Origin of the sequence: Kitasatospora brasiliensis (genome assembly GCF_032654805.1) — a bacterium.
GTDB lineage: Bacteria > Actinomycetota > Actinomycetes > Streptomycetales > Streptomycetaceae > Kitasatospora > Kitasatospora brasiliensis.
The window spans coordinates 172403-627687 of sequence record NZ_JAUOOW010000001.1; the positions used below are offsets into that span (position 1 = coordinate 172403).

Genomic DNA, 455285 nt, shown 5'->3' on the forward strand with positions numbered 1-455285 from the left:
TGCCGATCGCGAGGGTCGTCAGGTAGGTCGCCTGGGGCTTGTTCTCCCGCCAGCTGTAGCGGGTCCAGCCCGCCTGGGAGGAGGTGCCGGTCAGCACCCCGTTGCTGATCACCTGGGTGCCGTTCGGCACCTGCACCGAGACGTCGAAGGTCGCCTTGTCGCTCGGGTGGTCGTTGCTCGGGAACCACCATCCGGCCGACACCGGCTCACCGGCTGCGACCGCACCGTCGGGGGTGCGGCGCCAGGCGGTGTAGCCGTCGTACCTCTCGACGGTGGACGGCACATCCTTGTAGCGGACCACCACGGTGGCCTGGCTGCCCTTGGCCAGCGGCCGCGCGGGGGTGATCTCCAGCTCCTGGTCACCGCTGGTGGCGAAGGTCGCGGGCCGCCCGTTGACCAGGACCTCCGAGACGTTCAGCACGAAGTCGAGGTTGAACCGGGAGAGGTCCTGGGTCGCCGTGGCGAGAATGGTGGTGGTGCCCTCCAGCTCGTCGGTGGCGGGCTGGTACTTGAGCCGGATGTCGTAGTGCGAGACGCTGTACCCGCCGTTGCCGAAGGTCGGATAGTACGGGTCCCCGACGCCGTCCGCGCCCGGTCGGAAGTCGGTTGCCGAGGCGGGGACGGCCAGGAGCAGGCTCAGCGCACTGGCAGCGGAAACGATCAGTCTCTTGCGCACATGGTCCTCCGAAGATCGTCGAAACGACGGGGTCGAACCGATCCCTGTCCCAACAGCCCCTCAGCCATTCCCCGATCGCAAGATTTTCGTGAGAAGACCATGCCGACATGACGGCTCCGCGGCGATGCCGCGGAGCCGTCACGGTCGACCGGAGCGACGTCCCGTCAGTGATGCGTGTCGTGTACCGAGTTGCTCTCCTGGATCTTCTTCCAGGACTTCGGCTCCACCGGAAGCTGCGCCTGCGCCTGGCCCGCCACCAGCGGGGCAGCGACCGCCGCCCCCGGCGCCACCGGCCCGACGGCCGGCTTGGCGGCGGTGAACAGCCAGGTGTTCAGCAGGTCGCCGAGCTTCTGCCCGGAGACCTTCTCCGCGTACGCCTGGAATTCCCGGATGGTGGCGTTGCCGTAACGGTGCTCGGTGGGCCAGCCCTTGAGGATCCGGAAGAACTTCTCGTCCCCGACCGCGTTGCGCAGCGCCTGGATGGCCACCGCACCCCGGTCGTAGACGGCGCCGGCGAACTGGTCGTCCGGGCCCGGGTCGCCCGGCTTGACTGTCCAGAACGGGTCCTCGGCCGGGTGCGAGGCGTAGACGTAGTCGGCCAACTCCTGGGCGGTGCCCTCGTTCTCGTGCTCGGACCAGAGGAACTGGGCGTAGCGGGCGAAGCCCTCGTTCAGCCAGATGTCGCTCCAGCGGGAGAGCGAGACGCTGTCGCCGTACCACTGGTGGGCCAACTCGTGGACGACCACCGAGGTGTTGGAGCCCTTGGCGAACTGCCGGGGGCTGTAGAAGATCCGGGTCTGGGTCTCCAGCGCGTAGCCGGTCGTCACGTTGGGGACGTAGCCGCCGACCGAGCTGAACGGGTACGCGCCGAAGTAGCCGCTCAGCCAGTCCACCAGCTCGCCGGTGCGCTCCACGCTCGCCCTGGCCGCGTCCGCGTTCTCACCGAGGTCCTTGCTGTACGCGTTGTAGACCGGGATCCCGCTCGCCGTGGTGTCCGTCGTGACGTCGAACTTGCCGACCGCCAGCGTGGCCAGGTAGGTCGCCTGGGGCTTGTTCTCCCGCCAGCTGTAGCGGGTCCAGCCCGCCTGGGAGGAGGTGCCGGTCAGCACCCCGTTGCTGATCACCTGGGTGCCGTTCGGCACCTGCACCGAGACGTCGTACGTCGCCTTGTCGCTCGGGTGGTCGTTGCTCGGGAACCACCACCACGCCGACTCGGGTTCGTTGGCCGCCACAGCACCGTCCGGGGTGCGGTGCCAGCTGGTGAAGCCGTACTTCTTCACCGTGGACGGCACGCCCTTGTAGCGGACCACCACGGTGGCCTGGCTGCCCTTGGCCAGCGGCCGGGCGGGGGTGATCTCCAGCTCCTGCTCACCGCTGGTGGCGAAGGCCGCCGGCCGGCCGTTCACCCGGACCTCGGAGACGTTCAGCGCGAAGTCGAGGTTGAACCGGGACAGGTCCTGGGTGGCGGTGGCCAGAATGGTGGTGGTGCCCTCCAGCTCATCGGTGGCGGGCTGGTACTTGAGCCGGATGTCGTAGTGCGAGACGTCGTACCCGCCGTTGCCGTAGGTCGGGTAGTAGGAGTCACCCACCCCGGCCGCGCCGGGTTGGAAGCCTGAAGCCGAGGCGGGGACGGCCAGGAACAGGCTCAGGGCACTGGCGGCGGAGACGATCAGCCTCTTGCGCACGTGGTCCTCCAGGGATCACACGGGACGATGGGTCGGATCGAATCCTTGTCCCGGTGGCCCCCGCTCCACTCCCTGATCGTGAGATGTTCATGAAAAGAAACGCGCCGAAATCACACCGTCGCAGTCACGCCCCGAGCGCCACCGGCGCCCTCACCAGCGAGCCGTACTCCGTCCACGAGCCGTCGTAGTTCTTCACGTGCGGGTACCCGAGCAGTTCGGTGAGCGCGAACCAGGTGTGCGCGGACCGCTCGCCGATCCGGCAGTACGCGATCACCTCGCGCTCCGACTCCACGCCCTTCCCCCCGTACAGCGCCCGCAGCTCCTCGGCCGACCGGAACGACCCGTCGTCATTGGCCGCCTGCGACCAGGGGACGTTGACCGCGCCGGGGATGTGGCCGGGCACCTGCGCCTGCTCCTGCGGCAAATGCGGCGGTGCGATCAGCTCGCCCCGGAACTCGGCCGGCGAGCGGACGTCCACCAGCACCGCGTCCGCCCCGGGCTTGGCGAACACCTCGGCCTTGGCCAGCACCTCGTCCCGCAGCGCCCGCAGCTCCGGCCGCTCGGGCCCGCTCAGCCGGTAGTCGGTGTGCTGGTAGTCCATCACCTCGCGGGTGAGCTCCCGCTGCTCCAGCTCCCACTTCTTGCGCCCGCCGTCCAGCAGCCGCACCGGCCCGAAGCCGCGCAGCCGCAACAGCCAGTAGGCGTAGGCGGCGAACCAGTTGTTGTTGCCGCCGTACAGCACCACGGTGGTGTCGTCCTCGACCCCGGCCGCCCGCAGCAGGTGCTGGACGCCGTCCCGGTCGATGTAGTCCCGGCCGACCTGGCTGTGCAGATCGGTGGTCCAGTTCCAGCCGACGGCGCCGGGGATGTGGTCCCGGTCGTAGGCCTGTGTGTCCTCGTCCACCTCGACGACCCGGATCGTCCCGTCGTCCAGGTGGTGGGCCAGCCACTCGGTGTGGACCAGCGCCTCGGGGTGTGCGTAGCCGTTGCCGGTCATCCCAGGCCCTCCTTCGCTCCTGCCCAGGGCTCGGCGCCCGACCACGGGCACAGCGGGCCGCACGACTACGGCAGGGCGTACGGGCACGGCGAGGCGCCGGCGACCGGGCCGGACAGTTCGAACCTACGCCGACCGTCCGGCCCGGGCCACCCCGCGCCGCCCGCCCCTCGATCCCCGCCCTCGGAGGCCGGCCTCAGGAGAAGACGACCGAGCGCAGCTTCAGCCGGTCGCCGAGCTTCTTGCCGGGGTTCATCGCGTAGAAGACGTCGCCGTTGCAGTCGAAGTCCAGGAAGACCGTGGCCGTGGAGCGGGTGAGGTTCTCCGGCGCGAAGGCCGGCTCCTGCGTCGTCGCCTCCGGAATGTCGATGCACTTGCCGCTCGGAGGATTGAACAAACCGCTGGTGGAGCCGAAACCGTACTTGTAGCCGAAGTCGCCCTGTGCGGCGTTGGCCGAGTACGGAACGGCGAGGACGAGGGCGATGGCGCTGGCGGCGGCCAGCACGGCGTTGCGGAGACGCATGGGTGAGGGCCTTTCAGGTGGTACTCGGCGGTACCCGGTTTCATTGGTGCGAGATCACCCTAGAGCCCTCAAAAATGAAGAAACGCTTCTCCTAATCCACCCTTTCGGGTGGTTTAAACCTCAAAGCCGCTACCCTCTGCCACCGGATGATCCACTCAGTTCGGCGGCGCCGTGAAGGAGTACCCCTCGTCGATCAGCACCGGAAGGTAGGCCTTCAGCGCCGCCACTGTCTGCGACCGGTCCCCGCCGCCGTCGTGGTTGAGCACGATCGCCCCGGGCCGGACGTTCTTGAGGATGGTGTCGATGATCGACGAAGTCCCCGGCCGGGCCCAGTCCCGCGGGTCCACCGACCAGGCCATGTTCCGCATCCCGAGGTCGGCGGCGACCTTGAGCGAGTCCGCGGACCAGTCCCCGCCCGGGGCGCGGAACCAGGTGGGCTGCCGGCCCGTGGTCCGTTGCAGCAGGTCGGAGGTGCGCTCCAGCTCGTCCCGCACCTTGGTCTCGGACAGGTGCCGCAGGTCCGGGTGGGTCCAGGTGTGGTTGGCGATGTGGTGGCCGCGGTCCGCGATCTCCCGCACCAGGGCGGGGTGCTCGACCGCGTTCTCGCCGATCAGGAAGAACGTCGCCCTGATCCCGTGCTGCTCCAACAGCGCCAGCACGGTCGGCGTGTGCCGAGGGTCCGGGCCGTCGTCGATGGTGAGCGCCACCACCCGCTGCGCCGGGTCCAGGTCGTACACCGGCTTGGCCTCCGCCTCGGTGAGCACCCGGCGCACCGGCACCGTGCTCGGCACGGTGGCCGACGGGGAGCCGGACGGCACGGCGGCGGACGACGAGGCAGCAGACGGCGCCGCGGCGGACGACGAGGCAGCGGACGGCGCCGCGGACGGTGGCGGCGGCGAGGCCACCTCGAACGGCACGTCCGCCGGAGCCGCCGGGGCGGACGGGGCGGACGGAGCGACGGCGTCGGTCGCGCCCGCCCCGGCGCCGTCCGACCCGCCACCCTCCCCGCCACCCCAGGGGTTCCGACAGCCGGCGGCCGCCCCCAGAAGGGACATACCAGCCGCAACCAGCAGCAATCTTCGCGAAGTAATCTGACGATCTGACAGCATTCTGGATGCTTCCCCCGCCCGTCACCGCCCTTCCCCGGGGGCAACTCCGACGGACCCGATCACCACTCCGACGGCCCAAGGGCGCCGCCCGCACACTCCGCTTCCCGCGTTCTTCCATGGATCTTCCCCGACCGGACGTTCCACCTCCGCTGAGGACCGCTACGCTGTGCCTTCCCCCAGTGTGATGATCTGCCATCAGAGGACGTGGCCATGACGACAAGTCAGGACTCCCCCAGCCAGGGCCCGCAGGACGACGCCGCCGAGCTGAGCCAGTGGGAACGTTTCGGTGTCGACACCACCGCCCCGCACTCCGCCCGCGTGTACGACTACTGGCTGGGCGGAAAGACCAACTTCCCGCCGGACCGCGCCATGGGGCAGGCCATCGAACAGGCCGTGCCGAGCGTCAAGGAGATGGCCAAGGCCAACCGCGCCTTCCAGGGCCGGGCCGTCCGCTACCTGGCCCAGGAGCACGGCATCCGCCAGTTCCTCGACCTCGGCACCGGCATCCCGACCTCGCCGAACACCCATGAGATCGCCGAGGCTGTCAGCCCCGGGACCCGGGTGGTCTACGTCGACAACGACCCGATCGTGCTCGCCCACGCCCGCGCGCTGATGGTCTCCAGCCCGGCCAGCCGCACCACCTACATCCACGCCGACCTGCGCAAGCCCGAAGAGCTGTTCGCCGACCCGGCGCTCACCGCCACCCTCGACCTCACCCAGCCGGTCGGGCTGCTGATGATCGCCGTGCTGATGCTGATCGCCGACGCGGACGACCCCTGGGGCCGGGTCGCCGCACTGCGCGACGCCCTGCCGGCCGGCAGCTGCATCGCCCTGACCACCCCCACCCCGGACTTCGACCCGGAGGCCGTCGGCCAGGTCGCCGCGGCCGCCCGGGCCGGCGGGATGACCCTGGTGCCGCGTGGCTACGCCGACGTGGTCCGCTTCTTCGACGGCTGGGAGCTGATCGAACCGGGCGTCACCCCGGTGCTGGCCTGGCGCCCGGACGGCGAGCCGCCGGCCGACCCGAAGGCCGCGTACTACTGGGGCGGCGTCGCGATCAAGCGCTGACGCGCCACCGGGCGGGGCGGTACCGCCTGAGCCGTCCCGCCCGGGAGGTCACTTCAGCAGCCGTGACAGCCGCCGATCCGCCAGTGGTTTGCCCCCGGTCTGGCAGGTCGGGCAGTACTGGAGGGAGGAGTCCGCGAAGGACACCTCCCGGATGGTGTCCCCGCACACCGGGCAGGGCTCGCCGGTCCGGCCGTGCACCCGCAGCCCGAGCTTCTTCTCCGCCTTCAGCTCCCCCGCCGCCAGCCCGTGCGAGCGCTCCACCGCCTCGCGCAGCGTGCCACCGAGGGCCTCGTACAGTCGGGCCACCTCCTCCTCGGTCAGGCTCGCGGCAAGCTTGTACGGCGACATCCGGGCCGCGTGCAGCACCTCGTCCGAGTAGGCGTTGCCGACCCCGGCCAGCGCGCTCTGGTCCCGCAGCACTCCCTTGAGCCGGCGCCGGTCGTCGCGCAGCAGGGCGGCGAAGTCCGCCAGGGTGAAGGCCGGGTCCAGCGGGTCCGGGCCGAGGCGGGCCACCCCCGGCACCTCCGCCGGGTCCCGCACCACGTAGACCGCGAGCCCCTTCTTCGATCCGGCCTCGGTGAGGTCGAAGCCGTCCGCCGCCCCGCCCTCCAGCCGCAGTCGCAGCGCCAGCGGGTTCCGCGGGCTCGGCCGCGGCGGCTCGGCGGGCAGGCCGTCCTTCCAGCGCAGCCAGCCGGCCCGGGCCAGGTGGACCACCAGGTGCAGCCCCTCGGCCTCGATGTCCAGGAACTTGCCGCGCCTGGTCACCCGACCGACCGTCCGCCCCTCCAGCGCCGTCACCGGCGGGTCGTAGGTCTTCAGCGCGCTGATCGCCACCGGCTGCACACGGGCGATCACGCGCCCGGTCAGCCGCTCGGACAGGAAGGCGCTCAGCGCCTCCACCTCGGGCAGCTCCGGCATGCGCCCAGTCTCCCGCAGCCGTCCCCCGACCGCTCGCGCTCACTTCCGGCCCCCTTGTGCCCCCCCCCCACCGCCACCCGTCCCCCTTTGCCCGCCCCCACCCCGAGGCGCAGGCTGGAACCGAGGGAGGTGCCGCGCCACCATGAGCACCCTTGAGGAACAGATCGACATCGCCGCCCCCGTCCTCGCCGCCTGGGAGCAGCTGCACCGGGTGCACGAGTACCCGCAGTTCGTCGACGGCGTCCGCAGCGCCCATCCGCACGGCCGGAACCTCGCCCACCTCGGGGTGGCCGTCGGCGGCGCCGAGCGCTCCGTCGACACCGAGATCACCGACCGCGGCCGGGGCCGGGTGATGGCCTTCCGGACGCTGGACTCCCTCCGGCTGCGCGGCGCCTTCGCGCTGCGGCCGCTCGACGCCGGGCACACCCGGGTGCAGATCCGGGTGGAGTACGACCCGGAGGCGGTGCACCGGGAGTTCGGCGGGCCGCGCGGCTTCGCCCAGGCCGGGGCGATCGAGCGGGCGGTGCGCGAGGACCTGGACCACTTCCGGCAGCTGGTCGAGGCCCGGGTGAACACCCCCGACCATGACGCACCGGACCTCGCCCCCCACCCGTAAGCACCGTATAAGCCCAGCTCAGCGCGGGTGGTGAGGCTGTTCACAGCGCGCCGCCGGGCAGACCGTTCCACTTTCAACCTGTGGCAGACTCGGGTGCCATGGACAACGGCCCGGTCACCAGGACGCTCCGCGCGGCGGTCTTCGCCGCGCTGGTCGTGCTGCTCGCCGGGCTCGGCCAGGTGCTGGTCACCGGCCGTGCGCTGCCGGTCGGCCCGATGCTGCTGGCCTCGGCCGCCGTCTTCGCGGTGGCCTTCGCGCTGGCCGGCCGCGAGCGCGGCTACCCGGCGATCGCGGCGGTGTTCCTGCCGCTGGAGCTGGCCGCCGGCGCGCTGTTCGACCTCGCGCAGAGCTCCTGTCCCTCGCTGCCGCCCGGCGCCGGGCACGGCCTCCAGCCGCTGCTGTGCGGCGGCGGTTCGCTCGGCGGCTTCCTGCTCGGCCACGGCGTCTCCCCGCAGGTCGGCGTCCTGCTGCTCGTGCTGCTGCACACGGTGATCGCCCTGGCCGGCGCCTACTGGCTGCGCCGCGCGGACGCCGCGCTGTGCTGCCTGACCGGCGCCGTCCGGATGCTGGGCGGGTTCCTGCACCGCCACCTGCCGGCCGCCGCCCGCTGGCTGCGTCTGCTGGTCGCACCGCTGCCGGCCCGGCCGGTGGCGCGGGTGCCGTTCCCCCGGGCCAGCCGGACGCTGGTGCCCGCCGAGGACGTCGTCGTCCGCCCTGCCGTCCGGCGCGGTCCGCCGGTGTTCGCCCTGGCCGTCTGAGCCCCCGAGCCGCGGCACCGAGCCGTGGAGCTCCCGCCCGTTCAGCCGGCTGTCTCTCCGCCGCGCACGCCCCCGACCGGCCGCGCGTGCCTCCCCGTACACCCGAGAGCACAGGACGACGACACCCATGAGCAACACCCGCAAGACCGACCGGAAGACCTCCGCCACCGACCGGATGCGCACCGCCCGCGCCCAGGCCGAGCGCGCCGACAAGATCCGCCGCCGGGTGGTGGTCGGCGGCGCCTCCGCCGCCGTGCTCGCCCTGGTGGCGGGCGTGGCCTTCGCCGTCGGCGGCTCCTCCGGCTCCGGTGCGAGCGCCGCGAACGGCCCGCTGGTCGTCCCGGCCAACGCGAGCGGTCCGGGCGGCACCGTGATCACCTACGGCAAGGCCGACGCCCCGCACACCCTGGAGGTCTACGAGGACTTCCGCTGCCCGTTCTGCGAGCAGCTGGAGACCACCACCGGCAAGGCCGTGCAGCAGCTCGCCGACGAGGGCAGCTACAAGATCGAGTACCACCTGGCGACGTTCCTGGACAACAACCTCGGCGGCAAGGGCTCGCGCACCGCGCTGGCCGCCGCCGGCGCCGCGCTGAACGAGGGCGTGGACAAGTTCAAGCAGTTCCACGACGTGCTGTACGCCAACCAGCCGGACGAGCGCAGCGACTCCTTCGGCGACGTCAACCACATCCTGGACCTGGCCGGCCAGGTGCCCGGCCTGAAGACGGACGCCTTCGTGAAGGCCGTCCAGGACGGCACCTACGCGCCGTGGGCGGCCAAGGTCAACGAGGAGTTCAACAAGAGCGACGTCACCGGCACCCCGACCGTCAAGCTGGACGGCAAGAAGCTGGACGTCCTCACCAACGGCAAGGCCGTCTCCCCCGAGCAGTTCACCGCGATGGTCAAGCAGGTGACCGGATGACCGCCGGCGCCCCCGCCGTACGGCCCTCCTTCGGCGCGAGTCGCCCGTTCGCCTGGCTGCTGCTGATCGGCGGCGCGGTCGGTCTGTTCGCCTCGACGGTCCTCACCCTGGACAAGATCCGGCTGCTGAAGGACCCGTCGTACGTCCCCAACTGCAACATCAATCCGATCATCAGCTGCGGTTCGATCATGCGCAGCGAGCAGGCCGAGGCCTTCGGCTTCCCCAACTCGCTGATCGGGCTGGTCGCCTTCGGGGTGGTCATCGCGGTCGGCGCCGGGCTGCTCTCGGGCGCGGCGTACCGGCGCTGGTTCTGGCTCGGCCTCCAGGCCGGGACGGTGTTCGGCGTCGGCTTCGTGACCTGGCTGATGTACCAGGCGCTGTACCGGATCGGCGCGCTCTGCCCGTACTGCATGGTGGTGTGGGCCGCGGTGATCCCGCTGTTCTGGTACACCACGCTGCACAACCTGCGCAGCGGCGTCATCCCGGTGGGCCCGCGCCTGCGGGTGGTCGTCCGGGAGGCGGCCCGCTACCACTGGGTCGTCCCGGCGCTCTGGTACGCGGTGATCGCGCTGCTGGTCCTCAACCGGTTCTGGTACTACTGGAGCACCCTGATCTGATCCCCGTCCGCCGCCCTGCCGTTCCCCTGGGGAGGGCGGCGGACCATCCTCCCCGGTGGGATGCCATGCGACGCAGGATCGTTCTCTTCGTCTCCCTCTCGGTCGACGGCTACTTCGAGGGCCCGGACCACGACCTCGGTTGGAACCTCGTCGACGACGAGGTGCACACCCACTTCAACCGGGAACTCGCCCGAATGGGTGGTTTCGTATCCGGCCGGGTGACGCACGAGCTGATGGCCTCCTTCTGGCCCACCGCCGACCAGGATCCGGACGCCGACGCCCCGATGGCCGAGTTCGCGGGCATCTGGCGGGAGATGCCGAAGACCGTCTTCTCCCGGACCCTCGACCACGCCGACTGGAACACCACCATCGCCCGCGAGGTCACCCCCGAGTCGATCGCCGCCCTCACCGCCGGCCCGGGCGGCGACCTGTGCCTCAGCGGCGCGAACCTGGCCGAGTCCTTCCTGGCCCACGACCTGATCGACGAGTTCCGCCTCTACGTCCACCCCGTCGTCCTCGGCCGCGGCACCCGCTTCTTCCGCCCGACCGACCACCCCGTCCCGCTCGCCCTGAAGGACACCCACCGCTTCACCAACGGCGTCACCCTGCTCCACTACGAGCGCGGCGGCCCGTCACCCCTGGACGGGTGACGGGCCGCTCGCAAGCCGCTCCGAGGCTGCTCGGAGGCCGATCGGAAGCCTGCTCAGAAGACGTACGCCTCGACCTCGGCGAGGAGCTCGGCGCGGCGCCGCTCGTCGATGAAGGAGGCGCGGAAGGAGTTGGCGGCCAGCAGGCGCAGGGTGTCCTCGTCGAGGGCGAGGGCCTCGCGGACGGCGCGGAAGTTGTCCTCCACGTAGCCGCCGAAGTAGGCCGGGTCGTCGGAGTTGACGGTGACCAGCAGGCCGGCCTCCAGCATCTCGCCCAGCGGGTGGTCGGCGATCGTGTCGATGCAGCGTAGCCGGACGTTGGAGAGCGGGCAGAGGGTCAGCGGGATCTGCTCGCGCACCAGGCGGGCGACCAGTTCGCCGTCCTCCAGGCAGCGCAGCCCGTGGTCGATCCGCTCGACGCCGAGGACGTCCAGCGCCTCGGTGATGTACGAGGCCGGGCCCTCCTCGCCCGCGTGGGCGACCCGGCGCAGCCCGGCCTCGGCGGCCCGGCGGTACACCTCGCGGAACTTCACCGGCGGGTGGCCGACCTCGGCGGAGTCCAGGCCGATGCCCGCGATCCGGTCGAAGTACGGGCGGGCGGCCTCGAAGGTCTCCAGCGCGGACTCGGCGGACTCGTCCCGCAGGAAGCACATGATCAGCTGGGTGCTGATGCCGTACCGCTCCTCGCTGCGCTCCAGCGCCCGGGTCAGCCCGTCGACCACCATGCCCAGCGGCACCCCGCGGGCGGTGTGCGCCTGCGGGTCGAAGAAGATCTCCGCGTGCCGCACACCCTGCTCGGCGGCCCGGGCCAGGTAGGCGTCGGCGAGGTCGGCGAAGTCGTCCTCGGTGCGCAGCACGGCCATCAGCGCGTAGTAGAGGTCCAGGAAGGACTGGAGGTCGCTGAAGGAGTAGGCCTCGCGCAGCGCCTCGGTGTCGGCGTACGGCAGCTGGATGCCGTTGCGGGCGGCGAGCGCGAAGGCGAGTTCGGGCTCCAGGGTGCCTTCGATGTGCAGGTGGAGTTCGGCCTTGGGAAGCGGCATGTGCGATCTGTCCGAGCGTGAGCGGGCTGGACCCTCAGGTCTTGGAAGATTCATCCTATGAGCTGCCGGGCACCGGGGAGCGTTCTGGTCATCTCCCGCCGAAGGGTCGGCGCGGGGACGAACGGGTGCACCCTCGGCGGTCGGCAGGCACCCTGTAGGAGGGGACTTCCGCCGAGGAGGCACCGAGATGCGGCACGCCGACGACCCGCACATCCGGCCCGCGGGCATCTCCGCGCACGCCCTGGGCAACGACACGCTCCTGCACGAGCTGGAGCAGCTGCACCGCACGCGCCACGAGACCTTCCTGTACGGCTCGGAGGAGGCGCTGAAGCGCCACACCCTGCGCACCGGGGAGCTGGAGGCCGAGTACCTGCACCGCTTCCCCCACCGGCAGACCACCGCCGGACGGACCAGGGCCGGTGCCCGGGCCCGGGAGGCGGCGGCCCGGGTGGAGTCGTTGCCGGAGTAGCCGGAGCAGCGGAGTAGCGGAGTAGAGGAGTAGCGGAGCGACCGGGACCGGGCGCACACCGACGGCGCACCGGCCGAACACCGGCCGCACGCCCGCCCGACGGGACACGCCGGGCGCGCCGTGGCGTGCCCGGAGCCGGGCCGTCGGGGAGGGTGTGAGGGCAGACGCAGCGGACCCTGACCGCACCGGACCCGAACCCCTCCTGGGAGCCCCGCATGCCCATCGCCAGCGTCAACCCCGCGACCGGCGAGACCGTCAAGACCTTCGAACCCCTGGACGCGGCCGGCATCGAGCGACGGCTGGCCCGCGCCGAGGCCGCCTTCCACAGCTACCGCGGCACCTCCTTCGCCACCCGCGCCGCCCTGCTGCACCACGCCGCCGATCTGCTGGACCGGGACCAGGAGGCGGTCGCCCGGATCATGACCGAGGAGATGGGCAAGCCGCTCGCCGCCGCCCGCGCCGAGGCCGCCAAGTGCGCCAAGGCGATGCGCTGGTACGCGGACAACGCCGAGGCGCTGCTCGCCGACGAGCACCCGGCGCCGGCCGACGTCTCCGACTCCGGCGCCGCCCGCGCCTACGTCCGGTACCGCCCGATCGGTCCGGTTCTTGCCGTCATGCCCTGGAATTTTCCGTTCTGGCAGGTGATCCGGTTCGCCGCTCCCGCCCTGATGGCGGGCAACGTCGGCCTGCTCAAGCACGCCTCCAACGTGCCGCGCACCGCGCTGGCGCTCGAAGAGCTGTTCCAGCGGGCCGGCTTCCCGGAGGGCTGCTTCCAGACCCTGCTGATCGGCTCGGGCGCGGTCGAGGGCGTGGTCCGGGACAGCAGGGTCGCCGCCGTCACCCTCACCGGCAGTGAGCCGGCCGGGCGCGCGGTCGCGGCCGCCGCCGCGGACGTGGTGAAGAAGGCCGTCCTGGAGCTGGGCGGCAGCGACCCGTTCGTCGTCCTGCCGAGCGCCGACCTGGACGCCGCGGTGCGCACCGCCGTCCGGGCCCGGGTGCAGAACAACGGCCAGTCCTGCATCGCCGCCAAGCGCTTCATCGTGCACACCGACGTCTACGACCGCTTCACCGCCGCCTTCACCGAGGCGATGCGCGCGCTGAGGATCGGCGACCCCATGGACGAGGGCACCGATGTCGGCCCGCTGGCCAGCCGCCAGGGCCGGGACGACCTGGAGGAGCTGGTCGAGGACGCCCGCACCCGCGGCGCCCGGGTGGAGTGCGGCGGCAGCCGCCCGGAGGGCTGGGACACCGGCTGGTTCTTCGAGCCGACCGTGCTGACCGGCATCACCCCGGCGATGCGGATCCACCAGGAGGAGACCTTCGGCCCGGTCGCCACCGTCTACCGGGTGGCCGACCTGGACGAGGCGGTGGCGGTCGCCAACGACACCCCGTTCGGGCTCAGCGCCAACGTCTGGACCACCGACGAGGCCGAGCAGGAGCGCTTCGTCCGGGACATCCAGGCCGGCGGGGTGTTCTTCAACGGGATGACGGCCTCCCACCCGGCGCTGCCGTTCGGCGGCGTCAAGCGCTCCGGGTTCGGGCGGGAGCTGTCCGGGCACGGGATCCGGGAGTTCTGCAACGTCACCACGGTGTGGATCGGCTGAGCCCTCCCGGATCCGTGCCCAGACCCCTACCGGATCCGTGCTCAGACCCCTACCGGGTCCGTGCTCACCCCGGCCGGGTCAGGACGCCACCCGGTGCCTGCCCGGTCCGGGGGTCATCCAGCGGGCGACCACCCCGCCCATGGCGATCACCGTCAGGCCCCAGAAGATCGCCATCGGCACCAGCACCGGCAGCAGGCTGACCTGGACGGCGATCATGGCGAGGCCGATCGAGAGCGCGATCATGAACGTCACCACGGTGGGGCTGAGGCTGAGCAGCCAGTGCCAGACCCGGTGCCCGAAGCCACGGCTCCGCCGGGCTTCGGGGCCGGCGTGGGCTTGGGCCTCGGCCTGGGCGTCGACTTCCTTGTAGGTCAGCAGGTCCATCGGGATCGCCTCCAATGCCGGACGGCTGGATGGGAGGAACGCCTGGCCCCGGGGAGGGTCAGGAGGCCTTGCGGGGGGTCGTGGACTTCCGGGTGGTGGTCTTCTTCGCCCCCGAGCCCTTCCCCGAGCTCTCCCCCGAGCTCTCCCCCGAGCTCTTCGAAGCCGCCTTCGGGGCGGCTCTCCCGGCGGTCTTCTCGGCGGGCTTCCCGGTGGCCTTCCCCCCGGTCTTCCCCGCTGCCGGGGCGCGCCTGCGCGGCGCGGGTTCCCCCTCCTCGGCCTCCGCCCCGGCGCCCCGCCCGCCCTTGGCCTGCCTGAGGCTGCTGCGCAGCGCCTCCATCAGGTCGATCACGTTGTCCGGCGCCTCGCCCGGCTCCTCCTCGTGCGGGACCTCGACGCCCTCCAGTCGCGCCGTGATCACCTGCTGGAGCGCCTGCTGGTAGTCGTCGTGCAGCTGGGAGAGGTCGAAGTCCTCGGAGAGGGTGTCCATCAGCGACCGCGCCATCTTGAGCTCCTGCGGCCGGACGGTGACGTCCTCCTCGGGCCCGATGCCGGCCGACGGGCGGACCTCGTCGGGCCAGATGCAGGTCTGGAGCACCAGGGTGTTGTCGTGCACCCGCAGCACCGCGGGCGACTCCCGGGTGCGCAGCGCGATCTTGGTGACGGCGATCTGCCCGGACTCGGTGAGCGCGTCGCGCAGCAGCGCGTACGGCTTGGCGGCGGCCTTGTCGGCGACGCCCACGTAGTAGGCCTTGGAGAACATCAGCGGGTCGATCTCGCCCTCGTCCACGAAGGCCAGTACGTCGATGATCTTCTTGCTGGGCAGCGGCAGGTCGGCCAGGTCCTCGTCGGAGAGCGTGACGGTCCGCCCGTCGGGAGACTCGTACCCCTTGGCGATCTCCGCGTACGGGACCTCCTTCTCCTCCCGCTCGCAGTACCGCTTCATCCGCACCCGGCCGCCGTCCTTCGCGTGCACCTGGTGCAGCGGGACGTCGTGCTCCTGGGTCGCGGAGTACAGGTGGACGGGGATGCTGACCAGCCCGAAGCTGATCGTCCCCTTCCAGGTGGTCTGCATGGGGCCGCTCCTCCGACATGCCCCCGACGTCATGCCCCCGGGAGTCCCACTGTGCCCGGATTCGCGCGGATCGGCCACACCGCACCGACGGCGGTTCGGTCACACCGCGCCGACAATGGGCCGAGGAGGTCGATGCGGATGACCGTCCGGAGCGGGGAGGACCCGGCCCAGGCGCCGCCGCCGGAGCGGTACGGCTACCTGGTGACGTACGCGGTGCGGGGCGAGCCGGGCGTCCGGCGCGCGGAGGTGACGGTGGTGCCCGGATACTCGCAGGAAGAGGACATCCCCCGGATCCTGGCCGCACGGCTGACCGGGGACGCGGCGGACGCGGCCGCACTCACCGTCCTCGACCTGTGGCCCATCTGACCGCCAGCCGCGGCCGATTTGAGCCCCTACAGAGCTTGAAACCCATTGGATCACTGACGATGTGTCAGATCTGAGGTTTTCATGCCACCTTTCCATCCACTCTGACCAGGCCTTTTATGTCCGGTAAGCGAACAGTTACCAAATGATTGTTCCGATCATCGGCACATAGAAGTTAGGTTGCGACGCAACGCGTGGGTTTGTCCCCCACCCTCCGGTGCATCGAGCCGAGGGATACACCGCGCGCTGGAAAGGCACAGGGCACCCTAGATGAGTGCGGACACCACCAAGCCGATGACGGCTACCAAGGTCCCCCACCAGCCGAATCCGGTCGGACACGGCGGCGACGGCCACCTGAAGGCCGGACTCAAGAACCGCCACCTGTCGATGATCGCCATCGGCGGTGTGATCGGCGCCGGCCTCTTCGTCGGCTCCGGCGCGGGCATCGCGACCACCGGCCCGGGCATCCTGCTCTCCTACACCATGGCCGGCGTGCTGGTCGTCCTGGTGATGCGGATGCTCGGCGAGATGGCCGCGGCCGACCCGCAGAGCGGCTCGTTCTCGGCGTACGCGGACCGGGCGCTCGGCCGCTGGGCCGGGTTCACCATCGGCTGGCTGTACTGGTTCTTCTGGGTCGTGGTGCTCGCGGTCGAGGCGACGGCCGGCGCGAAGATCCTCAACGGGTGGATACCCGGCGTGCCGCAGTGGGGCTGGGCCCTGATCGTGATGGCCGTGCTGACCGCCACCAACCTGTTCTCGGTGGCCTCCTACGGCGAGTTCGAGTTCTGGTTCGCCGGGATCAAGGTCGTCGCGATCGCCGCCTTCCTGGTGATCGCCACCCTCGCCGTCTTCGGCGTGCTGCCGGGCACCCACGCCGTCGGCGCCACCAACCTCACCGGCCACGGCGGCTTCCTGCCACACGGGGTGGGCGCGGTGTTCACCGGCATGCTCACCGTGGTCTTCGCCTTCATGGGCAGCGAGATCGTCACCCTGGCCGCCGGCGAGTCGGAGAACCCGGAGAAGGCGGTCAGCAAGGCCACCAACAGCGTCATCTGGCGCATCGGGATCTTCTACCTGGGTTCGATCCTGCTGATCGTCACCCTGCTGCCGTGGGACTCCGCGGACGTCCAGGCGAACCCGTACGTGGCCGCGCTGAACCACATCGGCATCCCCCACGCCGGCCAGGCGATGGACGTGATCGTGCTGACGGCCGTGCTGTCCTGCCTCAACTCCGGGATGTACACCGCCTCCCGGATGGCCTTCTCGCTCGGCCAGCGCGGCGACGCCCCAAAGTCCTTCGCCACCGTGACCTCGCGCGGCGTGCCCCGGGTGGCCATCCTGGCCTCCGTGGTGTTCGGCTTCATCGCGGTGTTCCTCAACTACACCTCGCCGGACACGATCTTCGCCTTCCTGCTGAACTCCTCCGGCGCCGTCGCGCTCTTCGTCTGGCTGGTGATCTGCTTCTCCCAGCTGAAGATGCGCAAGATCATCGAGCGTGAGCAGCCCGAGCGGCTGACCGTCCGGATGTGGCTGTATCCGTACCTGACCTGGACGGCCATCGGCATGATCGGCTTCGTGGTGGCGTACATGTTCACCGACGCCGGCGGGCGCAAGCAGATGTACCTGTCGCTGGTCGCCGCAGCCATCGTGCTGGCGGCCTCGGCCGTGGTGGGCCGACGGCGGCGGGCCGCGGCGGCGGTGGCGGGCTCCTGACCCGCCAACCCCGCGCGGAACGCCGGGCCCGGGAGTCGATGCGGAGACTCCCGGGCCCGGCGCCGTCTTCCGGCCCCGGCCCGGTCACAGGCCCGTGGCCGCCCACTCACGCTGCGTCGACATCGAGCCGGTAGACGTGTGAGCCCGCCCACAGGGGGTTCGCCATCCACGATCCCCGATAGTGGACGAGCGGCCCTCACACCCCTCCCCGGCACCGCCGAGGCCGTCCGGCTCGGCCGTCCACGGCCGCGCCGCGCCTGAAGAACGCAGGCCATCGCGGCCGTCGCCCTTGTGTCCCGCTGCCGCGCGCCCGTCTCGACCCCCATTGGACAATTCGGGCAAACATCACCAATCCACCGCCGGGACCCTCCGCGAACACCCCACGGCCACTACCCGACGTAGTAGCGAACGCCTTTGCCAGCCGCCGCCGGCCCTGCCAAGAATGGCCCGTCGCCAGGCAGCGCCGGCCGGCCATCTCCGCCGCGCAGCCCGTCCGCCCCGTCGCTTCCGCCGGGGCACCACGGCCGTCCAGGGCGGCCGCACGATCCCGCTCACCCGGGGTCCACGCGATGCCCCGCCCCCGGTACCACCGGCCCGGCCCCCGACGGAGAAGGATCGTCCGCTTCATGCAGCTCAGCACCAAGCTCGGCAAGCTCAGCCATGCCCGCCGCAACTCCCTGATCACCGGTGTCGCCACCCTCGTGGTCGCCGGCGCCGCCACCGCCGCCCTCGCCATCCCGCAGGTCGGGAACCCCGCCGAGGCCGCCCCCGTGGCCGCCGTCTCGGTGGACGGCGAGCTGGTCGCCGACCAGGGCCAGGCCGACACCGCCGCCGCCGAGCAGGCCGCCCAGGAGGCGCGGGCCAAGGCCGAGGCGGACGCCGCCCAGGCGCAGGCAGACGCCCAGGCCCAGGCCGAGGCGCAGGCCCAGGCGGACGCCAAGGCCAAGGCCGACGCCGAGGCCGCCGCCTCCCGCTCGCAGGAGCGCCAGAACCTCGACGCCGCCCCGGCCGCGTACTCCGGCACCCCGCAGCAGATCGCCGCGCAGATCGTCCCGGCCGGCCAGCTCCAGTGCTTCAGCAACATCGTGTACCGCGAGAGCAGCTGGAACCCGCTCGCGGTCAACGCCTCCTCCGGCGCCTACGGCCTGGTCCAGGCCCTGCCCGGCACCAAGATGGCCTCCGCCGGCGCCGACTGGCGCACCAACCCGGCCACCCAGATCAAGTGGGGCCTGAACTACATGAACACCCGCTACGGCAGCCCCTGCGCCGCCTGGGCGTTCTGGCAGACCCACCACTGGTACTGATCGTCTCCCCGGGGCCCGCGACGCACCCCGCGTCGCGGGCCCCGGAACGCCATCCGCCCGAAGGCCGAACACCCCCTGGCCCGTGAACAGACGCGAGACGCGCCCCGCCCACGGTTCGGGTCAGAGGGTGCTGGTGATCATGGTGCCGGTGTGGTTTCCGGGGATGGAGGTGAGGTCGAGGGTTTCGGGGGCGGCCCAGGTGCCGTCGGCGTGCCGGGCGGTGAGCAGGACCTTGTTGTCGCTGGTGGCGATGGCGAACTGGGCGTCGGTGTCGACCGGGGCGGCGCTGATGCTGGTGCCGGTGATGTTCCCGATCACGCCGCCGAGGGAGGCGATGGGCTGCCAGCTGCCGTTGGCGTAGCGCAGGGTGTGGTACTGGCCGTCGCTGGCGATGAGGGCGAGGTTGAGGTCGCTGTTCTGGCGGGAGATGGCGACGGCGGTCACGGGCGCGGTGGCGCCGGCGGCGTCGGCGACCGATCCCCACCTGCTCCAGTTTCCGCCGGCGTTGCGCAGGGTGTGGTAGACCTTCCCGCCCGACACGGCCGCGATGTGGAGTTCCCCGCCGGCGGCTCCGGCGGCGGAGATCGAGGTGATGCCGGTGAGCGGCCCGGTGACGTCGGTGACCACCTTGAACGAGGTCCACTGGCCCCCGGCGTTGCGGACGCTGTGGAACAGGATGCCGTCCGCGACGACGACGACGTGCAGGTCGCCGCCGACCGGGGAGATGGTGACCTGGGTGATGTTGCCGAGGTCGGAGACGGTGGTGTTGAGGTCGACGAACTTCTGGCCCCAGCCGCCGTCGAGGTTGCGGATGGCGTAGTGCAGGTGTCCGTCGCCGCCGAGCGCTATGACATGGGTGTCGGCGTTGATGCCGGCCGTGGAGACGGCGCGGACGCCGCCGATGTTGCCGGCCGTGGCCTGGACGTCCTCGTACGGGGTCCACGAGCCGTCGTACAGACGGGTCGCATGGTAGAGGCTGTTGTTGCTGCGGATCAGGGCCTGGGTCTTCCAGCCCATGGCCTTGGCACGGGTCTGCTGTACCCAGCCGGCGATGTCGTCGACGCGGGTGTTGTAGGCGCCGGTGCGGGTTTCGGTGGCGGGGGTGCCGAGGCAGCCGCCCTGCCAGGAGCGGGAGGCGACGGCGACGAGCTCGGCCTTGCCGTTGACCTCGCGGATCACGGGGGCTCCGGTGTCGCCCTTGCAGATCGCGGCGCCGCCGGTACCGGTGGTGCCGATGCCCGCGGGGTTCACCGTGTCGACCGAGAACGCCCCGGTGTGGAGCTTGAACGGCACCCACTCGTCCTTGGTCCGCCCGTACCCCGGTACCCGCAGCGTCTGCCCGACGGCGGGTGCGGCAGCGGCGACCTTCACCGGGGCGATGCCGTCGACCGGCGTGGCGAGGCGAGCCATCACGAGGTCCCGGTCGGCGTGCGGCACCAGCTCGGCGATCTCGGAAGTCCTGCCGCCACCCGTGGCCAGGTCGGTGCGGCCGACAGTGGCGATGGTCTTCCACTTCGGCGCGCCGGCCGCCAGGGCCCGCGGCTGCGCGGTGTCGTCGGCGAAGCAGGAGGCGGCGGTGAGCACCCAGTTCCGGTCGACCAGTGCACCGGTGCAGGCCCGCAGGTTGTCACCGATCGCCAGGTGCGTGGTGAAGGCGTAGGAACCGTCGGCGGCCACGCCACCGGAGACGGCACCGGCCGGGGCGAAGGTGGCCACAGTGGCGGCAGCCGTGGCTGCCGCCAGCACGCCGGCCCGCCGGGAACGGGACGGGGACTTGTGGGACATGAGCGGGTTCTCCTTGCGACGCTCGGGAGGGGCACCCCACGGGTACGGGGGTGTGGACGGGTTCATCGAGGATGGTGCTCGGGTCGGCTCCGCGCCCACCGGAACACGGCCCGCCCTGCGGGCGGCAGGGCGGGCCCACCGGGTCTGCTGCGAGTCAGGACGCGGCGTGGGGCGGGTCAGCCGGTGGTGGCGGCGGTGATGGCCTTGACGCCGGCGGCACCGCCGGGGACCTCACCCCACGGAGTCCATCGACCGGCGTTGTAGTCGGCGTCGCGGTTGTAGACCTTGTCGTCCTCGTTGATGACGACGACGTGGACAACGTTGCCCTCGGCGCTGCTGGTGATGGCCTTCAGCTTGTTCTCACTGATCTTGGTCCACGCAGGGTCCCACCGGCCGGCGTCGAAGTTGCCGTTGGTGCTGTAGAGGGAGCCGTCGGAACCGATGATCTGAAGGTCGACGATGTTGCCACGGGCGGCCGCCGTGATGCCCTTGACGTCGGCGGCACCGCCGGGGATGTCGCCCCATCGGGTCCAGCTACCGTCGAGCTTGTTGTCGCGGGTGTAGACGTGACCGTCCTCGTTGATGACGAAGACGTGGACGACACCATCGGCGGTGGCGGCGCTGGTGACGGCCTTCAGGTTGTTGGTCTCGACCCGTTCCCAGGAGCCGACCCACCGACCGGCGGCGTAGTCCGCCCGAGTGCTGTGGAGGGAGCCATCGGAACCGATGATCTGCAGGCTGACGGTGTTGCCACGGGCGGCCGCCGTGATGCCCTTGGCCCCGGCGGCGCCGCCGGGGACCTCACCCCACGGGGTCCAATTGCCACCGACCTTGCCGTCCCGCGTGTAGACGCGGCCGTCGGAGCCGATGACGAAGACGTGCACGGTGTCACCGATGGCAACCGAGTCCACGGCGGTGATCGCACCGCTCGGGACGGGCGACCAACTGCCGAGCCAGCTCCCGGCCTTGTAGTCGGCGACGGTCTCCCACAGCCTGCTGTCCGAACCGATCGCCTGCACGTGCAGGCCAGGCTTGACTTCCACCGTCCGGGAGCGCAGGACGTGCACCCAGTCGCCGAGGTCGTCGACGCGGGAGCTGTAGGCGCCGGTGCGGGTCTCGGAAGCGGGCACGCCCAGGCAGCCGCCCTGCCACGAGCGGGAGGCGACGGCCACCAGCTCGGCCCTGCCGTTGACCTCACGGATCGCCGGAGCGCCGGTGTCGCCCTTGCAGACCGACGAACCGCCGGTACCGGTGGTACCGATGCCCGCCGGGCTCACGGTGCCGATCGAGAAGACACCGGTGTGCGGCTTGTTCGGGATCCACTCGTCCTTGGTCCGCCCGAATCCGGGAACGCGCAGGCTCTGCCCGGCGGCCGGGGCGGCGGTGGCCAGGGGCAACGGGGCGATGCCGTCGACGGCCGTGGCGAGGCGGGCCATCACCAGGTCACGGTCGGCGTGCGGAGCCAGCTCGGCCACCTCCACGGACTTGGAGCCGACCGTCACGGTGGTCCTCCACTTCGGGGCACCCCCCGCGAGGGCCTGCGGCTGCGCCGGATCGTCGGCGAAGCAGGACGCCGCGGTGAGCACCCAGTACCGGTCCACCAGGGAACCGGTACAGGCCCGCAGGTTGTCACCGATCACCAGGCGCGCGGTGAAGGCGTAGGTGTCGTCGGCCGCCGCGTCACCGGAGACGGCACCGGCCGGGGCGAAGGTGGTCAGTGTGCCGACGGCAGCGGCAGCGGCCGCGGCCAGGGCGCCTGCCCGACGGCAGCGGAACGAGGAGTTACGAAGCATGGGTGTTGTTCCAACCATGAGGACGAATAGAGGGACGGCTGTCAGCCGGTGACGGTCAACTCGACGACGGCCGTCGGGCTCGCACCGATGCCTTCACCGACTCCCTTGAAGCCGTCCTTGGCGACGTCGAGGGTTTGCGTGGCTCCATCGGCGGTGAGGCCGACCCGGACGGCGCGGCCGTCGGCGGTCTGGACCGCGAACACGTCGGCCAGTTGGAGGGAGAGAGACCCCGTCGCAGCTGCGACGGTGAAGCAGATCTTGTTGTCCGGGTTGCCTGGGGCCCGGGTCCAGATCTGGATCTGCGAGGGCTCCGCGCAGTCACCGAGGCGGATGCGTCCGTCGCCGCGCAGCAGCTTGACGCGGGAGACCGTGTCGGCACCGGGGTACGAGAAGTCCTCGACGGCCGACGGCGCGGTGGAGTTGTCGGCCACGGGCGGAGCGGTATCCGCTGAGGCGAGTTGAGAGGCTCCTCCGACCGCTGCGGCGGTCACCGCAACGACGGCCAGCCACCGGCCCGCCACCGTACGGCCGAGCTTCCTCGCCTTGCGGAGGGGATTACGGGTCACCTGGGACTCCATCAGAAAAGTGAGCGGGAAGCCGGAGGAGGTCAGCCGGTGACACGCAGTTCGAGCAGCGTGGTCGGCACACGGTTGGAGCTGCTTCCCATGCCGATGCTGGCGGTGTCGTTCTTGGGGACGTCGACGGTGCGGGAGACCCCGTCGGCCGTCACCTTCGCGTTGACCGGGCGCCCCTGCGTGGCGATCAGGAACGTGTTGGGAACCTCGACGGCGAGGTAGCCGGTGCTCGACGTGGCCCGGAAGCAGATCTCGTTGCCCTTGTCGTTCGGCACGTCCAGGCTCAGAACCCGGATCTGCCATGCGGTGGCGCAGTCGGTCAGCATGATGTGGCCGTCTCCGCGCAGCAGCTTGACGTTGCCGTACGGGGACTCGCCGGGGTGGGCGAAGTCCTCGACCGCCGGCGGCGCTGCGGAGTTGTCGGCCGGGGTGACGTCCGCGACCGCGAGAGCCGTCGCCGCGAGGGTGACGCTCGTCGCGACGGCTCCGGCCGCGAACCACCTGGCTGCACGAGAGTGCATGGAATTCCTCTCAATGGTCGATCGGGCGCCTTGCCAACCGGCTCTCCCGATCGATATCCGTGATCTTGCGGTGCCTGACAGATCCTTCGTGAATGTTCGTCCAGGAAGGAAGCTGATGGTCAGGCCAAGATGGCAATGTGCAGGCAAATGATAGGCCATCAACAGCACCAATCTGACGCACCGATGCCGAACAGCGGAGCCCTGACCTGCAGCGCATGCAAGTTTGACCACTCAAGGAACTATATGTGCAGAGTGTCCGATTTGATCGGTTTTCAGCCGGTCCCCCGACTCTCGGATCTGACCTGAAGTCAAATACCCGAGGCCGTGATTATCGATATCACTCAGCTCCGGTATACGCTCCGCGGCGACGGATAGTCAGTCAAAGATTGCAGCGGAGGACCCCCATGCGAAGCCTTAACGTTCGTTCACGCAGAGGGGGGAGGAATGGGATTTTGACACTACGTGCACTGTGTCTTCGGCTCGTGCCCTTGACACTTGTGAGCGGCCTGCTCGGCAGCGGCCTGCCGGCCCTCGCTGCCGAGCCCTCGCCTTCGCCCGGGTCCCAGGAGAGCGACCGGGCTCGCACCGTGGCTGCCTGGCTGTCCGGCGGCCCGACCGTCCAGACGCTCGCCGAGGCGGCGCTGGTCGGGTCGGACCAGGACGTACGCCGCTTCCTCGACACCGAGCTGGCGGGCGCCATCCACACCGACCAGCTGCTCAACGTCGCCCAGATCCTGGACATCGGCGGCCCCAAGGTCCGCGAGCTGGCCAACAAGGCGATCGCCGGCAGTCCGGCAGAGCTGAACACGTTCCTGGACAGTGGCTGGAAGCCCGCCCTGGAAACCGACCAGCGAGTCTGGACCGCCCGGACCATCGACGGCGCGGGCCCCGGGGTCAGAGCCGCGGGTCAAGCGGCCCTCAACGGCACGATCGACGACGTCAAAGCCTTCCTGAACGAAGGTCAGTACGTAGCTCGCGAGGCGGACGACCGCGTCAAGCTGGTCCAGATCCTCAGCGCCGGTGGGTCGAACACCCAAGCCGCGGCCCGCGCTGCGCTCAACGGCTCCATCGAGGACGTCCGGGAGTTCCTGACGTCAGGGCAGTACGTGGCCCAGAACCGCGACCAGGAGCGGGCGAGCATCGCTCAGCTCGCCCTGCAGGCCCAGAGCGCCAGCGACCAGGCGGTGAACGAGACCAAGGCGGCGGTCGAGGCCTCCAACAAGGCCGTCGACATGGCCCAGCGGGCGAAGGACGACGCCGCCAAGGCTGCGAAGGAGACCCAGGAGGCGGGGAACGACGCCGTCAAGGCCGGCATCGCCGCCGACCGGGCCGCGGACGCGGCCACCCGGGCCGCCAGCGCCTCGCAGACGGCCATCGTCGCTGCCCGTGCGGCCAACGGCTCCGCTCGCACCGCCGCCCACGCAGCCTCGCAGGCCGCTGCCGCCGCATCTGCGGCTTCGCAGGCAGCCGCCCGCGCACGCAGCGCCGCCGCCGCCGCGGCAGGCGATGCGAGCAAGGCCGCCGCTGCCCGTGAGGCCGCCGAGGCCGCCGACGCCGCGGCCAAGATCGCCAAGGACTCCGACACCGCACTACAGCACGCCCAGAACGCGGCGAGCGAGAGCAAGAACGCGGCCGCGGCCGCCTTCAGCGCCGGTGGGAACGCCGACGCCGCCGCCGGCTCGGCAGCGCAGGCCGGCGCCGCCGCCAACCGCGCGGGAGCCCAGTCCACCAAGGCCCAGCAGGCCGCCCAGGCCACCCAGCGCCACGCCGCCGAGGCGACCCGCGCCGCCGCGGCCTCGCAGACCCTGGCAGGCGAGGCCGCTCAGGCCGCCGCCGACGTCAGGACGCTCCTGGAGTCCGCCCGGTCCCACGCCGCGGCCGCCGCCCAGGCCGCCCGGAGCGCCGCCGACCACGCCGGTCAGAGCGCCAATGCCGCACAGGACTCCACTGTCCACGCGGACGCGGCCGCAGGCTTCGCGAAGGAGGCCAAGGAGGCTGTCGACAAGGCCAACACGTTCCAGGGCCTGGCCCGCCGCACCGAGGCCGAGGACCTCAGGAGCCGCACCGCCGCCGCGACCGAGGTGGCCGCGGCCGAAAAGGTCGCCGAGTCCGAGAAGCGGGACGAGGTCGAACGGGCCCAGCAGGAGGTGCAGAAGGCCAAGACCGAGGCCGTCCGTCTCGCCCAGGCCTCCGCGCAGCCCGGCGCCACCCCCGAACAGGTCGCCACGGACGGCCGGAAGCTCGCTCTGCTCTCACGCAAGATCTCCGGCCCCTGGGGAGCCGCTGCTGCCGAAACGGCGTTGTCCGGCCCCGACACCGCCGTTCTGGCCTACGTCAAGTCCGGCCGTGCCAAGGCAGCCGAGCAGGACGACCGGGAACAGGCCGCGCATCTGTACGAGACCTCGGAGAACCCCGCGGTTCGCGCCGCCGCCTTCACCGCCCTCGAAACCGACGCCGCCGGCGTCACCGCGTTCGTGACCACCGGCCAGTACCAGGCCGCCGCACCCGAGAACCGCCTTCAGATCGCCAGGGTCATCGACAAGGCGGGCCCGGCCGTCAAGGCCGCCGGTCAGGCCGCCCTGGCGACCAACACGCCCGAGGCCCTGCGGGACTTCCTCGACAAGGGGCTGACCGACGCCCAGGCCGCCGACGACCGCCTCACGGTGGCCCAGCTCCGGGACTCACCCGGCGACGAACGCAGAGCGGCGGCCCTCATCGCCCTCAACGGTACGACGGCCGCACTGCGCGCCTTCGTGGCCGAAGGCCAGTACACCGCCCAGCGCAAGGATCAGCTGGCAGCCGTTCACGTCGCCGACGTGACCGCTCTGATCGCCCAGGCCTCCGCCGCCTCCGCCCGCGCCCAGCAGGTCGCTGCCGAGGCCCAGCACGCCGCCGCTGTTGCCCGCGACGCCTCGGACCAAGCCAACGGCTACGCCGCCGACGCCCGGCAGGCAGCCAGTGCGGCCGCTGACTTCGTCGCCACGGCAAAGGCCGCCGCCGACCGGTCGCAGGCCGAGGCCGCGAAGGCAGCCGCGGTCGCCAAGGCAGCCAAGGCGGCCGAGGCTTCGGCCCGCCGGAGTGTGGCTCAGGCCCTCTACTCGGCCAAGCAAGCGGAGTGGTCCGCGAACCGCGCACAGCTGAGCGCCAACGACGCGTACGGCTCCGCCGCCGCAGCGAGGGCATCAGCGGTCGCCGCCGGCAAGGACGCGACTGCCGCTCAGGCGGCTGCCGAGGAGGCGTTCGGCGCTTACCAGACCAAGTACGAGGCCGAGCAGCAGGCCGCCTGGGAAGCCGAGCAACAGGCCCAGCTGGAGGCCGATCAGCAGGCGATGGACGAAGCGGCCGCCAAGGCCAAGCAGGACGCCGTCGCGGCGATCGAAGACGAGATCAAGAAGCAGAAGCAGAAGAACGACGACGCGAACTCCCTCTACCGCATCATCTCGGAAGGCATCCACTTCACCCTCGATACCATCGGCGGTGTCGGCGGTATCTTCGCACCGGGTCTCGCCGACATTGCGGACCTGATCAACTGCGCCTACTACGCGGTCGAGGGGAAGGCCGGCAAGGCTGCGGAATCCTGCCTCGGCGCCATTCCCATCGTCGGCGACGCCGCGGCGGTCGCCAAGTTCGTCCAGTGGACGAAGAAGTTCGGTGGCTGGGGCAAAAAGGCAGCCGAGTTCATCGAGAAGCTCTTCGAGCGCGTCCCGAAGTCGTGCCCGATTCCGGTTCGGAACAGCTTCCCCGCAGGTACGCGGGTGCTCATGGGAGACCGCACCAGTCGCCCCATCGAAGCGGTCAGAGCCGGAGATCTGGTCCTGGCCGCCGACCCGCGAGCCACATCGACGGCGTCGCGGCGGGTCGAGGCCACCATTTACACGCCGGACGACCAGGACTACACCGACATCACCCTGTCGGACGGTGGCTCACTCACCAGCACGGACCACCACCCGTTCTGGTCCGACAGCCGCGGGGCCTGGACCGACGCCGGCGATCTGAAGCGTGGCGACACGGTCCGCGACCCTGCCGGGCAGTCGTGGCGGATCGAGTCCGTCCGGCACCACAGCACCCTTCAGCCCGCCTACAACCTGACGGTCGAAGGCCTCCACACGTACTACGTGCTGGCCGGGGCCACGCCCGTACTCGTTCACAACTACAACGTCACCGGTGTCGGCTGCGGCGATGTGCCCGGACTGGGAGGCTCGATCCCCACCCGCCAGCCGGCCACTGTCGGAAACGCCGGTGGGAGCACGAACTACCGTCAGACGTTCTACAACGCCAACCCCGGAAGCCAGGGGAATGTCTGGGTCCACCACGCGATCGAGCAGCAGGTCCTGACCCGATACCCGAACCTGTTCTCACCGGACGAGATCCACTCGCTGGAAAATCTGCGCGGCATTCCCAAGGGCGTGGTGAACAGCCGGGTCCACCTGAGCGCCATTCGAAACATGTGGAATGAGTTCTACGCATTGCACCCGTCGCCGTCGAAGAAGGATGTGCTAGATTACGCGACCAGGGTCGACGACGAACTGGGGCAGTGGTTCGCTCCCCGAATACGGTGAATGGAGCCCTTGTGGGTACGCACTACCTGGTGAATCCCGAGGTCGCCGGAGGACTTGGACCGGAGACCGTCATGGACTCCACCACCCACCCTCCGAAGGTCTCGCGACTCCACTACGAGGTCATCGACTGGCTGGGCGACTCCATCGTCCAGACCTTCCCCTGTTACCTCGTCCTGCGCGGCGTCGCGCGCCGGTTCGAATCGGAAGGATTCACGGGATTCCGCACGAGCGAGGCGACCGTCTCGGCGTCCGAGGACTTCCACGAGCTGAATCCCGAAGGCGAGATCCCCGACCTCGTGTGGCTGCTCGTCGACGGGGAGCCCGGGGTGGCCGACCTCGGACTGACCGACAGGGCGCAGCTCGTCGTCAGCGAGCGGGTCCTCGACGTCCTGAAGTCCGAGGCCCTCAGCGTCGGCACGTTCTCCCCCTGGACGACGTGATCACGCCGGTAAAGGCACAACAGAACTGAACATCTCCCGAGGCCCCGCCGACCACGGCGGGGCCTCGCCGTCGTTCCGGTCGCCGCCCCGCTCGGCACCCGCGGCCCCAGAGAGTCCGCGTCGCGGGCCCCGAGGCGCATCGCCGCAGGTCGGAGCCGTGGACACGGCCGGAAGGCGGCGTGAAGATATGGCGCACGCCCGGACGGTTTGCCATGGTTCGCCCCGAATCACCCACCGTCGCGGCTTTGCCACCGTTCGCACGCCCTCTTACGCTCCGGCGTCATGCCCTCACCCCTGATCAGCGTCGTGCTCCCCGCCTACGACCAGCACGGACAGCTCGCCGACTGCCTGGACTCGCTGCTCGCGCAGTCCCTGGCCGACATCGAGGTGATCGTGGTCGCCGACCGCTCCCCCGAGACGGCGGCCGGGCTCGCCGAGGCCTACGCGGCGCGGCACCCGCTGGTGTCGGTGCTGCACCTGAACGCGGCGGTCGGGGTCGGGGCCAGCCGCAACGCGGGGGCGGCGCGGGCGAGCGGCGAGTACCTGCTGTTCCTCGACGCCGACCACCTGCTGCCCCGGGACGCGCTGCGGACGCTGGCCGACCGGCTGAAGCAGACCGGCCCGGTGGACGTGCTGCTGTTCGGCCACTCCCGTCGGCACCAGGACCGCGACTGGCCCGGCGGGGCGGCGGCGCTGCTCGCCGAGGCCGGCCCCGAGCCGTTCGCGCCCTTCGACCGCCCGGCGCTGTTCGGCGCCCCGCCGCTGGTCTGGGACCGGCTGATCCGCCGCGGCCACTGGGCCGAGCTGGGCCTGGCCTTCCCGCCCGGCCGCTACGAGGAGGTCCCGGTGGCGCACGCTTCGCTGCTCGGCGCCCGGAAGGCCGCCGTGCTGGCGCGCGAGTGCGTCCAGCTGCGCCGCCGGGAGACCGTCCACCCGGCGGGCGGCCCGGGCAGCGGCGTCTTCGACCTGTTCGACCAGTACGAGCGCAGCTTCGCCCTGCTGACGGACCAGCCGCACCTGTACGCGGTGCGCGACGCGCTGTTCGTCCGGATGGTCCGGCACTACCTGTTCGTCTTCGACCTGGCCGGCTGCGTACCCCGCGCCGAGCGGCCGCAGTTCTTCCACCGGGCCGCCGAGCACCACCGCCGCTTCCAGCCGCCCGGCCACCGCCGGCCGGGCGGCCGCGAGGGGATCAAGTTCTCGCTGCTGGCCGGCGGCGCCTACCCGGCCTTCGAGGTGGCCAAGCTCTCCCACATCGCGCGCGGCACGCTCACCGGGCGGAAGTGAACCGGGTCAGGCGTGCGCGGTGCCGCCCCTCGCAGTACGCGGTGCCGCCTCAGGCGTGCGCGGTGCCACCCTCGGCGGCCATCGCGGCGGCGATCCGGCGGGCCCGTTCGGCCGTGACATCGGCGGGCAGTGGCGGCAGCACGTCCATCCACAGCGGCAGGGTCGAGCCGCGCAGCTGCATCACGCCCTCGGGCCGGGCGATCAGCCACAGGTGCAGGTGGGCGGCGCCGTCGCCCCAGCGGTTCACATGGACCCGGCCGATGCCGCCGAGCGACAGCACCGCCCGCTCGACCCGCTGGAGCATCGGGCCCAGCGCCGCGGAGAGTTCGACCGGCAGGTCCAGCAGGTCGTGGTGGGCGCGGGGCTGGAGCAGCAGGGCGGCGGGCAGGCCGGTCGGCTCGTCGGTGGCGCTCAGCCGCCAGTGCTCGTCGGTCCACAGGAAGTCGGAGTCCGGGCGGACGCACTGGGAGCAGCTCGCCGGGCCGTCCTCGCCGTGGCGGGGCGGCTCGGGCAGCTCGGGCGCCCGGAGTTCACGGACGGTCAGTTCGCCCTCGTACGGGAAGATCTCCCAGGACGGCGCGCCGTCCGCCGGGAAGGGCAGCGGCTCGCCGATCGGGAGGCGGGCGAGGTAGGCGTCGGGGCCGGCCGGGTCCACGGCCGCGGGTTCGTCGATCATGATCGCCGAGGGTGCCACATGACACCCCGTCGGCGGTACCCCCGTCGCGCCCGGTACCCGGGAGGCCGGGCGCCTGCCATCATCGGCGGAGCCGTCGCCACCTGCCCGGGAGGTCCCTGGTGAGCCGTCCGTCCGCCGTCCCCGGGGCCGCGTTGGCCCGCGAGCTGGCCGCCGTGCTGCGCGGCGAGGTCCGCTTCGGCACCGCCGAGCGCACCGTGTACAGCCAGGACGCCTCCAACTACCGGCAGTTGCCGCTCGGCGTGGTCAAGCCCGCCGACCTGGACGACGTGCGCACCGCGCTGGCGCTGTGCCGCGAGTACCGGGTGCCGGTGGTGGCGCGCGGAGCCGGGACCAGCATCGGCGGGCAGGCGATCGGCCCGGGCGCGGTGGTGCTGGACTTCCGTCGCCACCTCGGCGCGGTGCTGGAGCTCGATCCCGAGGCCCGCACCGCGCGCGTCCAGCCCGGCACCGTACTGGACGACCTCCAGCGCGCCGCCAGGCCGTACGGGCTGCGCTTCGGGCCGGACCCGTCCACCCACAGCCGCTGCACCCTCGGCGGCATGATCGGCAACGACTCCTGCGGCTCGCACTCGCTCGCCTGGGGGCGCACCGCCGACAACGTCGAACGGCTGGAGCTGCTGCTCGCGGACGGCACCGAGCTGACCGTCGGCGGGCGGCTCACCGCCCGGGAGCGCGCCGCGCTCGCCGAGGAACCCGGGCGGGCCGGCCAACTCCACGCCCGGCTCCAGGAGTTCACCGACCGCAACCTCGCCCTCATCCGGCAGGGCATGCCCCGGCTGCCCCGCCGCACCTCCGGCTACCCGCTGGACGCGCTGCTGCCCGAGCACGGCCACGACCTGGCCCGGTCGCTCACCGGCACCGAGGGCACCTGCGCGCTGCTGCTCGGCGCCACCGTCCGCCTGGTCGAGGACCCGCCCGCCCGCGCCCTGGTGGTGGCCGGCTACCCCGACGAGGGCGCCGCCGCCGACGCCGTCCCGGAGCTGCTGCCGTACGGGCCGCTGACCGCCGAGGGCATGGCGGCCGACCTGATCGCCGCGCTGCTCGCCGCCGGGCGCCGGCCGCCCGCGCTGGACCGGCTGCCGGCCGGGGAGTGCTGGCTGTTCCTGGAGACCGGCGGCGCCACCCCTCGGGAGGCCTACCAGGCCGCCCGACGGCTCGCCGACGCGGTACGCCGCGAGCGCTCGGCCGCCGTCGCGCTGGTCACCGACCCGGTCGAGCAGCGCCAGCTGTGGGCCGTCCGGGAGGCGGGCGCCGGAATCGTCACCCGGCTGCCCGGAGGCGGCGAGGCCTGGCCCGGCTGGGAGGACTCCGCCGTCCCACCCGAGCGGCTCGGCGACTACCTGCGCGACCTGCGCGCCCTGCTGCGCCGGCACAGCCTGCACGGCGTCCCGTACGGGCACTTCGGCGACGGCTGTGTGCACCTGCGGATCGACTTCCCGCTGGGCGAGCCCCAAGGAGTGCTGGTCTTCCGGGAGTTCCTGGAGCAGGCCGCCGATCTGGCGGTCTCGTACGGCGGTTCACTCTCCGGCGAGCACGGCGACGGCCAGGCCCGCTCGGAGCTGCTGCCGCGCATGTACCCGCCCGAAGTCATCGATCTGTTCGGCGAGTTCAAGCGGATCTGGGACCCGGAGAACCTGCTCAACCCGGGCGCCCTGGTCGATCCCCGCCCGCTCGACGCCGACCTGCGCTTCGTCACCGCCCCGCGCGCCACCCTGCCGCTGGCCCTTCCGTACGAGCAGGACGGCGGCAGCCTGGTCAAGGCGGTGCACCGCTGCGTGGGCGTCGCCAAGTGCGTGGCCCCGGGCGGCGGGGTGATGTGCCCGAGCTACCTGGCCACCGGCGAGGAACGGCACTCCACCCGAGGGCGGGCCCGACTGCTCGCCGAGATGCTGCGCGGGGAGGCGATCCCGGACGGCTGGCGCTCGGAGGAGGTCCGGGAGGCGCTGGACCTCTGCCTGAGCTGCAAGGGCTGCGCGAGCGACTGCCCGGTGCAGGTCGACATGGCAACGTACAAGTCCGAGTTCCTGCACCAGCACTACCGGCACCGGCCGCGCCCGCTCGCGCACTACTCGATGGGCTGGCTGCCGCTCTGGCTGCGGGCCGTCGCGCTCGCGCCGGGCGCCGCCAACACGCTCGCCCGCTCCCGGGCCGGCTCCCTGCTCAAGCGGCTCGGCGGCATCGACCCGCGCCGGGTGCTGCCGGTGTTCCCGCCGGAGACCTTCACCGCCTGGTACCGGCGCCACCGCGCCACCCACCCGGCCCCGGCGGGCGCCCGGCCGGTGCTGCTGTGGCCGGACACCTTCTCCGACCACCTCCAGCCGAACGTCCTGCGCTCGGCCGTCGTGGTGCTGGAGCACCTGGGCTTCGACGTCCGGCTGCCCTCGGGCCCGGTCTGCTGCGGCCTCACCTGGTACTCCACCGGTCAACTCGGCACCGCCCGACGGGTGTTGCGGCGCAGCCTGGGCGCACTGGCGGCCGCGGACGGGGTCCAGGCCGACACCCCCGTGATCGGCCTGGACCCGAGCTGCACCGCCACCCTGCGCGAGGACCTGCCCCGACTGCTCGGCCCGGAGGGCCGGCCGCTCGCCGATCGCACCCGCACCTTCGCCGAGTTCCTCGACGAGTACGCCCCGGACGCCCCGCTCCCCCGGATCCGGCTGGACGCCGTCACCCAGACCCACTGCCACCAGCACGCGGTGCTCGGCAGCGCCGCCGACCGCCGGGTGGAGGCCCGGCTCGGCCTCAACAACCGTGTACTGGACGCCGGCTGCTGCGGCCTGGCGGGCAACTTCGGCTTCGAGCGGGGCCACTTCGAGGTGTCCGAGGCCATCGCGGAGCGGGTGCTGCTGCCCGAGGTCCGGGCCGCCGGGCCGGAGACGGTGCTCCTGGCGGACGGCTTCAGCTGCCGCACCCAGATCGCCCAACTCGCCGACGGGCGCCAGGCCTTGCACCTGGCGGAGCTGATCGCCCGGGAGCTGCGGGCCCCCGGAGGCCAGGGTTAGGCGTGCGCCGCGAGGAAGGCCCCGGCGTGCGCCGCGGCCTCCTCCCGGCTCCGGTGGCCGGCGCCGGCAGCGCCGAGTTCACCGTCCGCACCGGTGGCCGTCCAGCGCCAGCCATCCGCACCCTCCACCAACTCGACTGCGCCACCCAAGAGTTCGAGTGATCCCGGCCGCGCCGCCGGACGACTCACGGCCTCCGGCCACTTCTTCCGGGCGTCCTGCCGGGTGATGCCCCAGGCGGCGCCGAGCTGCTCATAGCCGGCGCCGTAGGAGCCGGCGGTGGCGGCCGCGCCCGCGGTGAGCCGCTTGACCTCGGCGTCCACCAACTTCCAGGCGGACAGCATCGAGAGCGCGACCTCGACCGGCTCGGCGTTCCACATCCGTTCCGCGGGCAGGCCGGTCGCGCGGGCGCGCACGGCGGCGGCGAGGGGGTCGAGAGCGTCGACCAGGGCCTTGGCCAGCTCGGCCCGCTCCTCATGGGTGATCTCCACGATCGCCATGGCGACAACCACAGTTACCAGACACAGGCTTGACAACCAAAGTTACCGGCGGATCCGATCCAGCGGACCAGACCCCTGCCGCTCCGGCGCGAACGGCGCCCCCGAGGTGAGCCCCCGGTAGCCGACCACCAGCGCCTCCCCCAGGAAGCCGACACCGATGGACAGTTGAACCGGACGGGCGTCCGCCGCCAGGCCGAAGTGCGCGGCGAGCGCGGCGAAGCCGGCCATCACGGCGAGCGAGACCCCGGCGACCAGGAAGGTCCGGCCGGTGTAGCGCTGCCACAGCACCCCCTCCCGCTCGTAGACCCGGATGGTGGCGCCGCGCACCGCCCCCAATGCCACGCCGAGCGCCGCCCCCGCCGCGATCCAGCCGTAGTCGCCCGCACCGAGGCCGTGCCGCTGCGCGACCGCCCAGACACCGAGGCCGGTGAGCACCACCGGCGCGCCGAACAGGTCCCGGGCGTTGAGCGGTTCGCCGCGCAGCCGCCGGATCACCACCACCACGACCACGGCGGCGATCAGCCCCGCATGCACCCAGCCGTTCATCCCCACACCCCTTTTGTAGCTCGACTGTGCTAAATCAGCAATTTAGCTCGGCCGTGCTATAACGGCAACATGCCGAAGATCGTCGACCCCGTGGAACGCCGCCAGGCCGTCGCCGACGCCGTCCTGCGCGTCGCCGCCCGGGAGGGGCTGGAGCACACCTCACTGCGCAACGTCGCCGAGGAGGCCGCCCTGGCCGTCGGCTCGGTGCGGCACTACTTCGCCGGCAGCTCGGAGCTGATGATCTTCGCGATGAGCGAGCTGGCCCACCGGATCGAGGCCCGCATCCGCGTCCACGCCGCCGCCCTGCTCGACCCGGCCGCCGTCGACACCGACCGGCGCGAGCGGACCGTCCGGCTGCTCGCCGAGACCCTCCCGCTGGACGCCGAGCGCCGGGAGGAGTCCGCGCTCTGGCTCTCCTTCGTCACCGCCGCCCGCACCCGGCCCGACCTGCGGCCCCGCGCCGCCGAGATGCAGGCCGGGCTGGACGACCTGGTCCGCCGCGTCCTGGCCGAGTGCGAACGCGCCGACGCCCTGCTCCCCGGCCTCGATCTCGGCCTGGAGACCCGCCGGCTCTCCGCCCTGCTGGACGGCCTCACCCTCCAGGCCGTCCACCACCCCGAGCTGGTCGGCCCCGACGAGCTGCGCGCGGTGCTCCGCCGCCACCTGGACACCCTGGCCGCTCCGACCTCCTGACACCGCGCCAATGCCCCCGGCACAATGGCGCGATGACCCTCACCACCGCCGAGGCCGACAAGCTGCTGGCCGACCACTTCGCCCCCTGGGTGCGGGACCTCGGATTGTCGACCGTCGAGACCGGTGAACGCCACGCCGTGCTGCGGCTGCCCTGGTCCGACCGGCTCGCCCGCGAGGGCGGCGGCATGTCCGGCCAGGCGCTGATGGCCGCCACCGACACGGCCTGCGTGATCGCCCTCTCGGCGGCCCGCGGCGGCTTCGGCCCGATGACCACCGTCCAACAGTCCACCACCTTCCAGCGCGCCGTCCTCGGCCAGGACGTCCTGGTGCACGCCCGGATCACCAAACTCGGCCGCCGGATCGCCTTCCTCGACATCACCCTCACCGCCGAGAGCGGCGCCGAGGACGCCGAGGACCCCACCGCCCACGCCACCGCCGTCTACGCCCTGGGCTGACCGCCGGCCCACACCCGGCACCGGTACGGACCGCCCCGGGTGTCACAGCACCGCGCCCGCCGGTGTCCTGATGCCACCACGTCATCGGACACGGCAGGAGCACACCCATGAGCAAGGTCTGGTTCGTCACCGGTTCGTCCCGCGGCCTCGGCCGCGCCTTCGTCGAGGCGGCGCTGTCCCGCGGCGACCGGGTGGCCGCGACCGCCCGGGACACCGGGCGGCTCGCCGGACTGGCCGCCGCCCACGGCGACACGATGCTCCCGCTCCCGCTGGACGTGGCCGACCGGGACGCCGTCCACCACGCCGTCCACCGCGCCCACCGGCACTTCGGGCGGCTCGACGTGCTCGTCAACAACGCCGGCTACGGCCTGTCCGGCGCCGTCGAGGAACTCACCGAGGAGCAGCTGCGCGACCAGCTGGACACCAACCTGTTCGGCCCGCTGCGGGTCGTCCAGGCGGCGCTGCCCCTGCTGCGCGCCCAGGGCTCCGGGCACATCGTCCAGATCTCCTCGGTCGCCGGGGTCGCCGCGTTCCCGCTCGGCGGCGGGTACTGCGCCTCCAAGTGGGCCCTGGAGGGCCTGAGCGAGGCGCTCGCCCAGGAGGTCGCCGGGTTCGGCGTCAAGGTCACCGTGGTCGAGCCCGGCAGCTACGCCACCGATGCGATCGCCTCCGCCGTGCAGGCCAAGGAGGACCCGCACTACGACGGGCTGCGCGCCGCCTTCGCCGCCCACGCCGAGACGCTCGACGTCGGCGACCCGGCCGCGGCCGGCCGGGCCCTGCTGCGACTGGTCGACGCCGAGCGGCCGCCGTTGCGGGTGTTCTTCGGCACCCAGGGCCGGCCGATGCTCCGGCAGGTCTACGCCGACCGGCTCGGCACCTGGGCCGACTGGGCGGAGCTCTCCGCCGAGGCGCACGGCCCCGCCGCCTGACCGGCACGGCCCCCGCCCCTGGAGCGGGGCGGGGGCCTGTTGCCCGCGGCTATCAGCCCTGGGCAGCGCCCGCGGGCGCCTCCTCCGCGCAGACCGCCGCGACGAACTCGGCGACCCTCGCCTGCGGCAGGCCGCGGGCGATGTCCGCCTCGGTGATCATGCCGACCAGCTTGTGCTCCGGGTGGTTGATCACCGGCAGCCGGCGCACCTGGTACTGCTCCATCACCCGCAGCACCTGGTCGCAGTCCTCGTCCGCCTCCACCGTCATCGGCCGCCCCTGCGCCAGTTCGCCCGCCGTCACCGACGCCGGGTCCCGGCCCTCGGCGACGCAGCGCAGCACGATGTCGCGGTCGGTCAAGATCCCCAGCAGCTTGTCGCCCGGCCCGCAGATGGGCAGGGCGCCCACATGGCGTTCCCGCATGATCCGGGCGGCGGCCGCGAGCGTCTCGTCCTCGCGGATGCACTCCGCGCCCGGGTGCATGATGTCGCTGGCTCTGGTCATGGTCCGCCTCCTGACCTGGCTTCCCTTTCCCCTCGTCCATCGTGGTCCGGGCGCGGGGCCGACGCCAGCGGGGCCGCCGGCAGCGGGGCCGGGGCGCTCAGTCCGCTCCGCCCCGGTCCGTACGGCCTGCCGCCTCGACCGGCCCGTCCGGCGATTCCGGGCCGCCCAGCGGCGACTTCTCCAACACCTCTTCCAGCGGTGGGAGTTCGTGCCTGGACGGGTCCGGTTCGAGTTCCTCCTCCGGGACCTCGCCGCTCTCCACCGCCTCCTCGGCGACCTTCGCCCCGGCCGCGGCCGCCGCGGCCGTCAGCAGGCTCCGCTGCTGGACCTCCGTCGCGCTGTCCAGGAAGCGCAGCAGCTCCACCGGGAAGGGCAGCACCAGCGTCGAGTTCTTCTCCGCCGCCACCTCGACCACCGTCTGCAGCAGACGCAGCTGCAACGCCGCCGGGGTCGCGCTCATCACCGCCGCCGCCTCCGACAGCCGCTCCGAGGCCTGGTACTCGCCGTCCGCCGTGATGATCCGGGCCCGCCGCTCCCGCTCGGCCTCCGCCTGCCGGGCGATCGAGCGCTTCATCGACTCCGGCAGCGCCACGTCCTTGATCTCCACCCGGTCGATCTCGATGCCCCAGCCCAGCGCCGGGCTGTCGATCATCAGCTCCAGCCCCTGGTTGATCGGTTCGCGGTTGGCCAGCAGGTCGTCCAGCTCGCTCTTGCCGATGATCGAGCGCAGCGAGGTCTGCGCGACCTGGGAGATCGCGAAGTTGTAGTCCTGCACATTGACCGTGGCCTTCACCGGGTCCAACACCCGGAAGTAGACCACCGCGTCCACCCGCACCGTCACATTGTCCCGGGTGATGCCCTCCTGCGCGGGGATCGGCATCGTCACGATCTGCACGTTCACCCTGCGCAGCCGGTCCGCGACCGGCATCAGCACCACCAGCCCGGGATCGCGCACCTCGTCGCGCACCTTCCCGAAGCGGAACACCACGCCCTTCTGGAACTGCTGGACGACCCTGATGCTCAGGCCCGCGACAATCGCCCCGAGCCCGACCAGCCCTCCGAGCGCCCCCAGCACCGCATCGACGATCATCGCGGCCTCCTCGCGGCCTGCGCGCACACCGGCGCGTCCGGCCGCCGCCGACCCGGACCGGCCGGGGACCGCCGGAGCAACTTCTTCCACGCTACGCCTGCCCGAACGGCGCGGGAACGAACGTCCCCCGGCCTGCGGGAACCCTAGGATTCTGACCATGCGCGACTCCGCCGCCGACGACCCCGGCGACCCCCGCCACCCCGCCGAGGCCTCCGCCCGGGCCGGCGGACTCGCGGCCCTGGACCGCGTCGTCACCGGCTGCCGGGCCTGCCCCCGCCTGGTCGCGTGGCGCGAGGAGACCGCCCGCACCAAGCGCCGCGCCTACCAGGACTGGGACTACTGGGCCCGCCCCATCCCCGGCTTCGGCCCACCCGACGCCCCCCTCGTCCTGGTCGGCCTCGCCCCCGCCGCCCACGGCGCCAACCGCACCGGCCGGATCTTCACCGGCGACCCCTCCGGCGACCTCCTCTACGCCGCCCTGTACGAACTCGGGCTCGCCAACCGCCCCGAGTCCGTCCGCCACGGCGACGGCCTGGAACTCCACGGCGTCCGGATCACCGACCCGGTCCGCTGCGCCCCGCCCGACAACAAGCCCAGCACCGCCGAACGCGACACCTGCCGCCCCTGGATCACCCGCGAACTGGAGCTGATGCGGCCCACCGTACGCACCGTCGTCGCCCTCGGCGGCTTCGCCTGGCAGGCGATGCTCCCGGTCCTCGCCGACGCCGGCTGGCAGGTCCCCCGCCCCCGCCCGACCTTCGGCCACGGCGCCCACGTCACCCTCCCCGCCACCGACGACGGCCCACCCCTCCAGCTGTACGGCTGCTACCACGTGAGCCCGCGCAACACGAACACCGGCCGCCTCACCACCACGATGCTCCGGGACCTCCTGCGCGAGGCCGCCCGCTCCGCGGGCCTCCACCCGAAGTAGCGCGGCTCCCGGTGGGCCCCCTTCGCGGCGCGCGGGCTCCCGACGACCCGCCACTACCACCCGAACCCCGGGCCGCCGATGCCCGTAGCCCTCAGTGGCGGCGCGAGCGTCAGGTGCAGGGCGTCCCGTTACCCGAAGTGCGCCAGCTTCCGCTTGGCCGCCCGGCGCCAGATGGCCGGCAGGCGGTGGCGGGCGGTTTCCTGGGTGGCCAGCTGGCGGGCGTAGAGGGCGCCGTAGCCGAAGGGTTCGCCGCCGGTCGGAGCATGGGTGGCGAGCGTGGCGGCGGCGACGACGGCGTCCTGGTGCTCACCCAGCACTTCCTGGACGGCCTTCATCCGCGCCGCGTAGCGGTCGGCGCGGGCGCCGGCCACCGGGGCGGCGGTCTCGCCGGCGTAGCGGGCGCGTTTGGCCGCCTTGCGGGCCTCGTGGAGGGCGAGGCTCCGGTCCTCGGGGGTGGCGGCGAGGGCGGTGCGGACGCGTTCGGCCGTGCGGCGTTGTTCCCGGGCGGCGATCCGGGAGAGTTCCGGGAGGGCCTTGCGGGCGGCGCGCCGGCGGAGCGGCGGGTCGGCGAGGAGGGTGGCGAGGGCTTCGCCGAGGGCCCGGCGGCGGGGGTCGTCGAGGGCGGCGACCACCTCGGGCCAGACCTCGCGGTACTCGGCCTCGCCCCACCGCTCCAGCGCTGCGGCGACCCGTTGCGGCTCGCACTCGTCGGGCAGCTCGCGGGCCTCGGCGGCCAGCCGCTGGGCCAGCACCTCGCGGTCCCGCGCCCCGCCGAGGGCAGCCGCGAGCCAGCGCAGGTCGGTGACCAGTTCGTCGGTGGCACCGGGGGTGAACAGCCGCCGGAAGGTCCGCAGGGCGCTGCGCAGCCGCCGGCAGGCGACCCGCATTCGGTGCACGGCGTCGGGTTCGTCCGCCCGGACGGCGTCGTCCAGTCCGGCCAGCACCACGGCCTGCGCCTCGATCCGGGCCAGCAGTACCTGCCCCACCGTGGTCTCGGGTGTCGCCATGTGCGCTCGCCCCCTCGTCGGGTCAGCGGGAACCTCTTCCAGGCTAGTCGGGCGGAGCGCCCCGCAGGCCAGTGAGGCCGCGTCAGCCGGAACAGGGACCTACGGGCCCTCGTGCCGGGTGTGAGGGCCATGGCATACTCCGGAGCGTGACGATCTCCTCCCATGCGACCAGGGCCCTGCGGGCCGCGGTGTTCACCGCGCTCGCCGTGCCGATGGCCGCGTTGGGTCAGGTGGTCATCACGGGCCACCCGCTGCCACTGTCGCTGGTGGCCTCGGCCTGTGCCGTCGTCTTCCTGGTCGCGGCCGTGCTGGCCGGCGGGGAGCGGCGGATGCTGCACATCTCCGGCGTGATGGTGCCGGTCGAGCTGCTGCTCAACACCACGTTCAACCTGGGCCAGACCAGCTGTTCGCCGATGCTGACCGGTCAGGTGCCCGCCCGCGGTGTGAACCTGCTGGTCTGTGGCGGCGGTTCGGTGGACGGCTCACTGCTGGGCGGCCCGCTGGGCCACATCGGGCAGTTGGCGCCCGCCGCGACCCAGCTGCTGCTCCTGCTGACGCACGTGGTGATCGCGCTGGCCGCCTCGGCCTGGCTGCGGATGGGCGATGCCGCCCTGTCCGGCCTGGGCCGGGCGCTGTGCGCGCTGCGCACGTCGCTGGCCGGCCCGCTGCGCGCCCTGGTCGTCCTGCTGCTCCCGGCCCCGGTGCGTCCGGTGCTGCGGGTGCCGCTGCCGGTGTCGGACCGCGTGCGGCCGCGCCGCGAGGACGTGGCGCTGAGCCCGGCGCCCCGGCGTGGCCCGCCCGCTTTCGCGCCTGCCTGCTGATCGACTCTCCCTCCTGATCATCCGCGTGCCCGGCCGGACGGCCCGGTACGCCCGCAGGCAGTGCGCCCGACTCCCGCGTTCACCCGATCCCGCCGCACCAAGGTGCGGTTGCCCGCGCGCACCCGCGCGCCGCGTACAGGAGTTGACTTCCCCATGTCGCAGGACAAGAACAAGAAGCGCGTCAGTGCCCGTGAGCGGATCCAGGAGGCGCAGCGGCGCGAGCAGCAGGCCGCCAAGCGCCGTCAGCGGATCGTCGTGGCGGTCTCCGCCGTCGCCGTGCTGGCCCTCGCGGGCGGTGTCGCCGTCGCGGTCAACTCGGCTTCGGCCAAGGACGACAAGAACTCCGCCTCGGCTTCGGCGCAGCTGGTCGTGCCCGCCAATGTCTCCGGCGACAACGGCACCGTGATCACCTACGGCAAGGCCGACGCCCCGCACACCATGGAGATCTACGAGGACTTCCGCTGCCCGGTGTGCAAGCACTTCGAGGCGGCGAACGGCGAGACCGTGAAGAAGCTCACCGAGGACGGCCGGATCAAGGTGAACTTCCACCTGGCGTCCTTCCTGGACAAGAACCTCGGCGGCAAGGGCTCGCGCACGGCGCTGGCCGCCGCCGGCGCCGCGCTGAACGAGGGCGTGGACAAGTTCAAGGCGTTCCACGACGTGCTGTACGCCAACCAGCCGGACGAGCGCGAGGACGGCTTCGGCGACGTCAACCACATCCTGGAGCTGGCCGGCCAGGTGCCCGGTCTGAAGACGGACGCCTTCGTGAAGGCCGTCACCGACAAGACCTACGCCCCGTGGGCGGCCAAGGTCGCCGACGCGTTCAACGACAGCGGTGTGACCGGTACTCCGACGGTCAAGGTGGACGGCAAGACCGTCAACCTGTTCGTCGGCAACTCGGTGGCCACCCCCGAGCAGTTCACCGCGCAGGTCAAGCAGGCGGCCGGCCTCCAGTAAGGCCGCGCCGCCGGACCCCGCACGTACGGCACCACCCGGCCCGGCCGAACTCCCGGCCGGGCCGGCTCCTCCCAGCCAGCTACCGGAGTGTGCTGCCATGACCGCCGCTACCACCGTGCACCCGTACAGATCCGCCCCCGACGGTGCCGAGGACACCGGCCGGGCGCCGGTCGGCGCGAGCCGGGCCCTCGCGTTCCTGCTGTTCCTCGGCGGGCTGGTCGGGCTGGCCGCCTCGGCCGTCCTGACCTTCGACAAGCTCCGGATCCTGGAGAACCCCTCCTACATCCCCAGCTGCAACATCAACCCGGTGATCAGCTGCGGCTCGGTGATGCGCACCGAGCAGGCGGAGGTCTTCGGCTTCCCGAACCCGTTGCTCGGTCTGGCCGCCTTCGGCGCGCTGGCGGCGATCGGTGCGGGGCTGCTCGCCGGTGCCGCGTACCGGCGCTGGTTCTGGCTGGGCCTGAACGCGGGCACCGCGGTGGGCGTGGTGTTCGTGCACTGGCTGATCGACCAGGCGCTGTACGACATCGGCGCGCTGTGCCCGTACTGCATGGTGGTGTGGGCGACGGTGGTGGTGCTGTTCTGGTACACCACGCTGCACAACCTGCGCACGGGCGTGATCCCGGTGGGCCCGCGGCTGCGGGTGGTCGTCCGGGAGGCGGCCCGCTACCACTGGGCGCTGCCGGTGCTGTGGGCAGCAGTGATCGCGCTGCTGGTGCTGAACCGGTTCTGGTACTACTGGAGCACCCTCCTCTGATCAACCGTCACCCCACGTACCCGGCCGAGTGCAGCAGCGTGGCGGCGCCCGTCCGCCGGGCCTCCAGGGCCCCGGTGAGCCGGCGCGCCGCACCGGGGTGCAGCAGGGCGACCGCCTGCGCGGGGGTGAAGTAGCCGTAGTCGGCGATCTCCTCGACCTGCACCCGGACCGCCGACCCGGCCGCGACCGTCCCGCCGTCGAACATGAACTGCACGGCGGGATGGGCGTGTTCGCCCTGGTCGGGAATGGCGTCGCGCCACTCCACGACGAGCAGCCGCAACGGCCCGGCCAACAGCCCCGTCTCCTCGTACAGTTCGCGGGCCGCGCACTCGGCGGGCCCCTCCCCCTGGTCCATCCCGCCGCCGGGGAACTGCCACTGGTCGCGGTAACCAGCCTTCAGCAGCAGGACCTTGCCCGCCTCGTCGGTGAGCAGCACGCTGCATCCGACGTAGGCGCGCACCAGCCCGGCGAGCCACTCCTCCTCCGTGAGTGTCCAGGTGTCCGTCATCGCGCCTCCTCGCCGACCGCCGCCCTCGGGGACAATCTGCCGCGATCCCCGCTCGGCAAACGGCCGTTCGCGTCGATCCACCCGAACGAGTGCTATCCGAAAACGGCTTGCCGGAAGGCGTTGCGCAGGTCGGTGAGCTGCTGGATGCCCCGGTCGTAGTGCACCTTGTTGGTGAGCAGCAGTGCCCAGCGGCCGAGCCGCCGGGAGACCCAGAAGCCGGTGCCGGTGAAGCCGTAGTGGACGAAGGTGCCCTCGGCCGGATCGGTGCCGGGGGCGTACAGCCAGGACAGGCCGCGGGCGGGGGTGAGGCCGCCGGTCTGTTCGCGCAGCGACTCCTCGATCCACCCACCGCCCCAGGGCAGTTCGGGCGGCGGGGCGAGCAGTGCGGCGAGGAAGCGGGCGAGGTCGCGGGCGGTGGAGAAGGCCCCCGCGTTGCCGCAGACGCCGCCGAGCAGCCGGGCGGAGGGGTCGTGGACGACGCCGCACAGATGGGTGCCGGCCCGCTCCTCGTACTCGGTGGGCGCGGTGCGGGCGGCGAGTGCGGCGCCGAGCGGGCCGTACCGGGTGTCGGCCATGCCGAGCGGCCGCCAGACCCAGCGCTCGGCGAGTTCGTCCAGCGGCCCGCCGCCGAGGTCCTCGACCAGGTGGGTGAGCAGCACGGCGGCCCGGTCGGTGTACTCCACGGCCGTGCCCGGCGGGCGGTGCAGCGGGGCGGCGACGACCCCGGACCGGATCGCCTCGGGATCCCTCCCGTAGAGCCGCTCGAAGCGGGTGTACGGGAGCATCCCGGCAGTGTGGGCGAGGAGTTGACGAGCCGTCACCGCACCGGCGGGGTGCCCGGCGGCGGGCTTCCACCAGCGGCCGAGCGGTTCGTCCGGCGGCAGCCGACCGGACCGCCACAGCACCCCGGCGCAGGGCCACAGCGCGACGACCTTGGTGAGGCTGGCGAGGTCGTACAGCGTGTCCGGCCCGGGCCGCAGCCGTGCGTACGGTCCCTGCCCGAGCACGCCGTGGCTGCCGCCGCCCAGGGTGCCGCCCGCGTCACCGACGGCCCAGACGGCGCCCGCGCCGACGGTGCGGGCACCCTCGCCGACCAGCCGGTCCAGCTCCCCGCCGGACGCGGCCAGGACGGGGAGCCGGTCGGCTCCGGGTGCTCGATGGCTCATCCGTATCCCTCCCGAGGCACGAGGCCCGAGGGCCGACGGAGAGCCTTCCCCGCGCGGGGGCGGGTCAGACCGCCGGAGCCAGCTCCTTGCCGAGGCAGATGCTCTGCGGATGGTCCTTGTAGATGCCGAACTTGCGGATCGCGGCGTAGCCCTCGGACTGGTAGAGCCCGACGGCCTCGGGCTGCTCGGTGCCGGTCTCCAGGATGACCCGGGTGCGCCCGGCGTCGACGGCGGCCAGCTCCAGGCGCCGCAGCATCGCGCGGGCCAGGCCGCGGCCGCGGGCCTCGGGGACCACGAACATCCGCTTCAGCTCGACGTCACCGTCACGCAGGTCGTCCGGGCCGGCCTGCTTGACCCGCCAGCCGCCGCAGGCGACCGGACGGCCGTCCAGGTAGGCGATCATGAACAGTCCGGCCGGCGCCTCGAAGTCCTCGGGGTGCATGACGGTCTCGTCCGGGTCGCCGTAGCGGCGCACGTACTCCTGCTGCACCTCCGCCGACAGGGCCTGGGCGTCGGGGTGGGCGTAGCCGGTGACGCGGAACTCGACGGTGCCGGTGTCCTGGGTGGCGCTGGTGCTCATGGTGGAAGAGCCTACGGGCCCCGCTCAGCGGGCCTCGAACCGGGCGACCAGGTCGTTCTTGCCGAACATCCGGGCGGTGTCCACGGCGCTCGGGGTGCCGGCCCGCGGGTCGGCGCCGCCGGCCAGCAGGACACCGAGGACGTCCTCGGCGCCCTTGAAGACGGCGCCGGCCAGCGGGGTCTGGCCGCGGTCGTTGGCGAGGTTCGGGTCGGCGCCGTGCCGGAGCAGTTCCGCGACGGTGGCGGCGTGGCCGTGGTAGGCGGCGAGCATCACGAGGGTGTCGCCGCGGTCGTTGGTGAGGTCGGCCGGGGCGCCGGCGGCCAGGTAGCCGGACAGGGCGTCGGTCTCCCCGGCCCGGGCGGCGTCGAAGAGCTTCCCGGCGAGCGCGATCACCTCGGCGTCGAGGACGGCGGGGGCGTCGGCGGGCTGCCGGCTGGCGGCGTCGGTCATGGCGGGAGGCCTTTCCGGTCGGGTCGTCGGGCGGTCACGGGCTGCGCAGGGGCACGGTAGCGCGCGTCGCGCAGCCATTCGAGCGAACTTCCCGGACCCCCCGGAAACTTCCCGCCCTCCCCGAGGGAATGCCTCGGCTCACCGATTCCCCGCGGCCCCGGCCCGCACCCCCGGCCGGTTCGCACCATTCAACGGCGAAATCACCCATTTGCACCGTTCCATCATCTATTACTTTTTGTCACGATTAGTGCACTTTCCGTGACACCCCCGCTTGTCCCCCTTCCTGAGGAGCGGAACGTGATCCTCTCGATTTCCGGCATCGTCCTGTTCGGCACCATCGCCTTTCTCTTCTTCCGCCGGGACGGACTGAAGGTCTCCCACGCCATCGTCTGCGCCCTGTTCGGCTTCTACATCGCCGGCTCCTCCATCGCGCCGAGCATCACCGCGGGCGGCGCGAGCCTCGCCAGCCTGCTCAGCGGCATCAGGTTCTGACCGCCGCCACTCCCCGTACCGGCCCGGGCGCGGATCCCACCGCCCCCGGGCCCCGTCGTTCCCCACCTGCGCACCCCACCCGTCCCACCCGCCCGGGGAGTCAAGGAATGCCGCTCCACCGCCACCTCAGCAAGGGCCGCGCGATCGCCCGGACCGCCGGGGACCACGCCTCCGACATGTTCGCACCGCTCACGGTCATCGGCCGCGGCCTGCGCCACCACGCCGACTGGGCCAAGTCCCGCTGGCGGGAGACCCCCAGGGAGCGCCGCGGCCCGACGCTGTTCCTGACCGCCGCCATGGCGATCGGCGTCTACCTGATGCCGCACGGCCTGCTGTTCGCGCTGGTCGCCCTGATGGCCAGCGCCGCCTGGGCCGGCCGGTCCCCCAAGGCGCCCGCCGCGCCGGCCTCCCCGGACGTCGCCGACGTCAAGCTCGGCGCGCTCTACGCGGCCCTCACCCCGTACCTGTGCGGCCCCGAGGACGCCAACCCCCTGTACCACTTCGAGGGCAGCTACAAGAGCGCCTTCAGCGCGTGGGAGTTCGACGCCGAGGGCCGGCTCGCCCGGCTGGACCTGAGCTACCCGGCGTACTTCACCGACACCGAGCCGGCCGCCCGGGCCCGGATCGAGCAGGTGATCCAGGGCAAGGCGGGCCGGGCCCGGGAGTACCGCTTCGACTGGGACGAGGAGTCCAACCGGCTGCGGATCACCGCGCTCGCGCCGCTGCCCACCGACATCGCCGCCCAGCGCTTCGTGGCCGCCCCCGGCGAGATCGTGCTGGGCTTCACCGACGAGGACGGCAGCGCCCGCACCATCCCGGTGGTCCGGGGCGGCGCCGCCGTCCAGCAGCCGCCGGTGGTCTGGCGCACCGGCCCGCGCTCCTCCGAGCCCCACCTGCTGGCGCTCGGCGTCACCGGCTACGGCACCTCCAGCCTGCTGCGCTCGGTCGCCCTCCAGGCCCTCCCGTACGCCGACCTGGTGGTGGTCGACGGCGCCGGCACCGGGGAGCACGCCTGCCTGGTGAACCGGCCCGGCGTGCACACCGTGGAGACCAGCCTGCACGGCGCGCTGGCCGCCCTGGGGTGGGCCGCCGACGAGACCGAGCGGCGGCTCACCGCGCTCAACGCCGCCCGACACGCCGGCAGCGCCCCGCCCGAGGACGTCACCCGGCCGCTGTGGCTGCTGCTGGACCACCCGACCGAGCTGAGCGAACTGGCCCAGGCCGAGGGCCGGCCCGACCCGCAGGACCTGCTGGAGCTCCCGCTGCGGCACGGCCGGGCCGCCCGGGTCACCGTGGTGATCGCCGACGACCTGGAGGCCCGGGACCGGATCACCCCCACCGTCCGCGCCACCACCCGGGCCCGCGTGGTGCTCGGCCCGGCCGGCCCCGACGAGGGCCACGCCGCGCTCGGCGCGCCGCTGGACATCGCCCCCGCCGCACACGCCCCGGCCGGCCGCGGCTACGCCCCGGCCGGCCGCGGCTACGCCCGGATCGGCAACGGCGTCCCGGTCCGGCTCCAGGTGCCGGCCACCGTCGACCCGCTGGACGACGAGGCTCCGGCCCCGCTGCGGGACGCGGTGATCGCGCTGCTGCCGCACCGGGACAGCCGCACCGAGGCCGCCGCCGTGCCGCCCCGCCCGGAGCACCCGCCGGTGGTCCCGCCCACCGATCCGGCCGCGCCTGCCCGCCCGGTCGACCTGGCCAAGGGCGAGCCGATGATCCGTTCACGCCCGATCTCCTGACCCCCGCGGGGTGGGGTCGGGCGCCGCCGCGGAATGTCTTCCCGGTACGCTCGTCACAGAAAGTCCGCACCATCACCAGATGTGAAATACGTGACACCTGGGGTGATATCACCGGCCAGATGTGACAAATCGGGCGCGGGTGGGTACAAACAGGGGCGGCACGACAGACGACGCATGTCCCGGGACGGGAATCTTCGTCGGAAGCCGAGCGTTGACCGAACGACGAAGAACAGCGACCACTAGTCCTGTGGGCCATAAGCCCGGGAGGCACGATTCATGAGCGAGCGAGCTCTCCGCGGCACGCGACTCGGGGCAACTAGCTACGAGACCGACCGTGGTATCGATCTGGCTCCCCGCCAGACCGTCGAGTACGCATGTCAGAACGGACACCGATTCGAGGTTCCTTTCTCGGTCGAGGCGGAGATCCCCGCGACCTGGGAATGTCGCTTCTGTGGCCAGGAGGCGGCACTTCTCGATGGTGACGAGCCGGAGGAGAAGAAGACCAAGCCGACGCGCACCCATTGGGACATGCTGATGGAGCGCCGGACGCGCGAGGAGCTGGAGGAGGTGCTGGCCGAGCGGCTGGCCGTGCTCCGCTCCGGTGGGATGAACCTCGCGGTGCACCCGCGGGACACCCGTAAGAGCGCCTGACACCTCGCTTCCGCCGCGGCGGAAGGACGCGAAAAGGGACCCTGGTCACCAGGGTCCCTTTCGCGTTGTCCGCGCTTCGGTGTCCGCGCTCCTCCGCACGGGAAGGAGCCCTCGGATCGGGGGCGGCGCGTGCCGCCCCCGAGGGCTCCTTCCGGGTCAGCCGGCCAGCGGCGGGCGGTAGCCGGTGTCCGGGTCCTGCGGGCCGCGCGGGCCCGCCTCCGGGTCGACGACTTCGCCCTGGATCACCTTGCCGTCCGGGCGGTGGATGCGCATCTGCTCCTGGAGCCGCATCGCGTCCGCCAGCGGGTCGGTGCCGGCGGTGGAGGAGGCGCCGCGCAGCACCTTGTCCGCCGCCCGCCGCCCGGCCAGCCGCCACAGCGCCCGGGTGGGCGGGAAGAGCAGGGTCAGGGCGACCACGTCCGACAGGAAGCCGGGCACGATCAGCAGCAGACCGGCCAGCACCGTCATGCTGGTGCCGGTCTGCGGCTGCTGGGACTGCGGGTTCTTGCTCTGCTCGATCGCCGCCGACAGCGCCTTCAGCCCGGCCCGCTTGATCAGCGAGCCGCCGACCAGGACGCCCGTGATCAGCAGCAGCACGACGGTGAGGCCGCCCAGCCATGAGCCGACCTGGACCAGCAGCCAGATCTCCAGCACCAGCCAGGCGGTGAACAGCAGCGGCAGCACCCGCCGGAGCCTGCTACGCGGGGCCGGACGGGTGGGGGTAGCTTGCTGGGTCACGGTACGAATCCACTCCAAGCGGTGCTCTGCGCGCCGCACGGGAGGTCCGGGCCGGCTACGGCACCACCTGGTCCAACGATTCCCGCTCGGCCGGTGTTCCGTTCGAAGACTTCTTCCGGCGGCCGATCGCGACGGCTGCGCCGCAGGCCAGCAGGCCTCCGAGGGCCAGCGTCCACTCCGGGGCGGCGCCGACCCGGTCGGCCACCGTGGTGCCGTCGCGCAGCGGGACGGTGGCGGACAGCTCGGCCGCGGTCAGCTCCTCGGTGCGCTGCTGGACGCTGCCGTCCGGGGCGATCACCGCGCTGATGCCGCTGGTGGCGGCGATCAGCACCGCCCGGCCGTGCTCGACGGCCCGCAGCCGGCTCATCGCGAGCTGCTGCTCGGGCTGGCCGGTCTTGGCGTAGGTGGCGTTGTTGGTCTGGACGACCAGGACCCGGGCGCCGCTGTCCACCGTGTCGCGGACGATCTCGTCGTACGCCACCTCGAAGCAGATCACGTCGCCGATCCGGGCCGGGCCGAGCTGCATCACGCCGTTGTGGTCGCCGGGGTAGAAGTCCCGGGCGACCCGCTGGAGGCGGGTGATCACCTTCATCAGCTGGGCGCGGAAGGGCACGTACTCGCCGAACGGGACGGGGTGCTGCTTGGTGTAGGAGGCACCGGGGCCGGTGACCGGGTCCCAGACGATGCCCTCGTTCTGGACGTGCTGCGCGTCCGGGCCGTCCACCAGGGTGCCGACCAGGGTGGGCACGCCGACCGCCTTCACGGCCTCGTCGATCCGCTCGTGGGCCAACGGGTCGCTGAACGGGTCGAGGTCGGAGGAGTTCTCCGGCCAGATCACGATGTCCGGGCGCTCGACCTTGCCCGCCTTGATGTCGGCGGCGAGGCGCTCGGTCGCCGCGGCGTGGTTGTTGAGGACCATCATCGGGCGGCCGAGGAAGTCCATGCCCGGGTTGGGCACGTTGCCCTGGATGATGGCGACCTTGACGGTGTCGGACGCGGCGGTGGGCACCGGGACGAGATACCCGGCCAGCAGCGCGGCCACCGCGCCGAGCGCCGCCAGCGCCGCCGCCTTCGGGGCCTTCCCCGGTCCGCGCAGGCGCAGCGCGGCCCAGGCCAGCAGCGCACCGGAGAGGGCGACCGCGAAGGTCACCAGCGGCGCGCCGCCGAGCGCGGCCAGCGGGGTGTAGGGGGTGGCGGTGTTGGCGAAGGCGAGCCGACCCCAGGGGAAACCGCCGAACGGCAGCCGGTCCCGGGCCCACTCCTGGGTGATCCACAGGCACGCCGCCCAGAGCGGCCAGCCGGGCAGCCGGGAGGTGACGGCCAGGGCGCCGCCGAGCAGGGCGAGGAACAGCGCCTCGATGACGGACAGGCCCACCGTGGCGTCCCAGCCGACCACCCGCAGCCAGCTGAGCAGCATCAGGAAGAACGGCAGGCCGAAGGCGAAGCCCGTCCACAGGCCCTGCCGGAAGGTGCGGCCCCGGGTGAGCAGCGAGAGCGCGGCGACACCCAGCAGCGACAGCGGCCACAGGTCGTACGGCGGGAAGGCGAGGGCCAGCAGCAGGCCGGACAGGGCGGCGAGGCCGGTGCGGGGCAGCCCGGCGCGGACCTTGGCGAGCGCGCGGGCTCCCCGGCCCGGTCGGGGCACCTCCGGCTCCTGGGGCTCGGGCGCGGTCCCGGACCGCTCCTGGGTGACGGGAGTGGCCACCGGCGCACCATCTTCCTGGGGCTTGCTGTTCGGACGCTGTGCCAAGAAGGTACCCCGGAAGGTCAACGGCCCGTGAGGCCAGGGTGACGGGCCGGGTCAGCGCGGGGCGTAGCGGAAGTCGCGCAGCGGCCAGTGGTCGGTGAGCCAGTCGGAGACGGCGCGGTGGAGCGGGGCGTCCAGGTGGGCGCGGTCCGCCCGGACCCAGGAGCTGACGGCGACCACGGACGGGTCGTCACGGTCCCGGCAGATGTAGACGCAGCCGATCACCTCGTCGCCGTCCGGCTCCAGCACGGTGTAGGTGAAGGCGGTGCGGGCCTCCAAGTCGGCGGCGTGCCGGCGCAGGTCGGCGAGGTTGCGCTCCAGGGGCATGCCCTCGGCGGGCGGCCAGCGGCGGTCGGCCCAGCCGGGGGTGGCGCGGATGTGGGCGACGCTGCCGGTCCAGGCGGCGTGGTCGGAGGCGTTGTGCCGCTCGCCCAGGGGCTCCAGGCGGAACTCCGGGGCGAGCAGCTCGCGCGGGACGGTGAAATCGGCGGGCACCAGGTCGGTCATGGTGGTCGACCTAGAGTCTGGCGGCCCGCCGTTCCACTGGGTTACCGCTGGTACACCGTGCGGCCGCGGACCACGGTGCGCAGGCAGGTCGGCAGCGGGTGGCCGGGGGTGAGGTCGGGCAGGCCGGGGGTGCCGGAGCGCGGGTCGGTGGACCAGCCGGCCACCCGGGAGTCGGGGGCCTGGACGACCAGGTCGCCGGCCGCCCAGATGGCGAAGCTGGCGACCGCGCCGGGCACCAGCACGCCGTCCTGGTCGCGGCCGATGGCGCGCCAGCCGCCGCGGGTGTGGGCGGTGAAGGCGGCGCGCACCGAGATCCGGTGCTCCGGGGTCCGGTGGAAGGCGGCCGCGCGGACGGTGCCCCAGGGGTCGAGCGGGGTGACCGGGGCGTCCGAGCCGAAGGCCAGCGGGATGCCGGCCCGCAGCAGGGCGGCGTAGGGGTTGAGGGCGGCCGCCCGCTCGGCGCCGAGGCGCTGGACGTACATGCCCTCCGGGCCGCCCCAGGCGGCGTCGAAGGCGGGCTGGACGGAGGCGGTCAGGCCGAGTTCGGTGAAGGCGGCGATGGACGCGTCGTCCAGGGCCTCGGCGTGCTCGACGCGGTGGCGCAGCGCCTTCACCCGGTCGGCGCCGACCCGCGCGCCGGCCGCCCGGACGCCCCCGATGACCGCGGCGACGGCCGCGTCGCCGATGGCGTGGAAGCCGGCTTGGAGTCCTGCCTCGGTGCAGGCGGCGACGTGGTCGGCGACCTGCTCGGCGCTCAGGTAGGCGGTGCCGGTGTGCTCGGCGTCGGCGTACGGGGTGTGCAGGCAGGCGGTGTGCGAGCCGAGCGCGCCGTCCACGAAGAGGTCGCCTCCGGCGCCGACCGCGCCGAGCTTGCGGGCGGTCTCGACTCCGCCCAACTCGCCCCAGTAGCCGAAGACTTCGGGGCCCTCGCCGTCGGCGGCCAGGTCCAGCAGGGCGGTCAGGTCGGCCTCGGAGGAGATCTCCGGGCCGGCGCACTCGTGCAGGGCGCCGATGCCGAGTTCGGCGGCGCGGGCCAGGGTGGCGCGCTGGGCGCTGCGGCGCTGCTCGGGGGTGAGGCGGGCCAGCGCGGTCTGCCGGACGGCGTGGTGGGCGGCCTTGGTGAGCGGGCCCTCGGGGTCGAAGCCGGGCGCCTCGGCCAGGCCCTCGGTGAGGGTGCGCAGCGCGGTGGTGGCGAGCGCGGAGTGCACGTCGGTGCGGGAGAGGTAGAGCGCGGCGCCGCGGGCGGCGGCGTCGAGTTCGGCGAGCGTGGGCGGGCGGCCTTCGGGCCAGCCGGTCTCGTCCCAGCCGTGGCCGATCAGCACCCCGCCGGACTCGCCCTGGGCGTCGACGAAGGCGGTGACGGCGGCCAGGGTGGCGGCCAGCGAGGCGCTGCCGGTGAGGTCGAGGCCGGTGAGCGCCAGGCCGGTGGCGGTGGCGTGCACGTGGGCGTCGACGAAGGCGGGGGTGACCAGGGCGCCGTCCAGCTCGACGATCTCGTCGGCGATCGCGGCGTACGCCTCGGCGGCGCCGTCGCTGCCGACCCAGGCGACGTGCCCGCCTTCCACGAGCATCGCGGTGGCGAAGGGGTCGGCGGGGCTGTAGACGGCGCCGCCGCGCAGCAGGACGGTCCGTGGGCCCCTCCTGCCCGAGGGCGGGCACGGAGGGAGGGTGCGTTCGGTCATGCCGCCAAGTCTGCACCCCACCGGTTCGGGGTCAGAGCTTCGGGGGTCGCGCCTCGTACGGGGTGGACAGGACGACGGTGGTGCGGGTCGAGACGCCGGCCGCGCTGCGGATGCGGGCGAGCAGGTCCTCCAGGTCGCCGGGGGCGCCGACGCGGACCTTCAGTATGTAGTTCTCGTCGCCGGCGACGCTGTGGCAGGCCTCGATCTCGGGCAGGCCGGCCAGGCGCTCGGGGGTGTCGTCGGGGGCGCTCGGGTCGAAGGGTTTGACCGAGATGAACGCGGTCAGCGCCAGGTCGACGGCGTCGGGGTCGATGATCGCGGTGTAGCCGCGGATCACCCCGCGCTGTTCGAGGCGACGCACTCGCTGGTGCACCGCCGAGGTGGACAGGCCGGTGGCCTTGCCCAGGTCCGTGTAGCTCATCCGGCCGTCTTGGAGGAGCAGCTGGACGATGCGTTGGTCGAGATCCTCCACAGTGCGCAAACCTACCGGGTCGGGAGCACGGGGGGCGCACGAGGTGGCACGGGGAAGGATCGCAGGTGCCAGGCGGGCACATGCCGGGTGAATGTGGCACTGGATGTGGCCAAGGACACACCCGGTGCATCACGGTGCACGTCAGCGCAGGGTTATGAGTCCGAATCGCAGGGAAGTGCTGGTTGTGGCCCTGGATGACCACGCCGGGCCCGATCCTAGGGGGATCCTCATGCCTGCTACTGACCAGCGCGTGCTGGGCGCCGACGAGACCGACGATATGACCGACCGCGAGGACCTCGCGGTCGACCACATGCCGGGCACCGACCCCGGCGAGGCGGACAGCTGGGACATCTTCCGGGTGCACTGCCCCGAGTGCCGGCGCCCGATCGCGCTGCTGGGGGACGAGGAGCGGCTGCCGCAGCACGCGCTGCTGCCGACGGCCTGGAACCCGTTCGCCCCCGCCATCTGCCCGGGTTCGGGCGCGACGACGGACGAGCTGGCCGAGGTCGAGACCCCGGAGGACGCCGAACCGGCCCGTTTCGAGGCGCTGTTCAAGCTCCCGAACGGGCTGGACTGGCGTACCCAGCCGTTCTCGCACGCGGTGGCGCACCGCGCGGTGCGGCTCGCCGCGGTCGCCCAGGAGACGCCCGCCGCGCCCGCCGCGCCGACCGTCGCGGCGCTCCGGTCCGCCATCCCCGAGCAGCGCCGCCGCTCCGCGATGAACGCCCGCAACGCCCGGACCGCCCGCGCCGCGAAGGCCAGCTGAGCCGTCGCCGGGAACGCCTCCGGCCGTCACTCCGCACCCTGGAGTGACGGCCGGAGGCCGTAGGGGGAAGGCGTCAGGCCTTCGTGAGGTGGCGGCCGATCACCAGGCGCTGGATCTGGTTGGTGCCCTCGACGATCTGGAGCACCTTGGCCTCGCGCATGTAGCGCTCGGCCGGGAAGTCCTGGGTGTAGCCGTAGCCGCCGAGCACCTGGACGGCGTCGGTGGCCACCCGCATCGCCGTGTCGGTGCAGAACAGCTTGGCCATCGCCGCCTCCTTGGAGAACGGTCGGCCGGCGTCCTTCAGCCGGGCCGCGGCGAGGTAGAGCGAGCGCCCGGCCTCGATCTGGGTGGCCATGTCGGCGAGCATGAACGACAGGCCCTGGAACTCGGCGATCGGACGGCCGAACTGGCGCCGGGTGCGGGCGTAGTCGACCGCGAGGTCGAGCGCGGCCTGGGCGACGCCTATGGCGCAGGCGGCGATGCCGAGGCGGCCGGAGTCCAGCGCGGCGAGCGCGATCTGGAAGCCCTGGCCCTCCTCGCCGATCAGCCGCTCGCGGGGCACCCGGGCGCCGTCGAAGTGCAGCTGCGCGGTCGGCGAGGAGCGCATGCCCATCTTGTGCTCCGGCGGGGCCGCGGACAGGCCCTGCTGGGTGCCGGGGACGAGCAGGCAGCTGATGCCCTTGGGCCCGTCGACGCCGGTGCGCACCAGGGCGCTGTAGAAGTCGGCCTGGCCGCCGTGGGTGATCCAGGCCTTGGTGCCGTTCACCACGTACGCGTCGCCGTCGAGGTCGGCGCGGGTGCGCAGCGCGGCCGCGTCGGAGCCGGACTGCGGCTCGGAGAGGCAGTAGGCGCCGAGCTGCTCGCCGGAGAGCATGCCGGGCAGCCACTGGTCGCGCTGCTCATCGGTGCCGAAGGTGCCCAGCGCGTGGCAGGACAGGGTGTGCACGCTGACGCCGAGGCCGATGGCCAGCCAGCCGGCCGCGAGCTCCTCCAGCACCTGGAGGTACACCTCGTAGGGCTGTTCGCCGCCGCCGTGCCGTTCGTCGTAGGGCAGCGAGAGCAGACCGGCCTCGCCGAGGGTGCGGAAGACCTCCCGTGGGAAGCGGCCGGCGGCCTCGTCCTCCGCCGCGCGCGGCTGGAGTTCGCGCTGGACCAGGTCCCGGGTGAGGCTCAGCAGCTCGCGGGCCTCCTCGGTGGGCAGCTGGCGCTCCACGGCTTTCACAGGGGAGGTGGTCATGGCGGCGGGAGCCTCCTCGATCGGGCGCCGGACGCAGGTGTCGACCGGTCCGGCGCGGGTGTGGCAGATCGGCCCGACCGGCACCGGGTCGCGGTGAACGGCCGTTCACATTCGTGGCGAAGGCGAGTATGCCCGAAACCCGCGCTGCCGTCACGACCTGCACAGATGTTCTGTCCGCAGTGGCGGGCTACGGCACCGTAGGGTTGACGTTGTGGCTGCATCCGAACTTCTTCCGCCCTCGCCCGGGCCCGCCCCTCCCAGATTCCGGCCCGCTCCGAACCAGCGGCTGACCGCGCTCGCGGCGGAGCTGCGCGCGCTGCCGCCCTCCTGCGGACCGGTGCGGCTGGTCGCGGTGGACGGGCACGCGGGCTCCGGCAAGACCACCTTCGCCGGACGGCTGGCGGCGGCGCTCGGCGGGGCCCCGGTGGTGCACCTCGACGACCTGGCCACCCACCGCGAGCTGTTCGGATGGGCCGACCGGCTGCGTGAGCAGGTGCTGGAGCCGCTGGCGGCCGGGCGGGACGCCGAGTACCGGGTGTACGACTGGACGCTGCGGCGCTTCGCGGGCACGGCCGCGGTGCCCGTCGCCCCGGTGGTGCTGGTGGAGGGGGTCGGCGCGGGCCGGCGCGCGGTGCGGCCGTGGCTGGCCCGGGTGGTCTGGATGGAGCTGGACGCCGCTTCGGCCCGGCGGCGCGGCGAGGAACGGGACGGGCCGGAACTGGCCGAGTTCTGGGCGGGTTGGGCTCGGGCCGAATCGGCGCATTTCGCCGCCGATCCGAGCCGCCCGTACGCCGTGACACGGGTCGACGGGGTGACCGGCCGGATCCTGTCGGGCACCGTGGGTGAACCTTCCGTCCGTTCCTTGACCTGCGACATCGCCGGGACCCAGGTTCTCCCCGCCTCCCGGAGTCAGGGATTCCGGCTGTCTTGAACCCGGCGCCCTCGGCTTGTTCCCCCGTGGGCCGGGGGCGCCGTTCGGCTCCCTTCCGAAACTCGCTCCCCCACCGCCCGTTTCGTCACCCGTGTCACCACCCGGACGCCCAACAGCCGCCCACCCGGTGGCATTTGACCCTGTACGGCACCCTTACGGATCAGCCCCGCGCCGGTACGATTCCTGGCAGGCGCAGTTGCGCCACAGGGGGTCGACGACCACCGGCCAGGCAAGGCGCAGGCGACTCGCCGGCCGAGCCCCGGGCCGCACCGCGGGGGGCGTGAGTGACGACGGTGGACAGTTCCGACAGCACGGCGGGCGGGCCGGACCGGCTGGCCGACCTTGCCTGGCTGCGCGCCATGGACGCCTACACGGCCGGCGCCTATGCCCGGGCCGAGGAGGAGTTCCGGGCCGCCGTCCGGTTGGACCCGGGCATGGCCGACGCCTGGCTCGGCCTGCACGCGCTGCGCAGCGACACCTCGGCGGCACTGCTGGCCATGCACCGCCACCAGCAACGCTTCGGCGAGCAGCGGCGGTTGCACCGACGGCCACTCAGTTCCTGGTACTGGCTGGGCTGGTGGGTGCAGCCCGTCCTGGAGGATGCCCGAGACCTCGCGCTGGCGCACGCCTCGCACTGGTTGGACGGACGCCATCTGGCCGAGCTGGACCGGGCGTTGGAGCACTGCCCGACACCTGCCGAGGACCCGTCCGCCCGCTTCCTGCACGCCTGCCGCTCCTACCTGTTGAAGGACTGGGAGCAGCTGATCCGGGACACCGACCGGCTGTTGGACGACCCGCTGCTCGGCATCGAGGCCGGGCTGTTCGCCGGCATGGCGCGGGTCCGGCTGGACATGTGCGCGCAGGCGCAGGCCCCGCTGGCCGCCTCGCTGGCCCGCTGCCGCTCCGAGCAGCCGCAGCGCAAGGAGCTGCGGTACTGGCTGGCGCGGGCGTACGAGGGCGCCGGGCGCAGTGCGGCGGCGCTGCCGCTCTACCGGGCGGTGCACCGGGCGGACCCGGCGTTCATGGACACCGCGACGCGGCTGGCGGCCATCGCGGCCGAGGACTCCCTCGCGGACGGGCTCACGGACGGATTCGCGGACGGGCTGTTCACCGGCGGGCTGCCGGTGGGTGGGCGCTCGGGTGCGGCCGACGGTTCCGCGGCCGACGGTTCCGCGGCCGACGGCAGTGCGGGCGACGGCAGTGCGGGCGACGGCGCTCCGGCGGGCGGGCCGGGCATCGAGGTCGGCTACCCGGAGGACGGCGGGTTCGCCGGACTGTCGGGATTCGGCGAGGAGTTCGCGGACGCGGACGGCCCGAGCGGCGCGACCGTCTCCGGCGACGGGGTGGTGGGCGGCGGGCTGTCCGGCGTGGCCTCCGGTGGCGCGCCGACCGGCGGCGCCCTGCTGGACGGCGCGCCGCAGGCCGCCGGGGAGCGCTCCGGCTGGAGCGCCCAGCCCGGACCCGCCGCACCGCAGCTGCCCGACCGCGGCCAGGCGCAGCCCCGCACCGCCGCCGCGCCCGAGCCCCGGACCGGCGGCGACGAACGGGAGTTGGACGCGGCCCTGGCCGAACTCTCCCTGATGGTCGGTCTGGAGCCGGTCAAGCGCCAAGTTCGGGCGCTGTCCGCCCAGTTGAGGATGTCACGGCTGCGGGCCGAGCAGGGCCTGCCGGTCCAGCCGCCGAAGCGCCACTTCGTCTTCTCCGGCCCCTCGGGCACCGGCAAGACCACCGTCGCCCGCATCCTCGGCCGGGTCTTCCACGCCCTCGGCCTGCTCTCCGGCGACCACCTGGTGGAGGCCCAACGGTCGGACCTGGTCGGCGAGTTCCTCGGTCAGACCGCGGTGAAGGCGAACGAGCTGATCGACTCCGCGCTGGACGGCGTGCTGTTCATCGACGAGGCGTACAGCCTCTCCAACTCCGGCTACACCAAGGGCGACGCGTACGGCGACGAGGCGCTGCAGGTGCTGCTCAAGCGCGCCGAGGACAACCGGGACCGGCTGGTGGTGATCCTCGCCGGCTACCCCGAGGGCATGAACCGGCTGCTCGCCACCAACCCCGGCCTCAACTCCCGTTTCACCACCCGGGTCGACTTCCCCAGCTACCGCCCCGGCGAGCTGACCGCGATCGGCGCGGCGCTGGCCGGCCGGGACGGCGACGGCTGGGACGAGGATGCGACCGAGGAGCTGGCCAGCATCTGCGCCCACGTGGTCCGCGAGGGCTGGATCGACGAACTGGGCAACGGCCGGTTCATCCGCACCCTGTACGAGAAGTCCTGCGCCTACCGGGACCTGCGGCTGGAGCAGCTGCGCGAGCCGCCGGGCCGCGAGGACCTGGCGACGCTGCGGCTGCCGGACCTGGTGCAGGCGTACGGGGAGCTGATCGACGGCCGGGGGTGACCGACACGCCCCGACGGTTCAGCCGTTGAGGACGGCGTCCTCCCGCTCCCGGTCCAGCCCGACCCTGACCCGGTCCGAGCGCTGCGGCGCGCGGCCGCCGATCGACCGCAGCCAGGCCCAGGTGTCCTCGACGGTCTCGGCGACCGGGCGGCAGCGCAGCCCGGCGCCGAGCGCGCGCTCGACCGAGCCGCCGTGCATGAAGTCGCAGAGCTCCCCGGGCGCCAGCCAGATCGGCAGCTCGGTCCACGGCTCGATGCCCGCCGCGAGGATCCGCTCCGGCGCCGTCCAGCGCAGCTCGGCGTCCGAGCCGGTGACTCGTACGCAGGCCTCCAGCAGTTCACCCATGGTGGCGTGGCCGGACGGGCCGACCAGGTTGTACGGCCCGCCGAGCCGGGCCGCCACGGCGTCCAGGGTCCAGGCCGCGAGGTCGCGCACGTCGATGTACTGGAGGCCCAGCTCGCGCGGCCCCGGGGCGAGCACCGGGCCGCCCTCGGCGATCCGGTCGAGCCACCAGGGCAGCCGGCCGATGTCCTCGTACGGGCCGAGGATCAGCCCGGCCCGGGCCAGCAGCGCCTGCCCGCCGTACTCCGCCTCCAGGGCCAGTTCCGCGCCGCGCTTGGTCTCGGCGTACGGCACCTCGCCGGTGAGGTCCGGGGAGGAGTCGACGACCGGCGCGCTCTCGTCGGCCCCGCCCGCCACCGGGTGGTCGTACACCGACCGGCTGGAGATGTAGGCGTAGTGGCCGACCCGGCCGTTGAGGAGGCGGGCGCTGTCGCGCACCGCCGCGGGGGCCCAGGACCAGGTGTCCACCACCGCGTCCCACTCCCCCGCGCCCAGCGCCGCGAGCCCGTCCTCGGCGGTGCGGTCGCCGACCAGCTGCCGCACACCCTCGGGCGCGGGTCGCGTGCCGCGGTTGAGGGCCGTCACCTCCCAGCCCCTGGCCAGCGCCTCCTCGGCGACGGCCCGTCCGACGAACTTGGTCCCACCCAGCAGGAGAAGTCTCATGCCCACCACCCTGAGGCCAGGGTGGTGGGCATGGAAGTACCGCATGCTCTCAGCGGAATCGCCGGGAGCGAACGCGCCGTCAGGCGGTGGCGCGGTGGTCCGGGTCGTGCATCTCGCCGACCAGCTCCTCCAGCACGTCTTCCAGCATGACCACGCCGAGCGTGCGCCCGTCCTGGTCCAGCACGGCGGCCAGGTGGCAGGCGGCCCGGCGCATCGCGCCGAGGGCGTCGTCCAGCGGGAGGCTGCCGCGCAGCACCGTGATCGGGCGCCACAGGCGGGCCGGGACGGGCGTCGAGGGGTCCTCCACGTCGAGGATGTCCTTGAGGTGGAGGTAGCCCAGGTAGCCGTGGCCGGCCGGGTCGCCGTCGGTGACCGGGAAGCGCGAGAAGCCGGTGCGCAGCGCCAGCTGCTCGACCTCGGCGGCGGTCGCCTTGGTGTCCACGGTGACCAGCTGCTCGGGCTTGAGCAGCACCTCGGTGACCGGGCGGCGGCCCAGCTCCAGGGCGTCCTCCAGGCGCTCCTGGCGGCCTTCGTCGAGGAGGCCGGCATCCCGGGAGTCGACCAGCAGGTACATCAGCTGCTCGGTGGTGAAGACCGACTCGACCTCGTCCTTGGCGTCCACCCGGAACAGCTTCAGGATGCCGTTGGCGAAGGCGTTCAGCACCCGGATCACCGGGGCGAGCCAGCGGGCCAGCCGGTCCAGCGGCGGGCCGAGCCAGAGCGCGGCCTTCTCCGGGCCGGCCATGGCCATGTTCTTCGGCACCATCTCGCCCATCACCATGTGCAGGAAGACCACCACGGCGAGCGAGATCCCGTAGGAGAGCGGGTGCATCAGGCCGGACGGGACGCCGATCGCGTGGAACGGGCCCTCCAGCAGCGAGGCGATGGTCGGCTCGGCGAGGGCACCGAGTCCCAGCGAGCAGACGGTGATGCCGAGCTGGGCGGCGGCCAGCATCGCGGAGACGTTGGACAGCGCGTGCAGCACGGTGCGGGCGCGCTTGTGCCCGGCCTCGGCGAGCGGCTCGATCTGGCTGCGGCGCACCGAGACCACGGCGAACTCGGCGCCGACGAAGAAGGCGTTGCCGAGCAGGAGCAGCAGCGCGACGGCCAGTTGCAGGGCGGTCATCGGCTCTCCTCCCCGTGCTCGTCGAACTGCGCGGGCGCGGTGGTGCGCGCCACCCGCACCTCGGTGGTGCGGTGCCGGTCGACGCCGGTCACGGTGAAGCGCCAGCCGGGCAGCTCGGCCTGCTCACCCACCTCGGGGAGCTTGCCGAGCAGGTCGGCGACCAGACCGGCGAGGGTCTCGTACGGGCCGTCCGGGGCGCTCAGGCCGATCCGCTCCAGCTGGTCGATCCGGGCGCGGCCGTCGGCCGCCCAGACCGGCAGGCCGTCGACGGGCGGCAGCGGGAGCAGTTCGGGGTGGTCGTCGGGGTCGTGCTCGTCCTGCACCTCGCCGACGATCTCCTCGACGATGTCCTCGACGGTGACGACGCCGGCGGTGCCGCCGTACTCGTCGACCACGATGGCCATCGGCTGGAGGCGGCGCAGCTGGTCGAGCAGCCGCTCGGCGGGGAGCGTCTCGGGCACCAGCAGCGGCGGCGAGGCCAGCTCGGCGACCCGCACCGTGCCGCGCCGGGCGGCCGGGACGGCCAGGGCGTCCTTGAGCGTGACGATGCCGGTGACCTCGTCCACGCTGTCGGTGTAGACCGGGAAGCGGGACAGGCCGGTGGCCCGGGTCAGGTTGATGACGTCGGAGGCGGTGGCGTCGTGCTGGAGCGCGGCCACGTCCACCCGGGGGGTCATCACGGACTCGGCGGTCAGCTCGCCCAGGCCGAGGGTGCGGACGAACAGCGCCGCCGACTCCTCGTCTATCGCGCCGGCCTTGGCCGAGTGGCGGGCCAGCGAGACCAGCTCGTCCGGGGTGCGGGCGTGCCCCAGTTCCTCCTGCGGCTCGATGCCGAAGGCCCGGACGGTCCGGTCGGCGGCGCCGTTCAGGAGGCTGATCAGCGGGCGACAGGCGAAGGAGAACGCCATGTGCGGGGTGGCGACCGCGCGGGCCACCTGGAGCGGGCGGGAGATCGCCCAGTTCTTCGGAACCAGCTCGCCGATCACCATCTGGACCACGGTGGCCAGCACCATGCCGACGACCACGGCGACGCCGCGGGCGGCCGCGTCGGGCACGCCGATGCCGGACATCACGGGTGCGAGCAGGGTGGACAGGGCCGGCTCGGCGAGCATGCCGACCACCAGCGAGGTGACGGTGATGCCGAGCTGGGCGCCGGACAGTTCGAAGGAGAGGTGCCGCAGGGCCCTGGCGACACGGTGGGACTTGGCGTCGCCCGCCTCGGCGGCGCGCTCCACCGCCCCGCGCTCGACGGTCACGAAGGCGAACTCGGCGGCCACGAACAGGCCGTTGGCGAGGATCAGGAGAACGGCTGCGAGCAACAGCAGCCAGGCGGTGATCACAGTGCCGCCTGCCTTCCGGAGATCGGAAGTGAGGCGGCGCAGGTACTACTACCGGACGGATCGTCCATCGAGGGGGAGTGTCACTCCTCAGGTCGGTTTTCGGGCTCTCGATTTCGGGCAGGGCGAACTTTGCCCTGCTTTTACCAGCGTAGACCATACCCGGACGGGCGTAAGGTGCCCGTCCGGCCCGCCGGGGGCGGAGAACCCCAGGTGGGGGGCGTCCCGGCTTCGGGTCCCGGTGTCCTGGGCGGTCCCGGTGTCAGACCTGGGCGTGGTGCTCGACCAGGTCGCGCAGCGCGCGGGCGTCCGCGATCGCCTGGTCCCGGCCGACACCGGGCTGGATGCCGACCGCGGCGAGCGAAGTGCCGTCGGCGAGGTCGAGGGTGGCCCACGGGTCGCCCTGGCGGAGGTTGACCCGCACGATCTCGGCCCACGCGAGCCGGCGGCGGCGGACGAAGTTGACCACCGTCACACCCTCCGCGTCGGCGCTCACCCGCGGGCGGGCCAGCATCAGGCCGACGCCGGCGAACAGGAGGCCGCTGGCCGTCATCATGATCCGGTCGTTGAGCTGCCAGTTCTCCGGAAGCAGCACGGCCATCACGGAGAACAGCACCACCAGCAGCACGCAGACCGGCAGCAGCACGGCGCGGGTGCGGCGCGGCGCCCAGGTGACGGGGAACTCGACGGACGGCGTGGACACGTGGGTCTCCGGGGGTGGTTCTGGTGTGCGGCGGCTCTGGTCGCGGCAACGCGACGGGGCGGGGACGCGGTCGGCGTCCCCGCCCCATTGAACCGTTCTTTACTCGCGGACGGGCGAGCAGGTCACCCGAGCGGCGGGGTCAGAGGCGGCAGGCGTGGATGTTGGTGACCAGGATGGCGCGGGCACCGATGGCCCACAGGTCGTCCATGATCTGCTGGGCCTCCTTGCGCAGCACCATCGACCGCACCGCGACCCAGCCCTCGGTGTGCAGCGGCGAGACGGTCGGCGACTCCAGGCCCGGGGTGAGCGCGACGGCGGCGCTGACCTTCTCGGCGCGGATGTCGTAGTCCATCAGCACGTAGCGGCGGGCCACCAGCACGCCCTGGAGGCGGCGCAGGAACTGCTCGACCCGCGTGTCCTCGCCGGCGCCCTTGGGCCGGATCACCACGCTGTCGGAGACCAGGATCGGCTCGCCGAACACCTCCAGGCCGGCGTTGCGCAGGCTGGTGCCGGTCTCCACCACGTCGGCGATCACGTCGGCGACGCCCAGCTGCACCGCGGTCTCGACCGCGCCGTCCAGCTTGGTGACCGTCGCCTTCACGCCGTGGTCGGCCAGGTGCTGCTCGACCAGGCCGGTGTACGAGGTGGCGATCCGCAGGCCCTCCAGGCCCTTGACGTCCTCCACGTCGACGCCCTCGGGGCGGGCGAAGCGGAAGGTCGACCCGGCGAAGCCGAGGGCGAGCACCTCCTCGGCGTTGGAGTGCGAGTCCAGCAGCAGGTCGCGGCCGGTGATGCCGACGTCGAGGCGGCCGGAGCCGACGTAGACGGCGATGTCCCGCGGGCGGAGGAAGAAGAACTCCACCTCGTTGTTCGGGTCGACGAGGACGAGCTCCTTGGGGTCCTTCCGCTGGCGGTAGCCGGCCTCATGGAGCATCTCCGCCGCGGGACCCGAGAGAGAACCCTTGTTGGGGACGGCGATGCGCAGCATGGGAAGTGCTTCCTTACCTGTTGGGAGGGGGTGTGCTCGTGCTCGTGGGGTACGTGCGGCGGGGTGTCTAGAGGTACTTGTAGACGTCGTCGAGGGTCAGTCCGCGGGCGATCATCATCACCTGAACGTGGTAGAGGAGCTGCGAGATCTCCTCGGCCGTCTGCTCGTCCGACTGGAACTCGGCGGCCATCCAGACCTCGGCGGCCTCCTCGACGACCTTCTTGCCGATCGAATGGACGCCCTGCTGGACGAGCTGGGCGGTGCGGGAGGACGCGGGGTCGCCGGTGGCGGCCTTCTGCTGGAGCTCGGCGAAGAGCTCCTCGAATGTCTTCGAAGCCATGATGGGAGCCACCATACGGCGTGTGGGCTGACGGGCGGTAAACGGTCCCGGAGGGTGGACAGTCCGTGGACGTCCGTGGACTGTCCTGCGGCTTTCCACGCTCCGGGACCGCGGGGAGGGCTCGGGCCGCCTCAGAGCGCGGCGCGCAGCACCGCGGCGGTGGCGACGGCGGCGGTGACGGCCTCGTGGCCCTTGTCCTCGGCGGAGCCCGGCAGGCCCGCGCGGTCGATCGCCTGCTCCTCGGTGTCGCAGGTCAGCACACCGAAGCCGACCGGGACGCCGGTGTCCACGCTGACCTGGGTGAGGCCGCTGGTGGCCGCCTGGCAGACGTAGTCGAAGTGCGGGGTGCCGCCTCGGATGACCACGCCGAGGGCGATCACGGCGTCGTAGCCGCGCTCGGCGAGGCGCTTGGCGGCGACCGGCAGCTCGAAGGTGCCGGGCACCCGTACGACGGTCGGCTCGGCGATGCCCAGCTCCTTGAGGGCCCGGTGGGCGCCGTCCAGCAGGCCGTTCATCACCTTGTCGTGCCACTGGGCGGCGACGACGGCGACCTTGAGGTCGGCGGCGCCGTCGATGGTCAGCTGGGGGGCTCCGTGGCCGCTCATGTCTGTCTTCCGTTCTCTGGTGCGGGACGTCTCGGACGCAGGACGTTTCAGGGGTTCAGGAGTCGAGGCCGGGCAGGTCGTGGCCCATCCGGTCGCGCTTGGTGCGCAGGTAGCGCAGGTTGTGCTCGCTGGGCGCGATCTCGACCGCCTCGCGCCCCTTGACCTTGAGCCCGTGCTCGGTGAGCGCGGTCAGCTTCTCCGGGTTGTTGGTGATCAGGCTGAGCGAGCGGACGCCGAGGTCCACCAGCATCTGGGCGGCGATGCTGTAGTCGCGGGCATCGGCGGGCAGACCGAGGTCCAGGTTGGCGTCGACGGTGTCCCGCCCCTGCTCCTGGAGCTCGTACGCGCGCAGCTTGTGGGCCAGGCCGATGCCCCGCCCCTCGTGGCCGCGCAGGTACAGCACCACGCCGCGCCCGGCCTCGGCGACCCGCCGCAGCGAGGCCTCCAGCTGGGGGCCGCAGTCGCAGCGCAGCGAGCCGAAGACGTCGCCGGTCAGGCACTCGGAGTGGACCCGCACCAGGACGTCCTCCCCCTCCGGCAGCCGGCCCTGCGCGTCCAGGCCGCCGGCCACCAGCGCCAGGTGCTCGACGCCGTCGAGGGTGCCCTTGTAGCCGACGGCGGTGAACTCGCCGTGCGCGGTGGGCAGCGCGGTGACGGCGGCCCGGTCGACGTGCAGCTCGGTGCGGCGGCGGTAGGCGATCAGGTCCTCGATGGAGATGATCGCGAGGCCGTGCCGGCGGGCGAAGGCGACCAGTTCGGGCAGCCGGGCCATGGTGCCGTCGTCGTTGACCACCTCGGCGATCGCGCCGGCCGGCGACAGCCCGGCGAGCCGGGCCAGGTCGACGGCGGCCTCGGTGTGGCCGGGGCGGACCAGCACGCCGCCCTCGACGGCGCGCAGCGGGAAGACGTGCCCGGGGCGGGTGAGGTCGCCGGGCTCGGTGCCGGGCGAGGAGAGCAGCCGTACGGTGCGGGCGCGGTCGGCGGCGGAGATGCCGGTGTCGACCCCGTCCCTGGCGTCCACCGAGACGGTGTACGCGGTGCCCTTGCGGTCCTCGTTGACCTGGGTCATCGGCGGGAGCTTGAGGCGGTCCAGCTCCTCGCCGGTCATCGGGACGCAGATCACGCCGGAGCTGTAGCGGATGGTGAAGGCCATCAGCTCGGGGGTGGCGGCGGAGGCGGCGAAGACGAGGTCGCCCTCGTTCTCGCGGTCCTCGTCATCGACCACGACCACGGCGCGGCCGAGGGCGATGTCAGCGATCGCCCGCTCGACCGGATCGAGGACGAGTTCGAGGTCCTCGGTCTCGCCGGCGCGGGTCTGGTTCTCGGTCATGCCGTGGCTCCTTTCGGGACAGTGACGGAGTTGACGCGCGGTTCACGGGTGCTCAGCCACCAGGAACGCAGGCCGAGCAGCACCAGGACGAAGTAGACGGAGTAGGTGAGGCCGGAGAAGGTGTAGCCGCTGTTGAAGGCGAACGGCACGCCGACCGCGTCGACCGCGATCCAGGCGAACCAGAACTCCACCCAGCCGCGGGCCTGGGCGACCATCGCGGCCAGCGTGCCGACGAAGATGTAGGCGTCCGACCAGGGGCTCCAGGACAGGCTGGGGAAGGACGTGAAGAGCAGGGCGAGCGCGACCGTGCCGACCGCCGTGCCCGCCGCCAGCGCGATCCGCTCGCGCCAGCTCGCGAACCGGACGGCGATCGTGCCGCTGTCGCGGCGGCCCCGCCGCCACTGCGCCCAGCCCCAGGAGGCGGTGACGATCACGATCAGCTGCTTGCCGATCAGGCCGGGGACGTGGCCGCCGAGGTAGGCGGCGATCAGCACCGCGCCGGACAGCAGCTGGACCGGCCAGCTCCAGACGGAACGGCGCCAGCCGAGCGCGAGCCCGCCGAGGCCGAAGATGTTGCCGATCATGTCGGCCCACTTGACGTGTTCGCCGAGGACGGTGAACGCCTCGCCGCTGAGCCAGCTCATCGGGACTCCCCCTGGGTTCCTTCGGTCGGCAGGTCGGACAGGTTCGGGACGGCGGGGAGGGTGCGGGACTCCAGGAGCCGCTCGACGTACTTCGCGAGCACGTCCACCTCCAGGTTCACGCTCTCGCCGACGGTCTTGATGCCCAGCGTGGTCAGCGCGAGGGTGGTCGGGATGAGGCTGACGGTGAAGCTGTCCCGGGCGGCCTCCACCACGGTGAGGCTGACGCCGTCGACCGTGATCGAGCCCTTCTCCACCAGGTAGCGGGAGATGGTGTCGGGCAGCGAGAACCGCAGTACCTCCCAGCGCAGTTCGCCGGCCGCGTCACGCTCGCCGGGCTCGCGGCTCAACAGCCGCCCCGTGGCGTCGACATGGCCCTGGACGAGGTGGCCGCCCAGCCGGGCGCCGAGCGCCATGGCGCGTTCCAGGTTGACCCGGGAGCCGGGCTTCAACTCGCCGAGGCTGGAGCGGTTCAGCGTCTCGGCCATCACGTCGGCGCTGAACTCACCGGTGCCGGCGGCCAGTTCCTCCGGGCCGTCGACGACGGTCAGGCAGACGCCGTTGACCGCGATGGAGTCGCCGTGACGGGCACCGGTACAGACCACCGGGCCACGCAGACGGATGCGCGAGGAGTCGCCGATCTCCTCGATCGACACGACCTCGCCGAGCTCTTCGATGATGCCGGTGAACACCCGGGTTCTCCTCGCGCTTGGGCGCGGACTCCGGGGCGGCATGGGAGATGACACGGACGGGCACCGGCACACGGGCGGCGGACGCGACCCGTCACCGGGATGCCCGAAGCCACCGGGAGATCGCTCGCCCGGCACGGGAGACACCGCTCCCGTCGATACACCTGACCGAGGCCGAGGGAAGGCTGCGCCGACCGCTGGACCACGGGTACTGCTCTTCGTCCGCCCGCGCACGCCTCCCATCCGGACTTTAACCGTCGGTCCAGGAATTTCACCTGGTCAACCGGCCGCTGGCTGCGGACGGGTCGCGGACTGTAACCGCCGGTTCGGATTTTCACCGACCCCGGAGTGCGCTGAACGTCACTGCTTGATGCCGACATTGTGCCACGGACGGCTCAAGCCGGGGAGGGCCTGTCGCTGTGGCCTGATTCACGGGCCGGCCGGGAATGCGCGCCTCGGCACTCTCGGGGACCCTGTCGGGCCGGAGGCCTCAGAGGGCGGCCTGGGCGGTGATCGACGTGAAGTGGGTGACCTCCGGAGGGTGGGCGAGGTAGCGCAGCTCGCCCTCCGACCAGACCGGCCGGATCCGCCACATCGGCCCCGCGTACCCGCGCAGGGCCTCCTCGTCGCGCCAGCGGCTCACCACGAGCACCCGGTGCCCCTCCTCGGACATCGAGCGCAGCAGTTCACCGCCGAAGCAGCCGTCCGTACGCCCCAGCTGCGGGATCACCTGGCCGACCAGGTGCGCGCAGAACTCCTCGATGCGACCGGCCAGGACCTGCCCGGCCCAGATTCTGACGATCACGACCACCACCTCCGGCTGCGGCTGGCGTCCCTGGCCCCATTATGAGCGGAAAACCGCTGGTGGGGAGGGGTGGGGACCGAGATCTTCCAGGGGGCCTCCGGGGGGTGCGGCGCGGGGTGCGGCGCGGGGTGCGGCCGGGGTGCGGCGAGCGGCCTCGACTACATTCCCGGTATGACGATCACACCGGAATCTGCCGTTCCGTCAATCATCGGGCCGAACCCGCCGGGCGGGCTGTTCGACGCCCTCCGCGCGGGCGCGCTCAGCGACCCCGAGCAGCTGCGCGAGGTGTACGAGCAGCCCGGCGAGCACGCGCGCCGCAAGCAGGTCGACCACCTGCACGAGGTCGCCCAGCGCCTGATCGCCTGCTCCCCGCTGGTGTTCGTGGCCAGCACGGACGCGGCCGGGCGCTGCGACGTCTCCCCGCGCGGCGGACCGGCCGGGCTGGTCTCGGTGCTCGACGAGTACACCCTGGCCATACCGGACGCCACCGGCAACAAGCGGCTGGACACCCTGCACAACGTCGTGGAGACCGGCCGGATCGGCCTGCTCTTCGTCGTCCCGGGCCGGGACGCCACGCTGCGGGTCAACGGGCGGGCCTGCGTCTCGACCGACCCGGAGCTGCTGCGGCAGCTGACCGCCGTCGGCAAGCCGCCGCGCAGCGCGATCGTGGTCGCGGTGGAGGAGGTGTACGGGCACTGCCCGAAGGCCTTCCTGCGCTCCTCGGCGTGGAAGCCGGAGAACTGGCTCGCCAAGGACGCCCAGCCGAGTTCGGCGGAGGTCACCCTCTCGCACCTGCGGGACGAGTCGCTGACCGTGGAGATGATCGAGCAGACCGAGCGGGAGGCCCTGCTGTACCGGTACGAGTGAACCGGTCGGGGCGGGATGCCGGGGGCGGGCCCCCGGGGCGGGCTTCGTGGGGGTGCGGCGACGGCGGCCGGTGGTTTGAATGGACGGATGGACTGCGTCTTCTGTGCGGTGGTGGCGGGCGAGGAGCCGGCGCACCGGGTGCTGGACGACGAGGTGGCGGTCGCCTTCCTGGACCGTCGGCCGCTGTTCCCCGGACACGTCCTGGTCGTGCCGCGCGCCCACCACCCGACGCTGGCCGACCTGCCGGCGACCGAGGTCGGGCCGTTCTTCCTGCGGGTGCAGCGGGTGGCGGCGGCCGTCGAGCACGGCCTGGGCGCGGCGGGCAGCTTCGTGGCGGCGAACAACCGGATCAGCCAGTCGGTGCCGCACCTGCACGTCCACGTGGTGCCGCGCAATCCGAAGGACGGGCTGCGCGGGTTCTTCTGGCCGCGCCGGCGGTACCCGGACGAGGCGGGGGCGGCGGAGGTCGCGGCCCGGCTGCGGGCGGCCCTGGAGGGCTGAGCCTGTCGTTCGTACGGCGTGGGGAGCAGCGGGACGTACCTCACCGGGAGCATCGGCGGGGATCGAAATCCTTTTCCGGGCTGACGATCCGGCCGGTGGGGGCGCCTAGGCTCACGAGCATGAACGAACTCTCCCGCCTCGTGCAGCAGACGGCCGACCGACTCGCGGGCCGACACGTCGGGGCGGTGGTCGCCGGGCTGGCCGGCGGTGGCGTGGAGATACGCGGCGCGGGGCGGGTCGGCCCGGGTGGCGGGGCGCCCGGACCGCGCACGCTGTTCGAAATAGGCTCCGTCACCAAGGTGTTCACCTCGCTCGCCCTCGCGGGGCTGGCCCTCGGCGGCCGGGCCGGCCTGGACGAGCCGCTCGCCGAGGTGCTCACCGGGCCTGAAGGCGGGCCGGCCGTCGTCCCGGCCAGGGGCGCGCAGCCGATCACCCTCCGGCACCTCGCCACCCACACCTCGGGGCTCCCCCGACTGCCCCGGGGCATGCTGGCGACGTCCCTGCTGGCGCCCAACAAGCCTGATCCGTACGCCGATTGCACCGCCGAGCGGGTGCTCGACGGGCTCGCCCGGACGCGGCTGCGGGCCGTGCCGGGCCGCAGCTTCCGCTACTCCAACCTCGGCGCGGGGCTGCTCGGCCTGGCCCTCGCCCAGCGGTCCGGCAGCGGGTACGAGGAGTTGGTGGCCCGCGAGGTCTGCACGCCGCTGGGCCTGGTGGACACCTGTGTGCGGTCGGACGCGGAGCAGTCCGCACGGCTGGCGCACGGGCACACCCAGGGCGGTCGGCCAGTGCCGTACTGGGACTTGGCGGCCATCCCCGGCATGGGCGGGCTCCGGTCGACGGCCGCCGACCTCGCGGTGTTCCTGCGGGCCCAACTGGCCGCCGGGCAGGGGCCGGAGGGGCCGCTGTCGCCCGCGATCGCCCTCACCCGGGAGACCCGCCACCGGGTCAACCCGTTCGCCTGGACGCATCTGGGCTGGCTCGGCCACCGGCTGCACACCCAGCAGGGCGGGCACCTCCAGATCTGGCACAACGGGGGCACCGGCGGGTTCAGGTCCTTCCTGGCCTTCGACCCGGAGAAGCAGGTGGGCGTGGTGGTGCTGGCCAACACCCGCCGCCCGCCCGATCCGGTCGGCACGGCGCTGCTGCGCAGACTCCAGAGCGAGTTCGCGCCGGCGGGGTGAGGGCCGGGCGGCGGCCCACCACGGGAGGCGGAGCCCGGCGTCGCCGCTGTCCACCCCGGTGGCGAAGGGTTCCGGTCGGGGCGAGATGATGGCGGAGGCGTTTCGGTCCACTATGTGCCGATTGGCACTGTCGGCGGAGGCACCGAGCCATCGATGCCGGGAATCCGGCAAGGGAAGCCGGCAGTAACGGTTCCAGCGGGGAACTCCGCCGAACGAAAGGGGGGCCGACATGGCGGTGACGTGGTCGCCGACCCGGGTGCGATCGGTCGGTGCCGTCGGCGCGACCGGTTCGGTCGGCCCGGCCGGTCGGCTCGGCCCGGTGGTGCGGGTGTACCGGCGGTTGCGGCCGCTGTCCCGACGGGCCCGGGTGTGGCTGCACTCCTGCGGGGTGGCCTTCGCCCTGATGGTCTGCCTGGTACTCGGCGAGTGGTGGCCCGCGGCCGTACTGGCCGCCGCCGCGGTGGTCGCGGTGAGCGGGTACGAGCGGCTGCGGCCGGTGCCCGGACTGCGGTCCGTACGGGTCCACGAGGGCGGGGTGGTGCTGGTCTCGGCAGGCGGGCGCGAGAAGCCGCTGCCCTGGAGCGCGATGGAGGCCACCGAATACTCCCCCGGCGGGCCGCGCGGGGCGTGCGAGCACGGGCGAATATGGCCAGCGGGCGCGGACGAGCCCGTGGAGCTGGCGCACCTGCGCGGACTGGACGGGCTGTTCCGGGAGCTGGAGGAGCGCCTCTCCCCCCGGCTGCGGGCCGCTCTGCACGAGACGCTGCGCACCGAAGGGAGCGTCCGCTTCGCCCGGGGGCGACTGACGGTGACGGCCGGCGGGCTGGTGCACCGGCCGCCGCACCCGCTGGCCGCGACGGAGTCCTACCGCTGGACGGAGGTGCACTCGGCCCGGGCGTCCGGCCTCGGCGAGTTGGAGATCCGGACGCACTCGGCCGGCCTTCCGCTCACCTTCCCGGTGCCCAACGCCCGTGCGGCCGCGGGCTTCCTGGAAGGCCTGCGAACGGCCGCCGGGTACCACCCTTAGGGGTACAGCGGGCCATCCCCGGAAGGGATCGATACCTCCCTGAGCGGACGTCAACTTCCTTGCCGGAGAATTACGGTCGCCGACATGATCCGACTTCGCACGACCATTGCCGCGACAGCCTTGCTGCTCGCCCTGCCGCTGTCCGTCGCCGCTGCCGTTCCCGCTCTGGCCGTTCCCGCTCCGGCCGCACCCGCCCTGACCGCGCCGCCCGTCAACTCCGCCTCCGCTGCGGCCGATCCGGCCACCCGGACCGCCGCCCGGATCGAACTCCCCCGCCCCACCGGGCCGTACGCGGTCGGACAGGAGGTGCTGCACCTGGTGGACCAGGACCGTCCGGACCCGTGGGTGCCCTCCGCCGGTCCGCGCCAGCTCATGGTCTCGATGTACTACCCCGCGCACGCCGGGACGGGCACCCCGGCGCCGTACATGACGCCGGACGCCGCCCGGGCATTGCTGGACGGGAAGCTGCCGGGCAACACCATCCCGACCGAGGCGGTGTCCGGCACCCGGACGTGGGCGGAGTCCGGGGCGCGCCCGCAGGGTGGCCACTACCCGCTGGTGGTCCTGTCGCCCGGCTTCACCATGCCGCGCGCCACGCTCAGCGGCCTCGCCGAGGACCTGACCAGCCACGGCTACGTCGTCGCGGTGATCGACCACACCTACGAGAACACCGGGACCACCCTCCCCGACGGTCGGACGCTCCCCTGTGAGGCCTGCGGAAAGGTCGACGGTGACGAGGCCGCGGCCCGACTGGAGGAGGGCCGGGCGAAGGACGTCTCCTTCGTCATCGACCGGCTGACCGACCGCCCGCACCCGGCCTGGCGCTACGCCCGGCTGATCGACCGCGACCGGATCGGCATGGCCGGGCACTCGGTCGGCGGCGCCTCCACCGTCCCGGCCCTGCTCACCGACGACCGGATCCGGGCCGGGGTGAACATGGACGGCAGCATGTTCTACCTGGTGCCCCAGACCGGCCTCAAGGGCAAGCCGTTCATGATGATCGGCCACCCGCTGGACGACGGCGGCGAGGACAAGAGCTGGGTCACGAGCTGGGCCCGGCTGGACGGCTGGAAGCGCCTGCTGACCGTCGACGGGACCGACCACGGCAGTTTCACCGACTTTCCGCTCTTCTTCGACGGTCTCGGCCTCCCCAAGGGCCCGCACACCACCATCGACAGCGAGCGCGCCGTCGACCTCACCCGGCAGTACGTCGGGGCGTTCTTCGACCTCCAGCTGAAGGGCGTCCCGCAGCCGCTGCTGGACGGGCCGAGCGCCGCCAACCCGGAGGTGCGGTTCACCCCCTGAGAGGAGCCCGCCGGCCCCCGTCCGAGCGCCGTCGGGCGGGGGCCGGCCCGGGGCACGGGGAGCGGGTGAGCGGGGCCGGTGCGAAGATGGCAGGGCTGGTGGGAACGATCTCCCGACGGTTTCTGGGACGGTTCTCTGACCATGGTTGACGACTATGTGCAGCGCCCGGGGCAGTCGCGGCAGGACGCCCTGCTGATGGTGCCGATCGCCACGGCGCTGATCGATGCCGACGGGCGGATCCTGCACTGGAGCAGTGACGCGGAGGCGCTGCTCGGATACCGCGCGCAGGAGGCGGTGGGAGCGCGGGCGGCGCAGCTGCTGGCCTCGGAGGAGAACCTGCCGGAGGTGCTCCGGCTGTTCCGGCAGATCCTGGGGGGCCAGTCGTGGTCCGGGGTGTTCCCGGTGCGCCACCAGGACGGGCACCTGGTGAGCCTGGAGTTCCGCACCCACCCGATCCGCGGCCCCGGCGGCTCCCGGATGGTGCTGGCGGTGGCCTCCGAGATGACCACCCTGCACCGGCTCCAGACGGACCTGGCGCTCCTCGACGGGTTCTTCACCCAGTCCCCGGTGGGCATGGCGGTGTTCGACACCGAACTGCGCTTCGTCCGCTTGAACGAGGCGCTGGCCCAGCTGAACGGCCTGGGCCTGGAGGAGCCGCTGGGCCGCCGGATCCCCGAGGTGCTGCCCGGGATCAACGGTCCCGAGTCCGAGGAGATGGTCCGCCGGGTCCTGGCGACCGGCGTGCCGGTGGTGGACGACCTGGCGCACGGCCGAACCCCTGCCAATCCGCACCACGACCGCGCCTGGTCGGCCTCCTACTTCCGCTTGAAGGACCGCGGCGGCCGGGTGCTCGGGGTGTGCGCCACGGTCATCGACATCACCGAGCGCTTCCATGCCGACGCCCGGGCGGCCCGCGCCCAGGAGCGGCTGGCCCTGCTGGTGGACGCGACCGCCTCGATCGGCACCACGCTGGACCTGCGGCAGACCGCCCGGGAGCTGGCCGACGCGATGGTGCCCAGGGTCTCCGACATCAGCGCGGTGTTCGGGCTGGAGGAGCTGGTGGCCGACCGCAACGTCGAGCCGCCCGCGCCGGACGCCCCGCTGCTGGTGCGCCGCCTGGCGATCACCTCCTCCGACGCGCTCTACCCGGCCGAGGTGCCGCCGGTGGACGCCGTCTACGAGCTGCCGCCGGACTCCCCGTACGCCCGGGCGCTGACCACCGGACGGACGGTGGTGGTGCCGTCCTGGGAGCTGGAGATGCTCAGCGACGGCATCAACGAGAGCCGCCGCCAGGCCTACCTCGGCGACCGGCCGCGCTCGGTGCGGATCACCCCGCTGGTGGCGCGCGGCACCACGCTCGGCATGGTGGTCTACTCGCGGCGCGGCTCGCGCGAGTCCTTCGCGGAGGCCGACATCACGCTGGGCGACGAACTCGCCTCGCGCGCGGCCGTCGCGATCGACAACGCCCGGCTGTACCTGCGCCAGCACCAGACCGTGCTGGCCCGGCAGCAGGCGCTGCGCGAGGCGAGGGCCGCGCAGGAGCGGCTGGCGCTGGTGAACGTGGCCTCCACCCGGATCGGCACCACCCTCGATCTCACCCAGACGGCCCAGGAGTTGGCGGAGGTGGCGACGCCCAGGCTGGCCGACGCGGTGGTGGTGGAGGTGCTGGAGGACCTGGTCCGCGGCGAGCGCGAGGCGACCGCCCCGGCGGACGGTTCGGCCCTGCTGCGCCGGATGGCCTTCCACGCGGAGAACGGCTCGACCCTGGCGCCGATCGCCCGCACCGGCAACCTGCACCGCTTCGTGCCCGGCTCGCCGTACGCGTGGTGCCTGGCGCACCGCGAGCCGGTGGTCATCCCGCGGATGGACGAGGAGGGCATGGCCTGGTTCGCCGACGACCCGGTGCGCACCGCCGCCGTACGGGAGCAGAACGTGCTGTCGTTCATGGTCGTCCCGCTGATCGCGCGCGGCAGCCCGGTCGGCGTGGCGGGCTTCTACCGCACCCTGGACGATCGCCCGTACGAGGACGACGACGTGGCGCTGGCCGGGGAGTTGGCGGTGCGGGCGGCCGTCTCGATCGACAACGCGCTGCTGTTCACCCGCGAGCGCGACGCGGCCGCCGCCCGGCAGCGGGCGCTGGACGAGGCCTGGGCCGCCCAGCAGCGGCTGTCGCTGCTGAACGAGGCCAGCAACCGGATCGGCACCACCCTCGATCTGCACCGCACCGCACGGGAGTTGGTGGAGATGGTGGTCCCGCGCTTCGCCGACTTCGTCACCGTGGACCTGCGCGACGCGGTGCTCAGCGGCGAGGAGCCCGGCCCCGTCCCGGCCGAGGGCGGGGTGCTGATGCGCACGGTGGCGGTCAGCGACCCGGGCCCGGACGCGGGCCCCGGCATGCAGGGGGCCGCCGACCTGGTCGGCGAGGCCTCCCAGTCCGCCCAGTTGTACGCGCAGAGCCTGCGCACCCGGCGCTCGATCCTGGTCGCCGAGGTGACCGAGGAGGAGCTGCGCCGGATCGTCGCCTCGCCCGACCGGGTGAAGCCGTGCCTGGACTCCGGGGTGCACTCGTACCTGATGGTGCCACTGGTGGCGCGCGGACAGGTGCTGGGCGGCGCGGAGTTCGTCCGCACCGGCAACCCCGCGCCGTTCGGCCCGGCGGACCGCTCGCTGGCCGAGGAGCTGGCCGCCCGCACCGCCCTGGCGATCGACAACGGCCGGCTCTACCGCCGCGAGCGGGACACCGCGCTCACCCTCCAGCGCAGCCTGCTGCCCCAGGAGGTGCACCGCACCCTCGGGCTGGACCTGGCCTACCGCTACCTGCCCAGCAGCGTGGTCAGCGAGGTCGGCGGCGACTGGTTCGACGTGGTGCCGCTGTCCTCCGGGCGGGTCGCGCTGATCGTCGGCGACGTGATGGGCCACGGCATCCGGGCCGCCGCCACCATGGGCCAACTCCGCACAGCGGCACGGACGTTGATCACCCTGGACCTCGATCCGGCACGGGTGCTGTACCGGTTGGACGAGGCCACCGGGACGGTCGGCGAGGGGCAGTTCGCCACCTGCGTCTGCGTGGTGTACGACCCGGTGGACCGCCGCTGCGTCGCGGCCAGCGCCGGGCACCTGCCGCCCGTGGTCGCCGACACCGAGGGGAACGCCCACCTGATCGAACTGCCCTCCGGCACCCCGCTGGGCGTGGGCGGAGTCCCGTTCGAGACGGCCGAGTTCACCCTCCCCGAGGAGGGGATCCTGACCCTCTACACCGACGGGCTGGTCGAGCGCCGCGGCCAGGACCTGGACGAGGGACTGGAGTTGCTGTGCCGGATGGTCGCCGACCGGCGCGGCTCGCTGGAGCAGACCTGCGACGCCGTCCTGACCCGGCTCACCGAGACCACCGGCGAGGACGACATCGCCGTCATCATGGCGCAGGTCCGCCCGCAGGGCGCGGACCGGATCGCCACCCTGCCGCTCACCGGCGACCACGCGATGGTCGCCCACTCGCGCCGCTTCACCCGCGAGACCCTGGCCGCCTGGGGCCTGGGCGCACTCGCCGACTGGGCCGAGCTGCTCACCAGCGAGCTGATCACCAACGCCCTGGTGCACGCCGGATCGCCCACCCAGCTCAGGCTGTTCTGCAACCGGGTGCTCACCGTCGAGGTCGCCGACCAGGAGACCGAGATCCCCCGGATCCGCCGCGCCCGCAGCGAGGACGAGGGCGGCCGCGGCATCCACCTGGTCAACGAACTCGCGCACCGCTGGGGCAGCCGCCGGACCCAGGACGGCAAGGTGGTCTGGTTCGAGCTGGAACTGCCCCCGGGCTACCGCTAGGAACGCCCTGGCCTGCGCCGACAACGGGCGGTTGTCGACGGGGTGCCGCGGTTGTTCGCCCGCGCCCCGGCCGCGGGGATGTGCTGGTGCCACGGCGGGACGGCCCCGACCGGACGGACCACAGGAGCCCACCACCATGCAGCACGCCGACGCCCGTACCGTCGTCACCGACTACGTCACCCTCATCGCGGCGGGCGAACGCGAAGCCGCCATCGCCCTGTTCGCCGAGGACGCCACCTGGAGCTACCCGGGCAGCCTCGCGCTCTCCCGCACCTGGCGCGGCAAGCGGGAGATCTTCGGCGACTTCCTCGGCCGGATCGGCGTCCTGTTCGCCGCCGACGGCCTGCCGCAGATCACCCTCACCCAGGTCCTCGCCGACGGCCCGCAGGCGGTGGCCGAGTGGACCACGGTCGGCACGGCGGCCGACGGCTCCGCCTACCGGAACCACTGCCTCGGGGTGTTCACCGTGACGGACGGTCTGATCACCGCCGTCCGCGAGTACCTGGACACCGACCACGTGGCCCGCACCCTGCTCGCCTGAACCCGGCGGGCCCGCGGTGCGGGCGGGTGGCGGAGCGGGCGGCTCTCCGGCAGGATCGCCCGCATGATCTCGGTGGTGCAGAACGTGGCGATCGACTGTTCGGATGCCTATGGGCTGGCGCGGTTCTGGAGCGAGGTGACCGGCTGTCCGCTGGATCCGCAGGACCGGCCGGGCGACCGGGAGACCCAGGTGATGCTCCCGCAGGGCCCGGTGCTGTACTTCAACCAGGTGCCGGAGCCGAAGACGGCCAAGAACCGCGTCCACCTGTGCCTGCGCCCGTCGACCTCGCGCGAGCAGGAGGTCGAGCGGCTGCTGGCCCTCGGAGCCACCATGGTCGCCGACCGCCGGGAGCCCGACGGCACGGGCTGGACCGTCCTCTCGGACCCCGAGGGCAACGAATTCTGCGTGCTGCGCGGCGAGTCCGACCGCGCGGCGCGGGGACTCTAGTCGGCGGCCCAGCCCTGCGGGTCGGTCCAGGCGGCCAGCGTGCGGCGGGTCTCGAAGCGGCGTTCGCGGCCGGTCAGCGGGTCGGTGAACTCGATGGTGGAGGCGAGCAGTTGCAGCGGGCGGCGGAAGTCGTCCGGGGCCGGTTCGGGCAGCACCTCCGGGTAGACCGGGTCGCCGAGGATCGGCAGCCCCAGACCGCACATGTGCAGCCGCAGCTGGTGGGTGCGTCCGCTCAGCGGCCGCAGCCGGTAGCGGGCCAGGCCGTCGCGGCGCTCCAGCAGGTCGATCCGGCTCTCGCTGTTCGGCGGCGCGTCGATCTCCCGCGCGGCGATCACCCCGCGCTCCTTGACGATGTGGCTGCGCACGGTGCGCGGCAGGCTCACTTCCGGGCCGTACGGGGCGACCGCCCGGTACTCCTTGCGCACCAGGCGGTCGCGGAACAGCGTCTGGTAGGCGCCGCGGTCCTCGGGGCGGACGACGAACATGGCCAGGCCGGCGGTGAGCCGGTCCAGCCGGTGCGCGGGGCTGAGCGCGGGCAGGCCGAGGGTGTGCCGCAGCCGGGAGAGCGCCGTCTCGGTGACGTGCCGGCCGCGCGGGGTGGTGGCCAGGAAGTGCGGCTTGTCGACCACCACCAGGTGCTCGTCACGGTGCAGCACGACCAGCTCGAAGGGGACGCGCACCTCCTCGGGCAGGTCCCGGTAGAACCACAGGTGGGCGCCGGGGCGGAACGGTTCCGCCGGGGCGATCGGGCCGTGCTCGCCGACGATCTCGCCGTCCCGCAGGGCCGCGTCGATCCGCTCGCCCAGGGCGGCGGGCAGCCGGTCCACCAGGTGGTCCCGCACCGTCGGCCAGGGGCCTTCGAGCGGCAGCCGGAGGTGCACCGGGTCCACGCCGTGGCGCTGCGGGAGGGGGGAAGTCGGGCGGCGGCTCTTGCGTCTCATCTCCCGGCCCAGCGTAGTGCGCGCCGGCCCGCGGCCCGCCGCCGAGGTGCTGACCCGGGGCTCGGCAGGGAGAGTGGACGGAAGGCCCTCGCTCCGCCGGGGGCCCGCGACCGTCCGCCGGGCACCCTGCGGACGGTCTTCCGATGTCTTCCGATGGACCGCTTCCGGCCCATCGGCCGTGAACGGACCCCTGGAGGACGCGTGACCGCCGACGGCCCGGACGGGGTGCCGCCGCTGCACCTGCCGAGGCGGACCCGGCTGCTGCTCTACGGCGCGCTCCTGCTGCTGGTCGCCGCCGTGGTGGCCGCGCTGGCCATCGGACCCGGGACCACCCTGGCACCACTGCTCGCGGTGGCCCCGGTGCTGGCCGGGGCCACCACCCGCAAGGCCCGGTTGCCGCTGCTGGTCGGCGCGGTGGCGCTGCTCTCCGTCGGGCTGCTGGAGTCGGCCAACGCGCAGCTGCCGCTCTCGGTGCGGATCAGCGTGCCGGTCACCGTGCTGGCCTCCACCCTGGCCAGCGCCGCCAGCGTCGTCCTGGTGGCGGCCCGCGAGCGGGAGCTGTTCCAGGTCCGAACGGTGGCCGAGGCGGCGCAGCGGGCCCTGCTGCGCCCGCCGCCGGAGCGGATCGGTCCGCTGCGGCTGGCGGTGCGCTACGTCGCGGCGGCGGCCGAGGCCAGGATCGGCGGGGACCTGTACGCCGTGGTGGAGACCCGTTTCGGGGTACGCATCCTGCTCGGGGACGTCCAGGGGCACGGGCTCCCGGCGGTGGAGACGGCGGCGGACGTCCTCGGGGTGTTCCGGGAGGCCGCGCGGACCGAACCCGATCCCGGACGGCTCGCCGAGCGGCTGGACGCGGCGCTCGCCGCCCGGCAGACGGACGAAGGGCGGTTCGCCACCGCGCTGCTGCTCGACGTGGCGCCCGACCGGGGGCCGGTACGGCTGGTGAACTGCGGCCACCCTCCGCCGCTGCTGCGCCGGGCGGGCCGGGTCAGCGAGCTGGAGCCCCCGTTTCCGGCGCCGCCGCTGGGGCTGCGCGGGCTCACCGGCGACGTGTACCAGGACCGGAAGTTCGACCCGGAGCCGGGCGACCTGCTGCTCCTGCACACCGATGGCGTGTCGGAGGCCCGGGACGCCGGGGGCGGGTTCTACCCGATCGCCGACCGGCTGCCCGGCCTGCACGGCGGCACCCCGGCGGACCTGTTGGACGCCGTGCTGACGGACGTCGGCGGCTGGGTCGGGGACGCCGGGCTGGCCGACGACGCGGCGGTGCTGGCGATCCGCTGGGAGCCGTGACCGGCCCGTGCCGGGCGCGGCCGGCCCTCGACGTGTCCGGCACCCACACCTACGTTCTGGAGTACGAGCTGGGCTGACGCCGTCCGAGCGGGCCGGGGAGGCCCGGGCGGTCCGGGCGTCAGGGGGCGGGCTGGCCCGCCTCCAGCCGCTGGATCGCGGTCCGTGCCGCGGTCACGCAGCTCCAGAACAGCGGCAGGGTGTTGGCCGCCCACTCGGTGCGGGTGTGGTTGCCCTGGGCGAACATCGCCCTGCGCAGCTCGGTGGTCAGCTCCAGCTGGGCGCCCATCCCGAGCAGGTTGCGGTTGCAGATGTTCTGCGGGGCGGTGCCCGCGAACGCCTCCTCGTCGGGGACCGGCACGGCCCGGATGCCCACCGCCGCGAACTCCTCCATCAGGTACCGGCGGAAGGTGGCGTTCCGGCCGCCGACCAGCACGGCCCGGGCGCCCGCTTCCAGCCCGGCCCGGCCGGTGGCGGTGCAGCCGTGCAGCGCCAGCACGTTGAGGCTGCCGGCGCACATCGCTCGGGCCACGCCGTCATCGCAGTGGGTCGAGGTGACGTGCAGCTCCCGGTTCCCGGTGGAACGCAGGCCCTCGAACATCCAGAAGTCGTGCACCGGCCCGGTTTCCGGGGTCGGGGTGAGGTCGGCCGGGTGGTAACCGGCGACGGCCAGGCAGAGTTGGGAGGTGCCGGCCTCGATGCCGCCGCCGTGCGGGGCGATGACGGTGGTCCGGACGAACGGGGTAGGGCCCTGCGGGCTCTGGCCGTCGATCAGGTGCCGGCGGTAGCGGCGGTCGTAGTCCACGCCCTCGACCAGGGCGGGGTCGGCGTACAGGGCCGTGTTGGAGGGGTACAGGTCGGCGACGCTCGCGGAGGTGCCTCCGGGGACGAGCCCGGCGGTCGGGGTGCGACGGTTGATCACGGTCGGGGACCACGGCAGGAGGTGAGGGGTCGACGGAATCGGAACAAGGCCTCGGCCACGTCAACGCCGTGCCGCGGCGCGTCAGCCTGATCGTGTGACACCGGCCCGACGGACGCGTGCTTCGCCCACCGGGCACACGCCCATGGTGTCACGATGACCCGATCAGTGCACGATCGGCAACGGAGGGCGGAACATGCCCGGCACGGCGGTGGATCGTACGACGGCGGCACTCGGGCAGGCCTCGGCGCTCGGGACGGCCGCGGCACTCGGGCAGGCCTCGGCGCTCGCGCGGGCGGCCACGGTCGGGCAAGTGGTCGGCCGGCTGCGGGAGATCGGGGCGGGGCTGCCCCCGGCGGACGGGGTGGCGGTCTTCAACCGGCTGTACCTCACCGTGACGGAGGCGGTCCGCGACCGGCTGGGCGGCGGCTGCTTCGCCGACCCGTCGGCGGTGGCCGAGCTGGACGTGGTGTTCGCCGGGCGGTATCTGCGGGCCGTGGCCGCCGACGCGGCCGGGCAGCGGCCGCCCGCCTGCTGGCGGCCGCTGTTCGCGCTGCGTGCCCACCCCGGGGTGCACCCGGTCCAGTTCGCGCTGGCCGGGATGGCCGCCCACATCCAGCACGACCTGCCGCTCGCCGTCGTGGACACCTGCCGTCGACGGCGCTGCGCGCCCGCCGACATCGAAGCGGACTACCACCGGATCAACGGGGTGCTCGCCGAGGTGGAGGCGGCCGCCCGGGAGCAGCTGCTGCCCGGGGCCGACCTGCCGGAGCCGGCCGAGCCGCTCACCCACCTGCTCGGCGCCTGGTCGGTCGAGGCCGCCCGCGAGGGCGCCTGGGACGCCGTCGAGGCGCTGTGGGAGCTGCGGCACCTGCCGAGCGCCGCCCGGACCTTCGCCACCGCGCTGGACGGCTCGGTCGGGCTGCTCGGCCGCGCCCTGCTGCTCCCGCTCGGGCCGTGCGGCGAGCGGGACTGCGGGCCGGGCGGCGGCCAGGACTGCGAGCGGGACTGCGGGCGTGCCGCCGGCCGGGAGGCCCCCGCGACGGACGCGGGGACCGCCCGGCCGGCGGCCGGCGATCAGGCCCAGCTGGAGTGCAGCGGCTTGCCCTCCGCGTAGCCGGCCGCGCTCTGGACGCCCACGATCGCCTTCTCGTGGAACTCCTCCAGGGTGCTGGCGCCCGCGTAGGTGCAGGAGCTGCGCACCCCGGCGATGATCGAGTCGATCAGGTCCTCGACGCCCGGGCGGGCCGGGTCCAGGAACATCCGGGAGTGCGAGATGCCCTCCTCGAACAGCGCCTTGCGGGCCCGGTCGTACGAGGAGTCCTGGGCGGTGCGGTTGCTCACCGCCCGGGCCGAGGCCATGCCGAAGCTCTCCTTGTACTGGCGGCCGTCGGCGGCGGTCTGGAGGTCGCCCGGGGACTCGTAGGTCCCGGCGAACCAGGAGCCGATCATCACGTTGGAGGCACCGGCGGCCAGCGCCATCGCGACATCGCGCGGGTGGCGCACGCCGCCGTCCGCCCAGACGTGCTTGCCGAGCCGGCGCGCCTCGGCGGCGCACTCCAGCACGGCGGAGAACTGCGGGCGGCCGACGCCGGTCATCATCCGGGTGGTGCACATGGCGCCCGGTCCGACGCCGACCTTGAGGATGTCGGCACCCGCCTCGACCAGGTCGCGGACGCCGGCGGCGGCGACCACGTTGCCGGCCACGATCGGGATCTTCGGGTCCAGGCCGCGCACCGCGCGCAGCGCGCTGATCATGGACTCCTGGTGGCCGTGCGCGGTGTCCACCACCAGCACGTCGGCGCCGGCCTCGATCAGCGCCGCGGCCTTGCCCGCGACGTCGCCGTTGATGCCGACGGTGGCGGCGATCCGCAGCCCGCCGTTCGCGTCCACGGCCGGGGTGTAGAGGGTGGCGCGCAGGGCGCCCTTGCGGGTGAGGATGCCGACCAGCCGGCCCTCGCCGTCCACCACCGGGGCGAGCTTGCGGTGCGCCTCGGTGAGCTTGTCGAAGGCGGCCCGCGGGTCGATGTGCTCGTCCAGCAGCAGCAGTTCGCGGGACATGATGTCGGCGAGGCCGGTGAAGCGGTCCACGCCCTGGCAGTCGGACTCGGTGACCACGCCGACCGGCTTGCCGTCCTCGACCACCACGAGGGCGCCGTGCGCGCGCTTGGGCATCAGCGAGAGCGCCTCGGCCACGGTGGCTCCCGGGGCGAGGACGATCGGGGTGTCGAACACCAGGTGGCGCCGCTTGACCCAGGAGACCACCTCGGCGACGACCTCGGTCGGGGTGTCCTGCGGGATGGCGACCAGGCCGCCGCGGCGGGCGACGGTCTCGGCCATCCGGCGCCCGGCGATCGCGGTCATGTTGGCCACGACCAGCGGGATGGTGGTGCCGGTGCCGTCCTGCGAGGAGAGGTCGACGCCCTGCCGGGAGCCCACGGCGGAACGGCTGGGGACCATGAAGACGTCGTCGTACGTCAGGTCGTACGAGGGCTTGAGGTCGTTCAGGAAACGCATGAAAGGGCTCTCTGGCTGGGAGGAGGTACACCTCGGGCGCGGTTGCGGCAATGCCGCCGGAGCGCACTCGGGCGCCCGGCACCCAGCGTTCGATTTTCCGTGAGAGCAGGGGCAAATGCCAGTTCGAGGAACATTGCTGGGGCTGTCCACAAACCGTGATCAATACTCCGCGCGTAGACCTGGAGGATCATCCAAAGCCCCCCTCCGACGTCGGCTTTTCGCCCTGGTCCGGACCGCTCCCGTAGCATTCACGCGGTAACGGGCACGGCTTCACGCGGTAACGGGCGTGGCGAACGGGAAAGCGACAGCAAGCGTGGGCATCGGGCAGACGGACATCCAGCATGGCCAGGACGAGGGCACCGAGGAGGAGATCGACTACGGTCCCGGTCTCGACCCCGAGCGGCTGAAGCTCTGCCTGGAGGTGCTCGCCGAGCTGGACGAGCTGCACGTGGACCACCCGGACGCGATCACCGTCCGCCAGGCCGTCGGCGGCATATTCCGGACCCTCAAGCAGCGCCGCCGCCAGGAGACCCGGGCCCGCAAGACCGCCAACGACCGCGAGGTCACCGCCCGCACCGCCACCGGTGCGCCCAGCCGGATCGACGACGAGACGGCCGGCGCCTTCGGCCTGACCACCGTCACCACCACCGAGATCGCCGGCATCCTGGAGCGGCCCCGCTCCTGCTACACCTGCAAGCAGCGGTACGTCGAGGTCGACGCCTTCTACCACAACCTCTGCCAGGACTGCGCGGTCAAGAACCGCTCGCACCGGGACGCCCGCGCCGACCTCACCGGCAAGCGCGCGCTGCTCACCGGCGGCCGGGCCAAGATCGGGATGTACATCGCGCTGATGCTGCTGCGCGACGGCGCCCACACCACCATCACCACCCGCTTCCCCAACGACGCGATCCGCCGCTTCAAGGCGATGCCGGACAGCGACCAGTGGATCCACCGCCTCAAGATCGTCGGCATCGACCTGCGCGACCCGGCCCAGGTGATGGCGCTGGCCGACGAGGTCGCCGCCGACGGCCCGCTGGACATCCTGATCAACAACGCCGCGCAGACCGTGCGCCGCCCGCCGGAGTCCTACCGCGAGCTGGTCAACGCCGAGACCGCGCCGCTGCCGGCCGGCGAGCTGCCCCAGGCCACCACGATCGGCCGCTTCAACAGCGGCAGCGTCCACCTGCCCGCGCTCCCCCACCAGGCGAGCGGCGACGCGCAGCCGATCGCCCCCGAGGACGTCACCTCGCTCGCCCTGGTCACCGGCTCCGCCACGCCCGAGCGGATCGCGGCCGGCACCGCGATCGACGCCGGCGGCCTGGTGCCCGACCTCGCCGACACCAACAGCTGGGTGCAGACCGTCTCCGAGGTCGGCCCGATGGAGCTGCTGGAGGTCCAGCTCTGCAACTCCACCGCACCGTTCATCCTGATCAGCCGGCTGCGCCCGGCGATGGCCGCCTCCACGTCCCGGCGCAAGTACGTCGTCAACGTCTCCGCGATGGAGGGCGTCTTCTCCCGCGGCTACAAGGGCGCCGGCCACCCGCACACCAACATGGCCAAGGCCGCGCTCAACATGCTCACCCGCACCAGCGCGCAGGAGATGTTCCAGACCGACGGCATCCTGATGACCGCCGTCGACACCGGCTGGATCACCGACGAGCGGCCGCACCCGGACAAGATGCGCCTCGCCGACGAGGGCTTCCACGCCCCGCTCGACCTGGTCGACGGCGCGGCCCGGGTGTACGACCCGATCGTGCGCGGCGAGGCGGGCGAGGACCTGTACGGCTGCTTCCTCAAGGACTACGAGCGCTCCAACTGGTAACCGACTGAAGGAGACGGCGAGTTGAGCACCACACCAGTCGCACCGCCCGCACCGCTGCTCGGCGCGGGGGTCATCGTGCCCACCGGGGACGGCCGGGTGCTGCTCGGCCGCCGGATCACCGCCGGCGAGTCGCCCACCTGGAGCCTGCCCGGCGGCAAGGTCGACCTCGGAGAGTCCTTCGAGCAGACCGCGGCCCGCGAACTCGCCGAGGAGACCGGGATCGTGCTGCCGGCCGGGCGGATGCGGGTGCTCGCCGTCCACCTGGACCACGAGCTCGGCCGGCCCCGGCTGACCGCCGCCGTACTGGCGCCGCCGAGCCTGGCCGAGGCGGTGGTCACCGAGCCGCACGCCTGCGCCGGCTGGGAGCGCTTCCCGGTCGACGCGCTCCCGGAGCCGATGTTCCACCCGTCCGGGCTGGTGCTCGGCAGCTGGCTACCCGGGCTGGACGTGCGCCGCGCGGACAGCACGCACGGCTACCCCGTCGCCCGCTGAACGCGGACGACGGGGTGGCCTGAACGGGCCTCAGCCGTTGCGGGCGGCCTCCGGCCCGGTGATCCGCTTCAGCAGCGGCAGCGTGGAGGCGATGATCCCGAGCGAGGCGACCAGCCCGAAGGCCGTCAGCCCGTAGTACAGCGCGCCCGGGGACACCAGGTCGTAGTCCATCTGCGCCTTGAGGAACATCGCCGCCGCCGCGAAGCCGGTGCCGATCGCGAGCGCCGAGACCACCAGCAGCGGCAGCGCGCTCTCCAGCCCGACCACCCGCTGGAGCAGCCGCAGCGGCGCCCCGGTCAGCCGCAGCATCGCGAACGGGCGGCGGCGGTCGGAGAGCCCGGCCACCGCGCTCACCGCGAGGCTGCACCCGGCGATCGGCAGGGTGGTCAGCAGCACCACGTCCGCCAGCCGGCGCCAGCCCTGGAGCTTCTTCTGGCCCTCGGACGCCCAGTCCCCGACCTGCCGTGTCTGGTACCTCGGGAACTCCTTCATGAACAGGGTCCGCAGCTGCTCCTTGGCCGACTCGGAGCCGTCGGTGGTCGCGTAGAGCAGCCGCACCGGGAGCTTGGCGACCTCCTCTGCCGGGATCGGCGCGGTCGGCCACTCCGTCGCCGAGTCCTCCTGGAGATCCGTGAACCGGAACAGGTCGACCGCCGCGACGGCGGCCCCGGGTGCGCAGTGACCGACCACCGGGATCTGCGCGAGCTCCGAGCAGCGCACCAGGGTGGGGACGAACCGTCGTTCGCCCTTCGTGACCCCCCCGATCCCGGCCGGATTGTCGTGCACCAGCGCCAGCCCCCGGAACCCGGGGACGGCCCTGGCCCGCGCCACCACGCCGTCGGGCACCGCGGGCAGCACGTCCGCTCCCTCCAGATCGCCGAACGGGGTGTCGGCCACGGCCTTGCGCACCTCGGGTGAGCCGAACAGGACGCCCTGGGCGTCGTTGATGGTGCCGATGATGCCGAGCGTCGCGGTGGTCACGAACAGGGCCAGCACCAGACCGGCCACCGAGCGGAAGCCCGCCCTCGGGTCGTCCGCCAGCCGGCGCATCGCGATCAGCGAGGCCGGCCTACTGGTCCGCCGGGCCACCGCCCGGGCGGCCGCCATGGTGAGCCACGGGCCGGCGATCACCAGGCCGAGCATCACCAGCACGAACCCGCTCAGGTAGGCCAGGGACTGCGCGTTGGTGGTCGTCGGGCGGCTGCCGACGAAGTAGCCGAGTTCCGCGAGCCCGGCCACCAGCGGGACCACCCGCCAGGTACCCGGCGGCTTCGGGGTGACCCGCCGGGAGACCCCGAGCGGCGAGACGGTGACCCGGCGCAGCGCGAACCGGGCGGCGAGCGCGGCCGCGACCGGCACGGCCACCACCATCCCGCCCGCCTGCCACGCGTTCAGGCCCAGGTCCTCGGCGAAGAAGCGATCGCCGGTGAACGGCACGTCGGCCGTCAGGGGCTTCAGCGCGACGTACAGGCCGAAGCCGAAGACCGTACCGATCAGCGCGGCCACCGTGGACTCCACCGCCGAGACCACCGCCACCTGGCCCGGCGTCGCACCCACCAGGCGCATCGCGGCGTAGCGCTGCTCCCGGGTGGCGGCGGACAGCCGGGTCGCGATGCCGATGAAGATCAGCACCGGGAAGATCAGGGCCCCGGCCACCACGGTGAGCACCAGGACCAGCGAGTCGCCGTGCACGCCCGAGCCGTAGCAGTCGTACGGGCAGTCGGCGGGCATCGCGGTGGCGATGCTCGTGACGGCAGCGGCCCTCGGCATGGCCTCGACCTGGTCCGCCGTACGGCCGATGACCACCGCCAGGGTGTCCGGGGAGGGCAGCGCGTCGTCCCCGATGACGCCGACCATGCGGCCCGGGAAGCGGTCGCCGAGCTCGACGGCCGGGGTCTCGCTCAGCAGTTTCCGCAGGGCGGGCGAGGCGTAGTACTCGCCGGGAGCGGGCAGCCGGGTGAGGCCGGGCAGCATGGGTGAGGTCGGCCCGGTGGGGGCGACCTGGGCCTGGAGGACGCTCTTCCCCCGGTAGTACTCCATCCGGGCGCTCCACCAGAGCGGGTCCACCGGGGCGGCCGAGGTCGCGCCCTTGGCGCCCGTGTTCATCCAGAGCTGCCGCTGGTTGGCGCGGTCGATCGCGTTCAGGCTGGAGAAGGTCGACAGCAGCAGCCCGACCCCGATCGCCACCGCCGCCGCGATCATCAGCAGCCGGGCCACCGCCTCCCGGCCGCCGCTGACGGCCAGCCGGAGCGAGAAGGGGATCACGAGGCCACCGTTCCCGCGGAGAGGGTCCGGGCCCGGCCGTCCCGGACGACCGCCTCGCGGTCGGCGTACGCGGCGACCCGGGCCTCGTGGGTGACCAGGATGACGGTGGTGCCCTGCTCGCGGGCCGAGCCCACCATCAGCTCCATCACCTGCTCGCCGGTCAGCGAGTCCAGCGCGCCGGTCGGCTCGTCGGCGAACAGCACCCGCGGCCGGGCCACCAGGCCACGGGCCAGGGCGACCCGCTGGGCCTGACCTCCCGACAGCTCGCCGCAACGGCGCCTCTCCAGGCCGTCCAGGCCGAGCCGGGCGAACCACGGCCGGGCCTCGGCCAGCGCGGCGGCCCGGCGGACCCCGTTCAACAGCAGCGGCAGGGCCACGTTCTCCTCGGCCGTCAGCTCCGGCACCAGCTGGCCGAACTGGAACACGAAGCCGAACCTGTCCCGGCGCAGGGCGCTGCGCTGGGCCTCCGACATGGTGTCCAGGCGCTGCCCTTCGAACAGCACCTCCCCCGCGTCGGGCACCAGGATGCCGGCCAGGCAGTGGAGTAACGTCGACTTGCCCGAGCCGCTGGGGCCCATGATGGCAAGCACCTCGCCGGCCTGGACGGACAGACTGGCCCCGCGCAGGGCGGGGGTCTCGCCGAAGGCCAGGGCGACATCGCGGGCCTCGATGATCGATGTCATGCCGTCACCTCGGCGGCGAGCGCGTCCAGCCGGGCGGCGGTGAGGTCGATCCAGCGCAGGTCGGCCTCCAGGTGGAACAGGCCGTGGTCGGCGAGCAGGGAGTCCACCAGGGCGCCGGTGCGGCGCAGTTCGGTGAGTTCGCGCATCCGGCGCAGGTGGGCGGCGCGCTGGGTGTCCAGGTACTGCTCGGCGTCGCGGCCCAGCATCAGGGCCAGCACCACCTTGGTGAACAGCACGGACTGGAGGTTGGGCTCGGGCGCGACCGGCTCCTGGAGCCAGGTCTCGAACTCGGTCGCCCCGGTCTCGGTGATCACGTACCGCTTGCGCTCGGGCCCGTCGCCGGGCTCCTCGCCCGCGACCACCTTGCCGTCGCGGGCGAGGCGGCCGAGGGTCGCGTAGACCTGGCCGTACGGGAGGGGTTTGCCGCGGCCGAAGAGGGCGTCGTAGTCGCGCTTGAGGTCGTAGCCGTGGCTCGGCTCCCGCTCCAGCAAGCCCAGGAGGGTCAAAGGAACACTCATGGGAAGCAACATACACCCGACGTATACTCCGAGTGTATAGCTGGGAAGAATACGGCCCCGACCTGGGACGTCGTCAGTTTCCGGTCACGGCACGGAGAACAGGAGAACCGGTTCGGGACAGGCAGGGGGTGACCCCACGACCACCCCCTGCCCCGAACCTCGGCCCGAAACCCCCACGGTCACACCGGGCCACGGCCACGCCCTGGCACGGGGGCGCCGCCGGTACCAAGACTGCCCGGGTCAGGCCGTGCCTGCCGAGGGCCGAACGTCCCGGATGCGGGGCCGAGCGGCTCTGGCGGTGCTACGAGCGCGCACGACTCTTGTGCGCGAGGGGCCGACGGGTGGAGATTGGGGGCGGAACCCCCGTGTGTCCCCGCGCCCCTGAGGAGCCCTCACCGTGTCCAGCACCCCCCGTCCGGCCAGGCCCGCGTCGCTCCCGCGCCGCACCGGCCGTCAGCTGCGGCGGGCCTTCGGGGCCCGGCACGAACCGCTCGCCCGGCCCGTCGACCGCTCCCGGGCCCGGGCCTGGCTGGCCGCCGCGCTCGGCGCGGTGCTCGCCGTCGCGGTGACCGCGGGCGGCGCCCTGCTCCTCTACCGCTCCACCGCACCCCGGGCCGACGCCGACCGCGGACGGCTGTCCCGGGTCGACGCCGTGGTCCGCGGCGTCCCGGACCACACGGCCGTCAGCGGCAGCCGCTTCTCCGGCGGGTACACCACCCGGGTCGACGTCGACGCCGCCTGGACCGCCCCCGACGGCAGCGAACACCTCGGCAGCGTCCAGGCCGCGCGAACCGCCGTCGCCGGCAGCCACGTCCCCGTCTGGATCGACCCGGCCGGCGAGGTCGCCGCTCCCCCGGCCGACCGGATGGCCCTCGCCGTCTCCGCCGCCTGCACCGGCGCCGGCGCCCTCCTCACCCTGCTGGCCCTCCTCGCCCTCGGCCTCCGGCTACGCCTCCACACCCTCGAACGCCGCGCCGAGAACGCCTGGACCTCCGACTGGGCCCGCCTCGAACCCCGCTGGAGCGGCCGCGCCGGGCACCGCCGGGAGGACTGAGCCGACAGTCGGCCCGTGACGCCCGGAACGCAGGCCCGGCCCGCAGATGACCACGCAGTCGCTCTCGCCCCCCGCTCCTCGGCCGCCCGACGGGCCGAACACGCCCGCAGAACCGGGGCGGCCTCGGCCGCAAGGCCCATCGCCCCCGGGCATGGCGCCTCAGCCCCTCACGACCCGCCGGACGGGCCGCACCCAGGCCGGGCCGGGTGGGCTCGACGGCGCGGGAACCCACTCTCGACGGACCGGATCCGGAGGCCCTCGCCGGGGCGCAGGGCCCGGGTGAGCAGGGATGGGACGGGGCTCGCAGGTCGCCGGAGGGCTGTGGGTCCAGCCTGGGTGAGCAAGTGGTCCGATGGGGGGCGGCCGCCGACGAGCCGGGCCGAGGTTGGCGAGGAACCTACCGCCCCACGGGCCGGGGCCGGAGGCCCGGGCGGGGCGGCGGGGCCCGGGCGGGCAAGGCATGGGGGGCGGCGGCTCACGGATCGCCAGGCGGGGGGGTAGGTCCAGGCCGGGGTGGCAGGACGCGGCCGCCGAAGGGCCGTCAGACGGGCCGGGTCCAGGCGGGGGCCGGGGTGGGTTTGGCGGCGTGGTGGGTGTAGGCGGCGACGGCGAGGAGGAGGGTGAGGGTCAGGGCGAGGGCCACCGGGACGTTGGCGTGGAGGACGAGCAGGGCGCCGAGGAGGGCTCCGACGAACATCCAGACGGCGGAGGCGAGGCGGCGCGGGCCGGTGCGGTCGGCGGCGAGGGCGGTGATGGTCATGGTGAGCACGGTGGTGGTGAGGTCGGGGACCTTCAGCGCGCGGACCACCGCGTTCTGGCCGCCCATGGCGAAGCCGAGCAGCCCGATCAGGGTGTAGCGGGCCGGGTCCGAGGTGTGGCCGGCCAGGGCCGCCAGCGCGGTGGCCGCCGCGACCAGCGCCGACTGGACGGCGACGGCGGCGGTCAGCAGGCGCCCGCGGTGGCCGGGCAGTCGGCGGGCGAGGTGACCGCCGGTCAGGGCGCCGAGCAGGAAGGCGGCGAGGGCGGCCAGCGAGGCGGTGGCGGAGAGGTTGGCCGCGCCGGCCAGGGCGAAGCCGAGGAACACCACGTTGCCGGTCATGTTGGCGACGAAGACGTGGCCGAGTTCGAGGTAGCTGACCGCGTCCACCACTCCGGTGACCACGGTCAGCACCAGCAGCATCGGCACCAGCGGCCCGTGCTCGGGATCGGGGGTCGGCATCGGGCCTCCAGGCGGTTCGGGTGACGGCGACAGTGGCGGTGCCGTGAGAGTGACGGCCCTTCCGTTCTACTCCTTCAGGCCAGCGCCGGGTTGTCCGGGTCCTCCGGGTCGTCCTCCAGGTGCCAGTGGAGGTCGCGCACGCCGGGCTCCAACGACAGCCGGGTGACGACCTGTTCGAGCGCCGGGGCGACCCGCCCGGTGATCGCGACGGTGGCCCGCAGGCTGGCGGCCTCGCCGCCGTCGGTGCGGCGGGCGCGCAGCCCGGTCGGGGCGAGGCCGGAGGCGGTGAGGGCCTGGAGCAGCAGGGCCCGGATGTGGGTCTCGGCCTTGCGGTCGCACTCCAGGTGGATGGTGGCGCGGCAGGTGGAGTCCGGGTCGCTGCCGGACTGCGGGGCCCGGTCGAGCAGTCGCCCGGCCGGGCGCAGGACCAGGTGGACGACCAGGACGGCGAGCGTGCCGAGCGCCGCGAACTCCAGTTCGCCGGAGGCGGCCAGCACCCCGACGGCGGCCGAACACCACAGCGTGGCCGCGGTGTTGAGGCCGCGCACGCCGGCGCCGTCGCGCAGGATGACGCCGCCGCCGAGGAAGCCGATGCCGGAGACGACGTACGAGGCGACCCTCGTGGGGCTGGCGGTGTCGCCGACGGCCTCGCTGTAGAGGACGAACAGGGTGGCGCCGGCGGCGACCAGGGCGTTGGTGCGCAGGCCGGCCATCCGGGCCCGCCACTGGCGTTCGACGCCGATCAGCGCGCCGCAGGCGACGCCGGCGGCGAGCCGGATCAGGAAGTCGGCGGTGGTCAGGTTGTGCACGACGGCACCTCCTTCACGGGAGGAGGGGTACGGGCGGTGCGGACGACCTTGATGGTGCGGACGCCCTTGATGATGACCAGCGCCCCCGCGACCGGCGGGGAGGCGCGCAGAGCGCGGGAATCCGGGCCCGACCGAATCCGATCCCCTCGATCGGGAACCACCCGACTTCGCATCACGTCCTCCGACATATACAGTTCACCGACATATGCAGTTGAGCAGCTCACAAAGGGGGAAGTGTGTCCCACACCGATCCGCCCCGGCCCGCACCCGTCCTGCGCCTGGCGGGCGTCACCCGCGTGCACGGGCGGGGCGCCGCCGAGGTGCACGCCCTGCGCGGCATCGACCTGGCCGTCCACCCGGGCGAGTTCGTCGCCGTCATGGGCCCGTCCGGCTCCGGGAAGTCCACCCTGCTGAGCCTGGCCGGCGGGCTGGACCAGCCCAGCGACGGCGAGGTCCTGGTGGAGGGGGTCACGCTCGGCGGCCTGCGCCGCGGCAAGCTCGCCGACCTGCGGCGGCGTTCGATCGGGTACGTCTTCCAGGACTACAACCTGATCCCGGCGCTCACCGCCGCCGAGAACATCGCCCTGCCGCGCGAGCTCGACGGTGTCCCGGGACGCCGGGCCCGCCGGGAGGCGCTGGCCGCGCTGGAGGAACTGGGCATCGGCGAACTCGCCGACCGCTTCCCCGACAACATGTCCGGCGGCCAGCAGCAGCGCGTCGCGATCGGCCGCGCCCTGATCGGCGAGCGCCGCCTGGTCCTCGCCGACGAGCCGACCGGCGCCCTCGACTCGGCCACCGGCGAGGCGGTGCTCGCCGTCCTGCGCGCCCGCTGCGACGCCGGGGCGGCCGCGATGATGGTCACCCACGAGGCGGCGCACGCCAGTTGGGCGGACCGGGTGGTCCACCTGCGGGACGGCGCGATCTCCTCGGAGACCCCCGGCCGCCGCTCCGCCGCCCGCCTCGCCGCGGTGCACGCTGTCGGCGAGGTGGCGCAGTGAGGCTCGGAGCCTGGCGGGTCGCCCTGCGCATCGCCCGCCGTGACGCGCTGCGCGCCAAGGGCCGCAGCGCGCTGATCGTCGCCATGATCGCGCTGCCCGTCCTCGGCGTCACCGGCGCCGACGTGGTCCACCGCAGTGGGCAGCTGACCCCGGCCGAGCGGGTGGAACGGGTGGTGGGCGGTGCGGACGCCCTGGTCACCGCGCTCTCCCCCGGCCAGTCGGTCGAGCAGGCCCCGATCGCCGAGGACGGCGCCTTCGTCGTCCCGCCCCGGCCCGATCGGCAGCCCACGGAGGAGCAGCAGAAGGGCGCGAGCACCGACCCGGTCGCCCTGATCGGTTCGCTGCTGCCGCCCGGCAGCGCCCTCACCCCGGCCCGGCCCGGTCCGGAGGCCGGCGCGACCTCGCCCGAGGGCCTGGTCCGCGCCCTCACCACCGAGGCCGACCTCGGCGACCCGATCTGGCGCGGCCGACTGGACCTGGTCGAGGGCCGCGCCCCGAGCGCCCCGCGTGAAGTCGCCGTCACCCGAGCCTTCTCGGACCGCTCCGGTCTCGGGCTCGGCGCCACCACCACCCTCCAGGGCCTGGAGCGCACCACCTACACCATCACCGGCGTGGTGGAGCACCCGAGCGAGCTGGGCCGGGTCGAACTCGTCGCCCGGCCGGGCGAGTTGATCGACCCGCTGAGCGAGGCGCTGGCCGCCGCCGGGCCCAGCGCGGAGAAGCCCCCGACCACCCGGTCCGGCTGGCTCGTCCGGCTGCCCTCCGGGGCCGCCGTCGACTGGGCCGCGGCCCGACGGTTCAACGCCCACGGCTACACGCTGACCGCACGCTCGGTGGCCGTCGCCCCGCCGCCGGAGCAGGCCGTCCCCTACTACCGTGACTCGTTCCGCTACAGCGACCCGGCGCCCGCCAAGAACACCGAGATCGTCGCCGCCACCGTGACCGGCATGGCACTGCTGGAGGTCGCCCTGCTCGCCGGGCCCGCCTTCGCGGTCGGTGCCAGCCGCTCGCGCCGCCAGCTCGCCCTGCTGGGCGCGGCCGGCGGCAGCCGCGCCCACGTCGGCGCGGTGGTGCTCGGCGGCGGGGTGGTGCTCGGCGCGACCGGGGCGCTGGTCGGCGTGGTGCTCGGCACCGCGGTGGTCACCGTGCTGCGGCCGCTGATCGAGCGGATCGGCGGCGTGCGCTTCGGGCACCTCGCCGTGCCCCCGCTGGAGCTGCTCGCGATCGCCGGGATCGGCGTGTTCACCGCGCTGCTCGCGGCCGCCCTGCCCGCCCTCCAGGCCGCCCGTCGCAGCGTCACCGCCGGGCTCACCGGTCGGGACTCCGTCCGCGGGCCCAGCCGCTGGGTCACCGTCGCCGGTGCGGCACTGGTCGCCCTCGGCGCCGGGCTCGCGGTGTACGGCGCGAGCGCCGTCCCGCGCGAAGAGGCGGGCGTGGGCGGCTACGGCACCCGGGTGCTCACCGTGCTCGGCGGTTCGGTGGTCGCCGAACTCGGCCTGCTGCTCTGCACCCCGATGCTGATCGCCCTGATCGGCCGGGCCGCCGGCCGACTGCCGCTCGGCCCCCGGCTCGCGCTGCGCGACTCCGCCCGGCACCGCTCGCGCACCGCCCCCGCGGTGGCCGCGGTGATGGCCGCGGTGGCCGGCGCCGTCGCCATCGGCGTCTACACCACCAGCACCGACGCCGAGAACCGGCGCGACTACGAGCCGGAGGCCCCGTACGGCGCCGTCCAGCTGGTCAGCCACCTGGACGGGCCGCGGCTCGCGAACGAACGCGCCGAGTTGGAGCGGCAGTTGGCCGGGCTCGGCGCGCGCGGCGACCTCGGCGAGGTGGAGTACCGCTTCTGCGACAACTGCTCCAGTACCGTCCAGTTCAAGGCCCCGCCGATGCGGCGCGGCCTCGGCGCCCCGCCGCACCTGGCCGCCGGGGACGCGAACGTGCTGCACAACCTGTTCAACGTGCACGACCCGGCCGCCGAGCAGGCGCTGGCCGCCGGCAAGGTGCTGGTCTTCGACCGGTCCGCGGTGGGCGCCGACGGCAAGGCCGTGATGCTGCTGCGCGGCGGCGGCGCTCCGGTGCAGCCGGGCGAGGTGCCCAAGCCCGAGCTGCGCGAAGTCCCGGTCGACGTGGTGCTGGTGGACAACCCGGCCGCCGCCAGGCTGGCCCAGGGACTGGTGCTGCCCTCCACCGTCCCCGGCATCGAACCCGGGCTCGCCGCCCGGCCGACCGGCTCGGTCTGGCTGCCCGCCACCCCGCCCGACGGCAAGGCCCAGCAGCGCGCGGAGGCCGCCGCCGTCCAGCTCGACCGCTTCGCCACACTGCGGGTCGAGCGCGGGTACCAGCCGAAGAACGACGCGCTCACCCTGGCGCTGACCGGCTTCGCCGCGCTGGTGGTGCTCGGCGCGGCCGGGATCGCCACCGGGCTGGCGGCCGCCGACTCCCGGCAGGACCAGGCCACCCTGGCCGCGGTCGGTGCGCCGCCGCGGATCCGGCGGAGCATGGCGGGCCTTCAGTGCACGCTGATCGCGCTGCTGGGCGCGCTGCTCGGGGCGGCCAACGGGTTCGTGCCGGCGGTGGGGCTGCTGAAGTCCCGGGCCGGCGGGTTCGGGGCCAAGCCGGCGCTGATCGCCGCGCCCTGGGTGGAGCTGCTGCTGATCGTGCTGGCGCTGCCGGTGGTCGCGGGGCTGCTCGCGGCGCTGTTCACCCGCTCCCGTGTCCCCCTGGGGCGGCGGCTGTCCTGAGTCCCGGCGCCCGGCGCCGGACACGTCTTCGACACCGACTGAGCACCACCCGGCCACCGGCCGGGCCCGAGCGCCGGGCGCGCGTCCCCTTCGACCGGGGGCGGGCGCCCGGCGCTCGCCGTACCATGGGGCCGCGATTCCGGCGGGCCGACGGCTCGGGGCTACGGCCTACGGGCCGAGCCACCGGTGCTTCGGTGATCAGTGGCCGGCTCGGTTCGGCTCGGTTCGGCTCGGTTCGGTTCGGCGAGGGAGAAGAGGGCGGTGCTACGGGGGTTCGGCGATCTGGAGGCCGAGATCATGGACCGGCTCTGGTCCTGGCACCGGCCCGCCACGGTGCGCCAGGTGGTGGACGACCTCCAGCGCGGGCGGGCCGTCGCGTACACCACCGTCACCACGGTCGCGGACATCCTGCACACCAAGGGCTGGCTGCGCCGCGACAAGGTGGGCCGCGCCTGGGTGTACGAGCCGACCTGCACCCGCGAGGAGTACACCGCCCGGCTGATGCACCAGGCGCTGGAGACCACCCCGGACCGGGCGGGCGCGCTGCTCCACTTCGTCGACCGGATCAGCGGAGCGGAGGCCACGGCCCTGCTCTCCGCCCTCGAACGGGTGAGGTCCCGGGCAGCGGGGTGACGCCCGGCGGGCCCGCCGGCGCCTGGGTGCCGACGGGCCCGGGAGCGGAGGTCCGTGAGATTTGCCGGTACCTTGACCCGCGCGGTTGAACCCCCGCGCGGGCCATGCCGACCTACCGGTGCCGCAGGTACGCCCCCGCCGTCTCGCGCAGCCGGGAGTGCAGACCGTCGTAGGCGCGGGCCCGGCCGAGCAGGTTCTTCGGCAGCTTGGCGACCATCGTGTAGTTGGTGTCGCAGACGTTCGCCGCCGGGGCCAGCCCGGCCTGGCTGACCAGCTGGTAGGCGTCGAGCTGGTCCAGGCCGAGCAGTTCGCCCGTCCAGCCGACCAGGTCGTGCTGGCTGATCCGGAACGCGTCCTCCAGCGGACGGGCGGAGCCGGTGCTGATCAGGAAGTCGTCGTTCTCCAGCCGGGGCCAGGCCGGGCCGCCGCCCTTGACCAGGTCGACGATCACGGTGGTGCGCATCGCCGCCTCCACCGCCGTACCGCACACCTCGCCCTCGCCCTGGCGGGCGTGGCCGTCGCCGATCGCCAGCAGGCCGCCCTCGACGTTGACCCCGAAGTAGGCGGTGGTGCCGGCCCGCATCTCGGGGGTGTCCAGGTTGCCGCCGTGCGCGCCGGGGGTGATCGAGGCCAGCACCTCGCCGGCCGCCGGGGCGACGCCGACCGTGCCGTGCATCGGGTCGAGCGGCAGATCCACCGTGAACTCGCTGTTGCGGGCGCGGAATCGGCAGCTGCCCGCCTTGACGTCCAGCTCGTAGACCCAGACCCGCTCCTCCAGCGCCGGGTGCAGCATCGCGGTGTTGTGGGTCGCGGTCAGCGCGCCGAAGTGCGGGAAGGTACTGGAGATGCCGTGGTCCCGGGCCGGGGTGATCTCCACGAAGTGCACGGCGAGGACGTCCCCGGGCTCGGCGCCCGCCACCGCGATCGGGCCGGTGACCGGGTTGAGGTACGGGAAGACGCACACCTGGCTGGGCAGGTCGCCGGTGCCGCGCACCTTGCCGCCGAAGCAGTCCTCGGTGGTCAGCTCGATGACGGTGCCGGGCTGGACGGTGACCAGCGGGGCGCGGCCGCCGAAGGTGTACGCGTAGTCCTCGGGGGTCGGGGACAGCTTGACGATCTCGGGCAGGCTCACTGGTTCTCCTTGAGGGTGGTGGCGGCGTTCGGAGCGGTGTCGGTGGCCGACTCGGCCTCGGCAACGGCCAGTCGGGGCTTGCGGCCGGTGGCCACCAGCCCGATGAGCACGATCCCACCGACGAGCAGCCAGACGAAGCCGAGCCGCTGGGCCGCGATGTTCGCGTTGACCACCACGTACGCGAGGATCGCGAAGCCGAGGGCCGGGGCGATCAGGTGCCGCCAGTAGTCCTTGCTTCGCTTGCGGACCAGGTAGTGGACGACCACGGCGACGTGCAGCACCAGGAAGGTGCTCAGCGCACCGAAGTTGACCAGGGTGCCCAGCAGGGTGATGCCGTCCTCGCGCGAGGCCATGTAGAGGCCGAGCACCAGCGAGATCCCGGCGGTCAGCAGCGTCGCGTTGACCGGCACCCGGCGGGTGGGGTGGATCCGGGCCAGGAAGGCGGGCAGCTGGCGGTCGCGGGCCATCGCGTACAGCAGCCGGGAGGTGGCCGCCTGGGCGACCAGCGAGTTGGCGAAGCCCCAGGCCACGGCGGTGGAGGCGGCGGTCAGGGTGGCGAGCCAGCCGCCGGCGGCCGTCCGGGCCGCGTCGTAGAAGGCGGTGCCGTTGGCGTCGCCGTCCCGGATCAGCGCGTCCGGGTCGGCGACCAGCAGCGAGGCGACCCAGGTCTGCACGATGAACAGGGTGCCCGCGAGCAGCAGCGCGGCGACCATCGACCGGCCGATCGCCTTGGCGGAGTCCCGGTTCTCCTCCGAGAGGGTGGAGATGCCGTCGAAGCCCAGGAAGCTGAGCACCGCGATCGAGACCGCGCCGAAGGCCAGGCTCCAGGAGAAGGTGTGCGAGTTGTACAGCGGGGTGAAGTCGAAGCCCCGGCCCTTGCCGTCGGCCAGGGCGATGACGCCGACCACCACGAAGACGGCCAGCACGACCAGTTCGCCGATCAGCATCGCCTTGTTGACCTTGTTGGTGGTCTCGATGCCGAGGTAGTTGACCACGGTGTTGAGCAGCACGAAGCCGATCAGCCAGAGCCAGACCGGGATCGACGGCACCAGCGAGTTCATCGCGACGCCGGCGATCAGGTACAGCAGGCCGGGCACCAGCACGTAGTCGAGCAGGATCATCCAGCCGGACAGGAAGCCGACCGGGGCGGCGATGCCGCGGCCCGCGTAGGTGTAGACCGAGCCGGCCATCGGGAAGGCCCGGGACATCTGGGCGTACGACAGGGCGGTGAACATCATCGCCACCATGCCGAGGATGTAGGCCAGGGCGACCATGCCGCCGGAGCCCTGGAAGACGCCGCCGAAGATGCCGAACGGTGCGATCGGCACCATGAACACCAGCCCGTAGACGAGCAGGTCGGTGAAGCTGAGCGAGCGGCGCAGTTCCTGCTGGTAGCCGTAGCTCTCGATGCCCTGGGGTGCGGGTGTGTCAGCCATGGTGCTCTCTCTCCGTGACGACCCTGCGAGGTGGTTGGGGAGACTGTAGAGGCAACTATTTCCAGATGGAAGGGTTTTGTTTCGACGTTTCACCTGATGAGAAAGGGGAGGACGGTGCGCCAGTGACGAGCCTCCGGATTCGTGACGGCGGCTCGCTTCGTGACGGCGAGTCGCTTCACTGCCGCGAGTCGCTTCGCTACGGCAGGACGGCGAAGCCGAGGCCCTCGGCTCGGGCGAGGTGGATCGGCGCCCGTCCCGCGCCCGCGCGGCGCAGCAGCCGGTCGGCTGCCGCCAGCAGGCCGTCCGGGGCCAGGGCCTGGCGGGCCGCCAGGTCGGCGAGCAGGTGGAGGCCCTCGTACAGGCCCACCGCATAGGCGTCCAGGACCGGCGCCCACGGCCCGCACAGCGCCCGGTGCCGTTCGGCGAGGCTCTGCCGGCGCTCCTCGGCCAGCGTCGCGAAGGAGGGCATCGCCGCGTACAGCGTGCCGGTGTCGTCGCCGCCGAGGGCGAGCAGGCCGTTCTCCTCCAGGGCGCCGGAGAGCCGCACCAGCCGGCGGTCCAGTCCGCTGCGCCGCAGCGCCCGGTTGAAGTGCACCAGGTCGCGCCCGATCAGGCTGAGCAGCAGGGCGTCCGCGCGGGCGGCGCGCAGCTCGTCCAGCAGCGGTTCGAGCCTCCCCTGGACCGCGCCGAACGGGAGCCGCCGATCCAGCACCACCCGGGCGCCGGCCCGTCCGGCGAGCCGCTCGGCGGCCCGGTGGACGGAGCGCGGCCAGATGTAGTCGTTGCCGATCAGCGCCCATCGGGCGATTCTATGACGCTCCGTCAATTCGCGCACCGCCGAGCTGAATTGACGGGCCGGGTCGATGCCGGTGCAGAGCACGCCGGGCAGTCGGGAGCCGCCCTCGTGCGGCGGGGTGAAGACGTACGCGGTGCGGCCCGAGGCGACCGTCTCGACCGCCCGGTGCACATCGCTGGTGTGGCACCCGGCGAGCGCGTCCAGCGCCCCGGCGTCCAGCAGCCGCCGCACCTCGCCGGCCACCCGCTCCGGGGTGCCGCCGCCGTCCACCAGCACCAGGTCCAGCGGACGGCCGAGGACCCCGCCGCCCGTGTTGACCTCGTGCGCGGCCAGCAGGGCGCCGTCCAGCGCGGACGGTCCGGTGAGCCCGAGCGGGCCGGACTGCGGCACGACGAGGCCCACCCGAAACGCCGCCTCCTCCCGTACCGAGTGCAGCGCGTCGAGCGGATCGATCACTCTGACCTCGACGCTCACAGTGCGAGTATCGTCGTACCGCCGATATCGGCAAAGGCCGGGAAGGGGAGGGTCCGATGACCGCAGCTGGTGCCGCGCCGGAGGTCGAGGGCCGCAGCCCCGACACCGCCGGAGGCTCGCCCACGCCCGAGCCGCTGCTGGTCGAACTGGTGACGCTCGCCCACCGCAGGCTCTCCGGCGGCCTCGCGGCCGCGCTGGCCGAGGAGGACTGCACCGTCGACCAGTGGCGGCTGCTGCGCGCCCTCGCGGACGGCCGCGGGCACGCGATGGGCGAGCTGTCCCAGGCCCTGCTGCTCCCGCCGGCCAGCCTGAGCCGGCTGGTGGACTCGCTGGCCGACTCCGGCTGGGCCTACCGGCGCCAGGGCGACCAGGACCGCCGCCGGATCACCGCCCACCTCTCCCGTCAGGGCCGCGTCCGGCTGACTCGGCTGGACGCGCTCGCCGCCGCCCACGACGCCGCCGTCCGCCAGGCCTGCGGGCTCACCGACCCGGACCACCTGCTCCGGCGCCTCGCGGCCCTCTGACCGGCCCGGTCGGGGGCTCCTGGAACGGCGAAGGCCCGCCCCCGCCGCAGCGGGAGCGGGCCACCGTCGGGGACGACCGGGGATCAGGCCGGACGGACGGCACCCTTGTAGGGCATCGCCGAGATCGGCAGCACCTCGATGTTCTTGCCCGTGCGCGGGGCGTGGATCATCTTGCCGTCGCCGATGTACAGACCGACGTGGTGGATGTCGTCGTAGAAGAAGACCAGGTCGCCGGGCTGGAGGTTGGCACGGTCGACGTGCGGGCCGTCGTTCCACTGGTCCTGGGACATCCGGGAGAGCTTGACGCCCGCCGCGCGGTAGGCGGCACCGGTCAGGCCGGAGCAGTCGAAGCTGTTGGGGCCGGTCGCGCCCCAGCCGTACGGCTTGCCGAGCTGGGCCTGGGCGAAGGCGATGATGGTGGCGGCCCGGCCGCTGGCGGCCGGCACCGGGGCGTTCATGTCCGGGCGGTCGGTGCCGCGCGAGGCGCGGTCCTTGGCGGCCGAGGCGGCGGTGGCGGCGGCCTGCTGGGCCTCGGCCTTGGCCTTCTCCGCGTTCTGCTGGGCGTTGATCTTGGCCCGGTCCTCGGCGCTGAGCTTGTTGAGCATCGCCTGGGCCTCGGACAGCTTGCCCTGGATGTCCTTCTTCTGCTCCGCCAGCTGGGTGCCGACCGAGTCGAGCGCGGCCAGGGTCGCCGTCGCCTCGGCGCGGTCCTGGTCGAGCTTGCGCTGCTCGTCCTGGGCCTGCTTGAGCAGGTTCGCCTGGGAGTCGGAGACCTGGTTCTGCACCGCGGCGCGCTCCAGGTAGGCGGACGGGTCGGAGTCCAGCATCAGCTGGACCGACGGGTCGATGCCGTTGGTGCGGTACTGGTCGGCGGCGACCGCGCCGAGCCGGGTCCGCAGCTCGTTCATCGCCTCCTGCCCGCGGGCGACCTTCTCCTGGATCAGGTTGGCCTCGCCCTGGAGCTTCTGCTGCTTCTCCTGGAAGCCGTTGTACTTCTCGATGGCCTGCTCGGCCTGCTCGTTGAGCTGGTCGACCTGTTCCTTGACGGAGGCGAGGCTCGGGGCGGGCTCCGCGTGGGCGGTGCCCGACGCGAGGACCGCGCCACCGGCCGCCATGGCCGTGGTGAGGACCGCCATGCGGGCCCTGCTCGGGGGGCTGGGCTTGCGGCGCTTTCCCATGGAGCTCGGCTCTCCTTCGGGGGAATTCGGTGGACGGCTCGGGCGGGGCCGGGGGACGGCTCGGGCGAGTGCCGGGGGACGACGAAGGCGGGCAGGACGGCAACGGGGGGTACTGCCCCGCCCACCTTCTTCGAAGTAACTTAATAGATGAGGGCCGGGGTTCCGCAATCCCCCTGATCATGAAGCATCAGGAACATGACGGAACATCGATCGCCAACCATCCCATCGGCGTTGACCACGGACATGCCCGGACACCTTCGGACACGCGTGGACACCGTCGGACGATCCCGTCCCCACCGTCCCCCTGGTCGTGGCACCCCTATCCACCCCTGGTGTCAGCCGCCCCGCGCGGCCCTGGCACTCCCCACCTGGGAGAGTGCTCCGACCAGCCCGATCGAGGGAAAGGTCACACGGAATTACCCTCCTGCAGCCCCGCGCACGGACGCTAACCTGCGCACATGAAGGTCCCGCCCGAAGGGCTCCCCCTCGCAGCCGAGTTCCCGGCCGCGCACCGTGAGCAGTGGCAGCAGCTCGTCCAGGGCGTGCTGCGCAAGTCCGGTGCCCAGCCCGAGGACGGCCCCGCCGCCGAGCAGGCGCTCACCACCCGGCTCCAGGACGGGCTCAGCGCCCGCCCGCTCTACACCGCCGAGGACACCGCCGCGGACCCGGGCTACCCCGGCTTCCCGCCGTTCGTGCGCGGCGGCCGGCCGCAGGGCTCGGCCGTCGCCGGGTGGGACGTACGCCAGCGGCACGCGGACCCGGACCGCCGGCGCGCCAACGAGGCCGTGCTGGCCGACCTGGAGCACGGCGTCGGCTCGCTCTGGCTGGAGCTGGGCGGCGCGGGCCTGCCGGTGGACGCCCTGCCCGAGGCGCTGACCGGGGTGTACCTGGACCTGGCCGCCGTGGCACTCGACGCCGGCGCCGAATTCACCGCCGCCGCCGAGCAGTTGTTCGCCCTGTACGAGCAGCGCGAGGTCTCCCCCGGCGACGCCGCCGGCAACCTCGGCGCCGACCCGCTCGGCCTGCGGGCCCGGACCGGCTCCGCCGACGCCACCGACACCCTGCTCGCCGAGGCCACCGCGCTGGCCGTCCGCTGCGCCGCCGAATACCCGAACGTCAGGGCGCTCACCGTCGACGCGCTGCCCTACCACGAGGCCGGCGCCTCCCCCGCCCAGGAGTTGGGCTGCTCGCTGGCCACCGGCGTCGCCTACCTGCGCGCGCTGACCGCCGCCGGGCTCTCCGTGGACGCCGCGCTCGGCCAGCTGGAGTTCCGCTACGCGGCGGACGCCGACCAGTTCCTCACCATCGCCAAGTTCCGTGCCGCGCGCCGACTTTGGGCCAGGATCGCCGAGGTCTCGGGGGCCGGGGCGGAGACCTCCGCGCAGCGCCAGCACGCCGTCACCTCCCGGGTGATGATGACCGCCCGCGACCCGTGGGTGAACATGCTGCGCACCACCGTCGCCTGCCTGGCCGCCGGGGTCGGCGGCGCCGACGCCGTCACGGTGCTGCCCTTCGACAGCGCGCTCGGCCTCCCCGACGCCTTCGCCCGCCGGATCGCCCGCAACACCCAGGCGATCCTGCTGGAGGAGTCCCACCTGGCCCGGGTGATCGACCCGGCCGGCGGCTCCTGGTACGTCGAGCAGCTCAGCGAGGAGCTGGCGCAGGCCGCCTGGGCCTGGTTCCAGGAGATCGAGCGGGCCGGCGGGATGCGGGCCGCGCTGGACTCCGGCCTGGCCGAGGAGCGGATCGCCGCCACCTGGGCCGAGCGCTCCGTCCGGCTCGCCAAGCGGCGCGAACCGATCACCGGCGTCAGCGAGTTCCCGCACCTGGACGAGCAGCCGCTGGTCCGCGAGCCGGCCCCGGCCGGGCTCGGCGGCGGGCTGCCGCAGGTGCGCCGCGCCGAGGCGTACGAGGCGCTGCGCGACCGCTCGGACGCCTGGCTCACCGCCACCGGCGCCCGTCCGGTCCTCTTCCTCGCCTCGATCGGCACCGCCTCCGCGCACACCGCGCGCACCACCTTCGCCGCCAACCTGTTCCAGGCCGGCGGCATCGCGACCGTCCCGCACGAGTCCGCCGACCCGGCGGCCTTCACCGAGGCGTTCCGATCCTCCGGCGCGACCGTCGCCTGCCTCTGCTCCAGCGACGCCCTGTACGCCGAGCACGCCGCCACGGTAGCCGAGGCGCTCAAGGCGGCCGGCGCCCAGCGGGTGCTGCTGGCCGGCCGGCTCGGCGAACTCCCCGCCGGAGTAGACGAGTTCATCTTCGCGGGGGGCGACGCGGTCGCCGTCCTGACCTCCCTGCTGGACCAGATCGGAGCCGCTCGATGATCCCCGACTTCACCGGAATCGGGCTGGACGGCGCCGCCGCTGGCGTCAACGACGCCCAGTGGCAGGCCGCTTGGCGCCAGTCCACCGGCAAGGACGTCGACGAGCTGCTCTGGGACACCCCCGAGGGCATCGCCGTCAAGCCGCTGTACACCGGCGCCGACCTCGCCGGGCTCGACTTCCTGGAGACGTACCCCGGCGTCGCCCCATACCTGCGCGGGCCGTACCCCACCATGTACGTCAACCAGCCCTGGACGGTGCGCCAGTACGCCGGCTTCTCCACCGCCGAGGAGTCCAACGCCTTCTACCGCCGCAACCTCGCGGCCGGCCAGAAGGGCCTGTCGGTCGCCTTCGACCTGCCGACCCACCGCGGCTACGACAGCGACCACCCGCGCGTCACCGGCGACGTCGGCATGGCGGGCGTGGCGATCGACTCGATCTACGACATGCGCCAGCTGTTCGACGGCATCCCGCTGGACAAGATGTCGGTGTCGATGACCATGAACGGCGCCGTGCTCCCGATCCTCGCGCTGTACATCGTCGCGGCCGAGGAGCAGGGCGTACCGCCCGAGAAGCTCGCGGGGACCATCCAGAACGACATCCTCAAGGAGTTCATGGTCCGCAACACCTACATCTACCCGCCGCAGCCGTCGATGCGGATCATCTCGGACATCTTCGCGTACACCTCGCAGAAGATGCCCCGGTACAACTCGATCTCCATCTCCGGCTACCACATCCAGGAGGCCGGCGCGACGGCCGACCTGGAGCTGGCCTACACCCTGGCCGACGGGGTGGAGTACCTGCGCGCGGGCCTGGACGTGGGGCTGGACGTGGACGCCTTCGCGCCGCGGCTGTCGTTCTTCTGGGCGATCGGCATGAACTTCTTCATGGAGGTCGCCAAGCTGCGCGCGGCCCGGCTGCTGTGGGCCAAGCTGGTCAAGCAGTTCGACCCGAAGAACCCCAAGTCCCTTTCGCTGCGCACCCATTCGCAGACCTCCGGCTGGTCGCTGACCGCCCAGGACGTGTTCAACAACGTCACCCGCACCTGTGTGGAGGCGATGGCCGCGACCCAGGGCCACACCCAGTCACTGCACACCAACGCCCTGGACGAGGCGCTCGCGCTGCCCACCGACTTCTCCGCCCGCATCGCCCGCAACACCCAGCTGCTGCTCCAGCAGGAGTCGGGCACCTGCCGGGTGATCGACCCGTGGGGCGGCTCCGCGTACGTCGAGAAGCTCACCAACGACCTCGCCGCGCGGGCCTGGGAGCACATCCAGGAGGTCGAGGCGGCCGGCGGCATGGCCAAGGCCATCGACGCGGGCATCCCCAAGCTGCGCGTCGAGGAGGCCGCCGCCCGCACCCAGGCGCGGATCGACTCCGGCCGCCAGCCGGTGATCGGCGTCAACAAGTACCGGGTGGAGAGCGACGAGCAGATCGAGGTGCTCAAGGTCGACAACTCCTCGGTACGCGCCCGGCAGATCGAGAAGCTGCGCCGGCTGCGCGAGGAGCGCGACGAGACCGCCTGCCAGGACGCCCTGCACGCGCTCACCCGGGCCGCCGAGGCCGGCCCGCAGCGCGGCGGCTCTCTGGACGGCAACCTGCTGCACCTGGCCGTCAACGCGGCCCGGGCCAAGGCCACCGTCGGCGAGATCTCCGACGCCCTGGAGAAGGTGTACGGCCGCCACTCCGGCCAGATCCGTACCATCTCCGGTGTGTACCGAGACGAAGCGGGCCAGTCGGCCCCCCTCCAGCGCACCCGCGACCTGGTCGAGCGGTTCGAGCGGGCCGAAGGGCGCCGACCCCGCATCCTGGTCGCCAAGATGGGCCAGGACGGCCACGACCGCGGCCAGAAGGTGATCGCCACCGCCTTCGCCGACCTCGGCTTCACGGTGGACGTCGGCCCGCTCTTCCAGACCCCGGCCGAGGTCGCCCGCCAGGCCGTCGAGGCGGACGTCCACATCGTCGGCGTCTCCTCACTGGCCGCCGGCCACCTCACGCTGGTGCCCGCGCTGCGCGCCGAACTCGCCGCGGCGGGACGGGAGGACATCACCATCGTGGTCGGCGGGGTGATCCCCCCGCAGGACTTCGACGCCCTGTACGAGGCCGGCGCGGCGGCGGTCTTCCCGCCCGGCACGGTCATCCCGGACGCGGCGTACGACCTGTTGAAGTCCCTGGCGGCCGACCTCGGCCATTCGCTGTGATTGTCTGATCGCATGCCTCCACGGACGATCGACCTCGACAGTTATGTGACGGGCGTACTGGACGGCTCGCGCGCCTGGATCGCGCGCGCCGTCACCCTCGTCGAGTCCTCCCGCCCCGACCACCGCGCGCTCGCGCAGCAGCTGCTCCAGCGGCTGCTGCCGCACGCGGGCGGCGCCGTCCGGGTCGGCATCACGGGCGTGCCCGGCGTCGGCAAGTCCACCTTCATCGACGCCTTCGGGACGATGCTCACCGGCCAGGGCCACCGGGTCGCGGTCCTCGCCGTCGACCCGACGTCCAGCCGCACGGGCGGCTCCATCCTCGGCGACAAGACCCGGATGGAACGGCTCGCGGTCGACCCCGCCGCCTTCGTCCGGCCCTCGCCCACCTCGGGGACGCTGGGCGGGGTGGCCAAGGCCACCCGGGAGTCGATGGTGGTGATGGAGGCCGCCGGGTACGACGTGGTGCTCATCGAGACGGTGGGCGTCGGCCAGTCGGAGACGGCGGTAGCCGGCATGGTCGACACCTTCCTGCTCCTCAGCCTCGCCCGGACCGGCGACCAGTTGCAGGGCATCAAGAAGGGCGTGCTGGAGCTGGCGGACGTCATCGCCGTCAACAAGGCCGACGGGCCTCACGAGACCGACGCTCGCGCCGCCGCTCGCGAACTCGCGGGTGCGCTAAGGCTGTTGCAGGCCCCCGACGCGGCGTGGACCCCGCCGGTGCTGACCTGCAGCGGGCGCGACGGCAGCGGGCTGGACGCGCTGTGGGAGCGGTTGCAGCAGCACCGCAAGGTGCTCGACGCCACGGGCGCGCTGGCGGCGAAGCGCCGGGAGCAGCAGGTCGAATGGACGTGGGCGATGGTCCACGACCAGCTCTACGCCCGGCTGCACGAACACCCCGAAGTGCGGCGGCTCTCCGCCGATTTGGAGACTCAGGTGCGCGCCGGCACCCTCCCGGCCGGGCTCGCCGCCCAGCAGATCCTGGACGCCTTCTTCGGCTGAGCCCTCGCAACCACATCGAGCGCCGTGCCCCACCCATACGTGGGGCACGGCGCTTCGCTCGTCTCGGGGTACTCGAACCACACCACCTTGCCTTCCGTGGTCGGGTACCACCCCCAGGCACTCGCCAGCGCCTCTACCAGCAGGAGTCCTCGCCCGCTCGTGGCCCCTTCGTCGCGCTCCCGGTCCTCCAATTCCCCACCCCGATCCGCGACTTCCACCCTCACTCGTGCGCCACACCAATGGATGGTGACGACACACCGTTCCCTCGTGTGCACCAGCGCATTCGCGATGATCTCGCTCGCACACAACTCAAGCTCCCCAAGTGCGACTTCGGAGAGCGGCACCCTCCACTCCCGCAAGATCGCCACCACCAACCGCCGCGCCGCCGGAACCGCGCTGGGCCCCGGCCGCCCACCCCACTCCATCGGCACCGGGAACCGCGCATTGCTCAACGGACTGACCACGGTGGACATCCGACATCCGACCTGCCCAGACATCAGGCCACCCTCTCGGTCTCGCAAAGGGAGGCAGCCCATTCCAGGGCGCTCGTGATGTGCTCCGGCTGGATGCCTGTTCGCGGATCCGGCTGAATCAGCAGCGTCGGGTTACCGAAGGCGCTACGGTCGGCGGCCCACTGGTGATCCAGCGGGGTGAAGTCATCGTCGATCCAGACGGCCGGAGCGGTGGCCAGCCAGTCCGCGACGTGGTTCCGCTTCCAGAGGTAGCCGTCGGGGTGACTGGTCGTGATCGGCAGCTTGGGCAGCTCGATGTGGTCGAAGTCCGGCACACCCAATAGCGGGGCGACGATGCGGCGGGCGTCGGTGCGCCAACTCGTGCACCACACGGGACGGACGAGGCCGGAGTTGACGGCCTCGGTGATCAGCGCGCCGTGAGCCGGGTCGAGCCAGACCCAGAACGGCTCGGCAACGTCGTCGATGTGGACCTGGTGGCGCATGTGGGTGGTCGGCGTGCTGCCATCGGCAGCGGGGAACGGGATGAGGACGCCGTCGACGTCCAGCAACAGGAACGGGGTGGCAAGCACTGTGGCCTCCGGCTGTCAGGGCTTCCGTGCGGTGATCAGGAGAGTGGTCGGCCGTCGCGCATCGGCCGGTGCACAGAGGTGGTGCACCCCGGTGACGAGCAGACCGGAACGGTTGAGGGCACGCACCCAGGCGGCCGGGGCGGCGTCCCAGCGCTTCACCACGGCTGAGGTACCGTCGGGCAGGATCAACTGCTCGCGGGTGCGGGGGTTCACCGGAACCGCACCGGTCCGCTGCGGGTGCGGGACAGAAAACGCGAGCACGCCATGGCGGTTGAGGCTTCGGGAGCAGGCGTAGAGGAGCTTGAATGGCTCGGCCAGGCCGATCGCGCCGAAGACCGACACGACGGCGTCCAGCCGACGCCGATCATGGCTGAGGTGCGCGCTCGCGGTGGAACAGGCGAACTCTGCTCCGGTGTACCCGTAGTGGGCGGTTGCCCGGTGGATCTGGCCACGGGAGCTGTCGATCCCCACGGCCACGGCACCAAGGCTGGCCAGATAGGCGGTGTTGTGGCCAGGGCCGCAGCCGAGTTCCACGATTCGCCGCCCGGCCAGGTCATCTCCGAGGATCTCCGCGCCTGGACCGATCCCGGACCGTTGGGTCCACTCCATCCTGCCGGGCGGAGGAAGGCGCCGGGGTGGTTCTCCGGCCAGGCGCTGGGCGGCATGAGCGTCCCAGACGTCCACCGTCACGCCTCCAGCAGGCGAACGGCCGTGGCCAGGTGCCGACGCACGACCTTGACGTAGAGCGGGTCGTCCTGCGGATTGTTGATCCACTTGATGGACTGCTCCATGAACCACTCGACGGCCCACACGCGGTGCCAGCCGAGCGCCCACTGCTCGGCCGCCAGGCCACCACGTTCGACGAGCGCGTCCTTCGGGCCGCCGGTGGCGACATAGGCCTCGATCAACATCCGCAGCCGAGCGGGATCCGGGTCACCGGTGGTGCCGTGCCAGGAGGCAAGGTCGAGCAGGCCGGGGCCGGTGAACGCGCGGGCGAAGTCGAGCAGGCACCAACCGTCCTCACCGATGTGCAAGCTGGTGGGGTGGAACTCGGAGTGCACCCAGCCGAACGGGGCCAGGTGCGCACCACTCGCCCGCTTGGGGGCAACAACCGCGAGTGCTTCGAGCATGGCGGTGATGTCTGCGGTGTCCTCGCGCCAACGACCGTTCTCGTGCAGGCGACGGAGGTGGCCAAGCCCCCGCGCGGGAAGGCCGGCGAGCACGTCCTCGCCGAGGACCGGCAGGAACTCGGCGATGGGGGCCTCGTGGAGGGCGACGGCGGCCACGATGCCGTCGGTGTCGCCCGGCTCTCGGAGCGGCTGGCCCAGGTCCTCGATGATCATGCCGAACATGCCCCTGCGGGCGATGGAGCCGAGGACCTGCGGCACCGGAATGCCGAATCGGTTCGCCGCGCGAAGGATCCGGTCCTCGCGGTCGAACGGCTCGACGGCGTACTTGTAGACCGCGGTACGTCCGTTGCCGAAGCGCAGGCGCTCGACTCCGGACATGCCCCACACTCGCATCGGTTCGCGGGCGGGTACGGAGTGTCCGGTGTTGAAGCAGATGTCGGCAAGGATGGTGGTGACGAGCGTGCTGTCCAAGGGAAGTGGTTCCGTTCTGGCTGGTGGACGGGGCCGGTGAGGTCCGGGGCGGCAGCGCGCTTGCCGCCCCGGACCGATGTCGACGCGGGGGTCAGTCGACGGTCACTCGGTAGGAGTCGACCTGCTCGATCCACTCCTTCTTCATCCCGGCCAGTTCCTCGCGGAAACGGGCCATGGACGCGCCGTAGGGGGCGACGACGCCACCGGACTGGTCGGGCACGGACTGGCAGCCGTGGACCAGCCGACCGCCGAGGGCGGTGTGCGCCTTGATCCCCTCGATCCGACGGTGCTCGTTGAACCAGCCACCGTGGTAGACCTCGTCCAGCATCTGGCCGTCCTCCTCGGAGAGGTCGAAGACCACGCCGGTGGCGGAGGGGAAGAACCAGCACGGGCCGACGTTGGAGATGTGGCCGTCCAGCTCGACCTTGTTCAGCGCCATGAAGGTGGCGGCCTCGCGGAGCATCCGCAGGTGCTCGGCGGTGACGCGCGGCAGGCCGAGAGCGGCCAGGTGCTCGTCGCGGAACACGTACGAGTAGACCTGGTACGCGATGGCCAGGACCTCGCCCGGGTCACGGGTCGAGCGGCCGTGGGTCTTGATGAACTCCAGCGCCATCTGCTCGACGCTGGCCTCCTCGGTCTCGTCCACGCCCAACAGCCCGTCCACGACGGTCTGCCAGTCGATGACGAGCCAGGAGCGGGCCTCGAACCGGAAGAAATACTTCGCCGGGTCGAGGCTGATCTGCTTGCCGTCCACGGTGATGCCGGGGAGACGGTTCCAGCGCGGGTCGAACGCCTCGGGCAGCTCGACGGTGATCGTCGCGGTGTCGACGGTGGTCACCTGATTCTCCGTTCCAGGTCGCGGCACCGGGTCAGTGCCGATCGGGTTGACCTCCCCTCAGGCGTCGAAGAACCAATCGCCTGGGCGGCCACTGACCACGGTGGCCCCTCTGGGTAACTACTTCCATGCCGGGCCGTGGTCTCTCGCATACGTGAGATACATAGATCGGCAGACACTGACCGTGTCGATTCATATACCCTTGGTAGGCCAAAGTTGGTGCGAGCAGATCGGGCGGCGAACGTGTCGATCAGGAACGACCCCACGCCCCCGTGTCGGCGATGCGGCGCACTGCTGGCCACAGATCACCGAGGCGTGGTCTGCTCCCCATGCCAGGCGGCGGGTCGCAGCCACATCGGTTCTCAGCCGCCAAGCCTTCCAGCCGAGTTCTGGACTACACAGACATTCCTTGAGGCCTTCCGGGGCCGCCACATCGGTCGGGTGCTACGCGCCTATCGGCTCCACCAGCATCACCGGGCGGAATATGGGCCGCGTGGAGTCCCTCAGAGCATCGTCGGCCAGTGGCTGGGCCTTACACAGGCTCAGATCAGCCGGATCGAGACCGGATCACCTGTGACCGACTTGGTCTCCCTGATCCACTTCGCTCGGGTGTTGCACGTGCCTGCCGAGCAGCTGTGGTTCAGCCTCCCCGAGAAGGCGCCGGCACCACGAACCTCATCGTCCCTCATGGCCGAACCCGGCACACCGGTAAGCGAAGTAGTTGCCAGCCAGCAGTCATGGCGCTCCACTCGTCAATACCTCAACGCCAACCGCGCGCAGCTCTCGCAAGCGGCAAGCGCGCTGTATCCCAATGAGATTCACGTACCAGGCACTGCCCTATTGATGCCACCAGCTTGGACACCTCCGGCTCCCGTGCCCCTTCACCGCGTTCTCCTCAAGTGGGCCGACGCCGCACCGAAGTTGCCGCTGGTCGACGGTAGAGAGGTCGAGGCTCGCGAGACCTTGCCGCTGTACAGCCCCAGCCGCTCGTTCGAGCGTTATACCCAGGCTGTTCGGTACATCGACTCGCCGGCCCTGTTCGAAAATCGCCCGAGCTACCGGCTGACTGACATCAAATGGAATCAGGACGGTGGCGGCGAGCTCTCCTTCAATCTGGCCACCTACTTCGACAAGCTCGACGTCTGCGAAGCTGTCGGGCATGAGTTCGCTTCCGCCACCCAAGGGAACGCCGCCAGCTGGGCCCGTCTACCCCTGCGGCGCTTGCTGAACGATCCGTTCGACCTGGAGCTGCGGGCCGTCACGCCAGCCATCACCACCCTGTTGTTGCGAGTTCGAGCTTCTGGTGAGGCCAGGTTTCTGCTGCACTGGCGCGATCCACGCAAGGTGGCCACTGCTGGGGGCCTTTACGACACCATTCCGGCTGGAGAGTTCCAGCCCAGCACGATCTCGGGGGATCCAACCGGCAATGACTTCAGCCTCTGGCACAACATCGTCAGAGAGCTCAACGAGGAACTGCTGGGCGCACCAGAGTACGACGGATCCGACAGTCGGCCTCTCAACTACGATCGCTGGCCGCTCTACCGGTCGCTTGAGCGCGCTCGCCGAGCCCAGCAGCTCCGGGTTTACTGCTTTGGTGTCGGCTGTGACGCGCTCACCCTGGCAGCGACCATCCCCAGCGTGCTGGTGATCAACGACGACGTGTTCGAGGAACTCTTCGGCGAAGTAGTCAGGACCAACGCCGAGGGTGTTACGGTCACCGAGTGGAACGGCCAGGACACCTCAGCTGGCATCCCCTTCATCGAACGGAATGTCTCACAGTTCATCAGGAATGAGCCCATGGCGCCGCCGGGCGCGGCATGCTTGGCGCTGGCCTGGAAGCACCGCGACATGCTACTCAACTCATAGCCAGGCACGAATCGTCGCACACGGTATGCAAAACAAGGAGCATCGTGCCTAGCACGTCCGCGGCAGATGACCGGTCGAGTTCCATCAACGGCACCGAACAGTGGCGGCGGGCTCGGGAGTACCTGAACGATCACCGCTTCGATTTGACCGGCCAGATCTTGACCAAGGCCGCTCCCGAACACCTTGTTCCAGAGACGCCCCTACTGGCGCGACCTTACTGGATTCCGGAACAGCCCGTGCCTCTTGAGCGCATCCGGCTGCGGTGGCAGCCGGATGCGCCGGATGCCCTCCTGGACGGGAGCGAGTCGGAGCTCGACCACATTCGGCCACGCCGGGAGGATGGCACCCCGTATCTCTATTACGCGGATGCTGTCAGGGAATTGGCCAGGCCCCGGCTGTTCGAGAATCGAAGCTGCTACCGGCTACTGAACGTCGACGGCCTGACGCTGACCTTCGGGCGGGGGCAGTACTTCGACGTCATCAACATCTGCGAAGCCGCCGCGCACGAGTACGCTTCATTCGTCCTGGGTGAAGCCACCGATACCCCCTTCCGAGCGGCCGTCGGCGATCCGACCGACCTCGCGCGGCGTCCCGTCATGGCGGCCACCAGCACCCTCGTCATCCGCCACGAACGCCGCACCGGCGACGCCGAGTTCGTCCTTCACTGGCGCGACCCCGCGAAGGTCGCCAGCGGGGGCGGCCTCTACCAGGTGATGCCCGTCGGGATGTTCCAGGCCTCGCACGACGCACCCTGGAACGAGGCCAATGACTTCGACCTCTGGCGCTCCATCCTCCGTGAACTGAGCGAGGAACTCCTCGGCGCCACCGAGGACTACGGGAGCGACAAGGCCCCCATCGACTACGCCTCCTGGCCCTTCGCCCAAAAGCTCAGCACCGCACGGGAGTCCGGCAGCCTCCGCATGTACTGGCTGGGCCTCGGGATGGACCCGCTGACCTACGTCACCGACATGCTCACCGTGGCCGTCTTCGACTCGGAGCTGTTCGACGAGACGTTCCAGCGGATCGTCTCCAGCAACGACGAGGGCCGCCGCGTGGGACTGGAGGATGCCACCGGGAGCTCAACCGGAATCCCCTTCACCGCCGTTCAAGTGGATCGCCTCACCACCACGGAGCCGATGCAGCCCGCCGGGGCGGCGCTCCTGCGGCTGGCCTGGCGGCACCGGGACGTACTCCTGTAGCGCCGACCCCACTGCTGTAAGTTCCAGAACGAAACTTACAGAACATCGGGGGGCGAACGTGGGGACAGGAGCGTTCTGGCGGTACTGGGCCGCCTCGACCGTCAGCCGGCTCGGCGACCAGGTGACGGCGGTGGCGCTGCCGCTGATCGCGGTGGTGGTGCTGCACGCGTCGGCGGTGGAGGTCGGGCTGATCACCGGGGCCGGGTACGTCGCGTGGTTGGTGCTGGGGTTGCCCGCCGGGGTCCTGGTGCAACGCTTGCCACTGCGCGGCACCCAGGTGGCGATGGACGTGGTGCGTGGGCTCGCGGTGGCGTCGGTGCCGGTGGCGGCCGTGTTCGGGGTGCTGGGGATGCCCCAACTGGTCGTGGTGGCGCTGCTGGTGGGCGCCGCGAGTGTGCTGTTCGACGTGGGGAACCAGACCTTCCTGCCCTCGATCGTCGCCAAGGAGCAGCTGACCGCCCGCAACAGTCTGATCGCGAGCAGCGTGGCCGCGACCGAGCTGGCCGGGCCGTCGCTGGGCGGTGTGCTGGTGCAACTGGTGGGCGGGGCGGCGTCGATGGTGCTGGACGCGGCCAGCTACCTCGCCTCGGCCGCGCTGCTGGGCGGCCTGCCGCGCGGAGCAGAGCGGCAGGCCGCGAAGGCCGCGACGGCCGGACAACAGATCCGCGAGGGTTGGCAGTTCGTCGTCCGGCACCCGGTGATCCGGGCGTACACCGCCGGGGCCACCGCCGTGAACGTCGGTTACGGCGGGCTGATGACGCTGACTCCGGTCTTCCTGGTCCGCACGCTCGGCGCGCCGCCCGTGGCGGTCGGCGCGCTGATGGCCACCGGCGGGCTCGGCAGCGTCATCGGGGCCTCGCTCACGCCCCGGCTGGTCGCCCGGTTCGGCAGTGCCCGGACGCTGTGCGGGGCGGCGGTGTGCGCGAGTGCCTTCCTCCTGCTGCTCCCGTTGGCCGGGCCCGGTTGGGGGGCGGCGGTCTTCGCCCTCGGCAGCGCGGGGTACTACGGCGGCGTCGTGGTCACCGCCGTCGTCACCCGTACCCACCGGCAGGCCCGGACTCCGCCGGAGTTGCTGTCCCGGGTGGTCGCCACCTTCCGGTTCGTCTCCTGGAGCACCATCCCGGTGGGCGCGGTCGCCGCCGGGGCCGCCGCCTCGGCCTTCGGCCCCCGCACCGCTCTCGCGCTGCTCGCCGTGGCCGGGGTGGCGAGCCCGGTCATCCTGCTGGCCGGTCCGGTCCGTCGCCTGCGCGAGCTGGCCTGAGCACGGGCAGCGCGAGAGCCCGTGGCAAGTCGCGCGCTACCGCAACGTGCGGAAGGCGGTGCGGAGTTCCCGCGCCAGGAGCTGCGGCTGCTCCCAGGCGGCGAAGTGGCCGCCGCGGTCGACCTCGTTCCAGTGGACGATGTTGCCGTACGTCCGCTCGCCCCAGCTGCGCGGCGCGGGGTAGATCTCACCGGGGAACACGGTGACCGCCACCGGCACGTCCGGGATCGGGACGGCGTTGAACGGGCCGCCGCCGGCCTGGTGGCCCTCCCAGTACAGCCGCGAGGACGAGGCCCCGGTGTCGGTCAGCCAGTACAGCGAGATGGCGTCGAGCATCTCGTCGTACGTGAGGACCTTCTCCGGCTCGCCGCCCGAGTCGGTCCACTCCGCGAACTTGTCGTAGTAGTAGGCGGCCATGCCGACCGGCGAGTCGTGCAGGGCGTAGGCGATCGTCTGCGGGGTCTCGTTCATCATCGCCGCGTAGCCGAAGCCGTCGCGGTAGAAGTGCAGCAGGCGGTCGTACGCCGTCACCTCTCGCGCCGAGAGGCTCGCCGGGGCGGGGTCGAAGTTGCGCAGGTGGGCCAGGATGTCCGGCGGGACGGTGCCCGGCATGTTGATGTGGATGCCCAGGAGTCCGGCGGGCCGCTCGGTGGCGAGGATCTCGGAGACGATCGCGCCCCAGTCGCCGCCCTGGGAGACGTAGCGGCGGTAGCCCAGGCGCTGCATGAGGGTGTGGAACGCGTGCGCCGTCCGGGCCGGGTTCCAGCCGGCCTTCGTCGGCTTGCCGGAGAAGCCGTAGCCGGGCAGCGTCGGCAGGACGAGGTGGAAGGCGTCCTCGGCCCGCCCACCGTGCGCCGTGGGGTTGACCAGCGGGTCGATGACCTTGAGCAGTTCGATGACGGAGCCGGGCCAGCCGTGCGTCATGAGCATCGGCAGGGCGTCGGCGTGCGGCGAGCGGATGTGGGCGAACTGGATGTCCAGGCCGTCGATCTCGGTGATGAACTGCGGCAGGGCGTTGAGCCGGCGTTCGGCCTTGCGCCAGTCGTACCCGCTGCCCCAGTACTCGACCAGCGGGCGGAGTTTGGCCAGCTGCGCGCCCTGGGAGCGGTCGGACACGGTTTCCGGGTCGGGCCAGCGGGTCATCCGGATGCGCTGCCGAAGCTGCTGGAGGTCCTGTTCGGCGACCTTGATGCGGAACGGCCGCACCCCGGCCGTCTCGGGCACCGGGGCGTACCCGCTCTGCCCACCGGAGGCGTGCGCCGTGCCGGGCGTCGCGAGCTGGGTGGCGGCGACCAGGCCGCCCGCCGCGCCGGCGGCCAGGCCCAGGAAGCGGCGGCGGTCAGGGCCGGGCGCGGTGGAGTTGTCGTTCGTTCCCATGACGGGTCCCCTCTCTCGGGTCACTCATCGGCTCGCGCGGCGCGGCCGGCCGAAGCCGGACGTGTACGGCGGAGCCACTGGCCCGAGCCTGCCGCAGCGCCGCCGACGGAACATCCGTCATCTGACGGCCGTCATCGAGGTCGAGTGGCGGGGTTCGGTCGCACTGCCGGGCAGTCAAATGACTGATGCCACGGGTACGACCGCGAAGGGATCGGCGCCGGGATCAGCGGCGCCCGACGGCCTGGCGGGTGCGGCGGACGGCGCGGTGGAGGCGCTGGAGGGCGACGAAGCGGTGCATCCGGCCGGCCGCCGTCAGGCGGTACTTGAGGCGCAGCTGGGGGCTGAGGCCGGCCTGGGCCTCGGGGCCGATGGCGCGCAGGAGGCGGCTGACGTGCTGCTGGTAGGCGGCGCGGTAGGCGTGGTCGCCGTCGGGGACGGTCCAGAAGAACATCGGGATCTCCTCGACCAGGCAGTTGCGGTCGTAGGCGCGCAGGTGCTCGGCGAAGGCGGGTTCGGGGCGGGCGAGCAGCCATTCGCGGACGAGTTCCATCGAGCGGACCCGGTCGACCAGGCCGCGTGGGTCGGTCTTCTTCTGGGTGATGGAGAGGTCGCCGTCCTCGCGGACGCGCCAGTGGTAGATCGGGTCGGCGAGGACGTCGACGCGTTCGGCGAGGAAGTGGTGGGGCACGCTGACCGGGGCGTCCTCGTAGAGGATGCCCTCGGGGTAGCACAGGCCGGCCGTGTCGAAGAAGGAGCGCCGGTAGACCTTGTTCCAGGCGGTGCGGTCGGTGATCAGGGCGGGCAGTTCGCTGACGTGGGTGCGCAGCCGGGTCTCGCGGAACGGGCGGCGGTGGGCGTGCGAGGGGGTGAGGCCGGTGGTGCGCAGGCGCAGGGCGTTGCCGGCGGCGAAGTCGGAGCCGGTCTCGCCGAGCGTGCTGATCATCAGCTGGTAGGCGTGCGGCGGCACGATGTCGTCGCTGTCGACGAAGGCCAGGTACTCGGTGCCGGGGGTGAGGTGGCGCCAGCCGGTGTTGCGGGCGGCGCCCAGGCCCTGGTTCTCCTGCCGGACCAGCCGGAAGCGCCGGTCCCGTTCGGCGTGGTCCTGCGCGATGGCGGGGCCGTCGTCGGTCGAGCCGTCGTCGACCATGACGCACTCGAAGTCCTCGAAGGTCTGGGCCGCGATCGAGTCCAGGCACTCCGGCAGGTAGCGCTCGACGTTGTGGATCGGGACGACCAGGGAGAGACGCGGGGCCATCGGGCGCCCTTTCGCTCGGCGGCAGCGGCGGCGGCAGCAGCAGCGGACGGGCCGGGGCCGTCAGCGGCCGGCACCGGCGGTGGTCCGAGCGAGCGTAGGGAGCCGACGCGACCGGCAGGCGAACGGCGGGTGTCGCCCGGCCTGCGGCGGGGTGCAGCACCCGTCCCGTTCGTCAACTCCCGTCACGGGAGCACTCATTGGCGGAAGGACCCGGACCACCCGACCGGCCCGGGTCCTTCCGTCACCCGATCAGGAGATCACCTGACCGGGAAATCGCCCGATCCGGAGATCAGGCGCCCTGGACGGCCGCGAAGCGGGCCGACACGTCCTGCCAGTTGACGACGTCCCACAGGCGGGTGACGTAGTCCGGGCGGACGTTGCGGTACTGGAGGTAGTACGCGTGCTCCCAGGCGTCGAAGGCCAGCAGCGGGGTGGTGTTCTGGCCGACGTTGCCGTGGTGGTCGTAGACCTGCTCGACGATCAGACGCTTGCCGAGCGGCTCCCAGGACAGGATGCCCCAGCCGGAGCCCTGCACGCCGGTGGTGGCGTTGGTGAGCTGCTTCTTGAAGGCCTCGAAGCTGCCGAAGTGCTCGGTGATGGCGTCGGCCAGCTCGCCCTCGGGGCGGTCGCCGCCCTCGGGCGAGAGGTTCTGCCAGAACAGCGAGTGCAGCACGTGGCCCGACAGGTGGAAGGCGAAGGTCTTCTGAAGGCCGACCAGGCCGCCGAACTGCTCCTTGTCGCGGGCCTCGGCCAGCTGGTCCAGGGTGTCGTTGGCGCCCTTGACGTACGCGGCGTGGTGCTTGGAGTGGTGCAGCTCCAGGATCTCGGCCGACATCGCCCGCTCCAGCGCGGAGTAGTCGTACGGCAGGTCGGGAAGCGAGTAGGTGCCCATCAGGACACGGCCCCTTTCGGCGGGTTGAACCGTGGTGAACGGTCGTGGACGGTGCTGATCGTGACAGCGGTGATCGTGCCGGGACAACACTATTGCGTATCAGTTGCAACAGCGCAGCATGGGCTCCTGCTTATTCCTCACGCCCCGTCGGGCACAATGGTCCCCGTTCCGCGTAATGACCGACAAGGGTGAGTGACCATGACAGAGTCGCCGGTGGTACTGGGCATCGAGTCCTCCTGCGACGAGACCGGCGCGGGCCTGGTGCGCGACGGGGTGCTGCTCGGGCAGGCGGTGGCCTCCTCGATGGACGAGCACGCCCGCTACGGCGGGGTGGTCCCGGAGATCGCCGCCCGGGCGCATGTGCACGCGATGGCGCCGGTGGTCCAGGAGGCGCTGGACCGGGCCGGGCTCACCCTGGCGGACGTCGGCGCGGTCGCGGTGACCACCGGTCCGGGGCTGGCCGGGGCGCTCCAGGTGGGCGTGGCCGCCGCCAAGGGGTACGCCTTCTCGCTCGGCGCGCCGCTGTACGGCGTGCATCACCTGGCCGGGCACGTCGCCGCGGCCACCCTGGACGGCGGGCCGCTGCCCGACCCGTGCGTGGTGCTGATCGTCTCCGGCGGTCACACCTCGCTGCTGCTGGTCCGTGACCTGGCCCGCGACCCGATCGTCCACCTCGGCGACACCCTGGACGACGCGGCCGGCGAGTGCTTCGACAAGGTCGCCCGGATCCTGGGACTCCCCTACCCGGGCGGGCCCGCCATCGACCGCGCGGCCCGCACCGGCGATCCGACGGCCGTCCGGCTGCCGCGCCCGCTGACCGGGCCGAGGGACGACCCGTACGCGTTCTCCTTCTCCGGCCTGAAGACCGCCGCCGCCCGCTGGGTCGAGGCCCAGCGCGGGGCGCGGAGCGAGACCCGGGTGCCGGACGCGGCGGCCGCGTTGCAGGAGGCGATCGCGGACGTACTGACCCGCAAGGCGGTCCGGGCCTGCGTCGACCACGGGATCGGCACCCTGGTGGTGGTCGGCGGGGTCGCGGCCAACTCCCGGGTGCGGGCGCTGGCCGAGCAGCGCTGCGCGGCGGCCGGGATCGCGCTGCGGGTGCCGCCGCTGCGGCTGTGCACCGACAACGGCGCGATGGTGGCCGCGATCGGGGACCTGCTGGCCCGCTCGGGCGCGGCGCCGGCCCCGGCGGACCTGTCGGTGGACCCGTCGGCGCCGCTGGAGTTCGCGGCACTCACCCCGCGGCCGTAGACCGCAGCGGACCTGACAACGTTTCGGTCTCGCCGGGAGGCAATCCGCTCCCGGGCCTTCCCTCCGCTTTCCCAGCTGTGCCATTTTACATGTCACACGTCATGGCCCATCCCCACCTCGCACGGGCCGCCCCCACCCTCGACCGGCCCCGGAGGCCCCACCGATGCACCCCTCCAGGCACACCCGGATCTCCCGGATCCCCCGCATGACGAAGGACGGCGCACGCGGACTCCCCGCGCTCGGCGCCGCCCTCCTCCTCGCCCTCGGCCTGCTCACCCCACAGGCACAGGCCCACGCCGCCGAGAACCCGACGGTCAAGGCCCCACAGGCCGCGAAGAGCGCGCCGCGCTCGATCCCCGCCCCCAAGTCCCCCGACACCCCCGAGGACGCCCGGCCGCTCGCCGCGGAGCAGCGGGCCAGGGCCGCCGCCCCGACGGCGGGCAGCTCCGTCGGCGCCGTCCCCGCGGCCCGGCAGCCGGCCGCCGCCTGCGACGTCTCCGCCTTCGCCGGCACGTCCGGCGCCGCGCTGGTCCAGCAGGTCAAGGCGGCCGGGCTCGACTGCGTCAACTCGCTGTTCCAGCTCACCGGCAACGACGCCAAGGGCGCCTTCGACGAGGCCCAGATGACCACCGTCGCCAACGCCCTGCGCGACACCTCCGCCGCTTACCCCGGCGACAACTCCACCTCCGCCGGGCAGCTGGTGCTCTTCCTGCGGGCCGGCTACTACGTGCAGTGGAACCACGCGGACGCCGTGGGCCCGTACGGCGACGGCCTCAGGACCGCCGTCCGCGGCGCGCTGGACGCCTTCTTCGCCGCCCCGCGCACCCGGGACGTCACCGACGCCAACGGGGCCACCCTCGCCGAGGCCGTCACCCTGATCGACAGCGCCCGGGAGAACGCCCGCTACACCGGCGTGGTCAAGCGGCTGCTGAACGACTACACGGGCAGCTGGCCCGCCGCGATGACCTCCGCCGTCGCCAACACCGAGACGGTCATCGAGCGCGGCTTCGACCTGCCGGAGTTCGTCTCCGCCCTCCAGGCCGACCCGACCTTCGCCACCACCGTGTCGTCCTTCGTCACCCGCAACAGCGCTCTGATGAACGGCGGCGACCTGGTCACCAGGATCGGCATCCAGCTCGGGAACCTGGTCGCGAGCGACGCGCTGCGCGCCCAGGGCCGGCCGCTCGTCAAGGACCTGATCAACCGCTACCCGCTGGTCGGCAGCACCGGCCCGCTCACCATGAACCTGCTCTGGTTCACGGAGAAGAAGGACGCCGGCAACTGCTCCTTCTACGGCACCTGCGACGTGCCCGCCAAGCTCGTCCCGCTGGTGCTCACCGTCGACCACACCTGCAACGCCGACCTGCGCATCCGCGCGCAGGAGATGACCGCGCAGCAGCTCGCCGACACCTGCACCAGCCTGATCGAGCAGGACGCGTTCTTCCACCCGATCGTCAAGGACAACGGGCCGGTCAAGGACGACCACAACACCAGCCTGGAGGTCGTCGTCTTCGACGACTACTACAACTACAGCCTGTACGCCTGGGAGATGTACGGCATCGCGGTCGACAACGGCGGCATGTACGAGGAGGGCGACCCGGCCAAGGCCGGCAACCAGGCCCGCTTCATCGCCCACGAGGCCTCGTGGCTGCGCCCGCAGTTCCAGATCTGGAACCTCAACCACGAGTACACCCACTACCTCGACGGCCGCTACGACATGTACGGCGACTTCGAGGCCGGCATGACCACCCCGACCGTCTGGTGGGTCGAGGGCCTCGCCGAGTACGTCTCCTACGGCCACCGCGGCGCCCACTACGACGCCGCCGTCACCCAGGCCGGCAAGGGCACCTACGCGCTGAGCACCCTGTTCGACACCACCTACGACAACGCGGACTCCACCCGCGTCTACAACTGGGGCTACCTGGCCGTCCGTTACATGCTCCAGTCGCACCCGCAGGACGTCTCCGCGCTGCTCGCCCAGTACCGCGTCGGCGACTGGAACGGCGCCCGCACCCTGCTGAAGACCACCATCGGCACCCGCTACGACGCCGACTTCGCCGGCTGGCTCAAGGCCTGCGCCGCCGACAACTGCGGCTCGCTGCCCACCGACCAGGCCCCGCTGTGCACCGCCGCCGACACCCGGCAGTACGACCGGAACTGCCGCCGGGACGGCGTCGCGGCCACCACCGGCAACTACGCCTACAGCTTCCTGTACCTGCCGGCCGGTGTGCACCAGTTGACCATCACCACCGGCGGCGGCACCGGCAACGCCGATCTCTACTACAACGGCGGCGCCTGGGCCACCACCGGCTCGTACCTGGCCAAGTCGACCAACGGCGGCAACGGCGAGACCCTGACCGTCGCCGACCCGCCGTCCGGCTGGGTGTACTTCAGCCTGTACGGGCAGCAGGGCTTCGACGGCGTCACCGTCACCACGACCTACAACTGACCGACCCGCGCCATTCACGCGCAGGAGGGCCCCGCGGCACCGCGGGGCCCTCTCCCGTTTCCCCGGGCAACTCCCGCTTCTCCCAAGCAATTCCGGATTCGGTTATAACGATTGGAAACCGAATAGCCCGTCAACACTTCGCAAAGGATTGAATATTCCCCTCCAGAGGGGGTTCTCGGAGGCCTCTGATTCGGTTAGGGTCCTGAGCCAGATGAACCGTCCGGCGCCTGCTCAGGGAATGCCGGACACCACCTCAGGCTCAGGTCCGACGATTTCGCCGTACCGAAATGCCGCCATCACGGAATGGAGAGCACTCATGAAGATGATCAAGTCGATCGTGAAGAAGTTCAAGAAGAACGAGGACCTCGCGAACCACGCGTGGGTGCTGCACGTCATCTGACGTAGCCGCTCTCCGGCGGGGGTCGTGGGTCGGCCACGCCCCCGCCGGCGCCGCACCGAAGGCATTTCACCGCCATTTCGAAATGGAGGACCGATTCCCATGGCAGAAATGGCACCGGCGATACCGCGCAGCCATTCCGTCGTCTTCGCCCCGAGGATTCAGGAACTGCTGTCCAGGGACGAGAAGGTATTCCGGATCGACCCGACGAAGGTCGGCGTCGCGGACTCCCGGCTGATGGCCGAAATCGTCGCGGCCCGCCCCGTGCTCGCCACCGAGCGCTCGGTCTACAAGCCCGCCGCCGGAGCCGAGATCCCCCACGACAGCGCGACCCGCACCATCCGGGCCCTCGGACAGGACGCCATGGCGGGCATCCGCAAGCCCCCGCCCCCGGGCCGCGGCATGTCCGGCTCCTGGCCCTACGCGGGCACCTCGTACCTGCGCCGCTGGCTGTTCGGCGCCGACCCGCTGCCGGTCTCGCTGCTGTCCAAGCGCGGCATCACCCGCTCCGACGCCCTCTCCCGGCTCGTCGACCACGCCGTCACCGTCTTTCCCGGCGGCGCCGAACAGGACGGACGCACCGCGCTCGCCGGACTGATCCGCGACGCCGCCGACCCGCTGGAGCGCAAGCAGGCCGTCGCGATGTACCGGCGGGCGACGGCCACCCTCTGCGACGGCGTGGCCGCCCTCGCCGGCAACGCCCTGTGGCTGATGGGCCCGGAGCGGGAACGGCCGGAGAGCCTCACCCCCGTCCTCTGGGAGACGCTGCGGCTGCTCCCGCCGGCCTGGATGCTCTACCGCAACGGCGGTACGGCGTACACCGCGCTGCACCCCGAGATCCGGCCCGAGGACGATGTCGTGCTCCTCCCGCTGCTGATGCACCGCCACCCGGACTACTGGCCGGACCCGCTGGAGTTCCGGCCCGAGCGGTGGGACGGCGTCGCGGACCCGGAGAAGACGCCCGCGTTCATGCCCTTCGGCTACGAGGGCGCGCGCTGCTGGGCCAAGCACCTGGTCGTACCGCTCGCGGAGCGGCTGCTGACCGCCGCCCTCGACAGCCGGATCGTCATCCGCAGCCCGCGACAGGACGCGGAAGTGCCGCTGCGCTCGCTGCTCTCGGCACGTTTCGAGGCTCGGGCCGGGGCATGAGCGACACCACGGCATCGCCCACGCTCGCCGCCTGGGTCGGCGACGTCGAGGGCTTCACCCGTCGGCAGTGGCAGCGCGAGCCCGCGCTCTTCGCTCCTGACGCTCTCGCCCCGGCGTTCGACCTCGACGAGCTGGACGCCGCCTTCGAGGGGGGCCTGCTGCGCACCCCGTACCTGGAGATGGTCCGCTCCGACAAGGTCACCATCCCGCCCGAGGCCTTCACCACCGCCCGCGCGATCAACGGCGTCACCCACCACGGCTTCGCCGACCGCGCCAAGGTCCTCGCCCTGCTGCGCCAAGGGGCGACCCTGCTGCTGCGCCGCGTCGATCAGTGGCACCGCCCGACCGGCGAACTGGTGGCGCGGCTGTCCGAGGAGCTGGACCGGCGGGTGGAGGCCTTCTTCTTCGTCACCCCGGCCGGCGGCCAGGGCCTCGCGGTGCACCGCGACGACGCCGACGTGTTCGTCCTCCAGGCCGACGGACGGAAGACCTGGTACGTCCACGACGCGCCGACGGCGGCGGACTGGCGGCTCGGCGAACTCCCGGACGACGAGCACTCCCCGCTGCGGCTGCACGGCGTCCTCGAACCCGGCGGCGTGCTCTACATCCCGCGCGGCTTCGCCCACCGCGCGGTCGGCGCCGGCGGGCTCTCCGCCCACCTCTCACTGACCGTCCGCGACCTCTCCGTCCAGGACCTGCGCACCGCCCTGGAACGGGAGTTGGCCGAAGGCCTGGCGCTCCCGGCACGCCCGCTCGGCGAGGCCGCGATCGCCGACGCCTGCGCCGCCCTGCTCGACCACGTCCGGGCACGGCTCGACGCGATCGGGCCGGAGGAGCTGCTGCGCGCCGCCCGCGCCGCCGAGGCGTCCGGTCCAGCGACGACGAAGCCTGAGACCCTCGCCGCGGCCGCCCGGACCTGGGAGCCCGGTGCGCCCGTCGCCGGACGCACCGGGCCGGCCTTCGTCAGCCGCACCTGGCGCAGGCTGCGCGACGCGGCCCGCGCCTGAAACCGCGCCTGACCGCCGTACGGATCAGTCGGCCTCCCCCGCACCCGTCCGCTGGGCGGGCACCGCGCGGTCCCGCTGGAGGTCCAGCAGTTCACGGAACAGGCCGTCCGGGCGGGCGGCCAGCTCGGACCAGGTGCCGGACTGGACGATCCGGCCCTGGTCCATCACCAGCACCCGGTCCGCGACCGCCGCGTTGGCGATGTTGTGGGTGACCAGCAGGGTGATCCGGCCCGGGGCGAGGTCGCGCAGGGCGTGCAGGATGCGGTGCTCGGCGCGCGGGTCCAGGTCGGAGGTCGGCTCGTCCAGGATCAGCAGGCCGGGGCTGCGCACCGTACGGTAGAGCGCCCGGGCCACCGCCGCGCGCTGCCAGCCACCGCCGGACAACTCGGCTCCGCCCCACCAGCCTTGGGCCAGCAGGGTGCGCCAGCCGGAGCGCAGCCGGGCGACGATCTCGTCGAAGCCGGTGCGCGCGGCCGCGGCTTCGACGTCGGCCATCAGCCGCTCGGTGGGGTGGCCCAGGTGGACGTTCTCGGCGGCGCCCAGCGGCCAGCGGGCGAACTCCTGCGGCACCCGGGCCACCCGGGACCACATGCCGTCCGCGTCCAGCTCCTCGACCGGCACGCCGTCCCAGGTGATCCGGCCCGACTGTGGCAGGTAGAGGCCGGAGAGCAGCTTCAGCAGGGTCGACTTGCCGCTGCCGTTCTGCCCGATGACGGCGACCACCTCCCCGGCCCGCAGGGTCATGCTGATCCCGCGCAGGGCCGGCTCCTGCTGTTCGCCCGGGTAGCGGTGGATCAGGTCGGTCACTTCGACCGACTGCGGTGCGCCGGGCATCAGTCGGCCGCGCCGGATGCGGTGGCCGCCGGCCTCGTCCAGGAAGGTGAAGTAGTCGTCCAGGTAGAGGCCCATCCGGTACAGCCGGGCGCCGTTGCCGACCAGGCCGTGCAGGCCGGAGGCGGCGGTGCGCAGCGCGAAGGTGGCGGTGCCGGCCGCGGCCAGGTCGATCCGGCCGGCGCCCACCAGGTAGAGCAGGACGCCCCAGATCAGCGCGCTGCCCGCGCCGGTGCCGAGCGCGGCCAGCAGCGACACCTGGGCGGCCTGCCGGGTGGCCCGGTCGGCGGCCGCGACGATCTTCTCCTCGGCGCGGCGGTACTTGGCCATCAGGAAGGGCGTGACCTGGTCCGAACGGACCTGGTCGGCACGGTTCTTGTCGATCAGGTACCACCGGTAGACGCGCAGCGCCCCGCGGTCCTCGTCGGTGGCCACCGCCGCCAGGTAGTGGATCCGGGCGGTGCGCACCGCGCCCACCCCGGTGGGCACCGAGCCGAGCAGCAGCAGCGGCACCAGCCAGGGGTGCAGGGTGGCCAGGACACCCGCGGCGGCGGCCAGCGAGACGGTGGAGGCGATCACGTCCTGGGCGTTGGAGAGCAGGTCGGGCGTGGTGGAGGCGCCCCGGTCGGCGGCCTCCCACTGTTCGTTGTAGGCGGGTTCGTCGTACGCCTTCAGCTCGGCGGCGCAGCCGGCCGCGATCAGCGCCAGCTCCGCCTCCCGGGTGATCCGGGGCGAGACCCGCCCGGACAGACCGACCACGGCGATGCCCAGCACGGCGCGCAGCGCGGCCGAGACGGTGAGCAGCAGCAGCGAGGGGGCGGCGGTGCGCAGGTGCTCGGTGACCGGTCCGGGCACCAGCAGCGCGCCCAGGGTGCCGGTGGTGGCGTACAGGGCGAGCGCGCCGAACACGCCGGCCAGCGCCTGGCAGACCAGCAGCAGCACGCTGGAGGTCCGGTCCGCCGCCCAGGCCAGCATCATGGCGCGGCGCACCAGGTGCGGCAGGCGGCGCAGCATGGCGCTCGCCGACATCGAGGCGCCGGCCTGGGCGCGGCGGTCGCCGGGGAAGCGCAGCCGCAGCTCCTCGTCGTGCGCGCTCTCGTTCTCGTCCGTCCTGACCTGGGGTTCCTCGGGTTTCACGACCTGCTGGGACACAGTGTTCCTCCCTGGTACGGCGGCGGGTGGCCGCGGCGGATCCGCACCCGGGCAGCCCTCACCGCCGGGTGTGGGCGCGGTGGGTCGGCAGCGGTGCCGGTGGGCACTCTGCGGGGGTGGTCTGCCGGTGCGGACCCCGATCCTGGCAGCGGTCCGCGGGGCCGTCCGGCGTGTCCGGGCCGGTCTCACTCGATCCGGGTAAATCCGTGTCGGTGACGGCGAGTTGGTGGCTATCGATCACCGGGGAGGTCCGCTGTGTTCGATTCCGGGAGCGGTCGGGGCGGACCGCCCGGCATGCGATCGGACGATCCGATGGTCAGGATGGAGACCCGACCGTCCTCGTCCCGATCGGAGCGCGATGAGCGAGCAGCACAACGTCGTCCTGCTGACCTTCCCCGACGCCGCCGCCTGGCAGCCGGCCTTCGACGAGGCGAAGCACCTGCCGGGCCTGCGGATGGCGGCCGCGATGGAGCGCGGCGCCGACGGGCTGCTGGAGATCGAGGACACCTTCACCCGGGGCGCGGGCCTGGCCACCGTCGGCTCCAGCGTGCTGGGCGGCCTGATCGGGCTGCTCGGCGGGCCGGTCGGCGTCCTGCTGGGCTTCGCGGCGGGAGCGGCGATCGGCAACGCGGCCGAGGAGCACCAGGCGAGCGAGGGCGGCGCCGGGCTGATCCTGCTCTCGCCCCGGGTGCCGGACGGCGGGGCGCTGCTCGCCCTGGAGGTCCGGGAGGCCGCGCCCGGCCCGGCCGACGAACTGGCCGCCCGGCACGGGGCCTCGGTCGAGCGGATCGACGGCCACGCCTTCGCGGAGCAGGTCCGGGCGGCCGAGAAGCGGGCGGAGCAGGACGCGGAGCAGGACGGCGGCGGGACCGGGTGAGCACCCCCGGTCCCGCCTGACCGCCTCCGCCCGACCAGGACGTCCGCCGTCACTCCGCCCGCAGCGCGTCCACCGTGCGCGCCCGCGCCGCCCGTACGGCCGGGAGCAGGGCGCCGAGCAGGGCGATCAGCACCCCGCCGAGGGCGAGCAGAAGCAGCGCCGGGGTGCCGAACACGTCCAGCGCGGCGGCCGGGAAGTTCAGCCCGGCGCTGCGGCCCATCGCGGGCACCGTCACGCCGTGCAGCGCCAGGCCCACCGGCAGGCCGATCGCGCCGCCGACGGCCCCGACCAGGACCACCGAGGCGAGGACGACGCCGACGGTCTGCGCCGGGGTCATGCCGAGCGCCTTGGCGACGCCCATGTCCCGGGTGCGCTCGCGGATCTCCAGGACGACGGTGTTGAACACCCCGAGCCCGGCGACCACGAGCAGCAGCAGGGTGAGCGTGGCGGTGAGCGAGTTCAGCGCCGCGATCGAGTCGCTGGAGCCGTGCGGTCCGCCCGTGTCGACGGCCATGTGCGCCGGGGCGAGTGCGGCGCCCACGGCGGTGGCGTAGCCGGCGCGGTCGGTGCCGGGCTTCAGCTCGACGGTCCAGAAGTCCGGCCTCGGGGCCGCTCCGGCCGGGTAGTTCACGGCGTCGGTGAACAGCTCGTTGGTCTGCACGTGCGGGTCGAAGACCTCGCCGACGATCCGGACGGTGACGGCCCGGCCGTGGGTCGTGAAGGTCACCTGGTCGCCGAGCCCGACGGAGGCCTCGGTCAGGAAGGTGGCCGGGGCGACGGCCTCGCCCGGACCCCGGTACCAGCGCCCGGCGGCCATCCGGTAGCCGGCCCAGGAGGAGTCGCCGTCGAAGGCGGTCACCAGGGTGCTGCCCGCCACCCCGGGGACGGTGGCCTCCTCGGTGCCGGTGCCGAAGTAGGCGGCCGTACCCGGCTGGGCGTCCAGCGCGGCCCGCACCACGGCCCGGTCGGCGGGGACGGGCCGGTCCACCGGCATCGCCCCGGGCGGGCCGTCCGGGCGCGCCGGGTGCACCAGGACGTCCCCGGCGTCGCGCGACTTCGCCTGCTGCACCCAGCTCATCGTCCCGCCCATCCCCACCGCGAAGACGGCCGCCGCCGTGCCGAACAGCACCGCCGCGAGCATCCCGGCGGACCGGGCCGGGCGGGCGAAGGGCTGGGCGAGGCCGAGGCTCAGCGGGCGGGGCAGCGGCAGCCGGGCGGCCAGGGCTGCGGCCCGGGCGGCGAGAGCGTCCCGCCGGGTGCCGCCGCCGGTACGGCCGACGGCCAGCGCGTCCACCGTGCGCAGCCGTCCGGCCCGAGCGGCGGCCGCCCAGGCGACCAGCGCGACGGCGGCCAGCGTTCCGCCGGCCACCGCGACGTCCACCCAGGGGGCGAGGCCGGAGGTGTCGGTGCCGTACAGCGAGCCGGTGGTGGCGAGCACCGGGACGGTCAGCGCGTTGCCCGCGACCACCCCGAGCAGGGTGCCGACGGTGGCCGGGATCAGCGCCTGGGCGACGTACGCCCGCACCACCTGGGCGGGGGTGCAGCCGAGCGCCTTGAGCACGCCGATCCGCCGGGTGGCGGTGCCGACCGCGCCGGCCACCACATTGCCCGCGACCAGCACCGACATCGCCATGCCGAGCAGGCCGAAGGCGACCACGAAGGGCAGGAACAGGGCGGTGTTGCGGTCCGAGCCCTGCTGGGCGGTGAGCCAGGACTGGGCGCCGGTGAGCGCCCCGGCGGGGGCGGCGGCCGCGACGGCGGCCCGGTCGGCCTCCATCGCGGCGGTGCTGCCGGCGTCGGTGAACCGGTAGAGCATCGTGTAGCCGGAGGCGCCGCCGAGGGCCGTGGCGGTGTCCGGGGTGACCCAGGCGTCCGAGGTCCGGCTGACGGAGCGGGCGAAGCCGACGACCTTGAGGGTCGGCGCTCCCGGCAGGCCGGGCAGGCGCAGGCTGCCGCCCGGCGACGAGGGCCGGTCGCCGTACCGGTCGTCGATCACCACCTCGCCCGGATGCTGCGGCCAACTCCCCTGGGTCAGCGTGATGTTGTCGATGCCCGGGGCGGCCGAGGCGCGTCCGGTGACGGTCATCGGCGCCATCCTCGCCCCGGGCGGCAGGTCGTAGCCGGGGCCGGGCTCCGGGTCGACGCCGACGGTGCGGTACGGCCCGGCGGCGTCCGCCACCCCGGCGGCGTGGGCGGTCGCGGCGAGCTGCTCGGCGCTCGCCCTGGCGCCGTCGAAGCGGGCGGTGAGGTGAGCGCCGCGCTGACCGGCGAAGGCCTGGTCGAAGGGGTCCTGGGAGGCGACCAGCAGCGAGCCGCCGAGAACGGAGCACGTGGTGGCGACCAGCGCGGCCAACCCGACCGCGACGGACTGCGTCCGGCGCCTGCGCACACCGGCCCGCACGACCCTGCCCAGGGCGCTCATGCGCCCACCTCGCTGCGCTCGGCAGGCGCTTCGCGCAACGCGCACCCCTTGATGATGAGTTCACTCCGCTCACTCATGCGCCCACCCCGCTGCGCTCGGCAGGCGCTTCGCGCAACGCGCACCCCTTGATGATGAGTTCGCTCCGCTCACTCATGCCTGCGCTCCAAGAGCCGAAACCGTCGCCGAGTCCGCCTCGACCCGGCCGTCCCGCATCCGGACCGTACGGGTGGCGCAGTCCTCGGCCAGCGCCAGATCGTGGGTGACCAGCAGGATGGTCTGCCCGTCCGCGTGCAGGTCCCGGAACAGTTCCTTGACGTCCTCGCCCGAGGCCGAGTCCAGCGCGCCGGTCGGCTCGTCCGCCAGCAGCAGCGCCGGCCGGTTCATCAATGCTCTTGCCACCGCGACGCGTTGGCGTTCGCCGCCGGAGAGCCGACCCGGGTGGGCACGGGTGTGCCGGTCGATGCCGAGTGCCGCCAGCAGCTCGGCCGCCCGCCGCCGGGCCTCGGCGCGCGGGACTCCGGCCAGTTCGCCGGCCAGCACCACGTTGTCGGCCACGGTGAGGTCGTCCAGCAGGTTGAAGAACTGGAACACCATCCCGATCGTGCCGCGCCGGTAGCGGGCCGAGGCCGCCTCGCCCAGCCGGTCCACCCGCACCCCGGCCACGGTCACCGTCCCGGCGCTCGGCCGGTCCAGCCCGGCGACCAGGTTCAACAGGGTGGACTTCCCGCTGCCGGAGGGGCCGAGCACGGCCACCGACTCCCCCGCCCGCACGCTCAGCGTGACCTCGTCCAGCGCCGCCCGGGCGCCCTGGTAGTGGCGGCTCACACCGCTCAGTTCGATCACCGGATCGCTGTTCATGTCCCCGCTCCTCGTCGATTCCCGTCTGGCGACGAGGACGAAGGTAAGAGCGGGCCGTCCGCCCCCGCGTCCGCCGTCCGCGGCAAGTTCCGTACCGCGTCGGGTGTAGGGCCGCCGGCGTCATCCTTCCGATGTAGTCGCCCGATGTAGCGCCCGCCCGCCGCCCGTGGGGCTGTTCCGCGGGGCTCCCGGCCAGCACAATGTCCCGGTGATCAACCATCCGACGGTACGCCGGCTGTGCGCGGCCATCCGCCTGGCCGGCGGCCCGGGCGCGGCGCCGCCGCCCCGGCCGACCCGGCGCGGCCAGGCCTTCGACCTGGCCCTCGCCCTCTTCCTCGCGCTCACCGCCGGACGCTACGCGGCCATCGCGCAGGACCCTGGCCAGCCGGACCCGCACGGGCTCCTGCTCCTGCTGGTGCCGCTCGTCCCGCTGCCGCTGGTGCTGCGCCGCCGCTACCCGCTGGCGGTGCTGTGGGCGGTGCTGCCGGCCGCGCTGCTGGTGCGGCACGAGTCCGAGGACATCGCCTACTCGGCGGGCGTGGCGGTGATCGTCGCCGCGTACAGCGCCGCCGCGTACGGGCGCCGGCCCGAAGCCCTCGCGGTGAGCCTGCCGGCCGCGACCGTCGCGCTGGTGCTGGTCTTCACCGAGGCCAAGCTGCCGCACTTCCCCAACGGGGTGATGGCCGTCCTGGTGCTGCTGCCGGTGTTCGCGGTCGCCTACGAACTGCGGATGTGGCGCCGCCGGGTGGACGAGGGACGGGAGCGGCTCTCCGCCCTGGAACGCGAGCAGCTGGCCGCGCTGCGCAACGCGGTGGAGCTCGAACGGGCGCGCATCGCCCGGGAGTTGCACGATGTCGTCACCCACAACGTGAGCATGATGACGATCCAGGCCGGGGCCGCCCGCAAGATCCTCGACACCGCCCCGGACAAGGCCCGCGAGGCGATGGCCGCGGTGGAGTCCGGCGGCCGCGCGGCGATGACCGAACTGCGGCAGGTGATGGGCCTGTTGACGATCGACGCAGCGACCGGGGATGCCCCCTCCACCGATGTCGACCTCAGCCCGCAGCCCGGCCTCGCCCGTCTGGACGCCCTGGTCGCGGGCGTCCGACAGGCCGGGCTGCCGGTCGAGTTGACCGTCCGCGGCGAGCGCAGGCCCGTCCCGCCCGGGGTCGAGCTGGCCGCCTACCGGGTCGTCCAGGAGGCGCTCACCAACACCGTCAAGCACGCGGGCGGCGCCGCCGCCGAGGTGACCGTCGAGTACGCCCCCGACCGGCTGCGGGTGGAGGTCACCGACACCGGCGGCCGCCCCACCGGCGCCGCCGCCACCGGCAACGGACGCGGCCTGATCGGCCTGCGCGAACGCCTCGCCGTCTACGGCGGCACCCTGCACACCGGCCCCCGGCCGCGCGGCGGCTACCGCGTCACGGCCCTTGTCCCCTTGGAGAGTTGATGAACGAGCAGCCGCTGCGCGTGGTGGTCGCCGACGACCAGGCGCTGGTGCGCACCGGATTCCGGCTGATCCTGGAGTCGGAGGGGATCGAGGTGGTGGCCGAGGCCGAGGACGGCGAGCAGGCCGTCGCCGCCGTCCGGCGCAGCAGGCCGGACGTGGTGCTGATGGACATCCGGATGCCCGGCCTGGACGGACTGGAGGCGGCCCGCCGGATCCTGGCGGACGGCGCGCAGGAGCCGCCGCGGATCATCATGCTGACCACCTTCGACCTGGATCACTACGTCTACGCGGCGATGGCCGCCGGGGCCAGCGGCTTCCTGCTGAAGGACGTCACCCCGGAGCACCTGGCGGCCGCCGTGCGGCTGGTGCGCACCGGGGACGCGCTGCTCGCCCCCGCGATCACCCGCCGCCTGGTCGAGCGCTTCGCCCGCCCGCAGGATCCGGCGGCCGCCGTCGCCGCACCGCACCGCGAGCTGGGCACGCTCACCCCGCGCGAGCTGGAGGTGACGGCGCTGCTGGCCCGCGGCCTCAGCAACGCCGAGCTCGCCGCCCGGCTGGGGCTGTCCGAGGCGACGGTGAAGACCCACGTGGCCCGGATCCTCGGCAAGCTGGGCCTGCGGGACCGGGCCCAGGTGGTGGTCGCGGCGTACGAGACGGGGCTGGTCAGCGTGGGCTCGACGCAGCCCCGATGACAGCGCGGGAGCCCGGGGACGAAGCACCCCGGGCTCCCGCGCTCAGCCGGTACGGATCACGCGAGGTCGAAGCGGTCCGCGTTCATGACCTTGACCCAGGCGGCGACGAAGTCCTCGACGAACTTCTCCTTGGCGTCGTCGGCCGCGTACACCTCGGCGACGGCCCGCAGTTCGGCGTTCGAGCCGAACACCAGGTCGGCGCGGGTACCCGTCCACTTCACCCGGCCCGAGCCGTCCCGGGCCTCGAAGGTGTGGGCGTCCTCCGAGGTGGCCTTCCACGTGGTGTCCAGGTCCAGCAGGTTGACGAAGAAGTCGTTCGTCAGCACGCCGGGGGTCTCGGTGAGCACCCCGTGCGCGGCCCCGCCGTGGTTGGCGCCCAGCACCCGCAAGCCCCCGACCAGCACGGTCATTTCGGGCGCGCTGACGCCCAGCAGGTTGGCCTTGTCGAGCAGCAGGAACTCGGCCGGCAGCCGGTTGCCCTTGCCGACCCAGTTGCGGAAGCCGTCCGCCTTGGGCTCCAGCGCGGCGAAGGACTCGGTGTCGGTCAGCTCCTGGGTGGCGTCCACCCGGCCGGGCGCGAAGGGCACCTCGACGGCGAGGCCGGCCGCCTTGGCGGCCTGCTCGATGCCGACGCCGCCGGCCAGCACCACCAGGTCGGCGATCGAGACCTGCTTGTCGCCCGCCTGGGCGTTGAACTCCCGCTGCACGCCCTCCAGGGCCCGCAGCACGGTGGCCAGCTTGTCGGGCTCGTTGACCTCCCAGCCGATCTGCGGCTGGAGCCGGATGCGTCCGCCGTTGGCGCCGCCGCGCTTGTCGCTGGAGCGGAAGGAGGACGCGGCCGCCCAGGCGGTGGAGACCAGCTCGGAGACGGACAGGCCGGTGGCGGCGATCCGGCGCTTGAGGTCGGCGACGTCGGCCGCGCCGATCTGCCGGTGGCCGGCCTGCGGCAGCGGGTCCTGCCAGAGCAGGTGCTCGCTCGGCACCTCCGGGCCGAGGTAGCGGACCACCGGGCCCATGTCGCGGTGGGTCAGCTTGAACCAGGCGCGCGCGAAGGCGTCGGCGAACTCCGCCGGGTTCTCCAGGAAGCGCCGGGAGATCGGCGCGTAGACCGGGTCGAAGCGCAGCGACAGGTCGGTGGTGAGCATGACCGGCGCGTGCCGCTTGCCCGGGTCGTGGGCGTCCGGGACGGTGCCCTCGCCGGCGCCGTCCTTGGGCTTCCACTGGTACGCGCCGGCCGGGCTCTTGGTGAGCTCCCACTCGTAGCCGAACAGCGTCTCGAAGAAGCTGTTGTCCCAGGTGACCGGGGTGGCCGTCCAGGTGCCCTCCAGGCCGCTGGTGATCGCGTCGCCGCCGACCCCGGAGCCGAAGGTGCTCTTCCAGCCGAGGCCCTGCTGCTCCATCGGCGCTTCCTCGGGGGCGGCGCCGACGTGGTCGGCCGGGCCGGCGCCGTGGGTCTTGCCGAAGGTGTGGCCGCCGGCGATCAGCGCGACGGTCTCCTCGTCGTTCATCGCCATCCGGTAGAAGGTCTCGCGGATGTCGCGGGCGGCGGCGAGCGGGTCCGGGTTGCCGTTGGGGCCCTCGGGGTTGACGTAGATCAGGCCCATTTGGACGGCGGCCAGCGGGTTCTCCAGCTCGCGGTCGCCGGTGTAGCGCTCGTCGCCGAGCCAGGTGTCCTCCGGGCCCCAGTAGACGTCCTCGTCCGGCTCCCACTCGTCGACCCGGCCGCCGCCGAAGCCGAAGGTCTCGAAGCCCATGCCCTCCAGCGCCACGTTGCCGGACAGGACGATCAGGTCGGCCCAGGACAGGGCGCGCCCGTACTTCTTCTTCACCGGCCAGAGCAGTCGGCGGGCCTTGTCCAGGCTGGCGTTGTCGGGCCAGCTGTTCAGCGGGGCGAAGCGCTGCTGGCCACCGCCGGCGCCGCCGCGGCCGTCGCTGATCCGGTAGGTGCCGGCGCTGTGCCAGGCCATCCGGATGATGAACGGGCCGTAGTAGCCGAAGTCGGCCGGCCACCAGTCGTGCGAGGTGGAGAGGGCCTCCTGGATGTCCCGCTTGACGGCCGGGAGGTCGAGGGCCTTGAAGGCGGCGGCGTAGTCGAAGTCCGCGCCGAGCGGATTGGCCACGGCGGGGTTCTTGGCGAGGATCTTCAGGTTCAGCCGTTCGGGCCACCACTGGCGGTTCCCGCCGCCCTGGGTGGGGTGCGGCGCCCGCCCGTGGATCACCGGGCAGCCCTCCGCGTTCGCCGCGCCGGTTGCATCGTGGATGTCAGACATGGGAATCCTTCCCTCACAAGGCGGATCACGGTGTCTACTCAGCTACCTGGGGCACCTGCTGTTTCTCTCCAGGCTAGCGCCGGAGCCGATCCTACGATGGACGGAATCCAAGTCAAGAATGACGCCAACCCCATATCCGATCGGGAACCGGAAGCCACCGAATGTGCATTGGTAAACTTCGGCCCTCCCCTTGACCTGAATAGGTGAACCGATATGAGTGACCTGCTGGAGCGGCTGCGCGGGCGCGGCTGGCGCCTCACCTCCCAGCGGCGTGTCGTGGCCGAGGTCCTGGACGGTGAGCACGTGCATCTGACCGCCGACGAGGTGCACGCCCGGGCGGCGGAGCGCCTGCCGGAGATCTCCCGGGCGACCGTCTACAACACGCTGGGCGAGCTGGTCACCCTGGGCGAGGTCATCGAGGTATCCACCGACGGGCGTGCCAAGCGTTACGACCCGAATGCGCACCGTCCCCACCAGCACCTGATCTGCACCGGCTGCGGCGCCATTCGCGACGTCCAGCCGCTGGGCAATCCGCTGACCGACCTGCCGGCCGAGCAGCGCTTCGGGTTCTCGGTGTCGCAGGCGGAGGTCACCTACCGGGGCCTGTGCCCGGACTGCGCCCACTGCACGGGCTGATCCGCCCGGCGCGGGTGGCGTGCAGCATCGACACAAAGGTGGGCGCTGACGGTCAAGCCCGCCGCACCGTTCGGCCCTAGCGTTCCAGTCACAGGGAGTGAGGGGCTCTCCTGGGACCGCCCGGCGACGCGACCGCCCCCGTACCGTCGCGTCGTCGGGCTTCCCCTCGGCCCTCTCCTCGACAGCGTGCGACGAGCGGGGTGCGATGAGGCGAGCAGGTGATGCGTCGATGACCGGGAGCGACGGCGGAGGAAACGACACCGCGAGCGGCTCGGCCTGGTCACCGCTGCGGCGGCGGGTCTTCCGTGACCTGTGGCTGGCCCAGTTCACCTCCAACGTCGGCAGCTGGATGCAGACCGTCGGCGCGCAGTGGCTGCTCCTCGGACACGGCGCCGCCCAGGTCTCCATGGTCCAGCTCGCGGCCGGTCTGCCGGTGCTCTTCCTCGCCCTGCCGGCCGGCGTCCTCGCGGACCTCGTGGACCGGCGCCGGCTGCTGCTGGCGATGCAGGCCGCCATGGCCCTGGTGGCCGCCGCGCTGACCGTACTGGCCTTCACCGGGCAGCTCGGGCCCTGGACCCTGCTGGGCCTCACCTTCCTCCTGGGCTGCGGCAACGCGCTCAACGGCCCGGCCTGGCAGGCGGTCCAGCCCTCGCTCGTCCCCCGCGAGGAGTTGCGCCAGGCCGCCGCGCTGGGCGCGGTGAACATGAACCTGGCGCGCGCCGTCGGCCCGGCCCTCGGCGGGGTCCTGGTCGCCGCCCTCGGGGTCGGCTGGACCTTCGCCGTCAACGCCGCCTCCTTCCTGGCGATCCTGGCCGTGCTGGCGACCTGGCGGCCCGGCGCCGCCGCGCGAGCACCACGACCGGGGCAGGAGCGCGAGCATCTGATCGCCGCCCTGCGGGCGGGCGGCCGGTACGTCCGCAGCGCCCCCCGGATCCGCCGGATCCTGCTGCGCAGCGCCCTGTTCGTGCCCGGCGCCTCCGCCCTGTGGGCGCTGCTGCCGGTGTCCGCCCATGAGTCCCTCGGCCTCGGCGCCGCCGGCTACGGCCTCCTGCTGGGCGCCGTCGGACTGGGCGCGGTCGTGGGCGCCGCGGTGCTGCCGGCGATGTCGGGGCGGCTCGGCGGCAACGGCGCGCTGGCGCTCGCCGGGGCCGTGTTCGCGGGCGCGCTGGTGACCCTGGCCGTCAGCCGGAGCGTGCCGGTCGCCTTCCTGGCCCTGGCGCTGACCGGAGCGGCGTGGATCGCCGCGCTGTCCACCCTGAACGCGAGCCTGCAAGTCGCCCTGCCCGCCTGGGTACGGGCCCGTGGCTCGGCGTTCTACCTGCTCGTCTTCCAGGGCGGCAACGCCCTGGGCTCGCTGGTCTGGGGGCAGCTCGCGCAGCACGTCGGCGTGTCCCTGACGATGGCCCTGGCGGCGCTGGCCCTCCTCGGCGGGGTGCTGTCGCTGCGCCGCCTGCCGCTGCTCGGCGGCAAGGCCGATCCCTCGCTCTCCGAGGCGTGGCCCGAACCCCGGCTGGCCGTCGAACCGGCGCCGCAGGACGGGCCGGTCCTGGTCACCGTGACCTACCGGGTGCGGGAGGAGCGGGCCCTGGCGTTCGTCGCGGCGATGCGGAAGGTGGAGTCCTCCCGGCGCCGCACGGGCGCCGTCTCCTGGGGCCTGTACCGGGACGCCGCCCAGCCGGAGCAGTTCGTCGAGACGTTCACCGTGACGTCCTGGTCGGAGCACTGCGCCCAGCACCACGGGCGCTACACCGGCGCCGACCACGCCTTCGAGACCGAAGCCCGCGAGCTGCTCGCCCAGAAGCCCGTCGTCGCCCATGCCATGACGGTGCGTCAGCTCGACGATTGACGCACGGAACCGCACCTGAAGGCCGGCCTGTCCACTCGGACCGGCCGGCCTTGTTGCCGCCTCCGGGATGCCGAACGCTCCCGACATCACCTCGGTGATGTCGGGAGCGGGTGCGACCGCCGCGGGCGGGTGCCCGGTGCGGTCAGTGGAAGCCGAGCGCGGAGGGCGTCAGCGTCGGGCCGTCGGCCGGCCGCGGGTTCGCCAGGGCCGCGAGGGTCAGCGCCGCGAGCTCTCCCCCGGCGCGCTCGATCCGCCCCGGCAGGCTGCCGGTGTGCGAGTCGCCGGTGCCGCCCCAGTCCTCGGAGGCCGCGAAGACGGCGGTCGGGGCGACCAGGGCGTGCTGGTAGGCGAACAGCGGGCGCAGCGCGTGCTCCAGGGCCAGGGAGTGGCGCGCGGTGCCGCCCGTGGCGCCGATCAGCACCGGCTTGTCGGCCAGGACACCGGGGTCGAGCAGGTCGAAGAAGGACTTGAACAGGCCGCTGTACGAGGCGGAGAAGATCGGGGACACGGCGATCAGCGCGTCCGCCGTGCCCACCTCATCCAGCGCGGTGCCCAGCGCCGGCGACGGGAAGCCGGAGAGCAGGTGGTGCGAGATCGGGGTCGCCAGCGGGCGCAACTCGTGCATCAGCACCCGGACTTCACGGCCGGAGCGGGCCAGCGCGACGGAGGCGGCCTCGGTGAGGCGGTCCGCGAGCAGGCGGGTGGACGAGGGCTGGCTGAGCCCGCCCGAGACCACGGCGAGCGTGATCGGCGAGGTCGGTTCCATCGGGGACTCCGTCCTGGTCAGTCGGCGGCGGGGGCGGCGCCCCGGAGCGAGGCGTGGGTGGGGGCGTCCGGCACGGTCGTGGGCCGGTTCTTGGCGAACTCCTTGCGCAGCACCGGCACGACCTCCTCGCCGAGGATGTCGAGCTGCTCCAGCACCGTCTTGAGCGGCAGGCCGGCGTGGTCCATGAGGAACAGCTGGCGCTGGTAGTCGCCGACGGCCTCGCGGAAGCCGAGGGTGCGCTCGATGACCTCCTGGGGGCTGCCGACGGTCAGCGGGGTCTGCTCGGTGAACTCCTCCAGCGAGGGCCCGTGGCCGTACACCGGCGCGTTGTCGAAGTACGGGCGGAACTCGCGCACCGCGTCCTGGGAGTTCTTGCGCATGAACACCTGCCCGCCGAGGCCGACGATCGCCTGCTCGGGCGTGCCGTGCCCGTGGTGGGCGAAGCGGGTGCGGTAGAGCTCGATCATCCGCCGGGTGTGCTCCTGCGGCCAGAAGATGTTGTTGTGGAAGAAGCCGTCGCCGTAGTAGGCGGCCTGCTCGGCGATCTCGGGGCTGCGGATCGAGCCGTGCCAGACGAACGGCGGGACGCCGTCCAGCGGGCGCGGGGTGGCCGTGAAGCCCTGGAGCGGGGTGCGGAAGCGGCCCTCCCAGTCGACCACGTCCTCGCGCCACAGCCTGCGCAGCAGCGCGTAGTTCTCGACGGCGAGCGGGATGCCCTGGCGGATGTCCTGGCCGAACCACGGGTAGACCGGGCCGGTGTTGCCGCGTCCGAGCATCAGGTCGACGCGGCCGTCGGCGACGTGCTGGAGCATCGCGTAGTCTTCGGCGATCTTCACCGGGTCGTTGGTGGTGATCAGCGTGGTCGCGGTGGACAGGATGATCCGCTCGGTCTTCGCCGCGACCCAGCCGAGCATGGTCGTCGGCGAGGACGGGACGAACGGCGGGTTGTGGTGCTCGCCCATGGCGAAGACGTCCAGGCCGACCTCCTCGGCCTTGAGCGCGATGGCCAGGATCGCCTTGATCCGCTCGCTCTCGCTCGGCTCCCGTCCGGTGGTCGGATCGACCGTCAGGTCACCGACGCTGAATATCCCGAACTGCATGGGGTGTCGCCTTTCCTCGGGGTGGTGGCGGCCGGGATGGGCCGCCCAGCGAAACCTAGGCAGTCGGCGACGCGGGACGGACTTCGCAGCGCATCACCGGTTGCCCGGCAGCGCACTCGGTGCCCGTCGGCCGTGCGCCGCCGTAACTGAAACGGGCTCGGGCCCCGGACGGATCTTCCCGTCCAGGGGCCCGAGCCCGCATGCACGCGGCGGCGACTCAGTCACCTCAGAGCGCCTCAAGGCGTCTCAGAGCGCCTCAGGGCGTCTCAAGGCGTCTCAAGGCGTCTCAGGGTGCCTCAGAGGCCGAAGCGCGCCCGGTGGGAGGCCGGAACCAGGTCGGAGTACTCGGGGTGCTTGGTCATCCAACCGCGGATGAAGGGGCAGTAGGGCAGCACCGCGAGCCCCTGCTCGCGCGCCGCGTCCAGGGCTGCGCGCGCCAGTCGGCTGCCCAGGCCGCGGCCCTCGAAGCGGGGGTCGATCTCGGTGTGGATGAAGGCGATCTCGTTGCCGGACCGGTGGTACTCGGCGAAGCCTGCGAGCTCCCCACCGTCGCTGATCTCGAAGCGGGACTTCTCGGCGTTGTCGCTGACGGTCTGGTCCATCGTTCCTCCTGAGGGTCGCGGCTGGTCGCCGCGGGTTCCGAACTTACTATAGTTTAATCATCAACAATTGTCGCGCCTCGGAGACACCCCGGGACCCGCCCCGGAGATCTCCGGGTTCGCAGCGGGCACAGGCGCGACAACATCCGTACACATCAGAACAAGTCCAGCTCCACCCTCGCTCATAGCCTCGATCGAAACCGGGCGGACGCCCCGGGGACACCACGTATCGACACCAAGGAACGAGATGACGGTGGCAGCAGCAACGGAAGACCAGCACGTGCGCGAGCCGGGCGGGACGATGACCGACACCGAACCCGAGCCGTACTTGCACGCCATGACCCGGGTCAACCTGCGGCCCATCGCCACGCCGATGCCCCTGGGCTTCTTCACGGTGGCCATCTCCTCCACCGTGGCCAGCAGCCTCCAACTCGGCCTGATCGACCACGCGCACCGGCAGGCCGTGGCGCTCACGCTCTTCTCCGCCTTCGTGCTCCAACTGCTGGTCAGCATCCTCGCGTTCGGCGCCCGTGACGTCATCGCGGCGACGCTGATGGGCGGATTCGCCGGCGCCTGGCTGGCCAACGGCCTGGTCACGGCGACGAATTCACCCGGCGGGGCGCAGGTGCTGGGCGTGATGAACCTGGTGTTCACCGTCTTCGCCGCCCTGATGGCCTCGGTGGCGAGGCCGAAGAAGGTGCTGTGGATCCTCCTGATGATCGCGGTGCCGCGTTACTTCGTCGCCGGCCTCTACGGAGTCACGGACATCACCTGGCTGGGCTACGCCGCCGGCGCCCTCGGCATGCTCCTCGCGGCGGTCGCGATGTACGTCGCCTACGCCCTGATGCTGGAGGAGCTCCGCGGCAAGGAGGCCCTGTGGATCGGGCGCAGCGGCCCCGTCCTGGACGCCATGCACTCGGGGCTGGCCGGCCAGCTGCACCGGTTGGAGCAGCAGGCGGGCGTGCGCCGGACCCTGTAACCCCGGCGCGGGGCCGGGCCCACTCGAAGAACGGGCCCGGCCTCACGGTCAGTTGGCGACGGACCGGACGGCCTTGCGGATCACCTCGGCGACGCAGCCGGGGTGGGAGAGCATCACCAGGTGCGAGGAGTCGATCTCGACGGTGGCGGCCCCGGCGCGCTGGTAGCCGAACCGCTGGACGTCGGGGTTGAGGGTCTTGTCGGCGCCGGCGACGATTCCCCAGGACGGCTTGGTCTTCCACGCGGCGGTGGGCGCCGGCTCGCCGAACGCCGCGGCGGCCAGCGGCCGCTGGGTGACGGCGAGGACCCGGGCCAGGGCGGGGTCGACATCGGCCGCGAAGATCGCCGGAAGCCGGTCGACCTCCACCGAGACGTCGGTGCCCTCACCGCTGCCGTCCTCCAGCGGGAACGGGCTGTACACCAGGGCGGAGGCCAGGTCCGAGTCGGGGAAGCCGCCCTGGAGCTCGCCCAGGCTCTCGCCCTCCTCCAGCGCGTAACCCGCCAGGTACACCAGGCCCTTGACGTTCTCCTCGGCACCCGCCACGGTGATCACCGCGCCGCCGTACGAGTGGCCGACCAGCACGACCGGCCCCGGAATCCGCCGGACCACCGACGCTATGTAGGCCGAGTCCCCGATCAGGCTGCGGTTCGGCACGGCCGGCGCCACCACGCTCAGGCCCTCGGCGAGCAGCTCGGGGATCACCCGGGCGAAGCTGGAGGCATCGGCGAAAGCGCCGTGCACCAGCACGACGGTGGGCGTGTCATTGGTCGTCATGACTGAAGTCCTTCTATTGCTGGGTGTGTTGGGGCCGCCCGCGCCACGCCTGCGGCCCGGCGCCGCTCGCCAGCCTAGGAAGGCGCGGGCCCGCGGCCTGTTCCGACGACGCACCGACTGCGGTCGGTCCGCGTACGGCCCCGCCCTCCGGGGGCGGGGACGCCTCAGCCCCAGCCTCAGCCCCAGCGGATGCTCAGGTTCTTCAGCCCGTTCTGGAAGTTGGACACCAGCCGGGTCGGCCGCGCCCCCGGCACCAGCTCCAGGCCGGGCAGCTCGGCGACGACCCGCCGCAGCAGGGCCGAGAACTGGATCCTGGCGAGTTGCGCCCCCACGCAGAAGTGCGGGCCGAAGCCGAAGCTGACGTGGTCGTTCGGCCGGCGGGTGAGGTCCAGCCGGTCCGGGTCCGGGAAGACCGACGGGTCGCGGTTGGCGGAGGCGTGGTAGACCACCACCTTGTCGCCGCCCCTGATCCGCCGGCCCGCCAGCACCACGTCCCGGGTGGCCGTACGCCGGAACTCCAGGACGGGCGGCCAGAATCGGAGCAGTTCCTCCACCGCCGAGGCGGTCAGCTCCGGCCGCCGGCACAGCAGGCGGTACTGGTCGGGGTGGGTGAGCAACGAGTACAGGCCGCCGGGCAGGCCGTTGCGCAGCGTCTCGTTCCCGGCGACGGCGAAGAGGAAGAACATCGTCTCGAACTCGGCCGTGCTCAGGCCGGCTTCCAGCATCCGGGCCACGATGCTGCCGGGCGGCGGCTGCTCGGCGAGGGCGTGGGCGTAGCCGAACATGTCGGCGAGGGCGGCGCGTGAGCGCGGGTTGACCGGGCGGCCGTCGGGGGTGGTGACGGCGGTGGGGCGGCGGGCGAGCGCGGCCCGGCCCGGCGCGGTGAGGAGGGCCGGGTCGGCGGTGGCGGAGTCGGCGTAGTCCGGGTCCTGGTAGCCGATCACCCGGTTCGACCAGTCGACCAGCAGCTGCTGGTCCTGCTCCGGCACGCCCAGGATCCGGGCCAGCGTCCACACGGGCAGGTCGGCGGCCAGCGGCACGAAGTCGACCTGGCCCAACGGCCGCACAGCGGTGACGAGTTCGTCCGCCCGCTGCTCGATGGACGCGGCCAGTTCGCGCAGCGCCCGCGGGGTGAAGGCGGCCGCGACGGCCCGACGCAGCCGGGAGTGGTCGGGCGGGTCCTGGTTGAGCATCATCGTCCGGGCGAACTCCAGGTCCGCCGGGGAGTCGGGGTCACGGATCTGGGTCGCGCCCAGGTGCGAGGAGAAGTCCTCCGGGCTGCGCAGCACATGCTTCACGTCCGCGTGCCGCAGCACCGCCCAGTAGCCGGGGCCGGCCGGCCAGTCCCCCACCGCCGGCTCCTCCACCCAGCAGACCGGCGCCTCGGCCCTCAGCTCGCGGAACAGCTCGTACGGCACCCCCTCGGCGTACGTCTCGGGGAGGAAGATCCGGTTCGCGCGCGCCTGATCGAAGCCCATACCGACCGACCGTACGCCGGGCCCCGGCGGCCTGCCAGAACGCGGCCCGCGGCGAGCTGCCGCGCCCCGCGGGTCGAGGCTGCGCCGATCGGCCGTCGGCATCCCGTAGGGTCGGCCGAATGGCGAAGTACTTCGATGTGCATCCAGAATCCCCCCAGCCCCGCACCATCGGCACCGTGGCCGACAGCCTCCGGTCCGGCGCCCTCATCGCGTACCCGACCGACTCCTGTTTCGCCCTGGGCTGCCGGCTGGACAACCGCGACGGCCTCGACCGGATCCGCTCGATCCGGCGGCTCGACGAGCGCCACCACTTCACCCTGATGTGCGTGGACTTCGCGCAGCTGGGGCAGTTCGTCCAGCTCGACAACAACGTCTTCCGCGCCGTCAAGGCCGCGACCCCGGGCGGCTACACCTTCATCCTGCCGGCGACCAAGGAGGTCCCGCGCCGCCTGATGCACCCGAAGAAGAAGACGGTGGGCGTCAGGATCCCCGACCACGCCGTCACCCGGGCCCTGCTCGCCGAGCTCGGCGAGCCCCTGGTCTCCAGCACCCTGATCCTCCCCGGCGAGGAGGAGCCGATGACCCAGGGGTGGGAGATCAAGGAGCGGCTGGACCACGTGCTGGACGCCGTGGTGGATTCGGGTGACTGCGGCACGGAACCGACGACGGTCGTCGACTTCTCGGGCGGCGCACCGGAGATCGTCCGGCGGGGGGCCGGCGATCCCGCCCGCTTCGAGTGACGCACGCCCGACTGTCGGTGGGGGCTCCTACTCTCGGTAGGAGCCCCTGCTGTCGGTAGGGGCTCCTACCGGTGGCGGCTCCGTCTGCCGGTAGGGGTTCTTCGGGGCCCGGCTCTTCTTGTACGAGCTGTACGCTGACCATGCGTTCGAACAGTGCCGAAACTGTTCGACTTCGAACACATTGTGCGTGGGGGGAATCGGTGCGTCATCGCCGAATCGTGGTTCTGGCTGCCGTCGTGGCGGCCGGTGTGGGCATCGCGCCCGGGATGGCCCAGGCGGCAGGTCCCTCGGGTGCTTCGACTCCTTCGGGTTCCGCGTCCGCTGCGGCTTCCGCCGACAAGGGCGCGGCGGCCGTGAGCGCGGCGGACGCGGCGCGGAAGCTTCCGGGCCGGACCTTCAGCAGCCCCGGCGAGCGGACGGTGGTCTCGCCGAAGGCCGACGGGCGGACCGGGCCGGCGGCGCCGGCGCAGGGCGCGCGGGCCGCGCAGGGTGAGTGGAACCCGATCATCGATCTGTACGCCGTGACCCCCGACGCTCGCGGGCTCGAACTGCGGACCATCATCCATCCGCCCTACGGCAGCTCCCCCACCATGGACGTCACCATCACCTGGGGCGACGGCAAGACGGACACCTTCTCCGCCACCCCCGACGGCACCGGCAGCGACCTGCGCACCACCAAGCACCGGTACGCCTCGGTCGGCACCTACGACGTCAAGGTCACCGTCAAGGACACCGTCCAGGGCCTTGAGGCCTCCAACCAGGTCCAGGTCGTCACCGCCGGCGCCGAGTTCACCCCGCACGCGCCCACCCGGCTGCTGGACACCCGCTCGGGCATCGGCGCCCCCGCCACCAAGGTCCCCGCCCGTGGCACGGTGGCCCTGAAGGTCGCGGGCACGGCCCAGGTGCCGACCGGCGTCTCCGCCGTGGCGCTCAACGTCACCGTCACCAACACCACTGCGGACGGGCACATCTCGACGGCGGCCTGGAAGAACCTGGCCGAGGAGTCGGATTCGTCCAGCCTCAACTACGTCGCCGGCCAGACCGTCCCGAACATGGTGCTCTCGGGGGTCGGCCAGGACGGCTACGTCTACCTGTTCAACGCGGGTTGGCAGCCGGTGGACCTGCTCGCCGACGTCACCGGCTACTTCACGCCCACCGTCGCCAGCGGCTACAAGGCGGTGACGCAGACGCGCGCCGTCGACACCCGCGAGGGCCTCGGCGCGGCCAAGGGCCAGGTCCCCGGCCTGAGCACCTTCGACGTCCAGATGACCGGCCGCAACGGCGTGCCGACGGCCGGGGTCACCGCCGTCGCGCTCAACCTGACGGCCACCGGCCCCCAGGACGCCGGCCACCTGATCGCCTACCCCAGCGGGCAGGCCGCGCCGACCACCTCCAACCTGAACTTCACCGCCGGGCAGACCGTCGCCAACGCGGTGATCGTCCCGGTCGGCGCGGACGGCAAGATCACCATCCGCAACGGCAGCTGGAAGCCGACCGACGTGGTGCTCGACGTCGTCGGCTACTTCACCCCCGACAGCCGCGCCGCCCTGGTCTCGGGCTACGCGCCGCTCCGGCTCCTCGACAGCCGCAAGGACGGCAGCTGGGGCGGCCGCAAGGCCGGCCCGCTGGCCGCCCGCAGCTTCTTCGCGATGCGGCACGAGGCCGACACCCACGAACCCCGGGTCGACGCCTGGGTGCTGAACACCACCGTCACCAACACCAGCGGTCCGGGCTTCCTCTCGGTCACCCCCGACCCCAACTTCTGGTCCGACTACCAGAACGGCACCCCGACCGTGCCGCAGCGACCCGTCTCCTCGACGCTCAACTGGGAGGCCGGCCAGACCGTCGCGGGCGTCGCGCAGACCCCGGGCGGCAAGGGCGGCATCGTCGACATCTGGAACCAGGGCTGGCAGGACATCGACTTCCTGGTCGACCTGCTCGGCTACTACCAGTCGATCTGACCTGCTGGTAGGCCTTGGGATGGGGCGGTGTTCCGTGACGGAGCACCGCCCCATCGACCATGGAGGCCACCGGAGGGCGAGGAGCGGGCGCGGGCAACAGGCGTGGCAGGCCAGGATCGGCATCGACGGCGGCACCGTCCACGCGATACGCGTCACCGAGGTTGATTCCCGGCCTGGGCCTCGGAGTGGAGCCGCTCAGCTTCTCACGGCCGACCCGGGAGGCTCCTGACCAGTAGCCATTCCCTGACGCTCGGGGAGCTGTCCAGGAGCTGGCTGACCTTCATGCCCTCGTCCCGCGAGGTGACTCTCGAAAGAGGGGCGAAGTCACCAGGCAGGACGTCCAACAGGCTCATCACGCACTCCCCCGCATGAAGCGCGATGAGCAGTTCGCAGCGCAACTGGCGTGGAACGCCGGGGCGGTGGGGCAGGCTGTTCCAAACGGCCGGCCACAGGTAGTGCACCCCATCGGGCGCAGCATTCGCCCGCACCCATGCCGGGTCCAACCGCTGGTTGAGCCGGAGCCCACATGCCCGTTCCTCAAGCCTGACCAGCGAGGCCGTATCGAGGGCCTTCAACTCCCGAGGCACCGGCTCTTCCGAGTTCATCACCCCCATGCTGCCTGACCACACCCGGAACCGCCCCCTCGGAGATCATTTCGTGAGGAGCCCCAAGCCCTGGCCTCGGCGCTGCATCGGCCCCTCCCTCGTTCGGTTCTGCTCAGTGGGCGGTACAGCTGTTGTTGCCGGAGTGCAGGCCCGTCAACGCGCTTCAGCGAATCACCCGATCGAATGGCCTTGCTGGCGAGCGGGCGGCACGCTCCGCACACGCCGCTATCGTCAACGGCGAACCCTCAGGCCCGCCTCGGCGCGCTGCGCTGTGGCACCATCCAAGGAGTGGCCATCATGCGTCGTACCGTCGCCGTGTTCGCCGGAGTCATCGCCCTCTCGGCCGTCTTCACCGGCCAGGCCGCCGCCACCCCGACCGAGATCATCGCCCCCAACGCCAGGGCCGCCGCCGCGGTGGACTTCCACGGTGACCTGCTGCGACAGAAGAACGTGGTCGAGAGCTTCGAGACCGTGCACCCGGGCGTCTACTGCGTCATCGTCAATCCCAGTGCCGGCATCAACCTCCCCAGCGCCCTGATCCTCGCCAACGGTGGGGTCGGCACCACCAGCGTCGAAGTGTTGGGGGCCCCCACCACGTCGTGCGACAGCCGCCGGGACGCCATCACCGTCGTCCCCGTCAACAACGGCCACCCCGTGCGCGCGTCGTTCACCATCGCCGTGCTGTAGGACGCGGTTGGCGGGCCCCGGTCTCCCAGCCGAGCGTGCCACGTGGGCGGCCGGGGCGTCACCGCCGCGACGGGTACCGTTCAACCGGTGAGCACCCCACGGTGCACGGCGGCGCCTTCCAGCCGGGTGAGATGACCGTCAACCCCAGTGCTCCCGCTTCCTTCGACAGGCCCGGGAAAACCACCCTCCCGAACGGGAATCGCGGACGCCGCCGGGCGGTTGGGCCAAGGCGACGGACTGATCACGCACTCGCGAAGAGGGACTTCCCATGAAGATCGGCATCATCGGCGCGGGCAACATCGGCGGCAACCTCACCCGGCGGCTGACGGCACTGGGGCACGAGGTGGCGGTGGCCAACTCCCGTGGCCCGGAGACGCTCAAGGCGCTGGTCGAGGAGACCGGGGCGAAGGCGGTGACGGCCACCGAGGCCGCGCGCGGGGCACAGGTCGTGGTGGTGACGGTGCCGCTGAAGAGCGTGCCGGACCTGCCCGCCGGGCTGCTGGACGGCGCAGCCGAGGGCGTTGCGGTGATCGACACCGGCAACTACTACCCGAAGGAGCGTGACGGCCGGATCGACGCGATCGAGGACGGCGGGGTCACCGAGAGCCGGTGGACGGAGCAGCACCTGGGGCACAAGGTGGTGAAGGTGTTCAACGGCACCTACGCCCAGGACCTGTTGGAGCGGCCGCGCCCGGCGGGCGACCCGGAGCGGATCGCGGTGCCGGTGGCCTCGGACGACGAGGCGGCCAAGCGGGTGGTCCGGGCGCTGGTCGACGAGTTGGGCTTCGACACCGTGGACGCGGGCGGGATCGACGAGTCGTGGCGCCAGCAGCCGGCCACCCCGGTGTACGGGCTGCGCGCCGGTGTCGAGGCGGTCACCCGGGCGCTCGCGGAGGCCTCTCCGGAGCGCCCGGACGCCCACAAGGCGTAACGGACGGCTACCTGAGCCGACGCGCCCCCTCCGCCGGGACGGCGGTGAGGGTGCGCGGTTCGGTGTACCCGGCGGCGCGGAACGCGGCGGTGACCTCGGCGGCGACGCGTTCGGCCGCGTTCGCGTCCACCAGGGCGATGACCGAGCCGCCGAAGCCGCCGCCGGTCATCCGCGCGCCGTGGGCGCCGGCGGCCAGGGCGGCTTCGACGGCGAGGTCGGTCTCCGGGCAGGAGACCTGGTAGTCGTCGCGCAGTGAGGCGTGGCCGGCGGTGAGGATCGGGCCGAGCGCGGCGAGGTCGCCGGCGTCCAGGTGGGCGACGGCGGTCTCGACGCGTGCGTTCTCGGTGACCACGTGGCGCACCAACGGCACAAGTTCCGAAGGGAGTTGGGCGATCGCTTCGGCCAGTCCGGACGACTGGAGCGAGCGCAGCGCGGGCAGCCCGAGCAGCGCGGCGGCCCGCTCGCAGCCGGCCCGCAGCGCGGCGTAGGCGCCGTCCCCGAGGTCGTGTTTCACCCGGGTGTCCAGCACCAGCAGCGCGAGGCCCGCCCCCGCGAGGTCGACCGGTACCTGACGCACCGTCAGATCCCGGCTGTCCAGGAACAGCGCGGCTCCCGGGCGACAGCACATCGAGGCCATCTGGTCCATGATCCCGCAGGGCACGCCGACGAAGGCGTTCTCGGCCCGCTGCGCCAGCACCGCCAGCTCCGGCGCCGAAAGCCCGAGCCCGTACAGCTCGTTGTAGGCGGCGGCGACGGCGCACTCCAGCGCGGCGGAGGAGGAGAGCCCGGCTCCGCTGGGCACGTCGCTGTCCAGCCGGACGTCCGCTCCGCCGACCGGATGTCCGGCCTCGCGCAGCGCCCACACCACGCCCGCCGGGTAGCCCGCCCAGCCGGCCCCCTCGGGCACCGAGCCCGGGGTGAGGTCGTCGACCCGGAGCACCACGGGTTCGCCGCCCCGGGACCAGAGCCGGAGCCGCCCGTCCGCCCGGCGGGCCGCCTGGGCGCGGACGGCCCGCGGCAGGGCGATCGGGAGGACGAACCCGAGGTTGTAGTCGGTGTGTTCGCCGATCAGGTTCACCCGGCCGGGGGCGGCCCACTCCCCCTCGGCCGGACGGCCGTACAGCTGCTCGAACGTCCTCATGCGGCGACCTCCCGCAGCCGGCGGGCCGCGTCCTCGGGGGTGACATCGTTGACGAAGGCGTCCATGCCGGACTCCACCCCGGCGAGGTACTTGAGCTTGTCGGCGGTGCGGCGGATGGTGAACAGCTCCAGGTGCAGGGCGAGTTCGTCGCGCTGCCCGGCCGGGGCCTGGTGCCAGGCGGAGATGTACGGGGTGCGGCCGCCGCCGAAGAGCCGGTCGAAGCGGCGCAGCAACTCCAGGTAGAGGACGGGGAATTCGCTGCGCTGCCGCTCGTCCAGGGCGGTCAGGTCGGGCACCCGGCGGTGCGGGTACAGGTGCACCTCGTACGGCCAGCGGGCGGCGAAGGGGACGAAGGCCGTCCAGTGGTCCCCGGCGAGGACGACGCGTCCGCCCTCGGCGGAGAGTTCGGGGGAGCGTTCGGCGGAGAGGCCGGCGGAGCGTTCGGCGGCGAGCAGGTCGTCGAAGAGGTTGCGGCCGGTGGCGGCCCGGTGCTCGGCGGCGCGGGCGGCCATCCGGGCAGTGCGCGGGGTGGTGAACGGCAGGGCGTAGATCTGGCCGTGCGGGTGGGCGAGGGTGACGCCGATCTCGGCTCCCCGGTTCTCGAAGCAGTAGACCTGCCGGACGCCGGGCAGTGCGGAGAGTTCGGCGGTGCGGTCGGTCCAGGCGTCCAGGACGAGTCGGGCGCGTTCGGGGGTGAGGTCGGCGAAGGACGCCTCGTGGTCGGCGGTGAAGCAGACCACCTCGCAGCGCCCGGCGCCGGGGCCGCTGGTCCACAGGCCCTCGGCCGCGGGGGCCGAAGTGCCGGGCGGACCGGCCAGCGAGGGGAAGCGGTTCTCGAAGACGGCGACCTGGTAGTCCTCGGCCGGGATCTCGCTGAGCCGCCCGCCACGGGACGGGCAGAGCGGGCACTCCTCGGCCGGCGGCTGGTAGATGCGCGACTGGCGGTGGGCCGCGATGGTGACCCAGTCGCCGGTGGCCGGGTCCAGCCGGACCTCGGAGCCGGGGGCCCGCGGGTCGAGCGGCCGTTCGTCCACGGTGCGCCGGGGAGCGGTGGCGCCGCTGTCGTAGTAGATCAACTGCCGACCGTCCGCGAGGGTGGTCACGGTCCTGACGGTGGTGGGCTGGGTCAGGGACGTCCCGGGCATGGCCTTCTTCCTTCGAGTGAAGCCATTGGAGTCTTAAGCCATTGGAGTCATCGGAGTCATCGGAATCAACATAAAGCTACACTCTCGAACACTATCCACCAGAACCGCTCACCGAGCCGATCACCAGAACGAGGAGGCCCCCGATGGCTGACAGCGCCCAGCCCCTCGCCGGTCAGCGCCGCGTGCTGATCCTCGAACAGGTCCGCGTCCGCGGCGGGGTCCGTGTCGCCGAGCTGGTCCGCGACCTCGGGGTCTCCGACATGACGGTCCGCCGCGACCTGGACGCGCTGGCCCGCCGCGGCCTGGTGCACAAGGTGCACGGCGGCGCGGTGCGGGTCGACGCGCCGGCCACCGGCGAGCCCGGGTTCGAGGCCAAGACGCGCTGGGAGCTGCCCGCCAAGGAGGCGATCGCCCGGGCCGCCGCCGCCCTCGTGCCGCCCGGCTCGGCGGTCGCGCTGGCCGGTGGGACGACCACCTTCGCGGTCGCCCGGCAGCTGCGCGCGGTCGACGGCCTCACCGTGGTGACCAACTCGCTGCGGATCGCCGAGCTGCTGGAACAGCCCGCCGAGGACAGCACCCCCGCCACCGCCACGGTGATCCGCACCGGCGGCGTCCGGACCCCCTCGGACGCGCTGGTCGGGCCGGTCGCCGACCAGGCGATCCGCTCGCTGCACGTCAACCTGCTGGTCCTGGGCTGCCACGGGCTCTCCCCCGAGGCCGGGCTGACCACCCCGAACCTGGCCGAGGCGGAGACCAACCGCGCCTTCCTCCGCTCCGCCCGCCGGGTGGTCGTCGTGGCCGACCACACCAAGTGGGACGCGGTCGGCCTGGCCTCCTTCGCCGCGCTCGACCAGCTGGACGTCCTGGTCACCGACGACGGACTGCCCGCCGAGCAGCGGGCGGCGGCGGCCGAACTGGTCGGCGAGCTGATCGTGGCGCCGGCCGGCCACACCGGCTGACCGGCTCCGGCTACCGAGAGCCCGCCGCAGGACCTTCCGCCGAGCCCTCCACCGAGCCGGCCGACGGGCCCTCCGCCGGGCCTTCCGCCGGGTCGAACACCGTCCCCGGCGTGACCGGAATCCCGCGGGACATCGCCTCGAAGTCCAGGATCGGGTGGGTCAGGATCTCCTCGACCTCGTCGGTCAGCAGATTGCCCAGGATGAACTCCTCCTCCGGGCCCGACCCGAACGTGACCACCTGCCCGCTCGACTGGATCATCCAGTTCAGCAGCTCCCGTTCGCTGCTCTCCGCGAGGTGGATCTCCCGGTCCGGGAAGTCGCGCCGGATCGCCGCCAGGACCGCGCGGACGTCCTCCACCGCCACCCCGAGCCTGCGTACCGTGGCCGGCGACGCCCGTCGCCCCCACCACTGGAAGACCACCCACTGGGCGACCGACGGGTGGGACATGATCTCGGCCGCCAGTTCCGGCAGTTGGTGCAGGTTCTCGGCACTCGCCACGGTGTGGACGCGCACCCGGTCGAAGCCCTCCGCGTCGCACAGGGCGAGGGACTCCAGGAGTGCGTCGAGCAGCCTGTCGTCCGGGCTGCGGCGGAAGGCGCGCTGCACGTCCGCGGTGACGGCGTCCAACGGCAGCCGCAGCGAGGACAGTCCGCGCAGCCGGGCCAGCTTCTCGGCGGTGAGCGTGTAACCGGTGGTGTCCAGGCCGACCTTGAGGCCGGCGTCGATGGCGTGGTCCACCACGTCGAAGATCGGCGGCCAGAGCAGCGGGTCCCCACCGGCCAGCACCAGATCGGTGGTGCCGTGCGCGGCCAGCTTCCCGATGATCCGATCCGCCTGGGCCAGGTCGATCTGCTCCGCGGCGAACGGGTTGTAGCAGCCCTGGCAGGACATCGGACAGCGGTTGTTGATGGACCAGTTGACCCGCCGGACCCGCCGGCCGGTGCGCGGCAGCTCGGCCCGGCCGCGGATCCCGGCCACCAGGTGGGCCAGCCGGACGGCCTGCGGAAGGGTGGCGCCGGCCAGCAGCTCCCCGGCCCGTTCGACGGCGGCCGCGGTGGCGTTGTTCTGGAGCAGCAGGAACGCCAGCCGCCAGCGCATCGTCTCGTCCGACGGCTGTTGCCTCAGGGCCTGTTCGACCCGCACGGTCAGGGCATCGAGGTAGCCGGGGGTGAAGTTGCCAGGCTCCAGGCGCCGTTGGAAGTCGTCGGCGATCGACCCGCGCTCCAGGGACCGGTCGTAGCCGGCCCGCAGCGGGTGCGGGGGAAGGATCTCCACATGCTGCCGGGTGGACATGAAGTGCTCTCCGGTCGTGGTCAGTTCGGGACGGACGGCAGCAGGACGACCATCGAGTCGGCGGACGACAGGCCCATGCTCTCGACGAAGACGGCGTCGCGGACGATCTGCGCGATGGCCGGATGCGTGGGCGCGTCCAGGTAGCGGGCGGTGGACTCAAGGGGGGTGATGCCGCGCTCGGCGACCAGCGCGCCGAGCGCTCGTGGGAGGTTGTCCAGGTCGTCGCGGATCAGCGCCAGGTCGAAGCGGTCGGCCAGCCGCAGCGCGGCCTTGCGGGCCTTGGCCAGATTGGTCGCCGGGTCCACGATCGTCGCCTTCGCCAGGTAGTACGGGACGGGCTGCGTCATCCAGGCCAGCGCCGTCTGCGAATCGTCGTCGCCGGGCAGGTCGAAGCCCTCCGGTCCGAGCCCGAGGCCGTCGCAGAACCACTCGGGCCGCATGCTGATCCGGTAGTGGGCGTGCCCGGCCCGCCGGAACGCCGGAAGCCTGGCGATCACGGACGTCGTCTCCAGCCGGAAGCCGTCGGCGATGTCCCGCATGATCGGGCCCACTTCGGCACGGATCGCCGGCACATCGGCGTCATCGGCCACGACATGGACCAGATCGAGGTTGGAGAGGATCTCGGCACCGGACTCGGTGCGGAAGTCACCACGCGCGAGCGACCCGGTCGCCGCCACCGACATGCCGGTCACGTCCGCGAATCTGCGGGCCAACTCCTCGAACAGTAAGGGCAGATCATCGGTTCTCACGTGGCTCCTCAGGTGTCGTCAGGCGAACCTTCACGCCCTGTTCCAACGTCGGTCGCATCCCGATGAGCGGGGATTCAGGCGCGCAGCCTAACAGCGCCCCGCCACAAATGGACGCGCTCGCACCACATTTCTCACACATCCCAGCCGACGAACCGACAGAAGCGATCTCATTCGGCCACCTCGGAGCCACGGCCCCGCACACCGCCGAGAACCCTGGCGAATCGATCTTCGGAATGATTGGATCGCCCGGAAGGACGATCTTGGTGGTGGATCGGGCAGCCGACACAGGGTTGCGGAGCCCCCGCCCGAACGAACGGAGGCCCTGATGGCGGCTGCCGGCGACTTCTCTCCGTCTCGATTCCTCAAGGACATCGAGGCCACCACCGACCTGCTGGGCATCGACCACTCCCCGCCCATGACCCGCCGGGTGCTCGACACCTACGAGGAGAGCTTCCACCGGGGAGCGGTCCTGTGGCGCACCAACGACAAGCCCGGCGGTGCGCTGAACTACCGCTTCTACGACCGCGTCCCCGTCGACACCGTGCGCATCGGGGTGCGGGCCGGCCTCCTCCGTCCCGACAGTCCGAGCGTCGGCCTGATCTCCGCCTGGAGCTCCCGGTACGAGGGCTCGACGGAGCTGTGCGACTTCGACGCGGTCCACGGCCTGGTCAAGACCTGGGTGTACCTGGGCGGGATCCGGCCGCTGGACGAGATCCTCGATGTCCCCGGGGTTCCGGACGCCATCCGCCGGCATCGCGGCCGCCTCCACGAGCTGGGCCTGACATCGGTGCGGCACGTGGCCGTGGACTACCAGCACGACACGGCCAACCTGTACTTCCGCACCCGGGAAGGCCTCGGTCCGAAGGTGGCGGAGCGGCTGCTCGCCCTGTCCCGGGCCGGGGTGCCGGACGAGACGACCCTCCAGGACATGGTCGCCTTCACGGCCCCGGACGGGCACACCTTCTCGGTGACGCTGCGGATCTCCACCGGAGCGATCGAGCGCGTCGGCATCTACGCCCTCCGGCTGCCCGCCGGGCGGTTCCCGCGCGTCAACGACCGGCTGGCCGCCTTCTTCCGCGGCACCCCCTCCCACGACGAGGAGGAGATGAACGCCATCGCCTGGTCGTTCGGCGCGGGCGGCGGCAGCTACGTGAAGGCGGAGCGCAGCTACTGCGGCCGGCTGGTCGCGCTGATGCGCGAGTGGAACAGCCCGATGACCGACCCGGGCCGGCGGCCGTGAGCGTCCTCCATCCCGCCGACGCCGCCGAGTTGGACGGACTGCTGCGCCGGGCCGCCGACACCGACGTGCCCCGGGTGCTGCGCGTCCTGGCAGGTGGGCCGGACATCGACGGGGAGGCCGTCGGCACCATCGCCGCGCACTGCCGCGTCGACCACGTCGCCACCCTCGTCTTCCCGGCCGCCGTGGACGACGTCCGTACGTACCTGCTCGGACGCGGGTGGAGCCCGGCGCCCTCGGTGCCCAGCGTCGTCGTGCGCCGTCGTCTCGCGGACCGCTACGGTCTCGGCCAGGAGCTGCTCGACGTGACCATCGTCCACGCCTTCAGCCCCGACTCGGCCGGGGCGGAGGTCTTCTGCCTGCCGCCGACGTCCGCCACCGAGCCGGTGGTCGACGGTGAGCGCCGGCACCACTGGGAGCGTCACACGGCCCTCATGGTCGACGCCCCGAGCGAGCGCCTGCTCGACGACCTGCGGTCACTGCTCACCGCCGCTGCGGCCATGCGCCCGGACGGCGGGGGCTACAACCCCCACGAGGACCCGGAGGCCGGCGGCCGGACCGTGCTCTACTTCCGCTCCCCCGCCGGCAGCCGCCTGGAGCTGACCTGTGCCGGGGACTTCACGCCCGTCGTGGCCCGACACCTGGAAGGTGAACGATGAGCTCCCCGGTCTACCAGGACTGTGTCCTCGCCCACGGCACGCGAGGCGAACGCGAACGGCTGCGCCTGCTGGAGGAGCTCAGCGATCCGAGCACCATCGCCGTCCTCGAACGGCTCGGTGTCGCCTCGCACTGGCAGTGCGTCGAGGCCGGGGCCGGCCACGGTTCCATCGCCCGCTGGCTGGCCGCCCGCTGCCCCGACGGCTCGGTCACGGCCACCGACCTCGACACCGCGTTCCTGGAGGAGTCGCCCACGCCGGTCAACATGACGGTCGCCCGGCACGACGTGACCCGCGACGACTTCCCGGCAGGCTCCCGGAACCTGGTGCACGCACGGGCCCTGCTCGGCCACCTCCCCGATCCGGAGCTCGCCCTCGACCGGATGGCCGACTGGCTCGCGCCCGGAGGATGGATCGTGGTCGAGGACCCCACCTACCTCCCGGCCGCCGCGTCCCCGTATCCGCAGTTCGCCGCGCTGCTCGAAGCCTGCCAGACCCTGCTGGCCCGGACCCACGGGACCGACCACTCCTGGGCCCGCCGTATCCCCGCCGCCATGGCCCGTGCCGGCCTCACCGACATCGGCATGACCATCCGGGTCGCCGTGTGCGGAACGGACGAGAAGGAGAACGCGTTCTGGCGCCGGTGCTTCGCCCAGGCCACCCCCGGGCTCATCGCCACCGGGCTCATGACGGCCGAGCAGATCGCGGCGGCGGTCACGCACCTGGACGACCCGGCCTTCACCGACACCGCCTGGATGATGGTCACCTGCTGGGGGCGCCGACCGTCCTGAGCCCGACGCCTGGACACACCTGCGCGAGAAGTCGGCCGGGCCGACTTCTCGCGCTGTCCTCGCCCTCTCAGGCGTACGGGAACACCGGCTTCAGCACCTCGGCCAGGCGCGCCTTGACCGCGTCGCCGTGGGCGAGCGGAACGGGCCGGCCGCCGCGCTCCGTCGGCACTCCGAGGTCCGCCAGGACGTACAGGGCCAGCAGGGTGCGGCTCGTGTTGGAGGCCCAGACGGGCATCGGCCCGCGCTCCATCCCGACGAGGGCCTCCCCGATCGTGGACAGCCAGCCGGTCGACCGCTCCGGCGTCAGGTCGGGGCGGGTGAGGACGAGGGCGAGGGCCCTGGCGAGCCGGTTGTCCTCCCGCTCCGCGAACAGGTACTCGGTCGGCGCGAGCAACCGCTCGGCGGCCAGCGCGAGCAGCGGTGCGGGGTCGACCTCGGGCCGCTGACCGCAGGCCGCCAGCAGGTCGGCGCCGTGCGCCACCGCGTGCAGCCAGCCGAGCTCGTCGTCACGGCCCCGCAGGTCGCTCTCCGAGCGGTACCAGACGGCGAACGCGTCGAGCCACTCCGGCCGGAGGTGGCCCTGGCCCACGATCATCCCCAGAACGAGCGGGGCGAACGTCCGGGCCTCGATCCGCGGATCGGTGAAACGTTCCGCCATCAGATCGCCGAGCGCCAGACACCGGTCGGCGTCGATCACCCCGCGCCGGATCCAGCAGTCCAGCACCGCGTACGGGTAGCCGTCCCTGACCTCCGGGTCAGGGTCCCCCAGCGCGTCCGCCAGCTCCGCCACCAGGTCGTCCAGCTCGCGCCCCGCCGGGAACGCGCAGTCACTCTCGTAGATCTCACACCAGTTCGTCACCCGCCGGACCCTACCGGCGGCGGCGACCCCTTTCACCTGCATTTTTCGACCACGGCCGTGCGCGGGAAGTCGGCCGGGCCGACTTCCCGCGCACGCGCGTCCCTCAGCGGCCGACTTCCCGCAGCCGGAAGTCCTCCACCGTCTCCCGGCGGATCAGCAGCCGCGCCCGGCCGTCCTTCACCGCCACCACCGCCGGGCGGCCGACCAGGTTGTAGCCCGACGCCATGGACAGCTGGTAGGCGCCGGCCGCCGGCATCGCCAGCAGGTCCCCCGGGCGCAGGTCGGCGGGCAGGGCGGCGTCCCTGACCAGGACGTCGCCGGCCTCGCAGTGACGGCCGACCACGTCCGCCCGCGCCTGCCCCGCCTCCGAGCGGCGGCCGACCAGGCGGACCGTGTACGGCGAGCCGTACAGCGCCGGGCGCGGGTTGTCGCTCATGCCGCCGTCCACCGCGACGAAGCTGCGGCCGTCCGCCGTGTGCTTGACGGACAGCACCCGGTAGACCGCCACCGCAGCCGGTCCGGCGATCGCGCGGCCGGGTTCGACGATCAGCCGGGGCACCGACAGCCCGGCCTCGGCACAGCGCGCCGCCAGTCGGTCGGTCACCCGTACGGCGAACTCGGCGAGGTCCAGTTCGGTGTCCCCGGGCAGGTAGCGGATGCCGTGGCCGCCGCCGAGGTCCAGCTCCGGGAACTCCACGCCATGCCGGTCCCGCACCGCCGCGAGCAGCCGCACCAGGGCGTCCACCGCCTCCAGGTACGGTTCGAACTCGGTGATCTGCGATCCCAAGTGGCAGTGCAGGCCGGTCAGTTCGAGCCCCGGCTGGTCGAGCACCCGGGCGATGGCGTCCGCCGCGTCACCACCCTCGATCGGGAAGCCGAACTTCTGCCCGCCGACGCCCGTGCGCACCGCCGTGTGGTGCCCGGCCGCGATCCCCGGGACCACCCGGACCAGCACCTTCTGCGGTGTGTCGGCGGCCACCAGCGCGGCCAGCCGGGCGATCTCCGCCGGGCCGTCGATGACGATCCGCCCCACCCGCAGCCGCCGCGCCAGCCGCAGCTCCTCCGGGGACTTGGCGTTGCCGTGCAGCAGGATCCGCTGCGCCGGGAAGCCCGCCGAGACCGCCAGCCACAGCTCGCCCGACGAGCACACGTCCAGACCCAGGCCCTCGCTCTCCACCCAGTCGGCCATCGCGCTGCACAGGAACGCCTTGGCCGCGTACAGCACCTCGGCGTGCGGCAGCGCCCGCCGGTAGGACCGGGCGCGGGCCCGGACCTCGGCCTCGTCCAGCACGTACAGCGGGGTGCCGAACCGCTCGGCGGCCTCGGCCAGCCCCACCCCGCCGACCAGCAGATCGGCGGCTCCCCGGCCGGGCCGCGCCGAGGCCGGCCAGGGACCGCCGAGGGCGTCGACGGGGGCGGAGGCGTCGACGGGGGCGGAGGTGGTGCCGGGAGCGGCGGGGACGGGCGGGGCGATGAGCTGGGTCATGGCGGCTCCTCCTGGGGGCGGACGGGCGGGTCGGAGGCGGATCAGTCCTCGTAGTGCACGGCGAACCGGCAGTGCGCCGGGCGGGTGCGCGCCCGGTCGGCGGCCGGGGACGGTTCCGGCGGCTCGGGGTGGTCCTGGCGCCAGGCGACGGGGGTGAGGCGGACGGTCCGCTCCAGCGGTTCGTCGACGTCGATCACGGCGGTGGCGGTGGTCATGGCAGGTCCCTTCGGCAGGCTTTCGTTCGACAGGCTTCGACAGGCTTCGACGGGCGGGCGGCCCGTACGACCGCCCCCTTCCAGTGGAGGCCCTCCGCACACCGACCGCACCCCTCCTTGACGCAGGGCGTACGTCCCGGCCCCGATCCTTGACGCCTTCCTGACAGCGGCCCGCCCGGCGGCGCCCGGGAGTCGTCAGGAACGGCCCGGCGTACGGGCGTTGGGCGCGGAGCCGGAGCGCCCGACCGGCCTGTCAGGGGGCCGTCAAGATGTGGGGGACCTGCGTCATGACGGTGTCAGCGGCGGTGCGGAGGACCCGGTTCCGGGGTTCACTGGACTCATCCGAAGCAAGGAGTTCCGAACCGGAAGAACCCGAACCGGCAGCACCCGACGGAGAGTTCTGCCGGAGAAGTGGAGGCGAACGGCCATGACCGGGACCACCCGAGTGATCGTCGGCCTGAGCGGATCACTGAGCAGTCTGGCCGCCCTCTACCACGCCGTCGGCGAGGCGGCCCGGCACCAGGCGGTGCTGGTGCCCGTCGCCGTCTGGGCCGTGAACGAGCGGGACGGCCTGCGCCCGCGCTCCGAGCTGGAGCACGCCGCCCGCCGGCGCCTCGACGTCGCCTTCGAGCAGGCCTACGGCGGCTACCCGTCCGACCTGGTCATCCACCCGCTGGTGGTCAACGGCGAGCCCGGCCCCGCGCTGGTCGGCGCCGTCACCGGCCCGCAGGACCTGCTCGTCCTCGGCGCCGCCACCCGCCGCCGACTGGACCGGCTGCGGTACGGCTCGGTCGCCCGCCACTGCCGCCACCGGGCCGGCTGTCCGGTAGTCGAGGTCTCACCCTCGGCCCTGCTCACCCGCCTCGAACTCCCGGCCCGAACCGGCGCGCCACTGCCCCTGTTGGCCCGCTGAAGGCCTGCTGAAGGCCCGCTTGAACAGCGCCCACCCGCTCGGACCCGGCCGTCACACCGGATCACGCAGGTGGGCGCTGAGCCATGTGAGGGCGGGCGGGAGCAGCCGGTCCCAGGTGGTGAAGTTGTGGCCGCCGGTGTCGACCGTCTCCTGGGCGACCACCAGCGGCGGGCGGGCGGCGGCGGCGAAGGCACTGGAGGCGGCGTAGGTGCCGCCGTCTTCCTTGCTGTCCGCGAGGAGCACGGCGAGCGGCGGCATCGGCAGGTGGGCCAGCCGCCAGTTCAGGTCGGCCTCGGCACGGCGCTGGGGGCTGCCCGCGAAGAGGTCGCCCGTGGTGGCGTCCTCCGCCGCCTTGAAGTACCCGGAGAGCGAGACCGCGGCCGGGAAGACCTCCGGGTGCTCCATGCCCATCTTGACCGCGCAGTAGCCGCCGGTCGAGTCGCCGACGATGCCCAGGCTTCCGGTGCCGTCCAGCACCCGGTAGGAGGCCCGCAGGTCGGCGGGCACGTCGGTGGTGAAGTAGCGCTGCGCCTGCGGGCCGTTCGGGATGTCCTCGCACTCGCTGTCCCGGGGCATGGTCGGCGAGGGCCGCATCAGCACCAGGATGGTCGGTCGCATCGCCCCGTGGCGCAGCAGGTCGAGTTCGACGGCCGGGTAGCGGAGCTTGGTGACCAGGTTGGTGGCGTCGCCGGGGAAGCCGGTCAGCACCAGCGCGGCCGGGAAGTGCCGTGTCTCGCCGCCCGGTTGGAAGTACTGCGGGGGCAGGTAGACGTAGCCGTCGGTGCTGAGCCCGGTGGTCGCGCCGGGCAGTCGCACCCGCTCCAGCACCCCGATCCGGGCCGGATCGCGGCTGGCCGTCCCCACGCCGGTGATCTCCGCCGGGCCGAGCACCTGGACGCCGGCCCGGCTCGCCCCGGCGCCCGCGGCCTGTTTGATCACCCCGGTGCCGTGCTCGTGCCCCAGCAGGTCGGACCAGCTGGAGTAGAAGACGAAGTAGTCGTTGACGGCGAGCCCCAGGGTGAACAGGAGGGCCAGCTGGGTGACGGCGATGGTGCCGAGCCGCAGGAACATCGCGGGCCAGCTGCGGACGGCCAGCCGGGGCCAGACCCACAGCGTGCCGAGCACCGTGAACACCGCGAGCAGTGCCATCAGTGCCAGCAGCTTGTGGCTGGTGAGTCCCATCGGTCCCGGCCTCCCCTACCACTGTGGACCACAGCAGGGGAACCGGCGCCCCGCACGCGGGGTGACCGGGGCGGCACCCGGGACGGCGCCGGGGCGGGACCCCTCGGGGCCGCCGTTTCCGGGGGCGTCCGGCAACTTCGACAAGCCTGTCGAAGTTGGCATGCTCGGGCTATGCTGACCGGGAGCCATGGCACCATGAAACCCGTCGACGAACGCACCACACAGGCGCGATCGACCGGAAGGAGGCCATATCCGAGCCTCCAACATTCGGCCAACGCGCCGTCCGCCCAGCACACTTGACGCACCGTCAACTCAGATTCGCGATTACGCCACCTGAGCCGTGCCGCGTGCCCCGGGCCGCCCACCGGCGTTGTACGGAAGGTGAATCGCCGCGCCCGCCCGAAACCCCCGGCCGCCCTGCCGAGGAAGAGGTTCCGCATGACGACGCCCCGGACCCACCCGCGCCCCGCCGAGGCCGCGGTCCTGCTCACCGTGCTCGGCCTGCTCGTCCTGGAGGAGATCGCCCTGGGCATGGCCGAGGAGGAGGACCGCCCGGTCATCGGCGGCATCCTGATCGGCGCCTCCGGCACCGGCCTGCTGGTGGTCGGCGCCGTGCTGCTCAGCCGCTGGCTCGACCTCCGCCGCCCGCTCCCGCTGCCCCCGCCCGGCCCCAACGGCCGCGAGTACAGCGCCCGCGCCCTCGAAGGCTTCCCGATGGAAGCCGTCCGCCCCCTGCTGCTCGCCGAGAACGCGCCCCAGCTCGGCCACCTGTACTCCGCCTGGATGCTCGCCCGAGCCGGCCGCCCGGCCCCCTGGATCGCCCGCCGCCTGGCCATCCCCCCGGACGCCGCCCAGCTCCTGGTCGACGCCGCCCACGCGACGAGACTCGACCGGGCCTGATCAGCGCCGCCGCCCGTCCACCGCGCTCGCCTGCGCCAGCAGGTACGGCAGCAGCCCGCGCTCCGCCAGCGCCGACCGCCAGGCCTCCCGCGCCAGCACCAGCTCATCCGGCCCGCCCGCCACTTCCCCGGCCTCCGCCCTCTTCGACCGGGCCGTCCCCAGCAGCCCCGCCCCGCCCACCAGCAGACTCACCGCCGCCGCCCCGGCAGAGACCCATCCGGCGTCCACCAGCGCCCGGGAGAGCACCTCCAGGTCCTCGGCCAGCCCCAGCAGCGCGCCCAGCACCAGGAAGATCAGCGCCGCCCCGACCGCGATGACCGGCACCACCAGCCCCAGCACCCCCCACCACCCCGACGCCCGGTCCCGCGAAGGAGCGTCCACCGGCAGCCGCGCCACGGCGTCCGCATCCGCCCGCAGCACCACGTACCGCTCGTACTCCGGCGCCGCCGCGGCCAGCACGAACTCCGCGCTCTCCCGCGCGGTGCGCCGCAGCCGCTCGACCCCGTGGACCTCGTCCCCGCTGGCCCGCAACGCGGCCCGCACCTGCGGAGCGGAGAGCGCCCGCCCGAGTTCGGTCTCGAAGTCCGCCCGATCCTGCTGCGGCAGCCGAAGCGGCCTGTCCATGCTCGTCCCCGATCGTCGCCCCGTGTAGTTCTACAGAACTGTAGAACAAGGAGGCGCGTTGCAGCAGCCCTGTTCACGGGTGAATTCGGTGGTCAGGCGGGGTCGGCCATGGGGACGCGGGCGAGCGCGTCGCGGATCGCCTCGGCGATGTCGGGGACGTCGATGCCCCACTCGCGGTACCAGTCGACCATCTGCGGGATCGATCGGCCGGTGCGCCGGGAGATCTTCAGGAGCGGCGCCAGCCACATCGGCCTGTGGGCCGTGGAGGGCAACTCGTCCACCAAGTCGAAGGCCTGTCGATGCGTCAGTTCAGCCGGAAGGGCATCAGTGGACACGGCGATGCCCCGGGACTTCAGATGGCGGGCCAGTTCCTCCGGAGTCCGGTGGAGCTCGTGCGCCGCCGTGATCAGCCTGGCGAAGGGAATTGCCTCCCCCATCGCGAAGGCGCCCCAGTGAAGGGCGCCGTTGAACCGGAACAGCTCCCGATCGAGGCGCGTGGCCGGGCCCGGAAGGAACATCGGCGAGCCATAGGAGCGATACCGGCCGACCACCTCTTCCAGGGTTCGCTCTCCTGATCTCAAGAGACTGAAGACGTGTCGGAATTCGACGTCCGCGGGCTCTCCCCAGCCGCGCGTTCCATTGAACAGGCTCAGATCCTCCGTCGTGGCATCCCGTGGCATCCGAGGAATCGGAAACCCGAGCCGTGCAAGAGCCCTGAGCGCCTCGGCGACATCGGTTCCCGTCGCGTCTGCCGCGCGCAGCACGTGCGCGGCGGGAACCGTGTCCGCCCGGCTCAGCCAGGGCCACGTCCCGTTGAGATGGCGGCTGAGTATCACCGCCACGTCATCCGAGGGCAGATCGGGAAGTCCTTCAAGGTCGGCTTCAAGTCCGTACGCCGCCATGCGCTCGGCGACCTCGGCGACGGGAAGACCCGTCGAGACGCTGATCCTCGCCACGTACCCAGGGGCGAGAACCTCACCGGGCTCCGGCCACCCCCAGATCCTTCGCCCCTCCTCTGCCCCTTTCAGGAACAGCGGATCGGACTCGACGGCAAGCGCCAGGTCGAGCACAGCCCGGGGAACACTCGCACCATCCCTCGACCAGTCCGCGGCCGCCTCGGCGACAGTCCGTCCGTCCGCTGCCGCCACCAACGCGCTGACCGTCACCGTCTGACCGCCGCCCCCGCGGACGGCAGACCTCCGGCGGCGCGGCGGATACCCGCTCCGGTGATTGTGGATCCTCATGGAGGGCTGATCGGAGGGCGCCGCCACACGGGGACGGCCCGCCGTCTCAAGCGCCGGCCAGATCTCCGCGAGTGCCGTCAACTCCTCCTTCCGGTCATGCGCCAGGAGCCTCCAGAGAACCACTGAATCGTCCGGCACACCGCGCAGAGGGAATCTGTCCCTGCCGAGCACCGGAACTCCCACCGCATCGAGCAATTCGACATCCATGGGGCAACACCCTGTCCGCGGAGTGTCGAATCCGCAGCCTCGATACTCGAAGTATCGACCTTGCCGAACGCACTCGGCAGCCACGATGTCCGCGAGGTCGGCATTCGCGGCCATCACCTCCGCGAGCCATTCCATACTGAGCAGTTCTGAGTCCGCCTCGACCAGATCGACAGCCGCCGATGTCAGGAGCCGGCGAATCGGGTGGGATACGTCGTCGATGGCAAGGCGACGGTCGACTGACAACTTGCTCGGCGACCACTCCCCCGAGAGGTTCACGACGACGCCGGCCAGTCCGCTCCCAGGGCCCACCAGCTCCCCCGGAGCCGAGGGCTCGACGAACAGGCCGTCCACCAGCAGGGCTCCGCCGTCCTCGCACCAGGTCACCTGCGCGCCCTCGGGAGCGTTCTTCCAGGGGGCGACCGTGCCCGATGCGTGGTACCCGAACTCCTCCCTCGACGACTTCTTCCTGGTCCGCAGCACCTTGGGCTCCCACTCGACATGTCGCTCGTCGTGGTCGGCCGTGGTGCGGAACTCCGCGATCCCCAGGACACGTTCGAGGACATCGAGCGCCGACCAGGACTCCCCGAGGTCGATGTCCTCCCGCAGGTACAGCCGCACCGTGGTGCCGGGCTTCCCCGCCGACTCGGGCAGCGGGAGGATCCGGAACAGGTGGCCGGGCCCGTAGATGGAGACGTCCAGGTTCGGGCCCAACCGGCCGTCCGCGTCCATGCGGCAGGTCGTCACCCGGATCTCGTCGGCGAGCATGAAGTAGCTCAGGACGCCGATGCCGAAGCGGCTGTTGGGATACAGCTCGACGGGCGGCTCGGCCTTCCGCCACTTCGCGCGTTCGAGTTTGAAGTCCAGCTGCTCCGCGAAGCGGGCGCCCGCGTTGGAGAAGACGCCTCTCAGCTCCTCCTCCCCCATGCCGACGCCGTTGTCCTCGCACTCCAGGTAGGCGCGGCCGTTCTCGTCCACGCCCTGGCGGAACCGGATGAGGCCGTCATAGGAGAGCGGACCACTCAGCCAGGAGTTCCGCGACCGGTCCAGGTACTGCACCCGGGCTCGGGCGTACCGGCAAGCGTCCAAGGCGTTCTGATAGAGCTCGCGGACGGCCAAGTCCCGGTCACGGTAGAGCTCGACGCCCATCAGCAGGCTGCGCACCCGGCGTTCGTCCAGGCGGAAGCGCGCCCAGCCGGTGAAGGCGCCGGCGGCGGGGGCGGCTTCGTCCGAGGTGAGGCGGGTGGGGAGCGGGTGCGAGGTGAGGACGCGACGGACGGCGTGGAGGAGTTCGTCGGTCCGGGCCGTGTACTCGCGCAGGCCTTCGACCACCGCTTCGTGGTGGCACTCGGCGCGCAGGACCGGCAGGTCGTAGGAGCCGCCCCACGCGGCCTCGTCCAGCGTGCGTCGCAGGCCGGCGAGGTCGACCTCGTGCGGGATGCCGAGGTGTTCGGCCACGATCTCGGGCAGGGCCGTCATTTCGATGGCGGTCCCGTAGGCCAGCGCCAGCAGCAGGGCCAGCCGCTGTTCCTGGAGGTGCTGTCCGCCCGGCGCCCGGAGGTGGTTGTCCACCCGCAGATGTGCCAGGTGGTCGCGACTGCCGACGTCGGGGCCCCGGCGCAGGCCGTGCAGCAGGGTGCACACCCGCTCGTTCGCGAAGGTCTCTTGGAGGGTGGCGAGCATCGGCAGCCGGTCGAGGATCTCCTGCACTCCCTCGGGGTCGGCGAGGTCCTCGTGCTGGTCGAGCCAGCGGTGGAAGAGCCACCAGCCGAGCGGAGCGGCCGAGGCGCGGCGGGTCAGCAGGTCGTATGACTCGATGAACTGCTCGTAGGAGGCACGGGCGCTGTCCGCCTCCGCCGACGGTCGGAAGTCGGTCGGGCGGACGGAAGCCCGGGACTCCGCCAGGCGCAGCGAGCGGACCCGGTAGAGGAACGGCAGCACGGCCAGCAGCGCGGCCTCGGCCGGGTAGAGGTCCAGGCGGTCGTCGCCGAGCAGCCAGTCGACGCGTGCGGCGAAGCGCACGGCGATCCCCGGGTCCTGCCAGGGGTCGTCCTTCAGGTCGGCCGAGTCCCGCATCCGGGCCAGCTCACCGACGGCCTCCAGCGCGACGCGCCGGTACGGCTCGACCTCCCGCCCCTCCTGGATGTGCTTCCAGACGTGCGAGTCCGCGGCCGCACGCACCCACTCGTCGGCCTCGGCAGCAGGCGCCTGGTCAACGCCCACGCCCACGTAGACGTTCTCGATGTACTCGGCCTGCACGTTCGTCCCGTGCACCGTGCCATTCATCGTGTTCGACGAGTTCTCCACCACCGCTTGCGCCCTCCCCATGTGCAGGGCACGAGCGTAGGGCAAGCGCCCCTCACCCCACCGTCAGAATGCCGCGCATGAAGTGGTGGAAACCGCACACGTACGCGTACGCCCCGGGCTGGCCGGGCGCGGTCAGGGAAACGGCGGCCCCCGGGGCGACGGGCCCGGTGTCGAAGCTGCCGTCCTGGGCGGTGAGGGTGTGCGCGGTGGTGCCGGTGTTGGTCACGGTCACCACCGCACCCGGGCTCACGGTGAAGCCGGCCGGGTCGAAGGCGAAGTCACGGATCGCCGCCGTCCCCGCGAAGGGGCTGGGCGAGTCGGCGACCGGAGACGGCGGCACGACCGCGACGGCGGAGCCGCTGGTCTCCTCCGGCCCCGGCACCATGAACGCGCTGACGCAGCCGGTCAGGGCGGGACCGGCTGCGAGCAGCAGCGTCAGGGCGATGGCCCGGACGCGGGAGCGCCTCACTCAGCGGCGACCAGGGTGACCCGCTTGGCGTCGGCGGCGGCGGGCGGGGTGGCGCCGATGTCGGAGATGGTGCTGGTGACGATGGCGTCGATGTCCGGGAGCCAGTTGTACGTCTTGGACTGGACGATGACCTCCCGGGTCTGCGGTGTCCCGTCGCAGACGATGTCCGTCTCCGCCGTCCGGCTGGAGCCGAAGGCGGTGGCGGTGGCGTCCTCCGGGTTCTTCTGTTCCACCGAGACGGTGAGCGAACGGGCTTCTTCCGTGTTCGTGCACACGTAGCCGACCTCCACCCGGACCCGGCCGGCGGCGTTGGGGTCGATCCTGGCCGCTTCGCCGAGGGTGACGCTGGTGGCGGCCGGCTCGTCGTCGGCCCAGGCGGGCGCGGCGGCGCCGGTGAGGCCGGTCAGGCCGGTGAGGGCCGAGGTGAGTACCGCCAGAGTGATCCACCGCTGCACTGCGAACCTCCTGGTCCGAGGACGTGTTGCGGCCGACGCTAATCTCCCCGCCGAGTGCCCGCGCGCCGGGCCGTCCGAACGTGCTCCGCTACCGCGCCAGGCCCCGCCGGGCGAAGCCCCGCCGCCGCCACACCGCCCAGGTCAGCGCCGAGCAGCCCGCGTACGTCAGCAGGAACCCCGCGTACGCCGTGTCCCCGTTGCCGCCGGCCAGGAAGGACTGCCGGAACGCCAGGTTCACCAGCACCCCGCCGAACGCCCCGACCGCCCCGACCGCCCCCGCGAACCCGATCAGTGCGGCGGACCGCCGCCAGGTGCACGCCCTCACCTTCACCAGCGCGTCCGCGATCGCCGCGCTGCTCGCCATGGCCAAGGCCGAGGGCGCCTACGAGCCGTTGCTCGGCGCCCCGCGGGCGGACGTCCTGCCGGTCTGCGTCGGCGCGCTGTGCGCCCGACCGCTCACCGCACTCGGCCTGCCCGCCATCCACCCCGAGCGCGGCCGGATCGGCTCGCTGGTCCGACTGATCGAGGACACCCTGCCATGCCACTCGCATCGCGAAGTCCCGTTACCGTTAGGTCTGTTGACCCTTCATGGGAACGCCGCCCCGGTCGACGGCGAGAGCCACCAGCACAGCCCGCGCGGCGCCGCCGCCGACCTTCAGGCGGCCGGCCACCCCCGGGTGGCCCTCGCCAACTACCTGCTCTCCCCCGGCTTCTTCGCCCGCCGCGCCCGCGCTGTCCCAGCCGCCTGGACGAGCGCCCCGCTCGGCGCCCACCCGGCCCGGCCGTGGCCCAGTTGGCGCTGCGGCGCTACGACGAGGCCCGGGTGGCGACGTCGCTGCGCTCAGCGGCCTGAGAGCATCCCGTCGATGAAGCCCAGCAGGCGGTCGTTGACCGCCTCGGGCTGCTCCAGGTTGAGCCCGTGCCCGGCGCGCTCCAGGATCTCCGCCCGCACTCCGGGGATGCAGGCCGTGACCCGCTCGACCACCTGGCGCGGCCGCAGCAGCGCGCTGCGCCTGCCCACCAGGACGGACACCGGCAGCCGGATCGACGCCAACTCCTCGTCCGTGAACGGCCTGGCGGGCGGACGGCTGCTCGGCTTGTAGCCGCGCATCGCGAGCATCAGCGGCGCGATCATCTCGCGCGGCGCGCTCAGCGCCGGGTTCGCCAGCAGCCGCCCGACCGCCGGACGCAGCGGGCGCGGAGCGAGAAGACCGAACAGGCCGCCGACCATGTGGAGGTAGAACCGGGCGGACACCTTCTCGATCCCGCCCGGGTCGAGCGACGTGACCGAGGCCAGCCGCTCGGGCGCGTGAATGGCCTGGTTGAGCGCCAGCCAGCCGCCGTACGAGACCCCGACCAGGTGCACCCGCTCCAGGGCGAGGCCGGTCAACACCTCCCCCAACCACGCCGCGTTCTCCGCCGACCCGGCGGCCACGGCGCGCTGCACACTGCGACCGGGGTCGTCCAGGGTGTCGATCGCGTACACGGGGTGGTGCTCGCCGAGCGCCGCTACCTGCGGGTACCAGTTGGACGGGTGCCCGGCGTGGCCGTGCAGCAGCACGACCGGCTCACCGGTCCGGGCGCCGTAACGGTGGACGTGGACGGTGCCGTAGGCGGTCTCGACGTCCAACTCCTCGCGCGGGCCCGGCCACAGCTCCATCGCCCGGTCGTACGCCGCAAGGAACTTCGTCCGGGCCGACTCGCTGACGAAGTGTCCGACGCTGGTCCTGGTCATGATCCCTCCCCCTCGTTGATGGTATGGTTGTACCACAAAAGGATGCGAGGGGACCCGATGCCGAAACTGGTGGACCACGAGGAGCGGCGGGCCCACATCATCGACGCCCTGCTGCGATCGGCGACGAACAGCGGATTGCATGCCGTCACCATGCGGTCGGTGGCCGTCGAGGCGGGCGTGTCGGTGCGGCTGGTCCAGTACTACTTCGACACCAAGGAGCAGCTGCTCCTCGCCGCCATGGAGCGCCTCGCCACCCGCATGGGCGAGCGCGTGCAGCGTCGGGTGCGCGCTCGCGGCGGTGCGACGGACCCGCGCGGCATCATCGAGGCGGTGCTGCTGGAGGCCGTGCCCACGGACGAGGAGAGCCGGGCCTTCCACCTGATCTACACCGAGTACGCGGTGCTCTCCGTGACCGATCCGGGGCTGGGAGGGCAGCAGTTCCTGGCCGCACCGAGTGAGATGGAGGCGTTCCTGGCCGCCCAACTCACCGCCGCCCAGCGGGATGGGGCCGCCGCCCCTGGTCTGGATCCCCACCAGGAGGCTGTTGTCTTGCTCGCCGTCTCCGCCGGCCTCGGCCTCAGCGTGCTCCTCAACCAGCGGACGGCGGACGAGGCCGTCGCCGTGCTGCACTACCACCTGGGCCGCATCTTCCCCACCCCGAGCCGCGGCGCCTACGCGTGAGGGCCCGGCGGTAACGGTTGGCGCCAGCCCGCCAAGGGCGGCTGCGCGATGACCACCGCGGGCATGCGACACAGACACATAGGATGCTCCGCAGGCCCTTTGACACCTCAACAGCTCCACACGCTTTAGACGTGCAAAGAAATCGCAAAGCCGCCACATCGCCCCAGGTCGCGAAGGGTCCTCCCCGCACTCGCGGGGGTCAGCCGAACGGGCCGCCGCCACCGACCCCCGGCGCTGGGTCCTCCCCGCACTCGCGGGGGTCAGCCGTCGTTGGCGGGTGACCTGTCCGACGCCCGGCAGTCCTCCCCGCACTCGCGGGGGTCAGCCGTAGGAGAGGCGGGCGAGACCGGTGTCCGGGCAGTCCTCCCCGCACTCGCGGGGGTCAGCCGATCATCTGGGAGTGGTTGGGAGATGATCTTGAGTCCTCCCCGCACTCGCGGGGGTCGGCCGTCAGCAACTCGGCGTGGCTTGAACTCGGCGCTTTCCCGGTAATCGCGCTGCTCTGGGCCGCCCTCCAAGCCCGGCTGCGCCACGTCCCGCCGACCGCCGCCGAGCTGGCCAAACTTGTTGAAGCGATTTACAGCGATCAACCAGCGGAAGCTCCACCTCGGTTGAACCCAATCAAGCCTGGAGGGGCCCGCCAGCACGGCGGGCCCCTCCACCATGAAGACTCCAGCTACGCCGCCAGGTGGTCGAACTCTCCGGCCTTCACTCCGCCCAGGAGGTCACGCAGCTTGGCAGGCGACGTCGTGATGATGACATCAGGCTCATCGCTCTCACGCATCTTGACGGTGCCGTCGGGCGCCGCCGTGACGTAGACGCAGTTGGCGGTGTCGCCACTGAACGAGGACTTCTGCCAGCTCTCAACAATCATGGTCTTCCCGTCTCACATGCTTCGGGCGATACGGCGGATGACGTCACGGGACGCCTCGGGCTTGAGCGCAGTCGCCTCCAGCCGATCCAGCACGGCTCGATACTTGATCAGCTGCGGCTCAGCGTCAATGAACTCGAATCGATCCCCATCGACCTGGACAGTATCCAACCGGGCAACCTCAGCGTGGATGTATACGATTCCGGCGCCGGAGCTGGGGAAACTGCCGGTCCCGAACGGAATCACCCGCAGGTCGATGTGAGGATGCTCGCTCATGGTCAGCAGATGATCCAGCTGATCAAGGGCAACCTCCGGACCGCCGAAGCCCATACGCAAGGCGGTCTCATGGACTATCGCCAACAGCGGCATCGACTGCTCGCCGTAAAGCACTGATTGTCGCTTGATGCGATGAGAAACAAGGTGCTCCACCTCAGGTGGAGACAGGGGCGGGACTACGTCCCGGAAGAGTGCGCGAGCATGCTCAGGGGTCTGGAGAAGTCCAGGGATGTGAACCACCGAGGCAATCCGCATCGATCGCGCATGATGCTCGACTTCTGCCAGGTCGAGCGCTCCGGCCGGGAGGATCTCGCGGTACTCCTCCCACCAGCCCCGAGTGCGACCGCCGGTCATCCGGGTCAGCGCCTCGACCAGGGCGTCGTCCGCGCACTCGTAGAGACGCGCCAGGGCCCGCACCCGGTCCGCGCTCACCGGGTATCCGCCGGACTCGATGTTGCTGATGCGGGACTGCGTGGCGCCGTGCAACTCTCCGGCGCGCGTCACCGACAGTCCCGCTTGCTCGCGCAACCGGCGCAGTTCTGCGCCGAGTCGCCGTTGCCGGATGCTCGGCGGGATCTTGCTGGGCGGCATCCGCGTTCCTTCCCTCACCGGCCGTGGCCGGCGCCGTTCACTCGTTGGGGTGGAGGTGCCATCAATCCCTCAATGGCGGTGGACTACATTCCACCGACTGGCTATTTTTGATCCTGCGTCAGGGAGGATCGCTGCCCGTGGTGGGGGATGGCAGCGGGCCCACCCAACTCCCCTTCACGTAGGAGAATTCCATGACTGCCGCGCCCCCGCAAAACTCCAATCCCGCCAAGCCCCTGCCGACCGTCGACACGGCCTTTGACCAGGAACTCTGCGGGCTCGTCCTCGACATCGCACCCCGCCTCTTCGCCGTCGTCCAGGTGTGCGACCTCGGTCTCCCTGACGCCGACGGCTGGGTCGCGGCCTGGGGAATCGTCGACAGCAGCGGCTCCACCCATGTCACCAGCCTCACCGGCCGAACGCAGATGACCCTCACCTCCCCCGACCGCGCCGTCCACCACTTCTCCCGCCGGCCGGGCATCACCGCCCGCCTGGTCTGGCTCGCGCAGCCGACCTCCGCCGTGACGGACCACCCCGAAGCCGCCTGACCCCACCTACCCGACCGGCTGGCGCGGCTCCCCATGAAACACCTGCCGCGCATGCCACTCCCGGTGCCGCTCCGCCACCGGCGCGACCCCCGCCTGCGGCCCGATGACCGTACGCCCGGACAGCGCGAGTACATGTCGCCGACTCGCCTCACTGCGGCCGACGAAGCGCCGGGACACCAGAATGCGATGCCCCTCCCCCAGCCCCAACACCCCTTTGTCGAACAACTTGTGGTGCAGCGAGCACAGGCACAGCCCGTTGTCGACCTCATCCGGCCCGTCATGCGACCACCACCGCACATGAGCCGCCTCCAGCCCGACCACGCTCCCCCCGAGCGCCCCGTCGTACCCGCAGAACGCACACTGGAACTCGTAAGCGGTGAGTATCAGTTCACGCATCCGCCGGTCCCGCTGCCGCCGGATCCGGGCTTCAACTCCGCCCTCGGCCTGCTCCAGATCCAGGCCCACCGCCTCACAGAGATCGGCATGCAGCGACACCGGGAAGTGCGCGTCCAACAACGCCCTCCCCATCCGCCCCAGGAGCGCCGGCTCCTCGCCAAGTGCCGTCCGCAGCGCGGGCGCCAGCCGTCCGGTGGCCCCGCTCGACCGGAGCGCCCCGACCGCACTGCCGGGGCTCCCCAGCCCCTGATCGGTCCGGACCTCCCACACTCCGTCGCTGACCAGGTGGTGGAACGGATACCCGGGGGTCGTCGGATTCGCCGGCCCGTACTCGGCCAGCAGTCGCTTCAACTCCCCCTCCACCGCGCTGTATCGCAGTCCGCCCTCCGTGTCCTGCTGGTACCTGCCCAGCGCGTACAGCAGCAACAACGGCTTGTGCGGCGCCCGCACGCCGTCCTTCGTCCAGCGCTTCAGCCGCACCACCTGATCGAGCCAGTCCATGCTCGGCAGCCTAAGTGATTCTTTCCAGGGGATTCCGTGGCCATAGGCTGTCGGAACGCACAGGAAGCACTGGCGAGGCACACGATCCGAGGAGCCGTCGATGTATGCATCCGAAGAAGACTGGCGCGAGGTCGACGCCTACTTCGTGGACACGCTCGTCCCCGAGGACGAGGCGCTGATCGAGGCCCGCGAATCCGGCCGGCGGACCACGATGCCGCAGGCGGAGGTGGCGCCGAACCAGGGGAAGCTCCTCGCGATGCTGTGCCACATAGCCGGTGCGACACGGGTGTTGGAGTTCGGCACCCTGGCCGGCTACAGCACCGTGTGGCTCGCGCGCGCCGTCGGCGAGAAGGGGCGCGTCACCTCGCTGGAACTGGAGGAGCACAACGCCGCGATCGCCCGCATGAACCTTGAGCGCGCGGGCGTGGCCGACCGTGTGGACGTCCTCGTCGGTCCTGCGGCGGACTCGGCCCACCGACTCATCGAGGACGGCGCGGAGCCGTACGACTTCGTGTTCATCGACGCGGACAAGCCCAGCAACCCCGAGTACCTGAGGGCGGCGCTCGCGCTGACCCACCCCGGGAGCGTGATCGTCATCGACAACGTCGTGCGCAACGGCGCCGTCACCGATCCGGACAGCCCCGATGACCGGGTCCAGGGCGTGCGCACCGTTCTCGCGGACATCGCCCAGGACGCCCGCCTGGAGGCGACCGCGCTCCAGACGGTGGGCTCCAAGGGCTGGGACGGCTTCACGATCATCCGCCGCGCCCACTGACGCCGGGCGGCAACCCCAAGGCCGTCAGGCCGGGTTAGCGGTGATGTCCACGGTGATCGTGAGATAGCGACCCGTCATGCCCTTGGCCTTGGTGATCCCGAAGGCGTACCGGTCGACCATGGCGATGCCCCGGGCCGTGAACCCTCGCCCGTCGAAGGCGATGGACTCAACGGTGACGGCGCACGGCCCGGTGGTTCCCCGCACGGTCAGCTCCCCATCCAACAGCGCTCCCGCGACCGAGCGTTCAAGGCGTGCGCTGCGGAAGCCGATCTCGGGATGCCCGTCCGCGTCCAGGTAGTCGGCGGACCGGACATGGTCGTCACGCTGTCGATTGCCGGACTCGAACCCGGCGGCCAGGATGACGACGTCCACCGACGACTCCTCCACGGCATCGGCGACGGTGATCAGGCCGCGCCCGACGGTGAGGGTGCCCCGGACTGGGAGCAGCCCGAACAGGGCCCGGGTCTCGAAGCGAACCGACGAGCCCATCGGGTCCATCTCGTACGTTCCCGGAGTCACCATGATGTCGTAATCACCTTACGTTGAAGAGCAGTTCGCCCGATCAGCCTCTCGCGCCCAGACGCAGTGCACCAGTCCTCACAGGACCCGCTACGTATCCACAGCGTTAAAAGTGGAGCCGCCGGGATGTGAGGGGGCCCGCCGTGCCGAGCCGCACGGCGGGCCCCACGTCGGCTACTGCCGCAAAGCGGCGGCGAGTCGGGCGTCCTCGCCCTGGTCGTCGTCTTCCGCCCAGCCGTCGCTGCGGTCCCGGTACAGGGTGAAGCGGTCGTACAGCACCGGCGTCGGGAGCGGGTTCGCGGCGGTGGCCGGGACCGAGTGGTAGTAGCTGACGGTGATGGTGGTGCGGCCGCCGGGCAGCAGGCCCGGGTCGACGTCGAACACCGCGACGCCGTACGGGTAGTGGGTGTCCGGGTCGGTGACCGCCGACCAGTGGGCCTTCTCCTTGGCGTCCGGGTCGGCCTTGTAGGTGAGGCGCTGGGTGCGGACGAAGCCCTCGCGGACGCCGTCGGCGCCGGCGGGGAGGTAGACGTCGTCGTGGCCGGCGGTGCCGCCGCCGCCGAGGATGAGGTGGACGGTGCCCTGCGAGGTGTCGATCTGCCGCAGGTCGTCGGCGACGACGGCCGGGGTGAGCAGGCCGCCGGGGGCGGTGCCGCGCACGGGGTGGGTGCGCTCGTAGTCGTGGTCGTGGCCGGCCAGCACGAGGTCGACGCAGTGGCGGTCGAGCAGCGGCAGCAGCTTCTCCCGGATGCCCATGTCGCCGCCGTGGCTGGCGGCCGAGGTGGACATCGCGAACTGGTGCAGGTAGACCACGATCCAGTCCACCGACCTGCCGCTCCGGGCCCGCGACAACAGCCGGTCCAGCCAGCGGAGTTGGGCGCCCTCGCTGTAGCCGCTGATGTAGATGGAATGCCCGGTGGCCGGGTCGATGCTGGCGTCGTCCTCGACCGCGATCTCGTTGCCGTCCAGGCTGACGAAGAGCACCGAACCGACCTGGAAGCCGTACCAGTTGCCGCAGTGGTCGCGGGTGCCGTTGTCCGGCAGCTCGAAGCGGGTGAGGTACGAGGCGTAGCCGAGGTCGCCGCCGCCGGCCTCGACCTCGTGGTTGCCGGGCGTGGGCATCCAGGGGCGACGGGCGGCCGAGGTGGCCATGTTGTTCATGAACGCGTTCCAGGCCTGCGGCTGGCGCTGCGGGTTGTTGTTGGCGTACGCGAGGTCGCCGTTGAGCAGGTGGAACAGCGGGTCGAACTGCTCGACCTGGCGGACGGCCGCCGCGCCGTGGATGGAGGACTTGCTGAACACGTTGTCGCCGGTGCCGAGGTCGCCGAAGCTGGTGAAGCGGAACGCGGCCCGCCCGCACGCCGGCGCCGTGCGGAAGGTGCCGCGCACCGGCGTGGCGCCGTCGTGCAGCACCTCGTAGACGTAGGTGGTGTCGGGCCGCAGGCCGTCCAGGCGGGCGTGGTGGGTGAAGGTCTCGACCTTGTTGAGGCCGTCGACGTAGCTGCGGCTGCGCGCGTCGACGGTGCGGCCCGCGCCGCCGCGCGGGGTGCCGATCCGGACCCGGGGGCGGCTCACCGAGGCCGCCGTCGCCCAGGAGACCGTCATCTCGCGGGAGGGTTCGTCGCCCCACTGGAGGTGGATCTGCTCCGGGCCGGGGGTGCCGGCGACCGCCGGCTGCGTCCACAGTGCGGTGGACGCGGCGAGCGTGCCCGCCGCCGCTCCTGCGCGCATGACCGTTCTACGGGAAGGACCTGCCACCACTGCCGCCTCCTGGGATCGGGGAATCGCCCAGGAGGCTCCCAGCCGAACCGCACGGCCGGATCACACCCGGCCGTGCGGACGGCGAACGGCAGCTGAACGGCGGATGGCCGGGGACCCTCGGTATACGACCTTCGGCGCCACGGCCGTCAGTGCGCGGCCGTCAGTGCGCGGCCTTCTCCCGGATCAGCCGCGCGGCGAACAGCCCGGAGGCCGCGGTGAGCACGGCCGCCGCCACGATGGTGGCGCTCAGGCCGAGCGCGTCGGCCAGCACCCCGGCGAGCAGGGCGCCCGCCGCGTAGCCGATGTCCCGCCAGAACCTGTAGGTACCGAGGGAGTTGGCCCGCCGGCTCGGGTGGGCGTGGTCGGAGACGGAGGCGATCAGCGCCGGGTAGACCATCGCGGTGCCGAGGCCGAGCAGCACCGCCGAGACGATGCCGGCCAGCAGCGGGCGGTCGAGCAGCACCAGGGCGAGGCCGAGGCCGGCGGCCTGCACCAGCATGCCGGTGACGATCAGCGGCTTGCGGCCGACCCGGTCGGCCAGGTGGCCGGTGGGGATCTGGCCGAAGCCCCACAGCAGCGGGTAGAGGCCCTTGATCAGGCCGATCGCGGCGAGGCCGAGCCCGTGGTCGGTGAACAGCAGTGGGAAGACGCCCCAGGTGAGGCCGTCGTTGAGGTTGTTGACGAGGCCCGCCTGGCTGGCGCCGCGCAGCGAGCGGTCCCGCCAGGAGGTGTCCGCGAAGGTCCGCCACAGGCTCGGCGACTCCCCCGCGGCGGGCTCGGGGTGCTGGGCGAGCTCCAGCGCGACGTGCGCCGCGGTGTCGCGGACGGCCAGGGAGAGCGCGAGGCCGGCGACGACGAACACCACGCCGATCAGCTCGGGCGTCGGCCGCAGCCCGTACGAGGTGGCGAGGTAGCCGGTGATCAGCGCGGTCGCGCCGAGCGAGGCGTAGCCGGCCGCCTCGTTGAGGCCGGTGGCGAGCCCACGGCGGGCCGGGCCGACCAGATCGATCTTCATATTGACGGTCATCGACCAGGTGAGGCCCTGGTTGATGCCGAGCAGCACGTTGGCGGCGACGATCCAGCCCCAGGACGGCGCCCAGGCCAGGACGAACGGGACCGGGATGCCCAGCAGCCAGCCCGCGACGAGCAGCTGCTTGCGGCGGAAGCGGGCGGTCAGCGCACCGGCCGCGAGGTTGGTCAGGGCCTTGGTGACGCCGAACGCGATGATGAACGAGAAGACGGCGAGGTCGCTGGCGAGGTGGAAGACCTCGGAGCCGATCAGCGGCACGGTGGTGCGCTCCAGGCCGACCAGCCCGCCGACGGTGGCGGTGACCACGACCAGCAGGGTGAACTGCAACCAGTTCTCGCGCAGGCCCAGCCTCACTGGCCGGGCCTCCTCCCGCGTGGGCGCCTCCGGGGTCGCTGTGCTCATCGGTCCTCCTGTGCTGACGGGGTGCGGCCTGCGCGCGGCTGCAGCGGCCGACGCCATCGACAATATTCCATGGATTTATGGATAATGGCCCTAGCGTACGATATTCCATGGAACCTTGGAGGAGGCGGTGACCACGATGGCCAAGACCGAAGCGAAGGCGCAGCTCTACGACGCGTTCGCGGCCAGCGGCAAGGCCCTGGCCAGCGGAAAGCGGCTGGAGCTGCTCGACCTGCTCGCCCAGGGCGAGCGCACCGTGGACGCGCTCGCCAAGGCGGCCGGACTGAACCTGACCACCGCCTCCGCCCACCTCCAGGCGCTCAAGCAGGCCGGCTTCGTCGCCACCCGCCGCGAGGGCGTGCGCATCCACTACCGCCTCTCCGGCCCGGACGTCGGCGAGCTGCTCGCCCTGCTGCGCAAGGTCGCCGAGCGCCACCAGGCCGCGGTGCCGGCCGCGCTGGACGCCTACCTCGGCGAGGACGGCGCGCGCGAGGTCGGCGCCGAGGAGCTGCGCGCCCGCGCCGAGGCCGGCGACCTGGTCGTGCTGGACGTTCGCCCCACGGAGGAGTTCCTGGCCGGGCACATCCCCGGCTCGCTCTCCATCCCGGTCGACGAGCTGGCCGACCGGCTGGACGAGCTGCCCGCGGACACCGAGGTCGTCGTCTACTGCCGCGGCGAGTACTGCGTGCTGGCGTACGACGCGGTCCGGCTGCTCACCGCCCGCGGGCGCCGGGCGGTGCGGCTCAACGACGGGATGCTGGAGTGGCGCCTGGCCGATCTGCCGGTGGCCTCGGGAGCCTCCGGGGCCTGAGTTCCCGGGCCCGGAGGGCTCGATCGTCCGCCCTCGTTCGCACCCTTCTTCGAACAACCTCGGGGGCCCGGCGGACGGCGAAGCTCACGACGAGGGTGACGGCCGATCGGCCGCGGGCCGCCGGGGTGGCACCGGGCCGCCGTGCGAGTGACCTGCCGGACGTGTCGGCGGCGAATCGCCCGACCCGGCGTGCATGGGTGGTTGTGCGCCGTCCACGGACGGTGCCAGCCCTGTCCCCGAGCTTGAGAGCCGCCCATGCCTCCCACCGGCCCCCATCTGCGCCGCATCGTCCCGACCGCGCTCTGCGCCCTGACCGTGGCCTTGGCCGCCGCCCCAGCGGCCCACGCCGCACCACCAGGCCGCGACGGCGGGTCCGACCCCGGAAAGGCGGACGGCGGCTCGTACGACTGGGACCGCGTGGCAGCCTGCGAGAGCAGCGGAAACTGGCGCATCAACACCGGCAACGGCTACTACGGCGGGCTCCAGTTCGACCAGCCCACCTGGCGCGAGAACGGCGGCCTCGGCTACGCCCCGCGCGCCGACCTGGCCAGCCGCGAGGAGCAGATCGCCGTCGCCGAGCAACTCGCCGACCGCCGCGGGCTGTCCCCCTGGCCCGTCTGCGGCGCCCACGCCGCCCGGGGCCACGACCGCGCGGCCGCCCCGCCGCCGAAGACGGCGGCCCCGGCCAAGTCCACCGCCCCGTCCACTGCCCCCTCCGCCTCCACCGCCGTCGACAACGACGACGACACCTGGACCGTCCGGCCGAACGACAACCTCGCCGACCTCGCCGAGCGCCTGCACATCGCCGGCGGCTGGCCCGAGCTCTACGAGCTCAACCGCGCGATCATCGGCAAGGACCCGAACTTCATCCTGCCCGGCCAGGTCCTCGACCTCCCGTCCTGACCCCCACCTGAAACACGGACGGCCCGTCCGCTCTCGATGAGACTCGACGAGAGCGGACGGGCCGTCGGTGCGGCCGGGCGGACGTCAGCCGACGTGCACCCGGGGCCGGCGCGAGCGGTCCGGCTCGGCCTCGCGCAGCACCTCGCGGGTGACCGGCGCGACCTCGCCCTGTCCGAACAGGAAGAACCGCAGGAACTGGGCGAAGGGGCTGCCCTCGGTCCACTCGAAGTAGAGGTGCGGCTGCTGCCCGGTACGGTCCCGGATGTTCAGCGCCAGCGCGGCGAGCGCGTTCGGGATGCTGGAGCTCTCCAGGGTGAGCACCCGGTAGCGGCCGTGCAGCACCTCGCCGCGCACGGTCAGCTCGGCCTCGAAGTCGGAGGCGTCGCGGACGGTCACCTCGACGAAGACCAGGTCGTCCTCGCCGGGGATGTCGTTGTCGGCGCGGATCTGGCGGATCTTGTCGCGGTACTCGGCGACGTCGCGGTGGCTCGGCTCGTTGGCGATCAGCCGCAGGGGGCGGTGGGCGTAGTCCCTGATGAAACGTTCCGCCACGTCATCCATCGCCACATTGGTGACGCGCAGCTCGAAGGCGCGGCGCAGCCGGGAGAGCAGCGAGACCAGGATGATGCCGGCGATGAAGCAGGCGCCGATCTTCAGGCCGTCCGGGCGCTCCAGCACGTTCAGCACGGTGGTGTAGAGGAAGATCGCCGCGATCACCGCGAAGGCGACGGTCCAGCCCCGCTCGCGCTTCTTGTGCGCGGCGATGGTCACCGCGATGGCGGCCGAGCTGATCAGCACCAGCACGCCGGTCGCGTACGCGCCGCCCTGGGCGTCCACGTTGGCGTCGAAGATCCAGGTGACCAGGAAGCCGATCATGGTCAGCACGATCACCATCGGCCGCACGGCCCGCGCCCAGTGCGGCGCCATGCCGTAGCGCGGCAGGTAGCGGGGCAGCAGGTTGAGCATGCCCGCCATCGCGGAGGCCCCGGCGAACCAGAGGATCGCGATGGTGGAGAGGTCGTACACGCTGCCGAAGGCGCCACCCAGGTACTCGTGCGCGATGTACGCCAGGGCGCGGCCGTTGGCCTCGCCGCCGGCCTTGAACTGGTCGGCCGGGATGAGCAGCGTGGTGATGAAGCTGGTGGCGATCAGGAAGCAGCTCATGATCACGGCGGCGGTGGTGAGCAGCTTGCGGGTGCCGCGGATCCGGCCGGCCGGGTCGGCCTCGGTGTCGGTCGGGTCGCCCTTGATGTGGGGCATCACCGCGACGCCGGTCTCGAAGCCGGACAGGCCGAGCGCCAGCTTGGGGAAGGTCACCAGAGCCACGCCGACCATCAGGATCGGGTTGCCGTGCTGGGCGGTCAGCGCGTCCGTCCAGTCGGTGACCACGTGCGGCGCCGAGATGATCTGCCAGAGGCCGACGACCACCACGACCACGTTCAGCGTCAGGTAGACGCCCACCAGGGCGACGGCCAGGCCGATCGCCTCACTGAAGCCCTTGAGGAAGACCGCGCCGAGCATGGCCACCAGGACCAGGGTGATCAGCACCTGCTTGCCGCCGAGGAAGCCGGTCAGGTGCGGGTTCTCCACCAGGTGCGCGCTCGCGTCGGCGGCGGACAGCGTGATGGTGATCAGGAAGTCCGTGGCGGCGAAGCCGAGCAGGGCGAGGACGAACAGCTTGCCCTTCCAGAACGACAGCAGCCGCTCCAGCATGGCGATCGAGCCCTCACCGCGCGGACTCTCCTGGGCCACCCGCCGGTAGACCGGCAGCGCGCCCAGCAGGGTGACCACCACCAGCACGATGGTGGCGATCGGCGACAGCACGCCCGCGGCGAGGGCGGCGATGCCCGGCTGGTAGCCGAGCGTCGAGAAGTAGTCCAGGCCGGTCAGGCACATCACCCGCCACCAGCGCTGGCCGGTGGGTCCGCCGTGCGCGGCCGGCTCCCCCGCCACCTCGCCCTCGGCCTCCGCGCCCTCGGACGGCGTCTGAGCGACGTTCTCCGAGGCGTCCCCCGCCGTGGACCGCTTCGCGGGCTTCGCCGCGGTCACGTCCTCCAGCAGCCAGCTGCGGAGGCGTATTCGTGCCGACGGCGCGTCCGCCTCCGCCGTCTCCGTCGAACCCGACGAAACCACCTTGCACCTCTTGTTTAAAGACCCCGTAAAAACGCCGTCGGGCGACGGCAGTGCGACAGGCTATGCGACGGGCGTTAAGAATCCGCTACCGGGCCGCGTTAAGAAAACGTCATTGCCGCGCAGGTCGGGGCGGGTGGCACGGCGCGGGGCCTCGGGTGCCGCCGGGCTCCGGGTGCGGCGGGACCCCGGGCCGGCGGTGCGGCCCGGGGTCCTTTCGCCGCCGAGATCCGGGGCTCCCTCCTCGGGGGGGGGGAGCCGGAGTTTGATCCACGGCTCCCCCGAACCGGACTTCGGAGCCGGGATCAGGCCTGGTAGCCGAGGACGGTCATCATGCCGGTCTCCGAGTGGTAGACGTTGTGGCAGTGCACCATCCACAGACCCGGGTTGTCGGCGTCGAAGTCGACGGCCAGGGTCGTGCCCGGCAGCACGATCGCGGTGTCCTTGCGCGGGCCGTCGCCGGGCAGCGCGAAGCTGTGTCCGTGCAGGTGGACGGGGTGCCACATGGCGGTGCTGTTGCGGAACTCCAGCCGCACCCGCTCGCCCGCCGCCACCGGGTGGCGCTGCGCCGGGTCGTACGTGCGGCCGTTGAACGCCCAATCCCCTTTCGCCATCCCGCCGGTGAGCTCCAGCTTCACCGTGCGGTCCGGCGCCTTGGCGGGCAGCCGCACGCCCGGGGCGGCCTTGAGCTGCCCGGCGGTGACCAGCTTGCCGTCCAACTCGGCCGGGCGGACGGCCGCGGCGGGCGCGGCGCCGCCGCCGGTGCGCAGCACGGCCAGCGCGGTGGCGTTCTTGCCCTCGGCCAGCGCGGTCAGCGGGAAGACGCCGTCCTTGGCGGTGACCAGCACGTCGTAGCGCTCGCCCATGCCCAGCAACAGCGCCTGGGTGGTGGCCGGTTCGACCGGGAAGCCGTCGGTGTGGGTGACGGTCAGCTCGTGGCCGCCGAGGGCGACCCGGTAGGCGGTGTCGCCGCCCGCGTTGATCAGCCGGATGCGGATCCGGTCGCCGGGCTTGGCGGTGAAGGTCTCGGGGGCGGCCGGGAGTTTGCCGTTGACCAGGTGGAACGGGTACGCGACGTCGCCGGCGTCACCACCCAGCAGCGGGCTCTGAGCGCCCATCAGCATCCGACTGGGGCCGACGGCGCTCGAACTTCCTTCCATCCCGGGCATCCCGGACATGTCGTGGCCGGAGTGTCCCGAGTGTCCCGAGTGGTCCATACCACCCATCCCGCCCATGCCCTGGGCGAGTTCGGCCAGGACGGCGTCCGGGGTGCTGCCGTCGATCCCGTCCAGCCAGTCGTCCAGGACGACGACCCACTCCTTGTCGTAGGCCAGCGGCTCCTTGGGGTCCTCGACGATCAGCGGGGCGTACAGGCTGCGGTCCTGCTGGACGCCGGAGTGCGGGTGGAACCAGTACGTGCCCGGGTGGCCGAGCGCGAAGCGGTAGTCGAAGGAGGCGCCGGGCTTGATGTCGGCCTGGGTCAGGCCCGGCACGCCGTCCATGTCGTTGCGCAGCGCCAGGCCGTGCCAGTGCAGCGAGGTGGGCTGCGGCAGGTGGTTGGCGAGGGTGACGGCGAGCGTGTCGCCGACGGTGGCGCGCACCTCCTGGCCGGGCAGGCGGTCGCCGTAGGCCCAGCTGCGGACGGTGCGGCCGCCGAGATCGAGGGTGGTCTCGGTGGCGGTGAGCGCGACCTTGCGCTCCGGGCCGGGGTTGCGCTTGGCCTCGGCGGCGGCGACCTCGGGGCCGTTCGGGGCGAGGTAGCCGGCCGGGTCGGCCGCGGCGCTCGCGGCGCCGTGGTTCATGGACGCGTGGTCCATGCCCTTCATGGAGCCTGAGGAGCAGGCGGTGAGCAGGCCGGTGCCGGCGGCGGCGAGTGCGGCGCCGAGGACGGTACGGCGGGTGGGTGTGCGCATGGCGGAGTGCACCTCGTGCGGTGTGTAGGTGTGCAGGACGGCGCGTCTGCAGTTCCGTGCGCGGGCGCTTCGGGGCGCACGCGGGCGCGGGACGGCGGGCGCGCGCCTACTGGCGCAGCACCGAGAGCCGGGTGAGGAGTATCCGCCCGCCCCCGGGCGGGGGCAGCGCGCGAACGGCCCGCAGCAGCCGGGCCCGCACGTCGGCGGCGGCGTCACCGCTGCGGCGCAGCAGCGGGCCGGTGAGGAGGAGCAGCAGGGTCCAGCCCGCCAGGACGGCGAGGCAGACCTCCATCGGGTCCATGCCGCCGGGGGCGGCGGGGTCGACGGCCGGGCCGTGGTGGTCGGCACCCATCGCATGCATCACGGCGACATGCGCCCCGGAGTGCCCGCTGTGTCCGCTGTGTCCGCCGCTCGGATGGCCGAGCGTGTGCATGGTCACGATGCCGAACAGCAACGCGGCGAGCAGCAGCAGGCGCAACGACCGCGCCATCCCCCGCCTCCCGTCCGCCTCGCGATCATGTACCCCCGCAGGGTATCCCGACCTTACGCCGCGGACCGCACCGGACGGCCGCACCGAACACCAGCACCGAACACCCGCGTCGGACGGCGGCAAGGTCTGGGTAATGATCCCGATGGCCCGGCCACGACCGGGCCACCACCGACCCCCGTGGAGGGAAGACCGATGCACTACCGCAGCCTCGGAGTTGACGGCCCGCCGGCCAGCGCGCTCTGTCTCGGCGCGATGACCTTCGGCACCACCGTCGACGAGGAGACCGCGACGGCGATCCTCGACCGCTTCACCGAAGCCGGCGGGACGTTCATCGACACCTCGAACAACTACGCCTTCTGGGCCCCCGGCGCCAACGGCCACGAGAGCGAGGAACTGCTCGGCCGCTGGCTCGCCCGTCGCGGCAACCGCGACGACCTGGTGCTCGCCACCAAGGCCGGCGCCCGCCCGGTGCCCGGACTCCCCTTCCCCGAGCACATCGAGGGACTCTCCGCGCCCGCCCTGCGCCGGGCGGCGGAGGGCAGCCTGCGCCGCCTCGGCACCGACCGTCTCGACCTCTACTACGCCCACATCACCGACCCGGCCACCCCGACCGACGAGACCATGGGCGCCTTCGCCGACCTCGTCACCGCCGGAAAGGTCGCCACCCTCGGCTGCAGCAACCACAGCGCCGCCGACCTCTCCTCGGCCAACGACCTTGCTGCCGACCGCGGTTGGCCCGGCTACCGGTGCATCCAGCAGCGCCACAGCTACCTGCGCCCCCGCCCCGACGCCGACTTCGGCATCCAACGCCACGCCGACGAGGCCCTGTTCTCCTATCTCGCCCCGCGCCCGTCGCTGACCCTGCTCGCCTACTCCCCGCTCCTCGGCGGCTCCTACACCCGCCCCGACCGACCGCTCCCCGAGCAGTACCAGTGGCCGGCCGCCGAGGCCCGACTGACCGCCCTCGCCGAGGTCGCCGAGGAAACCGGCGCCACCGTCAACCAGGTCGTCCTGGCCTGGCTGCTCGGCCACCCCGTCCCGACCGTCCCGATCATCGGCGCCAGCTCCGTCGCCCAACTCGACGAGAGCCTCGGCGCCCTGGACCTCACCCTCGACCAGCACCAACGCCACCGCCTGGACACCGCGGCCTGAGCGGTCCAGGACCGGCCCCGGCGGCCCCGGCGGCCCCGGAGAAACGTCACCCACGGGCCTCGAACGGTCGGGTCTCAACGTGAGGCAGGCCGCCATCCGGCAATAAGGGGCGAAGAGCCCGAAGAGGAGGAGCTCCGGCGGCGCGTCCGGGGTGGATTCGGAGCCGCCCACCACCGCGGCCTGCCGGGCGATCGCCGCCACCACCTCGTCCGCATCCGGTCCGGGAACGAGCGGGGCGAGGTGGTGGGCGACCCGGACGGCGGCTTCGCGCACCGGCTGCGCGTCCGCACCCCACGACCCCGCCGCGGGGGGTGAGCACGGGTGGAACTCGGGAACCCCCTGAGGTCAGTGCACGGCGACCGCTGCGCCCGATCGCTCGGTGGCGATCCTGACCGCGAAACCGGCCAGCGCGGTGCCCATCACGTAGCGGTGCAGGCGCTGCCAGAGCGGGTGCCGGCCGAAGAACCCGGCGACGGAGCCGGCCGTCACGATGAAGAACGCGTTTCCCGCGACCCCCACCGCGATCTGCGTCAGTCCCAACAGCAGCCCCTGGAGTGCGACATGGCCGCGCGACGGATCGACGAACTGCGGCAGCAGCGAGATGTACAGAATGGCGACCTTGGGGTTGAGCAGGCAGGTGAGGAGGCCCATCAGGAAGAGCTTGCGGGGCCTGTCCTGCTCCAACTCCTGGGCGGCGAAGGCGGATCGACCGCCGGGGCGGACAGCCTTCCAGGCCAGCCAGAGCAGGTAGCCCGCCCCGGCGAGCTTGACCGCCAGGTAGATCTCCGGCACCAGCGCGAAGACGGTGGCGATGCCGGCGGACACCGCGAAGAGGTACACCAGGAAGCCGAGGGCCACTCCGGCCAGCGAGGTCAGCCCCGCCCGGCGGCCCTGGGCGATCGAGCGGGAGACCAGGTAGATCATGTTCGGTCCCGGTGTGAGCACCATGCCGAGCTCCACCACCGCGATCCCCGCTATCGCTCCCAGCCCGATCACAGCACTACCTCCGTACGCACGTTCGCCTGCGCGCAACCTAGCAGCTCACGATCACCGCGGCTCAACCGTGACCGCCGGGACCGTCGTCGCCTCCCTGGCGCGCGGCGCCCTGGTCACACGCCGGATGCGCACGGCTCCCGGGCATGACAGTCGGTCGCCCGGGTTTGCGGATCGTGGAGGAGAAGCCGGCCGCGCCCGGCTTCCGGTTCTTCGTGCTGACGCTGCACCAGCCTGCCGACCACCGCCACCCCGAGCGGGGCGGCTTCGAGCAGCAGCTCACCCTTCTGCACCGCGGCACCGACCGCCCGACCGTGCTCTACACCAGCGGCTACGCCGTCTCCACCGACCAGTACCGCACGGAGCCCACCGAACTGCTGGACGGCAACCAGGTGACCACCGAACAGCGGTTCTTCGGCACCTCCCGCCCCGATCCCGCCGACTGGAACAACCTCGACATCCGGCAGGCCGCCGCCGACCACCACCACGTGATCGAGGCTCTGCGCGCGGTCTACCGCGCGCCGTGGATCTCCACCGGCGGCAGCAAGGGCGGCATGACCACCGTCTACCACCACCGGTTCTACCCGCGGGACGTGGCCGGATCAGTCGCCTACTCCGCGCCGAACAACGTCGACGACCGAGACGACACCGCCTACCTCGACTTCCTGCGCACGGCCGGCACCCCCGAGTGCCGCGCCGCCCTACAGGCCGCCCAGCGCGCCCTGCTGGAGCGCCGCACGGTCCTGGTCGCCCGCTACCAGGCGTGGGCGGACGCGAAGGGCGACGGCTTCGCTCTCGTCGGCAGCGCGGACAAGGCCTTCGAGATCGCCGTCCTGCGCGCGCCGTTCATGTTCTGGCAGGGGCACGGCCAGACGGCCTGCCCGGCGGTGCCCGCTCCGGACGCCTCCGACGACGCCCTCCACAACTGGCTCTCCGACGTCGCCCGACTACCGGTCTACGCCGACTCGGTGGCCTACCAGTTCGTCCCGTACTTCTACCAACTGGGCACCCAGTTGGGCTACTTCACGGTCGACACCGACCACCTGACCGACCTGATCCGCTACCCCGGCGCCACCGAACCGCGCACCTTCGTCCCCCGCGACATCCCGATGCGCTACCAGCCGCAGGCGATGCGCGACGTCGACCGCTGGGTGCGCACCCACGGCGAACACCTGATGTTCGTCAACGGCGCCGCCGACCCCTCCGTCGCCGAGCCCTTCCGCCTCGGGGCCGGCTCCCGGGATTCCTACCTCTACCAGGTGCCGGGCGGCACGCACTCGGTCCGCATCGCCCAACTCCCCGCCGCCGACGCCACCTCGGCCACCGCCACCCTGCGCCGCTGGGCGGGAATGTAGCGGTGAGCCGACGACCGGCTCGGCGCCGGCTCGCGCTGTCGGCGGGGCGTCGCCGTAGGACTCCAGCGAGCCGGTCAACAGGCCGGCGAGGTGCTCGCGGCCATGACACACTCCGACGTACGGACTCGCGCTCGCCGGCTCACCCCGACCGATCCCTGAGGATCGACCCCTAAGGGCGTAGACGCGTTCACCGGCGGGCATGGCAGGTCGTAGTACAACGACATCAGCCGTGAGAAGGTACCGAGCATGAGCGCCCTGAAATTCGTCCTCAATGTCATCTGGTTGGTTTTCTGCGGGATTTGGATGGCTCTCGCCTACGCGCTCGCCGGAATCATTTGCTGCGTACTTGTCGTTACCATCCCCTTTGGCATCGCGTCGTTCCGGATCGCCGGCTTCATACTGTGGCCCTTTGGACGGACCACCGTCGAGCGCCCGGACGCCGGGCCGGCGTCCTGTGTCGGGAACGTCATCTGGCTGATCTTCGCCGGGTGGTGGCTGGCGATCGGGCACCTGCTCACCAGCATTCCGCTGTTCCTGTCGATCATCGGCATCCCCTTCGGCTGGGCCAACCTGAAGATGATCCCGATCTCGCTGATGCCGCTCGGCCGCGAGGTCGTCTCCACCGACCAGGAGTGGGGCGCACGCTAGTCACGGACGCCGACGGCCGGCGAGGGCAGCTGCCCTCGCCGGCCGTCGGCGTTTCCGGGGGATTCAGGCGCGGCGGGTGAGGGCTCGGCGGGCGAAGTAGGCGGCGGCGCCGAGGGTGAGGACGGCGGCGCCGGAGAGGACGGAGGTGGCGGGGAGGGCGAGGGCGAGGGCGAGGCAGCCGGCGGTGCCGATGATCGGGACGGCGCGGGGCGGGCGGCCTTCGGCGGGGGTGAGGGTCCAGGCGGCGGCGTTGGCGATGGCGTAGTAGGCGAGGACGCCGAAGGAGGAGAAGCCGATCGCGCCGCGGACGTCGGCGAAGGCGGCGGCGAGGGCGACCACCGCGCCCACGGCCAGTTCGGCGCGGTGCGGGACGCCGAAACGGGGGTGGACGGCGGCCAGGAGGTGCGGGAGGTGGTGGTCGCGGGCCATCGCCAGGGTGGTGCGGGAGACCCCGAGGATCAGGGCGAGCAGCGAGCCGAGGGCGGCGACCGCCGCACCGGCCCGGACCACCGGGGCGAGCCCCGGCAGGCCGGCGGCCCGGACGGCGTCGGCCAGCGGCGCGGCGGTGTGGGCGAGGCGGTCGGGGCCGAGGACGGCCAGGACGGCGAGGGCGACGGCGGCGTAGACGACCAGGGTGATGCCGAGGGCGAGCGGGATGGCGCGGGGGATGGTGCGCCGCGGGTCGCGGACCTCCTCGCCGAGGGTGGCGATCCGGGCGTACCCGGCGAAGGCGAAGAACAGCAGGCCGGCGGCCTGGAGGACGCCGTGGAACCCGGCGTCGGCGCCGGTCGCCCAGCGGCCGGTGTCGGCTTCGCCGCTGGTCAGGCAGGTGGTGACCACGGCGGCGAGCACGGCCAGGACGACGGCGACGATCGCCCTGGTCAGCCAGGCGGCCTTCTGGACGCCGACGTAGTCGACGGCGGTCAGCGCCACCACGGCGGCGACCGCGACGGCGTGGGCGTGGGCGGGCCAGACGTAGGAGCCGACGGTGAGGGCCATGGCCGCGCAGGAGGCGGTCTTGCCGACGACGAAGCCCCAGCCGGCCAGGTACCCCCAGAACTCGCCGAGGCGCTCGCGGCCGTAGACGTAGGTGCCGCCGGACTGCGGGTAGCGGGCGGCCAGCCGGGCCGAGGAGGTCGCGTTGCAGTACGCCACCGCGCCGGCCAGCGCCAGCCCGATCAGCAGTCCGGACCCGGCGGCCCCCGCGGCGGGCGCGAGGGCGGCGAAGACCCCGGCGCCGATCATCGAGCCCAGGCCGATCACCACGGCGTCGAACACCCCCAGGTGCCGCCGCAGCTCTCCCGGCCCGGCCGCCGTCGGCGACGAACTCATGCGGTGTACCTCTCCCGTTCCGGCTGTGGTGTCGGCGCACCCTACCGGAGGGAGGGAAACGGCAGTGGTCACCCGGTGAGCCGGGCCTCCAGGGCGCGCAGATCCCTGGTCAGCGCGCCGCGCACCTGGCGGGACATCAGCGGGCCGACCAGGCAGGGGCCGCCGCGGACGCGGATGCGGGCGAAGGTGCCGGCCTGGGTGGGCTCGAAGGTGTAGGTGACGCGCATGGGCATCGGGCCGGCGACGGAGACCAGGTCGAGCACCGTCGGCGGGGCGTGGCGCACCACGCGCAGCACGTAGCTGAAGGTCCGGCCCAGGAAGCGCGCGGTCCGGGTGACCTCGGCGCCGACACCGAAGCCGCCACCGTCGGTGTCGACGCCGCCGGTATCGGCCGCCCGGGTGAGGGTGGCGCTGCGGACGCCCTCGGTCCACTCGGAGTCGTGGCGCCAGTCCATCGCGTACGCGGCGACCGTGGCGGGCGGGAGGGGGATCAGGCGTTCCACTGTGACGTCGAGGGGCATGATCACACTCTCCCGCCGGGCGGGCCGCCGCGCCCCCCGGACTCGCCCGCGCGGACGGCCCTGGATCAGAGTCCCAGGATCCGCTGGGCCTCCGCCCGCATCTCGACCTTGCGGATCTTCCCGGTGACCGTCATCGGGAACTCCTCGACCACGTGCACATAGCGCGGGATCTTGAAGTGGGCGAGCCGCCCGGTGCAGTACTCGCGCACGGCCTCGGCGGTGAGCGGCTCGGCGCCCTCGCGCATCCGGATCCAGGCCATCAGCTCCTCGCCGTACTTGGCGTCGGGGACGCCGATGACCTGGATGTCGAGGATGTCCGGGTGGGTGTAGAGGAACTCCTCGATCTCGCGCGGGTAGAGGTTCTCGCCGCCGCGGATCACCATGTCCTTGATCCGCCCGGTGATGGCGAGGTAGCCGGACTCGTCCATCACCGCGAGGTCCCCGGTGTGCATCCAGCGGGCGGCGTCGACGGCCTCGGCGGTGCGCTCGGGCTCGCCCCAGTAGCCGAGCATGACGGAGTAGCCGCGGGTGCACAGTTCACCGGGCTCGCCGCGCGGGACGGTCAGGCCGGTGACCGGGTCGACGACCTTGACCTCCAGGTGCGGCCCGACCCGGCCGACGGTGGCGACCCGGCGCTCGACCGGGTCGTCCCCCCGGGTCTGGGTGGAGACCGGCGAGGTCTCGGTCATGCCGTAGCAGATGGAGACCTGGGCCATCCCCATCCGCCCGATGACCTCCTTCATCACCTCGGCGGGGCAGGGCGAGCCGGCCATGATGCCGGTGCGCAGGCTGGTGAGGTCGTAGCTCTCGAAGGCCGGGTCGGCCAGCTCGGCGATGAACATGGTCGGCACGCCGTACAGCGAGGTGCAGCGCTCGGCGGCGACGGCGGCCAGGGTGGCGCCGGGCTCGAAGGAGGGGGCCGGGATGACCATGCAGGCGCCGTGCGAGGTGGCGGCGAGGTTGCCCATCACCATGCCGAAGCAGTGGTAGAAGGGCACCGGGATGCAGATCCGGTCCTGCTCGCTGTAGTCGAGCAACTCCCCCACGAAGTAACCGTTGTTGAGGATGTTGTGGTGCGAGAGCGTGGCACCCTTGGGGAAACCGGTCGTCCCGGAGGTGTACTGGATGTTGATCGGGTCGTCTGGGGCCAACTCGGCCTGGCGCTCGGCGAGTCGGGAGGCGTCGGCCCGCTTGCCGGTGGCGAGGACGGCGTCCCAGGCGGGGCTGCCGAGCAGCAGGACGCTCTCCAACTCGTTACAGCGGGGCCGGACTTCCTCGATCATCCTGGCGTAGTCGGAGGTCTTGAAGCGCTCGGCGGCGACCAGCAGCCGGATGCCCGCCTGGTTCAGCACGTACTCCAACTCGTGGGCACGGTAGGCCGGGTTGACGGTGACCAGGATCGCGCCGAGCTTGGCGGTGGCGTACTGGGTGAGCGTCCACTCGGCGCAGTTGGGCGCCCAGATGCCGACCCGGTCGCCCTTGGCGATCCCGAGTTCCAGCAGGCCGAGGGCCAGGGCGTCGACGTCGGCGGCGAGTTCGGCGTACGTCCAGCGGCGGGCGGTGGCCCGGTCGACCAGGGCGTCGCGCTCGGGGAAGGCGCGCACCGCGCGGTCGAGGTTCTCCCCGATGGTGTCGCCGAGCAGCGGGACGTCCGAGGTGCCGGAGGCGTAGCTGCGCGGGGTCGGCGTGGTCGACACGGGCTGGCTCCTGGGTGCGATGGTGCGGGACACGACCATGGTCCCGGCCCCGGCCCCGCGCCACCACCCCCGAACGGGGGTACGGACACGGCGCTGGGGCCGCCCCTCGGGTTCGACGGGCGGCCCCAGCGCGCGGGACTACTCGTTGACGCAGATGTTGCCGAAGGCCGGGTTGGCGAGGCCGATGATGTCGACCGAGTCGCCGCAGAGGTTGAGCTCCAGGTTGATCGGGATCTGGAACTGGTTGCCGGACAGGACGCCGGGGTTGCCGGCGTCGACGCCTTCGGCCACGGCGTTGCCGGCGGAGGCGGTGCCGGCACCGGCGAGGACCGTCACCGCGGCGAGGGCAGTGGCGGCGAGGGTGGTGCGAATACGCATTGCGTCGCTCCTTGTGAGCACAGAGGTTCGGAGTGTGACGATCACACCCGCCCACGATCACAAGGGATCCGCTCCCCCGCACGCCGGATTGCCCCGTCCTGGGGCGTGTCGCCCGCCCGCCCCTCCTCCACCTCGGTCACCGGACCGGCGACGCTCCGTGATTCCAGCAGGTCCCGGGCCGGATACGGGCCGAGTCCGACCGCCTCCGCCCCGGCCGCCGGGCCACCCGGATCCCGGTCGCATTGGATCCGACCGGCGTAACGCGGGCGTACGGACGCGGGCACGCCGAGGCCCCGGAACCCTGGCTGGGTTCCGGGGCCTCGGCCCGGCGGCGGAGAGTGGTCCGGTTGTTCCTTCGTCCGACGGACGTTCAGCGGAAGCGGCGCAGCCGGAGGCTGTTGCCGACCACGAAGACCGAGGAGAAGGCCATCGCGGCCCCCGCGATCATCGGGTTGAGCAGCCCGGCCGCGGCCAGCGGCAGGGCGGCGACGTTATAGCCGAAGGCCCAGAACAGGTTGCTCTTGATGGTGCCGAGGGTCTTGCGGGAGAGCCGGATGGCGTCCGCCGCGGCCAGCAGGTCGCCGCGGACCAGGGTGAGGTCGCCGGCCTCGATCGCGGCGTCGGTGCCGGTGCCCATCGCCAGGCCCAGGTCGGCCTGGGCGAGCGCGGCCGCGTCGTTGACGCCGTCGCCGACCATCGCGACGACCTTGCCCTCGGCCTGGAGCCGCTTGACGGTGTCGACCTTGTCCTGCGGCATGACCTCGGCGATCACGTGCTCCGGCTTGATGCCGACCTCGGCCGCCACCGCCTCGGCGACCAGCTTGTTGTCACCGGTCAGCAGCACCGGGGTCAGCCCCAGGGCGCGCAGCCTGCCGATGGCCTCGGCGCTGGTCGGCTTGACCGCGTCGGCGACCTCCAGCACGGCCCGCGCCTCGCCGTCCCAGCCGACCGCGATCGCGGTGCGGCCGGCCGCCTCGGCGGTGCGCTTGGCCTCGGCCAGCGCCTCGGGCAGCTGCTGCGACCACTCGTTGAGCAGGGACTCCCGGCCGGCCACCACGGCATGGCCGTCCACCACGCCCTGGACGCCCAGGCCCGGGACGTTCTCGAAGCCCTCGACGGCGGGCAGTTCACCGGCCTTGGCGGCGGCGTTGGCGATCGCCCGGGCGATCGGGTGCTCGGAGGCGTGCTCCAGGGCCCCGGCCAGGCGCAGCACCTCGGCCTCGGTGGTGCCGGCCGTGGTGTGGACGGCGAGCAGGGTCATCTGGCCGCTGGTGACGGTGCCGGTCTTGTCCAGGACGATGGTGTCGACCTTGCGGGTGGACTCCAGGACCTCCGGGCCCTTGATCAGGATGCCGAGCTGGGCGCCGCGGCCGGTGCCGACCAGCAGCGCGGTCGGGGTGGCCAGGCCGAGGGCGCAGGGGCAGGCGATGATCAGTACGGCCACGGCTGCCGTGAAGGCGGCGGTCCAGCCCTCGCCGGTGCCCAGCCAGTAGCCGAGGGTGGCCACCGCGAGGGTGATCACGATCGGCACGAAGACCGCGGAGATCTTGTCGGCGAGGCGCTGCGCGGCGGCCTTGCCGTTCTGCGCGTCCTCGACCAGCTTGGCCATCCGGGACAGCTGGGTGTCCGCGCCGACCCGGGTCGCCTCGACGACCAGCCGGCCGCCCGCGTTGACGGTGGCGCCGGTGACGCTGTCGCCGACCCCGACCTCGACCGGGACGGACTCGCCGGTCAGCATCGAGGCGTCCACCGCCGAGGCGCCCTCGACCACGGTGCCGTCGGTGGCGATCTTCTCGCCGGGACGGACCACGAAGCGGTCGCCGACGGAGAGGTCCGCGATCGGGATGAGCACCTCGACTCCCGCCCGTCGCCCACCACCACCCTTGTCCGAGGACGCTTCGCGCCCGCCCCCCTCGTTGCGCAGCACCGTCACGTCCTTGGCGCCCAGTTCCAGCAGCGCCTTGAGAGCGGCACCGGCGGTGCGCTTGGAACGGGCCTCGAAGTAGCGCCCGGCCAGGATGAAGGCGGTGACGCCGGCCGCCGCCTCCAGGTAGATGTTGGACGAGCCGTCGCTGCGGGCGATGGTGAACTCGAAGCCGTGCCGCATGCCCGGCATCCCCGCGTCGCCGAAGAACAGCGCCCACAGCGACCAGAGGAACGCGGCGATGGTGCCGAGCGAGACCAGGGTGTCCATGGTGGCGGCGCCGTGCCGGGCGTTGGTGAACGCGGCCCGGTGGAACGGCCAGGCGGCGTAGGTGACGACCGGGGCGGCGAGGGTCAGCGACAGCCACTGCCAGTTGTCGAACTGCAGGGCCGGCACCATCGCCATCGCGATCACCGGCACCGCGAGGGCCACCGCCGTGAACAACCGCTGGCGCAGCGGGGCCAGTTCGTCGGCCGGCTCGGCCTGCTCGCCGCTCCCGCCCTCGGTGGCCGGCGGCTTGGGCAGCGCGGCGGTGTAGCCGGTGGCCTCGACGGTGGCGATCAGGTCGGCGACCTCGATGCCGCCCTCGAAGGAGACCTTCGCCTTCTCGGTGGCGTAGTTGACGCTGGCCGTGACACCGTCCATCCGGTTGAGCTTCTTCTCGATCCGGGCCGCGCACGAGGCGCACGTCATTCCGCCGATCGAGAGTTCCACCTCCGCGGAGGCGGGTGCCTGCGTAGTCATCGTTGCTCCTCGTTCGTGACAAGTCGTGGTGCAGGGGGACGTGCGCGGCCGGGCCGTCATACCCTGGAGGGGTATCGGGCGGTGCCGAGTTCATTTATACCCCCGGGGGGTAGCGAGGGCAAGCCCTGAGGGATACCCCCGGCCGGTATTTTTCCGGGGCGGGGATCCTGCGGGGATCCACTTGACTTGATACCCCCATGGGGTATTCACTCATGGGCATCGAGCCGGCGGGCACGCCGCCCGCGCTCCCCCGTACGCCCCGCACTCCCCTGTACTTCCCGCACCGCCCGTACGCCCCGCACTCCCCCGTACTTCCCGCCGGAATCCCGAGGAGGGCCGCATGGCCGGCTACCACAACGACAAGGACCAGCTCCTGCGCCGACTGCGCCGCGTCGAAGGCCAGATCCGCGGCCTCCAGCGCATGGTCGACACCGACACCTACTGCATCGACACGCTGACCCAGGTCTCGGCCGCGACCAAGGCCCTCCAGTCCGTCGCACTGCACCTGCTCGACAGCCACCTCGCCCACTGCGTCCAGGACGCCATCGCGGGCGGCGGCACCGAGGCGGACGCCAAGGTCGCCGAGGCCTCGCAGGCCATCGCCCGGCTCATGCGGGCCTGACCTCTTTCCCCACACCCCGCTGCCCACCGCTCGCCTCGGACGTTCCAGGAGACCGCCATGAACACCCCACTGCGCATCACCGCCTTCGCCGCCGGCCTCGCCGCCGCCTTCGGCCTCGCCCTCGGCGTCGGCAACGCCACCGGCAACGGGCCCACGCCCAAGCCCGCCGCCGCACACGCGGGGCACGCGGACCACGCGGGCCACGCGGGCCACTCCGAGGAGGCCGGTGGCGCCGCCGACCATCTGCCCGGCGGGCTCCAGATCTCCGAGCGCGGCTACACCCTCAACGTCGACACCCCCTTCGTCACCGCCGGCTCCCCCACCGACCTGCGCTTCCGCATCCTCGGCGCCGACGGCAAGCCGGTCACCTCGTACCAGCAGCAGCACGAGAAGGAACTGCACCTGATCGTCGCCCCGCGCGACCTCTCCACCTTCCAGCACCTGCACCCGACGCTCGCCGCCGACGGCACCTGGAGCGCCCCGACCGCCGTCCCCGCCGCCGGGGAGTACCGAGTCTTCGCGGACTTCACCCCGACCGGGGCCAGCGAGGGCCTGACCCTCGGCGCCGACCTCCACGCCGCGGGCGACCTCCACCCCGCCCCGCTGCCGGACACCGGCCGCACCGTCACCGTCGACGGCTACACCGTCACCCTGGGCGGCGACCTCACCCCCGGCCACAGCGGCCGCCTCACCCTGAGCGTCAGCAGGGACGGCAAGCCCGTCACCGACCTCCAGCCCTACCTCGGCGCCTACGGCCACCTCGTCGCCCTCCGCGCCGGCGACCTCGCCTACCTGCACGTCCACCCGGACACCACCACCCCGGGCCCGGAGATCGGCTTCACCACCACCGCCCCGAGCACGGGCAGCTACCGCCTCTTCCTGGACTTCAAGCACCAGGACACCGTCCGCACCGCCGCCTTCACCGTGACCACGGACTCCACCGCGGCCCCCGCCCCGGCCGCCCCGGCCACCGCCGAGCACACCGAGGGCACGGACGACCACCAGCACTGAGCAGCACCCCGTACAGGCCGGGCGATCCCATGGCGGATCGCCCGGCATGGCTGTTCACGCGGACAGGCGCCCGGCGGCTTGCCGGAGCACCGCGCGCAGGAGGGCATCCGCGTTGCCCGGGGTGGCCGCCCGGAGCCGCATCTCGATGTGAGCGGCACTGACGGTGCCGACCGGGCGGGCCGAGGTTAGTTCGACGTTCACTGCGCGCCGCCGTCCGTTCCGATGATCGGCGCTCAGTGAGCAGGCGTCGAAGCAGCTGATCTCCGAAGTGGCAGGAAGCTATGAACACGGTTGATCTGACAGGAGAGTGGGCTGGTCGCTGACCAAGCCCGGCACGTTTGCGCGAGAAGTCGGCTGGGCCGACTTCTCGCACAGCTCGTCCGTCCTCGACCATCGGGTGTCGACGCAGCCGAGCTCTGTGGTCACGGGCCCGAGTTGCCCTCGAAGACACCAAAGTTGATCAGGCTCACCCGGTGGTCCCAGGCGTCCCACTTCACGAGCTTCCGCGCGCCCCAGTAGTAGTTGTCGTAAGACATGAGGTCGCCGTAGGAAACGTTTTCGTCCACCCGGGAGGGGCTGCCGAACGCTGCCAGGAATTCCTCGTAGGACGTCAGGTGGGCGAAGTGGGACAGGTGCGGGCCGTAGATCGCGAAGCCGACGACCGCCCCCGCTCGGACCTTGTAGGTGAGCTTGTCCGCGCAGTACAGGAATCCGTCCGACCGAGCGGTGTGGTCGACGACCTCGTCGAGGGTCAGCCGCCGCCCGTCGGCGTCGTGGTACGCGCTGTCGATGTCAGTCCCGCCGCTATACCGGGCGACTATCGAGGAGGACGCCTCGACGATGGTGCCGCGAGGGACGTCGGTAGCCGGTGCTCCCAGGGGCACGCCGTTCATCGTGACTGTGGTGAGGTCGAGTTGGGGCAGGGCCAGCACGTCGGGGTTGTCGAGGATCTCGATCATCAGTGGAGTGTAGGGCTCTCCCGACGCTCCCGACGGAAAATGGTTTGCCGACTGACCATCGCCTGGTGAGAATGAATGGATGATCCCCACCGAGCTGCACGGGCCTGTCGAGACTCCGCCGATCGTCACCGAACTCGCGGCCGGGCAGCCCGTACAGGCTGTGTGGCGGAACGACCTCGGCGGGTTGACCTTCCAGGTCGGACTGGGCGACGTACGCCGGTTCGTGAAGTGGACGCCGGCCAGCAGCGGGGTCGACCTGGCCGCCGAGGTGGCGCGCCTGCGGTGGGCGAGGAGCTTCACCGTGGTGCCGCGGGTGATCGGCGAGGGCGCTGACGACTCCGGGTCCTGGATCGTCACCCAGGGCCTGCCCGGGCGCTCGGCCGTGGACGACCACTGGAAGCGCGACCCCGGCACCGCCGTGCGCGCGATCGGTTCCGGGCTGCGGCAGCTCCATGAGGCGTTGCCTGTCGCGGACTGCCCGTTCGACTGGTCGGCCGAGTCGCGCCTGGAGAACGCGCGGTCCCGGGCGGCGGCGGGCCTGATCGATCCGGCGGACTGGCCCGAAGAGATTCAGCGCTTCGGCACGGTCGATCACGCGCTGGACGTGCTCGCCGACGTCCCGCCCGTCGACCGGCTCGTCGTCTGCCACGGCGACGCCTGTGCTCCCAACACCCTGGTCGGCGACGACGGCACCTGCACCGGGCACGTCGACTTCGACACGCTCGGTGTCGCCGACCGCTGGGCCGATCTCGCCATCGCCACCTGGAGCACCCGGTGGAACTACGGTCCGGGGTGGGAGGAGCCGCTGCTCGAAGCCTACGGAGTCGAGCCCGACCTCGAACGGATCGGCTACTACCGGCTGCTGTGGGAGCTGACGGACTGATCCGGCGCCGGCGCCCGCCGCTGCGCCGCCCCCACGACCAGTGCGCCGGCCGCGCCGAGGAGACAGAGCACGGTGGCGGCCAGGACGGCGTGGTCCGCGCCGTCGGCGGCGGCTTCGGGGGTGGCGGGGCCGCCGAGGCCCATCAGGGTGACGGTGATCGCCACGCCGAGCGAGGAACCCAGGTAGCGGGCGGTGTTGTTGGCGCCCGAGCCCATCGCGGCGCGGTCCTCGGGGACGCTGGTGACGGCGAGGCGGCCGAGTGCCGCGTTGAGCACGCCGCTGCCGACGCCGGCCACGGCCAGGCCGGGGGCCAGGCGGAGCCAGGAGTCGCCGGGGCGCAGCCCGATCAGGGTGAGTTCGCCGAGGCCGCAGACCAGCAGGGCGATGGCGAGTTGGGCGGTGGCGCCGATCCGCCCGGCCAGGCGCCGGGCCTGCAGCGCGGCGACCACCGACAAGCCGGACCAGATGGCGAGCACTCCCCCGGCGGCCAACGCCGAGACCCCGAGCACCCGTTGCAGCGCGGCGGGCAGGCAGCTCATCAGGCCGACCACGGCGAGGCCGGTGAACAACGCCCCGCCGGTGGCGGCGACGAAGCCCGGCTCGCGGAACAGCCGTAGGTCGAGCATGGGGTCGGCGCTGCGGGCCTCGACCGCGGCGAACGCGGCGAGCAGCAGCACCCCGGCGGCCAGCAGGGCGAGCACCACGGGTTGCGTCCAGCCGTACCGGCCCTCGGCGAGGCCGGCGATCAGGGCGGCGGTGCCGGTGCCGAGGGTGAGCACGCCCGGGGTGTCGACGCGGTGGCGGGCGGCGCTGTGGGACTTCTCCAGCACGGTGGCGGCGAGTGCGAGCAGGGCGGCGGCGAGCAGGGCGAGCCCCCAGTAGACGGAGCGCCAGCCGAGCCAGCGCTCGGCGAGCGCCGCGTACACCGGGCCGATCGCGATGCCCAGGCCCACCGCCGCGCCCCAGACGCCGAGCGCCCGCACCCGGGCGGGGCCGCTGGGGTAGGCCTCGCCGATCAGGCCGAGGCTCGGCGCGAGGACGGCGGCGGAGGCGGCGCCCTGGACGACCCGGGCGGCGAGGAAGGTGCCCGCCCCGGGGGCGGCCGCGGCGGCGGCGCTGGAGAGGACGAGCAGCAGGGCGCCCGCGGTGAAGACCCGCTTGCGGCCCCGGTCGTCGGCGATGCTGCCGGCGGTGAGCAACAGGGCGGAGAGGCCGACCAGGGCGCCGGTGAGCACCCAGGTCTGGGCGGTGGGGCCGGCGTGCAGGGCGGCGGCGGTCGGGGCGAGGGTGGTCATCGGCACGGTGTACGCGACGAGGACCAGCAGGGTGCCGTAGGCGGCGGTCGCCAGCACGCCCTGCGCGCTTCGGGTGGTCATGTCCGACTCCCGGGTGGTGAGTTGTCGTACGGTCCGGATCCGGTCAGCGGTTCGGGCAGCAGCGGGCCGTGGCGCCCCGGGCCGGCTCGGCGGGAGCGGCGGCGGCCGCGACGGCGCCGGCCAGGCAGGCGATCAGGCAGCGGGTGACGGGGTGGCGTGCGGCCCGGACCAGTGCGGCGAGTGGGTCGGCGGCGGGGGTTTCGCGGTGGGTCATCGGGGTCTCCCTACGGGTGCGGGACGGTCCAGGGTCCAAGGCCGCAGGGGCCGCGCCTGTGAGACGCGGCCCCGGTGGGGTGGACGGGGCGGGCGCCGGATCGGGCCCGCCCCGTGGTGGGACGGTGTGGACGGCCTCACATGACCGGCGCGGACTGCGCGTCGGCGGCCGTGGCGCCGGTGCTCTCGGGGCGCGGGGTGCGCAGGGTGGCCACCGCGAGCAGGCCGCCGACCACCGCGATCGCGGCGGAGCCGATGAAGGCGGCGGAGAAGCCCGAGGTCAGGCTCTCGACGGTGGTGTCCGAGGTCTGGGCGCCGGCCAGCGCGGTCATCGCGGCCAGGCCGAGTGCCGAGCCGACCTGGTAGCCGGTGTTGACGATGCCGGAGGCGAGGCCACCGTCCTCCGGGGGCGCGGCGGAGATCGCGGTGCCGAGGGAGGGGATGAAGGCGAGCGCCATGCCGATCGCGGCGAGCAGCGAGGCGGGCAGCACGTCGACCCAGAAGTTGCCGTCCGGGCGGGCCAGCGAGAGCCCGAACAGGCCGGCGCCGAGGGCCAGCATGCCGGTGACGACCAGCGCCTTGGGGCCGAAGCGGGCGATCAGCTTGGGCGCCGCGGTGATCATGATGGCCATGATGGCGACGGTCATCGGCAGCAGGGCCGCGCCGCTGGCGAAGGCGCCGAGGTGGAGCACCTGCTGGAGGTAGAGGTTCAGGAAGAACCACATCGGCACCCAGGCGGCGGCCAGCAGGAACTGGGCGAGGTTGGCGGCGCCGAGGTTCGGCGCCCGGAAGATGCTCAGCCGCATCAGCGGCTCGCGGCGCTTGCCCTGGATGACCAGGAAGGCGATCAGCAGCACGGCCGCGACGGCCAGCGTCAGCAGGGTCGAGGCCGAGGCCCAACCCGCCTCCGGGGCACGGACGATGGCGTACACCGCGGCGGCCAGGCCGCCGGTGACGGTGAGGGCGCCGAAGATGTCGATGCCGCCGCTGCGCCGGGGCACGGAGGGCATCAGCGAGGGGGTGGCGAACAGCGCGACCAGGGCGACGGGGATGTTGATGTAGAACACCCACGGCCAGCTGATGTACTGGGTGATCAGGCCGCCGAGGAAGACGCCCGCGGTGCCGCCGGCCGGGGCCGCCGCGCCGTACAGGGCGAAGGCCTTGGTCAGCTCCTTGGGGTTGCCGCCGAAGAGCATCATCAGCAGGGTGAGCGCCGCGGGGGCGATCATCGCGGCGCCGAGGCCCTGGACGGCGCGGCCGGCCAGCTCGGTGGGGACGTTCTGGGCGAGGCCGGCGACCACCGAGCCGACGCCGAGGACCGCCCAGCCGGTGGAGAACAGGCGGCGGGCGCCGAGCAGGTCGGACAGTCGGCCGCCGAGCAGGAGCAGGCCACCGAAGGCCACCACGTACGCGTTGAACACCCAGGACAGGTTCTCCTGGCTGAAGCCCAGGACGTCCTTCATCTTGGGCAGCGCCACCCCGATGATCGAGGTGTCCATGATCACGATGAACTGCGCGGCGGCGATCAGCGCCAGTGCGCGCCACCTCCGGGGGTTCGGCCCGGTGTTGTCGGTTGCCATCTCTCTTACTCCCTACCCGTTGGGGGTATCTGCCGGGGCCGGGGGAACGGCCGCCTGCAAAGGTCATCGGTCGTCAACTTCCGGCGCATGCATGGCGCATGTGCCGGTCGACGACCCCGGTGAGGACGTGTCAGAGCATACCCTAGGGGGGTAGGGTTTAACCCGTGGAAGCTGGAAGCGGGTTCGCTGGGCCTAGGGGTGGGGGGTATGTGGCCGCCTGGCCGCGAGGCCGCGTTTCAGGCCTGACCAGGCCCGGCGCACCGCCCGCAGTCACGCCTCCGACTACCCGTTTCCTAAGTAAGTTCGCAGAACTCCCTTGGCCAGGACCGGACTTGATTTCGCCATAGGCCTCCGCTCTACTGACCCTCCGGGCCTCCCCGAGACCTCCCGAGACCCCAGCGCCGAAATGAGGACCGCACGATGGACTCCACGGTGGAGCTGCGCCCGGCCCGACCGGCCGAGGCCGCCGCCATCTCCCGCCTCCTCGCGGCCTGTTGGCGCCAGGACTACGCGGAGTACCTGGGCGGCCAGCGCACCGAGCACCTGATCGCCACCTACTGCCCCGTCGGCCGGATCACCGTCGAGATCTCCGGTTCCGGCGCCGGGGACGGCTGGCTCGGCTGGCTGGTCGCCGAGCGCGCCGGAGAGGTCGTCGGCGCGGGTGCCGGCGGCATCGCCACGATCGGATCGGGCGAGGTCTACACCCTGTGCGTGGCCGCCGAGCAGCGGCGCCGGGGCATCGGAAGCGGGCTGCTCGCCGCGCTCACCGAACAGCAACGGGCGCGCGGCGCCGGGCACCAGTGGGTGAGCACCCACGACGCCGACGACCCCTCGGCGCCCTTCCTCGCCCGGCACGGCTTCGTCGCCGACGGTGCGGCGCGGCCCTCGGGTGGCGGCGTGCGGCTGCGCCGCGACATCTGAGCGCGGTACGGGGTGGGGGTATCCGCCCTCGGCCGACCCCTGGGCGCGCGGCGGAGCCAGGGGGTATCCGGCACGGTGATCGCAACTCCGGACCGTACGGGGTGGGGGTATCCGCGCGAATCCACCGTGGCGTGCACCGGCCGCGGCGCGAACACGCCGCCGCCACCACTCCCACGGCAGGCATGCCGGGCGCAGAATGAACGCACCGCCCCCAACTGCCCCACTCGGGCAGACCCTCAGCTCCCGGAGGAGCCATGCTGCTGCGCACCGCCCGCCCGGCCGGCACCCTGCGGACCGTTCCGCGCCCCACCGCCGAAACCCTCCCGCACGGCGCCGACATCCTCGACTACCTGCGCGCCGCCCGCACCACCCGAGGCCCCGTCCTCGACCTCGGCGCGGGCTGCGGACGCTTCGCCGTCCCGCTCGCCCGCCAGGGCTTCGACGTCGACGCCGTCGACCGCGACCCGGCCCGGCTCGCCCGGCTGCGCAGCTGGGCCGCCACCCTGCCCGACAGCCACCCCGGGCGGGTCACCGCGATCCGCGCCGACCTCGCCGACCTCACCCTGCCCCGCCGCTACGGCCTGGTCATGCTCGCGGGCGGGCTGATCCTCGAACTCCCCGAGCAGGTGCGGGCGCCACTGCTGCGCCGGCTCGCGGCCCACCTGACCAGGAACGGCCTGCTCGCCCTCGACTGGATCGCCCCCGACCACCGCGGCCTCACCCCGCCCACCGACCTGCGCGCCTGCGGACTGCGCACCGTACGCCGCGACCGCCGGCCGCTGCCCGACGGCCGCTCCAGCACCTTCCTGCTCTGCGCCCGCCGGGACCGATGAACGCCCGCCTTCGGCACTGACGTTGTGTCGCCGGCGCGTCACAGGACCTCGGATACCATGCCTCCACTGGTGACGCGGAGGGGGCGACATTGGCGACATCAACCGGAGGCAGATCCTCCGAGCACGCACTGTCCGTCTACCGCGCACTCCGGGCCCGCGGCTCCCACCGCTTCTCCGCGCTCACCGGCGAGCTGGGACTGACCGAGGTCCAGGCCGCCGACTGCTGGGCCGAGCTGGAGGCCCTCGGCCTGGTCAGCGGCGCCGGACCGGACGAGGACGCGCAGGTCACCGCGGTCGACCCGGAGGTCGCCCTGCTGCGCGTCCTCGCCCGCGAGGCTCAGGAGGCGCGCGCCCGCCAGCAGCGCACCGAACTCGCCTACACCGCCGTCGAAGAGCTCACCCGGCGCTACCTGCGCGGCGGCACGGCGGTGCCCTCCGAGGTCGAGGTCGAGGTGCTGACCGGCAGCAGCCGGGTCCAGCAGACCCTGGAGGGCCTCTCCGACACCGTCCGCACCGAGATCGCCTCGATGCACCCGGGCGCCCTGCCCACCGGCGAGTTCCTCACCGCCGGACTCGACCGCGACCGCCGGCTGATCGAGGCCGGCGCCCGGGTCCGGGCGATCTACCAGCAGCGTTTCCTCTCCGTCCCGGCGCTCGCCGACTACTTCCAGCGGCAGATCGAACTCGGCGTCGAGGTACGGCTCGCAGCCGTCGTCCCGCTCAACATGATCCTCAGCGACCGCCGCCTCGCCCTGCTGCCGATCGACCCGGACGACCTCGACTCCGGCGCCATCCTGGCCCGCGGCTCCGCCCTCGTCCGCTCCTACACCGCGCTGTACGACTACTGCTGGCACACCTCCGCCGTCCTCGGCCGCACCGAGGAGTACCAGCACGGCAGCGACCGCCTCACCGACCAGCAGCACGCCGCCATCCGGATGCTCGCGGCGGGCATGAAGGACGAGAAGATCGCCCGCTCCCTCGGCATCTCGCTGCGCACCCTCAGCCGGCTGCTCTCCGAGGTCATGCAGGAACTCGGCGCCTCCAGCCGCTTCGAGGCGGGCGTGCGGGCGGCCAAGCTCGGCTGGCTGGACTGACCGGGCGACCGCGCCGCCTCGGCGATCCCCTCACGAGCGGCGAAGTCACCGTCCGTTGAGGCTTCTTCGCGCTGCGCGATGGAAGTCCGGGTCTCCTGGCGGCCCACAAGGTACGATGGGACCAAATCTTTGGTCGACCTGTGGGTGGGGCTGATGGCACGCGAGACCCTGACTGCGGACCGTGAGGCCGCCACCCGCCAACTGCGGGACGTGGGGCTGCGGGTGACCGGCCCGCGGCTGGAGGTGCTCCAGCTGCTGGCCGCCGAGCCGCACCAGGACGTCGAGTCCATCACCGAGGCCGCGCGCGAGCGGCTCGGCACGCTCACCAGCCAGGCCGTCTACGAGATGCTCCGCAACTTCCTGGAGACCGGGCTGGTCCGCAAGTTCGAACGTCCGGGCCGTACCGCCGTGTTCGAGCTCTCCGGCCCGCCGCACCACCATGCGCTGTGCACCCGCTGCGGCCGGGTCGCCAACGTCGACGCCGAGGCTCCCGCCCCGCCCCGCAAGGGCCTGCGGGGGTGGCGGGTCGACGAGGCCGAGCTGGTCTTCCACGGCGAGTGCCCCGACTGCCGGGGCCGCCACCCGGCGTGAGTCATCGCCTTTGCCGCTACGGAAGTCGGCCGGCCCGGTCGACTTCGCCCCGGCCACCACGACCGCCCGACCGCCCTCCCCGTCAGCGTCGTGCGCTTCACCCCGCCCTCAGCACCGACACCGCCCCGACCGGCACCGCCCCGGCCGGCAGCCCCCGCACTCCGTGGATCTGGTGCCGGCCTCCCCGATCGAGGAGGCCGGCACCGACCGCGGGGGCGGTGCCGGGCGATCAGAAGGCGAAGAGGGGGCCGGTGGGCGGGGTGGGGCGGGTGCCGGGGCGGGGTGGGGTGAGGGGGGTCGGGGTGATCGGGGCGCCGGGTGGGTCGCCGAGGGCGCGGGCGAGGCGGGTGGCTCCCTCCGGCATGACCGGCCAGGACCAGGCGGCCAGGGCGCGGGCGACGGCCAACTGGGCGGTCAGGGCGGCGTGGTGGCGTGAGCGGTCGCCGGCGCGGTCCCGTTCGGGGGCGTTGACCAGCTGGAACTCGGTTGCCAGCCGGACGACTTCGTCCAGCAGGGCGACGGCGCGGCGCGGGTCGAAGCTCTCCGGCCGGTAGGCGGTGCGCAGTTCGGCGGCCGTGACGGTCAGCCGGTCGTGCAGGTCGGTCCAGCCGGCGCCCCCGGGTGCCGCGTCCGGGACGGCGCCGTGGCAGTCCTCGCGCAGGGTGGCGAACAGCCGGACCAGCCAGGGGTTCCACTCCTCCTCCAGCACCTGGCGGGAGCGGTCCAGCTCCTCCAGGGTGAAGTCGGTCGGCCGGCCGACCGGCCGCTGGGACAGCACGTGCCGACGCAGCGCGTCCGAGCCCGCCTCGGTGAGCGCGTCCAGGGCCCAGACCGCGTGCCGCTGCCCGGTGGACATCCGGCGGCCCAGGTAGCGGTACGGCTCGTTGACCTGGTGGCCGACCGGCACCGGCCGGCCCAGGTGCAGCAACAGGGCCGGGAGCAGGGCGAGTCGCAGGTGCGCGTGGTCGAAGCCGAAGAACTGCAGCGCCCCCTCCCGCTGCCCCTCCTCGGTCAGCAGGTGCGCGGCCGCCGCCTCGAAGCGGGAGTCCACCCGCTGTTCCTCGAAGCCGGGCACGGTCACCTCGACGCCCCAGTCCGCCGGGTGGCTGACCGCGACCTCCGCCAGGCCGTCCCGGGCCATCTGCTCGCACAGCAGGGACAGCCGCGGCGCCATCGGGGTGGCCGCCCAGTGGTCGAGCAGCGCCTCGCGGTGCGCCTCCAGCGGCAGGTAGAGCCGCCGGTGCCGGCGCAGTTCGGCCGGGGTGCCGCAGAGCACGCAGAGCGGGCGCAGCAGGTCCCCGCAGTCGTTGGGGCGGGCGCAGGAGCGACAGACGTTGCCGTCCGAGGTGGCGCCGCAGTACGGGCAGCCGCCGGTGACCAGCACACCGTGCAGCCAGCGCTCGCAGGGGCGGCAGTACGGCAGCAGCCGGCTGCGCGCCACCACCGTTCCGTCGGCGTGCAGTCGGGTGAGCAGGTCCTGCACGTGGCTGCGGTAGCCGGGTTCGCGGGCGGGTTGCAGCAGGGTGTCGAACTCGACGCCGGCCCGCTGCAGGTCCACCGTGATGCTCTCGCCGTAGCCGTCGGCGACCTCCTCGGCCTTGCGTCCCTGCGTCAGCGCGCAGAGCCGAACTGCCGTGTGGTGGTGGTCGATTCCACTGCTCAGCCGGACCGGACGGCCGTCCGACCGCAGGAAGCGCCGCAGCACGTCCGCGGCGACGTACGGGCCGGCCAGGTGGCCGACGTGCAGTTCGCCGTTGGGTACGGGTGCGGTGGCGGTGATCCGGATGGGTGTGGTGGTCATGGACGGGCCTCCTTGCCGTCGGGTTGCCCCCGTCGTCGTTCGCTCGCTTCGGCCGGTCTTCGGGGTTCGAAGCCCGGCCATCGGGTTCCGGGCCCGGTCATCGGGGTTCGAAGTGGAAGGACCGGATGAAGCAGTCCCTCGGCTGGTCGACCGCGAAGGCGAGGCAGTCGAACAGGGCCTGCGCGGTGAGCCGTTCGCGCGGACCGTGGTGGGTGTCGCCGGTGTGGCGGGTGCCGTCGCGGGTGCCCTGATGGGCGCCCTGGTGGGCGCCGTCCCACTCGGCGGCGCTCGGGTCGGACGTGGCGAAGTCGGGCGGGTAGAACGCCATCACCCGTACCCCGGAGGGCCGTAACCGGCGGGCCAGCACGTCCGCGAACCCGGCTTGGGCGCTCTTCGCGGCGTGGAAGGCGTCGTGGGCGGGCGAGCCTCCGTCGGTGTCCAGGCCGGACACCGAGACCATGTTGACGATGTCGGGGCGCGCGGAGTTCCGCAGCAGGGGCAGGAAGTGCTTGACCATCAGCACGGTGCCGGCGGCGGTCGCACCGATCGTCTCGACGATCTGCTCGTCGGAGGCGTCGTCCAGCGCGACCCCGCCGAGCCAGCGCGCGCCGTTGTTGACCAGCAGGTCGACCCGGTCGGTCAACTCGCCGACCCGGCCGGCGAAACGGGCGATCTCGGCGGGTTTGCTGAGGTCGCATCCGAAGGTGTGGATGCGTTCGCGCGCCACGCCTTCCAGCTGCCCGTCGACCACCTCCGCCGCGGACTTGGTCCGCGCCGACACGAACACCTCGGCCCCGAGGTGGGCGAACCCCACCGCCAGCGACCGGCCGAACGGGCGGGACGCGCCGGTGACGACGACCCTCAGGTTGTGGAATCTCATGGGCACGTTCCTTCTGTCGTGCGGCCGGACGCGGACACGGCGGCAGCCCTGCGGCGCGCATGGGGAAGGGCGGGGCGGAGCCCGGAACGGCCGGGCCCCACGCGCGGCGCGACACCGCGTACGACCATCGTTCCAGCCCGCTCGGCCCCGATGGCCCGCCGAGCACGGCGTGACCGCGCCGTGGCGTGTGGCCGCCACGGGGCGGCTGGCCGGCGGCGCGCCGGGTGAATTCAGGCGGCCGAGGCCACGGGCCCGCGCCAGGCCAGGGCGACCCGGCCCAGCAGCCGGGCGCGCTTGTGCGGGACGGTCACCCGGGTGAGCCGCCCGGCCTGTCGGACGGCGATGGCGGTCACCGGCCCGGCCGGGGTGAACAGCAGCGGTGCGGCGCCGTCGGCGAGGCGGTGCGGGAGGGTGCCGGGGAGGGTGAGGGCGGCGGCGAGGCAGCCGGCGCCGGTGAGGGCCAGGCCGGGGTGCCAGCCGGTGACGGTGAGGGCGCGGACGGGCAGCCCGGCGGGCTCGACGGCGCCGATCAGGGCGAGCTTGGGCAGGGCGCCGTCGGCGGGGTGGCCGAGCCGGGCGGCGGCGGCCGCGCGGATCGGGGCCAGCCGGGCCGCCGTCCGGGCGTCGGCGGCGAACAGCTCCGCGCCGCTCCGCAGGCCGAGGTCGGCGGCGGCCACGAAGGCGTACGGGTTGCCGAACGCGACCAGCGAGGCGCGGACTTCACCGGAGGCGGTCCGCAGCGCCTCGGACGCCCGGCCGGTGGGCAGCGGCTCCGCGGCCGCCTCCGGCTCGTAGTGCAGGGTGTACTCGCCCGGATCGGCGGCCTCGACCACCAGTGCGCCGCCCCTGCCGTGCAGCCGCACCGCCGCGCCAGGCCGCCGCAACTCGCGCACCCAGCCGAGCCGTTCGGCCACCAGCGCGGCCGCCAGCCCCGAGTGCCCGCAGGCCGCGCCGAAGTCGAAGCGCTCGGCCCGGCCCGGCAGGCCCTGGACGAAGCGGTAGTCGAGGTCGCCCCCCGCTGCGGCGGACGGGCTGATCAGCGCGAACTTCAGGACCTGGCCGCCGAGTTGCCCCCGGATCGCGGCCAGCGCGGGGCGCAGCCGGCACTCGTCGGCGGGCAGCAGCGCCGCGTCCAGGACGAGGGTCGGGCAGGGGGCGCCGACCGCCGATGCGAGGTGGCCGATCAAGGCCGGGCCGATTCGCCGTCCACCCAGAGCTGGTGGACCAGCAGCGCCCAGACCGCACGGGCGGTGGCGTCCTGCGGCGCGGCCGCCTGCCGGTCGAGCAGCGCGGTGACCTGCTCGGCGCGCAGCCGCCCGTCCCGGCGCACCCGGTCCGGGGCCAGCACGTCGCGGGCGAAGGCGGTGAGCGGCTGCCCGGGGGCGAGCATGGCGGCGACCGGCAGGGTGAACGGCTGCTTGGGCCGGCGCAGCACGGAGTCCGGGACGAGCCCGCGGGCGGCGGCGTAGAGCGGCTTCTTGACCTGCCCGCCGGAGACCTTGAGGTGCCCGGGTAGCCGGCGGGAGAGCTCGTGGACGGCGGGCTGGCAGTACGGCAGCCGCACCTCGACGGCCGAGGCCATGCTGAGGTGGTCGACCCGGCGCAGGTGGTAGGCGGGCATCCGCAGGCCGGTCTCGAAGCAGGAGATGGCGGCCATTCGGTCGCCTTCCTCCCTGAGCTGCGGCAACTCACCGACGCGGGAGGACAGTTCGGCCCGGTATTCGGCGGTGTACAGCCGCTCGCGCAGCGCCGTCGGCACCGCCGCCACCTCCTCCAGGTAGGCCGCCGTCCAGGGTTGCCCGGCCGGGGTGGCCAGGGCGGTGCGGATGCGGTCGTAGCCGCCGAACAGTTCGTCGGCCCCGTCGCCGGTGAGCGCGACGGTGAAGCCGGCGGCGCGCACGGCGGCGAACAGGGCGTGGGTGGAGACGGTGATCGGGTCGGCGTTGGGCTGGCCGAGGTGGGCGACGGTGCGCGGCAGCAGCTCGGGCAGGTCGGCCGGGTCGAGTTCGACCTCGTGGTGGACGGCGCCGCAGTGCCGGGCGACCTCGGCGGCGTGCCGGCGCTCGTCGCCCGGCCAGCGGCCGCGGTGGACCAGGGTGAAGGTGTGCAGGTCCGGCAGGTGCGGCGCGGCGAGGGCCGCGACCAGCCCGGAGTCCAGGCCGCCGCTGGCGACCACGGCGACCGGCACCTCGGCGCGGGCCAGCCGCCCGACCTCGCCATGCAGCACGGCGAGGGTCTCCCGCCCGGCGGTGGCCTCGTCCAGGACGTCGGACACCGGAGTGGACACCGCGCGCCGCGAGATCCGCAGCCCGCCGGACGCCGAGTACCGGGCGACGGCGGCCGGCGGCAGCACCCGTACGTGCCGGTACAGGGTGCGCTCGCCGAGCGGGGTGCGGTAGCGCAGATAGCGGTCCAACCCGGGCTCCCAGCGCTCCCGCCGTACGGTCGGGAAGGCGAGCAGCGCGGGCAGCTCGGAGGCGAACTCCAGGCCGTCCGCACCCTGGTGGTAGTAGACCGGCTTCATGCCCAACGGGTCGGTGGCGAGCAGGAGTTCGGGTTCGGCGGCGCGAAGGTCGAGCACGGCGATCGCGTACATCCCGTCCAACTGCTCGACGAAGGCCGGGCCGTACTCGGCGTACAGCGCGGGCAGCACCGAGCCGTCGCAGCGGTCGCGCAGCCGGTGGCCGCGGGCGAGCAGTCGGCGGCGCAGCTCGCCGTGGTTGTAGATCTCGCCGTTGAAGGCGACCAGGATGCCGTCGTCGAGGGTGTGGCCGAGCCGGTACGGCTGGTCGCCGCCGCGCGGGTCGGTGACGGCCAGCCGGTTGCAGCCGAGCGCCCAGCCGTCGCCGGCCAGCACGGACTGCCGGTCGGGGCCGCCGTGGTGCTGGCGGGCCGCCACCGCGGCGAGCGCGGCCCGGGTGGCCCTGGTGTCGGGGCCACCGCCCAGTCGGCCGAAGATCCTGCACATCGAGCCCACCCCTTCCCTGGTTCTGCTCAGCCGCGTCCTTGCCCTGGCCTACCGACGCCATGGCCGGTGCCCGCCAGCCGAGCCCGTTGTGAGCCGGGAGGCCGGGCGGAGAAGCTGACGTGGTCCTGCGGATGTCTCGCCACAGGACGTCCCGCCCATGGATTTCCCGCCGAAGTCCCGTCGAGAGGAGGCCCGTTGACCGCGCGCCCCGCACCCCGCCGAGCCCTGGTGGTGACCGCCCACCCCGACGACACCGAGTTCTGCGTCGCCGGCACCGTGATGCACTGGACCGCCCAGGGCGCCGAGGTCACCTACTGCGTGCTGACCGACGGCGACAACGGCGGCTACGACACCGCCCTGCCCCGGCAGAGCATCGCCCCGCTGCGCCGCGCCGAACAGCGGGCCGCGGCCGCGTACACCGGGGTCCGGGAGGTGCGCTTCCTCGGGTACCCGGACGGCCGGCTGGAGCCCACCATGGAGCTGCGCCGGGACATCACCCGGGTGGTCCGCCAGGTGCGGCCGGACGTCGTGGTGCTGCCGAGTCCGGAGATCAACTGGGCCCGGATCGCCGACGTCCACCCCGACCACCGGGCCGCCGGGGAGGCGACGCTGCGGGCGGTCTACCCGGACGCCCGCAACCCCTTCGCCCATCCGGAGCTGCGGGCACTGGGGCTGGAGGCCTGGGAGGTGCCGGAGCTCTGGCTGATCATGGGCCCGACGCCGAACCACTTCGTGGACGTCACCGAACTCTTCGAACGCAAGCTGGCCGCCCTCCAGCTGCACACCTCGCAGACCGCCAACCTGGACGACCTGCGGGCGCTGCTGCACCGCTGGCAGACCGAGCACGCCCGGACCGGCCGGCTGCCCGAGGGGCGGCTCGCCGAGGCGTTCCAGGTGGTCGAGCTGAACTGACCCACCGCTAGCGGTAGATGACCAGTTCCTCGCGCGAGGCCCCGGCCAGCCGGTAGCGCTCCGGCGCCACCGGGCGGCCGGTGTACATCCGGATCAGCGTGCCCTCGTCACAGCTCAGCTCGGCCGCCGCCCGGCCGTCCAGCACGTTGCCCAGCACCCAGTCCCCGCACGGGGTGATCGCGCAGACCCGGGGCGTCAGGCGCTCGCGGCTGACGGTGGCGAGCAGGGCGAGGGCGTCGTCCGTACCGAGGCTCTCGTACGCCCCGGGGGCGCCGATCGCCTCCCGGATGTCCCCCGCGTGCACCCATTCGCCGAGGGCGATGACGTCCAGATCGCCGCCCGCCGCCTCGATCGCCGGGCCGGCCTCGACCATGCCGAACTCCAGCTCGTCCAGGATCCGCTGGACGGGCCAGTCGGCGCGTTCGGCGACGTCGGCGGCGTTGTGCTCGGGGGTGAAGGCGGGCAGCCGCCCGTCGACGATCCGCATCAACGCGGCGCCGCAGTGGGCGAGCAGCTCGCGCACCGTCCAGTCCGGGCAGGCGGTGGGCAGCTCGAAGGCTTCGAGCGGGGTGCGGCGCAGCAGTGGCAGCAGGTTCTCGCGCTCGGCGCGCAGGAGTCTGCCAGGGCGCTCGGGGTCGCGCGTGGTGGTCATGGTGCTCTCCCGTCAGATAGGACTGCCGAGCGGTTCACATGGAGAGGTGCGGGCCGGGGCGCGGCCGCCGCCGGGGACCTGGGCGGCGGCCGCGTCTCGGCCCTATGGGCGTCAGCGGACGGCCGTGGTGAGGAAGCGCTCCTCGATGACGCGCAGGGTGCGCAGGTGGTCGACCTCCAGCGCGGTCATGTCGATCTTGCGGCCGCTGACCTGCTCCAGCAGGAAGACGAACTCCACGAAGGACAGCGAGTCGATCAGCCGGTTCTCGATCAGGTCGAGGTCGGCGGCGATGTCGCTGCGCTCGGGGTGGCGCTTGAGGATCCAGGACTTGATCGGCTCAAGGGTCTCGGACACGGTGGTGCTCCTTTGTCGTCGTGCGGGTGGGGGTGAGGGAGGAAGCGGAGGGGAGGAGCTCGGGCCGTTCAAGCGGCTCGGGCGGCTCGGGCCATTCAGGCGGCTCAGGCGGCTCAGGCGGCTCGGGCCGTTCAGGCGACCGGGATCGGCGCGCCGACCGCGACGGCGTAGTCGACGTCGTGGCTGATGCTGACGGTGATCCCGCTGACACCGGCCTCGTCGGCCAACCGGGCGGCGCGGCCGTGCAGTTCGATCAGCGGCCAGCCACCGGGCGCCTTGCGAACCTCGATGTCGAGCCAGGGCAGGATGCTGTCGGCGACCCGCAGGGTCTTGAACGCGGCCTCCTTGGCCGCGATCCGGCCGCACACGGCGAGGACGTTGATCCCGTCGGCCGTCCGGCAGTCGGCCAGCTCGCGCTCGGTGAGCAGGCGGGCGAGGAAGGGCTCGCCGTGCTCGCGGATCAGCTCGCGGACCCGCCCGGCCGAGACGATGTCCAGGCCGAGGTTCGCCCAGCCGGCGGGGGGCCCGGGCTCCGCGGCGGCGGTCATCTCAGACCGCCGTCCCGGCCTGCCGGACGGCCTGCTCGACGGCGGCGGTGGCCGCCTCCCAGCTGCCGTGCCGGCGGGTCAGGGCGGAGAGCCAGCGCTCCAGCCCGAAGGCCGCGCAGCTGGTGAAGGCGGCTTCGCCGGTGCCGGCCACGGTGATGCCGCAGCGCTCGCCGAAGAAGTTGCGGTGCACGTTGACGGAGGCGATGGCCAGGCCGTCGTACAGGAACTCCCACTTGACGGGCGAGAGTTGCTGGAGCAGCAGCCGGGCGCCGCCGCGGTCGTAGAACGGGTCGGTGGCGACCTCCTTGCTCAGCGGCAGGTCGAGCGCCTCGGCGAAGGCGGTGATCCGCGCGGTGAAGGCGGCCAGGTGCGCCTCGGTGTGCTCGCGCGAGCCGATGGCGACCACCTCCCGCATGTGGAAGCCGAGGATGCGGCGCAGGTCGTGGTACTCGGTCTCCTTGCGGAAGCACCGGCCGACCACGGTGACCAGGGTGCCGTCGGCGACCTCGGTGCCGGCGTGGGTCAGGTAGACCCCGTAGCAGGCGGCGGCCGGCAGGGCGAGCGCGCCCGGCTCCAGGGCCTCCCGGGGGAAGGACCCGGCGGCCGCGTCGAAGGGGTGCTCGGCCCGCTGGTCGAGGTCCAGCGGGGTGGCGAGGATCGCCTGGTGGGGGAAGTTGTCGTAGTAGTCGAGCCGGGCCAGGTCGGCGGCGGGCAGCAGCGCGGGCATGGTGAGCGGCGCGGCGCCCGCCTGGACGCCCCAGCCGGCGAAGGTGTCGTCGAGCAGTCGCATCAGGGCGGTGGCCTCGGGCCCGAGGGCGAACAGGCCGTCCTGGTCCGCTGCGCGGGCCGGTGGTGCTTCGGTGGGACTCATCGGTACCTCGTGGGGTCTCGGCGGTCGGAACGGACGGGGGTGGGTTCGGGGAGGTCGGGGTCAGCCGAGCGGCAGGGTGTCGTCGGCGAACAGACCGATCTTGCGGAAGAAGGCCATCGGCTTGCGGATCACCCGGCGCTCGGCGACGCGCCGGCCCGGGTCGGCGAGCACGGCGGCGCGCAGGGCGAGCGGGTCGGCGATCCCGGCGTCGCGGTAGACCTCGGGGTTGTAGAAGGAGTTGACGCTGTAGACGATGTACCGCTTGAGGTAGGCCTCGACCTCGCGCAGCCGGTCCTCGCCCACCCGCTCGCACATCAACGTGTAGAGGTGGCCGACCAGTTCGCGTCCGAAGGCGATGTGCCGGGACTCGTCCTGGTGGTGGATCGCGTTGACCTGGCGGATGGTGCGGCAGAGCCGCTCGTCCTGCCCCATCGCCATGTTGTAGTGGTCGACCATCTCCTCGAAGAACAGGACCTTGGCGAACACCAGGAAGTTCTCCACCTCCGGCTCGTACGTCGGCCCGGAGGTGAGGGCGACCACCGGCGGCCGGTAGATCTTTTTGCCGTAGCGCAGGCAGAACTCGGAGAAGAACCACATGTGTTCGTTCTCTTCGCCGATGAAGTGGTGGAAGAAGTCCGAGGGGACCTCGAAGCCCGGGGTGTGGATCCGGCTGATCACCTCCATCAGGAGTTCCCGGATGCCGTGCACGTTGAGGCTGTAGAAGTTGACGCTCTCCCACTTGGACAGCCGCTTGAGGGTGGCCTCGTCCAGCTGCTCCTGCTGGTCGGTGCCGGCCACCGAGAGCAGCTCGGGGCTCATCCACCACTGCTCCTCGTCCAGGTGGTCGGCCCAGTCGAAGCGCTGGTACGGGTTGTAGTAGTCCTCGATGGCCTTCTGGGAGAGCCGGTCGAGGAGCTCGCGGAACCGGTCGGTGACGTCGAGTTGGGGCGCGGTGGTCATGGTGCGGACTCCTTCGGGACTCGGGGCGGTGGGCTCGGGGCTCGGGGCTCAGGGCGGTGGGCTGGGGGCCCCGGGCTCAGGGCTCAGCGACGGGCCTGGTAGACCGCGCTGACGGCGGTCTCGGCGGCGCGACGCCAGCGGGTGAAGCCGGCCGCCTCGGCGATGGCGCGCAGCGCCTGCTCCCCGGAGTGGTTGCCGAGCGCGTGCGGGCCCTGCTGGGCGGCGGCCACCGGCAGGCACATCACGGCGGACAGGCTCATGAACATCCGTCCGGCCGGGTTGCGGTTGTCGGCGAGGGCGGCGGCCGCGTTGGGCTCGACGATCATCCAGACGCCGTCCTCGGCCAGCGCCTGGTGCGCCCAGCGGGCGGCCGGGACGGGGTGGCCCAGGTCGTGCAGCACGTTGAAGTAGCTGACCAGGTCGTAGTCCCGGCCGGGGAAGGCGTCGGCGGGGGCGACCTCGAAGCGCACCCGGTCGGCGAGGCCGGCCCGGCGGGCCAGTTCGCGGGCGTGCTCGATGGCGGCGGCTGAGTAGTCGAAGCCGGTGAACTCGGCCTCCGGGAAGGCCTCGGCCATGATCAGGGTCGAGTGGCCGACCCCGCAGCCGACGTCGGCGACCTTGCCGCCGGCCCGCAGCCGGTCCGCGACGCCGTCCAGCGCGGGCAGCCAGTGCCGGACGAGGTTGGCGCGGTAGCCGGGCAGGAAGAAGGCGCCCATGCCGGTGTCCAGCGCGTCGTCGTGGTCGGACCACTCGACGCCGCCGCCCTCGCGGTAGGCGCGCACCAGCTGGTCCTCGGTGGCGTAGAGGGCCTTGAGGGCGGTGAAGAAGGCGGCGACGTAGGCCGGGTCGTCCTCGTTCGCGAGGACGGCGGCGTGCTCGTCGGGCAGCCGGAAGCTGTCCTGCTCGGGGTCGTGCTCCAGGTAGTCGGCGCTGGTCTGGGCGTGCAGCCACTCGGTGGCGTAGCGCTCGTCCAGGCCGGTGCGGACGGCGAACTCCTTGGCGGTGAGCTGGCCGGCGCCGGACAGCGCGCGGTAGAGGCCGAGGCGCTCGCCGAGGGCGACGGTCAGGCCGCGGACGGCCGCGGCGGCGTCGTCGATCACCCGGTCGCGGAAGGCGGTGGTCATGGGGGGTACCTCCTGGCTCAGGGGGCCGGTCAGGCCGGGTCGGCGGTGTACAGGAAGGACCGCGGCACGCCCGGCACCTCGCGGGGCACCACCCGGTACGGCCAGCGGCCGAACTCGGCGCCATCGTCGCCGGGTTGGCGCACCTCGCGGGCCTGCCAGCCGCACTCGGCGAGGAACGTCTCGGGCTCGTCGGTGCCGAACCGCCAGGGCGCGCCGTCCTCGGCGAGGGCGTTCAGGAACGGCCTGGCCAGCGGGTTGACCAGCGAGAACTTGCTGGCGAAGTCGCCGAGCAGGACGGTGCCGGCGGCGGAGAGCTTGCGGATGGCGCCGAGCAGCCGGCGCACGTCGCTCTCGGCGAGGAAGAACGACAGGCCCTCGATCACCCACAGCGTCGGCCGGTTGGGGCGGAAGCCGGCCAGCAGCAGCATCTCGGTCCAGTCCCCGGCCAGGTCGACGGCCACCGGCTGGCGGACGATCCCGTTCGGCGGCTCGGAGTTGTCCAGCAGCTGGTCCTTGGCCAACAGCAGGGCGGGGCGGTCCAGTTCGTAGACGGTGGTGCCCTCGGCCCAGCAGTCCAGGCGGTACGGGCGGGTGTCCATGCCGGCGGCCACGAACACCACCTGGCGGATGCCCTGGTCGGCCACCGCCTTGGCGATGGCGCGGTCCAGGTAGCCGGTGCGGATCGCCAGGAACTCGACGGTGCCGGCGCCCGCGTAGCGGTCGAGCAGCTTGAAGCCGGTGTCGGCGGCGACGGTGCGGGCGTACGGGTCGACGAAGACGGCGTCTTCCCGCTCGGACTCCAGCGCGCGGGCGGCGGCCGTCCACTGGGCGGTTTTCGAGACTGCTTCCATGGGGTGGGGCTCCTTGGGGGTTGACGGTCGGCGGACGGGGGCGGCTGTCGTCAGGCGGCGGGGACGGGCGGGGCGACGTGCCCCGGGTGCACCGGGTCGACCGACAGCGGCGCGGTGCTCTGGCTCCGCCGGCGTTCGAAGATGCTGTGCAGGATCATGCTGAAGACCAACTTCCCCTCGCTGTCGACGAGTTCGCAGCGCGGCTGGACGATCCCGGTGCCCGGCCGGCCGAACGAGGGCATGGCGCCGATCACCCGCATCCGGGCGGTCAGCACGTCGCCGGGCCGCACCGGCTGGTGGTAGCGGATCTCGTCCACGCCGGGCGAGCCGACGCAGGCGCTGTCGGCGAGCAGGCCGTCGACGTAGCGGCGCATGAACAGCCCGGCCGTCTGCCAGCCGCTCGCGATGATCCCGCCGTACGGCGAGTCCTGCGCGCGGTCCGGGTCGACGTGGAAGGGCTGCGGGTCGTACTGCTCGCCGAAGGCGATGATCTGCTCCAAGGTCACGGTCACGGTGCCGAGTTCGAACACGTCACCGGGCTTGAAGTCCTCGAAGAAGTACACGGATTCCCCTGCCGGTCGGCACCGGGGGGCGGTCGGTCCACACGGACCCCGGCGCGGGCTGTCGAGACGCCTTCACGGTAGTACGGCGGGCGATGATTTGGTCAATCCAAAAAAACGACTATGTCAGAACAACCGTGGGGCGGGGTGGACGGGTTCGGGCGGGAGCGGGGGCGGGCCCGCCGGGGATCGAGGCGGGACCGGGGCGCAGGTGGGGGCGGGGCCGCGGCAAGGGCGGGGGTGGCCCGTCGTGGATCAGCCGAGGCCGCGCAGGGCCTGGGCGAGGTCCCGCCAGAGGTCCTCGACGTCCTCGATGCCCACCGAGAGCCGCACCGTGCCCGCACCGATGCCGGCCTCCTTCAACTGGGCGTCGCCCAGTTCGCGGTGCGAGGTGGAGGCCGGGTGGGTCACCAGGGTCTCCACGCCGCCGATCGACAGCGCCAGCCGGGCCAGCCGGACCGCGCCGATGAAGCGGCGGCCCGCCTTCCGGCCGCCGGCCAGGTCGAAGGAGAGCATCCCGCCGTACCCGGCCAGCAGCCGGTCCGCCACCGCCCGGTCGGGGTGCCCGGCCAGGCCCGGCCAGTGCACCGCCGCCACCGCCGGGTGCGCGGACAGCCGTTGCGCCAGCAGCGCCGCGTTCTCGCCGTGCTGGCGCATCCGCACCGCGAGGGTCTGGAGCCCCCGGATGGTCAGCCAGGCCGCGAACGGGTCCGGTGTGGCGCCGAGTTCGACCGCCCGGGTCCAGACCGTGCGGTGCAGCTCCCGGTCCGCGAAGACGGCGATCCCGCCGAGCACGTCGCTGTGCCCGGCCAGGTACTTGGTGCTGGAGTGCACCACCACGTCCGCGCCGTGCTCGATCGGGCGGCACAGGATCGGCGAGGCCAGCGAGTTGTCCACCACGCCGAGCAGCCCGTGCTCCCGGCCGGCCGCGAGCAGCGCGGGCAGGTCGCAGACCCGGGTGGTCGGGTTGGCGATGGTCTCCAGCAGGAGCAGCCTGCTGGTCGGCCGCCGGGCCGCGGCGATCTCCTCGGGGCTCTCGGCGTCCAGGTAGCTGGTCTCGATGCCGTAGCGGCGGCCGAGGTCGGACAGCACCGCGTAGGTGCCGCCGTACAGGCACTTCTGGGCCAGCACGTGGTCGCCCGGCTTCAGCAGCGACAGCAGGACGGCGCTCATCGCGCCCATTCCGGAGGAGCTGGCGATCGCCGCCGCGCCGCCCTCCAGCGTGGCGACGGCCTGTTCCAGCGCGCGGACCGTCGGGTTCCCGCGCCGGGTGTAGACGAAGTCGCCGTCCGGGCCGGCCATCGCGGCGGCGATGGCGTCCGCGTCGTCGAAGGCAAAGCCGGTGGTCTGGTGGATCGGCACGCTGAGCGGGCCGGTGCGGCCCGCTTCGCCTCCGGCCGCGTGCCGGGCGGCGGCGTGCACCACCAGGGTCCGGGGGTCGAGTTCGGGTGCGGGTGCGGCGGGTTCACGAGTCGTCATGGCGCCCAGGATGGGGCCGGACCCCCGGGCGATGGCAAGGGGGTATCCCGAAATGCCCGGCTGATCCATCGGAGTTGACATGGTCGTCGCCGCAGACTTCCCCTGATACCCCACCCCCCTACCCCAGCAGCCCCTCCCTCTCGGCGGGCCCACCGCCTACCATGTCGGACGGATCATCAGACAAAAGGACGATGAGGCGGGGGGGGGCACCGGACATGCGGCGCTTGGGGGAGCTTGAGGCGGAGATCATGAACCGGCTCTGGTCCTGGGGCGAACCGACCACGGTCCGCAGACTCGTGGACGACCTCAACACCTGCCGTCCGATCGCCTACACCACCGTGATGACCGTGGCCGAGATCCTCTACCACAAGGGCCATCTGCGCCGCCGCAAGGCCGGTCGGATCTGGCTGTACGAGACGGTGCGCAGCCGCGAGGAGTACACCGCCGCGCTGATGGCCGACGCCCTCACCGCCAGCACCGACCGCTCCACCGCCCTCGCCGCCTTCGCCGAGCAGATCACCCCCGAGGAGCGGCAGGCACTGCGCGCCGCCCTGGAGGCACTGCTCGCCGAGCGGGCCGAATGACCGTCCTGGCGGCGCTCGTCCTCGCGCTCTACGCCGTGCTGGCCGGGGTGCTGGCGCCCGGCCGGCTGGCCCGGGCCGCCTGGCCGCAGCGGGCGCCGCGCCTGGCGCTGACCGCCTGGCTCGCCCTGGCGGCCGCCTTCACCGCGGCCGTCGCGCTGACGGCCTACCACCTCGCCCTCACCGGGCCCGGAGCGCACGCCCACGGGCTGCTGGCCCTGCTGGAACCGGGCACGCGGGCCGCCGGCCCCGAGGGCCCGGCCGTCCTGGTGCCGATCGCCCTCGCCGCGGCCTGGCCGCTCGCCCGGATCGCCGCCGCCGCCCGTCGGGCCCGCCGCGACCGGACCGAGCACCTGGAGCGCCTCACCCTGGCCGGCCGCACCGACCCCGGTCTCGGCGCCGTCCTGCTGGACCACCCCACGCCGGTGGCGTACTGCCTGCACCGCGGGCCGGTGGTGATCAGCAGCGGGACGGTCGCCCGGCTGACGGACGGCCAGCTGTACGCCGTGATCCAGCACGAGCGGGCCCATCTGGCCGGACGCCACCACCTGTTGCTCACCCTCGGGGCCGGATTGGCCGACGCCTTCCGGGGGTTGCCGCTCGGCCGGGGCCTACGGGCGCAGATCGCACCGCTGTTGGAGATGCTGGCGGACGACCGGGCGGCCCGCAGCTGCCGCCCCGAGGACCTCGCGGCGGCGATGTGCGAGGTGGGAACGCCGCACCCCTCCCCCGCCACCCTGCCGGCCGGCGGCGGATCGCGCACCCTGCTGCGGATGCGACGGCTGCTGCGCCCCGCGCCCCGACCGCGGCCGGCCGTACGGCTGGTGGCGCTGGCGCTGATCGCCCTGGCGCCGCTGGTGCCGTACCTGCTCACCTGCGGCCCGACACCGGGCTGAGCCAACCCCCGTACGCGGCGCCCGGGATGGGCCCTCGCCGACCCTGTTCATTACCCTGGGGGGGTATGGTATGTTCGCAAGTGAAGCAGCCGCCCGGGCAGTCCGGCGGTGCGGACACTCACGACAGGAGCACACCCATGAGCGAGACCGCCGTCACCATCGAGTCCGCCGCCACCGAGTCCTCCTCCTGCTGCGGCTCGTGCGGCACCAACGCCGCCGCGGCCCCGGCCGCCGACTCCGCCCAGACCTCGGTCTTCCAGGTGAAGGGCATGACCTGCGGCCACTGCGTCAGCTCGGTCACCACGGAGCTGAAGAAGCTCGACGGCGTCAACGACGTCGCCGTGGACCTCGCCACCGGCCAGGTCACCGTCGGCAGCACCCAGGCGCTCGCCGACTCCGACGTGGCCGCCGCCATCGACGAGGCCGGCTACGACCTGATCGGCCGCATCGAGGCCTGACCCTGGGATCGACCCGGGCGGGCCCCCCGCCCGTCCGGGTCGGCACCGCCCGACGCGCCCCCCGGTAGAGTGAGACCACTCCTCCCCGCACAGGAACCGGAGACGGCCATGGCCAGCTACAGCTCCCACAAGGACGACTTCCTCAAGCGGCTCCGCCGCGTCGAGGGCCAGATCCGTGGCCTCCAGCGCATGGTCGAACAGGACACCTACTGCATCGACGTCCTGACCCAGGTCTCCGCCGCCAGCCGCGCGCTCCAGTCCTTCGCCCTCCAACTCCTGGACGAGCACATCGAGTGCTGCGTCCGCGACGCCATCGCCGAGGGTGGCCAGGAGGCGAACACCAAGATCCGTGAGGCCAACCAGGCCATCGCCCGCCTCGTCCGCTCCTGAGGCCTGACGCGCGCATGGGGACGCCCTCCGGTGGCAGCTGCCACCGGAGGGCGTCCCCTCGCGTCGTCACCAGGTAGGGGTATCCCTCACCGGTCGGCCGGCGTCCCCGCCAGCTGGGCCTTGATCAGGCCGAGTACGGCCGGGGCCTGGTCGGCCAGGTAGAAGTGCCCGCCCGGGAAGACCTTCAGGTCGAAGGCGCCCCGGGTGTGGCTCTCCCAGACCCGGACGTCGTCGACCGCGACCCGCGGGTCCGCGTCGCCGGTCAGCGCGGTGATCGGGCAGTCCAGCACGGCGCCCGGCTCGCCCCGGTACGTCTCGATCGCGGTGTAGTCGCTGCGCAGCGGCGGCAGGATCATGTCGCGCAACTCCTGGTCCGCGAGCACCTGTTCGCCGGTGCCACCGAGCACCACCAGCTCGGCGAGCATCCCCTCGTCGGGCAGCAGGTGGACCCGCTCGTCGCGGTGGACCGAGGGCGCGCGGCGGCCGGAGACGAACAGGTGGGCCGGGGCGTCCAGGCCGTCCTTGGCGAAGCGCAGCGCCACCTCGAAGGCGAGCACCGCGCCCATGCTGTGCCCGAAGAAGGTCAACGGCCGGTCCGCGCAGGGCCGCAGCACCTCGTACAGCCGGTCGGCCAGCTCCGCGACCGAGGTGATCCCCGGCTCGGTCCGGCGGTCCTGCCGCCCGGGGTACTGGACGCACAGCACGTCGGCGTGCGGGGAGACCGCGGCGGACACCGGGTGGAAGTATCCGGCCGACCCGCCCGCGTGCGGGAAGCAGACCAGCCGGGGCGCGGCCGCCGGCGCGGGGTGGTACCGGCGGAGCCAGCGGGTGTCGACCTGGGTGCTGTCGCCTGACATGGGGGTCCCTTCGTTCGCCTGCGCAAAAACGTTCTGCCCGTCCGTCAGATCCTCACCGACCCCACCCCGCGCCGTACAGCCCCGACGACCCCCTGTTCCGGGGCAAAACCGCTTCCGCGCCGCCGATTGCGCGCGGCAGAGTGACCGGACGCCCGGCGGTCCGGGACGCCGCGAGGGAGGGGTGCGCCGTGGTCATCGAGTTCGTCCGCCGGCTGGACGGCCTGGTCCACCGATTCCGGCCGGTCCGTGGCGCAGCTGGAAGGCCGGCAAGTCCTACCTCTACGACCTGCGCCACGTCGACGGCGAGCCGCCGCCCTCCTGAAGCGCGCCGACCCCGCCACCGCGCGCCCGCTCGTCCGCGTCGGCGAGCCACAGGTACACCGGCGCGAGCCCGAGTTCGAGCGCCATCAGCACCAGCTGGAACCAGTGCGGCCGCCCGGCTACCACGATCGACAGCACCCGGGCGAGGCCGCCCAGCAGGAAGACCGCCGCCAGCCGGCGCACCGTCCGGGCGGGCACCGGTGTCTGCCGGGCGGCCTGGATCCAGGCCACGCCGTAGCCCGCGAAGATCGCGCCCATGAAGCGGCCGAAGCTGTCGGCCGTCGGGCCGGCGTCCGCGATGCCGGGCATCGCGGCGTTCCCCAGCAGGATGTGGAGGAATCCGATCGCCACACAGGCGATCCCCATCGTCCACGCGAGCACCCGTAACGCCTTGGCCATGACCCACCCGCCTTCCGGTTGACACGTGTCTACCAAGCTAGCGCCGGACCGTGGACACGTGTCAAGTAACGTGGCCCGCATGCCAGTCCACGAACGACGCCGACGTCTCGCCCCCGCCGAGCGCCGCGCCCAGCTGCTCTCCGTCGGCGCCCTGCTGTTCGCCGCCCGACCGTACGAAGACGTGCTGATGGAGGAGGTCGCCGAGCAGGCCGGGGTCTCCCGCGCGCTGCTCTACCGGCACTTCGCGAGCAAGCACGAGCTCTTCGCGGCGGTCTACCGGGAGGCCTCCGACGGCCTGCTCGCCAAGACCCGGTTCGACCCGGCCGACACTCTGGTCGATCAGCTGATCGAAGGCATGGACGCCCATCTGGACTACTTCATCGCCAACCGGCACGCCGTGCTCGCGGCCAACCGGGTGCTGGCCGGGGACCAGGTGATCCAGACCATCATCACCGAGGAGCTGGACGCGCTGCGCTCCCGGCTGCTCGGCGTCCTCTCGCTCGCGGACGAGCGGGCGCGCCAGGCGGTGTCCCAAGTCCTGCGCAGCTGGCTGGTGTTCGTCCGGGTGCTGGTCATCGACTGGCTGACCGAGGAGAGCTGCAGCCGCACCGAGCTGCGCGACGCGTGCATAGGCGCCGTCCTGGGCGCGCTCCGGCCGCTGCTGCCCGCCGATCCGGCCCCCGAGTGGAGGCATCGAGGGCATACCATCGGTATGTAACGGGAGAAGCGCCACAAGCGTCCAATTTCCCATGACAATACGACAATTGGATGTCTTGACTCGCCTCGACCAGCCGGACCACCCACCCCGCGAAGGGACCCATGGACTCCGCCGCAGCCGACACCCGGACCACCCTGCCCCCGCTCCACCGGCTCCCCACCACCCCCGCGCAGCCGCCCCACCTCACCACCCTCCCGGACGGCACCCCCGCGTGGCTGATCACCCGCTACCACGACGTCCGGCAGGTCCTCGGCGACCCCCGGGTCACCCGGGCCGACCTCCATGACGTCGGCACCGCGGGCGCCACCGCCGACGTGGCCGCCAACCCGGCGTCACTGTTCAACCAGGACGGGCCCGCCCACCGCCGACTGCGCGGCACCGTCCAACGGGCCTTCACCCCACGGGCCATCGCCGGCTGGCAGCCCTGGGTCGCGGCCGCCGTCCAGCAGCAGGTGGACCGGCTGGTCGCCGCCGGGCCGCCCGTCGACCTGGTCGCCGCGTTCGCCCGGCCGGTGCCCTTCGCCGTCACCACCCGGCTGATGGGGCTCGACGGGGACGGGCCGGACCGCCTGGACGAGGAACGGCTGCACCGCTGGACCCTCGCCCTGCTCGCCCAGGGCGGCCCGCCGGACCAGCCGCAAACCACCGACCACGACGACACCCTCGCCGAATTCGGCCTCTTCATGGCCGAGTTGGTCGCCCGGCGGCGCCGCGAGCCCGGCGACGACCTGGTCAGCCGACTGGTCCGGGCCGCCGACCAGGACGGCGGCGTCCCCGAGGAGTCCCTCGTCTTCCTGGTCGCCGGGCTCACCGCCAGCGGCAACGAGAGCGTCGCCGGAGCCCTGGCCAACGCCCTGGTGTACGTGCTCGGCGAACGCCCCGGGCACTGGCCGCGCCTCGCCGACCCGGCCACCGCCGAGCGCACCGCCGAACGCCTGCTGCACTACATCCCGCTCGGCGACGACCAGGCCACCATCCGCCGCACCACCGCACCGGTCGAGATCGGCGGCGTCACCGTCCCGGCCGGCTCCGTCCTCGCCCTCAGCCTGAACAGCGCCAACCGCGACCCGGCCGTCTACCCCGGGGGCCTGGAGGCCGACCTCGGGTTCCCGCTGCCCGCGCCCACCCTCGCGTTCAGCTCCGGCCCGCACTACTGCATCGGCGCCTGGCGGGTGCGCCTGGAGATGCGCGAGTCCCTGCACCGGCTGGCCGCCGCCCTGCCCGGCCTGCGCCTCACCACCCCGGTCGCGGAGCTCGCCTGGCAGCTCGGCAGCACCACCAGGAGCCCGTCCCGGATGCCGGTCGACTGGTAGCGCCGTCATCTGGCCGTGCCGTCATCCTGGTCGTGCCGCCGCCTGGTGGTGGTGCCGCCGTCGCCCCGCTCGGCGCTCAGCCGTCGAGCAGGGCGCTCAGCCACAACTCCCGGCGCCGCTCGGTGTATTCGGCGTCGCCGCGCCAGACCTCCCCGTGCCCCTGCGCCCAGAGCCGCGCCCAGGGCTGCACACCGCGGCCCGCCCGGCGCCGCAGGAAGTCGTGCATGGCCATCGACCGCGCCCCCAACAGCGGTACCAGGGCCCGCCGTTCACCCTCGTCCAGCCCGTAGGCGTCGACGAAGAGGCGCAGCCGGCCCGCCGCGTCGGCGTCGGCGAGCCGCCAGTCCGGCTGCGCCGACAGCGGCAGGAACCCGTGCAGCGCGTACGCGAGATCCCAGAGCCGCGTGCCGGGGGCGGCCGTGTCCCAGTCGATGAACGACCACGGGTGCTCACCGCCGCCCACCAGGTTCCAGGGCGCCAGGTCATTGTGGGCGATGATGTCGGCATCGCCCCCGGGCGGCATCAGCGTCTGCCAACGGGCGTCCGGCGGCGGCGTGAAGCCCTGGACGGCGTCGTGGAACTCCCGGATCAGGCGCGCGACTCGGGCCAGCTGATCGGCCGGGCGCAGCAACGCGAAGCGGTCCGGCCAGAGCGCCCGGCCCGGCTGGTACGTCAGCACCTCGCGCCCCTGCCCGTCGAGGCCGAGCGGGCGCGGCGCCGCCCGGAAGCCCGCCGCGTGCAAGTGCTCCAGCAGTGCGTGCACCGCGGGCGTCCACGGGCCGGCCGGGCGCCGTACGGTGTCCCCGACGCGGACCACGCCGGCGTTCATGTTGCCGCCGGACAGCGGCAGTTCCTCTTCGCTCAACTGAACAGCCCCTCCCCCAGGGTGCCGCCCTCCGGCGCCCCCGGCAGGACGTACGCCACCGCCGAAGCCGTGTGCTCGATGAAGGAGTTGAGCGCGTCGCGCGCCGCCAGCCGCTCCTGGACCCGGGTGAACTGGGCCGGATCCCGGACGAAGGCGCAGAACAGCAGACCCCGGTCGCCCGGTCCGTCGTCGTAGCTGTAGCCCCGTCGCAGCATCCGGGCGCCGCCGTCCAGCCGGGGACTGGAGAGCCGGACGTGCGCGGTGGCCGGGATGACGTACGAGCCATCCGGGTTCTTGGTGTAGATGTCCGGCTCGTCGTGCTCCGCCGTGCCGGTGAGCGGGGAGCCGTCGGCGGCGCGGCGGCCCATCACCTGCTCCCGTCGGCCGCCGGGGAGGGCGGCGAAGGCCGCGGTGTCCATCCGGATCCGGCGGTAGACCAGCACCGTTCCGTGCTCGTGCGGGCCCGGCGGGCCCCAGACCCACTGCCCGGCCTCCACCGCGGTCGGGTTCGCCGTGCCGTCCTTGAAGCCGAACAGGTTGCGCGGGGTGGCGCCCCCGGCCGTCCGGGCCAGGAAGCCGGACTGGGTCCAGCGCACCGTCGCGCCCGCCGCCCGGGCCGCCTCGCCGACCTGCTCGGCGACCACCGACAGCGGCCAGCGGTCCGCCGCGCACAGCTGGATCACCAGGTCGCCGCCGCCGCGCGCCGGGTCGAGCCGGTCCCCGGCGAAGGCGGGCAGCGCGGTCTGCAAGGCCGCGGGAACGTTCAACCCCAGCCGGGCGGCGAGCTCCGGCCCGACCCCCACCAGGCTGCTGAGCGCGGCCGGTTCGCCGCCCCGCAGGCGGGCGTCCGCCGGGTCGGCGCCGGAGGCCTCGGCGAGCACCCGGGTCAGCTCGCCGAGCAGGCCGCGCAGTGCGGCCCGCCCGTCCGAGGTCGCGGCGGGCGTCAGATCGAGGGCCAGCAGCTGGGTGGCCGGCTGCTGCGGAGCCGTCACCCCGGACTGGCGCTCGCCGTGGAACGGGAACGCCCGCTGCTCCGGCGGCGCCGCCGGGCCGCGCCCGCCGCCGCTGCCGCCCAGGGCCAGCGCCGCGGCCCCCGCGCCCAGCCCGGCGGCCAGCACGGCCCCGCCCGCGAGCAGACCACGGCGGTCCACGCCGCCCCTGACGGTGCGCGGCTGGTCCTGCGCGGCCTTCGGGCCCTGCGCGGCCTTCGGCTCCTGCGGGTCCCGGGCCTTTCCGGATTCGGCATGCATGGGCGACATTGGAGACGATAGAACACGCCGTATGCAACTTTTGACCACACGTCACTCCCGATCCGCCACCGCCCGCACACCGCGGGCCGGGGCCCGGCGCCGCCGGCCCGCACCGGCCGCCGCCGCCCTCGCCCTCGCGCTCGCCCTCGCACCGGCCCTGGCCGGGTGCTCCTCCGGCGGCTCGTCCTCCTCCGACGCCAAGCACCCGGGCGGCACCGTCGTCCGCGTCCCGCAGAACTTCCCGACCATCCAGCAGGCCGTGGACGTCGCCCACGAGGGGGACACCGTGCTGGTCGACCCGGGCACCTACCGGGAGAGCGTGCGCCTGACCAAGCCCAAGATCGTGCTGCGCGGCACCGACCGCAACACCGTGGTCCTGGACGGCGGCCTACGGCTGGTCAACGGCATCACCGCCTCCGGCCCCGGCTCGGTGGTGGAGAACCTCACCGTCCACGGCTACCTCGCCAACGGCGTGCTGTTCACCGGCGTCACCGACGAGAAGCTCCAGCAGCACGGCGCCGGCGGCTCCGCCTACGACCCGCTGGACACCACCCGCTTCCCGGCCGTCCAGGGCTTCCGGGCGAGCGGCGTCACCGCGTACAACAACGGCCTGTACGGCATCTACGCCTTCGACGCGCGCGGCGGCATCATCGAGGACTCGTACGCCTCCGGGGGCGCCGACTCCGGCATCTACGTCGGCCAGTGCAAGCCCTGCGACACCCTGGTGCGCAACAACCGGGTCGAGCGCAACGCCGTCGGCATCGAGATCACCAACGCCTCGGACAACCTCACCGTGGTCGGCAACCGGGCCACCGGCAACCGGGTCGGCATCACCCTCAACTCCAACGACCTGGAGGCCCTCGCCCCGCAGCACGGCGCGGTGATCGTGGGCAACGTCGTCACCGACAACAACGCCACCGACACCCCGCAGCAGGCCGACGGCGGCTACGGCATCGGCATCGGGATCGGCGGCGGCACGGCCAACCAGGTGCAGCGCAACCTGGTCCAGGGCAACCGCGCGGCCGGCATCGTGATCACCGACCCGCCCGGGCACCCGGCGAGCGGCAACCGGATCGAGGGCAACCGGGCCACCGGCAACGGCACCGACCTCGTGCTGGCCTCCGTCGACCCGGCCAACTGCTTCACCGGCAACCAGCCGGGCGTCCAGAGTCCGGAGGGCCTGGAGACCCTCGCGGCCTGCGGCACCGAGGGCCGCGGCGCCCCGCCGTTCGGCCGCACCAGCACGGTCCAGTCGCCGCCCGGCATCCCGTTCAGCCAGGTGCCGGTGCCGCCCGCGCAGCCCTCGCCGCCCTCGGTGTCCGACCCGAACGCGCCCGGCCGCCCCGCGGTCGACCTCCCCGGCCCGGTGGACCTCAACGCCTACCCGCTGCCGGAGTCGGCGGACGCCCTCCCGAAGCACTGAACTCCGGCCGGGCTCACGGCCCTTCCGCCTATGGTGGTCGCCGCCGTGAGCCCTACCGGGACGCACCGCCACCGGGACGCACCGCCACCGGGACGCACCGCCACCGAGCGCAGGAGGCCGTACCCGATGCCCGACCCCTGGAGCACCGACCTCGTACTGGGTTTGACCGTCCTGCTGGGCGCCTCCGTCCAGCGGCTCGCGGGCATCGGCTTCGCACTGGTCGCCGCGCCCGTCCTGGTGCTGCTGCTCGGGCCGGGCGACGGCGTCCGGCTGGCGAACCTGGCCTCCTGCGTCATCAGCGCCCTTGGCCTGCTGGGCAGTTGGCGACAGGTCCGGCTGCCCGCGATGCTTCCGCTGATCCTCGCCGCGGCCTGCACGGTGCCGGCCGGGGCGTGGGTCGCGGCGAAGGTGCCGGCTCCCGGCCTGCTCGTCGGCATCGGCGCGCTGGTCAGCCTGGCCTCGCTGCTGGTGCTGCGCGGGGTACGGGCCGCCGCGCTGCGCGGGACGGGCGGCGCCCTGGTCGCGGGCGCGACCAGCGGATTCATGAACTCGGCCGCCGGGGTCGGCGGCCCGGCCGTCTCCCTGTACGCCCTCAACACCGGTTGGACGACACGGGAGTTCGTGCCCAACGCGCAGTTCTACGGCGTGGTGGTGAACGCCTTCTCGCTGGCCGCCAAGGGCGCGCCGACGCTGTCCGCGACCGCCTGGTGGCTGGTGGCCGCCGCGCTCGCCGGCGGCGCCGCGATCGGCCGGCTGCTCGCCGCGCGGGTCCCGGAGCGCCGGGCCCGGATGGTGGTGCTGGGCCTTGCCCTGGCGGGCGGACTGACCACTCTCGCCAAGGGCGTGTGGGGGCTGGGCTGAGGACGGTGAGGCCGTTCACAGAGCCGCCCGAAACGGAGCGAAACCCACCGGATACTCCGGGGCAGTCCAGGATCATCCCGACACCCGTACCGACACGGGCAGTTCGGGACACCCCGGACAGTTCGGAATCCGCTCGGGCGGCCCTCCGCGGACATGACATACTGCGTCGGTGACCTCAGCCGAGCTGGCCGCGAAGCCACCCAAAACCCGCCCCCAACTGGGCCGGAAGTTCCACTTGCTGTGGTCCGCGTCGGCGGTTTCCTTCGTCGGCGACGGCATGCGGGACTCCGCCCTGCCGCTGCTGGCGGTGGCGGTCTCCGAGTCGCCCAGTGCGGTCTCCGTCGTCTCCGTCGCCGGGTCGCTCCCCTTCCTGGTGATGTCGCTGTACGCCGGGGTGCTCGCCGACCGGGCCGACCGGCGGCGGCTGATGTGGACCATCGACGCCGCGCGCGCCGTCGTCGTCCTCGGCTTCGCCGCCTGGGTCTACTTCGGGGCCCCGCCGCTGGCCGCACTCGCCGCACTGGCCTTCCTGCTCGGCTGCGGCGAGACGGTCTTCTCCAACGCGGCCACCTCGGCCATCCCCGAGCTGGTCCGCCGCGACCAACTCGACGCCGCCAACGGCCGGATGCAGGCCAACATGCTGGTCGGCGGGAACCTGATCGGCCCGCTGCTCGGCTCGGTGCTGTTCGCGGCGGCCGCCGCCTCGCCCTTCACCGTGGACGGCGTCTCCTTCGCACTCGCCGCCGTCCTGGTCGCCGCCACCGGCCGCTCCACCGCCCCGCGCAGCCGGGCCGACCGCCGCCCGGTGCTCACCGAGATCCGCGAGGGCATCACCTGGCTGGTCCGCCACCGCGAGGTCCGCACGCTCGCCGTGCTCTCCACCCTCGGCGCGCTCGGCTGCTTCATGGGCACCACGATGATGGTCCTGATGGTCACCCGGGTCATCCACGCGCCCGCCGCCTCGTACGGCATCGTGCTCGCGGCCGGCGCGATCGGCGGCACCGCCGCCAGCACCCTGGCCGGCCGGCTCAGCCGCCTGCTCAACCGGGGCACCCGGATCGCCCTCGCCTTCCTGCTGATGGGCGTCGCGCTGCTCCTCATGGGGCTGGCCACCTCGGTGGCCGAGGTCGCCGCGCTCTACGCCGTGACCGGCTTCGGCATGGTCACCTGGAACATCCAGGCGGTCTCGCTGCGCCAGCAGGCCGTGCCGAAGGACCTGCTCGGCCGGGTCAACAGCTGCTACATGCTGCTCGCCCGCCTCGGCATCATGTCCGGCGCCGCCCTCAGCGGGTGGATCGCCTCCGTCAGCAGCATCCGCACCCCGCTCTTCATCGGCGGCGGCCTGCTGCTGGCCCTGCTGGTCGCGGTGCTGTTCCTGCTGCCGCGGATGACGGCGATGGAGGCGGCCGCCGCAGCCGCCGCGACCTCGGGGGCCTCGGGGGCCTCGGGGGCCTCGGGGGCCTCAGCGGGCGAGGAGCAGTAGGTTCCAGGGATGGACACCATCCCGCCCGACACCCCGCTGCCCACGGAGGCCGTCCGGCTCCTGGAGGCCCTCCTCCGCAACGACGACCCGACCCACCGCGCCCTGCTCGCCCAACTCCCCCACCTGCGCGTCACCGGGCGCTGCGCGTGCCCCTGCGCGAGCATCGACTTCACCCCGGACCGGGCGGCGGTGGCCGCGCCCGGCGCCGGCAACCCGGTGGCGGAGGCGCTGATCGTCGACGCCGACGGAGAGCCGGTCGGCGGGGCGCTGGTCTTCACCCAGGACGGCTACCTGTCCGCCCTGGAGGTCCACACCTGGCAGGACGAGCCGATCACCCGGCTCCCCTCCCCGGAGCGGCTCCGCCAGGGCTAGCTCCCCGACCCGAGGGCCTCGTCCCGCACACGCACCAGGTGATCCGGTCGGCGAAGGGAGTGCCTTCGCCGACCGGATCACCTGGTGGTCGGTGCTCAGCGCCCGGTACGGGCGTGCCGTAGGAAAGCCGGGCCGAGGCGTCCACCGTGTAGGCCTCGTGTCCACGGTGCCGTCCGGGCCGATCAGGTCGATGGCCAGGTCACCGCGCCACGTGTCGGTGATGTCCACGCCCACCTTGAGGTCCTTCGGCGCCCGGCCCGCGATCCGGTCCACGACGATGTCCGAGAGGACCGCCGGGCCCGAGTCCTGGATCGGCATGGGCGTGGTGTTGGTGAAGATGCCCGGGGAGACCTTCCAGGTGAACGTCGTCGAGGCCTCGCCGGACGCGGACCTGGCCATAGGAACCAAGACCTTCATGGTCACGCATACGTGGATCCGTCCGCTGGAGCTCCCGGATTCGTGGGTGGGTCGCATTCCTGAACGGTGGTTCGGGTGCGGGCAGCCCGGCCGGCAATTCGCGACCGAACTGCCCGCACCGAAGCGGGCGTTGACCTCTCCCCCGCTACCTCGCGGACTCAGGCCGCACGGGCAGGCGCGTCCTCGGCCGACCGGCCCGCGGCCCCGGTGCGCGCCGCGGCCAGAGCCGCCAGCGCCGGGGACGCGGCCAGGGCGAGGCACAGCGGCAGCGGGAACCGGTCGGCGAGCAGCCCGGCGGCCGCCGTACCGGCCGAACTGCCCGCGTTGAAACAGGCGTTGACCCAGGCACCGGCCCGGGTGCGCTGGCCGGGTTCGGCGAGTTCGTCGGTGAGCAGGTAGGCGGTAGTGAGGGTCGGGGCGACGGTCAGCCCGGCCAGGGCGGCGACGGCGGCCAGCAGCGGGAGCGTCGGGGCGAGGGAGGTCAGGGCCAGCGCGCCGCCGAAGGTGGCGGTGAGGACGGCGAGTCGGGTCTGCGCCGAGGCCCGCCAGTCGAAGGCGCCGAGGACGAGGCCGCCGACCGCGCTCCCGGCGGCCAGGGTCGCCTCCACCCAGGCGACGTCGGCGGCCTGTCCGTGCCGTTGGGCGAAGACGACCGCGAACAGGCCGAACGCGCCGAGCCCGGCGCCGGCCGCGGCGGCCGCGGCGAGCGGCTGGCGGGTGCGGGCCAGCAGCTGCCAGGGGCGTGAACGCTCGGCGGTGGCAGCGGAGTTGGCCTCGGATTCGGCCGACCCGCGAGGGACCGAGGAGGCCAGGGCGAGGGCGCCGCCGAGGACGAGGGCGGCGCCGAGGACCAGTCCGAGCGCCGGGCGGGCCGTCGCCGCGACGATCAGTCCGGCCAGCAACGGGCCGGTGACGTACAGGAGTTCCTCGGCGACGGTGTCCAGGCTGTAGGCGCGTCGGCGCAGGGCCTGGTCCGGCAGCAGGGCGCTCCACTGTGCCCGGGTGACCGGTCCGAGGGGTGGTGCGAGCACGCCGGCGGCCACGGCGAGGGCGAGCAGGGCGGGGTAGGGCACGCCCGGTCGCCAGGTGGTGGCGGCCAGGCCGAGCAGCACCAGCGCATACCCGGCCGCCATCGGTGGCAGCGCCCGGCGCGGGCCGTGGCGGTCGATCAGCCCCGCCCGTACGGGCGAGACCAGCACGCCGGAGGTGGCGAACAGGGCCATCAGCCATCCCGCCCGGGCGTACGAGCCGGTCGTTTCGGTGACGGCGAGCAGGAGTGAGAGCGGGACGATGCCGTAGGAGAGGCGGCCGATCAGGGCCGTGCCGAAGAGCCGGACCGCGCCGGGGGTGCGCAGGACCGTCGCATAGGACGAAGACATGGAGGTGTTCCTCTGGGGCTGGCGCGCACCGCGCGCCGGTGTACCGGGACGCCGAAGGACCGCACCGTCGGGGTGCGGTCGCCGCCTGGGGCCCTAGTCACGAGAGAGGAACACGAGGACATCGTAGAACACGCCTCCGCCGCCCGGTGGGTCCGGCCGGGCGGCTGGGTCGAGGCGGGCGTCAGGCCACCGGTTGACGGTCGCGGTCACCGTCGGGGGTGGCGGTCGTGATGGCGTCCGGGCGGTGGGGCATCCGCAGGACGGCGACGGCGCCGAGGCCGACGACGACGATGGCGAGGAGCAGGAGGAGCGGGAGGACGAGGTCGATCAGGAGTCGCACGGGGCCTCGGTCTGGTCGTGGTGGCGAAGGAGGGGTTCGACGGCGGTCACGCGGCGGCGTCCAGCTCGAACCAGCAGGACTTGCCGGAGGTCCGCGGGTCCGCGCCGGAGCGGTCGGTGAGCGAACGGACCAGGTGCAGGCCCCGGCCGCAGACGGCGTACGGGTCGGCGCCGTCGCGCTGGACGGGCAGGACGGGGCTGCCGTCGCCGACCGAGACCCGGAGGACCCGGTCGCGCAGCACGATCACCACCAGCGGAGCCGAACTCCCGCCGTGACGCCAGGCATTGACGAACAGTTCGAGCAGCGCCGTCTCGGCGTCGGCGACCAGGCCGGGCCGCCACCCGGCGCGCGCCGTGGCCGCGCGCAACTCCTCGCGCGCGGCCGACCAGTCAGGGGGGAGCTCAAGAGGGGACACGAAGAAACCTCCGTGGGGTATCGAGTCGGATCGGCCCTCGCCGGATATCGGCAGATGAACACCGAATAACGGCGAGCCCACGGGCCGTTGCCTACGCACCGCACACGTCCCGCTACGCTCAGCATGCAGCCTGTGCGCCATGTAGCGCAACCCGCTCCCCGCGTCCCGCATATTTGCAAACCGAACCTGAATTCGGCATCCCCCACTGGCAGTTGTCGGTGGCGCGGCCGACCGCCACGCAGGCAGACTGGTCGACTGATAGTTCAGGAGGGGACACGATGGCAGTCTCGACCGTTCGCCGGCGGAGGCTCGGTGGCGTGCTGCGGAAGCTCCGTGAGGAACGGAAGCTCACCGCGGAGGTGGTGGCCGAAGCGACGGGGATGAGCCAGGCCAAGCTCACCCGGATCGAGACCGCCCACACCGCGGCCAAGATCGAGGACGTCAACAGACTCCTCGACTTCTACGGGTGCGACGACGAGGACTACCGGGCCGGCCTGATCGCCATCACCAAGGACGGCAGCAAGCGCGGCTGGTGGCTGAGCTACCGCGACGTCATCAACTCCACCGCCACCGACCTGATCCTGCTGGAATCCGATGCCGCCACCTACCGGACGTACGAACCGGCCTTCATCCCTGGCCTGTTCCAGACTCCCGAGTACGCCCGCATCGTCATCGGCCGGCTGCGCGTCCGGTCCGGCGGCTCCGTCGAAGACCTGGTCCAGGTCAGGATGGCCCGCCAGTCCATCCTGACCCGCCCCAACCCCGTACAGGTCCGGGCCGTCATCCACGAGGCGGCCCTGCGCGCCAACGCCGACCGCCCCGACGTCATGGCCCCGCAGCTGGACCGGCTGCTGACACTCAGCAGCCTGCCCACCATCGACATCCAGGTCATGCCCGTCGGCGCCGCGGTGCACCCGGGAATGACCGGCGCGTTCGCGCTGATGGGCTTCCCGCAACGGACGGATCTCGACGTCGTCCTGGTCGAGGGCCTGCTGAGCAGCCTGTGGGTGGAGGACCCGGCCGACGTGGAGCTCTACCGGACCAAGTTCCGGGAGATCACCGCCGAGGCCCTGCCCGTCGACTCCTCGCTCGCCTTCATCACCGCGCAGAGAGACAGGATCAAGTGACCCGACCGACCTTCACGAAGTCCACCTACAGCGCCGGGGACGACAACTGCGTCGAAGTCGCCGCCCCCGACGGCCCGACCGCCCACATCCGCGACTCCAAGGACCCCTCCGGCCCGACCCTCACCATCCCCCGCGAGGCCCACACGGCCTTCCTCCGAGCCGTCGCCACCGGCGAGTTCGACTTCGACCTCATCTGAAGCCCCTCACCCGAAGGCCCCACCGCCCGACGCGTCGGGCACCGCACCGTGGATCGCGGTGATCATCGCAGCGGTCTCGAAGCCGAGCACCGGATCGGGCCGGCCGGAGAGCAGGCTGGCGTACAGCGGCCGGTAGTGGGCGATCTTCCGCTCGGTCCTGCCGTCGTTGCCGAACGCCGCCAGCAACTCGCCCTCCCGGGCGGCGAATCCCGTCATGGCGGTGTGGTCGATCCAGACCTCCACCCCCGAGCGCCCGAATGCCAGGCTGCTCTCCTTGCTGCTGGATCCGGTCAGCCAACTACTGCGCAGCCGGGCCGTACCCACCTCGCCGCGGGAGCGGAACTCCACCGCGCACCACGCGCTCGCGCCGCCGTCCGTCTGCCGGACGGACCTGGGCCCGGTGAGGTCCACGAAGCGGGTGAGCATGCTGAGTTGGTTCACCCCCGAGTCCGTCCAGCTGGAGACGTACGAGGCGAAGGCCGCCTCGCCGCGCAGCACGTACGGGTCATAGAAGGCCGAGGTGATGGTCGTGACCGGCCCCCAGTCCGGGTGCGCGGCGAGCAGTTCCGCCGCCCAGTCGACCTCCGGAGAGAAGGCGAAGTGGTGTGCGGTGAACACCCGTTCCGGGACATCGGCCTTCCCGTCCAGCTCGCGCAGCGAGGTGAGGGAGGCGAGGTCGTGGACGAGCGGCTTCTCCACCAGCACCCGGGCGGCGGAGCGGAGCAGGGCCACGGCCAGCAGCTCGGCGTGCGTCTCGGTCGGGGTGGCGAGGACCAGCAGGTCCGGCTGGTGCCCGTCGAGCGCCCGAGCGAGGTCACGGTAGTGGGGCGGCCTCGCGCCCCGGAAGTCGACCGGCCCGACCGGCCTCGGGTCGACCGTGAACTCCAGTTCCACGTCCGGACGTTCGGCGAGGACGGCGAGGTGGGTCTCGGCGATGATGCCGATCCCCACCAACCCCACCCGCACCGGGTCGACCTGCTCCTGCTGGGTCATCGGCTCTTCCCCTCGTCCGTTCCGGCCCCGCGCGCCGGGGCCCCGAGGTCTCATCCTCGCGCAGCCACCTGCGCCCACCGGCCCAACGACTCGGCCGGCCCGTCGACCCACTCGACCCTCGGGTCGTGCTCCGCGGCCTTCGGGACGCCCTCGATCCAGCTGGTCACGATCGGGACCCAGTAGGTATTGCCACCCGACCGGCGGGTCCGCGCGTCGAGCTCTGCCCGGGTACGGCGGGCGCCGTCCGGGTTGCCGCCGAGGACCCCGATCAGGATCTGGGCCACGTCGGCCAGGTTGTGGCCCCCGCGGTAGCCGATGCCGTCCGCGAGCTGCCGGGTGCTCCTGACCGCCTCGACGGCGGCCGCGGCGTCCCTGGAGACCGCGTGTGCGACCGCCTCGGCCGAACGGATCTTGACCAGTTCGACCGGGTTGGGCACCAGGTCGAGCAGGTCCCGCGCCCGGGCCGCGGCCTCCGAGACCACCGCCGTGTCACCGCCCCAGCAGGCGGTCTGCGCCAGATTGGCCAGCGCCTTCGCCTCCGCGGCGGCGAGGCCCTCCCGCCGGGCCAGGTCGATCGCCTCGGTGTAGACGGCGGCCGCCTCCTCGAAGCGGGCGTTCACCCGCCAGATGTGCCCGATCAGCCGCAGCCGTTCGCCCTCGTCCTCCGGCCCGCGGCTGCGCTGCTCGCGGAGCGAGCCCAGCGCCGTGCCGAAGCGGCCGTTGAGGTAGTCGAAGTCGCAGAGCCAGTACCGGGCCGCCCCGTCGAACTCGCCGCCCATCAGGGTGCGGTAGATCTCCGCGGCCTCGGTGTAGTCCCCGTGGTTGCGCAGCGCGTGCGCGAGGTGGATGCGCACCAGCTGCGCCGTGGGGCTGCCCTGCCGGACGCCCTCCCCGGCGGCGCCGAGCAGTTCGACCGCCTCCGCGGCCCGGCCGGTGCGCCGCAGCTGGACGCCCCGGATGGCGGCGCGCACCGCCTGGTACTCGGGCGTCCCGGCGCGTCCGGCGGTGAGCCCGGCGCCCAGTTCCGTCCACTGCCCCGCCTCGACCAGGCGTTGGGTGGCGCGGGCCATCCAGTCCTCGAAAACCCCGTGTGTCGCCGAGAGCTTCAGGCCGGATTCGAGGGCCTGGGCGACGGCGACCCGCCCGGCGGACGGCCCGATGCGACCGCCCAGCCAGGTGAGCAGGCGGGCCGCGACCTCGCTGCGGTCACGGTCGGACCAGCCGTCCGGAAGCGTCCGGTCGGCCTCGCCGATGGCATGGCGCAGCGCCGCGTGCAGGGCGTACGGCAGGGCGTAGGCGTCGTCGTGGGTCAGGAAGGGCCGGCGCAGGAACCGCGCCACGCTGCCGTCGGAGACGTTGGGCTGCCCGGCCCGCAGCAGGTCCGCGCCGACCCGGTCGGTGAGCGCCGCGGTGCGGACGAGGTCGCGCTCCTCCCGGGGCAGGTCGCGGATCGAGCGGGTGGCCACCGCCGTGAACGATCCGCCGAAGTCGGCCGGCGAGGGCTGCCCGCCTCTGGCGAGGAGGGCGGCGAAGTGCGACACCGAGAGGTCCAGGTACAAGGGCAGCCCCTGACCGCCCGTGATGATGCGCCGGCGGACCTCGGCGGGTATGGCCGGCTCGCCGTCCCGGGTGAGCGCTTCCCTGAGGTAGCTGTCGGCGTCGGAGTCCGAGAGGTAGCCCACGAGGTGCTGGCGGGGTTCGACGGTGTCGTTGCGGTAGTGCAGATTGGGCCAGCACTGCGGGCCGGTGAAGTCCAGCTCGCCGCCGGTGCCCGTGTCGGCCCAGTCGACCCGGTTGCGGCCGGTGATCACGAACAGCACGTTCGGCATCAGGTACGCGCACCGCTGGATCAGGCGCTCCACCGTGCGGTCCGCGCGGCCGTTGACCACCTCGAAGGTGTCGAGGAACACGCACACCGTGGGGCGCCGGGCCGGCCGGCCCTTCGGTGGCAGGCGTTCCAGGTCCCAGGCCAGCAGGTACGGGAAGTAGGAGAGCGTCTCGTAGTCGGCGTCGGCCTCGACCAGTTCGGCGAACAGCTCGCAGTCGGCCAGCAGGCGTCCCTCACGGACCCGGTCCCGGACCGCGCGGTAGGTGGCGAGGGCCGCGCGGTGTGCCAGTCCGGCCAGACCGCCGAGGCCGGCGGGGTCGACTTCCTGCACCGTCTGGGTGATCTGGTCGCCGAGGCCGATGCTCCGGGAGGCCCGGCGCAGCGCGGGCGAGGCGTCGAGGAAGTCCTGAAGGGCTTCGCCGGGGTGAGCGCGGGCCCAGTAGGAGGCGAGCGCCAGGTCGAAGGCCTGCCACCGACTGCCCAGCTGTCCCAGGCCGGCCCGCAGGCGCAGCAGCAGGCCCTCGATGTCACAAGCGCCGTCCTCGGCGAGGTCGAGCCTGACGGCGACGACGTCGTCGCGCTCCTCGGTCGCCGCGTCGGCGAGCAGTCGGCGCTCCAGCTCGTGGGAGAGCGTGGACTTGCCGATCCCGCCGACCCCGTAGAGCGTCAGGACGTTGCGGCGCCCCTGCGCCCGGTCCACGACCGGCGACACTTCGGCCTCGTCCAAGGTCCGACCCAGGGCGGCCACCGACCGTTCGAAGGCGGCGACTTCGTCGACCCGGTTGGTGAAGACCTGTTGCGCCGTGACGGTGGACGACAGCCCGCTCATGAACGCGGCCCGCAGGTTCACCCGTGCCATTACGCCTCCTCCTCCGCGGCGCCCCGCAGCCGCCGTGTCCGCATCGGGCCGGGTGCGCGACCTGAAATACTGTCAGGTCGCCACACGGACCCACAAGGAGCGCCCGGCGGGGCGGGGGGTTAGAGGGCCAGGTCGACGGCGAGGCAGTTGTGGAAGGTCCAGGCGCGTTCGGGGTTGTAGGCGGCGGTGGCCGCGGGGCCCGGGGTGGTGGCGGATACCTCGGTCATGTCCTCGAAGCGGATGCGTTCGGGGAGGGTGCCGAAGCGGGCGTGGCGGGCTTCGGCGGCGGGGTCGTGCGCGGGCTGGTTGCTCATGGGCGCGCTCCAGGGGGCCTCTGACGGGAGACGGGCTTCAGGCTGCACTCCGGGGCAATCACCCGTCAAGGGGGTGATGAGGCCTTGAGGGTGCACACTCGTCGAACCGGGTACTCACACGTGCTTGGCCGATTCCGCACTCCCGCGCACTTTGTTGAAGGTGCAAGGATCTGCAACCGGCCGGGCTCGTTCCGACGGGTCGCGGGCCGACATTCCGGCAGTTCCGTCACACACGAGAAGGTGGGTTGCACATGTCCACACCCAAGGCGAACATCCGCCGCGCAGCCACGACCGCCGCCCTGGCCGCGGCCCTGATCGGCCTCGGCGCCGGGGCTGCCGACGCGGCCGGCTGGCCTCCGTTGCAGCCGGGGGCGCGGCTCTACTCGGCGGCCGACGGGCAGGGTTCGGCGACCAATGTCGACCTGAACGACTACGGCACGTGCCACACGCTGTCGACGCCGGTCCGGTCGATGCAGATCGTCAACGGCAGCGCGTCCGTGGAGCTCTTCCCCAGCGGCGACTGCGTCAGCGACTACTGGTGGGCCAGCGGCTCGCTGGGCCAGTCCAACCTCCCGTTCGGCGCCCTGAGCTACCGCGTGGTCAAGGCGTCCTAGCGAAGAAGTGGGGCCGGGCGCACACCTCCACCGGCTGAGGAGGCCGCCCGGCCCACACCGCATGAGTCACCGCCTTGACAGGTGACGGATGAGTGAGGCAATCTCATCACCTGTCAGGGCGGTGACGGCGCGAGCGGCGCCGACCGCCCCTACCGAGAACCTGGAGGGACTGTCGTGGTGAGCATCAAGGGTCGACGCGGACGGCTGGCGGCGGGTGTGGTCTCGGCGATCACGGCGGGGCTGGCCCTGTGCGCGTTCACCCTCCCCGGCTCCGCCGACGGCGCGACCATGGCCGACGCCTTCGCGGGCCGCGCCAAGCCCACCATCGTGCTGGAGCACGGAGCCTTCGCCGACGGATCCAGCTGGAACGGCGTCATATCCGCGCTGCGCGCCGACGGCTACCCGGTGGTCGCCGCCGCCGACCCGCTGCGCGGCCCCGCCTCGGACGCCGCCGCGCTGCGCACCGTCCTCGACCACGTCAAGGGGCCCAAGATTCTCGCCGGCCACTCCTACGGCGGCAATGTGATCAGCCAGGCCGCCGCCGGCGACCCCGAGGTCAAGGGCCTCGTCTACGTCGCCGCGTTCCTGCCCGCCCCCGGGGAGAGCGCCCTGGAGCTGACGAACAAGTTCCCGGGCTCGACGCTCCCCGGCACCCTCGACCCGGTCAGCTACCGGCAGGCCGACGGCAGCACCGCCACCGACCTGTACATCCGCCAGGACGCGTTCCGCCACCAGTTCGCCGCCGACGTGCCCGCCGACCAGGCCGCGCAGATGGCCGCCGAGCAGCGCCCGATCGCGCAGTCCGCGCTGGAGGAGAAGGCCACCTCCGCCGCCTGGCAGACCAAGCCCAGCTGGGCCATCGTCACCACCCGCGACCTCAACATCCCCGTCGCGGTGCAGCGTTTCATGGCCGAGCGCGCCCACGCCGAGACCACCGAGATCGCCGCCTCCCACTCGGTCGCGGTCTCCCACCCCCGTCAGGTCGCGGACGTCATCGAGCGCGCCGCCCGCGCCACCGCCCGCTGACCGGCCCCTGCGCCCCCATGCCACGCCCCGCCCGGTGCCGCCCTTCGGCGGTGCCGGGCATCGGCGTGCGCCGGGCCGGCCGGCTCCCGGCGGAGGTGGACCCGACGGAGGAGGACCCGGGAGCACGGTGGAATCGATCAACCCGACACTGGTCGGCCGCGAGCACGAGCGGCAGGTGCTGTCCGGCTTCGTGACGGCCACCGAGGGCCGGGCCCTCGCCCTGCGGGGCGACCCCGGTGTCGGCCGCAGCGCCCTGCTGGACGACGCCGCCGGCCTCGCCGCGGCCGAGAACCACCGGGTGGTCAGGGCCTTCGGGGTGGCCGCCGAGCGGGAGCTGCCGTTCGCCGGCCTGCACCAGCTGCTGCACCCGCTGGGCGCCGAGATCGACCGGCTGGACGACAGCCGTCGAGCGGCCCTCGATGTCGTGTTCGGCCGGATCGGGGCCGCGCCGCCCTCGGTCCTGACGCTCGGCATCGCCGTCCTCGATCTGCTCTCCCTCGCCGCCTCGCGCCGCCCGCTCCTGCTGGTGGTCGACGACGGCCAGTGGCTCGACTCCCCCAGCGCCGAGGTCTGCGGGTTCGTCGGGCGGCGCCTGGCCGGCAGTCCGGTGAAGCTCCTGATCGGCCTGCGTTCCGACGCGCCCTCCGGGTTCGACACCGCCGCCCTGCCCACGCTGCCGGTCGGCACGCTGGCACGGCGGGCCGCCGAGCGGCTCCTGGACCTGCGCCACCCCGGCCTGGACCCGCGGATCCGACGGCTGGTCCTGGACGAGGCCCAGGGGAATCCGCTGGCGCTGGTGGAACTGCCGCCGCACCTGCTGCGCACGCCGCAGCCGCCGCCGGCGCACCTCGGCGTCCCGCTGCCCCGACGCCTCCAACTCGCGTACGGCGAACGGGTCGAGGCGCTCTCCCCCGCCGCCCGTACCGAGCTGTTGCGCGCGGCCCTGGACGACCTCGGCGCGGGCGCGGTGCCCGGCGCCGGTCGCCCGCGCTACCGCATGACGGACGCCGAACAGGCCGCGGAGATCGGCCTGTCGGACATCGATCCGGTCAGCGGCGGGTTCACCTTCCGGCACCCCCTGGTGCGCTCGGCGGTCGTCCAGCTGGCGACCTGCGCCGAGCGGCGCTCGGCTCACGCGGTGCTCGCACGGCACCACCGCGAGGACCCGGTACGGCGCGCCCTGCATCTGGCCGCGGCGACGGCGCGCCCCGACGAGGGGGTCGCGGCCGCGCTGGAGGCCGCCGCCGACTCGGCCACCCGGCACGGCGGCGCGGTGGCCGCCGCGGCCTGGCTGAACCGGGCGGCGGAGCTGAGCGAGAGCCCCCGGGAGCGGTCCCGGCGACTGGGCGACGCGGCCTTCCTCGCCTGCCAGGCCGGGTTACCTGGCCGGGCGCGCCAACTGGCCGGTTCCGAGGGCTCGTTCGAGAAGGATGAGCCTCCGGTCGCGGCGCTCGCCTCGGCCTACGGGGCGCTCCACCAGGACGGCGACGTACGGTCCGCGCGCCGCCTGGTCCTGGCCGCGATCGAGGCGACCAGGGCCGGCGACGAGCCCGAGACGCTCCCCCGGCTGGTCGACCTGCTGCTGACCATCGACCAATACGCCGCCGACCCGGCCGCTCGGGAACGGAGCCGCGAACTGCTGGACTCCTTGGGCGATTTGGTGTCACCGGCCGCCCGCATCCACCACGACGCCCGGGGCGAAGGGACGCGGGAGCGGGTGGAGCGGGCGCTCGCCGACCTCCCCACCGCCCTGCCGTGGGACGTCAGCCGGCTGGCCGTCGCGGCCCACCGGGTGGACGCCCTCGGCCCGTTCCGGCCACAACTCCAGCGCGTCGTCGACCGTGAGGTCGAGTCCGGAGCCCTCGTCTCCGGACTGACCGTGCTGAACCTGGTCATGCTCGACCAACTGGCCGCCGGGCAGTGGGACGAGGCCGAGCGGACCGGGCAGCGCGCCCTGGACCTGGCCACCGCGCACCGCCTCCCGCTGTTCGCCCACCACGCCCTCGGACACCTCGGCCTGCTCGCCGCGCTGCGCGGCGAGGCCGACCGGGCACGGGAGATCCGGGCCGCCGTCGACGCCTGGTCCCGCCCCCGCGGCGTCGGCCTCCTCACCCAGCTCGCCGCCGCCGTCGACACCGCCGCCGCGCTCGCCGAAGGCGATTTCGAGACCGCCTACCTGCACGCCGCCGGCGGCACGCCGCCCGGCTCCTTCGCGCCCTGTGCCCACCAGGCCTCCCGCACCCTGCTCGACCTGGTCGTGACGGCGCTCAACACCGGCCGCTGCGAGCAGGCCCGCCGACACGCCCTGGCCGCCCACGAGGCCGGCCTGCCCCACGTCTCCCCGCGGCTCGCGCTGGTCACGTACGGCGCGCTGGCGATGACCGCCACCGACCCGGCGGAGGCCGAGGAGTGGCACCGACGCGCCGAGGACCACCCGGCGGCCGCCGCCTCCCCCTTCGAACTCGCCCGCCTTCGCCTGGCCCACGGCATCCGACTGCGCCACACCAAGGGCGGGAAGGCGGCGCGACCGGCACTGACCTCCGCCGCCGAGGCGTTCGAGCGACTCGGCGCGACTCCCTGGGCCGCCCGCGCCCGAGCCGAACTTCCTTCCATCGACGCCGCGTTGGCGTCCGCGCCGACGCAGATCGCACCGCTGACCTGGCAGGAGCGCCGGATCGCCGACCTCGCCGCGGGCGGCCTGACCAACAAGGAGATCGGCGCCCGGATGCGGCTGTCCCCGCGCACCGTCAGCTCTCATCTCTACCGGGTGTTCCCCAAGTTGGGCATCACCTCCCGCGCCGCCCTGCGCGACGCCCTCGGCCGGATGGCCGGCGCCCCGGAGGCGTAACCTCTCAACCCGTCACCACCTTGACAGGTGACGCATGCTCGTGGAAATCTAGCGTCACCGGTTGGAGCAGTTACTCGATGTAGAGCACGTTACTTTCACTGAGGGGCACCCACCATGGCAGTCGTACGCTTCCACCTCGTCTCCGCCCTCAGCGCGGAGGACGCCCTGGCGGTACTGACCGACTTCAGCCCCGCCCGTGCCGACGCCTGGCCGACGATCGACGCCGAGCACTTCGAGGTCCACGCGCAGGGCGACACCTGGGCCGAGGTCACCGAGGGAACCGCCGCCGCCTGGGAGCGCGCCCGCTACGACTGGGAGCCGGGCGGTGACACCGTCACCGTCACCACCCTCGACTCCAAGCTCTTCGGCCCCGGCGGCGGTTGGGTCTTCCGGATGACCCCCGAGGACGAGGGCACCCGGGTCGACGTCCAGCTGACCCGCCAACCGGACTCCCTCAAGGGCAAGATGCTCGCCTCGATGCTCCCGCTCGTCGCTCCCCCGGCCCTGCGCAAGTCGTTCGCGGTGCCGCTCCAGGCGAAGTAACCCACGCCGTAGGCGAATGACCGAAGGGGCCGACAGCACCAGCTGTCGGCCCCTTCGCCATGCCCCGACACACCCTGGTCCGCCCCCGCCTGCCCCCGCCTGCCGCAGACGCGAGGCAGCCCGGCCCACGCCGAGAGGCGCGGGCCGGGCTGCCGGCGGAGGAGGTCAGCCCCGCGACGGAAGCACGCAGCGGAAGCTGGAGGCGGCCGCCTGGTCCCCGTAGCCCTGGTAGCGGGACACCTCGGGGTAGCGGCACAGGTTCCGGTTGACGCTCCGCCCGTCCGCGGTGAGCAGGTCGGCGGACAGCGTCTGCGGCGCCTTGCCCCGCTCGACCCAGGACGTCAGCGCGGCGAGGTCGTCGACCGTGCCGGCGCCCTTGTTGAGGCCGCAGTGGCCCGCGCCCGGAACGAGGAAGAGGCGGTAGAAGTCGTCGACCCGCTTGCTGCCGCCCATCGTCCGCTCGACCTGCCGGCGGTAGTCGACGGTGCCCTGGGTGGGGATGAACTGGTCGGCCTGGCCGTGCCAGCTCAGCAGCTTGCCACCGGAGTTGCGGAAGGCCGACAGGTCGGCGTCATTGGTGCCGATGATCCCGTCGTACTCGGCCCTGGACTGCTCGAACAGCCGGGTGAACCGGTCGTAGGTGATCGTCGTGACGTCGAAGGCCGGCTGCTTCTTCAGGAAGTTCGTCACCCAGAGCTGGGGCACCGGGAACGGCGCGCCCTTCAGCTGCCCGCTGTTCGCGTCGGTCGTGGTGCCGGCCAGCCCGGTCAGGTCGGCGACGACCGGGACGCCGGACCACAGCTTCCGGCCCGAAGCGGTGCGCGGACCGTCCCAGATCTTGCGCACCACGGCCGCGTCGGCCGCCGTGATGGTCAGCTCCTTGCCGTCGCAGACCACCTTGGTGCCGATCAGCTTGCGCGGGTCGAACTCGCATCGCGAAGCGTCGTTCACCAGGCCGTCCTTGGCGCCGTCGAGCGGGTCGCAGGCGGCGGTGGCGGCGTCGGTGAAGGCCTTGAACTCGCACGCGGACGGGTAGGTCTTCTCGTTGTTCATGACCACCTGCGGCCACAGGGTGGCGACCTCGAACTCGGGCCAGTTGATGCCGGGCGCGTTGGCGAGGATGCCGTCGAAGTCGTCGGGGTAGCGCTGGGCCTCCATGTAGCCCTCGCGCCCACCGGTGGAGCATCCGTTGAAGTAGGCGTAGGCGGCCGGCCGGCCGAAGTGGGCGGCGATCACCTGCTTGCCGACGATCGACGCCTCGTGCTGGGAACGGGAGGCGAGGTTCTTGAGCAGCTCGGCGTCGACCTCACCCTTGGCGTTCAGCGACCAGCTGACGTCGACGGCGTCGCCGAGCCCGCCGTCGGTGGTGGTCGCGGCGTAGCCGTTCTTGACCGCGGTGCCCATCCCGACGCCGTTGTCACCGACCGCGTAGGCGCTTCCGCCGAGCGCCTGGAGGCGGCCGTTCCAGCCGCTGACGGGCAGCCAGGTCCGCACCTTGGCATGGTCGTTGACACCCGGGTGGGTCAGGGTGACGGTCACCTCGCAGAAGGCCGGGACGCCGCTGACGGTGCCGCCGACCACGCCGGTCCCGTCGATGGTGCCGCCCGGGCGCTGGACCGCCGTCACGGACTCGACCTTCGCACCGGCGGGGGCCGGTACGGCCGGCGCCGAGCAGCCGAACGTCGTGGGCCGGGCGCCTCCCTGGGCGTCGGCCGCCGCCGGCGGAAGGTTCACCGCGGCCAGCGCGGCGCCGGTCGCGAGCACGATCAGGATCTTCTTCATGGGTATCCGTCCGAAATACGTGTGTCGAGTGCGTGTGTCGAGTGCGCGTGTCGCATGCGTGCGGCGGGAACAACAGATCGAAAGCAGGGAGTGTCAGGCGTCCTTGCGGCCCCGGGGCAGCCACCGGGAGTGGTGCAGCTCGGCCCATTCGCGGCCGACGTACCCGGTGCGCATGCCGCGCCGCGCCTCCGGGTCGTGGAGCGCCTTGCGCAGGTGGCCGAAGACCACGAAGGCGATCGCCCAGGCCAGGAGGTCGTGGACGAAGATCGCGCTGGTGCGGGAGACGAACGGCAGCAGGCCCTTGAACCACATCAGCAGGCCGGTGGACGCCATCACCAGCACCGCTCCGGCGATCCAGCCCGCGTAGAGCTTCTGGCCGGCGTTGAACTTGCCGGCCGGGCGCGCCTCGGGCCATGCCCAGCGCTTGCGCACGGCCCGCAGCCACTCCCGGTCGTACGGGGCGAAGCGGTTGAGCCGGCGCAGGTCCGCCCGGAACTCGGCGGAGAACAGTCCGAGCAGGACGGGCAGCGGCATCAGGATGCCCGACCACTTGTGGACGGTGGACACCAGGTGGCGCCGGCCGACGAGTTGGGCCAGCGGCCCGAGGTACAGACAGGCCGCGGAGGCCAGGCAGAGCAGCATCAGGATGCCGACGGACCGGTGGACCATCCGCTCGGCGACGCTGAACCTGCGGATCCGGTCCGGGAGTTCAGGCCGCTTCGCCGCGCTGGTCGGCTTCGTCGAGCCAGCCGTCGACGTCATAGCCTCGCTCCTCCCAGTAGCCGGGGATCACCCTCTCGGTGACCGAGATCCCGGACAGCCACTTGGCCGACTTGTAGAAGTACATGGGGGCCACGTAGAGCCGGACCGGTCCGCCGTGGGCGTGGGTGATGGGCTTGTCCTGCATGTTCAGCGCCACCAGGACGTCCGAGCGGCGGGCCTGCTCCAGGGTGAGGCTCTCGGTGTACGCGCCGTCGAAGCAGATGAAGTGGACCGCCGCGCCCGGGGAGCGCACTCCGGCGGCATCCAGGATGTCCGCCAGCAGCACCCCCTCGAAGGGGGTCTTGTTCACCCGCCAGCCGTCCGTGCAGAGCACGTCGCGGACCACCCTGGTCTGCGGCAGTGCGCGCAAGTCCGCCAGTGTGTACGTTCTCTGACGCTCGACCAGTCCGTCGACCCGCAGCTCGTAGTTCGTCTCGTCCTTGTGCGGCACGGAGCCGACGACACTGAAGTACCGGAAGCCGCCGGGGTTGGGGAGCAGGCCGGTCAGGCCGGTCGCGTCGTTCTCGGAGGCGGCGGACAGGAACCCCTCCCAGCCCCGCTGGAGGTACGGCGCCGCGGCGATCCCCGCGGCGCCCGCCCCGAGCATGCCGAGCAGCGCGCGCCGCCCCACGGGTGCGCCCTGGGCCCTCCGCTTCGGATGTCCCGCCATGGTCTGTGTGCTCCTTCGAGGTGGCGACGATCCCGGCGGGCGGCCGCGGTCCGGCCGGCCCGGTCGCGGGCGGGTTCACACGTGTGAACGCGGTCGGGTCGCTCTCGACATCGTCACCGGTTCAACTGGTGACGATGCTGGCACGATCGCGCCCGGCCTGTCAACGAGACGGCCGGCGGCCCGAAACGGCGCGGAGAAGGCGAACGAGGGCGGTGGAAAAGAAAGTTGCCGCCCACGGGATGCCTGGCTACAGTGGCCGTCATCTGTAGTCGTGTGATCGAGGAGTGGCAGACGTGGCGGGTGACGACGACATCTCCGGGTGAGATCCGGATCTGACGGCCACCGGCCGGTGCTTCAGCAGCGCCGCCGCCGGAGTGGTCCGTTTCGTCGTACCCATTTTCCCCACGCCTGCCCAGGGCAGAGGTCTCTTCCTGCCCTCATTCCTTCGAGGTCACTTCCATGTCCGACGCTGCCGTCGTCTGCTCCACCCTCTCCTTCGCCTGGCCCGACGACACCCCGGTCTTCCACGACCTGTCCTTCGCCGTGCCCGCCGGCCGGACCGGCCTGGTCGCCCCCAACGGCTCCGGCAAGAGCACCCTGCTCAAGCTGATCGCCGGTGAACTCAAGCCCGCCACCGGCTCGGTGACGGTCACCGGGCGGCTCGGCTACCTCCGCCAGAGCCTTCCGCTGACCTCGGACCTCACCGTCGCCGAGGTGCTCGACGTCGCCGAGATCATCCGCGCCATCGACGCCGTGGAGTCCGGGGACGTCGACGAGCGGCACTTCACCACCATCGGCGACGACTGGGACATCGAGGAGCGCACCCGCGCCCAGCTCGACCGCCTCGGCCTGACCGACCTCACCCTGGACCGCAGCCTGAGCACGCTCAGCGGCGGCCAGATCGTCTCCCTGGGCCTCGCCGCCCAACTGCTCAAGCGCCCCGACGTCCTGCTGCTCGACGAGCCCACCAACAACCTCGACGCACAGGCCCGGCACAAGCTCTACGACGTGCTGGAGGACTTCAACGGCTGCCTGCTGCTGGTCAGCCACGACCGCGCGCTGCTCGACCGGATGCAGCACATCGCCGAGCTCGGCAACGGCGAACTGCGCTTCTACGGAGGCAACTTCACCGCCTACGAAGAGGCCGTCCGGGCCGAGCAGGAAGTCGCCGAGAAGAACGTCCGCAACGCCGAGCAGGAGCTGAAGCGCGAGAAGCGGGAGATGCAGCAGGCCCGCGAGCGCGCCGAGCGGCGACAGAGCAACGCCGCCCGCAACCTGAAGAACGCCGGCCTGCCGCGGATCTTCGCCGGGAACATGAAGCGCGGCGCCCAGGAGTCCGCGGGCCGCTCCGGCCAGATGCACGCGGCCCGGGTCAGCGAGGCCAAGGCCCGTCTGGACGAGGCCGGACGCGCCCTGCGCGAGGAGGCGCGTCTCTCGCTGGACCTGCCGGACACCCAGGTGCCCGCCGGGCGCAACCTCTTCCTCGGCGAGGGCCTCCAGGTCAGCCACGCCGGCCGGCCGGTGTTCGCCGACGGCGGCGTCGACCTGAGCATTCGCGGCCCCGAGCGGATCGCCCTGACCGGCCCCAACGGCGCCGGGAAGAGCACCCTGCTGCGCCTGGTCACCGGCGAACTCGCCCCGGACAGCGGGGAGATCAAGCGCAACGACGGTCGGATCGCCTACCTCTCGCAGCGCCTGGACCTGCTGGACCTCGACCGCACCGTGGCGGAGAACTTCGCCGCGTTCGCCCCCGAGCGGCCCGAGACGGAGCGGATGAACCTGCTCGCCCGCTTCCTCTTCCGCGGTGCCCGCGCCCATCTGCCGGTCGGGGTGCTCTCCGGCGGCGAGCGGCTGCGCGCCACCCTGGCCTGCGTGCTGTGCGCGGACCCGGCCCCCCAGCTGCTGCTGCTCGACGAGCCGACCAACAACCTGGACCTGGTCAGCGCGGGCCAGTTGGAGAGCGCGTTGAACTCCTACCAGGGGGCGTTCCTGGTGGTCAGCCACGACGAGAAGTTCCTCGCCGAGATCGGGGTGAACCGCTGGCTCCACCTGGCCGACGGCACGCTGAAGGAGACCGGGGCGCCCGCGGAGTGACCGCCGACGTATGACGCGGTCCACGCCCGGGGTCCGACAGCAGACCCCCGGGCGTGGGCCCGTCCTACCGATCACTCCCCCCCCCACCTCGGAAGGTTCCCCGTGCTCCAGCACGCCCTGCTCGCCCATGACGTCGTCCGCAACCTCGGCGGTCGGCGCATCCTCGACGGCGTCGGCCTGACCGCCTCCCCCGGCCACCGGATCGGCCTGATCGGGGAGAACGGCGCCGGCAAGTCCACCCTGCTGCGGGTGCTCGCCGGCGTGGACGAACCCGACGCCGGAAGCGTCTCGCGCCCCGCGGACCTCGGCTTCCTGCACCAGGAGATGCCCTTCGATGCCGAGTGTCCCATCGCCACCGTCCTGGACGACGCACTGCGCGAGGCCCGCGAGGACCTCGCCGAACTCGACCGGCTCGGCGCGGAGATCGCCCGCCTCCCGGAGACCGACCCCGGCTACCCGGAACTGCTGGCGGCCTACGGCCGGCGGCTGGAGCAGGCCCAGCACCGGCAGTCCTGGGACGCCGACCGCCGGGCCGCGCTGGTCCTCGACGGGCTGGGCCTCGGCGGGTTCGGGCACGACCGCACCCTCGGCTCGCTCTCCGGCGGGCAGCGCGGCCGGCTGGCCCTGGCCGCGCTGCTCGTCCGTCGGCCGTCCGCGCTGCTGCTGGACGAGCCGACCAACCACCTCGACGACGGCGCCGCCTCCTTCCTGGAGGAGCAGCTGCGCGAACTCCCCGGCACCGTGGTCGTCGCCACCCACGACCGGGCGTTCCTGGACGCGGTCTGCACCGACCTGGTCGACCTCGACCCCGGAGTGGACTCGCCGGTCCGCTACGGCGGTCACTACAGTGCGTACCTCGGCGAGAGGCTCGCCGAGCGGGAGCGCTGGGAGCGGCGGTACGCCGAGGAGCAGCAGGAGCTGGCGCGGCTGCGCCACTCGGCCGGGGTGACGGCGCACCGGCTCGCGCCGGACCGGGGGCCGCGCGACAACGAGAAGATGGGCTACGGCCACCGGGAGGGGCGAGTGCAGAGCCAGGTCTCCCGCCGGGTGCGCAATGCCGCCCGGCGGCTGGCGGAGCTGGAGCGCGCCCAGGTGCCCGAGCCGCCGCGCCCGCTGCGGTTCGCCGTCCGTACGCTGGCCGTCGGCGTCGAGGGCCCGGACACCGAGCAGCCCCTGGTGTCGCTGCGGGACATCCGGGTGCCCGGCCGGCTGAAGCTGGACGGCCTGGAGGTGGCGGCGGCCGACCGGCTGCTGGTCACGGGCGGCAACGGGACGGGCAAGTCGACGCTGCTCGCCGTGCTCGCCGGGCACCTCGCCGCCGAGGGCACGGTGCGCCGGCGCTCCGGGCTGACGGTCGGGCTGCTCACCCAGGACACCGTGTTCGACCGGCCCGACCGCACCGTCCGGGACACCTACCGACTGGCGCTCGGCGCGGCGCGGGCCGAGGAGGTGCCGCTGGACTCGCTCGGTCTGCTGCACCCGGCCGACCTGGACGAGCCGGTCGGCCGGCTGTCCGTCGGGCAGCGCCGGCGGCTGGCCCTGGCGCTCCTGGTGGCCGACCCGCCCGAACTGCTGCTGCTCGACGAACCCACCAACCACCTCTCGCCCCGGCTGTGCGACGAACTGGAGGAGGCCCTCGGCGCCGGTCCCGGCGCGATCGTCCTCGCGAGTCACGACCGCTGGTTGCGCCGCCGCTGGCAGGGCCGGGAGGTGCGGCTCTAGCCGCCACTCACCACGCGTCGTCGCACGCGTTATTGCACCCGTTCGCAGTCACCTGTCAGGATGGTGACTGTGAATCTTCAGCATGTCTTCGTTTGCGGACACCCGGCGCTCGACTTCGCGGCTACTCTCCGTGCGCGTCGCACGGTCCGGTTCGAGATGTTCGTGACGCCGGAGCGGCTGAACGCCTGGTACCTGGACTGCGGCCTGGTGGACACGATCACGCCGGGTGACGAGCAGGACGTCCTGGAGGCGCAGACCGTCCGCGAGGCGATCTACCGGCTGGTCACCAACCGCCGGCTCGACGAGGCGTTCGACCGCGAGGCGCTCGCCGTCCTGAACGGCGCCGCGCGCAAGGCGCCCGTGACGCCGCAGCTCACCATGACCGGGCGGCACAACGAGGCGACCCCCGAGCAGGCGCTGGCCACCGTCGCGCGCCAGGCGGTCGAACTCCTCAGCGGTCCGGACGTCCCCCTGATGAAGGAGTGCGGCAACCCGGAGTGCACCCGGGTCTACATCGACCGCTCCCGCGGCATGCGCCGGCAGTGGTGCGGCATGGACTCCTGCGGCAACAAGATCAAGGCGGCCGCCTACCGGGCGCGGAAGAAGACGCCGTCCGCGACGGAGGCCGGCTCCCCCGGCTACCACGGCGCCCGCCAGCGCACGAGCCCCGACATGGGTACGATGCAACACTCGTCCATGCCTAGGGAGTGAACGGTTGTGACCCGCCAGCCAGCCTCCACGCTCCGGTCCCGGTACGTGGAACAAGCCGCGTCGGACCTGGAGAAGAATCACCAGCGACAGCGGGAGCTGGCGGAGGAACTCCGGATGCTGAAGCAGGAGGAGTCCCTCCTGGCCGACATCCTGAGCCTCGCCGAACACTACGAGAGGCCCGCTGACCAGGCACTTCCCCGCCAGCGGCAGAGCGCCGCGGCGGAAACGGACACGACGAAGGCCGGTGCGAAGGGGACTTCGCACCGGCCTCTGCTCGGTGACCTGCTCGCGGAACTGCTGGGCCGGCACGAGGAGCCGTGCCCGGCGAAGGAACTGCGTGACGAACTCATGGCGGCGTACCCGAAGCGCAACCCGACACCCCAGGTCGTCCGCAACACCCTGGAGTCGCTGGTCGCCAAGGGCCGCATCCGGCGCCACAAGCAGCAGCGCTCCGTGATGTACACCCTGATCCGGCCGGGCGCGACCGCCTCGGGCCAGGCCGGCTGACTCCACCAGCCCTCACGCGAAGAACCTCACACGAAGGTCGAAGCTCCCGGGCCGTACCCCAGCAGCAGGGCGGTCTCGGCCCAGCTCCACAGCTGGGCACCATCCGGCCACGGCCGCTCCCCCGGAGCTCCCGCACTCCGGGGCCGCCGCCTCTCGGACGTGGTCAGGCACCGGTCAGGGGAGTGACGGAGCTGCCCGGCTGCCGTGGATACGTGTGCGTCGAGGGGGCCATGCCCGTTCCTCACCCTCCGGTCGGCGGTGCGCAGGTGTGTCGGCGGTGGTGCGGGTGTGTCGGCGGGTGCGTCAGCGGGCGCTTCGGAGGGAGACGGGCCCCGCGCGAACGGGGGCAGATCACACGGGACCCGCCGTCTGTGGGTGGGTCAGGCGGCGACGCCGGCCTCGATGACGACCGGGATGTTGCCGCGGGTGGCCTTGGAGTACGGGCAGATCTGGTGCGCGGCCCGCGCCAGCTCGTCCGCGGCGGCCTGGTCCACGCCGCCGAGCACGGGGCGCAGGACGGCGGAGAGCGAGAACTCGTCGTCGTCGCCGTGGGTCAGGGTGATCTCGGCGGTGATGTCGGTGCTGGTCAGCCGGATCTTGCGGTCGACGGCCGCCCGGCGGATGGCGCCGAGGAAGCAGGCGGCCCAGCCGGCCGCGAGGAGCTGCTCCGGGTTGGTCGCGGTGCCGGCGCCGCCGAGCTCCTTCGGGTAGGCGAGACCGGTCTCCAGCAGGCCGTCGGAGGAACGGACCCGACCGCCGTTGCGGCCCTCGCCGTTGACGTCGACAACGGCGGTGTAGCTGACTGCCATGACTGGCGCTCCCCATCTGGGTCGAGTGGACTGTCCCCCGCCCAACCGGCGATGTGTGCAGAAGCCCCTGCTCGAATCACCGGTTGAGGCGGTGATGCAATGATGGCAATCTTTGGCGTCACCAGTCAAGCCAGTGACGCAACTTCCTGGCGTGACGCCCCGTCACGTCGCACGACGCGAACCGGCCCGCCCTCGCCGCCGATGCGGGAGGACGGGCCGAGTGGCTCACGGTGAGTCAGTGCCGGGTCAACGGTGACGGGTTCCGCTCCCGGTCGGATACGGCGAAGGCGACCGGACCGGTGCTGGACGGAGTGCTGCCGGCGCGGACCGGAAGGCCGCCCGCGACGGCGTACATCGCCTCGTCGAAGGCCTGACCGCCGGCCGGCGCCTTGCCGACCGCGAAGACCGCCACCGCCAGGCCGTCGACGACGGAGGCGGAGAGGTAGTCGCCGACCATGCTGCCGCCCAGCGTGGCGGCGATCCAGGACAACGACATCGGGCCGGCCACGGACTGCGACGTGCTCCAGGTGGCGCCACCGTTGCCGGAGGAGATGAAGCCGACCGCCAACTGGCACGTGTCCGCCGTGCAGTTGGCCCTCGGATAGAAGTAGTAGTACAGCCCGAGCTTGGCGCTGGAGCCGGAGGTGGCGGGGTCCACGCCGAGGCCGGGGAGGAAGTGGTCGACGCCGCTGGTGGTGGGGTCGATCGGCACCCTGGTCACGGCGGACCAGGTGATGCCGTCGATCGACGTCGAGTAGACGATGTCGTTGGCCGGGCAGCCGGAGCGGAAGCGGCAGTCCTGCCAGGCGACGTACACCCTGCCGCTCGCGTCGATCTCGGCCGAGGGCATGCCCTCGCCGCCGCGGAAGCCACCCGCGACCTCATGGGCCACGACATCGGCGACCGGCACCGTCGAGCTCCAGGAGCCGCCCCCGTCAGTGGAGTTGAAGGAACGGATCGCTTCGGCGTCGGCCGAGTAGGGGACCACGACCGTACCGTTCGGCTGCACCAGCGGCTGCCCGCCGAGGCCCAGGTTGTCACCGGACGGCCCCACCGGAGCGGACCAGGTGCTGCCGCCGTCCCGCGAGGCGGACATGATGATCCGGTTGTCGGAGGAGGGGATGTCCACCTCGATGTAGCAGGTGCCGAAGTACGGGCTGGCGGTCGAGTTGTCGCAGACGATCCACTCCTTGTCGTACGCCTGGCCGTCGAAGCCGACCGCCCGCACCGGGCCTCGCCAGCCCACCCCGTCGGCGGAGCGGCTGACCGTCACACCGGCACCACCGTTGACCACCGCGTCGATGACCAGCCCGGCGATCATCCAGGTGCCGTGCCTGGCGTCATAGGCCACCGCGGGATCCGAGGCCCTGGCCCAACTCCCGCCGCCCTGATGGGTGGTGATGCCCGGCAGCATCCCGTGCTGCCAGCTGAAGCCCCCGTCCCGGGAGGTGCTCCAACCGAGCCCGGTCGCGCCACCGTCGACATACCGCCCGACCTGGGCCGAGGACACGACCGTCCCGCCGTACGCGAAGGTGTCGGGCTCCACCTCCGTGGCGTGCTGACCGTCGGGATTGCTGAACGGATCGGTACTCACCCGGACCAGCCCCGGCCCGGAGGCGGTCGGATCGAAGACGGCCGCACCCGCCGGAGCGGCCCCGAGCCACAAGCCCGGCAGAGTGGCGAGCAGTGCCGCGAGCGCGGCGATCCGCCCTGTACGCAGAAGGGAGCGTGACACTGAACATCCTTTCGACAGCCGGGCACCGCCCGACAGGTGAGGGATGAAGGACGTTCACGCAGCAGTGCGCGCGTGGTCGCAAATCGGAGTGTGACCCCGGTCACGCCATCACACAAGGTGTGCGACCGACTCCCGTGAAACGGGCATTCGAGCGCCTCGCACGGTTATCTCCGAATGAGATGACTGACATTCCGAAGCATCTCCCCCAAGGGGGAAGCGGAGAGGGCCGGCCGGCGCTGATGATGTGCGTGGCGGCAGGGAAGAGGCTGCCGCAGACCGTTCGTCCGTGCCGGTGAAGACCGGTGCGCTGCTTCGAGAAGGTGCCCCATGTCCGCATCACCCGACGTCCGGAACTCGCGCCGGTCCACGAACGCCTCGGCCCCGCACGGGGTTCCGGGGTGGCTGATCGCCCTGCTGGCCGTGGCATCCGGGATGACGGTCGCCAACCTGTACTACGCCCAGCCGCTGCTGTCCTCGCTGAGCGAGGTGTTCCACACCAGTACGGCCGCCACCGGGGCGTTGATCACCCTCACCCAGGTCGGCTATGTGATCGGCATGCTGTTCCTGGTGCCGCTCGGCGACCGGCTGGAGAAGCGCAACCTGATCAGCGCGCTGCTGACGGTCACCACCCTCGCCCTGCTCGCGGCCGGGTTCGCCACCAGCTTCCCGATGCTGCTGATCGCCTCCCTGGTCAGCGGCGCCACCTCGGTCGTCGCCCAGATCCTGGTGCCGTTCGCCGCCAGCCTCGCCCCCGACCACGCCCGCGGGCGCATCGTGGGCCGGGTGATGAGCGGGCTGCTCACCGGCATCCTGCTCTCCCGCACCCTGAGCAGCCTGGTGTCCGACCTGGCCGGCTGGCGCACCGTCTTCCTCGGCTCCGCCGTGCTGATGGCCGTGCTCGGTGTGCTGCTGCGCGCCGCCCTGCCCGCGCACGCGCCGACCACCACCATCCCGTACCACCACGTGCTGCGCTCGACCGTCCGACTGGTGCGCACCCACCCGGCGCTGCTGCGCCGCGGTCTCTACCAGGCGGCGATGTTCGGGGCGTTCAGCGCCTTCTGGACCACCGTCTCCTACGTCCTGACCGGCCCCGGCTTCCACTACTCCCCCGTCGGCGTCGGCCTGTTCGCCCTCGTCGGCGCGGCCGGAGCGGCCGTCGCCCCGTTCGCCGGGCACTGGGCCGACCACGGGCTGACCCGCCGGATGACCGGCATCGCCTTCGCCGTCGCCGCCGTGTCCTTCGCACTCGCCGGGTTCGGCGGCCGCAGCGTCATCGTGCTCGCCCTGGCCGCCGTGCTGATCGACATGGCCGTGCAGGCCACCCTGATCCTCGGCCAGCACACCGTCTACCAGCTCGACCCGGCCGCCCGCGCCCGTCTGAACAGCGCCTTCATCGCCATGTTCTTCATCGGCGGGGCCGCCGGATCCGAACTCGGCTCCGTCGTCTACCACTCCTGGGGCTGGACGGGCGTCGCCGCCCTCGGCACAGCGCTGCCGGTGCTGGCCCTGCTCTACTGGACCACCGAGGGCCGTCAGGCGGCCACCACCGCCGCGGCGGCCTGAGGGACGGAGCGCGGCTCGACGGGAGTGATGATGGATCTTCGGCAGATGGAGGTCGTGGTCGCGGTGGCCGAGACCGGCGGCTTCACGGCGGCGGCCCGGCGGCTGCACGTGGTGCAGTCCGCCGTCTCCAGCACCGTCCGCGCCCTGGAACGCGAGCTGGGCACCCCGCTGTTCGACCGCACCACCCACCGGGTCTCCCTGACCCGGGCCGGCGAGGCGTTCGTCCCCGCCGCCCGGGCGACGCTCCGCTCCGCCGAGCTGGCCCGGGAGGCGGTCAACGCCGTCCGGGGCAAGCTCTGCGGGCGGGTCACCGTCGGCACCATGCAGGGGGTGTGGGCCGGACTCCACCACGCCCTGGCCGCGCTGCGCGCCGAACACCCGGGCGTGGTGGTGCAGTTGCGGCAGGCGGCCGTCGCCGACATCCGGCAGGCGCTGCGCGAGGGCACGGTGGACCTGGCCGTGGTGGCGCTCGACCGTCAGCAGCAGCGCGGGCTCACGACCCGGCTGCTGTCCCGGGAGGACATGGTGCTGGTGGCGGCCTCCCGGCGGGTGCTGGTCGGGGCGACCCCGGACGGCGAGGTCCGGCTCGCCGACGTCGCCGAACTGCCCCTGGTGGACTTCCCGCCCGGCTGGGCCATCCGCCACGCGGTCGACCGGTCCTTCCGGGCCGCGGGTGTCGACCGGAGCACCACCTTCGAGGTGAACGACATCGTCGCGGCGGCCGAACTGGTCCGCAACGACCTGGGCGTCTGCATCATGCCCCGGTCGATCGCGGACCGCTTCCCCGAGCTGCCCCAGTACCGCTTCGAGCACCACGCCCCGCACTGGAAGGTGATGGTGGTCCGGCCGCCCGGCGAGCCGCCACCGGCCGTCGCCGCGCTGCTGCGGCACATCACCTGAGAGCGGGGCGGCAAGGCCGAACGCGGAGACGGAAGGCCGCAACGCCGAGACGGCGGGGACTTCCGAAGGGGAGTCCCCGCCGTCTCGGCGTCGGATGCGCGGCCCGCGGCCTCACTCGCGGTAGAGCAGGACGGTGACGCCCGCCAGGGCCGCGCTGAGGACCAGCGCCCAGGCGGTCTGCCCGTGCAGCACCAGGACCGCGCCGGGGAAGGCGCCGGCGAGCATGGTGACCACCGAGAGGATCTTCCGGCGCTGACGGGGAGCGGTGCCGCCGGCCAGACGGGAGTCCGCGGCCAGACCGGTCAGGGTCAGGGTGAGCACGGTGGTGGTGAGGTCCGGCACGCCGAGGCCGCGGACGGTGCCGTTGCGCAGGCCCATCGCCAGGGCGAGCAGCGCGATCACCGCGTACTGCGCGGTGCCCTCCGCACCCCAGGCGAAGACGACGGCGGCGGCCACCCCGTACAGCGCGACCTCCAGGACGAAGACCGTCCGCAGCTGGGCGGCCCGCCGGGAGGGGGTGCTGCGGACGACCAGGCGGATGGCGAGGCGGCCGGCCAGGAGGGCGCCGAGCAGGAAGGCGGCGAGGGAGGTCAGCGAGCCGACGACAGAGAAGCCGGGCGCCCCGGCGAGGGCGAAGGCGATGACGACGACGTTGCCGGTCATGTTCGCGGTGAAGACGTGGCCGAGACCGAGGTAGCTCACCGCGTCGATCAGGCCGCTGACCAGGGTGAGGCCGAAGAGCGCCAGGGCGAGCGGGTGGCGGTCGTGGATCTGGGGTCCGGGTGTGGTGGGCGTGGTCACGACGGCTCCTGGTATGAGGAATGAAGGAGGGGGCACCGCCTGGAATCGGCGGTGCCCCCGGACGGAATCGACGATCCGTCAGAAGAAGCAGGGGTCCATCGGCAGCTGGGGCTGACCCGGCAGCGCGAGACCGCGGGCGGCACGCCAGGCGTGCTGCTCACCGGAGGCCGCCACGGCCTCCAGCACGCCCTCGGCCTGGCGGACGCCGGCGGCCAGGCTGGGGGCGGGGGTGGCGTGGTAGCCGCCGAACTCAGTGACCGGGCTCCAGGACGGCGACACCTCGGGCAGCTCGGGCGCCAGGCCCTCGTGCTCCTGGGCGGCGTGGACGATGCGCCCGCCGACCACGGTGAGGACGGCCTCGATGTGCGGGATGTCGGCCTCGGGCACCGTGAAGTAGTCGGCGCTGAGCAGCGCGAGGTCCGCGTAACTGCCGACCGTCAGACGGCCCTTGACGTCCTCCTCGCCGGTGAGGCGGGCGCCGCCCAGGGTGTAGAGCTCCAGGGCCTGGGCGCGGTCGAGCCGGTTGTGCTCGGCGGCCAGGCGGCGGCCGGAGACGGCCCGGCCGGAGACCAGCCAGTGCAGGGCGACCCAGGGGTTGTAGGAGGAGACCCGGGTGGCGTCGGTGCCCGCCGCGACGGTCAGGCCGCGGTCCAGCATCGCGCGCAGCGGCGGGGCCTCGGCGGCGGCCGGGGCGCCGTAGCGGTTGACGAAGGCCTCGCCCTGGAAGGAGAGGCGGTTCTGCACGGAGACGGCGCCGCCCAGGGCGGCTATCCGGTCGAGGCTCTCCTTGCTGACGGTCTCCGCGTGGTCGAACAGCCAGCGGTTGCCCTGCGGGAAGAGGCCCTCGGCGGCGAGCTTCTCGAAGACGGCGAGGTCGCGGCGGATCGTCTCGTCGTAGGTGGCGTGCAGCCGGAAGCCCCAGCCGTTCTCCATCAGCAGTCGGACGGCCTTCTCGAACTCCGTCTCGTATCCGCCCAGTTGCGGACGCGGCTCGGTGAAGTTCTCGAAGTCGGCGGCGGCCCAGGTGAGGTTCTCGCCCGCGCCGTTGAGGCGCAGCCACTCGTCGCCCTCGCCGGGGCGCACGGTGTTCACCCAGCGGGTGAGGTCGTCCAGTTCCTGCCCGGCGGTCTGCGGGAACAGGTGGTAGGCGATGCGCAGGCTCAGCTCGCCGCGGCGGGCCAGCTCCATCACGGTGCCGTAGTTCTCGGGGAAGGCCTGGAAGCCGCCGGCGGCGTCGATCGCGGACGTGAGGCCGAAGCGGTTCAGCTCGCGCAGGAAGTGCCGGGTGGAGCCGATCCGGTCGGCCTCGTCCAGCATCGGCGCCTTGGCCAGGGTGGAGTAGAGCAGCAGGGCGCCGGGGGCGGCGATCAGCAGGCCGGTCGGCTCGCCGTCGTGGCCTCGCACGATCTGGCCGCCGACCGGGTCGGGGGTGTCCTTGGTGAAGCCCGCGGCGCGCAGGGCGGCCTTGTTGAGCAGCGCCGACTGGTAGAGGTGCAGCACGAAGACCGGGGTGTCGGGGGCCGCCGCGTTGAGCTCCGCCAGGGTGGGCAGGCGGCGCTCGGCGAACTGGTCGGCCGACCAGCCGCCGACCACCCGCACCCACTGGCCGGCCGGGGTGCGCTCGGCCTGCCGCCGGAGCATGGTCAGCGCCTCGCGCAGCGTCGGGACGCCGTCCCAGCGCAGCTCCATCACGTAGTTGAGGCCGCCGCGGATGACGTGCAGGTGCGCGTCGTTGAGACCGGGGATGGCCCGGCGGCCGAGCGCGTCGACCACCCGGGTGCCGGGGCCGACCAGCGGGACGACGTCCGCGTCGTCACCGACGGCCTGGATCCGTCCGTCCAGGATGGCCACGGCGGTGGCCTGCGGGCGGCGCGGGTCGTTGGTGAACACCTTCGCGTTGCGCACGACGAGGTCGGCGGGCTGGTCGGGGGTGCCGGGGCGGATTCCGGCGACGGGCATGGTGGACAACGGAGGTCCCTTCGTTCAACGGAGGCGGTGGTTCGGCGCGGAGGCCACGCAGCGACCGTAGGCAGCCGTCGGCGGGGCGAGGTTCTTCGCAGCGCATCACCAGTTGCCCAGCAGCGCACTTGACGCCCCGGCCGGGCCGGCGCCGATCGGCGGTGCGTTGTGGGAACAGTGCCGGGCACGCAGCGAGCAGAACCCCTCGGCGACGGGGCCTAACGTCGTTGATGTGCCGCCCCGGGCAACCGGCAGAGCGGCTGACGCTTCATCAATTCACTGCGTTTCCAAGGAAAGAGAAGAACGATGGTTGACTTCGCCAACGTCCACGCCGCTCCGAGCCCGGACCTGCTCACCCCGGACAACGCGATGATGCTGTTCGTCGACCACCAGCCGCAGATGTTCTTCGGCACCGGCAGTGGCGACCGCACCGCCATCATCAACGCCACCGAGGGCCTGGCCAAGGCCGCCAAGATCTTCAACGTGCCGACCGTGCTGTCGACCGTGGCCGCCGAGTCCTTCTCCGGCCCGATCCTGCCGCAGCTCAAGGCCGTCTTCCCCGACCAGGAGATCGTCGACCGCACCTCGATGAACGCCTGGGAGGACGAGGCCCTGGTCGAGGCCGTCAAGGCCACCGGCCGTAAGAAGATCATCCTCTCCGGCCTGTGGACCGAGGTCTGCCTCGTCCTGCCGGCGCTCTCGGCGCTGGACCAGGGCTACGAGGTCTACGTCGTCGCCGACGCCTCGGGTGGCGTCAGCCCGCTGGCCCACGAGCACGCCCTCCAGCGGATGACCGCCGCCGGCGCCGTCCCCGTCACCTGGATCCAGGTCCTCCTGGAGCTCCAGCGCGACTGGGCCCGCACCGAGACCTACGTCGCCGTCACCGAGCTCGTCAAGGAGCACGGCGGCGCCTACGGCATGGGCCTGGTCTACGCCCAGTCCATGATCAACCCGCACGCCGCCGGCTGACGGACCCCCTCGATCCGACGGAGTCCGACATGAACACTGGCCTTCTCCTGCTGCGCCTGGTCGCCGGTCTGCTGATCGCGGGCCACGGCGTCCAGAAGATCAGCTTCCACCTCGGCGGCGCTGGCCTGGAGGGCGGCAGCGCCGAGTTCCGGGGCGACGGCTTCCGCGGCGGCAAGTTCACCGCGCTCACCGCCGGCGGCACCCAACTCGGAGCCGGGCTGATGCTGGCCGCCGGTCTGCTCACCCCGCTGGCCGGCGCGGGCGTCATGGGAGTGATGACCGTCGCCATGACGGTCAAGTGGCCGCACGGGCTGTGGGTGCAGCACGACGGGTACGAATTCCCGTTCGTCCTGATCGTCATCGGTGCGGCACTCACCGCCACCGGCCCCGGACAGTGGTCGGTCGACGCAGCCCTCGGCCTCGCCGAATGGCCTCTCTGGTGCCTGCCGGCGGCCGTGGTCGCCGGTGTGGGCGGCGGCCTGGTCACCAGGGCAGTACTGCACCGGAGTTGAACCGGTCGCGGCCGAACGGGCTCGGGCCCCTGGGTGGTTACTCCACCCGGGGGCCCGAGCCCGTTTCGCCCGCGGGCAGCACGACGAGACACGCGGGCAGCACGACGAGAGGGGGCAGCCCGCGGGCTACCCCCTTCAAGTACTACGACATCAGCCGACCAGTCGAATCAACTCGGCGTCCCAGTCGATCAGTTCGGACTCGACACCGCGCGGCACCAGGGCGAAGCTCTGCTCGTGCAGCCAGCTGCGCACCGGCTCGACCGGAACGTCGATCGCTGCGGTGCCGTCGTCCCCCCGGAGCGTGATCCGCAGCCGGCCGCGGCCGTGGCAGCGGCACGGCGGCGAGATCCTCACGTCCCCCATCCCGGCCGGCCTGCGCAGGCCCTTCCACAGCAGGTCACGGGAGAACTCCCAGGTGCCGACCGCCGGGTCCGAGCCGGGGAACTCCATCACCACCGAGAACGGCGCCTCGCCGCGGTACACGAAGCGCACCGGCAGGTCGATGAACCGGCCGCCCCCGAGGCTGAGTTGTGCGTCCAGTACGGGCGTGGCCGAGTCCGCGTCCGACGCGGGGCCTGGGCCGGGAATCGGATCGCGTCCGGGCACGGGTACCTCCAAGGGCGGTGGAACGACAAAGTGCCGGGCCCGCCGACGAACGGGCCCGGCACTGATGAGCGGGGCGGAGCCTGCCGACGAAACAGGCCCCGCCCCGCGGTCACTCCCCGGTGCTGGGAGCGACGACCAGGTGCTCGGCGAGGAACCAGACCTGGTTCTCGCCGGTGCGGATGATCTGGGAGACCAGGAGGTCCTGGGTGCCGTCGTCGCCGAACTCCGCCGTACGGTTGGCGGCGTCGCGGACGTCGGTCAGGATCGCCTCGTGCGCGTCGAGCAGGCGCGAGAGCATCGACCGGGTGCTCTCGATGCCGTCCGGCGGGCGCGGCACGCCGGTGATCTGCGCGGCGTGCCGCGGGTCGCCCACGGCGACGCCGCCGAGGCTCTGCACCCGCTCGGCCAGCACGTCGATCAGCGCCAGCTGCTCCTGGGCGTGCTTGTCGAACAGCAGGTGCAGCTGGTAGGCCGTCGGCCCGCGCATGCCCCAGTGGCACTTCTTGTACAGCGAGTACAGGAACTGGGTGTCCGCGAGGACCCGGTTGAGCCGCTGGCACGAATACTGCCGGGCATCGTGGGAGAGGGCGATCGGCAGCTGGGTGACGGTGCCGAACTCCTGGATCTCGGGTCCGTGCTGGTGCAGGCGCGGCTGCTGGCTGGTCATGGTGCTCCTGGGCTTCATGGGGCTGCTTGCTACGGCCACCAGGCTAGGAGCGGAAGGCCCCGGGGCCTGTTCCGACGACGCACTGACTGCGGTCGTTCCGCGCACCGGTGAGCCGAGTTGAGCACCCATCACCCGCACGGCCCACCCGTAGCGCTCTCGGACGACACGGGGTGCTCTCAGAGTCAATCGGTCGCCGCCGGCCGGTCGTAGCGTTTGCTCCGTCGCAGCCCACCGCTGCCGAAAGGAAAGGGAAAGACCATGCCGTTCATCACCGTCGGCCAGGAGAACTCCGCCTCCATCGAGATCCACTACGAGGACCACGGCACCGGCCAGCCGGTCGTCCTCATCCACGGCTACCCGCTGAACGGCGCCTCCTGGGAGCGTCAGGAGGCCGCGCTGCTGGACGCCGGCTACCGGGTCATCACCTACGACCGCCGCGGCTTCGGCCAGTCCTCGCAGCCGACCACCGGCTACGACTACGACACCTTCGCCGCGGACCTGAACACCGTGCTGGAGACCCTCGACGTCCGCGACGCCGTGCTGGTCGGCTTCTCGATGGGCACCGGCGAGGTCGCCCGCTACGTGGGCACCTACGGCACCGAGCGCGTCGCCAAGGTCGCCTTCCTGGCCTCCCTGGAGCCGTTCCTGCTGAAGACCGAGGACAACCCGGACGGCGCCGCGCCGAAGGAGTTCTTCGACGGCGTCGTCGCCGCCGTGAAGGCCGACCGGTTCGCCTTCTACACGAACTTCTTCAACGACTTCTACAACCTGGACGAGAACCTCGGCTCCCGGATCAGCGAGGAGGCCGTCCGCAACAGCTGGAACGTCGCCACCTCCGGCGGTGCCTTCGCCGCCTCGGCCGCGCCGTCGACCTGGTACACGGACTTCCGCGGCGACATCGCCCGCATCGACGTTCCGGCCCTGATCCTGCACGGCACCGGCGACCGCACCCTGCCGGTCGACAACACCGCGCGCCCGTTCCACAAGGCGCTGCCGGCCGCCGACTACGTCGAGATCGAGGGCGCGCCGCACGGCCTGCTCTGGACCCACGCCGAGGAGGTCAACACCGCGCTGCTGGCCTTCCTCGCCAAGTAACCCGGACCCGCCAGGCAACCCGGACCCGCCAGGCAACCCGGACTCACCAAGCAGCCCGGACTCACCGGGCGACCCGGACGGCCGGCCGCAGGAGGACCGCACCCGAACCGCGGCCGATCGCCCGCACAGACGTCGGTGCCGCCGTCGCCGCCCCTGGCCCAGTGGCGACGGCGGTACCGACCACCCAGCCCCACCCCAGACCCGCGCCCGGCGTCCGTTCCGACGGACGCCGGGCGCGTCCCACGACCAGGAGGTTCCCCGTGAAGCTTCGCATGGCCCGCCGCATAGTCCCGCTGGTGGCGGCACTCGCCGCCGTGACGGCGACCACCGCCGCCACCGCCGCCCCGAGCAACCAGGGCGCCCAGGGCCAACAGCCCGCCAAGCACGGCCAGTTCGCCGTCGGCCCGCAGTACGACACCACCCACGTCTACGTCGAGCCGGGCACCGAGCAGGCCTTCGTCAAGAGCTGGACGTCCACCTTCGGCGGCACCACGATCGGGCCGGTCTCCACCCAGGTGACCCCGACGCCCAGCCGGACGATGTCCGAGCTGATCGTCTCCCCGGTCGGCACCCTGTCGGTGTTCGACTACACCACGCCCATCCCGTACCCCTTCGGCGCCGAGCGCACCGGCTGGCTGGTGACCGACCTCGACAAGGCCGTCGACGCCGCCCGCGCCGACGGCGCGACCGTCACCGTGAAGCCGTTCGCCGACCCGATCGGCCGGGACGCCATCGTCCAGTTCCCCGGCGGGATCAGCGCCCAGCTGTACGTGCACACCGGCCCGACCTCGTACCCGGCGCTGGCCAGCGTGCCGGAGAACCGGCTGTACCTGTCGCCGGACTCGGTCGGCGACTTCCTGGACAGCTACCTCGCCTTCACCCAGGGCCGGATCGTCTCCGACAACCGCAAGGCCGACGGTGCCGCCATCGGCCTGCCCGGCACCACGTACCGGCTGATCCGCCTGACTTCCGGGTTCGGCACCACCACGGTCGCGGTGACGGACGGCCACCTGCCCTACCCGTACGGCAAGGAGCTCACCGGCTACGGCGTGTCGGACCTCGGCGCCACCCTGGACAAGGCGAAGGCCGCCGGCGCCACGGTGCTGTCCGGCCCGACCCGCGCGGGCGGCCGGGACACCGCGATGGTGCAGTTCCCCGGCGGCTACATCGCCGAGGTCCACAGCAACAGCTGACGGCGATCGGGCGACCGGGCTCCTCACCGCCCGGCCGCCCGTCGGCGTACGTCACTTCGACGTCACCGACCTGGCGACCTCGTGGATGAGCTCCGCGACGGCGACCGGCTGGGAGACGGCCACCGCGTGGGAGGCGTCGGCCAGTTCGAGGACGGTGGCGCCGGCCCGCCAGGCCGTGAACCGCTGGATCGCCGGGGGCAGCGCCCGGTCGGCACCGGCCACCAGTGCCCACGAGGGCTTGCTCCGCCAGGCGGCCACCGTCGGCACGTCACTCAACACCCGTTCGGCGACCGGCCGTTGGAGCGCGGACAGGGCCTGGGCCACCTCCTCGTCGAGGTCGGCGGCCAGGAACGGCCGGAAGCACTCCGCGGGCACCGTGAGCTCCGTCGGACGGCCGTTGGCGAACTCGGTGCGCCGCAGCCGCGGGATGAGCGGCGAGGCCGCGAAGCGGCCGGCGAGCGCGTCATGGCTCTCCCCCGCGTCGGGCAGGTAGGCGGCCACGTAGACCAGCGCCACCACGTTCGGGGCGGAGCCGGCCTCCGTGATCACCGCGCCGCCGTAGGAGTGGCCGACCAGGACGACCTGGCCCTCGATGCCCGCGAGGACCGAGGACAGGTACGCGGCGTCGTGGGCCAGTCCGCGCAGCGGGTTCGCCAGGGCGAGGACGGTCAGGCCGCGGCGGTGGAGTTCGGCGATGACGCCGAACCAGCTGGTCGCGTCGGAACAGCCGTCGTGGACGAGCACGACGGTGGGTCTGGAGGAGGACATGGCGGTCTTTCGGGTGGCGCGCATGGACGGTCGTGGGAGGGGGCGGGGGCGGTCAGCAGGCCCGGCTGCGGCCGTCGGACTGCGCGGCGCAGGCCTGCCACTCGCGCGGCGAGACCCCGAAGGCGTCGCGGAACGCCCGGCTGAAGTGGGAGTGGCTGACGAAACCCCAGCGGTGCGCGACGGCCGAGACGCTGGTCTGCCGGCGGGAGGGGCGCTCCAGCTCGCGGCGGCACGCCTCCAGCCGGCGCCGGCGCACCCACTGGCCGACCGTCGTCCCGTCCTGCTGGAACAGCTTGTGCAGGTAGCGCACCGAGATGTGCTGGGAGCGGGCGATCGTCTCGGGCGAGAGGTCCGGATCGGCGAGGCTCTCCTCGATGTGCGCGCGGATCCGCGCCAGCAGCTCGGCCGAGCCGCCCGGCGGCTCCGGGCTCTCCTGGTCCAGCAGTTCGGTCACCAGGATGGCGAGCAGGTCGGAGACGCTGCGCGCGAGCCGGCTGCCCGGCCGGTGCGTCCGGGCCTGGGTGGCGAGGGTGCGCAGGAACTGGGAGGCGAGCGAGCCGACGCCCTCGTTCCCGCGCGCCAGCAGTCCGCCGGTGCGCCGGACGTCTCCCTGACGCACGCCCAGGTAGAAGCAGGGCACCCGGAACCGGACCATCCGGCACTCCAGGTCCGTCAGCAGGCCCGCCGGATGCGGGGTGGTGCCGATCAGCAGGTCCCCCGGCGCGAGCACCACGCTGACGCCGTGGCGCCGCACCGAGGCCGCGCCCCGGACGTGCAGCGCGACGTGGAGGCAGTCCTCCGGGTCGGTCCCCGGCGGCGGGACCAGGACGTCGATGCAGCCGTCGCGGACGGCCCGGTCGAGCCGGCGGTACTCGGTTTCGGGCAGGGTTGCGGGCAGGATTTCGGGCAGGATTTCGGGCATGGGCGAGGGACCCGACGGGATCACGGGAGGCTCCGACCGGTTCGAAGGGTGGTGCACGATTGCTGGGGGGAACGAGCAGCGGCTCGTCGTGACGATTCTTGCCGCCCACCCGCCCCGTTGACCACCGACCGACGTAGGGATTGCCCGCCGAACCTTCATCGCTCTGTAGCAACGGCCCGCCCGCCGGTGCGCGGAACATCGTGCGGCGATGCACGGTCGGAACATCCTCGTCGCGACCGCGTTCCTAAGGTGAGGGGCGACTCCACCTCCCCCAGGAGGACCTCCATGGCCACACACCGTTCCGTCTCCGGTCCCCAGCCCCACCCGGAGGCGGACAGCACCGACCTCACGCTCCAGGCCCGGCTCCTCCTCGGCGGGCACGAGACCGTCGACGTTTCCGCACTGCGCGGCGACGGCGGAGATCGCGCGGCGCGCCGCGCCGGGGCGTGCCAGCTCCCGGCGCGCCGCCTCCAGCCGGCGGCGACGGATCCAGCCGCCGACCGTGTCGCCCTGGCTCCGGAACAGCTGGTGCAGGTAGCGCAGGGAGATGCCGTGCCGGTCGGCGATCGTCCGGGGCGACAGGTCGGGATCCCCGAGGGAGTCCTCGACGGAGGCGGCGACGCGCTCGAAGAGCAGTTGGACGGCGGACCGCTCGCCCGGGACCGTTCGTGAGGCGTGGTCCTCGGCCAGGGTCGCGAGCAGTTCGGCGATGGCCCGCGCGGCGCGCAGCCGGGTCGCGTACTCCTCGGCCTCGTCCCGGGCGGCGTCCGCCTCGGCGGTGACGATCAGCGCGGGCGGCAGCCCGGCGAGCAGGTCGGGGCCGGCCCGCAGCGGGCTGGCGGTCCGTCCCCGCGGGCGCCGAGCCCGCGGTGAAGGCCGACCTGACGCCGCAGGAGCTCCAGATCGCCGAGTTGGCGGCCCAGGGGCTCACCAACCGGGACATCGCCTCGCGGCTCTACCTCTCGCCGCGCACCGTCGGCTACCACCTCCACAAGATCTTCCCGAAGCTCGGGGTCAAGTCCCGGGCCCAGCTCCGGGACGCCCTCTCGGAGTGAGGTGACGCGGCGTCACACCGGCGCCTTCCCATCGAACAAGAGTCCGCGCGCCGAAACGCACGTACGATCGGTGGCGCGTCTCCAGGGTGGCGTGTCGCCGGATCGTTCCCTCCGGCCGATCCCCACTCGCCTTTCACTCCGAAGAAAGGACACCATGCGCATCTCGACCCTGATCCAGGCCTCCGCGGTGGCCCTCGCCGCGGTGGCGGCGGGCGCCCTCACCGCTCCCGCCCAGGCCGCGACCCTCCCGCTGGCCTCCCCCCGCATAGTCGCGCACCTCGACCTCGCCCAGGGCCGCCAGCCGGAGAACCTCACCCTGCTGCCGAACGGCGACGTCGCCGTCACCTTCGCCACCTCCCGCCAGATCGGGCGGATCGACCGCCACGGCGCCGTCCGCGTCATCGCCACCCTGCCCGTCCCGGCGGCGGGCGCGACCACCCCGGTCGTGGAGGCCCCGTTCCTCGGCGGCATCGTGTGCGACGACAGCGGCGCCCTCTACTTCGCCTACTCGACCGGGGACGCCGACCTCACCGGCATTTGGAAGCTCGCCCCCGGCGGCACCCCCAGGCGCATCGCCGCCCTGCCCGCCGACGCCCTGCTCAACGGCCTCGCCCGCGACGAGCGCACCGGATACCTGTACGCCGCCGACTCCGCCCTCGGCACCGTCTGGCGCGTCCCCGCCACCGGCGGCACCGCCGTCCGGTGGGCGACCGGCACCGAACTGCGGCCCAACGGCTTCATGGGCGCCAACGGCATCAAGGTCCACGACAGGGCCGTCTGGGTCAGCAACGTCGACAACGGCACCCTGCTGCGCATCCCGCTCCGGGCCGACGGCACCGCCGGCCCGACCCGGACCGCCGCCACCGGCCTGACCGGCATCGACGACTTCGCCTTCACCGGCCGCGGCAACCAGGTCCTGGCCGCCCTCTACGCCGCCAACCAGGTCGCCCTGATCGCCGACAACGGCACCCACACCATCGTGCTGGACCAGGCCGACGGGCTCCAGAGCCCCACCTCCGTCGCCATCCGGGGCGACCGGGTCTGGATCTCCGACGCCGCCTACCTGACCCAGCAGGACCCGAACCTGCTCACCGCCCGCCTGCTCGGAAACGACTAGCGCGCGAAGGGCCGGCCGCCGCGAGGCCCGCACAGAGCGCTCTCGGTCGACACCGGGTGCGCTCACGGGCGATCGGTGACGGCGGTCGGCCCTAGGGTCTGTCACAACCCGTGCGGCCCGAAAGACAGGTAAGACCCCATGCCGTTCATCACCGTCGACCGGAAGAACTCCGCCTCCGTCGACCTCCACTACCAGGACCGCGGCACGGGCCGGCCGGTCGTCCTGATCCACGGCTTCCCACTGGACGGCCGCTGCTGGGAGCGCCAGGAGGCCGCGCTGCTGGACGCCGGGTACCGGGTCGTCAGCTACGACCGGCGCGGCTTCGGCCGGTCGTCCCGACCGGTCACCGGCTACGACTTCGACACCTTCGCCGCCGACCTGAACGTGCTGCTGGAGACCCTCGACCTGCGGGACATCGTGCTGGTCGGCTTCTCGATGGGCACCGGCGAAGTAGCCCGCTACGTCTCCTCCTACGGCCCGGCCAGGATCGACAAGGTCGTCTTCCTCTCCTGTCTGGAGCCGTACCTGCTCAAGACGCCCGGCAACCCGGACGGCGTCGCCCCGCAGGAGTTCTTCGGCGGCATCGTCGAGGCCGTGAAGGACGACCGGTACGCCTACCACACCGCCTTCTTCTACGACTTCTACAACCTGGACGAGAACCTCGGCACCCGGATCAGCGAGGACGCCCTGCGGCACAGCTACGACATCGCCGCGGCCGGCGGTGCCTTCGCCGCCTCGGCCGTGCCGACCACCTGGTACACCGACTTCCGCGGCGACATCACCCGGATCGACATGCCGGCCCTGATCCTGCACGGCACCGGCGACCGCATCCTGCCCGTGGAGAGCACCGCGCGCCCGTTCCACAAGGAACTGCCCGCCGCCGAGTACATCGAGATCGACGGCGCCCCGCACGGCCTGCTGTGGACCCACGCCGAGGAGGTCAACGCCGCGCTGCTCGCCTTTCTCGCGAGGTAGCCCGGTCTCACGCCGCCACGTCGCCTCCCGGCGGCCGGGCTTCGCCCCAGGGCCCGCAGTCCCTGGAGCTCAGGTGCACCACCACCGGGTCGGGCCCCGACCCGCCGTTCCTGCTCGCCTGCCACTCGCGCGGGGAGATCCCGTACGCGGCCCGGAACACCCGGCTGAAGTGGCTGGCGCTGACGAACCCCCAGCGCCCGGCGACCGCCGCCACCGTCGTCCGCTCGGCCGCCGGGCAGGCCAGGTCCCGCCGGCACATGTCCAGCCGCTGCGCCTGGATCCAGCGCGACACCGTCACCCCCTCGAAGCGGAAGAGCTTGTGCAGGTACCGCACCGACACGTAGTGGGCGGCCGCGATCCGCTCCGGCGAGAGGCCCGGCTCGCCCAGGTGGCACAGGATGTAGTCCTTCACCCGCACCAGGGTGGCGAGGGCCGCCTCGGGCGCGGTGGGGACCGACCCGCCGCGCTGCTCCTGGGCGAGCACCGCCAGCAGGTCCAGGGCGGTGGTGGCGAGCCGGCCGGCGATCCGCGGATCCAGCGAACCGACCGTCCCGGACAGCCGCTCCAGGTAGGCCGCCACCAGCGCGGCGGTGCCGCCCCGGGTGTCGAAGGCCCGCGCGGTGAGCAGCCGCAGGTCCTCGTCGCAGACGCCCACCGCCGAGCGCGGCCAGTGGAAGGCGGTGAGGGCGAAGGCCTCGCCCTGTTCCTTGGCGAACGGCCGTCCGGCGTCGGTGATCGCGAAGGTGCCCGGGCGCAGGTCGACCCGGCGGCCGTCCTGGACCAGCCGGGCCGTTCCGCGGCGCTGGAGCGCCAGCGTGAGCCGGTCCTTCCCGCCGCGGGCGATCAGGTTCTCGCTGCGGACGATCCGCTGCGGACCGGCCTGCACCAGGGAGACCTGTACGGCGCCCAGGCGGTGGCTGGTGATCGTCGCGGGAGCGGGCGAGCGTTCGAGCAGGGCCACGTCCAGCGGGACGAAGGTGCGGCACACCGCCTCGCGCCAGTAGGCGGCACGGTCGGGAAGCGCGACGGCGGCGGTGTCGAAGATGACGGACAAGAGCGTTCCTCGGGCGGCGAACGGACACCGGACCGCTCCATCACACCCCGGGCCACCGCCCGGGACCAGGAAGAACAGCAGGAGGAAGTCGTTCTGCCCCGATCTCGGCGAGCCCTCACCAGGGCCGGCGGTGCAGCGCCATGTGCACCGTGTCGACGATCTGGATCAGCGCGGCCCGGGTGGTGCCGGTGGGGTGGAGTTCACCGACCAGCAGGAAGCCGTGCATCACCCCCTGGTAGCGGGTCGACACCACCGGGACCCCGGCCGCGCGGAGCTTGGCCGCGTACGCCTCGCCCTCGTCCCGCAGGACGTCGGCCTCGGCGGTGACCACCAGGGCCGGCGGCAGTCCGGCGAGTTGCTCCAGGGAGGCGCGCAGCGGCGCGGCCGTCGCCTCCGTTCGGCGGTTCGGCTCGGGCAGGTAGTCGTCCCAGAACTTGCGCATGTGCTCGCGGTGCAGGAAGTACCCGGTGGCGAAGCGGTGGTACGAGGTGGTGTCGAAGTCGGCGTCGGTGACGGGGTACAGCAGCACCTGGTGCGCCAGCGGCACGTCACCGCGCTCCCCGGCCAGCAGGGTCAGCGCCGCCGCCAGGTTGGCCCCCGCGGAGTCCCCGACGACGGCGATCCGCTCCCCCGCCAGGCCGATCTGGTGGCCGTTCTCGTGGATCCAGCGGGCCACGGCGTGGCACTGCTCGACGGCCACCGGGTAGCGCGCCCCGGGTGCCCGGGCGTACTCCACGTACACCACGGCGGCGTCGGTGCCCAGCGCGAACTCCCGGATCAGCCGGGCGTAGCAGTCGGCGTCGCCGAGCGACCAGCCGAGGCCGGGCAGGAACAGCACCACCGGGCTGGGTTCGGCGGTGCCGACGGGTCTGGTGACCTGGATGTGCACCCGCTCGGTCGGCCCGCAGGGCAGCGCGAGCCACTCCGAGGTGACGCCGCAGGGGTCGTCCGGGTCCTCGTACCCGTCGCGGGCCGGTTCTTCGCTGGTGAAGGTGTCGGGGAGGGAGTCGGCGAGGAAGGAGAGGTCCGGCAGTTCCGTCGCGGACCGGCCCGCTCCGGCGTCCAGGAACTCCTGGAGCGCCCGGTCGAGCACCGGGCGCCGGTCGGGCTGGGGTGTGGGTTCGGACAACTCATCGCTCCTGGCCTGATCGGAATGGCGCGGCAAGCGACGCCTGCCCTGACACGGGCTCGGTCCGCGCCCGGCGGAAGGTCAGCCCTTCGAGGCCTCGCCCGCGCCACCCGACGGTACTGCCGGGCAACCGGCCACACTGGCCTGATCGTGCACGGATCTCCTTCCAGGGTAAGCGACTCGTCAGCCGGTGTCGGTCCACAGCGCGCGCCACTCGCGCGGCGGAATCCCGTAGGCGGCCCGGAAGGCCCGGCTGAAGTGCGCCGGGTTGACGAACCCCCACCGCTGGGCGACCGCCGACACCGACGGCGCGCTGTGGCCGCGGCGGGCCAACTCGCGGGCGCAGGCGTCCAGTCGGCGCTGCTGGATGAGCCGGCCCACCGTCGACTCCTCGCTCTCGAACAGCCGGTGCAGGTACCGCACCGAGACGTGGTGGGCCTGGGCGATCGTCTCGGGCGACAGGTCCGGATCGCACAGGTGGCCGTCGATGTGCTCCCGGATCCGCCGCAGCAGGTGGTCGTTCGCGGGGCGCGGCCCCGCGGTGGGCCGTTCGGCGGCCAGTTGGGCGACGAGGGTGCCCACCAGGTCGGCGACGCTGCCGGCCAGCCGGTCGCCGACCGGCGGGGAGTAGGAGTGGGCGGACTCGGCGAGGTCCGCGAGGAAGGGCATCAGGACGGAGCCGAAGCCCTCGGCCGAGGTGACGGCCGTCCCCGCCGCGCGCCGCAGTTCGCGCTCCGGCACGCCGAGCAGCCGGCGCGGCAGGTGGAACAGGTGGGTGCGGAAGGGCTCGGGGTAGTCGACGGAGTACGGCCGCGCGGTGTCGTACAGGATGAGCCCGCCTTCCGCCGCCTCCGCCCGGTGCCCGTCCTGCACCAGCACGGCCCGGCCCGAGACCTGCACTCCGACGCCGACCTGCGGTTCGGCCTGTGAGGTCCGGGCGATCAGGCCCGCGGTCCGGGACATCCGCGCCGCGTCCGCCTCCAGGGTCGAGATCCGGACGTATCCGAGCCGGCTCGACACCAGGCTTCCTTCGAGCGGTCGCCCGTCGAGCGGGCGCACCTCGACCGGCACGGAGGTGCGGGAGATCTCCTCGCTCCAGGAGGCCGCGGTGTCGCCGGCCGGGGCCGAGGTCGTCATCTTCTCGCTGTTCATCGGTTGCGGCTCCTCAGACCAGGAGGCCCGGTGCGGGGCACGACTCGGCGGCGTCGTGGATGAGTTCCGCGACGGCGGTCGGCCGGGAGACGGCCACGCTGTGGGAGACCTCGGGCAGTTCGAGGACGGCGGCGCCGGCCCGCTCGGCCGTGAAGCGCTGGATCGCCGGGGGCAGCGCCCGGTCGGCACCGGTCACCAGCGCCCACGAGGGCTTGCTCCGCCAGGCCGCGAAGGCCTGAGTGTCCGTCAATACGCGTTCTGCGGCCGGTCGTTGGGATGCCGCCAGGACCAACGCCAGCTCCGCGTCCAGGTCGGCCGCAAGGAGCGGCCCGAAGCACTCCGCGGGCACGGTGAGCTCTGCCGGACGGCCGTTGGCGAACTCGGTCCGCCGCAGCCGCGGGATGAGCTGTGAGGGGGCGAAGCGGCCGGCGAGCGCGCAGTAGCTCTCCCCCACGTCGGGCAGGTAGGCGGCCACGTAGACCAGGGCCACCACGTTGGGGGCGGAGCCGGCTTCGGTGATCACCGCGCCGCCGTAGGAGTGGCCGACCAGGACGACCGGGCCCTCGATGCCCGCGAGGACGTCGGCCAGGTACGCGGCGTCATGGGCGAGCCCCCGCAGCGGGTTCGCCACGGCGAGCACCGTCAGGCCGCGCCAGTGGAGTTCGGCGATGACACCGAACCAGCTGCCGGCGTCGGAACAGCCGTCGTGGACGAGCACGACGGTGGGCCGGGTGGACTGCATGACTGCCTTCTGACGGAGGGGCGGGTTCAGGAGGGGTGGTGGCCGTCGGCCTGCGCGGCGTAGGCCTGCCACTCGCGCGGCGAGACCCCGAAGGCGTCGCGGAACGCCCGGCTGAAGTGGGAGTGGCTGACGAAGCCCCAGCGGTGCGCGACGGCCGAGACGCTGGTCTGCCGGTGCGACGGGCGCTCCAACTCCCGACGGCAGGCGTCCAGTCGGCGCCGGCGCACCCACTGGCCGACCGTCGTCCCGTCCTGCTGGAACAGCTTGTGCAGGTAGCGCACCGAGATGTGCTGGGAGCGGGCGATCGACTCCGGGCCCAGGTTCGGATCGGCGAGGTTCTCCTCGATGTGGGCCCGGATCCGCGCCAGCAGCTCGGCGGCACCGCTCGGGTGCTCCGGCCCCTCGCGCTCCAGCAGCTCGGTCACCAGGATCGCGACGATGTCGGAGACGCTGCGCGCCAGGTGGTTGCCCGGCCGGGCCCGGTGCGCCCGGGCCTGGGTGGCGAGGGTGCGCAGGAACTGGGCGGCGAGCGAACCGACGCCCTCGCTCCCCCGCGCGATCAGCCCGCCGGTGCGCCGGACGTCTCCCTGGCGCACGCCCAGGTAGAAGCAGGGCACCCGGAACTCGACCATCCGGCATTCGGCGTCCCGCAGCAGGCCCGCCGGGTGGCGGGTGGCGCCGATCAGCAGGTCGCCGGGCTCCAGCACGGTGTTGACGCCGTGGCGCCGGACCACGGCCGCGCCCTGGACGTGCAGGAGGACGTGGAGGCAGTCCTCCGGGTCGGTGCCGGGGGGCGGGGCCAGGACGTCGATGCAGCCTCCGGGCACGGCCTGGTCGAGCTGGTGGTACTCGGGTTCGGGCAGGGGTTCGGGCATGGGTGAGAAACCCGACTGGATCACGGGGGGCTCCGGGTTCGAGGGTTCGGTACAGGTGCTGGGGCTCGCCGCGCCTCGCCGAAGGGGCGGCGGAGGGGATCAGGAGGGGATCAGGAGAGGCTCAGGGGGAGTCAGGAGAGGAACTTCTCCACGACGACGTTGAACGCGCCGGGGTTCTCCAGGAACGGGAAGTGCGAGCTCGCCACGGACTTCGGGAACACGTGGAGCCGGGCGCCGGGGATCCGCTCCGCGATGTAGCGCTGGGAGGCCGGGTCCACGTGGCTGCCCTCGCAGCCGAGCACCAGGGTCGGCACGTCGAGGCAGTCGAGGACGTCGCGCCAGTCCTGGGCGCAGTGGTCGAAGAGCAGCGGGACGCCCGCGTACGCCGGGGTGGCGCGGATCTGCTCGGTCACGAAGGCGAGCACCTCGGGGTCGGTGGCGCCGCTGAACATCGAGCGGACGAAGTCCTCGCGGACCTGCGCGCCGTCCGGGCCGGCCAGCGCGGCGCCCAGCTCCAGCAGCCCGGCGACGTCGAAGATCGCGCCGCACTCGCGCTGCTCCGTCTCCGTCATCCAGGGCACCGCCGCCACCGCGGCCGGCTGGTCGACCACCACGAAGCGGCGGATCCGGCCGGTGCCGTACTGGTCGACGAAGCTCCACCACACCGAGGCGCCCATCGACCAGCCCAGCGCGTCGAAGGAGTCCAGGCCCAGGTGGTCGACCAGGTCGAGGACGTCGCGGGCGAACCGCGCGATGCGGTAGCCGTGGCGCGGTTTGCCGGACCGGCCGTGGCCCCGGAAGTCCACCGTCACGACGCGCCGGCCGGGCGCCAGCCCCTCCACCTGGTGGCGGAACATCTCCTGCGTCTGCCCCCAGCCGTGGAGCATCACCAACGGGACGCCGTTGCCGCCGCTGTCGCGGTAGGCCAGGCGCACACCGTCGTTCGTGATCAGTTCGTGCATGGTGCTCGTTCTCGTCCGTTCTTCTCGGCTCGTGGATCGGGGGTGTGACGTCGGCAGGCCGCTTGGGGAGGAGCGGTAGCTCCTGTCGAGGATTCTCGCCGCGGGGTGAACCCTGCGGCCACCGACCGACGTAGGGATTGTCTGAGGGAACTTCATCGCTCTGTAGCAACCGCCCGGTTCGGTGTCGGGCGGGTCAACCGAGCGTCGCGGCACGGTCACCGGGGAGGTCGCCGTCGCGGGGGGCCTGGAGCAGGTCCAGGAGCTGGAGCCCCATGTGCAGCACGAGGCGGTGGGCGCCGTCGTCCAGGTCCAGGCCGGTGATCTCCTGGATCTGGCGCAGCCGGTAGTAGAGCGAGGTGCGGTGCAGTTCGAGGACTTCGGCGGTCCTGGGCACCGAGCCGGCGTTCTCCAGGAAGCAGCGCAGGGTCTCCTCCAGCCGGGAGCCGGCGCTGTCGTCCAGCAGGCGGCGCAGCGGCTTGGGGACGAGGGAGTCGTTGAGCGCGCTGTCGGGCAGCTGGAGGAACATGGTGAACTCCCCGAGCCGCTCCCAGTCGCCGATGCCCCCCAGTCGGGGCAGCCGGCGGGCCGCGCGGGCCGCGACCCGGGCCTGGTCGTGGGAGATCCAGGCGTCGGCGAGCGCCGTGCGGCGGCCGCCCACACCGACCATGACCTCCGCCTCCTGGCCCAGGAAGGTCCGCAGCGAACGGAGGATGCCGCGGCTCTGGAGGTCCAGGTCGTCCTCCGTCGGCTCCCCGTCGAAGACCTGCACCAGCACGGCCCGGTCCTGCTCGACGGCCAGCAGGCCACGTGCCGTACGGGCGTGCCGGTACGGCTCCAGCGCGCCGCGCAGCGCCAGCGCGATCTCACCGGAGGGCCCGCGCTGCCCGGCGACGGCCACGCTGGTCACCACGACGTGCGGGCCGGCCGGCAGGAGGCCGTCGTCCACCAGCCGCTGGTGGGCGGCGCAGCGCAGCGCGGAGTCCGAGCCGACCAGCCAGCCCAGGAGCTGACGGTTGCGCTTCTCGTCCAGGTCCGAGGCGAGCCGGTCGGCGTACATCTCGGCCGCCACCGTGCGGGCGACCCGGTCGATGGCCGCGATCTCGCCCTCGGTGAGGGGATCGCCCACGGCCAGCACCATGAGGATGCCCAGCATGTGGCCCCGCTCGCGGATCGGGACGCAGTAGCGCGGCCGCAACCCCAGGTCGTCGCGGCCCGGCAGGATTCCCGGGCCGGTCCACTGGCCGACGCCCTGGGACAGTACGTAGCGAATGGCCTCGTCGTCGGCGATGCCCTGGAGCAGGGTGCGCACGCGCACCCGGTCCTCGTCGCCGAAGTGCCGACTGGTGCAGATCATCCGCACCAGCGGGTCGTCGAGAACGACCGAACGCCCCAGCTCCTCGGCCAGGCCGTCCACCAGGGTTTGCAGCACTTCGCCTCCAGAGCGGGCGCGCTGGATCCAATTCGTCATGATCAACTCCTTCCCGACACGCCATTCATACAAGGAGCGAAGCGGAAGGACAACATTCAACAAACCGAGGATCCGGGCCTCGGCCGGCCGTCACTCCGGGTCACACCCGCCCTTCGAAGGATGTCGCACGACAGGCTCGCGGGACAGCCAGAAGACGCCCAAAGAGCTTTCAAGCCAAGGCAGTTCACCCACCGTGACCACCGCCCGGCGATCACCGGGGCACTCCGTGGACGTGCCGGCCCCCGAGGACGGCCAGGACCGGAACGCACCCGAGGACCGCCCGCGCACCCCGCGAACGGTGCGCAGAGTGTCGTATCGCGGTGCACCGCCGGAACATCTCCGCTCGATTCGTTTCCTAGCGTGAACGGCCTGCCGGATCTCCGCGCCCACCCCGACACCGCCCCCAGGAGGGACCGTGCCCGCCCACCACTCCGTCTCCAGCCCCCAGCCCTGCCCCAAGGAAACCGGCATCGACCTTCCACTCGACGCCCGGCTCGTCCTCGGCGAGCACGAGTCCGTCGACATCCCGATGCGTCTGGGCTACCGCAGCGACGACCCGCTCGCCGTCGCCCTCGAATTCCTCGGCCCCGCCGCCGAGGGAGGCACCTGGAGTTTCTCCCGCGACCTCCTGTGGGAGGGCCTCGAAAGACCCTCCGGCTTCGGCGACGTCCGCATCTGGCCGCCCTGCACCTGCCACGGCCGCACCTCGCTGCGCATCATGCTGCGCAACCGCGACAGCGTCGCCCTGGTCGACCTCCCCTACCGCCAGGTCCGCCGCTGGCTGCGCCACAAGGCCTACACGCTGGTGCCCCGGGGCTCCGAGGACGCCCTGATCGACTGGAGCGCCGAACTGGAGGGCCTCACCGGGTGACCCGGGCTACGGCTGGTACCCCCAGCCGGTCCACCACTCGAAGAACCGGTCCATCGACTCGGCGACCGAGGCCGCGACACCGCGCGAACCCGCCCGGGCCGTCTCCCGGTACGCGGCGAACCAGTGGTGCTGCTCCGTGCGCAGCCACCGCCGGACGGCCTCCTGGCTGTCGACCGCCTCCCGGCTGTCCGGTGCGAACCAGCGCCCGGCCACCGTCGCCGTCTCCCGCAGCCAGCCGTTCATCCGCGCCCGGGCGGCGCCGATCTCCGCCGCGCCCTCCTCCTCGTGGAGGCGCTGCTTCGCGTACAGCCGCAGGAGGTCGTGGAAGGCCGCCCGGTCCACCGCGGCGGACCGCAGCAGGCCCAGCTCCACGAGTTCGTCCATGAGTTCCTCGACCTGCGCCCGGGGCAGCCCGGTGAGCACCGAGCCCAGCTCGTCGCCGAAGTCCGGTCCTGGCACCAGCGCCAGTCGACGGAACAGCAGCCTGGACGGCGGGGCGAGTCGCTCGTAGGAGAGGGTGAACGCCGACCGGACGCGCAGGTCCCCCGCCGTCAGCCGCTGGAGCCTCAGGTCCTCGGCGGCGAGCTGGTCGGCCAGGTCCCTCGCCGTCCGGTCGGGGCGGCTGAGCAGCCGGTTGCCCGCGATGCGCAGGGCCAGCGGGAAGCGGCCGCAGCGCTCGGCGATCTCACCGAGTACGGCGTCGCGGGGCAGCCCGGTGATCGAGCCGAGCAGGTCCACGGCGTGCGCGGCGTGCAGCGGCCGGACGGTCAGGCGCCGCGCGTGCTCGATGCCGGTCAGGGCGCGGCGGCTGGTGACCCACACGGCGGCGCGGCCCGCGCCGGGCAGCAGCGGGCGCAGCTGCGCCTCGTCGGCGGCGTTGTCCAGGAGGACCAGCGCCCGCCAGTCCCGGACGAGGTGCTGGTAGAGGCTCCGGCACTCGTCGCCGTCCCGGGGGATCTCCTCCTCGCGCACGCCCAGGGCCCGCAGCAGCCGCCGCAGGGCCCGGTCCGGCGCCACCGGTGTCGCGTCCAGCCCGCGCAGGTCGAGGAAGAAGCATCCGTCGGGGTAGCGCTCGGAGCTCTGCCGGGCGGCGTGCACGGCCAGGGCGGTCTTGCCGAGGCCCGGGGCGCCGGAGAGGACGGCGATGCCCGCGGGCGCCCCGGTCAGCCAGGCGCTCTCCTCGTCCCGGCCGACGAAGTCGGGGACTTCCGGGGGCAGTCCGCACAGGTTCGGCGACGGGCCGGCGCCCAGCCGCCGGTTCGCCCGGGCCGAGGTGCGCAGCTCGGCGGTGTCGGCCTCGTCGAGCCCGAGGGCCAGCGCCAGGGCCTCCACGGTACGGGCCTGGGGCACCTTGCTGCGGCCCCGCTCCATGTCGCCGATCGCCCGGGCGCTGACCCCCGAACGCTGCGCCAGCTCCTCCAGCGTCAGCCCCGCCGAGTGCCGGTGGCCGCGCAGCAACGGGCCTAAGGATGGGGGGTGTTCCGGCAACGCGGGCGACTCGCTTTCGTGCGCGTGACATGTGGAGGATCGATCCTACGTCCGCGTCGCGGCGATCGCCGTCCGCCGCCGGCCCCCGTGGTCGACCGTACGAAAGCGGTCTCAGTCCACGCCCAGCTTGTCGCTCAGCTGGCTGCGGGAGGTGATCCCGAGCTTCGGGAAGATCCGGTACAGGTGGGTGCCGATCGTGCGGGGCGACAGGTGCAGCTGACGGCCGATCTCCTTGTTGGACAGGCCCTGCGCCGCCAGCTGGGCGATCCGGACCTCCTGGGGCGTCAGCAGCTCCCGGCCGGGGCGGTTCTCGCTCTTGCTGCCCTCGCCGGCCGAGCGGAGCTCCTGGGTCGCCCGCTCGCGCCACGGCTCCACGCCCATGGCCTCGAAGGACTCCCGGGCGATCCGCAGCGGGATGCGGGCCTCCATCACCCGGCGGCGGCGCCGCAGCCAGGTGCCGTAGGCGAGCATCAGCCGGGCCCGGATGAAGGGCGTACGGGACATGTCCAGGTCGAAGGCCGCCCGGAACCGCTCCTCGGCGTCCTCGTCGTCGGCGAGCAGCGCCTGGGCGAATCCCAGGCTCACCCGGATCATCTGGACCTCGCTCGTCCCGGCGGACGTGAGGAGCTCCCGCAGCGCGGCCTTCGCCATGGCGCGCTGGTCGTCGCCGGTGGCGGCCTCGGCCAGCTCCGCGATGGCCACGGTCTGCATGAACGGGTGGTAGGAGGGATCGGCCGGGTCGAAGATCCGCCAGACGCAGAAGAACGCCTCGGTGTGCTGGCCCGCGGCGAGGGCGATGAGGCCGCGGCTGATCTGGATGTACGCGAGCTTGGAGGGGTCGACCACGGTCAGCCCCTGCCCCTCCGCCTCGCCGATCGCGACCAGCGCGGTGTCCACGTCCCCGCGCAGCGCGGCGAACTGTGCCTTCGCCACCCGGGCACCGGTCAGCCAGCGCGGTTGCGCGGTCTCCTCGGCCAGCCGGGCCGCCTCGGCCGCCGCCGGGAGTCCGGCCTCCCAGTCGACGGTGTGCACGGTGGCGAGGGCGAGGAGCACCAGCGTCTTGGTCAGCGGGCCCCGACGCCCCTGTCGGCGCAGTCCGTCCGCCGCGTGGCGGGCGAATCCGGCGACCTGGTCGAACCCGTTCACCATGATGGCCGCGTTGCCCAGGGTGGCGGCGGCCAGGACGTCGTACCCGCCCTCGCGTTCGAGCCGCCGCAGCCGGTCGATCACCGTCGCCGACGCCTCCAGCGGGGCGGCCCCCGCCAGCGTGCACACCAGGTCCGGGTGGAGTTCCGGGACGGGCAGCCGCTCGGCGGCCGTCACCACGCGCTCCCGCAGTTCCCGCCCCGGGTCCGCCCACCAGCAGCGCCACGCGGCCACGCGCAGCAGTCGCAGCGCGAGTTCGGGATCGCCGGCCCCGGCGGCCTGCTCCGCCGTGGCGATCAGCAGGTGGATCCGGGACGTGCTGGTGTCGGACTCCGACTCCAGCCATTCGCGCAGCAGGACCACGCGGGCCCGCTCCAGCACGTCCAGGCCCAGCGATTCGGCCTGCTGGAGCAGCTCGGACACGCGATCCGCCTGCCCGAGTTCGAAGCGCAGCTCCGCGGCGCCGAGGAGGCGGGCCACACTGGCCGACGGCACCTCGCTCAGCGCGGCGGCGCGTTCCAGGGCCGTCAGGGCGGCCGCGGTGGCGCCGCGCTCCCGCGCGCCGAGCGCGGCCTGGTCCAGCTGCCGGGCCACCGCCTCGTCGGGACGGCCGCCGGACGCGGCCCGGTGCCACGCCTGCCGGTCGGGCTGCCCCTGGAGGGTGCGGGCGAGCGCGCCGTGGGCGGCGAGCCGGTCCGCGAGCAGGGCCGAGGCCAGGACGGCGGAGCGCACCAGCGGGTGGGTGAAGCCGATCCGGAACCCGTCGACGCGCAGCAGGCCGGCGGCCATGGCGGGCTCCAGGGACCGTACGGAGATCTCGGTGCCCGTCAGCGCCGAGGCGGCGGTGAGCACCTCGGTCAGCGCGCCGTCGTCGGCGGTGGCCGCGATCAGCAGCACGTGCCGGGTGTCGGACGGAAGGTCGGCCAGCGCCACCGAGAAGGCGCGCTGGAGGCGGGCGGTGAGCGGCAGCTCCGGCAGCACCCCGGCGTCCGCGAGTGCCCCGTCCGTCCCCAGGGTGAGCGGGAGTTCGGTCAGGGCGAGGGGGTTGCCGGCCGACAGCTCGGCCACCCGGCGGCGCGTCCCCGGGGCGAGATCGGGGTGGCGGGCGTCCAGCAGGGCGTCGGCCTCGGCCGGTGCCAGGGGCGCGAGGTGCAGTTCGTGGATGCCGGGGGCGCCCCGCCAGGCCGTACGGTCCTCGCGGACGGCGGCGAGCAGGCCGAGGGAGTCGGCGCCGACGCGGCGGGCGATGAATCCGAGCACGTCCAGGGTCTGCGGGTCGAGCCACTGGGTGTCGTCCACGACCAGCAGCACGGGGGCCTCGGCGGCCGCCTCGCCGAGCAGGCCGAGGGTGGCCAGCGCGATCAGGAAGAACCGGGAGGTGCTGTGGGAGGGCTCCGCCATCCCGAAGGCGCCCAGCAGCGCCCGCGCCTGGGCGGCCGGCAGGTGCGGGACACGGTCCGTCAGGGTGTGGGTCAGCTGGTGCAGCCCCGCGAACGGCAGCTCGGCCTCGGCCGGGACACCCGATGCCCTGAGGACGGTGAACCCGGCGCTCCCCGCCCGGGCGGCGGCGTGCTCCAGCAGGGCGGTCTTGCCGAGCCCGGGGGCCCCGTGGATCAGCAGCGCGGCCCCGCGCTCGGGCAGGGCGTCGACGAGTGCGTCGACGGCCGCCAGTTCCCCGTCCCGGCCGAACAGTGTGGTGCCTGACATCCGATGTTCCTCTGCGCCTACCGCCACTGCTCTGACCTGGACCGTTGCAGTGTAGGTGCACTCATTGCACGGCTGGAATGCGCTGAGAGTCATGTGTTCGGCGCCACACCTCCGACAGTCGCTTCACAGTCATCCCGCCCCCGACGTAAGTCATCCCGTGTCCCATGCTGGATGCCATACCGACGGAGGGAGAGGGCTCATGACAGAGGACGCGGCCACGGCGCGCCGTTTCAGCCGGGCCATCTCCGTCGCCACCCTCCCCGTGACGGTCGACTCCGACGAGCCCCCGACGGACCCGGGCCGGATGACGACCCGGCAGCTGGGCCACCTGCTCTTCATCACGACCGAGGCGGCTCCCCGCTGCTACACCCGCGGCCCGCGGGAGATCGCCCGTGGCTCCCGGCAGGCCGAGGGGTTCTTCGTGGTCGCCGTCATGGGGGCCACCGGCGCCGTGGTGCGGCAGGACGGACGGACGACCGAGGTCCCCGCCGGAGGGGTCTCCTTCTGGTACACGGAGACCCCTCACGTGGTCGACTACCCGGACGGCGTGGACGTCCGGGTGTGCCTGGTCCCCCGCCGGTCCCTCGGCGTGCGGGACGACCAGCTGGAGCGGGTGACGGCCACCGTCGCCGACACCGGCGGGCCGGTGGCCGCCCTGGTCGCGCACTCCCTGCGGACCCTGGTCGAGACGGCCGGGGACTGCCCCGCGCTCGTCGCCGGCCGGCTGGCCTGCAATGTCACCGACCTGGTGGCCACCCTCGTCACCGAGCAGGCCGCCCGCACCACCCCGACCGCGGAGGACGCCCGCTACACCCGGATCTGGGAGATCCGCGCCCACGTGGACCGGCACCTCCGGGACCCGGAGCTCACGCCGAAGACCATCGCGGCCGCGCACGGCATCTCCGTCCGCTCCCTCCACAAGCTCTTCGAAGGGGAGGGTGTCACCGTCAGCCGACTGATCCAGCGCCGCCGGCTCCAGGCGAGCGCCGAGGAGCTCACCCGCCAGGACGGCGGCGACAGCACCGTCTCCGGTGTGTCCCAGCGGTGGGGCTTCACCGACCCGGCCCACTTCAGCCGGCTCTTCCGCGCCTCGTACGGCATCTCGCCGAGCCAGTGGCGTGACACCCGGGGCGGCGCCGAACCGTCCGACCGGCCGGACCCCCGGGACCCGGTGTCCTGATGGCCCATCGACCCGAGAGGAACCCGGTGTCCGCATCTCTCTCCACCGCGTCGCTGTCCGCCTCCGACCGGGCGCAGTGCTGGCGCGAGGCGGTCTCCCACACCTTCGTCCCGATGAACGTGGAATTCCTGGAGAAGGTCCCGTCCCCCGGGGAGATCACCGGCCACCAGCTGGGCCCGGTACGGATCTCGCACGTCCGGGCGGGGCCGCAGGTGGTCACCCGCGGCGGGCGCCTGATCGCCGACAGCGACTCGTCGTCACTGATTCTCAGCCTCCAGGAGCGGGGCACCGCGCTCAAGGAGCAGGACGGCCGGGAGGCGCTCATCCGGCCCGGCGGGTTCTCCCTCACCGACACCTCCCGGGCGTACCGGAAGAGGATCGATGAGGGCTTCGCCTTCACCTCCTTCCTCTTCCCCCGCGCGGAACTGGACGTCCAGGACACGGACCTGCGGGCCCTCACCGCGACCGCGTTCGACGGCGCCGAGGGCAGCGCCGCGCTGCTGGCGACCTATCTGTCGCGGATGGCGCGCGAGGCGGCCGGGTTCGACGAGGCCGTCGGGCGCCGGGCCGCGTCGACGGCGCTCGACCTGCTGGCGCTGGTCGTCGACGACCACGCCGGGCGCGCCCAGCCGCAGGGTTCGCGCACGGCCGCCTCGCTGGAGCGGGTCAAGGACCACATCCTGCGCAACCTCCGCGACCCCGACCTGTCGCCGTCCACCATCGCGGAGGCCACCTTCATGTCGGTCCGCTTCCTCCACAAGCTGTTCCAGCAGGAGGGCGTGACCGTCGGCGGGTGGATCCGGGCGCAGCGGCTGGAACGGTGCAGCCGGGACCTCCTGCGGCCGGTGGCCGGGGAGCTCGGGGTGGCCGGGGTCGCCCGGCGCTGGGGCTTCGCCAACTCCAGCCACTTCACCCGGTCCTTCCGCGCGGCCTACGGCATGACGCCGAGGGACTGGCAGGTCGGCGGCCACCAGCTGCACCGGAACGACTGAACTTCGTTACTCTGAGAGGGTTTTGTGCTCCTGCTCGACCTCGACACCGTGCCGCCGCGCGAGCGCGCGGAGGCGTTCCGCCACGCGCTGACGGACGACCTGGTGCCCAACGACATCGTCCACGAGGAACCGGAATCCGGCATCCACGCGCGGATGGAGGCATGGCAGATCGGCGGGCTGCCGTTCTTCTCCACCCGCAACTCGGGCTTCGAGGTGCGGCGGACGGACCATCACGTCCGCCACCACCGGCCGAACCCGGTCGTCTCGGTCTCGCTCCAGATCCGGGGCGTCCACCGGGCCGAAGTCGCGGACCGGCAGGAGCTGCGGGGCCTGGACGACATCTGCGTCTTCCACGAGCTGTCGCCGCGCACCTACGGCTGGTCCGGCGACGGCGCCTCCAAGGCCATCATGTTCGAGATGGACCGCCTCGGCGTGCCGGTGGAGACGGTGGTGAAGGCGTCCCTCCAGCTGCGCGCCAGCCCGCTGCACGGCCTGGTACTGCAGCACCTGCGGGGCGTGTGGAGCGACCCCGACCGGCTGGAGACCGATCCCGGCGCGCAGGCCGTGGCGTCCGCCACGACGGACCTCGTTCGCGCCCTGCTGCTGTCGGCCGCGCACACCGCGGAGGCCGTCGAGGTCCGGTCGACGATGGACGAGACGCTGCTCACCCGGATCATGGCCTACGCCCGGACCCATCTCACGGACCGTGACCTGACGCCGGAGCGGATCGCGGCGGAGCACGCGATCTCGCCGCGCCGGCTCTACGCCCTGCTGGGCGGGGCCGGGATCAGCCTGGAGCAGTGGCTGATCGCGGAGCGGCTCGGGAAGGCGCGGCGGATGCTGACCTCCGCGCGCTACGACCGCCTGACCATCGCCGCGGTCTCCGCCCGGTGCGGGTTCAGCAGCCCGAGCCACTTCAGCCGCCGCTTCCAGGCGGCGTACGGGGTGTCCCCGAGCGAGTGCCGGCGGTTCGGCGGCGCCGTCACCATCGGCGGGGCGGACTGACCGACACCGCCCCCGGCACCGTACGGCGTCATCCGTGCAGGGCGGTGTGCACGGTGTCCATCATCTGGGTGCGGGCCGCCCTGGACGCCTGGGTGTCGCGGAGCCGGTCGAACAGCACGAATCCGTGGATCGTGCCGTGGTAGCGGACCGACACCACCGGCACGTCCGCCTCCCCCAGGCGCGCCGCGTACGCCTCCCCCTCGTCCCGCAGGACGTCGGCCTCGGCGGTGATCACCAGCGCGGGCGGCAGGCCCACCAGGCAGCGGACGGGCGCGCGCAGCGGTGACACGGCACCCTTCGCGCGCTCCCGCGGGTCCGGTGCGTACTGCTGCCAGTAGTCCCGCATGGCGGCGCGGCCGAGGAAGTACCCCTCCGCGAACCGGCGGTAGGACGGGGTGTCCATCGCCGCGTCGGTCACCGGGCAGACCAGCACCTGGTGGCGCAGGCGCGGGCCGCCGCGCTGCCGCGCCACCAGGGTGAGCGCGGCCGCGTGCAGGGCGCCCGCGCTGGCGCCGACGACCGCGATCCTGCTGCCGTCCAGTCCGCACCCCGCGCCGTTCCCGGCGATCCACCGGGCGATGGCGTACGCCCGCTCGACGGCGTCCGGGTAGCAAGCCTGCTCCGGCAGGTCGTACTCCGGCACCACCACGGCCGCGTCCGCGCCGAGCACCAGGTCCGCCACCAGCTGCCGGTGCGCGTAGGCGTCGGTCAGCATCCAGCCGAGCCCGTGCAGGTAGAGCACCACCGGCAGCGGCTCCTCGGCGCCCGCCGGGCGGAGGATCCGCACCCGGATGCGGGCGCCGTCCCGCCCCGGCAGCGCCAGCCACTCCTCCTCGACGTCGGGCTCCTCCCGGCCGTCGCCGTCCCAGAGGGCCGCCATCCGGGCCCTCGACACCTCACCGTCCGCGCCCGGGAGCACCGGCCACGGACAGGCCTCGATGAAGGCACGCGTCTGCCGCCCGAGGACGGGCGCCGCCCGGGGAACTCGCACGTCTTCCTGCACAGGGCCTCCTCCGCGGGGTGGTTCACGGGCCGCTCTCGCGGGATCAGCCTGAGGCAGTCGCGCACCGGATGCACGACCTTCCGGCGATCTCTGCGGGCACAGACACGAACCGTGCACGGTGAGGCATCGCGGCAGTGACACCGTGTCCCCAGGACACGCGGGAGCCCGCCCCCACCGCTCCCGCGTCGCACAAGGACGACCACGAAGGAGGACTGCCATGACCGAACCGTGGCGACGTGCCCCCATCGGCAGTACCGCGTTGCAAGGCCTGGTCGAGAAGCTCGCGGAGTCGCTCTGCCGGTCCGTCGCCGTGGTCGACCCCTCGATCCGGCGCATCTGCTCCAGCCGGCACTTCGGTGACGCCGACCGGGCCCGGATCCACAGCCTCCTGCACGGAGGGGCAAGCAGTGAGGTCGCCCGTCACGTCCTCGACCAGGGCCTCACCCGGTGGCCCAAGCCCGGGTTCGTCGCGGGCCGGGACGACCTCGGCCTGCTCCCCCGCTACGCCGTGCCGCTGCGCGAACGCGGCCACCTCCTCGGCCTGCTGACGATCGTCGCCCCGGACGGCTCCCTCCCCGCGGAGGTGATCGAGGCCATCGACCGGGCGACGCCCGCCATCGTCTGCCAGCTGTACACCGACCAGGTATCGGCCGATCCCGAGACGACCAAGGAGCAGAACCTCCTCCGGGCGCTGCTGGGCTCGAACCCCGTCACCCGCGCCGAGTCCCGCACCCTGCTCCTGGACGACGCCCTGCTCCCGGACGCCCCCCACGCGGTGGTCAGCACCGTCCAGGTGACCCACTCCCGGATGTCCCCCGGGCAGGTGGCGACCGCACTGCGCAGGTCCCTGGAGGGCCTGCGCCGTACCCGATCGGCACACGGCACCTTCGCGGTCACCTCGAACCGGGCCGTCCTGCTCCAACTCGCCGACCGGCCCTGGCGACCGGAGGCCCTCCACGAGCAGTCCGCGCACATCACCCGGGTCCTCGGCACCCACCTGGACGCCTCGGCCGCCCCCGTCGTCGGCATCGGCGGCCAGCAGCAGGGCCTCGCCGACGCCTGGACCTCCCACCAGCAGGCGCTCGTCGCGGCACGCGCCGCCCGCCGGATGCCCACACTGAACGGCATCGGCTCCTGGGAGGACCTCGGCGAGTTCGCCGTGCTCCTGCAGCTGCCGGACCACGCCCTGAACGAGTCGCTGATCCCGAGGCCGCTGCGCGCCCTGCTGGCCTCCGGCTCAGGACACCGCCTGGAGGAGACCCTGCGCTGCTTCCTCGACCAGGCCGGATCGATCCCCAGGACCTCCGAAGCCCTCCGGATCCACCGCACCTCGCTCTACTACCGGCTGCGGCAGATCCAGGACATCACCGGGCTCGACCTGGACAACGGCGCGGACCGCCTCACCCTCCACCTGGGCCTGCGCATTCGCGAACTCCTCACCTCCATCGGCGAGTCCTCCCCCGACCCGCAGCCGCAGGCGCGGCCCACCGCTCCCTCCGACGTCCGCGCCCGGGTCGAAGCCGCGTAGCCCCGCCGGGAGTTGCCCCCTCCGGAGGCCGCGCGACGGGCTGCCCGGCGGATTTGGCACGTCAGCCGCCAGGCCGTGCCACGTGCCCGGAGACTTGGCAGTCCGGTGCTCCAGACGCGATCATCACACCTGCCTTGTTTCCCGTACGTCTTGATCCGTGTCACACGACAACCAGGCCGCCGGGGGCAGGCGGCAGGAGGGGAGCACATCCTGTACACCATCAACGGCCAGTCGACAACGGCCCGGAACGTGTTGACCACACCGGAGGCCTTGTCGGGGGTGGCATCGCACGACCCTCTTCCGGCGGTGCGCCGCCGCTCCTCGGCGAAGGACCGCCGACGCACCGAGCTGCGGGAGTTCCTGGTCAACCGGCGCGGCCGGCTGACCCCCGAGGCCGTGGGGATCCCGAACTACGGCCGCCGAAGAACGCCCGGCCTGCGGCGGGAGGAAGTGGCCTTCCTGGCGGGGGTCAGCGCCTCCTGGTACCAGTGGCTCGAACAGGGCCGGGACATCTCGGTGTCTCCGCAGGTGCTCGACGCCATCGCACGGGCGCTGCGCCTCGACCAGGCGGAGCGCAGCTACCTCTACGCGCTGGCCGGCCTGAATCCCCCGGTACCCCTCGGTTCCGAACCCCTCGAAGTGGACGTCATGCTGGCGCGTTTCGTGGAGAACAACTCCCCGTACCCCGCCTTCGTCGTCGACCCGTACTGGAACCTGGTGATCGCCAACGAGGCGACGTACGACATTCTCGGATACCGCAGGAGCTACCGGAACTCCATCGTGGCCTTCTTCACCAGTTCTCGGCTGCGTGAGCGCATCGTGAACTGGAACGAGCTCGCGCCGTGGATCGCGGCGCAGTACCGGTACGGAATGATCAACCGGCCGCAGGACCTCGGCTACGAGATCATCGTCGGCGAACTGATGGAGCAGAGCCCGGAGTTCGCCGAGCTGTGGTCGCGGCACGACGTGCAGGCCGAGGGTGTGAACTTCAAGATCCTCGACCATCCGGAGCTCGGAGAGCTGCACTTCGACGTCGCGCGCATGCGCATCCCCCAGTTCTCCGACCTGTTGATCGTCCTCTACACACCACGGCCCGAGAAGGAGACGGGCGTGGACACCCAGGGGATCATCCGGCGCGCCCGAGGCTGAGTGCGCGAGTGCCGGCGGGGTGCCCCTGATGAGGAGGGGCACCCCGCCGGCGGTCTGTGGGTCAGCCGTTGAGCGTGGCCATCATCGGGGCCGGGTACCGGTCGCCGACGGCGGTTCCGGTGGCGAAGACCGCGGATAGCTCCTCGGCCTCCGCGTCGCTCAGGACGATCTCCAGCGCCGCCGTGTTCTCGTCCACCCGCTCCGGGCGGGTCGTGCCGGGGATCGGCACGACCGACTCGCCGGCGCGCAGCACCCAGGCCAGCGCGACCTGGGCGGACGTCACGCCCCGCTCGGTGGCCATCTCCTGGAGCCGGCCGAGCAGCCGGCGGTTGGCCGCGAGGTTGTCGCCCTGGAAGCGCGGGGCGATGCGCCGGAAGTCGTTGTCGGCGAGGCCGTCGAGCGAGGAGATCGCCCCCGTGAGGAAGCCGCGGCCGAGCGGGGAGTACGGCACGAAGCCGATGCCCAGCTCCGCGAGGGTCGCCAGGACCCCGTCCTCCTCGGCGTCCCGCGTCCACAGTGAATACTCGGACTGCACGGCGGTGATCGGGTGCACCGCGTGGGCGCGCCGGATCGTCTGCGCGGACGCCTCGCACAGGCCGAGGTAGCGCACCTTGCCCTCGGCCACCAGCTCGGCCATGACCCCGACGGTCTCCTCGACCGGGACCTTCGGGTCGACGCGGTGCTGGTAGTAGAGGTCGATGTAGTCGGTGCCGAGGCGCTGCAGCGAGCCCTCGACGGCCCAGCGCACCGTCTCGGGGCGGCCGTCCGGGATCCGCGGCGGGGTCTCGCGGGAGTACGTGCCGAACTTGGTGGCCACCACCACCTCGTCGCGGCGGCCGGCGATCGCCCGCCCGATCAGCGACTCGTTGGTCTCCGGGCCGTAGTGGTCCGAGGAGTCGAGGAAGTCGACCCCGAGCTCCAGGGCCCGCTCGATCGTGGCGATCGAGCGCGACTCCTCGACGGAGCCGTACCCGAAGGTCATGCCCATGCATCCGAGACCCACCGCCGAGACCTCCAGGCCCTGGCTTCCGAGCTTCGTCCTGCGCATTTTCCTGTCTTCTTTCTATCGGGGTTCAGATGGTGACGGTGGTGCCGTCGAAGCGGGTGAGCGAGAAGCCGCCACCCTCGTTGAACAGCGTCTTCTGGGCCCGCATCATCTCGATGGCGATCGTCTCGCCGAGCGCGAAGGCCTCGGTGTTGTCGCTGCGGTAGTGGACGCCCGAACAGGCGCGGCTCGCACCGATGTTGGCCGCCAGCTTGTTCAGCTCGCCGCCGATGGTCAGGGAGTCCTTGTCGGCGCCCGTGTAGGGCACCAGGGACGTGCCGTCGGCACTCGGCACGACCGCGTCCGTCAGCACGTACGACTCGTTGAACCACGCCTTGAGCACGGTCGTGCACGCGCCCGCCACGGTCCCGTGGCCGCTCTGGTAGGAGGGGCTCATCGGCGAGCCCTCGGGGAAGACCTGGGGCAGCAGGTAGGAGCCGTGCGCCGCCAGGTTCCGCTCCAGCACCTCGGAGTCCAGGATCTCCCCGGGGAGCAGCCCCGCGTAGCGGCCGGGGCTGCGCCGCTTGTGCACCTCGATCCGTCCGGCGAACACCTCGGGCCGCAGCCGCCGGTGGACGAAGAACTGCTGGTACTCGGTGTGCTTGATGGCCCGTACGGCGACCTCGGCGAGGAGCGAGACCAGGTGCGGCGTCCCGTACGTGGGGAAGCCCATCTGGTTCTTGGAGCCCAGGTAGGGGTTGCCCTGGTCCTGGACGCTCGCCTGCGGCAGCCCCAGCATGATCAACGCGGCGTTGAGGTAGGCCTGGTAGAGCACGTCGAAGTGCGTGTAGTGGGCCAGGTCGCGCGGGGTCTGGAGGTGGCGGGTGCGGGTGAAGTCCCGCTGGGTCGTGCGCGCCGCGCCGCGCTGGAGCGCGAGCCACTCCCCGAACTCCGTGCCGAAGTCCACGCCCGGCTGGACGGTGTCGTGCAGCTGCGGCACGCGCAGGGTGCCGTACTGGACGGGCCGGAGCAGGAACTGCGAGATGTACGGTCCGACCAGGTCGGCCGGGGTCTGGCCGCGGAACAGCGCGTGCGGGGTGACCTTGCCGGCCTGCTTGGGCATCCGGCCGTCGGAGTACGTCGACAGGTCGGCGGCGGCCGCGGCGGCGAGCGCCGAGTCCTCGAAGTCGGTGAACTTCACATCGCGCAGGAGCCCCATCCAGTACAGCTCGGCCATCTCGGCGGCCACGTGCGCGCTGTCCATCCGGGGCGCGGGCGGGACGACCAGCTTGGCGAAGTCGGGCCCGGCCAGGTCGTACGCGAGACCGCCCTGCGGGCCGAGCTGCTTGCGCTCGCCGGCCATCGGGATCGCCTCGAAGTCGGCGGGCTTCCCGCTCGCGAGGGCCTTCAGCATCAGGTTGTAGGCCTGGCCGTCGACCTCGCCGAGGTCGTTGTGCGGCAGGCCCTTCGAGTAGCTGCCGAGCCGGCCGGGCAGGGACGTCTCCTCGCCGTTCACCGGGTGGGCCGGCAGCGTCGCCGGATAGTCCTGCTCGGCGGCCTGGCGGCGCAGCTCGCGTCCGATCCGGGTCCGCTCGTTCATCCGCGCGTCCTCGGTGGCGGATTCGGCGGCCGCGTACGAGGTGGACAGGCCGGACTCCGCCGCCGTGAGGCCGAGGGCGGCGGACAGGGCCGCGGTGGACCTGAGGAGGGATCTACGGTTCATCGGTGTTCCCGTTTCTCGTGGAGGCGTACGGTCCTGGGCCGGCTCAGGCGCGTTCGGTTTCGAGACGGAAGTCCTGGGCGTCGTAGTCGCGCTTGCCGAGTTCGAGGGCACGCTCGATGCTCATCACGGGGGTGAGGCCGAGGACGGCGGTGATCTTCTCCATGCGCTCGGGCATGGTGCCGCTGACCCGGTGCAGGGGGATCCCGAACTCCTCGACGGTCTCCAGGAGCATCCGGTCGATCGTGTCCCGGAAGCCCTTGTTCATCGGGCGGTGGCCGTCCGAGGTGATCTCCAGCTCGTGCTCCAGGTGGATGAACACGTCGTAGGTCTGGCGCACGTGCGTGCGGAACGCCTTGCCGTACTCGTCGACCACCTCGCCGAAGAAGCGCATCTCGTCGCTGGTCTCGGGGGCGAGGCCGCCCTCGTTGCCGGCGGTGGCGTTGGGGTTCATGCCGTGGGCGACGCGGGCGGCGCCGTACAGCCACTCCTGGAGGGAGGAGCCGTCGGACAGGAACGTGTCGCCGAGCTTGGCCTCCGCGACCGCGCGCTCGCAGTGGCGGCGCAGCATCAGGTGGAGGAACTCGGCGGGGGTGACCTCGGCGAGCGCCTTGCCGGGCACGGCCTCCGGCAGGATCGCGCGGATCGTCCGGGCCAGGGTCCGCGGAACGCCCAGGTAGTGGGAGAGGGCCATGACCGTGGAGGTCTTGCCCGCCGAGTAGGTACCGGATACGGAGATCTTCATGTCAGCCTCGAATGGTCTGGCCGTCGGCGAACGCGGCAGCGTGCGGCGGGAGTTCATGGGCGAAGGAGCACTGCATCCGGTAACCGCCGAGGCTGGCGGCGACGGTGACGTCACGCCACAGTCCGCCGCGCAGCGGCACGAGCCACTTGTCGGTGAAGGCGACCTGGGCGGCGGCGGGTTCGGCCGCGAGGTGGTCGGGGCCCACCGCGGTCAGGACCGTCTTCTGCATCCACAGGGTGTTGCTGTCCTTGCGGCTGATCCCGTCGAGTTCGTACAGGAGCACCTGGATGAGCTGGAGGTTCGTGACGAAGCAGTCGACGGGCGAGAGGCCGGTGACGAGGTGGTCGCCGTCCAGGCCGTCGGTGACCGCCTCGTAGCCGGGCAGGCTTCGGGTGGTGACGGTCGCGGTGGCGGTCGACTCGCCCACGTCGGCCCGGACGTCGCCGATCGTGTGCTCGCGCAGCTTGAAGCCCTCGCCGTAGTAGCGGCCGGCGGCCGGGCCGAGGAGCGCGTCGAGCGAGGGGTACGCACCGTCCTCGCCGGTCCGGGCCGGCGCCGCGTGCTCGATCTCGTACCGGGCCGTCATCACGCCCACGTGCGCGGTGAAGGTCGACACGTGGCCGCCCTCGGCGGTCGGGTCCTCGCGGGTGCCCCGGAGCTCGGCCGCCGCGGACAGGCCGGTCAGATCCTCCTGCGGGGTGGTGCCCGCCTTCAGGGTGATCTTCCGGACACGGGTTCGGCGCCGCTGCTCGGCGTCGAGCCGGTGTGTGTGGACGAGGTACGCCTCGGACAGCTGGAGCCCGACCACCAGCATGTCGACGGTGCTGACATGCGGGAACAGGTCGGTCGACGCCTTCTTCTTCGACCAGTCGCGCGGGTAGGAGAGGGAGATGACGGCGGTGGCTCCCGGCCGCTCCCCCGGGGTGACGCGCACGTCGTGGACGGCGTATTCGGCGCGGCGGTAGCCGGCCGAGAAGAAGCGGGTCTCGGCGGGGCCGAGGTAGTCCTCGACGGAGGGCAGGCGCAGCAGGGTCGGTGCGGACGTGGGCATCGCTCAGGCCTCCTTGCGGGCTCTCAGCGCCTGCTCGTACGCCTCGGCCAGAGCACCGACGGTGCGCAGGGTCGCGAGGCTCCGGCCCTCCCCGAAGGGGTCGGCGCCGACCGCGCTCTCCAGGCGGATGATGAGCCGGGCGAACGCGAGGGAGTTGAGGCCGAGCGCGCTGAGCTCGGTCTCGGCGGTGACGTCGCCGAGGTCGTCGGCGGTGTCCGCGTCGAGCAGCGCCTTGATCTCCTCGATGACCACGGTTCGTACGTCCAGGGTCAGCATGTGATTCCTCCATCGATGACGAGCCGCTGGCCGGTGACGAAACCGGATCGCGGCGAGGCGAGGTAGAGCACGGCGTCGGCGATCTCCTGGTGGTCGCCGAGCCGACCGAGCGGGGTGCGGCGCCGGATGCGCTCGCGGTACTCCGGGGTGACGACCGAGGTCATGTCCGAGTCGAAGAAGCCGGGCACGACGGTGTTGACCCGGATCCCGGCGGGGCCCAGTTCGCGGGCGAGGCTGTGGGTCAGACCGTCCAGGCCCGCCTTGGCGGCGCTGTACGCGGCCACGCCCCGGTAGCCGCGGACGGCGTTGACCGAGGAGACGTTGACGATCACGCCGCCGCCCGCGGCCACCATGGACCGGGCGACCACCTGGGCCAGGGCCACGGGGGAGGTCAGGTTGGCGGTGATGAGGGCTTCGACCTGCCGGGGCGGCATCGTCACGAACAGGCCCTGGTCCAGCACGCCCGCGTTGTTCACCAGCAGGTCGACCTGCCCGAAGTGCCGGATCGCGGCCTTGGCCGCCTCCCGCACGGTGTCGGGCTCCTGGAGGTCGGCGTGGGTCCAGAAGAACCGGTCGGGCTCGGCCTTCAGGGTCTCCTCGACGAAGTCGCCCGCGCTCCGGCTGAAGGTGGCGACCTTCCAGCCTTCCGCGAGGAGCCGGGTGACCAGGGTCCGGCCGAGGCCGCGGCTGCCGCCGCTGACCAGCGCCACACCGCTCGCCTCGCTCGGGCCGCTCGTGTCACTCAGGCCGCTGACGTCGCTCACGCCGCGCTCCTGAGCTTCTTGAAGCGGTCCGAGTGCTGCTCGTCCGCGGAGACCCGGACGATGAGGGGCGTCTTGTAGGGCTCCAGGCGGGCGGCGCAGTGCGCCTGCACGCGGGCCGCGACGGTCTGCTCGTCCTCCGGGCGCACGAGCTTGACCGTGGCCTGGACGACCATGCCGGTCACCGGGTTGCGCCGGCCCGAGACGGTGACGTCCGCGATGTTGTCCACTTCGAGCACGACGTTCTCGACCTCGGCCGGGTAGACCTTCTCCCCGCCCACGTTGATGATCTCCGACGCGCGGCCGAGGATCTTCAGGTACTCGCCCTCGCACACCACCATGTCCTGGGTGTTGAAGTAGCCCTCCTCGTCGAAGGGCGCGGGGGCGTTGAGGTAGCCGAGCATGGCCATCTCGGAGCGGACCCACAGCACCCCGTCGACGATCTTGTAGTCGAAGCCGCTGCCGCTGCCGAGCTTGACCCACAGGGAGGAGTCGTCCTTCGACTTGGTCGGCAGGATGCCCAGTTCGGACAGGCCGTAGGTCTGCTTGAGCCGGATGCCGGGCAGGGCCTCGTGGAAGGCGCGCAGGGTCTGCTCGGGCATCGGCTCGGTCCCGTACGAGACCAGGCGCAGCGAGGAGGCGTCGTACTTCCGGCAGGCTCCGGAGACCAGGGCCATGGTGAGGAAGGTCGGCGTGGTGGGCAGCACCTCCACCCGGTGCGCCTCGATGGCCCCGAAGACGCTGTCCGGGGTGCGCTCGGCCACGGTGACGACCGCACCTCCGTGCACCAGGGTGTGCAGCAGGGTGTTGATGCCGCCGATGTGGTCGAGGTTGAGGAAGGAGAGCGTGCGCGCGGGGCGTCCGGCCCGGTAGCGGGCGAGGACCTTGGTGAAGTCCAGGACGGACGCCTTGCTGCGCCCCGTGGTGCCCGAACTGAAGAGGACGAGGCCGGGCCGCTCCTCCCGGCGCAGCGCGGCGAACAGCTCGTGGCCCGCCGAGCGCCCGGTAGCGGTGATGCTCGGGTCCGCGTCCGTCCCGTCGAGGGTGATGACCGTCTCGACCTCGGCGATCTCGTGGAACTCGGCCCGCTTGGCGTCCGGCAGCGTGACCAGCGGGACGATGATCGCACCCGCCTCGATGAGGGCGACCAGCGCGGCGCAGGCCTGCGGTGAGTACGCCGACTCCAGCGCGACGACCTGCCCCGCGCGGATCCCGTGCTCGTCGAGCCGGGCCCGCCACTGCTCGACAGCGGTCAGCAGTGTCCGGTAAGTCGTGGTCCGACCATGGAAGACGATCGCCTCTCGGTCACCGTGCGACCGCAGGGCCTCTGTCAGTGTCTGGCTCATGCCTCGATCCTGGAGCCGGCCCGACCTGACAGGAAGGTGGGCGCTGATCCTGGTGTCACGGCCACCAGCCAGGCGCTCGGTCAAGGACCTACGGTGAGGCCACCGTTCTCGTCACATCGTCAGGAGCACCATGCGCGCGATCAGCCAGCAGGACGTCTACGGCGGTCCGGAGGTCCTCAAGGAGATCGAACTGCCGGTGCCGAAGCCCGGTCCCGGCCAGGTCCTCGTCCGGGTGCGGGCCGCCGGCGTCAACCCCACCGACTGGAAGGGCCGGGCCCGGAAGGGGTGGTTCGAGCAGCCCCCGCGGGTCCTCGGCTGGGACCTCTCCGGCACGGTGGAGGAGGTGGGCTTCGGGGTCGCCCTCTTCCAGCCCGGCGACGAGGTGTTCGGCATGCTGCCGTACCCGCACGGGGTGGGCTCCCACGCCGAGTACGCCGTCGGCCCGGCCCGCGCCTTCGCCCGCAAGCCGGCCGGGATCGACCACGTCCAGGCGGCCGCCCTGCCCCTGGCCGCCCTCACGGCCTACCAGGCCCTGGTCGACACCGCCGACGTCCGGCCCGGACAGCACGTGCTGGTCCACGCCGCCGCCGGCGGAGTCGGCCACCTCGCCGTCCAGTTGGCCAAGCACCTCGGCGCCCGCGTCACCGGCACGGCCAGCGCCGCCAAGCACGACTTCGTCCGCTCCCTCGGCGCGGACGACATGATCGACTACCGCACCGTGGACTTCCGCGACACCGTCCGGGACGTCGACACGGCCCTCGTGCCGCTGATCGACGAGACCCGCATCCGCACGGTGGACGTGCTGCGCCCCGGCGGCACCCTGGTCGCCCTCCTGCCCGGCGCCACCGAGGACGAACTCGCCGCGGCCGCCCGCCGCGGCATCCGCTACACCCCGATGCTGGTGGAGCACGACCACACCGGCATGACGGCCATCGCCGACCTGGCCGCCAAGGGAGTGCTGCGCGCCCACGTCCAGGAGGTCATCCCCCTCTCCGAGGCCGCCCGCGCCCACACCCTCGGCGAAGAGGGCCACGTCACCGGCAAGCTCGTCCTGGTCCCCTGACCGGCCCTCCGGCGCCCCCGCGAGCCGAGCAGTGCGCCGCCCCGCGCCCGCCGCTCAGCGCACCCGGCCCCGGGGCCTGAGCGGGAAGTCGGGCAGGTCGGGGACGGGCGGGCGGGCGCCGGCGCGGCCGTGGACGTACTGCGTCGGCGCTGTCGGCGCTGTCGACGCCGAAAGGACGCTGCTCGCCACCTCGGCGGCCTGGACGCGGATCTCCGGGATGGCCGTGGTCTCCAGCAGGTTGCCGCGCCGCAGGGCACCGACCACCCACAGGGGGGCAGTCGTACCACTGCCCCCTGGGACCAGACGTCCGTCGCCCGACGTGTCGATGCCCAGGCACGCCGGGCCGGGCCGCGCGTGCCCCCGGTCCAGCAGGGAACGCACCAGCGGGTCGGCGGTGCGGCGCACGTCCGTCCAGGCTCCGGTGCAGTTCACCACCGCGCCGACCCGGAGCCTCCTGCCGTCGGTGAGCCGCACCTCGACCGCTTCCTCGTCCTGTGCCGTCCGGGTCACCTCCCCCTTGCTCACCCGAAGTCGCCCGGAGGCCATGATTTCGCGCACGGCGGCGGCCGTCTCGGGCGCCATGCGGTGCCGGTGGACCTCCCAGGTCCGCAGGTCCTCCCGCAGGAAGCGGGACCGGTCGGCGACGGAGAGCCGCTGCCACAGCGCCGCCGTCACGGGCCGCAGTCCGTCCATGCCGGGACGCCAGTCCGCGTGGGCGCGGCGGTTGACGGACAGGTATCGCAGGACCTCCCGCCGGAGCCCGTCGAGCGTGTCCGTGTCGCTGAGAACCGGCGGCGCGGCTGCCGGGGCCGGCTGGAGGAGGTGCTCCCCCGGAAGCAGACCGTGGCGGGACAGCGCGTGGACGACGCGGCCGGGGCGAACCAGGGTGACGGCGAGGTCGACCATGGTCAGGCCGGTGCCGACCAGGAGGACGTCCCGGTCGTCGGGTACGCCGCCGAGCGCACCCGGCGCCCAGGGATCGGCCACGAAACGGCCGGAGCCTCTGAGCTGCGCATCCGCCCAGTCGTCGCCGGGAGTGAGGCCGCCGAGCGCGAGCACGGCCGCGTCCACACGTTTCTCGTCTCCGCCGGCGAGTCGCAGGAACAACCCCTCGGACCCGGGTGCGCGCACGGCGATCACCCGGTCCCGCACACGGTGCAGTACGGCCCGGCGACACGTGGCCTCGGTCCGCTCCAGCACTTCTGTCAGATACCGCCCGTACACCTGCCGGGGGAGGTAGTCGCCGGGTGACGCGGAGCGCCGGTCGGCGCCGAGCCAGCACAGGAAGTGCTCGGGATCGTCGGGAAAGGCGCTCATCCGCCCGGCCGGCACATTGAGCAGGTGGCGGGGGTCCGACGTCCGGTAGGCGGTACCGGGGCCGGTCCGCGCCGCCGGATCGATGAGCAGCACCTCGATCCTCCGGCCCGCACCCTCCGCCTTCCGCAACAGCTGGGCTGCCGTCAACGTCCCGGCCGCACCCGCGCCGACGACAGCCACACGGTACGGAGGGCGGTTCCCGCTCACGACCGCACCAGGTCGCCCGCAGGCCGGTCGGGCAGCCGCGACCGGGTCAACAGCGGCAGCACCTCGGCACGCAGACGCACGGGCGTGCCGAGGGTCACGGCCTCCACGGCCGCACGGCGATAGAAGAGCTGGGCATCGCAGGCCTGCGTCATCCCCCGGGCACCGTGGAGTTGCATGACGTCGCGGGTCGCCTCGCGGGCCAGTGTCGACGCCATCGACAGCGCCTGTGCGGCCGCGAGCCGGCAGTCGGCCCCCTGGTCCGCCTCCCAGGCGGCGGCCCGTGTCAGCAGCCGGGCCGCGTCGATCCGGGTCGCCAACCCGGCCAGCAGGAAGGCGGGCGCCTGCCGATGGGCCAGCGGGGCGCCGAACTGTCGCCGTGTCGTGACGTGCCGGACGCCGAGACGGAGCGCTCCTTCGCTCAGCCCCACCAGGTACGCGGCTTGGAAGATCCGGGCAGAGGCCAGGATCTCGTCCCACGCGCTCTCCGGATCGTCACCGAAGTCGAGCCAGGTGGCCACCTGGGCCTGCGAGAGCCGCACCGCGTACATCTCGCCGCGCCCCAGCTCCTCCTGGAGACGCAGCCCGACGGAAGGCTGGGCGAGCGGAACCAGGGCCGTCCGTCGCTCTCCGGCGGCCGTCGTGCCGGTGATCAGGAGGTGCTCGGCTTCGGCTGCGAAGCCGACGAAGCGGCGTTCGGCTGTCACCGTGCCACGGGCGAGGTCGACCTCGATCGGCTCGTTGTCGGGGCGCGTGGTGCCGCTGCGGATCGCGGCCGCGACGGCCGTGCCGGCGCGCATGTCCTCAAGGAACGGGCCGTCCGCGATGGAACTGCGCAGCACCGCGCGTGTCGCGACGAGGGTGTCCAGCAGAGGGCCCTGGTAGAGCACTCGGCCCAGTTGCTCGGCGAGCACCGCGACCTGCTGGTGTGCTTGGCTCTCCGGTTCATGGCCGAGCCGCACGGCGCCCAGGGCCGTCAGTGCCTCCCAGATCATCACCCGGACCGAGGCGTTGTCCTCGCCGTCCGCGTCGTCCGGACCGCTCTGAGGCGCGGGCGGTCCCGCACGGTCGGCCATCCGCCGGATCAGTGGCGCGAGCTCGTCGTCCAGGAGCTCGGCGAAGCGCCGGCCAACCGCCAGCTGGTCCGGGGCAAGTGTGACGTCCATGGCGAGTCCTCGATGTCGGAGAGGTTCGTCGTCTCAGGCGAGCAGGCCGAGGCCCGTGGAGGCGATCAGGGTGAGCATGACCTCGGATGTTCCGGAGGCCAGGGTCAGCCCCGGGGCCTCCCGGTAGGCGGCCTCCAGCACACCTGGATCCGGTGCCTGCTCCTCGTCGTCCCCGGCGAGCAGCGCGTCCGGTCCGAGCAGCTCCGCCGCGACCAGGGCGACCGTGCGCGCCGTCTCGCCGGCCAGGTACTTGGCCATCGCGGAGTGCACCTCGTCCACGGTGTCGTTCTGGAGGTTGTTGACGCACCGCCAGGCGAGCAGTCGGGCTGCCCGGACCTCGGCGTCGAGGGCCACCAGCCGGTCGCCCTCGGCGGCCGCGGCGCCGGTGTCCCCGGACCGGTCGAGCAGTGCGTCCAGCCAGCGGCGGGCCTTCGCCTGGAACTCCACGCCGGTGCGCTCCAAGCCGAGGACCTGGCCGATCACCTGCCAGCCGTCGTCGACCCGACCGAGGACGTCCTCCTCGGTCACCCGCAGGCCGGAGAAGGTCACCTCGTTGAAGCGCTCGTTGCCGATGTTCCACAGCGGCTCCACCGTCACGCCCACCGTCTTCAGCGGGACGACGAAGACGGTGAGGCCGTGCAGCCGGACCTCCGCCTCGGTGGTCCGGGCGGCGCACAGCGCGAAGTCGGCGAGATGGGTCTTGGCGCTGTAGATCTTCCGCCCGTACAGCCGCCAGCCGTCTCCGTCCCGTTCCGCGCGCGTGCGCAGCGCGCTGAGGTCGGAACCGGCTTCCGGCTCGCTGAACAGGACCCCGGCCGCGCTCTCGCCGCGGGCGAGCGGCGGCAGCAGCCGCTGCTTCTGAGTCTCCGTGCCGAACAACTGCAGCGCCAGGCCGACGATGTCGATGCCGAGCGTGTGCACGATGTCGGGGACGCCGTGGGCGATCAGCTCCTCGGTGAGGATGGTCTTCTCCACGATCGTCCGACCGGCGCCACCGTACTGTTCCGGCCAGTTGGGGGCGAGCAGGCCCCGCCGGCCGAGGCTGCGGTAGACGTCCAGCAGCCCGCCCTCGGCGCCTCGGGTGGTCCGGACCCGCGTCGCCTCGGCCCTCGCCTCGTCGCTGCCGAGCACCTCACGGACGGCCTGCCGGTAGGCCGACTGGTCAGGCGTCAGTTCGAGATCCATCACGCTCCCCCATCGCCGCTGCCATCCCGCTGCCCAGAACGTCGATCAGCTCCTGCGGCGCGGAAAGGAAGGCATAGTGTTCGCCGCTCAGTACGACGGGACGGAACCGCCCGGGGTCGGCGTACTCACTCCAGCCGGTCATCTGCTCGGGCCGGATCTCCTGGTCGCGGTCCCATCCGATGGCGTGGACCGCGCTGGGCAGTCGCACCGGCTTGTCCAGGCGGTAGGCCCGGTTGGCGTCCACGTCGGCGCGCAGCACGCCCAGGCTCAGCTCGATCATGGCCGGGTGCGGGGTACCGCCCATGGCCTTGGTCAGCTCGGCGAGTTCGACCGCCAGCTCGTCGTCCGTCATCCCCAGGAACCTGCCGAAGGGACCGTCGTGCGGCGCCACCTGGGACGAGACGAACAGCCGGTCCGGGACCGGCAGACCGTCCTGGGCGAGGCGCATGGCGGTCGCGAACCCCGGGAGCGCCCCGCCGCAGTGGCCGAAGAAGCCGAACGGCCGGTCCAGGTAGGGCAGCAGCGCCTCGATCAGTGGCTCGGCCAGGCCTTCGTAGGTGCCGTAGTGCGGCTCCCGCAGGCGGTTCTCCCGGCCCGGCAGCTGGATCAGGCAGACCTCGGCCGGACCGATCAGCTGGGGCCACCTGCTGTACATCGATGCCCCCACACCGGAGTACGGGAAGCAGAAGAGGCGCGCGGGCGCCTCACCCTTGGGCTTTCGCAGCAGCCAGCTCTGCGGGCGTGTCGGACGCGCCACGACGGAAGTCACCTCTCTGGATCGGAACGAAGCAAGCGGCGAGCGTGCCGCGGGATCACTGCCCGGTGAAGGCCGGACCGGCCATGCCGGCGGTCAGCGTCGCACCGTCGGCCGGGTCGATCAGCAGGAACGCACCGGTGCGGCGGTTGTCGACGTAGTCGTCGAGCGCGATCGGCTCGGCGGTGCGCAGCACCACCCGGCCGATCTCGTTGACGGCGAGTTCCGACCGGAACTCCTCCTGGGCCAGGCCGTCCAGGGACATTCGCGCGGGAATCTCCCTGACGACGGCCTGGACGGTGCGGGTGGTGTGCTTGAGCAGGACGCGCGCACCGACCCGGAGGGGGCTGTCGTGCAGGTGGCACACCGTCCCTTCGAGGTCCCGGGTCGTCCGCGGGCCGGCGGGCCCGGCCGCGATCAGGTCGCCGCGCGAGATGTCGATGTCGGCCGCCAGACGGACCGTCACCGACTGCGGGGCCCAGGCGATGTCGCGCTCCTCGCCGAGCACGTCGATCCCGGCGACGGTGGTGGTGGTGCCGGCGGGCAGCACGGTGACGGTGTCGCCGACGCGCAGCACGCCGGAGGCCAACTGGCCCGCGTAGCCGCGGTAGTCGGGGTGCTCCTCGGTCTGCGGGCGGATCACGTACTGCACGGGGAAGCGGGCCGGCTCCTCGCTCGGGTCGGAGCCGACCGGGACGGTCTCCAGGTGTTCCAGCAGCGTCGGGCCGCCGTACCAGTCCATGTCGGCCGAGGGCTCGACCACGTTGTCCCCGGCCAGCGCGCTGATCGGGATCGCGGTCACGTCCTTGACCCCGAGGGTGGCGGCGTAGGCGGTGAACTCGGCGGCGATGGCGGCGAAGACGGGCTCGGCGTAGTCGACCAGGTCCATCTTGTTGACGGCCAGCACCACGTGCGGGACGCGCAGCAGGGCGGCGACGGCGGCGTGGCGGCGGGTCTGCTCGACGACGCCGTTGCGGGCGTCGACGAGGACGACGGCGAGTTCGGCGGTGGAGGCGCCGGTGACCATGTTGCGGGTGTACTGCACATGGCCGGGGGTGTCGGCGAGGATGAACCGGCGCCGGGGGGTGGCGAAGTAGCGGTAGGCCACGTCGATGGTGATGCCCTGCTCGCGTTCGGCGCGCAGGCCGTCGGTGAGCAGCGCCAGGTCGGGTGCCTCCTGGCCGCGCTTGCGGGAGGCGTGCTCGACGGCCTCCAACTGGTCGGCGAGCACTGACTTGGAGTCGTGCAGGAGGCGGCCGACCAGGGTGGACTTGCCGTCGTCGACGGAGCCGGCGGTGGCGAAGCGCAGCAGCGAGGTCGCGGTGAGCTCCGAGGCGGCGCCGGATTCGGCATGGGTGGTGCTGGTCATTAGAAGTACCCCTCGCGCTTGCGGTCTTCCATGGCGGCCTCGGACATCTTGTCGTCGGCGCGGGTGGCGCCGCGCTCGGTCAGGCGGCTGGCGGCGATCTCGGTGATCACCGCGGCGATGGTGTCGGCGTCGGAGTCGACGGCGCCGGTGCAGGACATGTCGCCGACGGTGCGGTAGCGCACCAGACGCCGCTCGACCGTTTCGCCCTCCTTGGGGCCGCCCCACTCGCCGGCCGTCAGCCACATGCCGGAGCGGGCGAACACCTCGCGCTCGTGGGCGTAGTAGATCTCCGGCAGCTCGATGCCCTCGCGCTCGATGTACTGCCACACGTCCAGCTCGGTCCAGTTGGACAGCGGGAAGACGCGCACGTGCTCGCCGACCGCGTGCCGGCCGTTGTAGAGCGACCACAGCTCGGGGCGCTGGCGGCGCGGGTCCCAGGCGCCGAACTCGTCACGCAGCGAGAAGACGCGCTCCTTGGCGCGGGCCTTCTCCTCGTCCCGGCGCCCGCCGCCGAACACCGCGTCGAAACGGTTCCGCTCGATGGCGTCCAGCAGCGGCACCGTCTGCAGCGGGTTGCGGGTGCCGTCCGGGCGCTCACGCAGCCGGCCGCTGTCGATGAACTCCTGGACGTGGGCGACGTGCAGGCGCAGGTGGTGCCGGGCCACGACGCGGTCGCGGTAGGCGATGACCTCGGGGAAGTTGTGCCCGGTGTCGACGTGCAGCAGCGCGAACGGCACCGGCGCGGGCGCGAACGCCTTGAGCGCCAGGTGCAGCATGACGATGGAGTCCTTGCCACCCGAGAAGAGGATCACCGGGTTCTCGAACTCGCCCGCCACCTCGCGGAAGATGTGGACGGCCTCCGCCTCCAGCGCGTCCAGGTGCGACAGCGCGACGGGCTTCTCCCGCGTCACGACGAGGTTCCGGGTCACGGTCGTCATGCCAGTCCCTTTTCCTTGAGAAGGGCGGTCAGTGCCGCCACTGACTCCTCGACGGTTGCGGTGTGGGTCTCCAGCCGCAGCTCCGGGTCCTGCGGCGCCTCGTACGGGTCGTCGACGCCGGTCAGGCCGGAGATCTCACCAGCGGCCTGCTTGGCGTACAGGCCCTTCACGTCCCGCTCGGCGCACACCTCGACCGGGGTGGCGACGTGCACCTCCAGGAAGGGGGTTCCCGAGCCCCGGTGGTGTTCCCGGACCGCCTGTCGACTGTCCGCGTACGGGGCGATCACCGGCACCAGCACGGTCACACCGTTGCGGGCGAGCACCTCGGCCACCAAGCCGATCCGCCGCACGTTCGCCTGCCGGTCGGCCCGGCTGAATCCGAGCCCCTCCGAGAGGGCGGCGCGGATCTCGTCACCGTCCAGGACCTCCACCCGGCGGTGCTCCCTGCGCAGTTCCTCGGCCAGCGCGTAGGCGAGGGTGGTCTTGCCGGCACTGGGCAGCCCGGTCAGCCACACGGTCGCCCCAGGCCAGCAGGTGCACACGGGAGACGGGGACGCCGCCATGGCCCCGGTCACAGCACGATCCGGTGCGCGCGGAGCTTCTCGTAGAACGGCAGGTGGTGCTCCAGGTAGCCGCCCAGTACCGGGTGGTGCTCGACGTCGAGGCCGTGGTCACGGCGCTCGCGGTGGATGCCGGTGCTGACGCTCACTTCGACGTGCCAGCGCTCGCTGGGCCTCCACTCCGTCCGGGCTTCCGGCTGCCAGTGCAGGGCGTGCTCCAGATAGGGGATGCCGACGGCCGCGCAGTAGGCCTTGACGACCTCCTCCGTCCGATCCGCGAGGTCCGCCGAGTCGATCACCACCGGCACCTTGCCGCTCGCTTCCGCGACGGCCTCGAACAGCTCGTACTGGGCCTCGAAGCCGATCTGATCGCGCTTCACCTCCGGGTTGAGCGCATGGTAGGAGGCGATGGTCTCCGCCGGGTGGCGGATGATGAAGGTGTGCACGGCGTCGTGCGCCAGGAACCCTCGGTCGGCGAGAACGCCGGCGTACCGCTCGTCGGTGGTGTCCTTGAAGAACAGTGGTTCCCGGTCCCCGAGGTCGCGCAGGGCCGCGAGCAGATCGGGCTCGGACCGCAGCGTCCTGCCGTCGGCCTCGACCTCCCCGAACTCGGCGAGGTAGGAGAAGGGCTCGTGCAGCACCTGGAAGTCGCGGCGCTCGCACATCATGCGGAAGAACGCGGTCGACCGGCTGCGCGGAGCACTCCACAGCGCCAGGACGGGCGGTCGATCTCCGGGGCTGCTCAAAGGAATTCCTCCAGATACGACGGGTCAGCGGAATTGGACCAAGTCAGGCACGGCCCCGAGAGCGCTGTAAAGGTCGGACCGGTGCCGTCGGCCGAATTGCGACACGGCATCTACAGGGCGTCGATACGCCGCTGAGGCGGGTGTGGACGCCGGATCCGCCTGCCGTCCCATCCGATCAACGGATCAGTCCTTGTCGGTTCATCAGCTCGATGGACGCCATCGCGGCCTCGCGCCGGATCTACTGATCGCAGATCCATGGGATACGGACTGAGGAGCGTCAAATGGTGATCTGTCCTGAATGCGAGAGCTCGGTCGCTCTCGCCGAGGCACCCAAGGTCAGCGAGATCGTGGAGTGCGGCGGCTGCTCCGTCGAGCTGGAAGTGCTGACCGTCGACCCGGTCCAGGTCGTGCTGGCCCCCGAGGTCGAGGAGGACTGGGGCGAGTGACCGCCGCCACACGTCCGGCGACGTTCGCCGTTCTCGCATCCCGGCTGCGCCTCGACGAGAAGCGCATCCTGGAGGCCTTCGAGCGACGCGGCCTGACCTACGAGCACGTGGACACCCGGACGTTGTGGCGTGGGCTGCAGGAGGGGGGCACGCCCTGGCCGGTGGTGCTGAACCGGGAGATCGGCCAGGTCCGTGCCCTCCACGCCGCCCGGGCGCTGGAGGCCGGCGGGGCCCTGGTCGTCAACAGCGCCCAGGCGGTCGACATGTGCGGCGACAAGTACCGCACCTCCGTGGCCCTGCGCGACGCCGGGCTGCCCACCCCCCGCACCGCGCTCGCGTTGACCCCCGAAGCGGCACTGGACGCCCTGGACTCCCTCGGATATCCGGCGGTGGTCAAACCGCTCACCGGCTCCTGGGGGCGACTGGTGTCCAAACTGCCGGACCGGGAGACCGCGGCGACGGTGCTGGAGTACATCGCCGCGCTGCCCTCGCCCGCCTCGCACATCGTCTACGTGCAGGAACTGGTCGCCAAGCCCGACCGGGACATCCGGGTGGTCGTGATCGGCGGCGAGCCGGTCGGAGCCACCTACCGCCGCTGCCAGGACTTCCGCACCAACGTGGCCCGGGGCGCCGATTCCGTGCGCTGCCCGCTCACCGCGGAGATCGCCAAGCTGGCCTCCCAGGCCGCGCTGAGCGTCGGCGCGGACATCGCGGGCGTCGATCTGATCGAGGACTCCTCCGGCGAACTGCTGGTGCTGGAGGTCAACCACGGCGTGGAGTTCTCCGGATTTCAACGGGCCATGGGATCGGAGATCTCGGTGGCCGACCACATCATCGATCATCTGGTTGCGAGGGCCCAGTCATGCTTCGGGTAGCGGTAGCGGGAGCTTCGGGATACATCGGCGGGGAGCTGCTCCGCCTGCTGCTCGGCCATCCGCGGGTCACCCTGACCACGGCCACGTCCGACAGCTTCGCCGGCCGCCGACTCGACGGGCCCCACCCGAACCTGCGGGGCCGCACCGAGCTGGCCTTCGTGCCCCACGACCGGCTGGCCGCCGGCGAGCAGGACGTGCTCTTCCTGGCCATGCCGCACAAGCAGACCATGAAGCGGATGTCCGAGTACCTGCGGCTCGCCCCGACGGTGATCGACCTCTCCGGTGACTTCCGGCTGCGCGACCCGGCCGTCTACGCGACGTACTACGAGACCGCGCACACGGCGCCCGAACTGCTCGGCACGTTCACCACCGGACTGCCGGAGTGGCACCGCGACGAGATCGGCGGCAGTGACCGGATCTCGGTCCCCGGCTGCATGGCGACGGCCGGCATCCTCGCCGTCCGTCCGCTGACCGAGGCCGGTCTGATCGAGGGGCCCGTGCAGGTGGACGCCCTGACCGGCTCCAGCGGATCCGGCGTCACGGCCGGACCGGCCAATCTGCACGCCGAAAGGAGCGGCGCGATGCGGTTGTTCGCGCCCACCCGCCACCGGCACGAGGCGGAGATCACCCAGGCCACCGGCCTTCCCGTGGCCATGACCGCCACGGGTGTCGAGGCGGTGCGCGGCGTGCGTGTGCTCTGCCGTGCCCGCCTGGTCGAGGGCGTACGGGAGGCGGATGTGCGGGCCGGCTACCGGAAGGCGTACGCGGGAGAACCGTTCGTCCGGATCGTGGCGCACAAGCGCGGCACGTACCGGCTGCCGGAGCCGAAGATCCTCTCCGGCTCGAACTACTGCGACGTGGGCTTCGCCGTCTCCGACGACGGCACCCAGGCCGTGCTGGTCGCCGCGCTGGACAACCTGGTCAAGGGCGGTGCGGGAGGCGCCGTACAGAGCATGAACGTGCGGTTCGGCTGGGCGGAGAGCACCGGACTGGAGTTCCTGGGACTCCACCCGAACTGACAGGGCACCACACCATCGAGACCGACCTGGCAGAGGACGAGAATGCAGGAGACGATCGTGGTCAAATGCGGCGGCAACGCCGCCGTCGACCCAGCGGCAGTCTGTGAGGACGTCGCCGCACTGACCCGCCGCCGCCGGCCCGTGGTACTCGTGCACGGCGGTTCGGCCGACATCGAGCGGCTCGCCGGACGACTCGGTGTGGCGTCACGCCGCCTGGTGGCGCCGGACGGGGTGTCCGCACGCCACACCGACCAGGAGATGCTGGAGGTCGTCCACCTCGCGCTGGTCGGGCTGGCCAAACCCCGGCTGCTCACCGCGCTGTCGGCCGCCGGCGTGTCCGCGGTGGGCCTGAGCGGGCTCGACGGCGGCCTGCTCAGGGCCCGCCGCAAGTCCGCCCACCGGGCCGTGGTGAACGGCCGCACGGTGGTGGTCCGCGACGACCACAGCGGACGGATCACCGAGGTGAACGCGGCGCTGCTGAACGCGCTGCTCTCGCTCGGCCACACCCCCGTCGTGTCGCCCCCGGCCGTCGCCGAGGACGGACGGCCGGTGAACACCGACGCGGACCGGGCCGCCGCCGCGGTGGCCGGCGGCCTTGCCGCCGACACCCTGGTCCTCCTCACCGGCGCGCCCGGTGTCCTGGAGGACCCGGCGGACGAGTCCTCCGTCCTGCCGGTCTGCACCGTGCCGCGGTCCGGCCCGCCACCGTTCGTCGGCGGCGGCATGGGGCTCAAGCTGGTGGCCGCGCGGGAGGCGCTGCAACTCGGCGTCGGCCGGGTGCTGATCGCAGACGGCCGACGCCGGGAGCCGGTACTCGCCGCTCTTCGCGGCGAGGGCACGGAGATCGTCCTTGGCGGGCCGAGCCTCTCGGCCGCGGCCACCACCGCGAGCGGAGCGAGCCGATGACGGACATCATGCGCCACCCCACGGGCACGCTCTCCGAGCCCTACACGATCGGCCTGCTGCGGAGCATGCTGGAGATTCCCTCCCCGTCCTACGGCGAGGAGCGGATCTCCAGCCATCTCGTCGAGGTGATGCGGGAGTTGGGCTTCCAGGCCCACCGCGACCAGGCGGGGAACGCGGTCGGTGAGATCTCCCGCGGGCCGGGACCGACCGTGCTGCTGCTCGGTCACATGGACACCATTCCGGGCGAGATCCCGGTCCGGGTCGAGCACAGCCGGCTGTACGGCCGCGGCGCGGTCGACGCCAAGAGTCCCTTGGCCGCCATGATCTGTGCGGCCGCCGACGCGGTGGACTTCCGAGGGAAGCTGGTCGTGGTCGGCGCGGTGGAGGAGGAGACTCCCCTGTCCCGGGGCGCGATGCACATCCGCAACACCCACCCGCGGCCCGATGCGCTGATCATCGGCGAGCCCAGCGGCTGGCAGTCGGTGGTGCTCGGCTACAAGGGCAAGCTCGACCTGCGCTACCAGGTGGAGTGCGAGCCGACGCATCCGAGCAATCCGGTGCCCAAGGCGTCCGAACTCGCCGCCGAGGCGTGGTCGGTGCTGCTCGATCTGCTGGGGCCGGACGCGAGTCACGCCGGCTTCGGCACCCCCGGCGCCACACTCGTGGAGATCCGCGGCGACCTGGTGCACGCCGAGGCCGAGTTCAGCATCCGCACACCGCCCGGCTTCGACAGTGAGGGGCTGGTGGCCCGGCTGTCCTCACGGCTCCCCCAGGGACGGCTCAGCGTGATCAACTCGGTGGCCGCCTGCCGGGTCGGCCGCAACGATCCGGTGGTCCGGGCGCTCACCACGGCCATCCGCTCGCAGCAGGCCCACCCGGCCATGAAGCTCAAGACCGGCACCTCCGACATGAACACCTTGGCCGAGCACTGGGACGTCCCCATGGCGACCTACGGCCCCGGCGACAGCCGGCTGGACCACGCGGACGACGAGCACATCCTGATCAGCGACTACCTGCGCGGCATTGCCGTGCTCACCCGCGCCCTGACCGAACTGAGCGCGCACTTCGACGCGCAACCACGGCTCTCCCTGGTGCCCTCGGCCCGGGTGGAGGAGGATTCCTGATGCCGGCCACGGACACCCGCACCCTGGAGGAGCACGCACTCCGGGTCCGGGAACTGATCGTCGAGATGTGCGGCAATCCCGAGGGCGGGCACCTGGGTGGCTCGATGTCCCTGGTGGAGACCCTGGTGACGCTGTACCACTCGGTCCTGCGGATCGATCCGCAGCACCCGGACGCACCCGACCGGGACCTGCTGGTGCTCAGCAAGGGGCACGGGGCGATCGGCCTGTACGCGGCCCTCGCCGAGCGCGGCTTCTTCCCCGAGGAGGAGCTGACCGGCTACGGCGTGCCGGACGGCATGCTGACCGCGCACCCGAACCCCGCCGTCCCCGGCGTGGAGATGCCCACCGGTTCGCTCGGCCACGGGCTGCCGCTCGGGGTCGGTTTCGCGCTCGACGCGCGTCTGGCCGGCAGCGACCGCCGGTGCTTCGTGCTGCTGGGCGACGGCGAGCTGCAGGAGGGCTCGGTGTGGGAGGCGGCGATGGCCGCGGCCTCCCACCGGCTGGATCGCCTGGTCGCGGTGGTGGACCGAAACGGCCTGCAGATCACCGGCCCCACCGAGAACACGGCGGGGCTGGAACCCCTCGCGGAGCGCTGGCGCAGTTTCGGGTGGACCGCGATCGAGGTCGACGGCCACGACCCCGCGCGACTGCAGACCGCACTGGGCGGCGCCCCGCAGGTGGCCGGCCGGCCGACGGTGGTGATCGCCCGCACCGTGAAGGGCAAGGGCCTGCCCCACGTCGAGGGGCAGGCCCGGAGCCACTACGCACGTCTGGCCGGGCGTCAGCAGAAGCGCGCCCTGGCGGTTCTGGCCGCACAACGGAAGAAGACGGAGACGGTGGCATGACCACGAGCACGAGGGAGCCGGTACCGGCCGCGGTCGAGGCGCCCGCGGCGCGGCCGAGCCGAGAGGTGTACCGCGACCTGCTTGCCGAGCTGATCGGCAAGGACGAACGCCTGGTGTGCCTGGACAGCGACACCGGCCTGTTCTCGTCCGTGGACTGGGGTGCGGCACAGGACCGCTACGTCAATCTCGGGATCGCCGAGCAGAACATGATGGGGGTGGCGGCCGGTCTCGCCAGGTGCGGACGGATGCCGTTCGCGAACACCATGGCGGCCTTCGCCGGCACCCGTGCCCTCGAAGCCGTCAAGCTGGACATCGCGCTGAACAACCTGCCGGTCCGGATCGCGGCGACGCACAGTGGCCTGTCGGCCGGGCATCTGGGCTCGACCCACCACGCGCTGGAGGACCTGGCGGTGATGCGGCTCCTGCCCAACATGACGGTGCTGGTGCCGGCCGACGCCGCGGCCACGGAGGAGCTGGTGCGAGCCTCGCTCGACGTGCCGGGTCCGGTGTACCTGCGCCTCGGCCGCGGCGGCACTCCCGATCTCGGGGCGGATCTGCCGCCCCTGCGGGTGGGCGTGGCGCAGCGGCTGCGGTCCGGCCGGGACGTCACGCTGATCGCCACCGGACCCTACCCGGTGCTCGCCGCTCTGGCCGCCGCCAAGGAGCTGGCCGACGAGGGCATCGCGGCCGGCGTGCTCAACATGCACACGGTCAAGCCCCTGGACGTCGACGCCGTGGTGGAGGCCGCGGAGACCACGGCGGCCGTCGTCACCGTCGAGGAACACTGGGCCGCCGGGGGGCTCGGCTCCGCCATCGCCGAGGTCGTCGCCGGGCTCGGGGTCGCCTGCCCGGTGCGACGCGTCGCGGTGCAGGACCGGTTCGCGGCCGGCAGCGGAGGACAGCAGCACCTGCTGGAACGGAACGGGATCACCGCCGAGGCGGTGGCCGCCGAGACACGGCGCGCACTGCTCGGCCGCCGCGTCGGCTGATCCCGCGGAGCAGCTCGACGGTGACGGGGCCCGCGCGCTTGCGTGCGCGGGCCCCGTCACCGTCGTCGGTCACGTCTGTCAGCCGAGGTCTCCGGTGAGACAGAACTCGTTGCCCTCCGGATCGGCCAGCACGGTGTATCCGTCGTACTTGGTCAGCACCCGGGCGCCGAGCGCGGTGAGACGCTCGATCTCGGCACGCGCGTCGCTGTCCGGGGTGGGGCTGAGGTCGAGGTGGACCCGGTTCTTGCCGGCCTTCTCCTCCGGTACACGCATGAAGTAGAGGTTGACGCCCGTTCCGGGGTTGCGGACGACCGCCTCGTCCGCGCTGGACCATTCGGCCGCGTCCCAGCCTGTGGCCGAGGCCCAGAAGGCGGCGAGCTTCGCCGCGTCGGCCGAGTCGATCACCACGTTGTAGAGCTGGACACCCACGCGATTCTCCCGTTCCCAACAGTCCCAGTAGGTATGGCCGCTGTCCCGGGACCGCGGCCGTCGCACACAGAGCAGTGTGGCACGGGCGGCCAGGCCGCCCGTGCCACATCTGATGTTCGGTCAGTTCCGTTCACCGGCCGGCTGCGTGGGGGCAGGACTCGACTCCGGGTCACTCCCCTCCGAGGCGGACGCGACCACGTCGGAGACGCTGCGCAACCGCAGGATCGGGGACCCGATGAAGAAGCTCAGCGCCGCCAGCGTGCCGAGCCCGCCGATCACCATGGTGGCGCGCAGACCGATCAGGCCACCGAGCCAGCCGCCGAGCAGCGCGCCGATCGCGGCGGTGCCGGTGACCAGGAAGCGGTAGCCGGCGTTGGCCCGACCGAGCACCTCGGCGGGTACGGCGGCCTGCCGAAGACTGATCACCTGGACGTTGCAGACGACCACGCCCATGCCGTTGAAGAACAACGCGGCGCCCGCGATGACGGCCGTCAGCGTCCGGCCACCGCTCGCGGCCGGAATGACGAGCGGCGCGGCGCAGCCGATCACCATGGCGGTCATGATGGTGCGCCCGGTCCCCAGACGCCGTCCGAGCCACCCGGCCACCAGGCTGCCGGCGAACGCGCCCACACCGGCCATCGCCATCACCACGCCGACCGCCGTGGCCGGCAGGTGCACCTGCCGGGACAGGTAGAGCACGAGGACGGCCCAGAGTGCCTGGTTGAAGAGGTTGTAGACGGACGCCTCCCCGGCGATGGCCCGCAGATACGGGTTCCGCACGACCACCTTGAGTCCGACGGCGATCCTGGAGAGCACCGATCCCCGCGTTGCCGCTTGCCGGGGGGCCGGCTCCGGCCGCCGGATGAACATCATCGTCACGGCCGAGACGAGGTAGGTGACGGCGTTGACCGTCACCGCTCCGGCCGCGGACACCAGCCCGACCAGCAGCCCGGCCATACCCGGGCCGCCGGCCTGCGCGAGTGAACGGCTGCCCTCCACCCGCCCGTTGCCCTCGACCAGGTGCTCCCGGCCCACCAGCGTGGGGAGGTAGGACTGGTAGGCCAGGTCGAACAGCACGGTGAGGGTCGCACCGAGGAAGACCACGACGGCCAGCAGTCCGATGCCCATCACATCCATCGCGGTGGCGATCGGGATCAGTCCGAAGATGACCGCCCGGCCGAGGTTGGCCCCGATCAGGATCGGACGCCGCCTGCGCTCGTCCACCCACACTCCGGCGATCAGGGTGAACAGCAGGAACGGGGCGAACTGCACCGCGTTGACCAGGCCCATCTGGAAGGGCGTGGCGTGCAGGGTGGTGACCGCGAGCAGGGGAACCGCCAGCAGCGAGATCTGGGCGCCGAAGAGTGACAGCGTCTCGGCCGACCAGAACCTCAGGAAGTCCGCGTCGCGCCACAGCCCTTCCCGCTCGTGACCCCGGGGCGGCTCACTCGTCGATGTCACGCCTCACTCCTTCGTCCAGACACTGCTGGATCCGGTTCGCCAGCACCCGGAGGTTCGGGTGCTGCAGCATGGTGTGGTGGGTGCCGGGTACGACGTGGTGCCGCAGCCCGCCCGGGGCCAGCGCCCGCCAGCGCCCGACCTCGCCGTCGAGTTCGGCCTCGGCGCTCAGCAGGGTGATGGTGCCGTCGTAGGGGGTGCCGCGGTGACGGTGGAGGGATCGCGAGTTCGCCATGAATGCGGTGATCCTGGTGCCGGCGTCGGCCCGGATGCCGACCGGGATCAGCCCGGCACGCTCCAGGACGGACAGCACTCGGTCCACCCGCTCGGATGACGGGAGCCCGCGCAGGTCCGCCGGGTCGAGGTCCGGCACGGCGGCGCCCTCAAGCCCCGCGAGGTCGGCGACGTACGCCAGGAGCAGTTCGGCCTCGTCGGGCACCGGCCCGGAGGGCAGCGGTGCACCAGTGTCCAGCAGGAGGACGAGCGGCACCTCCTCACCCTCGGCGCGCAGTCGCGCCGCCATCTCCAGCGCGACGGTTCCGCCGAAGGACCACCCGCCCAGGTGGTAGGGCCCGTTCGGCCGCACCGTGCGGATGGCCGCCAGGTAGCGCTCCGCGGCCTGCCCGATCTCCTCGGCCGACCGGCCGCCGTGCAGGCCCGGATCCTCCAGGCCGTACACCGGCTGGTCCGGGTCGAGGAGCCGGGTCAGCGATACGTAGGGTGCCACCGATCCACCGACCGCGTGCACCAGGAAGAGCGGCGGCCTGCCGCCCCGCGCACGCAGTTCCACCAGCGGGGAAACCTCGTCGGGGAGCGGACCGGTCAGGAGCCGGTGACCGTCCACCGCCTCGGCCATCGCCGCGACCGTGGGCGCGGCGTACAGCCCGCGTACGTCGAGCTGAACGCCGAACTCGCGCTGGATCGCGGTGCGCAGTCGCACCAGGTCGAGCGAGCTGCCGCCGAGGTCGAAGAAACCGTCCTGAACGCCGATGCGGTCGGCCGCCGCCTCCAGCTGCAGCACCTCGGCCCAGAGGCCGGCCAGGCTCCGCTCGGTGGCGGTCCGCGGCGGCACCGGCTCGGCGGATTCGGCCAGGCTCGGGGCGGGCAGGGCGGCGCGATCCACCTTGCCGTTGGCGGTCAGGGGGATCCGGCCGATTGGCATGATCACCGACGGTACCAAGTGGTCCGGCACGAGAGTGGAGAGGTGGCCGCGCAGGCGGGTCGGCAGATCTGCCCCGATTCCGGGCCCGGGCACGACGTACCCGACCAGGCGCCGGGCGTCACCGGAGCCCGCCACGCCGACGCAGCAGTCGACGACGTCCGGATGCGCGAGCAGCGCGGCCTCGATCTCGCCCGGTTCGATCCGGAAGCCCCGGATCTTGACTTGCTGGTCCACGCGGCCCAGGTAGTCGAGCGTGCCGTCCGGCAGCCAACGGGCCAGATCTCCGGAGCGGTAGAGGCGGCCCATCCCTCCGGAGAAGGGGTCGGGGACGAACCGTTCGGCGGTCAGTTCCGGTCGCCCCAGGTAGCCCCAGGCCACACCGGGACCGCCGACCCACATCTCGCCGGGCACTCCCACCGGCGCAAGCCGACCGGCCCGGTCGACGACCCGGACCGCCAGGTCGGGCAGTGGGCGGCCGATCGGGCTACCGCCTGCGGCGAGCAGTTCCCGGGACAGCCGGCAGTGGGTGACGTGAACCGTGGTCTCGGTGATGCCGTACATGTTGACCAGCTGCGTCCGGTCCTCACCGTGCCGGTCGAACCAGCGCAGTACCGATTCGGTGTCCAGCGCGTCCCCACCGAAGATCACGAGCCGGAGAGCGAGCTCGGCCTCGGCCTTCTCGTCGGCGGCGACCAGTTGACGGAACGCCGCCGGGGTCTGGCTGAGAACGGTCACCTGCTCCTTCCTCAGCAGGCTGTGGAAGGCCTCCGGGGATCGGCTGTCCCAGTACGGCACGACGACCAGCCTGCCGCCGTGGGCGAGCGCGCCCCACAGCTCCCAGACCGAGAAGTCGAAGGCGAAGGAGTGGAAGAAGGTCCACACGTCCTGCGGGGAGAAGCGGAACAGTTCCTCGGACGCGCGCAGCAGGCGCACCACGTTCCCCTGGGGCACCATCACCGCCTTGGGCCGGCCCGTGGAGCCCGAGGTGTAGATCAGGTAGGCCAGATCGCGGCCGCCCACGGCCACCGGCCTGGTGTCCGGCGCGCCCTCGGCCGGGTCCGGCGTCAGCGGAAGCCGCAGGAAGTCGCCCGCGGGCAGTTCCGCGTCCGGGTCGGCCAGAACCACCTTCACCGCGGCGTCGTCGAGCATGAAGCTCAGGCGCTCGGCGGGATACCCGGGATCGAGCGGCAGATACGCGCCGCCGGCGCGCAGGATGCCGAGGATTCCGGCGACGAGCGCCACGGAGCGTGCTCCGCACAGTCCGACCACGTCGCCCCGGCGGACGCCCCCGGCCCGTAGTCGGGCGGCCGTCCGGCAGGCACGCTCGTGCAGTTCCCGGTAGGTGGTGCTCTGGCCGCCGTCCACGACGGCGACGGCGTCCGGCCGGCGCCGGACCTGTTCCTCGAAGAGCCCGTACAGCGAGGTGTCCGAAGGGAAGTCGGCGACCGCGTCGCCGGTGGCGGCCAGTTGCTTCCGCTCAGCCCGCGTGAGCAGGTCGAACGCGTCGAGAGGAGTGCCGGGCTCTCGGACCGCCTGCCCGAGCACCTCCCGGAAGTGGTCGACCAGGCGGACCATCCGGGCACGGTCGAACAGCTCGGTCGCGAACTCCAGCTGCAACCGCGTCCGCCCGTCCGCCGCGGGGATCGCGGTCATCGACAGGTCGAAACGCGACCTGGTGCCGGCTGTCGCCAGCTCCTCCACCTCGGTCCCCCTCAGCCGGAACGTCTCTCCGCCCGTACCGGCGCTCTGCAGGCTGAGACTGATCTGGAACAGCGGGTTGCGGGCCGGGTCGCGCCGGGCGCGGAGGGCGTCGACCACCATGCCGAACGGTGCGTCCTGGTGCGCCAGCGCGCCGACCACGGTCTCCTGGCAGCGTGCCACGAGTTCCCGGAAGGTCGGGTTCCCCGCCGTGCTGGTACGCAGCACCACCGTGTTCGCGAAGAAGCCGACGAGCTGCTCCACCTCCACGCGGGTGCGGCCGGAGAACACCGAACCGATCGCCAGATCGTCCTGTCCGGTGTAGCGGGCCAGCACGGTCAGGAAGGCGGCCTGCAGAACGGCCAGCGGTGAGACCCGCTCCGACCGGGCCAGCGCGGCCAGCGCGGTGGTGAGGTCGGCCGGCAGCTCCGCCTCCAGCTGTGCTCCCGCCCACGTCGGCGCCACCGGACGAGGCCGGTCGGACGGGAAGTCGACCACGGGCAGTCCGTCCAGCGTCCGCCGCCAGTACTCCAGCTGCCGTCCCAGCTCCTCCCGCGCCGGACCACGCCGCTGCCAGGCCGCGAAGTCCCTTACCTGCAGCGCGAGTTCGGGCAAGTCTCGGCCCTCGTACAGGGCCGCCAGCTCGGCGCTGACGAGGCCGCCGGACCATCCGTCCGTGACCATGTGGTGCATGGTCAGCAGCAGCACGTGGTCGTCCTCCGCCAGACGGAACAGCCGTGTCCGGAAGGCGGGCGCCGCGGCCAGGTCGAACGGGCGGCTCGCCTCCTCCTCGGCCAGCCGCAGGGCCTCCTCCAGGTCGGCCACCCGCTCGACGGATGCCGGCAGCTCCTCGGGCGAGGCGTCGACGACCTGCTCGGGTCCTCCGTGCGCCGCCGTGACGAACCGGCTGCGCAGGACCTCGTGCCGGTCCACCAGCCCGGTCAGGGCGCGCCGCAGCGCCCCGAGGTCGAGCGCGCCGCGCAGTCGCAGCGGGTACGACACGTTGTAGACCGGGGAGTCGGGGTCGACCTGGTGCAGGAACCACAGCCCCTCCTGCTGGTAGGAGAGTGGCCACGGGCCGCTCGACGGCGCCAGGGCCGCCAATTCCTGCGTGGGCTCGGCCCGCCGTCCGGAAGCGTCGATCCGGGCCGCCAGCGGTCGCAGCTCCGAATCGGTGAAGACCTGCCGCAGGTCGATCCGCGCTCCGAAGAGGTCGCGGATTCGGGAGAGGAGTCGGGTGGCCTGGAGCGAGTTGCCGCCGAGGTCGAAGAAACTGTCATGGACACTGATCCGTTCGACCGGCACATCCAGCAACTCATGCCAGATCCGGGCCAGACCACACTCCGTCCCCGTCACCGGCGCCGCATACGCCTCCCGCGCCCGCGCAACCGGCTCCGGCAACCGAGCCTGGTCCACCTTCCCGTTCGCCGTCAGAGGCAACGCCTCCAACACCACCACCTGCGAAGGCACCATGTGCAACGGAAGCCGGTCCAACACCACCGACCGCACCCGCGCCCCGTCCAACACCACACCCGGCTCCGGCACCACATAACCCGACAACCACGCACCAGGAGTCCCCGGCTCCCGCACCACCACCGCACACTGCCGCACCCCATCCACCCGCGACAGCGCGTGCTCCACCTCACCCAACTCGATCCGCAACCCACGGATCTTCACCTGCCGGTCAGCCCGACCCAAAAACTCAAGATTCCCGTCCTCCCGCCACCGCACCACATCACCCGTGCGATACATCCGCCCACCCGAACCCGAGAACGGATCAGGCACAAACCGCTCCGCCGTCAGATCAGCCCGACCCACATACCCCCGCGCCAACCCCACACCCGCAACGAACAACTCACCCGCCACACCGACCGGCACCGGCTCCAACCCACCGTCCAACACATACACCCGGTGATTGGCCATCGCCCGCCCGATCGGCGGCGACGCCACCACCCCACCAACCGGACACGCGTAATCCACACAGGCCACCGTCGCCTCCGTCGGCCCATACCCGTTGTGGAACGCCCGCCCCGGCCCCACCCAACGGTTCACCAACTCCGCCGGAAACGCCTCCAACCCCACAAACAACGCCCTCAGATCCACCAACGGCACAGGATCCAACAACCGCAACACCGCCGGCGGCACATCCGCCACCGTCACCCGCTCCCGCCGCAGCAACTCCCCCAACGCCACCGGATCCAACAACACCTCCCGCGGCGCCCCCACCACCGCGGCCCCCGAACCCCACGCACCAAAGAAATCAAAAACACTCACATCGAACGCCGGATTCGCAAACTGCAAAACCCGATCCCCCACCCCCAACCCGAACAACTCCCGGGCATTACACACAAACCCCACCGCCGAACGATGCGACACCATCACACCCTTCGGCACCCCCGTCGAACCCGACGTATAAATCACATACGCCAAATGATCCGCACACGTCTCCACCACCGGAGCAACCCCCGGCAAACCCCCCAAACGCCCCGCCTCACGCTCCAACACCAACCGCGGCACACCCGCCGGCAACAACCCCTCCAACGCCTCACACGTCACCACCAACCGCACACCCGCATCCACCAGCTGCGCCTCCAGACGCTCCACCGGATTCTGCGGATCCAACGGCAACCACGCACCACCCGACTTCAACACACCCAACAACGCCACCGGCAGATCCAACCCACGATCCAACAGCACCGCCACCACACCATCAGGACCCACCCCACCCACACCACGAATCAAATGCGCCAACCGATTCGCCCGCAGGTCAAGCTCCCCAAAAGACAACTCACCCCCCTCAAACCGCACCGCCACACCATCCGGCCGCTCACCAGCCCACCGCTCCACCAACCCATGCAGCAACAGACCATCCTCAGCCCGCCCCACCGCCACCGGATTCCAACCCGACAACACCTGCTCCCGCTCCACCACCCCCAACAACCCCAAACCACCCACCGCAGACCCCGGAGCCTCCACCGCACGCTCCAACACCCCACGGAAATGCCCGACCAACCGCTCCATCCGCACCCGATCGAACAACTCCGTCGAATACTCCACCGAGATGTCGAACCGCCCGCTGGGCGTCTCGGCCAGGGTCAGGCCGAGATCGAAGCGGGAGCCGCTGCCACGGTACGGCAGCGGCTCCGTCTCCAGCCCCTCGAAGCGGAAGCCGCGCCCACTGGTGCCGGCGGTCTGCAGGGTCAGACTGATCTGGAACAGCGGGTTGCGGCCCGGGTCGCGCTCGGGGCGGACGGCGTCCACCACCATGCCGAACGGTGCGTCCTGGTGCGCCAGCGCGCCGAGCACCGTCTCCTGGCAGCGCTCCACCAGCTCGGCGAAGGTGGGGTTTCCCGCCGTGCTGGTGCGCAGCACCACCGTGTTCGCGAAGAGTCCGACCAGCGGTTCCACCTCGGAGCGGGTCCGGCCGGAGAACACCGAGCCGACGGCCAGGTCGTCCTGGCCGGTGTAACGCGACAGCACCGTCAGGAAACCCGCCTGCAGCACCGCCAACAGCGAGACCCCGCTCGACCGGGCCAGTTCGCGCAGCGCGACACCCAGCTCCGCGGGCAGCTCCGCCTCCAGGTAGGCCCCGGCCCAGGTCGGCACCACCGGACGCGACCGGTCCGTCGGGAAGTCGACGACGGGCAGACCGTCGAGCCTCCGCCGCCAGTAGTCGAGCTGCTCGCGCATCTCCGCGCCCGCCAGGCGCCGGTGCTGCCAGGCGGCGAAGTCCGCCGGCTGGGTGGGGAGCTCGGGGAGGGTGTCCGCCTCCTGGCCCGCGTAGAGCGCCGCGAGCTCGTCGGCCAGGACGTTCGCCGACCATCCATCGGTGGCGATGTGAGGGAGCGTCAGCATCAGCACGTGGTCGTCGTCGGCGATCCGCACCAGCGTGGTCCGCATCACCGGACCCGACTCCAGATCGAAGGGGCGCCTCGCCTCCTCCTCGGTCAGCGCCACGACTTCCGCGTCCCGCTCGCCCTCGGGCAGGTCGACGAGGTCGTGGACCGGCAGGACCCACTCGTCGGGCGCCGGATCGATGACGAGGTACGGCTCGCCGTCCGCCTCCAGGTACCGCGTCCGCAGGCTCTCGTGCCGGGCGACGACTCCGAGCAGCGCCGCCCTCAGCGCCGCCGTGTCCAGCTCCCCGCGCAGGCGCACCGCGAACGGCACGTTGTACACGGACTGCTCGGGCGCGAACCGGGACAGGAACCACAGTCCCTGCTGCTGGAAGGAGAGCGGCAGCCTGCCCTCCCGGGAGACCGGGACGATCCGGTCCTGCTCGGCCCGTTCGGTGCGCTCGGCGCGCCGCTGACGGAGCCGCAGATCCAGCAGTGCCCGGCGCTTCTCTTCGATGGTCCTGCCAGTCACGTCAATCCCTTTCCCGAGCAGAGCAGAGCAGATCCCTGGCGGTTGTCACGCGCTGCCGCCCAGCAGGCGGTCCAGCTCCTCTTCGGACAGTCCGGCGATCTCAGCCGCCAGCTCGTCGTCCATGTCCTCGCTCCGCAACTCGTCGTCGATCCGGGTCGCGAGCTCCTGAAGCACCGGGAGGGTGAACAGCAGCCGCGGTTCGAGGGCGAGTTGGAACAGGTCGCGGATTCGGGAGAGGAGTCGGGTGGCCTGGAGCGAGTTGCCGCCGAGGTCGAAGAAACTGTCATGGACACTGATCCGTTCGACCGGCACATCCAGCAACTCATGCCAGATCCGGGCCAGACCACACTCCGTCCCCGTCACCGGCGCCGCATACGCCTCCCGCGCCCGCGCAACCGGCTCCGGCAACCGAGCCTGGTCCACCTTCCCGTTCGCCGTCAGAGGCAACGCCTCCAACACCACCACCTGCGAAGGCACCATGTGCAACGGAAGCCGGTCCAACACCACCGACCGCACCCGCGCCCCGTCCAACACCACACCCGGCTCCGGCACCACATAACCCGACAACCACGCACCAGGAGTCCCCGGCTCCCGCACCACCACCGCACACTGCCGCACCCCATCCACCCGCGACAGCGCGTGCTCCACCTCACCCAACTCGATCCGCAACCCACGGATCTTCACCTGCCGGTCAGCCCGACCCAAAAACTCAAGATTCCCGTCCTCCCGCCACCGCACCACATCACCCGTGCGATACATCCGCCCACCCGAACCCGAGAACGGATCAGGCACAAACCGCTCCGCCGTCAGATCAGCCCGACCCACATACCCCCGCGCCAACCCCACACCCGCAACGAACAACTCACCCGCCACACCGACCGGCACCGGCTCCAACCCACCGTCCAACACATACACCCGGTGATTGGCCATCGCCCGCCCGATCGGCGGCGACGCCACCACCCCACCAACCGGACACGCGTAATCCACACAGGCCACCGTCGCCTCCGTCGGCCCATACCCGTTGTGGAACGCCCGCCCCGGCCCCACCCAACGGTTCACCAACTCCGCCGGAAACGCCTCCAACCCCACAAACAACGCCCTCAGATCCACCAACGGCACAGGATCCAACAACCGCAACACCGCCGGCGGCACATCCGCCACCGTCACCCGCTCCCGCCGCAGCAACTCCCCCAACGCCACCGGATCCAACAACACCTCCCGCGGCGCCCCCACCACCGCGGCCCCCGAACCCCACGCACCAAAGAAATCAAAAACACTCACATCGAACGCCGGATTCGCAAACTGCAAAACCCGATCCCCCACCCCCAACCCGAACAACTCCCGGGCATTACACACAAACCCCACCGCCGAACGATGCGACACCATCACACCCTTCGGCACCCCCGTCGAACCCGACGTATAAATCACATACGCCAAATGATCCGCACACGTCTCCACCACCGGAGCAACCCCCGGCAAACCCCCCAAACGCCCCGCCTCACGCTCCAACACCAACCGCGGCACACCCGCCGGCAGCAACCCCTCCAACGCCTCACACGTCACCACCAACCGCACACCCGCATCCACCAGCTGCGCCTCCAGACGCTCCACCGGATTCTGCGGATCCAACGGCAACCACGCACCACCCGACTTCAACACACCCAACAACGCCACCGGCAGATCCAACCCACGATCCAACAGCACCGCCACCACACCATCAGGACCCACCCCACCCACACCACGAATCAAATGCGCCAACCGATTCGCCCGCAGGTCAAGCTCCCCAAAAGACAACTCACCCCCCTCAAACCGCACCGCCACACCATCCGGCCGCTCACCAGCCCACCGCTCCACCAACCCATGCAGCAACAGACCATCCTCAGCCCGCCCCACCGCCACCGGATTCCAACCCGACAACACCTGCTCCCGCTCCACCACCCCCAACAACCCCAAACCACCCACCGCAGACCCCGGAGCCTCCACCGCACGCTCCAACACCCCACGGAAATGCCCGACCAACCGCTCCATCCGCACCCGATCGAACAACTCCGTCGAATACTCCACCCAGATCCGCAGACGGCCGTCGGCGGCCTCGTTGACCTGGAAGGCGATGTCGAACCGTGAGGTTCCGTTCGGCACCGGCAGGCGCTCGGCGGAGAGCTCACCGAGACGGAAGGTGCCGACCACACTCTCGGTCAGCAGCGTGAAGCTGATCTGGAACAGCGGGTTGCGGCCCGGGTCCCGCTCCGGACGCAGCTCCTCGACGAGCGTGCCGAAGGGGATGTCCTGGTGCGCCAGGGCGCCGAGCACCGTCTCCTGGCAGCGTGCCACGAGTTCCCGGAAGGTCGGGTTCCCCGCCGTGCTGGTGCGCAGCACCACCGTGTTCGCGAAGAAGCCGACCAGCGGCTCGATCTCCGGGTGGGTCCGGCCGGACAGCACCGAGCCGACGGCCAGGTCGTCCTGGCCGGTGTAACGCGACAGCACCGTCAGGAAACCCGCCTGCAGCACCGCCAACAGCGACACCCGCTCGGAACGGGCCCAGTCACGCAGCGCGACACCCAGCTCCGCGGGCAGTTCCTCCTCCAGCTCCGCTCCGGCCCAGGTCGGCACCACCGGACGCGACCGGTCCGTCGGGAAGTCGACGACGGGTACGTTCTCCAACGCCTCGCGCCAGTAGGCGATCTGCTCGCCGAAACCGTCGGCGGCCAGGCGCCGGCGCTGCCAGGCGGCGTGATCGGCCGGCTGCACGGAGAGGGCCGGCAATGCGGCGCCCTCGTAGAGTCCCGCGAGTTCCGTGCTGACCACACCGAGTGACCAGCCGTCGACCGCGATGTGGTGCATGGTCAGTGTCAGCACGTGGTCGTCTTCGGCGATCCGCACCAGCGTGGTCCGCATCACCGGACCCGACTCCAGATCGAAGGGGGCTCGGGACTCCGCCTCGACCAGCTCGCGCAGCCGAGCGTCCCGGTCCCGCGCGGGAAGTCCGGTGAGATCGGTGAGCGGCAGCGGCCAGTCGGCCGGCGGCGCGTCGACGACCTGGTAGGGGACGCCGTGCTCGGCACCGAACCGGGTCCGCAGGCACTCGTGCCGCGCGACCAGCGCGACGAGCGCCGCGTGCAGCGCGGTGACGTCCAGCTCCCCGCGCAGACGCAGGACGCACGGGACGTTGTAGACCGGCTGGTCGGGCGCGAGTTGGTGCAGCGACCACAGGTGGCGCTGCTGGTCGGAGACCTGGAGCGGGCCCGTCCGGGGGACGGGCACGATGCGGTTGCGTTCCGCCGCGGCGGCCCGCAGCCGGTTCAGCTTCACATCGAGCAGCGCCCGCTTGATGTCGGACACCTGGCTCGTGCCCGCCTTGTTCTCGTCCGGTCCAGTCATGCTCATCAGCCGATTCCTTCGAAGCCTGTGCGATCCGATCCGGTGGTTCCTGGACGACTCGGACCTCACGCTAACGACGCGTACCGTGACACCGCGTCCACGATGACGTGGAACGCCTGCGCCGGGTTGTGGACACCCGGCTGACCTCAGGCCCCCTGGCCTGCCGCCTCGTCGAGCAGGCGCCTGGCCTCCTCCTCGGTGAGGTCCGCGAGGGATTCCAGCAAGGTCTCCTCGATCAGCTCGGCGAGCCGGCTGATGCTCCCCTCCGCGTAGACCACGGGCAGCGGAAGCGCGACTCCGAACCTCCCCTCGATCCGGGTCATCAGCTGCACCGCCTGCAGCGACGTCCCGCCGACCGCGAAGAGACTGTCGTCCGGGTCGACCTCGTCCGGCCCGAGGCGGAAGAGCTCCTGCCAGATGGCGGTGATCTCCTCCTCAAGCGCTTCTCGGTCACTCATGGTCAGTCCCCGTCCGCGGGAGCGAAGGCCTGGGCCCATTCGTTCTCGGCCGCGCGTGCGGCCTGCTCCCACAGCGGGGTGTACGGCATGGACCGGGCGAACCGCGCGATCTCGTCGCGCTGTTCCCACACCTTCTCGAAGGCGTCGGCGTAGCGCTGCAGCAGCGGGCCGGCCTCAGGGTGCAGATGGGCCTTCTGGATGGCGAAGGAGTCGTCCAGCACCCGCAGGGTGGCGGGGAAGTCCTGCTCCCGGTAGGGCCGGTCCGGCACACCGGGCAGTGCCCACGGGTAGCCGCCGAAGCCCTGCCGCTCGCGGAAGACCCGCTGAGCGGGCAGCGGCATCAGCTGGTAGGGGGCGGCCGCGACGCCCTCGGCTCGCAGCGCCCGCTGGACCGTGGCGCGCAGCGGTCCGGCGAACCGGTCGTCCAGGCCGAAGGCCTGCGGGTCGACCCTGAAGCGGAGGATGTGCCAGGCGTGCGTCCGGTCGGCCGGCACCTCGGGCTGCAGCAGTCCGGGCAGTGGCGCGACGCGGTCGAGCAGCGCCCGGACGTTCTGGTCGCGCTGCTTCGCCTCGTCCGGGAATCGTTCCAGCTGGCTGCGGGTGAAGGCGGCCTGAAGGGCACTCGGCTTGTTGTTCCAGCCCAGGAAGTGCGAGACGTAGCTGCGCTCCCCCTGCTCGGGGATCAACTCGCCGAACTGGCGCAGCATGGTGGCCCGGGTCGCGAGTTCGTCGTCGTCGGTGGTGATCAGGCCTCCCTCGCCGCAGGTGGCGAGGTTCTTGCTGACGTTGAGGCTGAAGGTGTTGATCGCGCCGATCGAGCCGACCCCGCGCCCGCGGTACTCGGCACCGTGCGCCTGTGCGGCGTCCTCGACCACCGCCAGGCCGTGCCGCCGGGCGATGGCGTTGATCTCGTCCATCTCGGCCGGCAGACCGTGCAGGTGGACCACGACGACGGCCCTGGTCCGCGGCGTGATCGCCGCCTCCACCGCGGCCGGGTCCAGGTTGAAGGTCGTCGGGTCGATGTCCACGAACACCGGCACGGCCAGCAGGTGCAGCGGTGCGGCGGCGGTGGCGATGAAACTCAGGGCCGGCACGATCACCTCGTCCCCGGGCTGCAGGCCCAGTGCGCCGAGGGCGAGCGAGATGGCGGCCGTGCCGTTGTTGACCATGACGCAGTGCCGGGTGCCGACCTGCTCGGCCCAAGCGCTCTCCAGGCCGGGGATCTCGCGCTCCCCGGAGGAGGCGGTGGTGAACCGGCCGGAGGCCAGTGAGCGCAGCACCGCCTGCTGGTCCTGCTCGGTCACCATCGGCCAGGGCGCGATGCGCAGCCCCTTGGGCACTGCCCGGCCGCCGCCGAGCATCGCGAGCCGGCTCGCCGACCCTTCGGTCCGCTGTGCTGTCACAGTTCTGCCCTCTCTCGGTCCAGTGCGACCAGAACGCTCTCGTGATCCTTCATCAGCGCGTGGACGCGGCGGGCGAGCCGCCCGGCGCCGAGCTGCCCGTCGCCGGTGAGCGCCGCCGTGATCCGGAGGGCGGACCAGTGGTGCGCGATCCGCTCCACCGCCCTGCCCTGTTCGACCAGCCCGGGAACGTCCAGGGTCCGGCCGGCCAGCGCCAGCCAGTCGGCGTGCACCGCGGTGCACGCGAGGACGGCGCCGGCCGCCACGAACAGCTCGTCCCTGACGTCCTCTCCGGCCGCCACCCGCTTCACGGCGCTCTCCAGGAACGCCTGCTGCCCGTCCAGCCCGCTGAGGCCGTCGCCGCCGCCGCGCCCGTCGAAGTGCGCGAGGTTGAGCCCGATGACGCGAGCCGCCTCGGCCCGGTTCAGGGAGGGGAACTCCTCGGGCGGGGCCCCCAGTTCGAGGGAGATCCACCGGTTGCCGATGTCCACCCCGGTGAAGAACATGTCGCGGTCGTGGACCACCTCGTTGCCGGAGTCCCGGGCGGCGGTCAGCTCCTCGATCGTGATGTCGCCGTGGAAGGCGGGCGGGACCGCGTCCAGCACCCGGACCGTGCCGCGCTGCTCGTCGAAGCCGTGGACCACCACGAGGTGGTTGGAGTGGACGTCGCGGTAGGCCGGCCGGAACGGGAGGTGGTAGTTGTCCACCGCGACCGCGACCGGCGTCCCGTCGGCCACGGCGTCCATCACCTCGCGCAGACCGGTCGCGGCGTCCGCCGGCCGATGCCAGCGGGAACCCACCGGGTGGTGGGGGGCGAGGGCGCCGAAGAGCGACTCACCGGGCCCGTACGGGTAGTAGTACTCCTCCCGCCGGACTCCTCCGGGGAGATGACGGAACGTCCAGGCGGCGCCGAGCACGGGAAGCGCCGGGATGCCCCGCTGCTCCAGCAGCGTGGCCAGGCAGCCGTGCAGGCAGCCCGCGAGGTCGTGCCGCCACGGGCGGACGTCGTCCGGCAAGGTGTTCACTCCTGGACCTCCTGCGGTGCGGCGGGGACGAGCGTCATCGCGAAGACGTGAACGGCGGGGTTGTCGGGCAGTCGGACCGCCGCCAGATCGGTCTCCCGGGTGACCGGCACCCGTTGCCGCCAGATCGCCGGGCCGAACTTCCGGTCGACATGCCGCGGGTAGTGCAGCCGGGAGAGGCGGTACGCGGGACGTTCGCCGAAGCGGGCCTCGGTCTCGGGCCAGAAGTCGGAGACCCTCAGCCACTCCGGGTCGACCGTGCCGTCCGCGAAGTGCAGCAGCACCGGGTCCTCGGTCCGGCGCTCCGCGGCGGCCAGGACCTGGATCCAGTCGTACCGGCCACCGGGCACCTCGACGAGCTGTCCGGCGCAGCGGACGTTGTCCGGGCCGCCGCCGGGCCCCGCCGGGAAGAGGAAGGGGATCCCGTGCACCATGACCTCTCCGGGGGGCGGCAGTTCGTCCGCCGGGAAGGTGTTGCCCCAGAGGTTGAAGGCACCGGCATCGAGCCGGCCGGGTGGGGTGATGCCGATGTTGTCGGCGTACCGGGCCAGGTCCACGGGCACGCCCGCCACGCGGGCGGGGGCGAGGAGCTGCTCCATTTCCTGCTCCTTTGAACAGCGGGAGACCTACACAGCGAGGGGTCGCACGGCCGTCCGCGGGCCGACGAGGTGCATCGGCAGCTCGGCAGCGGGTGCGAGACGGACGTGGGCGTACAGCCCGGGGTCGACCGTGCGGGGCATGAGGTGTGCGCGGACGGCGCCGCGCTCGGCCGGGGAGGCGACGGCGGTGACACCGGGGCGCAGACCGTGCGCGGCAAGCCGCGCGAGCAGGGCGTCCCGGTCGTGCGATCCGGGACCTCGGTGCAGATCCACCCCGGCCAGCCTCGCCCCCGGAACCGCGGCCGCCGTCGCCCAGCAGTCGTGGGTGTCGCCGACGACGGCGAGCAGCGCATCGGACGTGACGAGCCACAGGACCGCGAGCGCCGTGTTCCCGGACTCCGGTGGGGCCCACGGCAGCAGCTGCGGCTCCACCGGCGTGCCCGGGTGCCGTTCCATGGTGACCTCGGTCAGGGGTTTGTCCTCGGCCGGCCAGTGCCGGACGGTTCGGAAGCCGAGCCGGTCGTACAGGGTGGGCAGACAGCGTTCGACCACCGCGTCCAGCCGCAGGACCGTCGGCCCGGAGCGGAGCGCGGCGTGCTCCACGGCCGAGACGAGCGCCCGGGCGACGCCACCGCCCCGGGCTGCCGGAGCGACGGCGATCCGGCTGATCTCCCACGCGCCGTCCGCGCTCTCGCGCAGTCGCAGCGCCCCGACCGGCTCACCGAGGGCGTCCCTGGCGAGCCAGACCACCGTGCCGCGGGCCAGGTCGGCGAGCACGGAGCCCGCGGTGTCCCCGGCGCCGTCGGGCACCGGAAGACCCGGAAGCGGGTCGGACATCCGGTAGGCGGCCCTGGTCAACGCGGCTACTTCCTCGGCGGCCACCGTCGTTCCGCGCAGCACGGAGATCTTCAGGCGGGGCTCAGTCATGGCTGATGAGCAGCTCGTGGAAGCAGTCCGCGCCGAACTCAAGCGCGGAGGTGGCGATCCTTTCGTCGGGACAGTGCAGCCGGCCCCGGTAGGACCGTCCGGGCTCGTGCCGCAGTGGCAGCCAGCCCAGGCACTGGATACCCAGTTTCGGGAACAGCCGTGCGTCGGTGGAGGCCGTGGTCACCATCGGCACCGGGACGCCCTGGGGGTCCTTGGCGCGCATGATCCGGGCAAGGCGGTGGTATCCGTCGCCGAGCGTCGGCTCCGGCATCGCCTCTCCCTCGACCAGTACCTCCAGGTCCATCTCGCAGCCGACGTTGGCGCGCAGTTCGGCGAGGAACTCCTCCCTGCCGAAGGGACCGGGCAGCAGCCGGCCGTCGAGCTCGACGGTGATCTCGGCGGGGAGCACGTTGGTGGCGGTGCCGCCGCGGATCACCGTGGCGTTGACGGTGTGCTGCACGAGCGAGCGCAGGTACCGGGCATCGTCGCGGTCCAGTCCGGCGAGCGAGGCGGGATCGTCGGGGTCGCGCCGGAAGGCGGCGATCCGGCCCCCGAACGGGTCCGGCAGCACGCCTGCGAGCTCCGCGAGCATGTGGTCGACCACCGGGATCATCCTGGTTCCCAGCCCGCCGCCCTCGATCGCGGTGAGCAGGCGCCGCAGCTTGTCCGCCGCACCGCTCTCCCCCGCCATCCGGGAGGCGTGGCCGGGAATGCCGCGCAGCGTGGCCTTCACCCAGCAGGCCCGCTTCTCCGCGACGACGATCGGGTGCAGCCGGACCTGGTGGCCGAGGCCCAGTTCGGCGCCGCCGTCCTCGCCGATCGCGTAGCGCACCCCCGCGAAGAGTTCGGGGTAGCGCTCGACGAGGAAGCGGGCGCCGACCGCGCTGCCCGCCTCCTCGTCGGCGACCACGGCGAGGATCACGTCGCCGGCCGGCGGTGTCCCGGAGGCCGCCAGCCGCAGCAGCGCGGCCAGCATCATCGCCAGGTGGCCCTTCATGTCCACGGCGCCGCGGCCCCAGAGCTCGCCATCGACGATCTCCGCCGCGAAGGGCGGCCGGCTCCACTGCTGGCCCGCCACCGGCACCACGTCCACGTGGGCGTGGAGCAGCAGGGGCGGGACCAGTCCGCGTCCCGGGAGCCGGGCGACCAGGTTGGGCCGCTGCGGGTCCGAGGCGAGCAGCCGGGTCTCCAGTCCCGCGGCCTGGAGGAGATCACGCACCCAGTGGACGCACGCGGCCTCGGCGCCGGGCGGGTTGACGGTCTCGAACCTGATCAGGCGCTGTGCGATGTCGACCACCCCGGACAGGGCGGGCCCGGAGGACTGCGCATCGGTTGCGGCTGGGGATGTCATCGTCAGCCTCGCTTCGATCGGATGTCGTTCATGCCAGGGTGACGAGGCGGCCCTGTGCCGCTTGCAGCAGCCCGGCCGCGCCGTCGTTCAGTTCGGCGGTGAGCGGCAGGTGTTTGATGCCGGCCACGAAGTTGGACTCCAGGTGCTCCACCGGCCCGGCCACCTCGAACTGCCGGACCACCTGGACGATCTCCTCGAAGAGCAGGTTGAGCGAGATCTTCGCCAGCGGTGCCCCGATGCAGTAGTGCGGGCCGAATCCGAAGGCGACGTGCCGATTGGGCCGCCGGGTGATGTCGAACCGGTACGGGTCGGAGAAGACGTCCTCGTCCCGGTTGGCGGAGCCCAGCCAGGTGACCAGGGCTTCGCCCTTCTTGATCTCCACGCCGCGCAGTTCCAGGTCGTCGACCGCGTACCGCATGAAGTGGTTGGCCGGCGAGGACCAGCGCAGCCCCTCGTCCACCGCGCCGGGCACCAGTGCGGGGTCGGCCAGCAGCCTGCGGTACTCCTCCGGGTGTTCGGTCAGGGCCAGTACCGAGGAGGCGATGGCGTGCGGGGTGGTGACGTTCGCGCCGAGGAGCAGGCTGTAGCAGTTGTAGACGATCTCGTCGTGGCGCAGCCGTCGCCCGCCGGCCTCCATCCCGATCAGGAAGCCGATCAGGTCGTCGCCGCCGCGGTGCCTGCGGACGTGCCGGGAGAAGTAGTCGAAGAGCTCGTGGTGGGCCGCGACCAGGGTGCCGTGGCTGCTGCCCTCCTGGAACTCCGAGTCGGACGGGGCCACCGCCATCGTGGTCAGCTTGGCGAGCCGCGGCCAGTCCTGCTCGGGCAGACCCATCAGGCTGCCGGTGAAGGCCATCGGGAAGTCCGCGGCGGCGGCACCGATGTCCCAGACGCCGCCGTCCAGAAGCGGCGCGAGCATCCGGTGCACGATCGCGCGGATCTGGGGGCTGCGCCGCTTCAGCGACTTGTGGGACAGCACCTTCGCCATCGGCTCCCGCATCGCGGTGTGCACGGGCGGGTCGCTGGCGGCCATCATCTTGCTGCCGGCCGGGTCGTCGGTGCCGAGGATGCTCAGCAGAGTGCCCTTGGCAGAGGTGAACCGGGTGTGGTCCCGCAGCACGTCGTTGACGTCGTGGTACTTGGTGACGGACCAGAACGACCGTCCGTCCGCCAGTGTCTGCCGGTGGACGGGCGCACGCTCGCGCAGCGCGTGCCAGACGGCGTGCGGGTCGCCCTGGGAGTACAGCTTCGGGTCGAACAGGTCGACGGCGGCGAGGTCGATCTCCTGTGTGCCGTCCGGGCGGGTGATCCTCATGACCGGCGACCCTCCTCGACTGCCTCCGCCAGCTCGGCGACGGTCGGGTTCTCGTAGAAGACCCGTGGGCTGACCTCCACGTCCCACAGGGTGGTGATCTCCGCGGTGATCCGGGTGGCCATCAGGGAGTGCCCGCCGAGCTCGAAGAAGTCGTCGTCGACGCCGATGTCGTCGATCTCCATCAGGTCACCCCAGATCGCGACGAGTCGTTCCTCCACCTCGCCCTGCGGTGCGCGGTAGTCGCTGCTGACGTCCGGTCGCTCGCGGCTGACGAGATCGAGCAGCGCCGCCCGGTCGACCTTGCCGTTGGCGTTCAGCGGCAGCGCGGTGACCGGGACGAACACGGCCGGCACCAGGTACGGCGGCAGGATCTCGGCGAGCTCCCGACGCAGTTCGGGCACCGAGAGGCCGTGGCCGGAGACGACGAAGGCCACCAGTCGCTTGCCCGCCGACTCGTGCCGCTGCGCGATGACGGCGGCGTCGGAGATCTCCGGATGGCCGAGCAGCGCGGCCTCGATCTCACCGGGCTCGATCCGGAAGCCCCGGATCTTGACCTGGTCGTCGGCCCGGCCCAGGAACTCCACGACACCGTCGTCCCGCCGGCGGACGAGGTCTCCGGTGCGGTAGAGGCGCTGCCCGGGCTTCAGGGCGAACGGGTCGGGCAGGAACCGCTCGGCGGTCTGCTCCGGCCGTCCGAGATAGCCCAGGGCCACCCCTTCCCCGCCGGCGTACAGCTCGCCGATCTCGCCCGCGGCGACCTGCTGCAGTTGCTCGTCCAGCACCTCGATCCACGTGCCGTTGATCGGTGTCCCGATCGGGACGGTGTCCGAGCTCAGCTGTTCGGTGATGACGTGGCAGCAGGTGAAGGTGGTGTTCTCGGTGGGCCCGTAGCCGTTGACGATCCGTACCCCGGGCAGTGCCGCCAGCGCCTTGTTGACGTGGGTGACCGACAGGACGTCACCTCCGGCCAGCAGCTGCCGGACGCCGGCGAGCCGGGCGATCGGTCCGTCGACCATCTGGTGGAACAGGCCGGCGGTGAGCCAGAGGATGGTGACCCCCGCGCGGTCGATTTCCGCGGCCAGTTCGTCGAGCGAGGGCTCGTACGACGGGAAGACGGCCATGCGCGCCCCGTTGAGCAGGGGGGCCCAGATCTCCAGGGTGGAGGCGTCGAACGCGACCGGGGCGAAGTGCAGCACGACGTCGTGGGGGCCGATCTCGACGAAGTCCGGCTCGATCACGAGTCGGAGCACGGCCCGGTGCGGAACCATGACGCCCTTGGGGACGCCGGTGGAGCCCGAGGTGTAGGCGATGTACGCCGGGCTCTCCGGTCCGGACTCCGATGCCAGATCGGCGTCGTCGAACCGGTCGAGGCCTTCCGGCCGGTCGAGCACCACGGCCGTCCGGGTCAGCCCCTCCAGGGCGGGCAGCAGCCGTTCCTGGGTGAGCAGGACGTCGGCTCCGGCGTCGGCGAGCACGGTCCGGTGTCGCTCCCGCGGCTGCTTGGGGTCCAGGGCGACGTAGCACCCGCCCGCCTTCAGCACGGCGAGCAGGGCGACCACCGACTGCGGCGAACGTTCCGCGCAGACGGCGACGTTGTCTCCCTGGCCGACGCCCTGCTCGCGCAGCGACCGCGCCAGGCGGTTGGCCCTGGCGTTGAGTTCGGCGTAGCTGAGGCGGTCCGCCCCGCAGCTCACCGCGGTGGCGTCCGGACGCAGTTCCACCTGCCGCTCGAAGAGCCCGTGGACGGTTTCGACGATCCCGCTTCGGACCGGCGTGAATGTGTCATCGATCGTAGTCAAGTCGAATCCTTCGGAACTGGGATTGGCCGGTACCGTCCAGGCCTGAATTCCCCGAAGGGACCGGGAATCGGGCGCGGAGAAAGCGCTCAGGCGGCACCCGTGGACTGCCGCAGGCTCAGCGGGCGCAGGTCGGTCCAGATCTCGGCGATGTGAGCAAGGCATTCCGCTTTGCCGCCCTGCTTTCCGACCGCGGTCCAACCCTCGGGAACGCTCCGCTCCGCGGGCCAGATGGAATACTGCTCCTCGTGGTTGACCACCACGCGGTACACGGCGGTGGAATCCTCGGGTCCTGCCATCATGGTCCGCCTCTCCTGCGGTCGCTTTCCAAGGTCGTGCAGAAAGCTAATTCCCGGCCCCTGCCGTGCGCGTCCACGCGACGGTGGAATCGTCGTGACCTTGGCGGTGGACGCTTTCGGCAACGGAGGTAATCGCCTCGTTGACAGCGGTCCACACGGCCGCCGCGTGGGCGACCAGCCGTCCGTCCTCGGTGTAGAGCGCGGTGGCCTTGGACGCCGTCCGGCCCGAGCGGCGCGTCTCCCGACCGACCACCACGTACGGTCGCCCGGCCACCGGTGGCTCGGCGATGCGCGCGGTCATCCAGCTGAGCACCATGGGCTCCTGTGCCGGGTCGGCGGTCCAGCCGCCGGGACAGTCGAGAACGCCCCAGACCACGGCCGCCCTGGCGCGCCCCTGCTCGCACACGGAGCTGTCCGGAGTCCAGAGGCAGGCGACGGTTCCGGGCAGACGGGTCACCGGGCCCGGGGTGAGCAGCAGCCCGTCCCCTGCCCTGCGGTTCCCACCGCAGACGAAACAGTCGCGGAAGGCGGGATCGGGCTCTCCGCGGAACGCGGCCGCGGCGGCCCGGGCCTCGTCCGCCCGGACGGGTTCGAGGATCTCGGGGTCGCCCTTCGCCGGGCCGACCGTCGCGATCAGTTCGTCGCCCCGCCGGATCTGGGATCTGCGGGGGCCGCCGTGGAACTCCAGAACCGTGTCCAGGGGGGGCGGTACGAGCAGGGTGACCGCCGCTCCTGGGCCGTACAGTTCGGCGCCGAGGCCGGCGAAGACCCCGCAGGCATATCCGCCGTTGGCAGTGGTCGGCGGGCCGTTGAAGCGCGCCGGAATGCTGAAAGTGCTGATGGATCGGGCGTCGACGGGCACGACGGCTGATACCTCCAAGACGGTCGGGGCGAGAAGCACCGCAGGTTCGGGACGGCTCAGGAGGCCTCGTGCATCAGGCCGGAGCGGTACGCGAAGGCCACCAGCTGAGCCCGGTCCCGAAGATCGAGCTTGTGGCGGACCCGGTGCAGGTGGGTGCGCACGGTGCTGATGCCGATGTAGAGCTCACGCGCCACGTCCTCGATCGACATGCCCCTGCCGATCAGGCTGAGCACCTCCCGTTCCCGCAGCGTCAGACCTTCGACCTCCGGCCTCACGCCGGCCATGGGCGCGGCGCCTCCCGCCCGGATCCAGTCCACCAGCCGCTCGACGACCTCGTGCCCCAGCACGGTGCGACCCCGGGCCACCGCCCGGGCCGCTGCCACCACCTCGTCGCGGGTGGCCCCGCGGTCGACCATTCCGCTCACGCCGACGCGCAGTAGTTCGGCCAACAACTCGTCCGTGAACTCACCGTGGAAGACGATGGTTCGCGGGGGCGACTCCGCGAGCCGCGGGTCCGCCCCGAGCCTTCGGACCAGTTGGAGGGCCGCGTCCAGGTCGTCCAGCCCGATCAGTACGACGTCGGGGCCATGGGTGCGCGCAAGATCCAGGGCTGCCGTCGCGTTGTCCGTCCCCGCCGAGACCTCGATGTCCGGCAGGGCGTCGAGAAGAGTATGTAAACCATCACGCATGAGCGGTAACTGATCGCATATCAGCACATTGAACACGGGATGCTCCCTTTACATGACAGAGAGTCCGAGTCATCGGACCAACGGCCCGCCCGGATGGCGCTCCGGGCGGAGTCACTGCAGTCGCGACGCGGAAGGCCTCAGTCGGGGGCCCTCAGACGCCAGTCGGGAATGCAGGCCAGCAGACGTTCGAGGGCGGCCGCCACTTCGTCATGGGCACCCGCTCCATCGCCCCGGAAGTACAGGCCGAGATCGATCCAGGCCCGCCCGGGACTGGCTCGCATGTGCTCGATGCCGAGCCGCGGGTCCAGCCGGGCCCAGAGGATGTCGACGATCCTCTCGGCATCATCACGGGCGGGGCACGGCGTGTCGAAACTGGTCAGTGTCACATGGACGAGGTGCATTCCGTTCAGTCCCAGCCGATGCCGCTCGCCGGTCCGCCGGCGGCGGCGGCGACGGTCACTCCGTTCGCGGTGACCGTCGACGTGTCAAACACGCCGTCCCAGCCGATGCCGTCACCCGACGCGGCGACGAACGCCGCGGCGAACGCGGGCAGGGAGAGCAGTACGACGAGGGTGCGGATGCTCTTCGACACGGAGGGCTCCAGGATAGGAAAGTGGGAAGCAGGAGAATTCACATGCGGAATTCCCGGGACCGGGCCTTTTCTCCGGCCGGCGTCCTGGAACGACGATGCCTCACGAACTCGCCCACCGGAATTGCTCTCCCTTGGCACCAAGCTGCCTGGCACTTTGGTGCCGCCCCCGCGCGACCCGGTCCACCCCCGCGACCCAGCGCCCTGGGCACGTTGCGCACTCGACCCTTGCCCTGGCAGGATCGTCCGGGCACAGGTCAACATGCACAGACCAATCATTCGACGGCGTACAACGCTGGGGGCGTCACACATGGTGCTCGGTGTGCTGGGACTCGGATCTGCCGCCGAGGCCGTCTACGGCGCTCTCCTCTCCCAGCCGAGCTGCGACCTTCAAGGGCTGATTCCACGCACCGGGCTGAGTGAGGGCGAGGTCAGATCGGCCCTCGACGAGCTGGCGGACCGGGCCTTTCTGCGCCCCTCCAGGGAGACCACCGGCGCGTTGCGGGTCATCAGCCCCCAGGTGGCCCTCGACCTGGTCATGCGCCGACAGGAGGCCGAACTGGCCCGCCAGGCCCAGGAACTGGCCGCCAGCAAGGCCGCCGCCGCAGAAGCCGTCGCCGCTTACGGCAGCCTCACCCCCAACACGGAGACCGGCGGCGCCGAGCGCCTGGTCGGCCTGGATGCGATCGAGGCGAAACTGGAGCTGCTCGCCCGGCAGGTCAGGCGCGAATGCCTCTCGGTCATGCCGGGTGGCGCACAGTCGCAGGCCAGCCTGGATGCTTCCAGACCGCTCGACGGGGAGGCCCTGAGTCGCGGAGTCTCCATCCTGACGCTCTATCAGGACAGTGTCCGCAACGACCAGGCGACCCATGCCTACGCGCTGTGGCTCACAGAGATCGGTGGCGAGGTCCGCACCGCTCCGCTCCTCCCCCCGCGGATGCTGATCTTCGACCGCGAGGTTGCCGTTGTCCCCATCGACCCGGCCGACACCCGGGCCGGCGCGCTGTGCACGCGCGAGCACGGCATCGTCGCCTCGCTGGTCACCGTTTACCAACAGGCCTGGGCCACCGCCGTCCCCCTCGGCGCCGACCCCGCCCGGGAGGCGGGCAGCGGCCTGACCCAGGCCGAGCGCGACCTGCTCACCCTGCTCGCCCACGGCATGACTGACGAAGCCGCAGCCAAACGGCTCGGCATCGGCCTGCGCACGGTCCGACGCCAGATGGCCTGCCTCATGGAGCGCCTGGGCGCACGCAGCCGCTTCGAGGCCGGGCTCAAGGCCGCACAGCGCGGCTGGCTCTAGCCCTGCGGGAGGTGGGTGGTGAAGAACGGGAGCACTCCCCCTTCGACATCCACCACACCCCCCGCAGGATCGACGCGGCGCCGTACTAGTGCTGGAAGAGTACTTCCGGATTGTTCGGCGAGGGGCCGTCCAGCAGCGGACTGTGGATCCCCTTCAGCGTCTGGTCGAAGAACGCGGTCACGTACTCGCGGGTGATCGCCACCCCGCGTTCCGGGGAGAGGGGCGGCGTCGGGAACCCGGCCTGCTCCAGGAGCAGGTACAGGTCACTGAAGCTGAAGTGGTCGGCGTCGGTGACCGTCAGCCACTTCTTGTAGCCGCCGAGGGCGGTCCAGGCCCGCCCCCACGTGGTGTCGTGGCCGTCGGTCGGGTGGTTCTCGGCGGTACCCAGCATGAGGAACGGCCGGTTGATCTGGCCGGGCAACAGGTTCGGGTGGAAGGAACCGTCCATGTTCACCCCGGCCCGCACGCGCGGGTCGGCGATCATCGTGGCGGCGGCCGACGCTCCGCCGAGGGAGTGTCCGGCCGTGCCGATCTCGTGCTTGTCGATGAGGTGTGCCAGGGGCCACGCGGTGTTGCCATGCGTCAGCTGGTCGATCACGAAGGACTCGTCCAGAGCGCGGCCGGCGGCGACGGAGTCGAGGTCGAGCCCCGCCGGGGCATCGCAGATCGCGCACGGCGGCGTCTGGCCGTTCGCCAGCGTCTCGCCGCTGTCCTCGTAGGTGTGGCCGACGAGGGCGACGACGTAGCCGTGACTGGCCAGGTCGGTCGCGAGCGAGGTGAGCGTCGTGCGCGGGTTCTCGTACGCGGGTGAGAGGACCACCAGCGGATACTTGCCGCCCTGCGGCCGCGCGCCGTCGAAGGCGTGAGTGGTGACGCCGGCAAGGGTCTGCGGGGTGACGCCGGAGCTCTCCGGCAGCTTGTGGCGCTGGAGGACTCCGGCTGCCTCGCCGAGGGTCATGTAAGGGGCCGGAGTCCCGGTCCCGGGGACGGCCGGGTAGACCATCGTGACGGTCAGTTGGCGAGGGCCGGATGACGGCACCCACGGGTCGGGACGGTTCGTGTCGGTGAGGTGGATGACGTCCTCGCCGGCGGCGTAGGAGCCGGTCGGCGCGGGGAGCGCGCCCTGGAACGACCGCGGGGACGCGGCGGCAGCCACGGCGGCGGTCGCGTGCACGGTGGAGGGCGGGGTCGTGGCGGCGAGTCCGGTGCCGGTCGCGGCCACCGATGCGGCGAGACCCAGGATCGCGACAGCGCTGATCCGGCGTTTGCGGTTCGAGGTGGTGTTCACGGGCATGATCCTGCCGGGCCCCGCCCTGACGCTCGATCATGCGGGCTTCCGTCTTGAGGGTGGTCCTGGCTACACCCTGAGACCCCCAGCGGCGCGAGGTTCAGCCACGGGCAGTCGAGCACCGTCGTAGCCGTGCACGTCGCCGAAGCGCATCCCCTTCTCCCAGTCGTTTCGCGCCTGGACGATCTCGAATCCACCGTCCGCACGATCCCGGCCGACCCCGAACTCCTCCGGAAGCCCACCGAAGCGACGCCAACGCCCTCGTCCAGCTGCCCACCGGTCGCCCGTCCTGCGCCGACCCGTTCCCCCCGGCCATGGTTCAGGGCACCGGCAGCGGCCTCTCGCCGATTCGACACCTTTCAGGACCGGGCACAAGGGCCGGTGAAGGTACCACGGACGTTCACATTCCATTTGTGAATGGACGAAACCGGTCACCATCCGCCACCATGTGGTCCGTCAGATTCCGTGAACATGACCGGACTTGACGCCGCCTGGCCGGGGGCCAGGCGGACCGACCTGTGGAGAGGCTGAGTACATGGCACTGGTCCCCGACAGCGGGGCAACCCGCCCGGGCCGCTGGCGAAGACTGCGGCGGGGCATATCGGCGACAGTGACGGCCACGGCGCTGGGCGCCCTGGGCGCGGTCGTCCCGGCCGGGACGGGGCACGCCGCACCGTCGGCGCAGCTGGTCTACGTCGCCAACATGAACGACAACACCGTCACCGCCTACGACCCGGAGACCGGCGAGGTGGCCGCCACCATCCCGGTCGGCGTCAAGCCGCAGGGCGTGGCCCTGTCACCGGACGGCACGACGGTGCTGGTCACCAACAACGGCGGTGCCTCCGTGTCGATGATCGACACCACCAGCAACGCCGTCGTCAGGACCATCCCGGTCGGCGAGTCCCCTCTGCCGGTGGCCTTCTCCCCGGACGGCGAGCGCGCCTACGTGGGCTACGCCAGCTACGCGAGCCCCGGCAAGCTGGACGTGATCGACCTGCCCAGCCTGAAGGTGACCGCCAGCGTCGCCGTCGGCGCCTACCCCGACACGATCGCGCTGACCCCGGACGGCAAGCGGGCCTACGTCGCCTCCTTCGCCGGCAACTCGGTGTCCGTCGTCGACACCGCCGGCAACACCGTCACCGCCACCGTCCGCCCGACCGGCGGCCCCGCGAACCCGGCCGGCCTCGCGGTCACCCCCGACGGCAAGCACGTGTACGTCGGCCACTACAACGGCTCCGGCACCAGGAGGGTGTCGGTGATCGACACCGCCACCGACACGGTCACGGCCGACCTTCCGATCACCAACCAGCCGCAGGGCATGGCCGTCACCCCGGACGGGCGGTACCTCTACGTCGCCAGCACCCTCGCCCACACGGTGACGGTCGCGGACACCACGACCAACACCGTCGTCGCCACCGTGCCGGTCGGCATCCGGCCGATCGGGCTGGCGATGGATCCGGCCGGCACCGCCGTGTACGTCTCCAACAACACCTCGAACAGCATGTCGGTGATCGACACCGCGACCAACACCGTCACCGCCACCGTCCCGACCGGGGCCGGCCCGTACGGCGTCGCGGTCGGCAAGCCCGTGCCGCCGGCGGTCACCGGCATCAGCCCCGGCCACGGTCCGGCCGCGGGTGGCACGACCGTCACGATCAGCGGCAACCACCTGGCCGGCACCAGCGCCGTCAGTATCGGCGGCACCCCGGCGACCGACGTGAAGGTCGTCGACCGCGGCACCGTCACCGCGACCGTCCCGGCGCACGCCGCCGGCGCCGTCGACGTGGCACTGACCGTCTCGGGCCACACCGTGGCGGCGGGGAAGTACACATACGACGCCCCGGCGCCCGTGGTGAGCGGCATCGCGCCCGACCGCGGCCCGCTGGCCGGCGGCACCACCGTCACGATCACCGGCAGCCACCTGACCGGGGCGAGCGCCGTCACCTTCGGCACCGTGCCCGCCACCGCGGTCACCGTCGACAGCGACACCCGGATCACCGCCACCGCGCCCGCCGCGAGTGCTGCCGGCGCGGTCGACGTCAACGTCACCACGCCGAGTGGCACCAGCGACGCACAGTCCTACACCTACGAGGACCCGGCGACGATCGGGGCCTACGTCTTCACCAAGTCCTCTGACCCGAAGTCGGGTTCGACGGTGAAGCCAGGCGACAAGGTCACCTACACCATCACCGCGACCCAGAAGGGTGCGGTGGAGGTCAAGGGCGCCACGATCAACGACGACCTGTCCAAGGTCCTGGACGACGCCGCCTACAACGGCGACGTCAAGGCCAGCACCGGCACCGCCGAGGTCAAGGACGGCAAGCTGACCTGGACCGGCGACCTGCCGGTGGACGGCAGTGCGACGATCACCTACTCCGTGACCGTGGGTGGTAGTGGCGATGGAAGGCTGCAGAACGTCGTCACCACGTCGGACGACAAGCGTGGTCACTGCGCCGAGGAGAAGGGCTGCGAGACGGAGCTGACGGTCTCGACCGGCAGCACCCCCTCCCCGACCCCGACCCCGACAGCTACCGAGGGCGGTCAGACGCCCGGCACTCCCGACTCCGGTTCGTCAACAACCCAGGCACCGGCGGCTTCAACGTCCCGGCAGGCCTCGGGTGTTCTCGCCAGCACCGGCGCCACCGCACTCACCACAGTGACGGTCAGCGCCGCCCTGCTGATCGCCGGCGGCCTCACCATCGCCCTCAGCCGCCGCCGACGCCACCAGGACTGACCGAACAACCCCCGCCTGGTGGGTGGTCGCGACACCCAGCCACGACCCACCCACCAGGCGGCCCGGTTCAGGGCGTTCCAGGGGACCGGCGCGGGCGGAGCTGGAGCGGTTCTCATCCCGGTCGCCGCGGCCATCGACCGGGCCGGCCAGTGGTTGGCGCCCTACGCCCCTCCTCCAGGGCCTTGACGATGACCCGCAATGGCACCTCGCCGGCGTACGCGGCCGGACCGAGCCTCCAGGAAGCACAAGGCGACGCGGGGGTGTCCCGTTAGGCCTTCTCGACGATCTCGCAAACATGCGAAGCCTAGGCCCCTGATCCGGAGCGGTCCAGCGGCTGCCAACCGGCGCGCTGCGACCGGGCGGAAGCCCCCGACGGGCCGCCGCACCACAGCGGCCAACCGATCGCCCCTCAGCACCGGCCATCCACGTTTCCGCAGGTCAACGCACCCGTCCGCGCGACTTCAGCGGGATGTCGGGCAGCTCCGGAGCAGGCAGTCGGGCACCGTCGTAGCCGTGCACGTCGCCGAAGCGAATCCCCTTCTCCCAGTCGTTTCGCGCCTGTACGATCTCCTCACCGGATCGGCCGATGAAGTTCCACCACATGACGATCTTCTCCTCGAAGGGCTCGCCGCCGAGGAGCAGGACGGCGGCGTCGCTGTGGGCGCGCAGCGGGAGGGCGGGGCGGCCGCAGCCGAGGTAGAGCATGGAGCCGGGCTCGACCGGGACGCCGTCGACGTCGACGCGGCCGGACATGGCGAGGACGGCGTACTCGAAGTCGGGGACGAGCGGGAGGTGGAGGTCGGCGCCCTCGGCGAGGGCGAGGTCGGCGCCGACCAGCGGGGTGTGGGTGGCGCCCGGCGAGGTGGCCGTGTCGAGGGTGCCGAGGATGACGGTGGCGCGCAGGCCCGGGGCGGTGACCACGGGCAGGTCGGGGTGGTGCTCGAAGGCGGGGGCGAGGTTCCGGCCGGCGTCCGGGAGGGCGACCCAGAGCTGGGCGCCGTGCAGGTAGCGGGCGTGCGGGCGCGGGGACTCCTCGGAGTGCGAGATCGCCCGGCCGGAGGTCATCAGGCCCAGTTCGTACGGCCGGACGGTCTGGAGGCTGCCGAGGCTGTCGCGGTGCAGCACCTCGCCCTGGTGGAGCCAGCTGACCGTCTGGAGGCCCATGTGCGGGTGCGGCGGGACCTGCATGCCGGGCTCGTCGGCGATGTCGTCGGGGCCGTAGTGGTCCACGAAGCACCAGGCGCCGACCATCCGGCGGCCCAGGTTGGGCAGCAGTCTGCGGACCACCGTGCTTGCGCCCAACGGGAATTGACGTGGCCTCAGAAGATCCCTGACCGGGCCGGCGCTGGCCTCGCGGCCGCAGCTGGTCGGGGCGGGCCTGAGGTCGAGGTTGCTCATCGCGGTTCCACCACCGTACGAGGAAGGCCGGGCGAGGACGGGACGTCGTCACCGATGGTCGTCACCGATCATCCGGCACGGTGCGGCACTCCTCCACCTGTGCCCGGCCATCCGGCGGCAGCCGGGAACAGCGAGCGGACCTCAGTGGGCGCAGGCCCACCAGGCGTCGGCCGTCGCCTTGTCGGCCAGGGCACGCAGGTTGCGGACCGCCTCGGCCGGGTCCTCGGCCCCGTACACCGCCGAGCCGGCCACGAACACGTCCGCGCCCGCCTCCGCGCAGCGCTCGATCGTGTTCGCCGCGACGCCGCCGTCCACCTGGAGCCACAGCTCCAGGTCGTGCTTGGCGATCAGCTCGCGGGTGCGGCGGATCTTCGGCAGCATGATGTCCAGGAACGCCTGGCCGCCGAAGCCGGGCTCGACGGTCATGATCAGCACCATGTCGAGCTCGGGCAGCAGGTCCTCGTACGGCTCGATCGGGGTGCCCGGCTTGAGCGCCATCGAGGCGCGGGCGCCCTTGGCGCGGATCTCGCGGGCGAGGCGGACGGGCGCGGCGGCGGCCTCGACGTGGAAGGTGACCGAGCCGGCGCCGGCCTCGACGTACTGCGGGGCCCAGCGGTCCGGGTCCTCGATCATCAGGTGGCAGTCGAGCGGGGTGTCGGTGGCGCGGGCGAGCGACTCGACGACCGGGACGCCGAGGGTCAGGTTGGGCACGAAGTGGTTGTCCATGACGTCCACGTGCAGCCAGTCGGAACCCCGGGCGGCCTCGGCCTCGTCGGCGAGCCGGGCGAAGTCCGCGGACAGGATGCTGGGGTTGATCTGGGCCATTGACCGACTACCTTCGTACGAGGGCTTGCGAGGGCTGGACACCCGGGAGCGGGCACCTCATCCCATCATCCCGCGCCGCGCCCCGCCGACCGCACGCGGCGACCCGCGCGTGACCGGCATCACACCGCCCCGCGGGATTACCGGGGCCGTCACCGTGGTCATCAGCAGGAGAGCGGTCCGCGCGCCCCTGCCGGTGGCCGCCGGCCGTCCCGACCCGCCGAGCCCCGCCCCGCCGGGGCTCCGTCCGAGGAAGGTCTCCCGATGGCCGATCTCGTCCACCCCGCCCGCTCGCTGTGGTGGCTCTTCGAGCCGGTGCACGCCGTCACCTACTTCATGCCCGAGGGCCGCGCCGCCTTCGAGGAGGCCGGTCTGCGCGGCCGCGTGTACGGCTACTTCGGCACCCGCGCCGCCCCGCTGGGCGCGGTGGACGCCGCGCCGGTGACCGCCGCGTTCTTCACCTTCGCCCCGGCGGTGGTCGAGCAGACGCTGCCGGAGGTGTGGAACCACGCGAGCCCGGAGGAGGCGCTGACGGCCCGGCTGAAGGGCTCGGCGGCGGTCCTGGGCCGGCTGCTGGAGCACGTCGACCAGGCCCAGGTCGAACTGGCCGCCGAGAGCCTGGAGCAGGCCGTCGCCCGGCTGGACTGCGCCGGCCGGGTGCTGGCCGCCGCCAACGCCGCGCTCCCCCGCCCCAGCGGCCTGTACGAGCGGCTCTGGCAGGCCGCCACCGTGATGCGCGAGCACCGCGGCGACGGCCATGTGGCCGCCCTGGTGACGGCCGGGCTGGACGGCTGCGAGGCGCTGGTGATCCGCTGCGCGATGGACCTGCGGCGCGAGGACCTCCAGCCGCTGCGCGGGTGGACGGACGCCCAGTGGGAGGGCGCCGCCGAGCGCCTGGTCGAGCGCGGCTGGCTGACCGCCGAGGGCGCCGTCACCGAGCTCGGCCGGAACCGCCACCAGGCCCTGGAGGCCGCCACCGACCTCGCCGCCGCCCGGGTCTGGGAGGGCTACCCGCGCGCCGAACTCGACCGGCTGGCAGCGGCGTTGAAGCCGATCTCGGCACTGTGTCGCAGCCGGCTGCCGATCAACCCGATGGGGTTGCCGGAGAACACGTGACCGGCCCGCGGGTTCAGCGGGCCCCGGGCGGGCCGAGCACGATCCCCCGCCCGGCGTAGAACTGCCCGAACGACCGCCACGGCACGCGCGCGAAGGCCTGCGACTCCCCGGGGAACCCGGACGGGTTGTGGATCAGCAGCGCCGTGTCCGTGGCACCCACCGCCAGCACCAGGTGGCCGCCGCGCCGCACCGGCTCCGGCCCGTACGGCTCCCGGATCGACGGGTGCACCGACACCATCACCAGCCGCCCGCCGGCCACCTCGGCCGACACCTCCTCGGGCGTCAACTCCCTTGCCCGCGCGGCCAGTCCCCAGCGCCGCCCGACGTACTCGGCGAACGGCGCGTGGATCAGCCCGCGCAGGCTGTCGCCGTCCCGCCGGTACGCGCCGGCCGCCACGCACTCCTCCGCGAGCGCCATCGCCGCCGGGCTCACGCCCCACCAGTGCTCCAGCGCCATCCGCAGGCAGGCCACCCCGCACAGCCGCCAGGACCACCACGCGTAGTCCTCCGGCGTGGCCGCGCCGGACTGCCCCCAGCGTGGGTCCGCGGCGGCGTCCAGCCGCCCGTCGACGATCTCCCGCACCAGCTCCGCCGACTCCCACTGCGCGCGGTACGGCACCTCGTGCACCACCCGCAACGGCCGCACCGGCGCCTCCGGCCGCGCCGCGCCCTGATCCACCATCCCCCGAAGCTCTCACGGCCGGGCCGACCGGACAACTCACGACACTCCCTGAGTAGCCGTACTCAGGCGTCGCGCCCCGGCCCGCGCCTAGCGTGATCACGCCGTACCCGAGAGACCGAGGAGACACCGGTGAAGCGCGTCGTACTGGGGCTGCTGGCCCTGCTGGCCATGGGCGGGCTGATCGTCATCGCTCCGGCGGTCTACGTCGCGATCACCCTGGGCCCGGACTCCCCCACCGACCCCGTCACCTACGCGCCCGCCCCGCCGTCCCCCACGGCCACGTCCCCGTCCCGCTTCCCGGCGCCGCTCGACTCGCCGGCGCTGCCGGCCTCGGTCTCCGCCTCTGCCTCCGGTTCCGGCTCCGGCTCCGGCTCCGGCTCCGGCTCCGGCTCCCGGTAGGCCAGCCGCCGCGCAGCGAGCCAACTCGACCGCCCGCCAACCCCGTTGGCGCGTCAGTCCAGGATCTGCGTCAGCTCGCTGCGCGCCGCCGAGTGGACGAGCCGCCCGCGCGCCCCGTTGACGATCGGCAGGAACGGCGGGACGTGGCCGCACTCCACGTCGGCGATGATCGGCACGCCCAGCGAGCCGAGCGCGTCGAGGACGGCCTCGTCCTGGGTGAGCGTGGCGCTGTCCGACGCGTTGGTGCGGCCGACCAGGATCGCGTTGGCGCGGTCGAAGAACCCGGCCAGCCGCAGGCCGTGCAGGTTGCGGCAGATCATGAAGGCCTCGTCGCAGTCCGCCTCGATGTACACCAGCAGCCCGTCCGGGGACTCGGCGTCGGCGAAGGCCGAGGCGTCCAGGTAGCGCGTCCCCCCGAGGTTGCACAGCGTCTCGACGCAGCCTCCGATCAGCCGGCCCTCGGCCACCACCTCGCCCGTGCCGCCGTCGAGCCGGCGCCAGCCGCCCTCGGCGTCGAGCGTGAACTCGCGCACCGCCGGGTGGGCGGTGAAGTCGTCGAAGCCTCCCGAGCGGTGGCGCCCGTACGGCACCTGGGTGAGCGCGGCCCCGGCGGGCGCGGCCACGATGTCCAGCCAGGAGAGCAGGCCTTCGGGCACCCGGTAGGGCGTGTCCATGAGGTTGTTGCCGTGGACGGTCGCGATGCCGGTGAGCAGGGTCAGCGGGGTGATCAACGTGGCGATGTCCGAATATCCGACCATCCAGGTCGGCTCCGCCTCCCGCAGCCGCTCCCAGTCGAGCAGCGGCAGCAGGTCGATCGCCGTCTCCCCGCCCCACGGCGGCACCACGGCCCCGATCGTGGGGTCGGTGAGCATTTCCATCAGCTCCCGCGCCCGCTCCGCCGCCGGGGCGCTGACGTGCCCGGAGCCGTCCATGCACGCCCCGACGACGACCTCGTAGCCGCGCTCCGTCACGTCCTGGACGGCGACCCGCAGGCGCTCGCGATGCCTCGGCGCCACTCCGCTGGACGGGGACGTCACCCCGATGCGGTCGCCGGGGCGGAGGGGGCGCGGGTACCTGATCGACATGTCCGGATTCTGACATGGCATCACCTCGGAGCGGCATCGAATTTCCGCGTGCCGTCCGGGCGCGAACACCACGGCCCCGACCACCCTCGGGCGGTCGGGGCCGGGCGGGGCCGTATCCGGCCTACCAGGCGTAGTCCTCCGGGGCCGGCTGGTGGCCCGGGAAGAGTTCGTCGAGGCGGTCCAGGGTCTTCTGGTCGAGCGTGAGGTCGAGCGCCCGGATCGCCGCGTCCAGGTGGGCCGCGGTGCGGGGGCCGACGATCGGGGCGGTGACGGCGGGCCGGGAGAGGAGCCAGGCGAGGGCCAGGTCGGCCGGGTCGGTGCCGAGCTCCTCCGCGAAGTCCTCGTAGGCCTGGATGCGGTCGCGGTGCTTGGCCAGGAGTTCCTGGGTGTAACTGACGGAGCTGCGGCCCCGGGCGCCCTCACGCTCCTTGCGCAGGATGCCGCCGAGCAGGCCGCTGCGCAGCGGGGACCACGGGATCAGCCCGAGGCCGTAGTGCTGGAGCGCGGGGATGACCTCCAGTTCGACGGTGCGGTCCAGCAGGTTGTAGAGGGACTGCTCGCTGACCAGGCCGAGGAAGTGCCGGGAGCGGGCGGCCTCCTGGGCCTGGGCGATGTGCCAGCCGGCGAAGTTACTGGAGCCCACGTAGACGATCTTGCCCTGGGCGACCAGCACCTCCATCGCCTGCCAGACCTCCTCCCAGGGCGCGGCCCGGTCGATGTGGTGCATCTGGTAGAGGTCGATGTGGTCGGTCCGGAGGCGGCGCAGGCTGGCCTCGACGGCCTTGCGGATGGCGAGCGCGGAGAGCTTGCCCTCGTTGGGCCAGTCGCCCATGTCGCCGTAGGCCTTGGTGGCGAGGACGGTGCGCTCGCGGCGGCCGCCGCCCTGGGCGAACCAGCGGCCGATGATCTCCTCGGTGCGGCCCCTGAGGTTGCCCTCGGTGTCGCGGCCGTAGACGTTGGCGGTGTCGAAGAAGTTGATGCCGCGTTCGTGGGCGGTGTCCATCAGGCGGTGGGCTTCGGCTTCCTCGGTGTGGCGGCCGAAGTTCATGGTGCCGAGGCAGAGGCGGGAGACGGTCAGGCCGGTGCGGCCGAGGTGGGTGTACTCCATGGCGAACCACCTTCCGTCGCACCGGCCCCGGTGTCCAGCACATTCCGCCGGACACGGCCGATCACCGCCCGTGAGTGGCGAACTTCCGTACGGCGAGCGGCACGCAGAGCGCGAGGAGCACGCCGCTCCAGAGCAGCGCGGCCGCCACCGCGTGCTGGGTCGGCCAGACGGTACCGGCCGCCGAGGGGTTGCCGAACAGCTCCCGGCAGGCCTGGACGACGGAGCTGATCGGGTTCCAGTCGGCGAGGAACCGCAGCCAGCCGGGCATGCCGCCGGTCGGCACGTAGGCGTTGGTGACCATCGCCAGCGGGAAGACGGCGACGGACAGTTGACCGGCCGCCTCCTCCTTGCCGACGGCCAGGCCGAGCAGGGTGCCCGCCCAGGTCATCACGAAGCGGAAGAGCAGCAGCAGCGCGAACGCCCCTGCCGCGTCGGCGAGTCCGTGCCGGGCGCGCCAGCCGGCCCCGAGCCCGACCAGGGCCAGCAGGGCCAGGACGACCACGCTGACCAGCAGGTCGGCGAGGGTCTGCCCGAGCAGCAGTCCGGTGCGGGAGACGGGCATGGAGCGCAGCCGGTCGGTGACGCCGCGCCCGACGTCGCGGGCGGCGCCGACCATGGTGGGCATGATGCCGTTGGTGGCGACCATGGCGAACAGGCCGGGCATCAGGAACTCCCGGTAGTCGCCGCCGCCCGGCACCTGCATGGCGCTGCCGAAGACGTACCCGAAGACGACGACCATCACCACCGGCACGCCCAGCGAGGCGGCCAACAGGCCTGGTGAGCGGCGGTAGTTGAGCAGGACCCGGAGCATCGACGTCCGGGTGTCGGAGAGCAGCCGGGCCGCGGCGGCGGGGTGCGGGGCTGCGGTGACGGCGGCGGTGACGGACATCAGGCGGCCTTCCCTTCGGTGAGCGCGAGGAACACGTCGTCCAGCGAGGGCGCCCGCACCGCGACGTCCTGCGCGACGACCCCGGCGCCGTCCAACTCCCGGACCAGCGAGGGCAGCAGAACCGAGACGCCGGGTGCGGTCAGCACCGTGACGGACCGCTCGGCGACGTCCACCCGGGCATCGCCGCCGGTCAGCGAGGACAACACCACGGCGGTGGCGGCGAGTTGGCCGACGTCCGCCAGGGTGACGGAGACCTGACTGCCGATCGCCGCCTTGAGCCGGGCCGGCGGGCCGGTGGCGATGGCGGCGCCGTGGTCGACGACCACGATGTCGTCGGCGAGCCGGTCGGCCTCCTCCAGGTACTGGGTGGTGAGCAGCACGGTGGTGCCGCCGCCCGCCAAATCCTTGACGGTGTCCCAGATCGCCTGCCGGCTGCGCGGATCGAGCCCGGTGGTGGGCTCGTCCAGGAAGAGCACCGGCGGGCTGGTGACCAGGCTGGCGATCAGGTCGAGGCGCCGGCGCATGCCACCGGAGTAGGTGCGGACGAGCCGGTCGGCGGCCTCGGTGAGGTCGAAGCGGGTGAGCAGCTCGTCGGCGCGCTCCCGGGCGCGGCGGGCGCCGAGGTGGTGCAGCCGGCCGAGCAGCCGGAGGTTGTCGCGGCCGGTGATGCCCTCGTCGACGGCGGCGTGCTGCCCGGCGAGGCCGATGGCGCGCCGGACGTCCTCGGCGGCGCGGACGACGTCGTGCCCGGCGACCCGCGCGGTGCCGCGGTCGGGGGCGACCAGGGTGGCGAGCACGCGTACGGCGGTGGTCTTGCCGGCGCCGTTGGGGCCGAGCAGGCCACAGACGGTGCCGGCCGGGACGGTGAGGTCGAGGCCGCGCAGGGCCTCGGTGGCGCCGAAGCGTTTCGCCACGCCCGCCATCTCGATGGCGGGCGCCGTGCCGGCGACGGGTCGGGCGGGGTCGGACATGGCTCTGCCCTTCTCTAGGTACAGCGTACGTAGAAGCGCGCTTGGGCGCCATCGTACTACGTACGGCGTACGTATCTAAGATGGGTGGGCGAGGTGATCTTCCAGTGCCGTCCAGCAAGTCCGAGCCGTCCGATCCGTCTGAGCCGCCTGAGCCGTCCGAGCCGTCCGAGAAGCCCGACAAGCCCGTGCCCCCCGAGGCGCCCGAGCTGATCTGGCTGCGCCCCGAGCGCACCGGGCGCGGCCCGCGACCGGCCCACAGCCGCGACTCGATCGCCGCGGCAGCGATCTCGATCGCCGACGCCGAGGGCCTGGAGGCCGCCTCGATGCGCCGGGTCGCGGCGGCGCTGGGCGCGGGCACCATGTCGCTCTACAACTACGTGCCAAAAAAGGAACACCTGCTCGACCTGATGCTCGACGCGGCCTCCGGCGAGTACCGCCTGCCACCCGAGCCGAGCGGCGATGTGCGGGCCGACCTCACCGCACTCGCCCACCAGCAGCTCGCCATCTTCCGCCGCCACCCCTGGCTGCCCGCACTGGTGGTGGCCCGCCCGGGCATCGGCCCCAACGCCCTGCGCTACACCGATCACTTCCTGGCCGCCACCGCCCCCACCGGGCTCGACGGCGGGGCCCGGATGGAGGCGATGGCGCTGTTCAACGGCTTCATCTGCCAGTTCGCGCAGTACGAGCAGACGGCGGCGGCGGGCGCCAAGTGGCAGGCGGAGCTGGCCGGTTACCTCGGCCAGGCGGCGGCCGGCGGCGAATACCCGCACCTGGCCCAGGCGTTCGCCACCGCCGGGCCGCCCGCCGATCCGGACACGGCCTTCGACCGCACCCTGAACCGGGTCATCTCCGCCATCCTGGCGCCGACTTCGGAGGACTGACTAGCTCAGCGCCTCCCGGGCCAGCGCCCCGGCGACCTTCCCGTCCACCAGCACGAGCACCACCTCGCGCGCCTCCCCCACCGCCGCCCGCGCCTCGGCCGGCGACTGCCCGACACCGACCACCGGCAGCGCCGGCCCGACCAGCGCGCCCAGCGGGTCGCCCGGCTTGGCGGCGCCGTCCGCGAGTGCCGCCGCCAGCGCGTCCCGGGAGACCGAGCCGACCACCTCCGCCGGGGCCAGCCCGTACGGGCGCGCCGGGCGTGGCAGGACGGCCGGAGCCACCCCGCCCGGCGCGGTGCGCAGCAGCTCCAGGGCATCGCCCACGGTCGCGTCGGCGTCGACCGTCACCAGCGGCTCGGCGGCGTCCAGCAGCGGCCGCAGGCCATCCGTCTCCGCCTCCTCCAGGAAGCCCCACGCGCGCATCCATGTGTCGCTGTGCAGCTTGGACAGGTAGGAGCGGCCCGAGTCCGGCAGCAGCACGACCACCAGGTCGTCCGGGCCCAGCCCCCGCGCCACCCGCAGCGCGGCCGCCACGGCGGCGCCGGAGGACGGGCCGGCCAGCAGGCCCTCCTCACGGGCGAGCCGGCGGGCCGTCAGCAGCGACTCGCGGTCCGGGATCCGCTCGAAGGAGTCGACCACCTCCGACCGGTAGGCCTCCGGCCAGCGGTCCTCGACCGTCTCCGGGTGGAGGAAGTGCCCGATGCTCTCGACGTACCACGGGCTGCCGTCGCCGCCCCCGTACGAGGAGGACTCCGGGTCCGCGCCGATCACCGTCACCGAGCCGCCGGACACCTCTTTCAGGTGCCCGCCGGTGCCGGTGATGGTGCCGCCGGTGCCGACGCCCGCGACGAAGTGGGTCACCCGGCCGCCGGTCTGCTCCCAGATCTCGGGGCCGGTGGTCCGGACATGGGCGTCCGGGTTGGCCAGGTTGTCGTACTGGTTGGCGAGCCAGGCGCCGGGGATCTCCTCGGCCAGCCGCCGGACCACGTGGAACAGGTGCCGCGGGTCCTCGAACGGCACCGAGGTCGGGGCGAGCACCACCTCCGCGCCGTACGCCCGCAGGATGTCGGACTTCTCCGCCGCCGACTTGTCCGCCACCCCGGCGATCACCCGGTACCCGCGCTGCCGCCCGACGATGGCCAGGCCGATGCCGGTGTTCCCGGAGGTCGCCTCGATGATCGTCCCGCCCGGCTTCAACAGCCCGTCCCGCTCGGCGGCCAGCACCATGGACAGCGCGGCGCGGTCCTTGACACTGCCCCCGATGTTGAGGAACTCGGCCTTGGCATAGATCGGCGCGGCGATCCCCGCGCCGAGTCGGGCGAGACGGAACAGCGGCGTCCCGCCGATCGCGTCGAGGACGGATTCGTGCACAGCGGTCATCATCGGGCCCTTTCACTGGCTTTCCGCACCAGTCTGCCCGGCAAAGGGGGCGCCAGGAGTCGTCTTCACAGCTGATCAAGTGCTGGGGGATCATGCGAGGCCGCCCTTGCGTGCGCGGCCTCGCGGGTGACCTCACCGGCAGCCCGGCCCCGTGCACCGATCACGTTCGTGCGCAGGAAGTCGACCCAGCCGACTTCCTGCGCCCCGTCAGGACGCCGGGTTCCCCATGCGACGAGCGTCCATGACGCGCCGGCAGCAGGGTGGGAGGCTGCCCCGTCTCCGCGTGCCCCGTCAGGGACCAAGCTCTTGATCACCAGCGCACACTCATCGGCCTGCCCACCGGCAGCATCCGGTGGGCAGGCGCGATCGGACCATCTCTCGGCACAGCCTTCGGCTGGGGCCGGAAAATCGATCCCCGGCCTCTCCATGCGCGGACACTGCGGGGCGCGCAGCAGGGCTTTCACGCCCCACGATCTCGGCGCACCCCAAGACGTGCACCGGCGCCACACACGACCGTCCTCGGTGGCCGTGTGCGGAGCGTGACTGATTGTCAGATCAGTGGGCGCAAGCGGCCACGACGCCAGCGCCCCAGCCTGGAGGCTGTGGTGGACGGCAGCCGCTCGCCCTCCGTGGACTCGTCGAACGGGAGCAGTGCGGTCGGCGCGATCCAGCCCTCGCCCGGGTCGATGCGGATCCGCAGGACGCTCGCCCGCTTCCGCTCGGTCAGGTAGAGCCCGAAGTCGCCGGTGTGCGGGTGGTGGTTCTCGTAGCGGTCGTACACGGCCTTGCACATGGACGTGATGGGGGTGGTCACGAGGAAGAGGTATCGGCTGCCGGGGCCCATGTTGACGCAGAGTCGGCGGCGGGCGAAGGCGCAGTCGGTGAAGGAGGCGTTCTCGCGGTTGTCGATGTGCAGGCCGGGGCGCAGGCCGCTGGTCGGCAGGCGGTGGGTGACGGGTTCGTCGGGCGGGTCGTAGGTCGCGGCGAGCGGGATGGCCTCCGGGTCACCCAACGTGTCGACCAGGGAGGTGAGTTCGGGCAAGGCGATGACATCGGCGGGGAGTCGGAAGAACTCCACCATGCCGCCCTCCCTGGTGAAGCTGGTCGGCGCGTACCGCCTGGGGAGGTCGGCGGACATCGGGGCCCAGTCACCGGCCGGGACGATGGCGCCCGACTCGTAGCCGGGCTCGCGGTAGAGGCGCCGGACGCCGCCGATGTCGCAGCGGTCCAGGAGAGCCCCCGGGTCGCGGTGGACGATGGCGGCGGGGTGCAGTTCGGGCATGGGAGCCTCGGATCAATGAGCTTGGGAGGTCGGGGTGTTGGCCGGGTCGAGCAGCATGCGGACCCAGACGCGCTTGCCGGCGTCCCGGCGGGCGATGACGCCGAAGTCGAAGGCGAGTTGACGAACGAGGTCGATGCCTCGGCCGCCTTCGGTGAAACGACGGGGGTGGGGGCGGCGGAGTTGGAGGTCGCCGCGCGGGTCCCAGACTTCGAGCCGGCAGTCGCCGCCGAACTCCTGGAGGGAGAGGCGGACTTCGCCGTAGCCCTGGCAGGCGTGGACGACGGCGTTGGTGACGAGCTCCGAGGTGATCAGAACGAGGTCGTCGACGGGATCGCCGCTCCAGCTCCAGGAGTTCAGCTGGGTCCGGACGAGGCGGCGGGCGGTGCGGACCGAGTTCGAGTGCTCGGTGAGGACGGTCTCCCAGGTTCGGAGGACCGGGTTACGCAAGGTGGACATGAGTCACCCCACACCTTCAGTGGCGTGTTCGTGCGGTCACGTTGAGTGTGGGGCAACCAAAATCGAATTTGCAAGCCGAACGCGAGCAAGCATCAAACAAATTATTTGATCTTGGAGTTGAGGGTAGCTTGAGTCATCGAAGCGCGAACAGCGAGACTGGAGGCGTGTTGAGCAAGGACCCGTCAGCGATCAGGCAGATCCGCCTCGGCGACGAACTGCGAGCCTGGCGAACGGAGAACAACAAGACGCTTGCCGACGTGACCGCCGGCCTGAAGGGCTGGAACCCGGCTCGGCTCAGCAAGATCGAACGAGCGCTACTGCCGGTCACCGCTCGCGAGCTGGCCATATTCATGGACCACTGCGGGATCGCAGGTCCGGAGAGAGCCGAGATCGAGGCCCTCGCCACCGACAGCCCTTCGAGGCACTGGTGGCAGGATCACGAGTTCGCTGACACGATCAGCTCCGCGTTCGCCGAGTACTTGAGCCTCGAATCCGAAGCGACTCAGATGCTCGACTACTACCTGTCGGCGTTCCCCGGCCTCTTGCAGACCGAGGACTACGCTCGCGAGGTCATCGCCGCAGGCCTCGACGGTCTCAGCGAGGACCAGAACGAAGCCGCCGCCGAGATCCGCATAATGCGCCAACGCCGCCTCACTCAGGATCCGCTGCTCGAACTCGACGCCTACGTGGGCGAGGTCGCCCTCTTGGTTGGCGGTGACCAAGAAGTCCTCGCCGGCCAGATCCGGCACGTCATCAAGGTGGCACAGTACCCGAACGTCACAGTTCGCATGGTCCCATTGAGCGCCGGACGACCTGGGATTCTGGCATCTGGACTCACACTTCTCCGCTTCCCTGGAGAGTCAGGCGAGAGCTTCTCCTTCATCGAGGCGGTCGGCGGTATGCTCCCGCGTAAATCGGGGCGCGAGGTCCGACGCGCTGAGCGAGCCTTCGCCCGACTGAAACGGTGCGCGCTTTCACCGGATGCCACCGTGGCCGCCCTTGAACGCAAGTTGGAAGAGATCACGTGAGCGAGCAGCACGACCCCTACGACCACAACCCCGCCAGCGCCGAGTGGGTCAAGTCCCCCTTCTCCGGCGACTCCAACGGCAACTGCGTGGTCGTCGCTCGTTTCGACAACGGCGACGTCTGGGTCGGCGACGACAAGGACCTCAACCGCCCCCACCTCGCCTTCAACCAAGCCGAGTGGACCGCCTTCGTCCAGGCCATCGAAGCCCGCGACCCCCGCTTCACCGCCTAACCAACCCGGGAGGCCCAGATGCGTAGCCCGCACGACCCGTACGACCACGAGGCCGCCGGTGCCGAGTGGGTCAAGTCCCCCTTCTCCGCTGACGACAATGGCAGCTGCGTCGTCATCGCCCGCTTCGACAACGGCGACGTCTGGGTCGGCGACGACAAGAACCCCGGCCGCCCCCACCTCGCCTTCAACCAAGCCGAGTGGACCGCCTTCATCCAGGCCATCGAAGCCCGCGACCCCCGCTTCACCGCCTGACCAACCCCTCCAGCTCCGGCCACGCCCTCCGATCGCGTGGCCGGAGCCTCCGTCCGTCCCCCATCAGCCTGCTAGCGTCACCGCCATGACGTCCTCCGCAGTCGACCTTCGGAAGGTCCCGGTCGATCACATCCTCGATCGGGTCGAACGGCGTCTCGGCACCGCACTCGACCGGACCGCTCTCGTCCGCAAGCGTCGATCGGTCGGAGCCCGCACCGACCGGGGCACGTGGATCCGCGTCGAGCGCCGTCCCTCCTCACGGACCCGCGAGCAGGGCTGCTCCGGCACCGAAGCCGCTGCCACCCTGACCGACGTGGCAATGCCCCACTGGGTGGAATCAGTAGCGTGGCAGGACGCCGGCGACGGAGCCATCTGGCGAGCGGACGAGACGTCACTCCTCCCTGCAAACCCAGTCGGCACAGCCATCCTGGCCGTCGATCCCGAGCTGCCCGACAGCTGGTGGAAGGCCCTGAACGCCTCCCTCGCGGCGCTCGCCACCCAACCGACCGCAAGGGTGGCGACGCCGGATACCGAGCCGATCACCCGGCAACTGGTCGACCGCGTCATCCGGGATGCCTTCCCCCTCGCGGTGAACACCCAGATCGCCTCATGGTCTCCCGCTCACGCCGATCTGAACTGGGCGAACGTCACGGGCCCCGAGTTCTGCATGTTCGACTGGGAGGACTGGGGGATGGCCCCGCGCGGCCTGGACTCCGCGTCACTCCTGGCCGCCTCCCTCGCCGTCCCGGCCCTCGCGGACCGCGTTCGCCGCGAACGGCGGGCGGACCTGGAGAGCCGGGACGGCATGGTGATGCGCCTGTTCGTGCTGGCGAAGATCGCCGGGCCGCACGCCCACCCGGATGACCCCCGGGTGACACCGGCGCGGTCCGAGGCCGAGCAGCTGATCCACGCGCTTCAACAGCTCTGACGGGCGGCCCGTTCAGCCAGCAGGCGCCGGTACCCGCCGATGAGCTCGGCGTCAGCCGCCAGCTCGGTGGCATCGACCAACTCGCGCAGGTGATCCGGCTGGTCGGTGCCGACCACGACCGCGCCCACCGGCGGCAGTTCGAAGGCCGCCCGGAAGGCCGCCTGCACCGGAGTCGATTCGCCGGTAGTGCCGGCCAGGAAGAGCCGCGGGTCACTCCGGCCCCAAGGCGGGCCGGTGAGGTTCCCACCGAACGGACTCATGCCCCATCGCCGTTCGACCGGAATGCCCCATCTCTCTGCCAGAAACTCGCCAGCGGCCAGGACCGCCGAGCCAACGAGCAGTCCTGACCGGACCATCAGGACGTCCGGAACGACCGGAACCGAGTTTGCGACCGCGGCCACGGCGCAGGGGTTCCATGACGCGATCCCCCATGCCCCGCACGTGCCGGCCGCCACAGCCTCGGCCAGAACGCCGCAGGCGGAGGCCAACTGCTCCTCGCCGCGCTCACCGGCCACCAGCGAGGCTTCCGGGTTGTGCAGGAACACCACGTCGGGCATTCGCCCCAGGTCCCGATTGGTCCGCAGAAGCGCAGCACGGAGGTCCATCGGATCCAGGCTGTGACACGCCCGGACGGCCGACTGGCCGTTCGCCCACCAGCCGGATCGCTCACTCGCTCTCGTGCAGATTCCCGTCTCCGCCCGGCCACGGGTCGTCGCCACCGGAACCCGCGTTATCCGACCGGAGGCTGTCGTACCGGTCGTGCACCGCACCCAACTCTTCGACAGCGATCAGGAGTTCTTCGTCCACCGTCACTCCTCCCTTGCCTCCGGGTGGCAACCGGAGGCTGTCGGAAAAGCGGAGCCCCCCCCAAGGGTCGCTGCCATGGACCTGCCAGGAACCCTCGGATGCGGCCCCGCACTGGTCGCACATCATGACCCCGAGGTCCCTATCCGGGCAATGGCACCGACCAAAGTGCGGCACCGGCCGAGACAGCTACCGCCGCCGGAGTGGGAAGTCGGCCGGTCCGACTTCCCACTCCCAACGCTCCGACGTACCAAGTGCGCTTGCAGGGCACTTCCACCGGCTGTCTGTTGGGAGGAGCACCACCCCCTCCCCCTCGAAAGGCAGTCCCATGTCGATAGGCCGCCCCCGTCCGCTCCTGGCAGGCCTCAGTGCCGCCGCGCTGCTCGCCACCGGGTTCTCCGCCCACGCCGCCGCCACCGCGTCCACCCGCACCGGCACCACCGTCACCGGTGGCCTGAACGTCAACATCAAGTCCGGCAGCGTCACCGTCGGCCTCGGCACCGTCTCCGCCGTCATCGTCTACACCTGCACCAGCACGAGCGCCCCCAACGGGGAGGCCGCACTGCGGGTGGACTTCGACCAGGCCAACAACACCGCCACCACCGAAGTCGCCGTCCCCTGCGGCCCGGGCAACGTCGACATGACCCAGACCGTCACCGCCGTTCAGATCGGCATGAGCGGCAGCGACCCGGTCGGCGCGATCGCCAGCCTCAGCGACGGCACTTCGGCGGCCACCGACATCGAGTTCGGTGTCCGCGCCAGCAACTACCTGTACATCGCCCCCGGCGCGTACTACCCGGGCGACGGCACCGTCACCCTGAACGGCACCTACAACTGCGCGAGCGGCACCCCCACCCCCGCCACGGAGTTCGTCACCGCCGATCAGGCCGGCCCCGGCACCTTCTTCGCCTACGGCACCTACACGGTCCCCGTCACCACCTGCGACGGCACGGACCAGGCCTGGGAGGCCACCCTCGGTGGCCCGACCACCGGCAGTACCTTCCAGTCCGGACTGCCGATCGAGGCCCACGCCACGCTGCCGACATCGGGCGGGCGCGGCGTCACAACCAAGACCGCCAACGACTACGCCATCATCTTCGGTAGTTGATCCACCGACCCCGGCGGGCCGTTCGGCGTACGGTGCAACGTGACCCTCTCCCGCAAGGAGCGACACGTTGCACCAACTCACCTACGGTGACGTCAAAGCCGCCACCGACCGCATCGCCGGGCACATCCGCCCCATCACCCTCGCCCCGGCCGGCCGGGAGGACTGCCCCGGCGAGGTGTGGCTCGCCCTGGAGTTCATGCAGCACACCGGCAGTTTCAAGGCCCGTGGCGCGCAGAACTTCGTCCAGGCCCACCGCGACGCCGCCACTCTCCCCGACGCCGGGGTGACCATCGCCTCCGGTGGCAACGCCGGGCTGGCCTGTGCCTGGGCCGCCCGGCAGCAGGGTGTCCGCGCCACCGTCTTCCTGCCCACCACCGCCCCTGCCGTGAAGGTCGCCAAGCTGCGCGGCTACGGCGCCGAGGTCCGGCTCGTCGGCACCGAGTACGCCGAAGCCCTGGCCGCCTGCGAGGAGTTCGCGGCCGCCACCGGTGCGCTCGCCTCCCATGCGTACGACCATCCGCTCATCGCCGCCGGGGCGGGGACGCTCGTGGACGAGATCCACCGGCAGATCCCCGACCTGGACTCGATCGTGGTCGCCGTCGGCGGCGGCGGCCTGCTCGCCGGCGTCGCCACCGCCGCCCGGCACCACGGAATCCACACCATCGCCGTCGAGCCCGAGAACTCCCGCGCGCTGAACGCCGCCCTCGAAGCCGGCCACCCCGTCGACGTCCCGGTGGACTCGGTCGCCGCCGACTCCCTCGGCGCCCGCCGCGCCTCGGCCACCGCGCTCGCCGCCGCCCAGCAGGACGATGTGTACTCCGTCCTGGTCCCGGACGCGGAGATCGTCCGCGCTCGCCGAACCCTGTGGGACGAGCGCCGGATCGTCGTCGAGCACGCCGCGGCCACCGCCTTCGCGGGTCTGCTCAACACCGACCACGGTTACGGCGAGAAGGTCTGCGTGGTGCTCTGCGGCGCCAACACGGACCCCTCCGACCTGGTCGGGTAACCGACGCCGCGGAGTGGGACGTCGGCCGGTCTGACGTCCCACTCCGCCGCTACTCACCACCGAGCGCCTTGCCGTAGACCGCCGAGCTGCGGCGGACCGTCATGCCGACCCGCTGGTACAGCGACAGCGCACCGGTCTCCGAGTGGGTCCACAGCGTGCACGTCCGGCGGCCCTCGCGGTAGAAGGCCCGGAAGGACGCCTGCAACAGCATGCGGGCGATCCCCCGGTGGCGATGATCCTTGCGGACCGCGACCCGTTCGACGTATCCCTCGTCGGTGCCCGGGACGTTCAACGCCAGCACCGCACCGATCATCTGATCCCCGGCGAACGCCACCGTCGACAGCGCCGGCGCGAAGGTGTCGCGCTCCACGGTGTGCCCGGCCCACTCCTCGTACGACTTGCGCCGCTTCTGCCACTCGTCGAAGGCGTCCTCGGTGAGCCGGTACGCGGCCTCTTCGTCGCCGGATCGGAAGCAGCGCCAGGTGACACCGGGCGGCGGGCCGGGCACCACTGGCTCGGCGGGCATCTCGATCTCCAGCAGCCACTGGACGACGAACGGCTCGTACCCACGTGAGCGCAACAACTCCACCGCCGCCCGATCGCCGTCCGAGACCGTCTGGCTGAGCCGTTCACCACCCGCCTGCCGGGCCCGTGCCTCGGCCCAGTCGAGCAGCGCGCCGCCCAACCCCCTCCCCCGGTGATCGGGGTGGACGTCGACCGCGCTGCGTCGACCGCCGTGCACCCAGGCCCGGCCGACGAGGCGCTCCGCCGAGTCGTACACCAGCAGCGTGTCGGCGGCCGGGTCGAGACCGGGCAGCGCGAGGTCCGCGGCGATGCCGTCGGGTTCGGTCTCGGGACGGCCCAGGAGCTCGCGCTCGCAGGCGGCCACCAACCCGTGGATCGCGCCGGCATCGGCGACGGTCGCCGCCCGCCACCGGTAGGACGCCGGGAACGACGAGGAAGACAGATCAGCCATGGCATGACTCTCCGCCAACCGATCTCCCGCTGTCGACCGGATTGCCGCTCCGACGTACCAAGTGCGCTTGCAGGCCGCGTCGACCGGCTGTCTGTTGGGAGGAGCACCCCCCTCCCCCGAAAGGCACCCCCATGCCGATAGGCCGCCCCCGCCCGCTCCTGGCCGGCCTCAGCGCCGCCGCCCTCCTCACCACCGGGTTCTCCGCCCACGCCGCCGCCACCACCACCGCATCCACCCGCGCCGCCACCACCGTCACCGGCGGCCTCAACGTCGGCATCAAGTCCAACAGCGTCACCGTCGGCCTCGGCAGGGTCTCCGCCGTCATCGTCTACACCTGCACCAGCACCAGCGCCCCCAACGGCCAGGCCGCACTGCGGGTGGACTTCAACCAGGCCAACAACACCGCCAGCGGCGAAGTCACCGTGCCCTGCGGCCCCGGCAACGTCAACATGACCCAGACCGTCACCGCCGTCCAGATCGGCATGAGCGCCACCCAGGGCGTCAGCGCGATCGCCAGCCTCAACGACGGCACGGCGGCGGCCACCGACATCGACTACGGCCTCACCGGCGGCGACTACGTGACCATCACCCCCAGCGCCTTCTACCCGGGCGACGGCACCGTCCACCTGAGCGGCAGCTACAACTGCGCCAGCGGCACCACCACCCCGGCCACCGAGTTCATCACCGCCGAACAGGCCGGCCTCCCCGGCCACGTCGCCTACGGCACCGCCACGGTCGCCGTCGTCACCTGCGACGGCACCGACCAGGAGTGGGAAGTCACCATCGACCCCGCGGCCGGCCACGGCTTCGACACCGGGGAACCGATCGAGGCGAACGCCAGGATTCCCACTGTCGGAACCGGAAGCGGCGGAGGCGGCACCACCTCGACCAAGACCGCCAACGACTTCGCCATCATCTTCGCGGGGTAGCGCCACCCCCCGGCTCACGCGCCCCGGCTCAGGCGCCCCGGCGCCCGCCCAGCCAGGCCATCAGGGTGGCCCACAGGCCCCGGCGCTTCGACTCCGCCCCGTGCGTCGGCGCGGCGGCCGGGGGCTGGAGGGCCGGGCCCGGCGGGACGATGCCCTGGGCGCGGGCCGCTTCGAGCCAGCTGGGCAGGTCGGCGAGCAGCAGGTCGTAGAGGTCCCGGTCGGAGACCGTCCGGGGGTCGCGGCCGAGGTGGACGAAGCCCGCATTGTCGATGGCGCGCTTCTCCGGGACGGCGAGCCCGGTGAGCTTGCGCAGGAAGTCGAACTGGCGGCTGTGCGGGTCGCCGAAGCCGATGAACTGCCAGAAGATCGGCAACGTCGCGGCCTCGCACAGGCCCCGTTCCGCCGCGGGCTTGCTGATCGGCCCGCCGTCCGTCTGGAACAGGACGAGGGCCGGATCGGTGGCGCCGCTCGCGCGGTAGTGCCGGACCACCGCCTCCATCGCCAGGTGGTAGCTGGTCTTGCCCATGTGGCCGAGGCCCGCGACGATCCGGTCGATCCAGCCCTCGTGGTCGGCCAGGGCTATCTCGGCCTGGGCGTCGACCTCGGTGGAGAAGAAGACGACCGGCACGCTCCCGTCGTCGTCCAGGTGGGCGGACAGGCCCAGGACCCGGTCGGCGAGGGCCTGGACGCTGCCGTCCTTGTAGTAGGGGCGCATCGAGCCGGAGTAGTCGACCACCAGGTACACCGCGAAGCGCTGGCCGCTCAGCCCGCGCCGCTCCACCGAGGCGCCCGCCGTCTTGTAGAGGCTGACCAGCGCGGGCGCGCTCTGCTCGACCTTGCTCAGGCTGACGGCCATGGCTCGCTCCCTCGTTCACCGCGCACGTGATCGTCTCCGTGCTCCCGACACTCTGCGCGGCGGACCGGGGCCCCGGCAAGCCTTCGCACGCGCCGGGCCCTCACCATCCGCTCGGGTGCACCGACAGCCACCCAAAGTGCCGCTCCTTCAGCCGGTCGCGCTCCTCCGCCGTGGTCAGGTAGACGTCCGCGCCGCCGTCGTACGGGTGGTACAGCCGCCGCAGGCCGGCGCCGGCGATGATCACCCCGCCCTCCCGGTCGTCGGCGACCCGGCGCAGCAGCCGGTCCAGGCTGCCCCGCCGCCACGGCCGGCGCTCCACGAAGACGTGGCAGTAGTACGGGAATTCGGGGTCCTCGTCGCAGAGCCAGGACCGCCAGTGCCTGGTGTCCCAGTGCATCCGGGGCGCGCTCGGCCGGTCCGACCACCTCGGGACCATGACGTGCACCTCGGAACCGGTGAACAGCTCGTCCAGCACGGTGTTGTGGCGTTCCAGGACGATCGCGTACTCGCGCTCGTCGTCGGGGTAGCGCTTGGACTCCGGCAGGCTGTGGAAGCGCACCCAGGTGTCCCGCTCGTCCCGGCCGAGCTCGTACCCGACGGGCTCCGTGTCGGGCCACCGCCGCTCCCAGAGCGCCGTCAGTGCCTCGCGATCCGCCTGGTCCCTCGTCCTCGCCATCAGGCGAGTCTGCCACACCCGCCCCAGCAGCCCCGAGCTGGGAAAATCCCCTCGTCACGGCGGCCCGGCTCCCGTAGCGTGGTTCGGTCGATCTTGAGATCACCACTCAGGGGCGAGCTCAAGGACAGCTCGAAGGCAGAACGGGGCACACACCATGCAGCAGTACCAGGGCTGGGCCGACGAGCGCTTCGGCGCCGTCGCGGACGTCTTCGCCGCCAACTTCACCGAGTTCCCCGAACTGGGCGCCGCCACAACGGTTTTCGTCGACGGCCGGAAGGTGGTCGAGCTGTGGGGCGGCACGGCCGACCAGGCCACCGGGCGGGCCTGGACGCAGGACACCCTCGTCCCCGTCTTCTCCTGCGCCAAGGGCGCGGTGAGCATCTGCGCACACCTGCTGGCCCAGCGGGGCCGGCTCGACCTGGACGCCCCGGTCGCCCGCTACTGGCCGGAGTTCGCCCAGGGCGGCAAGCGGGAGATCACCACTCGGATGATCCTCGGCCACCGGGCCGGCATCCCAGCCCTGGACGCGGCGCTCACCTTCGAGGAGGTCGCCGCCTGGGATCCGGTGATCCGGGCGATCGAGGCGCAGCGGCCGCTCTGGGAGCCGGGCACCACGTACGAGTACCACGGCCATGTGCTCGGCTTCGCGGTCGGCGAGCTGATCCGCCGGATCACCGGCCTGACGCCGGGTGCGTTCCTGCGCAAGGAGATCGCCGAGCCACTCGGCCTGCCGCTCTGGATCGGCCTGCCGGAGAGCGAACTGCCGTACCTGGCACGGCTGGTGGAGGCCGAGGGGCGGCGCCCGATGCCCGGCCCGGAGCACCTGCTGACCCGGATCGTCACGATGACCGGCGCACTGGTCTTCCCCGGCCTGGACGTGCCGCACGGCTGGAACGACCCGGCGCTGCACGCGATCGAGCTGCCCGGCGCGGGCGCCGTCGCCTCGGCCACCGGCCTGGCGGGCCTCTACGCGGCGACGGCCACCGGCCTGGAGGGCTCGCCCCGGCTGCTGTCACCCGACACCGTCACCGACGCGGTGCGCGAAGTCTCGTCCGGCGCGGGCTTCCTGGGCTTCGACCTGGGCGCCCGCTGGGGCTCCGGCCTACTGCTGGACTCCCCCGCCTTCCGCCCGCTGCTGGGTGCCCGCAGCTTCGGCAACGACGGTGCGGGCGGCCAATTCGCCTTCGGTGACGACGAGTTCGGGGTCGGCTTCGCGTACGTCGCGAACCGGATGATCGGCCACGGCGACGCCCGGGCGAACCGGCTGATCGAGGCGGTGCGGGCATGCCTGGGCTGACCGGCCTCCTCCCCCTCGTCACCACCCTCGCCACCACGGGCGGCCTCGGCGAGCTGCGCTACGGCGCCTCACTTCCCGAACTCGCCGCCCACTACGGCGATCCGTGGACCAGCGGGCGCATCCGCAAGCAGACCCGCTGGCCGCACGCCTTCTGCTGGGGCGACGTGGGAACGGTCTTCTGCCGCTGCCGCCGGCTCCAGTCGCTGTCCCTGCCGATCTGGCACGGCGAACTCGACCTCCCGCAGCCGGGCGGCGCGTCGGTGACGCTCGACTCCCGGGTCACCGAGGCCGAGTTGCTGGCCGCGCTGACCGCCACCGGCCACGGCTGGCGGACGGTGACGTACGAGAACCTCCCCGGCCAGCGGACCCTGGAGTTCGAGCCGGCCGAGGAGGTTCGGGTCGGTCTGGTGCTCGTCGACCGCGACGGCTACGACCAGCCGCCGCTCCCGGAGTGGATGCTGCACAAGGCGGTGCTGTGGGGCTACGAGCACGTCGACTGCCCCGAGCCGGACCGCACCCTGCCGGACGACGGCTGGGGCACGTGACCTGACCACACGGCAGGCCCGCCGAGGGCTACGTGAGCAGGAAGTCGTAGACCGCCTGCCGCCCGGCCGGGTTCGCCGCCCGGTTCTGCACCGAGTGCGCCGCGCCCGGGACGATCACGATCTTCGGATGGTGCGCCGACTCGGCTTGCTGGTACAGCAGTTCGTTCGGCGTGGAGAGGTCCCGGTCGCCGCCGAGCAGGAGCACCGGCACGTCGGGCAGCTTGCGGTGCGCCGGCGGGGTCGGCGGCACCTGCTCGCGCGGCCAGTCCAGGCAGGCCAGGAGGCTGCCGAGGCCGGTCGCCGTCGCCGCGTCGTAGGGCCAGGTCTGCCGGGCGGTCAGCCGCTGCCGGGTGCGCTCCAGCGCCGCCGCCCGGCCCGCGACCGGGGTGTCCGAAGTGCCCCACGGGAAGCGCGAGTCGGCGCAGAGGGTGGCGGCGTGCAGGCCCTGGCTGAGCCACTCGACCGGGGCGGCGTCGCCTTGGTGGACGTCGTCGATGAAGGCCTTGAGCCGGTCCGGCCGCCCGGCGGCGGCCTCGTGCAGGATCTCCGGGACTCCGCCGTAGTCCGGGTCGGTGAACTCGTAGCTGGTCAAGGCGTCCAGGATTTGCGCCCCGTTGCCGTACTGCCGGACGGTGGCGGCGAGGTCGGTGGCCGGGTCGGTGGTGCAGCCGGTGGCCCGGCAGGCGGCGCGCAGCACCCGGGCGGTGGCGGGCAGCGCGGCCAGGTCCATCGGGTCGTAACCCTCTTGCGGCACCACGGAGTCGAGCACCAGTCGGGCCACGTTCGCCGGGTGGGCGAGCGCGTACCGCTGGGCGACCAGGGTGCCGTAGGAGACGCCGTCCAGGGTGAGGCGCTGGTCGCCGAGGGCGCGGCGCAGCCGGTCGATGTCGGCGACGGTGTCGGCGGTGCTGTAGAAGCGGGCGTTCGGGCCGAGGGTGGCGGCGCAGTCGGTGACGGACTTCCGGCGCGGCACGGCGAGGTCGGAGGAGCCCATGTCCTGTTGGAGGCCCGGGCATTGGAGGGCGTGGGCGCCGGTGCCGCGCTGGTCGTACATCACCAGGCGGTAGTCCTTGAGGACGGGCGCCATCTGCTCGGCGATCCGCCGGATCAGCAGGACGCCGGGCTGGCCGGGGCCGCCGGTGAGGAACAGCAGGTCGCCCTTGGGGGCGGTGGTGTTGCCGGTGACGGCCACCGCCAGGTCCAGGGTGCCGGGGGTGGTGCCGCTGTGGTCGAGCGGGACGGTGAGGGTCCCGCAGATGAACTCGGGCGCGTTCGGGCAGGGCGCCTGTCCGGTGATCCCGCCGCCGGGCCGGGCCGGGCCCACCGGGTCGCCGGAGGCGAGGGCGGGGGCGGGGGTAGCCAGGGTGGTGCCGACGACCACGGCGACGGCGCCCAGTAAGGCGGCGACGCGGCCACGCGTTCTCGTCATGCTCGTCCTTCCGCTCGCACCGCGTCCGGACTGACGCGGGCATGCAAACAGCCTGCGCCCCAGGGGGCTGCGGAGGCGAGTGGTTATCCGGGCATTCCACCGGGACCGGGTCCCGGCTCACCCGAGGCCTCCCCCAGCGCCCGCGGCAGCACCACCCGCACCCACTCCTCCGGCTGCGACAGGTGCGGCGCGTGCCCGGCGCCCTGGTACAGGTGGCGTTCCGCCCTGGGCAGGGTGAGGTCGATCAGGTCCAGCACCTCGCCGAACATCGGGGCACTGTCGTCGCTCTGGGTGAGCAGGGCCGGCTCGCCGAACCGGGACAGCCCGATGAGATCGAGGTCGAGCGCGTCCGGGTCGCGCAGCTCGTCCAGATAGGTGGGCGCGTTGCGGATGTAGGCGTGCCGGACGGGCGCGGGCAGCTGCTCCCAAGCGCCCGGGCCGAAGGCGAGGCTGTCCACGTACAGTTCGGCGGCCGCGGCCGACTCGGCCTGCTCCAGCAGCTCCCGGACGGCGGCGATCCGGTCGGCGAAGTCGGTGCCGATCGGCCGCAGCTCCGGGTCGGCGAGCAGGATGCCGGTGCCCGGCGGCTCGTGCACGGCGATGCCGCGCAGCAGGTCGGGGCGGGCGGCGGAGAGCCGGAGGGTGACCAGCGCGCCGTAGGAGTCGCCGTAGACGAAGACGGGCGCCAGGCCCAGCCGCTCGATCAGCCCGGCCAGGTCGGCCGCGTCCTCGTACACCGATCCCTGGGTGAGCGGGTCCTCGCTGCGACTGTGCCCCCGGCGGTCGTAGGCGACCGCAGTGGTGGACTCGGCCAGGCCCGGCAGCACCCGCGCCCAGGAGTCCGCGTCGCTCCAGGAGCCGTGAACCAGGACGACGCCGGGGCCCTCTCCATGGGCCTCGTAGTGCAGCGTCACCCCGTTCACCCTGATCTCGGCCATCACGAGCCTCCCGATCTCGGCGGTGCTCCCCCACCAGACTGACACAACCGCCCGGAAGGCTCAGATCCGCCGGTGCCGGGCTCCTCTGCAGGGGCTACGGAAGATCATCCTCAGGCCGGATCCGGCCACCGCCCGGCCGTGCCAGGCTGGGCGCATGCACGACAACGTACGCCGGATGGCCGCCGGGGAGTGGCGGGAACTGCGCGGGATCGCACTGGAGGCGCTGCGCGACTCCCCGAGCGCGTTCAGCCTCTCGTACGCCGAATGCGCCGCCCGCCCCGACGACTACTGGCAGCACCGGGCCGCCCGGGAGGCGACGGCGCGGGAGTGCGCCACCTTCGCGGCCATCGTCCCGGCCGCCTCCGCGCCGGGTGACGCGGCGGGTGGCGAAGCGGGTGACGAGGCGGGTGACGAGACGGGCCGCTGGGTCGGGATCACCGCCGTCGAACCGCTGCCGGACGTCCCGGACACCGTGCACATCCACTCCGTGTACGTCGCCCCCGCGTACCGGGGTTCCGCCGGCCCGGCCGCCGCGCTGGTGCGCGCGGCCGTCCGCCACGCCCGGGAGCACACCGACGTGGGGGCGCTCACCCTGGGCGTGCACGAGGACAACGAGCGCGCCCAGGCCTTCTACCGCCGGCTCGGCTTCGAGCCGACGGGCAAGGTGGTGCCGTACGTGCGCAGGCCGCAGGATCGCATCCTGGTCCTCGGCTACCCGGACTTCCGGGCGTGACGGGTGTGACGGGTGTGACGGGTTTGACGGGCATCGGAGCCGAGCAGGTCAGCTGATCGCCCGCACCGGCGGCTCGTCCCGCGTCCCGTCCTCCGCCACCACCGTGAACCGCTCCGAGCCCGCGACCGACAGGTCCACCGGGTAGAGCGAGGCGGTGTCGTTGACGTCCAGCACGGCGCTCTGCCGCCCGGTCGCCGCCTCCACCCTGGTCACCCGGCCCCGGGTCATCGCCCACACCGAGCCGCCGTCCGCCACCAGACCGGTCACCTGGTCGTCCAGCCCGGCCGTCCACCGCTTGCCGCCGTCCGCGAGCGAGTACGCCAGCAGCCGGCCGGTGGCGGTGCGGCTCGGATGCTTGCCGCCGCTGATGCCGACGTCCCCGGGCCGCTCGCCCGGCACGATGAACAGGTCGCCCACCACCACCCCGCCGAACAGCGGCCGGGCGCTGAACTCGTCGAAGGCGTGCAGGCCGCCGAGCATCACGTCCAGGTCGTACTCGTCCCCGGCGACCGGTATCACCGCCCGCTGCCGGCCGGCCCGGTCGTAGCTGAGCACCGCGTGGGTGCCGCGCTCGGCCTGGGCGTCCACCCAGACGGCGAGCGGGTCGACCGAGACCACCGCGAGGTTGCGCAGCCCGCCCGCCGCGGGCAGGACGATCCGCTCCTGCTCCCGCCCGTCCGCCGGGGCCAGCGAGCGCAGCACGGGCATCGCATCGCCGCACTGGGCGACGGTGACGGCCTGCCCGTCGCCGCCCGCGACCTGCAGGGGCGCGCACCCGGGGTCGGCGGCGCTGCGCCAGACGTCCCCGCCGTCCGCCAGCCGCACGGCGTGCCAGCCGGTCCGCTCCTGGAGGAGGGCCTGCCGGCCGGCCACGGCGACCACGTCCGGGGTGGCCTCGTCGCCGTCCCGGGCGGGCGCGTCCACGGTGGCGGTCCAGCTCTCGGTGCCGTCGCCGAGGTCGAGCGCGGTGACGGCGGAGCACGGCTTGTCGTGCGGCGAGTGGCCGATCAGTCCGACGGCGCCGACGCGGGCCGGTCCGCCGGGGCCGGTCCCCCGGCTCATCGCGCACACCGAGTCCTCCCCGGGCGGGGTCCAGCGCCAGCTGACGGCGCCGGTGGAGCTGCGGTACGCCACCACCAGGTCCGGCCGGACCCGCACCACCAGGTCCCCGCTGGTCCAGCTGCCCACGGCGCGGATCGTGGACGGCCGGTCCAGCGGCGCCTTCCAGGAGTCGTTGAGGCCGTCCCCGGCGAAACCGACGAAGATCGCCAGCCCCAGCAGCGCCCCGAGGGCGGCCGAGGGGAGCCCGGCCCGGGGGTGGATCAGCGCCCAGACGAAGCCCGCCCCGGAGGGCATCAGCCCGAGGATGCTGATGATCCCCATGTACGCGAGGCTGTCGCCGCCGAACCCGTGCGCCGGGCCGAACAGCACCGCCAGCCCCATGCTTGCGAACATCGCCCCCAGCACTCCGCCGGAGACCACCAGCCAGGTCTCCTTGCCCCAGGCGGGCCTGGCGCTCCACCTCGCCCGGACAACCCTGTCCTCGGGCCAAACGGCCATGCCGGTCTCTCCCATGCGACGCGCCGCCCACCGCGTCGGGGCGACGATCATCGGATCGTCGCAGAGCGCGCCATGATCCGAAACAAAGAGCAGGGAAAACCCCGGCCATGACCTGACCGCCCTCTCCGCGGCCCCGGGCCTCGGTCCAGGCGGCGCCCCGGCCTCAGCCCCAGGCGGTCTCCCCGACCGGCACCCGGTTCCCGTGCAGGCCCAGCGGCACCCGCACCGGCAGGTGGACGCGCGCGACGGGCTCGCCGGTGAAGTCCTGGGCGGCGAGGATCACCAGGTCGGCCGCGCCCCGGGCCGGGTCGTGGACGTACGCCATCAGGTACCCGTCGTCCTCCGCCGTCGGCGACTCGGCGGGGACGAACACCGCCTCGCCCACCGCCCCGAACCGCCCGAACTCATGGGCCTCGACCGTCCCCCGGTCCAGGCCGTGCTTGAGCGGGGCGTTGCTGAAGCCCCCGTCCGGGCGGTCGTCCCCGGGGCCGGCGGGCGGCGCGTAGAGCTCGACGGCGACCGTGTAGCCGTAGCGGTAAGGGCGGTCGGTGTGGCGGGAGTTGAGGCGCGGGAACTCCTGGACCCGGTCGTCCAGCCGCTCCTCGCGCACAACCGATCGGAAACAGTGGGTGCCGCCGCGCTCCGGGCTGGTCTCCCTGGCGCGCTACCGGGGCGGCCTCGTCCTCCACCACGCCGGCGGCGACTTCCGCGCGCTGCCCTGGGAGGCCATCGAGGGCTACGAGTACACACCCTCCCGGCTGGAGCACCGGGGCAACCTGCGCATCGAGCACTTCGCCCGCGTCCTGATCCTGCCGTACGACCGCGAAACCCCGTACGTGGTCACCAAACTGGCCGGCGGCTACGAGCCGGGGCTGGCCGAGGCCATCCGGGCCGGACTGATGCCGCGCCACACCGCGCCGCTGCACGAGCGGTTCGAGGAGGACGGGCACGTCGTCCTCGGGAAGGCGCTCGCCGTCGTGCCCGGCGGCCTGCTCATCGACCCCGCCAACAACCCCGGTACGGACCCGCTGCCGTGGAGCGACGTCGAGGAGGTCGCCGCCGGGACCGACCACCAGCTGCGGATCACCGCACGCACCGAACTGCACCTGGGCGGACGGAACGCCTACTTCACCTTCTCCGACGCACACCTCGTCGCGGCCTTCGTCCAGGAGACCCGGGCGAGGCTCCTGCCGGAGCGGCGGTCGGAGTAGACCAGGGCGCGGCCCGGCCCGCCAGCCGTCCGCCAGGGCGCGCCAACCCCGCGCCATAGGAGGCGAGTTGAGGTCAACTTTGCTCCCCGGACCGCCGGATACACGGGATCTCCACATCGTGCTGCGCCGACCGGGTGCACCTCGGCGCCGGGTGTACGCGCACGCCCGGTCGAATCGTTCTGCTGTACATGCCTCCCCCAATCTCGACACCCATCCCGTTGCCCGCGCCCAGCACCGTGTCCAGCCCCGCGCGGAGGTCCCCGTGGCCGTGATCGGCCGTGCGGCGGCCACCGTGGTCGCCCTGGGCATCCTGCTCGTCCCGGCCGCCGTCACGGCGGGCTCCGACCGGTTGCCCGAGGTCGGCGCGGGCTGGTGGGAGGTGTCGGCCAACGCCGCCAACGTCCGGGTCGACCACTTCGGCGAGGACACCGTCATCGGATTGGCCACCTCCGGGGACCGGGTCGAGGTCGTGGACACCTGGACCTCGCCGCTCGGCGCCCGCTGGGCGAAGGTCATGGTGGTGCGCACCCGGGTCTCCGGCTGGGTCCTGTGGTCCCTGCTGACGCACCGCGACCGCTCAACGGAACCGTAGAATCCGCCGGTAGCCACCAGGAGGGATTTCGCGTGTTCCGAGCGCAGCGTCCGCGCACCGCGCAGCTCACCCCGCGGCAGGGCGAAGGGCCGGTCACCGGCGTCGCCCTGCTGCTGCCGGGCGGGTTCATCCGCAGTCGGCGCGCGCCCGTGAAGGCCGCCGAGCTGGGCCTGCGCGGCCTGGCCGCGGAGCTCACCGAGCGCGGCCGGCCGTACGGGCTCGCGGTGCACCTGCTGCGCTACCGCCACGGCGGCTGGAACGGCACGGACGCCGACACCGCCGTCGACACCCGCTGGGCGCTCGACGAGCTCGCCCGGCGCCACCCGGGCGCGCCCGTGGTGCTGATCGGCAACTCGCTGGGCGGGCGCGCCGCGTTCTGGTGCGCCGGGCACCCCTCCGTGGTGGGCGTGGCCGGGATCGCCCCCTGGCTGCCGAGCGGCGACGCGGTCGAGCAGCTGGCCGGGCGCCGGGTGCTGATCGTCCACGGCACCGGGGACCACAGCTCGGCCGGCGCCGCCCTGTCCCTGGAGTACGCGCTGCGCGCCCGGCGGGTCGTCCCGGACCTCGCGCGCTACGAGGCGCCGGGCGGCAACCACTACCTGATCCGCGAGGCCCGCGACATCAGTGCGCTGACCACGGGCTTCACCCTCGCCGCCCTGGGCGCCGAGCCCGCGCCACCGACGGCGGGGGCGGGGGCGGTCTGCGCCCGGCTCCCCGCCCGGGCGTAGCCCGCGTCGCCGCGCTCCGGGCCACCCCTGCCGATCGGCAGGGGTGGCCCGCCCGCATTCCCGCGGGATTCCTGCTGATCGGCACATGTGCGAACGGGGTCTCGGCGGTCGGTCTTGGAGTCACCGCGACGGCGGCCGCCCGGGCCGCCGCGGAAGGGAGTCTCCACCGTGTTCCGTGCCCCCGCGCTCCACCCCGGCTTCGGCCGGATGCAACTGATCGCGCGTCGGCCACGTGTAGTCCAGGGCGGCCCAGTCCGCCACCCACCCGCCCCATCGGCATCGGAGACCACATGTCCGTCGGCAAAGCCGCCGCCAAGCCCGCCGCCCTCGCCCTCGGCCTCGCCGCGCTGCTCCTCGCGGCCTCGCCCGTGCCCGCCCTCGCCCGGACACCGTCCGCCGGGCCCGATCCGGCCGCCCTCGATGCCGCGTTCGCCGCCCGGCCGGGGGATCCGGCGGCGGGCGCGATCGCCCGGGTGGCGGTCGGCGGGCAGGTCTGGCGCGGCAGCGCCGGCGATCCGGTGAGCGGGCGGCCGGTGGCTCCGAACGCCTCGTTCCGGATCGGCAGCATCAACAAGGCCTTCGTCGCCACGGTGGTGCTCCAGCTCGCCGCCGAGCAGCGGATCTCGCTGGACGGCACCGTCCGGCAGTACCTGCCCGGCACCCTGCCCGAGACGTTCACCCAGCCGATCACCGTCCGCCAACTCCTGGACCACACCAGCGGATTGCCGCAGGCCGTCGAGGGCCCTGAGATCGACGGCCGGCCGGTCCGGACCCACGACGAGCTGATCGCGCTCCGCTTCGAGCGGGAGACGCTCGGCCAGGTCGTCCAGCGCACGCTCCACCCCGACGACGGGCACCAGGTCATACCGGCCTTCGCCCCGGGCACCGAACAGGAGTACAACTCCTTCAACTACCGCCTGGCGGGCCGGATCATCGAGCAGGTGACCGGGCACACGATCCGGCAGGAGGTGACGGCCCGCGTCCTGAAGCCGCTCGGCCTGCGGCACACCGAGGTGACGGAGGGCAGGCCCGCGATGCCCGAACCGCACCTGAGCGGCTACTTCTCCAACGACGCCGGCACCCCGGTCGACGTCTCCGAGCAGGGCGGCAACCCGGAGTCGATGATCTCCACCCCGGCCGACCTGGACCGCTTCCTGCGCGCCCTGCTGGACGGCGAACTCCTGCCGCCCCAGCAGCTGCACGACCTGCTCACCCTGCCGCGGGACGCATCCGGGCGGCTGCTGCCCGTCCGCGGAGCCGGTGAGTGCGCGTTCGGCCCGGACAAGGGGCGGGCCTGCTACAGCGCCGGACTGATGGCCATCCCCCTGCAGGACGGCACGGTGGTCTGGGGCAAGACCGGGCACGACCTCGGGTACGTCGACGGCTTCTTCGCCACCGCGGACGCGAGCAAGCGCCTGGTCTACTCCGTCGGCAGCAACGGCAGCACCCCCACACCGGCGCTGCGCCTCGCCGCCGTGGCCTTCGGACCCTTCGCCCCCTGACCCCGGCCGCGGCCGCGGCTCCCCCGCCGCCGCACAGGAGGCCGAATGATCACCGTCCCCGACGGGCTCGCCCGCGCCACCGTCGACCGCGAGGGAGCCTCCGGCGCGGCCTGGATCGCCCGACTCCCCGGCCTCGCCGCCGAACTGCTGGAGCGCTGGAGCTGCGCGCCGGCGGGCGAGGCCACCCACGGAGGCGTCGGCCTGATCCTCCCCGTCCGGCGGCGAGCGGGGCGCGCGGCCGTACTGAAGGTCTCCTTCCCCCACCCGGGCAACGTGCACGAGCCGGACGCCTTCGAGGTGTGGGCGGGCCGGGGCGCCGTCCGGCTGTACGAACGGGCCGACGAGCACTACGCGATGCTGCTCGAACGGGCGAGCCCGGCAACGCTCGCGGAGGTCCGGGGCGGCGAGGAGGTGCTGACGGTAGCCGGGCGGCTCAGCCGCCGACTCGCCGTCCCGGCGCCGCCCCGCCTGCCCCGGCTCAGCGAGCAGGCCGCCGCCTGGGAGGAGCAACTGCGCACCGACGCGGCCTCGTTGACCCACCCGCTGTCGGCCCGCACGGTGGCCGCCGCACTGGCGACCGTCCACGAACTCGCCCGCAGCCAGCCCGAGGTCCTCGTCCACGGCGACCTCCACCCCCGCAACATCCTGCGGGCGGAGCGGGAGCCCTGGCTGGCCGTGGACCCCAAGGGGTACGCCGGGGACCGCGCCTACGACGGCGGCACCCTGCTCAAGGTCCACGCGCTCACCGTGCTCGGCGGGGCGGACCCGCGCCGCGGTGTCCTGCGCGCGCTGGACGTCTTCACCGAGGCCGCCGAGCTGGACCGGGAGCGCACCCGCCGCTGGGCCCAACTCCAGGCCGTCCAGGCGGCCTTCGGTGGCCGCCGGCACGGCTTCCGGCGCGCCCGCACCGGCCCCGAGCGCGACCGGCTCACCGGGTACGCGGACCGGCTCGCCGAGGCGCTCACCCCCGGCTGACGCCCCCGGACGCCGCCGCCTTTCGAAAATCGCGTTGGCGGCCGACGGCCCGCACTGCCTAGGGTCGGGGGATGACCACTCGAACCTTCCGCATCATGGTGCGCGGCGTCTTCGACGGCCTCACCGAGGGGCAGCGCGCCGAGCTGCTCGCCGCCGCCCCCGAACACGACGTGCTGCGCGCCGCCTTCACCCGTGAGGGCCACCTCAGCTACGACCTGTCCGCGCGAGCCGCCTTCACCTTCCGCTTCCTCGACGAGGGCGAGGCGGAGGAGGACATCCTGGAGGCCACCGAGCGCGCCGAGCAGTCGGCCCTGAACTGGCTGAGCGAGCGCGGCTACGGCCACAAGAACCTCCGCTCCCAGGCCGAGGACCTCTCCCAGGCACCGCTCGGCAAGCGGCAGCGCCGCGCCGCCAACACCGCCCACTGACCGGCCCCCCTCCCCCCATGCCACCTCCTTGAGGGCTCTCCTCGGGATATACTTGAGTCCTCAAGGAGGTGGCAATGACAAACCACTCGGAACAACCCCAGCCCACGACGACCCCGGGCCCCGACCCGCTGGACACCACTCTGCGACTGGTCCGCGCCCAGACGGCCGTGGTCAAGCGCTTCGACGCGAGCCTCAGCGGCCTGCACGGCGTCAGCCTGGCCGACTTCACCATGCTGCTCCACCTCTCCCAGGCCCCCGGCGGCCGGATGCGCCGGGTCGACCTCGCCGAATCCCTCGGGCTCACCGCCTCCGGTGTGACCCGCGGCCTCGCGCCGCTGGAGCGGATCGGCCTGGTCTCCCGCGAGGCCGCCGCCCGTGACGCCCGGGTCGCCTACGCCGCCCTCACCCCGACCGGCCGGGAACGGCTCGCCGAGATGCTGTACACCGCCCGCAAGGTCGCCGCCGAACACTTCGCCGCCGACCAGTGGAACGCCGAGGACCTCTGCAGGCTCTCCGCTCTGCTCACCCGCCTCGGCGGCACCGCCCCCGGCCAGCACCTCGGTTGAGCCGCGCGTCCCGTACGCCCCGTACGCCCCCCGCGCACGCCCTTCCGCATCTGCCCGCCTAGGCTGGCCCTGCAGCACCCGCACCACCCCTGCACCACCCGCACCACCGAGCGCGCGAAGGGCAGCACCATGACCGACACCCCCGGCACCGGTCCCGGCACCGGCACCGGCCCCGACGCTGGTCGCGGCCAGGAGCCCGCCCTCGCCGACGCCCAGCGCGCCCACTGGCAGCGGACCTACACCGCCAACCCCGGGATGTACGGCGAGCAGCCCTCCGGCCCCGCCGAGTACGCCACCGAGGCGTTCACCGCCGCCGGGGCCCGGGACGTGCTGGAACTCGGCGCCGGCCACGGCCGTGACACCCTGCACTTCGCCCGCGCCGGCTTCCGGGTGCAGGCCGCCGACTTCAGCCGGACCGGCCTCCAGCAGCTGCGCGAGGCCGCGGCGAGCCAGGGCCTGGCCGAACGGGTCACGGCCGTCACCCACGACGTCCGTGACCCGCTGCCCCTCCCCGACGACTCCGTCGACGCGGTGTTCGCCCACATGCTGCTCTGCATGGCGCTCTCCACCGAGGAGCTCCGGGCCCTCGTCGCCGAGGTCCGGCGCGTCCTGCGCCCGGGCGGCACCTTCGTCTACACCGTCCGCCACACCGGTGACGCCCACTACGGCGCCGGCACCGGCCACGGGGACGACATCTGGGAGAACGGCGGCTTCGCCGTCCACTTCTTCCCCCGCGAACTGGTCGACGAGCTCGCCGAGGGCTGGCACCTCACCGAGGTCCACGCCTTCGAGGAGGGCGACCTGCCCCGCCGCCTGTGGCGCGTCACCCAGGAGAGCCCCCGATGACGGCCCCCGCCGCCGCCCCCGATCTCACCATCGACGGCACCGGGCTGCTCTGCGTCCAGCTGCTGCTCCGGCTGCGCGCCCGGATCGCACACCTTCCCGCCGGCGCGGTGGTCCACATCCACACCACCGACCCGGCCGCCCCGCTGGACCTGCCCGCCTGGTGCCACCTGACCGGCCACGAGTACCTCGGCCCGGTCCCGTACGAGGCCACCGACCGCGAGGTGTACGCCCTGCGCCTCACCTCCGCACCGGTCCGGACCCGCCCCGACCGCCCCTGGCACCCGGCCCCCGACGCCGACTGACCGGCCGCCACCCAAAAACCCGCACACCCGCCCGGCCGCCGGGGCACACTGCCCCCGTGCCCCCGACCCGCGTCTCCCCCACCGCCAACCGCCTCCTCGCCGAGCACGGCATCACCGTCCTCGACTGCCGCACGCTCCAGGAGGCCTGGCGACGGGCCCGAGGAGGGCACACCGGCGAGGCCCCCGGGCCGCCCGGTGTGCCACGATGATGAGACACGAACGTCCCAGCACCACAGGGAGGTTGGCCACCGTGGACCCGATCATCAGCTGCCGCTGGCAGGACCGGAACGGCGAGTGGGCCCTGACCGTCGGCCACAACGGCGACGGCTGGGAACTGCTCGCCTCGGCACCCGCCTGGTCGGAGTCGTTCTCCTTCGCGAACCCGGACGAGGTCCGCCGCCTCGCCCAGGCCCTGCTGGACCTGCCCGCCGACCCCGAGCCATACGAGGTCGAATGGCGGCTCTCCCGCACCGAATCCGCTCCGTTCAAGGGCGAGTTGACCCACTTCGCGACCTTCGCCGTCGGTCTCGACCCCACCGACCACCACCGCCCGTACCTCGCCTACCAGTCCTACTACGACCTGGGCCGGGTGACCGGACGCGGCCTGGAGGTGATCTGCGAGGACCCGCCGGTCGACCACCTCCGCGCCCAGGCCCACGCCTTCCTCACCACCTTCCCCGGCCCCGACCCCGGCGCCGACCCCGACCACCCGTAGCCGTAGGCACAGTCGTAGCTCACGCGACGGCGCGCAGCGCCCAGTCCACCTCCACCGCCCGACTCTCCGGCGCGGACCAGCCGTTGACCACCGCCAGCAGTTCCAGATAGCGCTCCCGCCGGGGATCCGCCATCGCCACCAGCCTGGTACGCACCGCCTCGACCCCTCCGGCCTCGGCACACCGCTCCATCAGAGCCGCCACGACCGCCGCGGCCTCCACCGATCCCGGCGCCACCCCCGCCGCGACCGCCGGGCCTGCCAACTCCCGTACCGCCACCGCCAGTCCGGGCCTCGGCAGGCCGCCCATCCCCAGCCGCTCCGCCTCCGCCGCCTCCGCTTCGACGAGCCCGCGCAGCAGCTCCCGGAAGCCGACGTCCCCGGCCAACCGCGCCAACTCCACCCAGGCCTCGACCTGTTGGGCCGACGGTTCCTCCGGCAGCTCCGGCGTCAAGGAGCGCGCGACGGCGGCGAACCGCGAGCCGTCGGCCAAGCCGCCGAACACGCCCGCCAGGAACTCCCCAATCAAGCGCGCCCGTTCGTCCTCCGTCAGCCGGGCCAAGCGGTGCACGAGCGTCAACTCCTCAGGTGTCGAACCGAGCCTGGCCACCGCCCCCAGCACCGCCCGCCGCAGCCGCAGCACCCGGATCTGGAGATCGATCGCCTCCGCCTGCGCGGCGGCGACCTCGGCCGGCGACAGTTCGCGCTCCACCACCCGCCGGATCGCGGGCAGCCCGAGTCCGAGCTCCCGCAGGCCGCGGACCAGTTCCAGGCGCGCGACGGCGTCGGCGCCGTACCGCCGGTGGCCGGCCGGGTTTCGGCCGGTCGGCGACACGATCCCCCGGTCCGAGTAGAAGCGGACGGTCTTGACCGTCAGCCCCGTCCGCCGGGCCAGCTCACCGATGGAGTACGTCGTATCGCCGTTCATGGCCACCACCCTGCTACCTCCCCCTACGGGAGACGCAAGCCCCCGACGCCCGCGCCGATGACGCCCCGAACCGCCACGGCGGCCCGCCAAGCGGCGAGCAAGAGGCGCGGCACCCCCGCGACCACCCAGGCCGGGCATCGCGCCGCACGCCTCAGCCACGGCCGCCGAACAGCCGGCCGGACGTGCCGCCGATGGGGAGGACGGCATCCGGGAGCGGCAGGAACCGGCAATGTGCCGGACCACGTGGCACTTCGCCCCCGGTCGGGCGCGGTCCCGTCCTGGGCCTACGCGGCAGGCCCGGCGGCGGCAGCCGCCCAGCCGGTCCGGCCCCCGCCGCGACACGGCCCCCGCCCGACAGCACCCCCAACGGACGACGGCTCCCCGGCCGGGGCGAGAACCCCGGCCGGGGAGCCGTCATCACCACACCGTCAGGCAGTCCGCCGCAGCAGCGCCAGGTACATCGCGTCCGTCCCGTGCAGGTGCGGCCACAGCTGCACGTCGGGCCCGTCGCCGAGGGCCGGGACGCCGGGCAGCAGTGGGCGCGCGTCGATCCACTCGACCCGGCCGTCCTCGGCGCGCAGCACGTCGTCCACGACCGCCCGGGTCTCCGCGAGGTGCGGCGAGCAGGTCGCGTAGCCGACCACGCCGCCGACCCGGGTGGCCTCGATCGCCGAGCGCAGCAGGTCCCGCTGGAGCGGGCCGAAGGCCGCGACGTCGGCCGGCCGGCGCCGCCAGCGGGCCTCCGGGCGGCGGCGCAGCGCGCCGAGGCCGGAGCACGGTACGTCGACCAGCACCCGGTCGAAGCCGCCGGACTGCCAGGCCGGGCGCGTCCCGTCCGCCGCGATCACCGTGTACGGGCCGGGGTTGCCGGCCAGCGCGCGGGCCACCAGGCGGGCCCGGTGCGGCTGCTTCTCGCTGGCGACCAGGGCCGCCCCGCGCTCGGCGGCCAGCGCGCCGAGCAGCGCGGCCTTGCCGCCGGGGCCGGCGCAGCCGTCCAGCCAGATCCGGTCGGGGCCGTCCAGCGGCGCCGAGGCCAGCGCCAGTGCGACCAGCTGGCTGCCCTCGTCCTGCACGCCCGCCCGGTTCTCCTGCACGGCGGCCACCGCGCCCGGGTCGCCGCCCTCGGCGAGCCGCAGCGCGAACGGGGACCAGCGGCCCGGCTGGGCCTCCGGCAGCGCGTCGGCCAGCTCGCCGACGGTGGCCCGGCCGGGGCGGGCGACCAGGGTGACCTCGGGCCGCTCGTTGTCGGCCCGCAACAGTTCCTCCACCGCGGTGCGCCCGGAGGCGTCCGGCTGCCAGCGGCCGAGGGAATCCCAGAGCGCGGAGACGACCCAGCGCGGGTGGGAGTGCACGACCGCCAGGTGGTCCTCGGCGTCCTTGTCGTACGGCGGGGCGACCTGCTCGATCCAGGTGTCCAGGTCGTGGGCGCTGATCCGGCGCAGCACGGCGTTGACGAACTTCGCCTTGCCGTCGCCGAGCACCACCCGGGCCAGCTCGACGGTCGCCGAGACGGCCGCGTGGCTGGGGATGCGGGTGGTGAGCAGCTGGTGGGCGCCGAGCGAGAGCACGTCCAGCACCGGCGGGTCGACCTTGCTCAGCGGCCGGTCGACGCAGGCGGCGATGATCGCGTCGTAGGTGCCCTGAAGGCGCAGGGTGCCGTAGACCAGTTCGGTGGCGAGGGCGGCGTCGCGCCGGTCCATGCCCTTCTGCTCGGCTTCGCGGAGCAGCGAGGGCAGGATCAGGTTGGCGTACGCGTCGCGCTCGTCGACGGCGCGCAGGGCGCGGAACGCGACGATCCGGGCCGGGTCCTTCTTCGGGCGGCGGTGCGGGCGGGGGGCGCGCTTGGCGCTGGGGGTGGTCACAGGTGCCTCAAGGTGCTGCGATGGTTATCGGAAGATCTCAAACGAACAGTAACGCCAAACCGCTGGGTCAGCCCTCGGTCCCGAAGCGCTCCCCCGCCTCCAGCCGCGCGCCCCGGGCCCAGTCGGCGGCCCGCATCTCCTTCTTCCCCTGCGGACGCACCTCCCCCAGCTCGACGTCGTGGCTGCCGGTCCCGACCCGGACGCTGTTCTTGCCGGCCATCGCGACCTCGCCCGGCGCCAGCTCGGTGGAGCCCGGCAGCAGCTTGACCGGCCCGGTGATCTTGAGTCGCTCGCCCCGGAACTCCGTCCAGGCCCCGGGCGCCGGCGCGCAGCCGCGCACCACCCGGTCGATCCGCAGCGCGGGGTGGCTCCAGTCGATCCGCGCGTCCTCGACGGTGATCTTCGGCGCGAGCGTGACACCCTCGGTCGGCTGCGGCACGGCGTGCAGGGAGCCGTCCTCGATGCCGTCCATGGTGGCCGCGAGCAGCCGCGCGCCGGAGAGCGAGAGCCGGGTGAGCAGCTCGCCGCTGGTGTCGCTCGGGCGGACCTCCTCGGTGATCACGCCGTAGACCGGGCCGGAGTCCAGGCCCCGTTCGATCAGGAAGGTGGACGCGCCGGTGACCTCGTCGCCGGCCAGCACCGCGTGCTGGACCGGGGCCGCGCCGCGCCAGGCGGGCAGCAGCGAGAAGTGCAGGTTGACCCAGCCGTGCTTGGGGATCTCCAGGGTGCCGGGGCGCAGCAGCGCGCCGTAGGCGACCACCGGGCAGCAGTCGGGGGCGAGTTCGGTGAGCCGGGCGACGAAGTCCGGGTCGCTGGGCTTCGCCGGCTTGAGGACCTCGATTCCGGCCTCCTCGGCGCGCTGGGCGACGGGGCTGGCGACCAGCTTGCGCCCGCGCCCGGCCGGGGCGTCGGGGCGGGTGACCACCGCGACGACCTCGTGCCGGTCCGAGGCGAGCAGGGCGTCCAGGGCGGGAACGGCGACCTCGGGGGTGCCGGCGAAGACGAGACGCATCAAGTGCCTTTCTGCAAAGGGAAGTTCAGTGAACCGAACGAGCTCAGTAGGCGGCTCGTTGGACGGCTCGGTGGACGGCTCAGCGGGCGGAGCCGAAGGTGCTGTGCGGCGAGACCTTGACCACCGGAGCCGGCCCGCTGCCCCAGTCCGCCTCCCGGATCGCCTTCAGCGCGGCCTTGCGCTGCTCCCGGTCGAGCCGGTCGATGAAGATGATGCCGTCCAGGTGGTCGGTCTCGTGCTGGATGCACCGGGCGAGCAGCTGGGTGCCCTCCACCGTCACCGGATCGCCGTACATGTTGAAGCCCTTGGCCACCACGCCGTACGCGCGCCTGGTGTCGTAGCGCAGTCCGGGCAGCGAGAGGCAGCCCTCGGGGCCCTCCTGCTCGTCCTCGCTCAGCGACAGGTCGGGGTTGATCAGGTGCCCGGTGACGCCGTCCACGTGGTACGTGAACACCCGCAGGGAGACGCCGAGTTGGGGCGCGGCAAGGCCGGCGCCGGGGGCGTTCAGCATGGTGTCGGTGAGGTCGCCGACCAGCTTGCGCAGTTCCTTGTCGAAGGTGGTCACCGGCTGGGCGGTGGACCGCAGGACGGGGTCTCCGAAGAGACGGATCGGCTGGATCGCCACGGGGTGCGGGCTCCTGTCCGTAGGGGCGCGGGCTGCGGTCGGCTGCTGGTTCACCGGCCAGTCTATGCAACCCGTACGGGGGACCCGTCCGGCCGCCCGCCGGGGCCTCTCCGGAGCCCGGATCGGCGGTCCGCGCATCCCGACTGTGCCGAGCCGCGTTACCCCGGCCCCCGCTTCGGCGTTGGTCAAGAGAGATTGACCGGGGCCGGGCGCAGCGACACCGCGTCCCGGCCGAGCTGAACCGTACGGAAGGTGGCACGTAGGCCATGGCCGAGCAGATCAACCACGACGCCCGGGCGAGGGCGAGCCTGCACCTGCTGGTGCGGGACATCGAGCGGGTGAGGCGGCAGGTCGACGCGCTGCGGACGCTCACCGCGCAACTGGGCAACGTCTACCGGCCGCGCCGACCGAGCACCTCGGCCGGCTTCGTGGTGTACGGGCGGGCGCCGGCGCCGACCGTGCGTCTGGCGCAGGAGCTGCGGGAGAGCGTGGAGACGCTGGTGGCGGCGGCGGTCGAGTTCGACCGGGCGCTGGGCTTCTCCTGGGACTCGGTGGGCTCCGCCCTCGGAGTCACCAAGCAGGCCGTCCACCGGCGCTACGGCATGCGCCGCCCGACCAGCGAACTCCTCGCCGCGAGCGGCGGCGTCCCGAGCCAGGGCCGCCCGGACCGCGCCGAGGACCTGCCCACCGGGGCCGAGCGCACCGGCCTGGCCGCGACCGTCCCCGCGGCCCGCCAGGGCGGCCTGGACCGCAGCAGCCTCGACCGCGCCGCGATGGACCGGCCCGCGATGGACCGCCCTCCGATCGACCGCAGCGGCCTGGACCGCACCCCGATGGACCGCACCACCATGGACCGACCCGCGATGGACCGCACCGCGATCGACCGACCCGCGATGGACCGCACCCCGATCGACCGCACCGCCATCGACCGCACCCCGACCGACCGCACCCAGCCGGACCGACCCGGCATCCCGCTGCGCGGCTGACCGAGCCGCCACAGCCGGGCCCTCCGGGGCGGGGTGGCCCACTCACCCCGCCCCGCCGGGCCCCGGACCCGCAACCCTGAGGCCCGAAACCGTGAGGCCCGGAACTTTGAGGCCCGAACCCCGACCGACTCCCTCAGCCGATGTCCGTCGGATCCACCCGCACCCGCACCGGCTCCGCCGTCCGCAGCGCGATCCGCGCGATCTGCGCCGCCTTGAGCGCCGCCGCCAACGCGGACCCCTGCCCGGGCGCCACCCGCAGCAGCGCCCGCTCCTGCTCCTCCCCCCGCAGCGCCGGCACCGGCACCGGCCCGAGCACGTCGGCCCCCTCCGGCAGCCGGATCAGGTTGAGCAGGTCCGCCACCGCCGAGGGGCTCCCGCTCACCGAGGCCATCCGGGACACCGGCGGGAAGTGCAGCTGCGCCCGTTCGTCCCGTTCCAGCCCGGCGTGCCCCAGCGGGTCCCAGCGCACCAGCGCCTGCACCGGACGGGCCGAGGGCTCGGCGACCACGACCACCGTCCCGCCCTCCGTCGAGGGCCGCACCAGCGCGGCCGCCGCGAGCCAGAGCCGCAGCGTCTCCTCGCCGGCCCGCAGGTCCGGCCGACTCAGCAGCGCCCAGCCGTCCAGCAGCAGCGCGGCCCCGTATCCGCCGCCCTCCACCACCGGCTCCGCGCCCGGCGTGGAGATCACCAGCGAGGGCTCGTCCGGCACGGTGGTCAGCACAGAGTCCCGGCCCGAGGTCCGCACCGGGATGCGCGGGAACGCCTTGCCCAGCTCCTCCGCCGTCCGCCGGGCGCCGACCACCTGGGCCCGCAGCCGGAAGGACCCGCACTCGGGGCAGTGCCAGTCGTTCTCCGCCTCCCCGCACCAGGCGCAGCACAGCGAGGCGTCCGCCGAGGGCGCCTCCAGCGGCCCCTCGCAGCGGCGGCAGCGCGCCGGGGTCCGGCAGCGCCCGCAGGCCAGCCGGGGCACGTAGCCGCGCCGGGGCACCTGGATGAGCACCGGGTGCCCGGCGGCCAGCGACTCCCGGGCGGCCTCCCAGGCCACCGAGGGCAGCCGGGCGGCCTGGGCGGCGGCGTCCCGGTGCTGGTCCTGGTCGGTGACGGTCCGCACCCTGGGCGCGGTCTGCCGCACCGTCTCCCGGTCGGCGACCAGTGGGCGCGCCCAGCCGGTGCTGACCAGCTGCGCGCCCTCCACCGTCACCGCGTGCCCGCCGAGCAGCACCGCCGCGCCCTCCTCGGCGGCGCGCAGCAGCGCCACCTCGCGCACGTGCGGGTGCGGGGCGCGCGGATCACTGTGGCTGCCGTCCCCGTCCGACCAGACGACGACCAGCCCGAGGTCCCGCACCGGCGCGAACATCGTCGCCCTCGTCCCGACCACGGCGCGCACCGAGCCCCGGCTCACCGCGAGCCAGCGCTTGTAGCGCTCGCGCGGGCCGAGGTCGGCCTCCAGCGCCACGTGTCTCCCGGGGCCGAGCAGTTCGGTCAGCGCCTGGTCGACCCGGGCCACCGAGCGCCCCTCCGGGAGCACCACCAGTGCCCCGCGCCCGCCCGCCAGCGTGGCCGCCACCGCCCGCGCGATCTCGTACGGCCAGCCGGGCCCGGGCAGCGCGGCCCAGACGGCGCGCGGCGAGCCGCCCGCGGCCAGCGCGGCGAGGAAGTCGGGCCCGGCCGGATAGCGCTGCCAGCCGCCGGGGGCCGGGGCGGCCGGGCGCGGCAGCGGCGGCGGCGAGGGCTCGGCCTCGGCCTTGGCGTGCCGGGGCGGGACGGCCAGCTGGAGCACGTCGGCCAGCGTGCCGGCGTACCGGTCCGCGACGGTGCGGCACAGCCGCAGCAGCTGCGGGGTGAGCACCGGCTCGGGCGAGAGCACCTGGGCCAGCGGGGCGAGCGGGCCGGCGAAGTCGCTCTTCTCCAGCCGGGCGACGATGAACCCGTCGTGCAGTTCGCCGCCCTCGCGCTGGCCCTTGACCACCCGGGCCCCGAACCGCACCCGGACCCGGACGCCGGGCTGGGCCTCCTCGGCCATCGCGGCCGGCACCTCGTAGTCGAAGAACTTGTCGATGGTGAGCACGCCCTTGTCCACCACCACCCGGGCCACCGGCAGGTTCTCGGCCCGCTTGGCGCCGTGCCAGGTGCGCGGCTTGGCCCGCTTGACCGTCTCCCGGATGAAGGCCAGCTGCTCCGGCTCCCCTGTGTCGCTCATCGCCACCAAGTACTACCAGGTCACACCGACAACGCACGAAGCGGCGCCCGCCCCCGAACGGGGACGGGCGCCGCTTCAGGCGTCAGGGACCTCAGTCCTGGACGGCAGCCTTCAGCTGCTCCACCCGGTCGGTGCGCTCCCAGGTGAAGTCCGGCAGCTCACGGCCGAAGTGGCCGTACGCGGCGGTCTGGGAGTAGATCGGACGCAGCAGGTCCAGGTCGCGGATGATCGCGGCCGGGCGCAGGTCGAAGACCTCGGAGACGGCCTTCTGGATCGCGAGGACCGGGACGGTCTCGGTGCCGAAGGTCTCCACGAACAGGCCGACCGGCTCGGCCTTGCCGATCGCGTACGCGACCTGCACCTCGGCGCGGCGGGCGAGGCCGGCGGCGACGATGTTCTTCGCCACCCAGCGCATCGCGTACGCGGCCGAGCGGTCCACCTTGGACGGGTCCTTGCCCGAGAAGGCGCCGCCACCGTGGCGGGCCATGCCGCCGTAGGTGTCGATGATGATCTTGCGGCCGGTGAGGCCGGCGTCGCCCATCGGGCCGCCGATCTCGAAGCGGCCGGTCGGGTTGACCAGCAGGCGGTAGCCCTCGGTGGTGAGCTTGATGCCCTGCTCGGCCAGCGCCTTCAGCTCCGGCTCCACGACGAACTCGCGGATGTCCGGGGTGAGCAGCGACTCCAGGTCAATGTCACTGGCGTGCTGGGTGGAGACGACCACGGTGTCGAGGCGGACGGCCTTGTCGCCGTCGTACTCGATGGTGACCTGGGTCTTGCCGTCGGGGCGCAGGTACGGGATGGTCCCGTTCTTGCGCACCTCGGTGAGGCGGCGGGAGAGGCGGTGCGCCAGGGTGATCGGCAGCGGCATGAGCTCGGGCGTCTCGTCGGACGCGTAGCCGAACATCAGGCCCTGGTCGCCGGCACCCTGCTTGTCCAGGTCGTCCCCATCGCCCTCGACCCGGGCCTCGTACGCGGTGTCGACACCCTGCGCGATGTCGGGCGACTGGGCACCGATGGACACCGAGACGCCGCAGGAGGCGCCGTCGAAGCCCTTCTTGGAGCTGTCGTAGCCGATCTCCAGGATCTTGTCCCGGACGAGCTGGGCGATCGGCGCGTACGCCTTGGTGGTCACCTCGCCGGCCACGTGCACCTGGCCGGTGGTGATGAGCGTCTCCACGGCGACCCGGGACGTCGGGTCCTCCCGCAGGAGAGCGTCAAGGATGGTGTCGCTGATCTGGTCAGCGATCTTGTCGGGGTGTCCCTCGGTGACGGATTCCGAGGTGAACAGGCGGCGAGACACAGCGCTCCCTGGGGTTGCAGCGGCTGCTGACTGAAGTTGCCCGGGGGAACCGGGGAACTCCGGAAAGACTTGATTCCTGGAGTGTAACGGTCTGGTTCCGTCGAACGTCACCCGCTTCCGGAATTAACGACCGTTCGGTGATCACTTCCGATCAGTTGCCGTCTGTTTCCAGCCGCTCCGCGACCAGGTCCCAGATCACGTCGGCGAGCGCCTCCTTCGGCCCCACCGGGACGGCCGTCTCGCTGCCGTCCGAGCCCAGGACCACGGCCTCGTTGACGTCCGAACCGAAGGCCTTGCCGTTGCCCACCTCGTTGACGACCAGCAGGTCACAGCCCTTGCGGGCGAGCTTGGCGCGGCCGTTGGCGAGCACGTCGTCGGTCTCGGCCGCGAAACCCACCACCAGTTGGCCCGAACGGGCCCGGTTGGCCGACACCTCGGCCAGGATGTCGGGGTTGCGGACGAGGGCGACGGGCGCGGGCTCGACCCCCTCCACCTTCTTGATCTTGCCGGTGGCGTACTCGGCGGGCCGGAAGTCCGCCACCGCCGCGGCCATGACCACGGCGTCCGCGTCCCGGACGGCCTCCAGGGCCGCCTCGCGCAGCTCCAGCGCGGTCGAGACGTGCACCACGTCCACCCCGGCCGGATCCGGCAGCTCGGCGTTGGCCGAGAGCAATGTCACCCTCGCCCCGCGCGCCGCGGCCGTCACGGCGAGCGCGTAGCCCTGCTTGCCCGAGGAGCGGTTGCCCAGGTAGCGCACCGGGTCCAGCGGCTCCCGAGTGCCGCCGGCCGAGACCACCACGTGTTTGCCGGCCAGGTCCGTGGGCACGGCCCCGCCGCGGCGCAGCACGGCCCGGCAGGCGTCGAAGATCGCGGACGGGTCCGGCAGCCGGCCCTTGCCGGTGTCCTTCCCGGTGAGCCGCCCGACGGCCGGCTCCAGCACGATCACGCCCCGGCGGCGCAGCGTGGCCACGTTGTCGCGGGTGGCCGGGTGCTCCCACATCTCGGTGTGCATGGCGGGCGCCACCACGACCGGGCAGCGGGCGGTGAGCAGGGTGTTGGTCAGCAGGTCGTCAGCGAGGCCGTGGGCGGCCTTGGCGATCAGGTCCGCGGTGGCCGGGGCGACCACGACCAGGTCGGCCTGCTGCCCGATCCGCACGTGCGGCACCTCGTGCACGCGCTCCCAGGTCTCGGTGGCCGCCGGACGCCCGGACAGCGCGGCCCAGGTCGCCTCGCCGACGAAGTGCAGCGCGGCCGCGGTCGGCACCACGGTGACCTGGTGGCCGGACTCGGTGAAGCGGCGCAACAGCTCGCACGCCTTGTACGCGGCGATCCCGCCGCTCACGCCGAGGACCACGCGGGGGGCGTCCACAGTCACTTCCAACCGACCCTTCGTCCGAACAGGAAACGCGCCCACCCTACGGCCCCCCGGCGATCACCCGCACCGTGGTCCCGCCCACAACGCCGAAGGGCCCGGCGGAAACGATTCCGCCGGGCCCTTCCGGAAATTCAGCGACCGCCTCAGGCGGCCTCGATCGCCTCGGCGGTCAGCATGCCCGCGTTGATCTCGCGCAGCGCGATCGACAGCGGCTTCTCGTGCACGTGGGTGTCGACCAGCGGGCCGACGTACTCCAGCAGGCCCTCGCCGAGCTGGGAGTAGTACGCGTTGATCTGGCGCGCGCGCTTGGCGGCGTAGATCACGAGGCTGTACTTGGAGTCGGTGGCCTCAAGCAGCTCGTCGATCGGCGGGTTGATGATGCCCTCGGGCGCGGTCATGGAAGAGGACACGCTAAAACCTTCCGAAAGGGTGGAAAAGACAGACAGGTCAGGCTACACCGAGCAAGGCTAGCAGTTCGGCCGCTACCTGCTCGACGGAGGTGTTGACAAGGGTCGTGTCGAACTCGGTCTCGGCCGCCAGCTCGACCTTGGCCGCCGCGAGCCGCTTCTCGATCACGTCCGCCGACTCGGTGCCCCGGCCGGTCAGCCGGCGGACCAGCTCGTCCCAGCTCGGCGGAGCCAGGAAGACCAGCTGCGCCTCGGGCATCGACTCGCGCACCTGACGGGCGCCCTGGAGATCGATCTCCAGCAGCACCGGCTCGCCGCGCTCCAGCTTCTCCTGCACGGCCGCACGCGGGGTCCCGTAACGGTTCCCGGCGAACTCGGCCCACTCCAGCAACTCGCCGTTGGCGACCAGCTTGTCGAACTCGTCGTTGTCGACGAAGTGGTACTGGACCCCGTTCTTCTCGCCGGGCCTCGGGTGGCGGGTCGTCGCCGACACCGAGAGCCAGACCTCGGGGTACATCTTCCTCATATGAGCGACGACCGTGCTCTTGCCGACCCCCGAAGGGCCGGAGAGCACGGTCAGCCGCGGACGCTCACTCATGCACCGATTATCCCGGATCGCGGGGGATCCTGGGACCACGGGGGCATGGTCAGGCGGCGCCACCGCCGAACTCCCGCTCCAGGGAAGCGATCTGGTTCGTACCGAGGCCGCGGACACGGCGGCTCTCACTGATGCCGAGGCGCTCCATGATCTGCTTGGCGCGGACCTTGCCGACGCCCGGCAGCGACTCCAGCAGTGCCGAGACCTTCATCTTGCCGATGACGTCGTTCTCGGCCTTGCCGGCCTTGATCACCTCGTGCAGGGAGGCGCCGGAGTGCTTGAGCCGGTTCTTCACCTCGGCGCGCTCCCGACGAGCCTCGGCGGCCTTGGCGAGCGCGGCGGTGCGCTGTTCAGGGGTAAGGGGCGGAAGAGCCACGCCGTTCACCTCAGGGTGTGGATGGTTGGATTGAGCTAGGACTGGTTCGGTACCGAGGACACCGTCCGCAAGGGGAACCAAAAGGCCCTTGACCTGCGGGAGCCACGTAAATCGCGGCTCGCCGATGACCTATCGCCGGACACTACCCGGATTGCGGCGCCACGTCAGGAAAAGAACACGAAAAGTCCTGGTCAGCCAAGGCCGACCAGGACTTTCCAGGGCAAATCAACCATGAGTGTGACGGCGCTCACGTCGAACTCCGCCGTCAGCGCGCGGTCCTGCGGACACTCCGCAGGGTCATCGCCCAACTACCTGAAGGAGGGGTTCCGCTCCTTGACGGCCCACTCGACGGGTTACTCGACCGCGTCCGCGAACTCCCCGACGAAGCGGTCCGCCGCCTCCCGCAGCGCCGCCACCGACGGGCCGTGCTTCAGCACGTCCCGGCTGACGCTCGGCACCACGTTGCGCACCGAGGCCCCGAACACCCCCGGCAGATCCGCCATGGTCGCACCCTGGGCACCGATCCCGGGAGCCAGCAGCGGGCCGTTGATGGCCAGGTCCACGCCCGCGTCGGCCAGCGTCGCGCCGACCACCGCGCCGAAGGAGCCGAGCGGCTCGGCGCCCGCGTTCTCGGCCGCCAGCCGGCGCAGCACCGAGGCCGCGACCGGCTCGCCGTCCGCGCCCACCGCGCGCTGCACCTCGGCGCCCTCCGGGTTGGAGGTGAGCGCCAGCGCGAACACGCCGCAGCCCTGCTCCCGGGCCAGGTCCAGGGCCGGGCGCAGCGAGCCGAAGCCCAGGTACGGGCTGACCGTCACGGCGTCCGAGAACAGCGGGCTGCCCGGCGACAGGAAGGCCTCGGCGTAGGCGGCCATGGTGGAGCCGATGTCGCCGCGCTTGGCGTCCATCAGGACCAGCGCCCCGGCCGCCCGGGCCTCCTCGACGCTCTTCTCCAGCACCGCGACGCCCTTGCTGCCGAAGCGCTCGAAGAAGGCGGCCTGCGGCTTGAGCACGGCCACCCGGTCGGCCAGCGCCTCGACCACGGTGCGGCTGAAGGTCTCCAGCCCGGCGAGGTCGTCGCCGAGCCCCCAGGCGGCGAGCAGGGAGGCGTGCGGGTCGATGCCGACGCAGAGCTGGCCGCGGGTGTCGAGGGCCTGGCGCAGCCGGGTGCCGAACGGGGCGAGGGTCATGTCGTCTCTTTCCGGAGGTTTCGGGGGAGGTTCAGGAGCTGCGCACGGCGCTGCCGACGGCCGCGGCCAGGTTGCGGAAGCCGCCCTGGCGGACCTTGGCGGACAGGCCCTTGTGGATCCGGCGGCACCAGAACGGGCCCTCGTAGATGAAGGCGCTGTAGCCCTGGACCAGGTCGGCGCCGTGGACGATCCGCTGCCAGGCGTCCTCGGCGGTCTCGATGCCGCCGACCGAGACCAGGGTCAGCCGGCCCTCGGTGCGGGTGCGCAGCCGCTGGAGCACCTCCAGGGCGCGGGCCTTGAGCGGGGCGCCGGACAGGCCGCCCATGCCGATCTCCTCGACCCGCCCGGCGTCGGTGCGCAGGCCCTCGCGGCCGATCGTGGTGTTGGTGGCGATGATGCCGTCCAGGCCCAGCTCCAGGGCGAGGTCGGCGACCGCGTCGATGTCCTCGTCGGCCAGGTCGGGGGCGATCTTGACCAGCAGCGGCACGTGGTGCGCGGTGGTGCGGTCGGCGGCCTCGCGGACAGCGGCGAGCAGCGGCCGCAGGTGGTCCACGGCCTGGAGGTTGCGCAGCCCGGGGGTGTTCGGCGAGCTGACGTTGACCACCAGGTAGTCGGCGTACTTGGCCAGCCGCTCGGTGGACTTGACGTAGTCGGCGACGGCGTCGGCCTCCTCGACCACCTTGGTCTTGCCGATGTTGACGCCGGTCACCGGGGTGGAGCTGGTGTGCGGGCGGGCGGCCAGCCGGGCGGCGACCCGGGCCGAGCCCTGGTTGTTGAAGCCCATCCGGTTGATCAGCGCGCGGTCCTCGACCAGGCGGAACAGCCGCGGCGCCGGGTTGCCGGGCTGGGGCTCGCCGGTGATGGTGCCGATCTCGACGTAGTCGAAGCCGAGCATGGCCAGGCCGTCGATGCCGACGCCGTTCTTGTCGAAGCCGGCGGCCAGGCCGAACGGGCCGGGCAGGTCGAGGCCGAGGGCGTCGGTGCGCAGGGCCCGGTCCTTCGGGGCGAGCACCAGCCGCACCAGGGTGCGCAGCCCGGGCACCGAGGAGCCGAGGCGGATCCAGAAGAAGGCCAGGTGGTGGGCCTTCTCCGGGTCCATCTTCTTGAAGACCAGGTCGAACAGAAGCTTGTACAAGGGTGGTTCAACTCCCGCAGTACCGTACGTGGGCATGGAAGTGGGGGGCACCCAAAGGCTTCGGTGCCCCCCACTGCGGTGGTGCTACTTGCGGCCGGCGTTGATCAGCTCGGCGTGCTCCTGGAGCGACATCACTCCGACCTCGTCGCGCAGCAGCCGGTCGATGCCCTGGACGGCCGCGCCCATCGCCTGGACGGTGGTCAGGCAGGGCACCGCGCGGGCCACGGCCGCGGTGCGGATCTCGTAGCCGTCGAGGCGCCCGCCGGTGCCGTACGGCGTGTTGATGATGAGGTCGACCTCGCCGTCGTGGATGAGCTGGACGATCGTCCGCTCCCCGTTCGGGCCCTCGCCCTCGCTGTGCTTGCGCACCACGGTGGCGGGGATGCCGCCGCGCTGGAGCACCTCGGCGGTGCCGGCGGTGGCGAGCAGCTCGAAGCCGAGGCCGGCCAGCGCGCGGGCCGGGAAGACCAGGTTGCGCTTGTCCCGGTTGGCCACCGAGACGAAGACCTTGCCCTTGGTCGGCAGCGCGCCGTACGCGCCGGTCTGCGACTTGGCGTAGGCCGTGCCGAAGACCTTGTCGATGCCCATGACCTCACCGGTCGAGCGCATCTCCGGGCCGAGCACGGTGTCCACGCCGCGGCCGTGGACGTCGCGGAAGCGGCTCCACGGCATCACGGCCTCCTTGACCGCGATCGGCGCGTCGGCGGGCAGCGTGCCGCCGTCACCCTCGGCGGGCAGCAGGCCCTCGGCGCGCAGCTCGGCGATGGTGGCGCCGAGCGAGATCCGGGCGGCGGCCTTGGCCAGCGGCACCGCGGTCGCCTTGGAGGTGAACGGGACGGTCCGGGAGGCGCGCGGGTTGGCCTCCAGGACGTACAGGATGTCCCCGGCCATGGCGAACTGGATGTTGATCAGACCGCGGACGCCGACACCGCGCGCGATGGCCTCGGTGGAGGTGCGCAGGCGCTTGATGTCGAAGCCGCCGAGGGTGATCGGGGGCAGCGCGCAGGCGGAGTCGCCGGAGTGGATGCCGGCCTCCTCGATGTGCTCCATGACGCCGCCGAGGTAGAGCTCGGTGCCGTCGTAGAGCGCGTCGACGTCGATCTCCACCGCGTCGTCCAGGAAGCGGTCGATGAGCACCGGGTGCTCGGAGATCAGACCGGCGTGCCGCTCCAGGTAGGAGGCGAGCGAGGCCTCGTCGTAGACGATCTCCATGCCGCGGCCGCCGAGTACGTAGGACGGGCGGGCGAGGACGGGGTAGCCGATCTCGTCGGCGATCGCCTTGGCGTCCTCGAAGGAGAAGGCGGTGCCGTGCTTGGGCGCGGGCAGGCCGGCGTCGCGCAGCACGCGGCCGAAGGCGCCGCGCTCCTCGGCGAGGTCGATCGCCTCGGGCTGGGTGCCGACGATCGGCACGCCGTTGTCCTTGAGCGCCTGGGCCAGGCCGAGCGGGGTCTGGCCGCCGAGCTGGACGATCACACCGGCGAGCGGGCCGGCCTGCTGCTCGGCGTGGACGATCTCCAGCACGTCCTCCAGGGTGAGCGGCTCGAAGTAGAGCCGGTCGGAGGTGTCGTAGTCGGTGGAGACGGTCTCCGGGTTGCAGTTGACCATGACGGTCTCGTACCCGGCGTCGGCGAGCGCGAAGGAGGCGTGCACGCAGGAGTAGTCGAACTCGATGCCCTGGCCGATGCGGTTCGGGCCGGAGCCCAGGATGATCACGGCGGGCTTGGTGCGCGGGGCGACCTCGTTCTCCTCGTCGTAGGACGAGTAGAAGTACGGGGTCTTGGCCGCGAACTCGGCGGCGCAGGTGTCGACGGTCTTGAACACCGGGCGGATGCCGAGGGCGTGGCGCACCTCGCGGACCACGTCAGCCTTCAGGCCGCGGATCTCGCCGATCTGCTGGTCGGAGAAGCCGTGCCGCTTGGCGTGGCGCAGCAGCTCGGGGGTGAGCTCCTCGGCCTCGGCCAGCTCGCCGGCGATCTCGTCGAGCAGGAAGAGCTGGTCGACGAACCACGGGTCGATCTTGGTGGCCTCGAACACCTCCTCCGGGGTGGCGCCGGCCCGGATGGCCTCCATCACGGTGTTGATCCGGCCGTCGGTCGGCACGGCCGCCTTGGCCAGCAGCGCCGCCTTGTCGCCCACGGGGCCGGTCCAGGAGAACTGGGAGCCCTTCTTCTCCAGCGAGCGCAGCGCCTTCTGGAGCGCCTCGGGGAAGTTGCGGCCCAGGGCCATCGCCTCGCCGACCGACTTCATGGTGGTGGTCAGCGTCGCGTCGGCGCTCGGGAACTTCTCGAACGCGAAGCGCGGGACCTTGACCACGACGTAGTCGAGGGTCGGCTCGAAGGAGGCCGGGGTCTCCTCGGTGATGTCGTTGGGGATCTCGTCCAGGGTGTAGCCGACGGCCAGCTTGGCGGCGATCTTGGCGATCGGGAAGCCGGTGGCCTTGGAGGCGAGCGCCGAGGAGCGGGAGACGCGCGGGTTCATCTCGATGACGATGACCCGGCCGTCGTCGGGGTTGACGGCGAACTGGATGTTGCAGCCGCCGGTGTCGACGCCGACCTCGCGGATGACGGCGATGCCGATGTCCCGCAGGATCTGGTACTCGCGGTCGGTGAGGGTCATCGCCGGGGCGACGGTGATCGAGTCACCGGTGTGCACGCCCATCGGGTCGAAGTTCTCGATGGAGCAGACGACCACGACGTTGTCGTTCTTGTCGCGCATCAGCTCCAGCTCGTACTCCTTCCAGCCGAGGATGGACTCCTCCAGGAGCACCTCGGTGGTCGGCGAGAGGGTCAGGCCCTGGCCGGCGATGCGGCGCAGGTCCTCCTCGTTGTGGGCGAAGCCGGAGCCGGCGCCGCCCATGGTGAAGGAGGGGCGGACGACGACCGGGTAGCCGCCGAGCGTGTCGACGCCGGCCAGCACCTCGTCCATGGTGTGGCAGATGACCGAGCGGGCGGACTCGCCGTAGCCGATCTTGGCCTTGACGGCCTCGACGACGCCCTTGAAGAGGTCGCGGTCCTCGCCCTTGTTGATCGCCTCGACGTCGGCGCCGATCAGCTCGACGCCGTACTTCTCCAGCGTGCCGGCGCTGTGCAGCGAGATCGCGGTGTTCAGCGCGGTCTGGCCGCCCAGGGTGGGCAGCAGCGCGTCGGGGCGCTCCTTGGCGATGATCTTCTCGACGAACTCCGGGGTGATCGGCTCGACGTAGGTGGCGTCGGCGATCTCCGGGTCGGTCATGATCGTGGCCGGGTTGGAGTTCACCAGCACGACCCGCAGGCCCTCGGACTTGAGGACCCGGCAGGCCTGCGTGCCCGAGTAGTCGAACTCGGCGGCCTGGCCGATGACGATCGGGCCGGAGCCGATCACCAGGACGGACTTGATGTCAGTGCGCTTAGGCACGCTGGTCCTCCATGAGCTTCACGAAGCGGTCGAACAGGTAGGCGGCGTCGTGCGGACCGGCGGCCGCTTCGGGGTGGTACTGCACGCTGAAGGCGGGGACGTCCAGCGCCTGGAGACCCTCGACGACGTCGTCGTTGAGGCAGACGTGGGAGACCTCGACCCGCCCGTAGGGGGTGTCGCTCGCCTTGTCCAGCGGGGCGTCCACGGCGAAGCCGTGGTTGTGGGCGGTCACCTCGACCTTGCCGGTGGTGCGGTCCTGCACCGGCTGGTTGATGCCGCGGTGGCCGTACTTGAGCTTGTAGGTGCCGAAGCCCAGGGCGCGGCCGAGGATCTGGTTGCCGAAGCAGATCCCGAAGAACGGGGTCTTGCGCTCCAGCACGCCCTGCGCGACGGCGACCTGGTGGTCGGCGGTGGCCGGGTCACCCGGGCCGTTGGAGAAGAAGACGCCGTCCGGGTTGACGGCGTAGACGTCCTCCAGGGTGGAGTTGGCGGGGAGCACGTGCACCTCGATGCCGCGCTCGGCCATCCGCTGCGGGGTCATCGCCTTGATGCCGAGGTCCAGCGCGGCGACGGTGAACTTCTTCTCACCGATCGCGGGCACCACGTACGGCTCGGTGGTGGCGACCTCGGCGCACAGGTCGGCGCCCTTCATCTCGGGCGACTGCCGCACCCGGGCGAGCAGCGCGGCCGGGTCGGCCAGCGTCTCGCCGGAGAAGATGCCGCAGCGCATCGCGCCGCTCTCGCGCAGGTGGCGGGTCAGCGCGCGGGTGTCGATGCCGCTGATGCCGACGATGCCCTGGTTGACCAGTTCCTCGTCGAGCGAGCGGCGGGAGCGCCAGTTGGAGGCGACCCGGGCGGGGTCGCGCACCACGTAGCCGGCGACCCAGATCCGCTGGGACTCGTCGTCCTCGTCGTTCCAGCCGGTGTTGCCGATCTGCGGGGCGGTCATCGCGACCACCTGGCGGTGGTACGACGGGTCGGTGAGGGTCTCCTGGTAGCCGGACATGCCGGTGTTGAAGACCGCCTCGCCGAAGGTCTCGCCGATCGCGCCGTAGGCCTGGCCGCGGAAGGTCCGGCCGTCCTCCAGGACGAGCACGGCAGGCACTCGTTCCCGCCGTTGGCGCTGCGTGGTGGGGGCAGGTGCGGTCATTGCGCGGCCTCTTCCGTCTTCGTCTTCGTACGTGTTGCGAGCTGAGCGATCGCCTCGACCCAGGCGGTGTGCTCGTCGGGGTGGTCGGCCCGGAAGCCGGAGTCCAGCTCGGCGCCCTCGTGAACCCAGCTGACGACGAGCAGCCCGGAGGGGACGACCTTGCCGGCGATCCCGGAGTCGGTGCGGGCTCCGGTCAGGTTCCCGGCCGGGATCCAGAAGTCGACGTCCCCGGGGCGCTGCACCAGCAGGCCGTCCTCGCCGAGGGTGAGGTCGGCGCGGCTGCGGGTGCCCAGGCCGTGGGCGACGACCCGGTCGAGCCAGTTCCCGGCGGTGGTCGTGCCGTGGTACCGGCCGCTGGTCTCCAGGATGGTGCGTCCGGCGCGGGCCGGCACCGCGGGCAGCGGCGGGATGCCGGACTGGAGGGTCCGACGCCAGTTCCAGCCCTGGCGCATCAGCCAGTAGACGAGGCCGATCACGATCAGCAGGCCGATGGACCAGCCGATGTAGCCGGGCCAGTTGGTGACCTTCGCCTGCTCCTGGGCGAGCGTGGCGTGGTCCATCACTCCGCGCCGCCCTGCTCGGCCGGCTCCCCGGCCAGGACGGTGGCACGGCCCCGCAGGAAGGTGGCGTGCACGCGTCCGGGCAGGTCGAGGCCCTTGTAGGGGGTGTTGCGGCTGCGGGTGGCGAAATTGTCCGGGTTCACGGCACCACGGTACGCGGGGTCGAACAGCACGAGGTTGGCCGGTTCACCCACCGAGACCGGACGGCCGTGGCCGGTGAGACGGCCGATGCGGGCCGGGCGGTGCGACATCCGGTCCGCGACGCCCTCCCAGTTCAGCAGGCCGGTGTCCACCATGGTCTGCTGCACGACCGACAGCGCGGTCTCCAGGCCGACCATGCCCATCGCGGCCACGGCCCACTCGCAGTCCTTGTCCTCGGCCGGGTGCGGCGCGTGGTCGGTGGCGACGGCGTCGATGGTGCCGTCGGCGAGCGCCTCGCGCAGCGCCTGGACGTCCTCGGCGGTGCGCAGCGGCGGGTTCACCTTGTACACCGGGTCGTAGCTGCGGACCAGCTCGTCGGTGAGCAGCAGGTGGTGCGGGGTCACCTCGGCGGTGACGTCCCAGCCCTTGGACTTGGCCCAGCGGATGATCTCGACCGAGCCGGCCGTGGAGACGTGGCAGACGTGCAGCCGGGAGCCGACGTGCGCGGCGAGCAGCACGTCGCGGGCGATGATCGACTCCTCGGCGACGGCCGGCCAGCCGCCGAGCCCGAGCTCGCCGGAGACCTGGCCCTCGTTCATCTGGGCGCCCTCGGTCAGCCGCGGCTCCTGGGCGTGCTGGGCGACGACGCCGTCGAAGGCCTTGACGTACTCCAGGGCGCGGCGCATCAGCACCGCGTCGTCCACGCACTTGCCGTCGTCGGAGAAGACCCGGACGTTGGCGGCGGACTCGTGCATCGCGCCGAGCTCGGCGAGCTTCTTGCCCTCCAGGCCGACGGTGACGGCGCCGACCGGCTGCACGTCGCAGTAGCCGGCCTCCTGGCCGAGCCGCCAGACCTGCTCGACCACGCCCGCGGTGTCGGCCACCGGGGTGGTGTTGGCCATCGCGTGCACGGCGGTGAAGCCGCCCATCGCGGCGGCCCGGGTGCCGGTGAGGACGGTCTCGGCGTCCTCGCGGCCCGGCTCGCGCAGGTGGGTGTGCAGGTCGACCAGGCCGGGCAGGACGACCAGCCCGGTGGCGTCGATCTCGATGTCCGCCTCGACCGTCAGGCCGGTGCCGATCTCCTTGATCACGCCGTCGGCGAGGTGGAGGTCCTGCGGGGCGCCGCCCAGGATCTTGGCGTTGCGGATCAGGTAGCTGGTCACTGGGAGGTCTCCACGGAGTCGGTGCGGGCGGGCTCGGCGAGACCATCGGTGAAGACAGCTCCGCCGAGCAACAAGTAAAGAACGGCCATCCGGATGGAGACGCCGTTGGCGACCTGCTCGATCGCGGTGCAGCGCGGCGAGTCGGCGACCTCGGCGGTGATCTCCATGCCGCGGACCATCGGGCCGGGGTGCATCACGATCGCGTGCTCGGGCAGCTGGGCCATCCGCCGGCCGTTCATGCCGTAGCGGCGGCTGTACTCGCGCTCGGTCGGGAAGAACGCGGCGTTCATCCGCTCGCGCTGGACCCGCAGCATCATCAGCGCGTCCGTCTTGGGCAGCACGCTGTCCAGGTCGTAGCTGATCTCGCAGGGCCAGTTCTCGATCCCGACCGGCAGCAGCGTCGGCGGGGCGACGAAGGTGACCTGCGCGCCGAGGGTGTTCAGCAGGTGGACGTTGGAGCGGGCGACCCGGCTGTGCAGGACGTCGCCGACGATGGTCACCCGGCGCCCGGCGAGGTCGTTGCCCTGGCCGCGGTTGAGGTGGCGGCGCATGGTGAAGGCGTCGAGCAGCGCCTGGGTGGGGTGCTCATGGGTGCCGTCACCGGCGTTGATCACACTGCCGTGCAGCCAGTCGGACTGGGCCAGCCGGGCCGGCGCGCCGGAGGCGTGGTGGCGGATGACCACGGCGTCGGCGCCCATCGCCTGGAGGGTCAGCGCGGTGTCCTTGAGGCTCTCGCCCTTGGAGACCGAGGAGCCCTTGGCGGAGAAGTTGATGACGTCGGCCGAGAGGCGCTTCTCGGCGACCTCGAAGGAGGTCTTCGTCCGGGTGGAGTCCTCGAAGAAGAGGTTGACGACGGTGCGGCCGCGCAGCGTGGGGAGCTTCTTGACGGCCCGGCCGGAGAGCTGGGCCAGCTCCTCGGCGGTGTCCAGGATCAGCAGCGCGTCGTCGCGGCTGAGGTCGGCGGCGGAGACGAGGTGGCGCTTCACGCGGGTTACTCCGGGAGGTGTTCGGAAGGCTGGGGGGCCAGGGCCTGCGAGCTGCGGGCGGCGAAGTCGCGGTCGCCGACCAGCACGGCGTCCACGCCGTCGCTGTCGGACAGGCGCACCTGCACGGCCTCGCGCAGCGAGGTGGGGAGGTTCTTGCCCACGTAGTCGGCGCGGATCGGCAGCTCGCGGTGGCCCCGGTCGACCAGGACGGCGAGCTGGACGGCGCGCGGGCGGCCGATGTCGCTCAGCGCGTCGAGCGCGGCGCGGATGGTGCGGCCGGAGAAGAGCACGTCGTCGACCAGGATGACGAGCTTGCCGTCGATGCCGCCGGGCGGGATCTCGGTGTGCTCCAGGGCGCGGGCGGGCTTCAGCCGCAGGTCGTCCCGGTACATGGTGATGTCCAGGGTGCCCAGCGGGATCTCGCGCCCGGTGATCTGGGCCAGCCGGCCGTGCAGGCGGCGGGCGAGGTGGACGCCCCTGGTGTGGATGCCGAGCAGCACGACGTCCTCCGCGCCCTTGGCGCGCTCGACGATCTCGTGCGCTATCCGGGTGACGACCCGGGCGATGTCCGTGCCGTCCAGCACCTGGTGCGGCGGTCGCGGCGTGGATTCCTGCGAAGTGGTCATGCCGAAGCGGACCTCCTTCCCCGCCTCACTGGACGGGCCTTAAAGGATGTCTGGGATGGCCCCCGCCGATGGGGCGCGGGCTCCGTCATCGTACCAGCGCGCCGGATCGCAAACAGACGTCCATCATTCCGCTTCCCGGGGTTAACGCCCCGGACGCGCCGACGATGCGGGCCATTCGCACGACTGCCCCATTCGGCTTGACGCATCTACCTTACTCTACGTAACCTCACAGTGAGTTACGAGACGGACGTCGGACCCACCGGTAACGACGTCGGCCAATCGCCCGTGACCCACCACTGAACGCGAAGCAATCTCGTCCGGGGAGATCAATGTCCAGCGACTACGCGAAGCAACTCGGAGGCAAGCTCCGAGCGATCCGCACCCAGCAGGGTCTCTCCCTGCACGGTGTCGAGGAGAAGTCCCAGGGGCGCTGGAAGGTAGTCGTCGTCGGTTCGTACGAGCGCGGCGACCGTGCGGTCACCGTGCAGCGACTGGCCGAGCTGGCGGAGTTCTACGGCGTCCCGGTGCAGGAGCTGCTGCCCGGCGGCACGCCCGGCGGCGCGGCCGAGCCGCCGCCGCGCCTGGTGCTCGATCTGGAGAGACTGACCCAGGTCCCGTCCGAGAAGGCCGGCCCGCTCCAGCGCTACGCCGCGACCATCCAGAGCCAGCGCGGCGACTACAACGGCAAGGTGCTGTCGATCCGCCAGGACGACCTGCGCACCCTGGCCGTGATCTACGACCAGTCGCCGTCGATCCTCACCGAGCAGCTGATCTCCTGGGGCGTGCTGAACCCCGACGCGCGCCGCGCGGTGCGCGAGGAGGACGCGGGCTGAGGCTCGTCCCAGCGGCTCCGGCAACGGATCCAGGCATGACCCGGCACGCGTTTTTCCGTGTGCCGACAAGCAGAAACGTCACGGCGCGGTTCCCCGGTTCGGGGGGCCGCGCCGCGGCGTAGCCGGGCGCGATGGCCTCAGCGGTGTCCTCAGGGGCGGCCTCGGAGGCGGCCTCAGCAGACCGTGCCCAGGCCGTAGCCGGGCCGCGCCGCCACGCCGTCCAGCCGGACCGGGCTGTCGGCGGGCGCCCACTCCTGCCCGCCGGTCGACCAGGCCCAGGAGGCCGGCAGGTACTCCCCGCAGGAGGCGGCCGAGCCCTGCGAGCCGTGCAGCACCGCCACGCCCGGCAGCTCCAGGGCCAGCCCGGTGCAGAGCACCGCGCAGACCAGCTCCAGGTCCTCGTCGTTGATCCGGACCACGCCGTCCTCCCACTGGAGCACCCGCGCCGCGGCGCTCAGCGGCCCGCCGGGCGCGTCCACCCGCACCCGCAGCTCGTAGACGCCGGCGCCCGCGCCCACCAGCATCCGCCGGAACACCTCTCCTCCGCGCTGGTAGGCGGCGCGCACCCAGGCGGCGTGCTCCTCGTCGGACGCGCCCGCGCCCCCGTACAGCCCGCCGTCGAGCAGCAGGTCGGCGTGGCAGAGCGTCAGACCGTTCTCCCTGGCGCGCACCAGGCGGGGCACGAAGTCCCCGGCCAGCTCCTCGCCCTGATAGGCGAGCAGCTGGGCCTGGAGCGCCGGGTTGACCAGGTAGCGGTCGCGGGCGGCCGGCTCGGCCGGGTCCAGCCCGTGCAGCACGCAGAACTCTTCGAAGTCCTGCGGGTGGAACATCCGGGCCCGGACGGTGTCGAACCGCTCCAGCGCCTCGGCCAGCAGGTCCGCGGCGTCGGCCAGGTAGCGCTCGTGGTCGGGGGCGTCGGAGATCCCCCAGGCGCGGGCCCGGGCGAAGTCCGCGGCGTTGGTCAGCACCCCGATGACAAAAGCCTGCTCGACGCCCGCGGCCCGCTGCGGCCGGTGCGACGCCCGTACCGCGGGCCGCGAGGTGCCGGCGGTGCAGTCGGAGTTACGGCGGGCGCGCCCCAGATGACTCATCGGTGGCTCCTGGCTTCAGGGGGGACGGTCGGCGGCACGGCATGCCGCTGACCGTCTTCATCCCCATTCGCGCGCGTCGCACACGTACGGCGTGTCACAGGAATGTAACCACCGGTAATAGGACTACTGCCGCGGCGCCCGGGCCAGCTGACGGGACTGGGCGACCAGCCGGCCGGAGGCGTCCCAGACCTCGGCGTCCTCCTCGAAGTAGCCGCCGGCCAGGTTGCGGGTCGCGTGGGTGACCCGCAGCCAGCCCGGGACGGGCCTGGCCCGCAGGTGGACGGTCAGCTCGACGGTCGGGGCCCAGCCCGGCAGGCCGAGGTCGTAGGTGACCGGCGGCAGCGCGTCGGCGACCAGCAGGAGCAGCAGCGGGTCGGGCTCGCGGCCGTCGGCGAGCCGGAACCAGCCCTGGATCCGCCCGTTGCCGGAGGGCTGCCCGAGCGCCCAGCCGACGGTGGCCGGGTCCAGCCGCAGGTCGAACCGCTCCAGCAGGGCGGCCTGGGCGATCAGCTCCTTGGGCGCCAGTTCGACGCCGATGCACTCCTCCGGCGGCGGCAGCTGCGGCGGCTGCGCGGTGGTGCGCACCTCGCCGTCGGCGGCCCGGAGGTCGCCGTGGCTGGCCACCACGCGCAGCCGTTCGACGCCGCCCTGGCTGAGCGAGGCGGTGCCGGTGGACAGACCGCGGCCGGTGCGCAGCACCTCGGTGCGGACGGTGGCCGGGCCGGGCTCGGAGGCGGACAGGTAGTAACCGCTGATCGACACCGGGTCCGGGTGGTTCCCGTGCTCCAGCGACAGCGCGTGTCCGGCGACCGCGAGCAGCAGTCCGCCGTTCACCCCGCCGCCGATCTGCCAGCCGGCGCCGAGCTCGGCCTCGTAGCGGCCGGCCTCCTCGGGGTGCCTGGTCAGGGCGATGCCCTGGTCGAACTCGCTGCCGATCGCGGTGGTCATGTGGGGGGACCTGCCCTTCACGCGTGGTTCCGGACGTCAAGTTACTGTCAAGTAGGCCCCAACCTTACGCCGACCGGGTGAAACGCGAAACGGCCGCCGGAACCCTGTTTCGGGTTCCGGCGGCCGTTCTACGAGGCGCCTCGTTACCGGCGGATGCCGGGCTTCAGCTCCAGGAAGCGGGCGAGCATGCCGTTGACGAAGGCCGGGGAGTCGTCCGTGGAGAACTCCTTGGCGATCTCGACGGCCTCGTCCAGGACGACGGCGTCCGGGACGCCATCCTCCCAGATCAGCTCGTACGCGCCGAGCCGCAGGACGTTGCGGTCCACGATCGGCATCCGGTCGAGGGTCCAGCCCACGGCGTACTGCTCGATCAGGTCGTCGATGCGACGAGCGTGCTGGACGTACCCCTCGATGAGCTCCATGGTGTACTCACCGACCTGCGGGGTGCCCTCGTCGGGCTTGGGCTCGCGGGCGCGGGCCACCCAGTCGGCGAGGACCTGCTGCGGGTCGACCCCGCGGTGGTCGGCCTCGAAGAGGATCTGGAAGGCCCGGGTACGGGCCTTGCTGCGTGCGGCCGACACGGACTTACTTCACCCGGCCGAGGTAGCTGCCGTCGCGGGTGTCGACCTTGACCTTCTCGCCGGTGACGACGAAGAGCGGGACCTGGATCTCGGCACCGGTCTCCAGGGTGGCCGGCTTGGTGCCACCGGTGGAGCGGTCGCCCTGGACGCCCGGCTCGGTGTTGGCGATCTCCAGCTCGACCGAGGTCGGGAGCTCGATGTACAGGACGGCGCCCTCGTTGGTGGCGACCAGGGCCTCGAAGCCCTCCAGCAGGTACTTGGCGGCGTCGCCGACGACCTTCGGCTCGATGGTCAGCTGGTCGTAGGTGTCCATGTCCATGAACACGAAGTTCTCGCCGTCCTTGTACGAGAACTGCATGCCGCGCTTGTCGACATTGGCGGTCTCGACCTTGGTGCCCGCGTTGAAGGTCTTGTCGACGACCTTGCCGGTCAGGACCTCCTTCAGCTTGGTACGCACGAAGGCCGGGCCCTTGCCGGGCTTGACGTGCTGGAACTCGACGACGGTCCAGAGCTTGCCGCCCTCCAGCTTGAGGACCATGCCGTTCTTGAGATCGTTCGTGGAAGCCACGGGCGCACTAACTCCTGTATAGCTGTCAAGGAACCAAGGGGTGCGTCCTGCCGTCCGCGGCCCGGGGGCCGCGGTCACAGGGCGAGGAGCTCCTTGGTGGTGATGGTGAGCAGCTCGGGCCCGCCCTCCTCGGGGGGGCGCACGACGAGCGTGTCCTCGATCCGGACGCCGCCCTTGCCCGGGAGGTGGACTCCTGGGCCGACGGTGACCGGTACGCGGCTGTCCAGTTTACCCATGTCCGCCGGGCCGAGGCGCGGGGCCTCCCTCATCTCCAGCCCGATGCCGTGGCCCACCGGGTGCGGGGAGGCCTCGGTGTGGCCGGCCGCCTCCAGGACCTGCCGGGCGGCCCGGTCGGGTACGCACTGCTCCACCCCTGGTCCGAGCGCCTCCCGCCCGGCCCGCTGGGCCCGGAAGACCAGCCGGTGCAGCTCCACCTGCCAGGGCGCGGGGGCGGCGCCGATCACGAAGGTGCGAGCGGTGGAGACGCCGTAGCCGCGGTACTGGGCGCCCATCACCACGGTCAGGAAGTCGCCCTCCTCCACCCGGCGGTCGGTCGGCTGGTGGGCGGCCTGGCCGGAGTGGCTGCCGGTGCCGACCGAGACCGGGAACGCGGCCCGGTCGGCGCCGTGGTCGATCATCCGGCGCTCCAGCTCCATCGCCAGGTGCCGCTCGGTGCGGCCGACCAGGATCGACTCCAGCAGCTCGCCGAGCGCCTGGTCGGCGATCTCGGCGGCGATCCGCAGGTCGGCGATCTCGTGCTCGTCCTTGACCACCCGCAGCCGCTCGACCATCTGGCCGAGGTCCACCAGAGCGGCCCCCTCGATCCGGCCGCCGACCGCCCGGTGGCGGCTGACGGTCAGGTCGTGCTCCTCCACCGCCAGGCCCGACACCCCGGACAGCGCGGCGGCGGCCGCGGCGGCCAGCGCGGTGTCCGACCCGGCCGCCACCGGCAGCCGGGTGACGTCCGGGGCGATCAAGTGCTCCCCGGTGTCGTCCGGCGGAAGGTCGTCCGGCAGCGCGAGCAGGGCCCGCTCCCTGGTCAGCAGCAGGGTCGCCCCGCAGGGGGCGCAGCCCGTCAGGTACCGCACGTTCGCCGCGCGGGTGATCAGCGCCGCGTCGGCCCCGGCCGCACCGCAGTGCTCCCTCACCCGCTCCCGCCGCCCCGCGTACGCATCCGCCATGCGTCGAGCCTACGAACCCCCGGCCCGAACCGCCCGCCGAGCTCCCCCGCCGGAACCCCCGGTGACCCCGGCGCGCCCCCTGCGCCCCCCGCTCCGCCGCGTCTCAGGACTCCCCGGCGGGCGTCCAGCGCTTCTCGACCCGGGCGAGCTTCCAGTACCCGATCGCGATCGCCCAGACCACCACGAACAGCCCGGCGATCGCGTAGCCGACGTTGTCCAGCGAGATGTCCGCGATGAACCCGGTGACCGGGTCGGTCAGGTCGAGCTTCTCGTGCAGCACCCCGACCAGCTCGATGGTGCCGATGATGAAGGCCACCGCGATCGACAGACCGGTGATGGTCAGGTTGTAGTACACCTTCCGCACCGGGTTGGCGAAGGCCCACTGGTACGCGAAGTTCATGAACGTCCCGTCCAGGGTGTCGAACAGGCTCATCCCGGCCGCGAACAGCAACGGCAGGCAGACGATCGCGTACCAGGGCAGCCCCGAGGCCGCGCCCGAACCGGCCATCACCATCAGGGTGACCTCGGTCGCGGTGTCGAAGCCCAGGCCCAGCACCATCCCCACCGGGAACATCTGCCCCGGCCGGGTGATCGAGCGGGTCGCCCGGTTCAGCACCCGGGCCATGAAGCCCCGCGAGTCCAGGTGCGCCTCCAGCTCCTTCTCGTCGAACTGCCCGGCCCGCATCGCCCGGAACACCTTGAGGATGCCGAGCAGCGCCGCCAGGTTGAGCGCGCCGATCAGGTAGAGGAACACGCCGGAGGTGGTCGTCCCGACCACGCCGAGCCACTTGTGGGTGGTCGACTCGTCGTCCATCAGGGTGTTCGCCAGCTGCGCCCCGCCCGCCACCAGGGCGGCCATCAGCACCACCATCGAGGAGTGCCCGAGGGCGAACCAGAAGCCCACCGAGACCGGCCGCTTCCCGTCCGCCATCAGCTTGCGGGTGGTGTTGTCGATCACCGCGATGTGGTCGGCGTCGAAGGCGTGCCGCATGCCGAGGGTGTAGGCGGTGATGCCCAGGCCCACCCCGAAGACCTGGGTGCCGACCTCGTACTTCTCGGGTGCGACCAGGAAGATCAGGGTGCCGAAGGCCACCACGTGCATGGCCAGGATCACCCCCATCAGCCCGACCGTACGGACGGTGTCCTCGCGCCGCCACGCGAAGGTGGGCAGCACGGAGGGGGCCGGCTTGGCGCCGCCGGCCACGGTTTCGGGCAGGGTCATCTGCGGATCACGCTCCAGCACCTCGTGGAATACCTCGTGAGATGCCGTGGCCGGTCTCCTGGCTTACGGGACACCCGTACCCGCCTTCCCAGGCGCGAGGCGCCCAGTGGCTTCATGGGTACCGGCGACGCTCCTCCACGGGCGGAGGAACGACCCGATCACAGTGGCGAGGGCCGCTCCGGGCTGGGACCCCTGAGGGTCCGTCACCGGTCTTCCCGAGCACCACGGCGGGCAACACGGTAGGGGCCTCACCCGACCCGTGCAAGGCCCCAGACCTGCGCAGGTGTCCGGAATCACAGAACGCCGCCGGACGCGGACGCCCGCACGCGTCCCGTACATCCGGCCGACCCGATCTCCGGAAGGGCGCGCCGCCGCCGGGCCCGATGAGTACGATCATGGTGTGCCGTCCCACCCCCACGTCTGGCCCGCCGACCGCTGGAACACCCGGCCGGTCAGGGCCCGCGTGCTGGCGGTCGCCCGCACCCTCACCTCGGCCACCCGGGTCCTGGACGTCCTCACCCTGCTGAGCCCGGACGGCGTCGAGCGGTACTTCACCGTCAACCCCGGCTCCGCCTTCGCCGACCGCGCCCTGGACGAGTACCTGCACGGCCTGCCCGGCTTCACCGTGCTGGACTGGGAGGACGCCGTCCGCCGCCGCTTCGACCTGGCCGTCGCCTGCGCCGTCCACTCCTCCATGCACCGCCTGGACGCCCGCCTCGTCGTCCTCCCGCACGGCGCCGGCTACAACCGCCTGGTCACCGAGTCCACCGGCGACGCGGTCAGCGCCGCCGGCCTGTCCCGGAACGAACTCACCCACCGCGGACGGGTGTTCGTGGACGTCCTCGGCCTCTCCCACCCCGAGCAACTGGACCGGCTGCGGGTCTCCTGCCCCGAGGCGCTGGACGTCGCCCGGGTGGTCGGCGACCCGTGCTTCGACCGGATGCTCGCCAGCCGGCGCTCCCGGGACGGCTACCGCGCCGCCCTCGGCGCCGTCGACGGGCGGCGGCTCGTCGTCGTCAACTCCACCTGGAGCGAGCACTCGTTATTCGGCCGCCGCCCCGACCTCCCCCAGCGGCTGGTCCGCCGGCTGCCCGCCGACGAGTACACCGTCGCCGTGGTGCTGCACCCCAACATCTGGAGCCGGCACGACCCCGAGGCCCTGCTCGACGGCGCCCGCCGGATGGGCCTGCGCCTGATCCCGCCCCACCAGGGCTGGCAGACCGCCCTGGTCGCCGCCGACCTCCTGATCGGCGACCACGGCTCGGTCTCCTTCTACGGCGCCGCCCTGGAGCGCCCCACCGTGCTGGTCGCCACCGGCGCCGCCGAACTCGACCCGCGCTCCCCCAGCTACGACTTCGGCCAGAACGCGCCCGTCCTCGACCCCGACGGCGACCTCGCCGCCCAGGTCGAACGGGCCCTCGCCCAGGACCCGGCCGCCCTGCGCGGGATCACCGACCGCTCCCTCGCCCACCGCGGCGAATCCGCCCGGCTGCTGCGCCCGCTGCTCTACTCCTTCCTGGACCGGTTGGACGAACCCGCGGACGAGCCGGCCCTGCCGCCCTACCCCAAGCCCGCGCCGCACCCCGAGACCGCCGAGCGGCCCACCGCGTACGACGTCGAGGGCAAGAGCGAGGGGACGGAGGTGAGCCTGCGGCGCTACCCCTTCGACCCGAACGACCACACCCCGCGCGGCTTCCACGCCCTCACCGACGAACACCCCGGCGACGCCCTGCGCTACACCGCGGAGGTCCTCGCCCGGACGGAGGTGCGCGCCGAACGCCCCGCCACCCGCTGGCTCACCGACTCCGCCACCGAACTGCCCGGCCTCGCCGTCGCGGTGGCCGCCCTCGGCCCGGCCCGCCACCTGCTCCGGCTGCGCGGCGGCCTGCTCCTGGAGGCCCGCGCCGAGCCGGACTGGGAGCGCCCCGACCCCGGCGTCGACCCGCTGCTGCTCGGCTCCGCGGTGGCCTGCTGGCTCACCGACGGCGGCGACCCGGCCGGTCTCCCCGAGCACGGGCTCACCATCCGCACCGGCGAGCACCGCACCCGGGTGTCCTTCCGCACCGGGCCCTAGTTCCGCAACTCCCGCAGCCGGGCGCGGCTGCGCTCGGCCAGCTCCTCGTCCCCGCGCTGCTCGGCGAGGGCGACCAGCAGGGTGTGGGCCTGGGCCTCCTTCGCCGGCTGGCTCCGGTCTGCGGCCTGCCGGGCGCAGTCCTCCGCCTGGACGACGGCGAGGTCGAGCTGCCCGAGCGCCTGGTGAGCGCGGGCGCGGATCAGCGGCAGCTTCATCAGCATGTCCTCGTCCCGCGTCCGCTCGGCCTGGGCCGTGGCCTCGGCCAGCAGGGTCAGCGCCTGCTCCGGACGGCCGTCGGCGATCAACGCCTGCGCCAGGTTGTAGCTCTGGACGATCTCGCCGTGCTCGTCACCCCGGTTCGCCGCCAGGGCCAGGGTGAACCGCCGCACCGCGTCGGCCGGGCGGCCGTCGGCCAGGCAGAGCAGACCGTCCGTCTCGTGGAGCACCCCGACCACCTGGCGGTTGGCCACCAGCGGTACCAGCTCGGTGGCGAGCGCCAACTGCTCGGCGGCGAGCCGGAATTCCTTGCGCTCGTGGTGGGCGCGGGCGAGCTGGTTGCGCATCCGGACCACGGCGTCCGGGCAGTTGTCCCACTGGGCCGACTCGATGCCGCGCTCGTGGGTCGCGATCCAGTCGTCGTAGAGCTTGCGGCCGTGGTACAGCGGCCAGAGCGACTCGCAGAGCCGCCACACCTCACCGTGCCAACCGCGTGCGGCCGCCGCCTCCACCACCGCGCGCAGGTTGGCGCGTTCAGCGTGCAGCCATTCCATGGCGTCGGAGTCGAACCCCGGCAGGTCGTCGCCGGTCGGTTCCTGCAATCGGAGCCTCTTGCCCAGCGCACGATCGGCGAGTGACGCCCGGCCCCGGTAATACGCCACATCCCGAGCCAAAAGCTCCTCGCGGCCCGGCAATTCGCGGGCGCAGGCGTACGCGTGCGTCCGCACCACGTCATGCGCCTGGTAACGCTCCCCCGGCCCGTCGTCCACCACCTCGTCCACCAAGTGCACAAGGTGCAGTTCGTCCAGCGCTTCCGCCGCCCCCTCCACGCCCACCGCGGCCGCCAGTTCGGCCGACACGAAGGGGCCGGGGTGCACTCCGATCAGGTGGTAGAGCGCCTGGGCCTGCTCCGACAGCCGCTCGTACACTGGGTCATAGGTCCGCCGGAGGTTTCCCTCCTCATTGTTCAGCACGGCCAACCTGCGTTCCTGGTCTCCGAGTTCGGCCACCACCTGGCCTACCTTCAGACGAGAGCGGCCGAGCAGCTGACCCCCGACCGCGTTCAGCGCGAGCGGCAGCCCTTCGCAGCGCTCGACCAGCGCCGCGATCTCCCGGTCGGCGCCCCGATCGGGCCCGAGCCAACCTCGCACCAACGTGGCACCGGCCGCCGGGCTCAGCCGGTCCAGCTCCCGCACCTCGGCCCCGTCCATGCGCAGCGCGCCCAGCCGACGTCCACGGCTTGCGGCCACCATCAGTCCGGTCGACGGGAACAGGGCGCGGACCTCGGCGGCGTGCTCGGCGTTGTCCAGGAAGATCAGGCACCGCTTCTCGGCGGTGGCGGTGCGGAACTCCGCGAAGCGCGCGCCCTCCTCGTCCGGAGGCTTCCTCCCGAGCGCACGCAAGAACATCTCCAGCACCCCGGCGAGATCCACCCCGGCCTGGTGCCGGTAGGCCTTGAGATCGGCGTACAGGACACCACCGGGAAAGTGCGCCGCGCGTTCCTTGGCGAACTTCGCCACCAGCTCGGTCTTGCCGACCCCGCCCAGCCCGGTGAAGGCCACGATCGCGAGCCGGCCCTCGTCGACCCGCCGCAACGCGGCGGTGAGCAGGGCGATCTCCGACTCGCGGTTGACGAAGGTCTCACGAGGCGGCCGGGTCTGATGCGGCGTCGGCACTGTCTCGGACTCATGGACGTGCATCGAGCCGATGGTCCCGGCCTGGATCACATGGCCGCCCACCCGTACGTCCGACACGGTGTTGACCACCTCGTGCCGCTCCATCCGCCTGCTCCCTCCGGCCGGTCGGCCCCAGCCTACGGGCTGGGCGACCGGCCGGAGGGGCACTCGGTTGTCACCGGGGGGTGATCTCACCCATCTCCGCCCAGCCGTCCATGCCGGGGATCTCGGTCGAGACGATCCGCGGCTTGGCGGACACGGCGTACGACAGGTCCTCCATGGCCTTGACGAAGTGCGCGGACTCCACGTGCGCCTTGCCCGCCTCGCCGTCGCGGAACGCCTCGACCAGGACGAACTCGTGCGGGTTCTCGACGCTGCGGGACCACTCGAAGAAGAGGTTGCCGGGCTCGTTGCGGGTGGCCTGGGTGAACTCGTCGACCAGGTCGAGCCAGCCGTCGACCCGCTCGGGGCGGACCGGGAACTTGACGGTGATGAAGATCATGGGGGTTCCTTCCGTTCCACGTGGGCGCCGGCCGAGCGGTCGGCGCCGGGTCTATCGTCGCAGGTCAGAAGGGACATCCCGGACACGGGGGCGCGTCGCGGTCACGCCGCCTGGCAGCTGGGGCACCAGAAGAGGTTTCGAGCGGCGTGCTCCTCCGTGCGGACGTCGGTGCCGCAGACCAGGCAGGGCATCGCGGCCCGCCGGTAGACATAGACCTCGCCGCCGTGGTCGTCCACCCGGGGCGGGCGGCCCATCGCCTCGGGGGTGTGCTCGGGGCGGACGGTGTCGATCCGGCCGGCTGTGACGCCCTCGCGCATCAGGGCGACCAGGTCGGCCCAGATCGCGTCCCACTCGGGGCGGGTGAGCTCGCGCCCGGCCCGGTGCGGGTCGATGCCGTGGCGGAACAGCACCTCGGCCCGGTAGACGTTGCCCACCCCGGCCAGCACCTTCTGGTCCATCAGCAGCGCCGCGACCGTCGTCCGGCTGCCCGATATCCGCCGCCAGGCGGCCTCCGGGTCGGCGTCGGCGCGCAGCGGGTCGGGGCCCAGGCGGGCGGCGACGGCGGCCTTCTGCTCCTCGGTGACGAGCGCGCAGGTGTTGGGGCCGCGCAGGTCGGCGTAGCCGTCGTCGCCCTCCAGCCGCAGCCGGACCAGCCCGACCGGCTCGGGCGCCGGGCCGGTGCCGAAGGTGAAGCCGCCGTACAGGCCGAGGTGGATGTGCACCCAGGCGCCCTCCTCGAAGCCGAGGAAGAGGTGCTTGCCGGTGGCCTCCGCGCCGGTGAGCAGCTGCCCGTCGATCACCTTGGCCTCGTCGGCGAACCGGCCCTGCGGGCTGGAGACCCGGACGGGGCGGCCGCCGAAGGCCTTGCGGTTCTCGCCGGCGAGGCGGTGGATGATGTGGCCTTCGGGCACGGGCGTCAGCTCCTCCGGGCGCTGCGACTGGACCCGTCCATCATCGCAGCCGGCACCGACAGCCTGGCATCCGCGCAGGTCAGCGGACCGGGACGCCCATCAGCCGGGCCAGGATGACCCGGTCCAGCTCGGCGGCCGTCCCGGCGACGTCCAGGTAGGAGTTGTCGATGATCGGCAGCCCGGAGTTGTACCAGCCGGCCATCCGGCCGTGGATGCGGGCCACCTCCTCGTCACCGAGGCGGCGGGTGCCGCTGCGCCGGGCGTTGCGGCGCAGCACCGAGTCCAGGCTGGGCAGCAGGACGACCGGGATCATGCCGGGGCCGATGTGCCGCTTCCAGCCGCCGAGGCCGATCGCCGGGCGGTCCGGGAAGACGGCGTCGTCGATGATGCAGGAGATGCCGTTGGCCAGGTAGTTGCGGCAGGCGAAGCCGCAGGTGCGGCGGGCCAGCCGGTACTGCGCCTCGGAGGCGTTGTTCCAGCCGGACTGCGGGTTGGCGAAGCCGGCCTGCACCCACTCGCGGACGTCGTCCAGGCTGATGTGCGCGGTCGGGGTGGGCCGCCGCTCGGCCCAGTGGCGGGCGACGGTGGTCTTGCCGGCCCCGGCCGGTCCGATCAGCAGGACGGCTATCGGCCCTGCGGGCGCGTGCGGCTGCGGCGGGTGGGCGGGCAGCTGGACGGGCGTGCCGGACGGCAGGACGAAGTGCCCGGTGCCCCCGGCGGACGGCGGCGGGGCGGGCGGGCCGACCGGCAGGGAGGCGGAGGTCGTCCGCGCGGGCGGCGGGGCGGCAGGACGCGGCGGGACCTGCCCACCCCCGGCATACTCCGTCACGGCCACCCACCTCCCGACACCTTTCAGCGGGACACTACACGGAGGCCCGGCGGCGGGCACAGTCCGCCGCCGGGCCACCGCCCGTGCGCTCAGCGCGTGGTGAGCTGCTCGGCCAGCGCGCGCAGCGCCAGCTCGTAGGAGCCGAGCCCGAAGCCGGCGATGGTGCCGGAGGCGACCGCGGCGATCACCGAGTTGTGCCGGAAGGTCTCCCGGGCGTACGGGTTGGAGATGTGCACCTCGATCAGCGGCGCGGTGCGCTGGGCCGCGGCGTCCCGCATCGCGTACGAGTAGTGGGTGAACGCGCCGGGGTTGATCACCACCGGCACCTTCCCGTCGGCCGCCTCGTGCAGCCACTCCACCATCTGCTGCTCGGAGTTGGTCTCGTGCACCTCGACCTCGAAGCCGAACTCCTCGCCGAGCGCGGTGCAGCGCTCGACCAGTCCGGCGTAGGAGGTGGCGCCGTAGACGTCGGGCTCGCGGCTGCCCAGCCGGCCGAGGTTGGGCCCGTTGAGCACCATCACCCTGGTCACGCCGAGACCTCCGCGTACGCGGCGACCAGCAGCGACGGGTCCGGGCCCTCCAGCACCGAGGTCTTGCCCAGGCCGTCCAGCACGATGAAGCGCAGCAGGTCGCCGCGCGACTTCTTGTCAATCTTCATCGCGTCCAGCAGCTTCGGCCAGGCGGCCGCCGAGTAGCTCAGCGGCAGGCCGACCGAGGCCAGCACGGTGCGGTGCCGGTCGGCCGTCTCGTCGTCCAACCGCCCGGCCAGGCGGCCGAGTTCGGCGGCGAAGAGCATGCCGATGGAGATCGCGGCGCCGTGCCGCCACTTGTACCGCTCGTTGCGCTCGATGGCGTGGCCGAGGGTGTGGCCGTAGTTGAGGATCTCGCGCCGACCGGATTCCTTGAGGTCCGCGGAGACCACGTCGGCCTTGACCTGGATGGCCCGGCGGATCAGCTCGACGGTGTGCGGGCCGGCCGGGGTCTTCGCGGCCTCCGGGTCGGCCTCGATCAGGTCGAGGATGGCCGGGTCGGCGATGAAGCCGCACTTGATGACCTCGGCCAGGCCGGAGACGTAGTCGTGCTTGGGCACGGTCTCCAGGGTGCCGAGGTCGGCCAGCACGCCCACCGGCGGGTGGAAGGCGCCGACCATGTTCTTGCCCTCGGCGATGTTGATGCCGGTCTTGCCGCCGACCGCCGCGTCGACCATGCCGAGCAGCGTGGTGGGCATGGCGATCCAGCGCACCCCGCGCAGCCAGGTGGCGGCGACGAAGCCGGCCAGGTCGGTGGTGGCGCCGCCGCCGAGGCCGACGATGACGTCGCTGCGGGTGAAGCCGGTCTGCCCGAGCACCGACCAGCAGTAGGCGGCGACCTCGGCGCTCTTGGCGTCCTCGGCGTTGGGCACCTGGAGCGCGATGGCCTCGTAGCCGTCGCCGACCAGGTCGTCGCGGATCGCGTCGGCGGTGGCGGCCAGCGCCTCCGGGTGGATGATCGCGACCCGCTTGGCCTGGGCGCCGATCAGCGGCGCCAGCTCGCCGAGCAGCTGGTGTCCGATCAGCACGTCGTACGCGTCGTGGCCGGCGCTGCCGCCGACGTGGATCCGGACGGTGGTGTCAGTCATGGGGGGTCTTCAGCTCCAGTGCTTCCAGTACGGCGTCCGCGACCTGCTCGGGCGTGCGCCCGGCGGTGTCGACCACGGCGGTGGCCACCTCCAGGTAGAGGGGGCGGCGGGCCTCCATCAGCTCGCGCCAGCGGGCCCGCGGATTGACGGCCAGCAGCGGGCGCGGGGCGTCCAGGCCGACCCGCTTGACCGCGTCGGCCGACGGGACCTCCAGGAAGACCACCGGCAGCTCGCGCAGCAGCGCCCGGGTGGCCTCGGCCATCACGGCGCCGCCGCCGAGCGCCAGCACTCCGTCGTGCCCCTCGGCCGCGGCCCGTACGGCCGCCGCCTCCAGTGCGCGGAAGTGCGGCTCGCCCTCGTCGACGAAGATCTCCGGGATGGGCTTGCCGGCCGTCGCCTCGATGTCGGCGTCGGTGTCCCGGAAGCCCACGCCCAGGCGCTCGGCCAGGACCCGCCCGACGGTGGACTTGCCACTGCCGGGCGGGCCGACCAGCACCACAATGGGCGAATTGCCCCCGGCCCTCGCTTCGCTCGGCCGTCGGCCTCGCCGAGGCGCCCCTTCTTCCAGCCGCTCGCTACGCTCGCTCATTATCGGATGATCAGGTTGTCGAGGTAGCCCTGCACGTTGCGGCGGGTCTCGGAGACATTGTCGCCGCCGAACTTCTCGCTCACCGCGTCCGCCAGCACCAGCGCGACCATCGCCTCGGCGACGATGCCGGCGGCCGGCACCGCGCAGACGTCCGAGCGCTGGTGGTGCGCCTTGGCCGGCTCGCCGGTGCGCACGTCCAGGGTCTGGAGCGCCCGCGGCACGGTGGCGATCGGCTTCATCGCGGCGCGCACCCGCAGCACCTCGCCGGTGGTCAGGCCACCCTCGGTGCCGCCGGAACGGCCGGAGGTGCGCTTGACGCCCTCGGCGGTCGGGACGATCTCGTCGTGCGCCTTGGAGCCCGGCACCCGGGCCAGCTCGAAGCCGTCGCCGACCTCGACGCCCTTGATCGCCTGGATGCCCATCAGCGCGGCGGCCAGCCGCGCGTCCAGCCGGCGGTCCCAGTGCACGTGCGAGCCGAGGCCCACCGGCACGCCGTACGCGAGCACCTCGACGACGCCGCCGAGGGTGTCGCCGTCCTTGTGGGCCTGGTCGATCTCGGCGACCATCGCCTTCGAGGCGTCGGCGTCCAGGCAGCGCACCGGGTCGGCGTCCAGCCGGGCCTCGTCCGAGGGCAGCGGCACGACGCCGGCCGGCGCCTTGGCGGAGGCCAGCTCGACCACGTGGCTGACGATCTCGATCCCGGCGACCTCGCGCAGGTACGCGCGGGCGACGGCGCCGAGCGCGACCCGGGCGGCCGTCTCCCGGGCGCTGGCGCGCTCCAGGATCGGCCGGGCCTCGTCGATCGAGTACTTCTGCATGCCGGCCAGGTCGGCGTGGCCGGGCCGGGGGCGGGTGAGCGCCTCGTTGCGGGCCAGGCCCGCCAGCACCTCGGGGTCGACCGGGTCGGCCGACATGACCTGCTCCCACTTCGGCCACTCGGTGTTGCCGACCATGATCGCGACCGGGCTGCCCATGGTCAGACCGTGCCGGACACCACCGAGGAAGGTCACCTCGTCCTGCTCGAACTTCATCCGCGCGCCGCGACCGTAACCGAGCCGGCGGCGCGCCAGCGCGTCGGCCACCACGTCGGTGGTGACCGGTACACCGGCGGGCAGGCCTTCCAGCGTCGCGACGAGTGCGGGGCCGTGCGACTCCCCCGCCGTCAGCCAGCGCAACGTACCCAACGGAGCTCCTTCATCAGCGGACCGGACCACGGCACCGCCGGGGCCCGCCCCGGGCGTGCCTTGTGCCTGAATCCTTTCATGCCCCAGCGGCCCCTGGCGGCACAGTCCGCGTGACGGACAGCTACCGGCCACGATCCGGCCGCACTCTGTCACGTCAGTACCGGGTTCAGCGCCCGGCGAGCGCCTTCTCCCCCGCCTCGCGCATCGCCGCCAGCGGTCCGGGCGTGTGCCCGGTGAAGGCCTCGCTCTGGAGCACCGCCTGGTGCACCAGCAGGTCCAGTCCGCCCAGGACGGTCGCCCCGCGCTCGGCGCAGGCGGCGGCCAGCGCCGTCGGCCAGGGGTGGTACAGCACATCGAACAGCGCGCCCGGCTCGGCGGGCAGCGCGTCGGCGAAGGCGTCGGTCGCGCCGACCGGCGTGGTGGAGACGGTCAGCGGCCGGGCCAGCGCCTCGGCCCCGCGCTCCCAGTCGGCCGTACGGACGGCCACGCCCAGCCGCTCGCCCAGCTCGGCCATCTCCCGGGCCCGCTCGGCGCTGCGCACGTAGACCGTCACCTCGCCGGTGCAGACCTCGGCGAGCGCGGCCAGCGCCGAGGAGGCGGTGGCCCCGGCGCCCAGCACGGCCGCCTCGGGCACCTCGCGGATCCCGCGCTCGCGCAGCGCGTTGACCAGCCCGGGGACGTCGGTGTTGTCCCCGGTGCGCCGACCGTCGGCGGTGAACACCACGGTGTTCACCGCGTCCACCGCGCGGGCCGTCGCACTGACCTCGTCGAGCAGCGGGATGATCGCCCGCTTCAGCGGCATGGTGAGCGACAGCCCGGCCCACTCGGCCTCGTCCAGGCCGGCGACGAACCCGGGCAGGGCGGCCTCGTCGACCTCGAAACGGTCGTAGCGCCAGCCGTCCAGCCCGAGCGCCGCGAAGGCGGCCCGGTGCAGGTCCGGCGAGAGCGAGTGGGCGATCGGCGAGCCGAGTACGGCCGCCCGGTGCTTGCTGGTCAACGCTGCCTCTCCGCGAACGGTGCGAACGGTCTTGCGGCCGGGACTACTTGCTGGTGCAGTGGCCGCGCGCCTCGTCGAAGCCCTGCCCGGCCGCCTGGCAGTACTCCTTGACGTTGGCGTAGTGCTCCTTGCTGGTCTCCGCGAACCGGGTCGAGGTCGGGGACATCGCGATGAAGTACAGCCACTTGCCGTCCGCCGGGTGGAGCACCGCGTTGAGCGCGTCGTCGCCGGGGTTGGAGATCGGACCGGGCGGCAGGCCCGGGTTGATGTAGGTGTTGTACTTGTTGGACGCGTCGTCCATGTCCTTCTTGTTGAGTTCCTTGCGGTTCAACGAGTACTGGAGCGTGGTGTCCATGCCGAGCCTGTGGTTGATCTCGCCGCCGGCGGCCAGCCGGTTCTGGATGGTCTTGGCCATCTTGGCGAAGTCCTCCGGGTTGTTGCCCTCGCGCTGGAGGATGCTCGCCTCGATCAGCACCTCGTACCCGTTCTTCAGGCCCACGGTGGCGGCCTGCGAATCCAGGTTGGCGTACTTCTCGGTGGCGTTCTTCACCATCTGCTTGAGCAGGTCCTCGGGCTTCATGCCCTCGGCGATGTTGTAGCGGGTCGGCCAGAGGAAGCCCTCGATGTTGCCGTTCGCGTAGGGCGGCAGGCCGAGGTTGGCGACCTGGGCCTGGGCGACGCCCGCCGTGGTGCCCTTCTCCAGCTTCAGCTTGGTGTCGATCGCGGTGTAGATCTCGGTGGAGTTCTTGCCCTCCGGGATCACGATCGCCGTACCGCCGGCCTGGGCGAGCAGCTCCTTGAGTGCTGCGGCGGCCGGCATCTCCTTCTTCAGGCCGTAGTAGCCGTACTGGATGGTGCCGCACTTGGGCTCGGCCTTGCAGGCGTCGTTGAACGCGTCGACGCTCTTGACCACGCCGGCGTTCTTCAGCGCCAGGCCGATCTGCTCGCCGACCGCGCCCTTCTTGACCTCGACCTGGACGGAGCCGGTGCCCTCGCCGGTGAAGTCCGGCGCCGGGCCGAAGTGCTTCTGGTAGAAGTCGTAGCCGAACCAGCCGGCCCCGCCCACGGCACCGAGCAGCACCAGCGAGACCACCAGGCAGGCGCCGCTGTTGCGGCGGCCGGACTTCTTGCCCTTCTCCTTGCGCTTCTTCTGCGCCTCGCGGGAGTCGTCCTGATCCCCGAGGAAGCCGACCCCCTCGGCCTCGGCGTGCTCGGCGAGGTAGAGGTCGTCGCCCTGGCGGCCGTCCTCGTGGCCGTCCCACTCGTCCGTGCCGGCCTCGCGCGCGCCGCCGACCGGGTCGGCGCCGGCCTCCAGCGCGGCGGCCTCGGCCTCCCAGTCGATCCCGTCCGGGCCGGGGCCGGAGGCCGGCGCGGGCGCCGGGGCCGGCTGCGGCCGCGCGGCCTGCTGCTGCGGGGCCTGCGGCTGCTGCTGTTGCGGCGCCTGCTGCTGGACCTGCTGTTGGTGGACCTGCTGGGGCATCTGCTGCTGCGCCTGCTGCTGGCCGCCGGGGAAGCCCTGCTGCTGGTAGCCCTGCTGCTGCATCGGCACCTGCTGCTGGGGCACCTGCTGCCCGTACCCCTGCTGCATCGGCTGCTGGAGCTGCGGCTGGTACCCCTGCTGGGGGTAGCCGCGCTGCGGCTGCTGCTGCATGAACCCCTGCTGACCGCCGGGGTAGCCCTGCTGCTGCATCATCTGCTGCTGGGGGGTCTGCTGCTGGGGGTAGCCCTGCTGCGCCATCATCTGCTGCTGTTGCTGCTGCTGCGCGTACCCCTGCTGCACGTCCCCGTACGGCTGCTGACCCTGCTGGATCTGCTGGCCGTGCTGGCCCTGCTGCGGGTACTGCTGCTGCCACTGGCCGTCCTGCTGGCCGGGGACCGGCTGCCGGCCGTCGTGCCCGGGATCACCGGGGTGCCACGGCTCGCCCTGGGGGCCGTAGCCCCCACCCAGATCGGTCATCGATCCCCTTAACCGACGGTGACGACCGGAGGATCGAACCGGCCGTCCGGGACGACGTCGTCCCGGCTGATTCTCGAACCGGCGTGCTAGCGCAGCGCCTGGAGGGAGACGTTACCGTACCGCAGCCTTACCCCCGGCCGGGCGGACGCACGGTCAGTGAGCGATCTCACCGACGGCACACAACACCGTTACGGAGTCGCCGCACCGGTGCCGGAAGACGCACCGGACCCGCCCGGCGCCGCCGCTCCGGAGTCCGCGGGGGCTGCCGGGCCGGTGGCCCCGGAGGCGCTGGGCTTGGCCGCCGCCCGGTTGGCGTTGAACTCCGCCACGTTGCGTTGCTGCACGTCGAAGCTGTCGGTGAAGCGGGTGTCCCCGGGCTTGACGGTGACGAAGTACAGCCAGTCCCCCGGCGTCGGGTCCAGCGCCGCCATGATCGCCTGCCGCCCCGGGTTGGAGATGGGGGTCGGCGGCAGCCCGGCGTGCAGGTAGGTGTTGTACGGGGAGTCCAGCCGGGTGTCGGTCACCGAGGTGTTCAGGGTCGACCGGCCGAGCGCGTAGTTGATCGTGGAGTCGAGCTGCAGGGGCATGCCCTTGGCCAGCCGGTTGTAGATCACCCGGGCCACCCTGCCCATGTCCTCGGTGTTGTCGGCCTCGCCCTGGACCATGCTGGCCACGGTGATCAGCCCGTAGACGCTCTGCCCGAGGTTCGGCGCGACCGCGTTGGCGTCGTCCCGGCTGATCTCCTTGCCGGCCCGGTCCACCATCTGCTTGAGCAGGTCGAAGGCGGTGGTGCCCTCGGTGACGCTGTACGTCGCCGGGAACAGGTATCCCTCGGGGCTGCCGTTGGTGAAGTCCGGCAGGCCGAGCTCGGCGCCCTGCTCCTGGGCGGTCTTCAGGGTGGTGCCCTCGGGCAGCTTGAGCTTCTTGTCGATGGCCGCGTAGATCTGGTAGCCGCGCCAGCCCTCGGGGATGGTCAGGCCGTTGGCGTTGGCCGGGTCGATCAGGATCGCGAGCGCCGCCGCGGCCGACATCCGCTGCTTCAGCGTGTACGTCCCGGGCTGGATCCGTCCGGCCGCCGCCGCGCTGCCCTTCGCGGCCCGGGTGAAGGCGAGCGAACTGGCCACCACCCCGTTGCGGACCAGCGCGGACGCGATCTGGTACAGCCCGGCGCCCTCCGGCACCGAGACCTGGACGCTGCCGGTGCCCTGCCCCGCGAAGTCGGCCGCGGCCGGGGGCCGGCGCTGCGCCTGGAGCCAGGTGTACCCGGTCAGCCCGATCCCGCCGAACACCGCGATCAGCGCGAAGGCGGTGAGCCCGCAGGCCAGTCCGTTACGCCGTCGGTGCGGATCCGGCGCATCGAAGCGCGGGCGGGGCGCACCCGGCGGACGGCCCTCCGGCTCCAGCACCGGCGCGCCCAGGTGTCCGGGTGTGAGTCCCGGGTGGAAGTCCTGGTCGGTCATGGCTCGCGTCCCCTCGGCGGTCCCAGGCCGATCCAGATCGATCCAAATCGATCCGAAACGGGCACGGAAACGAACGAAAGAGGGGTCCGTGCGAACGCGTCCGCACGGACCCCTCAACGGGACGGTAAACCAGACCGGTCAGCCGGCCGCCTCGACGCTCTCACCAGGCGGGCGTCCGCTCACCCGTTCGGACTCAAGGGCGGTCTGGAGAATCACCACCGCGGCGGCCTGGTCGACCACCGAGCGGCCCTTCTTCGCCTTGACCCCCGAGGCGCGCAGCCCGTGGGTCGCGGTGACGGTCGACATCCGCTCGTCCACCAGCCGCACCGGAACCGGGTACAGCCGGTTGGCCAGCCGCGCCGCGTACGCCCGGACCTTCTCCGCCGCCGGGCCCTCCTTGCCGCTGAGCGAGCGGGGCAGCCCGACGATCACCTCCATCGCGTCGTACTCGTCGACGATGGCGGCGATCCTGGCCTGCGACTTCACCCCGGCCGGGACGGTCTCCACGGGCGTGGCGAGCACCCCGTCGGGGTCGCAGGACGCGACCCCGATCCGGGCGTCCCCGACATCGACGGCGATCCGCCGCCCACGTCGGAAGGGCCTCTCCTCGAACTCCATCAGCTGGCGCGCTCCGCGACCAGGCCGCGCACCGCGGCGATGGCCTCGCCGACCGCGGCCGGGTTGGAGCCGCCGCCCTGGGCGACGTCGTCCTTGCCGCCACCGCCGCCGCCGAGGGTCTTGGCCGCGGTGCGGACCAGCTCGCCGGCCTTGATGCCGCGGCCGCGGGCGTCCTCGTTGGTGGCGATCACGGTCAGCGGGCGGTCGTTCGCCACGGTGAAGGCGGCGACCACGGCCGGGCGCGAGCCGAGCCGGCCGCGCACGTCCAGGACCAGCTTGCGCAGCTCGTCCGCGCCCACGCCGTCGGCGACCTGCGCGGCGACCACGGCGATGCCGTGCACGTTCTCGGCCGAGTCGGCCAGGCCCGCCGCGGCGGCCAGCACCTTCTCGGCGCGGAAGCGCTCGATCTCCTTCTCGGCGTCCTTGAGCTTGGCGAGCATGCCCGAGATCTTCTCCGGCAGCTCCTCCGGGCGGCCCTTGACCAGCTCGGTGAGCTGGGAGACCACGGTGTGCTCACGGGCCAGGAAGCGGTACGCGTCGGAGCCGACCAGCGCCTCGACCCGGCGCACGCCGGAGCCGATCGAGGACTCGCCGAGCAGCTTCACCAGACCCAGCTGGGCGGTGTTGCCGACGTGGGTGCCACCGCACAGCTCCTTGGAGAAGTCGCCGATGGTGACGACCCGGACCTCGTCGCCGTACTTCTCGCCGAACATCGCGATGGCGCCGGCCTTGCGGGCCTGGTCCATCGTCATGACCTCGGCGGTGACCTCCAGCTCGCGGGTCAGCACGTCGTTGATCTTCTGCTCGACATCGACCAGCACGCTGCCCGGAACGGCGGCGGGCGAACCGAAGTCGAAGCGGAAACGGCCGGGGGCGTTCTCGGAACCGGCCTGGGCGGCCGTCGGGCCGAGCGCGTCGCGCAGCGCCTGGTGGGTCAGGTGGGTGGCCGAGTGGGCGCGGGCGATCGCCCGGCGGCGCTCGGTGTCGATCGTGGCGTACGCCGAGGAGCCCAGCACGACCTCGCCGAACAGCACCCCGCCGGAGTGCACGATGACGCCCGGGACGGGCTGCTGCACGTCGCGGATCTCCACCACCGCGCCGGACTCCAGCCGGATCCGGCCCTGGTCGGCGAGCTGGCCGCCGCCCTCGGCGTAGAACGGGGTGCGGTCGAGGATGATCTCGACCTCGTCGCCCTCGGAGGCGGCCGGCGACGGAACGCCGTCCACCAGCAGGCCGACCACGGTGGCCTCGCCCTCGGTGAGGGAGTAGCCGGTGAAGACGCTGGCGCCGGACTTGTCGGCGACCTCGCGGTACGCGGCGACGTCGGCGTGGCCCATCTTCTTCGCCTTGGCGTCCGCCTTGGCGCGGTCCCGCTGCTCCTGCATCAGGCGGCGGAAGCCGGCCTCGTCGACCTGGAGGCCCTGCTCCTCGGCCATCTCCAGGGTCAGGTCGATCGGGAAGCCGTAGGTGTCGTGCAGCTTGAACGCCTGCTCGCCGGAGAGCACCGCGCCGCCCGACTGCTTGGTCTCGGTGACCGCGACGTCCAGCAGGTTGGTGCCGGCCTTCAGGGTCTGGAGGAAGGCCGCCTCCTCGCCGATGACGACCGTCTCGATGCGCTTGCGGTCGCTCTCCAGCTCGGGGTACTGCGGGGCCATCGCCTTGATCGCGACGTCGATGAGCTCCTTGGCCACCGGCTCGGTGGCGCCCAGCAGCCGCATGTTGCGGATGGCGCGGCGCAGGATGCGGCGCAGCACGTAGCCGCGGCCCTCGTTGCCCGGGGTGACGCCGTCGCCGACCAGCATCAGCGCGGTGCGGATGTGGTCGGTGACCACGCGCAGCGAGACGTCCGACTTGTGTTCGGCGCCGTACTGGTGGCCGGTCAGCTCGGCGGCGCGGTCGAGGATCATCCGGCTGGTGTCGATCTCGAAGAGGTTGTCGACGTCCTGGAGGATGGCGGCGAGGCGCTCCAGGCCGAGGCCGGTGTCGATGTTCTTGCTCGGCAGGTCGCCGAGGATCTCGAAGCCGTCCTTGCCGTCGCCGTGGCCGCGCTCGTACTGCATGAAGACCAGGTTCCAGATCTCCAGGTAGCGCTCGCCGTTGACGGCCGGGCCGCCCTCCTCGCCGTAGGCGGGGCCGCGGTCGTAGTTGATCTCCGAGCACGGGCCGCACGGGCCGGGGACGCCCATCGACCAGAAGTTGTCCTTCATGCCCAGGCGCTGGATGCGCTCGGAGGGCACGCCGATCACGTCACGCCAGATCAGCTCGGCCTCGTCGTCGTCCTTGTAGACGGTGATCCAGAGCTTCTCCTTCTCCAGGCCGTAGCCACCCTCCGCGACGGGAGTGGTGAGCAGCTCCCAGGCGAACTTGATGGCTCCTTCCTTGAAGTAGTCGCCGAAGGAGAAGTTGCCGCACATCTGGAAGAAGGAGCCGTGCCGGGTGGTCTTCCCGACCTCCTCGATGTCCAGGGTGCGCACGCACTTCTGGACGCTGGTGGCGCGCGAGAACTGCGGCTTGACCTCGCCCAGGAAGTAGGGCTTGAACGGCACCATGCCGGCGTTGACGAGCAGCAGGGTGGGGTCGTCGGCGACCAGGGACGCCGACGGAACGACGGTGTGGCCGCGCTCCTCGAAGAAGCGCAGCCAGCGGCGGCGGATCTCAGCCGACTCCATTAGTGGTCCTTCCGGTTCGGGGTGCCGCCCCGCGGCGGCAGGGCACGGCGGGGCGTTTCTTCAGTGGTCTGGGGGATGGTGCGAGAGCTGCGGGACGGAGGCAGGGCGGCGGCCGGGCGAGCGGGCGCCGCCGAGATAGCTCGGTACTGCGGCTCGCCGCGCAGCACACGGCGGTCACCGCGGGGCTCCACCACGGCGGTGCCGCGCAGCCCCAGATCGTCCTTCAACTGCTCCTCGCGCTCGGCCATTCCGGCCCGCACGTCCTGGGCGAACTGCTTGGCCAGGTCGCCGAGCTGCAACGCGCCGCGAGCGGCGGTGCCGGAGAGGCTGTCCGGGGTGAGCCGCTGGGCGGCCTCGTTGGCCTTCTTCATGGCCCAGACGGTGGCGCCGGCGCCGACCGCCATCCAGAACACGCGTCCCATGCCGTCAGCCCCTCACCGCGCGCCGGACCCGGGAGAGCAGGCCGTTCCTGGGCGCCGTCGCGGCGCGCACCTCGGCCCGGATCAGCCGGGCCAGCTCCTCGCGCTCGCCGGCCTGCTCCGGCACCGGCGGCAGGTTGCCCTGCTGCCGGGCGACGGCCTTGCGCACGCCGTAGCTGAAGGCCGCGACCTTCATCAGCGGTCCGCCCAGGGTGGCGGCCGCGGTGGAGGAGAGCGCCTTGGCGTTGGCGGCGGCGTCCTGCACGTTGGCGGTGATCTCGTCCACCCGCTCCAGCTGCTCGTTGGCGCTGCGCACGGCGGCGCCGGCGTCGGTCAGCAGCGGTACGGCCTGTTCGGTGACGGCGGAGACCAGGACGGCGGCTTCCCGCAGCACCCGGGAGAGGCGGACCAGCACGACGGCGAGCAGGGTGACCAGGACCGCCCAGAACACGGCGACGAGCACTCCGGCCAGCTCTCCCACGGACACCTTTGCGCGCTCCCTCGCCTTGCAGTTCTTCAGGGGAACCCTATCGCGCCGCCGCCCGGTTTCCGGACCGGCCACCGGGCCGCCGCCCGGCACCGTGCGCGGTGGGGCCCTCGCTGGGCCGGAATAGATGAAACTTGCCGATTGCTTGAGGGGGCAAGGATCTACCCGGAAGGAACACCATGGCCCTCAACAACACCGCCGACGAGTACCGCATGGCGACGTTCTACTTCGACTCCAAGGCGTACACCGACGCGGCCCGCATGCTCGAAGGCGTGCTCGCCGAGGAGCCGGCCAACCTCTCCGTCCGGATGCTGCTGGCCCGCAGCTACTTCCACTCCGCCCAGCTCCGCCGCGCCGAGGCCGAGCTGCTGCGGATCCTGGAGATCGACCCGGCCGAGGACTACGCCCGGCTGATGCTCGGCCGCACCCTGGAGCGCCAGGGCCGCGCCGAGGAGGCCCGTCCGCACCTGCGGCTGGCCGCCGCGATGACCGGCGAGGGCAACTGACCGCGGCCGTCACGGAACGGGACGAGCCCCCGTCGCCTCGGAAGGCGACGGGGGCTCGCTGGTGGTTCGCGAAGAGCGAAGCCGGGTCAGCGCGAGTAGTACTCGACGACCAGCTGCTCGTCACAGATCACCGGGACCTCCTTGCGCTGCGGCGCACGGTCCAGGCGGAAGGCCAGGGCCTTCAGGTTGACCTCGAGGTACTTCGGGGTCTGGCCCTCACCCGCGTAGCCACCCTCACGGGCGACCTGGAAGGGGACCTTCTCCTTGGAGCGCTCGCGGACGGTCACCACGAAGCCCGGCTTCATCTGGAACGACGGCTTGTTGACCTTGCCACCGTTGACCTCGATGTGGCCGTGGACGACCATCTGGCGGGCCTGGTAGATGGTGCGGGCGATGCCCGAACGCAGCACCAGCGAGTCCAGACGGGTCTCCAGCTCGGCGACGAGCGCCTCACCGGTCTTGCCCTCGGCCTTCTTCGCGCGGTCGAAGGCGCGCGACAGCTGCTTCTCGCTCAGGTCGTACTGGGCGCGAAGACGCTGCTTCTCCAGCAGACGGACCTTGTAGTCCGAGTTCTGCTTGCGGCCACGGCCGTGCTGGCCGGGCGGGTACGGGCGGGCCTCGAAGTACTTGACGGACTTCGGGGTCAGCGGCACGCCAAGGGCACGCGCGATCTTGACCTTGGGACGCTTCTGGTTCGCCATGAACCAAACCTTCCTTGCTTACGAATACGGCTTCACCAGGTGTTGACGGAGGTCGCATGTCGCGACCCGGAGAAAACCCCGCCGCCTGCGCGATGGGATCAGCCGCTCTCCGGAGCCGGGCACGGACGTGCTGGTCACACGGGCCTGCCCAGTCGCCTGGGCCGCCCGCGACACCGAAAACGGTGCGCGACGCTCCTGGTGCGGGCCTCCCGAGGGAGGCCTACCGCCGATGTCCCGCTGGTGCGGCCGGTCGGTGGGGTCTCCCCCGCCGCCGTCCCGGGACATGGCACTCCGACGAAGTATACCGGTCGATCACTCGCCCGTTTCCCCGGCCTTCGGCTCGGCCTTCTTCTCGGCCTTGGGCTCGGCCTTCTTCTCCGCCTTCTTCTCCACCCGGCGCTCCCCCCGCAGCCGCCCGCGCGTCCACTCGACCACGTCCGCGTACCGGGCCTCGCCGCCGCGCCTGGTCGGCTGGTAGTACTCCTTGCCGTGCACCGTGTCCGGCGCGTACTGCTGGGCGGCGATGCCCTCCGGCAGGTCGTGCGGGTACCTGTAGCCCTTGCCGTGGCCGAGCTTGCCCGCGCCGCCGTAGTGGGCGTCCCGCAGGTGGGACGGGACGGCGCCCGCCAGCCCCTGCCGGACGTCGGCCAGCGCCGCGTCGATCGCCAGGTAGGCGGCGTTGGACTTGGGCGCCAGGGCCAGCGCGATGGCCGCCTGGGAGAGGATGATCCGGGCCTCCGGGAAGCCGATCAGGGCCACCGCCTGGGCCGCCGCCACCGCCGTCTGGAGGGCGGTCGGGTCCGCCAGGCCGACGTCCTCGCTGGCCGAGATCATCAGCCGGCGGGCGATGAACCGAGGGTCCTCCCCTGCCTCGATCATCCGGGCCAGGTAGTGCAGGGTGGCGTCCACGTCGCTGCCGCGGATCGACTTGATCAGCGCGCTCGCCACGTCGTAGTGCTGGTCGCCGTCCTTGTCGTAGCGCACCGCCGCCTGGTTGACCGCCGTCTCGGTGGTGGCCAGCGTGATGGCCGCCTCGCCCTTCTCCAGCGCCGCCCCGGCGGCGGCCTCCAGCGTGGTGAGCGCCCGTCGGGCGTCCCCGCCGGCCAGCCGCACCAGGTGGTCCTCGGCCTCGGCCGTCAGCTCCAGCGCGCCCTCCAGACCGCGCTCGTCGGCCACCGCGCGGCGCAGCAGCGCCCGGATGTCCTCGTCGGTCAGCGACTCCAGGGTGAGCAGCAGCGAGCGGGACAGCAGCGGGGAGATCACCGAGAAGTACGGGTTCTCGGTGGTCGCCGCGATCAGGGTGACCCAGCGGTTCTCGACGGCCGGCAGCAGCGAGTCCTGCTGGGCCTTGGAGAAGCGGTGGATCTCGTCCAGGAAGAGCACCGTCTCCCGGCCGGACATCCCGACCGCCCGCCGGGCCCCGTCGATCACCGCCCGGACCTCCTTGACCCCGGCGGTGATCGCGGACAGCTCCACGAAGCGGCCCTCGACCGCCTGGCTGATCACGTGCGCCAGGGTGGTCTTGCCGGTGCCGGGCGGCCCCCAGAGGATCACCGAGCTGGTCGCCGCCGGGCCCCGCGAGCCGGCCACCAGCCGGCGCAGCGGCGAGCCGGGCTTCAGCAGCTGCCGCTGCCCGGCGACCTCGTCCAGGGTGCGCGGGCGCATCCGTACGGCCAGCGGCGCCCGGCCGGGCTCCCTGCTCTGGCGTTCCTCGGCTGCGGCGGTGAAGAGGTCCGGTTCGTCCACACCGGAAGCCTATGCGAGGGCCCCGACAGGCCGTGCGGCCATGCCGCTACTCCAGCTCGGCCGCATGGTCCGGGACGTACTTCTGGAGGTCGCGCGGGGGCCGCCGGTAGCCGCGCGACGCGGGGCGGGGCGGCAGCTCGATCCGCGGCGCCTTGGTCTCGTGGTACGGCACGGTGGACAGCAGGTGGGCGATCATGTTGATCCGGGCCCGGCGCTTGTCGTCGCTCTCCACCACGTGCCAGGGCGAGTCCGGGGTGTCGGTGTGGATGAACATCTCGTCCTTGGCCCGCGAGTAGTCCTCCCAGCGGGTGATCGACTCGACGTCCATCGGGGAGAGCTTCCAGCGCTTCATCGGGTCCTCCAGCCGCTCCCGGAAGCGCCGCTCCTGCTCGGTGTCGCTCACCGAGAACCAGTACTTGCGCAGCAGGATGCCGGACTCGCTCAGCATCCGCTCGAAGGTCGGGCACTGATGCAGGAACTGCCAGTACTCCTCGTCGGAGCAGAAGCCCATCACCCGCTCGACGCCGGCGCGGTTGTACCAGCTGCGGTCGAACAGGACGATCTCCCCCGCGGCCGGCAGGTGCTCGACGTACCGCTGGAAGTACCACTGGGTCTTCTGCCGCTCGGTCGGCGTGGGCAGCGCCGCGACCCGGGCGATGCGCGGGTTCAGGTACTCCGTCACCCGCTTGATCGCCCCGCCCTTGCCCGCGGCGTCGCGTCCCTCGAAGACCACCACCAGCTTGGCGCCCTCGACCTTCACCCACTCCTGGAGCTTGACCAGCTCCTCCTGGAGCCGCAGCAGTTCCCGCTCGTACGGCTTCCTGGCCAGCTTCTCCGGGTGCTCGGTCCGCTGCTGCTCGGTCACTCTCGGGTCCTCCATCCGGCTGAATGCTGATGCGCACTCACCGTAGGCGCTGACGGACGGATCCGCAGGCCGGCGGGGCCGTGGCGACCGGGCCGGCCCGGCAGGGCGGACGGAAGGGACTAGACGGCGACGAAGGGTTCGGGGTAGCGGCAGAGCCCGCGCGGGGCGCCGTCGTACGCCGTCAGGGGCAGCGCCTGGAAGTAGGCCTCGGGCACTTCGAACGGGCCGGTGACCTCGTGCCGCCCGGCCGGCTTGAAGCCGAACCGCGCGTAGTACTCCGGATCGCCGAGGACGACCACGAGCTTCTCGCCCGCCTTCTCGGCCGCCGCCAGCGCGGCCCGGACGACCAGCTCGCCGACACCCCTGCGCTGCCACTCGGGCGCCACCGCGACCGGCGCGAGCGCCAGGCCCCGGCCGTCGCCGACCTTCAGCCGGGTCAGCAGCGCGTGTCCGATGACCAGCCCGGTCTCGTCGACCGCCACCACGGACAGGTCGGGCAGCCAGGACGGATCGCGGCGCAGCGCGTCCACCAGGTCCGCCTCGTCCGGGCCGGGGAACGCGGCCATGTGGACGCGCCTGGTCGCCGGGGCGTCATCCGGACATTCGACTCTCGTTGTGACCTGCATGGGTCAACCCTCCCTGTGTCACACACCGTTGTGGACCGGCCCCGGACGGCTGGTGAGCCGTCCGGGGCCGTTGCAGGTTAGCGGATGACGTGGCGTCAGGCCTTGGGCTGAGCCTCCGACTTGGCGTCCTCGCGAACCTTGGGCTGGGCGTCCACGCCGGCCTCGCGGCGCTGCGCCGGGGTGATCGGGGTCGGTGCGCCGGTCAGCGGGTCGCCGCCGGTGGACGTCTTCGGGAAGGCGATGACGTCGCGGATGGTGTCGTACCCGCCCAGCAGCGTGACGATGCGGTCCAGGCCGAAGGCGACACCGCCGTGCGGCGGCGGGCCGTAGTTGAAGGCGTCCAGCAGGAAGCCGAACTGCGAGGCCGCCTCCTCCTCGGAGAGGCCGATCGCGTCGAACGCCCGCTTCTGCACCTCGCGCTGGTGGATACGGATCGAACCGCCGCCCAGCTCCGAGCCGTTGAGGACCAGGTCGTACGCGTTGGACAGCGCCGAGCCCGGGTCGGTGTCGAAGGTGTCCAGCGACTCGGCAGTCGGGGCGGTGAACGGGTGGTGCACCGCGTGCCAGCCCTGGAACTGGCCCTTCTCGTCCTCGATCGGCTCGAACATCGGGAAGTCGACGACCCAGAGGAAGGCCCACTTGGACTCGTCGATCAGGCCGCAGCGACGGCCGATCTCCAGACGGGCGGCGCCGAGCAGCTCCTGGGAGGCGCGCTCCTTGCCGGCCGCGAAGAAGACCGCGTCGCCGTTCTTGGCGCCGGCGGCGGCGGCGAGGCCGGCCAGGTGCTCCTCGGAGAGGTTCTTGGCGACCGGGCCGCGCAGCTCGCCGGTCTCGGCGTCGATGAGGACGTACGCCAGGCCCTTGGCGCCGCGCGCCTTGGCCCAGTCCTGCCAGGCGTCCAGCTGCTTGCGCGGCTGCGAGGCGCCGCCGGGCATGACCACGGCACCGACGTACGGGGCCTGGAAGACGCGGAACTCGGTGCCCTTGAAGTACTCGGTCAGGTCGGTGAGCTCCTGGCCGAAGCGGACGTCCGGCTTGTCCGAGCCGTAGCGGCCCATGGCGTCGGCGTAGGTCATCCGCGGCAGCGGGTTGGGGACCTCGTAGCCGTGCACCTCGCGCCAGATGGCGCCGATGATCTTCTCGCCGAGGGCCAGGATGTCCTCCTGGTCGACGAACGAGGCCTCGATGTCCAGCTGGGTGAACTCCGGCTGGCGGTCGGCGCGGAAGTCCTCGTCGCGGAAGCAGCGGGCGATCTGGTAGTAGCGCTCCATTCCGGCCACCATCAGCAGCTGCTTGAACAGCTGGGGCGACTGCGGCAGGGCGTACCAGTGACCGGGCTGGAGGCGGACCGGGACGAGGAAGTCGCGGGCGCCCTCGGGGGTGGAGCGGGTGAGGTACGGCGTCTCGATGTCGAGGTAGTCGTTCTCCTCCATCACCCGGCGGATGATGTTGTTGACCTTGGAGCGCAGGCGCAGGCCCTTGGCCGGGCCCTCGCGGCGCAGGTCCAGGTAGCGGTAGCGCAGCCGGACCTCCTCGTTGACCGTGCCCGGCTCGTACTCGGCGACCGGGAAGGGCAGCGGGGCGGCCTCGGAGAGCACCTCGATGGCGCTGACCACGACCTCGACGGCGCCGGTGGGGATGTCCGGGTTCTCGTTGCCCTCGGGGCGGACCCGGACGTCGCCGACGACCTTGACGCAGTACTCGGCGCGCAGGCCGTGCACGGAGTCGAGGTCGCGGACGACGATCTGCACGGTGCCGGAGGCGTCGCGCAGGTCGATGAAGGCCACGCCGCCGTGGTCGCGGCGGCGGGCGACCCAGCCGGCCAGGGTGACGGTGGTGCCTGCGTGCTCCGGGCGGAGCGTGCCCGCGTCGTGCGTGCGGATCACAGCTGCTTCTCCTTCAGGGTGGTGACGAGTGCGTCGAGGGCGACGGGGGTCTGCTCGCCGGTGCTCATGTCCTTGAGCTGGACGACGCCCTCGGCGAGGTCCCGGTCCCCGGCGATCAGGGCGAAGCGGGCGCCGGACCGGTCGGCGGACTTCATGGCGTTCTTGATGCTCTTGACGCCGAAGGCGAGGTCGGTGGCCACGCCGGCCCGGCGCAGCTCGACGACCTTGGCGAACAGGAGGTTCTTGGCCTCTTCGCCGAGCGCGACGGCGTACACGGCGGTGGCGGCCGGCAGGTCGAGGGTGACGCCCTCGGCCTCCAGCGCCAGGAAGGTGCGGTCGACGCCGAGCGCCCAGCCGACGGACGGCAGCGCGGGGCCGCCGATCATCTCGGACAGGCCGTCGTAGCGGCCGCCGCCGCCGATCGCGGACTGCGCGCCGAGGCCGTTGTGCACGAACTCGAAGGTGGTGCGGGTGTAGTAGTCCAGGCCGCGCACCAGCTTGGGGTCGTCCACGAAGGCCACGCCCGCCGCGGTGAGCAGCTCGCGGACCTTCTCGTCGTACGCCTTGCAGGCCTCGCACAGGTAGTCGCGCAGCATCGGGGCGCCGACCAGCTGGGCCTGCACCGACTCGCGCTTGTCGTCGAGGACGCGCAGCGGGTTGATCTCGGCGCGGCGGCGGGTCTCCTCGTCCAGGTCCAGCCCGGCGAGGAACTCGATCAGCGCGGCGCGGTAGACCGGGCGGCACTGCTTGTCGCCGAGGCTGTTGAGCAGCAGCGAGTAGTCGCTCAGGCCCATCGAGCGGAAGGCGTCGTCGGCCAGGATGATCAGCTCGGCGTCCAGCGCCGGGTCCTCCGCGCCGATCGCCTCGGCGCCGACCTGGGAGAACTGGCGGTAGCGGCCCTTCTGGGCGCGCTCGTAGCGGTAGTACGAGCCGGAGTACCAGAGCTTGACCGGCAGGTTGCCCTGCTTGTGCAGGTTGGCCTGGAGCGCGGCGCGCAGCACCGAGGCGGTGCCTTCGGGGCGCAGCGCGAGCTCGTCGCCGCCCTTGGTGGTGAGGTTGTACATCTCCTTGGTGACGATGTCGGTGGATTCGCCGACGCCGCGGGAGAACAGCTTCACGTCCTCGAAGACCGGGGTCTCGATGTAGCCGTAACCGGCCCGGCGGGCGGGCGCGGCGATGGCCTCGCGGATCGCCAGGAAGGTCGCGGAGCTGGGGGGCAGCAGGTCGTAGGTGCCCTTGGGGGCGGTGAAGGTGCTCAACTTCTCTTCCGTCACATTCCTCGTCGCGGGAAAGCCGGGGCGCCGGCCGCCCCCGCTGCCTGTCGGAGGTAGGGGTTGGTGGCGCGCTCGCGGCCGATGGTGGTCTGACCGCCGTGGCCGGAGAGGACCACGGTGGAGTCGTCGAGGGGCAGGCACACCCGGGCCAGCGAGTTCATGATCGCTCCGCTGTCTCCGCCCGGGAGGTCGGTACGCCCGATGGAGCCGGCGAACAGCAGGTCGCCCGAGAACAGCACCGGGGGGAGGTCCTCGGCACCGGGCGTCCGGAAGGTCACCGACCCCCTGGTATGGCCCGGGGCGTGGTCCACGGTGAGTTCCAGGCCGGCCAGCTGCAGCACGCCGCCGTCGGTGAGCTCGCGCACGTCGTCGGGCTCGCCGACGGTGATCTCGCCCATCAGCTGGGTGCCCAGGGAGCGGCCGAGCGCCTTCTCCGGGTCGGACATCATGTACCGGTCCTCGGGGTGGATCCAGGCCGGGACGCCGCGGGCGCCGCAGACCGGGACCACCGAGGCCACGTGGTCGATGTGGCCGTGGGTGAGCAGCACGGCGACGGGCTTCAGCCGGTGCTCGCGGACCATCTCCTCGACGCCTCGGGCCGCCTGGTGCCCGGGGTCGACGATGACGCACTCCTCGCCCGCCGCCGGAGCGACCAGGTAGCAGTTGGTGCCCCAGGCTCCAGCGGGGAATCCGGCGATGAACACGCGTGTCCTTCGGGGTGCGGTCGGTGGCGACGAGGTCGGAAAGTCAAGTGGTGTAACGGCAGCCTACCGGCGCCGCGGGTCCGGTTGCGAACCAGATGGGGGCGGCGGGGCGACGCCGGGTGACAGGTTCACCACGTTCTTACGGGCCCGGTCCCTACACTTGGCCGCCGAGGGATGCGATGATCCGCTCCGGAATCCATCCACTTTTCCCGCACATCCCGTAGGAGACACGGCCGGTGGTCAGCAGCGAACAGCGGCGGCGGCAGCTCGCCCGAGAGAAGTACGAGCGCCAGATGGAGCGCCGGGTCGCAGCCGCGACCGCGCGCAAGCGCCGCAACACGATCCTGGGCGCCTCGCTCGCCGTCGTGGTGCTGGCCGGCGGTGGCACCCTGATCGCCACCGGCGCGTTCGGCTCCGACGACAAGAAGAGCGACACGACGGCCGCGGCCCAGCCGGCGCCCACCCAGGCCGGCGAGCCGACCACCCCGACCCGCAAGCCGGTCGAGGGCTGCGCCGCCCCGGCGCCGGGCGCGCCGAACGGCAAGACGTGGCAGACCGAGCCGCCGATGACGATCGACCCGAGCGGCGGGTACACCATGACGCTGGACACCAACTGCGGCAAGGTGACGGTCGCGCTGGACGCCGCCAAGGCCCCGCACACCGTGAACTCCTTCAACTTCCTGGCCGGCGAGCAGTTCTTCGACCACACCAAGTGCCACCGCCTCACCACGGACGGCATCTTCGTGCTCCAGTGCGGCGACCCGACCGCCAGCGCGACCGTGCCCGGCGGCACCGGCGGCCCCGGCTACAAGTTCACGGACGAGAACCTGACCGGCGCGACCTACCCGGCCGGCACCGTGGCGATGGCCAACTCCGGCCCGGGCACCAACGGCAGCCAGTTCTTCCTGGTCTACAAGGACACCAAGCTGTCGCCGAACTACACCCCCTTCGGCAAGATCACCGGCGGTCTGGACGTGGTCCAGAAGATCGCCGCCGGAGGCACCCTGGAGGGCGCCCCGGACGGCCACCCGATGGCCGACGTCACCTTCAACTCCGTTACGGTGGCGAAGGGTTGACCAACCCCGGGGCCGTCGGCGGGCGGCGTGCGCGCCGCCCCCGCACGGCCCCGGCCCGAAATCGCCCGGCCCGGATGCGGACAGCACCGGTCCTGGTCGCCTATGTTGGCGTTGTATAGGGTGCCCGGACCCGCCTAGCCGTCACCCTCGGCAGCAAGGCACGGCGGACGGGGACGGCGGACTCTTTCGGTCCGTCGCACATCAACTGTGGACGACGGACGCGCGCCGCCCCGGCGCGGGCGCGACGTCATGTGGAGGACGCGCTATGAGCAGCGACCCGTGGGGCCGTGTGGACGAGCAGGGCACGGTCTACGTCAGGACGGCCGACGGCGAGAACGTCGTCGGTTCCTGGCAGGCCGGCTCGCCCGAGGAGGCCCTCGCCTACTTCGAGCGCAAGTACCAGGGCATCGAGGTGGAGATCGGCCTGCTGGAGAAGCGGGTGCGCACCACCGACCTGGCCGCCAAGGACGCCCAGGCCGCGCTGGAGCACCTGCGTGCCCAGGTCGTCGAGGGTCACGCGGTCGGCGACCTGGCGGCACTGGCCAAGCGGCTGGACACCCTCGCCGGCGAGATCGAGAGCCGGCGCGAGGAGCGCAAGGCCGCCCGCGCCAAGGCCCAGGACGACGCCCGTTCGGCCAAGGAGGCCCTGGTCTCCGAAGCCGAGCAGCTCGCCGAGTCCACCCAGTGGCGGGAGGCCGGCGACCGGCTGCGCGCCCTGGTGGACACCTGGAAGGGCCTGCCGCGGCTGGACCGCAAGAGCGACGACGAGCTCTGGCACCGCTTCTCGCACGCCCGCTCGGTCTTCTCCAAGCACCGCAAGGCGCACTTCGCCACCCTGGACGCCGAGCGCGACCGCGCCCGGCAGACCAAGGAGGCGCTGGTCACCGAGGCCGAGGCGCTGTCCTCGTCCACCGAGTGGGGCAGCACCGCGGCCGCCTACCGCGACCTGATGGCGCGTTGGAAGGCCGCCGGCCGGGCCCAGCGGGACATCGAGGACGAGCTGTGGGCACGCTTCCGCGGCGCCCAGGACGTCTTCTTCCAGGCCCGCTCCGCGGTGTTCAGCGAGCGGGACGCCGAGCAGGTCGAGAACCAGAAGCTCAAGGAGGCGCTGGCCGACGAGGCCGAGGCGATCCTGCCGATCACCGACCTGAAGGCCGCCAAGGCCGCGCTGCGCGAGATCAACGAGCGCTGGGAGGCGATCGGGCACGTGCCGCGCGACGCCCGTCCGAAGCTGGACGGCCGGCTGAACACGGTCGAGCGGGCCATCCGCGAGGCCGAGGACAGCGAGTGGAAGCGCTCCAACCCGGAGGCCAAGGCCCGCGCGGCCGGCATGGTCGGGCTGTTCCAGGCCAAGGCCGACAAGATCCAGGCCGACCTGGACAAGGCCCGCGCGGCCGGCAACGCCTCCAGGACCGCCAAGCTGGAGTCCGAGCTGGCCGGCGTGCGGACGCTGCTGGAGCAGGCGCACAAGAGCCAGGAGGAGTTCAGCGGCTGATCGCCTGACCCGCTGGACGACGAAGGCCCCCGGGAGCGTTCCCGGGGGCCTTCTCCGTACCCGCCTCGGGCGGGGGACCGCCGCTACTTGTTGCGGGCCGAGGTGACGCGGTAGACGTCGTACACGCCCTCGACGCCGCGCACCGCCTTGAGCACGTGGCCCAGGTGCTTCGGGTCGCCCATCTCGAAGGTGAAGCGGCTCATCGCCACCCGGTCCCGGGAGGTCTGCACCGCCGCCGACAGGATGTTGACGTGCTGGTCGGAGAGCACCCTGGTGACGTCCGAGAGCAGCCGGGAGCGGTCCAGCGCCTCGACCTGGATGGCCACCAGGAAGACCGAGGACTGGGTGGCCGCCCACTCGACGTCGATCATGCGCTCCGGCTGCTGGCTCAGCGCCTCCACGTTGACGCAGTCGGCGCGGTGCACCGAGACGCCGTTGCCGCGGGTCACGAAGCCGACGATCGGGTCGCCCGGCACCGGGGTGCAGCAGCGGGAGAGCTTGACCCAGACGTCCTCGACGCCCTTGACGATCACGCCCGGGTCGCCCTTGGCCCGGCGGCGCACCGTACGGCGGTTGTCGTGGGTCGGGGTGGCGGTCTCCGCCAGGTCCTCGGTCGCGCCCTCCTCGCCGCCGAGCGCCTGGACCAGCTTCTGCACGATGTTCGGCGCGGCGACGTGGCCCTCGCCGATCGCGGCGTACAGCGAGGAGATGTCGGGGTAGCGCATCTCGTGGGCCAGGGTGACCAGCGAGTCGCCGGTCAGGATCCGCTGGATCGGCAGGCCCTGCTTGCGCATCGCCCGGACGATCGCCTCCTTGCCGTGCTCGATCGCCTCCTCGCGGCGCTCCTTGGAGAACCAGGCGCGGATCTTGTTGCGGGCACGCGGCGACTTGACGAAGCCCAGCCAGTCCCGGGACGGGCCGGCGTTCTCCGCCTTGGAGGTGAACACCTCGACGGTGTCGCCGTTCTCCAGGGTCGACTCCAGCGGCACCAGCCGCCCGTTGACCCGGGCGCCTATCGTCCGGTAGCCGACCTCGGTGTGCACCGCGAAGGCGAAGTCGACCGGGGTGGCCCCGGCCGGCAGGGCTATCACGTCGCCCTTGGGCGTGAAGACGAAGACCTCGTTGCTGGCCAGGTCGAAACGCAGCGACTCCAGGAACTCGCCCGGGTCGGCCGTCTCCTTCTGCCAGTCCAGCAGCTGCCGCAGCCAGGCCATCTCGTTGACGGCGCCGGCCTTGTCGTCCTTGCGGACCTGGGTCGGGGTGTCGGTGCGGACCTTGGAGGCGCCGGCCACCGCGCGCTGCTTGTACTTCCAGTGCGCGGCGATGCCGTACTCGGCCCGCCGGTGCATGTCGAAGGTGCGGATCTGGAGTTCGACGGGCTTGCCGCCGGGACCGATCACCGTGGTGTGCAGCGACTGGTACATGTTGAACTTGGGCATCGCGATGTAGTCCTTGAACCGCCCCGGCACCGGGTTCCACCGCGCGTGGATGGTGCCCAGCGCCGCGTAGCAGTCGCGGACGGTGTCGACCAGGACCCGGATGCCCACCAGGTCGTAGATCTCGGCGAAGTCCCGGCCCCGGACGATCATCTTCTGGTAGACCGAGTAGTAGTGCTTCGGCCGGCCGGTGACGGAGGCGGTGATCCGGGCGCCGCGCAGGTCCGCCTGGACCTGGTCGATGACGGTCGCCAGGTACTCGTCCCGCTTGGGGGCGCGCTCGGCGACCAGCCGGACGATCTCGTCGTACATCTTGGGGTAGAGGATCGCGAAGGCGAGGTCCTCCAGCTCCCACTTGATGGTGTTCATGCCCAGCCGGTGCGCCAGCGGGGCGTAGATCTCCAGCGTCTCGCGGGCCTTCTTCTCCTGCTTCTCCCGCTTGAGGTAGCGCATGGTGCGCATGTTGTGCAGGCGGTCGGCCAGCTTGATCACCAGGACCCGAGGGTCCTTGGCCATCGCGACGACCATCTTGCGGACGGTCTCGGCCTGCGCGGCCTCGCCGAACTTGACCCGGTCCAGCTTGGTGACGCCGTCCACCAGCAGGGCCACCGAGTCGCCGAAGTCCTTGCGCAAGGTCTCCAGGCCGTAGTCGGTGTCCTCGACGGTGTCGTGCAGCAGCCCGGCCATCAGGGTCGGGGCGTCCATGCCGAGCTCGGCGAGGATCGTCGCGACGGCCAGCGGGTGGGTGATGTACGGGTCGCCGCTCTTGCGCTTCTGCCCGCGGTGCCACTTCTCGGCCACCGCGTAGGCCCGCTCTATGTCCCGCAGCAGCGCCGGGTCGGCCTTCGGGTCATTGGCCCGGATCGAGCGGAACAGCGGCTCCAGGACGGGGTTGAGCACGCTGGAGCGCTGGCCGCCGAGGCGGGCCAGCCGGGCCCGCATGCCGCCGGTGGAGCCGCGGCCGGAGGGGCCGAGAGAACGCGAGGAGGTCGGCGCCGGGCGTGCCGGGGTGGCCCCCGAGGGCGTGGGACGGTTTTCGGGGGCGGCCGCTGCGGCCGTGGGCACAACCTCGTCGGGCAAGGACTACTCCTCGGGGCACCGGGCCGACCCCTGCCGTGGCCCGAACGGTCGGACACAACCGGGAGGGGATGAATCTTCATGGTACCGAGCCGGGCGCCCGGGTGTTCATCCGGCCGGGCCAGGAAACGGAAGAGCGGCGGTCGGATGTTCCGACCGCCGCCCTCCCGACCGATTGGTCAGACGGTGACCAGCGTCTCCAGCGGAGCATCGCCGAGGTGCCCGGCCAGCCGCTCGCGGCCGTCCAGGAAGCCCAGCTCCATCAGCACCACGACGCCCACCAGCTCGGCGCCGGCCTCCTTGACCAGGTCCAGCGAGGCGCCGATGGTGCCACCGGTGGCCAGCACGTCGTCCACCACCAGCACCCGCTCACCGGGCGCGAAGGCGTCGCACTGCACCTCCAGCGTCGCCGAGCCGTACTCCAGCTCGTAGCTGCGCCGGAACACGTCACCGGGCAGCTTGCCCTGCTTGCGGATCGGCACGAAGCCGAGCCCGGCCGCGACGGCCGCCGGAGCCGCCAGCACGAAGCCGCGCGCCTCCAGGCCGACCACCTTGGTCGCACCGAGCGCGTGCGCCCGGTCCGCCAGCGCCCGGGTGAGGGCGCCGAAGGCCTCGGCGTCGGCGAGCAGCGGCGCGATGTCCTTGAACAGCACACCCGGCTTCGGGTAGTCCTGGACGTCCCGGATCCGGCTGTTCAGCAGCTCGGCCAGTGCGGTGTCGGCGGTGGTCACAGAGGATTCCTCGGGTTCGGGGTCAGCGCTTGGTGGACGGACGGCCCTTGGCGGTGCCGGTCGAGCGGCCACGCTGCCCGACCATACCCGCAGGCTGCTCCTCGCCCGACAGCTCCTCGTCGCCCAGGTCCTCGGACTCGCCCTTGGCGGCGGCCGCGGCCCGGTGCTGGAGGACCCGCTTGCGCAGCGCCTTCATCTCCGGCTGCTCCTCCTTGAGCTGCGCCAGCAGCGGGGTGGCGACGCAGATCGAGGAGTAGGCACCGGCCGCGAGGCCGATGAACAGCGCGAGCGAGATGTCGTTCAGGGTGCCGGCGCCCAGCAGGCCACCGCCGATGAACAGCAGCGCGGCGACCGGAAGGAGCGCCACCACGGTGGTGTTGAGCGAGCGCACCAGGGTCTGGTTGAGGCCCGCGTTCGCGGCCTCGCTGTAGGTGCGCTTGTTCTGCTTGGTGAGCCCCTTGGTGTTCTCCTTCACGGTGTCGAAGACGACGACCGTGTCGTAGAGCGAGTACCCGAGGATGGTCAGGAAGCCGATCACCGTACCCGGGGTGACCTCGAAGCCCACCAGGGCGTACACGCCGATGGTGATCAGGAGGTCGTGGATGAGGGCGACCAGGGCGGACACCGCCATCCGCCACTCGAAGGCGATCGCCAGGTAGACCGTCACCAGGACCATGAAGACGATCAGACCGGTGAGGGCCTTCTGGGAGATCTGCTTGCCCCAGCTGGGGCCGATCACCTGGGCCTCGACGGTGTCCAGGGGAACGCCGAGCTTCTCGGAGAGCTCGGTGCGGATCTCGTCGGAGCTCTTCGGCTCCTCGGTGCTGACCTGGATACGGATCTTGCCGTTGTCGGTCGACTGCACCAGCGGGTGCGAGGAGACGACCCCGTCGGCGGTTTCCTGCGCCTGGGAGACCGTCAGGCCGGGCTTGGCCACGGTGTAGACCGAGCCGCCCTTGAACTCGATGCCCAGGTGCAGGCCCATGGCCAGGCCGATCGCCGCGACCAGCACGATCACGCCGGAGATGGAGTACCAGAGCTTGCGGCGGCCGACGAAGTCGAAGCTGACTTCGCCCTGGTAGAGCCGGTGGCCCAGGTTGGAGAAGCGTGACACGGTGTCAGGCCTCCTTCACGGCGGCAGAGGAGGGGCTACGGCGACGGCTGCTGCGCAGCGGCGGGCGGGCGCCCAGCCGCTTCGGGTCCAGGCCGGACCACGGGTGGCCGTTCAGGAAGAACTTCCGGCGGGCCAGGAGCGTGATCAGCGGCTTGGTGAAGAGGAAGATCACCACGACGTCGAGCGCCGTGGTCAGACCCAGGGTGAACGCGAAGCCCTGGACCTTGCCGACCGAGACCACGTAGAGCACGGCGGCACAGAGGAAGGACACGAAGTCCGAGACCAGGATGGTGCGCCGGGCGCGCGGCCAGGCCCGCTGGACCGCCGGGCGCAGCGGGGCGCCCTCGCGGACCTCGTCGCGGATGCGCTCGAAGTACACGATGAAGGAGTCCGCGGTGATACCGATCGCGACGATCGCACCGCAGACCGCCGGCAGGTTCAGCGCGAAGCCGATCGCGTTGCCGAGCAGGGCCATGATCGAGTAGGTCAGGGCCGCCGAGACGAGCAGACCGGCGATCGAGACCAGGCCGAGGCCGCGGTAGTAGATCAGCGAGTAGGCGACCACCAGGATCATGCCGATCGCGCCGGCGACGAGGCCGGCCTTGAGCTGGTCGCTGCCGAGCGCCGGGGAGACGGTGGTGATGTCGCTCTTGGCGAACTCCAGCGGCAGGGCGCCGTAGCTCAGCACGTTGGCCAGGTCCTGCGCCTCGGCCTGCGAGAAGCGGCCGGTGATGACCGCGCTGCCGCCCGGGATCGGTCCGTTGACCTGCGGGTGGGAGACGACCTGGTTGTCCAGCACGATGGCGAACTGGTTGGTCGGCGGGGCCTGGGCGGCCAGCTGGCCGGTGACCTTGGCGAAGGCGTCGGTGCCGGTGCCGTTGAACTGGAGCTGGACCTGCCAGCCGGCGCCGGTCTGGGTGTCGATGGTGGCCTGGGCCTTGGAGACGTCGGCGCCCTTCACGGCCACCGGGCCGAGGGCCAGCTTCTCGTAGTAGCCGTTCTCGGCCTTCTGGGAGCAGGCGACGACGGCCTTGTCCTCGGGGCCGGTCTGGGCGGCGCGGGCCTCGGGCTTGGAGCAGTCCAGGGCGGCGAACGCGGCGGCCAGCTCCGGAGGCACGGTGCCCTGGGTCATCGCGGCGCTGATGTCCGCGGCGCTCGGCTGGGTGGCCGCGGCGCTCGGGGCGCCGGTGGCGGCCGGGGCCGCGCTGCCGGTGGCGGAGGGAGCGGCGCCGGAGGCGGCGGCGGTCGGGGTGGCGCCCTCGGCGGCCAGCGCCTCGCTCGCGGCACGGCCCTGCTTGGTGGCGCTCGCGGCCGCGGAGGGGGTGGCGGCCGACGGGGTGGCGCCGGCGGACGGGGTCGCGCCCGGGGTCCCGGTGGCGCCCGCGGAGGGGGTGCCGGTGGGCGCCGGGGCGGTGACGCCGCTGGGGGCCACGGCCAGGACCGGACGGAAGAACAGCTTGGCGGTGGTACCCACCTGGTCCGCCGCGTTCTGCCGGTCGCCGCCCTTGGGGATGTTCACGATGATCGTGTCCGAGCCCTGGGTCTGGACCTCCGCCTCGGAGACACCCATACCGTTGACCCGGCGCTCGATGATCGAGACGGCGATGTCCATGTTGGACTTGTTGAGCGCCTTGGGATCGGTCGACTTCGCGGTCAGCGTGATGCTGGTGCCACCGGCGAGATCGATACCGAGCCGGGGCTTGGTGGTGCCCGTCCCGAACATGAGGGCGACCAGTCCGACGGTGACGACCAGGATGAGGGCCAGTGCCCGCCCTGGGTAGCCGTCGCGCGGGCGCGACTTGGGTGTTGCCACCTTGCTCGTTTCTCCCTGTCCATGCCACTTCCCGGCCGTACCCCCGGCCGGTGCGTTGACTGGACGGGGGTACGGCGGTTCTGCGGCCCTGAGGTCCTGTGGGCTCGCGGCACACTGCGCCGCGCGGCCGGGCGGGTTGCCCGTCCGTACTACTTGCTCGCGGGAGCCCCGCCCTCGGCATCGCCCTTCTCGGCGCTGTCCTTGGTGAGCGTCAGCGGCTTGTCCGCGACCGGCTCGGCGTCGGCGTCCTCGGCCTCCGGCTCGGGCAGCTCGTCATCCGCGGGGCGACCGTTGATGATCGCGTCGTACTCCTGGAAGTCCAGGACGGCCGCGATGGCGCTCTTGGTGAAGTGGGTGACCACGCCCGGCGCGATCTCCAGCTCGACGGTCTCCTCGTTGACCGCCTTCACCTGGGCGTACAGGCCACCGATGGTGCGCACGCCCGCCCCGGGCTCCAGCGACGTCTGCATCTGCTGCTGCTGCTGCTGGCGCTTCTTCTGCGACCGGAACATGAGCACGATCGCGATGATCGGGAGGAGAAGGATGATGAGGTTCACTGCAGCCAGGGTCCTTTACGGGCCGCCGGCCGGCGGCCTGTGTGGTATTGGTCGGCCCGTCAGGTGAGAGGGGCGGTCCGGCGGAGTCTAGGCGACCCAGAATCGATCGGACAACGCCAAGCATCGCATCCTGCCGCCGAAAGTGGCGACCCTCTGCCTGCACTGTTTCCCGGGATGTCGCTCCGGCCCCTTCCGTGTGCCACCAGGGGAGCAACGGGCGGGAGCCGACCGGCCCGAGTCACCCGTTCAGCCGATGGTGGTCAACTTTCGTCGGCGGGGAACAGCTCCGACTGGGCGGGAACGCTTCCGCGAGTGGTCTGGACCGGTGGGGTCAGACCGAGGTGCTGCCAAGCGGCGGCGGTGGCGATCCGGCCGCGCGGCGTGCGCGCGAGCAGGCCCTCGCGGACCAGGAAGGGCTCGGCGACCTCCTCGACCGTCTCGGCCTCCTCCCCCACGGCGACCGCGAGTGTCGACAAACCGACCGGGCCGCCGCCGAACAGCCGCAGCAGCGCGTCCAGCACCGCGCGGTCCAGCCGGTCCAGCCCGCGGGCGTCCACCTCGTAGACGTCCAGTGCCTGGGCGGCGATGCCGGCGGTGACCTGACCGTCGTGCCGGACCTGCGCGTAGTCGCGGACCCGGCGCAGCAGCCGGTTGGCGATGCGCGGGGTGCCGCGCGAGCGCCCGGCGATCTCGGCCGCGCCGGCCGGGTCTATCTCCACGTCCAGCAGCGCGGCCGAGCGGTGCACCACCCGCTGGAGCTCGGCCGGGGCGTAGAACTCCATGTGCCCGGTGAAGCCGAAGCGGTCGCGCAGCGGGGGCGGCAGCAGGCCGGCCCGGGTGGTGGCGCCGACCAGGGTGAAGGGCGGCAGTTCCAGCGGGATGGCGGTGGCGCCCGGGCCCTTGCCGACGATCACGTCGACCCGGTAGTCCTCCATCGCCATGTAGAGCATTTCCTCGGCCGGCCGGGACATCCGGTGGATCTCGTCGAGGAAGAGCACCTCGCCCTCGGTGAGCGAGGAGAGGATCGCCGCGAGGTCCCCGGCGTGCTGGATGGCCGGGCCGGAGGTGATCCGGATCGGGGCGCCCAGCTCGGCGGCGATGATCATGGAGAGGGTGGTCTTGCCGAGCCCGGGAGGCCCGCTCAGCAGCACGTGGTCGGGCGCGCTGCCGCGCTTGCGGGCGGCCTGGAGCACCAGCGAGAGCTGCTCGCGCACCCGCTCCTGGCCGATGAACTCGTCCAGCAGCTTGGGGCGCAGCGCCGCCTCCACCGCCTGGTCCTCACCGTCTGCGGCGGCCGTGACCAGCCGGTCGGCGGGTTCCGAGTCGTACATCGTCGCGGGCTCCAGAGTCTCCGGTGTCGACAAAAGGACAGATCGTCAGTTGGTCAGCGGGTGCGGTTGAGGCCGCGCAGGGCGAGCCGGAGCAGGGCGCCGACGTCCGGCGTGGCCTGCGCCTCGGCCTCCGGAGTGACGGCCGCGACCGCCTCGTCCGCCTCGCGGGCGGCGTAGCCGAGGCCGGTCAGCGCGGAGTGCAGCTGCTCGCTCCACGGCGCCGGACCGGCGGCGATCGGCTTCTGCGCGGGGACGGCGCCGTGCGGGGCGCCCAGCTTGTCCTTGTACTCCAGCAGCAGCTTGGCCGCCTTCGCCTTGCCGATGCCCGGCACGGCGACCAGCGCCTTCTCGTCGCCGCCCGCGATCGCGGCGCGCAGCGCGTCGGGGCTGTGCACGCCGAGGATCGCCTGCGCCAGCTTGGGGCCGACGCCCGGCGCGGCCTGGAGGATCTCGAACACGGTGCGCTCGTCGTCGTCCGCGAAGCCGAACAGGGTCAGCGAGTCCTCCCGGACCACCAGCGAGGTGGCCAGCCGGGCCGGCTCGCCCAGCCGCAGGCCGGCCAGGGTGTTCGGGGTGCACTGCACGGCCATGCCCACCCCGCCGACCTCGACCACCGCGATCCCGGAGGAGATGGCCGCCACCGGCCCTTGCACGAAGGCGATCATCGAACGGTGCCTTTCACGGAAGTGGTACGGGAAGTGGCCTGGGCGGCCCGGACGGCGGCCTCCAGCCGGTTGGACGCCCCACCGCGCCAGATGTGGCAGATGGCCAGCGCCAGCGCGTCGGCGGCGTCCGCGGGCTTGGGCGGCGCGTCCAGCCGCAGCAGCCGCTGCACCATGGCGGTGACCTGCGCCTTGTCGGCCCGGCCGGAGCCGGTGACGGCGGCCTTGACCTCGCTGGGGGTGTGCAGGGTGACGGGTATGCCCCGCCGGGTGGCGCAGAGCATCGCGACGGCGCTGGCCTGGGCGGTGCCCATCACGGTGCGCACGTTGTGCTGGGCGAAGACCCGCTCGACGGCGACCAGGTCGGGCCGGTGCTCGTCCAGCCAGGCCTCCAGGCCCTGCTCGACCTGGAGCAGCCGCTGCCCGATCTCGGCATCGGCGGGGGTGCGCACCACGCCGACCCCGACCATCCGCAGCGGCCGGCCCGGCGCGCCCTCGACCACGCCGACCCCGCACCTGGTCAGCCCCGGGTCCACGCCCAGTACCCGTACCACTAGCCCCGACTCCCCGCTCTTGCCGCACACCGCCGCAACTCGCAGCGAAGGACCTCCGCAGGCTACCGCCCGGGTCCGACAACCCGACCGACGACACCGGCCCGGTGGTCCAGGGACCACCGGGCCGGGCAGTGAGAACGGTCACGCGGGCCGTTACTCGGCGTCGAGCTGCGCACCGACCTCGTCGGAGATGTCGAAGTTGGCGAAGACGTTCTGCACGTCGTCGCTGTCCTCCAGCGCGTCGATCAGCTTGAGGATCTTGCGGGCGCCGTCGACGTCCAGCTCGACCTGCATGCTGGGCAGGAAGTTGGCCTCGGCCGAGTCGTAGTCGACGCCGGCGTCGACCAGCGCGGTGCGCACGGCGACCATCTTCGAGGCCTCGGAGACGATCTCGAACGTGTCGCCGAGGTCGTTGATCTCCTCGGGCTCCTGGTCGAGGACGACCTCGAACAGCTTGTCCTCGTCCACCCCGTCGGCCTTGGGGACGATGACGACACCCTTGCGGGTGAACAGGTACGACACCGAGCCCGGGTCGGCCATCGAGCCGCCGTTGCGGGTCATCGCGACGCGCACGTCGGAGGCGGCGCGGTTGCGGTTGTCGGTGAGGCACTCGATCAGGACGGCGACGCCGTTCGGGCCGTAGCCCTCGTACATGATGGTCTGGTAGTCGGCGCCGCCGGCCTCCAGGCCGCCACCGCGCTTGACGGCGCGGTTGATGTTGTCGATCGGGACCGAGCTCTTCTTCGCCTTCTGGATGGCGTCGTAGAGGGTCGGGTTGCCCGCCGGGTCGGGACCGCCGGTACGCGCCGCCACCTCGATGTTCTTGATCATCTTGGCGAAGAGCTTGCCGCGCTTGGCGTCGATCACGGCCTTCTTGTGCTTGGTGGTAGCCCACTTAGAGTGGCCGGACATCGCCAGCTCCTTTACGTCGCCAAAGGGAAATGAACAGATGAGATCTTACCGGTGTCGCCACCGGTGAGGCGCACACGGTCGGTACCGGCCTACTTACCGGCGAGGTGCTCCTCGACCATCCGCACGAAGTACGCGTGCACCCGGTGGTCGCCGGTCAGCTCCGGGTGGAAGGACGTGGCCAGCAGGTTGCCCTGGCGCACGGCCACGATCCGGCTCTCCGGGCCGTCCGCGGCGGGCAGCTGGGCCAGCACCTTGACGCCCGCGCCGACCGCCTCGACCCAGGGGGCGCGGATGAAGACGCCGTGCACCGGCGCGTCGTCCAGGCCCGCGAACTCGATCCCGGACTCGAAGGACTCGTTCTGGCGGCCGAAGGCGTTGCGACGGACCGTCATGTCGATGCCGCCGACGGTCTCCTGGTCCGCGCGACCGTCCAGGATCTTGTCCGCCAGCATGATCATGCCCGCGCAGGTGCCGTAGACCGGCATCCCGGCGGCGACCCGCTCGCGCAGCGGCTCCATCACGCCGAACAGCAGCGCCAGCTTGGACATCGTGGTGGACTCCCCGCCGGGGATCACCAGCGCGTCGACCTCGGCCAGCTCCTCGGCGCGGCGCACCGGACGGGCGAGCGCGTCGGCCTCGGCCAGCGCCACCAGGTGCTCGCGGACGTCGCCCTGGAGGGCGAGGACGCCGATGACAGGAGTGCTCACGGTCTTCAAACCTCTATCGATCGTTACGACGGACTACGTGGCGCGGCCCGCCGCGCACCGAGGCGCTGCGGCGGGCCGGCCCAGGGACTGCGGGCGACTACCAGCCGCGCTTGGCGTAGCGCTCGGTCTCCGGCAGGGTGTCGCAGTTGATGCCGACCATGGCCTCGCCCAGGTTGCGGGAGGCGTCCGCGATGACCTTCGGGTCGTCGAAGAAGGTGGTGGCCTTCACGATGGCGGCGGCGCGCTTGGCCGGGTCGCCCGACTTGAAGATGCCCGAGCCGACGAAGACGCCCTCGGCACCCAGCTGGCGCATCAGCGCGGCGTCGGCCGGGGTGGCCACGCCACCGGCGGAGAACAGCACGACCGGCAGCTTGCCGAGCTCGGCGACCTCCTTGACCAGCTCGTACGGGGCGCGCAGCTCCTTGGCGGCGGCGTACAGCTCGTTGTTGTCCAGGGCGCGCAGCTGGCCGATCTCGTTCTTGATCTGGCGCAGGTGGCGGACGGCCTCGACGACGTTGCCGGTGCCGGCCTCGCCCTTCGAGCGGATCATGGCCGCGCCCTCGGCGATGCGGCGCAGGGCCTCGCCCAGGTTGGTGGCGCCGCAGACGAAGGGGGTGGTGAAGGCGAACTTGTCCGAGTGGTTGACCTCGTCGGCCGGGGTCAGCACCTCGGACTCGTCGATGTAGTCGACGCCCAGCGACTGGAGCACCTGGGCCTCGACGAAGTGACCGATGCGGGACTTGGCCATCACCGGGATGGAGACCGCCTCGATGATCTCCTCGATCATGTTCGGGTCGGACATGCGGGCCACGCCGCCGTCCTTGCGGATGTCCGCCGGGACCCGCTCCAGCGCCATGACGGCCACCGCTCCGGCGTCCTCGGCGATCTTGGCCTGCTCGGCGTTGACCACGTCCATGATCACACCGCCCTTGAGCTGCTCGGCCATGCCGCGCTTGACCCGGGCGGTACCGATCTGCGGCTGGTCTGCGGTGGTGGGGGTGGTGGACACGTGAGACCTCACTCGAAGATGAATCAGTGCTATCGCCCTATGGTAGGCAGACCCCATGGCCCCTCCATGCGCCACCAAGTCCACCCAGAACGACGGGATACGACAAACAGGCCGTATCCGGGTGACACCCTAAGCCGGAGCCCCTTCGGGGATGAGGGCGGGCGGGGGAGCATCGTCCATCTCGAACGCCATCGGGAACGGCGCCTTCCCCGCCAGCCGGAAGTAGCGCACCAGCCGGTGCTCGCGCACCGCCCGCGCCGCCCGCACCGCGTCGTTGTGGAACCGGCGGGCCATCGGCACCCGGCGCACCGCGGCCGTCAGATCACGAACCGCGTCCTCGCCGCCCGGCTCCGCCACCAGCGCCGCCATCTGCTCCGGCTCCTCGAACACCGCCCGCAGCGCCAGGCTCAACTGGCTCTCCGCCACCTCGCGCTGCTCGTCCTCCGCCTGCCGGGCCGCGTGCGCCGCGTCCAGCAGCAGCAGCGAGGCCGCCGGGTCCAGCAGCGAGGACGTCGCCAGCTCCAACGCCACCGAGGCACGGCGGACCAGCTGCGCGTCCAGCGCCGCCCGCGCGGCGTCGATCCGGGCGTGCAGCCGGTCCAGCCGGCCGGCCGTCCAACTCAGGTACATGCCGAACAGCACCACGGCCACGCCGGCCCAGATCCAGGTAGTCACGAGCCGCTACGTTACCGGGTGTCACCGGTTCAGCCCCAGGCGGTCGCGTTCCGGTAGCAGTCGCGGTCGATGTCGGCGATGTTCACCGCCGTGAACAGCCGGGTGCCCGGCTTCGGCCGGACGTACCGGGCCAGCAGCTCCAGCACGCCCTCGCTCAGCGCCGCCTTCGCCTCCCGCGTGCGGCCCGGGAAGATCTGGAACTCCACGAACACCTGGGTGTCGGTACCGGCCCCGCTGGTGCCGACCACCAGCACCTCGCTCTGCCGGAACACCGTCTTGCAGGACTCCGGCTTCGCGTCGATCGTCTCCTCCGCCAGCCGGTTGATCGCCAGAGCGAGGCCCCGACGGTCGAAGGTGCCGGCCAGGTCGGCCGAGTAGTCGACGGATATCTGCGGCATCGCTGCCCCCGTGGATCGCAGTGGTACGGACGGGCCCGACCCTAACTCCTCAGATGAACGCCACTAGTCGCGGGCCAGCCCGAACCGGCCACGCCGACCGCTGCGCACATCCTCCTCGACCACCGCCACGTGGCCGGCCGTCACCGTCTCGTACACCGCCAGGATGTCCGCGCCGACCGTCGACCAGTCGAACCGCCGCACGTGCCGCGAGGCCGCCTCCCGCAACGCCTCCAGCCGCGCCGGATCGCCCAGCAGCCGCAGCGCGGCACCGGCCAGCGCGTCCGCGTCCTCCACCGGGAACAGCTCCCCCGCGTCCCCGCCGTCCAGCACCTGCTTGAACGCGTCCAGGTCGCTCGCCAGCACCGGCGCGCCCGCCGACATCGCCTCGACCAGGATGATCCCGAAGCTCTCGCCACCGGTGTTCGGCGCCACGTACAGGTCCACGCTGCGCAGCAGCCGGGCCTTCTCCTCGTCGCTCACCATGCCGAGGAACTCCACCTGTCGGCGCACCTCGGGGGCCAGGCCCGCGACGGCCTCCTCCTCGTCGCCCTTGCCCGCCACCAGCAGCCGCACCCCGGGCCGCTCGGCGAGGATCTTCGGCAGCGCCGCCAGCAGCGTCGGCAGGCCCTTGCGCGGCTCGTTGATCCGGCCGATGAAGCCGATCGTGCCCGGCTCCCCCTTCGCCGCGCCGCCCGTCCAGCGCTCGTCCGGCTCGGCATCGGCGAAGAAACCCACGTCCACGCCGTTCGGGATCACCACCGCGTCCCCGCCCAGGTGCTCCACCAGGGTGCGCCGGGCGTACTCCGACACCGCGATCCGGGCCTGCATCTTCTCCAGCCCCGGCTGGAGGATCGGCGAGGCCGCGATCATCATCCGGGAGCGCGGGTTGGAGGTGTGGAAGGTCCCCACCATCGGCCCGATCGCCGACCAGATGGCCAGGACCGACAGGCTCGGCGCGGCCGGCTCGTGCACGTGCAGGATGTCGAAGCGCCCCTCGCGCAGCCACCGCCGCACCCGCGCCACCGACATGATGCCGAAGCTCAGCCGCGCCACCGACCCGTTGTACGGCACCGCCACCGTCCGCCCGGCCGGGACCACGTACGGCGGCAGCGCCTCGCCGTCCTCGGCCGGCGCCAGGACCGACACCTCGTGCCCCAGACCGATCAGGTGCTCGGCCAGGTCCCGGATGTGGAACTGCACCCCACCGGGGACGTTCCAGTCGTACGGGCAGACGATGCCGATCTTCACGGGTTCCTCAAGCTCCTTCGGACAGTCGTACAAGCGGGCCCAAGGGTCCAGGGCTACGGGGCTCCAGGGCTCCAGGGCCCGGGCGTTAGGACCCGGAGGCCTCGGCCGCGGGCTCCGGCGCCACCGCCGCGCCCGGCGCGGCCTCCCGCGCGCGGTCCCTCACCGTCTCACGGCCCGGCAGGTCGGCCGGCCAGAACTTCTGGAGCATGTGCCAGTCCTGCGGGTGCTCGCGGATGCCCGCCTCCCACACCCGCGCCATCGCCTGGGTCATCTCCCGGGTGCGCTCCTTGCGGTCGCCCTCCTCGGGCACCGGCACCTCGGGGTGTATCTGCGCCCGCATCAGCGGGCCGTCGTACCAGAGCGTCACCGGCAGCAGCGCCGCCCCGGTCCGCTGGGTCAGCGCCGCCGGCCCCGCCGGCATCCGGGTCGGCTCGCCGAAGAACGACACCTCGATGCCGGCCTCCGACAGGTCCCGGTCCCCCACCAGGCAGACCAGTCGGCCCTCGCGCAGCCGCCGCGCCAGCGTGCCGATCACGTTCACCGAGCTGCCGGTCAGCGCCAGGACCTCCATGCCCTGGCCCTCCCGGAACTCCACGAACCGGTCGAACAGCCGCTCCGGCTTCAACCGCTCCGCGACCGTGGTGAACGGATGGCCCTGCTGCGCCACCCAGGTCCCCGCGAGGTCCCAGTTGCCCATGTGCGGCAGCGCCACCAGCGCGCCCCGCCCGGCCTCCATCGCCGCCAGGACGTGCTCGAAGCCCTCCACCCGGACCTCCCGGGCCACCCGCTCCCGGCTCCACACCGGCAGCCGGAACGACTCCATCCAGTAGCGCATGTACGAGCGCATCCCGGCCCGGGACAACTCGCGCAGCCCGGCCTCGTCCAGCTCCGGACGGACCCGGCGCAGGTTCGCCTCCAACTGGAGCACCCGCTTGCCGCGCTTGCGCCACGCGTAGTCCGCCAGCCGCTCGAACAGCCTCCGGGCCACCCCCTCCGGCAGGTGCTTCAACAGCCCCCACCCCAGCGCGTACGCCCAGTACACCAGTCGGTCCGTCACCGCAGGACGCCCCCCATCAGCTCCCGGCCGCCGCTCGGTCGGCCTCGAACGCCTCCCGGCGCACGGTCAGCACCCGCTGGAACACCGTCACCAGGCTGCCCGCCGCCACCAGCCACAGCGCCACCGGCAGCAGCCACTCCACGTACGGCACACCGAACGTGTGCAGACCCGCGACACCGGCCGCCACCAGGCTGGCCACCAGCCGCTCGGCCCGCTCCACCAGCCCCGACACGTCGCACGGCAGGCCCTGGCTCTCCGCCCGCGCCTTGGTGTACGACACCACCAGCCCACTCGCCAGGCAGAAGATCGCCACCGCGCACAGCAGGTTGTCGTCACCCTTGCCCGCGTACCACATCGCCAGGCCGCCGAAGATCGCCGCGTCCGCGACCCGGTCCAGGGTGGAGTCCAGGAACGCCCCCCACTTCGAGCTCCGGCCCAGCTGCCGGGCCATGTTCCCGTCCACCAGGTCCGAGAAGATGAACAGGGTGATCGTGATGGTGCCCCAGAAGAACTCCCCACGCGGGAAGAACACCAGCGCACCGGCCACCGAACCGGCGGTACCGATCAGCGTCACGGCGTCCGGGCTCACACCCAGACGGATCAGGAACGCGGCGAACGGGGTCAGGACACGTGTGAAGAAGGCACGCGCGTATTTGTTGAGCATGGCCTTCCCAGCCGCTCCGATTTCTCCCGGATACCCGCCTGGCGCAACACGCGCAGCAGACGACCGGACGGATCAGCCCACCCGGCGCACCCATCGTAGCCACGCCGCGGACGCCCTCCGGCGCACGCACCGCCGGACTCCGCCCCCGCGCGCACACGCACCGTCACCGAGCACCCTCGCGACTTCCCCACCTAGACTGCGAGGGACCAGCCTCGGCGCCACGGGAGGAGACCCCGATGCCCGACCGCAGCACGGCACGAGCCGGCCAGGCACCCGCCGTCACCGGCCCGAAGGACCTGCGCAACGTGGTCCTCATCGGCTCCAGCGGTGTGGGCAAGACCACCCTCGCCGAATCGCTCGCCCTCGCCGCCGGCGCCACCGGACGGGCCGGCCGGATCACCGACGGCACCACCGTCTCCGACCACGAGGACATCGAGCACCAGCAGCAGCGCTCCGTCCAGCTCGCCCTCCTTCCCCTCGAATGGAAGGGCGTCAAGATCAACCTGATCGACCCGCCCGGCCACCCCGACTTCACCGCCGACCTGCGCGCCGCCCTGCACGCCGCCGACGCCGCCGTCTTCGTCGTATCCGCCACCGACCCGGTCACCGCCCCCACCCGCGCCCTGTGGCGCGAATGCGCCGCCGAAGGCATCCCCCGCGCCATCGCCGTCGCCAAACTCGACCTCGCCCGCAACGGCTTCGACGACATCCTCACCGCCTGCCACGACGCCTTCGACCTGGGCCCGGACACCCTCCGCCCGCTCTTCCTGCCCGTCCTCCACGACGGCCGGCCCGACGGCAGCGTCGACCTCCTCACCGGCGACACCTACGGCGACGCCACCCCCCTGCCCGACACCGCCCCCGCCCACGACAGCCTCGTCGAGGCCATCTCCGGCCAGGACGACACCCTCATGGAGCGCTACCTCTCCGGCGACCCGCTCGACACCGACTCCCTCGAAGCCGGCCTGCGCCGCGAAGTCCTCTCCTGCGCCCTCCACCCCGCCGTCCCCACCAGCGACAACGGCCTCGGCGCCGCCGAACTCCTCGACCTCATCGCGCACACCTTCCCCGACCCCACCGAACGCACCCGCCCCGCCCCCGACTGCGACCCCGACGCCCCGCTCGCCGCCCAGGTCGTCCGTGTCACCTCGGACGCCTACGTCGGCCGGATCAGCCTGCTGCGCCTGTACGCCGGCACCCTGCGCCCCGACACCAAGATCCACCTCGACGGCCCCACCCACACCGCCGACCAGAACGGCGACGAACGCGTCACCGCCCTCACCAGCCCCTTCGGCAAACTCCAGCGCCCCGTCCCGCACGCCGTCGCCGGCGACCTCGTCTGCGCCGCCAAACTCACCACCGCCCACGCCGGCGACACCGTCCACGACCCCGGCCGCCCCGTCACCCTCGACGGCTGGAGCCTGCCCGAGCCACTGCTCCCGATCGCCGTCGAAGCCCACAGCAAGGCCGACGACGACAAGCTCTCCCAGGCTCTCTCCCGCCTCACCGCCGAGGACCCGGCCCTACGCCTGGAACAGAACCCCGACACCCACCAGCTCGTCCTCTGGTGCACCGGCGAGGCCCACGCCGAGGTCGTCCTCGACCGCCTGCGCACCCGCCACGGCGTGAACGTCGACACCGTCGAACCCAAGGTCGCCCTGCGCGAGACCTTCGGCACCGCCGCCGCCGGCCACGGCCGCCTGGTCAAGCAGTCCGGCGGCCACGGCCAGTACGCCATCTGCGACCTCGAAGTCGAACCCCTCCCGGCGGGCTCCGGCTTCGAGTTCCAGGAACACGTCGTCGGCGGCGCCGTCCCCAAGCACTTCATCCCCTCCGTCGAGAAGGGCGTCCGCGCCCAGCTCGCCAAGGGCGTCAGCACCGGCCACCCGCTCGTCGACGTCCGGGTCACCCTCACCGACGGCAAGGCGCACTCCGTCGACTCCTCCGACGCGTCCTTCCAGAACGCCGCCGCCCTCGCCCTGCGCGACGCCGCCGAGCACGCCGTCATCCGCCTGCTCGAACCCGTCGCCGCCGTCAGCGTCCTGCTGCCCGACGACTACCTCGGCGCCGTCCTCGGCGACCTCTCCGCCCGCCGCGGCCGCGTCCTCGGCACCGAGACCGGCGGTACCGGCCTCACCCTGCTGCGCGCCGAGGTCCCCGAGCTCGAACTCGTCCGCTACCCGATCGACCTGCGCTCACTCACCCACGGCACCGCCGAGTTCTCCCGCGCCTACCTGCGCCACGAACCCATGCCCGCCGCCCTGGCCGAGCGCTACACCGCCGACTGAGGCTTCCGACCGCACTTCATCGCCTGGGCAGCGCGCACGCCGCCGTACCCCCCGGCATCCGGTGCCGGTTGCGCGCCACCCACCGGTACGCCAACCCCGCCGGCGGCCGCACCGGCGCCGCCGTCAACACGGCGCCCAGGTATGCCCACGCCCCGCCGGAGCGCATCAGCAGCCGCGCAACCGCCTGCGCGCCCCCGTACACCCGCCCGTTCGGCGTCACCCAGAGCACCTCGCGCTCGGCCCGCTCGGCCGACACCTCGCCCCGGCCGCCGGCCCGCCCGTCCAGCCCCGCCAGATCCGCGAACTGGAACGGCACCGCCTCCCAGCCCCCCGAGGCCAGCGTCTGCCGCAGGTACCGCTCCGCCCAGCGCACACAGGACGAACAGAACGCGCAGTCCCCGTCGAAGACCAGCACCGGATCCTTCACGGCCGTTCCCCTTTCCTCGCTCCCACCGTCCATCCTGCCCCACCCGCCCCACCGGCACCCCGGCGGGCATCGGTTCGCCGCAAGCTGGGCATCATGCCCCTCGGGCCTCCGGTGACGGCACTTCAGACGATCATCCGCGCGGGGGTCCCGCGAGACGGTAACCTGCCGCTGACAAGGGGAGGAGGGGACGCCACCGTGACCACACTCGACATGACCCCGGGTGCGCAGATACCCCGGACCGACGCCGGCCCGCAGACCGCCATCACCCAGGGACTCTCCTCGACCGCCTACCGCGACGGCGAGATCAAGGGCTTCGTGGACGCCGTCACCGACGCCACGGAGAAGAAGGGCCGCTTCGCGCTCTTCCGTCCCAACCTGGGCGAGGCCTTCAGCAAAGCACTGATCTCCCGGTCCCTGGGCGGCGGCCGCAAACCCCTCGTCCCGGCCTTCGGAGTCGACACCCGCCAGGTCGTCGAACACTGCCTGGCCGCCGAGGAACTGCGCAACACCCGCGACCGGCAGCTCAGCACCGTCAGCGTGGTCACCGGCGTGCTCTTCCTCCCCGGCACCCTGGTCTGGCTCGGCGCCTTCCAGCTCCGCGCCTGGCTCAAGCGGGACAACCCGAAGAACGCTGCCGTCTACGGCGGCCTCGTGCTCGCCGCGGCCGCCGTCCTCGCCGTCCTGCTCGCGCTGCGCCCGCCGGCCAACGGCATCCTCGGCATCTACCTGCGCGTCACCATGCTCGCCCCGGTCATCGGCTGGTACCTCGCCCGCCGGATCGTCGAGCGCACCGCCGTGGACCTGCGCTCCCGCTGGCAGGCACTCGTCGAGGGCAGCGCCGTGGCCGCCACCGTCGCCAAGGCCGTCCCCCGGGACGACCTCGACAAGAAGGCCGTCGACCTGCGCGACAAGCTCGGCCGCCTGGACGCCGAGCAGGAGACCAACATCCACCACTACGCCGGGCCCAAGGGCATCCTCGGGGCCGGCCGCCGCTGGGGCGAATGGCGCCTGGCCGACACCCTCCACCCCGCCGAGGGCCACGCCGACTTCCGCGCCTTCCACCCCTGGGACCTGATCCGCCGGATCTCCTCCCACCTCAAGGGCCTCGGCATCAGCCACGTCGCCAACAGCGGTATGCCCAACGTCGCCATCAAGCAGTGGGTGGTCTTCGACATCGGCGAGGGCGCCGACGAGATCAGCCGCCCCGGCAACGCCGACATGGACGGCGACCGGATGCGCGACTTCGCGGTGCAGACCGTCGCCGACAAGCAGACCTTCGGCGGCGGCCCCCGGCACTACCTCGCCACCCAGTTCATCACCCACGACGGCAAGCTGGTCCTCACCTTCACCGTCACCGTCACCCTGCTCGCCAACGTCCTGAACATCACCGTGTCCGCCTACGCGCTCGGCCCGGTCAAGGGCGTCTTCTTCGACAAGCCCAAGAACAAGGAGAAGTCGGTCGCCAAGACCGTGAAGTTCTGGGAGGAGCGGACGGTCAAGCTCCCCCTGATCGACAACGACGAGGTCGTCCGCCAGGCCGTCCGCGCCCCCTTCCACCGGATGCCCGGCCTGCTCGGCTGGCTCGGCGGCGGGCTCGGCCTGCCCGAGCCCTTCGGGCTGCGGCACTCCTGGGTCAACAAGGCCTGGGACAACCGCTCCATGGTCGACAACGCCCAGAACGCCTCCGTCCCGGTACTCAGCGCGGTCCACGCGGCCACGCTGGAGTTCCTGGAGGAGCACGACCTGGACGCCGACCGCTTCTTCAAGAACCGCACCTCGATCATCAAGTCCGAGGCGCAGAGCCCCCGTCCCTACAAGGTCGACCAGGTCGACGCCGGCTGAGCCACCACATGCGGGAGGGCCCCACCGAGATCCTCGGTGGGGCCCTCCCGCGTTCCGGCGATCAGCCCTGGGAGCTCTGGGAGCCCTGGGGCCAGACCTCGGCCAGCATCTTCCGGGTGTCCGCCAGCAGTTGCGGCAGCACCTTGGTGTGGCCGACCACCGGCATGAAGTTGGTGTCCCCGCCCCAGCGCGGCACCACGTGCTGGTGCAGGTGCGCCGCGATACCGGCCCCGGCCGCCGCGCCCTGGTTCATCCCGATGTTGAACCCGTGCGCCCCAGAGGCCGCCCGCAGCGCCGTCATCGCCTTCTTGGTGAAGTCCGCCAGCTCGGCCGTTTCGGCCTCGTCCAGGTCCGTGTAGTCGGCCACGTGCCGGTACGGGACCACCATCAGGTGCCCGCCGTTGTACGGGTACAGGTTCAGCACCGCGAACACGGCACTGCCCCGGGCGATGATCAGGCCGTCCTCGTCGCTGAGCGACGGGATCGAGCAGAACGGACAACCGTCGTCCGGAGCCGGGCCGGTGGGCTTGTTCTCACCCTGGATGTAGGCCATCCGATGGGGGGTCCACAGGCGGCGGAACCCGTCCGGCTCGCCGACGCCCCGCTGAAGTTCCGGCTCAGTCGTCATGCTGATCAGCATATTCGCCCGACGGTGCTTGCAAAGCCGCGCGGGGCAGACTCTTCAAGAGCCTGCCCCGCGCGTGACGGTCCTGCTACCGGATCACACCTGGACGCGGTTCTTCACCGCGTCCACGATCTCGGCGATCGCCTCGTCGACCGCGACACCGTTCTTCTGCTCGCCGTTGCGGTAGCGGAAGGACACCGCGCCCGCCTCGACGTCGTCGTTGCCCGCGATCAGCATGTACGGGACCTTGGCCTTCTGCGCGTTCCTGATCTTCTTC

General features: G+C 72.6%; 428 protein-coding genes, 4 pseudogenes and 2 riboswitches (2 of these 434 running past the window's edge). Of the genes and pseudogenes, 167 read left to right on the plus strand and 265 right to left on the minus strand.

Annotated features, from left to right (window positions below; genetic code table 11):
- The 5 genes from QWJ13_RS00675 to QWJ13_RS00695 all read right to left on the minus strand — a co-directional run.
- Positions 1–676 carry the 5' end (the start) of a M1 family metallopeptidase gene (locus QWJ13_RS00675; RefSeq protein WP_316519806.1) on the minus strand. It extends 848 nt beyond the left edge of the window, so the window shows 676 of its 1524 coding nt (coding positions 1–676); it begins with the start codon at positions 674–676; its stop codon lies off the left edge, out of view.
- A gap of 164 nt (positions 677–840) precedes the next feature.
- Entirely contained in the window at positions 841–2361 is a 1521-nt protein-coding gene (locus QWJ13_RS00680) for a M1 family metallopeptidase (protein WP_316519807.1), read from the minus strand.
- Positions 2362–2485: 124 nt separating this feature from the next.
- A complete protein-coding gene (locus QWJ13_RS00685) occupies positions 2486–3358 on the minus strand; it encodes a sulfurtransferase (RefSeq protein ID WP_316519808.1) in 873 nt (290 codons plus the stop codon).
- A 193-nt stretch (positions 3359–3551) separates the two neighbouring features.
- Entirely contained in the window at positions 3552–3878 is a 327-nt protein-coding gene (locus tag QWJ13_RS00690; RefSeq protein ID WP_316519809.1) for a hypothetical protein, read from the minus strand.
- Positions 3879–4033: 155 nt separating this feature from the next.
- Positions 4034–4933 (minus strand): polysaccharide deacetylase family protein, encoded by a 900-nt coding sequence (locus QWJ13_RS00695; RefSeq protein ID WP_316519810.1) that lies wholly within the window; start codon positions 4931–4933, stop codon positions 4034–4036.
- A 264-nt stretch (positions 4934–5197) separates the two neighbouring features.
- Between QWJ13_RS00695 and QWJ13_RS00700 the strand changes: the two genes are divergently transcribed.
- A complete protein-coding gene (locus tag QWJ13_RS00700) occupies positions 5198–6055 on the plus strand; it encodes an SAM-dependent methyltransferase (protein WP_316519811.1) in 858 nt (285 codons plus the stop codon).
- Between the two features lie 48 nt (positions 6056–6103).
- On the opposite strand, the gene QWJ13_RS00705 is transcribed toward QWJ13_RS00700, so the two are convergent.
- Positions 6104–6973, minus strand: a complete 870-nt coding sequence (locus tag QWJ13_RS00705) for an Fpg/Nei family DNA glycosylase (RefSeq protein ID WP_316519812.1) — start codon at positions 6971–6973, stop codon at positions 6104–6106.
- Between the two features lie 142 nt (positions 6974–7115).
- Between QWJ13_RS00705 and QWJ13_RS00710 the strand changes: the two genes are divergently transcribed.
- From QWJ13_RS00710 to QWJ13_RS00730, 5 genes are all read left to right on the plus strand, one after another.
- Positions 7116–7589 carry an SRPBCC family protein gene (locus tag QWJ13_RS00710; RefSeq protein ID WP_316519813.1) on the plus strand — a complete coding sequence of 158 codons (474 nt, stop codon included), beginning with the start codon at positions 7116–7118 and terminating at the stop codon, positions 7587–7589.
- 98 nt (positions 7590–7687) lie between these two features.
- Positions 7688–8347: a hypothetical protein gene (locus QWJ13_RS00715; RefSeq protein WP_316519814.1), complete on the plus strand. Its 660-nt coding sequence runs from the start codon at positions 7688–7690 to the stop codon at positions 8345–8347.
- A 127-nt stretch (positions 8348–8474) separates the two neighbouring features.
- Positions 8475–9266, plus strand: coding sequence for a DsbA family protein (locus QWJ13_RS00720; protein ID WP_316519815.1), 792 nt, complete (start codon positions 8475–8477; stop codon positions 9264–9266).
- On the plus strand, positions 9263–9883 hold the full coding sequence (locus tag QWJ13_RS00725; RefSeq protein ID WP_316519816.1) for a vitamin K epoxide reductase family protein: 621 nt from the start codon (positions 9263–9265) through the stop codon (positions 9881–9883). The genes QWJ13_RS00720 and QWJ13_RS00725 overlap by 4 nt, the downstream gene beginning before the upstream one ends.
- Positions 9884–9948: 65 nt before the next feature.
- Complete coding sequence (locus QWJ13_RS00730) at positions 9949–10533, plus strand: dihydrofolate reductase family protein (protein ID WP_316519817.1); 585 nt, start codon at positions 9949–9951, stop codon at positions 10531–10533.
- Positions 10534–10586: 53 nt separating this feature from the next.
- On the opposite strand, the gene QWJ13_RS00735 is transcribed toward QWJ13_RS00730, so the two are convergent.
- A complete protein-coding gene (locus QWJ13_RS00735) occupies positions 10587–11570 on the minus strand; it encodes an adenosine deaminase (RefSeq protein ID WP_316519818.1) in 984 nt (327 codons plus the stop codon).
- Between the two features lie 187 nt (positions 11571–11757).
- On the opposite strand from QWJ13_RS00735, the gene QWJ13_RS00740 reads away from it, so the two are divergent.
- Together QWJ13_RS00740 and QWJ13_RS00745 are read left to right on the plus strand one after the other, a co-directional pair.
- Complete coding sequence (locus QWJ13_RS00740) at positions 11758–12039, plus strand: DUF6158 family protein (RefSeq protein WP_316519819.1); 282 nt, start codon at positions 11758–11760, stop codon at positions 12037–12039.
- Positions 12040–12254: 215 nt separating this feature from the next.
- A complete protein-coding gene (locus QWJ13_RS00745; protein ID WP_316519820.1) occupies positions 12255–13643 on the plus strand; it encodes an NADP-dependent succinic semialdehyde dehydrogenase in 1389 nt (462 codons plus the stop codon).
- Between the two features lie 78 nt (positions 13644–13721).
- On the opposite strand, the gene QWJ13_RS00750 is transcribed toward QWJ13_RS00745, so the two are convergent.
- Both QWJ13_RS00750 and ku read right to left on the minus strand, forming a co-directional pair.
- Entirely contained in the window at positions 13722–14027 is a 306-nt protein-coding gene (locus tag QWJ13_RS00750; RefSeq protein ID WP_316519821.1) for a hypothetical protein, read from the minus strand.
- A gap of 58 nt (positions 14028–14085) precedes the next feature.
- Positions 14086–15099, minus strand: a complete 1014-nt coding sequence (gene ku / locus QWJ13_RS00755; protein ID WP_316519822.1) for a non-homologous end joining protein Ku — start codon at positions 15097–15099, stop codon at positions 14086–14088.
- 138 nt (positions 15100–15237) lie between these two features.
- Here ku and QWJ13_RS00760 point away from each other — a divergent pair, with 138 nt between their 5' ends.
- The 3 genes from QWJ13_RS00760 to QWJ13_RS00770 all read left to right on the plus strand — a co-directional run bounded on the left by QWJ13_RS00760 (position 15238) and on the right by QWJ13_RS00770 (position 18479).
- On the plus strand, positions 15238–15465 hold the full coding sequence (locus QWJ13_RS00760) for a hypothetical protein (RefSeq protein ID WP_316519823.1): 228 nt from the start codon (positions 15238–15240) through the stop codon (positions 15463–15465).
- A 291-nt stretch (positions 15466–15756) separates the two neighbouring features.
- On the plus strand, positions 15757–17175 hold the full coding sequence (locus tag QWJ13_RS00765; RefSeq protein ID WP_316521583.1) for an amino acid permease: 1419 nt from the start codon (positions 15757–15759) through the stop codon (positions 17173–17175).
- A 626-nt stretch (positions 17176–17801) separates the two neighbouring features.
- Entirely contained in the window at positions 17802–18479 is a 678-nt protein-coding gene (locus QWJ13_RS00770; RefSeq protein WP_316519825.1) for an aggregation-promoting factor C-terminal-like domain-containing protein, read from the plus strand.
- Between the two features lie 120 nt (positions 18480–18599).
- Here the strand turns inward: QWJ13_RS00770 and QWJ13_RS00775 are convergent, their stop codons facing one another.
- From QWJ13_RS00775 to QWJ13_RS00790, 4 genes are all read right to left on the minus strand, one after another.
- Positions 18600–20264, minus strand: a complete 1665-nt coding sequence (locus QWJ13_RS00775; protein WP_316519827.1) for a trypsin-like serine protease — start codon at positions 20262–20264, stop codon at positions 18600–18602.
- 176 nt (positions 20265–20440) lie between these two features.
- Positions 20441–22057, minus strand: coding sequence for a trypsin-like serine protease (locus tag QWJ13_RS00780; RefSeq protein ID WP_316519828.1), 1617 nt, complete (start codon positions 22055–22057; stop codon positions 20441–20443).
- 41 nt (positions 22058–22098) lie between these two features.
- Positions 22099–22488, minus strand: coding sequence for a hypothetical protein (locus QWJ13_RS00785; protein ID WP_316519829.1), 390 nt, complete (start codon positions 22486–22488; stop codon positions 22099–22101).
- 176 nt (positions 22489–22664) lie between these two features.
- Positions 22665–23153 (minus strand): hypothetical protein, encoded by a 489-nt coding sequence (locus tag QWJ13_RS00790; RefSeq protein WP_316519830.1) that lies wholly within the window; start codon positions 23151–23153, stop codon positions 22665–22667.
- Positions 23154–23650: 497 nt separating this feature from the next.
- Here QWJ13_RS00790 and QWJ13_RS00795 point away from each other — a divergent pair, with 497 nt between their 5' ends.
- The 3 genes from QWJ13_RS00795 (at position 23651) to QWJ13_RS00805 (ending at position 29439) form a co-directional block, all read left to right on the plus strand.
- The gene (locus QWJ13_RS00795) at positions 23651–27712 is read left to right on the plus strand and encodes a polymorphic toxin-type HINT domain-containing protein (protein ID WP_316519832.1); all 4062 of its coding nucleotides are present in this window, start codon (positions 23651–23653) and stop codon (positions 27710–27712) included.
- Between the two features lie 71 nt (positions 27713–27783).
- On the plus strand, positions 27784–28152 hold the full coding sequence (locus tag QWJ13_RS00800; protein WP_316519833.1) for a hypothetical protein: 369 nt from the start codon (positions 27784–27786) through the stop codon (positions 28150–28152).
- A 282-nt stretch (positions 28153–28434) separates the two neighbouring features.
- Positions 28435–29439, plus strand: coding sequence for a glycosyltransferase family 2 protein (locus tag QWJ13_RS00805; protein WP_316519834.1), 1005 nt, complete (start codon positions 28435–28437; stop codon positions 29437–29439).
- 49 nt (positions 29440–29488) lie between these two features.
- Here QWJ13_RS00805 and QWJ13_RS00810 read toward each other — a convergent pair whose 3' ends face one another.
- Positions 29489–30115 carry an HIT family protein gene (locus tag QWJ13_RS00810; RefSeq protein WP_316519835.1) on the minus strand — a complete coding sequence of 209 codons (627 nt, stop codon included), beginning with the start codon at positions 30113–30115 and terminating at the stop codon, positions 29489–29491.
- A gap of 119 nt (positions 30116–30234) precedes the next feature.
- Here QWJ13_RS00810 and QWJ13_RS00815 point away from each other — a divergent pair, with 119 nt between their 5' ends.
- The gene (locus QWJ13_RS00815; protein ID WP_316519836.1) at positions 30235–33138 is read left to right on the plus strand and encodes an FAD-binding and (Fe-S)-binding domain-containing protein; all 2904 of its coding nucleotides are present in this window, start codon (positions 30235–30237) and stop codon (positions 33136–33138) included.
- Here the strand turns inward: QWJ13_RS00815 and QWJ13_RS00820 are convergent.
- Entirely contained in the window at positions 33135–33635 is a 501-nt protein-coding gene (locus QWJ13_RS00820; RefSeq protein WP_316519837.1) for a hypothetical protein, read from the minus strand. The two genes, QWJ13_RS00815 and QWJ13_RS00820, sit on opposite strands and share 4 nt — an antisense overlap.
- A 42-nt stretch (positions 33636–33677) precedes the next feature.
- Positions 33678–34181 (minus strand): DUF1453 domain-containing protein, encoded by a 504-nt coding sequence (locus QWJ13_RS00825; protein ID WP_316519838.1) that lies wholly within the window; start codon positions 34179–34181, stop codon positions 33678–33680.
- 69 nt (positions 34182–34250) lie between these two features.
- Here QWJ13_RS00825 and QWJ13_RS00830 point away from each other — a divergent pair, with 69 nt between their 5' ends.
- From QWJ13_RS00830 to QWJ13_RS00840, 3 genes are all read left to right on the plus strand, one after another.
- The gene (locus tag QWJ13_RS00830; RefSeq protein WP_316519839.1) at positions 34251–34874 is read left to right on the plus strand and encodes a TetR/AcrR family transcriptional regulator; all 624 of its coding nucleotides are present in this window, start codon (positions 34251–34253) and stop codon (positions 34872–34874) included.
- A gap of 32 nt (positions 34875–34906) precedes the next feature.
- Entirely contained in the window at positions 34907–35329 is a 423-nt protein-coding gene (locus QWJ13_RS00835) for a PaaI family thioesterase (RefSeq protein ID WP_316519840.1), read from the plus strand.
- Positions 35330–35436: 107 nt separating this feature from the next.
- Entirely contained in the window at positions 35437–36258 is an 822-nt protein-coding gene (locus QWJ13_RS00840) for an SDR family NAD(P)-dependent oxidoreductase (protein ID WP_316519841.1), read from the plus strand.
- Positions 36259–36310: 52 nt separating this feature from the next.
- Here the strand turns inward: QWJ13_RS00840 and QWJ13_RS00845 are convergent, their stop codons facing one another.
- The gene (locus QWJ13_RS00845; RefSeq protein WP_316519842.1) at positions 36311–36760 is read right to left on the minus strand and encodes a CBS domain-containing protein; all 450 of its coding nucleotides are present in this window, start codon (positions 36758–36760) and stop codon (positions 36311–36313) included.
- Between the two features lie 97 nt (positions 36761–36857).
- A complete protein-coding gene (locus QWJ13_RS00850; RefSeq protein WP_316519843.1) occupies positions 36858–37850 on the minus strand; it encodes a slipin family protein in 993 nt (330 codons plus the stop codon).
- Positions 37851–38007: 157 nt separating this feature from the next.
- Between QWJ13_RS00850 and QWJ13_RS00855 the strand changes: the two genes are divergently transcribed.
- Positions 38008–38781: a uracil-DNA glycosylase gene (locus QWJ13_RS00855; RefSeq protein WP_316519844.1), complete on the plus strand. Its 774-nt coding sequence runs from the start codon at positions 38008–38010 to the stop codon at positions 38779–38781.
- A gap of 128 nt (positions 38782–38909) precedes the next feature.
- Here the strand turns inward: QWJ13_RS00855 and QWJ13_RS00860 are convergent, their stop codons facing one another.
- Complete coding sequence (locus QWJ13_RS00860) at positions 38910–39788, minus strand: CHAD domain-containing protein (RefSeq protein WP_316519845.1); 879 nt, start codon at positions 39786–39788, stop codon at positions 38910–38912.
- A gap of 146 nt (positions 39789–39934) precedes the next feature.
- Here QWJ13_RS00860 and QWJ13_RS00865 point away from each other — a divergent pair, with 146 nt between their 5' ends.
- The 3 genes from QWJ13_RS00865 (at position 39935) to QWJ13_RS00875 (ending at position 42323) form a co-directional block, all read left to right on the plus strand.
- On the plus strand, positions 39935–40609 hold the full coding sequence (locus tag QWJ13_RS00865) for a hypothetical protein (RefSeq protein WP_316519846.1): 675 nt from the start codon (positions 39935–39937) through the stop codon (positions 40607–40609).
- 153 nt (positions 40610–40762) lie between these two features.
- The gene (locus QWJ13_RS00870; RefSeq protein WP_316519847.1) at positions 40763–41566 is read left to right on the plus strand and encodes a DsbA family protein; all 804 of its coding nucleotides are present in this window, start codon (positions 40763–40765) and stop codon (positions 41564–41566) included.
- Positions 41567–41663: 97 nt separating this feature from the next.
- On the plus strand, positions 41664–42323 hold the full coding sequence (locus QWJ13_RS00875; protein WP_316519848.1) for a vitamin K epoxide reductase family protein: 660 nt from the start codon (positions 41664–41666) through the stop codon (positions 42321–42323).
- Positions 42324–42330: 7 nt separating this feature from the next.
- Here QWJ13_RS00875 and QWJ13_RS00880 read toward each other — a convergent pair whose 3' ends face one another.
- From QWJ13_RS00880 to QWJ13_RS00895, 4 genes are all read right to left on the minus strand, one after another.
- The gene (locus QWJ13_RS00880) at positions 42331–42831 is read right to left on the minus strand and encodes an NUDIX domain-containing protein (RefSeq protein ID WP_316519849.1); all 501 of its coding nucleotides are present in this window, start codon (positions 42829–42831) and stop codon (positions 42331–42333) included.
- A gap of 92 nt (positions 42832–42923) precedes the next feature.
- Complete coding sequence (locus QWJ13_RS00885) at positions 42924–43997, minus strand: serine hydrolase domain-containing protein (RefSeq protein WP_316519850.1); 1074 nt, start codon at positions 43995–43997, stop codon at positions 42924–42926.
- Positions 43998–44061: 64 nt separating this feature from the next.
- The gene (locus QWJ13_RS00890) at positions 44062–44577 is read right to left on the minus strand and encodes a GNAT family N-acetyltransferase (protein WP_316519851.1); all 516 of its coding nucleotides are present in this window, start codon (positions 44575–44577) and stop codon (positions 44062–44064) included.
- 24 nt (positions 44578–44601) lie between these two features.
- Positions 44602–45027: an ankyrin repeat domain-containing protein gene (locus QWJ13_RS00895; protein ID WP_316519852.1), complete on the minus strand. Its 426-nt coding sequence runs from the start codon at positions 45025–45027 to the stop codon at positions 44602–44604.
- Between the two features lie 297 nt (positions 45028–45324).
- Here QWJ13_RS00895 and QWJ13_RS00900 point away from each other — a divergent pair, with 297 nt between their 5' ends.
- The 3 genes from QWJ13_RS00900 to QWJ13_RS00910 all read left to right on the plus strand — a co-directional run bounded on the left by QWJ13_RS00900 (position 45325) and on the right by QWJ13_RS00910 (position 47912).
- Positions 45325–45519 carry a hypothetical protein gene (locus QWJ13_RS00900; RefSeq protein WP_049660046.1) on the plus strand — a complete coding sequence of 65 codons (195 nt, stop codon included), beginning with the start codon at positions 45325–45327 and terminating at the stop codon, positions 45517–45519.
- 107 nt (positions 45520–45626) lie between these two features.
- The gene (locus QWJ13_RS00905; RefSeq protein WP_316519853.1) at positions 45627–47261 is read left to right on the plus strand and encodes a hypothetical protein; all 1635 of its coding nucleotides are present in this window, start codon (positions 45627–45629) and stop codon (positions 47259–47261) included.
- 276 nt (positions 47262–47537) lie between these two features.
- Entirely contained in the window at positions 47538–47912 is a 375-nt protein-coding gene (locus tag QWJ13_RS00910; protein ID WP_031071348.1) for an RNA polymerase-binding protein RbpA, read from the plus strand.
- Positions 47913–48068: 156 nt separating this feature from the next.
- Here the strand turns inward: QWJ13_RS00910 and fxsA are convergent, their stop codons facing one another.
- The 5 genes from fxsA to QWJ13_RS00935 form a co-directional block, all read right to left on the minus strand.
- Positions 48069–48650 (minus strand): FxsA family membrane protein, encoded by a 582-nt coding sequence (fxsA, locus tag QWJ13_RS00915; RefSeq protein WP_316519854.1) that lies wholly within the window; start codon positions 48648–48650, stop codon positions 48069–48071.
- A 55-nt stretch (positions 48651–48705) separates the two neighbouring features.
- The gene (gene lnt, locus QWJ13_RS00920) at positions 48706–50355 is read right to left on the minus strand and encodes an apolipoprotein N-acyltransferase (RefSeq protein WP_432277404.1); all 1650 of its coding nucleotides are present in this window, start codon (positions 50353–50355) and stop codon (positions 48706–48708) included.
- Positions 50356–50451: 96 nt separating this feature from the next.
- Positions 50452–50904, minus strand: coding sequence for a GNAT family N-acetyltransferase (locus QWJ13_RS00925; RefSeq protein WP_316519855.1), 453 nt, complete (start codon positions 50902–50904; stop codon positions 50452–50454).
- Positions 50905–50945: 41 nt separating this feature from the next.
- The gene (locus tag QWJ13_RS00930) at positions 50946–52586 is read right to left on the minus strand and encodes an amidohydrolase (RefSeq protein WP_316519856.1); all 1641 of its coding nucleotides are present in this window, start codon (positions 52584–52586) and stop codon (positions 50946–50948) included.
- Positions 52587–52617: 31 nt separating this feature from the next.
- Entirely contained in the window at positions 52618–53058 is a 441-nt protein-coding gene (locus QWJ13_RS00935) for an Lrp/AsnC family transcriptional regulator (protein ID WP_238861849.1), read from the minus strand.
- Between the two features lie 229 nt (positions 53059–53287).
- Between QWJ13_RS00935 and QWJ13_RS00940 the strand changes: the two genes are divergently transcribed.
- The gene (locus QWJ13_RS00940) at positions 53288–53824 is read left to right on the plus strand and encodes a BTB/POZ domain-containing protein (protein ID WP_316519857.1); all 537 of its coding nucleotides are present in this window, start codon (positions 53288–53290) and stop codon (positions 53822–53824) included.
- Between the two features lie 73 nt (positions 53825–53897).
- Here QWJ13_RS00940 and QWJ13_RS00945 read toward each other — a convergent pair whose 3' ends face one another.
- The gene (locus tag QWJ13_RS00945; RefSeq protein ID WP_316519858.1) at positions 53898–55061 is read right to left on the minus strand and encodes an acyl-CoA dehydrogenase family protein; all 1164 of its coding nucleotides are present in this window, start codon (positions 55059–55061) and stop codon (positions 53898–53900) included.
- Between the two features lie 286 nt (positions 55062–55347).
- Here QWJ13_RS00945 and QWJ13_RS00950 point away from each other — a divergent pair, with 286 nt between their 5' ends.
- Both QWJ13_RS00950 and QWJ13_RS00955 read left to right on the plus strand, forming a co-directional pair.
- On the plus strand, positions 55348–55992 hold the full coding sequence (locus QWJ13_RS00950) for a uridine kinase family protein (protein WP_316521587.1): 645 nt from the start codon (positions 55348–55350) through the stop codon (positions 55990–55992).
- Positions 55993–56351: 359 nt separating this feature from the next.
- A complete protein-coding gene (locus QWJ13_RS00955; RefSeq protein ID WP_316521589.1) occupies positions 56352–58388 on the plus strand; it encodes an AAA family ATPase in 2037 nt (678 codons plus the stop codon).
- Between the two features lie 18 nt (positions 58389–58406).
- Here QWJ13_RS00955 and QWJ13_RS00960 read toward each other — a convergent pair whose 3' ends face one another.
- The 11 genes from QWJ13_RS00960 to QWJ13_RS01010 all read right to left on the minus strand — a co-directional run bounded on the left by QWJ13_RS00960 (position 58407) and on the right by QWJ13_RS01010 (position 67957).
- Positions 58407–59393 carry an NAD-dependent epimerase/dehydratase family protein gene (locus QWJ13_RS00960; RefSeq protein ID WP_316519859.1) on the minus strand — a complete coding sequence of 329 codons (987 nt, stop codon included), beginning with the start codon at positions 59391–59393 and terminating at the stop codon, positions 58407–58409.
- Between the two features lie 79 nt (positions 59394–59472).
- Complete coding sequence (locus QWJ13_RS00965; protein WP_316519860.1) at positions 59473–60519, minus strand: hemolysin family protein; 1047 nt, start codon at positions 60517–60519, stop codon at positions 59473–59475.
- Positions 60516–61859, minus strand: coding sequence for a hemolysin family protein (locus QWJ13_RS00970; protein WP_316519861.1), 1344 nt, complete (start codon positions 61857–61859; stop codon positions 60516–60518). The genes QWJ13_RS00965 and QWJ13_RS00970 overlap by 4 nt, the downstream gene beginning before the upstream one ends.
- Before the next feature lie 259 nt (positions 61860–62118).
- Complete coding sequence (locus tag QWJ13_RS00975) at positions 62119–62559, minus strand: PH domain-containing protein (protein WP_316519862.1); 441 nt, start codon at positions 62557–62559, stop codon at positions 62119–62121.
- A gap of 139 nt (positions 62560–62698) precedes the next feature.
- On the minus strand, positions 62699–63547 hold the full coding sequence (gene hisG, locus QWJ13_RS00980; protein WP_316519863.1) for an ATP phosphoribosyltransferase: 849 nt from the start codon (positions 63545–63547) through the stop codon (positions 62699–62701).
- A 67-nt stretch (positions 63548–63614) separates the two neighbouring features.
- Positions 63615–63887 (minus strand): phosphoribosyl-ATP diphosphatase, encoded by a 273-nt coding sequence (locus QWJ13_RS00985; protein WP_316519864.1) that lies wholly within the window; start codon positions 63885–63887, stop codon positions 63615–63617.
- Positions 63888–64018: 131 nt separating this feature from the next.
- Entirely contained in the window at positions 64019–64492 is a 474-nt protein-coding gene (ribH, locus tag QWJ13_RS00990) for a 6,7-dimethyl-8-ribityllumazine synthase (protein ID WP_316519866.1), read from the minus strand.
- A 55-nt stretch (positions 64493–64547) separates the two neighbouring features.
- The gene (locus QWJ13_RS00995; protein WP_316519867.1) at positions 64548–65822 is read right to left on the minus strand and encodes a bifunctional 3,4-dihydroxy-2-butanone-4-phosphate synthase/GTP cyclohydrolase II; all 1275 of its coding nucleotides are present in this window, start codon (positions 65820–65822) and stop codon (positions 64548–64550) included.
- Positions 65819–66466, minus strand: a complete 648-nt coding sequence (locus QWJ13_RS01000; RefSeq protein WP_316519868.1) for a nicotinamide mononucleotide transporter family protein — start codon at positions 66464–66466, stop codon at positions 65819–65821. Before QWJ13_RS01000 ends, QWJ13_RS00995 begins: the two co-directional genes overlap by 4 nt.
- Positions 66463–67155 (minus strand): riboflavin synthase, encoded by a 693-nt coding sequence (locus QWJ13_RS01005; protein ID WP_316519869.1) that lies wholly within the window; start codon positions 67153–67155, stop codon positions 66463–66465. The genes QWJ13_RS01000 and QWJ13_RS01005 overlap by 4 nt, the downstream gene beginning before the upstream one ends.
- A 224-nt stretch (positions 67156–67379) precedes the next feature.
- A riboswitch (FMN riboswitch) is annotated at positions 67380–67507 on the minus strand.
- Between the two features lie 135 nt (positions 67508–67642).
- Complete coding sequence (locus tag QWJ13_RS01010; RefSeq protein ID WP_316519871.1) at positions 67643–67957, minus strand: antibiotic biosynthesis monooxygenase family protein; 315 nt, start codon at positions 67955–67957, stop codon at positions 67643–67645.
- A gap of 171 nt (positions 67958–68128) precedes the next feature.
- Here QWJ13_RS01010 and QWJ13_RS01015 point away from each other — a divergent pair, with 171 nt between their 5' ends.
- The 8 genes from QWJ13_RS01015 to QWJ13_RS01050 all read left to right on the plus strand — a co-directional run bounded on the left by QWJ13_RS01015 (position 68129) and on the right by QWJ13_RS01050 (position 77651).
- A complete protein-coding gene (locus tag QWJ13_RS01015) occupies positions 68129–68824 on the plus strand; it encodes an MSMEG_1061 family FMN-dependent PPOX-type flavoprotein (RefSeq protein WP_316519872.1) in 696 nt (231 codons plus the stop codon).
- An 87-nt stretch (positions 68825–68911) separates the two neighbouring features.
- Positions 68912–69325, plus strand: coding sequence for an HIT family protein (locus QWJ13_RS01020; protein WP_316519873.1), 414 nt, complete (start codon positions 68912–68914; stop codon positions 69323–69325).
- A gap of 119 nt (positions 69326–69444) precedes the next feature.
- On the plus strand, positions 69445–70509 hold the full coding sequence (locus QWJ13_RS01025; protein WP_316519874.1) for a serine hydrolase domain-containing protein: 1065 nt from the start codon (positions 69445–69447) through the stop codon (positions 70507–70509).
- A 229-nt stretch (positions 70510–70738) separates the two neighbouring features.
- Positions 70739–71536 carry a hypothetical protein gene (locus tag QWJ13_RS01030; RefSeq protein ID WP_316519875.1) on the plus strand — a complete coding sequence of 266 codons (798 nt, stop codon included), beginning with the start codon at positions 70739–70741 and terminating at the stop codon, positions 71534–71536.
- An 84-nt stretch (positions 71537–71620) separates the two neighbouring features.
- On the plus strand, positions 71621–72841 hold the full coding sequence (locus tag QWJ13_RS01035; RefSeq protein WP_316519877.1) for an alpha/beta hydrolase family protein: 1221 nt from the start codon (positions 71621–71623) through the stop codon (positions 72839–72841).
- A 141-nt stretch (positions 72842–72982) separates the two neighbouring features.
- Positions 72983–76663 (plus strand): SpoIIE family protein phosphatase, encoded by a 3681-nt coding sequence (locus QWJ13_RS01040; RefSeq protein ID WP_316519878.1) that lies wholly within the window; start codon positions 72983–72985, stop codon positions 76661–76663.
- Positions 76664–76799: 136 nt separating this feature from the next.
- Entirely contained in the window at positions 76800–77204 is a 405-nt protein-coding gene (locus QWJ13_RS01045; protein ID WP_316519879.1) for a nuclear transport factor 2 family protein, read from the plus strand.
- A gap of 63 nt (positions 77205–77267) precedes the next feature.
- Positions 77268–77651: a VOC family protein gene (locus QWJ13_RS01050; RefSeq protein WP_316519880.1), complete on the plus strand. Its 384-nt coding sequence runs from the start codon at positions 77268–77270 to the stop codon at positions 77649–77651.
- Here QWJ13_RS01050 and QWJ13_RS01055 read toward each other — a convergent pair.
- A complete protein-coding gene (locus QWJ13_RS01055) occupies positions 77648–78592 on the minus strand; it encodes a pseudouridine synthase (protein WP_316519881.1) in 945 nt (314 codons plus the stop codon). The two genes, QWJ13_RS01050 and QWJ13_RS01055, sit on opposite strands and share 4 nt — an antisense overlap.
- Positions 78593–78793: 201 nt before the next feature.
- Here QWJ13_RS01055 and QWJ13_RS01060 point away from each other — a divergent pair, with 201 nt between their 5' ends.
- Positions 78794–79885 (plus strand): PP2C family protein-serine/threonine phosphatase, encoded by a 1092-nt coding sequence (locus QWJ13_RS01060; protein WP_316519882.1) that lies wholly within the window; start codon positions 78794–78796, stop codon positions 79883–79885.
- A 118-nt stretch (positions 79886–80003) separates the two neighbouring features.
- On the opposite strand, the gene QWJ13_RS01065 is transcribed toward QWJ13_RS01060, so the two are convergent.
- Positions 80004–80804 (minus strand): poly-gamma-glutamate hydrolase family protein, encoded by an 801-nt coding sequence (locus tag QWJ13_RS01065; RefSeq protein ID WP_316519883.1) that lies wholly within the window; start codon positions 80802–80804, stop codon positions 80004–80006.
- Positions 80805–80997: 193 nt separating this feature from the next.
- On the opposite strand from QWJ13_RS01065, the gene QWJ13_RS01070 reads away from it, so the two are divergent.
- On the plus strand, positions 80998–81918 hold the full coding sequence (locus QWJ13_RS01070; RefSeq protein WP_316519884.1) for a DUF5995 family protein: 921 nt from the start codon (positions 80998–81000) through the stop codon (positions 81916–81918).
- Here the strand turns inward: QWJ13_RS01070 and QWJ13_RS01075 are convergent.
- A complete protein-coding gene (locus QWJ13_RS01075; protein WP_316519885.1) occupies positions 81879–83318 on the minus strand; it encodes a GuaB1 family IMP dehydrogenase-related protein in 1440 nt (479 codons plus the stop codon). The genes QWJ13_RS01070 and QWJ13_RS01075 overlap by 40 nt on opposite strands.
- 319 nt (positions 83319–83637) lie before the next feature.
- Between QWJ13_RS01075 and QWJ13_RS01080 the strand changes: the two genes are divergently transcribed.
- Together QWJ13_RS01080 and QWJ13_RS01085 are read left to right on the plus strand one after the other, a co-directional pair.
- Positions 83638–85140, plus strand: coding sequence for an SDR family NAD(P)-dependent oxidoreductase (locus QWJ13_RS01080; RefSeq protein WP_316521591.1), 1503 nt, complete (start codon positions 83638–83640; stop codon positions 85138–85140).
- 21 nt (positions 85141–85161) lie between these two features.
- Complete coding sequence (locus tag QWJ13_RS01085) at positions 85162–85632, plus strand: nucleotide triphosphate diphosphatase NUDT15 (RefSeq protein ID WP_316519886.1); 471 nt, start codon at positions 85162–85164, stop codon at positions 85630–85632.
- A gap of 30 nt (positions 85633–85662) precedes the next feature.
- Here the strand turns inward: QWJ13_RS01085 and QWJ13_RS01090 are convergent, their stop codons facing one another.
- Genes QWJ13_RS01090 through QWJ13_RS01100 form a run of 3 tightly spaced genes read right to left on the minus strand, consistent with a single transcriptional unit; the run spans position 85663 to position 89098 of the window.
- Entirely contained in the window at positions 85663–87897 is a 2235-nt protein-coding gene (locus tag QWJ13_RS01090) for an FtsX-like permease family protein (RefSeq protein ID WP_316519887.1), read from the minus strand.
- Positions 87894–88580, minus strand: coding sequence for an ABC transporter ATP-binding protein (locus QWJ13_RS01095; protein ID WP_316519888.1), 687 nt, complete (start codon positions 88578–88580; stop codon positions 87894–87896). The genes QWJ13_RS01090 and QWJ13_RS01095 overlap by 4 nt, the downstream gene beginning before the upstream one ends.
- Entirely contained in the window at positions 88577–89098 is a 522-nt protein-coding gene (locus QWJ13_RS01100; RefSeq protein WP_316519889.1) for a PadR family transcriptional regulator, read from the minus strand. The genes QWJ13_RS01095 and QWJ13_RS01100 overlap by 4 nt, the downstream gene beginning before the upstream one ends.
- Before the next feature lie 397 nt (positions 89099–89495).
- Between QWJ13_RS01100 and QWJ13_RS01105 the strand changes: the two genes are divergently transcribed.
- A complete protein-coding gene (locus QWJ13_RS01105; protein ID WP_316519890.1) occupies positions 89496–90152 on the plus strand; it encodes an Rv1733c family protein in 657 nt (218 codons plus the stop codon).
- Positions 90153–90693: 541 nt separating this feature from the next.
- On the opposite strand, the gene QWJ13_RS01110 is transcribed toward QWJ13_RS01105, so the two are convergent.
- Together QWJ13_RS01110 and QWJ13_RS01115 are read right to left on the minus strand one after the other, a co-directional pair.
- Complete coding sequence (locus tag QWJ13_RS01110; RefSeq protein ID WP_316519891.1) at positions 90694–91371, minus strand: YoaK family protein; 678 nt, start codon at positions 91369–91371, stop codon at positions 90694–90696.
- A gap of 74 nt (positions 91372–91445) precedes the next feature.
- Positions 91446–92180: an MgtC/SapB family protein gene (locus tag QWJ13_RS01115; protein ID WP_316519892.1), complete on the minus strand. Its 735-nt coding sequence runs from the start codon at positions 92178–92180 to the stop codon at positions 91446–91448.
- Positions 92181–92416: 236 nt separating this feature from the next.
- Between QWJ13_RS01115 and QWJ13_RS01120 the strand changes: the two genes are divergently transcribed.
- The 3 genes from QWJ13_RS01120 (at position 92417) to QWJ13_RS01130 (ending at position 96552) form a co-directional block, all read left to right on the plus strand.
- Positions 92417–93178: an ABC transporter ATP-binding protein gene (locus QWJ13_RS01120; protein WP_316519893.1), complete on the plus strand. Its 762-nt coding sequence runs from the start codon at positions 92417–92419 to the stop codon at positions 93176–93178.
- Entirely contained in the window at positions 93175–95919 is a 2745-nt protein-coding gene (locus tag QWJ13_RS01125; protein WP_316519894.1) for an FtsX-like permease family protein, read from the plus strand. Before QWJ13_RS01120 ends, QWJ13_RS01125 begins: the two co-directional genes overlap by 4 nt.
- A 297-nt stretch (positions 95920–96216) precedes the next feature.
- Positions 96217–96552, plus strand: a complete 336-nt coding sequence (locus tag QWJ13_RS01130; protein ID WP_316521593.1) for a BlaI/MecI/CopY family transcriptional regulator — start codon at positions 96217–96219, stop codon at positions 96550–96552.
- Between the two features lie 112 nt (positions 96553–96664).
- Here the strand turns inward: QWJ13_RS01130 and QWJ13_RS01135 are convergent, their stop codons facing one another.
- The 3 genes from QWJ13_RS01135 to QWJ13_RS01145 form a co-directional block, all read right to left on the minus strand.
- Positions 96665–97684: an acetamidase/formamidase family protein gene (locus QWJ13_RS01135; protein ID WP_316519895.1), complete on the minus strand. Its 1020-nt coding sequence runs from the start codon at positions 97682–97684 to the stop codon at positions 96665–96667.
- Positions 97681–99120, minus strand: coding sequence for an APC family permease (locus QWJ13_RS01140; RefSeq protein ID WP_316519896.1), 1440 nt, complete (start codon positions 99118–99120; stop codon positions 97681–97683). Before QWJ13_RS01140 ends, QWJ13_RS01135 begins: the two co-directional genes overlap by 4 nt.
- 196 nt (positions 99121–99316) lie before the next feature.
- Positions 99317–100390, minus strand: coding sequence for a substrate-binding domain-containing protein (locus QWJ13_RS01145; RefSeq protein ID WP_316519897.1), 1074 nt, complete (start codon positions 100388–100390; stop codon positions 99317–99319).
- Between the two features lie 56 nt (positions 100391–100446).
- Here QWJ13_RS01145 and QWJ13_RS01150 point away from each other — a divergent pair, with 56 nt between their 5' ends.
- On the plus strand, positions 100447–100914 hold the full coding sequence (locus QWJ13_RS01150) for a MarR family winged helix-turn-helix transcriptional regulator (RefSeq protein WP_316519898.1): 468 nt from the start codon (positions 100447–100449) through the stop codon (positions 100912–100914).
- Positions 100915–100997: 83 nt separating this feature from the next.
- Here QWJ13_RS01150 and QWJ13_RS01155 read toward each other — a convergent pair whose 3' ends face one another.
- Positions 100998–102092, minus strand: a complete 1095-nt coding sequence (locus QWJ13_RS01155; protein ID WP_316519899.1) for a C40 family peptidase — start codon at positions 102090–102092, stop codon at positions 100998–101000.
- 458 nt (positions 102093–102550) lie between these two features.
- Between QWJ13_RS01155 and mutA the strand changes: the two genes are divergently transcribed.
- From mutA to meaB, 3 genes are read left to right on the plus strand one after another with little or no spacing between them, the layout of a single operon-like run.
- Positions 102551–104419: a methylmalonyl-CoA mutase small subunit gene (mutA, locus tag QWJ13_RS01160; protein WP_316519900.1), complete on the plus strand. Its 1869-nt coding sequence runs from the start codon at positions 102551–102553 to the stop codon at positions 104417–104419.
- Positions 104416–106617, plus strand: coding sequence for a methylmalonyl-CoA mutase (gene scpA / locus QWJ13_RS01165; RefSeq protein ID WP_316519901.1), 2202 nt, complete (start codon positions 104416–104418; stop codon positions 106615–106617). Before mutA ends, scpA begins: the two co-directional genes overlap by 4 nt.
- A gap of 12 nt (positions 106618–106629) precedes the next feature.
- A complete protein-coding gene (gene meaB / locus QWJ13_RS01170; protein WP_316519902.1) occupies positions 106630–107616 on the plus strand; it encodes a methylmalonyl Co-A mutase-associated GTPase MeaB in 987 nt (328 codons plus the stop codon).
- Here the strand turns inward: meaB and QWJ13_RS01175 are convergent.
- The 5 genes from QWJ13_RS01175 to QWJ13_RS01195 all read right to left on the minus strand — a co-directional run bounded on the left by QWJ13_RS01175 (position 107547) and on the right by QWJ13_RS01195 (position 111097).
- The gene (locus QWJ13_RS01175; RefSeq protein WP_316519903.1) at positions 107547–108152 is read right to left on the minus strand and encodes an ATP-binding protein; all 606 of its coding nucleotides are present in this window, start codon (positions 108150–108152) and stop codon (positions 107547–107549) included. The genes meaB and QWJ13_RS01175 overlap by 70 nt on opposite strands.
- A complete protein-coding gene (locus QWJ13_RS01180; protein WP_316519904.1) occupies positions 108113–108658 on the minus strand; it encodes an HAD domain-containing protein in 546 nt (181 codons plus the stop codon). The genes QWJ13_RS01175 and QWJ13_RS01180 overlap by 40 nt, the downstream gene beginning before the upstream one ends.
- A gap of 15 nt (positions 108659–108673) precedes the next feature.
- Complete coding sequence (locus tag QWJ13_RS01185) at positions 108674–109348, minus strand: class I SAM-dependent methyltransferase (protein ID WP_316519905.1); 675 nt, start codon at positions 109346–109348, stop codon at positions 108674–108676.
- Complete coding sequence (locus QWJ13_RS01190; protein WP_432277405.1) at positions 109345–110259, minus strand: phosphotransferase family protein; 915 nt, start codon at positions 110257–110259, stop codon at positions 109345–109347. The genes QWJ13_RS01185 and QWJ13_RS01190 overlap by 4 nt, the downstream gene beginning before the upstream one ends.
- Positions 110260–110350: 91 nt before the next feature.
- Positions 110351–111097 carry a hypothetical protein gene (locus QWJ13_RS01195; RefSeq protein ID WP_316519906.1) on the minus strand — a complete coding sequence of 249 codons (747 nt, stop codon included), beginning with the start codon at positions 111095–111097 and terminating at the stop codon, positions 110351–110353.
- A 570-nt stretch (positions 111098–111667) separates the two neighbouring features.
- On the opposite strand from QWJ13_RS01195, the gene QWJ13_RS01200 reads away from it, so the two are divergent.
- From QWJ13_RS01200 to QWJ13_RS01210, 3 genes are read left to right on the plus strand one after another with little or no spacing between them, the layout of a single operon-like run.
- Positions 111668–112960, plus strand: a complete 1293-nt coding sequence (locus tag QWJ13_RS01200) for an XRE family transcriptional regulator (protein ID WP_316519907.1) — start codon at positions 111668–111670, stop codon at positions 112958–112960.
- 44 nt (positions 112961–113004) lie between these two features.
- The gene (locus QWJ13_RS01205; RefSeq protein WP_316519908.1) at positions 113005–114159 is read left to right on the plus strand and encodes an XRE family transcriptional regulator; all 1155 of its coding nucleotides are present in this window, start codon (positions 113005–113007) and stop codon (positions 114157–114159) included.
- Positions 114160–114217: 58 nt separating this feature from the next.
- The gene (locus tag QWJ13_RS01210) at positions 114218–115420 is read left to right on the plus strand and encodes an MFS transporter (protein ID WP_316519909.1); all 1203 of its coding nucleotides are present in this window, start codon (positions 114218–114220) and stop codon (positions 115418–115420) included.
- Positions 115421–115456: 36 nt separating this feature from the next.
- Here QWJ13_RS01210 and QWJ13_RS01215 read toward each other — a convergent pair whose 3' ends face one another.
- The 3 genes from QWJ13_RS01215 to QWJ13_RS01225 all read right to left on the minus strand — a co-directional run bounded on the left by QWJ13_RS01215 (position 115457) and on the right by QWJ13_RS01225 (position 118944).
- Entirely contained in the window at positions 115457–116797 is a 1341-nt protein-coding gene (locus QWJ13_RS01215; RefSeq protein WP_316519910.1) for an epoxide hydrolase family protein, read from the minus strand.
- A gap of 223 nt (positions 116798–117020) precedes the next feature.
- Positions 117021–118052, minus strand: a complete 1032-nt coding sequence (locus QWJ13_RS01220) for a glycosyltransferase family 2 protein (protein ID WP_316519912.1) — start codon at positions 118050–118052, stop codon at positions 117021–117023.
- A gap of 289 nt (positions 118053–118341) precedes the next feature.
- Positions 118342–118944, minus strand: a complete 603-nt coding sequence (locus tag QWJ13_RS01225) for a superoxide dismutase (protein WP_316519913.1) — start codon at positions 118942–118944, stop codon at positions 118342–118344.
- Between the two features lie 198 nt (positions 118945–119142).
- Here QWJ13_RS01225 and tsaD point away from each other — a divergent pair, with 198 nt between their 5' ends.
- The 5 genes from tsaD (at position 119143) to QWJ13_RS01250 (ending at position 125197) form a co-directional block, all read left to right on the plus strand.
- Complete coding sequence (gene tsaD, locus QWJ13_RS01230; RefSeq protein WP_316519914.1) at positions 119143–120195, plus strand: tRNA (adenosine(37)-N6)-threonylcarbamoyltransferase complex transferase subunit TsaD; 1053 nt, start codon at positions 119143–119145, stop codon at positions 120193–120195.
- A gap of 205 nt (positions 120196–120400) precedes the next feature.
- A complete protein-coding gene (locus tag QWJ13_RS01235) occupies positions 120401–122644 on the plus strand; it encodes a collagenase (protein WP_316519915.1) in 2244 nt (747 codons plus the stop codon).
- 211 nt (positions 122645–122855) lie between these two features.
- Positions 122856–123044, plus strand: coding sequence for a hypothetical protein (locus QWJ13_RS01240; protein ID WP_316519916.1), 189 nt, complete (start codon positions 122856–122858; stop codon positions 123042–123044).
- Between the two features lie 99 nt (positions 123045–123143).
- Positions 123144–124190 carry a cytochrome P450 gene (locus QWJ13_RS01245; protein WP_316519917.1) on the plus strand — a complete coding sequence of 349 codons (1047 nt, stop codon included), beginning with the start codon at positions 123144–123146 and terminating at the stop codon, positions 124188–124190.
- The gene (locus QWJ13_RS01250) at positions 124187–125197 is read left to right on the plus strand and encodes a JmjC domain-containing protein (RefSeq protein ID WP_316519918.1); all 1011 of its coding nucleotides are present in this window, start codon (positions 124187–124189) and stop codon (positions 125195–125197) included. The genes QWJ13_RS01245 and QWJ13_RS01250 overlap by 4 nt, the downstream gene beginning before the upstream one ends.
- A gap of 24 nt (positions 125198–125221) precedes the next feature.
- On the opposite strand, the gene QWJ13_RS01255 is transcribed toward QWJ13_RS01250, so the two are convergent.
- On the minus strand, positions 125222–127180 hold the full coding sequence (locus QWJ13_RS01255; RefSeq protein ID WP_316519919.1) for an ATP-binding cassette domain-containing protein: 1959 nt from the start codon (positions 127178–127180) through the stop codon (positions 125222–125224).
- 358 nt (positions 127181–127538) lie between these two features.
- Here QWJ13_RS01255 and QWJ13_RS01260 point away from each other — a divergent pair, with 358 nt between their 5' ends.
- Positions 127539–128057 carry a hypothetical protein gene (locus QWJ13_RS01260; RefSeq protein WP_316519920.1) on the plus strand — a complete coding sequence of 173 codons (519 nt, stop codon included), beginning with the start codon at positions 127539–127541 and terminating at the stop codon, positions 128055–128057.
- Between the two features lie 49 nt (positions 128058–128106).
- Here the strand turns inward: QWJ13_RS01260 and QWJ13_RS01265 are convergent, their stop codons facing one another.
- Together QWJ13_RS01265 and QWJ13_RS01270 are read right to left on the minus strand one after the other, a co-directional pair.
- Entirely contained in the window at positions 128107–130479 is a 2373-nt protein-coding gene (locus QWJ13_RS01265; protein WP_316519921.1) for an ABC transporter permease, read from the minus strand.
- 150 nt (positions 130480–130629) lie between these two features.
- Positions 130630–131337 (minus strand): ABC transporter ATP-binding protein, encoded by a 708-nt coding sequence (locus tag QWJ13_RS01270; RefSeq protein WP_316519922.1) that lies wholly within the window; start codon positions 131335–131337, stop codon positions 130630–130632.
- A gap of 208 nt (positions 131338–131545) precedes the next feature.
- Here QWJ13_RS01270 and QWJ13_RS01275 point away from each other — a divergent pair, with 208 nt between their 5' ends.
- The gene (locus QWJ13_RS01275; RefSeq protein ID WP_316519923.1) at positions 131546–132787 is read left to right on the plus strand and encodes a sensor histidine kinase; all 1242 of its coding nucleotides are present in this window, start codon (positions 131546–131548) and stop codon (positions 132785–132787) included.
- On the plus strand, positions 132787–133479 hold the full coding sequence (locus tag QWJ13_RS01280) for a response regulator (RefSeq protein ID WP_316519924.1): 693 nt from the start codon (positions 132787–132789) through the stop codon (positions 133477–133479). The genes QWJ13_RS01275 and QWJ13_RS01280 overlap by 1 nt, the downstream gene beginning before the upstream one ends.
- Before the next feature lie 56 nt (positions 133480–133535).
- Here the strand turns inward: QWJ13_RS01280 and katG are convergent, their stop codons facing one another.
- Positions 133536–135749, minus strand: a complete 2214-nt coding sequence (gene katG / locus QWJ13_RS01285) for a catalase/peroxidase HPI (RefSeq protein ID WP_316519925.1) — start codon at positions 135747–135749, stop codon at positions 133536–133538.
- Positions 135750–135962: 213 nt separating this feature from the next.
- Between katG and QWJ13_RS01290 the strand changes: the two genes are divergently transcribed.
- Together QWJ13_RS01290 and QWJ13_RS01295 are read left to right on the plus strand one after the other, a co-directional pair.
- Positions 135963–136385: a Fur family transcriptional regulator gene (locus QWJ13_RS01290; protein ID WP_316519926.1), complete on the plus strand. Its 423-nt coding sequence runs from the start codon at positions 135963–135965 to the stop codon at positions 136383–136385.
- Between the two features lie 229 nt (positions 136386–136614).
- The gene (locus QWJ13_RS01295) at positions 136615–138231 is read left to right on the plus strand and encodes an MFS transporter (RefSeq protein ID WP_316519927.1); all 1617 of its coding nucleotides are present in this window, start codon (positions 136615–136617) and stop codon (positions 138229–138231) included.
- A gap of 142 nt (positions 138232–138373) precedes the next feature.
- Here the strand turns inward: QWJ13_RS01295 and QWJ13_RS01300 are convergent, their stop codons facing one another.
- The 3 genes from QWJ13_RS01300 to QWJ13_RS01310 all read right to left on the minus strand — a co-directional run bounded on the left by QWJ13_RS01300 (position 138374) and on the right by QWJ13_RS01310 (position 140699).
- A complete protein-coding gene (locus QWJ13_RS01300) occupies positions 138374–138997 on the minus strand; it encodes an FMN reductase (RefSeq protein WP_316519928.1) in 624 nt (207 codons plus the stop codon).
- Positions 138998–139014: 17 nt separating this feature from the next.
- Positions 139015–140097: an LLM class flavin-dependent oxidoreductase gene (locus QWJ13_RS01305; protein ID WP_316519929.1), complete on the minus strand. Its 1083-nt coding sequence runs from the start codon at positions 140095–140097 to the stop codon at positions 139015–139017.
- 296 nt (positions 140098–140393) lie between these two features.
- Positions 140394–140699 (minus strand): GNAT family N-acetyltransferase, encoded by a 306-nt coding sequence (locus QWJ13_RS01310; protein ID WP_316519930.1) that lies wholly within the window; start codon positions 140697–140699, stop codon positions 140394–140396.
- 250 nt (positions 140700–140949) lie between these two features.
- Between QWJ13_RS01310 and QWJ13_RS01315 the strand changes: the two genes are divergently transcribed.
- A complete protein-coding gene (locus QWJ13_RS01315) occupies positions 140950–141675 on the plus strand; it encodes a GPR1/FUN34/YaaH family transporter (RefSeq protein WP_316519931.1) in 726 nt (241 codons plus the stop codon).
- Positions 141676–141723: 48 nt separating this feature from the next.
- On the opposite strand, the gene QWJ13_RS01320 is transcribed toward QWJ13_RS01315, so the two are convergent.
- Positions 141724–142449 carry an alpha/beta fold hydrolase gene (locus QWJ13_RS01320; RefSeq protein ID WP_316519932.1) on the minus strand — a complete coding sequence of 242 codons (726 nt, stop codon included), beginning with the start codon at positions 142447–142449 and terminating at the stop codon, positions 141724–141726.
- Between the two features lie 176 nt (positions 142450–142625).
- The gene (locus QWJ13_RS01325; RefSeq protein WP_316519933.1) at positions 142626–143927 is read right to left on the minus strand and encodes a cytochrome P450; all 1302 of its coding nucleotides are present in this window, start codon (positions 143925–143927) and stop codon (positions 142626–142628) included.
- A gap of 119 nt (positions 143928–144046) precedes the next feature.
- On the opposite strand from QWJ13_RS01325, the gene QWJ13_RS01330 reads away from it, so the two are divergent.
- The 4 genes from QWJ13_RS01330 (at position 144047) to QWJ13_RS01345 (ending at position 148851) form a co-directional block, all read left to right on the plus strand.
- Positions 144047–144667: an L-threonylcarbamoyladenylate synthase gene (locus QWJ13_RS01330; protein ID WP_316519934.1), complete on the plus strand. Its 621-nt coding sequence runs from the start codon at positions 144047–144049 to the stop codon at positions 144665–144667.
- Positions 144668–145020: 353 nt separating this feature from the next.
- Positions 145021–146628 carry a PKD domain-containing protein gene (locus tag QWJ13_RS01335; RefSeq protein WP_316519935.1) on the plus strand — a complete coding sequence of 536 codons (1608 nt, stop codon included), beginning with the start codon at positions 145021–145023 and terminating at the stop codon, positions 146626–146628.
- Positions 146629–147530: 902 nt separating this feature from the next.
- Positions 147531–147920 carry a hypothetical protein gene (locus QWJ13_RS01340; RefSeq protein ID WP_316519936.1) on the plus strand — a complete coding sequence of 130 codons (390 nt, stop codon included), beginning with the start codon at positions 147531–147533 and terminating at the stop codon, positions 147918–147920.
- A 268-nt stretch (positions 147921–148188) separates the two neighbouring features.
- Positions 148189–148851 (plus strand): NADPH-dependent F420 reductase, encoded by a 663-nt coding sequence (locus QWJ13_RS01345; protein WP_316519937.1) that lies wholly within the window; start codon positions 148189–148191, stop codon positions 148849–148851.
- A 7-nt stretch (positions 148852–148858) separates the two neighbouring features.
- Here QWJ13_RS01345 and galK read toward each other — a convergent pair whose 3' ends face one another.
- Positions 148859–149992, minus strand: coding sequence for a galactokinase (galK, locus tag QWJ13_RS01350; protein WP_316519938.1), 1134 nt, complete (start codon positions 149990–149992; stop codon positions 148859–148861).
- Positions 149989–151137 (minus strand): galactose-1-phosphate uridylyltransferase, encoded by a 1149-nt coding sequence (galT, locus tag QWJ13_RS01355; protein WP_316519940.1) that lies wholly within the window; start codon positions 151135–151137, stop codon positions 149989–149991. Before galT ends, galK begins: the two co-directional genes overlap by 4 nt.
- 143 nt (positions 151138–151280) lie before the next feature.
- On the opposite strand from galT, the gene QWJ13_RS01360 reads away from it, so the two are divergent.
- Complete coding sequence (locus tag QWJ13_RS01360; protein WP_316519941.1) at positions 151281–152096, plus strand: DeoR/GlpR family DNA-binding transcription regulator; 816 nt, start codon at positions 151281–151283, stop codon at positions 152094–152096.
- Between the two features lie 10 nt (positions 152097–152106).
- Here QWJ13_RS01360 and QWJ13_RS01365 read toward each other — a convergent pair whose 3' ends face one another.
- Complete coding sequence (locus QWJ13_RS01365) at positions 152107–153390, minus strand: radical SAM protein (RefSeq protein ID WP_316519942.1); 1284 nt, start codon at positions 153388–153390, stop codon at positions 152107–152109.
- Positions 153391–153410: 20 nt separating this feature from the next.
- Positions 153411–154139 carry a hypothetical protein gene (locus QWJ13_RS01370; protein WP_316519943.1) on the minus strand — a complete coding sequence of 243 codons (729 nt, stop codon included), beginning with the start codon at positions 154137–154139 and terminating at the stop codon, positions 153411–153413.
- 325 nt (positions 154140–154464) lie between these two features.
- Between QWJ13_RS01370 and QWJ13_RS01375 the strand changes: the two genes are divergently transcribed.
- The 3 genes from QWJ13_RS01375 to QWJ13_RS01385 are packed head-to-tail and all read left to right on the plus strand — an operon-like array spanning position 154465 to position 156823.
- On the plus strand, positions 154465–155379 hold the full coding sequence (locus QWJ13_RS01375; protein ID WP_316519945.1) for an aromatic prenyltransferase: 915 nt from the start codon (positions 154465–154467) through the stop codon (positions 155377–155379).
- Complete coding sequence (locus QWJ13_RS01380) at positions 155376–156035, plus strand: hypothetical protein (protein WP_316519947.1); 660 nt, start codon at positions 155376–155378, stop codon at positions 156033–156035. The genes QWJ13_RS01375 and QWJ13_RS01380 overlap by 4 nt, the downstream gene beginning before the upstream one ends.
- On the plus strand, positions 156032–156823 hold the full coding sequence (locus QWJ13_RS01385) for a class I SAM-dependent methyltransferase (protein WP_316519948.1): 792 nt from the start codon (positions 156032–156034) through the stop codon (positions 156821–156823). The genes QWJ13_RS01380 and QWJ13_RS01385 overlap by 4 nt, the downstream gene beginning before the upstream one ends.
- Before the next feature lie 67 nt (positions 156824–156890).
- Here the strand turns inward: QWJ13_RS01385 and QWJ13_RS01390 are convergent, their stop codons facing one another.
- The 3 genes from QWJ13_RS01390 to QWJ13_RS01400 form a co-directional block, all read right to left on the minus strand.
- The gene (locus QWJ13_RS01390; RefSeq protein ID WP_316519949.1) at positions 156891–157682 is read right to left on the minus strand and encodes a DUF2785 domain-containing protein; all 792 of its coding nucleotides are present in this window, start codon (positions 157680–157682) and stop codon (positions 156891–156893) included.
- 103 nt (positions 157683–157785) lie between these two features.
- Positions 157786–159168, minus strand: a complete 1383-nt coding sequence (gene lysA, locus QWJ13_RS01395) for a diaminopimelate decarboxylase (RefSeq protein ID WP_316519950.1) — start codon at positions 159166–159168, stop codon at positions 157786–157788.
- Between the two features lie 41 nt (positions 159169–159209).
- A complete protein-coding gene (locus QWJ13_RS01400; protein ID WP_316519951.1) occupies positions 159210–159383 on the minus strand; it encodes a hypothetical protein in 174 nt (57 codons plus the stop codon).
- A 427-nt stretch (positions 159384–159810) separates the two neighbouring features.
- Here QWJ13_RS01400 and QWJ13_RS01405 point away from each other — a divergent pair, with 427 nt between their 5' ends.
- Positions 159811–160296 carry a universal stress protein gene (locus tag QWJ13_RS01405; protein WP_316519952.1) on the plus strand — a complete coding sequence of 162 codons (486 nt, stop codon included), beginning with the start codon at positions 159811–159813 and terminating at the stop codon, positions 160294–160296.
- A gap of 51 nt (positions 160297–160347) precedes the next feature.
- Here QWJ13_RS01405 and QWJ13_RS01410 read toward each other — a convergent pair whose 3' ends face one another.
- Positions 160348–161478 carry an alpha/beta hydrolase gene (locus tag QWJ13_RS01410; protein ID WP_316519953.1) on the minus strand — a complete coding sequence of 377 codons (1131 nt, stop codon included), beginning with the start codon at positions 161476–161478 and terminating at the stop codon, positions 160348–160350.
- 438 nt (positions 161479–161916) lie between these two features.
- On the opposite strand from QWJ13_RS01410, the gene QWJ13_RS01415 reads away from it, so the two are divergent.
- The gene (locus QWJ13_RS01415; RefSeq protein ID WP_316519954.1) at positions 161917–162378 is read left to right on the plus strand and encodes a hypothetical protein; all 462 of its coding nucleotides are present in this window, start codon (positions 161917–161919) and stop codon (positions 162376–162378) included.
- Here the strand turns inward: QWJ13_RS01415 and QWJ13_RS01420 are convergent, their stop codons facing one another.
- The 5 genes from QWJ13_RS01420 to QWJ13_RS01440 form a co-directional block, all read right to left on the minus strand.
- Entirely contained in the window at positions 162379–163002 is a 624-nt protein-coding gene (locus QWJ13_RS01420; RefSeq protein WP_316519955.1) for a hypothetical protein, read from the minus strand.
- Between the two features lie 92 nt (positions 163003–163094).
- On the minus strand, positions 163095–166778 hold the full coding sequence (locus tag QWJ13_RS01425) for a wHTH domain-containing protein (protein ID WP_432277406.1): 3684 nt from the start codon (positions 166776–166778) through the stop codon (positions 163095–163097).
- Between the two features lie 31 nt (positions 166779–166809).
- A complete protein-coding gene (locus QWJ13_RS01430) occupies positions 166810–167226 on the minus strand; it encodes a cupredoxin domain-containing protein (RefSeq protein WP_316519957.1) in 417 nt (138 codons plus the stop codon).
- Complete coding sequence (locus QWJ13_RS01435; protein ID WP_316519958.1) at positions 167223–167681, minus strand: hypothetical protein; 459 nt, start codon at positions 167679–167681, stop codon at positions 167223–167225. Before QWJ13_RS01435 ends, QWJ13_RS01430 begins: the two co-directional genes overlap by 4 nt.
- 88 nt (positions 167682–167769) lie before the next feature.
- Entirely contained in the window at positions 167770–168045 is a 276-nt protein-coding gene (locus QWJ13_RS01440) for a hypothetical protein (protein WP_432277457.1), read from the minus strand.
- Here QWJ13_RS01440 and QWJ13_RS34300 point away from each other — a divergent pair.
- Positions 167993–168136 (plus strand): annotated as a pseudogene (locus QWJ13_RS34300) (uroporphyrinogen-III synthase); the annotation flags it as partial. The gene QWJ13_RS01440 and the pseudogene QWJ13_RS34300 overlap by 53 nt on opposite strands.
- Before the next feature lie 386 nt (positions 168137–168522).
- Here the strand turns inward: QWJ13_RS34300 and QWJ13_RS01445 are convergent.
- Entirely contained in the window at positions 168523–169416 is an 894-nt protein-coding gene (locus QWJ13_RS01445; RefSeq protein ID WP_316519959.1) for an alpha/beta fold hydrolase, read from the minus strand.
- A 57-nt stretch (positions 169417–169473) separates the two neighbouring features.
- On the opposite strand from QWJ13_RS01445, the gene QWJ13_RS01450 reads away from it, so the two are divergent.
- Entirely contained in the window at positions 169474–170097 is a 624-nt protein-coding gene (locus QWJ13_RS01450) for a TetR/AcrR family transcriptional regulator (RefSeq protein ID WP_316519960.1), read from the plus strand.
- A gap of 676 nt (positions 170098–170773) precedes the next feature.
- Here QWJ13_RS01450 and QWJ13_RS01455 read toward each other — a convergent pair.
- Both QWJ13_RS01455 and QWJ13_RS01460 read right to left on the minus strand, forming a co-directional pair.
- A complete protein-coding gene (locus QWJ13_RS01455; RefSeq protein WP_316519961.1) occupies positions 170774–170971 on the minus strand; it encodes a DUF397 domain-containing protein in 198 nt (65 codons plus the stop codon).
- A 12-nt stretch (positions 170972–170983) separates the two neighbouring features.
- Entirely contained in the window at positions 170984–171835 is an 852-nt protein-coding gene (locus tag QWJ13_RS01460) for a helix-turn-helix domain-containing protein (RefSeq protein WP_316519962.1), read from the minus strand.
- Positions 171836–172026: 191 nt separating this feature from the next.
- Between QWJ13_RS01460 and QWJ13_RS01465 the strand changes: the two genes are divergently transcribed.
- Positions 172027–172380, plus strand: coding sequence for a hypothetical protein (locus QWJ13_RS01465; protein WP_316519963.1), 354 nt, complete (start codon positions 172027–172029; stop codon positions 172378–172380).
- A 6-nt stretch (positions 172381–172386) separates the two neighbouring features.
- On the opposite strand, the gene QWJ13_RS01470 is transcribed toward QWJ13_RS01465, so the two are convergent.
- The gene (locus tag QWJ13_RS01470) at positions 172387–173277 is read right to left on the minus strand and encodes a phosphorothioated DNA-binding restriction endonuclease (RefSeq protein WP_316519964.1); all 891 of its coding nucleotides are present in this window, start codon (positions 173275–173277) and stop codon (positions 172387–172389) included.
- A gap of 100 nt (positions 173278–173377) precedes the next feature.
- Here QWJ13_RS01470 and QWJ13_RS01475 point away from each other — a divergent pair, with 100 nt between their 5' ends.
- Positions 173378–174052 carry an O-methyltransferase gene (locus QWJ13_RS01475; protein WP_316519966.1) on the plus strand — a complete coding sequence of 225 codons (675 nt, stop codon included), beginning with the start codon at positions 173378–173380 and terminating at the stop codon, positions 174050–174052.
- Between the two features lie 24 nt (positions 174053–174076).
- Here QWJ13_RS01475 and QWJ13_RS01480 read toward each other — a convergent pair whose 3' ends face one another.
- From QWJ13_RS01480 to QWJ13_RS01490, 3 genes are all read right to left on the minus strand, one after another.
- Positions 174077–174550, minus strand: a complete 474-nt coding sequence (locus QWJ13_RS01480; RefSeq protein WP_316519967.1) for a YceI family protein — start codon at positions 174548–174550, stop codon at positions 174077–174079.
- Positions 174551–174745: 195 nt separating this feature from the next.
- Positions 174746–176302: a purple acid phosphatase family protein gene (locus tag QWJ13_RS01485; protein ID WP_316519968.1), complete on the minus strand. Its 1557-nt coding sequence runs from the start codon at positions 176300–176302 to the stop codon at positions 174746–174748.
- A gap of 190 nt (positions 176303–176492) precedes the next feature.
- A complete protein-coding gene (locus QWJ13_RS01490) occupies positions 176493–177764 on the minus strand; it encodes an MFS transporter (RefSeq protein ID WP_316519970.1) in 1272 nt (423 codons plus the stop codon).
- A gap of 136 nt (positions 177765–177900) precedes the next feature.
- Here QWJ13_RS01490 and QWJ13_RS01495 point away from each other — a divergent pair, with 136 nt between their 5' ends.
- Both QWJ13_RS01495 and QWJ13_RS01500 read left to right on the plus strand, forming a co-directional pair.
- Complete coding sequence (locus QWJ13_RS01495) at positions 177901–178572, plus strand: ArsR/SmtB family transcription factor (RefSeq protein WP_316519972.1); 672 nt, start codon at positions 177901–177903, stop codon at positions 178570–178572.
- Positions 178573–178827: 255 nt separating this feature from the next.
- Positions 178828–179475, plus strand: a complete 648-nt coding sequence (locus QWJ13_RS01500) for a transglycosylase family protein (protein WP_316519973.1) — start codon at positions 178828–178830, stop codon at positions 179473–179475.
- An 84-nt stretch (positions 179476–179559) separates the two neighbouring features.
- Here the strand turns inward: QWJ13_RS01500 and QWJ13_RS01505 are convergent, their stop codons facing one another.
- The 3 genes from QWJ13_RS01505 to QWJ13_RS01515 all read right to left on the minus strand — a co-directional run bounded on the left by QWJ13_RS01505 (position 179560) and on the right by QWJ13_RS01515 (position 184008).
- Positions 179560–181608: an APC family permease gene (locus tag QWJ13_RS01505; RefSeq protein WP_432277407.1), complete on the minus strand. Its 2049-nt coding sequence runs from the start codon at positions 181606–181608 to the stop codon at positions 179560–179562.
- Positions 181609–181910: 302 nt separating this feature from the next.
- Entirely contained in the window at positions 181911–183518 is a 1608-nt protein-coding gene (locus QWJ13_RS01510) for a multicopper oxidase family protein (protein WP_316519974.1), read from the minus strand.
- A gap of 106 nt (positions 183519–183624) precedes the next feature.
- Positions 183625–184008, minus strand: a complete 384-nt coding sequence (locus QWJ13_RS01515) for a DUF6153 family protein (protein ID WP_316519976.1) — start codon at positions 184006–184008, stop codon at positions 183625–183627.
- Between the two features lie 192 nt (positions 184009–184200).
- On the opposite strand from QWJ13_RS01515, the gene QWJ13_RS01520 reads away from it, so the two are divergent.
- Positions 184201–185160, plus strand: coding sequence for an aldo/keto reductase (locus QWJ13_RS01520; RefSeq protein ID WP_316519978.1), 960 nt, complete (start codon positions 184201–184203; stop codon positions 185158–185160).
- A gap of 345 nt (positions 185161–185505) precedes the next feature.
- Here QWJ13_RS01520 and QWJ13_RS01525 read toward each other — a convergent pair whose 3' ends face one another.
- Entirely contained in the window at positions 185506–186156 is a 651-nt protein-coding gene (locus QWJ13_RS01525; RefSeq protein WP_316519979.1) for a LysE family translocator, read from the minus strand.
- Between the two features lie 143 nt (positions 186157–186299).
- Between QWJ13_RS01525 and QWJ13_RS01530 the strand changes: the two genes are divergently transcribed.
- Positions 186300–187508 carry a S28 family serine protease gene (locus QWJ13_RS01530; RefSeq protein ID WP_316519980.1) on the plus strand — a complete coding sequence of 403 codons (1209 nt, stop codon included), beginning with the start codon at positions 186300–186302 and terminating at the stop codon, positions 187506–187508.
- A gap of 246 nt (positions 187509–187754) precedes the next feature.
- The gene (locus tag QWJ13_RS01535; RefSeq protein ID WP_316519981.1) at positions 187755–188156 is read left to right on the plus strand and encodes a YccF domain-containing protein; all 402 of its coding nucleotides are present in this window, start codon (positions 187755–187757) and stop codon (positions 188154–188156) included.
- Between the two features lie 63 nt (positions 188157–188219).
- Here QWJ13_RS01535 and QWJ13_RS01540 read toward each other — a convergent pair whose 3' ends face one another.
- The 5 genes from QWJ13_RS01540 to QWJ13_RS01560 form a co-directional block, all read right to left on the minus strand.
- The gene (locus QWJ13_RS01540) at positions 188220–189488 is read right to left on the minus strand and encodes an APC family permease (RefSeq protein ID WP_316519982.1); all 1269 of its coding nucleotides are present in this window, start codon (positions 189486–189488) and stop codon (positions 188220–188222) included.
- Positions 189489–189556: 68 nt separating this feature from the next.
- Positions 189557–190009, minus strand: a complete 453-nt coding sequence (locus tag QWJ13_RS01545) for an SRPBCC family protein (protein ID WP_316519983.1) — start codon at positions 190007–190009, stop codon at positions 189557–189559.
- A 65-nt stretch (positions 190010–190074) separates the two neighbouring features.
- A complete protein-coding gene (locus QWJ13_RS01550) occupies positions 190075–191706 on the minus strand; it encodes an AMP-binding protein (protein WP_316519984.1) in 1632 nt (543 codons plus the stop codon).
- 138 nt (positions 191707–191844) lie between these two features.
- The gene (locus QWJ13_RS01555) at positions 191845–192084 is read right to left on the minus strand and encodes a chaplin (RefSeq protein WP_316519985.1); all 240 of its coding nucleotides are present in this window, start codon (positions 192082–192084) and stop codon (positions 191845–191847) included.
- A gap of 370 nt (positions 192085–192454) precedes the next feature.
- Positions 192455–194752, minus strand: coding sequence for a heavy metal translocating P-type ATPase (locus tag QWJ13_RS01560; protein WP_316519986.1), 2298 nt, complete (start codon positions 194750–194752; stop codon positions 192455–192457).
- A 340-nt stretch (positions 194753–195092) separates the two neighbouring features.
- Here QWJ13_RS01560 and QWJ13_RS01565 point away from each other — a divergent pair, with 340 nt between their 5' ends.
- Positions 195093–195374 (plus strand): metal-sensitive transcriptional regulator, encoded by a 282-nt coding sequence (locus tag QWJ13_RS01565; protein WP_316519987.1) that lies wholly within the window; start codon positions 195093–195095, stop codon positions 195372–195374.
- 57 nt (positions 195375–195431) lie between these two features.
- Positions 195432–196385, plus strand: coding sequence for a DUF8832 domain-containing protein (locus QWJ13_RS01570; RefSeq protein WP_316519988.1), 954 nt, complete (start codon positions 195432–195434; stop codon positions 196383–196385).
- A 54-nt stretch (positions 196386–196439) separates the two neighbouring features.
- Here the strand turns inward: QWJ13_RS01570 and QWJ13_RS01575 are convergent, their stop codons facing one another.
- On the minus strand, positions 196440–196586 hold the full coding sequence (locus QWJ13_RS01575; RefSeq protein WP_316519989.1) for a hypothetical protein: 147 nt from the start codon (positions 196584–196586) through the stop codon (positions 196440–196442).
- A gap of 221 nt (positions 196587–196807) precedes the next feature.
- Complete coding sequence (locus QWJ13_RS01580) at positions 196808–197344, minus strand: hypothetical protein (RefSeq protein ID WP_316519990.1); 537 nt, start codon at positions 197342–197344, stop codon at positions 196808–196810.
- Positions 197345–197423: 79 nt separating this feature from the next.
- On the opposite strand from QWJ13_RS01580, the gene QWJ13_RS01585 reads away from it, so the two are divergent.
- Positions 197424–198227 carry an aminoglycoside 3'-phosphotransferase gene (locus QWJ13_RS01585; RefSeq protein ID WP_316519991.1) on the plus strand — a complete coding sequence of 268 codons (804 nt, stop codon included), beginning with the start codon at positions 197424–197426 and terminating at the stop codon, positions 198225–198227.
- Here QWJ13_RS01585 and QWJ13_RS01590 read toward each other — a convergent pair.
- From QWJ13_RS01590 to QWJ13_RS01600, 3 genes are all read right to left on the minus strand, one after another.
- A complete protein-coding gene (locus tag QWJ13_RS01590; RefSeq protein WP_316519992.1) occupies positions 198197–199603 on the minus strand; it encodes an MFS transporter in 1407 nt (468 codons plus the stop codon). The two genes, QWJ13_RS01585 and QWJ13_RS01590, sit on opposite strands and share 31 nt — an antisense overlap.
- 43 nt (positions 199604–199646) lie before the next feature.
- Positions 199647–199817, minus strand: a complete 171-nt coding sequence (locus QWJ13_RS01595; protein WP_316519993.1) for a hypothetical protein — start codon at positions 199815–199817, stop codon at positions 199647–199649.
- Between the two features lie 136 nt (positions 199818–199953).
- Complete coding sequence (locus QWJ13_RS01600; protein ID WP_316519994.1) at positions 199954–201396, minus strand: MFS transporter; 1443 nt, start codon at positions 201394–201396, stop codon at positions 199954–199956.
- Between the two features lie 420 nt (positions 201397–201816).
- On the opposite strand from QWJ13_RS01600, the gene QWJ13_RS01605 reads away from it, so the two are divergent.
- From QWJ13_RS01605 to QWJ13_RS01620, 4 genes are all read left to right on the plus strand, one after another.
- Complete coding sequence (locus QWJ13_RS01605; protein ID WP_316519995.1) at positions 201817–202317, plus strand: GNAT family N-acetyltransferase; 501 nt, start codon at positions 201817–201819, stop codon at positions 202315–202317.
- A gap of 254 nt (positions 202318–202571) precedes the next feature.
- A complete protein-coding gene (locus QWJ13_RS01610) occupies positions 202572–203150 on the plus strand; it encodes a class I SAM-dependent methyltransferase (protein WP_316519996.1) in 579 nt (192 codons plus the stop codon).
- Between the two features lie 89 nt (positions 203151–203239).
- Complete coding sequence (locus tag QWJ13_RS01615; RefSeq protein ID WP_316519997.1) at positions 203240–204244, plus strand: helix-turn-helix transcriptional regulator; 1005 nt, start codon at positions 203240–203242, stop codon at positions 204242–204244.
- Between the two features lie 153 nt (positions 204245–204397).
- Positions 204398–204835: a Fur family transcriptional regulator gene (locus tag QWJ13_RS01620; RefSeq protein WP_316519998.1), complete on the plus strand. Its 438-nt coding sequence runs from the start codon at positions 204398–204400 to the stop codon at positions 204833–204835.
- 229 nt (positions 204836–205064) lie between these two features.
- On the opposite strand, the gene QWJ13_RS01625 is transcribed toward QWJ13_RS01620, so the two are convergent.
- The 4 genes from QWJ13_RS01625 to asnB form a co-directional block, all read right to left on the minus strand.
- Positions 205065–206636 carry a class I tRNA ligase family protein gene (locus QWJ13_RS01625; protein ID WP_316519999.1) on the minus strand — a complete coding sequence of 524 codons (1572 nt, stop codon included), beginning with the start codon at positions 206634–206636 and terminating at the stop codon, positions 205065–205067.
- Positions 206637–206733: 97 nt separating this feature from the next.
- Positions 206734–207516 carry an SDR family NAD(P)-dependent oxidoreductase gene (locus QWJ13_RS01630; RefSeq protein ID WP_316520000.1) on the minus strand — a complete coding sequence of 261 codons (783 nt, stop codon included), beginning with the start codon at positions 207514–207516 and terminating at the stop codon, positions 206734–206736.
- A gap of 230 nt (positions 207517–207746) precedes the next feature.
- Positions 207747–208703: a PrpF domain-containing protein gene (locus tag QWJ13_RS01635; protein ID WP_316520001.1), complete on the minus strand. Its 957-nt coding sequence runs from the start codon at positions 208701–208703 to the stop codon at positions 207747–207749.
- Positions 208700–210484, minus strand: coding sequence for an asparagine synthase (glutamine-hydrolyzing) (gene asnB / locus QWJ13_RS01640; protein WP_316520002.1), 1785 nt, complete (start codon positions 210482–210484; stop codon positions 208700–208702). The genes QWJ13_RS01635 and asnB overlap by 4 nt, the downstream gene beginning before the upstream one ends.
- Before the next feature lie 195 nt (positions 210485–210679).
- Here asnB and QWJ13_RS01645 point away from each other — a divergent pair, with 195 nt between their 5' ends.
- Positions 210680–211396 carry a PIG-L deacetylase family protein gene (locus QWJ13_RS01645; protein ID WP_316520003.1) on the plus strand — a complete coding sequence of 239 codons (717 nt, stop codon included), beginning with the start codon at positions 210680–210682 and terminating at the stop codon, positions 211394–211396.
- A 7-nt stretch (positions 211397–211403) separates the two neighbouring features.
- Here QWJ13_RS01645 and QWJ13_RS01650 read toward each other — a convergent pair whose 3' ends face one another.
- From QWJ13_RS01650 to QWJ13_RS01690, 9 genes are all read right to left on the minus strand, one after another.
- Entirely contained in the window at positions 211404–212048 is a 645-nt protein-coding gene (locus QWJ13_RS01650) for a maleylpyruvate isomerase family mycothiol-dependent enzyme (RefSeq protein ID WP_316520005.1), read from the minus strand.
- Between the two features lie 111 nt (positions 212049–212159).
- Positions 212160–212402, minus strand: coding sequence for an acyl carrier protein (locus tag QWJ13_RS01655; RefSeq protein WP_316520007.1), 243 nt, complete (start codon positions 212400–212402; stop codon positions 212160–212162).
- Positions 212403–212533: 131 nt separating this feature from the next.
- Positions 212534–212950 (minus strand): holo-ACP synthase, encoded by a 417-nt coding sequence (acpS, locus tag QWJ13_RS01660; protein WP_316520008.1) that lies wholly within the window; start codon positions 212948–212950, stop codon positions 212534–212536.
- Position 212951: 1 nt separating this feature from the next.
- The gene (locus tag QWJ13_RS01665) at positions 212952–213821 is read right to left on the minus strand and encodes a class-II aminoacyl-tRNA synthetase family protein (protein ID WP_316520011.1); all 870 of its coding nucleotides are present in this window, start codon (positions 213819–213821) and stop codon (positions 212952–212954) included.
- Between the two features lie 60 nt (positions 213822–213881).
- Positions 213882–214781: a diiron oxygenase gene (locus QWJ13_RS01670; RefSeq protein WP_316520013.1), complete on the minus strand. Its 900-nt coding sequence runs from the start codon at positions 214779–214781 to the stop codon at positions 213882–213884.
- A gap of 83 nt (positions 214782–214864) precedes the next feature.
- On the minus strand, positions 214865–215905 hold the full coding sequence (locus tag QWJ13_RS01675; protein WP_316520015.1) for a class I SAM-dependent methyltransferase: 1041 nt from the start codon (positions 215903–215905) through the stop codon (positions 214865–214867).
- Positions 215906–215934: 29 nt separating this feature from the next.
- The gene (locus QWJ13_RS01680) at positions 215935–216756 is read right to left on the minus strand and encodes a class I SAM-dependent methyltransferase (protein WP_316520016.1); all 822 of its coding nucleotides are present in this window, start codon (positions 216754–216756) and stop codon (positions 215935–215937) included.
- A 50-nt stretch (positions 216757–216806) separates the two neighbouring features.
- Positions 216807–217319: a MaoC family dehydratase gene (locus QWJ13_RS01685; RefSeq protein ID WP_316520017.1), complete on the minus strand. Its 513-nt coding sequence runs from the start codon at positions 217317–217319 to the stop codon at positions 216807–216809.
- Between the two features lie 252 nt (positions 217320–217571).
- Positions 217572–218795, minus strand: coding sequence for a trans-sulfuration enzyme family protein (locus tag QWJ13_RS01690; RefSeq protein WP_316520018.1), 1224 nt, complete (start codon positions 218793–218795; stop codon positions 217572–217574).
- 215 nt (positions 218796–219010) lie between these two features.
- On the opposite strand from QWJ13_RS01690, the gene QWJ13_RS01695 reads away from it, so the two are divergent.
- From QWJ13_RS01695 to QWJ13_RS01710, 4 genes are all read left to right on the plus strand, one after another.
- A complete protein-coding gene (locus QWJ13_RS01695) occupies positions 219011–219379 on the plus strand; it encodes a BlaI/MecI/CopY family transcriptional regulator (protein ID WP_316520019.1) in 369 nt (122 codons plus the stop codon).
- Complete coding sequence (locus tag QWJ13_RS01700; RefSeq protein ID WP_316520020.1) at positions 219376–220272, plus strand: M56 family metallopeptidase; 897 nt, start codon at positions 219376–219378, stop codon at positions 220270–220272. Before QWJ13_RS01695 ends, QWJ13_RS01700 begins: the two co-directional genes overlap by 4 nt.
- A gap of 137 nt (positions 220273–220409) precedes the next feature.
- Positions 220410–220730: a heavy-metal-associated domain-containing protein gene (locus tag QWJ13_RS01705; RefSeq protein WP_316520021.1), complete on the plus strand. Its 321-nt coding sequence runs from the start codon at positions 220410–220412 to the stop codon at positions 220728–220730.
- A 69-nt stretch (positions 220731–220799) separates the two neighbouring features.
- A complete protein-coding gene (locus QWJ13_RS01710; protein ID WP_432277408.1) occupies positions 220800–221120 on the plus strand; it encodes a metal-sensitive transcriptional regulator in 321 nt (106 codons plus the stop codon).
- A gap of 86 nt (positions 221121–221206) precedes the next feature.
- On the opposite strand, the gene QWJ13_RS01715 is transcribed toward QWJ13_RS01710, so the two are convergent.
- Positions 221207–221977, minus strand: a complete 771-nt coding sequence (locus tag QWJ13_RS01715) for a thioesterase II family protein (protein ID WP_316520025.1) — start codon at positions 221975–221977, stop codon at positions 221207–221209.
- Positions 221978–222256: 279 nt separating this feature from the next.
- Positions 222257–222697, minus strand: coding sequence for a DUF4345 domain-containing protein (locus tag QWJ13_RS01720; protein ID WP_316520026.1), 441 nt, complete (start codon positions 222695–222697; stop codon positions 222257–222259).
- 79 nt (positions 222698–222776) lie between these two features.
- Between QWJ13_RS01720 and QWJ13_RS01725 the strand changes: the two genes are divergently transcribed.
- Both QWJ13_RS01725 and QWJ13_RS01730 read left to right on the plus strand, forming a co-directional pair.
- On the plus strand, positions 222777–223415 hold the full coding sequence (locus tag QWJ13_RS01725; protein WP_316520027.1) for a TetR/AcrR family transcriptional regulator: 639 nt from the start codon (positions 222777–222779) through the stop codon (positions 223413–223415).
- A gap of 101 nt (positions 223416–223516) precedes the next feature.
- Complete coding sequence (locus tag QWJ13_RS01730) at positions 223517–224728, plus strand: cytochrome P450 (RefSeq protein WP_316520028.1); 1212 nt, start codon at positions 223517–223519, stop codon at positions 224726–224728.
- Positions 224729–224804: 76 nt separating this feature from the next.
- Here the strand turns inward: QWJ13_RS01730 and QWJ13_RS01735 are convergent, their stop codons facing one another.
- Positions 224805–225557, minus strand: a complete 753-nt coding sequence (locus QWJ13_RS01735; RefSeq protein ID WP_432277442.1) for a phosphotransferase enzyme family protein — start codon at positions 225555–225557, stop codon at positions 224805–224807.
- A 32-nt stretch (positions 225558–225589) separates the two neighbouring features.
- Positions 225590–226843, minus strand: a complete 1254-nt coding sequence (locus tag QWJ13_RS01740) for a Dyp-type peroxidase (protein WP_316520030.1) — start codon at positions 226841–226843, stop codon at positions 225590–225592.
- A gap of 40 nt (positions 226844–226883) precedes the next feature.
- On the opposite strand from QWJ13_RS01740, the gene QWJ13_RS01745 reads away from it, so the two are divergent.
- From QWJ13_RS01745 to QWJ13_RS01760, 4 genes are all read left to right on the plus strand, one after another.
- On the plus strand, positions 226884–228266 hold the full coding sequence (locus QWJ13_RS01745; protein ID WP_316520031.1) for a right-handed parallel beta-helix repeat-containing protein: 1383 nt from the start codon (positions 226884–226886) through the stop codon (positions 228264–228266).
- 126 nt (positions 228267–228392) lie between these two features.
- Positions 228393–229127 carry a sulfite exporter TauE/SafE family protein gene (locus tag QWJ13_RS01750; protein ID WP_316520032.1) on the plus strand — a complete coding sequence of 245 codons (735 nt, stop codon included), beginning with the start codon at positions 228393–228395 and terminating at the stop codon, positions 229125–229127.
- A 169-nt stretch (positions 229128–229296) separates the two neighbouring features.
- Positions 229297–230610 (plus strand): MFS transporter, encoded by a 1314-nt coding sequence (locus QWJ13_RS01755; protein WP_316520033.1) that lies wholly within the window; start codon positions 229297–229299, stop codon positions 230608–230610.
- A 9-nt stretch (positions 230611–230619) separates the two neighbouring features.
- Positions 230620–230982 (plus strand): hypothetical protein, encoded by a 363-nt coding sequence (locus tag QWJ13_RS01760; protein ID WP_316520034.1) that lies wholly within the window; start codon positions 230620–230622, stop codon positions 230980–230982.
- A 575-nt stretch (positions 230983–231557) separates the two neighbouring features.
- Here the strand turns inward: QWJ13_RS01760 and QWJ13_RS01765 are convergent.
- The 3 genes from QWJ13_RS01765 to QWJ13_RS01775 all read right to left on the minus strand — a co-directional run bounded on the left by QWJ13_RS01765 (position 231558) and on the right by QWJ13_RS01775 (position 233533).
- Positions 231558–232778 carry an MFS transporter gene (locus tag QWJ13_RS01765; protein WP_316520035.1) on the minus strand — a complete coding sequence of 407 codons (1221 nt, stop codon included), beginning with the start codon at positions 232776–232778 and terminating at the stop codon, positions 231558–231560.
- Positions 232779–232959: 181 nt separating this feature from the next.
- On the minus strand, positions 232960–233118 hold the full coding sequence (locus QWJ13_RS01770; protein ID WP_316520036.1) for a hypothetical protein: 159 nt from the start codon (positions 233116–233118) through the stop codon (positions 232960–232962).
- Positions 233119–233164: 46 nt separating this feature from the next.
- A complete protein-coding gene (locus tag QWJ13_RS01775; protein WP_316520037.1) occupies positions 233165–233533 on the minus strand; it encodes an ATP-binding protein in 369 nt (122 codons plus the stop codon).
- A gap of 278 nt (positions 233534–233811) precedes the next feature.
- On the opposite strand from QWJ13_RS01775, the gene QWJ13_RS01780 reads away from it, so the two are divergent.
- Complete coding sequence (locus QWJ13_RS01780) at positions 233812–234660, plus strand: helix-turn-helix domain-containing protein (protein WP_316520038.1); 849 nt, start codon at positions 233812–233814, stop codon at positions 234658–234660.
- Positions 234657–234857: a DUF397 domain-containing protein gene (locus QWJ13_RS01785; RefSeq protein WP_316520039.1), complete on the plus strand. Its 201-nt coding sequence runs from the start codon at positions 234657–234659 to the stop codon at positions 234855–234857. The genes QWJ13_RS01780 and QWJ13_RS01785 overlap by 4 nt, the downstream gene beginning before the upstream one ends.
- Before the next feature lie 6 nt (positions 234858–234863).
- Here the strand turns inward: QWJ13_RS01785 and QWJ13_RS01790 are convergent, their stop codons facing one another.
- From QWJ13_RS01790 to QWJ13_RS01800, 3 genes are all read right to left on the minus strand, one after another.
- The gene (locus tag QWJ13_RS01790; RefSeq protein WP_316520040.1) at positions 234864–235850 is read right to left on the minus strand and encodes a Gfo/Idh/MocA family protein; all 987 of its coding nucleotides are present in this window, start codon (positions 235848–235850) and stop codon (positions 234864–234866) included.
- 50 nt (positions 235851–235900) lie between these two features.
- Entirely contained in the window at positions 235901–238537 is a 2637-nt protein-coding gene (locus tag QWJ13_RS01795; protein WP_316520041.1) for a tetratricopeptide repeat protein, read from the minus strand.
- Positions 238538–238656: 119 nt separating this feature from the next.
- Positions 238657–238851, minus strand: coding sequence for a hypothetical protein (locus QWJ13_RS01800; RefSeq protein ID WP_316520042.1), 195 nt, complete (start codon positions 238849–238851; stop codon positions 238657–238659).
- A gap of 251 nt (positions 238852–239102) precedes the next feature.
- Here QWJ13_RS01800 and QWJ13_RS01805 point away from each other — a divergent pair, with 251 nt between their 5' ends.
- The 4 genes from QWJ13_RS01805 (at position 239103) to QWJ13_RS01820 (ending at position 243882) form a co-directional block, all read left to right on the plus strand.
- Positions 239103–239465, plus strand: a complete 363-nt coding sequence (locus tag QWJ13_RS01805; RefSeq protein WP_316520043.1) for a hypothetical protein — start codon at positions 239103–239105, stop codon at positions 239463–239465.
- Between the two features lie 174 nt (positions 239466–239639).
- Positions 239640–240491 (plus strand): alpha/beta fold hydrolase, encoded by an 852-nt coding sequence (locus QWJ13_RS01810; protein WP_316520044.1) that lies wholly within the window; start codon positions 239640–239642, stop codon positions 240489–240491.
- A 127-nt stretch (positions 240492–240618) separates the two neighbouring features.
- Positions 240619–243339, plus strand: coding sequence for a LuxR family transcriptional regulator (locus tag QWJ13_RS01815; protein ID WP_316520045.1), 2721 nt, complete (start codon positions 240619–240621; stop codon positions 243337–243339).
- Positions 243340–243453: 114 nt separating this feature from the next.
- Positions 243454–243882, plus strand: coding sequence for an SRPBCC family protein (locus QWJ13_RS01820; RefSeq protein WP_316520046.1), 429 nt, complete (start codon positions 243454–243456; stop codon positions 243880–243882).
- A 165-nt stretch (positions 243883–244047) separates the two neighbouring features.
- On the opposite strand, the gene QWJ13_RS01825 is transcribed toward QWJ13_RS01820, so the two are convergent.
- The 3 genes from QWJ13_RS01825 to QWJ13_RS01835 form a co-directional block, all read right to left on the minus strand.
- On the minus strand, positions 244048–245664 hold the full coding sequence (locus QWJ13_RS01825) for a tannase/feruloyl esterase family alpha/beta hydrolase (RefSeq protein ID WP_316520047.1): 1617 nt from the start codon (positions 245662–245664) through the stop codon (positions 244048–244050).
- A 93-nt stretch (positions 245665–245757) separates the two neighbouring features.
- Entirely contained in the window at positions 245758–246426 is a 669-nt protein-coding gene (locus QWJ13_RS01830) for a cytochrome b/b6 domain-containing protein (RefSeq protein ID WP_316520048.1), read from the minus strand.
- Positions 246374–247096 carry a molybdopterin-dependent oxidoreductase gene (locus QWJ13_RS01835; RefSeq protein WP_316520049.1) on the minus strand — a complete coding sequence of 241 codons (723 nt, stop codon included), beginning with the start codon at positions 247094–247096 and terminating at the stop codon, positions 246374–246376. Before QWJ13_RS01835 ends, QWJ13_RS01830 begins: the two co-directional genes overlap by 53 nt.
- A gap of 459 nt (positions 247097–247555) precedes the next feature.
- Here QWJ13_RS01835 and abc-f point away from each other — a divergent pair, with 459 nt between their 5' ends.
- The 4 genes and pseudogenes from abc-f to QWJ13_RS01855 all read left to right on the plus strand — a co-directional run bounded on the left by abc-f (position 247556) and on the right by QWJ13_RS01855 (position 252130).
- Complete coding sequence (abc-f, locus tag QWJ13_RS01840; protein WP_316520050.1) at positions 247556–249190, plus strand: ribosomal protection-like ABC-F family protein; 1635 nt, start codon at positions 247556–247558, stop codon at positions 249188–249190.
- A gap of 102 nt (positions 249191–249292) precedes the next feature.
- Positions 249293–250912: an ABC-F family ATP-binding cassette domain-containing protein gene (locus QWJ13_RS01845; protein ID WP_316520051.1), complete on the plus strand. Its 1620-nt coding sequence runs from the start codon at positions 249293–249295 to the stop codon at positions 250910–250912.
- Positions 250913–250981: 69 nt separating this feature from the next.
- Positions 250982–251533, plus strand: a pseudogene (locus QWJ13_RS01850) (CGNR zinc finger domain-containing protein); the annotation flags it as partial.
- A 135-nt stretch (positions 251534–251668) separates the two neighbouring features.
- Complete coding sequence (locus tag QWJ13_RS01855; protein ID WP_432277409.1) at positions 251669–252130, plus strand: hypothetical protein; 462 nt, start codon at positions 251669–251671, stop codon at positions 252128–252130.
- A gap of 380 nt (positions 252131–252510) precedes the next feature.
- Here the strand turns inward: QWJ13_RS01855 and QWJ13_RS01860 are convergent, their stop codons facing one another.
- The gene (locus tag QWJ13_RS01860) at positions 252511–252939 is read right to left on the minus strand and encodes an Ohr family peroxiredoxin (RefSeq protein WP_316520053.1); all 429 of its coding nucleotides are present in this window, start codon (positions 252937–252939) and stop codon (positions 252511–252513) included.
- 235 nt (positions 252940–253174) lie between these two features.
- A complete protein-coding gene (locus QWJ13_RS01865; protein WP_316520054.1) occupies positions 253175–254674 on the minus strand; it encodes an exo-alpha-sialidase in 1500 nt (499 codons plus the stop codon).
- Between the two features lie 327 nt (positions 254675–255001).
- Between QWJ13_RS01865 and QWJ13_RS01870 the strand changes: the two genes are divergently transcribed.
- Complete coding sequence (locus QWJ13_RS01870; RefSeq protein WP_316520055.1) at positions 255002–256237, plus strand: MFS transporter; 1236 nt, start codon at positions 255002–255004, stop codon at positions 256235–256237.
- A 30-nt stretch (positions 256238–256267) separates the two neighbouring features.
- Entirely contained in the window at positions 256268–257137 is an 870-nt protein-coding gene (locus tag QWJ13_RS01875) for a LysR family transcriptional regulator (protein ID WP_316520056.1), read from the plus strand.
- Positions 257138–257248: 111 nt separating this feature from the next.
- On the opposite strand, the gene QWJ13_RS01880 is transcribed toward QWJ13_RS01875, so the two are convergent.
- Positions 257249–257938 carry a YoaK family protein gene (locus QWJ13_RS01880; RefSeq protein WP_432277410.1) on the minus strand — a complete coding sequence of 230 codons (690 nt, stop codon included), beginning with the start codon at positions 257936–257938 and terminating at the stop codon, positions 257249–257251.
- Positions 257939–258016: 78 nt separating this feature from the next.
- Complete coding sequence (locus QWJ13_RS01885; protein WP_316521600.1) at positions 258017–259897, minus strand: amidohydrolase; 1881 nt, start codon at positions 259895–259897, stop codon at positions 258017–258019.
- Between the two features lie 306 nt (positions 259898–260203).
- On the opposite strand from QWJ13_RS01885, the gene QWJ13_RS01890 reads away from it, so the two are divergent.
- Complete coding sequence (locus tag QWJ13_RS01890) at positions 260204–260866, plus strand: hydrolase (RefSeq protein ID WP_316520057.1); 663 nt, start codon at positions 260204–260206, stop codon at positions 260864–260866.
- A 29-nt stretch (positions 260867–260895) separates the two neighbouring features.
- The gene (locus QWJ13_RS01895) at positions 260896–261378 is read left to right on the plus strand and encodes a DoxX family protein (RefSeq protein WP_316520058.1); all 483 of its coding nucleotides are present in this window, start codon (positions 260896–260898) and stop codon (positions 261376–261378) included.
- Between the two features lie 150 nt (positions 261379–261528).
- Here the strand turns inward: QWJ13_RS01895 and QWJ13_RS01900 are convergent, their stop codons facing one another.
- Both QWJ13_RS01900 and QWJ13_RS01905 read right to left on the minus strand, forming a co-directional pair.
- On the minus strand, positions 261529–261984 hold the full coding sequence (locus tag QWJ13_RS01900; RefSeq protein WP_316520059.1) for an SsgA family sporulation/cell division regulator: 456 nt from the start codon (positions 261982–261984) through the stop codon (positions 261529–261531).
- 109 nt (positions 261985–262093) lie between these two features.
- Positions 262094–262651: a Dps family protein gene (locus tag QWJ13_RS01905; RefSeq protein WP_316520060.1), complete on the minus strand. Its 558-nt coding sequence runs from the start codon at positions 262649–262651 to the stop codon at positions 262094–262096.
- A 258-nt stretch (positions 262652–262909) separates the two neighbouring features.
- Here QWJ13_RS01905 and QWJ13_RS01910 point away from each other — a divergent pair, with 258 nt between their 5' ends.
- Both QWJ13_RS01910 and QWJ13_RS01915 read left to right on the plus strand, forming a co-directional pair.
- Positions 262910–263746, plus strand: coding sequence for an alpha/beta fold hydrolase (locus QWJ13_RS01910; protein WP_316520061.1), 837 nt, complete (start codon positions 262910–262912; stop codon positions 263744–263746).
- Between the two features lie 260 nt (positions 263747–264006).
- Positions 264007–264939 (plus strand): VOC family protein, encoded by a 933-nt coding sequence (locus tag QWJ13_RS01915; RefSeq protein ID WP_316520062.1) that lies wholly within the window; start codon positions 264007–264009, stop codon positions 264937–264939.
- A gap of 51 nt (positions 264940–264990) precedes the next feature.
- On the opposite strand, the gene QWJ13_RS01920 is transcribed toward QWJ13_RS01915, so the two are convergent.
- Together QWJ13_RS01920 and QWJ13_RS01925 are read right to left on the minus strand one after the other, a co-directional pair.
- Positions 264991–265707 carry an alpha/beta fold hydrolase gene (locus QWJ13_RS01920; RefSeq protein WP_316520063.1) on the minus strand — a complete coding sequence of 239 codons (717 nt, stop codon included), beginning with the start codon at positions 265705–265707 and terminating at the stop codon, positions 264991–264993.
- 52 nt (positions 265708–265759) lie between these two features.
- Complete coding sequence (locus tag QWJ13_RS01925; RefSeq protein WP_316520064.1) at positions 265760–266629, minus strand: helix-turn-helix domain-containing protein; 870 nt, start codon at positions 266627–266629, stop codon at positions 265760–265762.
- Between the two features lie 285 nt (positions 266630–266914).
- Here QWJ13_RS01925 and QWJ13_RS34275 point away from each other — a divergent pair, with 285 nt between their 5' ends.
- Positions 266915–267301 (plus strand): hypothetical protein, encoded by a 387-nt coding sequence (locus QWJ13_RS34275; protein ID WP_349256124.1) that lies wholly within the window; start codon positions 266915–266917, stop codon positions 267299–267301.
- Between the two features lie 60 nt (positions 267302–267361).
- Here the strand turns inward: QWJ13_RS34275 and QWJ13_RS34280 are convergent.
- A pseudogene (locus QWJ13_RS34280) lies at positions 267362–267460 on the minus strand (alpha/beta hydrolase fold domain-containing protein); the annotation flags it as partial.
- Positions 267461–267498: 38 nt separating this feature from the next.
- On the opposite strand from QWJ13_RS34280, the gene QWJ13_RS01935 reads away from it, so the two are divergent.
- The 3 genes from QWJ13_RS01935 (at position 267499) to QWJ13_RS01945 (ending at position 269776) form a co-directional block, all read left to right on the plus strand.
- Complete coding sequence (locus QWJ13_RS01935) at positions 267499–267684, plus strand: helix-turn-helix domain-containing protein (protein ID WP_432277411.1); 186 nt, start codon at positions 267499–267501, stop codon at positions 267682–267684.
- 154 nt (positions 267685–267838) lie between these two features.
- Positions 267839–268801, plus strand: a complete 963-nt coding sequence (locus tag QWJ13_RS01940) for a hypothetical protein (protein WP_316520065.1) — start codon at positions 267839–267841, stop codon at positions 268799–268801.
- Between the two features lie 138 nt (positions 268802–268939).
- Positions 268940–269776 carry an alpha/beta fold hydrolase gene (locus QWJ13_RS01945; RefSeq protein WP_316520066.1) on the plus strand — a complete coding sequence of 279 codons (837 nt, stop codon included), beginning with the start codon at positions 268940–268942 and terminating at the stop codon, positions 269774–269776.
- Between the two features lie 7 nt (positions 269777–269783).
- On the opposite strand, the gene QWJ13_RS01950 is transcribed toward QWJ13_RS01945, so the two are convergent.
- The 7 genes from QWJ13_RS01950 to QWJ13_RS01980 form a co-directional block, all read right to left on the minus strand.
- On the minus strand, positions 269784–270830 hold the full coding sequence (locus QWJ13_RS01950) for an AraC-like ligand-binding domain-containing protein (RefSeq protein WP_316520067.1): 1047 nt from the start codon (positions 270828–270830) through the stop codon (positions 269784–269786).
- Between the two features lie 115 nt (positions 270831–270945).
- On the minus strand, positions 270946–271959 hold the full coding sequence (locus tag QWJ13_RS01955) for an alpha/beta hydrolase (RefSeq protein ID WP_316520068.1): 1014 nt from the start codon (positions 271957–271959) through the stop codon (positions 270946–270948).
- Between the two features lie 183 nt (positions 271960–272142).
- Positions 272143–273111 carry an AraC-like ligand-binding domain-containing protein gene (locus tag QWJ13_RS01960; protein ID WP_316520069.1) on the minus strand — a complete coding sequence of 323 codons (969 nt, stop codon included), beginning with the start codon at positions 273109–273111 and terminating at the stop codon, positions 272143–272145.
- Between the two features lie 13 nt (positions 273112–273124).
- The gene (locus tag QWJ13_RS01965; protein WP_316520070.1) at positions 273125–273853 is read right to left on the minus strand and encodes an alpha/beta fold hydrolase; all 729 of its coding nucleotides are present in this window, start codon (positions 273851–273853) and stop codon (positions 273125–273127) included.
- Positions 273854–273879: 26 nt separating this feature from the next.
- Positions 273880–274728, minus strand: a complete 849-nt coding sequence (locus QWJ13_RS01970; protein ID WP_316520071.1) for a helix-turn-helix domain-containing protein — start codon at positions 274726–274728, stop codon at positions 273880–273882.
- A gap of 131 nt (positions 274729–274859) precedes the next feature.
- Positions 274860–275690 (minus strand): alpha/beta fold hydrolase, encoded by an 831-nt coding sequence (locus tag QWJ13_RS01975; RefSeq protein WP_316520072.1) that lies wholly within the window; start codon positions 275688–275690, stop codon positions 274860–274862.
- A 193-nt stretch (positions 275691–275883) separates the two neighbouring features.
- Entirely contained in the window at positions 275884–277158 is a 1275-nt protein-coding gene (locus QWJ13_RS01980; protein ID WP_316520073.1) for a PucR family transcriptional regulator, read from the minus strand.
- 415 nt (positions 277159–277573) lie between these two features.
- Between QWJ13_RS01980 and QWJ13_RS01985 the strand changes: the two genes are divergently transcribed.
- Positions 277574–278029 (plus strand): SsgA family sporulation/cell division regulator, encoded by a 456-nt coding sequence (locus tag QWJ13_RS01985; protein ID WP_316520074.1) that lies wholly within the window; start codon positions 277574–277576, stop codon positions 278027–278029.
- 6 nt (positions 278030–278035) lie between these two features.
- Here QWJ13_RS01985 and QWJ13_RS01990 read toward each other — a convergent pair whose 3' ends face one another.
- Positions 278036–279487, minus strand: a complete 1452-nt coding sequence (locus tag QWJ13_RS01990; protein WP_316520075.1) for a helix-turn-helix domain-containing protein — start codon at positions 279485–279487, stop codon at positions 278036–278038.
- 141 nt (positions 279488–279628) lie between these two features.
- On the minus strand, positions 279629–282370 hold the full coding sequence (locus QWJ13_RS01995) for an AAA family ATPase (protein ID WP_316520076.1): 2742 nt from the start codon (positions 282368–282370) through the stop codon (positions 279629–279631).
- A 199-nt stretch (positions 282371–282569) separates the two neighbouring features.
- Here QWJ13_RS01995 and QWJ13_RS02000 point away from each other — a divergent pair, with 199 nt between their 5' ends.
- Genes QWJ13_RS02000 through QWJ13_RS02010 form a run of 3 tightly spaced genes read left to right on the plus strand, consistent with a single transcriptional unit; the run spans position 282570 to position 285547 of the window.
- On the plus strand, positions 282570–283550 hold the full coding sequence (locus QWJ13_RS02000; RefSeq protein ID WP_316520077.1) for a helix-turn-helix domain-containing protein: 981 nt from the start codon (positions 282570–282572) through the stop codon (positions 283548–283550).
- 26 nt (positions 283551–283576) lie between these two features.
- Positions 283577–284542: an AraC-like ligand-binding domain-containing protein gene (locus tag QWJ13_RS02005; protein ID WP_316520078.1), complete on the plus strand. Its 966-nt coding sequence runs from the start codon at positions 283577–283579 to the stop codon at positions 284540–284542.
- Between the two features lie 24 nt (positions 284543–284566).
- Positions 284567–285547 carry a helix-turn-helix transcriptional regulator gene (locus QWJ13_RS02010; protein ID WP_316520079.1) on the plus strand — a complete coding sequence of 327 codons (981 nt, stop codon included), beginning with the start codon at positions 284567–284569 and terminating at the stop codon, positions 285545–285547.
- A 28-nt stretch (positions 285548–285575) separates the two neighbouring features.
- On the opposite strand, the gene QWJ13_RS02015 is transcribed toward QWJ13_RS02010, so the two are convergent.
- Positions 285576–286550, minus strand: a complete 975-nt coding sequence (locus QWJ13_RS02015; protein ID WP_316520080.1) for an alpha/beta hydrolase — start codon at positions 286548–286550, stop codon at positions 285576–285578.
- A 217-nt stretch (positions 286551–286767) separates the two neighbouring features.
- On the opposite strand from QWJ13_RS02015, the gene QWJ13_RS02020 reads away from it, so the two are divergent.
- Complete coding sequence (locus QWJ13_RS02020; protein ID WP_316520081.1) at positions 286768–288078, plus strand: PucR family transcriptional regulator; 1311 nt, start codon at positions 286768–286770, stop codon at positions 288076–288078.
- A 279-nt stretch (positions 288079–288357) separates the two neighbouring features.
- Positions 288358–289227: a helix-turn-helix transcriptional regulator gene (locus QWJ13_RS02025; protein WP_316520082.1), complete on the plus strand. Its 870-nt coding sequence runs from the start codon at positions 288358–288360 to the stop codon at positions 289225–289227.
- Positions 289228–289288: 61 nt separating this feature from the next.
- On the opposite strand, the gene QWJ13_RS02030 is transcribed toward QWJ13_RS02025, so the two are convergent.
- From QWJ13_RS02030 to QWJ13_RS02060, 7 genes are read right to left on the minus strand one after another with little or no spacing between them, the layout of a single operon-like run.
- Positions 289289–290275 carry an aldo/keto reductase gene (locus tag QWJ13_RS02030; RefSeq protein WP_316520083.1) on the minus strand — a complete coding sequence of 329 codons (987 nt, stop codon included), beginning with the start codon at positions 290273–290275 and terminating at the stop codon, positions 289289–289291.
- 25 nt (positions 290276–290300) lie between these two features.
- Entirely contained in the window at positions 290301–291935 is a 1635-nt protein-coding gene (locus tag QWJ13_RS02035; RefSeq protein WP_316520084.1) for a vanadium-dependent haloperoxidase, read from the minus strand.
- 43 nt (positions 291936–291978) lie between these two features.
- Complete coding sequence (locus QWJ13_RS02040) at positions 291979–292677, minus strand: AAA family ATPase (protein WP_316520085.1); 699 nt, start codon at positions 292675–292677, stop codon at positions 291979–291981.
- 1 nt (position 292678) lies between these two features.
- Positions 292679–293728, minus strand: coding sequence for an AvrD family protein (locus QWJ13_RS02045; protein WP_316520086.1), 1050 nt, complete (start codon positions 293726–293728; stop codon positions 292679–292681).
- Between the two features lie 3 nt (positions 293729–293731).
- Entirely contained in the window at positions 293732–294004 is a 273-nt protein-coding gene (locus QWJ13_RS02050; protein WP_316520087.1) for a phosphopantetheine-binding protein, read from the minus strand.
- Positions 293998–294768 carry an SDR family NAD(P)-dependent oxidoreductase gene (locus QWJ13_RS02055; RefSeq protein WP_316520088.1) on the minus strand — a complete coding sequence of 257 codons (771 nt, stop codon included), beginning with the start codon at positions 294766–294768 and terminating at the stop codon, positions 293998–294000. Before QWJ13_RS02055 ends, QWJ13_RS02050 begins: the two co-directional genes overlap by 7 nt.
- A complete protein-coding gene (locus tag QWJ13_RS02060) occupies positions 294765–296111 on the minus strand; it encodes a class I adenylate-forming enzyme family protein (protein WP_316520089.1) in 1347 nt (448 codons plus the stop codon). Before QWJ13_RS02060 ends, QWJ13_RS02055 begins: the two co-directional genes overlap by 4 nt.
- Positions 296112–296241: 130 nt before the next feature.
- On the opposite strand from QWJ13_RS02060, the gene QWJ13_RS02065 reads away from it, so the two are divergent.
- Positions 296242–297174, plus strand: coding sequence for an NADP-dependent oxidoreductase (locus QWJ13_RS02065; RefSeq protein ID WP_316520090.1), 933 nt, complete (start codon positions 296242–296244; stop codon positions 297172–297174).
- 54 nt (positions 297175–297228) lie between these two features.
- On the opposite strand, the gene QWJ13_RS02070 is transcribed toward QWJ13_RS02065, so the two are convergent.
- Genes QWJ13_RS02070 through QWJ13_RS02105 form a run of 8 tightly spaced genes read right to left on the minus strand, consistent with a single transcriptional unit; the run spans position 297229 to position 305413 of the window.
- Positions 297229–298698: an FAD/NAD(P)-binding protein gene (locus tag QWJ13_RS02070; protein WP_316520091.1), complete on the minus strand. Its 1470-nt coding sequence runs from the start codon at positions 298696–298698 to the stop codon at positions 297229–297231.
- Positions 298695–299861, minus strand: coding sequence for an acyl-CoA dehydrogenase family protein (locus tag QWJ13_RS02075; RefSeq protein WP_316520092.1), 1167 nt, complete (start codon positions 299859–299861; stop codon positions 298695–298697). Before QWJ13_RS02075 ends, QWJ13_RS02070 begins: the two co-directional genes overlap by 4 nt.
- A 33-nt stretch (positions 299862–299894) precedes the next feature.
- Positions 299895–301046: an acyl-CoA dehydrogenase family protein gene (locus tag QWJ13_RS02080; protein WP_316520093.1), complete on the minus strand. Its 1152-nt coding sequence runs from the start codon at positions 301044–301046 to the stop codon at positions 299895–299897.
- A complete protein-coding gene (locus tag QWJ13_RS02085) occupies positions 301024–301803 on the minus strand; it encodes a thioesterase II family protein (RefSeq protein WP_316520094.1) in 780 nt (259 codons plus the stop codon). Before QWJ13_RS02085 ends, QWJ13_RS02080 begins: the two co-directional genes overlap by 23 nt.
- A gap of 55 nt (positions 301804–301858) precedes the next feature.
- Positions 301859–303169 (minus strand): sulfate adenylyltransferase subunit 1, encoded by a 1311-nt coding sequence (locus tag QWJ13_RS02090; RefSeq protein WP_316520095.1) that lies wholly within the window; start codon positions 303167–303169, stop codon positions 301859–301861.
- Complete coding sequence (gene cysD, locus QWJ13_RS02095) at positions 303169–304107, minus strand: sulfate adenylyltransferase subunit CysD (RefSeq protein WP_316520096.1); 939 nt, start codon at positions 304105–304107, stop codon at positions 303169–303171. The genes QWJ13_RS02090 and cysD overlap by 1 nt, the downstream gene beginning before the upstream one ends.
- Positions 304104–304670: an adenylyl-sulfate kinase gene (gene cysC, locus QWJ13_RS02100; RefSeq protein ID WP_316520097.1), complete on the minus strand. Its 567-nt coding sequence runs from the start codon at positions 304668–304670 to the stop codon at positions 304104–304106. Before cysC ends, cysD begins: the two co-directional genes overlap by 4 nt.
- Before the next feature lie 8 nt (positions 304671–304678).
- The gene (locus QWJ13_RS02105; RefSeq protein ID WP_316520098.1) at positions 304679–305413 is read right to left on the minus strand and encodes a sulfotransferase-like domain-containing protein; all 735 of its coding nucleotides are present in this window, start codon (positions 305411–305413) and stop codon (positions 304679–304681) included.
- Between the two features lie 281 nt (positions 305414–305694).
- On the opposite strand from QWJ13_RS02105, the gene QWJ13_RS02110 reads away from it, so the two are divergent.
- From QWJ13_RS02110 to QWJ13_RS02140, 7 genes are read left to right on the plus strand one after another with little or no spacing between them, the layout of a single operon-like run.
- A complete protein-coding gene (locus QWJ13_RS02110; RefSeq protein ID WP_316520099.1) occupies positions 305695–305859 on the plus strand; it encodes a lysine biosynthesis protein LysW in 165 nt (54 codons plus the stop codon).
- Positions 305856–306734 (plus strand): RimK family alpha-L-glutamate ligase, encoded by an 879-nt coding sequence (locus tag QWJ13_RS02115; protein WP_316520100.1) that lies wholly within the window; start codon positions 305856–305858, stop codon positions 306732–306734. The genes QWJ13_RS02110 and QWJ13_RS02115 overlap by 4 nt, the downstream gene beginning before the upstream one ends.
- Entirely contained in the window at positions 306722–307753 is a 1032-nt protein-coding gene (gene argC / locus QWJ13_RS02120; protein ID WP_316520101.1) for an N-acetyl-gamma-glutamyl-phosphate reductase, read from the plus strand. The genes QWJ13_RS02115 and argC overlap by 13 nt, the downstream gene beginning before the upstream one ends.
- A gap of 42 nt (positions 307754–307795) precedes the next feature.
- A complete protein-coding gene (locus QWJ13_RS02125; RefSeq protein WP_316520102.1) occupies positions 307796–308659 on the plus strand; it encodes a [LysW]-aminoadipate kinase in 864 nt (287 codons plus the stop codon).
- A complete protein-coding gene (locus tag QWJ13_RS02130) occupies positions 308656–309783 on the plus strand; it encodes a M20/M25/M40 family metallo-hydrolase (RefSeq protein WP_316520103.1) in 1128 nt (375 codons plus the stop codon). The genes QWJ13_RS02125 and QWJ13_RS02130 overlap by 4 nt, the downstream gene beginning before the upstream one ends.
- Positions 309783–310628, plus strand: coding sequence for a transketolase (locus QWJ13_RS02135; protein WP_316520104.1), 846 nt, complete (start codon positions 309783–309785; stop codon positions 310626–310628). The genes QWJ13_RS02130 and QWJ13_RS02135 overlap by 1 nt, the downstream gene beginning before the upstream one ends.
- A complete protein-coding gene (locus tag QWJ13_RS02140; protein WP_316520105.1) occupies positions 310625–311617 on the plus strand; it encodes a transketolase family protein in 993 nt (330 codons plus the stop codon). Before QWJ13_RS02135 ends, QWJ13_RS02140 begins: the two co-directional genes overlap by 4 nt.
- Positions 311618–311695: 78 nt before the next feature.
- Here QWJ13_RS02140 and QWJ13_RS02145 read toward each other — a convergent pair whose 3' ends face one another.
- The 17 genes from QWJ13_RS02145 to QWJ13_RS02225 all read right to left on the minus strand — a co-directional run bounded on the left by QWJ13_RS02145 (position 311696) and on the right by QWJ13_RS02225 (position 335417).
- Entirely contained in the window at positions 311696–312046 is a 351-nt protein-coding gene (locus QWJ13_RS02145) for a VOC family protein (RefSeq protein ID WP_316520106.1), read from the minus strand.
- 120 nt (positions 312047–312166) lie between these two features.
- Positions 312167–313507, minus strand: a complete 1341-nt coding sequence (locus tag QWJ13_RS02150; RefSeq protein WP_316520107.1) for an MFS transporter — start codon at positions 313505–313507, stop codon at positions 312167–312169.
- Positions 313491–320732, minus strand: coding sequence for a non-ribosomal peptide synthetase (locus tag QWJ13_RS02155; RefSeq protein WP_316520108.1), 7242 nt, complete (start codon positions 320730–320732; stop codon positions 313491–313493). The genes QWJ13_RS02150 and QWJ13_RS02155 overlap by 17 nt, the downstream gene beginning before the upstream one ends.
- 45 nt (positions 320733–320777) lie before the next feature.
- Entirely contained in the window at positions 320778–324116 is a 3339-nt protein-coding gene (locus tag QWJ13_RS02160) for a non-ribosomal peptide synthetase (RefSeq protein ID WP_316520109.1), read from the minus strand.
- 140 nt (positions 324117–324256) lie between these two features.
- On the minus strand, positions 324257–324568 hold the full coding sequence (locus QWJ13_RS02165) for an acyl carrier protein (RefSeq protein ID WP_316520110.1): 312 nt from the start codon (positions 324566–324568) through the stop codon (positions 324257–324259).
- Positions 324569–324570: 2 nt separating this feature from the next.
- The gene (locus tag QWJ13_RS02170; protein WP_316520111.1) at positions 324571–325971 is read right to left on the minus strand and encodes a DegT/DnrJ/EryC1/StrS family aminotransferase; all 1401 of its coding nucleotides are present in this window, start codon (positions 325969–325971) and stop codon (positions 324571–324573) included.
- On the minus strand, positions 325968–326993 hold the full coding sequence (locus tag QWJ13_RS02175) for a BtrH N-terminal domain-containing protein (RefSeq protein WP_316520112.1): 1026 nt from the start codon (positions 326991–326993) through the stop codon (positions 325968–325970). Before QWJ13_RS02175 ends, QWJ13_RS02170 begins: the two co-directional genes overlap by 4 nt.
- Positions 326990–327589 carry a hypothetical protein gene (locus QWJ13_RS02180; RefSeq protein WP_316520113.1) on the minus strand — a complete coding sequence of 200 codons (600 nt, stop codon included), beginning with the start codon at positions 327587–327589 and terminating at the stop codon, positions 326990–326992. Before QWJ13_RS02180 ends, QWJ13_RS02175 begins: the two co-directional genes overlap by 4 nt.
- 27 nt (positions 327590–327616) lie before the next feature.
- Positions 327617–328516 (minus strand): GNAT family N-acetyltransferase, encoded by a 900-nt coding sequence (locus tag QWJ13_RS02185; RefSeq protein ID WP_316520114.1) that lies wholly within the window; start codon positions 328514–328516, stop codon positions 327617–327619.
- The gene (locus QWJ13_RS02190) at positions 328509–329867 is read right to left on the minus strand and encodes a M20/M25/M40 family metallo-hydrolase (protein ID WP_316520115.1); all 1359 of its coding nucleotides are present in this window, start codon (positions 329865–329867) and stop codon (positions 328509–328511) included. Before QWJ13_RS02190 ends, QWJ13_RS02185 begins: the two co-directional genes overlap by 8 nt.
- Positions 329868–329895: 28 nt before the next feature.
- Positions 329896–331179, minus strand: a complete 1284-nt coding sequence (locus QWJ13_RS02195) for a cytochrome P450 (RefSeq protein WP_316520116.1) — start codon at positions 331177–331179, stop codon at positions 329896–329898.
- On the minus strand, positions 331176–332978 hold the full coding sequence (locus QWJ13_RS02200; protein WP_316520117.1) for a non-ribosomal peptide synthetase: 1803 nt from the start codon (positions 332976–332978) through the stop codon (positions 331176–331178). The genes QWJ13_RS02195 and QWJ13_RS02200 overlap by 4 nt, the downstream gene beginning before the upstream one ends.
- 86 nt (positions 332979–333064) lie before the next feature.
- Complete coding sequence (locus tag QWJ13_RS02205; protein WP_316520118.1) at positions 333065–333277, minus strand: MbtH family protein; 213 nt, start codon at positions 333275–333277, stop codon at positions 333065–333067.
- 43 nt (positions 333278–333320) lie between these two features.
- Positions 333321–334136, minus strand: a complete 816-nt coding sequence (locus QWJ13_RS02210) for a hypothetical protein (protein WP_316520119.1) — start codon at positions 334134–334136, stop codon at positions 333321–333323.
- Positions 334137–334192: 56 nt separating this feature from the next.
- Positions 334193–334825: a response regulator transcription factor gene (locus QWJ13_RS02215; protein ID WP_316520120.1), complete on the minus strand. Its 633-nt coding sequence runs from the start codon at positions 334823–334825 to the stop codon at positions 334193–334195.
- Positions 334826–334962: 137 nt separating this feature from the next.
- Positions 334963–335226 carry a hypothetical protein gene (locus QWJ13_RS02220; protein ID WP_316520121.1) on the minus strand — a complete coding sequence of 88 codons (264 nt, stop codon included), beginning with the start codon at positions 335224–335226 and terminating at the stop codon, positions 334963–334965.
- 5 nt (positions 335227–335231) lie between these two features.
- Complete coding sequence (locus QWJ13_RS02225; RefSeq protein ID WP_316520122.1) at positions 335232–335417, minus strand: hypothetical protein; 186 nt, start codon at positions 335415–335417, stop codon at positions 335232–335234.
- 307 nt (positions 335418–335724) lie between these two features.
- Here QWJ13_RS02225 and QWJ13_RS02230 point away from each other — a divergent pair, with 307 nt between their 5' ends.
- Entirely contained in the window at positions 335725–336714 is a 990-nt protein-coding gene (locus QWJ13_RS02230; protein WP_316520123.1) for a helix-turn-helix transcriptional regulator, read from the plus strand.
- Positions 336715–336799: 85 nt separating this feature from the next.
- On the opposite strand, the gene QWJ13_RS02235 is transcribed toward QWJ13_RS02230, so the two are convergent.
- A complete protein-coding gene (locus QWJ13_RS02235; RefSeq protein ID WP_316520124.1) occupies positions 336800–338002 on the minus strand; it encodes an alpha/beta hydrolase family protein in 1203 nt (400 codons plus the stop codon).
- 610 nt (positions 338003–338612) lie between these two features.
- Here QWJ13_RS02235 and QWJ13_RS02240 point away from each other — a divergent pair.
- Entirely contained in the window at positions 338613–340736 is a 2124-nt protein-coding gene (locus QWJ13_RS02240; protein ID WP_316520125.1) for an IPT/TIG domain-containing protein, read from the plus strand.
- A gap of 438 nt (positions 340737–341174) precedes the next feature.
- Here the strand turns inward: QWJ13_RS02240 and QWJ13_RS02245 are convergent, their stop codons facing one another.
- Together QWJ13_RS02245 and rpe are read right to left on the minus strand one after the other, a co-directional pair.
- On the minus strand, positions 341175–342134 hold the full coding sequence (locus QWJ13_RS02245; protein WP_316520126.1) for a pirin family protein: 960 nt from the start codon (positions 342132–342134) through the stop codon (positions 341175–341177).
- Between the two features lie 141 nt (positions 342135–342275).
- Positions 342276–342959, minus strand: a complete 684-nt coding sequence (rpe, locus tag QWJ13_RS02250; RefSeq protein WP_316520127.1) for a ribulose-phosphate 3-epimerase — start codon at positions 342957–342959, stop codon at positions 342276–342278.
- A 261-nt stretch (positions 342960–343220) separates the two neighbouring features.
- Between rpe and QWJ13_RS02255 the strand changes: the two genes are divergently transcribed.
- Positions 343221–344072 carry an SCO6745 family protein gene (locus QWJ13_RS02255; RefSeq protein WP_316520128.1) on the plus strand — a complete coding sequence of 284 codons (852 nt, stop codon included), beginning with the start codon at positions 343221–343223 and terminating at the stop codon, positions 344070–344072.
- A gap of 13 nt (positions 344073–344085) precedes the next feature.
- Here QWJ13_RS02255 and QWJ13_RS02260 read toward each other — a convergent pair whose 3' ends face one another.
- Positions 344086–344754, minus strand: coding sequence for a C39 family peptidase (locus tag QWJ13_RS02260; RefSeq protein ID WP_316520129.1), 669 nt, complete (start codon positions 344752–344754; stop codon positions 344086–344088).
- Positions 344755–344883: 129 nt separating this feature from the next.
- On the opposite strand from QWJ13_RS02260, the gene QWJ13_RS02265 reads away from it, so the two are divergent.
- Positions 344884–345153: a hypothetical protein gene (locus tag QWJ13_RS02265; protein ID WP_316520130.1), complete on the plus strand. Its 270-nt coding sequence runs from the start codon at positions 344884–344886 to the stop codon at positions 345151–345153.
- A 53-nt stretch (positions 345154–345206) separates the two neighbouring features.
- On the opposite strand, the gene QWJ13_RS02270 is transcribed toward QWJ13_RS02265, so the two are convergent.
- From QWJ13_RS02270 to QWJ13_RS02285, 4 genes are all read right to left on the minus strand, one after another.
- On the minus strand, positions 345207–346238 hold the full coding sequence (locus QWJ13_RS02270) for a S66 family peptidase (protein WP_316520131.1): 1032 nt from the start codon (positions 346236–346238) through the stop codon (positions 345207–345209).
- 121 nt (positions 346239–346359) lie between these two features.
- Positions 346360–347346 (minus strand): aldo/keto reductase, encoded by a 987-nt coding sequence (locus QWJ13_RS02275; RefSeq protein ID WP_316520132.1) that lies wholly within the window; start codon positions 347344–347346, stop codon positions 346360–346362.
- Between the two features lie 61 nt (positions 347347–347407).
- A complete protein-coding gene (locus QWJ13_RS02280; protein WP_316520133.1) occupies positions 347408–348235 on the minus strand; it encodes an ABC transporter permease in 828 nt (275 codons plus the stop codon).
- Positions 348235–349206 (minus strand): ATP-binding cassette domain-containing protein, encoded by a 972-nt coding sequence (locus QWJ13_RS02285; protein WP_316520134.1) that lies wholly within the window; start codon positions 349204–349206, stop codon positions 348235–348237. Before QWJ13_RS02285 ends, QWJ13_RS02280 begins: the two co-directional genes overlap by 1 nt.
- A 104-nt stretch (positions 349207–349310) precedes the next feature.
- Between QWJ13_RS02285 and QWJ13_RS02290 the strand changes: the two genes are divergently transcribed.
- Entirely contained in the window at positions 349311–350087 is a 777-nt protein-coding gene (locus QWJ13_RS02290; RefSeq protein WP_316520135.1) for a TetR/AcrR family transcriptional regulator, read from the plus strand.
- Here QWJ13_RS02290 and QWJ13_RS02295 read toward each other — a convergent pair whose 3' ends face one another.
- The 3 genes from QWJ13_RS02295 to QWJ13_RS02305 all read right to left on the minus strand — a co-directional run bounded on the left by QWJ13_RS02295 (position 350088) and on the right by QWJ13_RS02305 (position 353205).
- A complete protein-coding gene (locus tag QWJ13_RS02295; RefSeq protein ID WP_316520136.1) occupies positions 350088–351467 on the minus strand; it encodes a pyridoxal-phosphate dependent enzyme in 1380 nt (459 codons plus the stop codon).
- 550 nt (positions 351468–352017) lie between these two features.
- On the minus strand, positions 352018–352749 hold the full coding sequence (locus QWJ13_RS02300; RefSeq protein WP_316520137.1) for a hypothetical protein: 732 nt from the start codon (positions 352747–352749) through the stop codon (positions 352018–352020).
- Positions 352750–352761: 12 nt separating this feature from the next.
- Positions 352762–353205 (minus strand): ATP-binding protein, encoded by a 444-nt coding sequence (locus QWJ13_RS02305; RefSeq protein WP_316520138.1) that lies wholly within the window; start codon positions 353203–353205, stop codon positions 352762–352764.
- 164 nt (positions 353206–353369) lie between these two features.
- Between QWJ13_RS02305 and QWJ13_RS02310 the strand changes: the two genes are divergently transcribed.
- The 4 genes from QWJ13_RS02310 (at position 353370) to QWJ13_RS02325 (ending at position 355643) form a co-directional block, all read left to right on the plus strand.
- On the plus strand, positions 353370–354233 hold the full coding sequence (locus QWJ13_RS02310) for a helix-turn-helix domain-containing protein (protein ID WP_316520139.1): 864 nt from the start codon (positions 353370–353372) through the stop codon (positions 354231–354233).
- Positions 354230–354463 carry a DUF397 domain-containing protein gene (locus tag QWJ13_RS02315; protein ID WP_316520140.1) on the plus strand — a complete coding sequence of 78 codons (234 nt, stop codon included), beginning with the start codon at positions 354230–354232 and terminating at the stop codon, positions 354461–354463. Before QWJ13_RS02310 ends, QWJ13_RS02315 begins: the two co-directional genes overlap by 4 nt.
- Before the next feature lie 18 nt (positions 354464–354481).
- Positions 354482–354715 carry a DUF397 domain-containing protein gene (locus tag QWJ13_RS02320; protein WP_316520141.1) on the plus strand — a complete coding sequence of 78 codons (234 nt, stop codon included), beginning with the start codon at positions 354482–354484 and terminating at the stop codon, positions 354713–354715.
- An 85-nt stretch (positions 354716–354800) separates the two neighbouring features.
- Entirely contained in the window at positions 354801–355643 is an 843-nt protein-coding gene (locus QWJ13_RS02325) for a hypothetical protein (RefSeq protein ID WP_316520142.1), read from the plus strand.
- Here the strand turns inward: QWJ13_RS02325 and QWJ13_RS02330 are convergent.
- Both QWJ13_RS02330 and QWJ13_RS02335 read right to left on the minus strand, forming a co-directional pair.
- Positions 355631–356200, minus strand: coding sequence for an aldo-keto reductase family protein (locus tag QWJ13_RS02330; protein WP_316520143.1), 570 nt, complete (start codon positions 356198–356200; stop codon positions 355631–355633). The genes QWJ13_RS02325 and QWJ13_RS02330 overlap by 13 nt on opposite strands.
- 109 nt (positions 356201–356309) lie before the next feature.
- Positions 356310–356450, minus strand: a complete 141-nt coding sequence (locus tag QWJ13_RS02335) for a hypothetical protein (RefSeq protein WP_316520144.1) — start codon at positions 356448–356450, stop codon at positions 356310–356312.
- A 325-nt stretch (positions 356451–356775) separates the two neighbouring features.
- Between QWJ13_RS02335 and QWJ13_RS02340 the strand changes: the two genes are divergently transcribed.
- Complete coding sequence (locus tag QWJ13_RS02340) at positions 356776–357555, plus strand: hypothetical protein (RefSeq protein ID WP_316520145.1); 780 nt, start codon at positions 356776–356778, stop codon at positions 357553–357555.
- 67 nt (positions 357556–357622) lie between these two features.
- The gene (locus QWJ13_RS02345) at positions 357623–358561 is read left to right on the plus strand and encodes a threonine/serine dehydratase (protein ID WP_316520146.1); all 939 of its coding nucleotides are present in this window, start codon (positions 357623–357625) and stop codon (positions 358559–358561) included.
- Between the two features lie 49 nt (positions 358562–358610).
- Here the strand turns inward: QWJ13_RS02345 and QWJ13_RS02350 are convergent, their stop codons facing one another.
- Positions 358611–359537 (minus strand): GNAT family N-acetyltransferase, encoded by a 927-nt coding sequence (locus QWJ13_RS02350; RefSeq protein ID WP_316520147.1) that lies wholly within the window; start codon positions 359535–359537, stop codon positions 358611–358613.
- A 131-nt stretch (positions 359538–359668) separates the two neighbouring features.
- On the opposite strand from QWJ13_RS02350, the gene QWJ13_RS02355 reads away from it, so the two are divergent.
- Positions 359669–360466: a DUF6299 family protein gene (locus QWJ13_RS02355; protein WP_316520148.1), complete on the plus strand. Its 798-nt coding sequence runs from the start codon at positions 359669–359671 to the stop codon at positions 360464–360466.
- A 28-nt stretch (positions 360467–360494) separates the two neighbouring features.
- Here QWJ13_RS02355 and QWJ13_RS02360 read toward each other — a convergent pair whose 3' ends face one another.
- The gene (locus QWJ13_RS02360) at positions 360495–361322 is read right to left on the minus strand and encodes a VWA domain-containing protein (protein WP_316520149.1); all 828 of its coding nucleotides are present in this window, start codon (positions 361320–361322) and stop codon (positions 360495–360497) included.
- A 100-nt stretch (positions 361323–361422) separates the two neighbouring features.
- A complete protein-coding gene (locus QWJ13_RS02365; RefSeq protein ID WP_316520150.1) occupies positions 361423–361998 on the minus strand; it encodes a DUF3885 domain-containing protein in 576 nt (191 codons plus the stop codon).
- Positions 361999–362152: 154 nt separating this feature from the next.
- On the opposite strand from QWJ13_RS02365, the gene QWJ13_RS02370 reads away from it, so the two are divergent.
- Positions 362153–363295 carry a serine hydrolase domain-containing protein gene (locus tag QWJ13_RS02370; protein WP_316520151.1) on the plus strand — a complete coding sequence of 381 codons (1143 nt, stop codon included), beginning with the start codon at positions 362153–362155 and terminating at the stop codon, positions 363293–363295.
- Complete coding sequence (locus QWJ13_RS02375) at positions 363283–363840, plus strand: hypothetical protein (protein WP_316520152.1); 558 nt, start codon at positions 363283–363285, stop codon at positions 363838–363840. Before QWJ13_RS02370 ends, QWJ13_RS02375 begins: the two co-directional genes overlap by 13 nt.
- A gap of 28 nt (positions 363841–363868) precedes the next feature.
- Here QWJ13_RS02375 and QWJ13_RS02380 read toward each other — a convergent pair whose 3' ends face one another.
- Positions 363869–365269 carry an alpha/beta hydrolase gene (locus QWJ13_RS02380; RefSeq protein WP_316520153.1) on the minus strand — a complete coding sequence of 467 codons (1401 nt, stop codon included), beginning with the start codon at positions 365267–365269 and terminating at the stop codon, positions 363869–363871.
- Between the two features lie 83 nt (positions 365270–365352).
- Positions 365353–366207, minus strand: coding sequence for an alpha/beta fold hydrolase (locus QWJ13_RS02385; RefSeq protein ID WP_316520154.1), 855 nt, complete (start codon positions 366205–366207; stop codon positions 365353–365355).
- A gap of 154 nt (positions 366208–366361) precedes the next feature.
- On the opposite strand from QWJ13_RS02385, the gene QWJ13_RS02390 reads away from it, so the two are divergent.
- Positions 366362–366940, plus strand: a complete 579-nt coding sequence (locus QWJ13_RS02390; protein WP_316520155.1) for a GNAT family N-acetyltransferase — start codon at positions 366362–366364, stop codon at positions 366938–366940.
- Between the two features lie 48 nt (positions 366941–366988).
- Here the strand turns inward: QWJ13_RS02390 and QWJ13_RS02395 are convergent, their stop codons facing one another.
- Together QWJ13_RS02395 and QWJ13_RS02400 are read right to left on the minus strand one after the other, a co-directional pair.
- Positions 366989–368500, minus strand: coding sequence for an outer membrane protein assembly factor BamB family protein (locus QWJ13_RS02395; RefSeq protein WP_316520156.1), 1512 nt, complete (start codon positions 368498–368500; stop codon positions 366989–366991).
- A gap of 163 nt (positions 368501–368663) precedes the next feature.
- Positions 368664–369110 carry a carotenoid oxygenase family protein gene (locus QWJ13_RS02400; RefSeq protein ID WP_316520157.1) on the minus strand — a complete coding sequence of 149 codons (447 nt, stop codon included), beginning with the start codon at positions 369108–369110 and terminating at the stop codon, positions 368664–368666.
- A 19-nt stretch (positions 369111–369129) separates the two neighbouring features.
- Here QWJ13_RS02400 and QWJ13_RS02405 point away from each other — a divergent pair, with 19 nt between their 5' ends.
- From QWJ13_RS02405 to QWJ13_RS02455, 11 genes are all read left to right on the plus strand, one after another.
- A complete protein-coding gene (locus tag QWJ13_RS02405) occupies positions 369130–369711 on the plus strand; it encodes a hypothetical protein (RefSeq protein ID WP_316520159.1) in 582 nt (193 codons plus the stop codon).
- Between the two features lie 262 nt (positions 369712–369973).
- The gene (locus QWJ13_RS02410; RefSeq protein WP_316520160.1) at positions 369974–370303 is read left to right on the plus strand and encodes a hypothetical protein; all 330 of its coding nucleotides are present in this window, start codon (positions 369974–369976) and stop codon (positions 370301–370303) included.
- Positions 370304–370335: 32 nt separating this feature from the next.
- Positions 370336–371031, plus strand: a complete 696-nt coding sequence (locus QWJ13_RS02415) for an alpha/beta hydrolase (RefSeq protein ID WP_316520162.1) — start codon at positions 370336–370338, stop codon at positions 371029–371031.
- Between the two features lie 290 nt (positions 371032–371321).
- Positions 371322–372533 carry a serine hydrolase domain-containing protein gene (locus tag QWJ13_RS02420; protein WP_316520164.1) on the plus strand — a complete coding sequence of 404 codons (1212 nt, stop codon included), beginning with the start codon at positions 371322–371324 and terminating at the stop codon, positions 372531–372533.
- Between the two features lie 45 nt (positions 372534–372578).
- Positions 372579–373508, plus strand: a complete 930-nt coding sequence (locus tag QWJ13_RS02425; RefSeq protein WP_316520165.1) for an aminoglycoside phosphotransferase family protein — start codon at positions 372579–372581, stop codon at positions 373506–373508.
- Positions 373509–373579: 71 nt separating this feature from the next.
- Complete coding sequence (locus QWJ13_RS02430) at positions 373580–373936, plus strand: DUF6204 family protein (protein ID WP_316520168.1); 357 nt, start codon at positions 373580–373582, stop codon at positions 373934–373936.
- A gap of 74 nt (positions 373937–374010) precedes the next feature.
- The gene (locus QWJ13_RS02435) at positions 374011–374502 is read left to right on the plus strand and encodes a MarR family winged helix-turn-helix transcriptional regulator (protein WP_316520170.1); all 492 of its coding nucleotides are present in this window, start codon (positions 374011–374013) and stop codon (positions 374500–374502) included.
- Positions 374503–374631: 129 nt separating this feature from the next.
- Positions 374632–375348 (plus strand): class I SAM-dependent methyltransferase, encoded by a 717-nt coding sequence (locus tag QWJ13_RS02440; RefSeq protein WP_316520172.1) that lies wholly within the window; start codon positions 374632–374634, stop codon positions 375346–375348.
- On the plus strand, positions 375345–375650 hold the full coding sequence (locus QWJ13_RS02445; RefSeq protein ID WP_316520174.1) for a sulfurtransferase TusA family protein: 306 nt from the start codon (positions 375345–375347) through the stop codon (positions 375648–375650). The genes QWJ13_RS02440 and QWJ13_RS02445 overlap by 4 nt, the downstream gene beginning before the upstream one ends.
- A gap of 56 nt (positions 375651–375706) precedes the next feature.
- On the plus strand, positions 375707–375859 hold the full coding sequence (locus QWJ13_RS02450) for a hypothetical protein (protein ID WP_316520176.1): 153 nt from the start codon (positions 375707–375709) through the stop codon (positions 375857–375859).
- Positions 375860–375900: 41 nt separating this feature from the next.
- On the plus strand, positions 375901–376365 hold the full coding sequence (locus tag QWJ13_RS02455; protein WP_316520178.1) for a hypothetical protein: 465 nt from the start codon (positions 375901–375903) through the stop codon (positions 376363–376365).
- 19 nt (positions 376366–376384) lie between these two features.
- Here the strand turns inward: QWJ13_RS02455 and QWJ13_RS02460 are convergent, their stop codons facing one another.
- From QWJ13_RS02460 to def, 4 genes are all read right to left on the minus strand, one after another.
- Positions 376385–377290 carry a MerR family transcriptional regulator gene (locus QWJ13_RS02460; RefSeq protein WP_316520180.1) on the minus strand — a complete coding sequence of 302 codons (906 nt, stop codon included), beginning with the start codon at positions 377288–377290 and terminating at the stop codon, positions 376385–376387.
- A gap of 428 nt (positions 377291–377718) precedes the next feature.
- On the minus strand, positions 377719–379152 hold the full coding sequence (locus QWJ13_RS02465) for an RsmB/NOP family class I SAM-dependent RNA methyltransferase (RefSeq protein ID WP_316520181.1): 1434 nt from the start codon (positions 379150–379152) through the stop codon (positions 377719–377721).
- A gap of 67 nt (positions 379153–379219) precedes the next feature.
- The gene (fmt, locus tag QWJ13_RS02470) at positions 379220–380164 is read right to left on the minus strand and encodes a methionyl-tRNA formyltransferase (RefSeq protein ID WP_316520182.1); all 945 of its coding nucleotides are present in this window, start codon (positions 380162–380164) and stop codon (positions 379220–379222) included.
- A gap of 79 nt (positions 380165–380243) precedes the next feature.
- The gene (gene def, locus QWJ13_RS02475; protein WP_316520183.1) at positions 380244–380789 is read right to left on the minus strand and encodes a peptide deformylase; all 546 of its coding nucleotides are present in this window, start codon (positions 380787–380789) and stop codon (positions 380244–380246) included.
- A 266-nt stretch (positions 380790–381055) separates the two neighbouring features.
- Between def and QWJ13_RS02480 the strand changes: the two are divergent.
- A pseudogene (locus QWJ13_RS02480) lies at positions 381056–381401 on the plus strand (hypothetical protein); the annotation flags it as partial.
- A gap of 507 nt (positions 381402–381908) precedes the next feature.
- Here the strand turns inward: QWJ13_RS02480 and QWJ13_RS02485 are convergent.
- The 14 genes from QWJ13_RS02485 to pyrR all read right to left on the minus strand — a co-directional run bounded on the left by QWJ13_RS02485 (position 381909) and on the right by pyrR (position 398372).
- Positions 381909–383975 carry a primosomal protein N' gene (locus QWJ13_RS02485; protein ID WP_316520184.1) on the minus strand — a complete coding sequence of 689 codons (2067 nt, stop codon included), beginning with the start codon at positions 383973–383975 and terminating at the stop codon, positions 381909–381911.
- A 91-nt stretch (positions 383976–384066) separates the two neighbouring features.
- Positions 384067–385275 (minus strand): methionine adenosyltransferase, encoded by a 1209-nt coding sequence (gene metK, locus QWJ13_RS02490; RefSeq protein ID WP_316520185.1) that lies wholly within the window; start codon positions 385273–385275, stop codon positions 384067–384069.
- A gap of 151 nt (positions 385276–385426) precedes the next feature.
- Positions 385427–386644 carry a bifunctional phosphopantothenoylcysteine decarboxylase/phosphopantothenate--cysteine ligase CoaBC gene (coaBC, locus tag QWJ13_RS02495; RefSeq protein WP_316520186.1) on the minus strand — a complete coding sequence of 406 codons (1218 nt, stop codon included), beginning with the start codon at positions 386642–386644 and terminating at the stop codon, positions 385427–385429.
- Positions 386645–386793: 149 nt separating this feature from the next.
- Positions 386794–387060 (minus strand): DNA-directed RNA polymerase subunit omega, encoded by a 267-nt coding sequence (gene rpoZ, locus QWJ13_RS02500; protein ID WP_030240625.1) that lies wholly within the window; start codon positions 387058–387060, stop codon positions 386794–386796.
- Positions 387061–387097: 37 nt separating this feature from the next.
- Entirely contained in the window at positions 387098–387655 is a 558-nt protein-coding gene (gmk, locus tag QWJ13_RS02505; RefSeq protein ID WP_316520187.1) for a guanylate kinase, read from the minus strand.
- A 49-nt stretch (positions 387656–387704) separates the two neighbouring features.
- Complete coding sequence (gene mihF / locus QWJ13_RS02510; protein ID WP_063346755.1) at positions 387705–388031, minus strand: integration host factor, actinobacterial type; 327 nt, start codon at positions 388029–388031, stop codon at positions 387705–387707.
- Between the two features lie 353 nt (positions 388032–388384).
- Positions 388385–389218, minus strand: a complete 834-nt coding sequence (gene pyrF, locus QWJ13_RS02515; RefSeq protein ID WP_316520189.1) for an orotidine-5'-phosphate decarboxylase — start codon at positions 389216–389218, stop codon at positions 388385–388387.
- 31 nt (positions 389219–389249) lie between these two features.
- Positions 389250–390353 (minus strand): quinone-dependent dihydroorotate dehydrogenase, encoded by a 1104-nt coding sequence (locus tag QWJ13_RS02520; protein ID WP_316520190.1) that lies wholly within the window; start codon positions 390351–390353, stop codon positions 389250–389252.
- 84 nt (positions 390354–390437) lie between these two features.
- Complete coding sequence (gene carB, locus QWJ13_RS02525) at positions 390438–393746, minus strand: carbamoyl-phosphate synthase large subunit (RefSeq protein WP_316520192.1); 3309 nt, start codon at positions 393744–393746, stop codon at positions 390438–390440.
- Positions 393739–394896 (minus strand): glutamine-hydrolyzing carbamoyl-phosphate synthase small subunit, encoded by a 1158-nt coding sequence (gene carA, locus QWJ13_RS02530; RefSeq protein WP_316520194.1) that lies wholly within the window; start codon positions 394894–394896, stop codon positions 393739–393741. Before carA ends, carB begins: the two co-directional genes overlap by 8 nt.
- Complete coding sequence (locus tag QWJ13_RS02535) at positions 394893–395456, minus strand: PH-like domain-containing protein (RefSeq protein WP_316520196.1); 564 nt, start codon at positions 395454–395456, stop codon at positions 394893–394895. Before QWJ13_RS02535 ends, carA begins: the two co-directional genes overlap by 4 nt.
- Positions 395456–396760 carry a dihydroorotase gene (locus QWJ13_RS02540; protein WP_316520198.1) on the minus strand — a complete coding sequence of 435 codons (1305 nt, stop codon included), beginning with the start codon at positions 396758–396760 and terminating at the stop codon, positions 395456–395458. The genes QWJ13_RS02535 and QWJ13_RS02540 overlap by 1 nt, the downstream gene beginning before the upstream one ends.
- Complete coding sequence (locus QWJ13_RS02545; RefSeq protein WP_316520200.1) at positions 396757–397746, minus strand: aspartate carbamoyltransferase catalytic subunit; 990 nt, start codon at positions 397744–397746, stop codon at positions 396757–396759. Before QWJ13_RS02545 ends, QWJ13_RS02540 begins: the two co-directional genes overlap by 4 nt.
- A gap of 5 nt (positions 397747–397751) precedes the next feature.
- The gene (gene pyrR, locus QWJ13_RS02550; RefSeq protein ID WP_316520201.1) at positions 397752–398372 is read right to left on the minus strand and encodes a bifunctional pyr operon transcriptional regulator/uracil phosphoribosyltransferase PyrR; all 621 of its coding nucleotides are present in this window, start codon (positions 398370–398372) and stop codon (positions 397752–397754) included.
- 329 nt (positions 398373–398701) lie between these two features.
- On the opposite strand from pyrR, the gene bldD reads away from it, so the two are divergent.
- Positions 398702–399205 carry a transcriptional regulator BldD gene (bldD, locus tag QWJ13_RS02555; RefSeq protein ID WP_316520202.1) on the plus strand — a complete coding sequence of 168 codons (504 nt, stop codon included), beginning with the start codon at positions 398702–398704 and terminating at the stop codon, positions 399203–399205.
- 173 nt (positions 399206–399378) lie between these two features.
- On the opposite strand, the gene QWJ13_RS02560 is transcribed toward bldD, so the two are convergent.
- The 6 genes from QWJ13_RS02560 to nicT form a co-directional block, all read right to left on the minus strand.
- The gene (locus QWJ13_RS02560) at positions 399379–400296 is read right to left on the minus strand and encodes a DUF8829 domain-containing protein (protein ID WP_316520204.1); all 918 of its coding nucleotides are present in this window, start codon (positions 400294–400296) and stop codon (positions 399379–399381) included.
- Between the two features lie 123 nt (positions 400297–400419).
- The gene (locus tag QWJ13_RS02565; RefSeq protein WP_316520205.1) at positions 400420–401244 is read right to left on the minus strand and encodes a thioesterase family protein; all 825 of its coding nucleotides are present in this window, start codon (positions 401242–401244) and stop codon (positions 400420–400422) included.
- A gap of 143 nt (positions 401245–401387) precedes the next feature.
- Positions 401388–401825, minus strand: a complete 438-nt coding sequence (nusB, locus tag QWJ13_RS02570; protein ID WP_316520206.1) for a transcription antitermination factor NusB — start codon at positions 401823–401825, stop codon at positions 401388–401390.
- A 4-nt stretch (positions 401826–401829) separates the two neighbouring features.
- Positions 401830–402393 (minus strand): elongation factor P, encoded by a 564-nt coding sequence (gene efp / locus QWJ13_RS02575; protein ID WP_316520207.1) that lies wholly within the window; start codon positions 402391–402393, stop codon positions 401830–401832.
- Between the two features lie 74 nt (positions 402394–402467).
- Entirely contained in the window at positions 402468–403574 is a 1107-nt protein-coding gene (locus tag QWJ13_RS02580) for a M24 family metallopeptidase (protein WP_316520208.1), read from the minus strand.
- Between the two features lie 103 nt (positions 403575–403677).
- Positions 403678–404796: a Nickel transporter NicT gene (nicT, locus tag QWJ13_RS02585; RefSeq protein ID WP_316520209.1), complete on the minus strand. Its 1119-nt coding sequence runs from the start codon at positions 404794–404796 to the stop codon at positions 403678–403680.
- 31 nt (positions 404797–404827) lie between these two features.
- A riboswitch (cobalamin riboswitch) is annotated at positions 404828–405038 on the minus strand.
- 158 nt (positions 405039–405196) lie between these two features.
- Between nicT and QWJ13_RS02590 the strand changes: the two genes are divergently transcribed.
- Complete coding sequence (locus tag QWJ13_RS02590) at positions 405197–406870, plus strand: hypothetical protein (protein WP_316520210.1); 1674 nt, start codon at positions 405197–405199, stop codon at positions 406868–406870.
- On the opposite strand, the gene QWJ13_RS02595 is transcribed toward QWJ13_RS02590, so the two are convergent.
- The 15 genes from QWJ13_RS02595 to QWJ13_RS02665 form a co-directional block, all read right to left on the minus strand.
- Complete coding sequence (locus QWJ13_RS02595; protein ID WP_316520211.1) at positions 406867–408867, minus strand: AAA family ATPase; 2001 nt, start codon at positions 408865–408867, stop codon at positions 406867–406869. The genes QWJ13_RS02590 and QWJ13_RS02595 overlap by 4 nt on opposite strands.
- 70 nt (positions 408868–408937) lie before the next feature.
- Positions 408938–409264 carry a putative quinol monooxygenase gene (locus QWJ13_RS02600; RefSeq protein ID WP_316520212.1) on the minus strand — a complete coding sequence of 109 codons (327 nt, stop codon included), beginning with the start codon at positions 409262–409264 and terminating at the stop codon, positions 408938–408940.
- Between the two features lie 101 nt (positions 409265–409365).
- On the minus strand, positions 409366–410175 hold the full coding sequence (locus QWJ13_RS02605) for an Fpg/Nei family DNA glycosylase (protein ID WP_316520213.1): 810 nt from the start codon (positions 410173–410175) through the stop codon (positions 409366–409368).
- 79 nt (positions 410176–410254) lie between these two features.
- Positions 410255–411004, minus strand: coding sequence for an AAA family ATPase (locus QWJ13_RS02610; protein WP_432277412.1), 750 nt, complete (start codon positions 411002–411004; stop codon positions 410255–410257).
- 89 nt (positions 411005–411093) lie between these two features.
- A complete protein-coding gene (gene aroQ, locus QWJ13_RS02615; RefSeq protein ID WP_316521604.1) occupies positions 411094–411522 on the minus strand; it encodes a type II 3-dehydroquinate dehydratase in 429 nt (142 codons plus the stop codon).
- A gap of 8 nt (positions 411523–411530) precedes the next feature.
- Complete coding sequence (aroB, locus tag QWJ13_RS02620) at positions 411531–412622, minus strand: 3-dehydroquinate synthase (RefSeq protein ID WP_316520214.1); 1092 nt, start codon at positions 412620–412622, stop codon at positions 411531–411533.
- On the minus strand, positions 412615–413124 hold the full coding sequence (locus QWJ13_RS02625; protein ID WP_316521606.1) for a shikimate kinase: 510 nt from the start codon (positions 413122–413124) through the stop codon (positions 412615–412617). Before QWJ13_RS02625 ends, aroB begins: the two co-directional genes overlap by 8 nt.
- An 86-nt stretch (positions 413125–413210) precedes the next feature.
- Positions 413211–414395 carry a chorismate synthase gene (gene aroC, locus QWJ13_RS02630; protein ID WP_316520215.1) on the minus strand — a complete coding sequence of 395 codons (1185 nt, stop codon included), beginning with the start codon at positions 414393–414395 and terminating at the stop codon, positions 413211–413213.
- A gap of 166 nt (positions 414396–414561) precedes the next feature.
- Positions 414562–415392: a shikimate dehydrogenase gene (locus tag QWJ13_RS02635; RefSeq protein WP_316520216.1), complete on the minus strand. Its 831-nt coding sequence runs from the start codon at positions 415390–415392 to the stop codon at positions 414562–414564.
- A 43-nt stretch (positions 415393–415435) separates the two neighbouring features.
- Positions 415436–417349 carry an endolytic transglycosylase MltG gene (gene mltG, locus QWJ13_RS02640; RefSeq protein WP_316520217.1) on the minus strand — a complete coding sequence of 638 codons (1914 nt, stop codon included), beginning with the start codon at positions 417347–417349 and terminating at the stop codon, positions 415436–415438.
- A 188-nt stretch (positions 417350–417537) separates the two neighbouring features.
- The gene (gene mltG / locus QWJ13_RS02645; RefSeq protein WP_316520218.1) at positions 417538–418809 is read right to left on the minus strand and encodes an endolytic transglycosylase MltG; all 1272 of its coding nucleotides are present in this window, start codon (positions 418807–418809) and stop codon (positions 417538–417540) included.
- A 138-nt stretch (positions 418810–418947) separates the two neighbouring features.
- The gene (gene ruvX / locus QWJ13_RS02650) at positions 418948–419427 is read right to left on the minus strand and encodes a Holliday junction resolvase RuvX (RefSeq protein WP_316520219.1); all 480 of its coding nucleotides are present in this window, start codon (positions 419425–419427) and stop codon (positions 418948–418950) included.
- Positions 419427–422096, minus strand: coding sequence for an alanine--tRNA ligase (alaS, locus tag QWJ13_RS02655; RefSeq protein ID WP_316520220.1), 2670 nt, complete (start codon positions 422094–422096; stop codon positions 419427–419429). Before alaS ends, ruvX begins: the two co-directional genes overlap by 1 nt.
- Positions 422096–422518 (minus strand): DUF6167 family protein, encoded by a 423-nt coding sequence (locus tag QWJ13_RS02660; RefSeq protein WP_316520221.1) that lies wholly within the window; start codon positions 422516–422518, stop codon positions 422096–422098. Before QWJ13_RS02660 ends, alaS begins: the two co-directional genes overlap by 1 nt.
- 4 nt (positions 422519–422522) lie before the next feature.
- Positions 422523–423002, minus strand: a complete 480-nt coding sequence (locus QWJ13_RS02665; RefSeq protein ID WP_316520222.1) for a DUF948 domain-containing protein — start codon at positions 423000–423002, stop codon at positions 422523–422525.
- A gap of 179 nt (positions 423003–423181) precedes the next feature.
- Here QWJ13_RS02665 and QWJ13_RS02670 point away from each other — a divergent pair, with 179 nt between their 5' ends.
- Positions 423182–423508, plus strand: coding sequence for a tetratricopeptide repeat protein (locus QWJ13_RS02670; RefSeq protein ID WP_316520223.1), 327 nt, complete (start codon positions 423182–423184; stop codon positions 423506–423508).
- A gap of 86 nt (positions 423509–423594) precedes the next feature.
- On the opposite strand, the gene rpsD is transcribed toward QWJ13_RS02670, so the two are convergent.
- The 7 genes from rpsD to QWJ13_RS02705 form a co-directional block, all read right to left on the minus strand.
- Positions 423595–424209, minus strand: a complete 615-nt coding sequence (gene rpsD, locus QWJ13_RS02675) for a 30S ribosomal protein S4 (RefSeq protein WP_196952100.1) — start codon at positions 424207–424209, stop codon at positions 423595–423597.
- Positions 424210–424521: 312 nt separating this feature from the next.
- Positions 424522–425955, minus strand: a complete 1434-nt coding sequence (locus QWJ13_RS02680) for a replication-associated recombination protein A (RefSeq protein ID WP_316520224.1) — start codon at positions 425953–425955, stop codon at positions 424522–424524.
- A 46-nt stretch (positions 425956–426001) separates the two neighbouring features.
- Entirely contained in the window at positions 426002–426835 is an 834-nt protein-coding gene (gene ppk2 / locus QWJ13_RS02685) for a polyphosphate kinase 2 (protein ID WP_316520225.1), read from the minus strand.
- Between the two features lie 104 nt (positions 426836–426939).
- Complete coding sequence (locus QWJ13_RS02690; RefSeq protein WP_316520226.1) at positions 426940–427386, minus strand: GNAT family N-acetyltransferase; 447 nt, start codon at positions 427384–427386, stop codon at positions 426940–426942.
- Positions 427387–427541: 155 nt separating this feature from the next.
- Entirely contained in the window at positions 427542–429332 is a 1791-nt protein-coding gene (gene aspS, locus QWJ13_RS02695; protein ID WP_316520227.1) for an aspartate--tRNA ligase, read from the minus strand.
- Positions 429329–430591, minus strand: coding sequence for a histidine--tRNA ligase (gene hisS, locus QWJ13_RS02700; protein ID WP_316520228.1), 1263 nt, complete (start codon positions 430589–430591; stop codon positions 429329–429331). The genes aspS and hisS overlap by 4 nt, the downstream gene beginning before the upstream one ends.
- A gap of 11 nt (positions 430592–430602) precedes the next feature.
- Positions 430603–431310, minus strand: a complete 708-nt coding sequence (locus QWJ13_RS02705; RefSeq protein WP_316520229.1) for an MBL fold metallo-hydrolase — start codon at positions 431308–431310, stop codon at positions 430603–430605.
- A 236-nt stretch (positions 431311–431546) separates the two neighbouring features.
- Between QWJ13_RS02705 and QWJ13_RS02710 the strand changes: the two genes are divergently transcribed.
- A complete protein-coding gene (locus QWJ13_RS02710) occupies positions 431547–432386 on the plus strand; it encodes a peptidylprolyl isomerase (RefSeq protein ID WP_316520230.1) in 840 nt (279 codons plus the stop codon).
- Between the two features lie 265 nt (positions 432387–432651).
- Positions 432652–433881: a DUF349 domain-containing protein gene (locus QWJ13_RS02715; RefSeq protein ID WP_316520231.1), complete on the plus strand. Its 1230-nt coding sequence runs from the start codon at positions 432652–432654 to the stop codon at positions 433879–433881.
- An 83-nt stretch (positions 433882–433964) separates the two neighbouring features.
- On the opposite strand, the gene QWJ13_RS02720 is transcribed toward QWJ13_RS02715, so the two are convergent.
- The 16 genes from QWJ13_RS02720 to pgsA all read right to left on the minus strand — a co-directional run bounded on the left by QWJ13_RS02720 (position 433965) and on the right by pgsA (position 449826).
- Positions 433965–436382 (minus strand): RelA/SpoT family protein, encoded by a 2418-nt coding sequence (locus QWJ13_RS02720; protein WP_432277443.1) that lies wholly within the window; start codon positions 436380–436382, stop codon positions 433965–433967.
- Positions 436383–436573: 191 nt separating this feature from the next.
- Positions 436574–437125, minus strand: a complete 552-nt coding sequence (locus QWJ13_RS02725) for an adenine phosphoribosyltransferase (RefSeq protein ID WP_316520232.1) — start codon at positions 437123–437125, stop codon at positions 436574–436576.
- 22 nt (positions 437126–437147) lie between these two features.
- Positions 437148–438239 carry a protein translocase subunit SecF gene (secF, locus tag QWJ13_RS02730; RefSeq protein ID WP_316520233.1) on the minus strand — a complete coding sequence of 364 codons (1092 nt, stop codon included), beginning with the start codon at positions 438237–438239 and terminating at the stop codon, positions 437148–437150.
- 4 nt (positions 438240–438243) lie between these two features.
- On the minus strand, positions 438244–440052 hold the full coding sequence (gene secD, locus QWJ13_RS02735; protein WP_432277413.1) for a protein translocase subunit SecD: 1809 nt from the start codon (positions 440050–440052) through the stop codon (positions 438244–438246).
- Positions 440053–440201: 149 nt separating this feature from the next.
- Positions 440202–440609: a preprotein translocase subunit YajC gene (gene yajC / locus QWJ13_RS02740; protein WP_316520234.1), complete on the minus strand. Its 408-nt coding sequence runs from the start codon at positions 440607–440609 to the stop codon at positions 440202–440204.
- Positions 440610–440869: 260 nt separating this feature from the next.
- Positions 440870–441940 carry a Holliday junction branch migration DNA helicase RuvB gene (ruvB, locus tag QWJ13_RS02745; protein WP_316520235.1) on the minus strand — a complete coding sequence of 357 codons (1071 nt, stop codon included), beginning with the start codon at positions 441938–441940 and terminating at the stop codon, positions 440870–440872.
- Positions 441941–441993: 53 nt separating this feature from the next.
- The gene (gene ruvA / locus QWJ13_RS02750) at positions 441994–442605 is read right to left on the minus strand and encodes a Holliday junction branch migration protein RuvA (protein WP_316520236.1); all 612 of its coding nucleotides are present in this window, start codon (positions 442603–442605) and stop codon (positions 441994–441996) included.
- Positions 442602–443156: a crossover junction endodeoxyribonuclease RuvC gene (gene ruvC, locus QWJ13_RS02755; RefSeq protein WP_316520237.1), complete on the minus strand. Its 555-nt coding sequence runs from the start codon at positions 443154–443156 to the stop codon at positions 442602–442604. Before ruvC ends, ruvA begins: the two co-directional genes overlap by 4 nt.
- Positions 443157–443309: 153 nt before the next feature.
- Complete coding sequence (locus QWJ13_RS02760) at positions 443310–444068, minus strand: YebC/PmpR family DNA-binding transcriptional regulator (protein ID WP_316520238.1); 759 nt, start codon at positions 444066–444068, stop codon at positions 443310–443312.
- 89 nt (positions 444069–444157) lie between these two features.
- Positions 444158–444775 (minus strand): pyridoxal 5'-phosphate synthase glutaminase subunit PdxT, encoded by a 618-nt coding sequence (gene pdxT, locus QWJ13_RS02765; protein WP_316520239.1) that lies wholly within the window; start codon positions 444773–444775, stop codon positions 444158–444160.
- Between the two features lie 97 nt (positions 444776–444872).
- A complete protein-coding gene (pdxS, locus tag QWJ13_RS02770; RefSeq protein ID WP_189916612.1) occupies positions 444873–445784 on the minus strand; it encodes a pyridoxal 5'-phosphate synthase lyase subunit PdxS in 912 nt (303 codons plus the stop codon).
- 129 nt (positions 445785–445913) lie between these two features.
- The gene (locus tag QWJ13_RS02775) at positions 445914–446459 is read right to left on the minus strand and encodes a hypothetical protein (RefSeq protein ID WP_316520240.1); all 546 of its coding nucleotides are present in this window, start codon (positions 446457–446459) and stop codon (positions 445914–445916) included.
- Between the two features lie 29 nt (positions 446460–446488).
- A complete protein-coding gene (locus QWJ13_RS02780) occupies positions 446489–446857 on the minus strand; it encodes a 5-carboxymethyl-2-hydroxymuconate Delta-isomerase (RefSeq protein ID WP_316520241.1) in 369 nt (122 codons plus the stop codon).
- A gap of 63 nt (positions 446858–446920) precedes the next feature.
- Complete coding sequence (locus QWJ13_RS02785; protein ID WP_316520242.1) at positions 446921–448105, minus strand: glycosyltransferase family 4 protein; 1185 nt, start codon at positions 448103–448105, stop codon at positions 446921–446923.
- Positions 448106–448190: 85 nt separating this feature from the next.
- On the minus strand, positions 448191–449162 hold the full coding sequence (locus QWJ13_RS02790) for a phosphatidylinositol mannoside acyltransferase (RefSeq protein WP_316520243.1): 972 nt from the start codon (positions 449160–449162) through the stop codon (positions 448191–448193).
- 16 nt (positions 449163–449178) lie between these two features.
- Positions 449179–449826, minus strand: coding sequence for a phosphatidylinositol phosphate synthase (pgsA, locus tag QWJ13_RS02795; RefSeq protein ID WP_316520244.1), 648 nt, complete (start codon positions 449824–449826; stop codon positions 449179–449181).
- A 236-nt stretch (positions 449827–450062) separates the two neighbouring features.
- Between pgsA and QWJ13_RS02800 the strand changes: the two genes are divergently transcribed.
- Positions 450063–452114: an elongation factor G-like protein EF-G2 gene (locus tag QWJ13_RS02800; protein ID WP_316520245.1), complete on the plus strand. Its 2052-nt coding sequence runs from the start codon at positions 450063–450065 to the stop codon at positions 452112–452114.
- Positions 452115–452130: 16 nt separating this feature from the next.
- Here QWJ13_RS02800 and QWJ13_RS02805 read toward each other — a convergent pair whose 3' ends face one another.
- On the minus strand, positions 452131–452541 hold the full coding sequence (locus tag QWJ13_RS02805; RefSeq protein WP_316520246.1) for a thiol-disulfide oxidoreductase DCC family protein: 411 nt from the start codon (positions 452539–452541) through the stop codon (positions 452131–452133).
- A gap of 195 nt (positions 452542–452736) precedes the next feature.
- Between QWJ13_RS02805 and QWJ13_RS02810 the strand changes: the two genes are divergently transcribed.
- Complete coding sequence (locus QWJ13_RS02810) at positions 452737–454383, plus strand: AbeC-like domain-containing protein (protein ID WP_316520247.1); 1647 nt, start codon at positions 452737–452739, stop codon at positions 454381–454383.
- Positions 454384–454444: 61 nt separating this feature from the next.
- On the opposite strand, the gene QWJ13_RS02815 is transcribed toward QWJ13_RS02810, so the two are convergent.
- Together QWJ13_RS02815 and thrS are read right to left on the minus strand one after the other, a co-directional pair.
- Positions 454445–455023 carry an HIT family protein gene (locus QWJ13_RS02815; protein WP_316520248.1) on the minus strand — a complete coding sequence of 193 codons (579 nt, stop codon included), beginning with the start codon at positions 455021–455023 and terminating at the stop codon, positions 454445–454447.
- An 81-nt stretch (positions 455024–455104) separates the two neighbouring features.
- Positions 455105–455285 carry the final stretch of a threonine--tRNA ligase gene (gene thrS, locus QWJ13_RS02820; RefSeq protein WP_316520249.1) on the minus strand. It continues 1799 nt past the right edge of the window, so only the last 181 of its 1980 coding nucleotides appear in the window; its start codon lies beyond the right edge, outside the window — the gene reads right to left on this strand; it ends in the stop codon at positions 455105–455107.

Coding starts and splice junctions, on each gene's coding strand:
- QWJ13_RS01420 (WP_316519955.1), bottom strand. CDS start 163,002: ATGGACAGGCCGCTTCGGCTGCCGCAGCAGGATCGGGCGGACTTCGAG.
- QWJ13_RS02670 (WP_316520223.1), top strand. CDS start 423,182: ATGGCCCTCAACAACACCGCCGACGAGTACCGCATGGCGACGTTCTAC.
- QWJ13_RS00840 (WP_316519841.1), top strand. CDS start 35,437: ATGAGCAAGGTCTGGTTCGTCACCGGTTCGTCCCGCGGCCTCGGCCGC.
- QWJ13_RS02045 (WP_316520086.1), bottom strand. CDS start 293,728: ATGCCCACGTCCGCACCGACCCTGCTGCGCCTGCCCTCCGTCGAGGAC.
- QWJ13_RS01625 (WP_316519999.1), bottom strand. CDS start 206,636: ATGACCACCACACCCATCCGGATCACCGCCACCGCACCCGTACCCAAC.
- asnB (WP_316520002.1), bottom strand. CDS start 210,484: ATGTGCAGGATCTTCGGCCGACTGGGCGGTGGCCCCGACACCAGGGCC.
- QWJ13_RS01585 (WP_316519991.1), top strand. CDS start 197,424: ATGATCCCCACCGAGCTGCACGGGCCTGTCGAGACTCCGCCGATCGTC.
- QWJ13_RS02600 (WP_316520212.1), bottom strand. CDS start 409,264: ATGATCTTCATCACCGTCAAGTTCCCGGTCCGCCCCGAGCGGGTCGAC.
- QWJ13_RS01405 (WP_316519952.1), top strand. CDS start 159,811: ATGACCGGGACCACCCGAGTGATCGTCGGCCTGAGCGGATCACTGAGC.
- QWJ13_RS00960 (WP_316519859.1), bottom strand. CDS start 59,393: ATGAGACTTCTCCTGCTGGGTGGGACCAAGTTCGTCGGACGGGCCGTC.
- QWJ13_RS01545 (WP_316519983.1), bottom strand. CDS start 190,009: ATGCCCCTCGACGTCACAGTGGAACGCCTGATCCCCCTCCCGCCCGCC.
- QWJ13_RS00710 (WP_316519813.1), top strand. CDS start 7,116: ATGAGCACCCTTGAGGAACAGATCGACATCGCCGCCCCCGTCCTCGCC.
- QWJ13_RS02535 (WP_316520196.1), bottom strand. CDS start 395,456: ATGGACCACGCCACGCTCGCCCAGGAGCAGGCGAAGGTCACCAACTGG.
- QWJ13_RS00870 (WP_316519847.1), top strand. CDS start 40,763: ATGTCGCAGGACAAGAACAAGAAGCGCGTCAGTGCCCGTGAGCGGATC.
- QWJ13_RS01320 (WP_316519932.1), bottom strand. CDS start 142,449: ATGACGACCAATGACACGCCCACCGTCGTGCTGGTGCACGGCGCTTTC.
- QWJ13_RS00800 (WP_316519833.1), top strand. CDS start 27,784: ATGGACTCCACCACCCACCCTCCGAAGGTCTCGCGACTCCACTACGAG.
- QWJ13_RS00925 (WP_316519855.1), bottom strand. CDS start 50,904: ATGACCGACCTGGTGCCCGCCGATTTCACCGTCCCGCGCGAGCTGCTC.
- QWJ13_RS01800 (WP_316520042.1), bottom strand. CDS start 238,851: ATGAGCAACCAGCCCGCGCACGACCCCGCCGCCGAAGCCCGCCACGCC.
- QWJ13_RS00930 (WP_316519856.1), bottom strand. CDS start 52,586: ATGACCGAACGCACCCTCCCTCCGTGCCCGCCCTCGGGCAGGAGGGGC.
- QWJ13_RS02220 (WP_316520121.1), bottom strand. CDS start 335,226: ATGCACCTCGTCCATGTGACACTGACCAGTTTCGACACGCCGTGCCCC.
- QWJ13_RS00850 (WP_316519843.1), bottom strand. CDS start 37,850: ATGATCGTCGATGCGGTGCTGGGGGCGCTCGGAGGGCTGGTCGGGCTC.
- QWJ13_RS02180 (WP_316520113.1), bottom strand. CDS start 327,589: ATGGAGCAGCTCCTCGCCCCCGCCCGCGTGGCGGGCGTGCCCGTGGAC.
- QWJ13_RS02270 (WP_316520131.1), bottom strand. CDS start 346,238: ATGTCGATCAGGTACCCGCGCCCCCTCCGCCCCGGCGACCGCATCGGG.
- QWJ13_RS01805 (WP_316520043.1), top strand. CDS start 239,103: ATGTCCACACCCAAGGCGAACATCCGCCGCGCAGCCACGACCGCCGCC.
- QWJ13_RS00955 (WP_316521589.1), top strand. CDS start 56,352: ATGGACGCCTACACGGCCGGCGCCTATGCCCGGGCCGAGGAGGAGTTC.
- QWJ13_RS01020 (WP_316519873.1), top strand. CDS start 68,912: ATGGACTGCGTCTTCTGTGCGGTGGTGGCGGGCGAGGAGCCGGCGCAC.
- QWJ13_RS02020 (WP_316520081.1), top strand. CDS start 286,768: ATGACCGAACCGTGGCGACGTGCCCCCATCGGCAGTACCGCGTTGCAA.
- QWJ13_RS00730 (WP_316519817.1), top strand. CDS start 9,949: ATGCGACGCAGGATCGTTCTCTTCGTCTCCCTCTCGGTCGACGGCTAC.
- QWJ13_RS02390 (WP_316520155.1), top strand. CDS start 366,362: ATGCACGACAACGTACGCCGGATGGCCGCCGGGGAGTGGCGGGAACTG.
- QWJ13_RS00860 (WP_316519845.1), bottom strand. CDS start 39,788: ATGGCGACACCCGAGACCACGGTGGGGCAGGTACTGCTGGCCCGGATC.
- QWJ13_RS01440 (WP_432277457.1), bottom strand. CDS start 168,045: ATGGCGAGCAGCGCGGCGATCGCGGACGCGCTGGTGAAGGTGAGGGCG.
- QWJ13_RS01480 (WP_316519967.1), bottom strand. CDS start 174,550: ATGGACCCGATGGGCTCGTCGGTTCGCTTCGAGACCCGGGCCCTGTTC.
- QWJ13_RS01620 (WP_316519998.1), top strand. CDS start 204,398: ATGGCACGCGAGACCCTGACTGCGGACCGTGAGGCCGCCACCCGCCAA.
- ruvB (WP_316520235.1), bottom strand. CDS start 441,940: ATGTACGACTCGGAACCCGCCGACCGGCTGGTCACGGCCGCCGCAGAC.
- QWJ13_RS01980 (WP_316520073.1), bottom strand. CDS start 277,158: ATGACGAATTGGATCCAGCGCGCCCGCTCTGGAGGCGAAGTGCTGCAA.
- QWJ13_RS34275 (WP_349256124.1), top strand. CDS start 266,915: ATGGCCACACACCGTTCCGTCTCCGGTCCCCAGCCCCACCCGGAGGCG.
- QWJ13_RS00945 (WP_316519858.1), bottom strand. CDS start 55,061: ATGACCACCTCCCCTGTGAAAGCCGTGGAGCGCCAGCTGCCCACCGAG.
- QWJ13_RS02080 (WP_316520093.1), bottom strand. CDS start 301,046: ATGGATCTCGAACTGACGCCTGACCAGTCGGCCTACCGGCAGGCCGTC.
- QWJ13_RS01025 (WP_316519874.1), top strand. CDS start 69,445: ATGAACGAACTCTCCCGCCTCGTGCAGCAGACGGCCGACCGACTCGCG.
- QWJ13_RS01075 (WP_316519885.1), bottom strand. CDS start 83,318: ATGCGTTTCCTGAACGACCTCAAGCCCTCGTACGACCTGACGTACGAC.
- mutA (WP_316519900.1), top strand. CDS start 102,551: ATGAAGGTCCCGCCCGAAGGGCTCCCCCTCGCAGCCGAGTTCCCGGCC.
- QWJ13_RS02245 (WP_316520126.1), bottom strand. CDS start 342,134: ATGAGCAACCTCGACCTCAGGCCCGCCCCGACCAGCTGCGGCCGCGAG.
- alaS (WP_316520220.1), bottom strand. CDS start 422,096: ATGGAGTCGGCTGAGATCCGCCGCCGCTGGCTGCGCTTCTTCGAGGAG.
- tsaD (WP_316519914.1), top strand. CDS start 119,143: ATGACAGAGTCGCCGGTGGTACTGGGCATCGAGTCCTCCTGCGACGAG.
- QWJ13_RS01220 (WP_316519912.1), bottom strand. CDS start 118,052: ATGGCCCCGCGTCTCTCCCTGGTCGTCCCGATCCACAACGTCGAGCGC.
- QWJ13_RS01890 (WP_316520057.1), top strand. CDS start 260,204: ATGGTTGACTTCGCCAACGTCCACGCCGCTCCGAGCCCGGACCTGCTC.
- mltG (WP_316520217.1), bottom strand. CDS start 417,349: ATGACCGATCTGGGTGGGGGCTACGGCCCCCAGGGCGAGCCGTGGCAC.
- QWJ13_RS01325 (WP_316519933.1), bottom strand. CDS start 143,927: ATGGGCTTCGATCAGGCGCGCGCGAACCGGATCTTCCTCCCCGAGACG.
- QWJ13_RS01790 (WP_316520040.1), bottom strand. CDS start 235,850: ATGACCCAGCAGGAGCAGGTCGACCCGGTGCGGGTGGGGTTGGTGGGG.
- QWJ13_RS00705 (WP_316519812.1), bottom strand. CDS start 6,973: ATGCCGGAGCTGCCCGAGGTGGAGGCGCTGAGCGCCTTCCTGTCCGAG.
- QWJ13_RS02160 (WP_316520109.1), bottom strand. CDS start 324,116: ATGAGCATGACTGGACCGGACGAGAACAAGGCGGGCACGAGCCAGGTG.
- QWJ13_RS02420 (WP_316520164.1), top strand. CDS start 371,322: ATGTCCGTCGGCAAAGCCGCCGCCAAGCCCGCCGCCCTCGCCCTCGGC.
- QWJ13_RS01995 (WP_316520076.1), bottom strand. CDS start 282,370: ATGTCAGGCACCACACTGTTCGGCCGGGACGGGGAACTGGCGGCCGTC.
- QWJ13_RS01690 (WP_316520018.1), bottom strand. CDS start 218,795: ATGACGACTCGTGAACCCGCCGCACCCGCACCCGAACTCGACCCCCGG.
- pgsA (WP_316520244.1), bottom strand. CDS start 449,826: ATGCTCAACAAATACGCGCGTGCCTTCTTCACACGTGTCCTGACCCCG.
- QWJ13_RS01760 (WP_316520034.1), top strand. CDS start 230,620: ATGGACACCATCCCGCCCGACACCCCGCTGCCCACGGAGGCCGTCCGG.
- QWJ13_RS01265 (WP_316519921.1), bottom strand. CDS start 130,479: ATGAGCGCCCTGGGCAGGGTCGTGCGGGCCGGTGTGCGCAGGCGCCGG.
- pyrR (WP_316520201.1), bottom strand. CDS start 398,372: ATGACCACTTCGCAGGAATCCACGCCGCGACCGCCGCACCAGGTGCTG.
- bldD (WP_316520202.1), top strand. CDS start 398,702: ATGTCCAGCGACTACGCGAAGCAACTCGGAGGCAAGCTCCGAGCGATC.
- QWJ13_RS01250 (WP_316519918.1), top strand. CDS start 124,187: ATGAGCGACACCACGGCATCGCCCACGCTCGCCGCCTGGGTCGGCGAC.
- QWJ13_RS02000 (WP_316520077.1), top strand. CDS start 282,570: ATGACAGAGGACGCGGCCACGGCGCGCCGTTTCAGCCGGGCCATCTCC.
- QWJ13_RS02325 (WP_316520142.1), top strand. CDS start 354,801: ATGACGTCCTCCGCAGTCGACCTTCGGAAGGTCCCGGTCGATCACATC.
- QWJ13_RS02185 (WP_316520114.1), bottom strand. CDS start 328,516: ATGACTGAGCCCCGCCTGAAGATCTCCGTGCTGCGCGGAACGACGGTG.
- QWJ13_RS02350 (WP_316520147.1), bottom strand. CDS start 359,537: ATGGCTGATCTGTCTTCCTCGTCGTTCCCGGCGTCCTACCGGTGGCGG.
- QWJ13_RS02305 (WP_316520138.1), bottom strand. CDS start 353,205: ATGTCCACCTTGCGTAACCCGGTCCTCCGAACCTGGGAGACCGTCCTC.
- QWJ13_RS01155 (WP_316519899.1), bottom strand. CDS start 102,092: ATGGGAAAGCGCCGCAAGCCCAGCCCCCCGAGCAGGGCCCGCATGGCG.
- QWJ13_RS00890 (WP_316519851.1), bottom strand. CDS start 44,577: ATGAGCACCAGCGCCACCCAGGACACCGGCACCGTCGAGTTCCGCGTC.
- QWJ13_RS02760 (WP_316520238.1), bottom strand. CDS start 444,068: ATGTCCGGCCACTCTAAGTGGGCTACCACCAAGCACAAGAAGGCCGTG.
- QWJ13_RS00775 (WP_316519827.1), bottom strand. CDS start 20,264: ATGTCCCACAAGTCCCCGTCCCGTTCCCGGCGGGCCGGCGTGCTGGCG.
- QWJ13_RS02110 (WP_316520099.1), top strand. CDS start 305,695: ATGGTGATCTGTCCTGAATGCGAGAGCTCGGTCGCTCTCGCCGAGGCA.
- QWJ13_RS02230 (WP_316520123.1), top strand. CDS start 335,725: ATGGTGCTCGGTGTGCTGGGACTCGGATCTGCCGCCGAGGCCGTCTAC.
- QWJ13_RS02370 (WP_316520151.1), top strand. CDS start 362,153: ATGCAGCAGTACCAGGGCTGGGCCGACGAGCGCTTCGGCGCCGTCGCG.
- QWJ13_RS00690 (WP_316519809.1), bottom strand. CDS start 3,878: ATGCGTCTCCGCAACGCCGTGCTGGCCGCCGCCAGCGCCATCGCCCTC.
- QWJ13_RS01415 (WP_316519954.1), top strand. CDS start 161,917: ATGACGACGCCCCGGACCCACCCGCGCCCCGCCGAGGCCGCGGTCCTG.
- QWJ13_RS01460 (WP_316519962.1), bottom strand. CDS start 171,835: ATGCCGCCCAGCAAGATCCCGCCGAGCATCCGGCAACGGCGACTCGGC.
- QWJ13_RS01290 (WP_316519926.1), top strand. CDS start 135,963: ATGAGTGACCTGCTGGAGCGGCTGCGCGGGCGCGGCTGGCGCCTCACC.
- QWJ13_RS00940 (WP_316519857.1), top strand. CDS start 53,288: ATGCCTGCTACTGACCAGCGCGTGCTGGGCGCCGACGAGACCGACGAT.
- abc-f (WP_316520050.1), top strand. CDS start 247,556: ATGTCCGACGCTGCCGTCGTCTGCTCCACCCTCTCCTTCGCCTGGCCC.
- QWJ13_RS02365 (WP_316520150.1), bottom strand. CDS start 361,998: ATGGCGAGGACGAGGGACCAGGCGGATCGCGAGGCACTGACGGCGCTC.
- QWJ13_RS00995 (WP_316519867.1), bottom strand. CDS start 65,822: ATGACCGAGAACCAGACCCGCGCCGGCGAGACCGAGGACCTCGAACTC.
- QWJ13_RS01875 (WP_316520056.1), top strand. CDS start 256,268: ATGGATCTTCGGCAGATGGAGGTCGTGGTCGCGGTGGCCGAGACCGGC.
- QWJ13_RS02030 (WP_316520083.1), bottom strand. CDS start 290,275: ATGCGCAGGACGAAGCTCGGAAGCCAGGGCCTGGAGGTCTCGGCGGTG.
- QWJ13_RS02660 (WP_316520221.1), bottom strand. CDS start 422,518: ATGGGACGCGTGTTCTGGATGGCGGTCGGCGCCGGCGCCACCGTCTGG.
- QWJ13_RS01045 (WP_316519879.1), top strand. CDS start 76,800: ATGCAGCACGCCGACGCCCGTACCGTCGTCACCGACTACGTCACCCTC.
- cysD (WP_316520096.1), bottom strand. CDS start 304,107: ATGACGACCGTGACCCGGAACCTCGTCGTGACGCGGGAGAAGCCCGTC.
- QWJ13_RS00695 (WP_316519810.1), bottom strand. CDS start 4,933: ATGTCCCTTCTGGGGGCGGCCGCCGGCTGTCGGAACCCCTGGGGTGGC.
- QWJ13_RS02375 (WP_316520152.1), top strand. CDS start 363,283: ATGCCTGGGCTGACCGGCCTCCTCCCCCTCGTCACCACCCTCGCCACC.
- QWJ13_RS00725 (WP_316519816.1), top strand. CDS start 9,263: ATGACCGCCGGCGCCCCCGCCGTACGGCCCTCCTTCGGCGCGAGTCGC.
- QWJ13_RS00760 (WP_316519823.1), top strand. CDS start 15,238: ATGACCGTCCGGAGCGGGGAGGACCCGGCCCAGGCGCCGCCGCCGGAG.
- QWJ13_RS01705 (WP_316520021.1), top strand. CDS start 220,410: ATGAGCGAGACCGCCGTCACCATCGAGTCCGCCGCCACCGAGTCCTCC.
- QWJ13_RS01860 (WP_316520053.1), bottom strand. CDS start 252,939: ATGGCAGTCAGCTACACCGCCGTTGTCGACGTCAACGGCGAGGGCCGC.
- QWJ13_RS02050 (WP_316520087.1), bottom strand. CDS start 294,004: ATGCTGACCCTGGACGTACGAACCGTGGTCATCGAGGAGATCAAGGCG.
- QWJ13_RS01885 (WP_316521600.1), bottom strand. CDS start 259,897: ATGCCCGTCGCCGGAATCCGCCCCGGCACCCCCGACCAGCCCGCCGAC.
- QWJ13_RS01765 (WP_316520035.1), bottom strand. CDS start 232,778: ATGTCTTCGTCCTATGCGACGGTCCTGCGCACCCCCGGCGCGGTCCGG.
- QWJ13_RS01445 (WP_316519959.1), bottom strand. CDS start 169,416: ATGACCAGGACCAGCGTCGGACACTTCGTCAGCGAGTCGGCCCGGACG.
- lysA (WP_316519950.1), bottom strand. CDS start 159,168: ATGACCCAGCTCATCGCCCCGCCCGTCCCCGCCGCTCCCGGCACCACC.
- QWJ13_RS00880 (WP_316519849.1), bottom strand. CDS start 42,831: ATGACGGACACCTGGACACTCACGGAGGAGGAGTGGCTCGCCGGGCTG.
- QWJ13_RS02135 (WP_316520104.1), top strand. CDS start 309,783: ATGCCGGCCACGGACACCCGCACCCTGGAGGAGCACGCACTCCGGGTC.
- QWJ13_RS02195 (WP_316520116.1), bottom strand. CDS start 331,179: ATGAGGATCACCCGCCCGGACGGCACACAGGAGATCGACCTCGCCGCC.
- QWJ13_RS01495 (WP_316519972.1), top strand. CDS start 177,901: ATGGCCAAGACCGAAGCGAAGGCGCAGCTCTACGACGCGTTCGCGGCC.
- QWJ13_RS01235 (WP_316519915.1), top strand. CDS start 120,401: ATGACGAAGGACGGCGCACGCGGACTCCCCGCGCTCGGCGCCGCCCTC.
- rpe (WP_316520127.1), bottom strand. CDS start 342,959: ATGGCCCAGATCAACCCCAGCATCCTGTCCGCGGACTTCGCCCGGCTC.
- QWJ13_RS01630 (WP_316520000.1), bottom strand. CDS start 207,516: ATGAGATTCCACAACCTGAGGGTCGTCGTCACCGGCGCGTCCCGCCCG.
- QWJ13_RS01280 (WP_316519924.1), top strand. CDS start 132,787: ATGAACGAGCAGCCGCTGCGCGTGGTGGTCGCCGACGACCAGGCGCTG.
- QWJ13_RS02300 (WP_316520137.1), bottom strand. CDS start 352,749: ATGCCCGAACTGCACCCCGCCGCCATCGTCCACCGCGACCCGGGGGCT.
- QWJ13_RS00965 (WP_316519860.1), bottom strand. CDS start 60,519: ATGACCGCCCTGCAACTGGCCGTCGCGCTGCTGCTCCTGCTCGGCAAC.
- QWJ13_RS02800 (WP_316520245.1), top strand. CDS start 450,063: ATGCCCGACCGCAGCACGGCACGAGCCGGCCAGGCACCCGCCGTCACC.
- QWJ13_RS01750 (WP_316520032.1), top strand. CDS start 228,393: ATGCCCGACCCCTGGAGCACCGACCTCGTACTGGGTTTGACCGTCCTG.
- QWJ13_RS01975 (WP_316520072.1), bottom strand. CDS start 275,690: ATGCACGAACTGATCACGAACGACGGTGTGCGCCTGGCCTACCGCGAC.
- QWJ13_RS02580 (WP_316520208.1), bottom strand. CDS start 403,574: ATGGCGGATGCGTACGCGGGGCGGCGGGAGCGGGTGAGGGAGCACTGC.
- QWJ13_RS02280 (WP_316520133.1), bottom strand. CDS start 348,235: ATGTCCGTCACCGCCGCCGTCACCGCAGCCCCGCACCCCGCCGCCGCG.
- QWJ13_RS02330 (WP_316520143.1), bottom strand. CDS start 356,200: ATGCCCGACGTGGTGTTCCTGCACAACCCGGAAGCCTCGCTGGTGGCC.
- QWJ13_RS01665 (WP_316520011.1), bottom strand. CDS start 213,821: ATGAGTCCCACCGAAGCACCACCGGCCCGCGCAGCGGACCAGGACGGC.
- QWJ13_RS00805 (WP_316519834.1), top strand. CDS start 28,435: ATGCCCTCACCCCTGATCAGCGTCGTGCTCCCCGCCTACGACCAGCAC.
- QWJ13_RS02595 (WP_316520211.1), bottom strand. CDS start 408,867: ATGGAGCGGCACGAGGTGGTCAACACCGTGTCGGACGTACGGGTGGGC.
- QWJ13_RS02040 (WP_316520085.1), bottom strand. CDS start 292,677: ATGAAGATCTCCGTATCCGGTACCTACTCGGCGGGCAAGACCTCCACG.
- QWJ13_RS01920 (WP_316520063.1), bottom strand. CDS start 265,707: ATGTCCTCCTCCAGACCCACCGTCGTGCTCGTCCACGACGGCTGTTCC.
- meaB (WP_316519902.1), top strand. CDS start 106,630: ATGCCTCCACGGACGATCGACCTCGACAGTTATGTGACGGGCGTACTG.
- QWJ13_RS01780 (WP_316520038.1), top strand. CDS start 233,812: ATGGCAGTCTCGACCGTTCGCCGGCGGAGGCTCGGTGGCGTGCTGCGG.
- QWJ13_RS02360 (WP_316520149.1), bottom strand. CDS start 361,322: ATGGCCGTCAGCCTGAGCAAGGTCGAGCAGAGCGCGCCCGCGCTGGTC.
- QWJ13_RS01490 (WP_316519970.1), bottom strand. CDS start 177,764: ATGAGCACAGCGACCCCGGAGGCGCCCACGCGGGAGGAGGCCCGGCCA.
- QWJ13_RS00875 (WP_316519848.1), top strand. CDS start 41,664: ATGACCGCCGCTACCACCGTGCACCCGTACAGATCCGCCCCCGACGGT.
- QWJ13_RS01610 (WP_316519996.1), top strand. CDS start 202,572: ATGCTGCTGCGCACCGCCCGCCCGGCCGGCACCCTGCGGACCGTTCCG.
- QWJ13_RS01715 (WP_316520025.1), bottom strand. CDS start 221,977: ATGTCAGGCGACAGCACCCAGGTCGACACCCGCTGGCTCCGCCGGTAC.
- ppk2 (WP_316520225.1), bottom strand. CDS start 426,835: ATGGAGGACCCGAGAGTGACCGAGCAGCAGCGGACCGAGCACCCGGAG.
- QWJ13_RS01110 (WP_316519891.1), bottom strand. CDS start 91,371: ATGCCGACCCCCGATCCCGAGCACGGGCCGCTGGTGCCGATGCTGCTG.
- pyrF (WP_316520189.1), bottom strand. CDS start 389,218: ATGACCCTCGCCCCGTTCGGCACCCGGCTGCGCCAGGCCCTCGACACC.
- QWJ13_RS01130 (WP_316521593.1), top strand. CDS start 96,217: ATGGACCGGCTCTGGTCCTGGCACCGGCCCGCCACGGTGCGCCAGGTG.
- QWJ13_RS02165 (WP_316520110.1), bottom strand. CDS start 324,568: ATGAGTGACCGAGAAGCGCTTGAGGAGGAGATCACCGCCATCTGGCAG.
- QWJ13_RS00700 (WP_316519811.1), top strand. CDS start 5,198: ATGACGACAAGTCAGGACTCCCCCAGCCAGGGCCCGCAGGACGACGCC.
- QWJ13_RS01740 (WP_316520030.1), bottom strand. CDS start 226,843: ATGCATGCCGAATCCGGAAAGGCCCGGGACCCGCAGGAGCCGAAGGCC.
- QWJ13_RS00855 (WP_316519844.1), top strand. CDS start 38,008: ATGCGCGACTCCGCCGCCGACGACCCCGGCGACCCCCGCCACCCCGCC.
- QWJ13_RS02430 (WP_316520168.1), top strand. CDS start 373,580: ATGACCACTCGAACCTTCCGCATCATGGTGCGCGGCGTCTTCGACGGC.
- QWJ13_RS02485 (WP_316520184.1), bottom strand. CDS start 383,975: ATGAGCGACACAGGGGAGCCGGAGCAGCTGGCCTTCATCCGGGAGACG.
- QWJ13_RS01895 (WP_316520058.1), top strand. CDS start 260,896: ATGAACACTGGCCTTCTCCTGCTGCGCCTGGTCGCCGGTCTGCTGATC.
- QWJ13_RS02385 (WP_316520154.1), bottom strand. CDS start 366,207: ATGGCCGAGATCAGGGTGAACGGGGTGACGCTGCACTACGAGGCCCAT.
- QWJ13_RS02065 (WP_316520090.1), top strand. CDS start 296,242: ATGCGCGCGATCAGCCAGCAGGACGTCTACGGCGGTCCGGAGGTCCTC.
- QWJ13_RS02780 (WP_316520241.1), bottom strand. CDS start 446,857: ATGCCGCAGATATCCGTCGACTACTCGGCCGACCTGGCCGGCACCTTC.
- QWJ13_RS01295 (WP_316519927.1), top strand. CDS start 136,615: ATGACCGGGAGCGACGGCGGAGGAAACGACACCGCGAGCGGCTCGGCC.
- QWJ13_RS01245 (WP_316519917.1), top strand. CDS start 123,144: ATGGCAGAAATGGCACCGGCGATACCGCGCAGCCATTCCGTCGTCTTC.
- QWJ13_RS01475 (WP_316519966.1), top strand. CDS start 173,378: ATGTATGCATCCGAAGAAGACTGGCGCGAGGTCGACGCCTACTTCGTG.
- QWJ13_RS01735 (WP_432277442.1), bottom strand. CDS start 225,557: ATGAACGCCGGCGTGGTCCGCGTCGGGGACACCGTACGGCGCCCGGCC.
- QWJ13_RS02715 (WP_316520231.1), top strand. CDS start 432,652: ATGAGCAGCGACCCGTGGGGCCGTGTGGACGAGCAGGGCACGGTCTAC.
- QWJ13_RS00830 (WP_316519839.1), top strand. CDS start 34,251: ATGCCGAAGATCGTCGACCCCGTGGAACGCCGCCAGGCCGTCGCCGAC.
- QWJ13_RS01970 (WP_316520071.1), bottom strand. CDS start 274,728: ATGCCCGAACCCCTGCCCGAACCCGAGTACCACCAGCTCGACCAGGCC.
- QWJ13_RS01515 (WP_316519976.1), bottom strand. CDS start 184,008: ATGGCGCGGTCGTTGCGCCTGCTGCTGCTCGCCGCGTTGCTGTTCGGC.
- QWJ13_RS02130 (WP_316520103.1), top strand. CDS start 308,656: ATGACGGACATCATGCGCCACCCCACGGGCACGCTCTCCGAGCCCTAC.
- QWJ13_RS01215 (WP_316519910.1), bottom strand. CDS start 116,797: ATGGGAACGAACGACAACTCCACCGCGCCCGGCCCTGACCGCCGCCGC.
- QWJ13_RS01150 (WP_316519898.1), top strand. CDS start 100,447: ATGACCGCAGCTGGTGCCGCGCCGGAGGTCGAGGGCCGCAGCCCCGAC.
- QWJ13_RS02565 (WP_316520205.1), bottom strand. CDS start 401,244: ATGACCACCGCGATCGGCAGCGAGTTCGACCAGGGCATCGCCCTGACC.
- QWJ13_RS02285 (WP_316520134.1), bottom strand. CDS start 349,206: ATGTCCGACCCCGCCCGACCCGTCGCCGGCACGGCGCCCGCCATCGAG.
- QWJ13_RS01540 (WP_316519982.1), bottom strand. CDS start 189,488: ATGAGTTCGTCGCCGACGGCGGCCGGGCCGGGAGAGCTGCGGCGGCAC.
- cysC (WP_316520097.1), bottom strand. CDS start 304,670: ATGGCGGCGTCCCCGTCTCCCGTGTGCACCTGCTGGCCTGGGGCGACC.
- QWJ13_RS00745 (WP_316519820.1), top strand. CDS start 12,255: ATGCCCATCGCCAGCGTCAACCCCGCGACCGGCGAGACCGTCAAGACC.
- rpsD (WP_196952100.1), bottom strand. CDS start 424,209: ATGGCGAACCAGAAGCGTCCCAAGGTCAAGATCGCGCGTGCCCTTGGC.
- ruvX (WP_316520219.1), bottom strand. CDS start 419,427: ATGGAGTTCGAGGAGAGGCCCTTCCGACGTGGGCGGCGGATCGCCGTC.
- QWJ13_RS01305 (WP_316519929.1), bottom strand. CDS start 140,097: ATGCAGTTCGGGATATTCAGCGTCGGTGACCTGACGGTCGATCCGACC.
- QWJ13_RS02815 (WP_316520248.1), bottom strand. CDS start 455,023: ATGCTGATCAGCATGACGACTGAGCCGGAACTTCAGCGGGGCGTCGGC.
- QWJ13_RS01680 (WP_316520016.1), bottom strand. CDS start 216,756: ATGGAAGCAGTCTCGAAAACCGCCCAGTGGACGGCCGCCGCCCGCGCG.
- QWJ13_RS01015 (WP_316519872.1), top strand. CDS start 68,129: ATGACGATCACACCGGAATCTGCCGTTCCGTCAATCATCGGGCCGAAC.
- QWJ13_RS01175 (WP_316519903.1), bottom strand. CDS start 108,152: ATGGGCTGCCTCCCTTTGCGAGACCGAGAGGGTGGCCTGATGTCTGGG.
- QWJ13_RS01300 (WP_316519928.1), bottom strand. CDS start 138,997: ATGGAACCGACCTCGCCGATCACGCTCGCCGTGGTCTCGGGCGGGCTC.
- QWJ13_RS01825 (WP_316520047.1), bottom strand. CDS start 245,664: ATGAAGAAGATCCTGATCGTGCTCGCGACCGGCGCCGCGCTGGCCGCG.
- QWJ13_RS01030 (WP_316519875.1), top strand. CDS start 70,739: ATGGCGGTGACGTGGTCGCCGACCCGGGTGCGATCGGTCGGTGCCGTC.
- QWJ13_RS01700 (WP_316520020.1), top strand. CDS start 219,376: ATGACCGTCCTGGCGGCGCTCGTCCTCGCGCTCTACGCCGTGCTGGCC.
- QWJ13_RS02295 (WP_316520136.1), bottom strand. CDS start 351,467: ATGACCGCTGTGCACGAATCCGTCCTCGACGCGATCGGCGGGACGCCG.
- QWJ13_RS02320 (WP_316520141.1), top strand. CDS start 354,482: ATGCGTAGCCCGCACGACCCGTACGACCACGAGGCCGCCGGTGCCGAG.
- QWJ13_RS01580 (WP_316519990.1), bottom strand. CDS start 197,344: ATGATCGAGATCCTCGACAACCCCGACGTGCTGGCCCTGCCCCAACTC.
- QWJ13_RS02215 (WP_316520120.1), bottom strand. CDS start 334,825: ATGCGTGATGGTTTACATACTCTTCTCGACGCCCTGCCGGACATCGAG.
- QWJ13_RS00750 (WP_316519821.1), bottom strand. CDS start 14,027: ATGGACCTGCTGACCTACAAGGAAGTCGACGCCCAGGCCGAGGCCCAA.
- gmk (WP_316520187.1), bottom strand. CDS start 387,655: ATGAGTGAGCGTCCGCGGCTGACCGTGCTCTCCGGCCCTTCGGGGGTC.
- QWJ13_RS01360 (WP_316519941.1), top strand. CDS start 151,281: ATGGCTGACAGCGCCCAGCCCCTCGCCGGTCAGCGCCGCGTGCTGATC.
- QWJ13_RS02445 (WP_316520174.1), top strand. CDS start 375,345: ATGACGGCCCCCGCCGCCGCCCCCGATCTCACCATCGACGGCACCGGG.
- QWJ13_RS01470 (WP_316519964.1), bottom strand. CDS start 173,277: ATGGACTGGCTCGATCAGGTGGTGCGGCTGAAGCGCTGGACGAAGGAC.
- QWJ13_RS00845 (WP_316519842.1), bottom strand. CDS start 36,760: ATGACCAGAGCCAGCGACATCATGCACCCGGGCGCGGAGTGCATCCGC.
- QWJ13_RS01270 (WP_316519922.1), bottom strand. CDS start 131,337: ATGAACAGCGATCCGGTGATCGAACTGAGCGGTGTGAGCCGCCACTAC.
- aroQ (WP_316521604.1), bottom strand. CDS start 411,522: ATGGTGCTCAACGGGCCCAACCTCGGCCGGCTGGGCAGCCGCGAGCCC.
- QWJ13_RS01330 (WP_316519934.1), top strand. CDS start 144,047: ATGGCGAAGTACTTCGATGTGCATCCAGAATCCCCCCAGCCCCGCACC.
- QWJ13_RS00825 (WP_316519838.1), bottom strand. CDS start 34,181: ATGAACGGCTGGGTGCATGCGGGGCTGATCGCCGCCGTGGTCGTGGTG.
- QWJ13_RS01555 (WP_316519985.1), bottom strand. CDS start 192,084: ATGCGTATTCGCACCACCCTCGCCGCCACTGCCCTCGCCGCGGTGACG.
- QWJ13_RS01410 (WP_316519953.1), bottom strand. CDS start 161,478: ATGGGACTCACCAGCCACAAGCTGCTGGCACTGATGGCACTGCTCGCG.
- QWJ13_RS01050 (WP_316519880.1), top strand. CDS start 77,268: ATGATCTCGGTGGTGCAGAACGTGGCGATCGACTGTTCGGATGCCTAT.
- QWJ13_RS01675 (WP_316520015.1), bottom strand. CDS start 215,905: ATGACCACCGCCTTCCGCGACCGGGTGATCGACGACGCCGCCGCGGCC.
- QWJ13_RS01605 (WP_316519995.1), top strand. CDS start 201,817: ATGGACTCCACGGTGGAGCTGCGCCCGGCCCGACCGGCCGAGGCCGCC.
- QWJ13_RS00740 (WP_316519819.1), top strand. CDS start 11,758: ATGCGGCACGCCGACGACCCGCACATCCGGCCCGCGGGCATCTCCGCG.
- QWJ13_RS02380 (WP_316520153.1), bottom strand. CDS start 365,269: ATGACGAGAACGCGTGGCCGCGTCGCCGCCTTACTGGGCGCCGTCGCC.
- QWJ13_RS00715 (WP_316519814.1), top strand. CDS start 7,688: ATGGACAACGGCCCGGTCACCAGGACGCTCCGCGCGGCGGTCTTCGCC.
- QWJ13_RS01910 (WP_316520061.1), top strand. CDS start 262,910: ATGCCGTTCATCACCGTCGGCCAGGAGAACTCCGCCTCCATCGAGATC.
- QWJ13_RS00910 (WP_031071348.1), top strand. CDS start 47,538: ATGAGCGAGCGAGCTCTCCGCGGCACGCGACTCGGGGCAACTAGCTAC.
- hisG (WP_316519863.1), bottom strand. CDS start 63,547: ATGCTGCGCATCGCCGTCCCCAACAAGGGTTCTCTCTCGGGTCCCGCG.
- QWJ13_RS01925 (WP_316520064.1), bottom strand. CDS start 266,629: ATGCCCGAAATCCTGCCCGAAATCCTGCCCGCAACCCTGCCCGAAACC.
- QWJ13_RS01425 (WP_432277406.1), bottom strand. CDS start 166,778: ATGGGGAGGGCGCAAGCGGTGGTGGAGAACTCGTCGAACACGATGAAT.
- QWJ13_RS01450 (WP_316519960.1), top strand. CDS start 169,474: ATGCCGAAACTGGTGGACCACGAGGAGCGGCGGGCCCACATCATCGAC.
- QWJ13_RS02355 (WP_316520148.1), top strand. CDS start 359,669: ATGCCGATAGGCCGCCCCCGCCCGCTCCTGGCCGGCCTCAGCGCCGCC.
- QWJ13_RS02060 (WP_316520089.1), bottom strand. CDS start 296,111: ATGAGCCAGACACTGACAGAGGCCCTGCGGTCGCACGGTGACCGAGAG.
- QWJ13_RS01040 (WP_316519878.1), top strand. CDS start 72,983: ATGGTTGACGACTATGTGCAGCGCCCGGGGCAGTCGCGGCAGGACGCC.
- QWJ13_RS00885 (WP_316519850.1), bottom strand. CDS start 43,997: ATGAGCCATCGAGCACCCGGAGCCGACCGGCTCCCCGTCCTGGCCGCG.
- QWJ13_RS01310 (WP_316519930.1), bottom strand. CDS start 140,699: ATGGACCAGACCGTCAGCGACAACGCCGAGAAGTCCCGCTTCGAGATC.
- QWJ13_RS01670 (WP_316520013.1), bottom strand. CDS start 214,781: ATGACCACCGCGCCCCAACTCGACGTCACCGACCGGTTCCGCGAGCTC.
- QWJ13_RS01590 (WP_316519992.1), bottom strand. CDS start 199,603: ATGACCACCCGAAGCGCGCAGGGCGTGCTGGCGACCGCCGCCTACGGC.
- QWJ13_RS01940 (WP_316520065.1), top strand. CDS start 267,839: ATGCGCATCTCGACCCTGATCCAGGCCTCCGCGGTGGCCCTCGCCGCG.
- QWJ13_RS01455 (WP_316519961.1), bottom strand. CDS start 170,971: ATGATTGTTGAGAGCTGGCAGAAGTCCTCGTTCAGTGGCGACACCGCC.
- QWJ13_RS01795 (WP_316520041.1), bottom strand. CDS start 238,537: ATGGCACGGGTGAACCTGCGGGCCGCGTTCATGAGCGGGCTGTCGTCC.
- QWJ13_RS01870 (WP_316520055.1), top strand. CDS start 255,002: ATGTCCGCATCACCCGACGTCCGGAACTCGCGCCGGTCCACGAACGCC.
- QWJ13_RS01650 (WP_316520005.1), bottom strand. CDS start 212,048: ATGACCACCACGCGCGACCCCGAGCGCCCTGGCAGACTCCTGCGCGCC.
- QWJ13_RS01375 (WP_316519945.1), top strand. CDS start 154,465: ATGGCGGCTGCCGGCGACTTCTCTCCGTCTCGATTCCTCAAGGACATC.
- QWJ13_RS02140 (WP_316520105.1), top strand. CDS start 310,625: ATGACCACGAGCACGAGGGAGCCGGTACCGGCCGCGGTCGAGGCGCCC.
- QWJ13_RS01830 (WP_316520048.1), bottom strand. CDS start 246,426: ATGACGTCGACGGCTGGCTCGACGAAGCCGACCAGCGCGGCGAAGCGG.
- QWJ13_RS01835 (WP_316520049.1), bottom strand. CDS start 247,096: ATGGCGGGACATCCGAAGCGGAGGGCCCAGGGCGCACCCGTGGGGCGG.
- QWJ13_RS01510 (WP_316519974.1), bottom strand. CDS start 183,518: ATGCGCACACCCACCCGCCGTACCGTCCTCGGCGCCGCACTCGCCGCC.
- QWJ13_RS01485 (WP_316519968.1), bottom strand. CDS start 176,302: ATGCGCGCAGGAGCGGCGGCGGGCACGCTCGCCGCGTCCACCGCACTG.
- QWJ13_RS01720 (WP_316520026.1), bottom strand. CDS start 222,697: ATGGCCAAGGCGTTACGGGTGCTCGCGTGGACGATGGGGATCGCCTGT.
- QWJ13_RS01960 (WP_316520069.1), bottom strand. CDS start 273,111: ATGAACAGCGAGAAGATGACGACCTCGGCCCCGGCCGGCGACACCGCG.
- QWJ13_RS00835 (WP_316519840.1), top strand. CDS start 34,907: ATGACCCTCACCACCGCCGAGGCCGACAAGCTGCTGGCCGACCACTTC.
- fmt (WP_316520182.1), bottom strand. CDS start 380,164: ATGCGTCTCGTCTTCGCCGGCACCCCCGAGGTCGCCGTTCCCGCCCTG.
- ku (WP_316519822.1), bottom strand. CDS start 15,099: ATGCAGACCACCTGGAAGGGGACGATCAGCTTCGGGCTGGTCAGCATC.
- QWJ13_RS02205 (WP_316520118.1), bottom strand. CDS start 333,277: ATGATGGCAGGACCCGAGGATTCCACCGCCGTGTACCGCGTGGTGGTC.
- nicT (WP_316520209.1), bottom strand. CDS start 404,796: ATGACCCTGCCCGAAACCGTGGCCGGCGGCGCCAAGCCGGCCCCCTCC.
- QWJ13_RS01695 (WP_316520019.1), top strand. CDS start 219,011: ATGCGGCGCTTGGGGGAGCTTGAGGCGGAGATCATGAACCGGCTCTGG.
- QWJ13_RS01035 (WP_316519877.1), top strand. CDS start 71,621: ATGATCCGACTTCGCACGACCATTGCCGCGACAGCCTTGCTGCTCGCC.
- QWJ13_RS02090 (WP_316520095.1), bottom strand. CDS start 303,169: ATGACCAGCACCACCCATGCCGAATCCGGCGCCGCCTCGGAGCTCACC.
- QWJ13_RS00780 (WP_316519828.1), bottom strand. CDS start 22,057: ATGCTTCGTAACTCCTCGTTCCGCTGCCGTCGGGCAGGCGCCCTGGCC.
- QWJ13_RS01055 (WP_316519881.1), bottom strand. CDS start 78,592: ATGAGACGCAAGAGCCGCCGCCCGACTTCCCCCCTCCCGCAGCGCCAC.
- QWJ13_RS02075 (WP_316520092.1), bottom strand. CDS start 299,861: ATGGACGTCACACTTGCCCCGGACCAGCTGGCGGTTGGCCGGCGCTTC.
- QWJ13_RS01100 (WP_316519889.1), bottom strand. CDS start 89,098: ATGAGTGTTCCTTTGACCCTCCTGGGCTTGCTGGAGCGGGAGCCGAGC.
- QWJ13_RS02690 (WP_316520226.1), bottom strand. CDS start 427,386: ATGGCCGCGTTCCCCGGCCCGGACGAGGCGGACCTGGTGGACGCGCTG.
- acpS (WP_316520008.1), bottom strand. CDS start 212,950: ATGACCGCCGCCGCGGAGCCCGGGCCCCCCGCCGGCTGGGCGAACCTC.
- QWJ13_RS01570 (WP_316519988.1), top strand. CDS start 195,432: ATGAACACCCCACTGCGCATCACCGCCTTCGCCGCCGGCCTCGCCGCC.
- QWJ13_RS00770 (WP_316519825.1), top strand. CDS start 17,802: ATGCAGCTCAGCACCAAGCTCGGCAAGCTCAGCCATGCCCGCCGCAAC.
- QWJ13_RS01530 (WP_316519980.1), top strand. CDS start 186,300: ATGACAGTCGGTCGCCCGGGTTTGCGGATCGTGGAGGAGAAGCCGGCC.
- QWJ13_RS02560 (WP_316520204.1), bottom strand. CDS start 400,296: ATGAGTCATCTGGGGCGCGCCCGCCGTAACTCCGACTGCACCGCCGGC.
- QWJ13_RS01595 (WP_316519993.1), bottom strand. CDS start 199,817: ATGACCCACCGCGAAACCCCCGCCGCCGACCCACTCGCCGCACTGGTC.
- QWJ13_RS01400 (WP_316519951.1), bottom strand. CDS start 159,383: ATGACCACCGCCACCGCCGTGATCGACGTCGACGAACCGCTGGAGCGG.
- QWJ13_RS00790 (WP_316519830.1), bottom strand. CDS start 23,153: ATGCACTCTCGTGCAGCCAGGTGGTTCGCGGCCGGAGCCGTCGCGACG.
- QWJ13_RS01565 (WP_316519987.1), top strand. CDS start 195,093: ATGGCCGGCTACCACAACGACAAGGACCAGCTCCTGCGCCGACTGCGC.
- QWJ13_RS02440 (WP_316520172.1), top strand. CDS start 374,632: ATGACCGACACCCCCGGCACCGGTCCCGGCACCGGCACCGGCCCCGAC.
- QWJ13_RS02460 (WP_316520180.1), bottom strand. CDS start 377,290: ATGAACGGCGATACGACGTACTCCATCGGTGAGCTGGCCCGGCGGACG.
- QWJ13_RS00895 (WP_316519852.1), bottom strand. CDS start 45,027: ATGACCGACGCCGCCAGCCGGCAGCCCGCCGACGCCCCCGCCGTCCTC.
- QWJ13_RS01095 (WP_316519888.1), bottom strand. CDS start 88,580: ATGACATCGATCATCGAGGCCCGCGATGTCGCCCTGGCCTTCGGCGAG.
- QWJ13_RS01140 (WP_316519896.1), bottom strand. CDS start 99,120: ATGGCTGACACACCCGCACCCCAGGGCATCGAGAGCTACGGCTACCAG.
- katG (WP_316519925.1), bottom strand. CDS start 135,749: ATGTCTGACATCCACGATGCAACCGGCGCGGCGAACGCGGAGGGCTGC.
- QWJ13_RS02425 (WP_316520165.1), top strand. CDS start 372,579: ATGATCACCGTCCCCGACGGGCTCGCCCGCGCCACCGTCGACCGCGAG.
- QWJ13_RS01520 (WP_316519978.1), top strand. CDS start 184,201: ATGCACTACCGCAGCCTCGGAGTTGACGGCCCGCCGGCCAGCGCGCTC.
- QWJ13_RS01240 (WP_316519916.1), top strand. CDS start 122,856: ATGAACCGTCCGGCGCCTGCTCAGGGAATGCCGGACACCACCTCAGGC.
- galK (WP_316519938.1), bottom strand. CDS start 149,992: ATGAGGACGTTCGAGCAGCTGTACGGCCGTCCGGCCGAGGGGGAGTGG.
- QWJ13_RS02260 (WP_316520129.1), bottom strand. CDS start 344,754: ATGGTGGATCAGGGCGCGGCGCGGCCGGAGGCGCCGGTGCGGCCGTTG.
- QWJ13_RS00905 (WP_316519853.1), top strand. CDS start 45,627: ATGCCGCTCCACCGCCACCTCAGCAAGGGCCGCGCGATCGCCCGGACC.
- QWJ13_RS02275 (WP_316520132.1), bottom strand. CDS start 347,346: ATGGAGTACACCCACCTCGGCCGCACCGGCCTGACCGTCTCCCGCCTC.
- QWJ13_RS01465 (WP_316519963.1), top strand. CDS start 172,027: ATGACTGCCGCGCCCCCGCAAAACTCCAATCCCGCCAAGCCCCTGCCG.
- QWJ13_RS01225 (WP_316519913.1), bottom strand. CDS start 118,944: ATGGGCACCTACTCGCTTCCCGACCTGCCGTACGACTACTCCGCGCTG.
- QWJ13_RS02190 (WP_316520115.1), bottom strand. CDS start 329,867: ATGACATCCCCAGCCGCAACCGATGCGCAGTCCTCCGGGCCCGCCCTG.
- QWJ13_RS01535 (WP_316519981.1), top strand. CDS start 187,755: ATGAGCGCCCTGAAATTCGTCCTCAATGTCATCTGGTTGGTTTTCTGC.
- QWJ13_RS01340 (WP_316519936.1), top strand. CDS start 147,531: ATGCGTCGTACCGTCGCCGTGTTCGCCGGAGTCATCGCCCTCTCGGCC.
- QWJ13_RS00765 (WP_316521583.1), top strand. CDS start 15,757: ATGACGGCTACCAAGGTCCCCCACCAGCCGAATCCGGTCGGACACGGC.
- QWJ13_RS02255 (WP_316520128.1), top strand. CDS start 343,221: ATGGCCGATCTCGTCCACCCCGCCCGCTCGCTGTGGTGGCTCTTCGAG.
- ribH (WP_316519866.1), bottom strand. CDS start 64,492: ATGAGCGGCCACGGAGCCCCCCAGCTGACCATCGACGGCGCCGCCGAC.
- QWJ13_RS01365 (WP_316519942.1), bottom strand. CDS start 153,390: ATGTCCACCCGGCAGCATGTGGAGATCCTTCCCCCGCACCCGCTGCGG.
- QWJ13_RS00735 (WP_316519818.1), bottom strand. CDS start 11,570: ATGCCGCTTCCCAAGGCCGAACTCCACCTGCACATCGAAGGCACCCTG.
- QWJ13_RS01560 (WP_316519986.1), bottom strand. CDS start 194,752: ATGACTACGCAGGCACCCGCCTCCGCGGAGGTGGAACTCTCGATCGGC.
- QWJ13_RS02435 (WP_316520170.1), top strand. CDS start 374,011: ATGACAAACCACTCGGAACAACCCCAGCCCACGACGACCCCGGGCCCC.
- QWJ13_RS02125 (WP_316520102.1), top strand. CDS start 307,796: ATGCAGGAGACGATCGTGGTCAAATGCGGCGGCAACGCCGCCGTCGAC.
- QWJ13_RS00820 (WP_316519837.1), bottom strand. CDS start 33,635: ATGGCGATCGTGGAGATCACCCATGAGGAGCGGGCCGAGCTGGCCAAG.
- QWJ13_RS00985 (WP_316519864.1), bottom strand. CDS start 63,887: ATGGCTTCGAAGACATTCGAGGAGCTCTTCGCCGAGCTCCAGCAGAAG.
- QWJ13_RS00810 (WP_316519835.1), bottom strand. CDS start 30,115: ATGATCGACGAACCCGCGGCCGTGGACCCGGCCGGCCCCGACGCCTAC.
- QWJ13_RS01260 (WP_316519920.1), top strand. CDS start 127,539: ATGAGCGAGCAGCACAACGTCGTCCTGCTGACCTTCCCCGACGCCGCC.
- aroB (WP_316520214.1), bottom strand. CDS start 412,622: ATGACTGACACCACCGTCCGGATCCACGTCGGCGGCAGCGCCGGCCAC.
- scpA (WP_316519901.1), top strand. CDS start 104,416: ATGATCCCCGACTTCACCGGAATCGGGCTGGACGGCGCCGCCGCTGGC.
- QWJ13_RS01725 (WP_316520027.1), top strand. CDS start 222,777: ATGCCAGTCCACGAACGACGCCGACGTCTCGCCCCCGCCGAGCGCCGC.
- QWJ13_RS01945 (WP_316520066.1), top strand. CDS start 268,940: ATGCCGTTCATCACCGTCGACCGGAAGAACTCCGCCTCCGTCGACCTC.
- argC (WP_316520101.1), top strand. CDS start 306,722: ATGCTTCGGGTAGCGGTAGCGGGAGCTTCGGGATACATCGGCGGGGAG.
- QWJ13_RS02395 (WP_316520156.1), bottom strand. CDS start 368,500: ATGGCCGTTTGGCCCGAGGACAGGGTTGTCCGGGCGAGGTGGAGCGCC.
- QWJ13_RS00685 (WP_316519808.1), bottom strand. CDS start 3,358: ATGACCGGCAACGGCTACGCACACCCCGAGGCGCTGGTCCACACCGAG.
- QWJ13_RS01965 (WP_316520070.1), bottom strand. CDS start 273,853: ATGCAGTCCACCCGGCCCACCGTCGTGCTCGTCCACGACGGCTGTTCC.
- QWJ13_RS01500 (WP_316519973.1), top strand. CDS start 178,828: ATGCCTCCCACCGGCCCCCATCTGCGCCGCATCGTCCCGACCGCGCTC.
- QWJ13_RS01000 (WP_316519868.1), bottom strand. CDS start 66,466: ATGAGCTGGCTCAGCGGCGAGGCGTTCACCGTCCTCGGCGAACACGTC.
- QWJ13_RS01730 (WP_316520028.1), top strand. CDS start 223,517: ATGGACTCCGCCGCAGCCGACACCCGGACCACCCTGCCCCCGCTCCAC.
- QWJ13_RS01070 (WP_316519884.1), top strand. CDS start 80,998: ATGCCCGGCACGGCGGTGGATCGTACGACGGCGGCACTCGGGCAGGCC.
- carA (WP_316520194.1), bottom strand. CDS start 394,896: ATGACCGCACCTGCCCCCACCACGCAGCGCCAACGGCGGGAACGAGTG.
- QWJ13_RS00720 (WP_316519815.1), top strand. CDS start 8,475: ATGAGCAACACCCGCAAGACCGACCGGAAGACCTCCGCCACCGACCGG.
- galT (WP_316519940.1), bottom strand. CDS start 151,137: ATGCCCGGGACGTCCCTGACCCAGCCCACCACCGTCAGGACCGTGACC.
- QWJ13_RS02340 (WP_316520145.1), top strand. CDS start 356,776: ATGTCGATAGGCCGCCCCCGTCCGCTCCTGGCAGGCCTCAGTGCCGCC.
- QWJ13_RS02035 (WP_316520084.1), bottom strand. CDS start 291,935: ATGAACCGTAGATCCCTCCTCAGGTCCACCGCGGCCCTGTCCGCCGCC.
- QWJ13_RS01385 (WP_316519948.1), top strand. CDS start 156,032: ATGAGCTCCCCGGTCTACCAGGACTGTGTCCTCGCCCACGGCACGCGA.
- QWJ13_RS01600 (WP_316519994.1), bottom strand. CDS start 201,396: ATGGCAACCGACAACACCGGGCCGAACCCCCGGAGGTGGCGCGCACTG.
- QWJ13_RS01820 (WP_316520046.1), top strand. CDS start 243,454: ATGGCAGTCGTACGCTTCCACCTCGTCTCCGCCCTCAGCGCGGAGGAC.
- mltG (WP_316520218.1), bottom strand. CDS start 418,809: ATGACCGACCAGGACTTCCACCCGGGACTCACACCCGGACACCTGGGC.
- QWJ13_RS01905 (WP_316520060.1), bottom strand. CDS start 262,651: ATGACCAGCCAGCAGCCGCGCCTGCACCAGCACGGACCCGAGATCCAG.
- ruvA (WP_316520236.1), bottom strand. CDS start 442,605: ATGATCGCCTTCGTGCAAGGGCCGGTGGCGGCCATCTCCTCCGGGATC.
- QWJ13_RS01345 (WP_316519937.1), top strand. CDS start 148,189: ATGAAGATCGGCATCATCGGCGCGGGCAACATCGGCGGCAACCTCACC.